Here is a 461373-nt window from a genome sequence, read left to right as displayed (position 1 = left end):
CTCCAGGCATTACATGTTCCTGTGGAAAATGACCTTGAAAATAATATTCTGAAGCCGTAACTGCTTTTAGTCCCACTGCCTTTTTGCCAGGCTCGAGTTCTAATATCTTATCCACTAATAAAAATGGATATCTATGTGGGATAATTTCTTGTATTTGATTGCTATCTAACATTATTTACCCTCCCATTTTTTGAAAAGAAGGCTGGCATTATGACCTCCAAAACCTAGAGAGTTAGAAAGAGCATATTTTACGTCAACTACTCTTTTTTCTCCTTTAACATAATCTAAATCACATTCTTCATCTGGAGTAACAAGTCCTACAGTAGGATGAACAATGCCTTCCTTAAGAGACATTATACTAGCTATAGCCTCTACAGCTCCTGCTGCTCCAAGCAAATGACCAGTCATTGACTTAGTAGAGTTAATAACCATATCCTTGCTATGCTCACCAAATACACGCTTTATAGCTGCTGTTTCTATTTTATCATTGTAAGGAGTGCTTGTTCCATGAGCATTTATGTAGATTACTTCTTCCGGCTTAACATCAGCATCTTCTAATGCATTGCTCATAGCTCTAGCTCCACCTTCTCCTGATGGTTCTGGTGATGTAATGTGATAAGCGTCACTAGAACAGCCGTAACCTACGATTTCTCCGTAGATGTCAGCTCCTCTTTGCTGAGCATGCTCTAAAGATTCAAGCACTAGTACTCCAGCTCCTTCACCCATTACAAATCCATCTCTGTCCTTATCAAAAGGAATAGATGCTCTTTTAGGGTCAGTAGATGTACTTAGAGCTGTCATAGATGCAAATCCTGCTATAGCAAGAGGTGTAATTGAAGCTTCAGCTCCACCTGCAAATACTATATCTTGATTTCCTGACTGAATCAACCTAAATCCTTCACCAATAGCATTAGTAGCTGAAGCACATGCTGTTACAACAGAAGTACAAATTCCTTTTAGACCTATTGTAATTGCAACGTTTCCAGCTGCCATGTTAGAAATAGCCATAGGAATAAAAAGAGGCGATACTCTATCTGGTCCACTATTTAACAATTTAGTTTGTTCCGCTTCAATAGTAGCTAGACCACCTATTCCACTTCCAATAACTGCTCCTGCTCTATTTTTATCTATTTTATCCATATCCAGTTTGCTATGTGTAAGTGCTTCTTTAGCTGCTACAATTGCAAACTGCGAAAATCTATCTAAGCGCTTTGCTTCTTTTCTTCCTATAAGCTCTGATGGATTAAAGTCTTTAACTTCACCAGCTGTTTTAGCTTTGAAATCAGATGGATCAAAGGCTTTGATTATATCAATTCCACATTTTCCTTCTAATAGAGCATTCCAATAATCATTTAGATTATTGCCAACTGGATTTATGGTCCCCATACCTGTAATTACAACTCTTTTTTGCATACGTGCCTCCCATATTATAGATTAATACATAACCATTCCGCCATCTACATTGATTACTTGTCCTGTAATATATCCTGTTTCATCATTTGCTAAAAATTTCACTAGATTTGCTACATCCTTAGATTCGCCTATTTTTCTCATAGGTATTGATGATTTAATGTTATCTTTTATTTCATCTGTAAGCTTATCTGTCATATCAGATTTTATAAATCCAGGAGCTATAGCATTTACTGTAACTGAGTAAGGAGCCATTTCCCTAGCTGCTGACTTTGTTAGTCCAATAACTCCAGCCTTTGATGCTGCATAGTTTGCTTGTCCTACATTTCCAATTAGACCTATTACAGAAGAAATATTTACTATTCTTCCAAATTTTTGCTTCATCATTAATCTGCTTGCATGTCTGATGCAGTTAAATGTTCCTTTTAAATTGATGTCAATAACCTTGCTAAAATCTTCTTCTGACATTCTAACCAGTAGCTTGTCATTTGTGATTCCTGCATTATTTACTAATAAATCAATTTTTCCAGTCTCAGAAGCTGCAAAATCTATTAGAGCTTTTGCTTCATCAAAATTGCTTATATCTGCTTTAAAAGTATATGCTTTAGTTGTTTTGTTTATTTCTTCTACCATCTGAGCTAGACTGTCGTTTTCTGTTCTATAGTTTATTACTATTTCAAATCCGTCCTTAGCTAGCTCGAAAGCTATTTGCTTACCCAATCCCTTGGTCGCTCCAGTTATCACTGCTGTTTTTGCCATAGCCAAGTTCCTCCAATCTATTTATAGTTTCCTCAAAGGAAATCATATTTTCAATATTAAAAGTATTTACATCCTTGTTTATTTTCTTAATAAACCCACTTAAGGTTTTGCCTGGTCCTATTTCTACAAAGGTATCAATTCCATTTTCTATCATCATTTTTATTGAGTCTTCCCAGTGTACTGAGCTCATTACTTGCCTTACGAGAATATCCTTGATTTGACTTTCATGGTTTATAACGCCTGCATCTACATTTGTAACTACAGGAATCTCCATAGGTCTGATATTTACATTTTCTAACTCTCCTGAAAGCTGAAAAGCTGCACTTTCAAGCATAGACGTGTGAAAAGGTGCACTTACCTTCAGTCTCATAGCTCTCTTTGCTCCATGAGCTTTAGCAATCTCACAGGCTTTATCAACTGCTTCAATTTCTCCGCCAATTACAGTTTGTCCAGGGCAGTTAAAATTACTAGGCTCCACGATTCCAAACGAAGCTGCCTCTTTGCATACCTCTATAGTCTGCTCTTTAGTAAGTCCCATTATCGCAGCCATAGTTCCTACTCCAGGCGGTACTGCCTCTTGCATATACTTTCCTCTTTTTTGAACTAGTTTTACTGCATCTTTAAAATCTAAGCTATTCGCACAGACATGAGCGCTATATTCACCTAAACTAAGTCCTGCTACCATATCTGGAAAATCTATTTTTTCTTTCACCGCTTCTAGTATAGCCGAGGTAACTGTTAGGATAGCTGGTTGAGTAATTTCCGTCATAGAAAGTTCCTCTTCTGATCCGCTAAAGCATATCTCGCTTAAACCAAAGCCCAGTGATTCATCCGCTAGTTTAAATATATTTCTTGAGGATTCAAAGTTATCGAAGAAATCCTTACCCATACCTGTATACTGAGCTCCTTGGCCAGCAAATACAAATGCTATCTTATTCATATTATCCTCCTATAAAAGTCCTAATTTCTTTCCGGTTTTACCGTACAGCTCTTTTGATTCATCCATAATCTCTAGAATAATTTCTTTTGCAGTTTGCTCTTTCTTAATAAGTCCAGCTACCTGCCCAGCCATAATAGAGCCTTGCTCCATATCTCCTTCTATAGCCGCTTTATATAAAGCTCCTGCTCCTAGCTCTTCTAAAACAGCAGGATCCACATTTTCTTTTTCTAATGTTTTAAACTTTCTTGTAAGTTTGTTTTTTAGCACTCTAACTGGATGTCCTGTACTTCTTCCAGTAACTTCCGTATCAGTATCCTTCGAATCCAAAATTCTCATTTTATAATTTTCATGAACATTGCATTCTTTTGCAACTAAGAATCTTGTTCCTATTTGAAGGGCTGAAGCTCCTAGCATAAATGCCGCTAGTGCACCTCTGCCATCAGCTATTCCTCCTGCTGCTATTACAGGTATGCTTACTGCATCAACCACCTGTGGCATAAGAGCCATTGTATTAATTTCACCAACGTGTCCTCCAGCTTCTCCACCTTCAGCTACAAGGGCATCTACCCCTATTCTTTCCATTCTTTTTGCAAGAGCAACTGATGGAACAACTGGGATTATAGTTATCCCTGCTTTTTTCCACATCTCTACATATTTACCAGGATTTCCTGCACCTGTAATTACAACTTTTACTTCTTCTTCACAAACTGCCTGAGCAATTTCTTCTACATATGGGCTAAGTAGCATTACATTTACTGCAAAAGGTTTATCTGTTGCTTCTTTTACTTTTCTAATTTGATCTACTACCCAATCCTTTGGAGCATTTCCAGCTGCAATAACGCCTAAACCTCCAGCTTCTGATACAGCAGAACATAAGCTCCAATCTGAAATCCAAGCCATTCCACCTTGAATTATCGGATACTGTATACCAAGCAATTCACAAATCTCAGTTTTTATCATATTCCCTCCTAGAAATATGGCCTAGATTCAATATAAATTTTCTAAAGACTCTCTAGGTATAGAGAGTCTTTTAGTAGGCCTATTTTTGTGAGTCGATGTATTTTACAATGTCATCAACAGTTTTGATTTTAGCTGTTTCTTCATCAGCTATTTCAATTGAAAATTCGTCTTCTAAAGCCATTACTATTTCTACTACATCTAGTGAATCTGCTCCAAGATCTTCTTGAAGTGAGTTAGCAAGCTGAATTTCGTCTACAGATACCTCTAATTGTTTTGATAAAATTTCCTTTACTTTTTCAAATGTCATTTTAAATTCCTCCATTTTTTTTAATTTATATAGCAAGTCCTAATATTTTAACCTTGCCAATTTATCAGTACGCTTCCCCAAGTGAGGCCGCCACCAAAACCAACTAATATTATTTTCTGTCCTTTTTTCAGCATTCCTTTTCTGTTCATCTCATCTAGAGCGAGAGGAATAGTTGCTGAGGAAGTATTTCCATATTCATCTAGGTTCATATAAAACTTCTCTATCGGTATATTCATTTTTTGCGCTACAGATTCTGTGATTCTGTAATTCGCTTGATGTGGTACTATATAATCTATATCTTCAAGACTCATATTTGCTTCTTCAAGTACTGCATTTATACATTTTGGCATAATTTGAACTGCAAACTTAAATATCTCTCTGCCGTTCATGCTTATAACGCTGTTTTTATTTTCTGACTTAGCTATCAGGTTGTTTACTTGAAGTGCAGGCAGTACTAGACTTCCTTTTACATCTCCACTACTTCCTGAAAAACTAGCTTTAATTCCATATTCTTCGTTTTTAGCTAATATAGCTGCCCCTGCTCCATCAGCAAATATAACGCAGGTGTTTCTGTCTTCCCAGTCTAGAGCTTTAGAAAGAACTTCTGAGCCTATTACTAAAGCATATTTCATATTGCTTCCTTGCAAGAATTTATCTGCTATTTGAAGCCCATATATAAAACCGCTACAAGCCGCTGATATATCAAAGCTAGTTGCGTTAACTGCACCTATAGCTGATTGAACTATGCAAGCTACTGATGGAGTAAAAGTGTCTGGTGTAATAGTTCCAAGTATTACAAGTCCTATATCCTCTGGATTAATTTTTGCCATCTCTATAGCTCTTTGAGCTGCTTTTATTGCTAGCTGAGAAGTATCTTCTCCTTTTGAAAGTCTTCTGGCTTTTATACCAGTCCTTTCAGTTATCCACTCATCACTTGTATCTACAAACTGGCTTATATAATTATTGTCAATTATATTTTCAGGAATATAGCTTCCTGTTCCTATAATGGAAGTATAGCTCATATACTCCCCCTTTCCTTCTAATCAGAACTGTTCATATAATTACTTTGAAAAAACTCTTTTAACTTTTCTAAAGAACCAAGAAGTGCTTTATCTTCTTCCAAATTCAAATCGATAAGCATTTTTGCTACCATTTCCATATGAAAATCTTCATGAATTTTGTAAACTTCTTGACCTTTATCCGTGAGTTTAATTAGCACTATTCTTCTGTCTTTCTCATCTTGCAGTCTTTGTACATAACCTTTTTTTACTAATCTATTTACTGATGTTGTAAGAGTTCCAAGCGTAATCTTCAAGATTTCAGCTGTTTCAGACATAGTCTTAACATCTTCATAGCCTATGGCTTCAAGTGTATGCATTTCATTCATAGATAAATCTATTATTCCTCTATCCTTTAGAGCTTGTTCTTCTATATCTAAGATATTCTTGAACAAATCTACCAGTATATCATTAATTAATTTCATTGGGTTTGACATGATTTCACCATCCTAATAAATTGTTATATACATATCTTACCCATAGAAACGCAATTTTGGAACTCTATATTGAAAATTCTCCGATATTTCTATATTTATTAAGTCTCTTTTCTAATAGAGTATCTCTTTGAATACCTTCAATTTTAGAAAGTCCCATTAACAATTTTGACCTAATAAGCTCTGCAGTTTTTGAAGGATTATCATGAGCACCTTTTCCAGGTTCTTTGATTATTTTATCTACAATTCCAAACTGCTTTAAGTCTTCTGCTGTCAGCTTCATCATTGAAGCCGCTTCACTGCTTCTAGAAGAATCCTTCCAAAGAATACTTGCAAACCCTTCTGGCGATAAGACTGAGTATATAGCATTTTCTAACATCCAAATTTCATCTGTAACTCCAAGGGCAAGAGCCCCTCCGCTTCCACCTTCACCTATAACTATAGATATAGTTGGAACCTTTAGCCCAGCCATTTCTATCAAGCAAGTTGCAATAGCTTCACCTTGGCCTCTTTCTTCTGCTCCTAGTCCACAGTAAGCTCCAGGAGTATCTATAAAGGTTACGATGCTTCTACCAAATTTTTCTGCTTGCTTCATGAGTCTAAGAGCTTTTCTGTACCCTTCAGGGCTTGGCATACCAAAATTCCTATAAATATTTTCTTTAGTATCTCTACCTTTTTGATGACCTATTACCGTTACACTTTTGCCATTTAGAGAAGCTATTCCCCCAACTATTGCTGGATCGTCCTTAAAGCATCTATCTCCATGGAGTTCTATAAAATCGTCAAATATATGCTTTATGTAATCTAAGGTAGTAGGCCTTTTTTTATGCCTAGCTAGATTAACTCTATCCATTGCTGATTTCATTAAGCCTCTTTCCTTTCTTTATGAAAGAAGATCAGTTTCGAAAGTACAGTTTTAAGATCTTTTCTTTCTACTATTTTATCTACAAAGCCTTTTTCTTTTAAGAATTCTGCACTTTGAAACCCTTCTGGAAGTCTTTGCCTGATAGTCTGTTCTATAACTCTAGGACCTGCAAATCCAATAAGCGCTTTAGGCTCTGCTAAAATAATATCTCCTAGCATTGCAAAGCTCGCTGTTACTCCTCCAGTTGTCGGATGAGTAAGTACAGTTATATATAGTAGTCCTTCTTCTTTATGTCTGCCAAGAGCTGCACTTGTTTTAGCCATTTGCATAAGTGAAAAAATACTCTCTTGCATTCTCGCTCCACCTGAGGCACAAAATATAACTAGTGGATATCTTAGCTCAATAGATTTTTCAACTGCTCTAGTTATTTTCTCTCCTACAGCACTTCCCATACTTCCCATCATATATCTTGAATCCATAACAGCTAAAACCACATCTTCAGTGTTAATCTTTGCTATGCCAGTTATCACAGCTTCCTTTAATCCAGTTTTTAGAGTTGATGTCTTGGTCTTTCTTTCATAATCAGGAAAATCTATTGGATTTAAGCTTTGAATATTCTCATCTAACTCTATGAAGATCTCATTATCCGTTATAAGCTCAATTCTGTCCCAAGCACTAAGCGGCATATGGTATCCACATGATGGACATACCTGCTTTGTCTCTTCTAAATCATTGGCATATATATTGGATTTACATGAACCGCATTTTATCCACATTCCTTCTGGAATATTCATAACTGCATCTTTTTTTAACTTTGCATATTGTGTTTTTTTAAAGAGTTGTTCAAAAATGTTAATCAACCCCCATGCTATTTTCTATAAAACCAGTATCATACAATCCTGATTTGTAAACATTGTTTTCCATTATCTGAAAATGATAATCTACATTTGTAATAACTCCATCAACAACAAACTCGCCTAAAGCTCTTTTCATTTTCATGATTGCTTCATCTCTTGTAGTTGCGTATACTATTAGCTTTGCTAGCATTGAATCGTAGTGTGGCGGTACGCTATAGCCTTGATATAAAAACGAATCCACTCTGACGCCATTTCCACCTGGTATATGAAGGCTGTTTATCTTTCCTGGCGAAGGTCTAAATCCATTAGAAGCATCTTCGGCATTTATCCTGCATTCTATCGCATGACCTAATATCTTTACATCAGCTTGAGCGTACTGCATTTTATGTCCTGCTGCAATTAATACCTGCTGCTTTACTATATCTATACCAGTTACCATCTCAGTAACAGGATGTTCTACTTGAATTCTAGTATTCATCTCCATAAAATAGTAATTCCCATCTTTGTCTAGAAGAAATTCTATAGTTCCTGCATTTTCATACCCTACAGCTTTTGCTGCAGCTACGGCATCATTTCCTATAGCTTCTCTAAGCTCGTCACTAATTACTATACAAGGTGCTTCTTCTACCATCTTTTGATTCTTTCTTTGGACTGAGCAATCTCTTTCACCTAGGTGAATTACATTCCCAAATTTATCTGCTAGAAGCTGAACTTCCACGTGCTTTGGATTTACAATTACCTTTTCTATATAAAGGCCATCATCTCCAAAAGCATTTTTCGCTTCAGTTGCTGCATTTTTAAATGCATTTTCAAAGTCTTTTTCTGAAGTAGCCATTCTCATACCCTTGCCACCACCACCAGCAGCAGCTTTTATCATAACAGGGTATCCAATATCATTTGCTATTTTATGACCCTCACTTATTTCCTTAACAATTCCATCTGAGCCTGGGATTACGGGAATTTTTTGAGCTTTCATCATTTCTTTAGCTCTAGATTTGTCTCCCATTTTATTTATGGTTTGCCAAGATGGTCCTATAAAAGTCAAATTGCATTCCTCACACATCTTTGCAAACTTTGCGTTCTCTGATAAAAATCCAAATCCTGGGTGAATAGCTTGAGCTCCAGTAGTCAGAGCAGCACTTAATATATTCATGCTGTTTAAGTAGCTATCCTTAGATTTAGCTGGACCAATACATACAGCTTCATCTGCAAGCTGAACATGAAGGCTGTCTTTATCTGCTTCAGAATATACTGCTACACTGGCGATTCCCATTTCTCTAAGGGTCCTGATTACTCTTACAGCAATCTCTCCTCTGTTAGCTATGAGCACTTTAGTAAACATAATTCTAAACTCCCTCTATGAGAAATAGCGGCTGCCCAAACTCAACTGCTGATTCATTTGCTACTAATATCTCAACTATTTTTCCATCTAGCTCAGCTTCTATCTCGTTCATCATCTTCATAGCTTCAATGATACATAGGACATCGCCTTTTTTGACTGTATCTCCTACTTTGACATAGGCTGGTGAATCTGGAGATGGACTACTGTAAAAAGTTCCTACGATTGGTGATTTTACTTCTTTGCCATTAAGAGATTTAGTTACTTTCTCTTCCGGCTTTGATTCTATATGTATCTGTACTTGGTCTTTTGTTTCTTCAACGGCTGGCGTTGATGTCATCTGAACAAATGCGCCTTGCTTTTTAAGCTTTATTTCCATTCCTGGAATCTTAAGCTCTATATCACTAAGTCCAGCGCTATTCATTAACATAGCCAATTCTTTTATCTCGTTTATTTGCATAATTCCTCCAAAATATATAGTTTGATTATGAAATAGTTTGATTATCAAATCATTTTATATTCAAACTATATAACATTAGATATCCTTTGTCAAATATTTTTTTGAAACATAAAAACTGCAAGAAAAAAAGCACCAAGGTTGTGAGCTAACATCAACCCTAATGCTTTTAAGTATGTATGAGTAAAAACTCATGCGCTAGGAAAATCCTAACGAATAAAAAGATTATATCAAATCTAATCAAAGAGTACAATATTATTTTTACAAATAAATTAAATTTTTATGGAAAATTCACTCAATTTAATTTTTTTATTGGTATAAACTATGTAATATTGAGACCATAAGATTTTTATTTCATATCATCATGCTCTTTTGTTCCCTTTAAAAAATACATTTTATTTAGTTTTAATTACCTCTATGTCGTTTGTATAAAGATCTATAATCATAAAGGAATTTCTAAGCAAATCTCCTCTGTTTAAAAGTAATTTTATTACTTCACTCACTTGAATCGAAGCTACAAGTGCTGGGGTAAACGATGGATTTCCTAGCTCTTTTTCTATACCCTTTTTAATATCCTTAGGATATAGTATGTCTAGAGTAGTGTCATTTGGATAAATTGTTGCAACCTGACCGTACCAACCAGCAATTGCTCCATGAACTAGAGGAAGGTTTAGCTCTGTACAGACCTTAGCTATATATTTCCTCAAATCAATGGAATCAAGAGCATCCACTATTACATCGTGATTGGCAATTATTTTCATCGCATTTGAAGAGTCTACAAATTCGTAGACTGGAATAACCTTAGTTAGAGGATTGATTCCCTTTACTCTTTTTTCAGCTTCTAGAGCTTTCGAGCTTCCTAAGTTGTTCATTGAACTAAAAAGCTGTCTATTTAAATTTGTTTCATCAAAAACATCTCCATCCACTAAAGTTAGGCTCCCAACTCCAATCCTAGAAAGCATTTCTACAATATAGCCCCCAAGACCTCCTAGGCCTAATACGCAGACCTTTTTTTGAGACAAAAGTATAATTTCTTCATCTGACATTAGATTTTTATTTCGCGAATATCTTAGCATTTCTCCCTCCAAAAAACTGACTATTTTAATGATAAAGGCTCTATTTCATCCCCTAAGCAGATTTCTCCTTCCACTATAACTCTAGCAAATAAAGCTTGAGTATATAACGGACATCGTTTATTTTCCTTTCTAATAAGGCAGTCTTCAAAGCATTCTTTTCCTATCTGAGTTATTTCTAAAACAGCATCTGCTATTTTAAGCTGCTGAGAAACTTTCAAACTCATTATTTCCAGATTATCAAACCTTATATTTTCAGAGAATCGATTTACGCATAGGCCCATTTTATAATCCTGCAAACTAGATTTTGTACTTTGGCTTAGTAGACTTATCTGTCTTAACGTTCTGCCTGCATGGATATCGTCCACTATCCCGCAATCACTTGATAACTTTAGAGTTTTTACTGATTCACGTGGCAAGTCCTTGGATTTCTTTATCATAAGCTTTGTAATTAGGCCTGATTCAGTTTTTATCTTTTGGCAGATGAATAGTTTTGGAGCTCTTTCATTTTGATTCTCTGGATTTATAAAAATAACTTTATATGCTTTCGAGTTTAAATTTTTCATAAATTCTCTTACAGCATTAAATTCCTGAAAGTCATCATGTCCTACATAGGAAGCTATAGCTAAAACTCCTTCTAGTTTTAAGAGAGCTAAAGCCTTATTAAGTGCTTTTATAGTAACATCTGCTTTTGTGTAGGTCTCATGGTTTCCACCAGGAAGATATCCTAGATTAAAAATAGCAGCTGAAATAGTATCCTTTACATATATATTTAGATTTTCATGAGAATCTAAAATAAAATCAATCTGTAGATATTTGCTTTGCAATCTTTCTTTACAAGCCTCTACCGCATCCGAGTCTATATCAAAAGCGTAAACTCTGCCTTGCTCACCTACTATTTGAGCTAAAAATTCTGCATCATTGCCATTTCCAAGAGTCGCATCGACTACTTTATCTCCAGATTTTATATATTCTTTAAGTATATATTTTGAGAGCTCTGTTATTTGTGTTATTATCATTTTTTATCCCTTCATTATTTAATTCATGACTTTCATTTTTAATGTGTCTATAATTTGCTCAAAGTCACTTTCTTCCTTACCAAAATACTCTAATATGCCTCTCCAGTCAAAACCTTGAATCTCTCTATTATGAAATATTGAATTTATATAGTTTGATAATGCGATAAGATAAACTAAGTCTTTATTTGTTACATTTGGATTATATGGATCGTTGTGATACAAAGCACATTCAATTAAATCAGAAGGCATCCCCCATAAATTAAGTATGGCCGCCCCTAACTTTTCATGTGAAATTTCTTTAGCTTTGAGAAGGTTAGAATATTCAAAATGCATTAGCTGACCTATATCAAACAAAAGAGCTATAAGCTTGTACTCCTGAGAAATTGCTTTATCAAATAGATGTTTGTAAAGTCTAATAATTATTTCCTTATTATTCATCATATAAGACCAAAAGATTTGTAAATCTGAACTCTCAACCATGTTTAAAACTAAATTTTTATCATTTAAATAATCCTCTAGGATTTTATTGATTTGGTCTTTAGTGAGATTTTTTATAGCTTTTGATAATGTAGATGGCTTTAGCACAGCATTTAGAGAATTAGCAATATGAATAAATCTAAGTGCTAGGGCAGGGTCATTGCAAAGTATTGAATATAGCTTCTCATCATCCTCGTCAAATGGATAACCTGATTTTATCATTTTTAATGTATTTGGATGAATTGGTAGTATATCAATACTTCCCACGACTTCCATTATATCTTCATTAATAGCTATAGTTCTTGCACTTTTTAGCTTATTTAGAAGCGATATAAGCTTATCATTGTCCCATGGCTTGTACATATATGAATGGGCTATAGAATTTTTTATAATATTAAAAATAAAATTTCCATCGACATGACCGCTTAATACAATTCTAGAAGTAGTAGGAAAATTATCCTTAATGTAGGTTAGAAGCTTTATTCCATCCATATCTGGCATCTTTATATCGCAAATTATTATGTCATAGGGATTGTCATTAAATGCTTTAATTGCTTCAAATGCAGAGGCTAAATAATCCATTTCTAAATCAATCTCGAATGTCATTCGTCTAATTGCCCTTAAAATCTCTTTTTCATCATCCACTACTAATATTCTAACTTTGCTTTTCACATTAAGACCCCCTAACAATTGGAATCATATAGCCTATTTAGGCAGTTTTATAGTAAACTTACTTCCCTTATTAGGAGTACTTTCCACTATTAAGTCACCTTTATGCTTATTTTTTATAATTTCATAGGATATACTAAGACCTAGTCCAGTCCCTTGACCTACAGGCTTCGTAGTAAAAAATGGATTAAATATTTCTGATACTATTTCTTCTTTAATTCCTATGCCTGTGTCCTCTATACTGCAACATACGGAGTGTTCTTCCTCAAATGTAGTTATTATTATATCTCCTTGAGTATCAGGGCTTTTTTCTTTAATAGCATGCACTGCATTTACTATGAGATTTAATAATACTTGGTTTATTTCAACAGGAATTACTTTTATACTAGATATATTTCCTAATTTTTTTATTATATTAGCATAGTATTTTATTTCATTATTTGCAACAAGTAAGGTACTTTCTATGCCTTCGTTTAAATCGTAGTCTTCAATAGTATCCGACTCATCTGATCTAGAAAACAATCTTAGTCCAGTTATTATTTTGTGAATTCTATCAAGTCCATGTTTAGAATCATGAATCAAATCAGGCATATCTTCTTTTATTAGATTAAGTCTTCTAATAAGAGTACTGTTATTAGACCCTTCTCTTGAGTCAGTTTCCATATCTTTTATTATTGTCTTATCCTTACTAGAACATTTTAGAAATTCTTCAATCGCAGAGTCATATATTTCTATATATTTCTTCAATGTATCAAAATTGCTCATTACGTAACCTAAAGGATTGTTAATTTCATGGGCTATTCCTGCTGCTAGCTGACCTATTCCAGCCATTTTTTCTTGATGAATCATTTGATTTTGAATTTCCTTTAGTTGAACTAAGGCATCCTTAAGTTCTTTATTTCTATCTTCCAATTTTTTTTCATATATTCTTCTATTGCTTATATCTTTTACAGCAATCAATACAATTTCTTCGTTGTTTAGAAGCGTATTTGTCACTGTCATTTCTCCTAATATAAGTGAATTATCCTTAGCCTTTAAGTTCACTTCAAAGGTCATATTTTTTTTATGAGAGTTATCGTTTATTTCATTTATAATATCTTCGTAGATATCACCCTCTATAAGATTGTGCAAAGTTAAAGAGCTAAACTCCGATTGCGAATAGCCTAAGATATGACATGCATGTTCATTTACCATTAAGAAATAAGGACTAACTTTATTATCCTCAAGCCTGTGAATAAATATTGCTGAATTAATATTGTGAAATAACTCCCTGAATCTTTTCTCACTTTCAATTATCGCTTCTTTATCCTTAAAGCTTTCTATGCTGTTCCCAACTAGTCTAGCAACCAAGGTTAAAATTTTATTGATTTCGTTGTTCATCTCACAGCTTGGCGATATATTATCAGCACCAATAAAGCCTACAATTTCATTTTGACTTTTTATTGGAAAAACAAAAAGTGAAGTAATATTATAAAGATTTAGTAGATTGATATCATTTAAACTGCAATCATAATCTTTGCAGTCTCTTATAATCCATACCTTTTCGTGGGCATTTATTTCTTCTATCCACCAGGTATAGTCCTGAAAATTTAACTGTTTTCTTTTTCCCATGATAGAATCTACTTCTTTATTGCACCACTCATAGGTGTTGTCGATAATAGTATTTTCTTTTAGAAGCTCAAATACATATACTCTATCCGCTCCAGTAAGCATACCTACATCTCTTAAGGCTTCGTTTATAGCTTTGTCCTTGTCATAGTTCCCTAAAAACCTGCTGGAAATCTTGCTAATCATGCTATTAGTTTTATTTACACTTTTCATATACTCTTCAGCTAGATACTGATCAGTATAGTCTTCAAATCTAACCATCATCCTAGTTTCATCCATTTGAAGTTTATAAATTTCAATTTTTATATAAAATACAGTTCTTTGACCATTTATTGCTGTTATGTATGAATATCTCTGTCTCATTGAATTTGATAAAGCTCCTATGCCCTGTTCAAGCAAAAGATTGATTTGTTTCTCGCATATTTCGCAATCATAATCCTCTTTTGAGCATCCATTAATTCTTGAAATTAATGCCTCTCCAGCTGGATTTATATATTCAATATCTCCATTTTCGAGCATAAGTAGACATACATCTAAATTAAGTACTATGTCCTTGTACTTCACAAAATCATCACTTGAATTATTTTTGCTTATTATATTATCAAGAAAGCTCATGGAATGCTCCCCCTCTCATAACTATTAATAAAATACCCCTTTAACTATAAATTATACAATAATAGCAAAAAAGAAGCTCTCGAAAAATATATTATTCGTGAACTTCTTTAAGTATTTTTTATTCAGATATTTCAGTAGAGTTTATCATCTTGCAATTGCCTTCAAAGAAAGCATCTTCATCAATCACTAGCGTTTTTACTGTTATATCTCCTTTTACTTTTCCATTTGATGTTATTCTTACAAAGCTTTGGGCTTCTATATTTCCCGTAACCTTACCCGATACTATGAGACTGCTTGTAACAATATCAGCTTCAACTAAAGCATTTTCTCCTATAAATAGATGTCCTTCGACATTTACTTTCCCTTTTAGCTGTCCATCTAGCCTTATAGAGCCTTTCGCATTTAAATCTCCTACAAAGCTCGTATTCAAGCCTATCAAGGTATCAAATTTATCAAAATCAGTATCTATTTTGGTTTCCTTTTTATTAAACATAGATTCCCCCTACTTAACTAGAATTTTTTGTGGATCAATTGGTGTACCATTTTCTCTAATTTCAAAGTGAAGATGAGGCCCTGTGCTCCTGCCAGTGCTTCCCATTTTTCCAATTAAGTCACCCTTTTTCACTTGGTCGCCAGCTTTTACTAGTTGCTTGCTAAGATGAGCATACACTGTACTATAACCATTTCCGTGCGAAACAAGTATCATTTTTCCATATGTACCATTGATTTCAGAAAATAGCACTATTCCTGTTGCTGATGCATATATGTTTGTTCCTGTATTATTCGCTAAATCTATTCCACTATGAAACTCTACTTTCTTTGTTACTGGATGAATCCTGTCTCCAAAAGGTGAAGTAAGTCTTCCATCAGTAGGCATGCTATTTGGAATTTTTTCAAGCTTTGTTATTTTGCCTTGGATATTATCAAATAGCTCATCTATATTTTTTTCTTGAGAGCTAAGTAGCTCATCTACAAATCTAATATCAGCCTCATCCACTTCAGGCATATAAAAATCTCTGTCGGCTGATCTAGATACTACGCTCATGCTTTCTGCTTCAGCAGCCTTTGGATCTATAGCTTTTGTAATCTGATTTTCAAGTTCCTTAAGCTTTGCAATACGGCTTTCTATTTCTTGTGATTTTGATGCAAAATAATCAATCTTAACCTTTTGAGCTGTATTTTCTTTTTTTAAGGTAATCAATTGTCTGTTCAAATTTTGATAATCTTGATTGACATAAAAATACCTTGTTGAAAAAAAAGTAAGCATACTAGTTAACATTATCAAAGCTAAAACAACCGCTGCTATAATTTTATATGAGAATGCATATTGTCTTATTTTACTTGTACTATTGGGTATCATCATTAATGTCAATTTCTGAGTTTTCTTCTTTGTATGAAGATATGATTTTTTCATTAAAGATTTTTTCCCTCCTTTATAAATCTTTTGCCCTAGATTATATATAATAATATATTTTAAAAAAAAATACAAATTTTTGAAGTTAAAGCAAAAACATCTGCAGTAAGTTATGCACTACAGATGTTAGAAGTTTAGGTCAGTTATTTGTTTTTATATTTTAAAGCTACTATAGTTATATCATCTTGAAGTTCTTCATCTGGCATAATATATTCACCATAAACCGTGCACGTCAAGTCTTTTACAGAAGGATTCTTGCTATAACTATATATCATATTTGCCAAAGCTCTATTTAGATTGACGCTTGGAGTCTGTTTCCCTTGATAGAGTCCATCTGTATGAAGCAATATGCAATCCTCGTCTTCCAAAATAACAGTTTCCTGCGTATACGTTGTATCATCCATAAATCCTATAAAATGTCCGTTACAGTCCAGTCTTCTACCTTTATTTATATCTAAAGAAAGTAACGCTGGATGAGGATGCCCTGCATTTGAATAGGTAAGCTTGTTACCTTGTATTTTTCCTATAAATGCGGAGAAAAATACAAGCTCTGTATCTATTTTAAGCTCGTTATAAGCTTTATTTATCTTTTCTAGCACATCTTTAGGCTGACTTTCTTGCCTTATTATATTATTGAACATTTTTCTAACCATAAAGGACATCATTGCAGCCGCTGCTCCATGTCCTTTAATATCTGCTATTATGAACCATCTGGTTCCGCCTGTTTCAACTAACTCAAAGAAATCTCCACTTAAATGTTCACAGGCTTTGAAATATACATATAGGTCTAAGCCTGGATAAAGCTTATCCTCATACATCGACATTAATGCCTTTTGGAAAGCTCCTGCCATTTTCATCTCGTTATTAATATTTCTACTAACCATTTTAAGCTGTCTATTTTGTTCATGATATTTAAGAGTATTGTTTACTTTTAATGGTATTATTACTTCCATTTGCTCAGGAGTTAACGGCTTAGTAAAATAGTCTACTGCGCCCATTTCTAAGGTCTGCTTTATGCTATCCATATCAGTCACTGAGGAATTAACTATTATTGGAATATCTGAATAAAGGGGGTTATTTTTGAGCTCCTTAAGCACCTCATAACCATTTTTATTTGGCATCATTAAATCCAATATAACCAAATCTACCTCATTGGTTTTTACAATCTCTAGAGCTTCTATTCCATCTTCAGCTTGAAGATATCTTGCATTATCTATTTTTGTTTCCAGAACTTCCAGCATTAGCTTTCTATTAAATAGAGTGTCGTCAACGACAAGAATTGTATACATAAAATATGTACCTCCCATAAAAGCAAAATGAATTAATAATCTTATTAATTCATTTTACCACACCTATTAAAAAATAATAGAAAAAAATTATATAGAATTTCCTATTCGAATGGTTCTATTCTATCACAAAGCTTCTTTAAAAGTTCTTTTTCATGACTAATAACCACAAGACCTATATTCATGGCTTTTGAAATTTCAAGTAGAGATTCCCAAATTTTAGCTTGAGTGATTCCATCTAGCATAGTTGTCATTTCATCTGCAATTATGAATTTTGTTTCAGGAGATAATGCTCTTGCAACACAAAATCGTTGAAGCTCTCCTCCCGAAAGCTCTATAGGCCACCTATCCATCCAGTCACTTTCTATCCCTAGCATGTCCAAAATATCCTGACTTGGAGTATATCCTTCTTCTAAAATTCTTTTCATCTTCCATCTAGGATTTACTGATTTTTCAGGGTGCTGGAATATCATCTGAATAGGATTGTAGTTTTTTAAAGTAATTTCATTTGAATCAAGAAGCAAGCTTCCTTCAATTGGCTTATAATAACTGCAAAGAACTTTCCCAAAAGTAGTTTTGCCGCATCCGCTGTATCCTGATATCCCTACAATTTCACCTGATTCTATTTCAAAATCTTTATTTCTAAATATCCATTCGTCTTTTCTATATCCAAAGCCTAGATTCTCTGCTTTAAGTTGCATTGTTGCACCTCACCATACCATTTCTAATCTCTCTCATTTTAGGTCTTTCATCTTTACATACACTACAGGTATTTTCACATCTAGGAGAATATAAACATCCTGAAGGCAGTTTATTTGCCATCGGCTGACTTCCTTCTGTGACCTTAAAGCCATTTTGAGGCAGAGACTGCCATAGTGCTTTAGTATATGGATGCCTAAGATTTTCTCCTTCACCTTCAAAATCCGAAACAAGAGCTACTTCAAGAGTACTTCCTGCATAAAAAACAGCTATTTTATCTGCAATATCAAGCGCTGACTTTATGTCGTGAGTTATCATAATTACGCCTTTTCCTTGATTTGCAAGTTCCTTTATTTGATTTTTAGTTTCTTCAAGTGCCTCAGGGTGAAGGCCTGGTGTTGGTTCATCTGCAATAATCAAATTTGCTTCTGGTCTTATTGAGGTAGATATCAAAACCCTTCTAAGCATTCCTCCAGAAAGTTCAAAAGGATATTTAACTTCATCTTTAGATTTTAATCCATATCTTGAAAATAACTTTTTCTGATTTTTAGATGCATCTTTTTTGTCCATACCTATCTGGACTTGCTTACCAACTTTCATAAGAGGGTCTAGATAATTTACTGATTGAGGAATAAATGTTATCTCTCTTCCTCTAAGCTGTTTTTTTCTTTTATCGTTAAGCAATTCTCCATTATAAGCTATATTTCCGCTTACAATTGCGTTGCTTGGCAATATACCTAAAATAGCATGAGCAAGCAAACTTTTTCCTGAACCACTTGAACCAACTACAGCTACTATTTCACCTTTTTTCACTGTGAGATTTAAATCGTGGATTACATTTAGCTCAACTTGCTTTAAATTTTTTATATATTGATTAAATGAAACACTTAATCCACTTACATCAAGTAAAACAGAATCAGAATCTTCTATTTTAATTTCATCTATATTCTTATCCATATTATTATTTTCTTTGTTAATGTCTTTAGTTTTATTAAAAAAATTCATAAGCTCTCCCCTATTCATGAGCACTACTAGGATCATACAGCATTTTTAAATTTTCACCTATCACATCAAAAAGCTTTACAACTATAATCAATGCTAACCCAGGAAAAAATGCAAGCCACCACATACCTGTAGATAAATACATCATTGATTCAGATAGTATTATTCCAATTGCTGGCTTATGTGGAGATAACCCAAAGCCTAAAAAAGTTATAGCAGCTTCGTGTAAGATTGCATGAGGAAATAATAATAAGTAGCCTATTAGTAGCTGAGGAACTATATGAGGCAATATGTGCTTTGTAGCTACATACCAGCTTGTTTTTCCCATATGCCTAGAAATTTTGACATAATCAGAGGTCTTTATTTGCAGTATCTCAGCTCTTACTATTCTTGTAAGAGTCGGCCAGTGAGTTACTGCTACTCCAATAACTACGCCTTTTACTCCTCCACCAAGAGCAAATGATATTAAAATTAGAAAAACAATGTGAGGCATTCCTAAAAATAAATCTATAAACCAGCTAACTACTAAATCGCATTTATCGTTAATGCTTGCAATAAGCCCCAATATAGTCGCTAAAACTACACTTATTGTTGCAGCTAATGCTCCCACAGCAACACTTAGTCTAAGTCCCTTAATAGTCCTTGTGAACATATCTCTTCCTAACCAATCAGTACCGAAAATATTATCAAATGATGGCGCGAGATTTTTAGCATTTAGATTAGTGGCAATATTTGAATCTGGCAGTGCATAGCTAGCAATTAATACACTAAGTAATATCAATATTGACAATCCAATTACTCCAAAAGTATACTGCCTTCTATTAATAGTGAATTTTTGTTTTTGCTTTTTTTTGTTTGCTGTATTTATTGCATAATCACTCATGATGCACTAATCCCCCTCATTCTTGGATCTACAACCTTGTACAAAATATCTGCTATTAGGTTGCCACTAAATACAAATATTGCTGAAAACAGCACTATTCCTAAAAGCAGAGGTACATCCCCTCTTAGTCCTGCTTCTGTTATGGCTGAGCCTAATCCTGGATAGGAAAATATTTTTTCTGCCAGTATAGAGCCACCAAATAGCTCTCCAAAATAAGCAAACTGAAGTGTAATAGCAGGAAGAGCAATATTTCTTATACCATGATTTTTTACAATTTCCCAGTCGCTTTCTCCTCTGGCTTTTGCAAATAAAACATAGTCACTATTAAGTACCTCTATTAGCTTTGTTCTAGTATGCATTGCCATATTTGCCACTCCTAAAATACTAAGGGTGAGAGCCGGAAGTATAAAGTGCATGAACTTGTCAGCAAGTGTTACATCTGTTTTCAAAACTCCAGCAGGAACTGCAAGCCCTATAGGAAGAATTCCCAGCCATACTACAAAGACTATTAGAAGCAAAAGTCCAAGCCAAAATGTAGGGGTAGATGCAAGAATAAAGCAATACCATTTAATTACCTTATCTATCCATGAACCTTTTTTCACAGCCGAAACTATCCCTAAAATAAAACCAAGTATTCCAGAAATGGTCCAAGCTGTTCCCATAAGAAGTAGTGATGCTGCAAATCTTTCAGAAATAATTTCTATTACTGGTCTTCTATATATTTTTGAATCTCCTAAATCTCCTCTAGCTACGGCGCTAGCCCATGAGAGAAATTGCTCATGAGCTGGCTTATCTAGTCCCCAATATTGCTCAATCTTAGCTCTTTGCTCAGGGCCGACATTCATCATGTCAGCCCCAATATATGCCTTAACCGGATCAATAGGAGAATTCGAAATAAGTACAAATGATAATGCGCATAATGCGAATAATAGACTTGTAAATCTAATCACTTTTTTTATAATAAAGGTTAAGACAGAGTTATTATTCATAATATTGTCCTTTCAGCTAATCTATCCATTTCCACTGCTCTATATTGCTGGTTAACGGCCAGCCATGTCCATGTGGCTGTATTTGTTGCTTTCCAATATCAAGCTTATCATTAACTAAATACAAATGACTTCTATTAACTAGCCAAACCCAAGGAATGTCCCCTTTACCGCTAAGGCCAGTTTCACCATCCCATTGTGCTTTTTTCCAGTATTCATTTGCTTCTTCTTCACTTCTGGCTTGAAGAGCTTTTTCCATATACTCATCTACTTTTTGATTTTCGTAGTAGCCAGGATTGTACCACTCAACTCCCTTCATCTTGCTTGAGTAGACATTGTACATCTCAAGAGGGTCTTGACTTCCCCATCCCATGAGTATCGCATCTTTATGTAAAACTGCTTCTATTTCATCCCAAGTTTTAGCCTCTATTACTATATTTATTCCTATTGGTTTAACCATGTCCGCTACTACCATAGCAAGCGACTGTCTTAGCTGATCCCCTGATGGGTATACTAGGTTAAATTCAGCTTTAATGTTGTCTTTTTCCAAAATTCCATCGCCATCAGCATCTATCCATCCACCGTCAGCTAATATCTTCTTTGCTAAATCAACATCATTATCTGTCGTTACAGTTTCTTCATTCCACCATGGCATCTTGTCACAAATACTATACGCTTTAGTTCCATAGCCTTCTAATACACCATCTACTATCGCCTGTCTATCAAGGGCAACATTGATTGCTTGTCGAATAGCTAAATCAGAGGTAACATCATTTCCGATTGGATTTGAATCTGCATCAACTTCCCCACTTTTTACTGTAGGAAACATTATTCCTCTATTGTCTACACTTGAAACCTCAGTAAGCTTCATTCCCTCTATTTTTTGAGATGCATAGCTTGGAGGTATAGCTGTCATGTCAAGCTGACCTGCCTTTGCTGCAGCAAAAGCAGCATCTTCTTCTAAAAATAAAAATGTAATTTTATCGAAATTAGGTTTTTGTCCATAATAATTCTCATTTGGTTTAACTATTATCTGCTGTCCCTTATCCCACTGAACAAGAACTAGTGGCCCTGACCCTATAGGATTTTGATAATATTCACTAGTATAAGATTTTTTTGGAACAATACCAGTTGCAATTAAATTTGATATAAATGTCGAGCGTGGTGATTTAAGTTTAAATTCTAAAGAAAAATCACTTTTACTTGTAACTGAATCTACAAATGTTAAATCAACTGTTGATGATGATTCCATTAACTTTTCGAAAGTAAAAACAACATCTTCGGATGTAAGTGGCTGTCCATCAGAAAATTTAGCATCCTCTCTTATACTCACTGTCCAAGTTAAGCCATCTTCACTCACCTCGTAACCAGTTGCTAAATCATTTATTATATTCATATCTTGATCTCTTTTTAAAAGTGTGCTTTGGAAAAGAGGCGAGCCATATCTTCCCCATCCGTTTATAGGATCAAACCCACCATCTGGCTCTGAGCCTAGAGCTAGCACTAGCTCTTTTTTCGCTTCTTTTTCCTCAGATTGTGAATTTTCTGCTTGCTTACTACTACAACCTCCAAGTAACAAGCTAGATGCTAGCATAGTAATACATAATAGTGAAATTGCTATTTTCTTCACGATAACCCTCCTAAATTTATTATTAGTAAAAAGCATAAAAAAGCCATGAACACTAAAGTATTATAAAAATACAATAGCCTTCATGGCTTGATTTTAAAGTATTAATTAAAATCTTTGCAGCTTCATTCTGCGGTTAATTTAATTATACACCGAATAATTATTCATTTCAATAGGAAATACAATAATTAGATATAAAATTAACAACTTATATATTTACTACATGTTTTAAATCTATATGAGAATATATGCTCTCTTTCATTTTTACTAAAGCTTCAAGAGCCTCTTTTGGCAGAGCATCCCTTCCGCATAGTTCGATTTCTTTATTCTTAATAAAGTTTATCCTATCTTGAATTCTGTTATTTAGTGCCTCTAAGTATTTTTTATCCGAAAGATTAGGAATAAATCCAGCAAGTTCTTGTATCTGCATACCAAAGATTTCATTCCAAGAAACAAAATTCGCTTTATTATCTACTATATCCTCTAATATCCCCAAGGTTATTTCTTTAGGAATTTTCTTGCCCATAAAGCTACCCGTATTAATAATATAGCACTCAACAGCTCTCTTTTCAAATAGCTCTTTAAATTTAAGGTAATCATCTGATAAAGGATAGGTTCTAAAAGGATTGGCATATGGCTCAATAACTAAAGCATCTGGGTCTACTCCTTGTAGTAACCTTTCTGCACTGCTTCTTTTTGTTGCAAGAGTTGCTCCCATAGTAGCAGCTAATATATTATCAGTAAGCTTAAGTACTGGAGGTAATGTTTCGTCCTTCATAATCCAAAATATAGCATTTACTGGATTTTCAAACTTATCTAATCTATTAGTAGTCCAAAGCTTTGATTTTATTGCTCTTCCGTTACCGTTTCTTATATCTTCAGTTACTAAGGTTTTATTACCTTTATCATCTATCGTAACTCCACAATTTTGAGCTGTAATTAGATATTTATTATCGTCACAGCCAGCAGGATAATCCTGAGTTTTATCAAAATATGAAGGCTCAAGTGCAACAGAGGAGCCATCTTCAACTGAAATTACAAATGCATCGTCATGAAGCACCATAACCTCGTATTTTCCATCGTGCTTTGCATGAGTTAGTGTGGATTTGCCTGAACCAGATAATCCAAATACACCTGCAACAAAATTTCTTCCATCCTTTAAGGTATATCTTTTTTGCCCAGCATGACATGATGCAAAGCCATTTCTATTGGCGCATCCCCAAGCCAAGGTTAAAGTTCCTTTTTTATGCTCTCCAAAATATCTCATACCTAAAAGCGCTGCGCAATTGTGGTTTGGATCAAATATTGTAAGCCCAACAGGATAATTTTCATTTTTCCAGTCTGGATCTGAAAAAACATAGATGTCCCCTTCGTTACCTATAGCTTTCGATTCCTCATACATCCTTATATACTCTTCGTTAAACTCCTGAAAGTTTAACAGCCAGTTGTAAGCTATATTTTCATGGCCCTCAGGAATTAATAAATGAGCTTTTATCATAAAATCTTTATCTAGTCCAATACAGGCTTGAGCATGGTAAAGTTTTTTTGTTCTAGTTTGATATATTGCTTCTCTAACTACAGCACTATACTCATCTTCACTAATTCCAGGACTACCTAGAATTCTTCTTGCTTGAGCACATCTTGCACTTACATCCCCATCGTTAAAAAGCAATACCTTTGAATCTTTATCTAAGCCTATTTTTTCTGGCTCGTATACAGGCATATCTGTAACTACAGTTCCAGGCGAATTTTTTGCCAATTGATATGCTTGCTTCAAGTTTTCAATATTATGAACGTTATTTCCCCAAAAAGCTGATTCTATTGTAGTTCTCATTCTAGAAAATACCGTATTGCTTGAGGTAATTTCACTTGTATTCCATTGATTTCTCGTAGACATTTCGGCCTCCTAAAATAACCATATAAATTATTTTTTCTGAATTACGAGTATTATTGTAATACAATTAGTTTAAAAGTGCCATACTTTTTTTGATATATTTTTATTAGGATAACACAATGGAAAATAAAAAGCCTATCATTGCAAGATTTTCATCAGTTTATGAATTAAAAAATTTTTTATCCTGCGTTTTTTCGTTAAAAAAAACTCAAACTTCTAATTTATACATATAATGTATCCAATTAGAAATTTGAGTTTTTGGTGTACTACTTATTTATATAAACTTTTGGTATAATATGCTCTGCAATTTTAATTAGCCTTCTTCTTAGCTTATCCGTCAATTTGTTTTCAAATCTTAGCTTGTCAATTGCCTCAGTATCAAACAACAATCCAGCAATATGCTCTACGATTCCTTTATCTGCATAATCGATTTCAAGATTATTGCTGATAATAAAACCACTGTCTATATTCACAAGCCTGTCATACAATCGATTTCTAAAGCTTAAATCATATAGCTCTCCTATAAAATCATGGCAATATGGTATCTGAAAGTCCAAATATTCCTTAGAAACCTCATAACCATTTTCATTAAATTCTTTTGAAATATCAAGTGCTTGTTTATGAAGACGTTTGAGATTTGATTCGTAGTCATCTTTTAGCCAATGTCCATATAGTCTACAATTTAGAGGTCTAACTTCATAAATTTTACATCTCTTGGTTTTATCCAAAAAAGGACATTTATTTCTCTTTTGATATATGTCTAGATAATATACCATAATGGCTTTTTTTAAATCTGGAGTAAACAAACTATTTTCAAGTAAATAAACATAAATATTTGCCGCCTCAGTGAATGAAGCTCCTACGGATTCGCTGCAGCAATTGGCACAGCTTTTACAATTTCCTGGAAGTATTTGACTATATATAGCTTCTAGTTGCTTATTTATTTCTTTCTTATTTTCATAAAAACTACTTATCAATATCTCATTTCTCCTATTCTCTAATCGGTAACTAACCGCTAACTAATTATAGCAATTCAAGTTTACTGATAAATCTCTAGCTCTTTGCTGTATTAACAATAAGAACTTCCTCATCTAGAAATTTAGATTTTTCCAATGTATTAAAAATCTATCTACTTCAGCCGTGGTTGACTTATTAATTAAATTAAATGGAGTATCGACTGCTTCTACTCTTCCATTTATCAACACCATAGCTTTACTTGCAAGTCTAAATATATCCCTAAAATCATGGCTTACTACAACAGCTGTGGTATTTGTATCTTTAATTATTTTATTAATGTCATCAATCAATAGCTCTTTTGTTGGAACGTCTAAAGCTGAAAATGGCTCATCCAAAAAAATTACATCTGGTTCAATCGCAAATGCTCTAGCTAAGCTTACTCTTTGTGATTCTCCACCTGAAAGTAAGCGCGCTTTTTGATTTATTAAGTGTGAAATCCCAAAGCTAGTTAGCCATCTATCAACTTTATCACTTATCTCTTTTTTTGATTTTCCTCTTATCTTTAAACCTGAAGCTACATTTTCATATACAGTGGTATTTAAAAGTAGAGGATCCTGAAAAACAATAGCTATTTTTCTTCTTATATCTAATGATATATTAGATCCAATTACCTTATTTTGAAATAATATTTCTCCAGATGTAGGCTTCTCCAAAAAAGATAGGACTTTTAACAAGCTGCTCTTACCTGAACCATTTGGTCCTACAAGCCCTATTACCTCACCTTTTAAAAGAGAAAAATCGATGTTATCAAGTATTTTTTTATTTCCTTGCTGCCAGCATAAATTTTTAGCTTTTAACATCAATATCCTCCTATCTTTTTTGCTGAAGCACTGTAAGCCATAATGTAGTCAAATAAGAAACTAGAACTAAAATAGCGCTAAGAGCTATTGCTACATCAAAGTTCCCTTTTGATACTTCCATAACCGTTGCCGTAGTAAGAACTCTAGATAATCCTTTTACATTCCCCCCCACCATCATTGATGCTCCTACCTCTGAAACAACGGCTCCAAATCCAGCAATCACAGCAGCAAGCAGAGAAAATCTAGCTTCTTTTAGTAAAAACCATAAATACTGTAACTTAGTTGCTCCCAAAGCTTTGATTTGAAGTCTAAGCTTTGGATCTACTTGAGAAATAGCAGCACTAGTAAGTCCTACTACTATAGGTGAAGCAATCACCGCTTGAGCAATTATTATTGCAGTTGGAGTATAAATAAGATTAAGTGAGCCTAAAGGTCCCGAGCGCCATAGCAAAATAGAAATCCATAATCCAGCAACTACTGGTGGCATTCCCATTCCTGTGTTTACTATACTCATTAAAAAATCTCTGCCAGGGAATCTTTTTAATGCCAGCACCGTTCCAAAGGGTATCCCTATAATCAAGCTTATAAGCGTGGCTGTTCCAGATACTTGCAGAGTTAAAAGAGTGATCCTAAGTACCTCAGGATCACCCGTTAATATCATATTTATCGCTTTTTTAAGTCCCTCAATAATCAAATCCATTAAATCACAGCCTTATTTTCCTATTTCTTCCTCTGTTTTTCCTGCATCCTTAAAGAATAGTGGCTCACCATATTCATCCATGCCAAACTCTCCAATTATATCCTGAGTTTTTGAATCTATCATAAACTCCACAAAGGCTTTAGCTCCATCAGCATTCACTTTAGGGAATTTTTCTTCATTCACTTGCATTACATGATATATGTTTAACAATGATTTTTCACCTTGAACAGCTATCTCTAATTGTAGATTATCCTTTTGAGCTAAAAATGTAGCTCTATCAGTCAAAGTATAGCCTTCCTTCTGGGAAGCAATATTTAAAGTTTGTCCCATTCCTTGTCCTGTTTCTTGATACCATGAACCTTCATTTGGAATATTAATATCTTTCCATATTCCTTTTTCTTTTTTGTCGGTTCCTGAATCGTCTCCTCTTGATACAAATATAGATGAAGTTTCAGATATTGACTTAAAAGCATCTGCTACTGATTTTAGGTCTTTAACCTTAGCAGGGTCACTTGATGGTCCAACCAATATGAAATCATTATGCATTACAAGCTGATAATTAGTAACAGCTCCACTTTCTACTAGAGGCTTCTCTGATGCTGGAGCATGAGTAAGAAGCACGTCTGCTTCACCCTTTTCTCCCATAGCAAGCGCTTGACCCGTTCCTACAGCAATTGTTTTTACTCTATATCCAGTTTGCTCTTCAAACATAGGTATGAGTACATCTAGTAACCCAGAATCTTGAGTACTAGTTGTCGTTGCTAATATTATATCTGGATTTTCAGGTGTTGTCACCTCTTGATTGGCTTGCTCAGGTGCAGGCTCAGCTTCAGGCGTAGAAGTACATCCGCTAAGCATAAGTGCAAATACCATAAGTAAAGCCAAGCAGGTTTCTTTAAAAAATAGATTTCTTTTTTTCATAAATAAATTCCCCCTTAATATGTATAAATATTCGGATTTCTTATCTTAAGTTTAATTTGAGTTTTTATAATTGTCAATAAATAGTTAGGTTGAGTTAGTTTTAGTTAGTTTTATTTTTTTATATTTTAATATTAAAATATTTTTTTAAATATTTTTTACGTTTTAATCTAAATGTAATGTTATTTACTTGAAAATTTTGGTATAATAAGAATATAAATAGTAAATTGTTTTTACGTGCGATTGATCTATTAGATCTCTCCTCACGACAATGGCAAAGTAGTAGAAATGCTATGACGCAAAGCTATAGGGCCTTACCGTAACTGGTTGGCAGCCTAGCTACCGAAAAGGAGTTTTTATTATGAAAAAAAATTTAAAACAGTATTTATTAATTGCTTTATCGATTGCTAGTGTAACCTTTCCCAATCTAGCTCATGCAGATGCAAAGATAATAGACGAGAGCGATGTTGCTAAAGGAATAATCAAAGTCAATTACTCTACAAATTATCAATCTAAATATAAATTAGCAATTGAAAAAGATGGGCAAAAACAATATTTTGATTTAGCTGCTAATACAGCTCAAAGCTTCCCTTTAATTTACGACAACGGAAGCTACACTATAAAAATAATGCAAAACACATCAGGGAATAGCTATAAATCAGTATACACTCAAAAAATCGACGCTTATATAGCAGATGATACAGCTATGTACCTTGTTTCAACTGCTACTGTTAACTGGAGTGAGCAAATGATGGCAATAAAAAAAGCTGAAGAGCTCACAAAAAATCTTCAAACTGATAAAGAAAAATTTGATGCTATATACAATTATGTTATTAAAAATTATAGCTATGATTATAATAAAGCAGCTACAGTTAAACCAGGATATATGCCTGATATAGAAAAAATTTATGAATCAAAGTCAGGTATTTGCTATGACTACAGTGTTTTATTTGCTTCTATGCTAAGAAGCCAAGGGATTCCCGCCAAGGTAGTAAAAGGTAGCTCTACCTTAGTAAATGAATACCATGCATGGAACGAAGTGTTTATTGACGGAAACTGGATTATAGTTGATACTACAGTAGATGCAGCCTACAGCGCTTCAAAAGCTCCTATAGCTACTATAAAATCCTCAAATCAGTATACTAAAACCTCTGAAATATAAGTAAAAAAAGGACTGTCTGGAAATATCAGACAATCCTTTTTTTAGTTTACATCTTTATCTCTAAGTGGTGGTATCACAATTTCTACTACAGCTCCACCTTCATCTGCATTATAAGCCTTGAGTCCCCAGCCATTTGACTCTGCAATGCTTTTTACTATAGATAGTCCAAGTCCAGTGTTGCCTCCTTTACCTTTGTAAAATCTGTCAAATATATACAGCTCCTCATTATTTTCAAAGCCTCGTCCATCATCTTGAATTTTTATTATTATATGACCAGTTTCGATTTCAAAGGATTCAATAGATATTTGAGATTTTGCATATCTTAAGGCATTTGAAAGTATATTTGAAAAAACTCTGTCTAATCTATCATCACTAGTTCTAACCACAATATAGTGAGCAATATTATTCTTAAAGGTTATATTTTTCTCTTTGGCTAGAAGTGTAAGCCTTATTATTATCTCTTCTACAGCTTCCCAGAGATTTATTCTAATGGACTTTTCCTCACTCATAAGATTTTCCATTTTACTAAGGTAAACAATTGAGTTAACTGTATCTCTAAGCTTCTTACTTTCATCTATTATTATATCCAGACCTTCATCAACCATGCTCTCATCCATTACCTTGTCCTTGATAGCCTCTGCATATCCTTGAATAGACATAAGTGGAGTCTTTAGCTCATGAGAGGTATTTTGGAAAAATTCTTTTTGCTTCTTATCATATTCTTTTAGCTTGTATGCCATTTTAAGAAAATCCTGATTGATTTCTGCTAGCTCATCTTTTGTTTTTATTTCTTCCCAGATGATTTCATCATCAGTAAAAGAGAAGGAGGCTATATTTTTCTTTAGTTTATTTATTGGGCTTATTATTCCTCTTTCAAAAAATATAGAGATTATACTAGCAATAAAAAGTGCTATTAAAAAACCTAAGAATACAGATCTATTGATAAGAGCATTTATTACACTTAAATCTTCTTTCTTAGCAAGCATAACAAGATAGCCTAAAGTCTCTTGGTCTAAAGAGGAAATCAGAGGTCTTTGCTCTACATAATATTTGGTCTTGTCTATCTCTAAAGGATTTATAGGTTCCTGCTCTGTATTATAGGATTGAAAGATGAGGTTTTTGTCTACATCCATTATTATAAAATGAGTCGTTGCAAGTCTATTATGAGCATAACCCATGCCTTTTGGGAGAATAATTTCTGAAATGCTAAGAGCATTTTCTCCAAAAAAATTCTTACTTATTTGGATTTTCACATTAGGGCTTCCATCAACAACAGTCATTTCAATTTTTTGATCTATCACCATGTTTATTTGCTTGGCTACTACGTCAGCGTCTTTTTTGAGATCCAGCCTTGTCTGCCTATTGAGGATATCGTTGAAGGACATTTTTGAAATGCCCATAAATACAAATGCAGTTGCTAATATAATGATAAAATAGCTCTGCATTATTTTTTTTCCTATTTTACTCATTGTCATCTATCCTATATCCATAGCCCCAGACTGTTTTTATTACCACTCTTGATTTTGCAGTCTTAAGCTTTTTTCTAAGCCTTTTTATAGTATCATCGACGTTTCTATCATAACCATCGTAATCATATCCCCAAATAGACTCGATAATTTGTTCTCTAGAAAGAGGTAGATTGATATTTTTCATCAAAAATTCCAGTACCTCGTACTCCTTTATAGTAAGAGGTATGTCTTGCCCCATACATTTGACTATTCTTCTTTGAACATATATCTCCAAATCCTTTGTTTTCAAAATTTCGTCATTATGCTCTGAGGATTTAGTCGTTCTTTTTAATATGGTTTTTATTCTTACGACTAGCTCTCTAGGAGAAAAAGGCTTTGCAAGATAATCATCTGCACCTAGCTCTAGTCCGAGTATCCTATCTAGTTCATCGCTTCTTGCTGATACAAAAATTATAGGCACTTCACTAATTTTTCTAATTTCCTTGCACAAATCCAAACCATCTAAGCCTTGCATCATTATATCTAAAACCAGTAAGTCTGGCATAAATTCTCTTATAGCTGATAGCACGCCATCTGCACTTTCAAAGGTAGTTGTGTTATATCCTTCCTTTTTTAGATACATCTCGATTAAGTCTCTGATACGCTTCTCATCATCTACTATGAAAATATGCTTCATAATTACCCTACTTTCTTATAGTTTTTTCTGTAAACAAAAAGCTGCCACTCTATGTGGGCAGCTTAGGAGGGTGAAGTATATAGTATTGGCAGGTTAAGCCAAGGGTTTGTAAAATGTTCCGATGCAGCTAGCTGCATCGGATTTACATGAAAAAAGGGGTGGGTTGTAAGGTTGTGTTTCATTCCTTATTGTTATAATACTTTAGATATATGGTATAAATTCGTGCAAAATGTGGAAAAAGTTAGGGATTTACTTTTTATTTTTTGCAGTTATTCTTGCTCTTTGAGTTTTATCCAAAACTTTCTTTCTGATACGCATTGATTTTGGTGTAATCTCAACAAGCTCATCTTCATCTATAAACTCAAGAATTTCTTCAAGAGACATTCTTTTAGGTGGAGAAAGTCTAAGCGATTCATCTGAGCCAGATGCTCTCATGTTTGTGGCTTGCTTTCTCTTACATACGTTTACATCTATATCCCCTGATCTTGAATTGCTTCCTATAACCATCCCTTGATATACTTTTTGTCCTGGATCGATAAAAAGAATACCCCTGTCTTGTGCATTAAACAACCCGTAAGCAACTGCTACTCCATCTTCAAAAGCTACTAATGAACCTTGACTTCTAGCTATTATATCACCCTTATAAGGCTGATATCCATCAAATATAGTGTTAAGTATACCGTTTCCTTTTGTATCAGTTAAAAACTCAGATCTATAGCCTATAAGTCCTCTAGTTGGAATAGAGAAATCAAGTCTCACATATCCACCTTTTGACTGTTGCATATTGATCATTTCGCCTTTACGAGTTCCCATCTTTTCCATAACCGGTCCCATAAAATCTTCAGGAACATCTATTACGGCTCTCTCCATAGGCTCTAGAAGCTTTCCATTTTCATCTCTTTTAAATAAAACCTCTGGTTTAGAAACTTGAAGCTCATAGCCTTCTCTTCTCATAGTCTCCATCAGAATAGAAAGGTGAAGCTCTCCTCTTCCAGATACCTTGAATGTATCCGCTGTATCCATTTCCTCAACTCTCAGAGATATATTAGTATTAAGCTCTTTCATAAGTCTGTCTCTTAATTGTCTAGAAGTTATAAACTTACCTTCTTGACCAGCAAATGGACTGTCATTTACAGAGAAGTTCATTGCTATAGTAGGCTCAGAAATTTTTACAAACTCTATAGTTTCTTGTACCTCTAAATCAGTAAGAGTGTCTCCTATATGAATTTGCTCTATTCCGCTAAGAGCTATTATGCTTCCCATTTTAGCTTCAGTAACTTCAACTCTTGCAAGACCATTATATTCATAAAGCTTACCTATTCTAACCTTATGCTTTTTCTCAGGCTCAAGATGATTTAGAAGCATAACATCTTGGTTTACTTTTACAGTCCCTCTTTCTACTTTTCCTACTCCTATTCTTCCTACATATTCATTGTAGTCAATAGTAGTAATAAGAAGCTGAACAGGTCCATCAAGCTCTCCTTGTGGAGCTGGAATATGCTCTAATATAGCTTCGTACATATCTTCCATAGTATCTTTCTTTTCATTTATGTCAGTTGACGCCCAGCCACCAATTGCAGAAGCAAATATAAACGGAGACTCTAAATATCTTTCGCTCTCATCTAGCTCTAATAGAAGCTCTAGAACCTCATCAACTACTTCTACCGGTCTAGCCTCTGGTCTATCGACTTTATTTACGCATACAAGTACAGGCAAGCTAAGTTCTAGAGCTTTTTTAAGAACAAACTTAGTTTGAGGCATAGGGCCTTCAAAAGCATCTACAACAAGAATAACTCCATTTACCATTTTAAGTACACGTTCAACTTCTCCGCCAAAATCAGCATGGCCTGGAGTATCAACTATATTTATTTTCGTACCTTTATAGTCGATAGCTGTATTCTTTGACAAGATAGTAATTCCACGCTCTCTCTCTAAATCATTAGAGTCCATTACTCTTTCTTGTACATGCTGATTTTCTCTAAATATTCCACTTTGTTTTAGTAGAGCATCTACTAATGTCGTTTTTCCGTGGTCAACGTGAGCAATTATTGCTACATTTCTAATATCGTTTCTAGTATTCAAATTTACACTTCCTTCATTAAATTGAAAAAACTGGTCATTCCAGTTAAAACTACGTCGCACTTTTTACAAGCCTATATTATACCATAGGATTATCTTGCTATAAAGAAATATTTAGTTATCATTTTCCTTTTTTATTTCATCAATTACTTTTCTTATAATGTCATAAGAAAATCCTTTATATCCTAAACTCTGTGCAGTTTTGGAAAGTCTCTCATCAAATGGCTTGCTCTCAGATAGAGATTTGAATTTTTTAAATCCATGATAGCTTGCATTTTCAAGCTCCTTATCATCGTCTATATAAGTCTGTGCCTCTTCTATATCATTTTTCGAAATACCTTTTTCCATAAGCTTAGATACCATTTGCCTCTTTGACCATTTTTTTGTACTTGCTTTATTCTTTGCTATATCAGTTGCCAATTTCTGATCGTCAACAAATTTATAGTTTTCTAAAAATTCAAGTGCATTTTCTATTGCTTCTTCACAAAACCCTTCTCTTTTCAATGTGCTTTTTATCTGCATCTTAGATTTAGAAGACCTGCTAAGTATATCTAAGCCTCTTGATTTCGCTCTTTTAATTTGGTCATTTTTCACCATTTCGTCATAGGTGTCTTTCGAAAAAACTGTTCCTTGATTCACTCTAAATGTTGCCATAGTTTCATCTGTAAATTTTTGAACTATTTCCTCATTAAAAATGACGTGATAAAGATTATATCTGATTTTTTTAATTTTACTTACTTCAAATTCTTCACTCATATTATTTCACCTCTTTGAGTCTTTTTAATAATTAGACTTTTTGAATTAGTTCTGATAAGATTAACTAAGCGAGACTTAAAACCCATATAAAAAGGAGATTACACATGGAAAACAAAGAAAAAGTATTGGCAAAAGTTGCCACACATCAAATTACAGAATCTGATTTAGAGCATATGCTTAAAAATCTCAACCCTCAAATAGCTGCTAATTTCCAAGGCGAGCAAGGAAAGCAGGCTCTACTTCAAGAATTAGTAAACCAAAAGCTATTCTATCTTGAAGCTTTAGAAAGTTCTATTGAAAACGATGCTAAATTCCAAAGCGAGTTCGAAAAATTAAAAGAGAACTTCGTTACACAATACAGCATCCAAAACCTAATTAATTCAGTTTCTGTTACTCATGAAGAACTAGAAGCTTATTATAACGAAAATAAAGAAGGCTTTATATCTCCACAAAAGGTACAAGCTAGCCATATTCTAGTAAGCGACGTTAGCTTAGCAGAAGAAGTAAAAGGTAAGTTAGCTCAAGGTGAGTCATTTGAAGCTCTTGCAAAAGAATACTCAAGCTGTCCATCTAAAGAAAGAGGCGGAGATTTAGGTATGTTTGGCGAAGGTCAAATGGTCCCAGAATTTGAAGAGGCTGCTTTCAAAATGGCTGTAGGAGAAATATCTGAGCCTGTAGAAACTCAATTTGGTTTTCATATAATAAAAGTAACTGACAAGCAAGAATCAGGACTACTTTCTTTTGAAGAAGTTCGTTCTAACCTGCTTCGTAATATGATGGCTGAAAAACAAGGTGCAATCTACCAAAACCATATAGCTGATTTAAAATCAAAATATAACGTAGAAGTTCTATAGATAAAATTAAAACCCAAGGATAAATCCTTGGGTTTTTGCTTTAGAATATCGAATTATATTCTAGTAACATTTGCTGCTTGAGGTCCCTTGTCTCCATCAACGATTTCGAACTGTACTTCTTGACCTTCTTCTAAGCTTCTGTATCCCTCAGATTGGATTGCAGAAAAATGTACGAAAACATCTTTTTCCCCTTCAACTGATATGAATCCAAAACCTTTTTCAGCATTAAACCATTTAACTATTCCGTTTTTCACCCTTAATTCCTCCTGCTCTATATAATAACTTAATTATAATTTTATCATGACTAGAAATTTCAGTCAATATTTCGAATATACCGAATTGTTGTTATTGATAAATAATTTAGAATGCCCAGTCACCATCTTTAAATATTTGAACCTTAGTTCCGTCATGTTTAGTAGCAACTATATTCATATCCTTGCTACCTATCATAAAGTCAACATGAGTAAGCGAGGTATTGGCACCTTTTTGCTCTAGCTCTTCGTCTGTCATCTTATCTCCACCTTTTATGCTGGTAGGATAAGCTGCTCCCAATGCAAAATGGCATGAAGCATTTTCATCAAAAAGCGTGTTGTAAAATACTATCCCAGTGTTGTTTATAGGTGAATCATAAGGAACTAGTGCAACCTCTCCAAGATAATGAGAGCCTTCATCGGTATCAATTAGCTTTTTAAGAGTCTCTAATCCTGTGTCCGCTTCAACTTCAATTATTCTTCCGTCTTTAAAAGTAAGCTTAAAATTATTTATCAAGTTCCCTGAATAATTAAGCGGGAAAGTACTAGTTAGATATCCGTTTACTCCAGTTTTAAGTGGCATAGTATACACTTCCTCAGTTGGCATATTGGCAACAAAATACACGTTTGACTCGTTGTACTCTCCTCCACCTGCCCACACATGATTCTCTGGCAGTTCAACTACCAAATCTGTCTTTGCAGATTTATAGTGAAGTGATTTAAATTGATTATTGTTTAGGAAATCTACTTTTTCAGTTAAATTTTTAATGTGATTATCCCATGAAACAACTGGATCTTCATCATAAACTCTGTTAGCAATAAAAATTTTATCCCATAGTTTTTCTATGGCATTTTCAGTTGTATCATCAGGGAAAATCTTTTTTGCCCATGATGGACTAGGCACTGCCGCCACGCACCATGAAACTTTTGAATTAAGTGTATATTTTCTAAATTTTTCCGTCGATTTTAAGTTTGTTTTATTTGCTTCTGCTATTCTTTCTGGATCTACATCCTTAAATAAATCAGGGTCAGTTCCCGTAATGCTTAAAAAAGCAGCATTTTCTGAAGCCATTTGCTCGAATCCATCTGCCTTCCACTGCATAGCCTCTTTAAATGCTTCAAATGGTGCATTTAAATACTTTACAAGTGCTAGCTCTTCATCTCTATATTCAACATGTACATTTTTAGCTCCTTCATCATAGGCTTGTTTAGCTACTATTCTGACAAATTCAGCTGCCTCAATAGGCGCATTTACAACAAGTAGCTGGTCTTTTTGAATATTGAGTCCATTTCTAACAAGAAGTTTTGCATATTTTTCTAGGTTTTTTTGCATAAAATTCCCTCCCTTAGCTTCTTGTAAATATTTTATCATAAATCATTAATACGTATAGTATTTTTTTTATGATATTAATTAAAAAAATCTGCTAAAAGCTTTTATGCTCTAGCAGATTTTTCTATATTTCAGGTTAATGTTATTTTTTTAGTTACAACCGCTACAGCTGCTGCAACCACTTGATTCTCCTACATTAAGAGCTTGCACATACACTCCACCCATATCTCCTTGCTCTACATATAGAACTTCAAACCCATCGTACTGAGATACTAGAGTTTTATCTACGACGAAATTAAGACCTTCAAATTCTACCTTTAAATCTGAGTCTTTTGCTTCATCTTGAGCAAGATTGAACATAGGTCCAGAACAGCCCATTCCAGATAAAAATATACGAAGTGTATCTGTATTGATGTTTTTTTCTGATAAAATTGATTTTAGCTCATCTGAAGCTTTTTTATCTACTGTTATGCTCATATATATTCTCCTATTCTTAATAGAAATTAATTATCAGTTTCCCCTACTATATTACACCTTTTAAAATATTCAGTCAACAAAACAGCTATAGAGTTATCTTATTCATACAATAAAATAATTCTATAGCATCAGTATAATGTTTATTTACTTTAATTGGATGTTTATTTACTTTAGTTTAATATTCATTTACTTTAGTATAATCATTTGCACTCTTTATCATTTTTTGACTGATTTTTCCACCCCACATTGCAGCATCAAAGGTAGAGTCAACTACAACCCATTTTCCTCCAATTAAGACCTCGTTCCACGCATGATATCCATCTACTCCTTTAGCATAGCCTTTTACTAGCTTTGTAGGAAGACCTTGACTTCTTTGCATTCCTGCTAATAAAGAAGAATAATCATAGCAGATACCCTTTTTATCTCTATAGGTCTGCTCTATGTTTGGATTATAGTCAGTTGTAAGATAAGGTATTTTATCATAATCATAAGTTACATTTTTTATGATATATGAATAAAGTGTAGAAAGCTTTTTATCGTGTTCCTTTTGTTCTCCACTTAATTCCTTACCTTTTTTTATTGAGTTTAGATTGTTATCCCATTTTATATTTTGTATGGAATTCAAAAAAACAACATTAGGATTTTTTAACTTTACATCAATTGTCTTTGTATCTAAATAGCTGTATTTTGTTCCAGATGTATTTTCTAGAACGCTTACTTTATACTTTCCATCGCCCATCTGAAGAGGAAATTTCTCTACAGCTCCATCTGGCTTTAAATTATAGGTGTATTTAGTTGAATCTTTTTGAATCATAACCTTTATTTTCTTACCAGAATTACTGCTATAGCTTACGCCTACTACTCCGTTTCCAGAATTAGCATCATCAATCTTAACCTCCGCATAAGCTTCATTAAAAGCGCCAGTAATAAACATCACTAAAATTATGAACAATATCTTTTTAATCATCTAAATCACCTTCTCTAATTATCACTTAAAATATTTCGTTATCCCCTCAGGATTTACAGCATAGGCTAAAGCTGTTTCCTTAGTTATTTTTCCTTCATTATATAGATTTGCTATGCTCATGTCCATACTCATCATACCAAAAGCTCTTCCAGTTTGTATTGCTGCATCTATTTGAGGTATTTTAGCCTCTCTTATTAGATTTCTAATATTAGGGTTTGCTATCATCACCTCAAATGCAGGTATCCTACTATCGTCTATCGATGGAAGAAGCTGTTGAGTCACAACAGCCGTAAGAACCGTTGAAAGCTGAACTCTTATTTGCTGCTGCTGCGATGGTTCAAACACATCGATTATTCTGTCTATGGTTTTTGCTGCACTAGTTGTATGTAGCGTAGATAATACAAGATGTCCTGTTTCAGCTGCTGTAAGAGCTATTGATACAGTTTCATAATCTCTCATTTCTCCTATTAAAATTACATCTGGTGCTTGTCTTAATGCAGATTTTAATGCCATGGAATAGCTTTTGGTATCTATTCCTATTTCTCTTTGATCCACTATGCTCTTGTCATGCTTATGAAGATACTCAATAGGATCTTCTAGCGTAAGAATATGGCATGATCTTTTTTTATTGATTAAGCTTATTATTGCCGATAGTGTTGTAGATTTTCCAGAGCCAGTAGGCCCAGTAACTAAAATCAAGCCTTTTTTCTTACTGTGAAAATCAAGAATTTCTGTTGGAATATTAAGCTGTCCAAGGTCTAGTGATTCAAACCTCAGTACCCTTATAGCCGCTGCCATAGAGCCTCTTTGGATGTATGCAGCTACTCTAAACCTTCCAATTCCAGCTAAAGATGTAGAAAAATCTTTTTCCCCAGCTTTTACAAAATCAAGAAAGTCTTCCTCTGTTTTAAATAGTTCGCTTATCATCTTTTTTGCCGTTTCTGGATTTAATTTTTCATCATCAACCTTTATTAATTGTCCATTTATCTTAAGTGTAGGTGGTACTCCAACACTTATAAATATATCTGAGGCCATTTTGTCAACTGCTTCTTTTAGTAGAGATTGTAGCTCAATCATTTTCTATGTTTACCTCCAGATCTTTAAATTCTATTGCGTCCTCATACTCAACCTCTCTTGGTATCAGCTTCCAGGTATTTATCTCAATTAAATCCTCTTCTATAGCTATATCATTGTCTAGTGCTAGATTCTCAAGAGTAAGCAAAGCTAGAAATCTATCTCCTGATGAGTTTACAAAATTCCCTTTTACAATAATTTTATCTGCATCATAGGTCAACGTCACCTCTGAGCTATCTAATTCCTGAAGAGCTCTATTTAAGCTAGTCCAATAATCTTGACTTGTGGTATTTGATGCTACAATGCTTTGATGCACTATATTTTTTATATCGTAAAGCATAATTTCAGCCTTTGATTCAAGCTCGTAATAATCCTGAGTCCACTGAGCAGTTTTTCTAGCCATTTTAAGTCCAGAATATGATGACATCATAGCTAAAACTCCAAATACTACCATAGTTACTACTAATAGTATAACAAGTATCGATGAACTGCCAGTTCTAGTTTTAAATTTAATCACTTGTATCGCCTCCTATATCTAGTAGTAGTCCTTTAGAGGCATTTAATGCATAAATTTCTTTATTTTGGCTAGATTTCAAGAAATATGGCTTTTCCCTTTGTATATCAACTGATATGTTGTATAAACCCATATTACTAAGCTCTGATGAATCTACTAAATCCAAAGTGATATTCATAATATAGGAAGAGTCCACAAAATCACTATCTACTGGTTGGAAATCATCACCTAGTTTTACTGTATATATTAATTCATCGGAAAGCTTCCTTGCATTTTTTAGTATTATATCATCACTATCTGGACCAATTTTTTCTCCTGCTGATAGGGATTCCATAACTGATTTGCTTACAATGACTGCATTGTCTAAATCATAGGTGACTTCGTTTAAGTTTTTTGCTGTTATAAATATCTGAAGGAGGTATACACTTAGAAAAGAGACTATTCCTATAGATATTATTATTTCAATCAAAGTAAATCCATTTCTCTTATTCAAAATAGCCTCCCCCCTATCCTTCATTTGATTTCAAGTTTATTTTTAAATATCTCTTTGAAAATGTATCGGAAGCTTTATTTCCTGAAATTGTAATTTCCATAATATCATCATTAATGCTCGGTACAAACTCTTCGATAGAGGCTATATCAAAGCTCATATCGTCAGTAAATTCCTGATTTTGTTTTATATAAGCTTCTTTAAGCATTTTATCGCTTAAATATATCCAGGTTTCATAATTTTCATTATCTACCCTTTGAACTATTACAATAGATGCTTCTCCATTTATAGGATTATTCTTAATATAGATAGAGGACTGCTCATCAGATTGTTTTATTTTATTATCTATATATGAAGCAGCAATTCTTAGATTTGATAAATTCTCTTTTTCATCTATGACATTTTTATAGGTATCACTAGAGGATACTACTAGGGTGAACACCGCTAACCCCATAAGCAGGATTAATATCATAACGAGAATCACTTCTACCTTGCTTACTCCTTTATTATTTTTTTTCATAAGTTCCACTATTCCTTCCATTTTTTAAATACCAATATAGTTGGCATAATGTTTGATGCTTCTACTTCATAATGGTAGATATATGCATCCTCATTGGTAATTATAGAATAGTTTTCTTTAAGGTAGTCTATACTTGGAGGATAATGTCCTTCTAGCGCATAGCATTGAACTGCGGCATTTTCTATAGATTTTCTAACGCTCTCTATATTATCGCTATCTGAAGTAGCTAAAAATGAGCTTAATCCTTGGAAGTTAAAAAACATATATGCTAGAATTATTGTTAAAAAAAGTATAGGTATGATTTTTGATTTAACTGCATTAATCATAACTCCCCCTCCTTTTATCCGATAGCGGCTATGATATTAATTAGAGGAAGCATAACTGTAAACAACATTACTCCAATAATAAGAGATAATATGGTCACCAGCGCAGGTTCTATCATCGTGGTTATCTTCGACAATGACTTTTCAACTTCTTTATCATAAATTACAGATATTTTGCTTAAACTACTTTCAAGCTCTCCAGTCATGTGACCTATTTTGAGCATTTTCATAAATAGTACAGGGAAAATCCCTAGATTATCTAGCTCCTTTACTGGGTCTGAGCCATTTATAATGTTTAGTCTCGCAGCTTCTAGCAGTGATTCTACATAAGCATTTCCCACTGATTTTTTTGACATATCTAAAGCTTCATCAAATGAAGAGCCTGCTTTTAACATCATAGTCATCGCATTTGCTAGTCTTGCAGATATAATTTTTTTATAGGTGGCATTAATCCATGGCAATTTAAATAAAATCTTATCCCCTGATTCAATATTTTTTTGTGATTTAAAATAATATAGAAGTAAGGCTATTGCAATGATTAAAACCCCAATAATTGCTAAAGCATAGGTCTTCAAAATATTAGCTAAATCAATCATTATTTTGGTGCTTACTGGAATGTCTCCCCCTAAAGATAGAAGTATCTCATGAAACATAGGAAGTACCTTTAGCACTAGAAAAAGTATTACTCCTGCCATCAATACAAGCAGTATAAGAGGATAAGTCACTGCACTTTTTATCTTGTTATTGAGTCTATCTGTCTGCTCATAATAATCGGACAGTCTCTCAAGCTCATCTTGCAGATTTCCAGTTTGCTCTGCTATCTTAACCATGCTTGCCAAATAGACTGGAAAGAATTTGTATTTTTCTATAACACTATGAAGACTATAGCCTTGGGCTAACTGCTGTTGCATATCCTGAGCTACTTCTTTTAGCCTAGGATCCATCATATCCTTTGCAAAAATTTCCATTCCATCTAAAATCGGAATACCAGACTTAAATATTAGAGATAGTTGATAACAGAATAAAGATAAATCACTAGCACTTAACATTTTTTCCTTTTGCATAACCCACCCACCTTATCTAATAGAGAAAAACCAGCTTCTCCTTATATAAAAATACCTAGCTTATTTCACAATAATAAGAACTAAAATCATTGTCATAATATTTGTAAACATACTTATTTTATTTTTACCACGTACCAAGCTTTTCAATCAAATCAACTTCAAGTCCAAACCTCAGATTAAAAATTTCAGGACTTATATATACTCTTTTGGTGCATTCGCTTTTATTTGATATACTGCTTTCGTTGATAATGATAGAAACCTCAGATAAATCCAGAAGCTTATTATCTTTTCTTTTTATCCAAATATTCTCCTTAGTATTTACATATAGCTTTAAATCTCTATCGTCTTCTATATAAAAATACTCTTTGGAATAATCTTCAATTGGAGGCTTATTATTTTCAAGTAAAAGCTCATTAATCTTTTCTTTAAATTTAGTTATTTGCATATGGCTCTCTTGAGAAAAAGTGTACTTTTTGAACTTCTTTCTCTCAATAAATGATTTGCACAGCCTAGATAGGATTTCATCCTTGTTCTCCTGCCATAGGGATACGTGATATAGCAAGGTCGTATCATCCAGCTTTAAGTAATCCTCAACTAAGAGCTTTTCATTTCTGAATAGTTTTTCTATGATACTAGCTATTTCTATATCATTGTCAGAAGTATAAAGCTGCTTAGCTCTTTCAAATATTTTTTGCAATATCCCTTCCATTTGACGCTTTACTGAATGCTGATACACTTCTTTGTGCATGTAGTATCTCGCTAATATATATTCTTCTAAGGTTGCTATAAATTTTTGATGTATAAAAATTATAAGTTCGCCCTTAGAATTTTTTTCAACTCCAAAAGCTCTTATAAGTCTTTTAAAATCGTAGTTTCCAGTGGTTACACTTGTAAAGTAAGCGTCTCTTAATAAATAATCCATCCTGTCTGCATCTACTTGAGAGCTAACAAGAGTGGAGATAATAAAAAATATCCCATTTTCATCTTGATGCTTATATGCTTTGGATATAATTTCTGTAAGCCTTATCAAAAAATCTTCTCCAAACTCCTTCAGTATAACACTATTTATTTCAGTTTCAGTGTTTTTTAATATGCTAACTGCCCAGTCCTCATGAGATTTCATCATAAAGATTTTTTCAAAGGTGTGAGAAAATGGCCCATGTCCTATATCGTGAAGCAAGGCAGCGCATAAAGCCAAATCCTTATCCTCATTTTTTACTTCGTAGCCCATTTCTAAGAGCAGTGCGCTAAAATGTTCAATCAGCTTTCCCATTACATAATAGGTTCCTAGGCTGTGAGCCATTCTTGTATGCGTAGCTGTTGGAAATACCATATATTCGCAGCTGAGCTGTTTTATTCTGTTAAGTCTTTGAAATTCCTTAGTGTCAATTATCTTCATAAATCTTTGGTCAAAAACAATATCTGAATGAATGACATCCCTGATAATTTTTGTAGCTTTCATAGACCTAGTCCTTTCTATATTAGAAAAATTAAATATAAATCTTAAAAAAATTGGTGTAAAAAAGGAAAAAATAGGTATATAGCTTAAAAGAATTAATAATGTTATTTACAAACTACTAAGAATAGATTTCACAATAATATTACCATTTTTTTCATGTATTATAATCATTAAACTGTAAATTTAATTGATTTTATATTGGCGTCGAAAGGATGATTCCCATGGATACCAACAAAAATAATAATATTTCAAAGGAAGCTAAAGCTTATCTGCCACCAGCTGAGGATGTAATTTTAAAATTTATGAACAAAAGAGCTTACAAAGGCACTTTTATTGATTTTGGTTGCAATGACGGTTACTTTACTTTTACCTCAGAAAAGTTCTTCACCAATGTGATAGGAGTTGATTTAAGTATCGACACTATCAACGAACTACTTAGAGCAAGGCCAGAATCCTCTGATGCAAAATTTATTAGATCTCATAACTACACAACTGCACTGCCTGATGGCTCTGCTGATGTTATTTTCATGTTTCATATACTAAAAAAAATACCAAACGTAAAACAATTTGTTAAAGAAATAAAAAGATTATTAAAAGAAGACGGTGAATTATGGATACTTGAAATAGAAAAAACAGAAGCTGACCTAGGCTTAAAAGCTTCTGATGACTATTTTATACCAAAAGAAGAGCTCATAACCAGATTAAAGGATGATGAACTCCACTTCATAGAATATATAGATATAAATGAAAGCTATTACGGAGTAAAATTTACAAAAAACGAGGATTTATTTATGCGTTTTTATCGTGAAGCTTAAGTCCTTTACCCGCTTCTTTATCTAGGATTACAGTTATATCGTTATGAAATTGCAAAATAGAGGCAGGAACCTTTGGACTTACTTTTCCATAAATCATTCTCTCTACAATTTCTGACTTGCTAGTTCCACTTGCTAGCAGTAAAATTTTCTTGCTCTTCATAATTGTTCCTATGCCTACACTGATAGCCTTTGTAGGCATAGATTCTCTATCATCAAAATATTTTGCATTTGAGTTTAAAGTAGCTTTGCTTAAATCTACAAGATGAGTTTCCTTTTCGAAGTAGTCACTAGGCTCGTTAAATCCAATATGACCATTTATACCTATTCCAAGTAACTGAAGGTCTATTCCTCCTACAGCTTCTATAGCTTTTTCATAACGTAAAGCCTCCTCGAAAGGATTCTCAGCTTCCCCATTTGGAATATGAGTATTGCTTATTTTTATGTCAACATGCTTAAATAAATTCTCCTCCATAAATACATGATAGCTACTTTTATGGCTGTTTTTTAAAGGATAGTATTCATCTAGGTTAAAGGTTAAAACCTCTGAAAAGGATATTTCTTTTTCCTTGTAGAGCTTTATTAGCTCCTCATAAAGACCTACTGGGGTAGACCCAGTAGCTAGACCTATTTTTATTTTAGGGTTTAGAATTATTTGGGAAGAAATTATCTTTGCTGCAAGCTTACTCATTTTTTCATAATTTTCCACTTGAATTACTCTCATGCTATTCCCTCCTCATCACAATAAATCTCCTAGAGTTTACTAGCAGTTGAAGCTCTTTTAATTGTCAGTATTCTTGTGTTTGATATATACCCTAAATATACTTTCATAAGCCTCATCCATGATGTCAAGCTGTGACTGCTTTATAATCTTTCCTGAGTAAAAAGCTTCATTAACTATCTCTCCAAGATTATGCTCGCTAAAACTGAATTTATTATTCAAGATATTTATAATTTCTTTTGGAGTACCCTTAATCTCGGCTTCATCCATTAATTTTGCAATACGAATTATTTCAAAATATCTCTTTTTAAACCCCTCCATACCCTTTTCCTTCTTAATCCTAAAACGTCTATATTCTTCAAAAAGCCTTTTTCGAAAAATCATACTTACTAATAAAGCTCCTCCTATTAAAAGCACAATTAGCTTTGAGCTTATTTTTACTGGCTCATTTGAAGCTATCACCTCTGAATCATCATACTCAAACCCAGCATCTTCTTGGTTCTTCCTGGACTCAGTTTCATCATCCTGACCTAAAGGAGCAGATTCATTATCATATTCATCTGTATTTTCGGATTCATTAAGCCTATTTCTTTGATCTATTTCTTCTTGAGTAAGACTACCTGTAGGTTCAAATGGCAGCCATCCAGTTCCAGGAATATAAGCCTCTACCCAGGCATGAGCTCTATCTTCTCTGACTATATAAAGTCCAGCTTCATCCAATTCCTCATCCATTCGAAAGCCCTCTACGTATCTAGTAGCAATTCCTATACTCCTGGCCATAACTGCCATAGCTGACGAAAAATAAGTACAGTATCCTTTTTTCTCCTCAAAAAGAAAATAATCCACAAAATCACTATCTGTTGGAAGCTCAGATGTGGTTAATGTGTAAGGATAGTTGTTTTTTAAATAATCCTCTAGTGCTAATAGCTTTTTATATACACCCTCGTGCTCACTTGTTATCTTCTCTGCTAAAGCTACTGTCCTGTCTGTTACTGAGCTAGGTAGGCTTTGATATGGCTTAAGCATATCTAGTTCTTCATCTGAATACTCTCTTTCACCTAAATAATCAACAGAAAAATAACCAACTTCATAGGGCTTTGTTTGATTTTTTTGACCATTATTTCTCATTATTTCCAAATCCATAGTATATATCAGTTCAGTATCCTCTATATTAGCGACTTCATAAGTAAAATATGGATTAAAAATTGTTCTAGTTTTTAAATTTTCAGGATAAATTTCTATTTTTTCAGGAATATAGCCTAAGGATTCAGGCTCTAGTTTGAGTTTATTATCCTGCATTTTATAATATAAGGGCTCTTTTAATTCCCATGAATATCCTGTGTATACATGCTTTACACTTCCTCTTAAGTACAAAGGCTCCTTGGCTTTGACTTTGAGTGCAATCCCATCCGAGAGCTCAACGCTTCCACCTAATTTCTTTGTATTGGGCTGATAAGGCAAATCTGAGAATCTAAAAGAGCTTCCACCTATAGCATCCTCAACAGTTTCTCTCATAGACTCTAAAATCGGAAATCTCGATGTCATTTCCTGTGCAAAATCATCTAAATAAACTACAGGCAGTTTTAATGGAATGATGAGCGCAAGAATACTTAGAGCAATCCCTATAATAGGTCCATAAAAATTAAGCCTCACTTCATTTACTTTATCATCAGGCTCAAAGCTAGCTTTATCTACAAAAAAAGCAAGGCTTCCCATTGTATAAATAATGGAATATAAATAGGCCCCTGGCACATAAAAATGCCAAGATAAAATAAAAAATGCATACATTAAAACAGTCACAAAGCCTAGTCTTTTTTTAATTAGAAGCATGACAAAAATGCAAACTATAGCTATCAGTATGAATTCAGAAAAGCTTTCATATCTTTCGATAGTTATATAAGTTCCTCTAGCAAACATGTCTGAAATCCAAATAAAATATCCATTTATCTCTTTTTCTGTAATTAAGCTAATAAAAAGAAATAAAACTGAATAAAATCCTATTTCTAGCTGAGCTAGTGTAAGCTTTGGAAGAATCGAGTACATAATAGATCTAAGTCTATTAGATTTATATATAAGAACACAAATAAAATTAAAACATGCTACAAGAAACATGCTTGTCGATAGTCCTTGCTGTATTCCTACAGCTGAAAGAACCATGCTGTAAATAGCCAAACTCATAAAATACAGTGCAAAGACTTTATATGTTTGGGAGGTTTTAATTTTCATAGTCATCAACCTTTTTATATTTTGGCCTTATAGTAACTGGCATGATATTGTCTTTTCTAAGATTTCTTTTAAGCTCCTCTTGGGCATCTGAAGTTTCAAAAACAATAGGCATGATATCAAATCCTCTTTTTTTAAGGGTAGTGATAATTCTGCATTTATTTAAATCTAAGGATGGTGTTAAAAGCACTATGCTGCTGTTAAAAGATAGACTTATAGCTTCATCTAGTAGAAATTTTTCTAGTGGAAGGCTTCCTTCAGGCTCGAAGCCAGCCAATCGTTTTAGTAATGGCATAAAGCTACCCATGTCTCTAGCATTGAAATACGGGTGCTTGTTTGTTGAGTCTATATATAAAACCTCTATCTTATTCATAAGGGCATAATGGCTAATTGATGCTACTGTATCTACTAAGGTATCTTCAATTATCGAATACTCGTCATTGTCATATGAATGAGTATAAGCATCTGCAAGAAGTATTAGCTTGGGTTTTGAAGAGGAATCATATTCATTTACATAAGGCTCTCCCATTTTTGCAGTAAGTCTCTGATTTATTTTTTTCAAAGGGTCTCCCTGTGTATATTTTCTAATTCGCTTTATACTCGTATAGTCTTCACTAATAAGAGAGGCTATGGTTTGCTCTCCGAAATAGTCTGAAGGTGGAATATCAAATTCTTTTAGCTCTATTAGATTCGGATATACAGTCAAAATATCCTTTTGCTCAAAGAACTTCTCAACATAAAAAAGTCCTAGTGCATCCTTGGCTATTACCTTTACTTTCCCTATCTTGTAAAAGCCTCTGCGCTTTGGATGCAAATCTCTTTTTATTTCATAATAGTCGTTGGCTGGTATATATATTTTTTCGCAAAACTCTGACTGTCTTAGCTTTTCATCACTTGTATTTGAAAAAGTTATATTGTTCGCTGGAATAAAGCTACCTAAATTAGCTAGCTTATATCTTATCCTCACTCTTTGTCCTGCAAAAATCTCTGTGCTTTCTATTTCAAATCTATATGCGAGCTTATTAACGTAATAAATAAGTGTAAGTAAAGAAAATAAAAGCGCTAATACCCACACCTTAAATACAAAGTTTGGAATATCTCCCCCTACTACTATAGTAAGTGCGATAATCACTCCTCCTATGAAATAGAATTTATATGATGCTATATTAACCATCCTATACCTCCAAAGGCACTGCTGTAGAATCCATAATCTCCTTTAAGATTAGCTTTTCGCTTTTACCTTGATACTTTGCCTGAGGAGATATAAATATTCGATGCGAAACTATATCAATAAATAGCTCCTTTACATCTTCCGGAATCACATAGGCTCTTCCTCTTAGATAAGCAAGAGCTTTACTGGCATTATATAAAGCAATTGTTGCTCTTGGACTAGCTCCTAAGTCAACTAGCTCATGCCTTCTCGTTGCTCTAGTTAGCCTTACAATATATCGTTTAATAGATTCTGAAACAAAAATAGCTTCAGCTTTTTTTCTAGATTCCATTATAGACTGTACATCTACAATAACTGGCAAGGTTTTTGCACTGATATTTAGCTCAAGTAGCTTCAGTTCCTCTTGTTCATCAGGATATCCCATGGATAGCTTCATAAAAAATCTATCTAGCTGTGACTCTGGCAGTGGAAATGTCCCTTCATGCTCTATTGGATTTTGAGTTGCTATAACCATAAATGGATCCTCTAGCTTATAGGTTTTGTTATCCACTGTTATCTGTTGCTCTTGCATTACCTCAAGTAAGCTAGATTGAGTTTTTGGGGAGGTTCTATTTATTTCATCTGCAAGAACCAGCTGTGAATGAAGTGGCCCTTTTTGAAAATGAAACTGAGCATCCTTAGGATTAAAAACTGAAATCCCTAACAAATCTGCCGGAAGTAAATCTGGCGTAAACTGAATTCTGCTAAAGCTAAGGTCCATAGACTGAGCAAGTGCTCTCACAAGGGTAGTTTTTCCAACTCCTGGAACATCCTCAAGTAGTACATGTCCCTTGCATAAAAGCGCTATTATTATTTTTTCAATGATTTCATTTTTACCTATCACTACCTGTTCGACATTTTTTATAAGCTGAGCTATCATGACATATCTCCCATCTATTTAAAATCACATAATTTTCATATTTTTCTAACTTTATATTTTAATTATATTATATAGCATTTTGTATACTAAGTTTATTTTTTTATGTTTTTCTTTAAATAATTCGGGTATATTTGATATTGTATCGACTTAACATCGAAGGGAGGGTTTACAAAAATGAAAAATGTGACAATTTATACTAGTTCATCTTGTTCTTACTGTCATGCAGCTAAAGATTATTTCAATGAAAATAATATACCTTACACTGAAAAAAATGTAAGTGAAGATCCAGAAGCTAGAAAAACTTTAATCCAAAAGAAAATCATGGGTGTTCCAGCGATTTTTATAGAAGATGAAGTAGTTGTAGGTTTTGACAAAGAAAGAATAAATGAATTATTAGAAATCTAACAAAAAAGTGACTGTAGCTAAATCTGCAGTCACTTTTTTATATTTAGAATTTAGAACCTCTAATATTTTATAGCTTTCAGTTCCTCTTCTTATGATTATTAATTCCTCTCATATTTTAAATTTTAAGACAGATTTTCATCAACTTGATTGTAAATATTTAGAGTTAATAATTTAACAATTTTATTGACTTTTTAGCGCTCTGCTGATACTCTGTATTTAGAATAATTCATTAAAAATTTATCAATAAATTATTCTTCGCTTTTTCTAAGAGGTGAGCCTTTTATTAAGAGTGCTTTTGAAATGAAAATCCTGATAGAAAAGAGAATTCTAATCTTCAAGGATCGGGCAAATAGGCTTATTCAACCTATGGATCCTTCCATAGGTTTTTTTGTTTGCAGATTCAATAACTAGTGAAGGAGGTATATTATGTCTCAAAAAATAGCTGTGATAGGAGCAGTTTTAGAATCACCTGATATCAGTCAAGAAAGATTCAACCATGTCCTATCTGAGTTTAAAGGCATAGTAAAAGGCAGAATGGGCATTCCCTTTCCTGAAGACAATATATCAGTTATTTCTATAACTGTTGTAGGTAGTCTAGACGAGATAAACAGTCTTACTGGAAAACTTGGCAATATTCCTTCTGTTGTAGTCAAAACATCCATATCAAAGAAGGAAATAACCGCTTGATGCGTGATTTAATCAATGAGCTCTATCAGGAGCAAACCCTTTCAAAAGCCAATCTTATAAACCTACTTCTTCATATAAATGATGAAGAAAGGGAGTATCTTTATGAAAAAGCCTATAGCGTGCGCTACGAGCATTACAAAAACAGCGTGTATGTGAGAGGCTTAATAGAATTTTCCAACTACTGCAAAAACGATTGTACCTATTGCGGAATCTCTATACATAATAAGGAATTAACCCGTTATCATATGACCCCAGAGGAAGTAATAAAAACTGCAGAAATCGGATATAGCTTAGGCTTTAGAACATTTGTAATGCAAGGTGGAGAAGATACTTCATTTACAGATGATAAATTTGCAGCTATTATTTCCAGCATTAAAACTCAGTTTCCTGAGGCGGCTGTAACCCTCTCTATCGGTGAGCGTTCAAAAGAGAGCTATCAAAAGCTGTACGATGCAGGAGCAGATCGTTTCCTAATCAGACATGAAACTATTAATAAAAATCTATATGAAAAGCTCCATCCAAAAATGTCTTATGAAAATAGAATTAAATCGCTTTTTGATTTAAAAGACATAGGATTTCAGGTAGGTACAGGATTCATGGTAGGTGTCCCTGGTCAAGAAATCGAGGATATAGCAGATGACCTCTTATTTATAAAGGAGCTTAATCCTCACATGATAGGTATAGGGCCATTTATCCCTCACAAGAACACGCCTCTTAGAGATGAATCTGCTGGAAGCGCTGAACTTACCTATACATTAATTGCCATACTTAGGCTTATGCTTCCTACTTCGCTTATACCATCTACAACTTCACTTGCAACTTTGAAGTCAGAAAATAGATACAAGGGATTTAGAGTTGGTGCAAATGTAGTAATGCCAAATCTTACCCCTTATGATTATAAAAAGAGCTACCAGCTCTACGATGGAAAGAAAATAACTGATACCGAAAGCTACGAGGCACTTGAGCAATTAAAAAAGGAATGCTTAGATGCAGGATTTTATATTGATATGGCGCGCGGTGATTATAAAAATTGGAGGAGAAAATAATGATAAATGAACAGCTGATATACGAAACTCTAGAAAAAAATAAAAATGTACCTAAAGAAGCTTTGCTAAACATTATAGATAAAGGTGCTAAGCTTCAAGGCCTTACTTATGATGAGATAGCGGCTATACTTCAAAATGACGACGAAGAAGTAACAAAGGCTCTTTTTAAAGCTGCTGGAGAAATCAAAAATAAAATTTATGGCAATAGAGTTGTAATGTTTGCTCCTTTATATATTTCTAATTACTGCGTAAATTCATGTAAATACTGCGGATATCAAGCCTGTAATCAGTTTGACAGAAAGAAACTGTCACAAGAAGAAATTATACAGGAAGTAAAGATATTAGAGCAAATGGGTCATAAAAGAATAGCACTCGAGGCAGGAGAAGACCCTAATAACTGTCCTTTAGATTACGTACTCGAGGCTATTGACACAATCTACTCTGTAAAAACAAATGATGGAAATATCAGACGTATAAATGTAAATGTCGCAGCTACAACAGTTGAAAATTACAAAAAACTTAAAGATAGAGATATCGGAACTTATATCTTATTCCAAGAAACTTATCACCGTCCTACCTATGAGGTAATGCACACAGATTGCTTAAAAGGCAACTACGAATACCATCTTACTGCTTTTGACAGAGCTATGGAAGCTGGAATAGATGATGTAGGCGCAGGAGTTTTATTTGGGCTATATGATTATAAATTCGAAGTACTTGGCCTTATGATGCACAATGCACATCTAGAGCAAAAATATGGAGTTGGTTTTCATACTATATCTGTTCCTAGACTTAAAAAAGCAGAAGGTATGGATTTAGATATGTTCCCTCATATCCTTGATGACGAAACCTTTAAGCGCCTTATAGCTGTAATTAGACTTGCTGTGCCATTTACAGGAATGATACTGAGCACAAGAGAATCTGTAGAGCTTAGAAGAGAAGCTATCCACTACGGTATTTCTCAAGTAAGCGCTGGATCATCAACTGGTGTAGGTGGATACAAGGAAAGAGAAGACGGAAGATCTGTAGAGCAGTTTGATGTTTCTGACCACCGTTCTCCACTAGAGGTTGTAAAATCACTTTTAGCTCAAGGCTTCGTACCTAGCTACTGTACAGCATGCTATAGATCAGGTCGTACTGGGGATAGATTTATGCAGCTTGCAAAATCAGGAAACATCCACAATGTATGCAGCCCAAATGCTCTTATGACTCTTATGGAATACGTAGAGGATTTTGGAGATAGCGAGCTTAAATCTTCTGCTAAAGAGCTAATCTACAAAGAAGCAGAAAAGCTAGAAAATGAAAAAGTAAAAGCTCTATTAATAAAAAATCTTGGATTAATAGAAACTGGCGAAAGAGATTTATTCCTATAGGAGGCTAAAAATGAATACTACACCTTCTGGAAACAGAACCCATATAGGGATATTTGGAAAAAGAAATGCAGGAAAATCTTCGTTATTAAATGCAATAACTGAGCAAAAGGTATCATTAGTTTCAGATATTGGTGGTACCACTACTGACCCTGTAAAAAAAGCTATGGAGCTTCTTCCTTATGGTCCAGTATTATTTATAGATACTGCTGGTCTAGATGATGTAGGAGTGCTAGGAGAGCTTAGAAAAAATAGAGCTAAGGAAATGTTCACTCAGATAGACTTTGCTCTCATTGTCCACGATATAAATGATATAGATAAAGAGTTTGAGTCAGAGCTTTTGCGAGAATTTAAAAGATTTTCTGTTTCATATATGATAGTTATTAACAAGCTAGATTCAGCTGATGAAGAAACTAAACAGCAAATACAAGAAACTTATCCAGAAGCTTTCTTCTTATCTACTTCTAAAAGAGAAGACGTACTTGATTTTAAAAAAGCTCTGATCGATAAGCTTTCAAAAAAAATGGAAGAGGAAACCATAATTGGGGACCTACTGCCTTATGGTAGTCACGTTGTCTTGGTTGTTCCTATAGATTCAGAAGCTCCAAAAGGAAGAATAATCTTGCCTCAGGTTCAGCTGATAAGAGATGCACTAGACCATGGTATAATCTGCCATGTAGTCAGAGATACCGAGCTATCTGATACCCTAGAAAGACTAGATAAGGTTGATTTAGTAGTTACAGATTCACAGGCCTTTCAAGAGGTATCTAAAATAGTACCTGAAGAAATACCTTTAACTAGCTTTTCTATATTATTTGCAAGACAAAAAGGCGATTTAAAAACCTTCTATGATGGGATAAAGGTAATAGAAAGCCTTCCTCCTGATGCTAGGATATTGATGGCTGAAATATGCACACACAATACCTCTCATGAAGATATAGGAAGATATAAAATTCCTGCTCTGTTAAAAAGAAATCTTGGGGAATCACTTAGATTTGAATTTTTCCAAGGTAATGAATATCCACAGGATGTATCCAATTACGATTTGGTAGTTCATTGTGGTGGCTGTATGATGACCAAAAAACAGATGAATAACAGACTAAACCTTTTAAATCAAGTAGCTGTTCCTGTAACAAATTACGGAGTACTGCTTGCTTGGGGAGCTAGGATTCTGGAACGGTCTATGAAGCCATTTAAAGAAGAACTATAAAAACATATAAGTTGTAATCATTATATTTTTTTTAGAAAATCTTAACCTTGTTTTAGATAAAATACATCTAAAATAAGGTTTTTTGTTTTGTATAATAATTATCAATAATTTATATATATTTTCTATTAACTAGACGATACATATTAATAAATGTCTCTTTTTATTTTAAATTCTAAGGAGGATATCATAATGAATCCATTGAATAATACGAATTCTACTGTTCCAAAATATAATTATCTATATGACAATTACAATATTTTTGCAAATAAAAAAACAGATACTATCCTAAGGCCACAAACTGATGAATACTCAAGAGGTATGCCATATAACTGCAACTATGCATTATATCAAGGGAAAAAAATAATTTATGCTCAGCTAGATACTTTAAACAATACTATAGAAAGCCGCAGTAAACTATATGAACAAATTAGACAAGCGTATAACGAACCAGAAAGAACAGATGCTCAAATTGAGGCTGATTTAGATATATTTTTGCAAAAGTCACAAAAAACTGGGTTTGACCTCTATATGTCTATTGCAGATACTTTTAACGATAAAATAATGAAGATTATGGAAGAGTATTCCAAAGGAAAAACAACCGACATAGATGCTATTAACGACTTAAAGAAAACTTTTAAAGATTTACGTTTTTACCAAACTTTGCTTGAAGATGAATTAATTACTTACCCTGCTGGGCAAAGCAAACTTCTAAAAGATTTCTATTCATCTATGCAAATAAGTAATGTTAGATTTTCTTACAATGCAAACTATACTGAAGGATCTGAAATCAACAAAAATTATGGTAATCCTGAGGATTTTCGTTTCACTTACTACAATTCTAAATATTATCATCAAAGTGAACATATGCATAAACTCCTCAAATCTACAGTACATGATTTAGTGAAAGAATGGAATTGTGAGTCTATAACTGAATCTGATTTTGATGAAATAGAAAGTAGCACAGGTGGTTGTTATCACGATTATCAGAAACATTGGAGTAGTAATACTACTATGAATATGAGAACTGGAAAGTTAATTGACACTTCAATTGCTCCACCTAAAGACTTTATTTTTTTCTTCAAAATGAAAAAATATTCTAATGAAACTCAAAAAAATTTACCACTTCACGAAGCTACTAAAGGAATTTTAATCTTTGAAGGCAAAGATTTTCGAATTGAACGTGATGTAGATTTCAACTTCACACGTTCACTGGGACCTCTAAAAACTTATTATCGAGGACACGAGCTTATAGATATTAACAATTCTAGGTTGGCTTCAAAATATAATTTATTTTTATCAAATCTACTTATTTTTGCAGATTTTAGAGCCCCTTACTTTATGACAAATAACGATATCCCATCTGAATAAGAACCAAACCAGTGATTATTATATAGTCAATCAGTCTTGAAAACTTTACTTGTATACAAAATAAAAAGTCCTCTATGTCTTTTAATAAGCTCATAGAGGATTTTTTCATTGTGTATTTTAGTTATTAATTTTCATCTTTTCCGCAGCATTTTTTGTATTTTTTTCCGCTGCCACAAGTACAAGGATCATTTCTTCCTATTCTATCGCCTTTTACTATAGTCTTGCTCTTTTTGTATTCTTTTTCTATTTCTTCTCTTTTTTCCTTAGTAAGAAGCTCTTCCCACTGTGGTAATGTGTATAGCCAGTCAGCCTTTGCATCATGCATATTGAAATACAATTTTTCCATATCCACATCTAGAGTTATTTCACTATCTTCTTCTAGATTTTCAACGTCATACTCAGATACTAAGCTAGTGTTTATTCCATCCATAAAACCAACAAAGGTTTTAGTATCGATTTCGAATCTTTCTGCTAAATCCTTTAACTTACCTGAAACCTTTTCATCTTTATTAGAAAGCAGATACTCATATATTTTTTGTTCTTTTGGTAGATATTCCTGCCAAAAGCTTTCGTATTCAGCCTCAGACTTTGGTTCGTAAGCCTCTTTTTTCCATGCTTCATAAAGAGCCATTTTGATATTCATCCTTTCATATACCATATATTCTAAGAAATAATCAGCAATTCTAAATTGCTCATTTTTATATTATATAGCATAAAAAGCCATAATAAAACCCTTAATTAGCTAACAGGTGAAGCCTTTTTAAGTGGTGCATATAAAATTCCTACTATAAATAGAGATATTGCCATTTCTGGTAATAAATAGCCTGCATTGTATACTATAGAATACCAAACTGGATTCATAGTTTCAGGAGCATATGCTCCAAACACCACTACCCCTGATATAACATGGCACACAAATCTTAAAAATACACCAAATCCACTTCCAACTAAGCTACCTGCTCTAGTGTTGTTAAAAAGACCAGCAAAGCCTAAAACTGAAAATGCTATAAAATAATCAAATAATAAAGATACTATATGATAGCTATATTTTGGACCTAGTATAAACTGAAGAGCTCCATAAGCAAGCCCTGTTAATAAACCATTTTTAAATCCCCATCTAAGCGAAAATATTATTATGGGTACCATACTTCCTGCAGTAACTGAACCTCCATAAGGGGCTTCAAATATCTTTACATAGCTTAAGATTTGGGCAAGAGCAATCATTATTCCTGCCTCTACCATCATTCTGGTCGACATTTTTTCCATTTTTTCCTCCCATTAATTTTAATTTTTTATACTTTAATTAAGCAAAGATTTTTAATTAACATAAAAACCTTTTTATACTTACACTAAAAAATTTATTTTTTCTATCATAGTAATTATACAATATTTATATCAGTTTTAATCATTTATAGCTTAAATATTTTTCTACATCCTGGGTAGTATTGAGATTCGTAAATATTTCTTCGCTAAATCCAAGCTTCTTCCACTCAGATTCTGAAATTACTTTTGTTCTTGAGCACTCAAATATAGCCCTAATCGAGCGTCTATTTTGATTTATAAGTTCATCAATTCTTGGAATCAAGCTTTTGGAGTAAAATCCAGGAAAAGGCTCAAAATATCCTTTTTTTTCTGATAAGATAATTTCATTATCATCCATATATTTCATCATAAAGCTTATATATTTTGTGTCTATAACTGGCATATCACAAGGTATTACAAAAAGTTTATCGCTTTGAGCCATTTCAAGAGCCGAAATCATTCCTCCTAGTGGTCCAACACCCTTTACTTTATCAACGGCTATTTTATCATGATTGAATACTGATTTTTTTTCTAAGCTATCTACTGATATTATTATGTCATCAAATAAACTATCTAGCTTTTTTATGGTGCTCTCAATTAATTTTTTGTTCTGCAATACCATGGTGCTCTTGTCAAATCCCATGCGACTAGATCTTCCCCCAGCAAGTACAACTGCACTACCAAAATCTCTCATAGAAACTCTCCCTTTGTAAATCTATTTAAAGGCTTTAACTGATAAAGCTTTAAATATAGTAAAAAGTTCATCCCCAATATTTATGTTCATCTCTTTATATGATGTTTTTGTTATTACAGCTTTTATAGGTGCTCCTATATCAAGTGTAATTCTCATGTTCATATCGTCCTCTTTTATATCTATAACTTTTCCTTTGTGAATATTTCTTGCACTGCAAATGACATCTTGCTTGCTTAATATTATATCATCTGGATCCACTGATATTTTTACATCTCCAGATAAAGTTGTGTTTACTCTAATTAAAACCTGCCCAATATCAACAAAAATTTCATCATCCTTATGAATAACTGTCCCCGAAAAAATATTTTGGGAACCTTTTAGCTGAGATAAATATGCTTTTAGCTGAGAATCTGATATCCTTATATGCCGTCCTACTTGATGAGCAGTGAGTTCTCCTCTTTTTATCATCTCATAAATAGTGTATTTAGATATTTTTAATATCTGCCCTGCTTCTTCTGGAGAATATAAATTGTCTATATTCATATAGTCACCACTTTTCATTTATAATTACTAGTTTATTTACTTCTATACTACCATTATACTTAACTAATGCTTAATTTTCATCGTTTGTTTTTAAAATCAAAATAAATTCTCCTTATAAATGTTTATAAATAAAAGCACTAGAATACTCTTATTCGATGAGAGCTATTCTAGTGCTTTACTTTAGTTATTTCTACTTATCTTTTCTTGAATAATATTTTGTATGAAGTAGTTCATGTGATTTATGGCCAAGAGGATTTTTTAGAAAATCTTTGTATAGCTTTTTAATTGCTGGATTTTCATGAGATTTTCTAAGCTTGCTTTCACTATCGTGCTGATAGGTTCCACTTATTCTATTTTCATATGCCATAGGTTTATGCTTAGGAAGCAGTACTTTTGGCTGTCCTCCACCACTTATACATCCCTCTGGACATGTCATAACTTCTACAAAGTGATAATCAGCTTTTCCATTTTTCATAGCTTCTATTATAGGCTCTACGTTTTTTAGGCCTGCAACTACAGCTACTTTTAGTTCTAAATCTCCTACCTTGATTATAGATTCGCTGAAGTTTTTATTTCCTCTTACAGCTACAACATCTACGTTATCAATTGGTTGATTTGTGATTAGCTCATAGCCTGTTCTAATTGCCGCTTCCATAACGCCACCAGTAACACCAAAGATATTTCCTGCTCCAGTATAATTACCAAGAGGCTGATCAAAATTTTCTTCTTGAAGATTTACGAAATCAATATCCATTTCTTTTATCAAATAAGCAAGCTCTCTAGTTGTAAGTACAACATCTACATCTCTTTCTCCACTGCTATTCATTTCTGTTCTTTCACTTTCAAAGCTTTTACATGTGCATGGCATTATTGATACACTAGCTATATCCTTTGCTGATTTGTTATCTAGCTTTGCACCGTAAGTTTTAAATATAGCTCCAGCCATTTGCTGAGGAGATTTACAAGTTGATAGATGGTCTAAATACTCTGGATGTGATTGCTCCATGTATTTTACCCATGCTGGACAGCATGAAGTAAACATAGGTAGCTTTTCATTTTTTGTAACTCTTTCAATTAGCTCTGTTCCTTCTTCCATGATAGTTAAATCAGCTGAGAAGTTTGTATCATACACCCTATCAAATCCTAATTTTCTAAGTGCTGCAGCCATTTTTCCAGGAGTTAGGCTTCCTAAATCCATTCCAAAATCTTCTGCAATTGCAACTCTTACAGCTGGTGCACACTGAACTACTGAAAACTGATTCTTATCATTTAATATATCTACTACTTTATGTATGTTGTTATCATAATAAGCTGCAAACAAAGGCTCTTTTATACCTTTTAGCATCTTTCTATCTGATAGCTTTTTCTCAATTGGTTCTATTTCCTCGTCAAAAACAGAGGCAAATGAGCTACACATCTGTACACATTGACCACATAAAACACATTTATTTTCATCTATTGACTGAGGCTTTCCAGCATCACCGCTTATTGCATCCACTGGACAAACATCCGAGCACATCTTACATCCTGTACATAGTTCTTGATCTATTAAAACAGCCATGATTTTCCCCCCTGTTATAAGTTTTTCATAGTTTCTAAAATGCTTAATGCCGCTTTTAGATTCTTAGTCTTTTTATCAAGTGCAGGCTCCACGAGACTAAGAGCATCCTTTGGACAGGCCTCTATACATGCATATCCATCCATTTTGCTACACAAATCACATTTATAAGCTATTTTCTTAGGCTCTTCAAGACCATATTGCTGTACTTCTTGAGCTTCTTTGTACTCTGGAAGTAGCTCTAATGCTCCAAAAGGACAAGCTAAGATACAAGTTTTGCAGCCTATACATAGCTTTTCATCGACTACAATAGCATTATCAACTTTCTTGATAGCATTGACTGGGCAGCTATTTGCACATGGAGCATCTTCGCAATGTCTACACTGCACAGGCATAGCAAAGTCCTCGTCCTTTACTAAGAATAATCTTGGTATCACTGGAGTTTTTACTGTACCTACAGTGTACCTTGTTTCATTCTTTGAATTGTGAACTGTAAAACAAGCCAATTCACATGTTCTGCAGCCTACACATTTCGTAGGATCAGCAATTACAAAACTGCTAATTTCATTTCTCATATCCTTCTCCCCTTTATTTTTATTATCTATTTAAGAAAATCGCTGTGTCCTTTAGAACTTTATATCTTCGGTTTTTAGTATCAATCTTTGCTTCACTAAAAACCATTTCAATTGCATCTTCGTTGATAATCTTACTATAAGCCCCTTGATTATATATATTAAGCCTTGAGTTACGTACAAAGCCTACTAAAGTTATTTGGTGTGCTTTGCAAAGCTCAAATGCCATACTTGTAGGTGCTGACTTTGTAAAAATCGTCTTAATTCCTGCGTTTATGCATTTCAGAGCCATATCTTGAGAAAGCCTTCCACTTGTTATAATAGCTATGTCTTTTGGATTGATTTTCATTATTGAAATATGACCTATTAATTTATCGAGGGCATTATGCCTTCCTACGTCCTCAAAAGCTTTAATATAACTATTTGTATCTAAAAATCCAATACAATGTGCTCCCCCAGTTTTTGAAAAAAGCTTTGAGTAAGATAAATTTTTTTGCATAGACTCAAAAATTAAATTGGGATTGAAAAATCTTACATTATCATCCTCTAAATCATCAATTTTTTTTCTAACATTCTCGCTTAGCTCTACTATAGCTTCACTCTTGTCTTCGCTTATGCTGAGGTTTTTTATATCATCGAAATTGGATATAATATCAAAGCTCACTAAATATCCAACAACTAGTTCCTTTATATATGTGGGGCTGCAATAAAATGCATTCGTAGCTACAAGCTTATCATTTTGATAGATTTTTAATTCTATTTTCTGCTCTATTATCAGATAATCCTCGCATATGCTAAAGCTTCCACTATTTAGCTTGATAATTCCACTTACTTTTATGCAATCCTCGCTTGAACTTAAGTCCATAGGATTATTAGTTTTTCTATTTAAAAATAAATCTGCCATTGTGAATATCCCCTTTATTTACATCCTCGATATTCTCTGGAATTATAAGCACTGCATCTGATTTTGATACAGTCATAAGGTGGTTTGAGCATTGAGAGCTAGTATTGTAAGCTATATATTCGTCACCGACCTTTTCAACATTTACGAAGATATATTTAGTTCTTCCTTTTCTTAGCTTAAACCCATCCCCTATTTTCATTGGTATAGTTTCTACATGCTCCATAGTCATATTTCCCATGGATTGTCTTAGGCTTGGTTTTACAAATTGTTCAAAAGCCGTGATTACAGACATTGGATTTCCTGGAAGACTGAAAAACAATTTATTTTTGTACTTAGCAAAGGTTATTGGCTTTCCAGGCTTAATAGCAACCTTTGTAAATTTTATTTCAGCGCCAATTTCTTCTAACACCTCTAGCACGAAATCAAAGTCTCCAACAGAAGCTCCTCCTGTGCTAACTACAAAATCACAAGTCTCAAAGGCTTTCAAAACAGTAGCTTTCAGCACCTCTTTATCATCTGGAATTATGTCAAACGCTACTGGAACTGCTTTTATTTGGTTTATCATTGCCTCAAGTGTATAAGTATTGCAGTTTCGTATCTTTCCTTTTGATATTTCTTGATCTATATCCACTAATTCATCGCCTGTAACTAGGCATGCTACTGTGGGAGGTTTATATATTGAAACTCTAGGATATCCTAAAGATGCCAATAGCCCAATATCTGCTGGAGTAATTTGCTTCCCTGTTTCTAAAACTAAATCTCCCGAAACAAGTTCTTCTCCTTTAAAAATAATATTACTTCCTTTTTTTACTGGTGATTCAATTATTATCGTGTCTTTCTCAGCCTTTACTTTCTCAATTTCTATAACCGTATCTGCACTAGCTGGAACTGGCGCTCCTGTCATAATTTTTACAGCTTCACCTGAATTTAACTCTTTTTCATAATAGTCACCAGCTTTTACTAGAGCTACTACTTTAAGAGTTTTAGCATCATTAGCTTTATCCATATTATAGGCATATCCATCCATTGCTGATTTGTTAAATGGAGGCAATGTGTCCTTTGAAAAGATGTCTTGTGCTAAAATATAACCGCTGGCTTCTAAAATGCCTACCTCTTGTGTGGGCTGTAGCTTAGTTTCCTCTAAAATTATTTCAAGCGCATTTTGAATGCTTATCATAATTGTCACCTCGCACTTTTTTATATACAATCATAATTAAAATTAATATTTATTATATATTTATACATTATTTTTATTATACAACGTAGGTTTTGATATAGCAATTAATTCGAATCATAATAATTTGTTTTTTCTGAAAACTAAGGTTTATGTTCCCATAACTTTAATTGCCCCTACTATTGTACCGAGTATAATAATACAAAGACTTGCTAGCTTGATTAGCTCTATCACTATGTTTTGCCATGCGCTTCCCATCTCATTTTGTGAATTATTTGCTGATAAATTTAAGTTGTGAAGCTCTTTTATACTTGTCTTAATTTCTTCAATATCTGCCTGAATCATTTTTACATAGGTTCTAGTTTCAGCCTGTGAGGTTTCTAAATCTCTAAGCCTTTTATCTTGCTCTAATATTTCCTGCATAATAATAACCTCCGTTTCCTTTTTTAACTTTAAATTGAACTTGATTAATTAAATTTCTTCTAACTATATATATGGAAATTTTGTAGTATAAAGATAGTAAGTAAAAAAATCCCTTGGGTTTATAAAAAAGAATGGTTATAATCATAATTAGACAAAATTAATAAGAAAAGGAGTGCTTTATTTGAAAAAAGGTGATTTTATATGGGGAATTATACTTTTATCTGTTGCTTTATTTATACTGATGCCTGCTACTCACATAATATTTGTTGATTTTACTGCAGGTCATCCTTATATCAGTGGATTTATTAAGTTTGGAATACTTGCTACAATGGGAGAAATGTTAGCTATCAGGATATCAGTAGGTGACTGGAAAAAACCAGCTGGTTTAATCTACAGAGCGATAATTTGGGGTTTTCTAGGTATAGTAATAACTCTTATGTTCCAAATATTTGCAGCTGGAGTTACTGGTGCTTTGGAAAAAGGCTATCTACCTGGTAAAGGGTCTAGCTTTGCATTTGCTTTCTTTGTAAGCTCAATTATGAACCTTACCTTTGCTCCTACATTTATGGCTTTTCACAGATTTACAGATACCTATATAGATATGGTATATGAAGGAATAAAAAATATAAAAGCTGTAGATGTTGTTGGAAGAATAGATTTTAAAGGCTTTGTTTCTTTTGTACTTATAAAAACAGTTCCTTTATTTTGGATACCAGCTCACACTATAACATTTATGCTTCCTCCTGAGTACAGAGTATTGACAGCAGCATTTTTATCACTAGCTCTTGGAATACTACTTGCGATGGGCAAAAGAGGCGGAAAAAAGTAATAAATCCGCTTTATTTAGATACGTTTATATAACAAAGGAGTTATTTCTTATGACTGAAAACCAAAAACCTAAAAGGCGAACTCGCTACAAAGGTACTCATCCTAAAACATTTAAAGAAAAATATAAAGAGCATGACCCAGAAAAATATTCTGATGAAATTGAAAAAGCAATTCAAAGAGGAAATACTCCTGCAGGTATGCATATCTCAATTGCGGTAAATGAAATCTTAGAATTCTTTCAAATCAAACCTGGTCAAATTGGTTTTGATGCAACTCTTGGTTATGGTGGTCACACACTTGAAATGCTTAAATGCCTCGAGCATCAAGGCTGTATTTTTGCCACGGATGTAGACCCAATCGAATCTCAAAAAACAAAAGCACGTCTTGAATCGCTTGGATATGGTGAAGATATGCTTAAAATTAGAAATATGAACTTTTCTGAAATAGATAAGATTTCTAAGGAAGCTGGAAAATTCGATTTTATTCTTGCTGATTTAGGTGTATCCTCTATGCAGATTGATAATCCTGATAGAGGTTTTACTTACAAAAGAGAAGGCCCTCTAGATTTACGTCTAAATCCAGAAAAAGGAATTTCGGCGGCAGAGCGCCTAAAAGAAATGAATCAATATGAAATAGAGGGTATGCTTTTAGAAAACTCTGATGAGCCTCATGCAGAGATAATTTCAAAAGCAATTATTAAAAGATTTGAAGAAGGCGAAAAAATAGAAACAACTAGCCAGCTTAGAGACTTAATAGAAGATACTCTTAGCTTTATACCTTCTAAGGATCGTGAGCAAGAAATCAAAAAAACTTGCCAGCGTGTTTTTCAGGCTTTACGAATTGATGTAAATCAAGAATTTGAAGTTCTTTATGATTTCCTTGAAAAGCTGCCAGCTGTATTAGCTCCAAATGGAAAAGTTCTAATTATGTCCTTCCACTCTGGAGAAGATCGTTTAGTGAAAAAATCATTCAAAAATTATTATCGTGAAGGTATTTATTCAGAAATATCAACTGATGTAATTAGACCTTCGGCTGAAGAATGTAATAGAAATCCAAGAGCACGTTCAACAAAGATACGCTTTGCTATTCGTGCTTAATATAATAAAATGGCGGCCACACTAAATCTGAAGTGTGACCGCCATTTTATTGTGAATTCAAATTTTAATTGTTATAATACAAGCTCTCAGATGCAAACTCTGCATCACTAGTTACGTCGATTCCTAGCTGTCTGTATGTTTGCTCATCTACTGCAGACAAAATAGTTGTGCTATGAGCTTGGCAGTTTTTAAGCATTAGCAGTTTTTCCATAGCAATCTGAGCAGTATGGTTTGTAGCTGCGCAAATGCTTAATGCTATAAGAATCTCTTCGCTATTTAAGTAGCTAGTTGAATTTCCGCTCATTTTACATTTAAGCTCTCTTATAGGCTCTAATATAACTGGAGATATCAAATGAATTTCATCAGATATATTTCCATAGTATTTTATTGCGTTTAGAAGGGCTGCAGCTGCTGCATCCATTACTTCAGAAGCCTTTCCTGTAAGTATAGTTCCATCATTAAGCTCTATAGCCATAGCAGAACCTACGCAGTTTTCGCCTTCCTCTTCTTTTAATTTAGTTGAACGCTCTCTAGCAGGAAGTACAACTTTTCTGTCTTCTGGCTTTAGGCTCAGTTCTTCCATGATAAGCTTAATACGCTCTAAGCTATCAGTGTCTGCATATCCTTTTTTATATTCACAAGCAACCTTGAAATATCTTCTAATGATTTCTTGCTTTGAGGCTTCCTGAACAACTTCATCATCCACAATTCCGTAACCCACTCTATTAACGCCCATATCCGTAGGTGATTTGAAAACTGATTCTTTTTTAGTTATTCTCTCAATAATTCTCTTTAATACAGGAAAAGTCTCTATGTCTCTGTTATAATTAACAGCTATTTGATTATATGCATCCACATGGAAAGAGTCTATCATGTTTATATCTTTTAAATCTACTGTAGCAGCTTCATAAGCTATGTTTAAAGGATGCTTTAAAGGCACATTCCACACAGGAAAAGTCTCGAATTTTGAATAGCCCGCTATTTTTCCATTTTTATTTTCATGGTAAAGCTGGCTAAGACAAGTTGCAAGTTTTCCACTTCCTGGTCCTGGTGCTGTTACTACTACTATTGGCTTTGTAGTTTCTATGTATGGATTTTTTCCATAGCCTTCGTCACTTACTATTGTATCTACATCTGTAGGATAGCCTTTTGTTGCTCTGTGTGTATATACCTTTATGTTTCTTCTTTCTAGCTTGTTCATAAAGATATTGGCAGAAGGCTGATCTTCATATCTAGTAATAACTACGCTATTTACATCTAGTCCATAGCTTCTAAGATCGTCGATTAATCTTAGTACATCTAAGTCGTAAGTAATACCAAAATCGCCTCTAATCTTGTTTCGCTCAATATCCCCTGCGTAAACACAAATTATTACTTCTAACTTGTCTTTAAGTTTTTGAAGCAGCTTAATTTTAGCATTTTCATCAAAGCCTGGAAGTACTCTTTTTGCATGCATGTCAAAAAGTAACTTTCCACCAAACTCTAAATAGAGCTTGTCATAGTCATTTACTCTCTCGAGTATAAATTTAGACTGTTCTTCAAGATACTTCTTCGGATCAAAGCCAATTTTCATATTCACTCTTCCTTTCCCCATATAAAATTAATAAAGAAATATTATGCCATATCCGATATAAAAAGTAAACCGGTTAGTTTTCATATTCTTATGTTTTTTTGTATGTATCTTGTATCCATTTAGTAATATATCCAAGGTAATTATTTTAATTTCACATTCTTTTGAGATAATTTTTCTTATATATAATTAATAATTATAATTAGTCCCAAAGTGCTATAATTAGAAAAAAAGGACTTAAAATTTTACCTCATCATAAAGAGCCATACAAATTGTTCATAAGTCAAGTTAACATTATTATATAAACAATAAAAATCAACAGAAGCTATCTGCTATCATTCGGAAAGGAAGGGCTATGAGCAAAACTAAATTGCCACTTAAGATATATATACTGATTGTAATTTTTTTATGTCATCTTTTATCAGTAACCTATGAAAGTGATTTATATGGAAATATATTTTCCCCTATAGTTGCTTTTTATTCCTCTTATGTAATCTATTCCAGTGTTAAAAAAAGAGCTCAGAAGGAAACTGATTTAACCTGGTATTTTCTATTTGCCTTCACTTTCCTTTGGGGAATAATAGATACCCTTTGGCTTATTTATGACTCATTTTTAAGTATTGATGTCTATGATACTCTCATTCCTTCACTATATACTTTCCCGAGCATTATTCTTGCTGGACTAGTGCTGTATGTTTTTGGAAGAGTTCATAAAAAATGGAATAAATTTCAGTTACTAACAGATATTACTGGAATAGGGATAATATTGATGATATTAATCTGGTCCTTTATATTTTCAAAGACTAGTATGAGATATGAATCAAATTTTGATTTTATTAACACAATAGCTTATATGCTCACTGATTTTATAGCTCTTGCATCCTATATAGTTTTTTATTCATCCGCAAGAAAAAAGAAAACTCCTATAAGCTTTAATATTGTTTTCTTAGGTATATTCATCTACACCTTTACTGATTTTTACTATGCTTATTTAGACTTAACAGAAACCTATATTGCCAATACACTAATTGACTCTTCATATACCTTAACATGTATGTTATTAGCTTTAGGTTCATATTTTAGAAGTATTCGTCCAATAAAAGATACCTCCACTCAGACTTATGATGGTTTGCCATATAACTATGGAAACTCAAAAAAATTCCAAATTCTTGTTATTTTACCTATATTAGTGCTCCTATATCCTTTTGTTGGTTGGCATAATTTTCTTATGATTTTAATCATTATAGGCGTACATCAGCTTACTAGCAGATATATACAAGTATCTATAAAAACTGACTACCTTCTAAAAAAAGAACAGCATATTAACGAATATCTAGAGCAAGCAATTCAGGAAAAAATTTCTGATTTAAAGCTTGCAAATAAAGCTCTAGAAGAAATATCCAACAAAGATGGGCTTACTGGACTATATAACCGAAGATATTTTTTAAATAATTTAGATGAGCTTATAAATGACGCTTCTTGCTCCAAATTTGCACTTCTCTATATGGATATGGATAGATTTAAGGCTATCAATGATACTCATGGACATGAAGTTGGTGATCAAGTCCTTTATAGCCTGAGTAAAAGATTTACTAACCACTGCAAAGAGAACTGTACCGTTTACAGGGTTGGTGGAGATGAATTTGCAGTTATAGTCAAGAACTACGAGGATACTTCATATTTGTACGATATTATTGATTCTCTGCTAAAAATATCAGAATTTCCTATAAAAATTCCTCCTTATGTATTTAACGTTAGCCTAAGCATAGGAATTTCAAAATATCCTAAGGATGCTAAAGATAGAGGAACTCTGCTAAAATACGCTGATATTGCTATGTATGAGGCAAAAATATCTCACAATAATCAAAAATACTTTTTCTTTGACAGTGATTTAAGTGAAAAGGTTCAAAAGAAACATAGCTTAGAGGTTATGCTAAAAAATTCAAATTTCGATAAAGAATTCAAGTTATACTATCAGCCACAATATAGAACTTCAGATAATAAATTAGTCGGAATGGAAGCTCTTCTAAGATGGATTCATCCTGAAGAAGGTTTTATTTCACCAGCTGACTTTATACCTATAGCTGAAGAAACTGGAATTATATTCAGTCTCGGCGAATGGGTAATTAATCAAGCAATGTGTCAAGCAAAAGCTTGGAATCAAAAATATAATATGGATTTACAGGTTGGTATTAATATTTCTCCACTTCAAATTGAAAACTCAGATTTTGTTAATAGGATAAGACAAAAAATCCACGACGAAGATATTAAACCAGAATGGATAGATATAGAAATAACCGAGGGTGTAGCTATGAGCTCTCAAGTTTCTATGGAAGAGATATTCTCTGGCTTAGCAAACATAGGAATAAGTATATCAATAGACGATTTTGGTACTGGATACTCATCTCTGAGCTATATTAAGAGATTTGATATCGATAGACTTAAAATAGCAAAAGAGCTAATTGACAATATTGCTGAAGATAAAAATACTCTGCTCATAGTAAAAGCTATAATCATGATGGCTAGAGGAATGGGATTAAAAACAATAGCAGAAGGGGTAGAAGACTCAAATCAACTAGAAATATTAAAAGTGCTAGAATGCGATGAAATTCAAGGCTATATATTTGGAAGACCTGTTCCACCAGAAATATTTGAGCTAGAGCATATAGATAAAACTATTCACTCTTCAAATTAATACAATCGAATATTGCTAATTAATTCCAAAAATCTTATTGTATTGAAAAAAGGTCCAGCTAAAATTTTTAGCTGAACCTTTTATTATTTATACCGTTCTTAAAGCATTTGCTTTTCTTTTATTTTTACTTATTTCATTTATATCTTTTTGCTCTACTAAGATAAAAGCTTCAGCTGGGCATATCTCTACACATGCTGGTCCGCCTTCTCTTCCTACACATAAGTCGCATTTTATGGCTACCATAGGTTCCAAATTTGTTGTGTCGCTTAGCTTTGACTCTTTTTTCATGGTTGCTTCATCATGAACCATATTCATTGCTCCAATAGGGCAAGCTAAAATACAAGTCTTACAGCCTATACACTGCTCAGTCTTTATTATTATTTTATCGTCTTGATGTATTATCCCAGATACTGGGCATACATTGGCACATGGCGCATCCTCACATTGTCTACACTGAATAGGAGTCGTAACTATATCTGCTCTAATCAGATTTACTCTAGGTGAAAATGGTATCTCGTCCTTATTTGCTGTAACTACGGATTTATCGATATGAGCTACTGCGCATGCTATCTCACAAGCCTTACATCCTATACATTTTTTAGGATTTGCTATAACAAAAGTATTCATCTATACTCCCTCCCCTTTACTATCCTACACTGCATTTTGAGTTTCTTTTTTAAAGATTTTTCTTTTTTGACATCCAAAATCAGAAAAATCTAGTTTTTTTACATTAACTGAGCACACCTTGTACTCAGGAGTTTGTGTGATAGGATCTGCGGCACTATTTGTCAAAATATTACCTGGATTTTCAGTAAAGTGGAAAGTAATAAAAGTCAAGCCTTCTGGTACTCTGGTTGTAACTTGAGCTTTAGTTATAAGTGAACCTCTGCGAGTTGTTACAGATACCTCATCTCCATCTTCTATGTTTAAGTTCGCAGCATCTACAGGATTTATTTCTATAGATTCCTCTGGATGAGTTCCATTAAGTCCCCAGCAGCGCCTTGTCATAGTTCCAGTATGATAATGAGCCACTACCCTTCCAGTAGTAAGCATAAGTGGATACTCTTTATCAGGCATTTCAGCTGGGTCTCTATGTTCTATTGCAGAAAACTTTCCTAATCCTCTAGAAAATTTCCCTATGTGTAATATCGGTGTTCCTTTATGGTCTTCAGTAGGACATGGCCAAGAAATGACTTCATTTTCTATTCTGCCATACGTAATTCCTGCATAGCTAGGAGTTACAGTTCTTATTTCATTGAATATTTCTTCAGGAGATTTATAATCGCTAGGATATTCCATAGAAGAAATCAGCTTGCTGAGTATCAACCAGTCAGGCATAGAGTTTCCTATAGGCTCAACTGCCTTTCTTATTCTTTGAACTCTTCTGTCTGTTCCACTAAAGGTTCCATCTTTTTCTGCAAAGCTTGCTCCTGGTAGTACTACATCTGCAAGCTCAGCTGTCTCAGTCAAAAATATATCCTGGACGATAAGGCAGTCAAGATGCTCTAAGCAATGCTTTACATGAGTAACATCTGGATCACTTCTAACTGGGTTTTCTCCAAATACATATAAAACCTTCACATTATCTTTCATTATTTCATTAAGAACTGACGGAATAGTAAGCCCAACTTTATCGCTAAGTGGCTTATTCCACGCTTTTTCAAATTTTTCTTTTATTGCTGGGTCCGTAACTGCTTGATATCCTGGATAAACGTTAGGAAGAGCTCCCATATCACAAGCCCCTTGAACGTTGTTTTGTCCTCTAAGTGGGTTTACTCCAGCTTTTGGCTTTCCAAGATTTCCAGTAACCATAGCTAGATTTGCAACAGAAAGCACATTGTCTACTCCTGTAGTATGCTGTGTGATTCCCATAGTGTAGTAGGAAGCAGTATTGTTTGATTTTGCAATTATTCTAGCTGCTTCTCTTATTTTTTCAGCTGGAACCTTTGTGATTTTTTCACTGTATTCTGGCGTATATTTAAGAACCGTTTCTTTCATCTGCTCAAAGTTTTCAGTCCTAGTATTTATAAATTCATTGTCTGCTAGATTCTCATTCAAGATTACATTTATCATAGCATTAAGAAGTGCTACGTCAGTACCAGGCTTTTGTCTTAACCATACATCAGCATGCATAGCCAAATCAGTTTTTCTAGGGTCTGCTACTACAAGCTTGGTTCCCCTATCCTTTGCTTGAAGTAATTTTAGTCCAATAATAGGATGACATTCAGTCGTGTTTGTCCCTATTGCAAAAATCGCATCTTTTTCATCCATCAAATCAATTTCGTCTATAGAGTTTGTCATTGCTCCACTGCCAAAAGCTGTGCCCAGACCGGACACTGTAGGTGCATGTCAGAGTCTAGCGCAGTGGTCAATATTATTAGTCCCAATAGCTGCTCTCATTAATTTCTGCATTAAATAGTTTTCTTCATTAGTGCATCTCGCCGAGCTAAATGAAGCTATACTGTCTGGTCCATGGTCTTTTATGGTTGATTTTAGCTTTGAAGTTATAAATTCAAAAGCTTCTTCCCAAGATACTTCCTCTAGCTTTTCGTTCCTTCTTATCATTGGATTTTTTAGTCTGTCTTTGTGATGTACAAAGTCAAAACCAAAATGTCCTTTTGAACAAAGCTTTCCCCCATTTACTGCATTTTTTTCATTCGGAGTTACACTAACTATCTCTCCATCTTTAACGTTAAGATAAAAAGTACAACCCGAGCCACAGTATGGACAGGTAGTCAAAACACTCTGCATCTTACATCCCCCATTCCCTTTACTAATCCTTAATGAGAATATTTATTAAGAAAAACTGTATAAAAATAATATAGCATAAATTTAACAAAGTATAAACATTTTAATTGTAAACCTTAATGAGGAATCAAAAATAGACAAATCGTCGCTTTTGTGATAATATAAAAATAATCAGAATAATCAAACTTATCCGAGCTAACTATTCTAAAGTATTGAAATATATGCCATGAAGGTTGGCCAATGGGTAGAGTAGGAAACTACGCTGCCTCCCGCTATTTGGAAAGGATGGGGTTAACACTGAATTTCACTGTTATCCTGTATAATCTGCTACGATTATACCTAAACCAAATTTAGAAGGAGGTTTTTTCATGCAAAAATTTATTAGAATTGACATGGCTACTCTAAAACACGAAATTACAGATGTGCCAGAAAAATATGCTGGACTAGGTGGTAGAGCACTTACTTCTAGCTTTGTAAATGACGAAGTTATCCCAACATGTCATGCACTTGGAAAAAACAACAAAATAATCTTCGCTCCAGGTCTACTTAGCGGAACATCTGCACCAAACTCTGGTCGTATGTCTGTAGGAGCTAAAAGTCCACTAACTGGAACTATTAAAGAATCAAATACTGGAGGTTCTTCTTCTCAAATGCTAGCTAAAATGGGAATTAAAGCATTTGTAATCGAAGGCAAACCAAGCGACGATAAGTTTTATGTAATTAAATTAGATATGAACGGCGTTACTATCGAGCCTGCTCCAGCTGAAATTTTAGGCGGTTGCGGAAACTATGATGCTATTCGTATACTAGGCGAAAAATATGGTTCTCACGTTGGAATTGCAATTATAGGACCTGCTGGTGAGCACAGACTTCCATCTGCAAATATTTCTTTCAAAGACCCTGAAGGTAATATTAGAAGTGCTGGTAGAGGTGGACTAGGAGCAGTACTTGGTTCTAAAAATGTAAAGGCTATAATCATAGATGAAACTGGAGCAAGCAAAGTACCAGTAGCTGACCCAGAAGCTTTCGCTGCTGCTTCTAAGGTTTTTGCAAAGGCTCTATTAGACCATCCAGTTGCAGGCCAAGGTCTTGCACTTTATGGTACAGATGTATTAGTTAATATTATTAATGAAGCAGGCGGACTTCCAGCAAACAACTTCACTGGTGGAAGAATAGACCACAATGACAATTTCTCTGGAGAAACTCTAAATGCAACTATCACTGAGCGTGGTGGAGATGGAAAAGTTTCACACGGATGTCATAAAGGATGCGTTATTCGTTGTTCTCAGTGGTATCCTGATAAACAAGGTAAATACATCACAAGTGGTTTTGAATATGAAACTATTTGGGGACTAGGCGCTGATGCTGGTATCAAAGATTTCGATACTATCGCATATATAGACCGCGCTATGGATGATGTAGGAGTTGACAGTATAGAAGTTGCTGTTGCTGTTGCTACTGCAATGGAAGGCGGATTAATTCCTTGGGGCGATGGAGAAAAAGTTCTTGAAATAGTTAAAGATATGGCTAATCCTACTCCACTTGCTAGAATCATAGCAGGAGGAACATCTATAGTTGGAAAAGTTTGCGGACTATATCGTGTTCCAGTAGTAAAAGACCAAGCAATCCCAGCGTATGATCCACGTGCTATCAAGGGTATCGGCTTAACATATGCTACTACTACTATGGGCGCAGACCACACTGCAGGATACTGTATCTCAGGAAACATCCTAAAAGTCGGAGCAGACATAGATCCTCTTAAAAAAGAAGGTCAAATAGAGTATGCACGTGCTATGCAAATCGGTACAGCTGCAATTGACAGTACTGGAATGTGTCTATTTGTATACTTTGGTATAGCAGACAGCCCAGCTGGCTATCAAGCTCTAATAGATATGATAAATGCTCAATACGGCCTTAGCTTAACTTCTGATGACGTAGATGAGCTAGGAAAGAATGTTCTTCGCGTTGAAAGAGACTTTAATAAACGTGCTGGCTTTACAAATTCACATGATAGATTGCCAGAATTTATGGAATATGAACCTATAGCACCACATAATGTAGTTTGGGATTTCAGCCCTGAAGAAATCGATGAAGTTATGAAGTTCTAATTGTAAAAAATGCTGAAAAGTCGGACATAGGTTCGGCTTTTCATATTTAACAGATGTTAATACAGGAGGCAAAATGATGGAAAACTCAAATAAAACAATAGAACTAAGAGGTTTTTTACAACTTGATGCCTTTTTAAAAAAGAAATTTGGAACCATGCCTGTATTTCTCGAAATCGATGGCCCTATAAGCGGTTTGGAACTCTCTAAACAGCTAGAAATCAAGCGAGACGATATCGAAGTAATTTTTGTAAACGGTTTTGTTCAGCAGGTAGATTATATAATCAATCCTGGAGACCGCGTAGCTTTTCTGCCACCTGGATGTCCTGGCCCTTATAGGATTGCTTTAGGCTTTTATGGAAAAAATCAAGGCAATGAAGCAAATTTTAAACTCAAGAAAGACACCTAGATATGATTTAGGAGGAAATTATGCAAATCACTGTTAAGCTCTTTGCAAACCTAAGAGAAAATAGAGAAAAAATAATGGATATGGACGTAAGTTCAGATACTACTGTCAAAGAAATAATTGAAAGCCTCGGAATTCCTCTGCAAGATGTAGCAATAATAATGATAAATGGAAGAGGAACTAATTTTGATGCTGTGCTTAAGTCTGATGATGTGCTTGCTCTTTTCCCACCTGTTGGCGGGGGTTAAACTATCATATAAAAAGCCACTAAATTTAGTGGCTTTTTGTGATTTCAAGTTCTCCATTACCGCTTTCTTTGAACTTAATATGAATATCCTTATTTTCAGAAGTGTGGACTTTGATGCTGTTTTTGTCTGAAGCTAAAAGCTCTTTTACCAAATCCCTAGATATATCCTCTTTAAGCTCAGGCAGGGAATTCTTCCAAAGAGTAAAATTGCAGCTTTGTTTCCAGTTAGTACAAAAATACGCTTTTGAATTTTCTTTTATTTTACCATCCTTGCAAAGTGGACAGCTTCCTAATGGAGTTTTATCTATCTCAGATGCTTTATTTTTAACATTAGTATTTTTTGTAAGAGTCAAAACTCTACTAGTATTTTTCTGGATATAGCTCTCTAATTTTTTCATGTACTCATCATTTTTTATGTCACCAGAAGCTATCATAGATAGCCCTTTTTCCCAGCTAGCTGTGAGCTCTGGTCTAAGTAGTGAAGGGATTGAGCCAGCAACTACGTCGTAGATTGATTCTCCTAAAGTTGTTGGGGTTAGAATTTGGGTTTTCTTATTGAGCGAAATATAATCTATTTTTTCCAGCTTACTCAATATCTCTGCTCTAGTAGCACTAGTTCCTATTCCACTTCCTTTGATTTGCTCTCTTAGCTCATCATCTTCGATTAGCTTTCCTGCATTTTCCATAGCAAGAATAATTGAACCTGAGTTATATCTCTTTGGCGGAGTCGTTTCCGATTCCTTGATGTCCAGCTCTTTAACTAAAACAGTTTGACCTTTTTTTAGCTTTTTCAAAATCTCAGCCTTATCCTGCTTTGAATCGTCTTCTTTCTTTTCATCGTTTAAAATCACTTGAAAACCTTCAGAGGTACATACTTTTGAAGTAGAAAAAAATCTTTCATCTTCAAGCTTTGTTGTAATCGAAAGTTGATTGTATATTGCAGGAGGAAAAAATATAGCCAAAAATCTCCTTACTATAAGTATGTATACTTCTTTTTCAATTCCTGGAAGCTTATTGTAGGTTGATAAACCTTGACCCGTCGGAATTATAGCGTAGTGGTCAGTTATAGCTTTATCATTTACATATTTGGTTTTTTCAAGGCCCTTATGTTTGTTACTATTAATAACCTCTAAAGCATACTCTGGCAGCGTCTTATCCTTTTCATCTAGTGATGCTACTTTATCTAGCTGAGTTAGACCTTTTAAATTTGAAAGGATTTCCTTGCAAACCGCAGTTGATAGAACTCTTGCATCTGTTCTAGGATAAGTAATGAGCTTTTTTTCATAAAGATTCTGGGCAATCTTTAGTGTCTGGTCAGGACTTTGCTTTAGCTTTTTAGAAAGCTCATTTTGTAGCTCTGCAAGATTGTATAAAAGAGGAGGATTTTTAGTTTCCTTCTTTTTCTTAACATCTTCAATTACAGGCTTTTCTTTAGAGGTTTTTAGTTCATTTACAAAGGTTTCAGCCAAAGCTTTGTCCGTAAATCCAACTTCCTTATAGATTTGATTTGAAAGGTGATATTTAGAGCCTTCTACAGCTTTCCACTCAGCATCGTAATCTATAGAGCCTTCAAATTCAAATAGAGCTTGAATCTTATAATATGGAAGCTTAACAAAATCTCTTATTTCTCTTTCTCTATTTACAATCATCCCTAAAACGCAGGTCATAACACGACCAACTGCTATGACTATGTGATCCTTTTCTAGCTTTTTAGCAAGAGTTCTTCCATAGCATAAGGTAAGAAGTCTAGAGAAATTTATTCCCATAAGATAATCTTCTTTTGCACGAAGAAATGCTGAATCAGCTAGGTTGTCATAGGCTTCTAGAGGCTTTGCATTTTTTACACCTTTTTTGATTTCATCTTCAGTTTGGGAATCAATCCAGACTCTCTTTTTCTCTTTTGATTTTGCATCCACCATCATGTCTACCAGTCTATATATATACTCTCCCTCTCTTCCAGAGTCAGTACATACATATATAGTAGTCACATCATCTCTATTCATCTGCTCTTTTATAATATCAAACTGTTTTTGAACATTTGCAATGATTTCATACTTATATTCTTCAGGTAAAAAAGGTAAGTCATGAAGTCTCCAAGCCTTGTACTTTATATCGTATTTTTCAGGATAGCTCATGGTCACAAGATGTCCTATACACCAAGTAACAATTGCATCAGAAGATTCGATATAGCCATCTCTTTTATTCCCTTTTATGCCTAGAGTCTTTGCAAATTCAAGTGCAACACTAGGTTTTTCCGCTATAAATAACGATTTGCTAATCGTAATCCTCCCCTTTCATCTTAAATCTTTATTACGTATATTTTATCTGCTTCCTTGGAAGATAAGCTTTTTGTAAGCTTAAGACTATCTGACTTTATAGCATTGATATAAGTGATTATCTCACTAGTTATCTCTTCTCCAGGTAATACAAGTGGCACTCCTGGAGGATAGGGTACAAGCGATTCTGCAGATACTCTTCCAATAGAATCATCCAGCTCAACAAGCTCTCTCTCTAGCTCTTCTGCTTCATGCCAATTGAGTATAGTCTTAGGCTTTGGCATCAGCTTATAGCTATTTATGTTAATTAAGTTACTATCTTTTCTAGCTTCATTTATATGAGCATTTAGTTGTGCCTCATAATTTGAATCTGCAAAAATATCCTTTAATGCCTTTACTAAGTTTTCATACATGATGCTAGTATCTGCTATAGTTCCAATTAAAACTATATTATTAAAATCTGCCATTTCCACTTGAATATTATACTTACTCCTTAAAAGCTCAGCCAAGTAATTACCCCTAAGAGGAGTATTTATAACAAGCCTAGTAAAATCATAGCTTTCATTTTCTAGATGGGTTTCATCTAAAACTCTTATCCCTCTGATGTCAGAAAGAGCTTCTTTTACCTTATCTATATTTGCCTTTAGCTCCCTCGTGAGCATTTCACCTTTAGTTTCCATTATATATCTAGCCATATCTATTGACGCTAAAAAAAGATAAGATGGACTGCTTGATTGAAACATCTGAAGCTTTGACTCTATCTTTTCTATTTGAGCATCAGATAGGCTATGTGATAAATTAAGTACCGCTGTCTGGGTAAGGGCTGGCAGAGTTTTATGAAAGCTGGTTACTGCAATATCAGCACCTAAACTAATGGCAGTCTCAGGAAGTAGTGAGCTAAAATTAAAGTGAGCTCCATGTGCCTCATCTACGAGCAGTAGCATATTATTTTCCTTGCATAGATTTGATATTTCCTTTATATATGCACAGGTTCCATAATAAGTAGGTGAAGTAATTACTACAGCTTTTGCATCTTTATTTTCCTTAATAACCTCAGCTAAATCATTGGCATCAACAGTAGAGGCAATATCAAAATCATTTATCACCTTAGGATAAACATATATGCTACTCAGGTTTCCTAAATAAATAGCTGTAAAAACTGATTTATGACAGTTTCTTTGAACTATAATCTTATCATTTTTATTAAGTAGCCCTAGTATCATACTGTAAATACCACAGGTACTGCCATTTACAAGCATGTAGCTTTTTTTGCTTCCCATAGCTTCTGCTAAAAGAACCTGAGCATCTTTTATCATCTCTTCAGCTTCATATAAATTGTCAGTCCCAGGAACCTCTGTCAAATCATAGCTATAAACATTGGCTTTTAAAAACTCCAGTTCTTCAAATATCCTTTGGTTTTGCTTATGTCCAGGCATATGAAAAGCTGTATTATTTTGGTTTTTATAAAATTCGAGTCCCTTAATTATAGGGACTCTGTCAAAATTTATCATACTAATGGCTCCAATTCATCTTGATTCATCATCACGCTAGCTTCGACCATAAGAGCACACTCTAGTCTTTTTCTTTGCATCTGACAACCAAGGTCGTAAGGCTTTAATATATCGTTGTTGAAATTAAATGCATTTGCATGGCATCCTCCTGAGCAGTAAAACTTTGCCCAGCATTTTGAACATTCATCTTTGGCATAGATATGCGCCTCTTTAAAGGTTTCTTGCATTTCTTTAGGAAGCTCAACCTTATCTGCCATTACATTTCCCATCTTAAATTCTTCTTGCCCTACAAATTGATGACATGGGTAGATGTCTCCCTCAGGTGTAATAGCAAGATATTCATTACCTGCTCCACAGCCCGTCATTCTCTTTATAACACAAGGTCCCTGAGATAAATCAACCATAAAGTGGAAGAATCTAAAAGGCTCATTATTAACTCTCATTTTTGAATATTCTACAGCTAGCTTTTCATATTCATCTAAGATTTTAGGCAGATCCTCTTCTCTAAGTGCGTAAGGATTAGATTCATCTCCTACTACTGGTTCTACTGATGTCAAATCAAAGCCTAAGTCCTTAAAGTGAAGAACATCTTTGCTAAAATCCATATTATCTCTAGTAAAAGTGCCTCTTACATAATAGTACTTGTCTTTTCGTTTTTCAATCAGCTTCTGAAACTTCGGAACGATAATATCATAGCTGCCTTTATCGTTTAAAGTCGGTCTCATATCATCATTGATAGACTTTCTTCCATCCAAGCTCAGTACCACATTGTGCATATGCTCGTTTACATAGTCTATAATCTCATCATCTAATAGAACTCCGTTTGTAGTGATTGTGAATCTAAAATTCTTTCCTTTTTCTTTTGCTAGCTCATTGCCATACTCAACTAGCTGCTTTACTACTTCAAAATTCATAAGTGGCTCTCCACCAAAGAAATCCACCTCTAGATTTTTTCTGCTTCCAGAATTATCAACTAAGTACTCTAAAGCTTTTTTTCCTACTTCAAAACTCATAATGGATTTAGCTCCACCAAAGTCTCCCTGAGATGCAAAGCAGTATTTGCATTTCAAGTTACAGTCATGAGCTATATGAAGACACATAGCTTTAACCACAGGTTCTCTATTTTTAAACGCATCTATATCAAGATAGTTATCAGGCGAATATAAAAGCCCATCTTCAACTAAACTTTTTATTTCATCAAAGGTTTCTTTTATCTCATCTAGAGTATACTTTGGAAGCTTTTTCGCAATTTTTTCTGCATCATTAAGTTCATAATAATCCAGCACGTCAAAAGTAATTTCATCTACAACGTGAACTGCTCCTCCATTTACATCTACTACTATATTTAAGTCGTTCATCGAAAACTTATGTATCAATTTAATTCCTCCTAGAATTTCACATGAGAAAAGGGAATAAAGCCCGATTGCTTTGATTCCCTCTCACAAAACTTACACTTACTATCTGCCTTCTCTTTCGCACTCTTGGTTAGCTACCGTACATGAAGTTTTACATGCAGATTGGCATGAAGTTTGGCACTCGCCACATCCGCCTTTAGCTGCGCTCTTCTTAAGTGTATCTTTTGAAAGCGTCTTTATATGCTTTTTCATGGCTCTACCTCCATAGATTGTTATGTATTAGCCTAAATATTATATCATATAATAGTAGATTTCGCTCAATTTTTTCATCAGTTTAACTTTTCATGCTCAAGTTCGAAATTTTCATACTATATCCCTATCAAATAAGTTGAGGTATAATATATTAAAACAGTACTTACGGGAGGGTAAAATATGCAATTTATAGTAACTGGATATGATGGAAATGATGATAAAGCCCTAGAACGCAGAATGAATGCTAGAGAAGCCCATCTTAACATGGTAGATGAAATGATAGAAAAGGGTCATGACCTATATGCTGCTGCACTTCTAGATGAAAGCGGAAATATGAAAGGCTCAATGATGGTTGTAGAATTTGCTTCAAGAGAGCAGTTAGATGCTTGGCTAAAAGTAGAGCCTTACATAATAAATAACGTGTGGCAAAGAGTAGAAATAGTCGAATGCAAGGTTGCGGCTGCATTTGTTAAATAGATTTTCAGCTTTTCTTTTTTATTCTAAAATCTAGTGAAGGCTTATTATAAGCCTTCACTAGTGAACTTCTTTATTTTTTCGATAGCAATGATATCTTCTCTAGGTTCCTTGAAAGGTAAATAAAGATGTCGCAGAGAGCTGGTATCCCATTGGCGGTAAGTTTTTTATCTATGCTTTATTTATTATAATACTAGTTTTCGTATCACTTATCTTTCTCTATTTATAAAGTTACAATGAATATAGAAAAAATTTACAGTTAAGGCTATAGAGTATAAAATTTAATAGTCTATCTATATTAAATTTTCATATTCTCTTTTTCCATGAACTATAGCAGATATAATAACTATCTTATATTCATCATTACTTTAAAAACACAAGATGTCTTTATAAAATTAATACTCTATACCCTTGCTTTCTCTAAATAAATTATCTCTGTACGCTTCTTGAATTAGGAAAATTCTGTAAACGATTTACAGTTTCTTCTATTTTATGCAAATATCTAAGAGCAATATCAATGCTTCCTAATTCATCTTAAATATAATATGTCTCTTAGCTATGCTTACAAACACAAGAGATAATAACATTGTTACACATCCACTAGAAAAATGTACAATACCAGTAATAGTATAACTATAAACATTTAACCTAATTTATCAAGCTCACCCAACCATTTATCCATTTTTTGTGAGCAAATCTCTAAGATTTTTTCTTTATTCTTCTCATCACTTCCATCAAAACAATTTGACCATTTTGATTGTAAGCTGTCGTGTTTATTAACTTCTTCTTTAACCTCATATACTTTTTTAATTCCTTCTTCAGTAATAAATTCTTTGAATTCATTCATCCTATAAGGCTTATGAGAGTGCAGTCCAACATATCCAACATAAGGAAAAAGTACAATTTCTTCAAAATCATTTCCTGTAACAATTATCCCATTTTGTAATGGTTTTTCATATGGTCTTGCATTTATTTTATTATTATATGGATAAAATAAAATAATTCCCATTACATTTTCACGTTTAACAACTTTCATTGCATCATCAATGCCATAGTTTGGATTGTAAAGTTCTTTGTTGGCATATCTCCATTCTTTTCTACCTATATACTTCTCTGAACTTGATTTATAGATTTGAATAAGCGATTTAACAAAGTCTTCATCAGAACATTCGTTTTCTTCAAGAAGTTTAGTAAATTCATTTTTTAAATAATTATTATTAATATGAGTCTTTTCTCCATTCACAAATTTATAATCTTGAATATTTAAAAAGTATTTCTCAGTGTTATTTGAATAAAAATTCATCTTCGAAGCAAAATCAGTTAAAAAGTCATGAATTTTATTCTGATACTTTGAGTGAAGACTAAAGTTAAATTCGTAATCAGAAAAATCTAAAAAGTTATAATAAATCTCTAAGTTCTGTTCTTCAAACAATTCTTTTAGTCTATTAAAATTAATTGTGATTTGTAGAGATTTAATCTTGTTTCTATTTAAAAAGCAATTTACAAATTCATCATATTCATCAATACTTATTTTCTCTACGTGGTCTAAAAGCTCAATTAGTTCCCAATAAAAATTTAGAAAAATTTCTTTATGATCACTTTTCAAATTTTTATAAAAATTTGAATTCATGAAAGAGTAAAAAATAAAGCCTTTAGGGGTACTATTTGAGTCATTTATTTTTTTGTTAACAACAAGTCCTCTATTATTCATTTTAACACTATAATATAGGTCTAAAATCTCAAAAAAATCATTACCGAAATGTATTCCTTTACTTCTACTTCTTGCAATAAAATCAACAAGATTTAGACTTCTTACAAGAATCATTTGATCTTTATGGATATAATCAGAATTCTCTTCAATAAAAATTCCTGAGTAAATATCTGTAATTAATAATGTTGTAATATTGCAATCTAAAAACAAACGTTTATTTTGATTTATAAGTTCAATTACTTCATTCATAGGATACTTGTCTAATTCATCTATAATAATAGAAATATTAAAGGTATCTGACATGCTTTTTAACAATCTCATTAGCTGTTTTTCTTTTATTTCCTCTGTAACTATTCCTTTTACTTCCTCGGATGTTGAAAATTTATCATTTAAACTATCCGATGATTCTAATCCAATTTTAGCAGTTAAAAAATGTAACTTTGCCTCCATATCTATAGAGCTATCTGCAGAAATATTTGATGTGGTTTCATTAATGTAATAAGTAATATTAGTTATCTCTAAATCAAACTGTTTCAATTGATCCATGGCAAGCTTGAAAAACTCATTTAATTCTAACATGTTTTCATTTAAAACATCTAGTTTATTTATTTTTTTTTCTATATTTAATATCCGTTTTTCTAGTTCTTTTAACTCTAAACATTTTTTAGGCTTTATTCCGATTTTATTTATAATTCTTTCTTTTATTGTTTCTTTCTTACAGTGATAATCTTTATAATCTTTAATATGATTTTCAAGTTTATCAATTTCATTAAGCAAATGATTGAATATATCATTTTCAAAATTAATATGTTCTGGCAAGTCTCTTAGGGACTCTTTTGTTCTTATATATAGTTTTTTTATATTGGATATCTTTGAACTCATAAATATATAATTACGTAAATAATTATTTTGAGATTCTTCTACTTGTATTTCCTCATCTTGGTTAAAAACATTTAAAGAAATTAATTGTGATTTTGGTAAAATAATATTTTCTATATCATTTTTTATCCGATCCATCTCCGTCTTTATTCCTATAGGTAATTGAATTAAGATTTCTCTTAGTAAATCTTTATTACTATTATAAAAAGGTATGTTTATAATTACACATAGTTTTTTGCTCCTAATATTTTCAATAGTATAATTTTTTAAACTTGATTTTCCAACTCCGTGGTTTCCATAAAGGACAAATATTCCTTTTTCTCGACTAAATATATTCTCTAGTTTGGAGATAACTTTACGCTCAAAAGGTAGTATTGTAAAATAATCCCTATGACTCTTGTTATAGGGAGCTACATATTTTTTTATCATTCAAAGGCACCTCTTTCTTTTATAAGATATATATTGAATATATTGTATTTTCAAGTGTTATTTGTTCTTTACCATTAAATTTAGATTTAAAGATATTTCAGTTTATTTCAATCATTTTATAATACTCTCGAGTTTTATGCTCTTTATTATAATAAAACATAATACCTCTCAAAATAAATAGTTTGGCTTGCTTCATCTTCTTTTGGATTTACATCACCAAGATGTGTTTTGATAGAAAAATGATACTAATACGCATTAATGTTAATTTTGCGAAAAGTTGTCCCTCCTAAAGCAAAGGTGGATCTATGTCAATATATTAGACACAAAAAGTTGAACTTTTTATGCAATTTTTCTAGCTAAATCTTCACATTTTTGTGGGGTTAAATATCCAATACTACTATGTATCCTTTTTATGTTATACCAAGATTCTATATACTCAAATATAGCAAATCTTGGGACATCATAATCAAAATATTTAACAAGATGAACTTCTTCCTTTTTTAATGAGGTGTATTTGTCAATTGAATAATCCTCTATTTTCTAATTGAAAAATCCTCTAGAGGATAAAAAAATTATTGCTCTGATAACCAAAGTTTTGTTTCTTTTAGCCTATAAGAATTTCCATTCATATTTACTATAAAAGATTTATGAGTTAATCTATCAATCATAGCAGCTGTCATTACTGAATCCTTAAATATTTCTTCCCACCTTTCAAAAGATAAATTAGTAGTAATGATTGTTGATTTTCTCCCAGCTCTTAAAGAAAGATAAGTAAATAGGAGCTCAGAAGCTTCTTTGTCAAAAGAAATATAGCCTAGTTCATCTGCTATTACCAAATCTTACTTTTGGAATCTGTGCTCAAAAGTACGAAGAGTCTTATTTGATCTAGATTCTTTTAACTCATTAACAAGAAGAGGAATAGTAGTAAATAAAACCGAGTATCCTGCTACGCAGGCTTTAATCCCTAAACCTATTGCAATATGAGACTTTCCCGTACCTGGGTTACCTGCAAGAATAATATTTTGACCTTTTTCAACAAAATCAAGAGAAGAAAATGCTGTAACTTTATTTTTTGCATCACTAGGCAAATCATCGATTATTAAATCCTCTATATATTTTTTATATGGGAATTTAGCATTTCTGATTTTATTCTTTATTGCATTTTCCTTTCTTAGATCATACTCTTTTTCTAAAATATCAAATAAAAAACTTTCATAACTTTTACTTTCTGTATTTGCCTGAGATATATCATCTTTAAAAAATTTAGAAGTATATGGTAGCTTTAGTTCCTTTGCAAGACAAAATATTTTTTCATCAAATTCTTTACTCATATAATTTTAGCCTCCTCTTGAAAGGCTACAGATGAGTTATTTAAAATATCTGCATAAGAACTTAGAATTTGTCTAGAATACTGCTCAATCTTAGTAGACCTTTCTTTAATAGTAATCTTTTCATCTATATTTCTATTGCAAAGCATTTTAACCTTCTCAGTATTAATCGAAATTGGATTCAAATTCTCTAACTCATAAATAACATTTTGAATTTTATTCAATCCATGTTCACTAATTAATTCAAGAAGCTCTATGAAATTCTTAGGATTTTCTGTATAATACTTATTGTAGATTGTTTGGAGCGTGGGATTCATTTGTTGCATTGCAGTGCTAGAATGAAGAGACCCAGGCTTCTTTTTTATGGTATTTATATAATGGTCAATCTTAATGCACCAATCATGTACAAGATAACTTCTACTGTGCTCTGCAACCAAATTATTCCTGTAATAGATGCATATTTTCTCAGGATAAATTTTAGTAAAAACAAACTTACCAACTAAACAATCAGGTACAGAATATTTATTTTCATCAACACTTATAGTAGAGTACTTGCTTACTCTAAGTTCAATAGTTCTAGCTATATCATAACTTGGCATGATTGGAAGTAGAAAAGATAATTCCTCTAGTAAAATGTCCTTCGGACTTTTATTAAACTCTTTAGAAACTCTATCGTTTAACTTAGCTAACTCGCTAGCTAAATATTCATTTGCTTCCTTAATAGAATCAAAAGTATCTTTCTTACTAAAAGCCTTTCTTCTTATATACTCAATACTCCTTTCTACATGGCCCTTTTCATTACCTTTACAAACATTGCAAAACCTATATTTAAAACCATAATGCAAAGAAAGTTTAAGTAAATCATCCGTAGGATATTTCTCATTTTTATTAACGAACTTTTTTACAGCCACCTTCATATTGTCATAAACTACAACCTTGTAAACACCACCAACTTTATTAAAAAACTTGACATGAGCATCTAAAAAGCTCTCCATCTTTTGATTATGATACAAATATGCAAAACGATAATTTGACTTAGCTGAAGAAAAAGCTGCCATTTGAACACTCCTTGCTTTACCAGCTATTATTAAATTTACATTTCCCCAGTCAAACTCACATATTTCTCCTAATTGATATTCTTGCCTTATGAAAGCTTCTTTAGAAGAATCCAAAGTAGTTTTTATATAGTTTGAAACAGTAGGATAACTAATATCATAACCTTCTTCAATCAAACATTCATAAATATCAATCTTTTTCTTTTGTTGCTTGCTCCTTCCAGTTTCTCTCTTAATATTATTTTCCTCTAGGTAAAAATTAATCTTTTGAATTATTTCATCAGATAATTTTCTTTTAACTCTATTACTAATATCATATTTGGGAGTAGCTGTTAAATCCTCTATCAAGGCCATATCATCTTCATCAGATGATAAAAGCTTACGCTTTTTCAATTCATAATCATTTATATATTTGCGAATTGTCTTTCTGTCAAATCCTGTATCTCTATGAATTTGCCATTGAGATTTACCTTCCCTAAAATGAGATAAAATTATTTCCTGCTTATCCATTAAGCTTATCATCCCCAAGCCTCCCTATGATTTGTCATAGGGATATTTTAAATTTCCTCTAGGGGATATTTCAATTATATTTTGGGGTACTTTTAGGTTAACATATACAGTTACCCATTTTTCATTAATAGTAGTAGCTTTAAAGTCTCTTTTTAAAACGTTTTCTTGTTCTTTTATTTTGCTCTTTGATGTTGTAGGTCTATATTTTTTTATTATTATTGACTTTATCCCTAATTTTTTCATCAATCATTGTGTTCTCTTTATACTAATATTTATCCCCAATGTTTTTAGAGATTCATGTATTTTAACAGCTCCATAACGATTTTTGCTGGCTTTGTAGATATTTATGATTTCTTTCTCTATCTTTACATTCTCTAGTTCTCTATTACTGGGTTTTTTATTTAGAAATTTATAATAGGAGCTTCTAGATACTTTTAAAACCTTGCACATAAGCTTAATATCATGATATTTCTTATTGTTAGTAATGAATTCAAATACAGTACTTACTTCCTTGCGAATATGCCCATAGCTTTTTTTAATATTTCATTTTCCTCTTCAAGTCTTGCTATTTTCTTTAATACTGCTTGATAATCTACATCTGTTATTGTTTTTCCTTTATCCGCAACTATTGGCTTGTTTTTCTTTATCCATCCAGCTATTGTTGACTTTGATAGGGCATATTCACTACTTAACTCTGCTAAGCTATTACCAGAATTATATAGCTCTACTATTGTATTTTTGAATTCTTCTGTATATTGTTTTTGACCTCTTGCCATTATAAACACATCCTTCTTTAATTAATTTTAATGTGTTCGGCTTTATGTGTCTACAATATTATACTAACACCAATTTATACTTTTAGAGAATGTGGATAGATTATTGAAATCACCTACATCTCAAAGAGGACGTGATTTTGGAGTTATTCTTAGATGCCTTAATGATTTAGGATATGCTGTAGAATCGCGAGTTATAAATGCTGCTGAATATGGTAACTCACTAAAGAAGAAGAATTTTTATATTTGCATATAGAAAAGATCAGACTATATATGAAAACTTAACTGCACATGTGAAAACTACTGAAGATGATAAATATTATAGCTGGATTAATAAATATGGATTTTTTGCCTCTGCCTTTCCAGTTGAAGATGTTCATAACAAGAAAAAAATAGCTTCAGGCTATATTGGAAAAGAAGAATTTAAAGATTTGGCCGATTTTTCAAATGAATTTGCTTCCTCATTTTTTAATTCAGGAGTTATGTTTAATGGAATTTTCTATAGTGAAGAAATGACTCCAACAACTGTTAATCCAAAAACTTTAGGAGATATACAGCTAAAAGATGACGTGGATTCAAAATATTTTTTAAATTGTTCTTTAGAAAAATGGACCTATCTGAAAGATTCTAAAAAAGTACCTAGAGTTAAACCAAATGGCGAAGAATATTATTATTCTGAAGGAAGTATGGCTTTTTCAGACAGATTAGATTTACCCGCAAGAACAATGCTTACAAGTGAAACCAGCGTGAATAGAAGTACCCATGTTATAGAAGATTTTAAAACTAAAAAGCTTAGATTACTTACGCCTGTTGAAGCTGAAGGGCTGAATGGTTTTCCAGATAATTGGACTGATACCGGAATGCCTGAAAAATTTAGATATTTCACAATGGGAAATGCTTTGGTAGTCCCTGTAATAACTTCAATAGGAAATAAACTACTTGAAATATTATAAAAAAAGGCATAAGCTAATTGGCTTGTGCCTTTTTTTAGTATTTAATAATCGTAAGGTTCTATTTTTTCCTCAAACCATTTAAAACTCATTTGTAACAATGCCAAATCTTTTTCAGATATACTTTTAGAATGTGCATCTACTCTATTTTTATTAATAAAATCAAAAAATATAGAAAACTCATTCTTGTCATTGAATATTTTTTCGAATTCCACCCAATTTTTTTCTATAATTTTCTTTAAATCCAAAAGATATAGTTCGTTTTTTACGATATTTTTCAATTCTTTCAAGTTCATTTTTTCTCTTCTTTTTTCTTCTATAACTTTCATAATTTTTTTCTTTGCATCATCTTCATCAGAACTTAACATGAATTTCATAATAATTATTTTTCTTAAACTCTCTTCTAACTTATTTCTTCTCGTAGTTATTTCTTGCCAAATTGCCTCTTTGGTGTCTGGTATTTCTCTATATTTTTTATTTTCCTTAACATATAAATCAATCGCTTCAATTGTTATATGATATTCTTTGTTAATTTTTTTAAGCACACCGTACCCCGTTAAATGCTCTACTGCATTATTATACCTTCTACATATTTTTTCAAATTCCATATGTCCCTTTAATATAAGAATTTCCAACAATTCATATTCATGAGCATAATATTTATTTAATCCTTGAATTATTGATTCAATATAGCAAACAATTTTCTCATCGTATTGGCTTTTATTTTTATTATACTCATACTTTGTAACAGTATACGGTCTTGAATAACCATCTACCTCTTTATGAATAAGGCTACATATATGCCTTATCAAAAATGGATGCCCTCCATAATGATTTGTCAATAAAGTAAATACCTCTTCATCAAATTTTAACCCCATATAATTCCCGATATTTTGCACCATTTCTTTTACATCTTGAACTGAAAATAATTCTAAATAGGTTGGGTTAACCATTAAAAAAATAGGATTGTCAAAATTGTTTACAATAGAGGTTTCAATACATAATGGGTTAACACCCGCTAAAACAAATGAAAAAAGAGAAGAATTGTTTTGATATACAGCCCTAATAGTTTGCCAAAAATAAATATAATCATTTTCTTCAGCCCAATGGTTTGTTGAAGATGTTCTAAATGTTATATGTTCTATTTCATCAAAAATTAAGAGAATTCTTCTATTGTTAAGATGACTTTTTACCCTTAATAAATCTGATTCAAAACATTTTGAAGCATCCTTTTCTGTATAATGCTCAATTTCATAGAACTTACTATCACTTATATTATATTTAGTAATCAAAGCTTCTATAATATAATTTAGTAGTTCATTCCACCTCGACTTATGAATTTTTGTATCTTGACAGTCCAAGAAAATACTGTTTCCACCTCTTAATTTGATTAATCTTTCTAGCGCATATAAAACTGATGTTTTTCCTATTTTTCTTAACCCAAATAAACCACTTTGTTCACCAGTCATGTACTTATCATAAAAATTTTGAACTATTTGTTTTCTGCCATAAAAATATGTATCTGCTTTCAACGGGGACTCCAATGCAAATAAATCCCTACTGTAAAAATAGTCTCTAAACCTATTTTCAATAATCGCTATATCCAATTCATTATTTTTAAATTCATCATATTTAAAAGGCACTATAATTTTAGAATCTTTATTTTCATTATTTAACTGCCTTATTTTAATATCTATTTTCTGGTCTTTACTAACCAATAGTATGCAAACTTTGTCAAGTCTATTGTCATATTCCTGAAGTGTTTTATCAACAAAATCCATTGTACGACTTTCGAATTCAGTATATGGAGAAAACAATAATAGAACTTCATTATACATATTGAAGCTTTCTCTAAACTTGTCTTCTGGTTTTAAAAATGCAAAAGTATAATCTGTTGTTTTGAATTTCCCTTGCTTTGAGAATGTAACACCGAAAAAACCACCCCAAAATTTTTGAATGAATTTTTCTTCTTCATTTCCTTTAAGAATTAAATCCCGTTTTACTCCTTTTTCTATTTTATATTTAAATTCTTTATTATTCATATTATATATACCTTTCAAGTTTAATAAAAATGTATGCCTTTGTATTAAATTATATCAAACTGTAATAGGAAGGTATATATATATATTTCTTTTACTACTGTTTATATTTTAGTGTTGAGTATTCTATATTAGACTGATTTGTTGTGATATTATACATATTATTTTTCATACTTTAAGTGTTATAAAATGTCTTTTTGTTTATTATCTTTAAACACCAAACAAACACCAAAATAGCCTATATCCCTGCTGAAATGCCCTATTTAAGCCTATCTCGTGGTATCAGCGTTTATGTTCTCAAAGAATGCTGGGATGTTCTTTTCTTTCAATTCTCTGATGAATCTAAGGCAATTGAGCGTATTTGTTGCAGATCTGCTAATAGACTTTGTAATAATCATATCTATTTTTCCAGCGTTGCAATCTTCAATCATATGGTTGAAATCTTCACTCTTTTTGGTGTTAGTATCTGAGATGCAATCATCTGTGTAAATACTAGCAAATCCCCACTCTGGGTTCTTTTGAATAAAGATTGTTTAATGCTCAACCTGTGTTTCGTAACTGGTTGCCTGTTCATACTTTTTTTCATTTCACCACATACCTCGTCAATCTTCCTCTACCCACTTTTTTATCAAATCTTTGGCTTGAATCTCATTGATCAGATTTACCGCATGTGTCGTTCCCACCCCAAGTGCTTCTTCAACATCATTACGAGTGATTTCTTTTTGCTTTTCAAACAACTTCAGTATGGCAAATACTTCTCTTCCTCTACGCTTATTTCCTTTGCATGTGTATTGGGTAGAATAACCCGGAATGCACCTTCAACATTTTCAAACTTAGGTTGAACATGCAACCCTTAATAACAACTCATGATTTTACTGATGCCTGTACCATAATCCATTCCAGTTGTCTCAATTCCATTTTTCTATTCAAACTTGCAAAAGTCAAATCTTGAACAAGTAATCTATTGTTTTCAAAAGATTACCCCATTATCCTGAACACCAATATATATTTTCCCGCCATTTGTATTTGCAAATGCCACTACTTCCTTTTTCACTTCTTGAGTGTAGGCTTCATTTAATTCAACGCTTTCACTTTCATATAAACTCATAATACCACTCTTTCTATCAGTTTCTTTCACTTCTGCCACATTCTTGCCACTGGCAGTGTTAGAAAACAAGCGGGGTTAATATAATATTTATGGATATTGTATGAGAAATTATTTTTTGCTTAATTTTTATTTGATTTGTAAGAATATACAAAAAAGAGCTTGAAATTTCAGTAATATACTGATTTTCAAACTCTTTTATCCTACCTATTTTATTGTAAAATACATCATTTTCCTAAATACTGTTACAATATATTGCTCTGTATATTCAGCATGTTTATAAATCAAGCTCAGATATTTTCTTCATAGTATTTAAGTTAGTAGCTACTACTTTGTTGTTTGATAGAGTGTAAATAGTATCTCCTATATAAATTATTCTTTGGATATTGTCTTCGTAAGAATACATATATGGGTTGTAATCTTCAATATGAGTGATACTTCCTTTTAAATCTATTCCTTTATTAGCAGAAACATTATAGATATAAGCTCCTTGGAATACCTGTTCTCCGTACTGAGGGAATCCCCACTGATCTTGTTTTTGATCTGGCTTAACCTTTGCTACAGATATAGGGAATCCCATTAAGCCTCTTGATTTATCATACATTAGGGCTTTGTGGTTGTGAAGAAGCTCAGATTCTGTACCTCTGTCTCCTATTTTTTCTATATCTTTTTCTACTGGATTATTTACATCTGTTACATCAAATAAAGATATTTTCATTCCTAGCTGGTAAGGATTGCCTTTGATTTCAACTGTGTCTTTTCCAAATCCTATAATGTGATTTTCATCGTATGGATGAAGGTAATCGCTGTAGCCAGGTATTTTAAGATAACCTAACATTTTAGGATTTTTAGGGTCTTTTAAATCCATAACAAAGAATGGATCTACATTTCTAAAAGTAACCATATAGGCTCTATCTCCCATAAATCTTGCAGAGTATATTCTCTCACCTGGAGCTATATTATCTATACTTCCAGCTTTGTTCATATTCTTATCAAACACTGCTATAGAAGAGCCTTTATTTTCCATACTAAAATCACTAGTATATGCTATTCTGAAGTAATCGTTATGCTCGTCCATTGAAAATTGGTTTAGCACATAACCTTGAATTTTATTTTGAGCGCTGTAAGTTATTAAAGTGTTGTTAATAGCAAATTTCTTGATTGTAGTTTGAGTCTCTCTTGGAACTGGAGGCCATATCATTGGTCTACTAACATCTGGAGCTATTTTAGGCTCTACCATAGGCATGATATAATATGGGCTTTCTTGGTATGTCAGATACAAGCTATTTTTTGACATATAGATATTATCTGCATTTCCCATAAAAGAAGCTATCTTGCTCGGCTCATTTTTCTTTATATCTGCACTGGAAATCACAATAATTGATTGTGAAGGATAGCCAGGATAAATCATTATTTTTGATGGCTGTACTTCTTTATACTCACTTGATACAGCTGAATCCTTTACCTTTGGAACAAGGTTTCCTTCACCATAATCATACACATAATGACTGCTTATGATATGAAGATTATCTCCATTTTTTCTTGAAGATACATAGTAGCCTTCTTGCTCTAAAACTCTTTTTACTACTGGCTTTGATTTATCTGTTACATCGTAAATAACTGCTTTTGTAAAGCTTCCTTTTGCATTATAGGCATTTCCAACTACCATCAGCAAGTTTTCATCTATATAGATATCAGATGGATAAAGTGCTGACTCAAGATATCCTATAGTAGCCATTTTTTTCATATTGTTTTTATCAGCTTTGATAATTACAACTTGGTTGTCCTTAAGGTAATAGATATATTCTCCATCAGTTTTAACTATATCAGCTTCATCTACTCCTTCAACTTGGACATTAGTAGAAGAATAGGAATCACCTTCACCTGCTCCATTTCCCATATCCATAGACATGACTGATTCTTCTTTTGCTGCTGGCATCATGTCATACATTACCATGTTTTGTCTTTGACTCATTTCTGAAAGTCTCTTAAGATTGCTCGCATCACCTACTACAGTTTCTCCTTCATAAGCTGAGGCTTTATACTGCTTATATTTAGAATCTAGGCTTACCTTTATATCCTTCATGTCGTAAAGAGGAATCACTATAGCTTCTTTGTCACTTTTCAAGTTGATTAATACTGGAATTTCATTGCCTTTTTCATCTAAAAATCTTATGTCTTTATAAACTGTATCCTTATTGAGTTTATCGTTAAATTGCATCAAAAGTGGTTTATCGAGATTTATACTGTCTTGTGCGAAATTCGGTACAGGATTAACCGAAGTCAGCATAAATGTCATAGCTGCTGCTAAAGCAAGACTCACTAGCTTTTTCACTTTTCTTCCCCCTTTTTCACCATTTCTATTAGGAACATTTTATTTAAGAAATAAATATAGTATCTTTTTATCTCTTATTTATATTTATATCACTATTTTGCAAAAATATCTCTAGTTGTTACCGCACTGTAAACATTATAGCAAAACTGTAATCAAACTGATATTAAAGAGTAAGAATCCTATCCCTAGAACCATACAAATTGCAAATATGCATAAAAAATCTTGCTCTATTTATAATAAAAATGCACTTGTAATCAAGCAGCTCTTATATTGGCGCTAAAAGACAATATAAAAACAGTTGATACAAGTGCATTTAATTAAGAAACTATCTATGCTTTCCTAAGAAAAACAACGTTATAGCTCCTGGTCCTGTATGAGAACCTATAATAGGTCCAATAGGGTGAATTATTACCTCTTTAACTTTATAGGCTTCTTTTATAAGAGATTCTAGATATCTAGCATCCTCTATGCAATCACCATGCCCAATAAAAATCGTCTGTTCCTCCAAATTTTCGGAAAGCTCAGCTAAGTAGTTAAATAAAACCTTAAGAGCTTTTTTTCTTCCTCTTACTTTATCAAGGGGAATCAGTTTTCCTTCATCATTTACATGAAGAATCGGTTTAATGTCTAGAGCAGTTCCAATAAAAGCTGTCATGGCAGTCATTCTTCCGCCTCTTTTTAGATGGTTTAAGTCATCCACTGTAAAGTAGTGACAAACTTTTAAATGGTTCTCAGCCACCCATTTTGACAAATCTTCGATATTCATTCCCTCTGATTTTTTTTGAGCTGCCACTTTAACCAAAAGAGTTTCCCCTAGCGTTGCTGCTTTAGAATCAATTGTGATAATTTTAAAATCTGGATATTTTTCATTCAATTCTTTTGCAGCTAGTACCGAAGACTGGTAAGTACTGCTAAGAGCAGATGAAAACGAAATATATAATAAATCCTTATCCGATTTTATTATTTCTTCAAAAAAATCTAAGTATACAGCCACATTAATTTGGGTTGTAAGCGACGTTTGTCCATCTCTTTGCTTGTCATAGAATGTTTTTATGTCTAATTCTCTATAATCAGGATAATGATTATAATTTTTTTCTCCTAGAGAAAATGACATCGGAACAACTTTAACATTAAGCTCATTGGCCATTTCATTAGGAATATCTGATGTTGCATCAGTAACTATTATATAATCTCTCATGTTTGCACCCAACTTCAATAATCTATTTTTTATATACTATCTTTCCATCAATGATAGTATACTCGACATTGGCTTGTAAATCAAATGGATGCTTATCCCAAATTACTAAATCTGCATCTTTGCCTACTTCTATGCTTCCAACCCTGTCATTTATACCTAGAATCTCAGCAGGATTAATTGTTATTGCTTTTAATGCTTCCATCTCATCAAGGCCAGCCTTGTATGCTAGAGCACTGCACATAGGAAGATGCTCTAGAGGAATCACTGGACTATCCGTCATGATTGCAATCTTCACTCCAGCTTCAACTAATATTTTTGGTGTATCAAAGTTTTTATTTTGAAGCTCAAATTTAGATTTATTTCCAAAAGTAGGCCCTACAATAGCTGGATAGCCTTCTTTAGCAAGGTCATCTGCAATTAAATGTCCTTCTGTACAATGCTCTAAGGTTAATTTTACGTTGAATTCTTTAGCTATCCTAATCGATGTAAATATGTCGTCTGCTCTATGAGCATGTGCCTTTAGAGGTATTTCACCTTTAATTACAGGTATCATAGCCTCAAGCTTCATATCATATCCAGGCATCTTTGATGAGTCTTCTTTTGCTGCTTCTTTCTTCTGATTATATTCAGCCGCCATGGCTAAAGTTTCTCTTAGCTTTGCAGCAGTTCCCATTCTAGTAGTAGGCATAGCCTTTTTCTCAGCATATACTCTCTTTGGATTTTCTCCAAAAGCGCACTTCATAGCAAGATTTTCAATCATAACCATATCGTCTACTCTTTTTCCATGAAGCTTAAGTACAGTAAAGGTTCCTCCTATTACATTTGCACTTCCTGGACCTGTAGCAGCTGTTGTCACTCCACCTTTGATAGCATTTTCAAAAGCTTCATCCATAGGATTAATCGCATCTATTGCTCTAAGCTGTGGAGTAATTGGGTCGGTCATTTCATTGCCGTCATCACCTTCAAAGCCTATGCCTTCCTCCCACATTCCTATATGGCAGTGAGCATCTATAAAGCCTGGGAATACCATTTTGCCTGAAGCATCTATAATCTCGCATGATTCACAAGAAGAAATATCTGTTTTGATTTCTTTAATTTTTCCATTTTCAACTAAGATATCTCCCTTTTCAATTACATCTAAATTCATTGTATATATCTTTGCATTTTTAATTAATAGCAACTCTGTCTCCCCCTTAAAGCTATCTATAGTCTAATGATGCGGATTAATTTCTCTTGTGTATTCCTTCAGCCAGATTTTTTCCTCTTCTGTAAGGAAAGGAGAAATCTTCTCGTAAACCATCTTGTGATAGTTGTTTAGATATTCTCTTTCTTCTCTATTCATAAGCTTAACATCTATTGCATCTAAATCTATAGGAACAAATGTAATCGCTTCCATATACATAAACTGACCTTGAATATTTTGAGTTCCTTTTCTTATCACTAGCTCATTTTCAATTCTAATACCATGAGACCCATCTATATAGATACCAGGCTCATTTGTAATAACCATACCTTCTTCTAAAACATTAGAGTCATCTATATGTGGTGCTACATACCATCTAAAGCCACAAGGCCCCTCATGAATGCTTAACAGATATCCTATTCCATGACCAGTTCCACACTTATAATCTAAGTCCATATCCCAAATAGGCTGTCTAGCTAAAATATCTAGGTTATAGCCTCTGCATCCGTATAAAAACTTTGCTCTAGATAAATTAATCATCCCTCTTACTACAGCTGTAAAATGAGTCTTAATCTCAGAGGATACTTCTCCAAGAGCCATAGTTCTAGTGATATCTGTAGAGCCTTCGTAGTAGTTTCCACCTGTATCAATTAAGAATAAATGGCCATCCACTAATCTTACATTGCTTACCTCTGTTGCTGAGTAATGCATCATGGCCGCATGGTCTTTGAATGCACATATTGGTGCAAAGCTCTGCCATAGATACCCATCCTGCTGTTTTCTAAATTCTTCTAGCTTATCTGAAGCGCTAAGCTCTGTTATTTCTTCATTCTTGTAATTGTTTTTTATCCAGTACATTAATTTTGTAAGCGCAACGCCGTCTTTGATTTGAGCATTTCTCATATTATTAAGCTCAGTTTTATTTTTCATGGCTTTAAATAAAACAGTTGGATTGGTTGCTTCTGCTTTAGTTGAAACTGGAGAAAGATTTTTATATAAAGCGTAGTTCATTCCATTTGGATCTAATAATATGGTATCTGAATCCTTAAATTCCTTTACTGCCTCATAAATCTCATTGTATGGTCTTAATTCTATTTTATCATGAGCTAATATAGATTTAATTTCGTCGCTTAACTTGCTTTCATCAATAAATAATTTTGAATCCTCTAGACCAATTATTGCGTAGCTCAGAATAAAAGGTGAATACTTTACGTCATTTCCTCTTATGTTAAATAACCACGCTATATCATCTAGGCTAGTAAGTATATGGTAATTTGAAGAAGTCGCATTCATGTATTCTCTTACTCTTTTAAGCTTTGAAGTAGTACTCTCCCCTGAATACTTTTCTTCTAAATAAAATACTTTTTCTTTAGAAAGCTCTGGTCTATTTTCCCAAATTAAATCCACTAAATCTTCATCATACTTGATACTAACTTTTTTTCCAGCTAGCTTTTGCTCAAAATTGCTGCCTTCCTTCATAGCAATAAGTCTTCCATCAAAGCCCAAAACACCTGATTCAGGCATCTTATCTATTAGGAATTTTTCTATACTTGGCACTCCAGGATTTCCTATTCTATATAGCTCAATCCCAGTATCTTTTAATTGATTTTCTGCTTGAAGAAAATATCTTCCATCAGTCCAAAGTCCAGCCTCATCCATCATGACAATAGCTGTTCCAGCAGAACCAGTAAACCCTGTCATATATTCACGAGCTTTGAAATATTCTCCAACATACTCACTTTGATGATTGTCAGCTGAAGGAATAATATATGCATCTATTCCTCTTTCTTTCATTAATTCTCTTAGTTTTTGAATTCTCATTTTGATTTCTTGACACATGTTATCTAGCCTCCTCTTTAAATATTACTATATCATTTTTTTGTAAGATTCAAATAAATTTATATAATTTTTTTTATTTATTTCAAAGAATATTTACATAAACTTTGCTCTTATGAGCTAAGCGAAATAAGAATATTCGTCCAAAGTATCATCCCAACAAGAGCAAAGGGATAAGCAGCCCCGTAGCCTAGAGTCACATCTTCAGATTCAAATGCTTCTACTGCGCAGGCTAATCCTGGTGTACTTGTCATTCCTCCACAAATACCCCCAACTAAGTAAACAGGTTCTATTTTCAAAATGTAATAGCCCATAATATGCCCTGCTATTAGACTGATGCTAGCTATAGCCAAGCCTATAATCAATAAAACCACCCCTGAATCCATGACTGCGTTAATAGCTGTATATCCATAATCCAGACCAACAATAGCCAAAAATCCATTTAAAGAGATATCCCTAATCACATCTAGAGCTGTATTTTCAAATTGAAGAGATTTGAAATAGCTTCCTAAAAAAAGTGCACTAATTAGCACTCCTCCAGTTATACCTAAAGAAAAAACCATAAAGCTTGAAATCTTAATTTTAAAATTTCCAATTACAAGTCCAGTTACTACTACAAATAAAAACTTCCAAATGTGAAAAGGATATTTTATAGTAGAATCTATTGGCTTTGATTTACTTTTTAAAGCACTGGAATTTCGTTTTCCAATCCAAGATGAATAAAACATCACAACTAGTATTCCAGGTACATAGGCAATTGAATATCCTAGCCCTATAGATGCATCTGCAAGCTTGCTTTGGCTTATCTCAAGAGCTGTTGCAAGACCTGGTGAACTAGTCAGCCCACCTTCATAGGCTCCTATAATCGAAAATGCTAAATCAGGGTATAGCTTTATAAATAAAAAAGTACAGCTTGCACCTACAGCCGTAATAAAAAATGAAAGTATAATAAACTTTATGCCATGAGTTGAAATTATAGTTCTAATGTTTTTTGAAGCTTTAAGGCCAACCGAGGCTATAAATCCAATCAATACAACATTGAATAGCTCATTTGGAATATTAATTTCACTTAGATTATTTTTATTTATAAAAAAGCTAATAAAAAGTCCTATAAATAAAGACATTGAGCTTCCTAGCTTAAATTTTCTAAAGCTGATATTCCCAAGAAACGAGCCCATCATCATGCAGAAAACAATCAAAAATATAGGTGAAAAAAATAAATTCATCTAATCAGCCCTTTTCATTTCATATTGGTCTACTAATATATAGTTTAATTCATATTGGAAAACTTTTGAACATATTAATAATTAATAGTATAATTTTATTAGTTTTAAAACTATACCAAAAAGATATAGTTTTTTTATTTTTTTGTAACATATGTTACATACCCTAGTGAAATAATCGGGTATGATTAGAACATAAGATTTAGGGCATCAATCATAAAAAATAATTGTACCTAATTTCAGATATAATATTAATAAATCTGAAAATGAATGTAATTTAAAGGAGGAACTACGATGCCACAAGTAGCATATGGAAATTTACAAAAAATAAAAAATGGAAAAAGACTTTATAGTATTACTCCCCGTATCCCTGGCGGTTTTGTAAGTGCAAAAAACTTAGAAAAATTTGCTGAAGTTGCAAGAAAATACAAATGCTCTATCAAGCTAACCTCTGGTCAAAGAATAATGCTAATAGGATTAAAGGAAGATGATGTTGCAAAAGCATATGAGGATTTAGGACTTGAGCCAGCAGTAAAAAGTCAATATTCAGTTAAAAATGTAGAAATTTGTCCAGGAGAAATTTGCAAAAGAAGTCGTCAAAATTCTTTAGCCTTAGGTCTAAGATTAGAAAGAAGATTTTATGGAGCACCTGCTCCAAACAGAACAAAAATTGGAGTAGTTGGATGTCTTAATGCTTGTACTAGTGTTCATGCAAAAGACATCGGAGTTCTTGCTAATGAAGAAGGGTTCATTGTTATAGCTGGAGGAAGCGCAGGTTATCACCCTAGACTTTCTGATAGAATCGCAGAGAATCTAACTGCTGATGAAGCATATATGATGGTTGAAGCTGTATATGATTACTACTGCGAGATTGCACCTATGGGCGAAAAGCTAGGTAATACAATAGACAGAATAGGATTAGACAAATTTATCGAAGATGTAAAACAAATATATGAGAAAAAGAAAATTGGAGGACAAAATGAGTAGATTTTTAGGACCGATACATCACTGGTTACATTCAAAAATTTTATTACAGGAAAGAATAGAGACATCAGTTGAAGCAAGATTATTAGAATCAGGTATTGACCTTGGTAGTATTAAGCACTGGGACGAGGAATATGGTCCTGCTAATCCAGACGAGCAGTTAGAGGGAGCTATCGACACTCAAAACATCCATGGATGGCTTCAAAAAAGAATTCAAATGGCTGAAACTAGATTTGCAGGAAAAATGACTGAGTTAAAAGCTCTTCATGGCGACAAAGTGGTTGAAATTGCTAGCTCAGTATACGAAAACTATGCAAATACTATAGCAATTCAGCTTAATGAAAATGAAATGTGGGATGGTAATCTTGATTCTGCTCACAAGCTACTTCACAATCAAATTTTAGAAGGAATGCCTTGTGATCAAGCTGGAGCAATTACTTTAAATGAACAAGATATGCTTCAGTGGAAAAGTGATAGATGCCTTCACAAAGCATACTGGGAGCAAGTAAATGGAGATGCTAAAGACCACCACCAAATGAGAGATGCTTTTAATAGAGCTTTCTTCGAAACTCTTGGCAATTTGAAATATGGCAGAGTAGTAGAATCTGGTGTAACTTACTATCAAATCAACCGTTAAGTAAACAAGTAATTACAAATAACTTTGATAACATATTAAACTTAAACATATATTAATAATGGAGGAATGTAAAATGATAACAAAAGAAATGGTAATAGCAGATATTATAAAAGACAATCCAAAAGCAGTGGAAATTTTAATGGCAAATGGTATGGGATGCTTAGGATGCCCATCAGCACAAAACGAGCCTCTATCAATGGCAGCTGATATCCACGGACTAAATTTAGAAAAGCTTTTAGCTGAACTTAATGCATAAGAAAAATCTCACCCATTATAGCAATAAATATTGATAAATCCCCCATAGAATTGTTGTATAAAAAACCCTAGAGTATCCATGTTACTTATATATGCATGGTCTACTCTAGGGTTTTTATTATTATTTAAAATAGAATTTAATACTATTACAATCCTTGGCTGAATTCATTAGGATATAGATATAGGTATCTAAATTTTAATTAAACCATTTCTTCCGAAGTAAATATCTTGAACCCATCCTTGCCATTATCTTTGATTTCGTACATAGCTAAGTCAGATTTTTTAATTAGCTCATTATAAGATAGAGCGTCCTTTGGAAATCTGCTTACTCCTATACTTGAAGTAAGGCTGTAGGACTGCCCATCAATTGTAAATGGAGCTGCTATAATTTTGGATAGATTATCTACTTTTTCTTTTATTTGGTTATCTGAGTCTATGTCCATAAATATAAAAGCAAATTCATCTCCACCTATTCTAGCTGCAAAATCATCATTATCTGCTAATTCGCTTATCCTATCTGCCATTGCTTTGAGCAATTTGTCTCCTACATCATGACCAGCAGTGTCATTGATTTCTTTAAATCCATCTAAATCGATAAAGCACATAATAAAATGTCTATCCATTTCTTTAATCAAAGCTTCAACTCTCTCCTTAAAGCAAAGTCTGTTTGGCAAGTCAGTCAAATTATCGTGATAAGCAAGATATTTAGCTTTATCTTCTGATTCTCTAATTCTTGTAATGTCATTAGCAAAAATAATTATCTCTTGAATATGCTCGTCAGAAATATCTGCTATAAGCTGAACTTTATTTTCATATACTTTTTTATTAAAGCTATGCTCAAAGATATACTCCCTATTTTTGCATGCCTGAGATATCCCTTCTACTACCAGCTTGTAATAATCCTTTGGAAGAACCTCTTCAAGAAGCTTGTCATGTGCAGAGGAAGCATCTATCCCAAGCTCTGATAAAGCTTTTCCTTCACAGTGCTTTACAATTATATTGTCTCTATTTTTTACAAGTCTTAAAATTATACTCGGAAGTATCTGTACAGTGTGTCTATATTCATTGGCAATTTTCAGTCGTTTTCTCTCTAGCTTAAGAAGCTCACTATAGCTTTTAGTATAGGAAAAAACCATGAAAAATCCTGTTATGCATATAAGCAGAAGTCCTCCTAAGATAATCCAAATCATTCTTCTTTTTAGATATTCCTTGTCTGAATCGTCTATTAAAAAAATTATTGCTTGGTCATTTCTTAGCTTTTTATAAATCTTAGTATATTCCTTGCCTTCAATAGTGACTGATTTTTTAATACTCGAATTTAGCCCCATTGAATTTATCTTATTTAGATAATAGGTATCATGAGCAGTAAAAGCTGAATAAGCTCCATATTCTACAGTAAAATCCTGCAAATGAGCTCTTTTTTCTTCAGTAAATCTATCATTCCAAGCCTCGACATTTATAACAGCTATTTCGTGGATAAACTCACTTTCATCTAAAATATTTTTTAGTAAAGCATTCGGATCATTTTTTTTCACTTGGCCAAAAGCATTCATATCATCTACGTATAAATTAAGCAGATATGGCTGATTTTCGAGCTTATAATAAGTAAAGATATAGTACCCATCTTGACCATAAGCAAGAGACCTCGGCCCTGCCCAGAACCTACCCTTAGATATCCCTTTTCCTACAGTGACCTCTTTGTCGTCCAAAAGCTGAGAAAATGCATCATACCAAAAACCCCAATCTTTAGTAGAAAGCCCTATCTCATGCTCTGCTGTAGATGTTTCAATTATAATATCGTCTTCTAATTTTCTAAAAAGAGCTACCTCTGATAACTTGTATCTAGACTTTATCTCTTCTAAAAAATTAACGTCTATTGTAGATAGCTCCACACCACTCAGATCTTCTTCAACCTGATAAGTGACATTTTCTAAAATTTCAACTAAATAATTTTGAATTAAATCCTCTGCGCTTACTGAATTTTCTATAGAGTTCATTATAAATCCTGACAGCTGCTGTATATCATCATCCTGCTGATTCGTAATCATATAGTCAAAGGTTCTAATCGTAAGAACGATAATTAGTATTATAAATATGGTCATTATAACTAAAATATTATCTCTAAACTGGTCCTTAAATCTTTTCATAGACAACTCCCTCTAGAAGTTTTCCTTATCTTCCCTAATTTTTACTATACTAGATATAATAAGACTTTCTATATTTTGATTTTCTGTCAGTCTAACAGTAATATAAAAAATTCCATTTCCAATTTTTTCGTCCTTATTTTTAGCTTTTCCAAGTATATATACACTATCCTCATCATCTGGCATATATCCAGATATTTCTATATCAGTATATCCCTGAGCAGTAATAGTTTCCTTGAACTCTGTTAATTTATCTGCATCAGAAGTAGATAAAACCTCTATATCTGGCTTCTGTGAATTCATAAGGGTTCTTACTGAATCTATAATCTGAGCATCAATCTTACTACTTTCATAATTAACTTTAAGTCCAACTATTATTAAAATCGCAATGACTATAATAACTAGAGATTTGTATACTTTTTTCATATACTTCACATCCCTCAACTAAATTTAATTAATTATAGCTATTAACTATAAATTTATCCACTAAAATATGTGAAAAAATATAAATTTTATTAGGATAAAAGCAATATTTAATATTATAATATATCGTAGATTCCAAAAATATAAAATCAAACTAAGGATGATACTATGAATAATCAAACAAAAAACAACGAAATCACAATTATCGGACTAAGCATTGCTATAATTATAGGAGGTGGTATGGCTATTTATATGATTGCTGCTGTAGTTCCTCTACCTGGAATAAAATATATCTTCGTAGCACCTTTTGTATCTACTATATTTTATGTCGTCCAGCACAAGCTCAAAGGGAAATATATTCTACCTAAAATAGGAACGGTTTTTGGATTAGTTATGAGCATTATAAACATGTATATGGGCTTGGCAATCTTAATTACAACCTTCTTAGCCTATATCAGTTCATTCTATCTAAAATCTGAAAGCAAAAGAATATTTTGGAGCAGTGCATTTTTCTCTGGCTATACTGGTCTGATTGCAATTCTTGTTTCAAAATATTTAATAGGAGGGATATTTTTAGAAATACCAAATTCTATGATAGCTCTAAACTCTATTTTAGGACTAATATTTGGTATACTTGGCAACAACCTTGCTAAAACTGTTGTCAATAGAGTGAACAAAGACTCAGGATACTAAAATTAACTAACTACATTACAAAAGAACTTTTTCAATTAAAAAATCTATAATACTCATTTATTTCAAGAACCTTTTATATCAAAAAACTTCTAGATTATTAAAATGTCCTTAACTTAGGTTTCATTTTATATTATCTAGAAGTTTTTTATTTTAAATATTAACTAATTTTCAACTGTATCTACTATTATATATGGCTGAAGCTGATAAGGCTTTGGTGCTACCTTTCTATCTTGCCACATATAAAACCATCTCTCTAATGGATAGAAATAATATCCATCTTGCCAGTGGTCAGATGTATCATAAGGATCTGCAAAAACTAAAACATCATCGCCTATGCTAGGAGTTCCATTGTTGTCATATCCTACTATTGCTTGCCAATGTCCATCCCAATCTCCCCATTCAACCATGATAGGACGTCCTTCTTTTAAATGTCCTGTCAGCCATTTTACAAAATATGAATCCTTTGCATCTTCAACCCAAGCCTCAGTCGTATCGCTGTTTTCAGACGCATAAAGACTAGAGCTTGAAAATGTAGGTTTTATGTTTCCAAAATCAGCTGTACTTAAACCATCATTTTCAGATGTCAAATCTTCAGCCTTAGGATTAGCTATGTAGCTTGTTTCTAAAACCTTTAAATCCTTTTGAGTAATGAAAAAGTCATATAACTGCTTTACATTAGTTCCATACTCAAAAAAGTTATTTGCTGAGCCAGGCTTAGCTCCCTCTACGTCCTTATCAACAGAAGAACCCATCATCTCTGCTAATTGCATTTCAGTAAAACCTTTTATTCCTAGATTCTCTAATACCATAAGAGCTGTCACGTTTCCACAAGACCATTCTGTAGTTTGTTGCATTGTTTTAAATTTTGGTATTATAGTAATCTGGTCATCAGATACCATGTTATAAAAATCAGGAGCTTTATAAAACTTAGAATTCAAATTATCTCCTGCATTATTATAAGCATCAGCCCCTGCATATTCGTTGTAATCCAATCCTTTAATCATTTCTGGCTTGCTTTGAATTGCATCCTTTATAGTATTGTCATCTGCAAATGAAGGTACAATACTTCCCCCAACTACTAGAGCAGTCAGCGCAAAAGCAAAAATCTGTTTTTTCATTAAAACCTCTCCTCCCTAATTTAAAATTTAGTAACTTTTTTAATTATATCAAACCCAAATCAAATTACAATAAAATAATTAGTCTTGCAAAATTATACTGTATTCTATTTTATTATTCTAAGATTTTCTTCCACTCTGATAAAAGCTTATCGAAGGAATATCCAGCATTTGCTGGGCTAGTTGAAGGAAGCTTAGTTATTTCTAGCTGTGTTTTAGGATAAAGATATTTATTATAAAGCTCAAAAGCCTTCCCACCATTGGCATATACCTTTATAATGTTTGCCCTGCTAAGTATCTGTGATATATCTACTGGAACTACATTTGAAATTGAGCTATCACTTGAACCAACAATATCACAGGATTCAATAACATCCCATAAAGCAATTTTGTGTTTTTTTAGCATGGCAATTTTATCCTGAGTATCCTTTGGAGTAGATTCATTTAGCAACTGTGCCATCAGCTTCCAAAATCTATTTTGAGGATTTGCGTAAAAAAAGCTTTCTTGTCTTGATTTAACTGATGGAAAACTTCCTAAAATCAAAATTTCTGAGTTTTCATCAAATACAGGAGAAAATTCGTGGCTTGCTCTCATTTATTTCTCCTTTCTCTATAAAAAAATGCTGAAGCAACTTTACTTCAACATTTTTTATAATTAATATGAATATATATTTTTCAAATATTTACTGAGTTACTATTAAATTTTCGTATTCTTCTCCTGCTGCTGTCCAAGCTTTATATCCACCTTCAAGTATGAATACTCTTGAATTGTCAACGCCTATCTCATTTAACAAACGGTGTCCTGCTTCAGCGTATTTTTTACCTGAATAGCAAAGTAATACAAGTTTTTTGTCTGCTCCATCTTCTGACCCTGTCGCATCTGTAAGTGCAGTTTTAATATTACTAATCGATGTTTCATCATCATTGTTAGCAATAGTAGAATCTAAATCCGAGCTTACAGCTCCATTGATATGGCCTGCTTCATAATCTGCTACTTTCCTAAGATCAAGCAAAACATAATCTTCAGTTGAAGACATTCCATCTTTAACTTGCTCAGGAGTAATATATTGTTTTTCAGTTTCTTCTACTGGGGCTGTTTCTGTCTGAGCTGCTTCTTCTGTAGCAGGAGCTGGCTCTGTAGTCTCTGGTGTTGTTTGACTAGCACATCCTCCTAAAATAGATAAAGAAATAACTGATGCAAACATTAAAGCTACTATTCTTTTTTTCATTACTTATCTCTCCTTTTATTGTAATCGCAACAATTTGATTGTCTCATATCAAGATAAGCAAAGTCAAATAGATATAATTAATACTATTAATGAATAAATCTAATAGGTTTTATTTACCTTTTAACCTTTATATAGCATTCTATCGTAGCAATGAACAAATCCCATTTTTTCATATAGTTTTTTTGCTCTTTTGTTTGGTATGTCAACATGAAGAGACATTTTCCCACCAGTTTTATCTACAGCTGCATTTATGAGAGAGGTAGCAACACCTCTGCCAGCATTACCGCTTTTTACTCCAATATAAGCAAGGTGATAAGTCGGGATAAAATCTTCAAATCCCATGTGCACTATTATACATATTCCCTCAATCTTATTATTTCTTTTTGCAGTAAATATATAGCCTAATTTTACAGCTTTTTTGACTGCATCAATGGTTTCTTCGTAGCTATCATGATAGGGCTGAAGAAGTTCTCTAGTGGATTTTACAATCTCATCCATATCAATATCTGGTAGCTTTGATATTTCTTTTATTTCTATATCACTTCTTCCATCATTCAATAGGATTACATGTGTGCCTTCTTTATGCTCACTATCTAAAAAGGCTGCTAATGAATATGCTTCATTTTTTGATATCGTAACGTTTTCTAATTTTTTGATTAGCTTAACAGCTTCAGTAAGTTTTTCTTCTTCTATACTGTGGATTATAGTTTCAGTATTTGCCATTATACTTTGCATGCCTTCTAATATTTCTTTAAATTTAGGTTGATTTTGAGGCATATCTGACATTTTATCAACTACAATCTTGCTCACCCCACAGTGAAGCTCTGGCATTGTATCAATATCTTCGTCTATCCAGCTTCTCATTATCTGATGATATAGACTCATGACAGTGTATCCACCTTTTGCCTGAGACCATACTGATGTAGGACTTTTTAATTTTTGAGATATTTCCTCCATTATACTTTGGATAGCAAGGCTTCTAATAAATGGTTTTTTCTCCCACTCGCTAAGTAAGAACATTCCATTTTCCTTAGCATAATTTTCAATCTGAGTTACCTCATCTTCATTTTTTTTGATTTTTATATCAATCCAGTTTATATTTTGGAATTGCTTTTTCTTACTGATATTTAAATCTGATTTTATAACCTGGCCATAACACTCTAGTTCTAAGTAGTCAGCAAAATATATTATAGATTTGTAGTATCTCTCTGAGCCGTGTATTAACAATTTTTCATAACCCTTTGTTTTAGCATACTTGCAAAGCGCCTCTGCTATTCTGTCATTCTTATGTCCTGTTGGATTGGCTCCTTCTAGTTTAAGATAAATACTTTCTATCCCCAAATACTTCTCTAAATTCTTAGCTCTAAATAACGGTGTCTGTCCGCTTAAATGCATCAAATCATCCTTTCTTTTTCTAATTTTTTTATTCTAACTCATATGCTCCCGTATAAAGCTGATAGTATTTACCTGCTTGCTTAATCAGTTCTTCATGAGAGCCTCTTTCTATTATTCTACCATCCTCCATAACCATAATCACTTTTGAATTTTGGATAGTTGAAAGCCTATGAGCAATAACAAACACTGTCCTTCCATGCATCAAAGAATCCATTCCTTGCTGGACTATTGACTCTGTACGTGTATCTATAGAAGAGGTTGCTTCATCTAGTATCATAACTGGAGGGTTTGCAACTGCTGCTCTTGCAATAGATATAAGCTGCCTTTGTCCTTGGGATAAATCATTTCCATCTCCTGAAAGCACAGTATCGTATCCATTTGGAAGCATTCTTATGAAACTGTCCGCATTTGCAAGCTTTGCTGCCTTGATACATTCCTCATCAGTAGCATCTAACCTTCCATATCTTATGTTTTCCATAACGCTTCCCGTAAATAAATTTACATCTTGAAGCACTATCCCAAGCGATTTTCTTAAGTCAGCTTTTTTGATTTTGTTAATATTAATTCCATCATAGCGTATCTTTCCATCAGCAATATCATAAAATCTATTAATAAGATTTGTAATAGTTGTCTTTCCTGCTCCTGTAGCTCCTACGAGTGCAAGTTTTTGACCTTGCTTTGCATACATAGTTATATCATGAAGTACCATCTTATCTTGTGTATACCCAAAATCTACATCGTAAAAATGAACTTCTCCCTTTAATTCTGTGTAGGTGATGTTTCCATCGCTATGAGGATGTTTCCATGCCCATCTCTGAGTTCTATCAGATGTTTCTATTAGCTCAGCTTCGTCCTCTTTTATATTTATAAGTGTAACATAGCCATCGTCTACTTCACTTTCTTCATCCATCAAATCAAATACTCTTTTTGCTCCAGCCAATGCCATTACCACTGAATTCATCTGCTGTGAGATCTGAGCTATAGGATTAATAAAGCTTCTAGAAAGCTGCAAAAACGATGCAATCATACCAAGAGTCAGTGGCTTTAATCCTGTAAGGCTTAAATTACTAAACCCTAGCACAGCCATTGTGCCTCCTACAAGTGCAATCAATACATATAAAATATACCCAAGATTATTCATAATAGGCATCAAAATATTCGCATACTTGTGAGCAGAGGTTGAATTCTCACATAACTCTTCATTTTTTATATCAAAATCTTGCTTAATCTTATCTTCGTGACAAAATACCTTAACTACTTTTTGTCCTTTAATCATTTCCTCAATATACCCGTTGATGCTTCCTATCGACTGCTGCTGCTTCATAAAATACTTGCCACTGCTTTTTGCTATTTTCTTCACTAGCTTCAGTATTATAAATACGAAAGCAAGTACAAACAATGAAAGCCCTATGCTTAAATACATCATTGCTCCGAAAACTGCTGCTATAGTTATCAAGGATGAAAAAGCATGAGGAATACTTTGAGTTAGCATCTGCCTTAGAGTATCTATGTCATTAGTATAATGGCTCATTATATCTCCATGAGCATGAGTATCAAAGTACGAAATTGGAAGACTCTGCATGTGAGAAAACAGCTCGTCTCGTATTTTCTTCAATACTCCTTGAGCTATTTTTACCATCGTCCTGTTGTATATCAAGTTAGCAAGCACACCAACTCCATAAATACTAGCCATAATCATCAGAATTCTAAGCAAACCAGAAAAATTTGGCACAGCTTCTACTAGCAGGGGATAGATATAATCATCTATCAGTACTTGAATGAAAAGTGAGGAAACAGCACCAATTAGTGAGCTAAGAATGATGCAGATAAATACTACAGAAAGTGAAAATTTATAATGTTTCATATATGATAGTAATCTTTTTATCGTATTACGCTTCACTACCTAGCACCCCCTTTGACTGTGACTCATACACTTCTCTATAAATACTACTGCTTTTAATAAGCTCCTCGTGAGTTCCATAGTCAACTATTTTTCCATCATCCATCACTAGTATTTTATCTGCTTCAGAAATAGAAGATATTCTTTGTCCTATGATGATTTTAGTTGTATTTGGCATACTGCTTAATAGCTCTTTTCTGATATGCGAATCAGTCTTTGTATCTACTGCACTTGTTGAGTCGTCTAGAATAAGCACTTTAGGATTTGAAAGCAAGGCTCTTGCTATGCAAATTCTTTGCTTTTGTCCACCAGATACATTGGTTCCACCTTGCTCTATATAGGTTTCATATTTATCTGGAAAGCTCTCAATAAAGCCATCCGCTTGAGCTATAGAGCATGCCAGTTTAATTTCTTCATCTGTAGCATCTGGATTTCCCCATTTTAAGTTTTCTTTTATAGTTCCAGAAAAAAGTACATTTTTTTGAAGTACCATAGATACAGATTTTCTAAGAGACTTAATATCATAATTTCTAACATCTATACCTGATACCTTAACAGCTCCACTGCTTACATCGTAGAGTCTAGGGATAAGCTGAAGCAAAGTAGTCTTAGATGAGCCAGTACCTCCTATGATTCCTATAGTTTCTCCTGATTTTATTTTGATATTAATATTCTCAAGACAAAGCTTGTCTGCACTATCTGAATACTTGAAGTTGACATTTTCAAACTCTATATCTCCATTTTCTACCTCATAAATAGGAGAGCTTGGATTTTTTATATCTGTTTGCTCATCTAGAACCTCAACTATCCTTCTTGCTGATGCCTTCGATATTGTTATCATAACTAGCACCATTGAAAGCATCATTAAGCTCATGAGTATCTGCATAGTATAAGTTATAAGGCTCATAAGCTGTCCTGTACTAAGCCCAAGCGTTGGATTGTTTCCACTAGCTACTACAGCTCTAGCACCAAACCACGATAGCAAGAGCATACATGAGTACACAGAAAACTGCATCAATGGCATATTAAATGCCAATAATTTTTCCGCTTTTATAAAGTCTTTGCTTATTTCTTCTGAGGTCTTTGAAAATTTATCTATCTCATGCTCTTCTCTTATAAAGGACTTCACTACTCTTATCCCTGAAAGATTTTCCTGAACTATCCTGTTTAGATTATCATATGATTTAAATACTCTTTCAAAAATAGGAAAGGCATTTTTAATTATCAAATATAAGCCAATTCCTAAAACTGGAATCATGGTCAAGAAAATCAAAGACAATTTTGAGCTTATTCCAAAAGCCGCTGTAAGTGCAAATATAAGCATAAGCGGACTTCTAGCAGCATTTCTAATTATCATCTGATATGACATCTGAACATTTGTAACGTCGGTAGTAAGCCTAGTAATAAGACTTGAATTAGAAAACTTATCTACATTTGAAAATGAAAAGTCCTGAATATTATAAAACATGCCTTTTCTTAAATTTTTTGCAAAGCCTGCTGAAGCTGTAGCTGCTGTTTTTCCGGCTAATGCTCCAAAGAATAGTGATATAAATGCACCTATAAGAAGTGTCACACCTAGCTTAATAATAAGCGGAATATTTCCACCATCGATACCTTTGTCTATCAAATCTGCCATCAAAAAAGGTATAAGAACCTCCATTATTACTTCTAGCATTACGAAAATAGGAGTTAAAATACTGTCTTTTTTATAGCCCTTAATATATCTAGCTAATTTCTTTATCATACTTAAGTCTTCCTTTCATATAATCCATTATGAATTAATGTTGTCTATCATTCTGTCTATGTAATTCTGCATAGTTTGCATTTCTTCATCCGTAAATCCTTTTGCAAGCTTTTCATTTAGCTTTAAAATATCTGATTTAATTGCTTCATTCATGTTTAAAGCCTTTTCTGTTAGGATGAGCTTTTTCAGTCTTGCATCTGATTCTACCTCTTCCCTTACAATCAGACCTTTTTGAACCATTAATTTTATTACCTTTGAAGCAGTGGATCTAGTAACTGAAAACTTTTTTTCTAAATCCTTTTGATATATATCCTTATCGCTATTTTGTGCTAAATAAGCAATAATCCAGCTATTCGTACCTGTTATGCTCTGTGCATAGGCAAAATGCTCAGAGCTTTCAATTTCTCTTTTTATAAGATTATTTAATATACGAATTCTATGGCCAATAAATTTTTCATGCACTTCGCATCCCTCACTTTAAATTAATTGCTCTAAAATTATTACTTTCTAAATTAGAATTCTCCAACTTACTAAATTATTACTATCCAGCTTACTTCGAATAACATTGTTGCCCATCAAACTGTTGTATGACGAACTGTTTTACATCAAACAATTATATAACTGATTTTAGTTTGTGTCAAATTCACAATAAAAAAGTACTACTCACATGAATAAAAATTGTAAGTAGTACCTTTATATTTTTTTATTATATAATTTATTTCTGAAGCAATTCTAAAATAGACTCAGGCACATAGGTTCTTGCATCTTTTATCTCTGGAGATACTTCAAATTTTTGAAGGCTTTTATTATAGCCATACATTTGCTGACCTATAGTAACTGTAAATGAAGAATTTTCTTTTCTTAGTGTTGCAGTTTTCGTAGAGTTATCCCATGAAGTTTCATATCCAAAATGGTCTGCCACCTGCTTAAGAGGAATCATATTAACTCCATTAGCCATATATCCAGAATCTATGATTTTTTCTAAGGCTTCATCCTTTACTGGCATTTCATCTGCATCCTTTTCAAGCATTATAACTTGTTTTGGATTTGTTTGAGCTGGGATGCTCTTAGTAGAAACATCATAAACAACTACTAAATCTTTGTTTTTTAATTTCTCGATATCAACGCTCTTTCCATGCTTATCGATAAGCACTGAAGAATCTGATATGTTCAGCTTGAGATTATTGTCAATACTTGTTAGGCTTTCATCAAAATAAGAATGCTTAACAAAATTCTTAGTATCCTCTGAGCTTATCATTATAAATTCTGGATTTATAACTGGAGGATATATTAGTATCATAGGCATATCTTTTCTATAAAAGCCTCTAATTTTCTGTCCTTTTTCTATTTTGTCTAGAGCTTGAATTGTAGCTGTATCTTGATTTACTACAAGAATATCTCCTTTTAAGTTAAATTGTCCTATAACCTCATCTGACTTACCATCTGTCATTATAACAGAGGTATATCCATTATTTGATTCAATTTCCTTTACATAGCCTTCAAAGCTCATATAGCTTATTTTTTCTTCTTTTAAGCTATCATCTTGTATTACTCCAGCTTTAGCATTTACTTGCTCAGCTGAATCGCTAGTCAAAACAGAACCTGCCATAGCAATATTAGACGTCATTCCCAATACTAAAGAACCTACTGTAAACACTTTTATCATTTTTTTCATAATAACCATCCTTTTTCTATAGGAATATAAGCATAATGTAGCTATATTCCCATAATAGTTTTTTGATATATTTTAAATTGCTTACATATAGGTTCTCATATCTGGCTCAGTAAGTCCATTTCAAACTATTTACAGTTTGTTTACATAATTTCATCAATTTTTCCAGACTTCATGCAAAGCACCTTGTCAGCATGCTTCTTGCACTGCTCATCATGGCTTACCATCACTATAGAAGTTCCTTGATTGCTAAGCTTTTTTAGCTTAACTAGAACTTTTTCAGACCATTTTTCATCTAAATCATTAGTAGGCTCATCGAGAAATATAACCTCAGGCTTTTTAACTATAGCCATAAGAACCATTACTCTTCTTTTTTGACCTCCACTAAGGGTATTTGGCAGCTTATCTTTATGCTTTAAAAGACCAAACTCTTCTAATAACCCATCAATTTCAAGCTCAGAATTATTAAGTCCTTTCATAAGCATTAGATTTTCATTTACTGTTAGCGCTTCTACTAATTGAGGTTCTTGAAAAACAAAACCCATTTTGTTTCTTCTGTATGAATTTAGTTCATCTTCATTTGACCAGTTAAGTGGCTTTCCACCAAACATTAGCTCTCCCTTGTCTGGTTTTAGCATTAGTCCCATTATATACAGTAGAGTAGATTTTCCTGCTCCAGACTCCCCTGTTATTAATATAAACTCTCCTTTATTTATATCTACGCTCACATCATCAGCTGCATAAATATCTTCTGTATCTTTGTACATTTTTACAAGGTTTTTAACTTCCATAATCTTATCCATTATCTTACACCTCCAGAAGTAAAGACATCCTTAGGTTCATTTTTATTGATTTTTACAACAGGAATAATTGAAACAAGTACCCCTATTACAATCGAAATCATAATACCAAGCAGTCCTGGCAAGAGTCTATCTGATAATGTAAACGCCCCTTGTGGCATTAAAACTATTTTGTTTACCATATCATACATATATCCGCTTAGTGATATACCCATTAGGCTTCCAACTACTCCTCCGAGTACTATAATAGTCAAAACCTCAATCGTATACATAAATGTAAGCTCAGATTTTTTATATCCCATAGCTCTTAAGTATCCCATTTCCTTTTCCCTCTGAGAAGCCATTACATTAAATATCCCAAATAGAGCAATAAGTGTTATTAAGAATGTCGAGCCTGCAAATATCATCAGTATTTCAGATACATTTTTTATAGTTTCCTTCACTTCCATTTTTTGCTGACTCAAGGATATAACCTGAGCATCTATTTTAGATTTTTTTATATCCATTACTACTTTTTCTACATCTGCTCCATCCTTGACCTTTATCATAACAGCTGAAATAAGCTCTTCAGGTTTTTGCTTTAGGAAGTAGTCCCCTGCATCAGCATCAAAAAATACATCTGCCAACCATATACTATCATTTATATTCATTATTATTGTGTCATCTAGAGCTGTCTCTGTTGGCATTAAGGTTCCAGCCAGTTCAAAAACCTGATCCATAATTTCAATACTTCCCTCTTCATCAGGCATGACATTTACCCCTAGAATAACCTCTTTCTCGCCCAAAGAGGTTATGTGGTTTTTCTCTAGCCATGGCTTCACTAAAAAGTCTGAATCATAATCTATTCCTAGCACTCTGTAGCTCACTGGAAAAGTACAGCATCCATACTGAGTGAGTGTTCTTAGAAAAAATTGAGCTGAGTACTGTGAAATATTTTCCTTTGGAATTTCATCCAGTACGCTTTTATCCATAAACCCCATCACTGGAGAACCCGAATACATAAGCTCTTTTGCATCCTTGTCTGCATTGTTTGGAAGTATTATTATGTCTGCTCCCATCCTGTCAGAAACAATATCGACAGCTTTATTTGAAGAAAAATATAAAGTAAATATAATGACAAAAATACAAATTGTAACTGCTGATAACAAGCTTATAAGTACTGCTTTATTTCTTCTTCGCAGTACATTGTAAAATCCTAATTTATATATGTTCATAATGCACCTCATATTTAGTTTTTATGTATTATCCTTATTAATTTTATCTATGTATTCTATAAATTATTATTATAAGTTTCGCAAAGCTATATCTCCTATTTGTATGATATAATCGTTTAGAATTTATCAAAGGAGAGATGAAATGAAAAAATATGTAAACCTTTTAAACGCAATTTTAGGGGCTATACTGCTAATAGCTGTAAAGTACATAAGCCCTGTCTGTACTGGGAAAGTCTTGCTTCAAAGTGGCAAGGAAATGCCTATGAGATGTCATTACACCAGTACTGCTGTAATACTTATCGCTATCATCCTAATAGCTTTATCTATTGAGCTCTACATAAGAAAAGCTCACCTTCCAATTACATTTATAGTACTTGGACTTATACTATTTATCATTCCACTTGATACACCATTTAGTATAGGTGTATGTATGAAGCCTATGGAGTGTCACTCTACAGCTCTATGGATTAAAATCATCAGCGGAATTCTTATTTTAAGTGGAATATCTACTTTCTTCTTAAAGGATGAAAATTCTAAAATCGTCTAGGTAAATTAATCTTAAAAAATTATTACGATTCACAAGAAAACACCTCAAATCTTTTCTCTTAGATTTATGAGGTGTTTTTAATTTAGTCATTTTCTGGCATGACACTAGATTTCTTAGAAAGAGCTTTTCCTAATAATATCGAGCCTGCTGTAAGTAAAATTACTAATATGATAGAAATTATAAATTCAGGTGACTTTATATCTAGTATTTTATCCCCTACATTTAGAAAAATAACAGTTCCTGGCAAGATGCCAATGAAGGTCGCTATCGTATACTGAGTAAAGCCTATTTCAGCAAGTCCAGATGCATAGTTTATGACGTTGTATGGCATAGCAGGAATAAGTCTGCAAATGAAAACTATCAAAAAGCTATCTCTGCTACTCGATTCCATAAATTTATCCCACCAAGCCTTTGGCATCTTTTCTTTAAGGTAGCTTCTTATCATATCCTTAGATAGTATTTTTGCTATGTAGTACATGACGCTGCTGTTTATTATAGCTCCTATAATAGTATATAAAGTTCCATCCCAAAGTCCAAACGAAAGTCCTCCTGCTAAAGCAAGCACTGGCACTGGAAAAAAGAATATAGGAAGCACTATCCATACACCTATATAAGCAAAAGGAGCAAGAGAGCCAAACCCATCAACCCAATTTCTTATTGATGCTGCAGTAATATCGCAAAGAAAAGAATTATAAATACAAATGAAAAATGCTAAAGTCGCTATTATAATTATAGTTTTCTTTAATTTAGTCACACTTGCTCCTCCTTCATCAAAATTACAGCCTGATGCAAAAACATCAGGCTGATTCTAACTAGCTAGCTTTATCAATAGATTTTTTTGCATTTTGTTTATCATTGTATATCTTTTTAGCTATACCTATCATTATCGATAGTGCAAACAGTGTAAGTAAACCTACAAATAGCTTTTGAGCTCCACCTGTAAGAGTTCCTCCTACATAAGAGTATACTATAGTAGCAGGAAGCTGTCCAAGTCCAGTTGCAATAAAGAACGCCCAGAATCTCATATTCGTAAGTCCTGCTGCATAGCTTACAAAGTCAAAAGAAACAAATGGAAGCAGTCTACAAATTAAGATTGCAAACTTACCGTACTTTTCAAAGAATACATCAACACTCTCCATAGCACCCTTGCTAGTAAGCTTTTCAACTGCATCTCTACCTAGCACTCTTGCAATAAAGAAGCATAGTGCCGCTCCTGCCATAGCAGAAGACCAAGATAAAATTGCTCCTTGCCACCATCCAAATATCGCAGCATTTGATAATGTAATTAAAAATGCTGGAATAGGAGCCGCAATTGATTGAAGCACCATAAGTGTAAATGAAACAACTACTGCTAATTTTCCAAATGATCTAAGGTACTCAATTACTATTTGAGTGTCTAGTCTAGAAATAGTTGCAAATGCTTCATTAAGTCCTGTATGAAGTGAGTCTATAGTAAAATAGCAAATCATAAAAATCCCGATCCCTGCTAGCGCAATAATTCTACCTAGCTTTCTTTTCTTCTTAATTTGCTCAAGCTCTGATGCATCTATTTCCTCACGAAGGTCCTTAAGCTTTAGCTCGCTTTCTTTTAAAGCTTTTCTTTCCTCTTTTGTATATTCCTTTTGATATTTCTTTAAAGTCATTATGATATAGATATTCACTAAATTTACCACAATTACAAAAGCTAAAAAATACGGTCTAACCTGTGAAACCGGAGTAGTAATAACCAAGGTTTCTTTTGTGATATATAAAAACTGCTGTAATCTTCCAGTTACAAGAGCTAAAAATACTGCTAGCCCTTCTATAATGAAAAACGAATATTTCCAATCAAGTCTTTGCTTTGATAAAGCAACCATAGCTCCAAAAGCAGTGAAAATATACATCACCAGCCCAAGACCTACCATCATCTCATACGCTACACTAAAGAACAGTAGCATATTAATAAGAAAGCCTAGTGCTATACCTGTAGCAGTATAGTAGAACAGCAATCTTAGTTTTTTCATCTAATTACCTCCTAAAGGTTCCCTTTAAATGGAGCCTTCAACTTTTTTCTATAATTATTCAGCTATAGAATATACTGTAGCTATATATGTTCCATCTTCTGGTAATATATCTCCATTACCCATGAATGTAACTTCACTTGTTTTTTCAACTGAGCCATAAGTATAAGCAGAGTTTGAAATTATTCCTACTGGACAGCTATCAAGGCAAGATAAGCAACCAGTGTTTTTATTTTTTGCCATTTCAAGGTTTCCACCAAATTTAAATGCAATTTGTTTTCCATTGCTGTCTTTGATTACTTCATTTACATCGTATTCTTTTTCTGCGCCGTTCCATGTAACTTTCATATCTAGAGCAGTACCCTCAACATGAGTAGTTGCACCATTATCTACAGTCATATTATTTCCTGGCTCAGCTCCTATTTCAACTAACGCATCATAAAACGCAACTGGATCAGCATATGCAGTAAATACTGATTTTGCACCATTAGTACCATCTTTAAATACTGAAGCATGACGAGTTACTTCTGTGAAATATTTTCCATTTACTTGAGTAAGTACAGTTACAGTTTTTGCTTCTTTGTCTACAAGGATAGGATTTTCTAATGATACTCCTCCTACTTGATCTGGTGCTGCAGGTTCCTCTTGAGCAGCTGGTTCTTCTTGAGCTGCTGGCTCTTCAGTAGTTTCAGCTGGTGCATTACTGCAGCCTGCAAATCCAAGCATACTGATTCCTAACATAATAGCTAAAAGTGCATTCTTTTTAAATTTCATAAATAAAACCCTCCTGTTAATTATTAAATTATATGTATAATCTAGTTAAGTCTACCATTTAAGTATTAGTATTACAAACAATTTGAGAGATTTTATCTATTGATATTTTTTATAAAAACTATTTAATTTCTTAATAGTTCATATGCTTCTTTTAGCCTTTGCCCTGCTGTAAATAAAATTGCTAAAAAATATACTATTGTTATGATGATGATATGATTAGAAAAAAGCATCATAAGAGATGACATTATAAAGCCTTCAGTTCTTTCAGCCAAGCCAGCTTGATAATAAAATGCTTTATTTTTAGTATTCTTACTAAGTGCTCCTACAGTCAAAAATACAGTCATAGATATAATAATCGAGCCTGTCAGCATTATGAGAACTAGTCTAGCCTGTGGATATAGTACAGCTAGAGAAATAATAACTGATAGCTCTACTATTCTATCAAAGGTTATATCCATAAGTGCACCCCAAGAAGAGCTTGTGCCTGTTTTTCTAGCTATAGCTCCATCTACTGCATCAAGCAGTCCAGATATCCAAAGTACAGCTGTAGCAATGAGGGGCTGACCAAGAAGCATCCAGCCTCCACTAGATATTCCTAGTACAAAAGCTAAAACTGTTACTTTATTTGCAGAAATATTTCTATTTATAAAAGCATTTGCAACGCTCTCTATTATTGGCTCAACATATTTTCTTCCATGAGTGTCTAGCATAATTTACTCCTTCGCTTCATATATAAACAGCTTTTCTTCTAAGAACCTAATACCAATTTCTTGATTTTCAACAAAACTACAGCTGCTATCTGCAACTGCCTTAAGCTTTATATTTCCTAATTCTAGCTCAAGATATTTTTTCTCTCCAGCAAATTTCTCCCTAATTAGCCTTGCCTTAAGGCTCGATGATTCGTCGATTACAATAGCTTCTGGTCTAATAATGATGCTTACTTTTTCATTTTCAAATCTCGATTTAACTTTTACTCCAAACAAATCAATCATATTTGATTTAGAACAGCCTTCAATCAGATTATAGCTACTCACAAGCTTTGCAACTTCAAGAGTTTTAGGTTCGTTATAAACTTCCATGCTACTGCCTATCTGCTCTATTTTTCCATTTATCATAACAGCTATTTTATCTGAATACATCATAGCTTCTTCTTTTTCATGAGTCACCATTATTGTAGTGATATTTAGCTTCCTTTGGATAGTCATCACTAAATCTCTGACACTTTCTTTTAGATTTGCATCTAAATTCGAAAAAGGTTCATCTAAAAGTAGTACACTTGGCTCTATAGCAAGCGCTCTAGCAAGAGCTATCCTTTGCTTTTGTCCTCCAGAAAGCTCATGAGGATATCTTTTGTTATAGCCTTCTAAAGAAACTAGGCTCAGCATTTCATCTACCCTTGACTTTATTTCAGCTTTTGGCTTTCCCATCATCTTAAGCCCAAAGCCTACATTTTTTTCAATGTTTAGATGAGGGAATAAAACATAATCCTGAAACACAATAACTGCCTTTCTTTTTTCAATTGGCAAATCATTTATTCTCTTTTCTCCAATATAAATATCTCCACTATCTGGGGAAAGTATTCCAGCTATGAGCTTAAGAGTAGTAGTTTTGCCACATCCAGACTCTCCAAGCAGGGAAAGAATCTCTCCTTGCTCTACCTCTAGGTTTATATTTTCAATTACCTTAGTATGTCCAAAGCTCTTATAAATATTATTTAAAACTATTTTAGACATATTTGTACTCCTTTAATTTACCTCTATACATACTTGATGTAAGCTTTTCTACTATAACAAGCCCTATTAAGCTTGCAAACAGAAATACAGTTCCATAAACAGAGCCCATGGTTCTATCTCCACTTTCTATATATGGAAACATGAGCATAGTAAATGTAGTTATTTTTCCTGCCCCTATTAATACATTTATAAAATATTGACCAAATGAAACTATAAACGACATGCTAAGCGCAGTTATGATTCCTGGAAATATCATAGGCAGTGTGATATAAATAAAGGTCTGAGTACTACTTGCACCTAGCACTCTAGCCTGATAATTCATTTTATCTCCAATAATTTCAAATACGTTTTTAAGTATCCAGTAAGAATATGGAATGCACGGAAGAATGTTGATAAGTACTAAGCCTGAAAAGCTACCTCCTAGGTTCATCTTCAAGAAATGTATATGTATTCCCATAGCCACTACTACAGTAGGTACAATAGCCGGCAAAAATATTAGCATTTCAATTTGTTTTTTGAATTTAAAGTTATAATGCGCCATTGCTTTGGCCGCTGGAATAGTAATTCCTATAGTTATAACCGAAGCGATAAAGGAAATACACATACTGATACATATTATTTCAAAGGTTTTAGCTCTTGCTCCAAATATATAGCTCCAGCCTCTAAGTCCATAATCCGTTGGAACAAGGCTAGGCCACTGCCATCTGTTAGCAAAGCTCCAGATTATGATTAATAAAAGAGGCAATATTATCGATAAAACCATGCTATAGGCTATTAGTTTGTACTTTAATCTACTGTTTTTCATATCTTGTAACCCTTTCGAAGCACTTAAAGTAAATATAGGCAAGAAATAGACCCATACTTGCAATGAAAAAATTGATAGCCATAGCGTAAGGTCTGTTGCTAAGGATAGGATTTATGTACTCAATATAGGCTTTCACTGGTAAAGCTTTCGGATAGGTTGCTCCAAGCAGCATAGGTATTTCATATGCGCCAAATGAAAAGGCGAATACTAGGATAAATGAAGATAATATCGATGGAATAAGTAAGGGAATAACTACATATCTCATGGCTTGAAAGCTACTTGCACCCAAATTTCTGGCGGCATCAGAAAGCTTTGTGCTCAGTTTTGAAAGTACGTTATAGGTTATAAAGGCTATAAAAGGCAATTCCTTCCATACATACGCCAAAATAATTCCAAATCCATTTTTTAAATAAAGTATCTGTGGAAAGCTTTCAAAGGAATCAATTACTCCTAAAGAAAATAAAATTCTTGCTAGAATTCCTGTCTGAGAAAAAATATTGTAAATAAGAAGTACAGAAAGAAGATGCGGCACTATTATTGGAATCCTAAAGGATTTAGAAAGAAGGTCTCCTTCATTCCCTAGCTTGTATACTGCTACAGCCAAAATAACTCCACCTAAGGTAGATATAAATGCAGATATAAAAGATGTTCGCATGGAAAAAACAAGGGATTCAATTAACCCCTTGTCTGTTAGTAATCTCATATAGTTATCTAATGTAAAGTCGTTTGACCCAATTGCGCTAAAGTATCCAATACTCTGAGTAAAAGTAGTCATAACTCCTATACCTAAAATGCCAATCAGAATTATAAGCACTGGCAAAAGCATCAAATACGGCTTTAATAGTATTTTCACATTAATTACTCTCCGCTGCTATAGTCTCCATCCAAATCTGTTCTATGATTGGAACTAGTTTTGCTGGTAGCTCTGGCATTCTTTTACTCATAAGTTCATCTTGAGGAAGAGTTGCTTTTCCAAGAGGAATAGAGTCAAATACTTTCTTCTCATCGTCAGATAGCTTACTGTTATCTAGTACAGGAAGATCTCCCCATCCACTTGGATCGTATTTTTTAGCCTGAGCTTCAACTGATATTATTTCATTAATAACTGCTTTTGCACCCTCTACATTTGGTGAATTAAAAGGTATAGCCACAAAATGAGTATTTCCTATACTTCCTTTATCAAATATAAAGGTTTTAGTAGCATCTGGAAATTCACCTGTTGAAATTCTAGATGATGCTGAGTTTGGATTATAATCCATAGTCATAAACACTTCTCCATCTGCATACATATTATCTAGTATAGACAGTGAAGCCGGATATGTCTTTCCTTCATTCCATAGATATGGCTTTAATTCCTTAAGATAATCCATAGCTGGCATGATAGCTGATTTCACAGTATCATAATCTGCATCCATAGTCAGAAACTGCTCATATCCGACTATATCATATATGATATTTCTTACAAAAGCGCTTCCTGTAAAATCCGGTGGTGCAGGATAAGTAAATTTTCCAGGATTATTTTTAGCCATTTCTAAAAGCGCTTTATGATCTTCTGGCACCTGAGATAAAAGTGAGCTGTCATAAACCATAACAAATTGAGCTTTTCCAAATGGTACCTCGTAGCCTTCTGTCGCAACTCCAAAATCAAACATTACATCTGGAGAGTTCGGGTCTAGGTACTTACTGAAATTTTCAAGCTCACTTGCAAATGGCCCAAATAAAAGTCCATTTTCTTTAGCTGAAGCAAAGTTTTCACCGTTAATCCATATAATATCAATGCTTCCCTTGTCAGTTCCTGCTTGCTTTTCATTTAGCAGTAGATTCAATATCTCATCGATATTCATGCCTACTCTTTCAAGCTTGATATTGTATTTTTTCGCAACTGCATCTGTTAGATACCCATCTATCCATGCATTCGTAACCTCACTACCTCCCCAGCCATAAAAAGTTACTGTGGTTTGCTCAGTGGTTGTATTCGCCTCTCCTGCTTCATCATTAGCATCTGTGCTCCCTGACTGACTAGAGCAAGCTGATAGCATAAGCATAGATAAAATAAGTAAAATTGCCAAAAGTTTTTTCTTCATAAGTAATTCCTCCTATATGTCATTTTTTATTAAAGCCTAGCTGTTTTTGCTATAAATCTATTTTTCCATTTGTCCAAGGTGCTTTGATTTCCTTGATTTACTTCTAAAAAGTCATCTAGGAAAATTAAATCTAAAATATGTAATGACTTACTGCCTCCTCGTCTCATAGACTCTACACATTCTTGGCAATAGGTAAGTATATAATCAGCATCCTTCTCTGTAGCCCTTCGCCTCATGTGGGCTTTAGCTATATCATTTTGAGTGATAGCTACCATCCCTCCAGCTCCGCAGCATAAAGTCCTGCCCTTACTGTACTTCATTTCATCTATCTCTATCCCTAAATCTGCGATTATATTTCTGACAGCCATGTGAATTGAATCTACATCTCTAGTAGGGCAAGGATCATGAAGTACAAAGCTATATTCAGATTTATTAGTATTTAAGCCTTCTTCTTTTTTCATTTTATATTTATTCTTTGCCTCTGCTGGAACACCTGATTTATCAATGTATTCCCAAAGAGATATCACTTCTATATCAGGACTATTTGATAGAATTGTCATATAGCAGTTTTGACAACCTGTTATTACTCTTTTTACTTTTTTTCTTTTAAATTCCTCATCAATTCCTAGATAGATTTTTTGAAACTCACTGTCTTTACCCATCATTTTTGTAGGCTTTGCACAGCATACATTGTAGTAACCTGCACCCTTTGTAGTTTTTCTTATGTACGAATATACCTTTTCAACTAAATCAGGGCTATATGCCTGAAGTGCGCAACCAGGGAAAAAAACTGTATCTGATTCTAAATGCTGAATCTTTTTTGAAAAAAGCCCTGTAAAGCTAAGCTTTTGATGCATAGCCACATTGCTAGTATTCAAATCCTTTGGAAGCTTTCCGTCTGTTTGATTTACTGTATCTTTTCTTAGCTCCATAAACAGATGCTTTAAATCCACATCTACCGGGCATACTTTAGTGCAGTAGCCACACTGCATACATGAATATGGCAATTTATAATCAAATGACTTTTCATCTAGTAGCTTCTTAAGAAGTGTTTTTGGAGAGTCACAAAATCTATCGAGCATAGGACATCCCTTCATGCAAGCATTGCACCCTATACACTTTTGCTCTTTTTCCACAATTTCAATCGTTTTATCACTTATAATCATAGCCTTCTCCTTAAGTCGCATTTCATAACTATAAATCTAAAAAATAACATCTGTCATTCATATAACATGCAAAAAATATTATAACACAACAAAAAAAATAACACCTGAATTAGTGTTATTTTCTAGTTATTGAGATTTTTTATAATAAGTATTATATTTTGTTATAATCCAAAACTATATTTATTATTACTTTTAATTTTTTAATAAATGTCTATAAGCTAGAAAAAAAATCTTTTAGCATTGGATATAGGCTTTTATATTTTTTGTATTTCTCAGAGTAAATTTTACTTGATACTTCATCTGGGGTAAATTCTTTAGTTGTCTTAATTATATCCTGACAAGCATTTGAAACTGAGCTGTACTTGCCATCTCCTACTGATGCTAGAATTGCAGCTCCAAGAGCTGGTCCTTCATTTATATCCAATTTTTTGATTTTAGTATGAAGTACATCTGCTAACATTTGGCACCAAAAATCATTTTTAGCTCCGCCACCGTTGATTATTATTTCCTTAGGGTTTATGCCTACCTCATGCATTAACTCATAGCAATCCCTAAGTGAATAGCATACCCCTTCAAGAAGAGCTCTTGTCATATCTTTTCTCTCATGTCTTACTGTCATTCCTAGGAAGGTAGCCTTTGCATCTGGATCATTATGAGGTGTTCTTTCCCCAGATAAATAAGGAAGATAATATACATTTTCGTTTATATCGCTTTTTTCTACTTCAGTTAAAACTTCATCATAGGATGAGGCTTTTAAAAAATCCTCTACATACCATTTGAGAGAAGCTGCTGCAGACAAAGTAACTCCCATTACATGATACTTTCCTCTAGCATCGCAAAATACATGAAGCTTGCCTTCATCTTCCATTACAAACTCATCCGAAGTAGCAAATACAGCTCCTGAGGTGCCTAGTGATATAGAGCAATGATGATTCTCTACTATTCCTCCACCTACTGCAGCTACGGCCTGATCCCCTCCACCTATTACAATTTTTACGTCAGCTGGAAGACCAAGCTCAGTTGCTATATCTTTTTTTATAGTTCCTATTGCAGAAAAAGAATCATATAATTTCGGCAATTTATTTTCGTCAATATCCAAAATCTTCATCATATCATCAGACCACTTTTTATTTTTTACATCCAAATAAAGAGTTCCTGACGCGTCTGAGTAATCTGTAGCAAATTCACCTGACAGCTTATATGCTATATAGTCCTTAGGGAGACATATTTTAGCTATTTTCTTAAAGTTTTCTGGTTCGTTTTGTTTTACCCAAAGCACCTTTGGAGCAGTAAATCCATTTAGAGCTATATTTGCTGTCCAGCTTAAAAGCTTGTCTTTTCCTATATCGTTATTTAAAAATCTGCACTCTGACTCAGTCCTTTGGTCATTCCACAATATAGCTGGTCTAATTACCTTATCTTCACTATCTAGGATTACTAATCCATGCATCTGTCCACTAAAACCAATTGATTTAACCTTATCTTTATCAATATATTCTAAAATGTCTTTTAGTGCTAGTTTACTTTGCTCCCACCAGTCATTGGGATTTTGCTCTGACCACAATGGAAAAGGATATGAAATAGGGTATTCTCTCGAAACTGTTTTTACTATCTTTCCTGCTTCATCTATTGCTAGAACCTTTACAGATGAAGTTCCTATGTCAATACCAATATAATACATTAATAACCCCTTCTTTCCCTTCTACTGCATCACTATTACTGCTTTGACAACCTCTCCTGGATTTTCTGCTACATAATCAAATGCTTCCTTTGTTTTTTCAAAGTCAAACTTATGACTTACAATATCAGCTATTTTTATAGAGCCACTTGCAATAGCATTAATGCCTGTAGGATATAAATTTCTGTATCTAAATACGCTTTTAATAGTTCCTTCTTTTGATTGTAGTTTCATAAAATTAAATTCAATTGAATCCTTTGGAGTCATCCCAACAGATACAATAGTTCCAGCTGGTTTTAAAACATCTACTGTCTGTTTTAATGTAATTTCAGAGCCAGCAGTTTCAATCACAACTTCAGCTCCAAGATTATTTGTAAGCTCCATTACCTTAGCTACTACATCTTCATTCTTTGCATTAATTACATGAGTAGCTCCTAATTCTTTGGCTTTATCCAATCTATTTTGCAAAATATCTACAACTATAATCTGAGATGCTCCCATAGCTTTTGAAGCTAGTAGCGAGCAAAGACCTATACAGCCTGTTCCAAACACTACAACAGTATCTCCTAATTTTACATTTCCTTGATTAGCCGCATGAAGCCCTACGTTTAAAGGCTCTACTAAAGCTCCTTCAATTGAGCTGACATGCTCAGGAAGCTTGAAACATTTAGAAGCTGGGTGCTTTACATAATTTGCAAATACTCCATGATATGGAGGTGTGGCGAAGAATTCCACATCTGGGCATAGATTATACTTGCCAGTAACGCAAAATTCACATTTTCCGCAAGTTACTCCTGGCTCCATAGCAACTCTATCTCCAACTTTTAAATCCTTTACTTTTGCTCCAACTTCAACTACTTTTCCTGCTGCTTCGTGCCCAAGTATGAAGTCCCCATCTACAATAAAGCCTCCTATTTTACCATGCTGATAATAGTGCATATCTGAACCACATATTCCAACTGCTTCAACCTTTATCAATACATCCTCTTCCCCTATTTCAGGAACAGGAATTTCTTTCCAAATCATGTCATTTGTTCCGTGCATAAATATCGCTTTATTTTCCATATACATTCCTCTTTTCTGACAGTTATAAAGGAATGGATAACAGGAAACCCTGTTATCCATTTAATACTAGTTAATTGCGCCTGCTTTTTTATGCATTTCAATATATTGATCAACGTTATCTGGTGTTATAAGTGGACAATCTATATCCATATCTATTTGTGTCTCTTCTCCAGTAAGTAATTTATTGCTTGTATCCATTAATGCAATTGCTAAATCATAAGCACTTTGAAGACTTGTAGAAGTCATTTTGCCATCTTTAATAAGTAGGCATGCTTCAGCTGTTCCATCTACTCCGTAAGCTTGAATTTCAGCAAATTCAGGTTTATCTTTAACTGCTTCTAATGCGCCTGCTGCCATATTATCATTCATAGATATTATAGCATCAATTTTCTTACTAGCTTGCATCCATGTTTCCATGTATGTCATAGCTTCATCTTTATTCCAGTTAGCAATCTCTTCTCCAACTATAGTAACGTCAGGTCTTTTTTCAAAAAACTCTTTTTGCCATGATTTATATCTCTCATCAGCGTGGAAGTTTCCTGGAGGCCCCTTAAGTATAACTACATTAGCATTTTGAGGTATTTTTTCTACTGCTAGCTCTGCATTTACTTGAGCTTGCTTGTATGGGTCTGCGTCAACTGAAGAAGCTCCTTCAATTCCAGAAATTCTTGCATTAGTTGTTATAACTTTGATTCCTGCAGCTATAGCTTTTTCTGCATATGGTCTTTGTGCTTCTCCATTGTTTGGCTGAATGATAATAAGGTCATACTTGTTTGCGATAGCGTTTTCGATAAGTGAGTTCTCAGTATCGTCTGATGCTTGTCCGTCGAAGATATCAACAGTCATGTTGTCATATTTCTCAGATTCTTCTTTTACTGCATTAGCTAGCCACGCTGCAAATGAGTCAGCTTGAGCTCTAGCTACATAAGCAACTTTGTACTTTCCATCTGCTGGAGCCTCAGAGCCCTCTGGTGCTTCAGTAGTTGGCGCTGGTGAACTACAACCTGTTACAGATGCTGCAAGAAGTGCTACAGCAAAAAACATTGATAACCATTTTTTCATAACAAAACCCTCCTTAAATTAAAATAATATATTTTAAAATGAATGCTCATTCTAAAATCAGCTGACTTTTTCCTTTGTTTCTTCCACCATAATTAATTTCTTGCTTTTGCCTTTTGATTTTGACCAAATATCATAGATAACTGCAAGAGCTATTATTGCACCTCTTACTATCTGCTGAAGATATGAGTCTAGACCAACCATAACCATTATATTATCAAGGAAACCTACTATAAAAGCTCCTGCTAAAGTTCCAAATGCTGTTCCAACTCCACCAGAGAAACTAGTTCCACCTATGACAGCAGCAGTTAAGGCTTTAAATTCGTAACCTACAGCTCCATTAGGAAGTCCACCATTTACCCTAGACATAAATATAACTCCTGCAAGACCTACTAAAATTCCATTAAATATAAATGCTTTCATTTTCACTCTATCAACGTTGATGCCTGAAGCATTTGCTGCTTCTTCATTTCCACCTATTGCATAAATAGAACGTCCGAAAACTGTATGATTTAAAATGTACCAAGTGATGATAAGAGTTAATACTAGAAATATTATAGGAATAGGAATTCCCATTAGATTACCTTGTCCAAATATCGTATAGTCCTTAATCTGATAGATATTTTGCCCTTTGGTATATAAAAGTGCTGCACCTCTTGCCATTGTCATCATAGCCAGTGTTGCTATAAATGGAGGTGTCTTAAATTTTGTTACCATAAGTCCATTTAACATGTTGCAGGCAACACTTACTAAAACTGCCACCAAGAAACCTATAATCAACGAGCCTGTCGATAAGTAGGCTGATATTGATAAAACCCCTGCTAAAGCTAGAACTGATGCTGATGAAAGATCTAGCATTCCTGAAATGATTAAAATAGTTTGTCCAAATGCTAGAATTGTTCCTACTGCTATCTGAACAGAAACATTGGTGAGATTTGATTTTGTCATGAAGTTTTCATTTGCCATCCAGCTGACTACAAATAATACTAACAATACAAGATATATTCCATATTTACTCAGCATATCTGGATTAATTTTTCCTTTTGCCTTATTACTCACCTTAACACCTCCTTATTAATTTTGTGTCGCAAGATACATTATTTTTTCTTGTGTGATATCTCCAGCTGAAAGCTCGCCTTTAATCTGTCCTTTTGACATAACATAAACTCTATCACACATACCAATGAGCTCAGGAAGCTCTGATGAAATCAATATTAGCGCTCTTCCCTCTGATGCCAATTTGGTTATAAGTTCGTAAATTTCATATTTTGCTCCTACATCTATTCCTCTAGTAGGTTCATCTAGTATCAAAATATCTGGATTAGTTACCATCCACTTTGCCAAAATAACCTTTTGCTGATTTCCTCCACTTAGAACATCAATTGTCGTATCCATAGTCGGAGTCTTTACATTCATTTTTTTGAAATACTCTCCTATAACAGCGTTTTCCTCAGATTTATGAAGTCTACCTTTGTAAATAAACCTCTTTAGATTAGATAAAGAGGCATTTTCTTTTACACTTCTAACTGGCACTATACCAAATCTTCTTCTATCCTCAGAAAGCATTGCAATCTTATGCTTTACACTGTCTTGTGGAGAATGAATTCTCACAGGCACATTGTTGATTAATATCTCTCCGCTGTCGTATTTATCAAGTCCAAACAAAGCCCTCATTACTTCTGTTCTTCCTGCTCCCATAAGACCTGCAAAGCCTATAATTTCTCCACGCTTAACTGCAAAATTTACATCCTTAAAGCTCCCTTTACTTGAAAGATTTTTTACCTCTAAGGCTGTTTCTCCAATTTCTAGGTCTTGTTTCGGATACGAATCGCTTATTTCTCTTCCTACCATCTGAGAGATTACTAAATTCAGATCATAATCTTCAACTGGTCTTGAATCTATAACCTTACCATCTCTAAATACAGTAATTTCATCTGCAATCTCAAATATCTCTTCCATTTTGTGAGATATATAGATGATGCAAGCTCCTCTTTCCTTTAACTCTTTAATTTTTTCAAAAAGAGTTCTAACCTCTTTGTTTGTTATAGCTGATGTAGGCTCATCCATGATGATTATATCCGAATCATAAGATATAGCCTTTAAAATCTCTAGCATCTGTACATCTGATACTGATAAATCCTTGAGCTTTGTTTTAGAATTGTAAGCTAAGCCCTCACGTTTTAGCAAATCATCAGTTTTCTTTTTGATGGATTTCCAATCGACTTTTTTTATTGAGTCTACAGGCCAGCTTCCTACAAAAAAGCTCTCCTCAATTGTCATTTCTGGTATATAGTTTAATTCCTGAAAAATCATACTTATCCCATGTTTTCTTGCATCGATAGGATTTTTTACATTAACTGGTTTTCCATCGATAACTATCTCTCCAGAGTCAGGTTTATATATTCCGTTTATGATTTTCATAAGCGTTGACTTTCCTGCTCCGTTTTCTCCACAAAGAACATGTACAGTTCCTTTTTTTACGGAGAAGCTTACATTATCCAAAGCCTTGACTCCAGGAAAGGTTTTGGTTATGCCTTTTACTTCTAGCTTTACTGCTTGGCTCATCTTCCTCGCCCTTTCTTTTATTCCTTTGAAGTTGCTATTTTTCCAAGAGTTGAACTCCTCTTTATAACAGTCGTTTTTAGATAATACTCTTTTTGGTCAATTTCCTCGCCATTTATGAGTCTTATCATTAAATCAGTAGTTATTTTTCCAAGCTGCTTTATAGGCTGATCTATAGTGGTAAGTGATGGAAGTAATAGCTCACCTAGGAAGCTGTTGTCGAATCCTATTATTTGAGTTTGCTCTGGTATCCTTACTCCTAAGTCATGCAGATGCTTCATAACCACTGCTGCAGAGATATCGTTGAATACAAATATGCCATCATAATCAGTTATATTTTTTATATTCTCAATGGCTGGCTCCAAGCTCTTAATATGAAAATCTGTCTCTAGCTTGACTACATCTACAAGTGCATCCTTTTTCTTCTTGGATGCTTCTATAAAGCCTCTTAATCTTTCAGTAGTTGCGATAAAAACCTCTGGACCTTGTATATGAAGAATCTTTCGGCACCCACCATCATACAGATGTTTAAATGCAGCCATACCACCCTTATAGTTATCAGATGCTACTGTAATATGCTCAGGTGATATTTGATTTTCAAAAGCTATAACTGGTATATCGATATTTCTGTAGGACTCAGGTGTCATTGTACGCATAGCTACAATTCCAGCTACCCTGTAGCTCCTTAGAGTTTCAATATGAAACTGCTCCTTTTCTTTGTCGTCATCTGTATTGCAAAGAATTATGGTATAGTTTTGCTTCCTAAAAAGCTTTTCCATTTCAGAAACCATTTGATTGAAGAAAGGGTTTGTAATATTTGGAATCATAAGTCCTATGATTTTAGTATTCTTTTTGAATATAGCTCTAGCCAGTGCGTTAGGTGTATAATCTAATTCTTCAACAGCTTTTCTTATTTTCTCTCTCGACTCTTCGCTTACATAACCAGAATCATTGAAGTATCTAGACACTGTAGCAATACCTATTCCTGCTCTTTTTGCTATTTCTCTTATGTTTGCCATCATATCCCCTAGTTTCTTTTTTGATATGTATGAAACATGTTTCATACATCTTTAAAAATATAATAGCATCTTAAGAAAACGTTGTCAAACGTTTAGATGCTATTATACAAATTAATTTATTTTTATGATTAAATCTTCTAATTCCAATGGTTTATCAAGTAAATATCCTTGTCCATAATCGCAGTCTAGCTTTTTTAATATATCAAGCTGCTCATTTTCTTCGATTCCTTCAGCTACAGTAGTAAGCCCCAAATTATGTGATAAATCAATAATTTGCTCTACTATCACCCTGCTTTTATCTGTATCAACTATTTTGTCTATATATGATTTGTCAATTTTTAAAGAATCAAAAGGAATGGTACTAAGATAATTAAGTGATGAATATCTAGTTCCAAAATCATCAAGTGCAATCCCAAAGCCTAGATGCTTTAGCTTACCTATTACCTCTTTACTCCAATCTATATCGAAAATCAAGGAATGCTCAGTAAGCTCAAACTCTATTTTGTTTGGATTTATATTGTATTCTTTTGTTATATTGCTTAAATAATCTATTAAATCTGGTGAAGCTATACTTTTAGCTGAAAGGTTGATAGACAGCAGTATGTCGTATTTATCTAATTCATTTTTCATAATTTCAAAGGCTTTCTTAATTACCCATCTGTCTATTTGAAGAATCTGACCACTTTCCTCTGCTATATTAATCATTTCCCCTATATTTATATTCAAGCTTTTGCATCTGATTAAAGCCTCTATCGAAATTATTCTTCCTGTCTTAATGCTGTAAATAGGTTGAAATACTAGCCTAAAGCTTTCATTTATAAGTGCCTGAGTTATTGTGTTTTCTAAATCCAGCTTTTTTTCTATATCCTTTTGAAAGTCTGAATGATAGGCTACTGCTAAGGATTTTCCACTCGATTTTGCTTTATATAGAGCCATATCCATGTTCTTTTTCAAGCCCTCTAAATTTTCAGCATCCTCAGGGAACTTAGTTATTCCTATACTTACAGATGGATAGTACTCAACATTTTTATACTTCCATATATTCTTTGTAAGCAATGCTATTTCATCTATTCTCTTGGTTATATTGATATCATTTGTATCCTCTTCAATGATTACAAACTCATCTCCACACCATCTGTATACATTTGTTCTATCGAAAATAGTAAGCAATCTCGAAGCATAATCCTTTAAAAACATATCTCCACATTTATGTCCATGTATTTCATTAAGATGCTTGAAATTATCCATATCTAGATAATATAAAGTAAAGCTTGTTTTTTTATTAATTTTAGAATTTATATCATTTTCAAAAGCAATTAAGTTTTTAAATCCAGTTAATTTATCATTATAAGCAAGCTCATATATCCTTCTCTCATTTTGCTTTTGCATAGTAAGGTCTATCCCAAATGAAACTACTATGGTCAAATCATTTTGGGGATTGTAAATCATTGCATTATTCCAAAGCATATCAAATATACGCCCATCCTTTGCCACCGCTTTATTTTCGTAATTTTGAACCTTTCTATCTGATTCAAGCTTTGAGGCAAGCTCATAATACTTATACTTTTGCTCTTCAGGAAGCAAAATTTCGTACCATTTCTTACCTATGATATCTTGTCTATCATATCCCATAAGCTCAGTAAAATGATTGTTTATATCTAGAACTTCACCGTCAAGCCCCCAGGTAACAATTGATGTGTTGCTGTTTTGGAATATATCATCAATGAACTGTTTTTGCTCATTTATACTTTTCATAGCTATATTTAAAGACTCTATTTTTTGCTGCAAGTCTTCATCCATTGCTATTAATTCCTCTGAAAAGCTGACTAACTCTTCGTTTTTTTCAGAAACATCATTTGTAAGCTTCATTATTTTTGAGTAATCATATTTGATTAAATAAAACAATATAACAGCTGTGACAACAACATAAAACACCCCTTTGTAGGACTGCATTAATTTATAGGTTTCATGACTATCAGCAAAAAGATCTACAAATCTATCTGAAAATAATATCCATAAAAATCCTAAAATTGTATATATAACAATTGTTTTCCAAGGTGATTTTTCTTTAATAGTATCAGCTTCTGAGATTGCTAAGTTTGATATATCGTAATCTTTTTTGTCCATAATACTCCCCCAAGCTTCAAATTTATTTACTTGTACAACACTCTATCAATACAATACCACATTTATCAAGATATAATCAGTTCAATAGTTACAAAACATTTTTAATTAGTTATCATTATAAATTTATGCATAAAAAATAAGCAGCCACAAATTGATATTAATCCCTAATTCCATGTCTGAATTAAAGAATTCACATCAAAGTAGTAATTGCTTATTCTTATAATTAATATATTAATTGTTCAGATTATGACTCGAACCAAGCTTTAGTGTTATTAGCTATTTTTACTAATATGAGCATTACTGGAACCTCAACCAAAACTCCTACAATAGTTGCAAGCGCTACTGGACTAGTAGTTCCAAAAAGTGCGATAGCTACTGCTACTGCAAGCTCGAAAAAGTTGGAAGCTCCTATCATTCCAGCTGGAGCTGCAACATTATGAGGCAGTTTAAGAAGCTTTGCTGCTATATATGCTACGAAGAAAATGAAAAAAGTCTGGATTGTAAGTGGTATGGCAATTAATAAAATGTGGAGTGGATTTTCTAGTATAACATGACCTTGGAAAGAGAATATTATAACTAAAGTTAAAAGCAAGCCTCCAATTGTGATATTGCTAAACTTAGGTATAAAATTCTTTTCAAAATACTCTAATCCTTTATTTTTAGTAATTACATTTCTAGTAATTACCCCTGCTGTAAGAGGTACTACAACGAAGAGTACAACCGATAGAATCAATGTATCCCATGGTATACTTATCCCTCCTATTCCAAGCAAAAATGCAACTATAGGTGTAAATGCTGCCAGTATAATAAGGTCATTTGTTGCTACTTGAACCACTGTGTAGGCTGGGTTGCCTTTTGTAAGATGGCTCCATACAAAAACCATCGCAGTACAAGGTGCCGCTCCAAGTAATACAGCCCCTGCCAAATAATCTCTTGCTAGGTCTGGAGAAATAAACCCTGAAAATACTTTATAAAAGAAAAATGATGCAATCGCAAACATAGTAAATGGCTTTATAAGCCAATTAGTAATCCATGTAATATAGAGCCCTTTTGGATTTTTCCCTACATTCTTAACACTGTGAAAATCTACTTTCATCATCATCGGATAGATCATAAGCCATATTAAAATAGCAATAGGAATTGAAACATTTGCATATTCAAATTTACCTAAAAACGCTGGTATAGCAGGTATAAACTTCCCAATCAAAACACCTATAACCATACAAAGTGCTACCCAAATGGTAAGATATCTCTCAAAAAAGCTGATACCCTCTAACTTCTGTTTACTCATTTTCCTCACTCCTTCTTATTAAATAATAATATTTTGTATGTAATATCAATATCTTAAATATTAATCCTCACATATGCAAAAACTACTGTAATTTTCACTTTTAGTAAGAATCTCACTAAGAGTATTCTTTGCAAGCTCACTTCCGCTATCAGATAGAGAATAGTAAGTCCACTTCTTATCTTTTCTTGACTCTACTACTTTACTCTCAATTAAAATTTTCATGTGGTGTGACAATGTCGACTGAACAATAGTTAGTTCATCTTGAAGTGTACATGCACATTTTTCTCCATCTTTTAAAAGCTCTATAATTCTCAGTCTATTCTCATCACAAAACGCTTTAAATAGTCTAGCATTGCTTTCATAATCCAATTTATTTCTCTCCTTCATATCGATATCTATCGATATATATAATAACATAGGCTTGATATTAAATCAACAATAAACCATATCTATTATCCTAATGTTAACAAATAATAATTCTATCTAAAAAATCTCAAATTATAAGCGTATTATGGTTACTAATTTCTAAGACAAGTTTTTATTCTGAAATTTATTTTTATTGACATATATTTATCCAAACTGTATCATCTATATATTGCAATATATAAATATATCATTTTAGTATATTATTACTAGAAGAAAGAAAGGAGACTTGAATGAATATAATCTTATATTCTTTAGCTATCATACTGCTAGCTGCTTCATACTTAAAGGACAAATCAAAAACAAAAAAGGCACTAAAAAAAGCTTGGAAGTCATTTGAAAACATACTTCCAGAATTACTTGTCATAATGCTTCTGATAGGAGTACTTCTAGCAGTAGTAGATCATGAATTAATTTCTAGCTTGCTAGGTGAAAGTTCAGGGTGGTTTGGAGTTATATTAGCTTCCATTATTGGAGCAATTACACTTATTCCTGGATTCGTTGCTTTTCCTACTGCTGCACTTCTTTTAAAGGGTGGAGCTGGATACATGCAAATAGCCGCTTTTGTATCTACACTTATGATGGTTGGAATTGTAACATTACCAGTTGAAGTTAAGTATTTTGGCAAGAAAATTTCTTACACTAGAAATGTGCTCGCTTTTATGTTTTCTTTTATTGTTGCAATTGTTGTAGGAATGGTGGTGACTAACTTATGATACCTATATTAAAAAGATACAGAGCTTTTTTAATCGTACTTCTTGCTGTACTTATATTGACTTTTATTAATAAATCATTAGGTAAAGAAATCATCGGTATAACTAGCTTTTCATTAAAGGAAATGCTTCAAGTAATACCACCTATTTTCTTATTACTAGGACTTCTCGATGTGTGGGTTCCAAAGGAAACTATGACAAAATTCATGGGAGAGGGCTCTGGCCTCAAAGGAATTCTTTTGGCAATGTTTATAGGTTCAGCTGCTGCTGGCCCACTTTATGGTGCTTTTCCAGTAGCTGCAGTATTTATGAAAAAAGGTGTGTCACTAAAAAACATACTCATATTCATAGGAGCTTGGTCTACAACAAAAATTCCGCTTATTTTATTTGAAATAACATCTCTAGGTCCTAAGTTTGCACTGACTAGATTCCTTATTAATATCCCTGGAATCATAATCATAGCTACCATACTATCTAAAATAGTCCCTCAAGATGAAATCAATGAAATTTATAAAAAAGCACAAGAATCTATATAATGTAATAGCAAATTGTATGATATTTCTTTAGTAATTGTATGATATTTCTTTGGTAATAACATTATTATCTTTTACTTTTTTAAAATCCATAATATATACAGAAAATTATTATTGACAAAGTAATACTTTAGATTTAACATGTACATATTCCCATATGAGAATATGTACATGTTTTTTATTGTGATTAAAACAGAATCCCTAGAGTTCACTATTAATCTTTATTGTTTTAATATGCATAGTTCTTATTGTAAAGGAGATTTTCATGAACCAACTTATTAATTTATTTAAACTTTTATCTGATGAATCAAGACTAAGAATCATAATGATGTTATATCATCAAGAGCTCTGTGTATGTCAATTAACTGGAATACTTGAACTATCTCAGCCTACTATTTCAAAAAATCTTTCTAAACTAAGAGATTTAAATTTAGTAAAAGATACTAGAAAAGAAAAGTTTGTTTTTTACTCTTTAAACTTAGATAATAAAGTATTTATAAAATTACTAGACGATATAGCAGAAAACATTGAACTATATCCTCAACTAGTACTTGATAAATCAAGACTTTCAGATAAAGATATCTATCTCAATCAATGCTGTAACCCAGTTTTATAATCTTATTTAGAAGGGAGATAATTTAATGATTATTTTTCAATGGCTTAACAATCAGCTGTTAAAAATGGTCTGGCTTTATGATTTGGTAGAGCTTTTTGTAAACAAAGCATTCAAGCTTGATATCAATACGAAGCTAGGCGGAAGTATACATTTTTTTATTTATGATGTAATAAAAATATTTATTCTTCTATCTGTACTTATATTTACAATTTCATATATTCAAAGCTTTTTCCCTCCAGAAAGAACTAGGAAAATATTAGGAAGATTTGATGGAATCACTGCTAATATACTAGGAGCACTCCTTGGAACAGTTACTCCATTTTGCTCTTGTTCTTCTATCCCGCTGTTCATTGGCTTTACAAGTGCAGGGCTCCCTATAGGAGTTACATTTTCATTTTTGATATCTTCACCTTTGGTAGATTTAGCTTCTGTTCTTCTACTCGCTAGTATATTCAACTGGAGAATCGCTATCGCTTATGTTGTTGTTGGACTTATTCTTGCAGTTATTGGCGGAAGCTTAATAAGCAAGTTTAAACTAGAGAAATATGTAGAACCCTTTGTTTATGGCAACAAGCTAAGAGAAATTGAGCTAGAAGAAATGACTACTAAAGATAGACTTGATTTTTCTAAAGAGCAGGTTGTAGATATAATAAAAAAGGTTTGGTTATACATCATTATAGGTGTAGGAATAGGCGCCGCTATTCACAACTGGATTCCTGAAAATGTCATTTCCGCTTTACTAGGTCAGGATAAATGGTATTCAGTTTTACTAGCTACAGCAGTAGGCGTACCTATGTATGCAGATATATTTGGAACTCTTCCTATAGCTGAGGCATTAGTTTCAAAAGGTGTAGGAATCGGAACAGCTCTTTCGTTTATGATGGCTGTTACTGCACTATCTCTTCCATCTATGATACTTCTTAAAAAAGTAGTTAAAACTAAGCTTTTAGTTATTTTTGCAGGAATAGTAACTACTGGAATACTGATAATAGGCTACACGTTTAATGCGTTAGGATATCTACTACTTTAGTAGTATCAACTCTAATATTCAAAATATGGCTCTTTTATTAAAGAGTACTGTTTAAATTTGAAAATATAATTATTATTATGAGGAGGTATTTTTTATGGTAATTAAAATACTTGGATCTGGATGTGCAAATTGTAAGAAGCTAGAGCAAAGTGCTCAGCAGGCAGTAAAAGAGCTTGGGCTAGAGGCTACTATTGAAAAGGTAGAAGATTTTCAAGAAATCATGGCTTATGGTGTTATGAAAACTCCTGCGCTAGTAGTTGATGAAGTAGTAAAATCATCAGGAAGAGTTTTATCTGCTGAAGATGTGAAAAAATATCTATAAAAAAATGGATGCTAGAGGTTGATTCCTCTACATCCATTTTTTATTAAAATCAATTTATAAATAGATAGTTTATTTTTACTATATCTTAAATCTAGATACTATGTTCGTTAAGTCGTGTGCCATATCATTGATAGAATTGATGTTTGACGACACTTCTTGGAAGGATGCTGTTTGCTCTTCAACAGCAGAGGCTACATCTTGTGTGTTTGATGAATTTTGAACTGCTACATCCTTTATCTCTGATGCCGACATTGTAATACTATTAAATTCACTTTTCACTTCTGATGAAATATCCATTATGGAATTTGACTCTTCTACAGTTCTTTTAGCTCTATTTAATATATCCTTTAATTTTGCTTTTAAAGTTTCCATAGATTTTTCCTGCACCTTGGTTCTATCTACTAGCTGGTCCATTGATGTTTTAACATTAACTGTCCTATCTCCTATATTATCCACGATTGTACTTATCTTTTGCGCTGAGCTAGATGTCTCTTCTGCTAGCTTTCTTATCTCATCTGCAACAACTGCAAAGCCTCTTCCTGCTTCTCCTGCCCTAGCCGCTTCTATAGATGCATTAAGTGCAAGCAGATTTGTTTGGGATGAAACGCTATGAATTAAGTCAACCATAGCTTTTATTTCTTCCGATGATTTATTTAATTCCTCTACGGTTACAGAAGCATCTTTTATAGAACTTATAAAATCAGCAAGCTCTCTTGACTGAATTTCTACTTGCTTATCTCCAAACATAACATATTTTTGAGACTCTTCTGATGATTTTAAAGTTTCCTGAGCTCTACTTGATACATTTTCTATATTACTTTGAATCTTAACTACTAACTCATTTAAATCTTCTAGCTTAGTATTTTGAAGCATAGAGCCTTCAGCTACATCCATTGATGACATTGCTATCATCTCTGTTGATTTTGTAAGCTCCTCTGTAGTATTGCTTATAGTTTCCATGTTGTTTGATAAAACTCCAGATATATTAGAGATATCTTTGACTATATTGTGGATGTTTTCGATAAAAGTATTGAAATAAATAGTCATTTCTCCTACTTCGTCTTTTGATTTTACCTCTATCCTCTTTGTCAAATCTCCATTGCCTTCTGATAAAGCTCTTAAGTCCTTGCTTAGCTGTTTTATGGGACTAACTATTCCTCTATTTAATATAACAAGTGCAAGCACACCAATTATTAATGCTATAACAACTAAAGCAAAATTCATCATTTGAGCTTTTACAACTTTTTCACGAGAATATCTTGAGTAGTCGTTAACTATTTCATTTATTTGTGAAACATAGCTATCTACATTTGAATTAATAAATTCCATGTCTGCTTCACTTGAGGATTTAATAATATTTTCTATAGCTGGCTTGAACTCCTTGCTCCATCTAGAATTAATTTGCTCTAATCCTGCTGTTGTAGCTTCATTTGTTGGCTTTTTAAGCATCAATTCCTTATTTCCACTGCTAACATCACTTAAAGTTTTTTCAAAATTAGCCATAGTTTCTTCTAAATCCGACTTTGCTTTAGAGCTATCTCTGTACACTGTTTGATTTGCTAGCTCAGTCATTTTATAGTTCATCGCTCTTAAGCTTCCCGCTTGATTTACGAAGCTTGAGTCACTTTCCATGGTCTTAAATGTAGTAATGTTTATGCCAACAATTATAACTGATACTAAAATCAATATTCCAAAATTTAATATTAACTTGTTTTTTATTTTCATGATTGCCTCCTACAATAGTTATGCTGTATATAAACTGTTATGCTTTTTATATGCACAAGAAATTTTATACCCTTTGAGTATAGTTTCAAAACAAATTAATCAAAGAAAATATTATTTTTTTACTATAAAACTTATATTTATATAGTTCTTTATAGCTATATTTTTCCATTACTCTTGTAATTGCTTTTATTATCGATTTTTTATCGCTTTTTTTATCCATAAAAAAACTCCTGTTAATCCTAAGAATAATTGACAGAAGTTTTTTGTGATTAAGTAAGATTTTCTATACTCATCAGCAGTCTTTTACTGCCTTAATAGTTTAGTTTCTACTTTATATTTTATTAAATTCAAAGCAAGGCTCTATATAGCCTATTACTTCATTTTTATTGTTGTAATTAGGTACTTTAGAAAAGCTTTTTAGATTTTCAAGCTCACTCGGCTCCAAAACCTGCATATCCTCTAGGCATTTCGTTACTGCTGGATTTATCGCTCTAGAATAATTTCCATCTTCAATCTTAACTGCAAGTCCAATATTTTTTCCTTTTATACCTATGCAGTAAATCCCTTCTGCTCCTAGCTTTCCAATTAATTTACCATTGGTATGCCTTATAAGCTCAGTACAAAAACCATCTGTTCCAGACACCATCTCTGGAGAATTATTCATTGCATCAAAAATTCTTTCACAAGCAGCTTTGTAATCAGAGTCTAGGTTTTCTGGATTAGCTAGCTTTGCAAATCCAAGTGCCATATTATAAATAGGCATAGCATGTACTGGAACTGTACACCCATCTACTCCTATACTGATTTTTTCCGGTTCAATTTCGCACATATATGAAAGGCTATTTAATATATCTTTTTGAAGCTCATGTTCAAACTTTGTGTAGTTCTCTAAGCTATATCCTTTTACCAAGCAAGAAGCTAGCATTCCGCAGTGCTTACCTGAGCAATCGTTGTTTGCCTGAGTAAGTACATGATTTTCCTTTAATTGTCTTTCATAATGCTTTGGGCTAATGGAATAAATACTGCCACAATCTAGATTATTAAGATTAAGCCCAAGCTTTTCAAGCATAGAATCAATTACCTTTAAATGAAAATCTTCACAATAATGCGATGCACACATAATGGAAATTTCGCTGTCATCAAATTTATATTTATCTACTGCTCCGCTTAAAAATACATTTATAGTTTGAAGTGGCTTTGCTGATGATCTAAGATATGTAACCTTATATGGGTCACCTATTTGATATAAAATTTTTCCTGTGTTGTCTACAGCAACTGCATCTCCTCTATGCATTGATTCTACTACTGGCCCTCTTGTAACATTAATCAAAACTTCAGACATAGCTTATCCCTCCATCTCAGCAAGTGATGAAGGTAGCTTCTCTTTTTGGTTATCAGCTCTTACAAATAGCCACTCTATAGTTTCTCCTTCATCTTCACTAAAGCCTATAGCTCCACTTGGAGCAACTATATAAAAACTATCCTCATCAGCCATGCTATCTTCATCGTACACCTGTGCTATACCTAGAAAATTATCTTTATAGTAGATTTCATCTGCATACATAAATCTCCAGCTGTCACATAAATTAATGGCATCTTTTACTGCTTCAAAAAGCGTAGGATACTTTTTCATAACAGACCTCCCCATTTATTATTCACTCTCAAAAGTATTACTAGGAGTAGTTATTACTATTATATCAGAAGTATAAAAAATATTTTAGAATAGTCTAAAAATTTAATAGTTTTTTGCAAGTTCTATGCCATTTATATGTCTATAAGCTCCATTTGCAAGAGAAAGCATTTCATCCTCACCAGGATAAATATAAATATCAGCTATAAATCCTATTTTTTTTGTTATCATATTAGTGAATCTGTCCCAATAAGCTAATCCACCAGTTAATAAGATTGCATCTACCTCTCCATTTAAAACACTTGCCGTAGCCCCTATTTCTTTAGCTACCTGATACGCCATAGCACTCACAACCTCTAAAGTATATTCATCGCCAAGTAGTATTTTATGCTCTAATACTTTCCCATCTGATTCATCAATATATGCTGATACTCCACCTTTTCCATTTACTCTGTGGAGCATCTCTTCTTTTGTGTATTTTCCGCTATAGCATAGCTTGATTAAATCGCCTACAGGAAGACTCCCTGAACGTTCTAATCCAAAAGGTCCATCTCCAGCTAGTGCATTATTTACATCTATAATTTTACCTCTCTGATGAGCACCTACAGATATCCCTCCGCCTATATGTGCTACTATAAGATTTAGTTTTGTATAATTTTTACTATGCTCATCACAATATCTTCTGGCTATTGCCCTTTGATTAAGTGCATGAAAAACAGCCATCCTTTCAATTTCTGGAAGTCCTGAATACGTAGCTTCTGTGCAGAGCTCATCGCATACTGGGGGATCCACCGTCAAAGCTACTGCTCGATATTGGACTGCAAGTTCAAATGCAAGCTTCATACTAAGATTGCATGGATGGTCTCCGTATTTTCCCGATAAACCATCTTCAATCATTTGCTCAGATATATAAAAGACTCCTCCAGATACAGGTCTTATTGTTCCACCTCTACTTACAATGACAGTAAAGTTCTCTAAATTCTCATTTTTACTTTTCAAATACTCAAGTACAACTGCTTTTCTATAATCATACTGAAGAGTATAATGAGTAAATTTTTTAAATACTGATTTGTCGTGAGCTATATTTTTAGTCCATATATTAATCTCATCTTCATATACTGCTAGCTTTGTAGAGGTAGACCCCATATTCATAACTAGAATTCTATTTGCCATAATATACCTCCTAGCTACTTAACTTTCTTAAAAGTTCCATCCTTTTGTCTGCTAAATCTTGAATAGCTATTATGTCATCATCAGATAAATGACTAAATTTTTTGAGCTTTACCATCCACTCAGAAACAGGAATAGGATTTTTATTATCTAAAAGCTTCCAGTTTCCTCTATCTACTTCAAAAAGTGGAAAGAAATTTGATTTAACTGCTTTTTTAGCTATATCAATACTTAGATTTGTATCGTGTCCCCACCCAGTAGGACAAGGTGAAAAAATATGAATATATGCAAAGCCTCTTTTACTTGCCTCTATTCCTTTAGTAACTTTTTCAACTAAATCCTTCATATTAGAAGGTGAAGCAGTAGCCACATACTCCGCATTATGCATAGCCAAAATTAGTGGCATATACTTTTGATTTTGAGACTTACCCCCTCCTGCTGAGCCTACTGGTGTAGTAGAGGTTTTTGATCCCTTTGATGAAGTCGAGCTTCTTTGAAATCCCGTATTCATATATCCTTCATTGTCATAGCATATATATAAGAACTTCTCAGCTCTTTCAGCCGCTCCAGATAAAGATTGAAAACCGCAATCCGCAGTTGCTCCATCACCTGCAAAAGCAATTATATTTACATCCTGTCTATTTTTGCGCTGATACATATTGCTTACTCCACTTAAAAATGATGCTGTATTGTCAAGAAGTGGTATATGAACAGGAACCTTGAGACCATTGTCAAAATTCCAGCCTACTACTCCAGCTCCAGCCATACATCCAGGTGGTATAGTCATAATAGTATTTCTTCCAGCTACTTGAAGCACTCTTCTTAGGCACATCTCTGCTGCACATCCTTGGCAAGCCGACATGCCAGGTGTTACTAGATCTTCTGATTCTCTTAGCAAATCTATATAATTCATAGAGATTCTCCTTCCTTAATCATCACTCAAACCAATAGGTGGCTAACTGTCCATTATAATTTTTACTTTCCTCATCCAACTTCTTAATACAGTCCAGTAACATATCTACAGAAATATCCGCTCCTCCTAGTCCTCCAATTGCTGGCATACTAGTAATAGCTCGGCCTAAATCAGACACTGCCGATTTAATTTCATTGTATAAAACTCCTGTGTTCCAGCCAAAACTTACACTTTTGTCAATTACAGCATATGCTTTTTTACTATTTAACACTTCTTTGATTTTTTGACTAGGAAATGGTCTTAAAAATCTTACTTTTAATAACCCTATCTTATAGCCCATATCTCTTGCTTTATCTACTGCCACTCTTGCTGTACCAGTAGTAGCTCCCATAGTAACTATAACAAGCTCGGCATCATCTATCTTGTAGGTGTCTATAGCTCCTCCATATTTTCTTCCAAATACTTTATCAAACTCTATATCCACTTCGTCTATGACTTCTAATGCATTTTGCATAGCTTCTAAATGGCTCTTTCTATATCTCCACAAAATTTCAGAAGAAGTTAGAGGATCTACTGCCATTGGCTTATCAGGGTCAAGAGTTACATGGTTACAGCTATAGCTTTCTAGAAATTCATCTGCTAATTCTTGTCTAGGAATCTCGAATCGTTCTGTTAAGTGAGATAAATAGAAGCCGTCATAACAGACATTTACTGGAAGCAATACATCTTTATGTTCGGCAAGCTTATATCCTTGTATTACCATATCTAAAATCTCTTGATTGTTTTCGGCAAACATCTGTATCCACCCAGCATCTCTTACAGTAACTGCATCCTGCTGTCCACTCCATACAGTTTCTGGAGATGTCATTTCTCTAGTTGCTATTGCCATAACCATGGGAAGTCTTAAAGTAGACATTCTAAAATAAGGCTCAAACATAAGCGCCAGACCTTGAGCTGAAGTAGCTGTAAACGTTCTTCCTCCAGCAACAGTAGCTCCTTGAACTACACTCATGGCAGAATGTTCAGATTCCACATGTACCATATTTGAATCAAGCTCGCCTTTTGCTATCATGTCAGCTAGAGCCTCTACTACAGAAGACTGAGGAGTAATAGGATATGCTGCAATCAAATCAGGTTTTGAAAGTGCTGCTCCTATTGCAGCTGATTTATTACCACTTATAGCTACAATCTTATTCTTATCCATATTAATCCCCTTCCTTTACCATATCTATTGCTTTTGATGGACATTCATAAGCACAGATTCCACAACCCTTGCAAAATTTATAATCTATAGCATATATTTTTTGCTTATTTCCAGTGATGCTTCCTACTGGGCAAAAGCTCATACATATTCCGCACTCTACACAATTATCCTTATTCATAATCGGTCTAAAAGTTCTCCAGCTTCCAGTATCAAGCGTATATATACCTTCATCTCCTATTGGAGTTATAAAATTCCTAGACATAAGAACCCTCCTTCAATCATCTACCTATTTAGATAGCTTTACCCTTTCAAAAGCAAGCTGAGCTGACATAACATTGTCTTCGTTAAATGCAAGCTTAATTTTGTCTTTTAGAATATACCAATTCACTAGTTCTGTAGCCTTTGCAAAAGCTCCTAGCATAGCTGTATTTGGGATATCCTTTTCTATAGTCTCAAGTGCTATACCAGTGGCATCAACTGTATATACTTTCATTTTTATATCTGGTAAATTAAGATCTTCAATATTTTTAGTAGTATTTATGATTACAATTGCATTTTCTTCTAATCCAGCAAAAGTCTGAGGCATTTTTAATAAGGTATCATCAAAAATCATCAGTACCTCTGGATTATAAACTTGGCACTTTACTCTAATTTCAGAATCATCAATGCGCAAAAATCCAAACACTGGAGAACCTTTTCTCTCTACTCCAAAAAAAGGAATGAACTGACCATAGAGTCCAGATTCAACTACTGTCTGAACTATTATTTGAGCTGATTTTACTACACCTTGACCTCCACGCCCATGAAATCGAATCTCCTTCATAAAATTGCCTCCCTTCAATATAGTTTCTCTATAAGAAACTACGTTTCTAATTATTGATTACATTATAAATCATCTGAATTTATAAGTCAAACACATGTCTTTCATAATAACACTTTAACCTTATAATGAACTATTACTGTTGCCTTTATATATTATTTTTCTATCCAAAAATAAAAAACCTTTGCAAAGCCATATATCATCAGCATTGCAAAGATTTTTATTCGATTAATTATAAAATTTCATATTGCTATTTTAAAATATGTCCTAGCTCTCTTGAAATATTATCAGTCTGTGCTTTCAAAGTACTAAGAAGAGTTTTCTTGTTCTCTGTCATTCTATCAGTTGGTCCCGAAATACTAATAGCTGCAACAGTTTTCCCAGTATAATTTTTTATACCCATTGCAAAACAAGTAAGCCCTATCTCATACTCCTGCATATCAGATGCATATCCATCCTTCTTAACCATTTTCAAATGCTCTAAAAATTTCTCTGAATCTGTGATAGTATTTTCAGTAAACGCTATGAATTGACTTTTTCTTACTCTGTCAATCAACTCATCACTAAGATTATCTGAAATCAGCACTTTTCCTACAGCCGTTGCATAGTAAGGCATTTTTTTACCTATTTGTGAAGCCATCTGTATGGAAGCATTACTCGATTCTTTAATCATAAAAAACACATTTAAATCTTCATCTATTACTCCTAAATGAGTAGTTTCATTATGCCTGTCTCTTATTTCCTTAATATGCGGCATTACAACCTCAACTATGCTTTGATTGTTTAAAATATTAAATCCATATTCTAAAAACTTCATCCCTAAGCTATATTTGGCATCATAGTCTTTTCTTACAAAACCTTTAGCCTCAAGAGTATATAGCATTTTAAATATACTAGATTTACTGATTCCCATCTCTTTACTGATATCCATAACCCCAATATTATTTCTTTTGCTAAGTAAATCCAATATATCTAAAGCATTGCTAAGCGAACTCATTATATACTTTTCATCACTCATCTACATCCTCCACATCAAAAAAACTGACTTTATTTCTTCCTGTTTCTTTTGACTCGTACATAGCATCATCCGCTCTTTTTACTGCATCAGAGGGCTGTCTATCCGACTTAGAAAAATAAGTTACTCCTATGGACATTTCTATCTTTACTATATCATCAACATCACTAGTTTTTACTGGAATCTCAATAGCATTAATAGTATCTAGAATTTTTTGAGCGATTTTTATAGTATTTTCTTTTTTCAGTCCATAAAATATTCCTATAAACTCATCTCCACCCCATCTTATAATAATATCTGAGCTTCTTACTACTTCATTGATACTTTGCACAGTTCTTCTAAGAACCATATCTCCTACATCGTGACCATAATTATCATTAATCAGCTTAAATCTATCTAAATCAAACATCATAATTGCTGGATTTTTATTACCTCTCATATAAGACCTATGAGCATTAGAAAGTTCTTCTACTCCTCTTCTTCGGCTAAATGCATTTGTAAGAGCATCTATATCTGCTTCTCTTTTTAGATTCTTATTGATTTTATTTGAATAAATTCCCTCTATATGAATTACTAGTGATATTCCAGCTGCTACTATTATCAAAATCAATCCCATAAGTTGCATTACGATTTTCCTTGATTCTGCTTTACTCTCACTGTCTGTATTTTCTACGTACCTGTCAATTTCATCTATATGAACACCTGTTGCGATTATCCAGTCAAAATCTTTGTACAATTTTGCATAGGTAATCTTTTCTGCTACCTCATCGCTATTTAATTTCTTAAAAAAATAAGTAAAAAAAAGTTCTCCGTCCTTATTTATTCCCTCTAATTCCTCTAAATAAGGCATGTTTCCTTTTATATCTGTAGCTGATGTACTTAAAAAACTACCTTCAGTCTCAGGAAGATTCGGATGAACTCTTCTTATAGCGTAATTATCTCCGCCTTCATAATTTATTATTTCATTAACCCAAATATAAGCATCGTTATCAAATTTCTGCCTTCTTATTTTTTCTGCTGTAATGAGCTTAATCTTATCATCTACAAAACTTGTTTTTATTCCAAAAATACCAGACACATTTCCATGATTAACTTCTTTATATGAAAGAAATTCTGGTTTTAATTTTCTTGACACTGAATCTATTTCATTTATATTTTCAAACTCATTTAAAGGATCATAGATTATTTCTTTAGATTGATTATCCCAAAATAAAACTGTCCAGTAATTATTCCCCTTGCCAAGAGTATTTATATCCATATCAAATCTATTCTTTAAAAACATTATAAACTCTTGATCATCCTCAGATGCTAAATCTAGTGAAATTCCTCTTTGCTCTACAATATCTTTATACTTTCTATATTCTGACTCTCTTTCAATATCTATTTCAGTAAACAAATTATCTATTGTATCTTTTAAAAATGTTTTTTTTATATCTTCTATAGTATCTCTAGTCTCTTCTTGATAAATCTTACCTAAGGCACTATGAGAAACAATATAAAAATATGAAATAAAAAAACAAATAACAATTATAAGTCCTATAGAGAAAATCCTAAGTTTACTAACTCTCATCTAATCCTCTCCATCTCCTAAAAGATTTAAAATCCGCTCTAACTTACTAAAATCAATAAATCTGCTTTCCCTAAGTACTTCACTATTTTCATTAAAAATTAATATAGTTGGAATATTAAACACTAGATGCTGTCCAGCTATCTCTAAATTTTGATTTACATCAATCCTTCCTATAGGTAGCTTAGCAGTTTCATTAAGCTCAAGAAGCTTTGGAAATACGCTATGACATACATTGCAATCTTCTGAGCTAAAATACAAAATATATACGTTGTTCTGTTTTATACTTTCTAATTCTTCCAACGAATTTATAAATACATAGCCATTATTTGAATTCATTATTATTCACTCCTATTTATCCAAATGTTTACAGTTCAATAAAAATGGATACTTATAATATGTATTATATACCACAATAGTCCTATAAAAATCTATAAATTATTATTATAGCGAAAAAGGAGACTGCGAAAATGAAAAAACATCTAAAAAACAATGTTCATTGGGTAGGAAAAGTAGACTGGGAGCTAAGAAAATTCCATGGAGATGATTATTCTACTCACAAAGGCTCAACCTATAACTCATATCTTATTCAAGAAGAAAAAACTGTACTTGTTGATACTGTTTGGATGCCCTTTGCAAATGAATTTGTCGAAAATCTCAAAAGTGAAATCGACCTTAACTCCATAGACTACATAGTGATAAACCATGGAGAAGTAGACCATAGTGGCGCTCTTCCAGAGCTTATGAAGCACATTCCAAATACCCCTATTTATTGCAGTGCAAATGCAGTTAAATCTCTAAAGGGTCAATACCATCAAGACTGGAATTTAAACGTAGTGAAAACTGGTGATACTCTAGATGTAGGAAATAATAAACAGATTATCTTTGTTGAGATGCCAATGCTTCACTGGCCAGACAGCATGGCTTCATTCTTAACTGGAGATAATATTTTATTTAGCAATGACGCTTTTGGTCAGCATTATGCTACAGAAATGCTTTATAACGATTTAGTCGATCAGTGCGAGCTATTTAGCGAGGCTTTAAAATATTATGCAAATATCCTAACTCCATTTAGCGCTATTTTGAAAAAGAAGCTCGAAGAGGTTATAGCTCTTAATCTTCCTATCGAAATAATAGCTACTAGCCACGGTGTTATCTGGAGAGATAATCCAATGCAAATAGTTGAAAAATATGCTAAATGGTGCGATAACTATCAAGAAAATCAAATCACAATAATCTACGATACTATGTGGAACGGAACTAAAACATTAGCAGAAAAAATAGCTGAAGGAATATCTTTAGAAGATAAAGACGTTACTGTGAAAATATTCAACCTCGCAAAATGTGATAATAATGACTTGATATCTGAAGTATTCAAGTCAAAAACCGTGCTGATAGGCTCTCCTACAGTTGGAAATAGCGTGCTTCATCCAGTGGCTGGATTTATTCATTTCATGAAAGAGCTGAAATTCAAAAATAAAAAAGCAAGTGGCTTTGGTTGCTATGGCTGGAGTGGAGAAGGAACTAAGGTTATAAACGATATGCTTAAAAATGCTGGTTTTGAAATCATTGGCGAAGGCTTCAAGCACCAGTGGAATCCTGATGAAGAAGCTAAGCAAAAAGCTGTTGATTTTGGTAAAGAAATAGCTAAAGCATAAATGAAATATTTTAAAAAATATAAACCACATTCTCAATGAACTAAATTTCAAAAAAGGAAAAGCTCTAGACCTTCGTAGTCAGCGCTTTTCCTTTTTTTATATGCTATAAACTGTATTTCCAGCCTTTGTCGTTATGATATATCATCATATGTGACATTCCGCCATCTATAGTAATATTTTCTCCAGTTATAAAGCCTGCTTTATCGCTGAGCAAAAACATTATCATGTTTGCTATATCCATGGAATTTCCTACTCTCCCTGCTGGATGCTGCACGTTATCAAGAACTGAATGCTCAGCATCCTGAGTTTCTATCCAGCCTGGACTTATAGAATTTACTCTTACTTTTCCAGAAAGACTTACAGCAAGTGCATGAGTAAGAGCTGATATAGCCCCTTTTGCGGCAGAATAGGATTCAGTGTTAGCTTGGCTCATCCTAGCTCTAGTAGATGAAATATTTATAATGCTTCCACCTTGATTAAAGCTATCCTTGAATAGCTTTGTAAGCATAAATGCAGAGCTTACTCCTACTTTTAGTGCATAGTTAAAATCTTCATAAGAGTAATCGTCTAGCCCTCCCATTGGGGGCGCTGCATTGTTGATTAAAAAATCTATTTTTCCATATTCAGCTTTTACTTTATCTGCAAAAGAAATCAAGGTTTTTTCATCAGCTATATCACCAACAAAATAGTCATTATCCTTAATATCTATAATACAAACCTTGGCATTATTTCTTCTTAGCTCATCGCAGATAATTTTTCCTATACCACTGGCTCCTCCTGTTACTACTGCAACCTTGTCTGTAAACATAAGCATCCTCCTTATTAATCCATATTTTAGTTATGCTCTATTTTTATAGTACTTCCACAGATGCCTGATTTTGCTGGCGTAACTATAAGCTTAACTGGAACTCTTTGCTTTACAGATTCCACATGAGAAATAAGTCCCACTTTAAGCTTGTCATTGTGAATTTTTTCAAGTGAGCTCATCAGCACCTCAAGTAAATTATCATCTAGAGTCCCAAAGCCTTCATCTAGGAAAAATAATTCTAAAGGAGCTGTACCTTTTAACTGAATCTCTGCTGATAGAGAAAGTGCAAGTGCAAGAGATGCTAGGAAGGTCTCTCCACCTGAAAGAGTCGAGGTATCTCTTAGCACTCCTCCATTTTTATTGTCTCTAATTAAGAAAATTCCATCATCATCAGTTTCTAAGCTATAACCTCCGCCAGTGATATCAAGCAGTCTTTTCGAGGCTTCTCTTGAAACATATTTGAGTCTTTCTGTAGCTACGAACTCAACAAACCTATTTCCTTTAAATAGAGTTTCTAATTCCTTTAATATAGCTTGCTTTTTTTCAATCTTATTTTTCTTCTCCAAAATTTCTTTTATAGACTCAAGCTTAAGCTTTAGCTCATCTAATTTCTTGCTTTCCAAAATCAAGCTTTTGTTTAAATCTGAAAGTGCTATTTGCTTTTCTTTTGCTTCAATTTCAAGCATTTTAAATTCCTCTTCGTCTACACCTCTGCCAGCTAGCTTAGAGTCTAGAGTCTGAATAATAGAGCTTATATTAGACAGTTTATTTTCATATTCTTTGATTTCTTTTTCAATAGTATCAAGCTCTATTTGATCCTTGAAATTCAATTTAACAGCTTCAATATCCCCAAAACCTAGCTCAGCAAGTCTAATATGAAGAGTTTTATCCGTATCTTTAATTCTTAAATCAAGTCCAATAAGCTTTTGGTTTTCTTTAATGAATTCTTCGTTTAAAGAACTATATTCGTTTTCAGCTTCTGTTTTTAGCTTGCTTTGCTCTTTGTAGTTTGATTGAACCTCAGTTATTTTAGACTCTGTATCTTTTAAAAATCCTGCTACTGAATCTAGCTCTCCTACCTTAGAGATTAAAGATGATTTTTGTTCATTGTAGCTAGACTCCCAGCTGTCTTTTCTTGTAGATACAGTATATAGATCGTTACTCAATAGATTTATTTCTTTTTCTATATCTTTTAATAAGTTCTCTGTCATACTGCAAAGCTTATTTTTTTCAGTTAAGTCTTTTTCATAGGCTTCTCTTTTGCTTTCCATCTCAATTATTTTCTTATATTCAAGCTCAAAATTCTCAACCTTCAAATCCTCTTTTAACTTTGATAGATTATCTTGACTTGAATTTAAAGACTCGAAAAGCTCAGCCATATCTTTTTCTAAAATTTCTAATCTTCTACTACTAGCTTCAAGCTTGGATGTGATTGAAGCATTTTTATTTTCATAGCTAGAAATTTCTTTTAGGCAAGCTTTTTCATTTATCTCTAGCTCTTGTTTCTTCATTTCAAAATCTTTAATCCTAGTATCTAAAGCTTCATACTCTAATTTGATATCGCTAGAAGAAACTGCAAGTAAGCTTTTATCTATACCAGCTATTTCTGAGTAATCCTCTTCTATTTGTTTGGTTAATATAGCAAGCTCTGTATCTAGCTTATTAATTTTTTCATCATAATTTGTTACTAATTTTGTAGCTTCTTCTAACTTTGATTCATAAATTGCTAAATCCTCAGAATACGACTCTAGATTATGAGCTCCATCATGCAGATATGGATGCTCTACTGCCCCACAAACTGGACAGCTTTCCCCATGGCTTAAGCTTTTTCTTAGCTCTAGAGCTAGATTTTCTATTTTGGCTTTTTCTAGCTTTTTACTCTCTTCTTCCAAAATCAATTTTTGTTCAGCTCTTGCTTTATCTAGCTCCTGTACTTGATTTTTTAGCATATTAGCCTTATGATTTGCTTCCTCTATTCGTCTACTTTTTTCTTCATTTAATTTCCATGCCTGAGATACTAAATTAAAGCTTTCATTTAGTTTGATTAAATCATCCCTATTACCTAGAGGCATTTCTTTTAATTCATCCATTTCTTTCTGAATAAGTAGGTCTTTGGCTTTTAATTCTTTTAGCTTAGAATTTATAGCTTCTACTTCCTTATTATCCGCTTCACACTCTTTAGATATATTAGCTTTTTCTATTTCTAGTTTAAGCTTTCTCTCAGCTTCCTTAGCTATATCCTTGCTCAGCTGGTATCCTGTCTCCACTTTAGACCTAAACAAAGCACTTACTTTTAACTCAGCAATCACAGAAGTTATCTCTTCCATATCCTTTTTTAAACGCTCTAGCTCTTTGCTCTTATATTCTTTATCTGTATTTAGTTTGTTTAGCTTTTTATTAAGCTCTATTTCCTGAGCCTTGCACTCATCAATTTTTAGCTTTAGGATATCTAGCTCCTTTATTTTTTCTAAAGCCTCTATATATTTTCCTCTGCTCGCTAAAAGATTTGGAAGCTCAGTTTCATAGGCTTGCTTTGCCATATCATAGTTAGCTTCAATCTCAGTTTTTTTCTCAGCGCAGTCTTTCCTTTTTAATTCAATTTCAGACAATTTTTTATTGCAGCTTTCAAATTCTAATTTAGTTTTTTCAAAATCAGCTATCATATCCTTTAGCTGATTTGCATTTTTAAAAATCGCTAAAGATTTAGCTTTATTTTCCATTTCAGGCTTTTTAGTTAGAGCTTCTTCAAGCTGACTTACATAGGTTTTCTTTTCATTTTGTAGCTTAAATACTTCAGTTTGCTTATTGAGCTTTTCTAATATTAGCTCAGCTTCTTTACTTGCTAGCTCATATTCATCTTTTTTTGCTTTGACTAAAATCTCTTGGTTTTGTAAATCATCCGGCTCTACAGCTCCTATACCAGAAAGCTCTCCTTCTAGCCTAGTCAATTTACTTTTTTCTATATCCATACTATTACTTAGCTTTTTTCTCAGCTCATCCCCATATTCATATAGGTTAAAAAGCCTTTCTAGCATATTTCTTCTATCTGCCCCATCTAGCTTTAAAAACTCGCTAAATTTACCTTGAGGAAGAACCACAGTTCTTAAAAAATCATCTTTTTTTAGACCTATTATAGCCTCGCATTTTTTCGTTATTGCGGTTACACTTTCTTCTAAAATCTCAGGCTCATCATAGGTTACATCTACTAGCTTACACTTATCACTTCTAAGGCTTCCTGATTTTTTATCTCTTCTAAACTCTCTGCTGACTCTATATTTTCTATTTTCTGCCCCCGAAATTTGAAACTCAAATTCCACATAGGCTCTATCGCTATTTAGATTGATAAAATTTACTTTACCCCTTGGAATATCTCCATATAGAGCTAGGCAAATTCCATCTAGAATAGTTGACTTACCACTACCTGTAGGACCAAAAATACCAAAAAAACCATTTTGAGTAAGCTTCAAAAAATCTATATGCTGCTCTTCTTCAAAGCTATTTAGCCCTTTGATAGTTAAACTAATTGGCTTCATTGTCATAGTCCTCCCCGTAGTAAAGTTTATATATCGTCTCCTTGGTTTCCTCTGATGGCTCTACTTTATTTTGTTTTATATAAAATGCTTGAAATAGCTCCTCAAAAGACTGGGTTCTATGGTCATTTATCATTTCTTCTCTTTTTATATCTTCAGATGTAATAGGTCTGATGCTTAGAATATCTTTTTTGAGTAGCTTTAATCCCTTTATCTGATCTTCCCTGATATATTCATCAGTTTTTATTTCTAAATAAACCCAACTAGATTCACCCTTTTTCTCTTCACATTTTGCAAGAGCCTCTGAGTAATTCTCACATTTCCACACCTCTATAGGTTTGTATACAGGTAGAGCAATTCTCTCAATTACAGCATCTTGACCAGCTACTACATCAATTCGCTCCACACTTTTAGTAAAATTAATCTCAGTCTTGTTATAGTGGATAGGCGAACCAGAATATCTAGCCTTGCCACCAGTTCCAGGAACTATCTGAGGCTTATGAACATGCCCTAGAGCAATGTATTGAGCTTTCTTCGGGAAGATACTACTGTTGATAAGATAGCTACCTCCTAGCTGAATACTTCTTTCTGAGCCACTCTCCTCGCTTCCCATAACAAAAATATGTGACACAAGCAGATTTATAGTATCATCTCTATAATGCTTTTCAAGTTCAGTGAATAACTGTATCATCCTAGCTTCATAGCTCTCTAGCTTTTCTTCATCCTCATCTGTTCCTAAATAAAGAACTTCATTTAACCTTTTTTCACTAGGAAAAGCAATAGCAGCTATTACAGCTTTTTCCTCTCCTATCATTACTTCAACTATTCCAGGCTCTGACTTTATCACTTCATGTCTACCATAAGTGCCTATAGGTACTGTTGATTTTGGAGTTCCTAGCATGATAATTCCATGTGGCTGAGCTAGTGGCCATGCCGCTACTAATCTATCTGGGCTATCGTGATTGCCAGCTATAACGAGTATCAATCTTTCCCCATCTTTAGATAATCTCTTAAGAGTATTATAAAAAAGAATCTCTGCTTTTGCTGATGGAGTAAAACTATCATAAACATCTCCAGCTATAATAACTAAATCAGCTCTATTATCTTCTACAATTTTAATGAAATCCTCTAAAAATTCAGCTTGCTCTTCCAATCTGCTCATGCCCTCTAGATTTTTTCCTAGATGCCAATCTCCTGTGTGAATTATCCTCATGGTTTCCTCCTGCTATAGTTGTTTACTTAATTCTTCTAAGCCTTTTTGTGTTATATATGTCCCTGCTCTGCCTTTTCCCGAATTTACAAAGCCTTGATTTTTTAAATTAGTAAGTATTTTTTTAAGTTCAGCTTCTTTTACTGGTACATTTTCCTTTTCAGCCAAACGTATTAGCATATTTCTTCCTATAGACCCATGATTATTTATCGTCTCAAGAATAAATCTAGCTTTATCTACTTTACTATTTGACTGAGTACTATATATGCATTCTAGCTTAACTGACTGATTTTGCTTGTTTATTATATACTCTGGCAAGTCCTCATACTTAATTATATCATTACTGGAAATTGCTTTAGCATAATTTAAAATATTTATTAGCTCTCTTATATTTCCTCTATAATCATGATTTAGCAAAGTATCCTTTACACTATTATCTATTTTATATTCATTTCCTAAAAAATTTTCAGCTATTAATACAATGTCACTTTTTCTATCTCTAAGAGGTGGTAGATTAATCTGGCAAGTGTTGATTCTATAATACAAATCTGTTCTGAATTTATCCTCTAGTGAAAGCACTTCCAGATTTTTATTCGTAGCAACTATAAATCTTATATCTATATCCATAATACTAGACGATCCTAGAGCCATAATTTGTTTTTCTTGTAGTACTCTTAGTAGCTTTGTTTGAAGATGAATCGACATATCGCCTATCTCATCCAGAAAAACAGTCCCATGGTTAGCTTGAGCTAGCAAGCCTTTTTTTCCGCCTTTTAACGCTCCAGTAAAAGCTCCTTCTTCGTATCCAAACAATTCGCTTTCAAGTAAATTCTCTGGCATAGCTGCCGAATTTATAGCAATAAAGGGCTGATTTTTTCTGTTTGACTCATTGTGAATAGATTGTGCTAGCATTTCTTTTCCTGTACCACTTTCGCCGATTAATAATACAGTTAAATCCGTCTTTGCTATTTTTTTACAAACCTCAATAGTTTTCTCCATCGAGTCAGAATTTGCGATTATATCATCAAAAGTATACTTAGCAACATGTCCTAGATTTCTAAGCTTGCTTGATAAGCTTTGCTCTAGCTGTTTTATATAAGTTAATTCTTGAAAAATATAATAATATCCATAGGTAGAATTTAAATAGGTCAGTGGTTTTTTGTTTATATTAAACACCTTTTTATCATTTTCAAATAAAGTATTATCTAAAATATCATCAGTTTGAAGCTTACTAATCCATTTTTGTGGAAGTAATTGCTTCATATTTTTGTCATTGATTTCCTGAATATTAAATAACTCACAAAATTTTCTATTTGCATGTCTTACTTTTCCATTTTTATTTGTAATCAAAATACCATCATTTGCTAATTCAAATAAAGTAGATAGCTCTTGTTTTTTTACAAATATTTCTCTGACCTTTTCTTTCATTCCTGAATATAAGCTTACTATTAATTCCAAATATTTCTTTAGTTCTATTATTATTTCATCATGATTTAGTGATAATTTTGAAATAATGACAAAAAAAGTTGATATATCTATATATCTATTCCCTATATCAATAACTTCATCCAAATAGGATGGTACATATCTTTTCTCTCCTGGTGTAATTGCAAGCTGTATGTTTTTATATTTTCCTTCTTTTTCATAGGGGATTAAATTAATGTGTGTAATTCCTAACTCAATTAATAGTTCAACTGTCTCTTTTGTAGTTTCATCATCGTCATTAACTACCAAAACATCAATCCCAGCAGGAATATTTAGCAATTCATGGTAAGCTGATAGCATAATAGTTCTCTCAATAACTATTACATTATCCTTGCTCTTTATATGCTTTGATATATCTTTGAGCTTCTTATCAATCATTATAAGTATTAAATCATCCTCTATTACAAAATCATCCTTCAAGCTTTTAATATAATAATTATTTATCTGTACATGATTTTTCAATACCATTTCAAGATTTTCTTTTAGGAACTTTCCTAACTCGCTGACTCCATCCGTTACTATCCCAATGCTTTTCATGATTCCCTCCATAGATAAGCTTTGCTCATAATTTTATATTCTTTATAAATAGAATTATATAGGATAAATAGTATATTATGTTGTGGTAATCCTATTTAATCCTATTATTTTTTCTTTTATATTATTCTTTTACTGTAGTATTATAATCTTAAATCAATATTCACTTTTAAAGAATACCTATATTTCAACGCTTATAAATTATTTTTATATAATATAATTATTATTTTAACAATTTGGCATCAATAATGCTTAATAGAACAATAAATTCTGAACTTTATAAATAATCACAAAAGGAGATGATTGACATGAACAAAAAATTTGGTTTTTGGTCTATAGTGTTATTGACCATCAACGGCATTATTGGTACAGGTATTTTCTTATCACCCGCAGGAGTTGTAAAAGTTGCAGGAACTTATACTCCTCTAGTTTATATTTTAGCTGGATTATTCGCTATTATATTAGCAATTACATTTGCTTCAGCCGCTAAGTATATTTCTAAAAATGGCTCTGGTTATGCATATTCAAAAGCAGCCTTTGGAAATGAAGTCGGTTACTATGTGGGTATCACTAGATTCGCAGCTGGCTCAATTGCTTGGGGTGTAATGGCGACTGCTGTAGTACGTACTACACTTGGAATCTTTGGTGGACCAGATGCCCAAACGCAAGGCAATATAACTCTTGGATTTTTAATACTTATGGGAATACTTTTAGCAATTGTATTTTCTGGATCTTACATAACAAAAATAGCCAGCAATATTTCTACTATAGGAAAAATAACTGCTTTATTAGTTGCAGTATTTGCTGGACTTGCAATATTTTTAAAAACTGGACAAAACAATTTTATGTCTATTAATCAAGCAGTGGATACTGCAGGTGAGCTTATCGTAAAACCAATGGATGCTTCAATCTTTGTAGGTGCAATTTTAGCTGCTTTTTATGCCTATACAGGCTTTGAATCAGTTGCATCTGCTGCTTCTGAAATGGAAGAACCAGAAAAAAATCTTCCAAAAGCAATTCCTTTAGCTATAGGAATAGTTGCTCTAATCTATGTAAGTGTAGTGAGTATAGCTATGATAATAAATCCTGAAGGCATACTAAATTCAACTGAACCTGTAATTTTAGCTTCTGCTTTTTTAAACCCACTCATCAAAAACATAATTATCTACGGAGCAGTTATATCTATGTTTGGTATCAATATAGCTGCAGCTTTCAGTACTCCAAGAATTTTTGAAGCTATGGCTGATGAGGGACAGCTACCTATATTTCTTTCTAAAAAAACTAAGCAAGGAGTTCCCCTATTCGCTTTCCTAGTTACAGCATCAATGGCCATCGCAGTTCCTATGGCTTTCCAGTACAATATGCGTGGAATCATGATAATAAGCTCAGTATCTAGATTTATTCAATTTTTAGTAGTTCCTATGGCTGTAATTATGTTCTACTATGATAAAAATAAAGAACCAAAGATAGAAACTGCGCAAAAAATGTTCTTTACAGATGTTGTAATTCCTATTCTAGCTTTTGTAACGTCAGCATTCTTACTTTACAAATTCTCATGGGCAGACCAGTTTTCAATGGTAAACGACAATGGAGAAACTGTAGTAAACACCTATGCTATCTGCGCTATGATTATAGGATATGTAATCCTACCTATTGGAGTATACATTCCTTACAAAATGGGGTTATACAAAGAAAAAAAAGTAGTTTCTAGCAGTAATAGAAGCGTTTCATAAGTGACTAAATTAATTTAAGCGAGGAGAAAAATTATGAGCAAACCTATTGTTGGTATATTTACAAATATAGAAATGGATAAAAATTATTTATTCCCAGGCTATCCACGCATAACTATAAACCAAGACTACTCTAGGTCAATAGAAGAAGCTGGTGGAGTTCCAATATTAATCCCTACTAGTCAATATTTTGAGAATTTAGAAAGACAAATCTCTATGTGTGATGGCTTACTATTTAGTGGGGGTCAAGACCTAAACCCAATTCTATATAATGAACAGCCCTGTGATAAGCTAGGAGACTTATCTCCTATGAGAGACAGCTTTGAATTTATGGCTTATGAAATAGCAAATAAACTTCAAAAATCTATATTTGGTATATGTCGTGGAAGTCAGCTTACAAATGTTTTTCATGGAGGAAGTCTATACCAAGATAACAGCTTTCAAGGTACAGACCTAAAGCATATGAACTATGCTAACCCTGATATGCCAGTTCACGATATCATAATAAACGAAGATTCATTCTTATTTAAAGCAACAGGAAAATCTAAAATTTCAATCAATAGCTTCCATCATCAAGCTATCAAAAACTTGGCACCAGGATTTAAAATATCAGCAAGTGCCCCAGATGGAATAATTGAAGCAATCGAAAAAGAAGATGATAGTCAGTTTATCGCCGCTGTTCAGTGGCATCCAGAAATGATGAGCAGAACTAACGAAGATTCTCAAAAAATATTCAAATATTTTATAGACAAACTTAAAAAATAAGTTCAAAATATTTCTACAAAAAAAAGCTATAATCTCTTCTGTTCTATATGAGATTATAGCTTTTTTTATTCTAAAGCTTCACTTCAGAAAGCTCTTGCAAATATTTTTCATCTGTATACTCAGTTTTTAGTTTTCCAAGTAGCTCCCTTGCAGTATCTAGCTCTTTTTTAGCCTTTAGATAATATACCTGATTTAATTTTATATGTTTGCCTAGTAATGAGTGGTTCTGATATAAATCAAACTCTTTTTTATTATCCTCTACTATCTTTATAGCTTCCTTTGTCTCAGCTAATTTAAAATGATAGTATGCAAGATTGCTAAAATACACAACTCTGTTTATTCCTCTTAATCCTTTTTCTGGAATATTCTTTAGTGCTTCCTTTGATTTTCTATAGCTTTTCTTCACTGCATGCCCAGCAGAAATATTGATATAAATAAGTGACTTGTTATATAGATTCTTAGTGGTTTCAAGTAGCTTTGTATTTTCCTCTATATACTTGTCAGGATTATTTTCTGTTATTAGTATAGCTTGCAAAGAGTTGAGCTTCTTTTGAAATGCTTTTTGGGAGAGCCAGTTTATAAATAGTATTAAAAATATTGCCAAGATGATTATTTGTATGATGTAGTTCAAGGCGGTTCCTCCTGTCTGTTAATATGATTTTTGATTTTATGCTAGAGAACTTATTCAGTACTTATAGTTGTCATTGCATTTTACTCTTCTAATGATTTCAAGTATATGTTTTCGTGGTCAAATAAAATTTCTAATGGCCTATTGTATAGCTTGTTTATCTCTTCTATCTTTTCTACAAAAGGAACTACATAGCTGCTTTGATTCTCAATTAGTTTTTCAATACCTTTATCTGCTTTCTTCGAACTATAATTTTTTATTTTGTCTCCAGTTTCAATCAATACTTCATCTATTTGCAAGTTGTTTATTACTGGAACTTTTGCTATAGTCTCACCTAAAACTTTATTAATGTTTCCAAATCCCTTCAATAAATTTGCATTTACTGAAGAATCAGCATAATTCTGTATTTTGTCATAACACAAAGTATAAATTTCACGATATTTAAACGAGTAATCATATATCTTATTAGTAATTTGATCAAGATAAGCTTCATCAAAGTTTTCTAATAAAATTACTTCTAAAAAGCGTGCAAATGAATAAATATATAAAGCAACTTGATAGTCTTTCAAATCTGATATTAGCTTTGTAAGTTGCTTATTAACTTCTTTGTCTCCATGCACAACCAACTTTTTTTAATTCTTATCATTATCTGCTCTTTGTAGAAATCAATTTTTCTTTCTGCTGATTGTCTTATATCTAAAACTTTAGTATAATTACTATCTTTAAATTTTACACTATTCCAATTATGCTTGTAATTATTGAAAACATCAGATAAAAAATTAAGGTCTCCCTTAAGTTCTGATCTTTGCTGTCTTACTAAAAAATCAAGTATCTCTTTCTGTATTTCCAAAATATTCTCAAGCTTTTTATCTATACTCATGATGGAAAATGCAATCATAAGCACTGCTGGATTGCAAATTAGTGGATTAATAACCGCTTGTCCTCCTCCAACAGATCCATTCTCTTTAAGAACTGCTCCTAAATATCCAGAACCATCTTTAAATTTAGCTAAATGGCCTTTATTTGGAATTTCTACATAGCATAATATTTTTCCTGTGGGAGCATCATTCATAACATTTTGAAATGCCAAAGCCAATTGCTCAAAAGAAGTTCCGATTGCTGCTAAACTTACTAAGGATATTTTTTGGTATCTCTCAATACTTATGTCTTCTTCCACAATACTAGGATAAAGTTCCATATTAGAAAATGAGTTTAGTAATTCGTTTTTCTTTTCATTATCATCCATATTGATTTCCCCCTTAGAATCACAATCCTTATCCATTTTAGCAAATATAACTTCAAACTCAATTGCTTAATCCTTTAGTTATTCAGCTCTCGCTAATTAAATAAGTTTATAAGAACAATCTATTTATATCCTTTAAAATTACTTCTAACGTTAATCTCTAATTCTTGAATAGATTTAATAAAATCAACATTATTAAACAATAGTTCATCAGATATATCATAAAAATCCATTTCTACTTTTATGTCATCAATGATTTTATTTATATTAATAAAATTTAATTTTGCTGATACAAAAAAACTAATAAATTCTCTAAATATTAGTTTTTCATTTTCATTAGATTCTTTATAACTATTAATTAGCGGATAATGCAAATTAAAAATAACCCTTCTAAAATCCTCATCATTTTCAGGGCAAATACTTAATAGATATTTTTCTAACTCATCTCTACTTGAGTTTATTATTTTTATTAATTTACTTCTATCATATTTTTCGTTATTATTTTTTTCAAACCTTTCTTTTATATGCTTAGGTAAGTCCTCATGCTTTAAATATTCTTTAAACTCTTCTACGAATTTATTTACTTCATTTTTGTACTGATTTAATATATTTGAGCTTATTAGAGTTCCAAATCTGCCCACTTGATATAAATCATCTTTATATTTTTTATCTATCTTTCCTAATTCTTTTTCAAATATATTTGTGAACTGTACTTCATCAATATCTGTTTTATTAAAAATATGCCAACTACTTTCTAATCTCTCATTGATTTTCGGAAGTAAAGTATTAAATGGTTTTAAGTTAATGCTCCTAGTTGTTATTTTTATTCCGTGTATTTTTCTTTTTAAAATTTTATAGTTATTTCTATAAAAATTTACTTCACTTAGTTTTGCTGGATCAATAGCAGGATTATGTGTTAAATTATTTACACTTTCTTCAATATTTTTCAATGCAATAGACTTTTCATCATGACTTATTTTCACTTTTGGAAAAACTATAATCTTACTATCATTTTTTTCTATTATTTTATCTTCATTTCCTTGTCTTTCTTCTTTATTACTGATTAAATCAAATAAATCATAACTTTCTTTATCACCATTATTAACAATAATATTTTGACTATCGTTTTCTAGTTGCTTAACTATATCAATTGTTATATCATCATTAAAGAAAAAACCATTCGGGAAATTCATTTCTTTAGATTCATTATATTTAAAAGTTAATTCTGGCATATATACAATCGACTTATCATCCACAACTAGAATGCCTAATCTTAATTTATTTACCAATTTTAAATCTATTATTTCAGCATTTTTTAATAATACTTCTAATGATTCTGTCTCCCCAAATCCTAATCTAATTGCATCCTCACCTTTTTCTAAATATACAGTCGGAACAAAATTCCTTTTTTTACTTAAATCTACTAGACTTTCCAATTCCACTTTTAAAAATGCTGGCTTTGCAAATATTATTTTCTTTTCTGCTAATTTCATAAAGTCCAATATTTTGTCATCAGTTACTTTAATAAATTCTAGAGAACCATGGGTCATATAATCTCCTCCTAAATCATAACTACTGATAACAGTTAAATTTTTTTATTTATACAAAGCAGCGATACAATCGTTTCCCTTTAAATATCTGGAGTATATTTTTTTAGATTTTCCAAAAATAAAACTTCTAGCTCTTCTTTATCAAGTGTAGGTGCTAATACCACAGGATAGCTTTTGTTTAGTTCAAAAATAACTCTTCTTCCTACACGCTCATCTTTTCCCAAATCTGGTCTATCTTTTATTTTAGCTTTTAAAATTTCAGATAAATCATTATCGTAGATTATATCTAAAACATTCAATAAAAACTTATCGTTTCTAAATATCTCATACTTTATAATATAGTTGTAGACATCTAGGTTATTTGCTATTAAGTTATAATAAAATTCTCTTTTATCTGGATCGTCTACATTGTCATTCACATATTGAGCTGCTAGCACACATTTATATATATAATTTTCCCAATCAAACTTTTTTACAACCACATTTTTAAAATTAGATTCACTTTCTTTTACTGCAGGATATTTTTCTAAAATATAATCTCTTTTTTTCAGTAATAAAAGTGAATGCCAAAACTGTCCATCTAGAGAATATTCTCTATCCATATCTAAATAATGATTTGAAATTATATTAATAGCCTCCACAAAAAGTGGGGCTCTTAAATTTTCTGAAACATTAATATAAATTGGAAAATCTGGTGCTGAATTTATATTTGCAATTTTATCATCATAATGTTCTTCTAAACTTCCAATAGTATTATTTAAAAAATCATTATAAACTTGTTCCCCTTTTATATAACTGCTTTTCAAAAATCTAATTTCCATTTTCATTTAGCCCCTTTATAACATTTGAAAATTTTTCTAAAATTCTATCAGAAGATTTATATATGACTTCATCAATATTTTTAATATCTACCCCATCTATCCCCTTTGACTTTAGTAGATTATATAGCTTTGCATATAGAGGTTCTTCTGGCATTTCCATATCAGTAAAATCAAGTGATTCTCCATCCTCTGATTTTTCTGTTATCATATTCATTAGAGCTTTTTGCATTCCCATGTATATGTATGGATAATTCAATATTGAGCTGTTCGGAGATGTAACAAACTGGTAATCTTCATGTTTGTATTCAATTATTATTGTTTCGCTTCCCACTTCAATTTTTATATCTGAATTAAGGTCGCTTGATATTCTTTTTTCAAAAATATCAAAAGGTTTTCTCATGCTTCCATCGAAAATAACAACATTTGATAAACCTAACAAACAATGCTTATCAATTGATATTTTTGTCTTTATTCCAGTATAAAAGTCAGTTAAGTCATTATTGTCCTGAAAATCAATTTGTTCTTCAGCTCTTATGATTAACTGTATGCTAGTCCTATTATCTAAAGATATTCTATTTTTAGGTATACTTACTTTGGAGTTATTTTCAACCCTAAAAAATTTATTATCTTTAGCTCTTATAACTAAAAATAAAGCTGCTTTTTTTGTATCAATTAAATTTTTGATATAATCCGAGCCTATTTCATATGTGATTTCAAAAATAAACTCATTAGTATTATCTTTTAAATCTACTTCTAAATTAAATATATTTTCTGTATAATCGTCTAATTCATTTTTTAATACTGGATATGGAAATATTGCATTTTTTGAAAAAATCATATCTATACCTCCAAATAATACAAGAACTTTAATGTCTTGTTATAGCTAGAGTTTAAATCCATCTCTAAACCAATATTTTTATTTTTTAATGTGATATTTTTGATATATTCTCCTTCTGAGCTCAGAAGATTTCCAGACTGAACATCTAGTATAGCCTTATAATCCGTGTTTATGTTAAGTTCATTATCACGTTCTTTGCCTTGTCCATCTATTACCTTAATCATAAGATTGCATAGTAAAGGTCTATTTTTTACATCTTCACCTGAAAGATTTATATTTAAAAATTCTTTATCCTTATGAATAAAACGTCTAACCATATGAGGATGAACTTTTATAAACTGCTTAGTAACGTTATCCTTATCAGTTTTCTTTACTTTTTTTGCTGGCTTCTTTTCTTTTTCATTTTTATTTTTTTCTGTCTTATCTTTCTCTTTTTTATCTTCTTTTTTCTTCTTGGTGTCATACTTTACAATAGGTTTTTCTTCAACACTTTGCGATAATTTTACTATTTTAGTATTTGCTTTAAGCTCAGTCTTAAACTTGTTTTCTACATCGTAAATTATATCCTTTGTGTCGATTTTTCCATCTACTGGGTTATTTTTTCTAATAAAATCATCTAATATTTTTCTGATTTCGGTACTTAAATTATTTAAAAACTTTTTAGAATTTTTCTGTTCCTTGGAGTCTTTTATATGATCTACACTAAGCTCACTATGTGATTCATTTTCCAAGGATTTTAAAAAAGAGTCCCCATCAGAATCTTTAGGAATAAGTACAGCATTAAAAGGTTTCGTAGCACAATTTAATATCTTTCTATCTTCTATCTTCATTCCAATAGTTCTAATAACTGCTACTCTTCCTTTTAGAATCGAAGTATCATATTGAAAATATAAATTAAACTCATATTTATCTTTATTTCCGTCAAATATGCTAATTTCAAACTTTTCCTTATTTAGATATGTATCTAAATACAAAGGAGTAAATACATCCTTCATTTTTTCTAAATCTTGCTCATAATAATCTGCATTATAAATTATAGTTTTAATATTCTCTTTATCAATCAAAACTTCATTGTACTTAACCTTTAATTTATTTTGATAAATCGACAAGAAAAAGTTATCACAAATTGCTCTCACAATTTCCTTATCATCATTAAAATTTTCTCTCAAATATGGAATAACTATTTTTAATCCTCTAGTATCTTTACTAAACACTTTATCGAATTTATTTTCATATGGGAAATAATGATTATTGTCTGCTTCATCAGTGAAATATCCTGTTGCTCTATACACTGAGCTTTCATATGAATGCTCTACTAATTGAGCAGTTCCACCTAAATGTTTATTTCCATATTCATCACAATTAGCAAAATACATTACGTATAAATCAGAAGCTGCATTTGAAGCAATCTTACCTATTCCATGAGAGCCTCCTCTTGATTTTTCAACCTCAGAGTTATTGTCTGTGATATGAATCCCTTTACTATACGCATATGCACTATAGGTATTAGCAGAACCTGAACAATAGCCTTCAGTAGCACCTCTTAATCCCTTTGTATTTCTATCTTCAAATGATATATAATTTACTACTTCTTGGTCTAATTTATTGTGCATGTGCTTTATGGTGTCATTCGCATAAATATTGTGAGAATATAAAACCTTTATCCGTTCCTTAATCTCATCAATTCCAGGGATAAGCCTAGTTTCTATTTCCCCTTTTTCAATTATTACCTCAACTGGCAAATCGCTATCTGGCAATTTACCGTCAAGTGAATTTTGGATATTTTCTCTTATAAGTCCATTAATCCCGTACCCATAAAATCTCTCTAGCACTGGATTAAAGCTTACTTCCTCTATTCTGTTTTGAGTTGCAAACTTCCAGTATCCCATAATTACCCTCCGAAAAAAAATTATATTTTATTTATCCCTTCAAGTCATTGACATTCACTTAAACTATTTATTTTCTTCTAAATATTTAATTATAAGCTCATCTTCAAATCCATAAAGAGTCAAAGCATGTTTTATTCTCTCAAATTTTCCTATATTATCAATATTCCCTTCCATAAAATAAATTTCATTTAGAGCAATTGGACGTCTTATACCTTTTTCCCCTGGCTTCTTTGTTAAACTAATTCTTTCAGCTAAATCCGTTGTAAAAAATGTTTCAGGTTGCAAATCAAAAAGCTGTCTTATAACTTCAAAATATAGTTTTGAAACTTGAGTTATATTTAGTTTTTGATTGAAAAATATAGCATATTCTAATTTTTTATGTTTTGGTTCTTCAGCGTCAAAAATATTAATTTCTCCATTTGTATCTTCAACATAATTTTTGATTTCTGGAAATTTCCAAATCTCCAAAAATCTTTTAGAAAGTCTTTCAAATCTCTTTTCGATTTCAGTTTTTCCCCACTTATCATAATTAGCCAAGTCTTTGTTCAGCCAAAGTCTACTTTCTTTATATCCTGCATCTTTCATATCTCTTTTTTCTTTAAATATTTTATTACCTAATTTTCCATTATTGCCTGAAAGAGTTAAGTTAGAAATTGTATTAGTTAGATTTTCTTTGATATATACAAATTCATCATTTGCTAATTCTTGCTTCCACTTCACATCTGGATTTTGAGGAAATATATGTTCTATAGTTATATCAGTATTATTTTCTATTTGTACACGTTCTTTGTTATTATGATTTTCTAAACGTTCAAGTAGATATACTCTGTTTTTAGATTTAATTCCATAAACATCTTTTACTTTTAAAGCTTCTACTACTTCTAAATCTTTAGGAAATCTTTGAATGCCTGACTTTGATACTAATGTCAACTGAACAGACTCTAAATAATTAGATTGATTAACTTTATCATACAAACCCATAAAAATTTTATTTAAAGCATTTGTTGGTAATCCAACTATAAATCTCCTCCATGTGTATGATTGAATAAATTCTAAAATATCTATAAAAGTGGCTTTATCAATTATTTTAGTGACATAATCATCATATACTTTTAATAAAAATGGGAAAGCAACATTAATCTCTAATCTATTAATGTACTCTAATTGAATTCTTATATCTTTGTCTTGTTCATTTTGTGGATTTAGAAGCTTGTTGTAATGATATACCCAATTTCTAATTTTTATTAAAACAGCCTCTAAGTCTTCCATAGTATTTGTAGGATATTTGAGTTTAAACTCGTTATATACCTTATTTTTATTTGGAATTTTTTTATTTTCAAGTGTCAGATAATCTCTTATATATTCTGATACCTTGCTTACATTTGTACTTTCGTCTTTTGCATACTTTTCTATTATTTCCCAATACTTATTATATATTTTTGCTTGGTCAGCTCTACTAAGTCCCATTAAAATATAGTTTCTAATTAAATCAGCTTGAGATAATTCAAGTCCAGTGGAGTTAAGACTTTCAAATATTCTTTGAGGGTCATCTTTTTCTCTATCAAGAGATATCTCAACAAACATCAATTTTGAAAGACCTTCCAAAACATATTCATAGTTTTCTTCTAGAATTCTACCTTTAAAGTAATTATAATTATCTATAATCTTTGAAAACTCTTTAAAATCTTCATTCTCAATATCTCTCATCAAAAACTGGATAGCCTTATCGTTATTTTCTGTTGGTTTTAATTTCAATTTTTCGTCTTCTGATGCATACTTATTAATTAAATAGGTTTCATTCATTTCATTTGCTAACTCTTCGTCATTTAGCATCTTAGCTAAATTAAAAATAGTAAGATAAATCAAAGTTAATGTTGTGAGCCTTTGTTGGCCATCAATTATAGTAAGCTCTTTGACTTTAGAAGAAGTATAAACATCATCATGTATATATACTATGCTTCCAATAAAATGAGTATTCATATCTTTATTTGAACCAACTTCTAAAATATCATCTAACAGCTGCTTACACTCAGAAGTTGACCAATCATAATTTCTTTGATAAACAGGAATTACAAACTGAGTTTTATTTGCAGATAAAAAATCTTCAACTTTAGTTTCAGTAGCTTTCATAATTTTTTCATTCCTTTCGCTTTTTTACTTTAGGAACATATTTTTAAATTAAACATCAATCTAGAAATATCTCTTCAAACTGATTAGCTTTAATCTTAATAGCAGAATTTCTACCTCCACCAATAGAGATTCTATATGCTCGTTCATTTTTCTTTCTACTTATTGTGATAGACGACTTTTCTAAATTTAGCAGTTCCTCAACTTCACTCTTATTAAGAAGTGCTATTTCACTTTCAGCTAAGCCTTCCATCCCGCATACAAGAGCTAATGATAGGTTAAATCCATTATCTATATAATTTTTCATATCATCTAATTCAGTACATGCAAAACCAAACTGCCAGCTACTATAATTCTCAGTCAAATTCTTTATTTTGCTCGCTCTATACTTAATATATAATCTGCAAGACCCATCATTTGTTGTTAAATCATAAATTTGCCTATTCTCATCACTTTCTACTAAAGCAGGACTTACTTTATTATTAAACAACATAGACAGAACTGCTCCATAATAAAAATCCCCAACTTTTATCTTCGACATAGTATCCCCCGTTTCTTCAATTAATTTTTATTTAAAAAGCTTTCAAGTAGCTTAGTGCTCGTCTTCCCCTTCAGTCGCTCTTTCTAGAAGTATTAAAATTAATCTGATTAAAGCACATTTTTTTGCCTGTCTCATTACTGTTTCTAGGGCTTTTTTTGCATGTTCTGGTGGATCTTTCGTATTTTTTTAGGATGCGTTTGATGATATTTTTCTCATTCCTTCTTGGGCTCTTTTTCTTACGCTCCAGTCTATTGATATATTTTCTTGGATGGCTCTAGTAAGTTCTTTTGCTATTTTCTTTTATGTTTAATCTTCCATGAATTCTTTTACAATGTGATCTGCCGTAAGTGCATCGTGAAATGATATTTGTTTAAAGATTTTTTAGTTTTTCTGAGAACATTTCATATGTTTTTTTATTTTTAAATATTTAACGAAATGCATTATCTCGCAATTTCCTCGCTACTTACTTCATCTATCAATTTGTAAAAATAATCTTTTGAAGTAATCATTCATACAACTCCTTCTTGAAAAATTATATAAGTATTGGCAAATTATAATTATTTATACCCTTTGTATGTATTAAAAAATTTAATCAAGTAACCACTGTTCAAAGAGTTTATTCTTTTTTTACAAATTTACTTATATAGATTTATATTTAAGTATATTTGTAAAAATAAGTTCAATATTTCATATTATTCTCATATACACTAATAAAAACAAAAATGCTGCTGATAATAAAAAGTTAGATATTGCCCATATCAATCCTCTAAAAAATTGCTGTTTATATGTATACGCAGTTTTTTGAGCAAACATAGCAGAAATAAAAGCAACAATTAGGATTATGCCCCCATACCAAGGAATTCTTAAAATTGCAAATGCCGCCAATAAGTTAATAGCTAAAATAATTACCATAGGATAAAAGTATTCATCTTCTCTTACTTTTCTCGAGTAATCTTCATAGCTCATTTCAAAATTATAAACTTTGATGGTTAGATTTATTATATCCAAAAATGGCTTCATCAAGATTCCTGCTTCCATCTTATTTTTTATTAACAGATTTTGATATATTTTTTAATATGAGTAGGTTTAAGTTCATCTCTAACTACGGATAGTTATATAAATATTCTAAATAAAAAAGTCTTATCTATGATTATTATCTCATATATAAGACTTTGGTTGTAGATGTATATTCAATTTTTGAATTCAAATTATTTATTAGATTTAGACTGGATTAATCACATACTCACTACCATATAGCCTTTGTCTACATAGTCTTTCATTCCTGCATGTCCTTTCATATCATCTAGCATTAGAATTCCTGTGGCTAGGTTTTGACCATATACTTCCATTACTTTAGAACATGCTAAGCAAATTCCAGCTATAAGTCCCAGTTCTTTAGATTTTAAGTAAAGAGGATTTTTTTCTTCTTCAAATAATGGAACTAATTTTACTGATGCTCCTTCAAATATTATTTTAACTTCTTTTCCTGCTTCATGAAAATCTAGTGCATTTAGTAATATATGCTGAAAGCACATCTTTTCCCCAGTCATTCCATAAAAAAGTATTTTGTCCATATTTTAACCACCTCTCTAATTTTTTCATATTCTCTCTTGATATGATAATATATACCGCATAATTTTTGTTAATAATCTTTCAAACTAATCTAAGAAGCTCAGCTGCTCAAATTCTGTTTTGTCCTCGAACTCATTGAGATAGACAAATATATTATCTGGCTTATGCTCAATTTTATTTTCCTCGCAAAATTCATGGAATATTTTCATGAGTTTTGTGTTATTTTTGCTATTTATTATATAGCTATTCCCATATTCTTTAATATACTGCTCTTTGAGGTTTGGAAATTTCTTGTCTAGCTGAGCGTAGAAGTATTCTCTACTTCCATCACGCAGAGTCACTCCTATCCCAAAGCAAAGAATTCCATATACTTTCGCTTCTTTGCAATAATTCAGTATTCCTAATAGGTTTTCTTCTGTATCATTTATATAAGGTAGCAGTGGTGTAAGCCATACTACTGTAGGAATTCCTGCATCTCTTAATGTTAATAGGGCTTCGAATCGTTCTTTTGTAGTTGATACGTTTGGTTCTATTTCTTTGCATAGTTCTTCATCGTAGGTCGTGAGTGTCATTTGAACTACGCATTTAGTTTTTTCATTTATTTCTTTTAGTAAATCCAAATCTCTAAGTACTATATTTGACTTAGTTATAAGGGTAATTCCAAATCTATATCTGCTTACTACTTCCAAAGCCTTTCTTGTATGTTTTAGCTTGATTTCTTCAGGAATATAGGGATCTGTCATTGAGCCCATACCAATCATACATTTTTTTCGCTTTCTTTTTAAGGCATCTTCTAATAGTTCTATTGCGTTTTCTTTTATTTCTATATCTTCGAATTTATGGTTCATCTGGTAGCAGGTGCTTCTTGAATCACAGTATATGCAGCCATGTGTGCATCCTCTATATAGGTTCATTCCATTTTTTGGTGAAAGGATTCCTTTTACTTTTGTAAAATGCATATCAATCTCCTTGAAAAGGTAAATAAAAAAAGCCTTATCCATGATTATTATCTCATAAATAAGACTTTATCGCCTAATATATTAATTCAAAATTAATTCATAATTTTTTTGTAATACTAAACTATTTTAATATTTGTAAGGATTATTTCTTTTAGAAATAAGAATCCTCTTAAATCTACTTCTGCATGCTCTTTTGTAAATTCAAAACCCTTGTCTATATATACTTTGATTCCTTCTACATCATACTGATTAAAGTCCTCTCCAGCCTGGGGAGGTGTAGGCGATACTATAGCCTCTACCATTGGCCCTGCTCAGCCACGGGAACAGACTCTTTTTTCGAAGGTTATTGTGCTTATTGATTTTTGATTCATATATGCTTTAGCTTTTTCTGTTATATCAATTTTCATATTATATCCCTCCTTGAATGTTTCTATTTACTTGCTTTATATATACCCTTTTTGTGTACTTTAAATAATAGTTAAACTTCTTATGAGTATTTAAGTATATGTTATAAGTTTTGGGTATAGGTTTTAATATACATAAAGGCTTACGAAAAATTAATTGATTTTCGTTAATACTATTATTTCCAAAGGAGTTGAGCTTTATGAAGAATTTTAAGTTTTCATATTTACTAGTTTTATTTCTAGTTTTTAATCTTATTTTTGCTGGATGCTCATCAAACAAAAATGAATCTGCAACTGAAGAGGTTCAAAACTCAGCTCCTGATATGGCTACTGATTCAGGCAGTGTAGCTCCTCAGCCCGAGATGGAAGGTATCGATTATATCAGCGACCCTAAAAGTATAGAGCCCGACAAAATCATTACTACTGTATCTATTTATATGCAGACAAAAGATTTTATGCCTACTGTAGAAAAGCTAAATTCATTAATTGAAAAACACAAGGGCTATATAGAGACCTCTAATATATCCTATAACAACTATGTCTACAGCAGCGCCTTAAAACGCTCTGAATACACCATAAGAATTCCTAGAGAGAATCTATCGAATTTTAAAAAGGAACTAACTGAAATTGGAAACATTATTTCTGAAAACACTTCGAAAATGGATATAACCAAGCAGTATAGAGATACTCAGTCTAGACTTAAGGTACTAGAAACAAAGGAAGCTAGAATTCTTGCACTGCTGGAAAAAGCTGAGAAGATGGAAGATATTATAGCGCTTGAAAATCAGCTTAGCACTATAATTTATGATAAAGAAAATCTAACTGCAAGTATTATGAATATGGATGACAGCGTAAATTACAGCACAGTTAATTTTCAGCTAGAAGAAGTTGCAAAGTTTAGCTCTGGAGATAATATCAAAACTCCATTTGGCACTAGAGTTATGAATGCACTTAAAGAATCAGCTTATTACGCTGGAAGGTTTTTTGAAGATGCTATCATAGCACTTATATATTTCTTTCCATATGGAATCGTGATTTCCATCATAGGATATCTTGTACTAAAAGTTATTAAAAAAAGAAAAGGTAAGTCAATTAGAAAAGATATAAATAAAGACCAAACTCCACATTAGAATTTTAAAACAGGTTTGCTTAATTCAATCTTAAGCTAAACCTGTTTTTATTTTGGCATCTCTACATTTCTCAATGTTCAATAACCTTTAATATTTTATTGCTTTAGAGTTCATATATTCTTCTTATAGCTCCTAATTCATTTAGAAAAACCTCTACTAAGTTTGGATCAAAGTGTTTTCCTGCACCTTTTTTAATAGTCTCCACTGCATCATTGAATCCATGGGCGTCTTTATAAACTCTTTTTGATGTGAGCGCATCAAATACATCTGCTATTGCTACTATTCTAGCTGAAAGAGGTATTTCATCGCCTTTTAGCCCTTCTGGATATCCTGAGCCGTCCCATTTTTCATGATGATATCTAGCAATTTCTTCAGCAACTTTGAAAAAGTCTTTATCAAACATTTTCAAGCTTTCTCTTATTTCTCTAAAAATATCAGCTCCTACAGCTGCATGAGTTCTCATCTCCTGCCATTCCTCTGGAGTGAGCGCTCCTGGTTTTTTAAGTATTGCATCTGGAATAGATACTTTTCCTATATCATGAGAAGCTGCATTACGCTCGATTTCCAAAATATATTTCTCTGAAATATCATATCCTGGTATATTTTGAGCTTTTAATCCTTTTGCCAAGATAACTGAGTATTTAACCATCCTTTGTATGTGTTCACCTGTGGATGTATCTTTACCTTCTACTAGCTCTGCAAAGCTCGATGTCATTTTAGAAAATACTACTTTTGTAAAGTATGCTCTATTCATCAAGGTTTCAATTTCATTGATTATGCCTTTTCCTATTCTCAAGGTTTCACTGTTAAAGAATGCCTTTTTTCTAGAGCTAAAGAACACCATTCCAAAAACTGAGCCACTCACCATAAGTGGGATTATCATATTCGAGAGCATACCTTCTCTTCTGATGAGTTCTAGTGATGGACTATATGGTCTATCTTCATGTTCGGCTTCCAAATCATCTATTATCATAGGCTCACCAGAATCTATGATTTTCTTTAATCTTGTAGATTCAATAGATACTTCGAATCCTGGTCCTAGCTTAATTTCACCAGACTTAATCACTCCATGCTCGGCTATGATTTTTCCGCCTTCATAGTCTACAAAGGCAACCCCTATTCTATCAATTTCAAGTCTTTCGCTTAATTTATAAAATAAAGCATCTACTACATCGTCTACTATATAGTACTTTGTTAGTAAGGTGCTTATTTCATCTGAGAAGTTTTTTTCTGCAGTTATTGTTTCTACATAATCCACCATTTGAACTTCTTCATCAAAATATGGCTTTATTTTAGGAAGTGAGTCTTCTAAATTTTTACGGCTTGATATTACCTTTAGGCTTTTCATCATGTAAGAAAAATCGTATTGAATAAAACGAAGTATTACTACGCCTAATAAAAACAGTATGCCTATCAGGGTAATTATTACTGCATTTATAATTAAAGTAATATCTTTAACCATTAAATTCTCAATATTCTTTTGATATTCTATTAGATTTTTTATAGATTTATCTTGCTCTATAAAAAGCTTAGCTAGTTTTTCGACATCAGTATCAACTATATAAGCCACAGATACAGTAGAATTTATATCGCTTACCTTACTTGATAATTCATCTACAGTGCTTTTCATAGGTGCCAAATTATTGCTATGTCTTCCTAGTGTCTGCTTGTCTATTTTAGTAAGATTATCCCCTAGCTCCCCATAAAGCTTATTAAACTTTTTTATATTTACTTGTATTATGAGCTTATTTTTTGCATATGCATTTTTCAGAGCATCATTCATTTTTACAGATTCATCTTTTTCTACTTGAGTCTTTATATTTTCTATTACTGCTATAGGAAGCCTAGTTTCTGCCTGAAGAACGCTTATTTCATCTACTAAGGATCTATTTGATTCATAGTAGGTTTTTATTTGTGGCACTAAAATAAAATTAGACACAATAGCTACAATAGAAGCTATGCATACTAATCCTACACTTAATTTTATGATGTTTTCTATTTTTCTCATTGAGCACCCCCTATCAGATGATTTTATCAGATTAGCCGTTATTTATCTTTAAAAATTTATAAATTTTATTTACCCTTTTAGATAATAGCTTTGCTTCACTATATTAATTTTATATTTTTTGTAAATTTTAACTTTAGCTTTCGTGTTATTATGATTTTATCATAAATTTATGTAATTATTATATTTTATAGTTCGTTTTCTCTATCAAATATTTAATTTTTAGTTCATTCTCTTCAGGAATTCATTGGGTTATTTTTGTACTTGTTTCTAATAAACTAATTTTGAAAGGAAGTTCGATGTTATGGAGCAAAAAAATTCTGCATGGATTATCGTATCAATTATTTTAGGAATATCCTTATTTGCATCAGCTTTTGTGTTAACACAAGGAATAAAGAGCATCAGATCATCTGGAAATGAAATTTCACTTAAAGGCTCCGCAAAGGAAGAGATTAAATCAGATTATGCTGTTTGGTCTGGATCATTTAGTTCAAACAATGTAGAATTACAAACTGCGTATCAGGATTTGGAATCTACAGCCCAGCAAGTTAAGGATTTTCTTATTTCAAAAGGATTTTCTGAAAAAGACTTAATATTTTCAAGCGTAAGTACCATGCCAATAAATGCTATCTTGCAAAATGGTATGTATTCAAACTCAATAGAAAGCTACAGATTATCCCAAACTGTGGAAATCCGCTCTGATGATGTGGATAAAATTGCAGAAATATCTAGAATTTCTACTGAACTGATAAATCAAGGAATAACCTTTGAATCCTATCCACCACAGTATTTCTATACCAAGCTAGCCGATAAAAAAATTCACATGATAGAGATGGCTACTCTAGATGCAAAAGCTAGAGCAGACGCTATGCTAAAATCATCAGGAAAATCAGCAGGGCAGCTTAAGAGTGCCTCTGTTGGAGTATTTCAGATAACTCCACCGTATTCAAATGAAATCTCTGATTATGGCATTAATGATACTTCATCTATAGACAAAGAGATTACTGCTGTAATTACTTGTACCTTTGAAATCAAGTAAAAAACAACAAATAATTATAAATCGTATTTTTTTATATTATCATAAAATTGATAAAAGGAGTTATCTAGAAATTTACTTTCTGATAACTCCTTTTTAAATTAGAATTCATAATGAGACCACATGCTGATTATTTTAATTGTTTTTATATCCTCTAAAATTTGGTACACAAGTCTATGCTGTATATTAATTCTTCTCGAGTATGCTCCCTCAAGGTCACCAACTAATTTTTCATATGGTGGTGGAGATTGATAAGGATTAAGTCTTAATATATCAATTAATGATTTAGTTTTTTTGTCAAGATTGGTTGATTTTAACTTTGGAATATCCTTTAGTGCCATTTTGTCATAAACAATTTTATACATTACCAATCGACCTCGTCTTCTGCTACACATTCATCTACAGAGGTATTTATACTGCTCATGATTTTTTCTCTCATATTTGGAATTGAACAAAGATACAAAGTCTCCATCAAACCATTATAGTCTTCTTCACTTATTATAACTGCATTTCCATCTTTTGTACTTATATTTACTGGTTCATTATATTTTATGGTCTGTTCTAGGATATTGAATAAATTTTTTCTAAAATTAGTGACATTCGTATTAATCACATCAACACCTCCTTTTCTTATGTACATAATAGCGTACATTTAAAAACAGGTCAATTATTAACTTAAAAATGTCCATATTGTTCCTATATCGGAACAATGTAAACCTTCTTGTACTATTCGCAATAAAAAACAGGCTAGCATAAACTCAGTTTAAGCTAAACCTGTTTTTTTATTTCAATATTGATTTATTCATATTCTAAAAAAGCTGTTCCTTTTGAAGCTAGGTCTTGAAGCTCTAGGCTTACTATTTTTCTGAAATCCAAACTTCTTTTTTCATCTGTAAAGCTTGCTCTTATTTTAGCTAAAGCTTTGCCCTCAGCTTTAAATTTTATTATATCTTCATCAGTCAAATCCTCATAAGTTCTTTTTAGAATAATAAGACCTGACACAATGTAGAATAATTTTATTCCTCTATCTATTTCTTCTCCTACTACTACAGCTTTTTTCATAGCTCTATAATTAGACTTTAGATTATTATTATATATATATTCTAAGCCACTTATTATATCCCTAAATTCTTTTGCTGTTTCAAAACGATGATTTTTACTTGCCTCTATCATTTTTTGCCTAGCTACAGAGATAAAATTTGAATTAGCTTTTTCATTTCCTAAAATTTCAATTAAAGATACTCTATTTTCTAGAAATTCCGTATCATTCATTTTTATAGGAAATACACTGTAACCAAATATATAGCTATCACTAGCCTTTGTTATAGGATAAATGTTTTCAAGCTGTTTTAATAGTTGATTTACAAATGAGCGACCTCTATATGGTCCATAGCTGTCAAAGGGTTGTTTTTCAGAGTATATTAGCAATGGCTTTTTTCTACTGTCAGTTCCTACATTTAAGTAGAAATAGTTCTGGTGATTTTTAAACTGAACGTTATATATCGGCTTTAGCTTTTTAATCAAAGCACATTCAAGTATCTGAGCTTCCATATGAGTATCCGTAATTATCCAGTCTACATCCTTTAGATTATGCACCATTCTAATTATTTTCTCTGACTTTTCACCTTTAGTAAAATAGCTTTTTACTCTAGCTTTTAGGTTTTTACTTTTTCCAATATACACTACCCCATCATTTTTGTCCTTCATCAAGTATACGCCTGGACTTTGGGGTAGATTTTTCAGCTTATTACTCAGCAAGTTCCAGCGCTATTTTCATCATGTTGGTAAATGCATTTTGTCTTTCCTCAGATGTTGTAGCTTCATGAGTTGCTAGGTTATCAGACACTGTAAGAAGGCAAGCTGCATTTTTTCCAAGAACCTTTGCATTATGGAAAAGTGCAAAAGCCTCCATCTCTACAGCCACGCATCCATGCTTTGAATAGATTTCTTTATATTCATCAGAAGTTTCTCTATAGAAAACATCAGATGAATGTATTCTTTCTACGTGCATAGGAATTCCAAGTTCATCAGCATAGGTTATTAGCTTATCGTTAAGTTCCTTGCTTCCTTCTATTACATCCTTTGTGTATCCGCCTTGAACCTTTGCATAGCTTGACTCACTCCATGCATCTTTTGCTAGGATAACATCATATAGATTTACATCTGCTGTATATCCTCCGCAAGAGCCTATTCTGATTATATTTTCAACCTCATAAAATTTATATAGCTCATACGAATAGATTCCTATGCTAGGCATACCCATTCCACTTGCCATTACTGATATTTTTCTTCCTTTGTAAGTTCCAGTATATCCTAGAACATTTCTTACTCCATTGAACTGAACTACATCTTCTAAAAATGTATCTGCAATAAATTTCGCTCTTAAAGGGTCTCCTGGCATAAGAACGGTTTTCGCTATTTCCTCTTTGCTTTTAGCTTCAATATGTGGTGTTGGTATCATTTTTTGTTTCCTCCTAATAAATTTCTAATTGCAAAATATATTATACCAAAAACAAATAAATTTATCTAAATTAATCTAACTATCTATAGAATTGCTAAATAGCATACTGATATATTTATTCGTCAATTTTTGGAATTCATCATCTTCAGTGATTTCAGAACTTTGGTCTTTGCTGTCATTTTCAAATTTAAGTTTTTGCATATGCATATGGATTTGCTCCATTTTATAATCCAGCTGAGAAATCTGATCTGCTGCATCCTTTAAATCATTTTTTAAGTTCTCTGGTATCTCTTTATCGTATTTGTAGTATATTTTATGCTCTAAACTAGCCCAAAATTCCATAGCTATAGTTCGAATTTGTACTTCTACAAAGGCTTCCTCAACTCTATCTGACATAAAAACAGGTATTTTTAGTATCATATGAAGACTTTGGTAGCCATTTGGCTTTGGATTTTTTATATAGTCCTTGTATTCCACTACCTCTATATCTCTTTGGTTTACTAGCATTTTTGATACACTGTAAATATCTGATGTAAATGAGCAGATGATTCTAATTCCAGCTATATCTAGCACATTTTTTCGAATTGAATCTATAGTGAATTCATATCCTCTTCTATGCACCTTGTTTATGATGCTTTGAGGAGTTTTCAGCCTAGATTTTACATGCTCTATTGGGTTGTATGAATGAACATATTGAAATTCCTGCTGGAGTATACTGATTTTAGTATTTATTTCCTCCATTCCAAATTTATAGTACATCATATATTTAGTTAGAGTTTTTTGGAGATTTTCTATTTCTTCTAGCTGTTTATAGTTATTGCATTCAACCATAAATGCCTCCCAAACTTCTTTTTTTATGCAACCGTTTTCCTTTAACTATTATACCCAAAATCACTTAATATAATTTTAATTATTCAACAAATTTCTCTTTTATTTCTTCAAAGCCTGCAAAAAGTACAGGAATAACTATTAATGTCAAGAATGTAGCTGACAAGATACCTCCTATTATTGTAACTGCTAATGGAGAAAATCTTTCTGAACCCAAAGCTAACTGCATAGCTAAAGGAAGCATTCCAACAACATCTGATAATGCTGTCATCATAATAGGTCTATATCTCACTGTGATTGCGGAAATTAAGGCTTCATTAGTTGATAATCCTGTTTTTTTAGCTAGTATAGTTTGATCTATAACTAAAATAGCATTATTTACAACTGTTCCTGCAAGAAGTATAAATCCTAACAATACAGGCATTGATACATATTTATTTGTCAATCCTAAAGCTGGAGCAATCCCTATAATGACTAAAGGTATTGATGCCATTATAGTAATTGGATGTATGAATGATTTAAACTGAGGAACCAGTATCAAGTAAACAAAGATAATAGCTAATATTAGAAGAAAAAGCATATCTTTCATCGACTCTCCCATATCTGAGCTTTCTCCGCTGAGCTTAATAGAATAGTCAGTAGGAACTGGGTACTTATCAATAAGTTTTTGAATATCAGATGTAACATGACTATAAGCTCTGCTGTCTATATATCCATAAATATCAATTGTATTTTCTAAATTTTCTTTTGTTATCATATTAGATCTTTTTCCACTTTCAAATTCAGCTATCTCTCTTAGTGGAACTATTGCCCCTATAGGTGATGTAATATTAATATCTTTTAAAGCATCCATGTCATTTCTATATTGCTCTTTAAAAATTAATTTTACATCGATATTGTTTGCATCTACTGTGTTTATGGTTGTACTATTAATACCTTCTAGAGCTATATAAATCTGTTTGGATACTTCAGCTGTACTTAATCCTAGCCTTCTAAGTTCCTCTTCATTTGTTTTTATGAGTATTTGATCATTATCCATGTTTACACTTTTATATATATTAGTTGTTCCTTGAATTTTCTTTACTTCTTCTTCAAAATTACTAGCTAATTTATAGATGACTTCTTCATCATCTCCAGATATTCTTATATCCAATGGTGCAGTAGAACTACTTGTTGCAGTACCCCCTTTTTCTTTTACTACGAATCTTTCAATGTCTGGAATTTTTTTCAACTCAAAACGTAGCCTTTCTTGGAACGACCATATAGTTTCTTTTCTATCTGTTCTTGGGAGCAAATTAATTGTAAATAGAGCTTGATTGGTTCCCATAATGCCAAAGTCTCCAATCATGGCACTATTTTTTTCATATCCAACTTGAACATCGTAACTTTCAATATTTTTTTCTAATTCTAAAAAAGATTCTATATCATCTACGACTGTCAGTGTTTCTTCTACTTTTGTTCCTGGCTCAAGCTCTATTGATAAAAAAGTGGTTCCTCCGTCAAACTTAGGCAACATTTCTATACCATTACTTGCAATAAAGCTTCCACTTAATCCCATTAGAACAACAATAATTAAAAGCATTTTCAATTTATTGCTTAAAGATTTTTTCAAAAGAATAATGTATATTTCCAAAATTTTATCCATCATTTTGTTAAATGGTTCTGAAATATAGCCTATTGCTTTTTCAATTTTTTTAAAGGAAAATTTATGGAACATAACAGTAAATAGGGGTATAACAATAAGTGCAATTACGATTGATGAAGTAATAGCAAATATTACCGTCATTGCTAATGGTCTAAACATCTCTCCTACAAATCCTTTAATAAACAAAAGTGGAATTAGCACTATTAATGTAGTTGTAGCACCTGCAATACTCGGCATGGCAATTTCATTTGTTCCATCAATAGCTGCTTGAATAATATTTTTACTTTTATTGTAGTGTGTCATTATATTTTCTACAACTACTATGGCTCCATCTACAACAAATCCTATACTAAGGATTAAAGCTGATAGCGTTACCATATCGAGTTTCATGCCAGATAATTTCATTAGACCTAGGGTAGACATAAATACTAGTGGCATGGATGCACTAATAACTAGAGATTGATTAATGTTTTTTATAAACAAAACAATTATCAACATAGTGAAAAGAAGAGCTGTCAAAACACTAATTGTCATATTATTAATCATTTGATTAGTAAAAATAGAATCATCTTGAGCGATTTCGAAATTTATAAAGGGATATTTCTTTTCTAAATCAGTAATATTTTCTTTTAAGTTATCTATGACATCTATAGTATTTGCATCACTTTTTTTAGTTATCATCAATGCGATTCCATCTGAACCATTATATACATATGCGCTTTCTTTATCTCCTGTATTAAAGTACACTTCTCCTAAATCGCTTAAGTATACTTTATTACCGTCTATTGTCTTAATGCCTAAATTCTTTATATCTTCCAAGTTTTTAAATTCATCTTCTATTCTAACCAAAACTTCTTTGCCATCATCTGTAATCTTGCCCCCTGGAGCCTTTATGTTATTCATTAATAGAGAGCTATTAATTTGATTTATTGTAATTCCGTGGGCATTCATACGACTACGGTCTAATTGAATTTCAACTTGAGTTTCATTTCCTCCAAAATAACTAACTGAAGCTACTCCATCTATTAACTGAAGATCAAAAGCAATTTTTTCTTCAGCAATTTGTCTTATTTCTCTTAAGTCTACTGAATCACTACTTAGACTTATTGTTGCAACTGGTTTATCAGAAGTGCTAAATTTCAATACTTTTGCTTCAGGTAAGTTTGCTGGAAGTTCACTTTTAATACGACTCAGAGAATTTTGAACATCAATCGCAGCTTGGTCTACATTTATACCATAATTAAAATCTAGTTTTATTATTGCTACATTGTCCTGGCCAATAGATTTAATATTTTTTATTCCATCTAAACTTCCAAAAACATTTTCAATGGGTTCTATTACATCATTTATAACGTCTTGCGCTGAAGCTCCTGGATATTGAGCAAGAACAGTAACCGATGGAGAGTTTGTATCAGGAGACATTTGAGATTTTAAAGTCATTTTCGAATATGTTCCAAATAATAAAATGGCAATGGTCAAAGATAAAATAAAGTATTTATATTTGATAGAAATTTGTCCTATTTTCATTCTTTATCCTCTCCCTGGTATATATATACTTTGGCTCCATCATATAAATTTTTAAGATTTTTTATTGCAATTTTTTCTCCCGTTTCAATTCCATTTAGTATAGCAACCTTATCTTTGACTTCAATGCCTATTTCTACTTGTTTCTTTGTAACAAGTCCGTCTTTGACTGTATAGACATAAGTTGCATCTGTTTGTTTTACTAAACTTTCTTTGCTTATTAGAGGGCTATTTTCGCTTTCTTCTATTACAAATTCCACATCTACTGTACTTCCTATAATAAGTTCATCGAGTATTTCTTCTTGATTAATATTAATTTCCACATCTGTCATTTTAGTTTTACTATTCATATATGAAGAAATCTTTGTTATTTGAGCATCTAGATTCAAGCCCCTGCCAATAATCCCTAGCTTTACTTTCCCATTTTCTTTAATATTAGATAAATCTTTTTCAGAAACTGAAACTAATACTTTCATTTCATTTCTATCATCTATTGTAACAAATGGCTTTGTTCCAATAGCTAAATCACCCTTTTCATAATTTATAACTCGAATATTCCCTGACAAAGGTGCTCTAATTTCAGTATCTTTAATTGTCATGTCTATTTCATCTATCATAGTTTTTAATTCTTCTATTTGACTATTTAGCATATTTTTTTGATTTTCTAATGATTCATAATTATTATCTATTGTAGATTTTAATTCATTTTTTTGTATATCCATAGAAAGCGACTTCTGCTCTAATTCATCATAAGTATTTTTGGGAATTGCGCCTGCATCAAGCAAAGCTTTCATTTTCATTTTTTGATCATTTAGATAAGTTATCTCTGATTCAAGTTTTTCAAGGCTATATATTGCTGAACTAGATGTATAGTAATCAGAAACTTCTTGGCTAAGATAGCTTGAATTTATTTGTAAGGTTTTAAGTTTGCTTTCTAAAGTTTTTTTGTTTGCTATAAGCTTACTATCGTCTAATTTTGCCATTAAAGTTCCTTGTTCTACCCTGTCTCCTTCATTTACATATATATCTTTTATTTCTGCAGTAATTTTTGAAGATATGTTTACTGTACTTTTAGATTCCATCAAGCCAGTATAGTGTATAGATTTTGTAAGATTCCCAAACTCTACATTTTCTACTTGAATAGGAACTCCTAAATCTAAGGAATTGCTAGTCTCTTTTTTTAGACTTTGATTATTTTTTATCATTATAATTATTAAGATTGATATAAGAATTACTATAAAAAATATAATCTTTTTCTTCATTAGCCTTACTACCTCCCTCAGGTTTATAATAAATATAAAAAAGCAAAAATGTTACTGAGTATTTTTTAAATATTTAGTCTTTTTTTATACATATCAGCAAAATTGTCACTGTGATTTAATTATACAGAATATGTAAACAAAAAAGAGTTACTTAAGTAACTCTTTTTCTAATATTAATAGTCAGTGTTTGTAAATGGTCTTTGATTCAAATGAAATAATCTATCTACTTTTTCTGTGAGGTTTTTATCACTTATGCTTACTATTCCAAGCCTTACCATAGAAGCAAAATCAGCGCTTCCCATAAATAATGCAGATAAGTCTGATAGCTTAATTTTTATTTCTAAATCAGAATTAATATTCTCACTTTCAAAGCTCCAAGAGCTATATAAATTCGATTCATCTGAACTAAATAATATAGCAAAGCTATTATTTTCACCTTTGAATTCATCATAAACTGTAAAGCCTATTTTTATATTTTCTACTGGAAATTTTCTATAGCTGGTTTTCTCTACAAAGCTTTTTATATCAGGTATTTTGTACATATTTCCCATAGCTGATATATTTGTTTGGATGAAGCCGTAGTTAATATAATTGCTTGAGGTATCCTCTGGCGAGTCTAGTAAATGATAAAAATCAGCTTCTCCAGTTCTTATAACGATATTTTGAGCCAAATCTGCTTGCATGCGAAGTCCAGCTAATAACTTCTTAAGAACCTCGCCATCACTATATACTAGCTCTGATACTACTATCGAATTTAATGTATAGTTTACTTCACTATCTCTTTTAAAGCTAAATGCAGCATAGCCTTCTAATTCCTGATTTTCAAAATAACCTATTCTTCTAGTTTCATCGTCTTCATTTATTTCTCTAATTTCCTCTTCAAATTTACATACTGCACCATGATAGCTACTTACAAAGTTCGAATAACAAGAAATCACTTTATCAATTTCATCTTTTTTTATCAGCCTTAGATTAGATATATCTTTGCAAGATGAAAGCTGCAAAGTAGGTATTCTATATTCGTCTAGCTTTGTTCCATAGCCATATCCCATTTTTCTATAGTATTCTATCCTAAAGGGGAGAAGCATAGAGCAAAGTCCACCAGAGCTTATAGTATAGTCTTCAAAGAATTTCACCATATCTCTAGCTACGCCTTTTTTCTTATGAAGTGGATGAACTGCTAAAGACATAAGCCCAGTAGCCTTGTTCATTTTACCAAATAGATTAATATCAAAATCTATTAATTTCATAATCGATATAAGCTCATCATCTTCAAATAGTCCAAAAAAATTCACATGCTCATATTCTAGTAGTGACTGCATATTGCGATTATAATATTTTTCGTAACACTCCTTTGAAATATCCTTGCCTGCTGGATATGCATTGAGATAGATATCCACATAGGTATCCATATCATCTGGCATTAATCTTCTTATAGTTCTTTTACTATCTTTGCTCATAAAGACTCCTCCTCTTGCTATAGTATTTCTTTAACTCTGCCTACAATTCCACTTTCTAGCATTACCTTAATACCATGAGGATGATTAGCTGAATTGGTGAGGATTCTTTTAACAACCCCTTCAGTTAATTTTCCTGTTCTTTGGTCTTGCTTTTGTACTACCATAACTTTTGATCCAATTTGTATATTAGTTCTTTGTGTTCCATTCATATTTAAAATTCCTCATCTCACAAAATTAGCATTATGATATCATTTTTGTTGTTTGGTAAAAATATTATAATGCTGTGTATATCTATTTTACTATAGTTTACCTTTCTCATCACTAAATACTTATTGACAGTTATTAATCTTATGATTATAATTATAGATAAATGCAGTCTGTAATATCTTTCTTGGAGGAAAATCATGAAATATACAAAAGCAACAAATTATGCTTTGCATATAATGACCTATTTTGTTTCGCAGGATGGGAAGGAAAACTTTAGTCTTTCTCCACTAGCAAGCCATATGAACATTTCTCCTACCTATCTTTCTAAAATATTAACCCAGCTTGTTAAAGCAAATCTTATTCAATCTTCACCCGGAGTCAATGGCGGGTATAGTCTAAGAAAACCTAAATCTGAGATTAGTTTTTATGACGTAATTCAAGCTATTGAAGGTAGTAACGCATTATTTACCTGCGAATTAAATGAAGACAACTTATGCAAAATTGAGCTTGCTATGCAAGAAGCAGAAGAAAAAATGGTGACATATCTTAAGGAAAAGCTTATTTTAGATGTTGCTAATGTTTAAAATACTAAAGCAGTGAATCATACTGCTTAATTTTTTAAGACAATTGTAGATATTTACACTCTGTATTATATATCATTAGGAGGTTTATATGAATAATATAAAAAAATCGCACGATGGAGATCAAAAGTTTTTAAATAAAATTGCATTTTTAGAGAGTAAGCAAAGAGAAAGACTCCTTCCTCCTGAAATGCTGATAGATGAAATGCCTATACATGAGAATCATACTCTACTGGATATTGGTGCTGGTTCTGGTTTTTTTACTATTCCTATGGCAAAAAAGACTAAAGAAACAGTTTATGCTCTTGATTTTGACAGCCGTATGCTAAATGTCATATCGGAAAAAGCTATCAAAGAAGATTTGCAAAATATCAAGCTCATTGAGTCTACTATTGAAGCGTTATCTCTAGAAGACGAAAGCATTGATTTTATCATGGCATCACTTATACTACACGAAGTAGAGTCATTATCAAAAGTACTTTCAAAGCTTTATGAGGTAACTAAAATAGGAGGTCATCTACTATGCCTCGAGTACGAAAAGGACGAGAAAATAATAGAAGGACCTCCAATGGATATACGAATATCATCAACTGACCTTGAACAGTCACTGCTGAATTCTGGATTTAAATCTACAAAAATCACTAGAATCAATGATTCAATATATACTATCTTAGCCAAGAAATAATTCTCTATTAAGCTTTCTTCCTCACTGGAATCCAAATTTGACTTTTATATTTTGGATTTCCAGTGTCGGGATTTTCATTCCATAAAATTTCTGGTCCTATCACGGTCTCGTAGCCTGAAGACGGAAACCATTCTGAATATATTCTTCCCCAAACATCCTGCAAAGTCTCTGGAAACGGTCCAATTGCTTCAAATACTGCCCAAGTTCCTGAATTTACATTTAATACATCAAAGGAAGCAGTGTCATCGCTATTACTAGCTACTCCAATATAATGATCGAGCTCACCTTTTCCTTCCATCCTTTCTTCGGAAAAATTTGTGGATGCACTTATTATTCCTAGTGGTTCGACATTTGAAATTGATTTAAGCTGCTTTATAATTTCTGGTGTTAAAAGGCTCGTCATATCTGCAATTTCAGGATTTATACCTTTAAACACCATTGACACTCTTTTTTTAAATCCCACTATTTTAAATGATTGTTTCTCTACGATTTTGTAATTCATTTCATTTCCTCCTTTAATTGATAGCTGGAAGGTCATCTTCGGATACGCTTTTATTTGAGCATCTTCTTTTCTAGCTTCTGAAGGCAATATTCCGTGTAGATTTTGAAAAGCTCTACTAAATGAATCCGCCGAAATGTATCCATATTTTACGGCTATATCGATAATTCTTAAATTCTTGTTCTTTAATTCACTCGCTGCTAAAGTTAGCCTTCTTCTTCGAATATACTCTGATAAACTTATCCCTGCTAAAAATGAGAACATTCTCTTAAAATGATATTCTGAGCAAAATGCTATTTTAGAAATTTGACTATAATCAAGCTCATCAGTTAAATTTTCTTCAATATACTCTAGAGCTTTATTCATGCTCGTCAAGGTATCCATAAAACAACCTCCTTTCTATATCAATATTATCAAAAGCAAGAAAATCAAATCCGACAATATATGCACATTTATGTCGCATACTAATCCTAGAGCTAAATTATTATTTCAAAGTTTCTTTTATAACTCTTAGCATGTTTTTTTGTGTCAATTTTTCTAGCTGTGTTTCACTCCAGCCATTATTTTTTAATGCATCAAATAATTTTGGCATTTCGTGAGAACCACTTATTTCTAAGTTGCCTTGTATTCCATCAAAATCTGAGCCTAGCGCAATTACATCTTCTCCACCTATATTTTTAATATAGTTTAAATGATTTATCATAAGCTCTATTTTACTATGTGTATTTGTAATATCTTTAGCTAAAAACTCTGGCGCAAAGTTTAGACCTATAGCTCCACCTTTTTCTGCTATTATTTTAATCATTTCATCTGTAAGGTTTCTATTATGTGGTGATAGTGCTCTTGAATTTGAATGAGATGCTACAAAAGGCTTTTTCGCTATGCTTGCTACATCATAAAACCCTCCATCTGAAAGGTGTGAAACATCTACAAGCATACCTATTTCATTCATGTATTCTACAGCTTTAAATCCATAGTTTTTCAGTCCTTTTTGCATTATAGTTTTGTCATCAGAGTTAGGATATCCTATGCTATTTTCAAAATTCCAAGTAAGGGTAATAAGGCGTATTCCTAAATCATGGTAGCGCTTAATTTTTTCTATGCTAGTTGCTGAGCGTCCATCTTCTATGGTGAGTAAAGCTGAGATTTTATCATTTGAGCTATTATTCATCAAATCATTATAGTTATATGCCATTTCCATATAGTTTGTATTTTTGACTGCTTCTTTTAGCATATTAACAGACCTAAGAATATACTCATCATCAGGAATGTACTTTTTACCTTCTTCTTTAAACATTTCTTCATTCATAAGAAAAATTGCATAAAACTGTGCCATAGCATCAGATTGTCTTAATCTGTCAAAATCCACACTTGCTTTTGGATTGTTAATAAGTAATTCAGAGCTGCCATCATCTGGAACAGTAAGTATTGTATCGCAGTGCATATCAATATATTTCATTTTTATCATCCCTTCTTTTATTGTGAATACAACAATTAATATTTATTTCCAATATGCCGAGGTCTTATTATAAATTTTAATAAATTCATTATACACAACTTTGCTTACAATAAAATGAATTTAATTTTTCAATTAAAGTGATTAATTTGATAATGTAATGTTTTTATGCTATTTATATAATATTACATAACAAAGTTATTAAGCAGGATATTTTCATATAATATTTTTTATATGTTTTAAAATATTATTGTTATGTTTATGATTATTGGTTACAATAATATAAATATTGAATTATTCGAAAATTTATAAAAAGGAGAATACTATGCTAGATCAAAGACTGGTACACGATGTACTCACAGCAGCACTGTCTTTTGGTGGTGATTTTGCTGAGATTTTTGTAGAAGACAGATTAGATAATACTATCGGAATGATAGAAGGCAAAATAGAACGCTCCCTCACTGGAAGAACTGGTGGTGTGGGTATAAGAATTTTTAATGGATTTAACAGCGTATATACCTATTCTCATAAAAAAGACAGAGATACCCTTATTAAATTAGCACAAAACGCTTCAAAGTCTTTAAAAGGTCTACCACAAAATTTAAATATTGATTTTGTTATGGAAAATCCTAGCGTTGTTCATCCTGTTATGATATCCCCTCAGGATGTAGAAAAATCAGTAAAAATCGAGCTTATGAGAAAGGCTCATGAATCAGCATCTTCATACTCAAATTTAATTCATCAAGTGAGAGTTAATTATCTTGATTATACTCAAAATGTTCTAATCGCAAATTCAAATGGCAAATTTGTGCAAGATAGCAGAACTAGAACTAGATTTATCGTGAATTCAGTTGCCAAGCGTGATGAAAAAATGGAGCATGGAATGATTGGAAAAGGCTCTGGAAAAGGTTTCGAGCTTTATGATGAAATATCTGTAGAAGATATCGCCAATGAAGCATCTAGAGTTGCTATAACTATGCTAGATGCAAAATCAGCTCCTAGTGGAAAGTTTCCTGTCGTTCTTGATAATAAATTTGGTGGAGTAATATTTCACGAAGCTTGCGGGCATGGACTAGAGGCAACTTCTGTTGCAAAGGGAAATTCAGTGTATGCTGGAAAGCTTGGAGAGCAGATAGCTTCTACTGTAGTGTCTGCAGTTGACGATGGCACTGTCCAAAATGAATGGGGCTCACTTAGCTTTGATGATGAAGGCAATAAAACTACTAGAAATCTATTAATAGAAAATGGAATCTTAAAAAATTATATGGTAGATGAGCTAAATGCTAGGCGTATGAATATGCCAGCTACTGGCTCATGTCGTAGAGAATCATATAAATTTGCTCCTACCTCTAGAATGACGAACACTTACATTCTAAATGGAAATAGTAAGTTTGAAGATATGATTTCTTCAATTGATTACGGCATATATGCAAAATATCTAGGTGGTGGCTCTGTAAATACTGCGACTGGAGAATTTAATTTTGCAGTCCAAGAAGCTTACCTAGTGAAAAACGGAAAAATAGAGGAACCTATCAAAGGCGCAACACTCATAGGAACTGGTCTAGATGTTCTTAAAAAGATTGAAATGGTAAGTGATAATTTTGATTCAGGAGAAGGTATGTGTGGCTCTGTCAGTGGCTCTATTCCAGCTGGACTAGGTCAGCCTGCACTTAAGGTTTCTGAAATTACAGTTGGGGGAAAGGAGTAGGCTATATGCTAAATACATGGACAGATAAATTGTTTGAAGCAGGTAAAAATAAAGGCTTTGAAAATCAAGAAATATATTATGAAACAGCAGAAAGCTTAAACCTTTCTGTATACCAAGGTGAAGTTGATAAATTCAAACTTTCTGAGCAAGGTGGTCTATCCTATAGAGGAATAATCAATGGTAAAATGGGATATTCCTTTACTGAAGCTTTCGATGATGATGCAATTGCTATGCTTGTAAATGCAGCTTATGAAAATGCTTTTGCAATCGAGTCTACTGACCCTGTATGCTTACACGATGGAAGTGGAGACTATAAATTTATGGAATTTCCCTCTGTAGATAAGGATGTATCTATAGATGAAAAAATTCAATTTATGATTGATTTAGAAAAAACAATCTTAGAGACAGATTCTAGAATTGTAAGATTGTCAAATAACAGCTATGTTGAAACCACCTACACAAAGTGGATAAAAAATACTAAAGGTCTAGATGTAAGGGAAACAAAATCACATATATATGCTTATGGGATTGTAGTTGCTAAGGAGAAGGAAGATACGAGAACTGGTATAGGTTTTGATATGGCTGATTCTTTTAAAGAGCTTTCTTTAGATAAAATAGCAAAAACTGCAACTGATGAAGCCCTTAGTATGCTTGGAGCTGAACCTATAGCATCTATTAAGTGTCCTGTGGTATTTGAAAATAAAGCTTTTGCTAGCTTTTTATCTCAGTTTACTAATCATTTTAGTGCTGAGCAGGTTCAAAAAAAGTTATCGGCATTAATAGGAAAGCTAGATGCTTCTATTGCCTCTAGCCATGTAACTATAACTGACAACCCTCATAAGAAGTCCGGACTTCGCTCTACTGCTTTTGATGATGAAGGTGTGGCAACCTTTGTAAAGCCAATAGTTGAAAAAGGTATATTAAAAACCTATCTGCACAATCTCAAAACTGCTGAAATAGACAAGGTTAAATCAACTGGAAATGCATCAAAATCATCCTACAAAAGCTCAGTTGAAATCGCTCCTAGCAATCTTTGCTTTGAGCCTGGGGATATAGAGTTAAACGATTTGATGTCTTCTATAGATACTGGTGTATTTATTACGGAGCTTCAGGGCTTACATGCAGGTATAAATGCTATTTCTGGAGATTTTTCGCTTCAGTGTCATGGTTACTGCATTGATAAGGGAGTGCTTTCAAGTCCAGTAAGCCAAATTACTGTATCTGGTAATTTCTTTGAATTACTAAATGATATAGATGCAGTAGCAAATGACTTTTTCCTGTCTCCTCTTACTGAAGATACGGGCTCTGCAAGTGTAAGAATAAAAGAATTAAATATATCGGGAAAATAAGTATAAGATTTGTCTGTAAAAAAACTTAGCAAGCAAGAGCCTGCTAAGTTTTTTCTTTTAATTATTTTTATTAAAATTTCCACCTATTTTTCTATCTACTTGTCTTTCAAAAGAACGTAGATGGTTTTCAGATGCTGATTTTAATCTTTCAAATACAGTTCTTACATCATCAGGTAAATCTTGTTTTAAAAATAGTTCATACATTGCTATATTTTTTATTTCTGCTTCTACTCCTACTTCATATGCTTCATTTAGTGAACTTGGAACTTCTAATAGGCTTTCCCAATCTTTATTCGGAATTACTACATTATATTTATCAAATAGGGGTTCAAGTAAGCTTATATGTGTTCCTTCTGATTTAATTATGTTAGAAAATGGTCTAGTTACATTAAATTCTTTCATTATTAAATCATATTCTGTTTGAGCTAAATACTCATCTTCTATAGCATATTCAAGCATTTCATTCAATGTGAACTCTTTATCTTGAAGAGCTCCTATTGCACCTGTATCAGAACTTGATGCATATACTGAATCCATAGAAACATTTGATATAACTAGTCCAAATACTAAAAATCCACCTAACATCATTTTCATAATTTTTTCCATAATGCACATCTCCTTTTTAATTAAACAATCTTAAATACTAATTAATTATTTGCTTATAGTAATTATAGGATTTGATTATGAAAGAATTATGAATATATTATTAGTTTTTAAATTTATTATACTTAAATACATAACTTCCAAGTTTAACTTCTAATCTACTAGCAATCATTGGACATTTTGCTTTAAGAAGAAAAAATACATTTCCTCTTTCTTCTGAAAGAGCTTCATAATTACCCTGTCCCTTACTAATAATAATATCCGCAGCTTTAAAAAGTGTTTTGAATTCTTCACTACAATCTTCAAGTATAGCTCCTGAGGCATTACAACCCGTAGAAACTATAGTAGAAACTTCATCTAAATTTGAATCATATGCCTCTTTTTCGGTAACATCATTTATTATAGGTTCACTCCTTACGGCATATGTAATATTTATCTGAGGTAAATATTCAATCATTATTTTATCAAACACTGTTTCCCCAGTATTATCACCAATGACAAGAATATTTTTTGCACTTTTTAATTTTTCTGTAAATATATCTATATCACTAATTTCAAAACTTTTGTCTAATTCTTCTTTTATAGCTTTTTTTATATCTGTTTCCTTATATATTGCTGAGTCTAAATTATTTCCAGCTGCCGCTACTTTTAATGCCCAGTATAATTTATCATCTTTACTATCTAAAAACTGGTATAAACTAGGCCTTAAATTTTTAGCAAATTCCAAATCTCTTTTCTTTACTTGAATATAAGGATCCTTTATCCCTGTTTTTTCTTTTATAGTTAAATGAATTTGTCTTGCTAAGTCAGGCGAATTTCTATAGTTTTTATAGTTTAATAAAATCTTCAATCCTTCTAATACAATTTCTTCTTGTTTATTAGAATCATCAGTAGCCATTTTTGAAGCTTCTAATGCTTGTTTTAGTAGACAAGGTATACAATCTATCATAATTTCCATATTTATATTATATGATTAATAAATTAATCATAATCTCCCTTCTCTTTTTTATAGAGACGTGTCTTGTTTTTTTCTATGACAATTTTGACGTCTAAATCCATGACAAGCACCTTCTCCATTATGATGTACTTCTTCACAAAGTTTGTACTCTCCACCTTGGATTAATAATATCTTTCCGTTAACTATTGAATCAGCTATTTTTTTTCTTGCTTCAATATATATTCCCTGAACTGTAGTACGAGCTACATTCATTTGTTTTGCACAGTCTTCTTGTTTATATCCTTCTAAATCTATTAATCTTATAGTTTCATACTCATCTACAGTCATAATTATTGCTTCATCAGGATTTTTTGGCACATTTAAGGGCCCAAATTTATTTACATTAGGCATTTTACAAACTCTTCTGCCCTTCATAGGTCTTGGCATTTTTCATATCCCCTTTTTTTAAGTAAGTACCCCCTATATTACAATTCCTAATGAAAATTTAGAAACTATAATAAGTTGATTAAAGAAATAACCAGAGTAAACTCTGGTTATTTCTTTAATCCTACATATTTTTCTATTATTTGTCTAGGTCTTCAAGACGTTTTTGAATTTCATTTTTTTGATTTTCTAGTATCCTTTTTTGTTCTTCTTTAGAAATCTGAACATCAGAAAACCTTCCAAAAAATCCACGTCCGCCTTTAATTCCATGTCTACAACCTAAACCCATTCTAAAACCATTTCCATACTGAGTATCTTGACCATTGGCACAAGCTCCCATTCCTCTTCCAGTCATAGCTCCAGCACCCATAGGTCCGCTTCCATCTCTTCTTGGCATTATATTCATCTCCTTCATTAATTAATGACATATGTCATTTATAATTTTAATTATACTCTTTTTATGACATATGTCAATAATAAAAATTCTAATTGAATATAATTTTATAGATTTATCAAGTCTATATATTCATTTTTTATTTTAGTGTGATGTAATTTATCATCTGATAGTTTTAATTGCTTTTCTATTAAATATTTTGCGTAATTATCTATTATTTCTCTATTATATTTTGAAGCCTTAGTTTTTATTATTCTTAATGACTTAAGTGCCACTACTATAACCGACACATCTGCTTGACCATAAAAGATAATTTGACTAAATGCATCATCTAGCAATACTTCAAAATCATATGCCTCATATATAATATGCCCCAACTCATCATCTTTTTTTAGTAAAATATATCCTTTTTCAATATGTGATAAATCCCTTAATAAAATTCCTATAATATTCAAACAATGTATAGCAGTATTAGGATCATTTATTCCTGGAGAAAGAGCTTTTACAGCAATTTCAACAATCTTTTGAATTGTGAAACTAAAATCTTGAGTTTGAGTTTTTTTGTTGCCTATTAATATTAATTTATTAATTTCTTCTATATCTATTTCATCTAAAATATTTTTTTCTTCATAATATATTGTCAAAATTTTAGTTTCTAAAGAAATAAATTGACCCACAACTTTTTTGAAACAAATAATGCAGTTATGATTTTGGGCAATTTTTTGTAGCTTTTGATAATTTATTTCTTGGATATAACCATCAGAATGAGCATAAACATCAAAAAAATATTTGTATTTTACCATTTCTATCATTTCTTCTTTTGATAAAATGCTTGCTTTATCTTCAAAATCATTATATTCCTTAATTTTTTTCCTAGCTTCATCTTGAAGCCTTTGTATTAAATGGCTGGCTTGAACATAGGTCGCAACATTATGTATAAAAATCAAAAAATACACAAGACCTACAATAACATAAATAACTCCTATGCTTGCTGATATAACTAAATTTTCATTTTGACTTGTCTTTGTAAATAATAAAGAACTAATAGCAAAAATAAAACCGCTTAAAAAAACTCCAAAAGATTTCATTGTTACTTTGTTATTTAAAAAATTTTCTACTACACGTGGTGTAAACTGAGATGAATACATTGTAAGGACTACCATTGTAGTCGAAAAAGTAAATGTAGCAATAGTAATAAAAGCGCTGGCTACTATTCCTAAAACAGTTTGAGCTAATTCTGATTTAGTATAAAATACAGTACTCAAATATAAGGACATCTCATCACTATAAGTTGTTTCTAAAATTTTTATTCCTACTGAAAGAATAAACGCTCCTATACTGTATATAGTTGGGTATAGCCAAATACTGGTTTTTATTTTATTAATTATCTTTTTCATTTTCACCCTCGAAATTTAGACATTTATAATTTTTCTTAAGTTAAGCTCAATAATAAGATTATAAAAAGTAGCTTTTAAAAACCCTTTGTTTGCCCTTTCCATGGTTTTGGCTCATTGTTAACAAACTCATCTACGCTGGGTCCACCTAGTTTTCTTAAGCGCCATATTCCATATATATAGCTAATAGATAATATTATAAGTGTAACAGGAGCGCCAAGTAATGTGTTAATTATAAATAAAGCTTCAATATTCTGATTGAATAATAAAGTTGCTTGTAATGCCCCTCGTAAGCAAATACAACTCCTAAAATTCCAAAACCTAAATATTTTAAACTGCCTTTTAATCGAACTCTTATAAAGCCAAGTATAATTGCTGAAAAAATTGAAGCTGTGACAGCATATGGCAATTCTACAATTCTATTTGCCACTACATAGACAAATGGAGGCAATATAGCATCGATTGTATTTGCTTTAAATAGTCTTTTTATTTCATCAAGCAAATCATTTAGCATTTTCCACCTACCTATCATTCCTTAGTATTTTTTAGTATGGATTCCTTTTTATGTCCTAAGAAAAATTTTAGCCAATCGTCTTTTGAAGAATAAAATGCGTAAATTATATAAAGTGCACCTGTAAAGAAACCTAAAATCATCATGGCTATAATCCAAATAATTTTTAATGGTAAATTTTTTTCTCTAAAAAATATCCACATAGAAAACAGAGTAAAGCCCACATATAAATCAATCATTGACATAATTCCCCATGGATTTCTTAAAAGCTTTCCGCCATCTTCAAAAAAATCTCCATTCATAAAGGCATATATAAGTCCAAGTGTCATAAAAATTAAGCCTAGCCAAGCAATAAACTTCCCTAATTTCATTTTAACCCTCCTTGATTAAATCATTTAACATATGCTAATGCTTCATTTATACCCTCAATATTTCATTTCAAATTAAAAACCCCTACATGATTTCAAATCATAAAGAGGTTTAACTAACAGAAATTATTATTTCTTAACTTAAAGATTAATATTGTATGCCAGTTTTTAAAAATGTACCATCTTTTAAATCTTGAAAAGCTTTGTTTAATTCTTCTTTTGTGTTCATTACTATTGGACCACCCCAAGCAATCGGTTCATCTAGTCTAGTTGAGCTTACAAACAAAACCTGGGCTTTTGTATCAGTTGATTTTATTTCAACTGAATTCCCTTGGCTTAGCTTTACAGCTGTTTTTTCTTTTACTAATTCTCCAGAAATATAAGCATCTCCAAGTAAAGTAAACATCATTATTGAATGATTACTATCGGTATCTAGCACTATACTTGAATTTGGATTTAGATGGATATCATAATAATCTAGTGGCAAATATTTACTCTTATATCCTGTCGCTCCATTATAATCTCCCGCCAAGAGCCTAAGTTTTCCATTATCTATAGCTATTTCCTGAATCTCAGAATTTTTAATGCTTTTATATGCTGGAGGAACCATTTTGTCTTTTGCAGGAAGATTGAGCCATAGCTGAACTCCTAGCATTCTCTCTGATGCTGGCAATTTTTCCTCATGCATTATTCCAGAGCCAGCAGTCATCCACTGAACTTCTCCATCCTTTATTGTATCTTCATTTCCAAGGCTGTCCTTATGTGTCATTTGACCTTTATATACATAACTTATAGTCTCTATTCCTCTGTGCGGATGTAGTGGAAATCCTGCTATGTAATCTTCTGGATTTATGCTGTCAAATGAATCTAGCATTAATATAGGATCATATTCATCCGTAGTCTGGTTTCCAAGCACTCTTACTAAACTTACTCCTGCTCCATCTTTAGTTCTAAATCCCGTTACTTGATTTTTTATTTTTCTTTCCATAATAGCCACCTCCATTTTAAAAAAAATATACTATCTTAAGTTTTTAGCTATTTCTATTATTTTTGCTTCTTCATCATTTTGAGGAACAGGTGTAGGAATGCCATGAGGTTTTTTCTTGCCATTTTCATCTACACACACAAAGGTAATATACCCGTCTACAGATATTTCTGTTCCATCTATTTCAGTCACTTTTCCATATACAGTCATACTAGTATTTCCAGTTAGTACCACCTGAGTTGTAAGCTGAATGATTTGTCCTTTTCTAGCTGGTTTTCCAAATTTCATTCCATGAAGCTTTACACAGACTATTTCCTCTGGATTTCCATGGTGATTTGCCGCTGCGATAAAACACCCTTCTACAAACCATTCACTCATTCTTCCTGCAAATAATGTTCCATGATGATTCAAGTCCTCTGATTTAACTAATCTTGTAGTATAGTAATTTTTCATAGGTCACCTCAATCTTATTGTTTTTAGACAAATTATATTTATATTAGCTATTTTTTTACTGCTCTTGTAGCATAAAATGTAGGTATATTAAAATCATGAAGTCTTCCTTGTCCATTTATATCTTCAAATATATCAGTTAGAATAAACCCTGCTTGCAGCTGTCCACCTATCTGTTCTTCTATAGTATGTGAAAATTGGATACCCCAATCATTTTTTAATGATTTTTCATATAGCTCTTTGTCCTTAAGTGGATTAAATGGCAATTTATTCATTAATTTTTCTTCTTCATCATCAAAAATGAAATTAATGCCATTATCTAATCCTGCTAAAAGAATTCCTCCTTTTTTTAGAATTCTATAGCATTCCTTCCAAACATGAACCACATCTTCAATGTAGCAATTTGAAACTGGATGAAATATAAGGTCAAAGGCTTCATCTTCAAATGGCAATGGCTTAGTCATGTCAGCTTTAACTAGATTAATTTCGTATCTCTCTCTTTTCGCAACCTCTTTTTCACTTTGTAGCTGCTTTTCAGAATAATCTAGAACTGTACACTCTGCCCCTAGTGCAGAGAATATTGGCATCTGCTGTCCTCCTCCAGAAGCAAGTCCAAGCACCTTAGCTCCTTTCATCTCACAAAACCATTCCTTTGGTACTGGCTTTGTAGGAGTTAAAACAACTGACCAGTCGTTATTTTTTGCTTTTTCAAAAGTTTCATGGTCTATGGGCTGCCCCCATTCCCATCCTTCATTTGCCCACTTATCAATAAATTCTGAATTAAGCTTAGTGTAATTATTATCCACAGTTATTCTCCTATCTTCTTTTTGGATTATACTTAATAACTCAATTTATTTTTTCTATTTAATACTACCCATTTATCATGAGCTTAATATAATTTTTTGAAGCTTTCACTGCTCCAAAACCTATTCTTAGCACATTCATAAGACCAAATTTTTTGAGCATTTTTGTATTGCCATTTACAAATAAATTCACATACAGATAGGTTATCATAAGCTCATAATAGTATCTCCTGACACTTATTTTAGATGGCTTTATAATAAGCTGTCCAAAGCTCCATTTTTCATAATCTACAGCGCTAAATAACAGTCTATCCTTATACTCTTCATATAAAGATAGTCCTGGAAACGGCGTAAGTGGATTGATGGTTGTTATTTGAGGTCTTATTTTCTTAATATAGGCTCTAAAGTTTTTAAAATCAGCTTTATCCCAATCTGGGTGAGCCATAAATGAAGCCCATACATCTATATTCAGTTCTTTTAGTATTTTTGAGGCTTTAAAGTTTTCGTCAGCAGTAATTTTTTTATTATAGTTCATAAGCTCTTCATCCTTGAAGGTTTCATAACCTATGAGAATTGCACTCAGTCCCAGTCTTACAAATTCCTTTAGTAAATCCTGGGTTTCTATTACTCCTTTTACTGAGCCGTAGATTATGTAATTCTTTTTTAGATCAACCTCCTTAATAATATCTAGAAAGCTAGAGAGCTTTTCTCTGCTTGATAAAAAATCGTTGTCTATGAACATTATTGTAGATTCTGTGATGGCATTTAGGTCAGCCATAGTTATCGCCATATCAATCTGAATTTCTTTATAACCCTCTATCCTCCATCTGAGACAAAAATTGCATCTGCTTTCACAGCCTAAGCCATACTCCATTATAGCTGCAGGTCTATATCCAAAATAGGAATAGTATGCTCTGTATTTCAAGGTACTGGCTCTGTTTGGGAGCATGTATTCATTGTTTCCCTTTGGGAAGCTATCTTTGAATGAATTTTCTTTTTGGTACACACCTTCTATACTTTTATCGTTATTTAAAAACTTAATTAGATTGTCTTTTGTAGTATAGTTAAATACATAATCTATGCTAGGCTCAAAAAAACTCTCTGGACTAAGCAGAGCCTGAGTTCCTCCTACAAAAATTTTTATATTACTATTACATGCCTTTATTTTATTACTTAGCTCAATAACCTTTAGTACGTCTATGCAAAGACTCGTAATTCCTACTCTATCTGGCTCAAAATCTCGAATTTTTTCTTCTATAGAAAGCTTTTCAATCATCATATCAAAAATCTCTACAGTGTGGTTTTGCTCAAATACACTATAAATCATTTCTAAACCAAGTGGCTCAGAAAACATAAAGTTACTTAAGGTTATTGCTTGTTTTATTCTAGGTGGTCTTACAAGTAAAATTTTCATAGGGCACTCCTAAAATATATTTGGGGTTATCCTTCTTTTTATCTGCTCTCTGTAGTATAGATTTACAATGGTGTTAAACAGATATTTAAATGGCGTTTTAAGCATTTCTCTTCTTAATATATTTCTTTTTATTATAGATTTAAATGTAAAGAGGTTTTCATAAAGCTCCCAGTATACTGCTGTAAGCTCATCTGGTGTCATATTTTGGGGCTTATAGACTGCACTAGTTCCGTCATAGGAATAGATGTCTTTATTTACTAGCCTTCCTGCTTTTTCTATCTGCTCAAAAAATCTTGTTCCAGGAAAAGGTGTGAGTATATAAAATCTAGGTACTGAAATTTTGTTTTTCTCTATAAAGTCTTTAGTTTTTCTTATAGACTCAAGAGTATCTCCTTCAGCTCCCACTACCATTTCAGTTGATACATCTATGCCATGCTTTCTTATGTTTTGGATGAGGTAATCATAGTCACTAGGTTTTGCCCAGCTTTTGTCCATTTTATCTAGGCTCTCTTTAGTTATGCTCTCAAGTCCAAAGCTAAGAGTTTGGCAGCCACTTTTATAAAGCTTTTGAAGTAAATCATTATCGTGACCTATGGTAATCTCGCACTGACTCATCCAGGTTACATTTAGCTCTATAAAGGTATCGAGCAGTTTATGAAGATAATCTCTATCAGAAAATATATTGTCATCAAGCAGAAGAATTTTTTTGAAGCCTAAATCTTTAATTTGCTTTATATCTCTTACCACCTCTTCTAGTGGCCTTTTTATATATCTCCCCTTGTAAAGGCAAGACACTGAGCAAAAGCTACAAGAATTCGGACATCCTCTTCCTGCTTGAACTGGAAGAAAGTCTCCTATTTTTTTACCCTTTAGAAGGTCAAACCTTGGCATTGGAGTAGAAAAATATCCATTTGGAAGTGGTTTTTCATAGATTTCTTTTAACCTGCCACTGCAAAAATCAGAAAGTACCTCTTCCCATATCATCTCTGCATCTCCTACTACCACACTATCCGAGTACTTAGCGGCTTCTTGTGGCATTATGCTAGCCATATATCCCCCAAGTATCACTTTCTTTCCTTTTTTTCTAAATTCCTTGGCTATATCTATAGATCTAATCACCCCATGTCCCATAGTGCTGATTCCTATTAAGTCAGCATCTGTATCAAAAGGGATGTCTTCTATGACTTCATATATCAGCTCCACTTCCCAGTCCTTAGGTGTAAGAGCTGCAAGCAGTGGCAGTGACAATCCAACAAAATAGAGTCTTGATTTTTTGACCACTGTTTTGTCTTTTTGATATGGGCTAGGTTGTATCAGTAATAGTTTTTTCATATTAACCTCTTATTATCTTTGATAAATACTGTAGACTTACTCTTTGACTGCCTTTTAGCATTTTTAGATTTTCTTTAAGACCATATTTTTTGAGCAGCCTGATTGAGTTTACTGGTCTCATAATGACTTTATAGTAGCTTAGAAGTATTTGACCGTAAAATTCTCTCACACTCAAATGCTGAGGTTTTAATATCACGTGAGCCATGTCAAACATTTCATAGCTTTCTCTTTTTACGAGTAGCTTTTCTTCATAATCCTTGAATATCTCAGTTCCTGGGATAGGAGTAAGAGGCTGTAAATTTACGAATGTGATTTTCATATCTATCAGCCAATTTGTAAGATTTCTAAAATCTTGCTTATTAAAATCCATAGGAAGAATCAAGGTTGCATAAAGCTCTATATCCAGCTCTCTTAGAATCTCAATGCAGGTTTCGTTTATTTGGACAGTAGTTTTTTTGTTATAGTTATCTAAATCAGATTTTCTAATGGATTCTATTCCTACTATAACTGCTCTTAGTCCTACTTTTTTGAGCTCACTTATCAGCTCCTTGTTATTTGCTATAAAGTCAGCTCTTCCATACACTAGGTAGTTTTTCTCGATGTTGTTTTCTTTTAGCAGGGCTATAAATTTCTTCAGCCTATCTTCATTGTAAAGAAAATCATCATCTACTATATATATTTCTTTTTCAGGTATTTGTGATATTTCAGCTACCACATCTTCTATATCCCTAGCATAATATTTTCCAGAAGTTATTTCTTTGCAAAAACAAAAACTGCAATTATATGGGCATCCATATGAGGTCTTAATAAGAGCGCAGGGATTATGAAACATATAGTAATAATCCTTTTTGTAGTTTTCTACTGACTTTCTATCAGGATGCTTGTAGGAGTAATTATAGGGCTGATTTTCTATAGCTTTGATTCTTTTCTCTATTATAGCTTTATCTTGATTTTTTACTGCCCCCTCAAGCACAGCATTAAATGAGTCTATGCCATTTTTTCTAAATATAAAATCTATGCTTTCATCGAGAAAATCATCACCTACTACCTCTGCATGAACTCCTCCTACAGCTGTTTTTGTATTTGGATTATACAGCTTTACTTTCCTCGCCATCTGCTTTATGGTTCTCACATGGGTTATATATCCTGTAAAGCCTACAAAATCTGGCTTCTCCTCTAGTAATATTTGTTCAAAGGGTTTTTTCTCTAAAATAAAATCGTATATTTTAACAGTTACTTCATCAGCTAAAGTCTCTTGTACGTTGGATACTAGGTACTCCAGCTCCAACGGCTCGCAAATCATAACATGCTGAAGCCCTATTGTTTCTTTATCTGGTTTTGGCCTAATGAGTAGAGCTTTCATTTTTCCACCTTTCTAAGAGAATACACCGCAATTGTTGGCATATATGGTCTTAGCTTTATTGCTTCTCTTTTATCTATGTCAAAATAATCTTTGATTAGCATTTTGAATTCCTTATCGCTAGGATAAGATGCTGGCCCAGTAGTTAGCTTTACAAACAAAAGTATGAGCCTATCAAGAAAGGTATTTCCACTTGCAAATGCAAAAATAGCTCTTCCTTCCTCTTTTAAAAGCTCATTGATTTGCTTTAGTATATCTCGTTTTGAATTATAGTATGGGAGAGAATGTGTACAAGTGATTATATTAAATCTAGCTTCTATTTTATCTAGACTACTCACATCAAGCTTATAATGAGTCACCTTAGGATTTTTTAGCTTAGATACCTCTATCATTTTCTCAGAAAAATCTAAGCCATGCCTTTCGATATTATTAATATCTTGTAGCTCATACAGTAGCTCCCCTACTCCACAGCCTATATCCAAAAGTGAAGCCTCTTCTTTTATATCCAGCTCTTCTATAAGCTTTTTAACTTTATTTCTCGTTGGTCCTAAAGAATATTTTTGTACCCATAGCTTATGATAATGCTTTGCCCAAAAATCCCAAATTTTACTTTTCATAATTTCCTCTTATCATTTTTCTAATTCTCTTAGATTTTATTAATCTTAGATGACATAGGTAAAACAAAGTATAAAATAGCCACTTTGGTAGCTTCGATTTGAGCACCAAATGAAGAAAATCAAATTTTCTTGGGTCAGTTTCTATAAGCTCATGCTTTCTTAATTCGTAATCTAAAGTTCCTTTTAACGGAGTCATTATAGAAATAGTGTAAAGGTCTAAATCTAGCTTTTTAATATATTTGTAAAGCCTTAAAAAATCTTTTATTTCATATGAAGGATCAACTATAAAAAGTGCTGTAAGCTCTATAGCTTCATTTTTTAAGATGTTTACAGCTTTTTCATAAATATTTGCAGTCTGTCCTTTATTATATTCGCTCAGCATGCTTTCATCTTCTGATTCAAAGCCAACTATAACCTCATCTATACCCCAGGATTTAAGTTCGCTCATCAAGTCTTCGTTTTCAACTATAAAATCAGCTCTAAGATAAATAATTAAGCTTTTGTTCAAATACTCATTTTTAGCATTAACAATAAAATCAAGAGCATCCTCTCTAGCTATAAAAAAGCTATCATCTATAACCCAGATATAGCTTGAGTCTATTTCCTTGATTTCACTTATAAGTCTTTTGTAATCAGGTTTAAGGTAGATTCCATTGTTTAGAAGTCTGCAATAACAAAAACTACAGCTATATGGGCATCCATGACTTGACTTTACTAGTGCTACCTGAGTCTTATCAATATATCTTGTCTGTGATTTTATGTCATTAAATACTAGTCTATCTGGAGAAATGTTTTCACTTTTTATCAATACTTCATCTTTCCCTAGTTGCCAAGAATCAGTCAGCTTATCGTAAATATCTACACCTTTTTGAAAATAATTGCTCTTAAATTCTTTATTATTTATATCTTTATTATTTATATCTTTATTATTTATATCTTTATTATTTATATCTTTATTATCATCTTTTTCATAATCTATTTCTAAATCTACAGCATTATCATCTTTTTCATAATCTATTTCTAAATCTACAGCATTATCATCTTTTTCATAATCTAGTTCTAAATCTACAGCTGTTTTTATAAAGGTTCTAAAGGTTTCTAAGCTTTGAGAAAAATATACGTAGTCAATCCCCTTCGTTCTAAATGCTTCACGATTGAGCTGAGCATGGACTCCAGAGACCATAATTTTTACAGTGGGGTATTTATTCTTGTAGGCTTTAGCTTTACTTACTATTAAATTTTCAGCTACGTTGTAGCCAGTTAAAATTACTAAATTCGGTATAACTCCTTTAGGCTTATCTAGCTTGAATTTATCATCTATGATATAGGAGGTTATTTTCTCCTCAATTAATATAGTCTTAATATACATGAGCTCAAGCGGTTCAGTCACTATAGGCTCAAAGAATGAAAATATCGTTTTTTCTCTTACTTTTTCTAAAAAAATTATCATTGCTTCACCTTAAATACCCTGTGATTTTTTGAGTATCCCTTGTATGAAAAATATGGAGTAAGAATTTTTAATATCCCTCTAATAGCTGGATTATTATGGTGAAGATATAGGTATTTAGGTATCTCTATGCAGCCTATTTTGGATTTTGATTCTTCTGAGGTCTGCCCGAAATTAATACTATAAACGCCTCTACTAATACCTTGATTTACTATAAATAAAAGCATGTTGTAATAGATATCATAGGTTTTTACATCTTCTTCCTTAAATCCGCAAAAAATAAATAATAGCTGATTATTTCTTTCTAGTAGCTGCACAAACGCAAGAATCTTATTTTCAGGGTTTTTAAACTCATACATTTCACTGCCAAATTCCCTAAAAAATTCAATGGGAAGAAGCTCTAGCTTGTTATCAGAGCGTTTATATACATCCTCGTAAAGCTTATAGTGATTTAAAGTGAAAGCTTCTGGCTCTAGTCTAGTTATTCTTAGGTCTTTTCCTTTTTCAATCGCTAGGTTTAGCCTTCTTCTATAGCTACTTCTTAGAGAACTCATATAATCCTTAAAGGTATTGAACTTATTATAGAACATAAAATTCGAAAGAGTTCTTCCTCTATTAGTAAAGTGTGTGTCACTGTTTAAAACAAGACTTAACCCACTTATGCTCTTTAATATCTTATCGAGATTAGCTTCATCTCCAAAAACGGAGCTCATTTCCATAGAAATAGGCATTGCCAATATTCTAACTGGGAGCTCTAGCTTTAAGCCTTTCTTGAAATTGAAAATATTTAGTTTATGCAAATATGTAACTGCCAGTGTTTTATCACAGCTATAGTATTGTTGTCCACAACTATTCACTTTTTCCAAAAGCAATAATAATTCCTTAATATCTTCTTCTATTTCGCTTGATTGTACATCAGATATACTGGTGTAGATTTTCATGCTAAAGCTCCTTAATATAGGCAACGTAATTTTTACAAACTCCATCTGCCCATTTATAGCCAAAATTTCCCGACATTATATTTTCTTTAAGTACCCAGCCTGACTCAAAGGACTTATATCTACCTTTCGTAAGGGTAAAGCAATAGTCAAACAAAGCCAATATGGCTCCTTTTTTTTGCTCCTCTTCTATTATGCCCATCTCAACAATTTTGAACTTATCAATTTTATGATTGAAGAGCTTATTATTTATTACAGTTTTTAATCCTACTGTCTCTTTGCTACTCATCAGCTGATGAAAGTCAGGATACCAAAGCATAAACCCAACCTCTATATTATCTTTTAATACAAACAAAAGATTTTCTGGTCTTAATAGCATTTTGAATTCCTTAAAAAGCTCTAAATCCTCTTCTTCTACTCTTTTATAATAAAATGGATGATTCCTAAATGCATCGTTGTTAATTCTAGTATAGATTTTAGCTTCTCTTTCCATATTTTTAAAATCAGCATGCCTAACTGAGTATCTGCTTTTTAGCTTTTGCTTTAATTTATCGCTAATCAAAGTAAAATCAGCTTCCATATTTTTATAAAAAGTCACCATATCAATACTTGTAAACCCATAACTTTCAAAGTAATCGTGAATAAAGGCTTCATTATGTGCCATACCAAAGCTTTGGGGTTTTGAATAAGAGTCCTTTAAATAGCCTAAACCATAGTTGACATGTATATTTAAAGATGCGCAAATAAACTTAGTCTGCCACTTTTTTGATATTTCTTCAGTTTTTTTGTATACAAGATTGAATCCTTCTATACAATACTCTTTGGATTCAAAAAAACTCATTTGCAAATACTCTTGCATTCTAGATGCTTTTGCTAGTAAACAGCACATGACTATCTCATCATTATTTTTTACTATAAGGGGCAGGATTTCAATTGATTTACTCATCACAGATTGCTCAAATAAAATCCCTTTTAGCAGTCCTGAAAGAGAGTCTCTTCTAAGCTCATGATTATGGTACTGAGATATATAAAAATTTAGAAAATCCTTTTTTTCTTTTTTAGAATTTGCAATTATTAGCTCCATAATTTTCCTTTCTAATGCTGGTGTCTATGATGAACCTCTGGCGTATGTGAATGACTATGGGTTATTTCTTCATGTATATGCTCATGACTGTGTTCACCTATAAATTCTGGAACATGGGTATGTGTGTGATGATTGTCATCATGCCTGTGCTTGTGTTCATGAGTTTCGAGGGCATGAATATGGGCATGCTCGTGGTCTTCTGTAACTGCAAAATAAGTTCCAATTAGCATAATAAATAGTGCAGTCAGAAAAGATGGAGTGATAGCTTCTTTTAACACTATCCAAGATATTAGCACTCCAATAAAAGGAGCGGCTGCGTAGTATGCACTTGTTCTTGCCGCGCCAAGCTCTCTTTGAGCTCTAATATACATAAGCAGACTAAGACCATAAGCAACAAAGCCTAATATCAAAGCAATCAAAGCGTATGAAATATCTATTTTTATATCCTTTGATAACCAAGCAATTAATAAAGCTCCAAAGCCTGAACCTAATCCCTTTATTACTACAATTTGTCCAGGGTCTTTAATTGAAAGCATTCTAGTGCAATTATTTTCAAGTCCCCAGCTCACACATGCAAGCAAAACAAAAACTGAGCCTACAGAAAAAGTAAAGCTACTTATATCTTCAAAGGTCAGTACTATACTCGATAATGTAATAAAGAAAATAGCTGTCCACATTCTTTTACCTACAGCTTCCTTAAAGATAAATAATGCTATCATTGCAGTTGCAACTATTTCAAAATTATTTAATAAAGAAGCGTTTGATGATGTGGTTTTTGTAAGTCCTATCATCAGAAATATAGGAGCCGCAATATCTAGGATTATCATACCTATAATATATGGGAGCTCTTTTTTTGTTAAGCTCGCTTCATAGCTTTGAGCTTTAGACATTTTTTTGATAATTTGAAGTGCAAGCATCCCAATTCCAGCTCCTAAATATAGCATGGACGCCATAATTGTTGGGCTTAGCTTTTCAAGCAATAGCTTTGACATTGGAGCGCTAACTCCATATAAAGATGCGGCCGCTATAGCCATCATAACGTATTTTGTATTTGTAGTTTGCTTCATTATCCTTAACCCACCCTTATTTATATTTCTAAGATTGTTTTTTGTAGATTTATTATATCCTTTAAAACCATTTTCTAGCTTTGAAATATGTTATCATCCCAGAGGCTAGAGTTATGCAAAATATAGCAAAGTAAATAAAGGATTTTGGTTCATTTAAGCCTGGCATATGCTTAAAATTCATACCAAATACTCCTGCCAAAAATGACAAAGGAATAAAGATAGCTGAAAAAATAGTAAGCGTCATCATAGCTCTGTTCATTCTCATGCTTACGTTTGACATCGAAACCTCATGAAGGCTATTACTCATTTCTCTATAGCCCATAATTGAATCTGATATTTGGCTAAGATGGTCTTTTATATCTGAATAATAAGGTGACATATCCTGAGTATAAAAAGCACTATCCTCAATTACAAATCTTCTCAAGGTATCTTGAAGTGGAGCAATTGAATTGCTGAAAAATAAAAGCTCTTTTCTAAGCTTATATAGTTCTTCTTTATTTGGGCTTCTTTCTTCTATAATTTGCATCTCAATTTCATTAAATCTAAGAGAAATATAATTTATAACAAGCATATATTCATCAACTATTGCATCGAGTATAGAATAAAATAGATAACTTGAATCCTCAAATCTGAGCTGACCTTTTTGACTGTCTAATCTACTTCTAATATGGTCAAATACATCTCCTGGCGTTTCTTGAAAAGTGATTACTAAATTATTTTTTACAATGACTGAAACCTGTTCATGAATAATTTCATCTTCATTTAGATATATCATTTTAAATATGGAAAACAAATAATCATTTTGGTTTATTATTTTACTCCACTGTGAAACATGGACAATATCTTCTAAATCCATGTGATGGATATTTAGAGACCTACCAATCAGCTCTATTATCTTCTTATTGTGAAGCCCTATAATATTGATCCAAATAATTTCCTCTTCGAAATCACTACCAGAAATTATTTTACTTATATTTTTAATATCTGACTCGGCATCGATTTGAAATTTATCTTTATTATATCTAATAACCTCTATTTTTATATCTACATCTGAATAATCTCCCGAATAATCAATAGTTCCAGGAGGTGTTCCGATAGATTGCTTTTTCGTTCTTAATAAATCAAATTGGTCATGTATATTCATGCTTTTAAACCTCCTGATCTTTGTAATAAATCTTATGCATAAATAGATTGCATTACTATTCAAATTTTATAATTTTTATTCTCAAATCTCAAAAAATCATTTACTTATATTATACTCCAAAAAATGTATATTCATGATAATTTAATGTCACTCATTCCTAATAAAACAAAGCTTTTTAAATTTATAAATCTAACGAATAGTCTTTACAGCTCATTTTATTACAATAAAAAAGCTCTTTTCAATTTTTGTTATAATTGAAATAGAGCTTTTAATCTAAGCTGCTTTTTTATTAATATACTCTTTAGGTATATACCTAAGCATAGAGCTAACTAAGATACAGCTTCCTATTTTATCAACTAGGTTTCCAGCAACTCTTGGAATAAATGCTGCCGTAAATATTTTTTGCCCAGTAGCAAGTAGCCATGCAAATAATATATCTGTTCCTCCACCAGTTAAGCCTCCATACATAAACACAGCAATTGGAGTTCCGATTAAAGGTGCTACTATTGATAAAATTAAGCCAGTAATAACTGCAGTCTTAATATCAAACTTAGTTTTTTTGGCAATCATACCAACTATAATACCAATTGCAATATTAACAAGTGCAAATGGTATATCCCTAGGATTTGTAAGTATTCCTTGGATTACATTAGTAAGTCCCCCTGTAAGAGCCCCTGCAAAAGGTCCTAGCACTACAGCTACTAAAATGGTTCCTATTGTATCTAAAAAAAGTAGTGGAATTTGAAATGTACTTACAATAGTTCCTAAAGCTAAATTCAAAATAATACCTAATGATGCAAATATCATATCTCTTGTTGAAGAAAAGCTAGAATTTCTCATATTCTCCTCCTAAATAGTAATTTTGATATCGTATTAATTATCATATTTAGAAAAAGAAATGTACAATTGAATATATCTATATATATTATCGAGTTATTCTATTTACTATTATTAACAATAAACTCCCTTATTTCAAATAAAGATTCTTTAAAATTTTCTTCATTTATACCAATAAAAGGTATGTTTATATTATTTTCGATTAGCATTTTTTCTAAAACTTCCATAAATACTCCTTTTTCCTTAACCATCCTAACATCAGCAAGTATAGAGCTTAGTTCAGGTTTCATAGACATTTCACCTTTCCACTCACTAGATTTACAAGTTAGATTCACTCCACAGCTAGGGCTCCCATCTACTCCTATACATCCAACTATGTGATACCCAGCATCTAAATAGCTTTCTAATTGATTAACTGTTGATTCCAAGAAAATTTCACAGCTTTTTTTAAAAAAACTATAATTAAATTGGTCTTTTACATGTCCCCAGCGTTTTATCCCATATATAGCCATTTCAGGACATGGTAGCTGAATTATTCCCACTTTATTTTCATAAAGGTAATCAGTTAATTCCTTTACTAAGCTTTCATAAGGCTCAAAGCCTTCAACTTTTGCATTTACATTTAAAATACAGTGTGATAAAAGTATAATTTTTTTTCCTCTTTGCATTTTATCCTCCAATACCTCTGAATTTCTTCGTACAATTATAATTTACCAAATATAATAATTATACTCTAATTTTGAAATTCTAAAATCATTTTAATCATCAATATTATACGTTTTATTATATATAGGTCTTTTTTCATATAATATAATATTTTTACTACTTTGTAGTATGATATAATACATAGTACACTAGGTATAAACTATTAATATTTATACATGACTGTGATAACTTAAGATTATTTTCTGGGAATAATCGGGGGATAGTATGAATTTAAATATATATGATTTTTTAATGGGCGTAATTATATCTATAGTACTGTTGTTTTTTGTTTTGTTTTATCACATTAAGCTATATAAAAACCATAGCTTTCTTAAAATATGGGTAGCAGGTACTGGGATGGTAATTTTAGGTTTTGTCCTAAGTTTATTTGCAAGTGTTCCTTCCTTTAGACCCTATGCCATTATGTCTAGTAATTTATTGCTGATTCTAGGTCAGGGTGTTTATTATATTTCTTTAAAAAGTTTTTTTGAAGGAAATCTTAAATTTAGTAATTACAGATCTGCTCTTTTTTCTTTTTTATTAATTTATGTATCTGTATTTTCAGACAACACTACACTTAGAATGTTTAGTACTTCTATTGTTTTACTGATGTTTTCAGCATTCGTGTTAAGACTTTTATATTCTCATAGAACCGCAGAAATACATCGAAGTATTTCAGTTTTGATAATTACATACTGGATAAATACTTCATTTTGGATTTTTAGAGTATTGTTTACTATCATGGTTCTTCCTTCTAAACCTGAACTATCTGAGTTCATTGTCCTGTTGACTGACTTATCTGCCTTACTGCCATCAGTATTAGGAAGCTTTGGTATTATCCTTCTAACAAATCAAAAGCTTTCTTCTATGCTCGAAAAAGAAAAAATAAAATTTTCTAATATAATAGATATCAGTCCAGATTTAGTTGTGGTAACTAAACTTTATGATGGTAAAATTTTTCATGCTAACAAGAAGTTCATAGATAAGCTTGGCTACAGATTTGAAGATATACAAAATAAATCTACCTTGGACCTAAATATCTGGAATGACAATTCAGCAAGGAATTTGTTCTTAAATGCCCTTGTGGAATGTGAAACTCTAGAAAACTATGAAGCCTATTTATATACCAAAGAAACAGAGCCCTTTTTAGGAAGTATTTCATCTAGTAAAATAGTAATCGACGATGAGCAATATGTAATATCAATAATTAGGGATGTAAGTGATTTAAGAGAAACTGAAAGGAAATTAATCGAAAGCGAGCAAAAATACAAAGTTATCGCTCTTTCCTCTGCTAGCTGGGAGGCTTGGTTTAATGAAAATGGGAAGTTAATATGGACTAACGAAATGATAAAGCATATAATCGGATATTCGCCTAATGAAGCCACTAAGCTTGAAGACATCTTTAAAGACATCGTTATTTCAGACAATTTAGCTAGCCTTGCTAAAGAATATAAGTATGCCTTGAGTAGTAGAATTTCTGGTAAAAATGAATTTTTAATTAATCATAAAATATTTGGAGAAAGATGGATTTTGATTTCTTGGAAAAAAATTTATGATTCAAATAATGATTTTAATGGATATAGGACAAGTACTATCGATATAACTGATCAGAAAAAAGCTGAGCTAAAAGCATCTGAGCTTGCAAGTAAACTAAAGATAGAAAAAGAAATAGCAGAAAAAAATTCTTTGATTGATTCTATGACTGGACTAGCAAATAGAAGATACCTAGAGCAACGCATAATGTATGAATATGCTAGAATGAAAAGAAATTGGTCTAATTTATCTATCATTATGATAGATGTAGATTTCTTCAAGCTTTACAATGACACTTACGGTCATGTTCAAGGGGATATTTGTTTGAAAACCATAGCAGCTACTTTAAGGTCTACCGTTAAACGACAAACTGATTTAGTAGCAAGATATGGAGGAGAGGAATTTGTAGTCCTTCTCCCTGAAACAGATAAATACTCAGCTAGTATATTGGCTGATAATATCAAAACCAATATTGAAAATCTAGAAATAGAGCATATGACATCTACTATTTCTGATTATGTGACTGTGAGTATTGGTATAGCAACTTTTACAAAAGATTGCAATGTAAGCTGTGAAGACCTCATTCAAAAAGCAGATGTTGCTTTATATCAGGCAAAGAAAATAGGGAGAAATTCCATATCTCATGCCTAGCTATAATAAATCAAAAAGGACTATCGAATAAAAGAAAGGCAAATTCAATATATTGTGGCTCTTGACCAAAAGTCAAACAATATATTTTAATTTTCTTTTATTTTCGATAGTCCTTTAATATTGCCTTACTAATTATTGTAATCCCAGATTACTAATAGAGCTTCCTAGAATCTAGGTTTATTCAAAATAAGGTTTATTTTTCAAAAAGCTTTGGAAGTGATTCCTCATATGGAGGGTATGCAATTCCTTTTTCTGTTATTATAGCTGTGATGTATTTTGCATCTGTTACATCAAAAGCTGGATTATAGGTTTTTATACCTTCTGGAGCCATTGGCTTTTCATACCAGGTCTTGTATATCTCTTCTCCAGGTCTTAGCTCTATATGAATATCTTTTCCTGTTTTTGTATTTAAATCTATAGTAGAAAGTGGAGCATGAACGTATACAGGAATTCCATATTCTTTTGCAAGTATTGCCACTCCTGATGTTCCTATTTTATTTGCAGTGTCTCCATTATATGCTACTCTATCACAGCCTACAACCACTGCATCTATCCATCCATTTTTCATAACTATAGATGCCATGTTGTCACAAATCAGTGTAACATCTATTCCTGCTTCATTTAGCTCCCAAGCAGTAAGTCTTGCTCCTTGAAGAAGAGGTCTTGTTTCATCAGCAAATACTTTGAAATTATATCCTTTTTCAGCCCCTAGATAAAGTGGTGCAAGAGCTGTACCATATTTTGCTGTAGCTATAGTTCCAGCGTTGCAATGAGTAAGAATTCCCATCTCAGGCTTTAAAAGTGAAAGTGAATATTCTCCTATTGCTTTACACACCTTTTCATCTTCATCTCTAATAAAATGAGCTTCTGCTTTTAGTGCTTTGATAATTTCTGGCACAGCCTTATCTTTGTTTTGCTTTAAGCAAGCTTCCATACGGTCTAGTGCCCAAAATAAATTTACAGCAGTTGGTCTTGATGATGCAATTCTTTCTTTAACTTTCATAAACTCAGCATAAAAGTCTTCATAATTTTCGCAGGTGCTTTTGCTGATTCCAAGATAAGCTCCATACGCTCCAGCTATTCCAATAGCAGGCGCTCCTCTTACTTGTAGCTTATATATTGCATCCCACACATCCTCTACTGTCTCTAGTTCAAGGTACGAAGTGGAATTAGGAAGCACTGTTTGATCTAAAATCACAAGTACATTTTTATCTTCATCCAGTCTTACAGACTGAAAGTTAAGCACATTATTAGACATATTTTCCTCCTATTAAAGCTTCACTGTAGTTTTCTTTATTACTTCCAAGAAGTCCTTACCTGTTTTTAGTTCTTCTCTGTTCATTATAAAGCTTTTGCTAGCAAGCATGCATAGTCTTTCTGCTTTAGTTCTCTTTTCTTCATCTTGAATTGAAGTTATATCTTTTACATGAGCTATTCCTACGATTCTTCTTATTCCTTCTAATCCTGTAACTGCCGCAGTATCACGCAGTACAGTATCTAGATAGTATTCCTTAAAGCCTTTATATTTTGCTGTATATTCTGATGCTTTTTCATCCCATGCTTTAGAGAATTTTTCTTTGAACAGGTCTATTACTTCTACTATTGTATCCTCTAGCCATTTAATTTGCTCAGCTTTTTCATAAGCCTGAGCATTCGCAAGAGCAAACATAAGGTTAGCTATTACGTTTCCAACGTCATATCCCATAGGTCCGTAAAAAGCAAATTCTGGATCGATTACTTTCGTAGAATCCTCTTTAATAAATATCGAGCCTGTATGAAGATCTCCGTGAACAAGAGCCTGAGCATTGTTCATAAAATCAAACTTCAGCTTTGCAGTCTCTAGCTTTAAAGCTTCATCTGAATATATATTTTCTTTAACCCAATCAACATTTGGAGCAAAGATATCATTTCTATTGTTTATATCACTAAATGGCTCTGTGTATACTAGATCTTCTGATATCTCGCAAAGCTCTGGATTGATAAAGTTTTTAACCAGCTCTTTTTTTGCTTTATGCTCCATACACACGTCAGAAGTAAGAAGTAGTGTATTTACCATAAATGTAGTAATATCATCTGCAAATTTTTTAAATTGCTTATGATTAATCATTTCAGTTCTCATAATCACATGGTCAGATAAATCCTCCATAGATGTGCAATTCATAATAGGGTCATAGCTGTAAACCTCTGGCACTAATCCTGGAGCTAAAGTGCTCTGATATTTTAGAATTTCATATTCTATTCTATTCCTATCGGCTGATAGCTTAAACTCGTCTGAAATTCTTGCAACTGGACCAGATTGCTTTATAATTAGAGATTTCGATGTAGAAAGTGAATCGATTTTGAATATATAGTTTAGATTTCCATCTCCAATTTCCTTACAAACTAGTTCTTCGTCTTTTCCAAAGAAATCTAATTTTGTTTTAGCGTATAGTGCTGCATCAGCCTCGCTCATAGTAAAATACTTATCAAAATTCATCGTATTTCCTCCATTCTACGCTTCGTTTTTATAATATGTTAATCCAAGTGCTAGTACTAGAACTGCTCCTTTAATTATATCCATTGAGTAATATGGAACTGAAAGCATAACTAGACCATTTGAAAGCGAAACCATAAGTAGTGCTCCAAAGAAAGTTCCTATAGCATTTGGCTTTCCAGCTCCTGCTACAGAAAAACCAATATACGCCGCAGCTACTGACTCCATAAGGTATCCAGCTCCACCTGACGGATTTGACTGTCCTATACGAGCCGCAAGTAAAATTCCTCCTATTCCAGCTAATATAGCTGACATAACATAGGCAACAATAATATATTTATTTACTTTTACTCCAGATAGTCTTGCCGCTTCCTTGTTTCCACCTACTACATACATATATCTTCCATGCTTAGTATATTTCAGGAATATATGTACTACAACCATTATTAATACCATTATAATTATTATTGTTGGAACTTTTCCAAGTTCTCTAAACATTGGAGCTATAAGTCCAGTAGAAGTAGTTCCATCTGCCATTATCATATTTTGAGATATGATTTTACCTTGAGAAAAAGTTGAAGATACTCCATTGAATATAAACATCGCAGCTAAGGTTGCAAGCATATCTGGAATTCTTCCTTTGATTATAAGAATTGAGTTCAAATAACCTATTACTGCTGCTATTACTACAGAAGCTGCTATAGCTACAAATATATTCTGGTCATACCAAACAAACATGGCTGTAGATACTGCCATTGTCATAGATGCAACTGAGCCTACCGATAAATCAAATCCTCCAACTACAAGGGAAATCATAACACCTGTAGCTATTACAGTTGTTATAGACATAGCTCTTAGTATGTTTACTAGATTGGCTGCCTGCATGAATCTTCCATCAGTAGCAATTGTAAAAAATGCAAAAATCACTACAATCGTTAGAAGTGTTCCATAATTGTATAGAAAATCAAAAAAACTAAATTTTTTATTTTGCTTTGAACTTGTCTTAGTGTTCATTATTATTCCCTCCTGCTGAATAAAATAGGATTTCATCCTCAGAAGCATCCTTTGTAACCAGCTCTTTTGCTATTTTTCCATCGTACATTACGTATATTCTATCAGAAATACCAAGTATTTCTTGAGTTTCGCATGTTGCATATATTACTGATTTGCCTTTAGTTACTAATCTTCCTATTAATTCGAATATATCTGATTTTGCTCCTACATCTACTCCTTTTGTAGGCTCATCAAATATATATAAGTCAGCATCTGCTATTAGCCATTTTCCTACTGCTACCTTTTGCTGATTCCCTCCAGAAAGATAAGCTACCTTTTGTTTTTCATGAGGAGTTTTTATTCCTAAATCCTTTATGGTTTTAAGCGATACATCGTGCTCTTTTTTAAACTGTACAAAATTGTTTTTAGAAAAATTCTCCAAACTAGGTAGAGTTAAATTAGTTACGACCGACTCCTCAACTAATACTCCTTCTTTTCTTCTTTCCTCTGGTACTAGTGCTATTCCTTCACTAACAGCATGATAAGGAGTTTTCAGATTTAATTTTTTTCCATTTAAAGTTATTTCTCCTGCAGTTATTTGCTCAGCTCCAAATAATGCTTTGCAAAGCTCTGTTTTTCCTGCTCCAACAAGACCAGCTATTCCTACTATTTCACCTTTTCTAATATCAAGATTAACGCCCTTTAGTGTTTTATTGTCCTGAAGGTTTTTAACGCTAAAGCACACTTCTCCGATTTCGGCCTCATACTTAGGGTAGCTCTCATCTAAGCTTCTTCCAAGCATATATTCAACCACTTGCTTTTCATTTGTGTCCTTAATTTTCATCTGAGTAATAAACTGACCATCTCTCATTATCGTTATATCATCGCAGATTGTAAAGATTTCAGGTAATCGGTGAGATATGAATATAATTCCTACTCCTTTTTCCTTTAGCTCAGCTACTACTTTAAAAAGCTCGTCTGTTTCAGATTTTGACAATGGTGCAGTTGGCTCATCAAGTATAAGAAGTGAGCAGTTTTGTGCTATGGCTCTTGCAATTAGAATCATTTGCTTTTGAGCAAGAGAAAGCTCTTCAACTTTTTTGCTTACTGGGATATTTAAGTTAAGATGCTCTAAAACTTCTTTAGCTTTTCTATTTATTTCTTTCCAGTTTACAAAATGCTTATGGTCCATTTCATTTACCATCTGATCTAGCAGTATGTTTTCAGCTACAGTAAGGTAAGGAATAAGTGCCACGTCTACCTCTTGATAAACTATCTGTATCCCATAATCTTTTGATTCTTTTGTCGTTCTAATATTAGCTTGCTTGTCATTAATAATTATATTGCCGCTCCAGTGAGAATAGGCACCTGATAGAATTTTCATAAGTGTAGATTTTCCAGCACCATTGGCACCTATAAGGGCATGAACAGTTCCTCCATGTGTAGCAAACTTTGCTCCCTTTAATGCCTTTACTCCTGGAAACTCAATAGAAATATCCTGCATTTCTACTTTAAAGGTTTCCAATTTAAATCACCTCAAATTATATTTTTGAAACTTTATATTAATATCTTATTTTATATATAAGACCAATTAAATTCAATTTAATATCAAGGTTCTAAAAGTGTAAGAAATCGTTTTATCCAAATAGTAAATAGAGGAGAAGAAAGAATAACTCCTTCTTCTCCGCAGTCAAATTTAATTGCTTCCTTTGATTTGTTTCATCCAATCTTCGTTAAATGTCTCTGATTTACCCCAAGTATCGTATACGTCTGCTAGAGTTTCAACTGTAACTTGTCCGCCTGCTTTCATTAAATCTTCTTGTGCTATAGTAGTTGCTGGTATTTCATATGTTGCTGGTGTTTCTTCTCCTGCAATTTTCTTAGCTAGTAATCTAACGTTAAGTGTTCCTACAAGCTTAGCATCAGCAGCTGCAGTAAGTACCCATGGAGAGTTTTCTGCTTGCATCATCTGAAGGTCAGCATTTGAAACGTCGATACCAAAGATTTTGATTTCAGTTCTGTTATTTTCGTTAAGTGCAGTAAACGCCCCTGTAGCAAATGCATCCCAGCTAGCCCAGATAGCATCTACTTCGCCTTTAGGGAATCTTGTTAATAATGAGCCTATAGCATTTGCATTAAGCCCTGCAACGTTTGTAAAGTCTCCTACTTCACCTACAACTGCTACTTCTTCAATTTTACCTTCTTTTAAATATTCTTGATAGATTTGCTCTCTTCTCTCCATTGGTGGGAATCCAGCTACCCACATTTTGATAATTTTTGGAGTTTTTCCAGGGTTAGCTGCAATAAGTGCATCTAAAGATAGCTTTGCTAGTGAAAAATCATCTTGAGCTGTAGTTGTTATTCCTTCAACCTCAGCATTTGTATCAAATGCTACTACAGGTATACCTTTTTCTGTTGCTTGCTCGATTAAAGCCTGAGCATTGTCTTGTCCATGAGATACAACTATTCCATCATAGTCACCTAGTAAAACTTGGTTGAATATGTCTTCAAACTTTGCGTTGTTTCCATCTGTTGTAAATGTATCAACACCAAATCCTAATGACTTACCTTCTTCAACTGCTCCAGCTAAAAACTGAGCTGTATGCTCGTCAGCACCTAGATTTCTAATTACAGCGATTTTTATGTCGCCTTTTTCAGCTAATGGGGTACCTTCGTACATTGCTACAGCTGAATCACCACTTGCTTCATCTGTGCTAGCGCCGCCTGAGCAGCCTGCTAGAGATGCTACTGCCATTACCAATACTAGTAAAAACGATAATTTTCTTTTCACTTTTTATTCCTCCTTGTAATTATCTATGGATAAATTTAAGTATCCATCAAAGTAATAGTAGCTTATGCTACATCTCCTACTTAGAAAACTCCTTATAGCGCACACCTTTTGGATCAATACGCTTTATTAAGCTTAGCTCTTCTCTTGTAGGCTCCATAATGGTTGGAACAGTTTCTTCAAATATTGTAAATCCAGTATTAGCTTTCACTTCTTCTATCGTAGTATTTGGGCTGATACTATCTAGATACAATCTAGAATTCTCATAACCAAATATACAAAGTGGAGTAACTATTTTATGAATATTTCCTCTTGTAGTTACAAAATCAACATTCTCTACAAAGGTTCTTTTGTCATGCTTAGTTCTCCAAATTATAGCTTTTTTTGCTGTTGGGATAAGCACAGCGCTACCAGCTCCACCTGGCAATCTAACCTTAGGCTTTGAGTAGCTTCCGATTACAGATGCATTGACATTTCCACTTGCATCAAACTGGACTCCGCTTAAAAAAGCTACATCTAAGCCACCTCTCATAGAAAGGTCAAATATTTTTTCTAGTGGAAATATTGCTTCAGAATTATCCCAAAGCTCTTCTCCTGCTGATGAATACTCAGATGTCTTAAATGATGAGGAATTCACTCCGCCAGGGATATTTAAAAGTACAGCATCTGGAGCATATAAAGCTTTGGCTAGCTTCATAGCCACCATAGGAAGCGAAGATGAAACTCCATGAAAGATAGTTTCATCGTTTTTCAGCATCCTAGCTATTGCACATATCATTATATCTGCTGGATGATGAGGCTTATTTGCAGTATATGAGGTACTATACACTATAAAACGCCCCCTTTACAGAATCTTTAACTTCATAATATGCTAAATATTTTTCTATATGCTCTTTAGAACAATTACTTGTAAAGTCCTTTAGAATCTTTTCGTCTATGTCATATAGTCCAGGACAGCTACATGGTGATGCTCCTTTTGGAATAACAACTATAGAATCTACGAGAAAACCAGGTATAGCTATATTTTGCATTTGCTTAGAAAATTTGCTTTTATTAACAAGCTTCTCTGTTGTCAAAATTACTTTTTTTGCTGAAAGAGATATTAATTCGTCATCGAATTTAGGACCATAAATAACAGCATTTCCTTCTTTGTCGCATTCATGAACATGAATAACTGCAACATCTGGATTTATACTTTTTACTACAGTCACGCTTTCACCACTAAAAGGATCTGTTATTTTTCTAAAATAATCGTTTTCTGCAATTAAATCACTATGAACTAATCCTTTTACTGGCATGAAGTTAAGCCCTGCTTTAGCAGCTCTAAGAGCACACATGACAGTATAGCAAGCATGTTCATTGGCTTTTATTCTTCCAGTTTCCACAGCTTTTCTATAATGATTAGCAAGTCCAAACTCAGTTTCATAGCTTATAAAGCCTGCATCAACTATACTCACACAATCAGAGCCACAAAGTAAATCCACATCATGGGCTCCTGCTGTTTTTACTATTCTTAAGTCTCTTTTTTTGCTTCTAACTATCTCTCTAACAAAAGCCATCGGAGCTCTGTGAAGCACGTTGCCTCCTATTGCTATCGTCATCTTATCTTCAATTAAATTTACTGCCTCTTTCAAGGTTTTAATTTTATTTGCTGTCATTTTTCACCTACTTTACAGCATTTGCCGCTATATTTACAGCATCCCATACACCGGAAAATGGTGGTGCATAGCATAAATCAGCCATTCCTATATCTTCTGCTGTCATTTTTGCTTGGATAGCTATAGCAAACATATCCACTCTAAGAACAGCTCCTTGCTTTCCTGCAATCTGAGCTCCAAGTATCCTATGAGTTCGCTTTTCATATATCAGCTTAATATATAACGCTTCCCTATTTGGATAGTATGGAGGATGGTTATAGTCTTTTACAAAAACCGTATCATAATCAAGCTTCATTGCCTTTGCTTCGCTTTCTCCTATACCTGTTCTTGCCATTTCCATATCCATTATTTTGATAGCTGCTGAGCCTAAAGCTCCAATAAATTTCTGATGCTGACCAGATAAATTATTTCCTACAATTTTACCGCATTTGTTTGCTGTAGTTCCCAGTGGAATATAGGAATTTTCTTCTTTTACCATATGGTAAACCTCAGCACAGTCACCAGCAGAGTAGATGTCACTTACGCTTGTTCTCATCTCTCTATCGATAATTACTGCACCGTTTTTAGCTAAATCAATACCTGAGCCTTTTAGAAAGTCTGTAGATGGCATTACTCCTATTGATAAAATCACCATATCTGCATCGTAGTCACCTTTAGATGTTTTTATTCCAGTTACAGTTTCTGTACCTTTTATAATTTCAAGCTCTTCATCTAACAAGAGCTCTACTGAATGATTTTTTAGAGTTTTTTCTGCAATTTCAGAAATTTCTTTATCAAAAGAGGTTAGGATTCTCTCGCTTTTTTCAAGCACTTTTACATTCTTTCCAAGCTCTACCATAGCTTCAGCAAGTTCTATTCCAATATAACCTCCGCCTACTATGACTACGTTTTTCATTTCGCTTTTTGAAGCTGCTTCCCTTAGCTTTATTCCATCTTCTAAGGTTTTGAGTACAAATACTCCAGATAAATCCTTTCCCTTAAAATTCGGAACTATAGGATGAGCTCCTGTAGAAATCATGAGCTTGTCGTATTTATCTATAAACATGCTTTTTGAGATTAAATCTCTTACCATTATAGTTTTGTTTTGAGGGTCTACTTTTATTACTTCATGATTTGTAAATGTACTAATTCCAGCTTTTTCAAAATCTTCCTGAGTTCTTATTATCATTTTTTTGTAGTCGTCATTGACTCCTGAAACATAATAGGGAAGACCACAGGCTCCATAAGATAAAAAGCTTCCTTTTTCATAAACTACAACCTGAGCTTGGGGATCTAATCTTTTTAGCTTTGATGCAGCAGACATTCCTGCAGCTACACCACCTATAACTATAAGTTTCATTTAGATTCCTCCATTTTCAGCTTCATAACTTGATTATGCATCTCCTTTAAGGCACTCGCAGGCAAAGCTTTATCTGTAAACACACTATATACTCCTTTGTATATAGGTTCCATTAGCTTTCCAGCATTTAGCATCTTTGGCAAAGGCTTTGCATATTTAGTTACCAAATCATAATGAATTTCATACCAAGGGTAATTATCTTTATCTGCTTCATATGTTGATTTTCTAACAGGAGAGCCTGCATAGCTTCCAACATACCTATCAACTTCTTTACTAGTAAGATATTCAAGTAGTTTTATTGCTTTGTCTTTTCTAGATGAAGCTTTTGATACTCCAAAGCTCCAGGTTACGTTCCAGCTAGTATTTAGGGCTAAGAATCCAACATCTTCTTTATCTATACAGTTTTCATCCATAACCATACCCAGTTGTCCTCCCCAGGTGATTGTCATAGGGACTTCTTTATTTTGAAATGCTTTTCTTACTTCATCATTTGCAAAATTTTCTGTACCTGACACTGCGTAGGATTTAAGTTCTAAATATTTATTTAGTGCGTTAAGACAACCTATATCATCTAGCTGTGGCATATTAGTATTTTCATCAAACGGTTCAATTCCTTCGTTTCTTATAAAAGGAAGAATATCTAAAAATATCTCAGATTCATGAGCTTTCATAGCCACTGAAGGCTTTGAAGTTTCCTTATAGTATTTCCTTGCTATATCTAGATATTCATCTGTAGTTATGGATTTTTTATTTATTTTTCCATATACAGGCTCTATCATAGACTTTCTGTATAGCATTATGTGCCCATCGCAAAACGAAGGATAAAGATATTTTTTCCCATCTATCTTCATTTCATCTCTTACTACCTCAGTTATATCCATTTCATCGTAAGCTTTATCTGAGGGCTCTGTTAGCTGAGCTAAATAGTCCTTTGAAACAAAATCCTTAAGCCATAGATGGCCAGCCACCATAACCATGTCATAATCCAGCTCGCCAGCAAATGCTTTCATGAGCTTTTCATAATAATTTTCAAAAGGAATAATGTCAAATTCTACATCAATTCCATGAGTGGCCTTAAACTTATTTAGAATCGAATATTCTGGTTTCACGTATACATTTACTGCTGGATCGGCAACAGCCAATACCTTCACTAAATTTTCCATCATTAGAATCACCCTTTGTCCGGCTCTGAATCTACAATTCCAACCACTACGGCATCTATAGGTGCATCGTTGTCAAGAGCTTTAAGCGCTGGGCTTCCTTGACTTAAAAGAACTAATTCTCCAAGTCCCGCTCCTAGTCTATCTGCCGCAATTAGTGTATCTTTTTTATTTCCGTAATAAGGCTCTACAATCAGTAGTTTATATCCGACAAGCCTTTCATGCTTTCTGGTAGAAATTATATTTCCTTTTACTTTACCAAGTAACATGAATCTTGCCCTCCTCTCATTTCACCAGCTCTAGTAAATCGCCGTTTTGGATTAAAAATGCATTGGCATCGTCTGTGTCTATATGAAAATCCAGCTTATAGCGTGGATTTACACGTATAGTAACGTTTGATAACACTCCGCCTTTTTTACCATTGACAACTACTGATACCTTTTGTCCATTTTTTACATCATAATTTTCTGCATCCTCTGGAGTCATGTGTATATGCCTATCCGCTATGATTACACCTTCTCTTAGCTCAATACTACCCTTTGGCCCTTTGATAGTCACGCCAGAGGTGTTGGCTAAGTCACCTGAGTTTCTAACCTCTAAATTAAGTCCTAGCGTTCTAGCTTCTGATTTTGTGAGTTCTATTTGAGTTTTATTTCTTAGAGGTCCTAGAACTCTTATATTTTCTATTTTTCCTTTATCAGTTATCAAGGTAACCTTTTCCTTTGCTGCATATTGACCTGGTTGAGAGATTTCCTTTTCAACTGTAAGCTCGTAGCCTTTTCCAAATAAAGCTTCTAAATCTTCCTTGCATAGATGAAGATGTCTTGCAGATACTGAAACTGGTACTTTATTATACTCATTTATTAGTAAGCCACTGGTCTTTAGCTCTTGCATAACCAGCTTTGCAATTTCCTTCTTCAAATCATGTTTATCCATGATATATCACTATCCTATTATAGGTAATACCTTTTTTACATCCTCAGATGGTCTAGGTATTACATGGACAGCTACTACTTCTCCTAATCTTTGAGCACTCTCAGCTCCAGCTTCTACCGCTGCTTTTACTGCTCCTACATCTCCTTGCACTACTATCGTAACTAGGCCAGAGCCTATTTTCTCAGTTCCAATCACCTTTACATCTGCTGCTTTTAGCATTGTATCTGCCGCTTCAACTGCTGCAGTTAATCCTCTAGTTTCTATCATTCCTAAAGCTTCCATTTATTTATCTCCTCTCAGATACAGTAAATTAATTATTTACCTTCAAAGTTTCTTCATTTATAATTTTTTCACTCGATATTACATATTTTAGTATTTCAGGATGAGGTTTAGAAATCACAATTGCATTTTTGAGGTGATTTATATGCTTACCTTCTCCTAGTTTTTTTACTAACTCTATAGCGTTTGACACTTCAGAAACAGATCCTCCTACAAATAGGGTTATCAGTTTGCCTCCTAGAGTAGTCTCTTTTCTTAGAAATTCTACGTTTGAGGATTTTAGCATTTCATCTAGCATTTCAATTGCTACAGTAAAGTATAACGTTTCTATAACGCCTACTGCTTCATATGTTTTCACGCAAACACCTACTTAATTGCAGGTAGTAATTGCTCAAGTCCCATTGATGGTCTAGGAATTACATGAACTGCCACAACCTCACCTAATCTTTGAGCACTTTCAGCTCCAGCTTCAACAGCTGCCTTTACTGCTCCTACTTCTCCTTGTACTACTACAGATACAAGTCCTGAACCTATTTTTTCTGTTCCCACTACTTCTACATTTGCAGATTTTATCATAGCATCCGTAGCCTCTATAAGTGCAACCAATCCTCTTGTTTCAATTATTCCTAATGCTTTCATGCCAAACCTCCTATTTCATTTTAAATTTTCCAAGCTTTAATATCGAATCAATTTCACTTGCTTTTCTTGATATCATATGAGTTAGAATATCTTTTTCATCGATGTACTTAAGAGCTGTTGCTTTAGCTATTTCTAAAGCATCCTTTACACTTGATACATCGCCTTCAAACTTGACCTGAAATACATTTGGTATTTTAGCCTTGTCTCCTTCTGAAGGATTATTGCAGTCTATCCCAAGTATCTTAATATCCGAGCCTTTACACGCTTTGTCCATAGCATCAAGTGCTACGCTCAATCCAAGCACTTCAAGGCACCCAATTGCTTTACTACTCATCACACTCACCTACACTATTCTAAATCCACCCTCTGCCAAAACGCATCTTCTTACTCTTGTAAACGTTTTTGCAGATGTGATTCCTTCTCCTGTTGGTCCAGCGATAGTAAAGGTTGCATTACCTTCTCCTTTATATCCAACGCCTGCTAAAGTAGGAGCATTTTTTACAAATATGGTTGTATTTATAGCTCTTGCAAACTTAGTCATGTTATCCACATTTCTAGAGAAAATCGATGCTGTGTGTTTGTTTGTACCTTCTGCTTTTACAGCTAGCTTTATAGCTTCATCCACATCACTACATCTTACAAGTGGAAGTATTGGCATCATTTGTTCTAGGGTAACATAAGGGTGGTCACTGTCAACTTCACATATAAGCAACTTCACATCTTGCTTAGTTATACCTATTTCACTTAAGATTTTTGATGCATCTTTGCCTACCCAATTTTTATGAACATGGTATTTCTTTTTCGGAGACAAAGTACAGCTTTTTGCACCTAGGTCCTCGTCCTCTACTAAAGTTAATTTCATTACTTTTTCAAGCTCTTCTTGATTTAACATATATGCTCCACTTGAAAGCATATTATAAATCAAATCATCTGCTACCTCATTTACAACAAATACTTCTTTTTCAGCTATACAAAGTATATTGTTATCAAATGAAGCACCTTCAATTATCCCTTTGGCTGCTAAGTTCATATCCGCTGTTTCATCAACTACAACTGGCGGATTGCCCGCTCCAGCTCCAATGGTTTTTTTGCCTGATTTTAATAGAGATTTAACTAGTCCTGGTCCACCTGTTCCCACCATCATACTGATTCTAGGATGAGAAGAAAGCTGGTTTACTGTCTCTATTGTAGGCTCTTTCACCATAGTTACTAGGTTTTGTGGTCCTCCTGCTTTTAATACAGCTTTATTGATTAGCTCAACTGTATATGCACTGCTTTTCTTAGATGATGGATGTACATTAAATACAACGCTGTTTCCGCCTGAAATCATTGAAATTGCATTATTTATAAGGGTTTCGACAGGATTTGTCACTGGTGTGACAGCACCTATAACTCCAAATGGAGCCATTTCTTCTATAGTTAATCCATAATCTCCTGAAATTGCGCTTGTTTTGATATCTTCAGTGCCAGGTGTTTTTGAAGCAGCAAGGTTAATTTTTGCTATTTTATCTTCATATTTTCCTAGCTTTGTTTCCTCATATACAAGTCTTGCAATATTCTCTATATCTCCTAAAACTTCTTTTCTAATTGATTGAATCATTTTTTCTCTATCTTCTAGCTTATAGCTAGTCAATATTATGTGAGCCTCAAGTGCTGATTCAACTGCTAAATCTATACTTTCAAATATTCCATTTGCATTTTGTGAAAAATCTATATTTGTTTTATTTGGGAGCATGTTGATTTCTTTTGGTTTTACTTGTTCTATTACTGGCTCTAGTTTGCTTAATACTTGCTCAATTATTTTTTCAACATCTCTTTCAGTGATAAAATCCTGCACTATATCACCTGCTTTCACTTAGCTTTAAAAGGATTTTTTCAGTTACCTTAGATACTATGCTTTCTAATATTTCTTCTTTGTTTTCTGATTTATATTCTAGCGTAGTTTCTTTTTGTTTTCCTAAAACAACAGAATTTTGGGATTCTACTTTTGAAGCTGAAGAACAACTAGGTACTCCACCTGTTTTTATTCCCATTTTTTCTCTAATGTCTATTAATGTGCCTACCTGTTCACAATTGAGCTCGTTTGTCTCGCCAATAATTCTCGATGTATACATTAAAATAGTCGCATAGTGCTCTAGAGTTTCTAATCTATGGTATGCTTCTTCTAAGGTTTTCCCCCAAGTAAGCGCTCCATGATTTGCCAGCAGCACTGCATTATGAGTATTGCAAAATGGAGCTACAGAATCTGGTACTTCATTAGTTCCTGGAGTAGCATATGGAGCTATCGGAACTCTTCCTAACAAAACCACAGCTTCAGATAAAAGTGGTTTATTCAGTTCAATCCCTGCAATTGAAAACGATGTTGCAACTGGAGGGTGAGCATGGGTAACTGCAGTAATCTCTTCATTTTCTTGATATACTCTCAAATGCATCTTCATTTCCGACGATGGCATTAATCTTCCAGCTATTCGTTCCCCTTTTAGGTTTACCTTGACTAACATGTCAGGTGTCATAAATCCTTTTGAAACTCCAGTAGGAGTACAAATAACAGCATTCTTACCTACTCTTACAGATATATTGCCATCGTTTGATGCCACAAAATTTCTGTCATACATTCTTTTTCCTATCTGACAAATCATTTTTTTGGCTTCAAATTCTGGCATATAGGTTTGTCCTTTTAGATAATACATTTCACACCTCCTTTATCACGGTAATGTATATTCTAAATTAAGTATATTATCCATTATTTATTTGGTTTTGTAAAGTTTTTATTTTGTTTTATGTTTGATATTTTTTGTTTTGTTGTTTTTATCTAAAAGCTCTATTTTTCAAATAAAAAGCTATTCTTTTTTACATTTTTATATTAATATTATATTAACAACATAATGAATTTCTAAAAAACAAATAAAAAATCCACATAAACACAGATATTTTAATTTCGTATTCAAAAAAATTTAGGAGGAAGCTCTATGCTCGCCATTACAAGAAAAAATAAAATTAAAGAAATTATAATTCAAAAGAAAAGTGTAACTGTTTCTGAGCTTTCGAAAACGTTTAACGTGACTGAAGAAACCATCAGAAGAGATTTACAGCTATTAGAAGAGGAAGGCTTTTTAAAGAGAATCTATGGTGGAGCATATATAGACGAGTCTGTCCAAAGTGATGCATCTGTGAGTCTAAGAGAAAAAATACTAGTTAAGGATAAGGAAAAAATTGCAAAAGAGTGTATTCCTCTTATAAAAGATGGAGATTCAATATTTCTCGACTCTTCAACTACTTCCTTATATATTGCAATGAAAATCGCAAAAAAAAGAATCAGCGTAATTACCAACTCATTAAAAATAGCTATGCTTTTATCTAGCTCTGAAAATATAAAATTATTTTTAATTGGAGGAGTTTTTGATAATTACTCTATGTCATTTTTAGGGGGAAGTGTTCTTCAAGATATGAAGCGTTACTTCTTTGATAAAGCCTTTGTTTCTTGTAGCTCTGTCCATATGAAATTTGGCATCACAGATTCAAACGAACAACAAGCAGAAATCAGAAGAATAGCAATTGAGCATTCTAATCGTACTTTTTTGGTTGTAGACCATACAAAATTCAATAGAACCTCTTTTTCTCTTATCGCTCCTCTATCAAGTATAGATGCTATGGTAGTCAATAGACCTTTATCAGATGAATGGACTAACCTACTCCAAGAACTTAATATAGAGCTTATTCAGCCTACTTCATAAATTTAATTTTGTTTTTCTGAATTTTGTTGTATTATATATGAGTAATGATTTTTATATAAAATTATTTATTCATATAACTATGTATAGGAGTGACTCAAATGAACAAAACTAGACTTAAAGACAATTTTATTGAAATGGTAAAAATCTACTCTCCATCAAAAAAAGAAGGTAACTATGCTAAGTACTTAGTAACCCTATTAACTGAAATGGGAGCAGAGATTTACTTAGATAACGGAAATGTGAAGTACGATGGAGATAGTCCTACTATCTTTGCAAAGTTTGCTGGAACTGTGCCAGGCGATGGAATTACTTTTTCTGCTCACATGGATGTAATAGAGCCAAACGAAAACCTTAAAGTAATCGAAGAAGGTTTAATCATAAAAACAGATGGAACAACTACTCTTGGCGCAGATGATAAAGGAGGAGTTGCTGCAGTAATTGAAGCTATAAGAACTATCAAAGAAGAAAATATTGCTCATAGAGATATATTTGCTATATTTACTCCTGCAGAGGAAATAGGCATGTTAGGCGCTAAAAATATAGACTGGGATAAAGTTCCAAGCCATATGCAACCTGCTAAAAACATGATAGTTCTAGATAACTCAGGAACAGCTGGAACTGTAGCTCACTCTGCCCCTAGCAGATATTTTGTAAAAGCTACATTCAGTGGTAAAAAAGCTCATGCTGGTATTGAACCAGAAAAAGGTATCAATGCTATCTTGATGGCTGCCCAGGCTCTTTCGAATATGAATATAGGAAGAATTGACGAGCTTACAACATCTAACTTTTCATCAATCAAATCTGACTTCCCTACTAATGTAGTTCCTGATGCTTGTGAATTTACTGGAGAAATTAGAAGTCATTCTGAAGAAAAAATAATGGAAATAATAAAAGAGTATGAAAAAGCTATTAAAAGCGCTACTGAAAAATTTGGTGGAAGCTATAAGCTTGAATATGTGTGTGAATTCCCTGTTTTAAAACCTCTGGATGATTTAAAATTTGCAAAGGAATTTGCAAAGGTATATGAGGAAATGGGAATCGAATCTAAGCTGATTGTGATAGGTGGAGGTTCAGACAGCAATATATTTGCTCAGAAGGGCTTTAACTCAATTATTCTAGCAGTTGGAATGAATAATGTCCATACAGTAGAGGAATACATGGCTTTAGAGGATTTGTACAAAACTACTGAGGCTCTTGTAAAATATATAGAAAAAAACATTTAATTTAATCGATTAGGAGGTAGATAAAACAATTATCTACCTCCTAATCGATTATGAGAGTTTTCTATAAAAAAGGTTTGTCAGAAGTTATATGCTTTACTATATCTGGGTCAAACTGAGTTCCGGAATTATTTTTTATCTCCTCTAATGCTTCTTGAATGCTTAAGGTTTCCTTATAGCTTCTAAAAGAAGTCATCGCATCAAAGGCATCTGCAATTTGAATTATCCTAGCAATAAAAGGAATTTCATCTTGCTTTAATCCTCTAGGATAACCTGTTCCATCCCATCTTTCATGATGAGAAAGCGCACATTCAGCAAGAGGTGCGTACTCATCTACAGATTTTAAAATATGGTAACCAATTTCTGGATGTCTTCGTATCTCTATCATTTCACTCTCTGAAAAAATTCCAAACTTCGTAAGCACTTCATTATTGATTGCTATTTTTCCTATATCATGCATCAATCCTGCTAGCTCTATTTCTTTAAGCGTTTGCTGGTTAAGGTTTAAAAGCTCTCCTATTTTAACAGCTATTTTGCTTACATTTTCGGAATGTCTTTTTTCTTTGCTGTCTGCTTGATTAAGAGTTTGAAGTATCAGACTTATAGTTTTATTCCTCATGCTTTGGCTTTCTGTAAGCTTTTTTCTATACATATGCTCTTCAGCTTTGGAAAAAATTTCACTAACTGGCTGAGTTGCATTTGTTTTGGTGTCAAAGCCTATTGACACAGATATTATTATATTGTCCATTTTTGTGTTCTCAATCGAAGCATATATTCTTTCTATTATATTAGAAGCCTCTTGCTCAGATGTTTTTGGAAGAAGTATAACAAACTCATCTCCACCTATTCTAGCTATTATGTCATCAAAACGGCATTCAGTTTTTAAATTTTCAGCTACTTTAACAAGCAGTTCGTCTCCTTTTTTATGCCCAAAAGCATCATTTGTAAGCTTAAGTCCATTTACATCTAATAGTGCAATAGTAAGTGGAAGATTTCTTTCAGTATCTAGTCTTAGTAACTCTTCCTCAAAAAAATGTCTGTTATATAGTCCTGTGAGCTGATCATGAAAGCTCAAATACCTTATTTTTTCTGAAAAATTAACTTCTTCCGTAACATCACTAAATACCGTAGCAAACTGATTTGATTTAGGACTATAAACATTAACACTGAAGTACTTCATTAAATTTCTAGCATAATGCTGAAACTTATCGGGTTCACCAGTTAGTGCAACCTTGCCATATAGATTTATCCAGTACTGCTCAGTCTTCGGGAGTACTTGCTTTACAGTCTTGCCTTTTAACTCATCTATTTTCAGACCTGTTATTATTTCAAAGGCTTTATTTGCTTCCAAAAATCTATAGTCAATAGGTTTTCCAGCTTCGTCACATATAATTTCATGAAGTGCAAAGCCTTCATTCATATTGTCAAAAAGACTCTGAAATCTTCGCTTTATTTCTATTTCTTTTTTTGAATTTTTCCTTATAGCTATGCTTATATATGCTAGAGCAAACAGTAATACTGCAAGCATAGAAAAAGCTCCTATTCTCGCTCTATTAGCTTGATTTTCTGCCAAAACCCTTGGAGAAATATCATGCACGATGGACAGCAATGCCTCATCACCATTTTGATAAAAAATAGGAGAAGAGTATACTTCCACATATTTTATCTCGCCGTTTTTTAGCTTATGCCTAAATTCGAAATAGGTTCTTTCTTGGCTTTTCGCAAGCTGCATTTCAGCTTTAAGCTCTTTTTCATCTAATATATTTATTTGGCTTATATTCATTGACTTTAGCTCTGACAATGAATATCCATAAAATTTTTGAGCTGCGTTATTAGCATCTAATATTTTACCTGAATCTGAATCTAAAATAAGCATAACTGAGCCATGACTATGAAAAAGCTCATCTCTTTTATAAATATCTGATTCTGAATATGAAGATATAGGAGCGATAATACTAAATATAATTATTAATATACTAATAAAGTTTTTCAATATTTTCGCCTCCCTCAGACTTTAGTCTTTATTCTTGATTATCAAGATTTATAATCAGTAATTCTTAAGTTATTAACAGCATTCCTAAAATATTTTAAACCTATTAAAGCATGTTCTATAAAAAATATACCTCATTTTTTACAACTTGTATAGTCAAAAAGTCCCTATTTTCATTAAAAATACCCTACCTTTTTACTTAGCAAACAATTTTTTATAATTATAAATTGAACTGTTTATATAGACAGCTTTTGTACATCCAAGTATTGATATTGTTTAATTTACAATAAAATAGACTCGATTTATGAGCTAAAAAGCAGTCTTATAAATCAAGCCTATTTTTTTCACAATATAATCATACCTTTGGTCTTATAACATTCAAGTCCCTTTTTATCTCTTCTTTTTCTAGATACATTTTTTCATCAGCTTTAGTTATTAAATCATCAATAGCTCTTTTTTGATTATTGTCATACTCAATTATTCCATGACTAGCACTGATTATATATGGTCTTTTTTCCTTTTCATTTATTTCATTAAAGTTAGCAACTATCCTGCTCCAAATTTTTTCTGATTCATCAGCATCTACATCTTTGAACAAAATCAAAAATTCATCTCCACCTAATCTAACTGCCAGATCTTCATCTCTTATTTGCTTTTTCATAACCTCAGCAACTGTTATAATTAGCTCATCTCCATAGGAGTGTCCCAAATAATCGTTTATCTGTTTTAAGCCATTGATATCTATAAAACAGATGCTAAAAATATTACTTCGCCTTTCATCTCTATCTATCAGAGCTTTAATCTTATTATAACCATATCTTCTATTATACAACTGAGTAAGAGAGTCAAATTCAGAATAGTACTTTACCTTAAAATATGTTCTTCTATTGACATATATAAGATACGCTAGAAGAAAAGCAACCAAGCTTATAAGCAAAATTTTAGGTAGATTGTCTTTAAGAATAATAGCCCCTAAACTAATAGGGCTCGTTGCAAAAAATTTATATGCAAGGTCATTTTGATTTATATGTGATACAACAAACCACTTTACATCTTCAGATATAACTTTACTTTCTTCCATAATATTTAAGTTGTCTATACTGTTTTTATCTATATATATTGGTTTAAAAGTAAACACTCCATTATTTGTTACTATTTGACCTTCTCCGAGCTTAATCTGCTCCCATTCCTTAGGATATAAGATGCTATATGTGATATCGTGTTTATCCTCAAACATAAAACCCCATTCGTCCTCTTTATTTTTTGATGATAAAAAATACCCATCTTTATTTATAAGATAAATATCAGCATTTTCACTACAAGCAATAGTATTAAAGCGCTCTATCATTGGTTTTGCAAGATAGTTTAAAATTATTAATCCATCAAAATTCCCATTTTGACTATAAACTGGTGTGGAAAATCTTATAACAGGCTTAAATGGCTTTTCTATAGAGTTATTTTTCATATTTAAATCCATTGGAGATATATATATTTGGTCATATTTTATATTTTCAGTTTTAATAAAATAGTATCTATCTTTTTTATTTTCAAGAGTATCATCATCGACTCTATAAGCTTTTGCTCCATCATATTTTATCTTTATGATTTCATTGCCATTCTTATCAATATATCTAATTTGATCATATATTTTTTTATGCTTAGCTAGCTCAATCCATTCAGCAGCTATTTCATCTGAATCTAAATTTTCAGATAGCTTCAAACTATATACATGATTTAAATAGCCTAAATCTCCAATTATTCTATATAAAGCATCTTCTAGTATTTGAGTTTTTGTTGTAACTATCCTTGTTTCTGAAGCCATTATATCCTCTGACTTTGATTTGCTGATTTCTTTCTCCATAATAAAAATAACAGAAAACGATAGGATGAAAATAATTAAAAATGAAATCAAAAAATATGTTATGGGTTTATTAACTTTATTAATCATATTCATCCCTTCTCTCATAAATTCACTATTTTTCTATATATACCACAAAAAAAAAGAATCAATTTTTTTATATGTTTTTTTATAATCAAATTTTTTCACCGCATTTTTGATAAATTTTATTTACCTATACATATTGAAATTTAGTATTTTTAGATGGTTTATAGGTTTATTCTAAGGGAATATATTAACTACAAAGGAGGAATACGTTATGTATATTGTAAAATCATACCTGAGTGCTTTTGCTATATTTCTGATAATAGATTTAATTTGGCTTGGATTTATTGCCAAAGACTTATACGCTAAATATCTAGGCTTTATTATGGCTAAAAATATCAATTGGGCTGCTGCTATTATTTTTTACATGATATTTGTAGGTGGAATTTTATTTTTTGTTGTAAACCCAGCTATAGAAAAAAACAGTCTTTCTTATGCTCTACTTGCTGGAGCCGCTTTTGGATTTATAACCTATGCGACCTACGACCTTACCAACCTAGCTACCTTGGAAAACTGGCCTCTATTTATAACTATTGTAGATTTGATTTGGGGCAGTTTTTTATCAGCCTCTACAAGCGTAGTTAGCTTTCTAGTGATTAAAACCTTTATATTAAAGTGATGACATATATCTTAGGAGGGGCACATGAAAAAGACTATCTTAGATGGAAATGATTTTTTTAAACTGTTTAGCTATGGAGCAAGCGAAGTAATAAGTAATCGAGATAAGCTTAATAAAATTAATGTATTTCCAGTAGCGGATGGTGATACAGGAAATAATTTAGTATTTACTTTAAACAGCGTCTTGGATTATGCACAAGTAAAGGATTCAGTGTATGAAACATTGAAATCTATGGCTGAGGCATCTTTATCCGGAGCTAGAGGGAACTCTGGGGTAATCTTTGCACAATACATTGCAGGTCTAGCATCCGAAACCAAAGGTAAAGCTTCAATAATGCTACATGATTTTGCAAATGCCAGCAAAAATTCAGCTTACGGTTTATACAATGCTCTATCGAATCCAGTTGAAGGCACTATGCTAACAGTTATCAAGGATTGGTCAAACTATATAGTAGATAATCATAAAAATTATGATTCCTTTGATGATTTATTTGAAGAGTCTGTTGGATACGCCTCTAAGTCCCTTGATAACACCAAAGAGCAACTCGAAATTTTAAAGAAAAATGATGTTGTTGATTCTGGTGCAAAAGGCTTTGTTTTGTTTTTAGAAGGAGCATTGAGATATCTTCGGGGAGAAGTACTTCCTGAGATTAAAAGATTTAGTTTAAGTGATTTATCTGCATCTCACGATAGTCTCATACACGAAGAATCTTCGTATAGATACTGTACAGAATGCATAATAAAGGGCAATCTTCCAAGCACTGATATCGTTAAGGAAACACTCATAGCATATGGCGATAGTTTGATTGTCGCTGGCAATGAAGACTTTAAACATGTGCATATCCACACTGATAGAGTTAGTGATTTTTTTAAGGCTATCTCAAAATTAGGTAATATATCTAGGCCAAAGGTAGATGATATTTTTATTCAGGAGAAACTTAACGATAAGAAAGGAACTACAGCTATTGTTACAGACTCTATTGGGGATATTCCTAAAAACTTAATTGATAAATATATGATTCACCAAATTCCACTTAATATTACCGTTGGAGAAGACAGTTATCTAGATAAAGTAAGCATTTCTTCTGAAGATTTTTATGAATATATGAAGTCATCACCTATATATCCAAACAGCTCTCTGCCAAATGAAATCCAGATTAAAGAAAAGCTAGAATTTTTAAGTCAGAACTATGAAAATATCATAATAATTAATGTATCAAGCAAGTTAAGTGGCACTCATAGTGCTATTATAAAAGCTTCAAAAGAGCTGAGTGAATCTGGATATCCTATAAAAGTAATAGACAGTAAAGTAAATTCTGCTGCTCAAGGACTACTCGTTCTTCATGCCGCTAAAATGGCTCATTCCGGCTCTAGTATGGAGGAAATCACTGATTATTTAAATGATAAAATACCAAAAAGTGAAATATATGTAGCCCTTAATACTTTTAGAAATGCACTAAATAGTGGAAGGCTTCCTAAAATAGTAGGTAAAATCGGCATATTTTTTAGACTTAGACCTATAATTTCAATCGATAGAGATGGAAACGGCAGTGCTTTTTCCGTTGCATTTTCTAAAGCCACTTTAATAAACAAAATACTAAAGCTAGTTAACCATAAAAATCAGCAAAGTAAAATCTCGTCTTACTGCATAGTACACTCAGGTGATTTAGATACTGCTAACAGCTTTGCAAATGAAGTTACTAATATTTTAGGTTATGAACCAGAATATATTTGTGAGATTTCATCAGTAACTGCTCTTCATGCAGGTGAAAAAGCAGTAGCAATTGGTTTTATTCGCTAATTTGTTTTATGTTACTATGAAAGCAGGTGCAGTTATGAGCTCTATAATTCTAGAGACAATGCTGGTAATATTTATTTATTTTCTTTGTTTTTTCATCGTTGGAACTTTAATTAAAAACAATTCTATAGTTGATATAGGATGGGGACTTGGATTTGTAATAGTGGCATGGTTCACTACGCTTAGAACAGCTAATTTTTATCTCCCAAATATAATCGTAACTGTCCTTATAACAATTTGGGGGCTTAGGCTGTTTTATCACATAATAAAAAGAAATCTCGGCAAGAAAGAGGATTTTAGATATGCAAACTGGCGTAAAGAGTGGGGTAAGTTAGTAATCCCAAGAGCTTTCTTACAGGTATATATGCTTCAAGGAGTGTTCATGTTTATAGTTGCTCTTCCTATTATTCTATTAAATAACGAGCCATTTTCAAAACTAACTCTAATAGGAGTCGTAGGAATTATAATTTGGATTATAGGTTTTTACTTTGAAAGCGTAGGCGATTATCAGCTTAAGATTTTTAAAGCCAATCCAGAAAATAAAGGTAAAATTATGGATCAGGGACTTTGGAGCTATACCCGTCATCCTAATTATTTCGGAGAAGCGACTATGTGGTGGGGACTTGGAATAATTTCATTTTTCTCAGGTTCTAGCATTTTAGTTTTCCTCAGCCCTATTACTATAACCTACCTTCTACTATTTGTCTCAGGCGTTCCAATGCTAGAAAAAAGCTTTGCAAATCGACCTGGATATAAAGAGTATGCAGAAAAAACACCTGTGTTTTTCCCTTGGTTTCCAAAAAAAGATTGAGCCTAAAAAGCTCAATCTTTTTTAATGTCATTTTCTATATATAAGGTTGCATCTTCTTTTTTCATTGGCTTGCTAAAATAATATCCTTGCAGATAATCCACATTTTGAATCTTGAGATTTTCGCTTTCATCTAGAGTTTCGACTCCTTCAACTACTACTTTTAAGTCTAGCCCATGACATAAGGAGATAAGTCCTTTTATTACCTGAGAGTTATCTAAGCTTAAAAATCTGTCTTTCAAGCTTTTATCGAGTTTTATTTTATCTACAGGAATATAAGTAAGATAGCTCAGTGATGAATAGCCGGTTCCAAAATCATCAAGTGCTATTTTTATTCCAAGCTCCTTAATATTTTCAAGTACCTTGATATTGTGCTCTCTATTTTCTAAAAGTACACTTTCAGTAATTTCTACCTCAAAATCAGCTGGATCGACATTATTTTTAATTAATTCATCTCTTAAGAAACTAATAAGTTCGTAATCTTGAATCTGCATAGGCGAAACATTTACTGAAATTTTTCTGTTTTCTAAACCCATATTCTCCCAAATTTTAATTTGAGCCATAGCTTCTTCCATCACCCAGCGGCCAATTTTCAAAATAAGACCAGTTTCTTCAGCTACAGGAATGAATATGTTTGGTGGGATATTTGAATCCTTAATTCTTATCAAGGCTTCAAAATATTTAAATCTACCTGTCATAGCATCAACTATAGGCTGGTACATGAGATAAAATAAATTGTTTTCAACTGCTTCCCTTAGCTCTTTTTCAATACTTATCTTCCAATCAAAGCTCTCAATCATGCTTTGTTCAAAATAGCAGTATCTGTTTTTGCCCTGCTTTTTGGCATTGTACATAGCTAAATCTGCTTTCATTATAATTTCATCTACACTATTAGCATCCTCAGGATATCTTACAACTCCTAAGCTCGCTGTTATAGTATTTTTTATATTGTCTATATAATGAGTCTTTCCAAAAGTTTCAAATAGATACGATATAAAAGTCTTCATTTGGCTTTCTGAAAAAGCTCCAGGAATATGGAGTACAAATTCATCTCCACCTATCCTATATGGTGTATATTCTTCAAAAAATGTAATACTTGACACTAATCTACTAACATATTTTAATACCTTATCACCATAGTAATGGCCTAAGGTGTCATTTATATTTTTGAAATCATCAATATCTATAAGGATAATAGTTCCATTTTTCCCTGATTTAATACCTTCTTCCAAATTCATAGATAGCTTTCTTCTATTATATAAATCAGTAAGAAAATCTCTTTCTGCTAAGAATCTAATATATTCCTCTTGATTTTTTATCTCATCATACTGAGCTTTGAGGCGTTCCTCGCTATCCTTTAGCTGACTCACTGTAAGTTCGAGATTCATATTGGCATCTAAGGCATCCTTGTAGGATTTTTGTAGCTCTTCCTTATTTACTTTAAGCTTATCTGTAACCTTCATGAGCCTATATACTGTTATCGCCGCAAGCAAGGATAGCATAGCTCCTATTAGCATAATCAAATTAAATAATGTAGATTTTCGATTGAAGCCATGCTTTGGCACTGCCTCCAAAACTAGATTAGCATTGTACATGTTAATATTCGCGCTGACCATATTATAATCAAATACATAGTCCTTACCATGAGCATTTGACCAAATTATAGATTCCTTAGATTTAATATTATCCGTTGTTTTTAATTTTATGAAATAGTCATCTTGAAGAGTTCTAAGGCCACTATATTCTATGGTTTTATTGTAATCAAACACTAATGCAACCTGACCATAATACTCTCCATGACTAAGTACTGGTACTCTCACAATAATTCCTACTCCACCTTCTACTAAATCCACAGGAGAGGTTATTATAGTTTTATTGTTTTCCTTTGCATAAAGAATTAAATCCTTCTGTTCTTGTTGCTTTGCTAAATTCAATCCTATAATATTTTCACTTTCCTCATATGGATACACATGGGTGATGGTTGTATCAGTAATAAACGTAATATTTCTCACTATGTCATTTGAAGATTCATACACAGCCTTTGCAAAGTTTTCATATTCTTCTTGATTGAAGGTCTTATCTAGCTCCACATAAGTCTTTAATCCATTTATAGCTACTATTTTTGATGAGATATTTGACTCAAGATTAGTTCTAGTGACGTTTAGTTTATCTTTTAAGGTTTGGATATCAGATTCTACAGTACGCTTATACTCAATATATGCCGTAAAAGCAAACAGTGAGAACATGAGTATAAATACTATTATAGACACCACTATTCTTTTATATTTTGACATGATAAACCACCCCCACTACAACTTCAGGCACTACAAATTTTCTTTGTTCCATGAAGCACCTCCTAATTATTTTAGATTAATACCCCTACTCAAATGCAATTACACCTTAAATGCAAATTAAAAAGAAGCCAAGCATGGCCTCTTTAAAAAAATAAATGACTTTTGTTATAACTTATTTTTCAAACGTTCCTTTTACCAAAATAGCTTTATCCTTTATCATAATTTGACCTTTTGCAATAACTGTTTCTATTTCAAGTGATGATTTATCTACTATTACCAAGTCTGCATCTTTTCCTTCAGCTATTTTTCCTTTATCTGATAATCCATAAATTTTTGCTGGATTTTCGGTAATTACAGCAATTGCTTTAGCTATATCCACCTTGTCTTTGATTATAGAATCTCTAACAGATTCATATAAAGAAGTAACTTTGCCCACATCTATTCTACTCATATTACCATCTTCATCAAATCCAGGAAGCGATCCTTGTCCATCTGAAGTAAAAGTAACCACACTAGTATCTACTCCTTTATCAATTAATAGCTTAAGAGTATGATATGCTGGTACTTCACCTTCTTCAATAAAAAGCGGTACAGTGCTTGTAGTATAATCCACATATCCACCTTTTGATGCATATTCAATAGACTTCTCAAAAAGATAAGGATTTCTGTTCATATGGGTAGGTATAAAATGCTTTTTAGGGATTTCAGTTTTTTCAACTATCTCTTCAATCAAATCTAGCATTCGCTTGGAATCTCCCATATGAACATTTATTGTTCCAGCTTTTCCGCTTAGCATTCCCCCTACTCTAGCCTGAGCAGCAATCTTTGCAAGCTCATCAAAAGTAGGCTGAGAAGATCTGTGGTCAGAGATTGCAAGTTCTCCCACTCCTATAATTTTATCAATTAAAATCAAATCATCCGTTATCGATTCAGTCAGAGTTTTCACTGGAATTTGATATGAACCTGTGTTTACAAAGGTAGTAATCCCTTCTTCTTCTAGTGCATTGGCTTTTGCAAGTAAGCTAGCCATACTTCTAGTTGTCCCATCAGTACCAAGTGTACCAATCACAGTTGTTATTCCTCCTGTTGTGATATCGCTTAGCATTATTTCTGGAGTTCTGGTTTTAAAGCCTCCCTCTCCTCCTCCGCCTAGTATATGAACGTGAGAGTCTATGAATCCTGGAAATAAAAGCTTATCACTGCCGTCTATAACCTCAATTTCAATATTTGATTCGATTTTTATTTCATCAGAAATTCTGCATATTTTATTTGCAGCAATTAAAACATCTTTTACTCCCATGTCCTCAGGTGAATATACATGAATATTTTTTATGAGTTTTAACATAATTTTACCGCCTTCTTCAAATATTATTTAAAGTATTTTAACAAAGGGGCAATACCGGCTTATTAATATCCTATTACAACTGCTATAATTATAAATATTGTAGCTAATGCAAATAATACACCTTGGAATTTAATTTGCCATTTTGCCCATTTTCCCCAGTCTAGTTTTGCAACTCCAAGTACTCCCATAAGACATCCTGATGTTGGAACAATTAAGTTAGTAAGTCCATCTCCTAGCTGAAAAGCAAGGACAGAAACCTGTCTAGAAACTCCAACTAAATCTCCAAGTGGAGCCATAAGAGGCATGGTAAGAGCAGCTTGCCCTGATCCTGAAACTACAAAGAAGTTAAATACAGATTGGAAAACATACATAACCCATCCTGCTGCAACTGTTGGTAATCCAACTAGCATTTGACTTGTATTGTACAAAATTGTATTTAAAACAGTACCATCAGTTGAGCTAGTCCCTCCAAGTACTAAAATTATACCTTGAGCCATACCTACAACTAGAGCCGCACCCACTAAATCCTTAGCTCCATCTCTAAATGAAGATGCTATATCGTTTATACCCATCTCATTTAATTTGAAAACTACTCCAATAATTCCAGCAACAAGCCCCATTACAAAGAATTGAGTGGCAATTTCTGGTATGTAGTAACCGTTTTCCATTACTCCCCAAACTACCCATATCGTTCCAGCTAATATAGTAAGCAGCACAAGAATATGACCTAGATTAAACTTAACATCAATATCTTTTTCTTTAAAATCATTTCTATAAAATGCATCAGATTCATAAGCCACTGAAGCAGTTGGATTCTTCTTTATATTGCTTGCATATTTCCATGTGAACCCAATTCCAACTAAAGTAAATACTGCCCACATTACTATTCTAAATCCTGCTCCAGAAAGTACTGGAATCCCTGCAACACCCTGAGCTATAGCTACAGAAAATGGGTTCATCCATGAGGTTGCAAATCCAATTTGAGTTGCTACATAGGTTATCATGATACCTACAATAGCGTCATATCCCATGGCAATAAGTAGTGGTACTAATATCATAGCAAATGGTATAGCTTCTTCACCCATACCAAATACAGCTCCTCCTAGAGAAAACAAAAAGAAAATAATTGGAATAAGTAATGATTCTCTTCCTTTTGTTCTTTTTATCATGGATAAAATACCAGCTTCAACTGCCCCAGTTTTTAATATTATTCCAAATGCCCCTCCAATAACAAGGATAAAAGCAACTATCCCTACTGTAGAGCCCCATTTGTCACCTTTCACTAAACCTTCAAACATGTAATTCTAAAAACCCACTTCTCCATATGGTTCAAAGAATTTAACACCATTAGTAACCTTTTGACCTGAATCATCCAAAACATACTGAAAAGTCTCTGAATCTACAACAGTTCTCGTTTTCTCTTCACCATCCACCATATAGGTAACATCCTTTGTTTCAAAATATCCCTGTGGCACAACATATGTAAGAACAGCAGCTAAAAGCACTACAAAGAAAATAATTACATAGGTATCAGGTACCTTATAGCTTCTTTCTAACATACTCTTGGATTTTGATTCTTTGAGCTCATTCTTTTTAATTGACATTATATTTCCCTCCTTTTTATAAGTTCGCTTAAACAAAGAGCAATATATATGCCAATTTATCAGAATTATCAAAATTCATTAACGCTAAAATATAATTACACATAAAAAAACTACTGATTTAACTCATCTGCATATATTATTACTTAATGCTTTAATAAATTCTGCATATTAAAAAATCAGTAGTATTTGGTTTTGTAATTTAATTTTATTATTCTTTAGTTTTTTTGGATGTTTTTCTAATATTTTTTGGATTTATTTTAGTTTTTTGGATGTTTATTTGAATTTATAGACTATCGGTTATAGCTATCTTTCCTGTTTGAGTAATATATAGCCCATAGCTGCCTTTAGCTTTTCCTAATAGCTGTTTACTCTCAAGATTTTTTATAATTTTTCTAATTTGATAATCTGAAATTTTATGTCCACTATCTGACATTTTAATAATTATTTTTTCCCTGCTCGCAAGCTCTCCTTTAGAAATCAAGTTATGGATGGCAATAAGTGCAGATTTTTCGTTGATACTTAATTCAATATTTATCTTATCCTTTATACTTTCAATACTAATGCCAAAAAATCTATCATCTGGCAAACTAGATATATCTAATATTTTTTCATCGCATACTGCCGACATGTACATCAGAGTATTTATAAGCTCTCTTATATTCCCAGGCCAATCGTAATTTATTAATACATCCAATACCCTGCCATCAATACTCCTTGATTTCAGGTCTTTAGATTCAAATAAGCTTTCAATAATAATAGGAATATCTTCTTTTCTGTGCCGAAGTGCAGGAAGTCCTACATACCCCATCTTAAGTCTATAATACAAGTCTTCTCTGAATTGTTTTTCCTGTATCATCTGGCGTAAATCCTTATTAGTGGCTGCTATTATTCTTATATCTACAGGAATAATTCTATCCGCTCCGACTCTTCTTATCTCTTTTTCTTGAAGCACTCTAAGAAGCTTAGATTGCATTTTTATAGAGATATCTCCAATTTCATCCAAAAAAATTGTTCCTTTATCTGCTTGCTCAAACAGTCCTATCTTTCCACCTTTCTTTGCTCCTGTAAATGACCCTTCTTCATATCCAAAAAGCTCAGATTCAAGTAGCTCATCAGAAATAGCAGAAAAATTAACTGCAATAAATGGAGCTTTATTTCTCTTTGAAGCATTGTGAATCGCTGAGGCAAATAGCTCTTTTCCTGTTCCACTTTCTCCATCAATAAGTATAGTTAAATCCGTTTTAGCTAGCTTCTCTGCTCTTATTTTTGCTTCAACAATTTCTTCACTTTTCCCTTTTATATCATCAAAAGAATACTTAGCATAATAGCCTTTCCCAACGATATTTTGTCTTAAAAATTTTTCTGTTTTTTCATTTTTTTCACTAAGCATCATAATTTTTTTTGATAAATCTATGATTTTATTAGAATATTTATCAGCAAAAATCTTTATTCTATCATCGAGGATATCCAATTTTTTTAGTATATTAACTATAGTTACAAAATCTAAAACCCTAACACCTATATCATAAACTTCATCTATTCCTTTCGGTGATTTGTCTATTTCTCCTGGAGTTATGGCAATCTTAATATCCTCTGGTATTTTGATGATACCTGGATGATAAGGAATTAAGTCAAGATAGTCTATCCCTAAATCTACAAGCTCTTGTATCCCTTGTTCCGCACTTTCCTTTGTGTCATTTACAAATACTATTTTCTGATTTTTCGGGAGAATCATAACTCTATCTAGATATTCGTAGGATATCATTCTTTTTCCAATTATATAGCTAGTTAGTTTATATTCTTTCTCTATCTGACTGAATTCTTTGTAAGACTCGCTGCTTGAAAATACAAATAAATCGCTATTTAGTTCTGGCTTTATACCTTCATCTATCGTGTATCTTATAATTTCAGCTTCAGCTCCTATATACTCAATCAGCTGGCTATATAAAGCATCCTGAGTATATCTACTCCCCGCAATCAACATTATTTTCTTTTTCTGCTTTATAACCATCCCCTCCTCCTGACAATTAATTGATTCAATATAGCGAAAAAAGATGATACAATCATATCTATATAATAGAACATAATTTGAGAAAGTAAGAGGAAATTTCATGAAAAAATCATTAAATATTTCATATAGTGCTGTCCAAGGCTCATATTGGATGTATTTTGGCGCTATAATGAGCTTTGCATCTGTTTTTCTACTCAGTAAAGATTATACCAATTCAGAAATAGGTGTTATACTTGCACTTTCCAGTATAGGAGCTGTAATTCTCCAGCCTATTCTAGCTGATATGGTGGATAAAATGGAGCAAAAGCCACTCATTTTGCTTACTAATATTGTAGCAATTGGGCTTATATTTGGAACAGCTTCCTTATACCTATTTAAAATGAAATCCTTAACCTTAACTATAGTATTTATAACATTAGCTGCTTTTATGTCATCTCTTCAGCCTATAGTAACGTCCATTGCCTTTCATTATAGTACTGCTAGAAATCCAATAAATTTTGGAATGTCTCGTAGCTTTGGTTCTGTCTCTTACGCTGCAATGACTAGCATATTAGGTGCTATGGTATATAAATATGGCAAAAATGCCATTCCTACGGCTGGAATAATAATTCTTTTTTTGCTTATTGCATCTCTTTTAATTACTGCATCTATATCCAAAAAAGCAGTAATTGAAGCTGATATAGATAACATAGATTTAAACAAAATGCAAAAATCTCAGCAAAAGATAAGCCTTTCAGAATTTATACGCCGTAATAAAAACTTTGTAATCTTTTCATTTGCAGTAATGCTGATTTTTTTCCAAAATTCAGTGCTTAATAGCTACTTGATTCAAATTCTTGAAAATGTAGGTGGAAACAGTAATCAAATGGGCCAATTATTTTCTTTCATGGCTGTGCTAGAGCTACCTGGACTTTTTTTCTTTACTCAAATCAGAAAAAAGCTCAGCTGTCAGTTTATGCTCAAGCTATCCTCTGTAGCCTTTGCATTTAAAATATTTCTAACATATTTAGCTGGCTCAGTTAGCTTCATCTATATAGCATTTTTATTTCAGCTCATCTCTTTTCCTTTATTTTTATCCTCAAGTGTTCATCTTGTCGATGAAGTTATGGATAAGAATGAGGCTGTTAAAGGTCAGTCTCTCATCACTAGCATGATGACTTTAAGCACTGTATTTGCAAGCTTTATCGGAGGATTTGTACTTGATTTAAGCGGTGCTTCTTCTCTCTTGCTTATCAGTAGCGTTTTAGCAGTGATTGGAACTATAGTTGTATTTGTTATTATTGATAAAATCAAAGATTCGAAAAGCTAATTCAAAATAAGACTATCTCTCATTAAAGCAATAAAGATGGCTACTAATTAATTATTAGTAGCCATCTTTATTGCTTTTTCGAACGAAATAGGCTTGCTGTAATAATAGCCTTGAGCTATATCACACTCATGCTCTGATAAACAATTCTTTTGATTTTGGCTTTCGACTCCCTCTGCTATTACAGTAAGTCCTAGCTTATGGGCCATAGAAATTATATCCTCTGCTATTGAAACTTCCAAATTATCCTCAGTTATCCTATTTATAAAGCTTCTATCAATTTTGAGCTTATCTATATTCGTCTCTTCAAGCATTGAAAAAGAGGAATATCCTGTGCCGAAATCATCAAGTGATATTTTTATTCCAAATCTACGAAGTCTATCCAGTTGATTGTTAACAAGCTCAAAATTATCAATAAGCAACGACTCTGTAATTTCTAATTCTATTTGGCTTTTGTCACAATCACATTCCTCTATTATGCCTAGAATAGTTTTTACAAAATCACTTCTAAGGATTTGAGCTGCTGATATATTAATTGCTACCCACTGATTAAATATATTGTGCTGATTTAAAGTTTTAATAAACTCGCAAGATTTCTTCAAAACAAAATTACCTAATTCAACTATAAGAAGTTTTTCTTCGGCAATAGGAATAAATTCCATAGGCGAAACATGGCCTAAATCTTCAGACTTCATCCTAGCTAAAGCTTCGAAACCAAGTATTTTACCTGAAATGATATCTACTTGAGGTTGAAATTCTACATATATAATTTCCTGCAAGGGATCTGCTAATGCCTTTCTTAATTCACGCTCTATTTTATTTTGTCTAATTAAAGCCTCTTCCATGTCTTTATTAAAAAACACATAGTTTACAAAGGTATCCCTTTTTACATTTTTTAAGGCAATAGCTCCATTTTTCATAATTCTATCAAGCTCTAAATCCTCTTCATCCAGCTTAACTATTCCTAACTCTACTGTAAGTGAATAATCGCTATTGCTTAAGTCAAGGGATGTGCTAAAAACATTGTTTATTTGGGCAATTAAGCTCAATATTTCATTTTCATCTGTATAATTTTCTACAAACAATAAAAATCTATCAGATTCCATTCTAAATAATGTAGTTTTTACAGTATTTATATTTTTGAGATTTAAAGCTATTTTCTTAATTACTTCATCTCCAAAAGCATATCCATAGGAAATATTTACTGCGCTGAAGTTTTTTATATTGATGAAAATAAGTGCCTGATTTTGAATATCGCTTTTAGCTAGCAACGGCTTTATATATTCTTCAAAGTAATGCTTGTTGGGAAGATTGCTAAGCTTGTCATAAAATCCTATGTCAAAATACCTTTTGCTTTTACTATAAAAGCTACTGACAATGTATCCTAATATACATAGTACTATCAAATAAATTACTAAGCCATTCATAATAATAAGCCTAGAGCTTTGTCTTATAGACTCAGTATCATAATATATTGCCAAGGTTCCAATCTTAACTCCATCAAAATTAATAGGCTGATAAAATTGATAATACTCATCGTTTTTATTTTGAGCAATAAATCCCGATTCTTCGTTCTTTTCAATGATTTCCCTGATTCTAGGATTAGTTATTTTTACTCCAGTCAGATTATAATCAGTGCTATTTACAATACGTAACTCATTATCTATAAATAATACTTTCTCAAGAGAATTAATCTCCTTAAGTGTTGTTATAAGATTTTGAATCTCAAAATCATTTAAAAACTCATGAATTTTTTCAGCCCTTATACCTATTTGAACAAAAGAGCCATTGTCTAGCTTATAATATCCATATTTGAAATACACTCCAGACTCCGTGTCAGGTCTAATCTCTTCTATTAGACTATTGCTGTTACCTGTCATAAAATTATAAACTGGATGTCCCTCAAAAGCCTTCCACCCAATATACTCATTGACATTTGTCTTTACAATTACTCCTTGAGGATTGTAAATATGGATATCGTCAACTCTATATTCATCAGCTAAAGCATCAAGTTGACTGCTTTCTAAGGTATTTAGCTTAGTAGCTATACTTTCGCTAGCTATATAAAGTTTTTCTTCAAGCAGCTCAGATATTATTTCCTTTGCATTTGCCGCATTTGACAAATTATTTGAATACCTTTAGCTATTTTTGTGGTTTCTTGGTGAAGTAGGTTGTATTGGCTCTTTATTCTATCTTGTAGCACAATAAAAGTTATCATGGAGTAACACATCGAAAGAATTATAAACAATGCTATATATTTCTTAGAGTCTACTGCTTTTAGTTTTTCCATAGTTAACTCCCTTCACCTAAGATCTACAAACTCCTAAGCTTAAAGTTTAGTCCAGTTACCCTTATTATTAAATTTAGATATATAAAGCGCTTCATCAGCTTTATTTAATAAATCCTCGTAATCTGTAGGCCAGCTATCAATCCAAGCAAGTCCAGCAGATATTCCTATACTATAATCCTTTCCATCTGGAAGCTTTATAGTATTGCCTTTAATATATGAAAAGAACTCATTCATACAGTCTTCTATTTCTTGCTTGCTCGTAAACCCATAAAGGAGTAAAACAAACTCATCTCCAGAGCGTCTTCCAAGCAGCATCTTGTTTCTCTGAGTTATGTTATTAAGTCTTTGAACAGCTTCTTTTATATAGAAATCTCCCCATTTATGACCATAGGTATCATTCATATTTTTCAGATTATCTAAATCAAACATAACAAGTGCAGAGCTTTTTAATGGATTTTTGAATAGTAATTGCTCCATATAGCTTTGAAAAGCTCTTCTATTTAGAAGTCTAGTAAGTGGATCAATATCTCTATCCATTCTTATTTGGAGCTTCTCCTTCATCTCTTCAGTAATATCTTGAATAACTCCAATTGTAGTATCTGAAGAATCGGTCATCTTTAGCTTAACCCATCTTGGATATTCTAGATTTATTTTATAAACACCTTCCTCATTTTCCTCAGGATTATTTAGAAGTTCGTTTAATTTATTCATAAAATTAGTTTTATTTTTATCATCAAGGTCTAAAATAGTGTAAAGTTTTTCTGTTACAAAAATGTCATCACTGTTATTTTTTATCTCAAAAGCAGCGATTGGCAAATCAAATAGCGAAATTACTCTAGTTAGTCTAGATACAGACTCCAGTCTTTCATTATTGGCTTCTTGCATAGCCTGTGCGAGTTCATCCACCTCAAGTAAGCCAGTAGGCTCTACTATCATAATTTCATTTTTATTACTTTCTCTTACTTTTTTAGAAAGATCCACAATTGGTTTTGAAAATCTATAACTAAAATACACACCTCCAAATATTCCTACTATCAAGGCTATAATGAATGCTCCCCATAATATACTTTGGGTTCTATATACATATGAGAACAGCTCGTCCCCTCTCATAAATCCAACTAGATACCATGACTCTCCTTCAAAAGGTGTATTTGGCTGATACAGCTTTAGTTCTTCTACACTGGCATAAATATCATAACTGCCAGTGTGGTTTAAAAGCTTATAGATCCCAAAGTCTTCATTTTCAATAAGCAGATTTAGCGGTTCATTTTCTACTAAATATCTTTTTTGGAGTGCGCTTACTATTACTGATGGTATTGGCTTAGAATCATTTGTTGGTTTATGCGTTAAAATATAGCCAAGTGAATCCTTTAGCTTCAAATCAGTAGCTGGAAGCATTTTAATCATATGATTGAGTGTAACTTCTATGCCTACTATGCCTTTTAGATTGTTCTCAGAGTCAAATATAGGCATGGAGTAAGTCATTATTTGCAAATCAGTATCCGATAATTTAAATGGCTTGCTCCAGTAGCCTAAAAGTTTAGGGTCATTTGATAAATTAGCGAGATTAAGAGGTTTTTTTATAAAATCATGATTATCACTTGTTAATCGTAAATCATAGCTCCACATCTGATCTAAAGGTACCTTGAGTTTTTTTGCTATCTCAGAAGGTCCAACTACTACATATAAATCTTTAAAAGAAAGATTATCAGACAAAGGATCATAATCTCTAAAATAAAGTCCCGGAACATTATTATCATTTATATCGTCAGTAAGCAATATAAAAGCTCCCGTTGCCTTTGTAGTTCTCAGCATTTCTATTAACTCCGAAGACAAACTATCTAGTAGTAGCGTATCTGTCTCATAGGTCTTAGAAAGTTTTTTTGATATTTGAGACAAGAATGGGTCTACATTTGTCCATCTATTTTTCATCTCAAGCTCTAAATATGCTTTTCTACCTTGTACTTTATCGCTAAAGGATTCATAAGCATTTAATTTAGCTTGTCTTAAAACTCCTCCATTGACTAAAACAGCTATTAAAAACAAAGACTGTATTACAATTATAATAATCGCAAAAATAGTCAATCTATATACAATTGAATTTCTTTGTCTCAATATCCGTCTCATGATAACGTCCTTATCCTTTTAGAATTTTGTTGGCATTATTTACTAAATCCTCGTACCATTTTTCAAAGCTAGGCATACTGGTTAGCTCTTCTATAGCCTGAGCTCTTTCATCCATCTTCATATTGCTTGAATCTAAAGCCTCTAAGTCTGTTGTAACCTTGTCAAACAAGCTGGTTTCTAAAAATCTTCTCATCTCATAGCTCTTATCAAAGGGCTTATTGCTGTATAGCTCATAGGTTTCCAGCATTTTGCTAGTTGTTTTTATAGTCGACTTTATAGATTCACTATTAATATTGTTTTCCTCAAGAGCAGCTAATAATATTTCTTCGCTTAAGGCTTCGTTTTTAACTGGAAAATATCCAGTAGTTATTGCAAATTTGACGTTTTGTTTTGTATCTGTAAACCATTTCAAAAACTCTGCTGATGCATATTCATGTGCATAGTCGCTCTTTGTCATACATATTCCTGCTCCCTGCTGAATAGCTACTGGATTTCCACTTTCGAAATGTGGGTAAGCTATAGTGAGAGGTTCTATTTGTACTATATTATCTTGACTAAAGGTAACTTCTGTTGGGAAATATGATGCACCAGCAGTTGAGCCTACATAAGCAATTACACTTCCTGTCTTTGCATCGTCAGAGCTGAATCTGCCAGTTTTTGCAAAATGCTTGTTTATATATGGTACATAATAGTTTTGCCATACCTTATAAGCTGAATCTTTTGATAGGTTAAACTCAGCAGAGCCGTCTTCATTATATTTATATATTTCATTTTCAAGCTGCATAGCTGCTTGTATCATATAGTTCGCATTTGAATCAATTCCAAAAAAGCTCTTTCCAGTTTTTTCATAGTATAAAGCAGCTACTTCAGTGAGTCCTTCCCAGGTTTGAAGCTTTTTATCGTCTATGGAATTTTCACTAGCAAACTCCTCCCAGGAGGTTTTATTTATAAATAGGTTTTCTGTTGATTTTGCAATAGGCATTATATACAAGCCTTCATCAAACAAAAAATTGCCTTCTTCTAAAAATTCTTTTCTATATTCATTTAACTCCTCTTGAGTAAAATACTGTTCTAAGTTCACAAGACCTTTTATTTTGTGAACCGTAAGCGCTGTATCTGGATAAGCCGCAAAAAGATCTGGCATAGGAGAAGAACCTATTGCCTGATTAACAGAATTTTGTACTGATGTAGCTAACTGGTCTACATCTCCTTGACTTTGAGCATCTACAACAATCCCTTTTTCCATACCTACAGTTTCATTAAATTCAGATACTATCTCATCAAATTTTTCTTTTATATTTCCATTATAATAATGCCATAATACTACAGTAACTGGTTTTTGAGGATCTAAGGGATTTTCTTTCTCTGTAGGTTTACTAGAGCAGGAAGTGAAAGAAAAAAGAATAGTCAAAATACAAAAAATACTAAGGACACTTTTATAAATTTTCATAAATCATCTCCTACAAAATTATATATGTAATAATTTTTAACTTTTCTTCTCAATATAACTACAACCGCTCCTTGACAATAGAAGCGGTTGCAACAATATAATTAATATCTGTCTTTTATTTCTCTTTCCATCCTGCGCTGAGCATCTTTTTTGGCAAGAGATTCTCTCTTATCGTAATTCTTCTTACCTTTTGCAAGAGCAAGCTGTACTTTAACTTTCCCACGCTTAAGATACATGGAAAGAGGTATGAGGGAGTAGCCTTTTTGAGTAGTTTCTCCTATAAGCTTTCTAATCTCCTGTTTATGAAGTAAAAGCTTTCTTACTCTAAGAGGGTCTACATTAAAAATATTTCCTTGTTCATATGGGCTGATATGCACTTGCTTTAGAAAAACCTCTCCGTTATCAACACTTGCATAGCCCTCTCCTAGGTTTACTTTTCCAGCTCTTATTGATTTTACTTCTGTTCCCTTTAGTTCGATTCCGACTTCATACGTTTCTATGATTTCGTAATTGAATCTTGCTTTTCGATTGGTTGCTACGGTTTTCGAACCTTCCATTTATATCACCTTTATCTGCTTTCTTTTAGCCTCTTAGCCATTTCTTTAGCTATCTCTGCACATTTTTCAAGGTCATCAATTGCAGGTGAGCATTTAACTTCAACTACATTTTCTATAAAATCATACTGGCAAGTTTCGCCAAACTCTTTTAATGTTTTAACTGCTCCCCCACTCCAGCTATACGAGCCGAAAACTCCTAAAATGTGGTTTTGAATATTGTTCATTTTGATTACATTTACAAGGTTGCTCATTATTGGGAAAAGTCCGTTGTTGTAGGTACAGCTTCCAAGGATTAAGCCCTTGTACTTCCAGATTTCATTTATAATATGTGAGTTATGAGTTTTGGATACGTCATACATCTTCACATCTTTGATACCTTCTTCAGCAAGTACTCTTGCTATAGCCTCTGCCATGATAGAAGTGTTTCCGTACATAGTACCGTATACTATTACAACACCTTCATCTGTGTCAAATTTACTCCATTTATCATATAGAGAAACTATCTTTTCAGGCTTGCTTCTCCATACTGGTCCATGCACAGGGCATATCATAGATATATCAAGTCCAGCTAGTTTTTTTATAGCTACTTGAACTTGCTTACTATGCTTTCCAACTATATTAGAATAATATCTTCTAGTTTCTGATTCATAAAAATCCCAGTTTATTTCATCATCAAAAATAGGACCATCTAAAGCACCAAAACCCCCAAAAGCATCTTGGGAAAATAATATTTTATGCTTTGATTCATAGCTCACCATAGACTCTGGCCAGTGAACCATAGGAGTCATATAAAATGTAAGCTTTTTATCTCCTAAATCTAAAGTATCGCCTTCTTTAACTTCAATGAAATTTCCGGTTACCCCATAAAACGCTTCTAAGAAATCTTGAGTTTTTTTGTTTCCTACAAGCTTTACATCTGGATACATATCTATTACAGATTTTATAGAGCCTGAGTGGTCTGGCTCCATATGATGAATTACAAGGTAATCAAGTGGCTTATCTTTTAGGATGTTTTGAATTTTTACTAAGAAGCTATCTACTTTAGTAATTTTCACTGTATCTAAAAGTACATTTTTTTCTCCAGTTAAAAGATATGAGTTATAGCTTATTCCGTTATCTAGCGGCCACATATTTTCAAACAAATGGGTTTCTCTGTCATTTACTCCAATATAATGTACATCTTCATGAATCTTTACTGACAAGGTATTCATAAGGTTATAGCACTCCCCTTCAGACTATAATTTTTATTATTTTTTAACGATTCAATTTTTGAATTCTTTTTATAAGTTTATATACATAAACCATATTATCATATTTTACATGATTTTTTAACGAAAAAATTAAATTAAGCTAGGACAAAGTTCACTTCTCTAAGAGGTATATTGACACTATCTACCTTGATATTTATTTTATCTCCGATTTTGAAGGTTTTTTTCGTATGCTCTCCAAATAACAAATAATTTTCTTGATCGAAGATATAATAATCATCTGAAAGATTGTTAAGTCTTATTAGACCTTCTACTGTGTTGTAAAGCTCTACAAACATACCAAATGAAGTAATTGAAGAAATAACTCCTTCATATTCTTCTCCTACATGGTTCTTCATATACTCAGCTTTTCTAAGGTCTTCAACTTGCCTTTGGGCTTCATCTGCTTCTCTTTCTCTTATAGAAGACTGCTCTGATGCCTTCTCAACTATAGCTTTTAATCTATTAAGTCGTTTTTCATTTAGAGACTCATCAATAGTTTCTTTTATTATCCTGTGAATCTGAAGGTCAGGATATCTTCTAATAGGAGAAGTAAAATGAGTGTAATACTTAGCTGCAAGTCCAAAGTGACCAGTACAAATCGGTGAATATCTGGCTTGCTTAAGAGATCTAAGCATAAGAGTTGATATTACTAACTCTTCCTTAGTATTTTCTATATCTCCAAGCAATTTTTGCAGTTCTTTTGGGTGGATTTCCTCGACATCACCTTTTAAAGTATATCCAAAAGCTCCTATGAACTTAACAAAATCTCTTATTTTTTCAGGATCTGGATTCTCATGAACCCTGTAAACAAACGGAATCTGTGCCCAGAAAAACTGTTCTGCCACTGTTTCATTTGCTATAAGCATAAATTCCTCAATTATTCTATTTGCTATTCTTCTATCATACTTAATTATATCTGTAACATTTCCTGCTTCATCCATAAGAATCTTGCTCTCTGGAAAATCAAAATCCATGGCTCCTCTTTGACTTCTTCTTGCAGTTAATATCTTTGCTAACTCCTCAGAAAGCTTTAGCTTATCTAAAATATAGCTGTATTTTTGTTTTAGCTCTTCGTTGTCATTTTCTAAAATATCAGATACATCTTCATAAACTAATCTAGCTTTTGAGTTAATAACTGTTTTTTTGATTTCATGACTTACAACCTTGCCTTTTTCATCTATTTCCATAATGCATGATAAGGTAAGCCTGTCTACATCTGGATGAAGCGAGCATACTCCATTTGAAAGTTTTGGTGGGAGCATAGGAATAACTGTATCTACTAGATAGACAGAGGTTCCTCTTTTTAGAGCTTCATCATCTAGTGGAGCTCCTTCAGTTACATAATGAGTAACATCTGCTATATGGACACCTAGCTTGTAATTTCCGTTATTTAACTTTTCAATTGAAATTGCATCGTCTAAATCCTTGGCATCAGAGCCATCTATGGTATATATAAGTTCATTTCTAAGATCTAGTCTTGAGTGAATTTCTCTTGGATCTATGTCTTCTGGTATTTCATGCGCTTGCTTTAGAACTTTCTTAGGAAACTCCTCTGGCAAACCATTTTGCTTGATAATTGAAAGCAGGTCTACACCTTTTTCTCCTTGTTTTCCTAGAATTTCTTTTACTTTGCCTTCTGGATTTCGCCCTTTTTGAGGATATTTAGTTATTTTACAAACTACTATGTCTCCGGTTTTAGCTCCCATTGAATCTTTTTTTGCTATAAAAACATCTGCTGTAAGCCTTTTATTATCTGATATTACAAATCCAAAATTTTTAGAAGCTTCGAATTTTCCTACAATTTCTGTATAGCCTCTTTCTATTATTTTAATTATCTCGCCCTCAGTACGACTCTGAGTAGTTTCGCTTTTCACCACTCTTGCTATTACTCTATCTTGATGCATAGCACCATTTAATGCACTTGCTGGAATAAATATATCTCTTTCTCCTTCTACTCCTGTATCTAAAAATGCAAATCCCTTTGGATGCACGCTTAATTTCCCTACAAATAAATTCATTTTCTGTGGAAGTCCATACTTTTCTTTTTTCGTTTTGTATATTAGGCCTTCCTCTTCCATTTCATATAGTATGCTGTTTAAAATATCTTTATCTGCTTTACTAGCGCAAAATATTTGACATAATTCAGTTTTACTAAGAGGGCTGTATGCCTCTTCTCTCATGAGCTGTAATATGCTCTCTTTTATACTTAGTTTCATTATTTTCCCTCCTAATTTTTGCTTGCTTTTGTGTTATACCCCTTTATCTGGCTTTAATTCATTGACACCGCTTATTATTAAGGATAAAATTATATAGTTATGGATATATATTTTATCAAATGGAATAAGGAAGGTATTTATGTCGGAACAAACAACGAGTTTTATAAATGAAGTAAATAGAAGAAGAACCTTTGCCATCATCTCACATCCCGATGCTGGTAAGACCACACTTACAGAAAAATTTTTGCTCTACGGAGGGGCAATACGCTTAGCTGGCTCTGTAAAATCAAGACGTTCTCAAAAGCATGCAGTTTCAGACTGGATGGAAATAGAAAAGCAAAGAGGTATTTCTGTTACTTCGAGTGTACTTCAATTTGATTATAGCGGATATTGCATTAATATACTAGACACACCTGGTCACCAAGACTTCAGTGAGGATACCTATAGAACACTTATGGCTGCTGATAGCGCTGTTATGGTTATCGACTGCGCAAAGGGTGTAGAGGACCAGACAAAAAAATTATTCCATGTATGTAAGATGCGCGGAATTCCAATATTTACATTTATAAACAAAATGGATCGTATGGGTAAAGACCCTTTTGAGCTTATGGAGGAAGTCGAAAGTGTACTTGGCATTCGCTCTTATCCTGTAAACTGGCCTATTGGAGCTGGAAGAGATTTCAAAGGTGTTTATAATAGACAAAAAAAGCAAATTGAGTTATTTAAAGATAGCAACCACGGTCAAAGCCAAGGAAATGTAATCAGCGGTGATATTAATGATCCAAAGTTCAACGAGCTACTTGGTGAAACTCTTCATTCACAGCTACTAAGCGATATTGAGCTTCTAGATATGGCTGGAGATGAATTTGATATGGAAAAAATCCTATCTGGGGAACTAACGCCTACCTTCTTTGGTAGTGCCCTTACAAATTTTGGTGTTGAGCCATTTTTGGAGTCATTCTTAGAAATGACTACTCCTCCTACTCCAAGACAAAGTAGCAACGGTCTTATTGACCCAAAAACAGATAATTTTACAGGCTTTATATTTAAGATTCAAGCTAATATGGACCCTACACATAGAGATAGAATTGCATTTTTGAGAATATGCTCAGGCAAGTTTGAAAAAGGTATGTCAGTAAATCACGTTCAGGTGAATAAAAAAGTGAGACTTGCTCAGCCTCAGCAGTTTATGGCTCAAGATAGAGTAATCGTAGACGAAGCTTACCCTGGAGATATAATAGGTATTCATGACCCTGGAATATTTAGAATCGGAGACACTTTGTGCGCTGATAATTCAAAGACTAAATACGAAGGAATCCCACTTTTTGCTCCTGAGCATTTTGCAAAAATATTTGCTAAAAACTCTCTTAAGCGAAAGCAATTCCAAAAAGGAATTACTCAGCTAGCTGAAGAAGGAAGTATCCAGGTTTTCAGAAGACCTAATATAGGTATAGAAGAGCTAATCGTCGGAGTTGTAGGCTCACTTCAGTTCGAGGTATTAGAGTACAGATTAAAAAATGAATATGGAGTAGATGTAATAATGGAAAGAACTCCATATAGATATATCAGATGGGTTGAAATGGAAGCCTTCAATCCTTCAAAATTCTCTGTTACTATGGATACCATGATAGTTGAAGACGAAGATTCACATCCTGTTTTATTATTCCAAAACGAATGGTCTATCAATATGGTAAAAGAACGTAATGAGACTGCTGTTTTAAAAGAAATTTCATTTAGAAAGTAAGAACTGAGATTAAACTACTTAAACGATAACTGATTTTTTGAGTTATTAATATTTAGTTTAATCTTTTTTCGTAATATAATCGTAACGATAAAATCTGCATAATGTAATATTTATACTATATCATTACCTTAAGAGGTGATGTAGATGAAGCCTAGAGCTTTTTATGCTGTTATTCTTTCAGCAATATGTATTTTGACTACAAATATATCCTATGCGGCTACAGATTATTCTATAAGCCGTAAAGTAGAAATAGTTTTAGATTCCAAAAGAGACAATGCTCTTAGTTATCTAAAATCTAGGATAAGCACTGTTAACCTGACATTAAATGGCAAAAGAGTCAGAAATTCTGATATTTATTTTAGAAACAATGAGCTTATGCTTCCAATACGAAATGTAGCCGAGGCATTTAATCTTGATTTAAGCTGGGATTCAAAGACAAGAACAGCTTCCCTCGATGATAAGGCTATCGTTGCTAAAGCTACTACCAACGACTACTATTACAGCTATGGTGCTATGGCTGATATCAGACTTGATATCACACCAGAGGTTAGAAATGGAAGAATGTATGTGCCACTTGATTTTTTATCAGAAGTCTTAAAGGCAAATGTAGGTATGGATGGCAGTAAAATTACAGTAACTTTAAATGTAGCTCCAGCAAATGTTGCTATTAAGATGCATGAAATCGCTAAAAGTCAAATATCTTCTCTTCAAGATGGAGGTATAAACAATATCAAAATCAATATCATGTACATAGGAGACAAGACTGGATATGTAGTTTACGAAGGGACTATGGTAAAAAATTCAGCTTCCTATAAAGTACTGACATCTAAAGCTTTTGATATCAAAAATGGAAATGTAATTCCTATAACAAGAGCCGTTTCTAGCAAAAATATGGATGCATTTAAAACTAAAGTTGAAGCTTATTCCAACTCAGTAAAATTAGATGAAACTACAAACTACTATATAAGACCTATAGATAATAAACTCTTTTTTGTGATATTGATGCAGGATTCAAAAGGAAATTACTATGAAGTTCAAATTCCTTTTGAAAAAGTCAGTGACCTGTTAAGCTTAAGATAAATATATAAACCGTCATTTAAACTGGATGAGTGCTTCCTTACTTAGGTAGGCAGTTATTTTAACTGCCTACTTTAAAGAACTAATCCATTTTATTGACGGTTTTCTTTTATTATTAAACAGCCCTTAACCAAACTTTCATTAACATAATTATTTTAAGATGCATTTTTATCTGCCGTATAATTTCCTAATAATTTAAAGTAGGTGCTACTATTTTTAATTTTTTCTATGCTTTTAACTATGTCTATATCATTTAAGCTTCCTTCAAAATCTATATAAAACATGTATTCCCAAGGTCTGTTCTTTATTGGCCTAGATTCTATTTTCAGCATATTAACATTGTTAAGGTGAAAGCCTTCAAGAACTTTATAGAGCTCTCCTGCCCTATGCTTTATTGAGAACATAACGCTAATTTTGCTTGTATCAATATATTCTAAAGCTTTTCTAGAGATTATGACAAACCTAGTGTAATTATTCTCGTTGTCATTGATATCTTTTTCTATGATATCTAGATTGTAAAGCCTTGCAGCCTTTTCGCTAGCTATAGCTGCCTTTGTAAAATCCTTTGAAAGAGCTACAGTTTTTGCACTATAAGCTGTATTGTGGTAGGGAATGAGCTTCCATTCCTGATGCTTTTTTAAAAAAGAGCTAGATTGCTCAAATCCTTGAGTATGTGAATAAATTTCTTTTATATCCTTAATAGAAGCTCCTTTTAATCCTATTAGATTTTGCTTTATTCTAAGGCATTTTTCTCCTACTATATAAAAACCATATTCTCCAATTAAATCGTATACTGAGCTTATGCTTCCTGTAGAAGAATTTTCTATAGGAAGTACTCCATAATCTGTTTCCCCATTTAACAGGCCTTTAAATACATCCTCAAAGCTCATATACTCCATAAACTCTGCATCTTTATCAAAATATTCTATAGCCGCTTGATGTCCAAATGAACCCTCTACGCCTTGGAATCCAATTTTAATGCTTTTCTTGCCCATACCTAAAATTCTTTTTTGCTGAACTCTTCTGCTTATTTCCATAAGTTTTTTTATAAATTCTTCAAGCTCATCTCTATAATCTTTATTGTATAGCTCATTTAGTGCTGACTCTATTACTTCTTCTTCCCTTGATGTATTTAATATACCTAGATTATTTTCTAGCTTGTACTGAGCTATTTTTTCAGCTGTCTCCATTCGCTTTTCAAATAGTCTCACAATATTTTTATCGATATCATCTATTATGAATCTAAGCTGATCAACTCTGCTCACATATATCTCCTCCAAGCATTTTAAAATCCTGCCAAAAGTTAGGATATGACTTATCTACAGATGAGGCTCCATCGATTATAACGCTTCCTTCGCACCTTATCGACGCTACTGCCATTGCCATAGCTATCCTATGGTCATTCCAGCTATCTACATTGGCTCCTCTAAGTTTCGACACTCCTTTAATTATAAGAGTGTCTCCCTCTTCTTTTATGTCAGCTCCTAGCTTATTTAGCTCCGTTTTTGTTGCTGTAAGTCTATCTGATTCTTTTATTCTAAGCCTTGCTCCATTTTTCACTATAGTAGTACCTTTACTCACAGAGGCTAGTACAGAAAGCACCGGTATTATATCTGGAATCTGCGAGGCATCTATTACAGTTCGTTTAGTCTGGCTCTTTTGAGCTATAAATGAATTATCTTCACAAGATATTTTCCCAGCCATAGATTTTATAATATCTATAACTTCTTTATCTGCCTGTAGAGAAGACTCATTTAAATCACGACTAGTAATCTTTTCACCTAAACACCCTGCAACTAACCAAAATGCAGCTTGAGAAAAATCGCCTTCCACTCTATAATCACATGCTTTATAAACCTGTCTTCCTTTTATATAAAAAGCTTTGTAATCGTCATTTTCTATCACAATTCCATACTTGCTAAGTACTGATATCGTCAAATCTATATAGCCCTTTGACTCGAGCTCCCCTGTTATACTTATCTTTGAATCAGAAGCTAAAAGAGGAAGAACAAACATCAATCCTGTTATAAACTGTGAGCTTACATCCCCCCTAATATCAAAAGTACCAGGAGTTAAGCTTCCATTTATTTTAAGTGGCAGCTTATTATCTTTTGTTTCGTAATGTATTCCTTGCTCATCAAATATTTTGTAGTATACATCTAGTGGTCTTTCAACTAATTTTCCTTTTCCTATAAAGCTGATTTCACTATTACTCATCATCGCTATTGGAATCATAAATCTCAGAGTGGAGCCTGATTCATTGCAGTCTATGGAAGCTTTAGGCGCTTTAAATACTTCTATTCCCTTAATTATAAGCTTTACTCTTTCATTTTCAGCTTTCACCTCAGATATTTCTGCTCCTAGCTGTTTCATAGCCTCACATGTAGCCTTTATGTCCTTTGACATTACTATGTTGCTTATTTCACTTACTCCACTTGATAAGGACGCCGCTATTACAGCTCTATGACTAATGCTTTTGGATGGTGGTATTGAAATTTCTCCACTTAATTCTTTAGGCTCTATTTTTACTTTTTTCAACCTATCTTCCTCCTTTTGCTTCCTGCTTGCTCCATAAGATGCTCTAGTTCTTTTATGTCTGATGATATTATTGCTTTTCTGAGCTGCTCCATTTTTTTCTCCATGATTTTTATTTGCTCGTCTAAATTTTCTTTATTACTTATAAGAAGCTGAGCCCATAGTCTGCTGTTTATTTGTGCTACTCTTGTGGCATCCTTAAAGCTAGGTCCTAGAAGGGCTCCCATTTCTCTTACATCACACATGTCCATAAGCGCTAGTGCGGTGATATGAGGCATATGGCTCGCTAGTGCCATCGCTTCATCATGCTTGCCTGGATTAATCTCAGATATAGATTTGCATCCGAGTATCTTGGCAAGACTTTTTATTTTGCTTATAGCTTCTAGGCTACTTGTGTCAGTAGGTGTTATGATGTAGTTTGCATCCATAAACAAGTGTGGGTTTGCGTGGTCAAAGCCTCTAAAATGACTTCCTGCCATTGGATGTCCCCCTACAAACTCCAAATCAGCTCTAAGACATGAATTAATTTCATTAATTAAATCTAACTTTATTCCTGAAACATCAGTTATCACAGCTTTATACTTAAAATCTTTCATGTGTTTTTTTATAAACTCAGCTGTTTCTTTAGGGTATAGACACACAATAACAATTTCAGCTAAAGGTAAAATATTTTCAGGTTCAGTATCCCCTAGCTTTATAAAATCCTTATTTATAGCATCTTCAATAGCTTTATTTTGCGTATCTATACCCATGATATTTTTAAATCCATTTATTTTAAGAGCACCTGCAATCGAGCCCCCAATCAGTCCAAGTCCAACTATCGCAACCCCTTGATTTTTATTTATAAAAAAATCTGGTTCATCCATTTTATTCACCTACTAAAATGAAACTGCTTTATTTTCAATAACTGCTAGCTGATTGATAGTATGCATTAAGTTTGTGAACTGCAGTGGGGTTATTGACTGCTGTCCATCACATTTTGCATTTGCTGGGTCATTATGAACTTCTATCATAAGCCCATCAGCTCCAACAGCTATAGCCGCTTTTGATAATGGCTCAACCATCCATGCAAGTCCAGCTGCATGGCTAGGATCTACAATTACAGGAAGGTGGCTCAGCTTTTTTATAGCTGGGATAGCACTTAAATCCAAAGTGTTTCTTGTGTAATTTTCGAAAGTTCTTATTCCTCTTTCACATAGAATTACATTTTCATTCCCTTCTGCCATGATGTATTCTGCTGACATTATGAATTCCTCTATGCTTGAAGACATTCCTCTTTTTAAAAGAACTGGAACTTTGCTTTTCCCAACCTCTTTGAGTAGCTCGAAGTTTTGCATATTTCTAGCTCCTACCTGCATTACATCTACATGCTCTTCAAATATATCTAAATGAGACGCTGACATAATTTCAGTCACTATCGGAAGACCAGTTTCTTTTCTTGCTTCAACCAATAATTTTAATCCATCTTCTCTAAGTCCTTGGAAACTGTACGGAGATGTTCTTGGCTTAAATGCTCCTCCTCTTAAAAACCCTGCTCCAGATGTTTTCACATCCTTTGCTATGGATATAATCTGCTCTCTACTTTCTACTGAGCATGGACCAGCAATTATTCCTATGTGTCCACAGCCTATTTTTCTTCCTGCCACTTCTACTACGCTTCCTTCTGGTTTAATAAGTCTATTGGCTTTTTTAAATGGTTCTTGGATATTTACAACTTTCTCAACATTTTTGTTTGCACTTATTAGTTCTTTATCTATTTTGCTTGTATCTCCTACAAGTCCTATTATATGGCGACTTTCACCTACTACTTCATGTACACTGCATCCAAGGCTTTGCATTTTTAATTTTATCTTTTCAATCTCTTCTCTAGATATACCAGGCTTTAATACTATTACCATTTAAATCACTCCTATTATTTTTATTTTTAAGTTAGTTATAAGTTCTTAAGTTAGTTATCAAATTAAATTTCTCTTATATTATTTACATATTTTTAATCGAATTTTTATTAATTGTTAATCTATTAAATCTATTTAAACTCTTATATTTTCTTTGGCCAAATAGAAAGTATAAGAAATAATAATTTAAAATTTAATACTGATATTAAAAAAGGGCCTCATTGAAGTTTCAATGAGACCCTAAGTTTATCAGGTATTTTTATTCACTATTCCCGTATTTCCTTAAGCTTAATCCTGGGGAACCTGAGGATAATATAAAGAATATCTCATTGGATTTTTATATGATTTTTGAAATGCAAAATAACTTGCGCTATAAAAATAAAAGCCCAAGCTAAAAAAGCTAAAATAAAATTTATTATTTGCATTTATCATATTTCCAATGAGGTTTTCCATTTTTTTATCCCTTCTGGATGGATATACATTCATCCTAATATTTATACTGTATTATGTATTGTGATTTATTCTACCACGATTTTAGAGGATGTCAACAAATAAAATTAATTTATATAAAAAAAAGAACTATATTCGCTATGAATATAGTTCTTAAATTTATTTATTATTTTCCAAATAGTCCAAGAAGCATTCCACCGTACTGAACAAATACTGGTGCAAACACTAGAGAAACTATAGTCATAAGTTTGATTAGGATATTGATAGAAGGTCCAGATGTATCTTTGAATGGATCTCCAACTGTATCTCCAACAACTGCTGCCTTATGAGCTTCTGAACCTTTTCCGCCATGAGCTCCAGATTCAATGTATTTTTTAGCATTATCCCAAGCTCCGCCGGCATTTGCCATCATGATAGCAAGTAAAACTCCAGTTACAAGAGCTCCTCCAAGAAGACCTCCTAGAGCCTCAGTTCCAAGTAAAAGTCCAATAGCAATAGGTGATAATACAGCCATAACTCCAGGAACAATCATTTGCTTAAGAGCTGCTGCTGTAGAGATATCTACGCATCTTGCATAATCAGGCTTACCAGTTCCCTCCATGATACCAGGGATAGTTTTAAACTGTCTTCTAACTTCTTCAATCATATCGAATGCAGCTTTACCAACTGCTTCCATTGTCATAGCTGAGAATAGGAATGGTAGCATTCCACCTATAAACATTCCCGCAATAACCTCTGGGTTAGTTAAGCTGATTGATGATAATCCAGTAGCTGCTGTGTAAGATGCAAATAGAGCAAGTGCAGTAAGAGCTGCTGATCCAATTGCAAAACCTTTACCAATAGCAGCAGTTGTGTTACCAACTGAGTCAAGTTTGTCAGTGATTGCTCTAACTTCTTTTGGAAGCTCGCACATCTCTGCAATACCACCTGCGTTATCCGCAATAGGTCCATAAGCATCTACCGCTACTGTCATACCAGTAGTTGCAAGCATACCTACAGCTGCAAGAGCTATTCCGTATAGTCCTCCAGCCATGTAAGCACCTAAAATACCAATAGATATAATGATAAGTGGCCACATTGTTGATTCCATACCAACAGCAAGACCTGAAATTATAGTAGTTGCTGGTCCAGTTTCAGACTGATCAGCAATTTTCTTAACATGTTTAAAATCTGCAGAAGTATAAATTTCTGTAATTTGTCCGATAATAGTTCCCACTACTAGACCAATGATGATAGCCCAAAAACCTGAAAGGTTTCCTAAGAACATATTAGAAAGGAAGAACGATGCTAAAACTGTAATTCCTCCAGCTACATAAGTACCCATTTTAAGAGCTTTATGTGGATCTGAATTGTCATCTCCTTTTACGAAGAAAGTTCCGATGATAGATCCGACTATACCAACTGCAGAAACTGCAAGAGGGAAAATAGCTCCTAAAACTCCATATGATTCTCCAGAGTTTGATACAGCAAGTATACCAAGTGTCATAGCTGCGATTAATGATCCAACATATGACTCAAAAAGGTCAGCTCCCATACCAGCTACGTCTCCAACATTATCTCCAACGTTATCAGCGATAACTGCAGGGTTTCTTGGATCGTCTTCTGGAATTCCAGCTTCAACTTTACCAACTAAGTCCGCTCCAACGTCTGCTGCCTTAGTATAGATACCTCCACCAACACGTCCAAAAAGTGCAAGTGAAGATGCTCCTAGTCCAAATCCAGTAAGTATATTAGTTGCTGCAGCAGAGTCATATCCCATGCTTGTTAGTATCATATAAAGTACACTTACTCCAAAGATACCAAGACCAACAACAGACATACCCATAACAGCTCCGCCTGAAAAAGCAATTGAAAGTGCTTTATTCATTCCACCTTCTCTAGCTGCATTTGCTGTTCTTACGTTAGCTTTTGTTGCAACTTGCATTCCAAAAAATCCTGCAAGTGTAGAAAAAGCAGCTCCAACTAAGAAACAAACTGCTGTAAGTATATTGATACCAATTGCTAAAACTACGAATAATACCGCGATAAAAATTGCTAATACCTTGTACTCTCTAGTTAAGAAAGCCATCGCACCTTCATGGATGTAAGTAGAGATTTCTTTCATTCTTTCAGTTCCAACATCAACTTTGTTGATTTTAGAAGAAAGAACGAATGCAAATACAAGGGCTAGTACTCCAATAATTGGAGCCCATATTAAGTTTTGCATTTCGATAATACCTCCTAATAATATTGTTTTTACTGTAGTGCTACTAATACGATTGCTAATACTATGAACAATACTGCACACGCTGCTGTTATTTTTCTAAAAATAACATCCATACCTCTTGCCTTGTTTCCCATAAGCTGCTCTGCTCCTCCAGTTATAGCCCCAGAGAAACCTGCGCTTCTTCCTGATTGGAGAAGTACACTAGCAATTAGACCTAAGCTTACAATAATCTCCACAACCATTAGAAATGTTTTCATATTAAGCACCTCCTTATGCATATAAATGCTAATCATACCTACATATTTTAACATAGTGATAAGTATAAAGCAATAAATAAGATTATATGTAATGCAAAATTAATTATATTTGTCAATGGCAAATTTTGGATATTGTTTTTAAGTATTTAGACAAAACAACGAGAGCTGTATAAGCCCTCGCTATTTTTATTTTAATGCAGTTTTTAACATGTTTTAAATGCTTCATACTTACTTATAATTATTTGCTTATTATTTAAAAAACATAATCAGATTTAAAGTTTAGTCCTAAAATCTAACTATCTTTTTTTAATGTTATAAAATGCATTCATGCCTGCATACTGAGAAACTTCGCCTATCATTTCTTCTATTCTAATTAATTGGTTGTATTTAGCTACTCTATCAGTTCTAGATGGAGCACCAGTTTTGATTTGTCCAGCATTTACCGCTACAACTAAATCAGCTATAGTTGTGTCTTCTGTTTCTCCAGAACGGTGAGAAATGATAGCAGTGTAACCTGCTCTTTTAGCCATTTCTATAGCATCTAGAGTCTCTGTTATAGTACCTATTTGGTTTAGCTTAATTAGAATTGAATTTGCTATACCTTTTTGAATTCCCTCTTCTAGCTTAGCTGTATTTGTTACAAATAAGTCATCCCCAACGATTTGAATCTTATCTCCAAGTCTTTCAGTCATAAGCTTGAAGCCGTCCCAATCATTTTCATCTAGTCCATCTTCGATAGAAATAATAGGATATTTAGATACTAAATCTTCATAGAAAGCAACCATTTCTTCTGATGTAAGCTCTTTGCCTTCTCCAGCAAGAACGTATTTTTTCTTATCAGCACTATAGAATGATGAAGCAGCAGCATCCATAGCTATTTTAACTTCATCTCCTGGCTTATATCCAGCTTTTTCTATAGCTTCTACTATAGCCATTAAAGCTTCTTCATTTGAACCAAGGTTTGGTGCAAATCCACCTTCATCACCTACTGCAGTATTTAACCCTTTACCTTTTAATACAGATTTTAGTGAATGGAAAATCTCTGCTCCCATTCTAAGCGCTTCAGCCCATGAGTCTGCTCCTACAGGCATAACCATAAACTCTTGAATATCTACGTTATTATCCGCATGCTCTCCGCCGTTTATGATGTTCATCATAGGAGTAGGAAGAACCTTTGCATTTACTCCTCCTAAATATTGGAATAAAGGCATTCCTAGTTCTTCAGCTGCTGCTTTAACAACTGCCATAGAAACTCCAAGAATAGCGTTAGCTCCTAATTTACCTTTATTATCAGTTCCATCTAGTTCGATTAGCATTTGGTCAATTCCAACTTGGTCAAATACATTCATGCCTATTAGCTCTGGAGCTATGATTTCATTTACGTTATCAACTGCATTAAGTACTCCTTTGCCTAAATAACGAGACTTGTCTCCATCTCTTAATTCTACAGCTTCATAGATACCTGTTGATGCTCCAGATGGAACTGCAGCTCTACCCATTTCTCCTGACTCTAATACTACCTCTACTTCTACAGTTGGATTTCCTCTTGAATCTAGAATTTCTCTTGCAAATACATCAGATATAAACATTTTGTTTCCTCCTTGGTTTATTATAATTATTTTATTAGTAGACTTATACCCGTCATTTGTTCTGGCTTTTCAAGTCCCATTACTTCTAAAATTGTAGGTGCAAAATCGCACAGTCTTCCGCCATCTCTTAATTTTATATTTTTATTTACATCATCAACCATAACAAAAGGAACTTTATTTGTAGTGTGCGCTGTAAATGGTCCACCAAGATCATCAAACATCTGCTCTGCATTACCATGGTCTGCTGTTATAAAAGCAACTCCACCTAGACTTTTTATCTTATCTAGTACTTTTCCTAGACATATATCTACAGTTTCTACTGCTTTAACTGCTGCTTCAAATACTCCAGTATGTCCTACCATGTCAGGATTTGCAAAGTTTAGAACAATTAAATCCTTAGGATTAGTTTCTAAATCGTTAATTAGCCTATCTGTTACTTCATACGCTGACATTTCAGGTTTTAAGTCATAGGTTGCAACTTTTGGAGAAGGTACTAATATACGCTCTTCATTGGTATAGGCCTCTTCTCTTCCTCCATTGAAGAAAAATGTAACGTGGGCATATTTTTCTGTTTCTGCTATACGAAGCTGAGTTTTTCCTTTAGATGCTATATATTCTCCTAGAGTATTGTCTAAAGTTTGAGGAGTATAAGCTACTATTACATTAGGCATAGTTTTGTCATACTGAGTCATGGTGACATATGTCGTTTCGAAATATTCTCTTTCAAACCCATCAAAGTCTCTATCCACAATAGCTCTAGTAAGCTCTCTCGCTCTATCTGGTCTAAAATTAAAGAATATAACTGAGTCATGAGCAGAAAGCGTAGTCAGTCCTTCTCCAATTACTGTAGGAAGCACAAACTCATCTGTCACATTCTCATGGTATGAAGCCTCAATGCATGAAAGTGCTGAATCTGCTTTTGGAGCATCTGCCTTTACTATAGCATCATAGGCTAGCTTTACTCTGTCCCATCTTTTGTCTCTGTCCATGGCATAGTATCTGCCACTTACAGTTAGAATTTTTCCAATGCCATGAGTTTTCATAAAGTTTTCTAGCTGCACGATATAGTCTTTTCCACTTTGCGGTGGCGTATCTCTTCCGTCCATAAAAGCATGCACATAGACATCCTTTACACCTTGTTGCTTTGCCATAAGAAGCAAGCCCTCAATATGTGAATTGTGAGAATGCACTCCTCCATCTGATAAAAGGCCCATAAGATGAAGTGCTCTTCCTTCTTTTTTAGCATTTTCCATAGCCTCTAGCAAGGCTGGATTTGTAAAAAGTGAGCCTTCTCTAATTTCTTTCGTTATTCTTGTTAATTCTTGATATACAATTCTTCCTGCACCTATGTTTAGGTGCCCAACTTCAGAATTTCCCATCTGTCCATCTGGCAATCCTACATCTTCTCCACTTGCACCTATAAGTGTATGTGAATAATTTTGAAATATAGAATCAAATACTGGAGTATTGGCATGCTTTACAGCATTGCCTCTATCTGTAGGCAGATATCCAAAGCCATCTAGAATTATAAGCGCTACGGGTTTTCTCATATAGATTTCTCCTCTTAAAAATTGACTAAAGCAGTAAAATCAGAGGCTTCTAATGAGGCTCCTCCCACAAGTGCTCCGTCAATATCACTTTCATTCATAATCTCTTCAACATTCGAAGGCTTAACACTGCCTCCATACTGAATACGAACTTCCTCAGATACTTCCTCAGAGTACATGTCTTTTACAACCTCTCTGATATAAGCAATTACTTCGTTTGCATCTTGGCTAGATGCAGTTTTTCCTGTACCTATAGCCCAAATAGGCTCATAGGCTATGACAAGAGATGAGACCTGCTCATTAGTAAGTCCTTCTAGGCCTTTCATCGTTTGGTCTTTTACTATTTCTTTAGTTTTTTCTGCTTCTCTTTCCTCTAAAGACTCTCCTACGCACATGATTGGAGTTATATCATAAGCTAAAGCCTTTTTTACTTTTTTATTGACAGTTTCATCTGTCTCATTAAAATACTGTCTTCTCTCTGAATGTCCTATTATTACATAATCTACCATTAGTTCTTTTAGCATAGCTGCTGATATTTCACCAGTAAAAGCTCCTTTTTCCTCATAATGCATGTTTTGAGCTCCTACTTTGATGTTCGTATCCTTTACTGCTTGTTTTATATCCTTTAGCTGTGTAAATGGAGCGCAAATAACTGTCTCTACATCCGTTCCAGCAACCTCAGCTTTAATTTTTTCTACAAACTCAAGCGCCTCGGCTATTGTTTTATGCATTTTCCAATTTCCAGCTATTATAGGTTTTCTCATTTTTGCCTCCTATTTGCTTTCAAGTACATCTATACCAGGAAGAATTTTACCCTCTAAAAACTCTAGAGATGCTCCTCCGCCTGTTGAGATATGAGTCATTTTATCAGCGAATCCAAGCTGTTCAACTGCTGCAGCCGAGTCTCCTCCACCTATAATTGATACAGCATCTGTATTTGCAATTATTTCTGCTAAGGATTTTGTTCCTACAGCAAATTTAGGCATTTCAAATACGCCCATAGGTCCATTCCAAATTACTGTTTTAGCTTGTTTTATTTCATCTTCAAAAAGCTTGATAGTTTTAGGTCCAATATCTAGTCCCATGAAGCCTTCTGGAATTTCTTCTGTATCAGTGGCAAACGATTCACTAGTTTCATTAAATTCCTTTGCAACCATGTGGTCAATAGGAAGAAGCAATTTTATGCCTTTTTGCTTTGCTTTTTCTAATAAATCCTTTGCAAGCTCTACTTTGTCATCTTCTACTCTTGAGCTTCCAACTGGAACGTTTAGAGCTTTCTTGAAGGTATATGCCATAGCTCCGCCTATAATAAGCGTATCTACTTTGTCCATCATATTTTCTATTACAGAAATTTTATCTGAAACCTTTGCTCCTCCAAGTATTGCTACAAAAGGTCTTTCTGGAGCTTCAAGCGCTTTTCCCATGATTGAAATTTCTTTTTCTATTAAAAATCCCATAGCTGAAGGAAGATAGTTTGCTATTCCAGCTGTTGACGAGTGAGCTCTATGAGCAGTACCAAATGCATCGTTTACAAATACATCAGCAAGTGATGCTAGTTCTTTTGCAAAGTCTAAATCATTTTTTGTCTCGCCTTTTACAAATCTAACATTTTCAAGAAGTACAATATCGCCTTCGTTCATAGATGCAGTAAGTGCTTTTGCATTTTCGCCAACTACAGCTTCATCTTGTGCCAATTTTACTTCCTTGCCAGTAAGCTCGCTTAATCTTTTTGCTACTGGAGCTAGTGAAAACTCAGGCTCATATTTTTTATCAGGTCTGCCTAGGTGAGACATAAGTATAACCTTTGCTTTATTTTCAGTAAGATAGTTTATAGTTTCTAGTGCTCCTTTAATTCTTCTATCATCAGTAATTTCACCGTTTTTCATAGGTACATTAAAATCACATCTAACTATTACCTTTTTACCTTTTACATCTATATCATTTACAGCCTTTTTATTTAGCATTGACACTGATTTTCTCTCCCTTCAAAAAAGCCCAGCCCCTTTCGGGAACCTGGGCTTATGTTAGAATTTTATATTATAGTCCTTTTTTTACCATATATGCAGCTAAATCTACTACTCTTACTGAGTATCCCCACTCATTGTCATACCAAGATACGATTTTTGCCATGTTTCCATCAATAACCATAGTAGATAGAGCATCTACAATCGAAGATCTCTCATCTTTTCTAAAGTCAATAGATACTAGTGGCTCCTCAGTGTATCCAAGAATGCCTTTCATTGTAGTTTCAGATGCTTCTTTAAGAGCAGCATTGATTTCATCTTTAGTAGCTGGTTTTGCAAGCTCAACTACTAGGTCAACTACAGATACAGTAGGAGTAGGAACTCTTAGAGAGAATCCGTTTAATTTTCCTTCAAGTTGAGGTAATACTAATGAAACAGCTTTAGCAGCTCCTGTTGTAGTAGGAATGATTGATAAAGCTCCAGCTCTTGCTCTTCTTAAATCTTTGTGTTTTTGATCTAGAAGACCTTGGTCGTTAGTGTAAGAGTGAACTGTAGTCATAAGACCTTTTACAATTCCAAACTTCTCATCTATAACCTTTGCAAATGGCGCAAGGCAGTTTGTAGTACAAGAAGCGTTAGATACTATGTGATGATTTGCTGGGTCATATTTCTCTTCGTTAACTCCCATAACCACTGTTATATCTTCGTCTTTACCAGGTGCAGTAATTAAAACCTTCTTTGCTCCAGCTTCAATATGCTTAGCTGCTCCTTCTCTCTTTGTAAAAGCACCCGTTGATTCAATAACTATATCGATTCCCATTTCTTTCCATGGTAATTGAAGTGGATCTCTATTATCAACTACTACTATTTCATGTCCATCTATTATTAATTTTCCATCTTTTAATTCTACATCGCCAGTATATGTTCCAAAGCAAGAGTCATATTTAAACAAATGAGCTGCTCCAGTAGAATCTCCAGGGTTGTTAATAGCAACTATATCATAACCGAATTTTTCTTTTCCGCCATTTTCAAAATATGCACGAAGTACACTTTTTCCAATTCTACCAAAACCGTTAATCGCAACTTTTACCATTTGTAAAAACCTCCTAAAATTTTAATATTAAAATTAATTATCATCAAATCCGCCTGTTATTTCCATAAGGTAATTAGCGGCACTTTCGTCAGTTATAAGAACTAGGTTTCTATTGATTCTAGCTATTGATAAGATTGCTTCAGCTTTTTTCTTGCCTCCAGCTATACCAATGATATCATTTAAAGCTTTGTACTTATCTAGTTTTATTCCCACTGTACTGGTTTCATAAACTATTTCACCATCAATATTAAAATAATGGCCAAAAGCTTCAGATACAGCTCCTCTTTCTTTGATTACCATGCATTCCTTGTCGCTGCTTTTTCTTCTTTTAGCCATATCAGATGCGTTGCCTATTCCAAACACAAGCAAATCTATCTCATCTATAGCTTCAAGTGTGCTTTTAACTTGTGGAATGCTTGTTATGCTTTCCATTATGTCTTTATCGATGTTATCTGGAACATGAAGAAGTACATAATGTCCATTGAGTTTTTTTGATACCATAGCCGCTATGTTATTGGCTTGAATCTCTACTTCTTCTCCTAGTCCCCCTCTAGCTGGAACTATAGTGAGCGGCATCTCAGTTTTCATTTGAGGAAGGTTTTCTGCAAAGCTATGCATAGTCGTTCCTCCAGTTATTCCTATAACCTTGTGCTCTCTCATGATAGAAAAGAAATATCTTCCTGCAGCTTTAGCCATGTCAATACTACAAGCTGGACATTCGTCAATCGATGAAGGAATAATAACAATCTTTTTTATTCCAAGTCTTTTGGTGAGTATATCTTCTAATTTCGTTATACCCTTAATTTCTGAAATAAAGCTACTTAAATTTTCTAGCACATCTATGCCTTCATCTGTCATAAACATACCAGAAGCATCTATATTAATTAGATTTTGTTCCTTTAAAAATTCAACCTCGGTTCGAACTACTCTCTCTGACAAGTTAAGCTTGCCTGCTAGCATTCTTCTTCCAATAGGACTACTCAAAGAAATTTCTTTTAATATAGAATATCTTTTTTCCATGTTTTCCAGAACTTCAGGTACAACTTTTCTTTGAAGATCAATCAGCTTTTTCATGCTCACCTCACCTTCCAAGGGACGTTTTAAGTCCACTGATTTATTTTCGTTCCCTGTCTTTTCAAAATTATGCGGGACTCCTAAAGACCATCGACTTTATTTATGTCCCGCTTCATAATTATTGTATATTATATTCCGTAGTTTTTCAAGAGGAAAAATTAAATTTCTTTTCTAATTGAAGAGCCCGGGATATTTAGTTCTTCGCGATACTTTGCAACAGTTCGCCTAGATATATTTATACCCTTTAAATTCAAAATATCACATATTTTTTGATCGCTAAGTGGTTTTTTCTTATTTTCTTTATCTATAATATCCTTAAGCTCATTTTTTATATTTATATTAGATACCATATCTCCATCGCAATCTTTTACTCCACTGCTGAAAAAATACTTAAACTCAAAAAGTCCTTTTGGTGTAAGCATGTATTTTCCATTTACAGTACGTGATATTGTTGATTCGTGAAAACCCGTTTTCTCAGCTATATCCCTAAGTATCATAGGTTTGATATGATTTTTGCCATATAAGAAGAATTCTTCTTGTTCTTCTACTATCCCTTTAGCAACTTTTAGTACAGTATTTTTTCTCTGCTCTATATTCTTAATTAACATCAATGAGCTCTGAAGTTTCTCTTTAATATAGTCTTTAGTTTCTTTTTCAATAGAATCCTTGAGCATTTTTTCATAAAAGCTACTTATTTTTAGACTCGGCAAGCTATCATTATTTAATCTAACTTCGAAACCATGGTTTTTTCTTTCTACTACTACATCTGGAAGCACATATTGGTTTTCATCAGACGCGAACTGTCTAGCAGGTCTTGGATCCAAAGTTTTTATATAATCTATATACGCTTTTAGTTTTTCCGAAGGAATAGAGTACTTCTTGCAAAGTTCCTTATACTTATGAGCCCCTATCATTTCTATATCTTCCATGATAATGTTTTCCAGTACCTTATCTGAGATTCCCTTGTCCTTAATCTGAAGAAGCAAACACTCAGATATATTTCTAGCAGCAATTCCGCTAGGTTCTAGGCTTTGAACCACCTCTAATGCCTCCGCAAAAACCTCTTCAGCTACGCCTACATTTCTGCAAGCATTTCTAATATCCTCTTTAAAGTATCCGTCTTTATTTAAAGTTCTTATGATATAACAACCAGCGGCAAATACTTTTGAGTCCAAGCTCATTAATCTAAGCTGCTGGCTCAGATAATCGTACATATTTACATTATCTTTTAAATAATTCTCTGCATTGCTATCCTCATCATCTGGTATTTCAAAGAAATTTGAATATACTTTATATGAAGAGTCTCTTAGATTTTTTAAATATTTCTCCCAATCTATCTCGTCTTTTTTTCTACTTCAAGTGTAGGATTTTCGTTTGTTTCCCTTACTATGAGCTCCTCTATTTCAAATCTATTCATTTGAAGTATCTCTAGTGATTGCTTTAGCTCTTTAGTAAGTATCATTTTTTGGCTTTGGTTAATTTCTAATCCAAAACTCATCTTCATGGAGCATTCTCCTCATAAATAAATATGCTATTAGTTTTATGTTATATTACCACTGTATTTAAGTCTATTCTATCAAATAATCCAAGTAAAATCAAAAAATATACCAAATTATCTAAAATTGGTATATTTTTTGCTTATGGAGTATTTTATATTAATTATCTAAGGATTTTCTTAAATCTATAAGCTCAGCTTCATTAAAATGATACACAGTGTTACAGAAATGGCATGAAATTTCAGCGAGCTTATCTTCTTTTATTATTTCATCTAAATCCTTTTTCCCTATACTGATTAGTGCTTTTTCTATTCTTTCTCTGCTACAATCACACTTATAGCTCACCGGAATTTTTTCATAAACCATAGGTTCTAAATCCTTTAGCACTAGGTTTATCAAATCCTCAGGTGTTTTTCCCTCATCTATAAGATGTGATACTGATGTAATTTGGCTTAGATTTTTCTCCAAAATATCTATATCTTTTTCCTCTGCTTCAGGCATAAGCTGAACTATAAAGCCTCCTGCCGCCTTAATACTATAATCTACATCTACTAGCACTCCAAGGGCTATAGCTGAAGGCTGCTGCTCAGAGTATGCATAATACGCAGTCAAATCCTCAGCTATTTCTCCATTGACAAGAGGGTACTGACCAGTATAAGGCTCTTTCATCCCCATATCCTTAATTATAGTAACAAGTCCGTTTATTCCAACCGCTGAGCCTACATCTAGCTTGCCATCAGCTCTATTTGGAATATCAACAAGTGGATTGCTCACATAACCCTTTACTGTGCCTTTTGAGTCTGATACGCAAACTATTGTACCAAGTGGTCCTTTTCCATTTATACTAAGGGTCAGCTTGTCATTATCGCCCTTCATCATTATTCCCATAATGCTAGAAGCTGTAAGAGCTCTTCCTAAAGCCGCTGAAGCAACTGGGCTTGTATTGTGAAGTCTTCTGGCTTCCTCTACCATACTTGTAGTATCAGCTGCAAATATTCTTATTCCATGATTTTTCGATGTTCCTCTTAATATATAACTCATCTATTTGTCGCCGATTTACCTCAATAAACATCAAGATAAATCAACAGCCTCCTTTCAAAATCCTAAAATTATTTATTACAAGATATAAATACTCTCTGGCACTCATTATTATATCCCGGAGATATATCAAAGTCACTGTATACATTTATATTCTTAAATCCAATATCCTCTAAAAATCTAGTTAGCTTAAGGGGATCGTGGGCTTTTTGAATATGTGTTTCCTCGAATCTCCTATAGGTGTCTTTATCTTCATTTTTTATAAAGAAGTTCACATCCATTGTCAGCTCTTTATGTTCATCATCAAAGTAGTTCTCCCATAGGTATACTAAATCCTCCATGGATTCTCCGTAAGTATTGTTGCCTAGAGTAGTCTTAAGCTTATATGGACTGCTGATATCAAAAATAAAGCATCCAGTCTCTTTGAGGTGAGAATAGATAAAATTAAATATATCTTTTACTTCATCATCCTCTAGGATGTAGTTAAAGGTGTCATTGACAGCTAGAATACAATCAATTTCATATATTTCAAAATCAAGCTCTCTTATATCCTGCTCCATTAATATAACCTTATCTTCATAATCTTTAAGCTTTTCATGGGCTAGCTCAAGCATTTGCTCTGAAATATCTATACCCACAACTTCATATCCCATATCTAAAAGATGTTTAGTAATATTTCCACTTCCACATCCAAGTTCAAGTATATTATTAACAGAAGTATTATGGATGCCAATTATATCAACCAAATATTTAGTCCAACTATTATAATCCACATCTTGCATTAATCTATCGTAAATCATAGGCAAATGAGTATATTGATCCATAAAGTTTCAACCTGCTTCCTTTATTTTTTCATATCATATTATGATAGTATTTTCTATCCGTTACAGAAAACTTATAAAAAGTTATAAATTACTATACAAAACAATAATTTATAATACTTTAATGTTTCATTCCTTATTCATTGTGTTCTTTTTCGCATTATTTCTAATACTACTCAAGTGGTCTAACACTTCCAAGGCTTAAAATCCCCACTAACGTATGGGTACACATCAACAGATGCTTTTAAAGTGCTGTTACTATTGATTGACCATATTTCATTAAATTTATTGCAGCGTTTTTATCTCTGTCATGCACTACTCCACATTCACTACATGCCCATTCTCTATCTGATAGTTGAAGTTTCTTATTCTTTGCACCACATTCTGAACAAGTTTTACTACTAGCATAAAATCTATCTGCTTCAATAAATTCTATATTATTCCATAAACATTTGTATTGCATTTGTCTATAAAATTCATAGAAACATTGTTCTTGAATTGCTTTAGATAGATGTTTATTTTTAAGCATACCACTAACATTTAAATCTTCTAAAACTACAAACATTGGTTTTCTGTTTATTATCTCAGAAGTTGTTTGATGTAAATAATTATGTCTTATGCCATTTAATCTTTTATGAGTTTTATTAATTTTTCTTTCAAGTTTAATTATATTTTTAGTTTTCTTAGGTCTTTCACCTTTTTTGTATACCTTATCTAGTTTAAGATTATCATATTTCCTGCTTACTTGTCTTTGTTGTCTTTTTAATCTTTTCTTTAATTGTTTTACTTTTTTAGTTTTATTAATGGTTTTATAAGTATTATCATCTGAACAAATAGCCAAATCTTTAATGCCTAAGTCCACTCCCAAGCCTTGATTGACAGGAGTTTCTAAACTATCTTCACATTCTACACCAACAGATACGAACCAATTTAAACCATCAAAACTTACTCTAGGATTGATATATTTAATATTCTTATCATGTGGTATCCTCTCATGTTCAGCTAATCTGACCCAGTTTATTTGTTGTTTGTTTTTCTTTTTACTATCTGTGAAACCTTCAAATTTAACATGAGTTCCTGTAAATTGAATTTTAATGTTATCTTGATAAAATTTAGGTTCGTCATGTTTTCTACTTTTAAATTTTGGGTATTTAGCTTGATCTTTGAAAAATCTTTTAAATGCCATACAACAATCCTTGATAGCTTGTTTAGTTACATTATTGCTTACACTATTTAACCATTGATATTCTTCCAATTTCTTTAATTGTGTAAATTCTTTTCTTAAATCGTTATCAGAAATGAACTTACCACCATTCTTATAATTTTCTTGTTGTCTAGCTAATGCCCAATTGTAGGCAAATCTTTTAGCACCTGCATATTGAAACAATGTAGTTCTTTGCTTGTTATTAGGTACTAACATTACTTTTATTCCTTTTATCATTTTCATTCACCTCGCTTTCACCATTGATTAATTCTCTTATTAATTTTTTAGCTTTATTTGCTCTTTTGCCTTGTAACTTACAACTAAAAACTGTTATTATTTGTACTAAATCTTCCACAAGTTCTTGTTGTTCTGATTTTTCAGTATTGTCAATTATTTCTATCTCACAATTATATAAACTTGCAAGGTACTCAACTAATTCATAGCCAAATCTTAATAATCTATCTTCATACAATACAACTACTTTATCAACTTTGTTTTGTGTTATTAATTTTAAAAGCTCTTTTAATCCTTTCTTTTTGTAATTAATTCCACTTCCTATATCTGATATTATTTCAAATGGTCTCCCTTGTGCAGTTAAATAAGTTTTCATATTTTGAATTTGTCTTTCTAAATCAACCCTTTGCTTATTGCTTGAAACTCTGCAATATCCAATAACTTTTCTATCCAAGTTAAGTTTAATATTCATAACTTGATTTAATTGTTCATGTGAATAATATCTGTAACCATTTGAAGAAGTATGATGTGGATGTAATTTTCCACTATTATCCCAATTTCTTAATGTTTGTGCTGATACTCCTAGTATTTTTGAAAACTCATTTATAGAATAATATTGACTCATATATATCTCCTTTAATTTGTGATTGTAATATTACACTAATATAAAAAGTTATAAAATCCAACACATGTTTATAACTTTTTATAATTTTTTTAACAGTTGATTACCTTCATGTCAATTTATACCTAGAAAAATAAATTTTTAATTTGCCAAATTTCTATATGATATAAATTCGTTTACACTATATTAATTAAGAGATTAGAGATGAATATTGGGTAAATATATTATCAAGCAATCAAAATTATTGAGGTGAGATTGATATGAAACCAGTAAAGCTATTAAAAGCAGTTTCTAAAAAATATGCTAAAGAGTCAGCAGATTCTGCATTTGAACTTTCTCATAGAAAGCACGTAACAGCTTATTCTAAAAAATTGGCTAAAAGTCGTCATTTAGATTCCAATCTAGCGCTGTTAATCGCCTATGGTCATGATCTTGGCAGAACCAAGGAAGGCTTTATAGGTAAAGGTCATGCTCTAGCTGGCTCTAATTTTTGCTCTAGTCTACTTAAAAGTGAAACAACTCTAAGCAATAAGAAAATTAAAAAAGTAGCTAAAGCAATATCTCTTCATTCAAAAAAGAAAATAATCGACGACAGCTACTGCGAGCTTATTAAAGATGCTGATTCTCTTGCTCACTATAAAGAAGGTTTAATTTCTCAAGATGATTGGGCAGAGCTTTATAGAGTTTATGCCTCAAAAATAAACTCTATAGATATAAAAGTTTCTCCTATTGATAATTGGCATGAAGTTTGGAAAAATAAACTTGAATCCTTATTAGAGGATATTGATTCCCAAGATATCTATTCGCCTTCATGGGTTCACAAAAAAAGAATAGCAATAAGGCAGCTTAAAATCATAAATAACTATTTTATAAAATTAGATAAAAGAAATAAAGAGTTTTTAAAATCCCTGAATGGCTTACTAAACACATATTTTCGTAGTCTTGAGAATCCAAGAAAATACTTTGTTCTAACCGAGTTTGTTAAGAGCTTAAATTTAGATTTAGAAGAGCTACAATTACTGCTAGAAGGTGACCTTGCTGAGTCCACTCAGGAAATAGAAATAATACTAAAGGATAATGATGTATATAACAAGCTAGCTCATCTAATTGAAATCTCAACAGAAAAGCTATATTTACCTTCTGATAAAATCATAAAGAAATATAAGCTAGATGCTATATGGACTAAGGAATATAAAAATTTCATAGATATTATTGCAAATTCAGAAAATGAATCTAACTATGATTTTCACGATGCTCGGATAATTGGAAAAAAATTTAAGTATCTATATGATTTGAATTTGATAGATTTTTCTTCAAAGCATCTTTACAAATTTATTGCTGATTTTCACAAAGCTAGCGGAGACCTTCATGACATAGATGATTTATATAATTATCTTAATAATTATTTAGATAGTGAGCTGAATATAGACGAGCTTTTCCTATCTATGAATCATGAAGAAGAGGCTTTATATGAGAAATGCTCTAGAGTAATATTTTTTTATAAGCTTCTTAAGAGAAATTAGTATTATGTCTTATTAGTATAAATCATTAACTATATAGGTATATTTTCTGAATATTGCCAACTATTTTTATTGTGCATCTTTTATCAAAGTCCTTGATTTTATTTTTTAGCATGCTATAATAATTTTTGTCCAAAAGATAGAATACTATTTTCCCACTCCCCCTTAGTATTTATCTTATAAAATAAACCTATCCGATTTTCGGATAGGTTTTTTGCATTACATATTGCTTGGTGCAGGCGATTTTACAACTATCAGCTCTAAAGTATCTTCATTAAGATTTTTTACGTTCATTTTTATTCCTTTAGGAATTTTTAATAAATTTCCAGCATCATATTCATGAACTCCTTGGTCATCTAAATCTATCGATAATTTCCCTCTTATTACTGACATATATACATTTGAATTTGAATAATGTTCAGGAAGACCTTCTTCCTTATTAAATACCATGTGAATATAATGTACGTTTTCATCCATAATTAATTTTTCTACAGCCTTTTCATTTCCAGTTGAGAATTTAAATACTTGTTCTACCATAAATTTTTCCTCCTAATTTATTATATTATCCAATAGACACTTTATTTTTCTTTCAAAATTTACTCACTAGGAATATCCTCAGTGCTTAAATATCTATTAAATATATACCCCATAATAAAGATTGCAATAACAGTGAAAACCCACCTTATAGTCATGAATTTTACTCCTAAAAATTTAGCTTCATTTGCAAGCATTGGTAGTTTTACTACTGCCCAAGAGCTAAGAACAATAACTACATTTCCTAAACTAGCACCTTTATCTAGTAGCATTTTAGAAATCGGAAAAGCTGCATATATCGGGCCTGCTGAAATACTTCCTAAAAACAGAGCTAACATATTTCCTTTCAATCCTGAGTCAGAGCCAAATCCTTTTATTATAGCTTCCTTTGGTATAAGTGCATCCAATACTACAGTAAGAAGATATACCACTGGCATAATCATAATCATTTCTACTAAATAATATGTGCTGTTACTAATAGCTTTTGTTGCTTTTTCTGGATTTAAAATAAATAACACTATATAGATGAAGGCTACAAACATTAGAGTCTTGTTTTTTCTCATAAATTTATTTATCTTCATAATATTACCCCCATCACTAAAGCTATAGCTATCGCAAATACAAAGCTAAGAGCATTCCTCAGCAATGCAAATTTAAAGCCAAACTTTTTCTTCTCAAGTGGGAAAGTAACTACTCCTACCATTGTTAAGGTCGTCAAAAATGCTACAGCTGGCACTATGCTAGCCCCTGCATCTACTAATGACCCCACCAGTGGAAAAGCTACAAATGCAGGAATAAGAGTAACGCTTCCTGCTAGTGCAGATATAATTGTTACAATTGGAGATTTTGATGACCCAAGAAAAGCTTTTATTGTCTCAGGTGGAATAAATGTCAGTACCAATCCAATTAAAAAGATAATGCCTAATATCTCTCCTATCATATTTTTCATCATACTTTTAGACTTTTTCATTGCTATAATAGTTTTTTTCTTGTCTTTAGTAATAGATATTACAAATAATATAATTGATATTGCCCAAAAACTAAGTGTAAATATATCCATACTCTCCCCCATTCTTACTTTTAAATCTAATTTACTCAAAGCTATTTTCATTCTTGCTTTATGAAAAGTATATCAGTATAATTATATAAAAAGAGTTACCAAGGTAACACATGGAGAAAATAATGAAAACAATTATAAAAAAATTAGAGGGGCTTTCACTTATAGATACTGTTTCTGATAAGGATCTAGAATATTACTTAAAATCCGGGCAGCTAAAGCTAGTCAAATATAAAAAAAATAGCATAATTCACTTTGATTCTGAACAGTGCTTAAAGGTTGAAATACTAGTATCTGGCAGAGTAGTTGTAAATAGAATAGACGAGGATGGGAATTTACTGAATGTGACTGAGTTTATAAGAGATGATTTAATAGGAGGAAATTTGATTTTTTCTAAAAATCCTTATTATCCTATGACTGTAGAAACTCATACAGATTCTGAGCTTCTAGAAATAGATAAAAAGCTTTTGTTTATGCTTTTATCTGAAAATGTAAACTTTCTAAGAATATTCTTAGAGCTTATATCAGACAATGCAATGATGCTTGGTGATAAAATCAAACATTATGTAAGTAAGACTATAAGACAAAGCTTATTAAGCTATTTTGACTACGAATCTAAAAAGCAAAATACCAATATCATAAAACTTAATATAACTAAAAAAGCTCTCGCTGAGAAAATAGGAGTTAGCCGTACCTCTATTTCACGAGAGCTTGCAAAAATGAAAGCTGAAGCTTTAATTGACTACTCTAAAAATCAAATTAAACTTCTTTATCTAGATTCTAAATAGCATTTTTTGACTTTAGTATTTTTAGAAAGATATCAATTCCATCTAAAAGCACGTCTGGTTCAAAATCGAATTCATGAGTGTGAAGTCCATGAATATGACCAAGCTCCTCATTCTGGCTTCCTAGCATGAAAAACAGACCTTGGACTTCCTTTTGGTAATATGAAAAATCTTCAGATATCATCAAATAATCCAAGTCTATATATTTAAGTGATTCGTCAGAAGTAATAAGGCTTTTGAACTGCTCATAAAGAGCTTCATCGTTATTTACTGCAGGATAGTCGTCATTTGTATTTACAGTTATAGTACAATTATGAGCTAATTCTAAGCCTTTTGCTATACTTATAACTCTAGCTTTGATAAAGTCATATACTTCATCTGAAAAAACTCTAAGAGTAGCTTCTAGATTTACTTTATCACATATGATATTTCGTCTGCTTCCGCCATGAATACTTCCAAATGTCAATACGGCTGGATTTATAGGGCTGACTTCTCTTGAAATAATTCCCTGTACCATATTTAAAAACTGACTTGCTATTAAAATAGCATCCTTGCCTTTATGAGGCGCTGCACCATGAGCGGCTTTTCCTAAAATTTCAACATCTATTTCACATATTCTTGCTAAAAAAGGACCTTTTTTACAGCCTATTTCTCCTTTTTTAAGCTCGGGATATATATGAAGTCCGTAAATTTCATCTATATTGTAATCTGTCATTAGGTTATTTTCTATCATAGGTTGAGCTCCGCCTGGTGCTTCCTCCGCAGGCTGAAATATAAATACTATATTATCTTTTGGAATTATTTTATTTGTTTTTATGTAATTTAGTAGTCCAAGAAGGATTGTCATATGTCCATCATGACCACAAAGGTGCTTGATTTGATTATTGCTGTTTAGAGCATCCATGTCCGCTCTAAAAGCAATAGTTTTACTTGGATCTAATCCTTTAATCATCCCTGAAACTGAAGTTTCAATATGGCTTTTATATGGATATCCCATCTTGTCTAGCTCATTTTTTATGTAAGCAGAAGTTTTATATTCCTGCATTCCTAGCTCTGGCATAGCATTTAAATTTGCTCTAGTGGAGTTTAGATAACTGATGAACTCATCATTAAAATTCCAAATATAATCTCTATTCATAAATACCTCCCTTTATATTTTTGATTTTGGAAAAGCACTGCTATGATTTTAACATCACGGCAGTGCTTTTAACTTACTCTTTATCTTCGTTTGTAACAGCAAACACATAAGGTATGTTTCTGTAATAATCTCCGTAGTTTAGTCCATAACCAACTACAAATTTATCTTCAATAGTAAAGCCTACATAATCTGGCTCCATAAATATTTGTCTTCTGCTTGGTTTATCCAAAAGAACACATGATGCTAGGCTCTTTGGATTCTTGGTCTTTAGATGCTCTAATACAAAATTCATAGTAATTCCAGAGTCTACTATATCATCTACTACCATAACATCGTATTCTTCTAAATCATCAGTAATATCCGCTTTCATTTGAACTTTTCCACTTGAAGTATCTGAATGTCCATAGCTCGATGTAGTCATAAATCCAATTTTAACAGGAATTGAAATCTTTCTTACTAAATCAGCTGTAAAAACAAAACTCCCTTTTAGTAAAGAAATAACATATAGGTTTTTGCCTTCATACTCCTTGCTAATTTGTTTTCCCATTTCAGTAATTCTTTGATTGATTTCTTCCTCAGAACACAAAACTTCCCATACTTTTTTATCAATATCCATTTCAAACCTCCATTAAAATTGTAATCCCGTAACAAAATTTAATCATATTTTGTTCTATCCGTTTTTTTCTGACTTATTCTTATTTCTCTAAGTACCTTTAAGATTTGGTTTAAGGTATATTGGATGCTTATGAGTATTATAAATAAAACTGCAATCAAAGTTATCAAAACGTTGTTATTCATTATACATTCCACCTTAAATATTTTAAAAAAAGACTAGGTTTCCCTAGTCTTTATGAAATTTTAGTTCCTAAATAAATATACATCTTCTTGTTTACATTTTCAACTGTTCCCTCTAAACCGAAACCTTTGAGCATACTAGACAATTCATTAGGATTATAATATTTGCAATATTCTCCTCTTATGATAGATTTGATTGATTCTACTTTATAGGACATGCAATTACAATCATTTTCTTTTATGAGAAGCTGACCACTATTTTTTAGCACCCTTACAATTTCTTTTAACACTCTTTTTTCATCTTTAAAGCTGTTAAAGCTCTCCAAAAAAATTACTTTATCGAAATATTCGTCTTGAAATGGCATATTATCGATGTTGCCACTTATAAACTCACAGCTCTCATTTAATAAATAATTGGTAGTATCTAAAGCCTGATCTTCACATTGAAGTATCTTTACCTCTGCTCCCATCTTTCTGATGTATTTGCCAATATTTTTGATATTTCCAAGTAGCAATACCCTTTCACCAAGTGATGGATTCACAACAGTAATGATATCCTCTAAAGAATCATCTTTTTCATGAGCTAGATTTTTTTTAAGACTTCGTATACACTCAATCTCCATTTTTGACATTTCTACAGTTTCACCCTCTAATTATCATAATGTAATAATGTACATATCAATTATATCATACTATTTAATACTTTTCATCTCGGAAAGCCCAAAGCGAGAATATTACTATTATAATCAAGGCAGTATAAAATATCAATCACAAAAAGCTATTATTTAGAATAAATATATTGATATATTTTTCTGTTAATGGCACAATAATCTTTGTAATATAATATATGTCAAATTACGAGGTGGTATAGTGTTTGAAAAGTCATCCGAAGAACTTGCTTTAAATAAGTTATATATTCTATATATATTAAATAAAATGCAGCTTCCTCTTACTAATGGTCAAATAACAAATATATTTATTGAAAATGATTTGCTCGATTATTTTTCTCTTCAGGAGTACTTATATCAGCTTAAGGAAGCTGAGCTTGTCAACTTGACAAACAAAAACAATCTAGACTACTATTCAATTTCTGAAAAAGGAAAAATCGCGCTTAATTATTTTACTAATAGAATAGATAGTGATAAAAAAGAAAGCCTAGATATATTTGTACACAAAAACAAAGAAAATATAATAAGAGATAGAGAGGTTAAGGCAGAATTTAAAAAACTAGCTGACGGACAGTTTGATGTAAAACTAGAAATTATAGATAACAACCGTCCCTATATCAGCATATCTTTAAATGTACCTACTAACAAAACTGCCAATATAATAGCTGAAAACTGGAAAAATAACGCATCAAATTTATATAGTTCAATAATAGAAACCTTAATCAAAAAACCATAAACTACTCAGGAGGACCCCATGCTAAAATATAAAACACAAGGAACTTGCTCAAGAGAAATAATCTTCGATATAGAAGACAATACTATTAAATCTGCAGAATTCGTAGGTGGATGTCCAGGTAATCTAATTGGAATTTCATCTTTAGTTAAAGATATGGATATTCACGAGGCTATCACTAGACTTGAAGGAATCACCTGCGGAAATAAAACAACCTCATGTCCTGACCAGCTTTCCAATGCTCTTAAAGAATATCTTAATGCTAGCTTCGAAATAGCTTAATCTATTTTCATAAAAATACCTCCAAAGATAAAGTATTAATATAAATTAATTAGACCATATCCTTTGGAGGCATCATATAATTATAGGCTCAGTTTTTTAATATCAGTTCTAAAGAGAATCATTCATTTTATTAATTAGGGTTCTTACTTCCCCTATCATATAAAGAGATCCGGCATATACTACAGCTTCTTTTTCTCCATTTATCATACTTGCTTTTTCTACAGCATCTTTAATATTTTTAGAAACCTCAACTTGTTTTTCAAACGCTTTTACTTTTTGGGCTAAATCCTCTGCTGTCATAGCTCTGTCACTGTTCGGCCTAGCTGTTATTACTTTATCAACTACCGGAAGAAGTATTCCAAGTACTTTATTTATATCCTTATCTCTAAGCATCCCAAATACAAGAGTAACTTTGTAATCAGATAAATACTTTCTTATAGCCTGAGCTAAAACCTCTGCTCCATCTTCATTGTGAGCACCATCAATTATAGTAATTGGTTCTTTTACAAGCAGCTCTAATCTACCAGCCCATTTTGTTTCATTTAGTCCTTGTCTTAAATGCTCATTTGTAAACTCAGCTAATTTATTATCTCTAAGGACCTTAAGTGCAGTTACTGCCGTAAGAGCATTTTTACTTTGGTGATCTCCTATTAAAGAAATAGCAAGCTTTTCAAAGCTTTCTCCTGAAATATTCATAGTCATTTTTTGACCGTAAAGAGACTTTTCACTAATGCTCACATTTGATGACTCCACTTGATAAACTGGAGCATTTTTCAATTTTGCTTGCTCATATATCACAGCTGATGCTTCTTCTTTTTGTGGATATAATACTAGCGGAACTGAATTTTTAATAATTCCTGCTTTTTCAAAAGCTATTCCTGCAAGACTATCTCCAAGCTGGTCTACATGGTCTATGCTAAGCGAAGTAATTATTGTAAGTATAGGATTATCAATGACATTTGTAGCGTCATATCTTCCTCCGAGTCCTACTTCTAGAACTAAGTAATCTACATTTTCAAGTGCAAAATATAAAAATCCAACTGCTGTAGTTACTTCAAACTCTGTCGGATGAGGTCTCCCATCTGCTACCATTATTTCAATTTTTTCCTTGACTATCTCAACCAAATCTGCCAATCTTTGATCTTCTACATTTATTCCGTTAATTCTCATTCTTTCATTAAAAACTTCAAGGAAAGGCGAGGTATAAAGCCCCACCTTATACCCTGCCTTTGTGAGTACAGAGGAGATAAATGAGCACGTAGAGCCCTTGCCATTTGTTCCTGCAACATGAATTACTTTAACTTTATTTTGTGGATTATCTAGTAAATTGAGTAAATAAGATATATTTTCAGTACCTTTTTTTATTCCTAAAGAATAAGTTGAAGATATATAAGATAGTGCCTGTTCATAATTCATTGTTTGCAAGCTCCTTTGCCTAAAGTTTTGCTTTTACATTTTCTAATCTTTGGTTTACCGCATCTAGCATCTGCTCGAATTTATCCTGCTTAGCTTTTTCTTCATCTACAAGAGCTTGAGGTGCTTTTGCAAGGAATCCTTGATTATTAAGCTTTCCTACAACTCTTTTTATTTCACTTTCTAGTTTGTCTTTTTCTTTTGTAAGCCTTTCAAGCTCTTTTTCAAAATCGACTAGCTCATCCATAGGGATAAATAGTTTTGCACCATCTAAAACTACACTTACAGCATCTTCTGGAACTAGGTCTTCATTATCCATATAGCTTACTTCTGAGGCTGAAGCTAGAGCAGTAAAGTAGTTTTCTCCTTCTTTTATCACAGCTTTTATAGCTGAACTTGAAACAACTAAAAGCTTAGCTTTTCTAGAAGGTGGAACATTCATCTCAGCTCTTAAATTTCTAAGATTTCTAATTGCATTTATGATGATATCCATTTTTTCTTCTTCTGATTTAAATTCATCTGCTTCTTGATATACTGGCCAGCTTGATACTATGATTTTTTCTTCTTTTTCCATGTAAGACCAAATTTCTTCAGTAATAAATGGCATAAACGGATGAAGAAGCTTTAAAATTTTTTCAAGTACATAGGTTAGAGTATATACAGCAGAATCCTTTGAGATACTATCTTCTGAATATAATCTTTGCTTCACTAGCTCTATATACCAATCGCAGAACTCTGACCATGCAAAATCGTATACCTTTGATACAGCTATTCCAAGCTCAAACTTATCCATATTTTCGGTCATTTCTTTAGATAAGCTGTTAACTCTTGAAATTATCCACTTATCAGAAAGCTCAAGAGCCTCATTTACATCTTCTCTTTTAAATTCTTTCTTTTGTGAGTTTTCAAGATTCATAAAGATAAATCTAGATGCATTCCAGATTTTATTTGCAAAGTTTCTAGATGCTTCCACTCTTTCCATATAGAATCTCATGTCATTTCCAGGAGAGTTTCCTGTAGCTAATGTAAATCTCAGTGCATCAGCTCCATAAGTATCTATTATTTCAAGAGGATCGATTCCATTACCAAGTGATTTGCTCATTTTTCTACCTTCACTATCTCTTACTAGTCCATGGATGAATACATGGCTAAATGGAACCTCATCAAGTACATATAAGGCTGAAAAAACCATACGAATAACCCAGAAGAATATAATGTCATATCCAGTAACTAGAACAGAGGTAGGATAAAACTTGAGCATTTCCGCTGTCTGCTGTGGCCAGCCTAAGGTAGAAAACGGCCAAAGAGCTGATGAAAACCAAGTGTCTAGTACATCCTCATCCTGCTTAATATTATTACTTTTACATTTAGGACAGATGTGTGGCTTGCTATCAGCTACCATTATCTCATCACAATCCTGACAGTAATACGCTGGAATTCTATGTCCCCACCAAAGCTGTCTAGATATACACCAGTCTCTTATGTTATTAAGCCAGTTAAGATACGTTTTATCAAATCTATCAGGTACTAATTTCAAATCCCCGGTTTCTAGAGCAAGAGTAGCTGGAGCAGCAAGGTCCTTCATCTTTACAAACCACTGTCTAGATACAAGAGGCTCTACTACATTATGACATCTATAGCAATGACCTACATTGTGATTATGTTCTTTTACTTTTACTAAAAGCCCCATTTCATCTAAGTCTTTTACTATTGCTTTTCTGCATTCAAATCTTGTCATGCCAGCATACTTACCAGCTTTTTCATTCATAGTTCCGTCTTCATTCATAACTATGAGCTTTTCTAAACCATGTCTTTCTCCTACTTCAAAGTCATTTGGGTCATGAGCAGGAGTAATCTTAACTGCTCCAGTACCAAACTCCATATCTACGTAGTCGTCCTCTATAACAGGTATCTCTCTGTTTAAAATAGGAAGTATAAGAGTTTTTCCTACCAAATGCTTAAATCTATCATCGTTAGGATTAACAGCTACAGCTGTATCTCCAAGGATAGTCTCTGGTCTAGTAGTAGCTATTTCTATAACTTCATCACTATCTTTTACTTTGTAATTTACATGATAAAAATTACCAGCAACCTCATCATGCTCTACTTCTGCATCAGAAAGTGAAGTCTTGCAATCCACACACCAGTTAATTATTCTATTTCCTCTATAGATATATCCATCGTTGTATAATCTTACAAAGAATTCAGTAACTGCTTTATTACAGCCTTCATCCATAGTAAAGCGTTCTCTTTCCCAGTCGCAAGAATCTCCAAGCTTTTTCATTTGCTCAACAATCTTGCCACCAAACTCTTCCTTCCATACCCAAGCACGCTTTAAGAATTCATCTCTTCCTAATTCTTCCTTAGATAATCCTTCTTGTTCCTTAATTCTTTCAACTACCTTAACTTCTGTTGCTATACTGGCATGGTCAGTTCCTGGTTGCCAAAGAGTATTAAAGCCCTGCATTCTTTTCCATCTGATAAGTATGTCCTGAAGCGTATGGTCAAGTGCATGCCCCATATGAAGCTGGCCTGTGATATTTGGTGGTGGAAGAACTATAGAATATGATGGCTGTCCAGCCTTCATTCTTGCTTTGAAGTAGCCTCCTTCTTCCCACTGCTTATAAATTCTCGATTCAAATTCTTTCGGATCATAATTTTTTGGAAGATTTGTCATGATTTTCCCTCCTAATATTTTTGCATATAAAAAGCCCCTCATCCATAATTTAAGGACGAAGGGACTCATTCGCGGTACCACCTTAATTCTGCTAAAAGCAGCTCTCAAACCCTTTAACGCAGGGATACGTCTTTCCTACTAAGCTCAGAAAGAAGGCTCCAAAGCTACATCAGATATCTTTCACTGCAAAACCTCTCAGCCTATGAGTTTTGCTCTCTTGAGTTTCCAAAATCAGACCTCTTTTTCACAGCCACTTTATCTTTATATTAGAGATTATTATGGTATTAGTTTTATATACATCATTATACAATAAGATACATATAAACTTTTAACCATAAATGAAACTTATTAGAAAATATATTACCATAGTTTATGAAAAATTTAAACAAAATTTGTCCTAAATTTGTCCAAATAGAAAAAAGAGAGTAAACCCTTTGCAGAAATTATTATACGAAAACAATACTTTATTTGATTTTATTATATGGGTTACTTCTCAAAAGTTCATATAAAGTTATTTCTTCTTTTATTTTCCAATCACAGATAAAACCATTTGAAGAAATTTTCTTTGAGAATTTTTCAGTCAAAACAACGCAAGGTAAAGGTAATGTTTCTCCATATATTCTTACTTCTGCAAATACTATTTCATTCTTCTGATGAAATAGTATTGAATGAGCATCTTCTGGCACTTTATAGTAATCTAGGATATTACTTTCATTATATAAGTGCTTGACAAATTGATTTTCTCCTCCTTTAATAATCCAGTTTCTCAGTTTATCAAACTCTGGAAGTAATGCAATTTCATGCCCATATAAATATGCAAATGTGTTAAAAGCTGTTTTTCCTAAAAACCTTAAATATCTTTCATCTATTCTTAAGTATCCACCAGCTTTCACATTTTTTTCCGTATTTATTGTCTTTGATTCTTTAATATCTTCTAGAGATATCTTTGAAATATAGTCTTCAATATTTTGATTAATTTCACTTATATTAGAAAACATATACCATCTATCTTTTAAAAATCCCAGAACAAAATTTTTTTTAGATACTTTTTTTTCTTTTACTTCTTCTAATAATTCCATTTTAAAATATTTAAGTTGCTCAAAAAATATCAATTGTTGTTCATGGGTATCACCAATATCACTATTACAATGAAAACTTATTTCATTTTTTTCATTTAATCGTATTTGCGGTATAAGTTTAGGCTCTCCTAACTCTAAATATCCTAAATTTACTAATTCATTTTCGGATTCCATAATCAAAATTGGAGATTTTGTTCTCTTTTTATCAGATGAAGAGCCTCTTTTCCCAGGTCCATAGAAATATCTGTTTAATGAAATTGGAGAGTTTCTTAAAACTTCTAACTCCATTGCTGAAAAAATTCTATTTGCTTGATCGGACACCATTCCTAAAGGAAGTGTCCTTGACCCTCCAATACCAGCACTTATTACATGCTCTTTTGTTTTGTAAGTAAGTTCCAAATCATCTTTATAATAAATACATTTATTCACATGTACCACTCACTTTCCTAGTCAGTAGTCTAGAAAGTTGTAGAATATAAATTTATATCATTCCAAACTGTATGAAAGTATTTCTTATATCGTCCAGTTTTCCTTCTAGACACGGATGCTTTCTAACTTCTATATTTATTCTATTTTTTGATACCTTATGTAAAAGTTCTAGATAAATAAGGATAGTAAATATCTTCTACTTAACATTATGAATAAATTTAATAAAAATTCTCTAAGACGAATATTCTTTTAAAGGCTTATTTAGAATTTTGTTATATATCAAGTTGTTTTGCCAATATAATCTGTTAGTCTTTATGATTGTTAACTTCTACGTTATCAATCTTTTCTTTTTTTCTATATCTATATTTTTAAAGCTCATTCTACACAAAAAAATTGCAAGAGATAAAATAGATATTATTAGTATCCCTCTTATATTAGTATTTACTGGCAAAATATTTATAAATGTAGAAAAAACAATAATACTAGCTACTCCATCACTTCTTGATTTATCAATTTTACTTAATTTAAAAAAATAGTATATTGTCATTATTGATAATATACATATTATCACAACAGAAATCATATTTTTTTCTCCTTAGTTCATCTTAATAACAACCTTAAGAGGTATTTTCATATACCGTTAGATTTCTGATGAAATTATTATTTATTAGATTATAAGCATTAATATATTTGCTTACTCTTTTAAGTTGTTTTCTTCTACGATACCAAGCTTTTCTTTCTTTTCTATATCTTTAAAACCCTTCCTTAATAAGACAGCTGAAAGAGAAAACATAAATAAAAGTATCATATCTTTTAATTCTGTTTCAATAGGTAGTAGATTATTAACTGCAGGAGTTAGAATAATAAGGGTAGAAAGAACTTCACTTTTCGTTTTATCAATTTTTCTTAGCTTAAAAAAATAATACATTGAAACTATATATAAAACAAACATTAATAATAATGTCATCCTAACATATCTCCTTTTACTCAGTATCTATAGAACTAACTATAACAGGTATTTTCATAAATTCTTTATCATCTAATTCTATACTTATATAGTATACGCCACTTTTTTCAAACTCGACCGTAAAAGTAGTGATGGATGTAAAAAAATAATTTTGAGCTTCTAGCTGTTTCTCTCTTGATGAAATAGCTTCTCCTGATGTATCAATAAGCGTAATTTTTTCTTTATATACTCCCTCTTGAAGAATCCAAGAAACAACAAAGTCAAACTCTGCTATTTCTTTATTATAAAATTGACTACTTACATTAATTAAGTTAAGATTACCATTTGATAGCTCTTAGATTTCTTTGCATATTATAGCTGATTGTAATATTGTCATATATTATCTATCACAATACAAAAGCCCTAAATATTGTAATTTCAATACTCAAGACTTTTGTTTATTATCCTCACTATTATATCGTATGATTTTTAGATTTTTTTACCCGTTCCAGTACCAGTTCCAATTAAAACTTATGTTGATATTATTCTTATTAGTTTATAAGCATTAATATATTTGGTTACTCTTTTAAGTTGTTTTCTTCTAAGATGCCACGTTTTCTTTCTTTTCTATATCTTTAAATCCCTTCCTTAATAATACAGCTGAAAGAGAAAACATAAATAAAAGTATAACATCTTTTAATTCTGTTTCTATAGGTAATAGATTGTTATAGAATGTTAGTATAAATATAGTCAAGAGGAAATTGTTAAATTCCATCTATAATAATTTTAGTCCCAGCCAAATGTCTGAGCCATATCTAGTAGCTTTTCCTTTTGCTCTTCATAGCCCTCAATAAAAATTGTCTTGCAGTAATTAATTTTATATTCTCCTGCTATCATTTTTGCGGCAAAGGAAAGACAAGTAGCACAGCCACAGCTTTTGCAATTTGTTTTTGGAAGATACTTATAAACTTCTATAGTAGATGGGTTTGCTCTTCTCTCGTACAAAGGTGTAATATTTGACTTGCTATCATAAGTAGAGTTCACTAGCTCCATAACCATATCCATTATTTCATATGCATCAAACTCGTTTACAGCTTTTGATACAGATAATTTTGTAGGATGCAGAGTAATTAATCTAAATTCTTTTTTAAAGGTCAGGCTATTTGAGCTAACATTGTAAATAGCCGATTTCATCTTGGCATTTAAATATGGAAAGATTTCTGAAATATCCTTATCAAAAATTGCATGAAACTTAACTCTATTAAAATCAGCCGTACATGGCTCAATAAAATCAAGCATAATACTTTCTAATAGTTTCCCCATGATATTCTCCTATCTCCCTAAATACTAAGCTTCATTTGAAATTTCTACAAGAGCCTCATAAAGCTTATCAATATCCTCTTTAGTATTAAAATAACCTATCCCAATTCTTGCCGTTCCTGTTTTTATAGTCCCTATTAATTCATGAGCTAGAGGAGCACAGTGCAGTCCTGCCCTTATCATAATATCGTAATTTTTATCGAGTTTATATGCTATATCTTCACAGCGCATTCCTTCAATATTAAAAGATATAACCATAGCCGAATCCTTTGATTCATCTGGTCCATAAAGCTTTACTTTCTCGATTTTTTTTAGTAGCTCATAAGCATAGGCTCTTAGCTCTTTTTCTTTATTATGTATGGTCTTGATTCCCTCATTGTCTATATATTCAAGAGCCGATTTTAGTCCTGCTATTCCACTTATATTCAATGTTCCTACTTCAAGCTTATTTGGATAGTAATCCACTTGATAAGGATATGCAGAGTCTCCCCCAGTTCCACCTTGCTTTATAGGATTAAAATCTACGCTTTCTCTGATTGCAAGTCCACCAGTTCCCATTGGCCCCATAAGTGACTTGTGCCCAGTAAATGCAATTATATCTATATTATCTCTTTGCATATCTATATCAAAAGCTCCTGCTGTCTGAGCCGTATCCACTAAAAATAGTACATTGTGTCTTTTCGCTATCTCACCTATTTGCGCTATAGGCTGGATACTTCCCAGAACATTTGAAGCATGTGTAAAGATTATAAGCTTTGTATTTTTATTAATCAAAGCTTCTACATCTTCAGCTTTTGTAGTTCCGTCTTTGTCACAGGAAGCATTCGAAATAGTTATGCCTTTATCTCTTTCCATGGTCTTGAGACATCTCCAAACAACGTTATGCTCCAAGGAGCTTGTTATGACATGGTCATTTTCTTCAAGTATTCCATAAAGAGCCATATTTATGGCTTCAGTTACATTTAAAGTAAAAATGACCTTCTTAGGGTCATTTTGATTGAATAGTTTAGAGATAAGCTTTCTAGTATCGTAAACTATCTTATCAGCGACCATTGCTTTTTTATATCCGCCTCTGCCTGATGAAACTCCTATATCCACCATGAAATCAAATACTGCTTTAGCAACTTGACTCGGCTTTGGATATGATGTGGCTCCATTATCAAGATAGATTCCCATACTATTCTCCCCTAACTGCATATTATTTAGTTTTATTATATCACAGTTGGATATTTTTGTATTAATATACTTCATTTTAGAATAAAAATCAAAATTATATATTTATTTTGTACTCTCTATATATTTCTAAAGATTGTTTTAATTAAAACAACATTACTAATTAAGTTCTAGTCGCTCTCCTCTAGTAATATATACTATTTTTTCACATACATTAGTAAGATGATCAGCTATTCTCTCTAGATATCTGCCTATAAAAAGAAGCTTAGTACCTTGGCTTATATTTTCTCTGTTTTCGTGAATCTTTAGTAAAATCTCATTATATATATCCTTATAAATTTCATCTATCATCTCATCATCTCTGCTCACTTCTATTGCAAGATCTGCATCTAGCTCCTTAAAGCTAATTTTTGTAGCATCTATCATATTTAGTATGATATCTCTCATTTTAGGTATGTCTTTTAGTTCTTTCATAAGAGGCTCTTTACCTATAAGGATTACCTCTCTAGCAATATTTACGCAGTAATCACCCATACGCTCTAAATCAGTGACCATTTTAATAAGAGAAAACAAAGTTCTTAAGTCCTTTGCCTTTGGTTGCTGTAAAGCAATCAGCTCAATACATTTTTCTTCAATTTGGTTCATTTTCTCATCTATTCTGTCGTCAAATTTGAATATTTCTCTTGCTCCATGAACATCTTGCTCTTCTAAAGTCCTTATAACCTCTGTTAGTATATCTCTTACCATATCCATCATCCCTAAAACCTGAGAAGAAAGATATTTTAAATCATTGTCAAACCCTTCTCTTATCATCATATCCTCCTAACCGAATCTTCCAGTTACATAATCTTCTGTTCTTTTATCTCTTGGCGAAGTAAATATTATATTTGTATCGTCGTACTCTATCATTTCTCCCATCAAGAAAAATGCAGTCTTATCTGATATTCTCGCCGCTTGCTGCATCGAGTGAGTAACTATTACTATAGAATATTGATTTTTCAACGTTTCAATCAAGTCCTCTATTTTAGATGTTGCTATAGGGTCAAGAGCTGACGTAGGTTCATCCATCAAAATTACATCGGGCTGAACAGCTAGGCATCTAGCTATGCATAGTCTTTGCTGTTGTCCTCCTGATAATCCATAGGCGTTGTCATCTAATCTATCCTTTACTTCATCCCATAGTGCCGCTGCCTTTAAACTAGTTTCAAGAATTTCAGATAGTATTTTCTTATCTTTTATTCCATGAATTTTAGGTCCATAAAGCACATTTTCGTATATGCTCTTTGGAAAAGGATTTGGTTTTTGAAATACCATTCCTACTCTAGTTCTAAGTTCTTCTAGCCTCACACTTTTATCAAATATATCAGTTCCGTGGTAGTTTATTTCTCCTGTAGTTCTTACAACTGGTATATTTTCTATCATTCTGTTTAGTGTTTTTATAAAGGTTGATTTTCCACAACCTGAAGGTCCTATGATTGCTGTAACTCTATTTTTTAGAATCTGCATGTTGATATTTCTAAGAGCTTGGTCTTTTCCGTACCATAAATTTAAATCCTTTACGTCATAAACGACTTCATTGCTTAACTTTACATTTTCTGTCAAGCTTCATTCCTCCTAATTAAAATTTTCTTTGAAATTTATTTCTAATTAAAATAGCTGTAAAATTCATTATAAATAACACTAGGAGCAAAACTACTATAGTTGCAGCTGCTAGGTTAGCATATTCTTTTGTAAGCACTGTATCTAAAGTCCAGTAATAAATCTGGATTGGCATAGCGGTAAAATCATCCATAATGCTAGTCGGAAGCTTCATAATAAGTGTAGGAACACCTAGCACGACAAGAGGCGCGGTTTCTCCTATAGCTCTTGATACAGATAAAATAACGCCTGTAAGTATTCCTGGAACAGCTACAGGAAGCACTACCTTCCAAGTTGTAGTCCATTTTGAAGCTCCCATTGCATATGAAGCTTCTCTTAGATATCCTGGCACAGCTCTTAAAGCCTCTTGACTAGCCACAACTACAACTGGAAGCACTAATAATGACATAGTAAGCCCTCCAGCTAAAATACTTGAACCCAAAGAAAATATTCTCCCGAAAACAGCAAGTCCAAGTAAACCAAATATTACAGATGGCACGCTGGCAAGGTTTGATATATTGACCTTTATAAAGGATTGGATTTTGCCTTTATTTGCATATTCCTCAAGATAAATAGCTGTAGATACTCCAAGTATGCACACAACTGGTATTACGATGCTCATCAGATATAAGGTTCCAAGTATAGCTCCTTTTATTCCAGCTTTTTCAGGAAAAATCGAAAGATTGCTAGTTAAAAAATCCATATCCAGCCAGCCTATGCTTTGAATGGATATTCTATATATTAGAATTCCAAGCACAACTAGTGAAACTAGAGTTGAAAGAGAAAAAATAAATTTAGAACCCTTATCAAGGGCTATTCTGTGTTTCATTTTTTTCATGTTTATTTCAAATCCCTTATTATCAGGATTAGTTTTCAGAGTTAAATTATTTTTAAGAGGAGCAGTATTTTTAATTTGTACATCTAAGTTCATATTAATATTCCTCCCTGTATTTTTTAGAAATATACTGTGCTAGCAGATTCATGATTAATGTAAATAAGAATAACAATAATCCAACAGCATACAAGCTGTAGTAACCAACTGTTCCGCTTCCTGCATCTCCACTTGTAAACTCAACTATATAAGCTGTCATGGTCTGCATAGATCTAGTGATATCAAAGGTAAATGCCTTACTGCTTCCACTTGCTATAGCCACTATCATAGTTTCTCCTATTGCTCTTGATATTCCTAAAACAAATGATGCCATTATTCCTGATATAGCAGCAGGTATTACTACCTTAAAAGCAACCTCTAATCTAGTAGAACCAAGTCCAAGTGCTCCTTCTTTCATAGACTCAGGAACCGCGTTCATAGCATCTTCTGATAGAGATGCGACAAGAGGTATAATCATTATTCCCATTACAATTCCAGGACTTATAATATTTTTAGCTTCTAGGGAAGGTATTATTTTCATAAGCAAAGGTGTTACAAAAGAATAAGCAAAGAATCCATAAACTATAGTTGGAATTCCAGCTAAAACCTCCATCATAGGCTTTAATATTTTTCTTTTGCTTTCACTTGCAAACTGACTTAAATAAATTGCTGATGATAAACCAAAGGGTATAGCAACTAGCATAGCAATAAGCGTGGTAAATATAGTTCCATTTATAAGAGGAAGGATTCCAAATGATGGATTTGCTCCTAGAGGTGACAGGTTTGTACTAAACACCTCGGCAAGTGGCACACTACTGAAAAATTTTGCTGCATCTATAACTAGAGTAAGTATTATTCCTACAGTAGTTAATATTGAAATAGATGCTGTTACAAATAAAAACTTAGGCATTATTTTATCTGAAGTATTTTTATTCTTACTGATATTTAATTGAATCATTTCTCTTACATTGGGCATACTACCCATAACAACCATGCTCCTTTCGTAAACCATCTAGCTATTTATCATTAGTATTTAAAACCAGACTAAGATGAGAGAAAAGTATCCCTCATCTTTATCCAGTAATTTATATAAAATTTTATTGACTTAATTTTTCTAGCTGAGCTTGATACTCTGCGTATACTGAATCAGGAAGAGGTGCAAATCCATTGTCCCCTGCTAGTTTAGCTGCTCCATCCTTTGATACTACAAACTTTGCATAATCAAGAACTTGAGGTCTTTCTTTTGCATAATCTGCGTTTAGGTATGTGAACACTGGTCTAGTAAAGCCAGCATATGGAAGATCTTCACCTATAGTTTCAAGAGTTGGCTCAACTGGTCCGTTTCCAAAATCAACATGAACAGCTTGAAGCTTGTCTTGGTTGCTAGCATAATATCCATATCCAAAGAACGCTATAGCATTTTTATCGTTTGAAACTAAGTCTACTAGTGTTGAATACTCTTGTTGCAGGTTTGCAGTTTTAACCATATCTTGCTCATCTAAAATCTTTTCAAAGAAAAATTCAAAGGTTCCGTGATTTTCATTAGGTCCATAGAATTTAATTTCTTCTGCTGGCCAATCTGCTCTTATATCTGACCACTTTACAACATCATCAGCATTGTAGCTTCCAGAAAGATACATCTTAACAATCTCATCCTTAGTCATTTCTTTAGCCCAAGTATTTTCTTTGTTTATTACCATTGTAAGTCCATCAAGAGCTAACTTAAACTCTAGAACATTTTCTCCTAATTTCATTCCTTTTTCTTCTAGTTGAGCTTTTTCTTCATCCTTGATTGCTCTAGATGCATCAGCAAAATCTAGTTCCCCCGGAATGAATTTCTTAAAGCCTGCACTTGAACCTGCTCTACCAACTTGTACACTTACTCCTGGCTGAACACTTGTCATGTAATTTTCTGCTATGTTTGCCATAAGAGGATACACTGTTCCTGAGCCATCAACTATTACCTGTCCTGATAGTTCTGAAGCTTCGCTTGCTACTTCTTCTTGTGTTCCTTCTGACTCAGAACTTGTACCTGCACATCCAACCGTCCCCACCATCAAAGCCACTGCTAGTAATGCTGCCATCCATTTTTTCATGTTTAAGTAACCTCCTAATATTTTATCTTTTTATTTAGTATGTTTTTTACATACTTTGTTAACTTGTCTTTACAACTGAATTATAGCACCTCAAATTTTGTCTTTCGTTTAGATAAGGTAAACTTTTGGTAAAGATTATGTTAAATCCTAATCTGATTATTATAGTTCAAAAACCTCAACAGCTTGATTTAGCTCATTCGAAAGTGAATTTAATATATTAGAGGTCTCAACTATCTTTGTTATTGCCTGAGCATGATTTTTAACAGAGCCAGAAATTTTCTGGGTAGAAGCTGAGTTTTCCTGACTGATACATGAAAGAAGCTCTATATTAGTTTCAACAGCCTTCTTTGCTTCCTTTATAAGCTCAGTACTGGATTTCAGCATATTGGCTTGACTATTTACCTTTGAAATTGAATCTATAATTTGATGATATGTGGACTTAGTATCTATAACTCTTGTTTTCTGCTTTTCAAATATTTCAACAAGAGTATCAATAGTTTTCGCAGCTTGAGAATTCTTATCCTTAACTTCATTTACAATAGCATTTATAGTATTTACAGAATCCTTAGACTGCTCAGATAGCATTCTTATTTCCTCTGCTACTACTGCAAAGCCTCTTCCAGCTTCTCCAGCTCTAGCCGCTTCAATTGATGCATTTATTGCTAGTAGGTTCGTTTTACTTGCTATATCAATAATCATTTGACTTGCCTTTCCAATTTTTACTGAGCTTTCTGTTGCTTCATTTATTTTGTGATAAACATTTTTATTTGCTTCTTTAGAAGCTTCATTTATTTGCTCTAGTTCGTCAATTACTTTAAGTCCACTATTCGTAACATTAGCCACTTGATTAGTTTCTAAATACATTTGCTTTATATGACTTTCCTGAGTTTCTAATATTTCACTTAATACTTCAGTTTCAGTTAAGCATTCTATAGAGTTTTCAGCTTGCTTTTCAGAGCCCACTGCTATGTTTTCTATAGCTTTATCCACTTCGTTTGCCATAAGCTCACAAGTTAGGGAGTTTTGATCTAAGGTACTGGAGATTTCTGCTATTGACTTTGAAGAAGTATTCACCTGATTTATTATTTGCTTAAAATTATTGACTATCTTTCCCATAGCTGTATGTAATTCTCCCACCTCATCTTTTCGAAGTTTCTCTTGCTTTAATTCATCATGCTCGAGTTTAAATTCTGCTATTTCATCACTCCATTTAGTTATCTGCTTAATCGGCTGACTTATAGTTTTGGATAAAAAAGTTGCTATAATAAAGCAGATTAATATTATGATTAAAGCTACTAAAATCAAATTGTTTCTTAGTTCATACAGCTTATAAAATCCTTCATTTTCCTCAATTTCAGTTATAATTCCGCTATAGGAATCCCCTATATTTACTGTCGATACAGTTCCAATAACCTTCTTCCCTTGAAAATTTTTATAGGCTTTTGTTTCAGAATAATCATATTCTCCCCTATTTAAAGTTTTTATCAAGCTATCTACTGCTTTAGATTTCACTTCATAATTTAGAGCTTTAATTTCCTCTGATTTATTCTTAAGTGTATCCGTTAAAAGCATTCCCTTGTCATCTACAATATATATCTGCGCTGTTTCTCCTATCTTTTCTATCTCAGATTGAACAATTCTATTTATTTCTTCTTGATTAAGCACTATATTAAGTACTCCTATAGGGCTAGCTTCATCTTGATATCCAAATATAGGTGTAGATAAAACCATAATGTTGTCATCTATAAAGCTGTTTCTAAACACACTTGACCAGTTTTGATTTCCATCAAGAGCTTTTTGAACATAGCTTCCTTCTACAGCAAGAGGAGAAATGTCTAGCTTGTCATAATTAATTGAAAATACTACTTCCTTGTATTTGTTAGTTATGAAAACATCCGTATAGTTATACTCATCTATTGCGATTTTTAAAATATTTTCAAAATCCTTATTTATCGCATCAATTTTAGTTTTATCTGCCTCAAATGAATTAATTACTTGTAGCCCTTCTCTAATAGGCTTAGACTGAGCAACCAGTTTTGCATCCGACTGCCTATTATCAAAATAGTCATTTATTCGATTTTTTGTCATAGAAGTGTACAGCTCATTTTCCTTGTATATCTCTTCTTTCATTGTGCTACTCGTATTTACAAGCACTATACTGCTCAAAAGCATAAGAGGAATTAAACTTGTTACTAAGACAAGAACTAAAAGTTTGTTTTGAATGCTAAGATTGTCTATTATTCTCATGTCTAGATTCATTTTAAACTTATCTTTCAAAAAATCTCTCATCTGCCTATTTAAAGTGAACCTTGTATTATGCATTTTAAAATTTCTAAATTTACCTTTTAACTTCTTAAAGTCGTTCAATTTAATATCCATTTCTTCCTCCTAATGCTGTATCAGATATTTTAAATTACAGACTAATTTTACTAAGTAGTAAGTTTGGATATGTTAAATACACTTTAGGTTCTTGTTAAATTTTATATAGTTAAATTCCTTATCTAATATGTTAAATGTAAAAGTAAATCAAATTTATGTTTTTTTAATAATTTTGACTAAAAAGCTTTTTATTATTGAATGCCGATGTTATAATAAACATTATTTTAATATTAGATTAAATAATTCAGGAGGGTTCGAATTATATGAAAGAAAACAAAAATATAGTTAGTATAGGAATTAGATTAATGATACCTATTTTGCTTATCATCACATTGAGCATAGGAAGCATATCGATTTATTCTTTTCTACAACAAAAAAATATAATCAATGAACAAATGGAAGTAGTCGCTTCTACTGAAATTCAAGAGATTTCTCTGAGTATAGAGAGCGGAAACAAAAATATAGCCACTCTTAGTGAAGCTCTTAATAAAAATTTTATTATTCAAGCAAAATTAGTAGCGGAGACTATAGCTAAAAATCCTAATGCATTAGAGACTCAAGCTATGATTGACTTAGCTAAACGTGTAGGTGTTGAAGAAATCCATGTTACAGACGAAAATGGTGTTTTAAGATGGGGAAATATACCTGATTTTTTTGGATTTGATTTTTCGACAAGTGAGCAAACTAAACCGTTTTATGACGGAGTAGGCAATCCAGATTTTGAGCTTGCTCAAGAAGCTTCTCAAAGAGGAACTGATGGAAAATATTTTCAATATATAGGAGTATCTAGAATTGATTCGCCAGGGGTAGTTCAAATAGGAGTCCTGCCAAGCGAGTTAGAAAATTTAATTAAGAATAGTGATATTAATACTATTATCGCTGAATCATCAATAGGCTTTGGTGGCAACGCATTTTTAGTTGATAAGGAAGGCGCCATATCATCTCACAACGATTCAAGCTTAGTGGGAACGAATCTAAATGAAACTGATTGGGGAAAAGTAATATTAGAAAATAAAACTGGAAACGCTAATTATTTGAGAGATTCAGATAAAAAATATGCCAATTTTATTCAGCTCGAAGATTCTATATTGGTGGTAGAGCTTTCTAGAAGTGAATTTGAAGCTCCTCTTGATAAGCTAAAGCTAACTATTTCAATAGCTTCAATAGTAGCAATTTTATTATCAGGTTTTGTTATATTTTTATTTTCAAGAAGGTTAGTAATTAATCCACTAGTTGAGATTATGAAGCTTATGGAAAAAGCTGAATCAGGGGATTTAACCGTACGTTCTTCTATAACTCAAAATACTGAACTAGGAAAATTATCGCTTAGCTTTAACGAAATGATGAATAAATTTGGTTTATTGGTCGGTGAGCTTAAAAATGTATCTCAAGAGGTATCCTTATCATCCATAAAATTAATAGAATCATCTGATCAATCAGCAGTAATTGGTGAACAGCTTTCAGATGCAATAAACGAGGTTGCCCAAGGAGCTAATGACCAAGCAAAAGACGCAGAAAATGGATTGCAAAGAATTATTGAACTATCAAGCCAGCTTGACTTAGTTTCTCAAAAAACAGCAGTAATGCAAAGCCGCTCAAGTCAAGTTACCGCTTTAAATAATGAAGGTATTTTGGCAGTTGACGAACTTTCTAAATCAACATCCAGTAATGAAGAAAATACTCAAGAGATTTATAAAGTTGTATCTGAATTAAGTGAGAAATCCCAAAGTATTAGAAATATAATTCAGTTAATACGAGGTATTTCAGAGCAAACTAACCTGCTTTCTTTAAACGCAGCAATAGAAGCTGCAAGAGCTGGAGAAGCTGGAAGAGGCTTTGCCGTTGTCGCTGAGGAAATAAGAAAACTTGCTGATGAATCTAGCAATTCAACTAAAAAAATAGAAGATATAATCAATGACATATCTAATGACGTAAATAGAACTGTTAATACTGTGGAAAAAATTAAATCTACAGTAGAAATTCAAAGCAATAGCACAAACAAAACAAAGGACACCTTTGAAAAGATTTCTGAAGCAATATCTGAAATTGCAAGTAGCATTTACGATGTAAATGAATCCTTAGAAATATCTATAGCTAATAAAAATTCTGTAGTTCAAGTCATGGAAAATATATCAGCAATAACAGAAGAAACAGCTGCATCAACTGAGGAAGTTCTTGCTTCGACTCAGCAATACAGCACTACTAACCACGAACTTGCCAATTTATCACTTTCACTTAATGAAATAGTAAATTCTATGAATAAAAAAATCGAGCAATTTGATATCTAATTAAATTTCAACTGATAAAATCCTAGGCTTTAATCATTATATATGTGTTTAATATAATGATTAACCTAGGATTTTTTATAAACTTCCTAAAAATATTTATTTTTTCTATATGCTTTCAGCTTTTTTAATTTTATCTGTCAGCTTGTCTAAAACTTCAAATAAATTTTCTGAAAGATGCTCAGCCTCTTTAATTAATGGAGCTAATTTTTCTGTGTCATTTAATCCAATGGCATTAATTGCGTTTGAACCAGTTTGATGGAATTTTTTATGTAGCTCATCTATCATTTTCCATTCTTCTAGTAGGTCTGGGTTATGTATTTCAAATGATTGATAAAAATGGCCAAATGCACATTTTTTTGAATTAATCTGAAGAGGTAGTACTTCCTTCTTTTCAGCCATCTCTTTTAATTTACTAAGCCAAGCTTTATGAGATAATCTTGCATTTTGTAATTCTGAAAGTAGGTCCTCATTAGTAACTGGATGTGCACTGTTGTTTAAGGAATGTATTTGTTCGTGAATTATTTCAGTTATTTCAGAATCAATCTTAGAAATTGTTTCTGCCATTTTAGCACTGTACTCTGAATCATTTTTTATTTTTATAGTTAATAAATTCAGCTCTTCAGCATCTTTGCTTGAAGCCTCCATTGCCTCATTAATATTATATACAGCATTTTTTATTCCATAAAAATCCGTATTTATAGACTTAATATCTAAAACTACTCTTTCAAGTAAATTTACATTTTCATCAATAGTATCGTGAATTTCATCAATCATGCTGTTCATAGTGTGAGTTGAGTCAAGAGTATTTCCCATGCTTTGCTTACTTTCATTTGCTGAAATTTGAATTTCCTCCATCAAGCTACGCATATCTGTTAAACTATTTTTTGTCATTTCTGCAAGTTTTCTAATTTCTTCAGCAACAACTGAAAATCCTCTACCATGTTCTCCAGCTCTAGCCGCTTCTATTGAAGCATTTAAAGCAAGTAAATTTGTCTGAGCCGCAATTGTTTCAACAGTACCAACAATGTTCTTTACATTTTCTGTCAATCCAATCAAATGATCAATTTTATATCCCATCCCTTCTGCTGATTTAACCATATCCTCTTTAATGTTATTTAAATTTTCTAGACTTCCTAATCCATTTTTATTCTTTTCCAACACATAGGTCGCAGATTCAGAAAGTTTTTCCATTGTATCTGAAGCATTAAAAACAGAATCACTAACTGAATTCATACTCGCTGTTGTTTCTTCAACTAAAGCCAAATTAGATTCACTTAATACTGATAAATCTTCTGATAGTACTTTAAGCTTTCCTGACAAATGTTTAGTTTCTACATCAAAATTGCTGATTCCAATTACAACCTTCATGAGCTTTTTTACGGACTTAGAAAGTATATTCTCAGATTCTAATAATTTATTTAGATATACAACCAAAGATTTATGAATACTATGTTTTACTTCTGGAAATGCTTGATGTTGTCCCTTAAATCTTCCATCTAAAATATGAATTACTTCATGCATCTCACCACACACAGGTTGTTCTTTTCGTTTAAAAAAGCTATTTTTGCCGTGCTCAATATTTTCTGAATTGTGTAATTTCATAATTCCTCCAATACGTTTAATTTTTTTACTATCTTATAATAAATATAACGTTTCTAATGATAATATGCAATTTGATTTTCTGTATATAAATAAAAGAGTAATAAATAGGTAAATTTAAATCCTAAGTATTACTCTTGTTATTAACTAGTTTATTACATTTTAATCATTTTTCCTGCATTTCGGACATATTCCAAAAAGCTCAAACACATGCGAGTGTATATCATATCCTTCTATTTGACTATTTATATGAGAAAACGGACAAAAATCCAGCTCTTTTTTACTTCCGCATTTTTCACATACTACGTAGTGAGTATGTTCATGCGATTCAATAAGCTTAAACCATCTTTTGTCGTTCTTGTATACTATATCTAAAACCCCTGCATCATATAGTGATTCTAAATTTCTATATACTGTAGATAAATCTGCATTTTTATCTAGTTTTTCATGGACAGTTGCAGCATCAAGATATCCCTTGGTCTCTAGAAAAATATCTACAACTTCAGATTTAATTCTAGTTAGCCTTTGTCCATTATTTCTTAATTTTTCTATGATTTCTTCTTTGTTAATCAAATCCTCATCTCCTACCCTTAAGCAATATACTAGCTATAAGTATTATTACACTTATTAATACTATAGTTCCCCCTGAAGCCAAATCAAAATAGAAAGAAAGTGTTATTCCACCAATTACTGAAATAACTGCTATTATTATTGATGAAATTATAGTTTGCTTGAAACTAAGTGTATATTGCATTGCCGCAGCTACAGGAATCACCATCATCGAAGATATAAGCAAAACTCCTACAATCCTCATAGATACAACAACACAAAGTGCTATTAAAATTATAAATATCTTACCTAGCTTATCAGTTTTTATTCCCATAGCTTTAGCGCTTTCTTCATCAAATGCCATGTGAAACAACTTATAATAATTTACTCCCCAAAAAGCAAATATTATAATTGATAAGGCAATCATAATATATATATCCTGATTGCTTATTCCTGTTATGCTTCCAAACAAATATGATAAAAAATTACCTCTTATATTTTTAGAAAATCCCATAAGAACTGATGCCAATGCAATCCCTGATGACATTATAATAGCAAGTGATATTTCTTCATACGAGGCGTAATTTTCTCTGAGGAAGAAAATAAAATATGCAGCAATTACTGTTATAACCACTGCTCCATAAATAGGCTCAATCCCAAATAATGCAGCTAAAACTATTCCAGAAAGTGCAACATGGGATAAACTGTCTCCTATAAGAGACATTCTCCTTACCACAATAAAGGTTCCCATAAAAGGAGCGATAATCGAGACTAATAAACCGCCTATCAGTGCCCTTTGCATAAATGCGTATTCTAGCATAAACCCTCCTAATGTGTTACCAATCTCATTTTTTTGCCGTATATTTTTTTAAGCGATGTCTCTATATCCATGATGTCATTGCTTTCGTGGATGTGAAAAGTATCCTCACCTATGCAAGCAACTCTATTTGCATAAGATGTAATAGCTGATATATCATGGCTAATCATACATATAGTCACGCCTTTTTGATTTAGCATATGCATAGCTTCATAAAAAAATCCTTCTGAGCCATAATCTATACCAACTGTAGGCTCATCTAGAAATATTATCTCGGGCTTTGAGGATATAGCTTTAGCTATAAATGCTTTCTGCTGCTGTCCTCCAGATAAATTTCCTATTCTTCTATCTGCTATATGACCTATACCCACCAAGTCTATTGCATCGCTAGTCATTTTTTTAGACGATTTCGAATCATATCCTACTGACCTTAAGCTTGAGTAAATAAGTTCCTGCACAGTTGCAGGGAAGCTCACATTAAAAGCATTTGATTTTTGTGAAATATATGATATTTTATTTTTTTGAGCAGTATCCTTTATATTCTCACCAAAAATCTTTATTGTTCCTTCTTTACTGCTGATTAAACCTAAGCACAGCTTTAAAAGCGTAGTCTTCCCAGAACCGTTAGGTCCTAATATACCAAAATAATCTCCTTTATATACATCGAAAGAAAGATCTGATAGAACTTTCTGATCTTTATAACTAAAGCTAAGATTTTTGACTTCTAAAATCTTTTCTTTCATAATAGTCTCCTATTTTTTAATTTTTCTTGCAATTAAATTGCAACTAGTAATTATATTATACATTAAGATTATAAAAAATTAAAACATAAAAAAGAGCAGATACAGAATTAATTGCCCTGTATTGCTCTTTTTATAGATTTATACCAAGATTAAGTATTTATATATTCGATTGTTTCATAAACCAATCTCTATTATTACATTGCAGCTTCTTCTAATTCAGAGTTGTCATTGTAAAATATCTCTTGGTCGAATTCATTTTCTTTTTTCGCAATTATAAGAGTACATACTGCATCACCAGTAATATTAACAACTGTTCTAGTCATATCTAGCAATCTATCTATTCCCATTATCAGAGCTATTCCTTCAACTGGCAATCCTACTGAGGTTAAAACCATAGAAAGCGTTACAAGACCAACTCCAGGAACTCCTGCCGTACCTATAGACGCTAATGTAGCAGTAAGAATAATTGTTAAAAACGATGCTAGAGTAAGCTCAATTCCATAAACCTGTGATACAAATACTACTGCAACCCCTTGCATTATAGCAGTTCCATCCATATTTATAGTTGCACCCAGTGGTATAGTAAAGGATGCTACAGATTTTGAAACTCCCATACGTTTTTCCATTGTTTCAATATTAAGAGGTATAGATGCATTCGATGAAGCTGTTGAAAACGCTAGATTCATTACAGGTGCAAAGTTTTTGAAGAAACGGATTGGATTTAGCTTTGCAAATATTGAAAGCATTGCCATATAGGTTCCACTTGCCTGAATAAATAAAGCTAAAATAACAGCCACCATATACTTAAGTAAAGGAACAAATGCATCCCATCCAGTAGTTGCAAATGTAGAAGCTATTAAGCAAAATACTCCTATAGGTGCAAACAGCATTATAATCATAGTCATTTTCATCATGATTTCATTAAGTGCATTAATAAAATCTGAGAAAGCCTTAGCTTTTTCACCAAGGACAGCCACTGTAATTCCTGTTAATATAGCAAAGAATATAATCTGAAGCATATTTCCTGATGCCAATCCATTGACAGGATTTGTAGGTATAATACCTAAAAGAACGTCAACAAGATTGGATTTTTCTCCTATAGTCGGTTCAGATGTAACTATTTGAGATAAATCTAATCCGTAACCCGGATTGATAAGTTCTCCAATAAGTAATGCTACAGTAATAGCAAGTGCAGTAGTAACCATATAGAATCCTACAGTTTTAATACCTATTCTACCAAGTTTTTTTACATCTCCAATAGCAGCTGCTCCTCCTACTAAGGAAGCGAAAACAAGTGGTACCACTAACATTTGAATAGATTGTACAAAACCTCTTCCAAAAAGTCTTAAAACTCCACCAATAATTACATTATCTCTAAAATTACCAGCTGGAACAAAATAATGAAGTACTATTCCAAATATAGCTCCCAGAATAAGGCCAAGGAATATTTTCCCCGTCAGTCCCATTTTCTTCATTAAAACACCTCTTTCCCTTTTTTAAAATTTCTTTTATATGTTATCATAATGTTTTAAAAATTGCAAAAAAAAGATTAATCTACATATAAAAAATCATTTTTTATATAAAAAAAGAGACATATAGCCTCTTTTTTGAATTTAGCATTCATCAATATTTCATTTTTGCTTTAAAAATTAGGATTTTTATCTAGCCAAATAATTTAAAATTGCAATTTTTCTTTCAAAATTAATTTGCAACAACCTGTTTAGTCTGAGTTATATTCTTTAAGTTCATTTCAATCAATTCTATAGCTTGAGTTGGAGTTAATTCATTTAATAAAGCTCTATGCACTGAATTTTGAATTGTTTTTGATATCTCTGCGTAATAAGGTGACACAGGTCTTAAATATGCTTTTTCAAAAGATGGGTACATATATTTCAAAAATGGCATACTTTCATTTATTTCTGAATCATTGTATAGCTTTTTAATAGAAGGTAGATGGCTCATTTTCAAAGCCCCAACTTTTTGAGCTTCTTCTGAGGTTCTGTATTTTGCAAACTCTATAGCTGCTTCCTTTTTATTGGAAAATGATGACACCATTACCTGCCATCCTCCAAGCGTAGTATAGTTATTTCCTTTCATATCACCAAGAGGAAGCTCAGATATCCCAACTTTACCTACTACCTGAGAATTCTGGGCATCTTGAGAAAGCTCCCATCCACTAGACCAATCTCTCATAAAAATAATATCTCCATTAAAAAAGCTCTCTCTTACGTCTCCACTACTATATACAGTTATTTCATTAGAAGTAATCTTGTGCTTATGTATCATATCCACCATAAAGGATAATGCATCAATGGATTCCTTAGTGTTAATATTTACTTGCTGAGAGTGAGTATCTGAAAATACGCTTCCTCCGAAGCTCCAAATATATTCCAGTGCATTTGCAGTAAGTCCTTCAAATTCATCCCAAGAAGCTCCAAACCCTTTTATATTATCTTCTCTTTCCATGATATAAATAGAAGTCTCTACAAGTTCATCCCAGGTCATCGGTACATTTTTATTATACTTTTCAAGTAAATCCTTTCTATAGTAAAGCATTCCTGCATCTATTCTATATGGCAATCCCCACAGCTGTCCCATATACAGATTAGCGTTTACTGCTTCAGGAAGAAATTTTTCTAGCTCCTCTTTGCTTACATGCTCATCCAATGGCTCAGCCCAGCCTGAGGCTGCAAAAATCGGTGGCCAAACTATATCAGAATCAAAAACATCTACTTGCATTTCTCCTGATTGGAAAGCTTTTTTTATAGTAATAAGCTTATCGTCTGTATTAGGTGGAAGCTCAACTAGATTGACTTTTATATCTGGATGTAGCTTTTCAAAATTACTTATAATTTCTGACACCACACCATTGATATCCGGTTGCGAATAATAATTGATAACCACTTGCTCTTTTATAGATTGATTATTTTGAGTATATATATATGACACAAATCCAATGACGATTATTACAGAAAGCAATATAGCAATTTTTATTCTGTTTTTACTCATTTTGCCACTCCTTAGACCCTCTATGATTATTTATATTAAGTAAAACTCCCAGATTCTAGTTAGCCCCAAATGTTTAGAATCTTTAGATTAATTCTACCATAATTGTGCATATATACAAATGATTTTAATTAAAAAACTCCTTTAGGCATTTACCTTAAGGAGCTTTAGTAATATATTTTTTAAACCCAGATCTTTCAACTAAAAATTTTGATACTATTCCAACAAATATCCCTGTTCCAACAGATACATATGCAAGTACAGGCAGATACATAAGAATTTTTATATTTCTAATTATAGCTGCAGCAGCAAGAAGCTGCCCTATATTGTAAAACAACGCACCCGATACGCTTACCCCTACTATGCTTATGTCAAAACGAGAAAGCTTTTTAGTGGCTGACATAGCGAGTAAGCTGAGCATCCCTCCAGAAATACTATATATAAAAGAAGATACTCCTCCTGAAAAAAGAGATGAAATCAATATTCTCATAGATAACACTACAAAAGCATCTCTCACCCCAGAAATATATAGCACACTTAAGGTTATGATATTTGCAAGACCTAATTTTGCTCCAGGAGCAATAAATGATAAAGGTGGTAAAAACGACTCTATGATATATAGCACTAGGCTTTGAGAAATCATCAGCGATAAATAAACTAGCTTTTTAGTTCTGTTCATTAGTTTTCATCCAATTCTAGCCTTTTTTCCAAGATAGCTTTTTCCTCTTCATAGCCAGTTTTGCCAAGAAGAGCAAACATATTTTTCTTGTAAGCTTCTACTCCAGGCTGGTCAAAGGGATTAACTCCTAAGATATATCCACTAATCGCACACGCTTTCTCGAAAAAGTAAATCAGCTCTCCCAAATGATATGCATTTAATTCTGGTAAATGGATTACTAGATTAGGTACTTCTCCATCAGTATGAGCAAGAGTAGTTCCTAAAAAAGCTTTATCATTAACGTAATCAACTGTTTTGCCAGCCAAATAATTTAGTCCATCTAAATCTTCAGCCTGTGCTTTTATAACAATATCTTTTTTAGGCAAGTCGATTTTAATTATAGTTTCAAAAATATTTCTTTTTCCATCTTGGATATACTGTCCCATAGAATGCAAATCCGTAGAAAAGTTCACAGAAGCTGGGAAAATTCCTTTTTTATCCTTGCCTTCACTTTCTCCAAATAGCTGCTTGAACCATTCTGAAATATATTGAAGCTGAGGCTCGTAATTTACTAATAACTCTAAATCCTTGCCTTTTCTTAATAGCACATTTCTATACATAGCATATACAAGCGGAGAGTTAGCTTCTAAATCATCTCTTAAATAAAGTTCTCTAGCATCCTGAGCACCTTTCATAAGCATAGTTATGTCTATACCAGAAACACAGATTGGCAATAATCCTACTGCAGTAAGCACTGAGAATCTTCCACCAACATCATCTGGAATAACAAAGGTTTCATAACCCTCCTGAGAAGCTAAAGTCCTAAGAGCTCCTTTAGATTTATCTGTTGTTGCATAAATTCTTTTTTTAGCTTCATTCTCTCCGTATTTAGAAACAAGTGCATCCTTCAAAATTCTAAATGCAATTGCTGGTTCTGTTGTTGTTCCAGATTTCGAAATTACATTTACAGAAAAATCAACATCCTCTAGTACCTCTAGCAAGTCTGCCATGTAGGTAGATGAAATTGAGTTGCCTGCATACAAAATCTTCGGATATTTTCTTTTTGAGTTTGAAAGGTCATTTTTAAAATTGTGACTAAGAGCATCTATTACAGCTCTAGCTCCTAAATATGACCCTCCTATTCCCACAACAACTAATAAGTCTGAATCCGCTTGAATTTTTTTTGCACATTTTAGTATTCTATCAAATTCTTCTTTATCGTAATTTAAAGGAAGATCTACCCATCCCATAAATTCGTTTCCTGCACCAGCTTTATTATTGACCATATCATTTGCTAGCTTAGCTAACGGCTTAAGATATTCTAATTCATGTTTTGCCACAAACTGCTGACATTTAGCGACGTCTAATTTTAAGTTATTCATCATTACACATCCTTCCTAAGCATCTTGATATGGAATTTCTATCAAGCTTTATGCAGAAATACTTCCTTTTGCATCTATAACCGCTTTGGCTATATTAGAAGCATGATCTGATATTCTCTCAAGATTGCTTAATAAGTCTAAGAATATTATACCGGCCTCAGGATTGCACATACTATTATTAAGTCTATATATATGAGCACTTCTGCATGAACGCTCAATTATATCAACTTGTTCTTCCATTTTCACTACCTTAAGTGCAAGCTCTGAGCTTCCTTCTCTCATTGATTGAAGAGACATTTCATAAGTTTTCATTACTTTTTCATACATAGTATTTATATCTTTAATAGACTCTTCTGAGAAAGTCAAATCCTTTTCAATAAAATACATAGATAGCTCAGCTATATTATCGGCATGGTCTCCAACTCTTTCAATATCATTAATCGTGTTGAAAAGCTCATCTACTATAGCTCTATCTTCACCAGAAATTGCGGCGTTAGAAAGCTGAATCAGGTATTCTAGAATATCTCTTTCTAACTGATTAATTTCTTTTTCTGTATCAAAAGTTCTAAATGCTGCATCTCTATCTTTATCAATAAGAGCTATCATAGAATTTTCTAAAGAATATTTAGCTTTATTACCCATATGAAGACATTCTTTTATAGTATTTTTTAATGCTATAGATGGAGTGTTAAGCATACGTAAGTCAATGAAGCTAGTTGTTTTAAGTTCAAGTTCCTCAGGTTTTTCTGGAATAACTCTCTCTGCTATTTTAACAATTAAACCAGCAAATGGGAACTGAATAATCACGTTAGTTATGTTAAATAATGTATGAGCATTTGCAATTTGTCTAGCTATGTTAGTAGGATCAACTGAAGTAACAATCATCATAATCGGTCTATTTAATACAAATGCAAATATCAATGTTCCTATAATGTTAAAGGTAAGATGCATTACGGCAGCCCTTTGAGCGTTTTTGCTAGCACCTATACTAGATAATAATGCCGTAGTACATGTTCCGATATTGTCTCCATATAGAATCGGAAGAGCTGATTCTAGAGGCAACATTCCTTGAGATGCTAGAGCTAAAAGTATACCGATAGATGCACTCGAACTCTGAACTAATAAAGTCAATGTAAATCCCATTAATATTCCTAATATAGGGTTATGCCCAAAATTGACTAGCATATCTTTAAATGCTTGTACTTCACGAAGCGGAGACATAGCATCTTTCATATAAGTCATCCCTACAAAAAGTATACCAAATCCGATTAAAATTTCAGCATAGCTTTTTAATTTTTCGCTCTTAGTAACCATATGTATAATTACACCAAAACCAACAGCTACTGGCGCAATTGCTTCTAAGTCAAATGACACTAGCTGAGCCGTTACAGTAGTACCTACGTTGGCACCCATGATTACACCTATGGCTTGACTAAGCTGCATAATACCAGCATTTACAAAGCCTACAACCATAACTGTAGTCGCACTTGAGCTTTGAATTACTCCTGTTACGAATATCCCTACTAAAACTGCTATAAATCTATTGCTCGTAAGAAGCTCTATTATCTTTTTTAGTCTCTCTCCAGCTGCTTTTTGTAAGCCATTTCCCATTAAGTTCATTCCATATAAGAATAAACCTAACCCTGCTATTAATCCTAATACTATACCAATATACATGATCTCCTCCTAATGTTTGGGAACACCCTTAATTATTTACGAATCAAAGTATACCAAAGAGTAGAGTATTTAATGTTAATTCTATGTTAAAAATGTTAAGATTATTGATTTTTTGTTAAGTTTTATATTGTGATAAAATCTACACTTGAGGCTGGTACTTTGCTATAAGTGCCTGAGCTGATTTTATACCATCTACAGCTGACGATACTATTCCTCCAGCATAGCCTGCTCCTTCTCCTGAAGGATAGAGTCCTTTTATAGATTCAGATTCAAATGTGAGTTCATCTCTTACTACTCTGACTGGAGATGAGGATCTAGTTTCTACTCCAGTCAATATCGCATCTGGATAAGCAAAGCCCTTTAGCTTTTTGTCCATATCTAATATTGCATCTTTAAGTGTATTTGTAAGCTCTTTATCATAAACTTTCGATAAATCTGTCATTGTAAATCCTGGATTATACGAAGGTCTGACTCTTCCTATAGCTTTTGTTTTTTCACTCTTTAGGAAATCTTCTACTCTTTGAACTGGTGCTTTATATTTTCCTCCACCAAGCTCGAAAGCCATTTTTTCAAATTTCTTTTGAAACTCAATACCAGATAGAGCTCCAGCTTTGAAGTCTTTTGGAGATACGCTTACTAGTAGCGCACTATTTGCATTTTCCAAGTTTCTAGCGTGATAGCTCATTCCATTCACAACAAGTTCATCTTTGTCTGATGACGATCCAATAACAAGTCCTCCTGGACACATACAGAAAGTATATGCTGAGCGCTCATACTTATCCGACTTATAAGTGAGCTGATAATCCGCAGCACCTAAACGAGGATGATTATAAAACTCTTTATACTGAGCTCTATTTACCATCTGCTGAGGATGTTCTACTCTAAACCCTACTGCAAATGGCTTTGCAATGATTTTTACACCAAAATCATCTAACATTTTGTAGGTTTCTCTAGCACTGTGCCCTATTGCTAAAATTAGTGCAGATACCTCTATATATTCGGAGTTTATCCAAGCTCCACTTATATGACCATCTTTTTCTTCTATTTTTTCAAGCATAGATTCAAATCTTACTTCTGCTCCCATTTCTATGATGCGCTTTCTCATATTTATAACTACATTCCTAAGCACATCGGTTCCTATATGTGGCTTATGAGCATAAAGTATTTCTTCAGGCGCACCACAGCTATGAAATATTTCCAAGACATCTGAAACTCTATTGTCTTTTATCCTAGTTGTGAGCTTTCCATCAGAAAACGTTCCAGCTCCACCTTCTCCAAACTGAACATTAGATTTTGGATCTAATATCCCATCTCTCCAGAATCTTTCTACATCATCTGAACGTTCTTCTATACATTTACCTCTTTCAATAAGTATGGGTTTATAACCATTTTCAGCAAGAGTATAAGCTGCAAACAACCCTGCTGGACCACTTCCTACAACTAAAACTCTTCCATTTTTTTTCAAATGCCCTTTTTTTAAAGGAGTAGGTTCAGGTTTTTTATATTCTTTTACATTTGGATCTTTAATTGATTTTAAAATCTTGTCTGGATTATCTACTTCAACTAGCACTTGATAAACAAAATCTATTTTTCCTTTTTTTCTTGCATCTATAGATTCTCTTACTATTTTATATTGCATTCTCTGGTCTTTAAGCTTTAATTTTTTTCTGATTTTAAATGTCAAATCTTGCATATTATCTTCTATGCCAATTTTTAAATTGGAAATAAGTATCATTTTTTTCTCCTATATAGTTATTGAGATAAACATATCCATGCTTTCTATCTCGAAACATTCTTGATTTACTATTTTAGTTATTTCATTAAAATCTATATTTTGCTTTTCTACATGTAAATCATAAACCAAAACTCTATAGCTAGGTTTAATTTTATCTTTAAATTGTTCTAATGGATTTACTTTAATTACATCTAACGAAAAAAGCTGAGTTTCTAAAGTAACCTCATCGCTATACCTAAATATATCAAACGATATCACATTGTCATACGGGCTTGGTTTTTCAATACTTATATAATTCATTATCTCTCCTTTTAAAACATTCCTCACTCATAAGATTATATATCTTATATAAAGCACTCTTTGTATTTATACTTAGATTATTGTCAATACTATAATCTTCTACTTCATTTTCATCATAAGAATCATTAGCTTCATATATTTTTTTCTGATTATCAATTATTTGATTTCTATAATCCTCATCGTATTTTAGCTGAGAAAGATATGCTAAAAAGCTACTGTCTTCAGCTGTATATATTCCTAAATTATTGTTTAAAAGAAACTCAGTGTTTCTTTCTTCTTGCCCAGGTAAGTACTCTCTTATCACAATAGGAAGCCTACATGCCATAGCCTCTGTTATACTAATGCCACCAGGCTTTGTTATAATAACATCACTCATTTTCATTATTTCATCTATGTTTTTAACAAACCCGAGCACCATGATTTGGTTATTATAGTCTTTTTCTTTCTTTAAATATAGTATTTCTTCATAAAGCTCTTGATTGTTTCCACAAACGACTAAAATGTTTGACAGCTCATTATGTCTAGAAGAACTATGAAGGTTAATAGAGCTATTATTTTCATGCTCAATAAGAAGCTTTACATAGTCCTTTATATTTCCTATTCCGTATCCTCCACCCATAATCAAGTATGTGAATTTATCTCCTAGGGCATAGTCATCTGTTAAAAAATCATGGTTTTCTTTAAGAAACACATGGTTTTTTCTTAATTCTATTTTGTCATATGTGTTATTAAATGAATCTTTAATCGGAATACCAAAAAATTTAGCTTTCACATTGTCATGTTCATCTTTTTCAAGTAATTCAGGTTTTACTTCATTAAGAAAGTATTTAAGTCTATCTGATGCAAAAATAAAAAAATCACTTGCATCATTAAGCCACGATGGATGAACTACGTAATCAGTTACTACAGTTAGTATACATGCATTTAATCCTTCTTCTGATTTTACATACTCGTATATTTCTGTAAGCTCAAGTAATTCACCAATAAATGGGTGGGTACAAATTATAAAGTTAGGCTTTTGCTTTTTTAATATAGACATAAGCTTTTTTTTGATTATTACTTTATTAAAAATATCTGTAACTGTGATTTCCTCTTCTTGAATCTTCTGCTTTAATTTTTTAGAGCTTCTTTTAAATTTTCTAGGATTCTCTAAAGCTTTTTCTGCTTCCTTTTTATATAAGAACGAGTAGACATTTGGTATATACTTAATCGCTTTTAGGTAATACTCAGTAAAAACCTTATTAATCAAAGGATTTACATCTCCTAAAATATCGAAAATATCCACTTTAATTTTTTTTGAATCTATTTTTTGATTCTCCAGATAATCTTTTAGGGCATTTGAAACACTTATATGTCCATATCCAGCTGTTACTGTCAAAATAAGCACATTTATTTCTTTCAATTCAAACCCTCCTAAAGTTGCTTTATAAGACTTCTTTTATATACTCTGGACTTTTAATATAGTCCAGCTTTGGGAGTATCAAACTATTTTCAACTTTAAAATTAATTGATAGATTATATCCATTTTTCATTATATCTATTATAGGGCTTTTGGTATTTACATAATTTAGCAGCTTCGCACTGTTTCCAATTGCATTTACCTCATATGGCGGAGCTATTGCTACAGCGTTGATGTTAATATGATTACCAGCTAGAGTTATTTCAGACATAGAATTTATTCTCTGCCCGTTTATACTTATAGCTTCACAGCCTTCGCTTTTTAGCTCATTGACTAAAATAATAAATAGCTTTCTTTCTTCCATAAGATATGCTAAATTTCTATCATCATGGGTATCGATTATTATTCTAATCCCAGGACCTTCTACACTTGTATATGCCATAAGATTTTTTAAGTAATCCGCTTTGTTTTTGTATTCCATTAAAGCTTGATTTTCATCGGATGTTTTATCTTCCAATTTTTCAATTTCCCTCTCATAGGCTTTCTTTTGCTTCATAAGAGTATAGCTTTCAATTCTCTCTTTGTTTATTTTAGTTATAGTGTCTCTCATTATAAACGAACCATCAGAGCTGATTTGATAAGGACTTTTTATCTGAATTCCTATGAGGATACCTAGTATCATAGTCATAATCAAAAAACATCTAACAGATTTCAAAGCCATAACTCATTACTCCCATCTAGAATCTTCTATATATTCTTCTAGTTCCTTTACTCTATTTTCAAGCAAAGCCATTCTAACTTCTAGAGTTTCACTTTCTTCATTTTTTTCTCTAACCTTTTTTATAAAGAAATACCCTAGAACAAATGGAACAATAATCATACCTAATAAAACTAGAATATTTGTCCCTTGGATAAGATAAATCATAAATAAGCTAGCTCCTTTTTTCAGAAAAGACCCTACCCCAGGTAGAGTCTTTTCATATAATATCTATTCTACAGTTATATTATATCCATCTTGCTCAAAAATATTTACAATATGGTTCCAAATTTCATCTTTTCCTGTTTTTTTAAGGGAAGATATAGGAAGTATCTTCTCTCCATGATAGTCCAGTTTTTTTCTCATCATAGAAAAAGTTTTTTGAAAAGCCCCTCTTGATATCTTATCTGATTTTGTTGCAATAATTGTTACTGGGATATTGTAATGCACTGCATATTTGTACATCAAAATATCATCTTCCTTTGGCTCATGTCTAATATCAAGTAGCAGGAATATATGTCTCAAATCCTGACTGTTTTCAAAATACTCCTGCATTACAGTTCCCCAGTGTTGACGTTCTGTTTTAGCAGTTTTTGCGTAGCCATAGCCTGGCAAATCAACAAAGTAGAATTCTTCATTGATTTTGTAAAAATTAATAGTTCTTGTTTTTCCAGGATTTTGACTTACCCTTGCTAAACTTCTTCTATTTAGAAGAGTATTAATTGCAGAAGACTTACCTACATTGGATCTTCCTACAAAAGCAACCTCTGGCAATTCATCATGAGGATACTGAGTTTTAGACATTGCACTTATTACTAGTTCAATTGATTTTAATTTCATTATTTTTCATCCTTTTTTACTTGCTGTTTTTTTTCGCTTTTATCCATGATAAGCGCATGTTCTAGAACCTCATCCATATTTGAAACTAGAACGAATTCTAGTTGCTTTCTTATATTTTGAGGTATATCATCTATATCTCTTTTGTTGTCCAGAGGAAGCAGTACTTTTTTTATTCCAGCTCTATGAGCTGCAAGTACTTTCTCTTTTATTCCTCCAACAGGCAGTACTTTTCCTCTTAAAGTTACCTCTCCAGTCATAGCAAGCTCACCACTTACCGGAATCTTGCTTAGTGCTGATAAAAGAGCTGTAGCCATGGTAACTCCAGCAGATGGGCCGTCTTTTGGGATGGCTCCCTCTGGAATATGAACATGTATATCTTTTTCCTTGTAAAACTCCGGCTCTATGCCATATCTATCTGCTATTGATCTAACATAGCTCATACCAGCTTTAGCAGATTCCTTCATTACATTTCCTAGCTGACCTGTTAATTCCAGCTTTCCTGAACCTTGCATTGTAGTTACCTCTATAGTAAGAGTATCTCCTCCTACAGGTGTCCAAGCTAATCCCGTCACGCTTCCTATTTCAGGTTTTTCTGATACAGTTTGGTATCTAAATATAGGCTTTCCAAGATATTTTTCCATATTTTGCTTGGTAATCGTCACTGATTCAAGTTTTGGATTTTCTACCTTGCTCTTTGCCGCTTTTCTGCAAAGCTGCCCAATTTTTCTCTCTAAATTTCTTACTCCAGACTCTCTTGTATATTTTGAAATTACTAGCTTTAGATTCTCATCAGATATCTTTAAAAAGTCCTCAGAGAGTCCATGCTCTTTTAGCTGTTTAGGAAGCAAATAAATCCTTGCAATCTTAAGCTTTTCTTCCTCTGTATAGCCTGAAATTTCTATTACTTCCATCCTATCTAAAAGCGGTCTAGGTACTGTAGATAAAGAGTTTGCAGTAGTTATAAAAAGCACTTTTGAAAGATCAAAAGGTATCTCCATATAGTGATCAGTAAAATCTTTGTTTTGCTCTGGGTCTAGAACCTCTAGCATCGCAGATGCAGGATCTCCTCTAAAATCAGATGCCATTTTATCTATTTCATCAAATAAAAATACTGGATTTTTAACCTTTACTTCTTTTATAGCATTTATAATACGACCTGGTATTGCTCCCACATAAGTTCTTCTATGTCCTCTTATTTCTGCTTCATCTCTAACTCCACCAAGAGAAACCCTAACAAACTTTCTGTTAAGAGATCTAGCAACTGATTTTGCTATAGATGTCTTTCCTACTCCAGGAGGCCCTACTAAGCATAGGATAGGTCCTTTCATAGATTTTGACAGCTGTCTTACTGCTAGATATTCTATTATTCTTTCTTTTACTTTTTCAAGGCCAAAGTGGTCTTCGTCAAGTATGCTTTCAGCAAGCTTGATATCAAGCTTATCCTTGCTTTCCTTATCCCATGGAAGAGCAAAGAAATTATCAAGATATGACCTTATTACTCCACCTTCTGCTGATGATGGCGACATTCTTGATAGTCTTGCTATTTCCTTTTCTATCTTTTCTTTTATTTCCTTTGATACCTTTAGCTTTTTCAATTTTTCTTTGTATTCATCTAGCTCATCAGAAACCTCTTCGTCTTCACCTAATTCTCTTTGAATAGCTTTAAGCTGTTCACGAAGGTAGTATTCCTTTTGAATTTTATTAACTTGCTTTTTCACTCTTATATTTATAGTTTTCTCAATTTCTAATACTTCAATTTCCTCAAGCAATATTCTATAGATTTCTTCCAGTCTAAGCTTTGGATCAAAAATTTCTAAAATATTTTGCTTTTGAGCTGGCTTTAATATGATATTTGCAGCTACAGTATCAGCAAATCTGCTAGGCTCATCTATGTCAGCCAAGGTTATTAATACCTCTCCAGATACTTTGTTTCCTATATTTACATACTCTTCAAAAGTATCTAGCACCAATCTCATAGTTGCATCTATATCTTTTTCTTCTCTAAGCTCCTCAGAATAAATAGCTTCTTGGATTTTTGCTCTAAAATATGGTTCAATCTGATAGAGCTCTTTTATTTTCGCTCTTGATATACCCTCTACCAATACTCTTATGGTGTTTCCAGGAAGTTTTAGCATTTGCTTGATTTTACAAATAGTTCCTATGTTATAAAAATCATCCTCAGTCGGGATATCTATTTCTGGATCCTTTTGAGTTGTTAAAAATACTAGCTGTTCATTTACCATAGCCTCTTCAAGAGCTATTATAGATTTTTCTCTTCCCACATCAAAGTGCAGTACCATGTATGGGAATATAGATATTCCTCTTAAGGGAATAATTGGCATGTCTACTGTTTTCATTTTATAATTTTTTGCCATAACTATGCTCCTTTCAATATATAACTATCAATATATAGCGTATATATAATTAATTTCTTTATTTTCATAGACTTATTTTTCATACTAATGATATCATAAAAGTAGGATATCTTGCATTATTAATCAACAAAGGAGTTTTTATTGTGTTTAAATTTTTTCTGACATTTTTCAAGGTTGGTCTCTTTACCTTTGGTGGCGGTTATGCCATGGTTCCCATTATGGAAACTGAGCTAGTTAAAAAAGGGCAACTACTTTCTTCAGAAGAATTCGTAGATTATATTTCTGTAGCTCAAAGCTTTCCCGGTCCTATTGCTGTCAATTTGTCTGTACTTATGGGCTATAGAATCCATGGCCTTATAGGGGCTATTCTTTCATTACTTGGAACTGTTCTGCCTTCGTTTATAATAATTTTATTTATTTCTTTGTTTTACTCTAAAACTAGAAATTCCAAAATATTAGACGGATTTTTTTCAGGTATTATACCAGTGGTTCCTGCACTACTTGGATTTTCATTTATAAACATTTTTCAAAAAAGCAACAAAAAAGCTTCATCAATTGCTCTTATTGCTATGACTTTTTTAGCTGTAGCTTTTTTTGATGTAAATCCACTATTTATAATCTTAGGGGGGGTGCTTTTAGGTATATGCAAATATTACTGTCACTCTTCTTAGCTTTCTTACAGATTGGTTCTGTTAGTTTCGGGGGAGGCTATGCTATGCTCCCATATATAGAAACCATGATTATTGAAAATCACGGATGGCTTACTAATTCAGAATTTCTAGATATCCTTGCAATATCTCAGGTTACCCCTGGTCCAATTGCCATAAATGCTGCTACCTTCATAGGCTTTAGATATTTAGGGTTTTGGGGAGCAGTTTCAGCTACTGTTGGCATAGTATGCGGACCATTTATATTCATGAGCATAGTAACTAGATTCATTGAAAAATATAAATCAAGTGATATCTCAGAGTATATATTTACTTTTTTAAGACCTATAACTTCTGCGCTGATTTTATCTGCGGCCTATTCGACTTTACTAAAAAGCGTAATCGATTTAAAATCGTTTATTATATTTTCAGCATCTTTGATGCTCCTGCTTTTCACTAAGCTTCATCCTATTGTGATACTTATGTTTTTTGGTTTTGTAGGTTTATTTATATAATTAATTAAGGGATGCTGTTGCATCCCTTAATTAATTATTTTAAGTTTTGAACTTCTAAACTTTCTAAGCTGTCTCTTCTGGGGTATCATCTTTTTTATTAGACTTAAGAATTACATAAGGCTGTTTATTATCTGTGATGCTCTCCTTAGTAATAACTACCTTTTCTATATCATCTCTAGACGGAACCTCATACATTATATCCATCATAACTTTTTCTAAAATACTTCTAAGTCCTCTCGCTCCAGTTTTCTTAGCAATTGCCTTTTTAGCAACTTCTACAAGAGCTTCATCTTCAATGTCTAGTATTACTTTATCCATTTCAAAAAGCTTTTTAAACTGCTTTACAAGAGCATTTTTGGGCTCTTTTAAAATAGAGATAAGAGCTTTTTCATCTAATGGGTCAAGCGATACCACAACTGGAACCCTTCCTATAAACTCAGGAATAAGTCCAAATCTAAGAAGGTCTTCTGTTTGAACCTGCTTGTAAATTTCACCTACAGCAATATCGTTTTTAGAAACGATTTTTGCTCCAAAGCCTAGAGCTTTTTCACCCATACGTCTTTGAATTATCTTGTCTATGCCGTCAAAAGCTCCTCCAACAATAAATAAGATATTAGTAGTGTCTATTTGCAGGAATTCCTGATGAGGATGCTTTCTTCCTCCTTGAGGTGGAACATTTGCTTTAGTTCCCTCAATTATTTTTAGTAGGGCTTGCTGAACCCCTTCACCTGAAACATCCCTAGTTATAGATGGATTCTCAGATTTTCTTGTTATTTTATCTATTTCATCTATATATATTATCCCTTTTTCTGCTTTTGAAATATCGTAATCTGAAGCCTGAATCAGCTTTAGAAGGATATTTTCTACATCCTCGCCTACGTAGCCCGCTTCTGTAAGTGCTGTAGCATCAGCCATCGCAAAGGGAACGTTAAGCATCTTTGCAAGAGTCTGAGCAAGAAGGGTCTTTCCTGAACCAGTAGGTCCAAGCATGAGAATATTACTCTTTTGAAGCTCTATATCCTTTGCCTTGCCATCTACAGCGTATATACGCTTATAGTGATTGTAAACAGCAACAGCTAAAGTCTTCTTCGCATCATCTTGGCCTATTACATACTCATCCAAGTAATCCTTGATTTCCTTCGGTTTTGGTAATCCTGTGATTTCTGTATCGATTATTTCCTCGAATTCTTCTTTAATTATTTCTTGGCAAAGCTCAACGCACTCGTCACAGATGTACACATTAGGACCAGCAATCAGTCTTTTAACCTGCTCTTGGCTCTTACCACAGAAGGAGCATCTAAGCTGCTTCTTTTCATCAAATCTCGACATTAACTACACCTCTTTTAAAATTTTTGACTAAGGTCTCTTCTCTAATACCTCGTCAATAAGTCCATATTCTTTAGCCTCAGTCGAAGACATAAAGAAATCTCTTTCTGTATCTCTTTCGATTTTCTCTAAAGGTTGTCCACTTCTATCAGCCATAATTTCGTTTAATTTATTTCTCATTCTGATAATTCTCTCTGCATGAATTTTTATATCTGTTGCTTGTCCTTGAGTCCCACCTAGTGGCTGGTGAATCATAATTTCACTGTTTGGAAGAGCAAATCTCTTGCCTTTAGCTCCTGCAGTTAGTAAGAAAGCTCCCATAGAAGCTGCCATACCTACGCAAATCGTAGCTACATCTGGCTTGATGTACTGCATAGTGTCATAAATTGCCATCCCAGCTGTTATACTTCCTCCTGGTGAATTGATATAAAGGAAGATATCCTTATCTGGATCTTCTGATTCTAAATGAAGCAACTGAGCAACGATTAACGATGCTGTATGATCATTAACCTGATCTCCTAAAAATATTATCCTATCTTTTAATAATCTAGAATATATATCGTAACTTCTTTCTCCTCTTCCTGTTTGTTCGATTACTATTGGTACGTATGCCACTTTAAATCCTCCTTTTATTGTATATGTTATAGTCATAAACTACAAGATTGTTTTTACATTTCCTAGGAACTATTATACCCTAATAAGGACAAATAAAACTAAAAACTAAAACTAAAGTCTACTTAAAAAAATTACAGTAGCCAAAATGGCTACTGTAGGTTTGCATTTCCTTTTATGAATTCAACTGTTTTTCTAGCAACAACAGTATCTTTGATATAATCCATATCAGATGGTCTTAATGTAGATTTTAATTTATCTACTTCCATTTTGTAGCTTTCAGCCATTTTAGCCAGTTCTTGTTCTAAATCTTCTTCAGTTGACTCAATGTTTTCTGATTTAGATATAGCCTCTATTACTAAGCTGTTTAGTACTCTTGATTTTGCATCAGGACGCATTTGCTCCTTTAATCCTTCAATGCTCATGTTAGTGAACTTTAGGTAGTTCTCTAAATCAAGGCCTTGGTATTTTAATTGATATTCAAAATCGTAAACCATATTCTCAACTTGAGAGTCAATCATAGCTTCTGGAATTTCAACAGTCGCATTCTCAGCAGCCATCTTAACTAATTTATTTTCTATTTCTCTATCAGCATATTCATCTTTAGTTTTTTGAAGCTTTGCTTTTGCATCAGCTTTTAAATCTTCTAAAGTATCGAATTCGCTTACATCTTTAGCAAACTCATCATCTAACTCTGGAAGCTCTTTTTCTTTTATTTCATTTACTTTTACAGTAAATATAGCATCTTTGCCAGCAAGATTTTCAGCATGATATTCCTCTGGGAATTTAACACTTAAATCTTTTTCTTCGTTTAGCTTCATTCCTATTAATTGCTCTTCAAAGCCAGGAATAAATGTATCTGAACCTACTATTATTGAGTAGTTTTCAGCTTGTCCGCCTTCAAACTCAACTCCATCAACTTTTCCATTGAAGTCGATTAATAGCATATCTTTTTCCTTAACTTCTCTATCTTCAACAGTAACAAATCTAGCATTTTGCTCTCTCATTGCTTCGATTTCTTTTTCAACTTCTTCATCAGAAACTTCTGAATCAGGTTTTTCTACAGTTAAGTTTTTATACTCTCCAAGAGAGATTTCAGGTTTAACAGCTACGTCAGCTATGATAACTAGGTTCTTTCCTTTACCGATTTCTTCTACATCGATTTCAGGTCTAGCTACTGTATCTAAATCATGCTCTTTTACAGCTACTTCAAATGCATCTGGGAAAAGTGTATTTACAGCATCCTCAAAGAATACTCCCTCTCCATAGAATTTCTCAACTATGCTCATTGGAGCTTTACCTTTTCTAAATCCTTGAACGTTGAATTTAGTTTTGTTTTTATTGTAAGCATCTTTACATGCCTTATCAAAGCTCTGTGCATCTATAGTGAGCTTCAGCGTAACAACGCTATTTTCTTTTTTTAAAATTTCACTGCTCATTCTATTCCTCCTAATTTATTGATAGCTTTCTCTCTTAATTTCAACTTAAATATTATATCATATATTTTATAAGATTTCATTTAATATCTTTTTCATTTCTTCAAGAGATTTCGCTCTATGGCTTATTTTATTTTTTTCTTCTTTTGTAAGCTGAGCAAAAGTTTTATCTAAGGCATCAGGAGTAAACAAAGGGTCATAGCCGAATCCCATATCTCCTTTGCCCTCAAATCCTATAAGTCCTTTGCAGATTCCCTTTGCTATGTACTGCCTAGAATCCGGATATACAACTGCAATTGCAGATACGAACTTAGCTGTTCTACTGTCTAAATCATACCCTTTTAAAAGCCCTAACAGCTTTTCATTGTTTTTCTCATCAGTTGCTCCTTCACCAGAAAATCTAGCTGAGTAAACCCCTGGCCTTCCGCCCAGTACATCCACCATAAGACCAGAATCGTCAGCTATTGCAGCTTTCCCAGTGAGTTTCATTACTTCCTTTGCTTTTATAATTGCATTTTCCTCGAAGGTAGAGCCAGTTTCTTCTATTTCTAAACCTTCTAGCCCAACATCCTTTAAAGACAAAAGCTCAATGCCAAAATCAGCAAGTATGCTACCTATTTCTTCAATCTTATGGCTGTTAGATGAAGCAATTACCATTTCTTGCTTTGGTCTTGGAGAAATCAGTGAGGATATAGGCTCTCCAATCGCTCTTCTTTGAATTTTCATAAGCTGTTCGTTGCCTTGCTGTGCTAAATCTAGAAGCTGCATAAGCTGATTCTTTGAAAAAGGATGCTGTTCTCCTGTTCCTTGAACTTCAATGAATTCGCCCTTATCGGTCATAACTACATTCATATCTACTTCAGCGCTTGAATCTTCTTCATAACATAAATCAAGCACTGGCTTGCCTTTTACTATCCCTACACTGACTGCACTTACAAAAGCATTTATAGGGAAGCTTTTTATTGCTTCTTTTTCATAAAGCTTTGCCATAGCATCGCAAAGTGCTACAAAAGCTCCAGTAATGGAAGCTGTTCTAGTTCCTCCATCGGCTTGAAGCACATCACAATCAATCCAAATAGTTCTTTCTCCTAATACCTTCATATCTACAACAGATCTAAGAGCTCTTCCTATTAATCTCTGAATTTCATGAGTTCTACCATCTATTTTACCTCTAGCTGAATCTCTGATTTTTCTTTGGTGAGTCGACCTAGGAAGCATGGAATATTCTGCACTTATCCAGCCTGTACCTGTATTTTTAAGAAACGGAGGTACTTTTTCTTCTATCGATGCATTACAAAGCACTACTGTGTCTCCAAATTCAATAAGTACAGAGCCTTCAGCATATTTTGTAAAGTTCTTAGTTATTTTTATTTCTCTTAGCATATTGCTTTCTTTTGACATTTATTTCTCCTTTGTGGCTAATAGCCTTTGAAATATCTATTTACTGCTTTGACTATACCTTCAACCATAGCATTTTGGTAAGCATCGTCTTTTAAATTTGCAAGCTCTGATGAGTTTGTCATATATCCTAGCTCCAAAAGAGCTGCAGGCATTTTAGTTCTATTAAGTACTACTAGGTTTGCTCTTGGAATTATCTTTCTATCATTTGCTCCAGATGTCTTTAGCATTTCACTATGGAAAATCTGTGCCAAGGCTTTGTTGTCATCTGATGGATAGTAAAGCGTTTCTATTCCATTTGCGGCACTGCTTCCAGCTGCATTATGGTGTATGCTTATAAATAAATCTGCATCGCTGTTGTTTGCTGCGGCTGCCCTATCTACTAATTCTATGAAAACATCAGTGTCTCTAGTTGTAATTATCTCATATCCTTCTTGCTTTAGTCTAGCAGAAAGCTTCTGGGAAATAATAAGGTTGAGTTCTTTTTCTGTAGAGCCTCCCGAAACTGCCCCAGGATCCTTTGCCCCATGACCCGCATCTACAACTATAAGCGGCGTAGTTCTATTTTGCTTTGTAAACTTTATACCTATTTTAGAATTTATTCCATTCTCAGTAAGAGCGTAATTTACTCTTTCCTTAAGCTTAAACTTAATCTTAGTGTCTTGCCCTTGGTTGATTACTTCTATAGAGGATATATTTCTATCATCTACATTTCTAATCTCTGACTGAAGATTTGAAACACTAGATGGAATAGTAAGCTCAACTATATTTGAAAACATGTCAAAATTAACTGTTGGAGCATTGTAAGACGAAAGAAGTCTAAGCTCAAATTTCGAATTAATTCTATCTGCGCTATATGTCATGTTGGAATTCTTTGGTTTTTGAGATTTATAAGTCACATCAACTGAAGCAGGATTCTGCTTGATTTGAACTTCTTCTCTTTTAGTATCGTCTTTTAATTTTAAGGTTATTCTAAGCTTATTTTCTGAAGCATGATAATATGAGTTCATCTCTTTAATAAAAGCACTGTTTGAATAAAATTTATTGGCGTCTAAACTAGAATTTATAGCTGCCCCTTGAATATCAATAACTAGTCTTTCTGGATCAGATAAGAAAAAGCTAGAGCTACTAAGCCCACTAGTTCCAGTGATACTAAATATTTCATTGTCCATATTTTGCTGGACTAAGTTATAGGAAACCTGCTTTGCTAACGAATTGCTAGTGTTTACTTGATTATTACTGCCTTGTGGTGTATTTATAATATTATCCACATCTACTATAGGCAATTGATTCGAATTGCTATTTGAATCAACTGAATTATTATTGGAATTATTTTGAACAACAGTAACTCCAGACAAATCTAAGCTTCCAAGTATATCATCCGTATTTACTACAGTGTCAGCTGGAAATAATGCATCATTAACATGCTCTCCTGATTTTGAAATCAAGTTAGTGCTGTTATTTGCCGCATTATAATTTACGGTAAGCGAAAATTCATCAGCTATAAATTTAAGTGGAACCATAGTTCTACTATTTACTATTATAGGCGAAACCTTATCAGGAAGTGTCTTAGATTTGCCATTTACTTTAGCAGTAGAGCTGTTTATTTTTAAAACTATAGTTTTATCTGATTTTTTTATAGTCACCTCTTCTGTTTTTGAATTCCAAGAAATTTGAGCTCCTAACTTTTCTGTAACCAGTTTTACAGGAACTAAAGTTCTAGAATCTATAACAAGAGGTGGAACTTCTCCACTAGATACAGTAAGAGGAGCCGAATCTACACTTACGTTTGCAAGAGCAATTTTTTGAGTCTTTCCTCCCACTATGAACTTTCCGTATTCAATTTTGGGAGCTCCAAAAGAAACAGACGGTATCAAAAGCCCTAGGGCTAATGTTAAAGCTATGTATTGTTTGAAACCTTTTTTCATCTTAATATCCTCCTACTTCAAACCAAAGCAGCCAAAAGCTAAAATATGCTAAATATTTTTTAATATATTTAGCATATCACGTTATAGTTTAAAAATTCAACTCTACTGAGGTATTGTAATTTATTCTTAATACTTTTTATACCACCTTGTAAAGTTCATCTGACTTTGGAGGCAAAACATTTGAATAAATTCCATCTTCAAAAATCACTACAGCTTCATCCTTTGAAAGCTCTCCTATTTTTGAAAGCCTTATATTTGATAAAGCAAATGCTTGCTCTAAAGCCTTTGAAGAATGAGCCTTAGCAACAATAAGCATACTTCCGCTGGAAATAAGTCTAAGAGGATTTATATTATAAAAGTGGCAGATTTTCTTTGAAGTTTCAGATAATGGCATCGAGCTATAATCAAGCTTTGCTCCAAATCCTATCATCTCACAGGTTTCCCATACAGCGCCTAAGACTCCACCCTCTGTTATATCATGCATTATGCATTCATAGTCTCTAGCTAGCTTCGAATCCTCAACAACACTTATATTTCTGGAGTAATCTTCAAGCGTTTTATTATCCTCTTCACTTAGAAGCTGTGATAGCTCTGAGGATTTTTCTAAAGCTATTATATGAGTACCCTCCATTGCTATGTCTTTTGTAACATATATATAATCTCCAGATTGAAATACTGGTACATTTTCAAAATGAGCTTTTGACAACAGTCCAAGCGCTGTGACAGAAATTATCATTTTATTTACTGCTGAGGTCACTTCTGTATGTCCACCTATAATTTGAACGTCTTTAGCTCTTGCACTTTCATATATATCCTTCATAACTAGTTTTATATCCTCATCAGTTGTTCCTAGTGGGCATAGGATAGTTACAGTAATGGCAAACGGAGAAGCTCCTGAAGCCGCTATATCATTTAAATTTATATCTACAGCTAGTCTTCCTATATCCTCTTTAGCCGCTGTAATAGGATCTGAGGATATAGATATCATACTTCCCTTTGAATCAATTACAGCACAATCCTGCCCTATATACGGATGAGTGAGTACTTCTTTTCTAAAATTTTTAGTATATTCAAAAACCAACTCTTTAAGTTGCTCTATAGAGAGCTTTCCTTCATCTAAAATATTCATTCAATTACTCCTACTATAAGTGATTAAAAAGCTTTAATTTAATATAGTAATCTGAAAAATTACTTGAAACTAAATAAATTTAACTGTGCTAATTATTTTACGCCACATTAATTATACACCATTTATCTTTCGTTGTGTTCTTAATTAAGAAGTCTAGTATTTACAGCAACAAAATAAAGAAGCGACCTAGGCCGCTTCTTTATTTATAAAAAATTTTTAATTATTTTTCGATTGTAGCGTTGTGATAGAACACAAATCCTAGAGGTGAGAAGTGAACACCTTTAACATAAGATTTTAGTAGTGTTGGTTTTGTGTAGTAGTAGATAGGCATAGTGATGTTTGCATCCATCATTAGCTTTTCTGCTTGTAGCATAAGAGCGTCTCTATCTGCTCCTTCAGCTTTTTTAGAATCAGCGATTAACTTGTCATACTCATCGTTGAACCAGTCAGCATCGTTGTTTCCTGAGTTTGATAACCACATATCTAGGAATGTCATAGGGTCAACATAGTCACCAATCCAACCATGTCTAGCTATAATGAAGTCTCCTTGAGTTCTTGTTTCTTGGAATACTTTCCACTCTTCGTTTCTAAGTTCTACATTGATTCCTAGGTTTTGTTTCCACATTTCTTGGATAGCTTCAGCTATTGCTTTATGAGCTTCAAGAGTGTTGTACATAACTTCGATAGTTGGGAAGCCTTGTCCATCTGGATATCCAGCTTCAGCAAGAAGTTTCTTAGCCTCTTCTACGTTAGCAGTTGCAGGGATACCAAAGTCTCCGCCTTTTTCTCTAAAGTCACTACCATCGCTTAGAGTCATACCTGATGGTACGAATCCAGATGCAGGTTTTTGTCCACCTTTTGTTACTACGTCAACGATAGCTTGTCTATCTATTGCAAGAGTTAAAGCTTTACGAACCTTAGGATCGTTAACTGGCTCTTTAGTAGTATTAAATACATAGAAGTAAGTTCCTAGGTAAGGCTGAATTTCGAAATCTTCATGAGATTCTTGAAGAGTAGGAATTTGATCTGTAGGAATATGCTCTAGGTAATCAATCTCACCAGACTCATATGCAGACATTCCAGTTGATTCTTCAACTATCATGTAGAAATCTATACCATCTAATTGAATGCTATCAGCATCATAATAATTTTCATTTTTAACAACTTTTAATACGTCATTATGGCTCCACTCAACAGCTTTGAAAGGTCCATTACTGATGTAAGTTTCCATGTTTAGAGCCCATCCTTCTGGATCAGCTTCAACTATGTCTTTTCTAACTGGGAAATATGTTGGGAATGCTGTAAGCTCTAAGAAGTATGGAGTAGGTGACTCTAAAACAACTTCTAAAGTCTTGTCATCAATAGCTTTAACTCCAACCTCATCTATTGTAGCTTCGCCACTGTTAAACGCTTCTCCACCTTTTAAGTAATACATTTGGTATGCATACTCAGCAGCTGTAGTTGGGTCAAGTGCTCTTTTCCAAGCAAACTCGAAATCTTGAGCTTTTACTGGCTCGCCATCAGACCATTTTGCATCTCTTAGCTTAAATGTGTAAGTAAGTCCATCTTCTGAAACTTCCCAGCTCTCCGCCATACCAGGGATTGCTTTTTCATTTTCGTCAGTTTTGCAAAGACCTTCGAAAACGTTAACTAGGAATATTGCTCCGTCAACCGCAGTGTTTAGTGCTGGGTCGATAGTTTGAGGATCTGCTCCTAAGTTATGTCTAACAATCTTTGGTTCAGTAGACTCACCTGCAGCCTCATCACCTTCAGCAGCTTGATTTCCGCCACAACCTGCAAGAACAGAGAATCCCATTAATGCAGTTAGTGTTAACGCGATTAATTTTTTCTTCATTTTTTTCCCTCCTTAGTTTTTAGTGCTAACCTTTGTTTAGCTCTATATAATCTACGGATGTAAAAAAATTACATCTATAGAAAATATCATATAAAAAAACCTTTTATTCTATAATATCTGATTTTCTAGAATTTTCAAACTTTTTTTAGAAATATGAAGAATTTTTTTTATAAAGTTTATTTTTTATGAAGATGACAAGCACACATTCTGCCTGGCGCTATTTCTACAAACTCTGGTTCTTGCTCTTTACATATATCCATAGCGTATTGGCATCTAGTTCTGAATCTACATCCTGAAGGAGGATTCATAGGGCTAGGTACATCACCAGTAAGGATGATTCTCTTACTATTTTTAGAAATATTTGGATCTGGTACTGGTACTGCTGAAAGCAGTGCCTGAGTATATGGATGCTGTGGCGAGTTGTATAAATCATCTGCAGGTCCAAGCTCAACCATTTTACCAAGATACATAACACCTATTCTGTCAGAAATATGCTTAACCATAGAAAGGTCATGGGCAATGAATAAATAAGTTATATTTCTTTCTCTTTGTAAGTCTTCAAGCATATTTACGACCTGCGCCTGAATAGATACGTCAAGAGCTGAGATAGGCTCGTCGCAGATTATGAAATCCGGCTCAACAGCAAGGGCTCTAGCTATACCAATTCTTTGTCTTTGTCCTCCTGAAAACTCATGAGGATAACGAGTGGCATGGTCAGGGTTAAGTCCAACATCGTGAAGCAGCTGGTGAATTTTTTCCAATCTTTCTTTACCTGAAGCTAGTTCATGAATATCTAGTGGCTCTCCTATGATATCTCCAACTGTCATTCTAGCGTTTAATGAAGCGTATGGATCTTGGAATATCATCTGAATTTTTTTTCTATATGGCTTTAATTCTTTTTGTGATAATCTTCCTATTTCAGTTCCTTTATAAATAATTTCACCTGAAGTAGGTTCATACAGTCTGATTATTGTTCTTCCAGTTGTAGATTTTCCGCAACCAGACTCTCCAACAAGTCCTAATGTTTCTCCTCTTTTTATAGCAAAAGATATATCATCAACTGCTTGTACATTTTGAGTAGTTCTCTTAAAGAAGCCTTTGTGTACAGGGAAATATTTTTTAAGGTTTTTGACTTCAATCAAAACTTCTGCATCTTTATTTATCATTAAGCTTGTCCCTCCTTATTCATATTTCCATTGATTTCAGGCACGCTAGGTGCATCTGGATGAAGTAGATGACACATAGATCTGTGCGTAGGGCTCATCTGAGTATACTCTGGACTTTGCTCCATACATATTCTCATAGCAAAGTCACATCTTGGTGCAAATGGACAGCCTTTTGGTGGTTTAAGTAAATCTGGAGGCGTTCCATCGATTGGAATTAATCTTTGCTTATCAGATTTCTCTGTTATCTTAGGAATTGATTTAAGTAATCCCAATGTGTATGGATGCTTAGGGTTATAGAAGATTTCTTCGCTGCTTCCCTCTTCCATAATAAGACCACCGTACATTACTATTATTCTGCTACACACATCTACAACTACTCCAAGGTCGTGAGTTATAAGGATGATAGATGTATTTAATCTATCCTTAAGGTCTTTCATAAGCTCAAGTATTTGGGCTTGAATAGTAACGTCTAGCGCTGTTGTAGGCTCATCAGCTATTAGAAGTTGAGGCTCACAAGAAAGTGCCATAGCTATCATAGCTCTTTGTCTCATACCACCTGAAAACTCGTGAGGATATTGCTTTATACGTTTTTCAGGACTTGGAATTCCAACTAGTCTAAGCATTTCTACAGCTTTTTTTCTAGCTTCTTCTTTAGAAACCTTTTGGTGCTTTATTATAGCCTCCATTATTTGGTCTCCGATAGTGTAAACTGGATTAAGAGAAGTCATCGGGTCTTGGAATATCATTGAAATTTCATTTCCTCTTATACTTTGCATCTCTTTGTCAGTTTTTGTAGCTAAATCTTCTCCATTGAAAAGTATTTGGCCATCTATTATTTTACCTGGATTAAGCAGTAATTTCATTACAGAAAGAGAAGTAACAGATTTACCTGAACCTGATTCTCCAACTATACCTATAGCCTCTCCCTTTTTTAGGTGAAAGTCCACCCCTCTTATAGCTTTAACTTCTCCAACATGGGTAAAGAAGGATGTTTTTAAATTTTTAACATCTAACAAATTTTCTGATGACATATACATTCTCCTCCTTTACTTACGCATTTTTGGATCTAGAGCATCTCTAAGTCCATCGCCTAAAAAGTTAAAAGCAAGCATTGTTAACGATAAAGCAAGTGCTGGGAAGAATAGGTGATGCGGATATAGCATAAAGCTACCTAAAGCATCGTTAGCAAGTACCCCCCATGAAGCTTTAGGAGCAGATACTCCAAGTCCTATAAACGATAGGAAGGCTTCAGTAAATATTGCACTTGGAATTGACATTGTCATTGTAACTATGATTGGTCCCATTGCATTTGGAACTAGATGCTTAAATAGTATTCTTGAGTCACTAGCTCCAAGTGTTCTAGCTGCCATAACATATTCCTGTTCTTTTAAAGAAAGAATCTGTCCTCTAACTATTCTAGCCATACTAATCCAGTATGTAGTACCTATTGCTATAAGAATACTTTTCATACCTGCTCCTAGCCAAACCATAAGCAGGATAACATATAATGTTAATGGAATAGTGTAAAGAATATCAACTATTCTCATCATTAGGTTGTCAGTTCTTCCACCTACATAACCTGAAATACCACCATATACAACTCCAACTACTAGATTGATAATAGAAGCTGCTATACCAACTGTAAGAGAAATTCTCGCTCCGTAGATTACACGAATAAACAAATCTCTACCGTGCTTATCTGTACCAAATATATGCTCTGCAGTAGGGCTTTGATTAGCATTCATAAGATTCTGGTCAGAATAACTGTATGGCCAGAACATAGGCACAAATATTGCAACCAAAATTAAAAATACTAGAAAAATCAATGAACCCATTGCAACCTTATTTCCTTTTAATCTTCTCCATACGTCTTGCCAGTAAGTCATAGATGGTCTTACTATCTTGTCAGCATCTCTTTCTGCTTTAGAAAGCGGCTGCCATAAATCTTGAGCATTTTTCAATTGTGTATTATCCATAATCCGCCTCCTAATCTTCGTCTATTTTTATTCTAGGATCGATAACTCCATAGACTAAATCTACTACAAATACCATTACTACTAGAATTGCTGCATAGAATATTGTAACACCCATGATTACTGTATAGTCACGGTTACTGATACTCTCAACGAACATTCTTCCCATTCCAGGGATAGCAAAAATCTTTTCTATAACAAACGATCCAGTTAATATACCTGCCGCCATAGGTCCTATATATGTAACTATTGGTATAAGTGCATTTTTAAGTGCATGTTTGAAAACTACTACGCCTTCGCTAAGGCCTTTTGCTCTAGCTGTTCTAATATAGTCCTGCTGGATAACCTCAAGCATAGATGAACGCGTTAATCTTGCTATAAACGCTACTGAATATGCTGCAAGTGCAAATACAGGCATTACCATATGTTTCGGTGACGCCCAGCGCGAAGTCGGCAAGAGCTTAAGCTTCACTCCAAACACATAAATCATCAGCGCTGCTAGTACGAAACTCGGTATGGTTACCCCTAGTATCGCGAAGAGCATTACAAAACTGTCTAGCCAGGTTCCCTGTTTTAGTGCCGATATAACTCCTATCGGTACACCTATAAGTAAAATTACTGCAATTGCAATTCCACCAAGCTGAGCTGAAACCGGGAAATAATCTCCTATCATTCCACTAACATCTCTACCTTTGTACTTAAATGATGGGCCAAGATCTCCTTGAGCAACACCTTTTAAATAATCAAAATACTGTGTACTAATAGGATCATTTAGATTATACTTTTCCGCCAAAGCTCTTTCTATCTCTGGTGGAAGCTTCTTTTCAGATGTAAATGGTCCTCCTGGAACAAGGTGCATCATTATAAATGTGAACGTAGTAATTACAAACAATGTTATTACCATTGATCCAATTCTTTTCAGAACATATCTTCCCATTTTATCACTCCTTTTCTAAACATTTGTAAAATTGAATGAAACTTTTCTTCAAGAATCATTGTTAAAAATTATTATATGCATAAGATTTATTTATTTCAATAATATTACAATAAATCAAATTTTAACTTTATTTAACATTTTAAAATTGTGTTTGAAAAATGAACGTTCTAAGGTGACATTCATTATCGTTTATTACCAATGGAAACAATAAACCCAAAAAAAGCTTAATTTTTAATATTTTCACAATTTATCAACAATTGTTGTTTGCTTGTCAAAAATTAAAAAACATAAAAATAAAACTATATGTCTTCAATTCGCGGACATATAGTTTTATTAAAAAAAGCCTCAAATGTTAAGTTTTGTTAACATTTGAGGCTCGCTATTTGATTCTGTGAAGTTTTATTAAAGATTGTAAAGCTCATTCCATATTATATTATCTATTTCTAATTTTAATTGACTTATCTTCAAAGAGTCGCATATCTTGGAATTAGTGATTTTTTGCGCTCTATGAGCTATTTCTAGTTTTTTATCCTCACTTATATCTATCACAGGCATTTCACTTAGAGGTCTTTGATATAGCTCTAAATATTTCCCCTTCTTTTTTCCCACATGTCTTAAATAAAAATCAGTGAAGGAGCTGTTTAAATAACCTAAGATGAAAAATGGATTTTCCTTAATATCTGTAATATAATAAACATCCGCACTAGCGTAAAGCTCATCATCAGAATACGCAAAGCTCGGATAAAGAGCTCTTTGAGGAGATACTATCTTTTCACCTGTAAATATCTCCTTACGCCTTGGCCACTGCAAATGATAGTATGGAAGCTTTCCTAGCATAGATTCTCTTCTTTTATTTAGTATAACTTCAAATTTAGAAAGGTGCTTTATAGCCTTTTCCTCATCAGCATCACTCATTTTGCTCGTAGAATAAAGCAAATAGTACTTCGGCTTTTTTATTGAATAAGCTGTGATGTCTGAATTTTTGTAGAAACTAACTAAGCAAGAGCATACATTTATATACTCGCTGGCTTCTTTTTCATTTAAAACAAATATCCCATCACCTATCTTTATATTCATATCAGCTTCGTTATCAATTTGTTCTTTCAAAACACTTAGGTTTTTATTTGTTACCCTGTCCGCTCCGCTTACTATACCTTGATTAATAGATGCAAGCTCTCCTAAAATCGATTTTGTATGCTTCTTTATTTTTTCAAAAATACCCTGTGTCTTTTTAGATATGAAATTAAAATAAGGGGAATAGTTCATACAAAACTCACTAGAAACACAGCTTTTAATAAAATCTGAATGATTCTCTTTTGATATAGATATTTCAGGTTCAGGGCTCATATTTATGCCATATAAAATATTTTCTAAGATTTCACCTAAGTCATTTTTGGTTTCATTTATAAGATAGTAAGAAAACTCTGCTGTTTTTTTCTTCTGAAGAAAAAAAATCAAGCTGTGGTGACCTACTGCATCTTTAAATGCTCTAAGTTCCCCAAAATCTATTACATCTACAAAGCTAGCTCTAGCTCTAATAGCTTCTCTTAATTTTGAAGCTGAATCTGCCCTAGTCCAATAAGCTGGTGTTATCATAGCTAAAATTCCATCTTCATTTAATATTTCTAAAGATTTCTCAATGAAAAAGTAAAAATAATCCATGCCTTTTTCATAATATTTTTTCCCAAACTCAGTATCTCTTACTTTAGAAAACACAGCTCTATTTCCCTTTTCTCCTATATAAGGAGGGTTTCCTATTATAAGGTCAAAGCCTTGTTCATTAAAATCAGTCAAATAATCTTTGCACTTAAGATTTAGGTTATCTGCATAGCTTATTCCAACCTTTTTTAAATTTTCTTTAGCAAGCTCAATAGCTGATGCTTCAATATCTATACCAATAAAGTTAGTTTTTAGGAACTCACTTAACTTATAACTTTTTATATACTCTTGCTCCAAAGCTTGGAAAAGCGCTATATCAAAACTTGCACCTCCTATACAAGGATCCAGTATCTTTGCAGCTTCAATAGATTTATTTTTAGATTCAAATGAATCACTTAAAAGCTTTAGGCTTCTTTTTACCATAAAATTTGAGATTTTATCATCAGTAAAAACCATTCCTAGACTTTCACGCTCAGCAGTACTTAGCTTAGGTGGATAAATAATTCTAACTCACCTACCTTTCTTGTGATTCTAAAAGTTTGGCAAGGACCTCTTCCTTAGTTTCGAGCTTTAGAAGCTTTTTAAATACCTCTTCATTTATTACTGCAACGCCTAAAGCTATAGCTTTATCTAGCTTTGAGCCTGCTTCTTCCCCTGCTATAACAGCAGTTGTATTTTTGCTAACCGATGAGGATGTCTTTCCCAGTCTTTCTTCTATTAAGACTGCTGCTTCATCTCTTTTTAGCGTTTCTAAAGTTCCTGTCAGCACAAATTTCATACCTTCAAATATAGGCTTTTGCTGACTATTTTTTTTATCAACGCTCATGGAAACTCCAGCTAGTTTTAGTCTTTCAATTAAATTTAAGTTTTCCTCAACTTTAAAAAACTCAAAGATGCTTTGAGCCATCTTTTCTCCTATTTCATCAATTTGAAGTAGTTCTTCTATCGAAGCCTGTTTAATCTGCTCTATATCAGAATATACAGATGCGAGAGTTTTTGCTGCCTTAGTTCCAATATATCTTATCCCTAGCCCTATCAGCAGTCTATCAAGCCCTGCAGTTTTGGATTCCTCAATAGAATTCATTAGATTTGAAACAGATTTTGAGCCCATTCTTGGCAAAGCCAAAATTTCATCTGGATTAAGATAGTAGATATCAGCCATATCATTTATTAGGCCAGCTTCATATAGCTGAATTACAATAGCCTCTCCTAGCTTATCTATGTCCATAGCTGATTTCGATACAAAATGTATTATTCCTCTTTTTATCTGAGCTGGGCAAGTAATATTAGGGCATTTTAAAGCGGCCTCACCTTCAACTCTAACCGTAGGAGTATGACATTCAGGGCAGGTTTCAGGCATTTTAAACTCATACTCTACACCTGTTCTTTTACTTATATCAACTTCATATACCTCTGGGATAATATCTCCAGCCTTTTGAATATATGCCCAGTCCTTTATCTTTATATCTTTGGCTTTTATAAAGTCCTCGTTATGAAGAGTAGCTCTGCTAACTGTAGAGCCAGCAATCCTCACAGGAGTCAAAATTGCAGTTGGCGTAATAGTACCTGTTCTTCCAACTTGAACGATTATATCTTCTATCTGAGTGAGCTGTCTTTCCGCTGGAAATTTATAAGCGATAGCCCACCTAGGAGCTTTAGCTGTCTCTCCAAGCATTGCTCTTTGAGCTAGATCATTTACTTTTATAACTATCCCGTCTATCTCAAAATCAAGCTCATGCCTTTTGTCATGCCAAACTGATATTTCGTCCCAGACAGCTTCCATCGAGGAATAGACATTTCTCATAGGACTTACTTTTAGTCCAAGAGCTTTTAAATATTCTAAAGCTTCACTATGAGTATATATATCCTTATCTATTATTTCTTGTAAATTAAATATAAATATATCAAGTGGTCTTTTAGCTGTGATGTTTGAATCGAGCTGCCTAAGCGAACCTGCGGCTGCATTTCTAGGATTTGCAAATAAAGCTAGCCCATTTTCTTCTTGTTGTAAATTGAGCTCTTTAAATTTTTCCTTTGGAATATAGACTTCTCCTCTTACTACTAAAGATACTTCTTCCTTTAGCTTCATAGGTATTGATTTAATTGTCTTTAGATTTTTTGTTACATCCTCTCCGACTACTCCATCGCCTCTTGTTGCTCCTACTTTGAACTTTCCTTTTTCATATGTAAGTGCAACTGACAGTCCATCTATTTTAAATTCCAAAACATACTCAGGCTTTGGTATCATTTGCCTTACTCTTGAATCAAAATCTAGTAAATCCTGCTTTGAAAACGCATTTGAAAGCGACATCATCTGAACGCTGTGGCGTACCTGGTCAAATTTCGATAGAGCCTCTCCACCTATTCTTTGAGTGGGTGAATCTTCAGTAATATATTCTGGATATTTTTCTTCTAAAGCAATTAATTCCTTCATAAGCATATCAAAATCTGCATCAGAGATTTCCGGACTATCCTGAACATAATAAAGTATGCTGTGATGCTCAATGCGCTCTCTTAGCTCATTAATTTTATTATAAATGTCTTTTTCATTTATAGATTCGGCCATGAATATCACCTCTGCTATTTTATTTTTCTTCCTTTTCCAAAGCTTCCTTTAGCTTCTTTGCAGCTTCCTCTGGATATATACTGTTAATATAAATTCCTGTACCAAGTTCAAAGCCTGCATTTCCAGAAAGTCTAGGGTTTATTTCGAAATGATAGTGATAGTATATTTCTCCAGATTTCATAGTTTTTGGAAGTGCATGCAAAAACATATTGAAAGGAAAATCTCCAAGCTCTATATACATGGCTTTAAAGCAAAAGTAAAGAGCTTTTGCCAATTCATCTATATTATCTTCCGTTTCAAAATAAGGAAGGTGTTTTTTTGGAAGTATCCAAGTTTCGTACTTATACTTAGGGGCAAATGGACAAATAACTGCAAAGTGCTCATTTTCATATACTAACCTTTCCTTTTTGCTGAGCTCAAGCTCTAGTATATGGCAATAAGGGCAAGAGTGAGTTTTGTCAAAAAATGTTTTGGAGCCTTCTACCTCATATTTTACAAAATCTGGAACAGAATTTAGCCCAATAAGTTGACTATGAGGATGAAACAAGGACGCCCCAGCTAATTTTTGATGATTTTTGAAAAAGCTCACATATTCTATATCCTTATTGCTAATTATAGCCTTATATCTTAAAACCATCGCCTCAATAAATATTGTAAAATCCTCTAGGTTCATGGTAAAGTAATTCGTATTATGAAAAGGCGACTCAACTATAACCTCATGAGTGCCTATACCACTGTATTTTTCATATATTGAGTGTGGCTTTGAGCTTTGCATATTTTCATCATCCATGCTTTTTATGGCTGGAAATTTGTTTGGAAATACCCTTATCTTCCAATCTTCACTATCTGGAACCTTTAATATTTCCTCTGGTGTAGCTGATTCATTGCCCTTGCAAAAAGGACATTTTTGCACATAGTCAAGTTCTGACATAGGATTAACTTCTTTAGCTAAATTCCATAAGTCAGTTGGCCTTAAATCTCTTTCTACAGCAAAAATTACATGTCTTCCTGTTATAGGATCAATTCTTATCTCCGACAACTAATCACCCCAATTATTTTTAATAATTAATTTAGTAACCCCTCTTTATATCTACTACATTTTTTAACTGTTTATTTTTAATATAAGCTTTTAAATTTTCATAAATCAAATTAAATCTTCTATTATCTCTTTGCTCTGATATCCATGAATTATGAGGTGAAATAAATACGTTCTCCATCTCCCAAAGCTCACTGTCAGCGCTTAGAGGCTCCTCTTCAAAAACATCCAAGGCAGCTCCAGCTAGAGTTTTAGATTTTAGCGCCTCAGTAAGAGCTACTTCATCTATGACATTTCCTCTTGAAACATTGATTAACATAGCAGTATTCTTCATCCATGAAAGCTTCTCTTTATCTAGAAAATGATTAGTCATTTCAGTAAAAGGAAGTACCATTACAAGATAATCTGCTTGCTCAATAGCTGTTTTAACTTCGCCTAGAGGATACACCTTGTCAAAATAAAGCGTGTCAGTTCCTTTTGTATTTACTCCTACTACATTCATTTCAAATCCTTGAAGCCTTTTTGCTGCTTCACTCGATATAGTTCCTGTCCCTAGAAAGGTAACTGTCTTTCCATATAGCTCTATGAGTTTAGAATCTAGCTTCCATTTCTTTTCTTTTTTATTATCCCAAAACTTTACAGCTTTTCTTGAAAGCATAAGAAGGTTCATAACTATCCATTCGCCCATAGGTATGGAATATCCACCTCTGTTGTTTGACAAGATGATAGATTTATTTATGATATCCTCTTTTGGTATGAAATCAAAACCTATGCTAGATAGCTGAATCAGCTTAAGATTTGGAAATTTCGTTATGTCTAATCTATCAAAAGGATTATAGCAACACATAACCTCGGCATCATAAGGCACCTGCTCAGGAGTAAATCTGCCTTCATCAATAATCTCAACTTCATAACCTAAAGCTCTGATACTATCCATTTTTTCTTTTCCATAATCATAAGTAAATAATACCTTCATAATATCTCTCACCCTTTCTTTGATAAAATAAAGTTTTTATTTATTATTTAAGCTAAAGCTGTATCATCTACTAGATTTTTAGCCCATTTGTTTGAAAGAACCCTCGGAAGTCCTACTATAGTTTTAAAAAACTCTTCAAAACTAACCATAAGCACTATAAAATGAATCGGAAGCTTAAACCAAAGAGCCCCTAAAAAAGCCATCGGCACGCCTATAAACCACACTCCACCCATTTCTAAAAACAAGGCATATTTTGTATCTCCACCACTTCGTAAAATACCTATAATCAAAGCTGTATTAAAAGTAACAAATGGAGAGAAAAAGCATTTTACTAGCAAAATATTTCTAACGCTTTGTTCTAAATTAGGTGTAACACCAAACCATGTATTTACTAAAGGAATACTCGTATATAAAAGTAATCCCACTCCTGCTCCTATAGAAAAAGTAATCACACAAAATCTCTTAGCATACTGAATTGCTATTTCATCTCTTCCTGCTCCCAGTTCACTTCCAAGCATAACTGCGCAAGCATTTCCTACACCCATTGAGCCTACCATAAATATATTCGAAACTGTATTTGCAACTTGAACTGCTGCAATAGCTGTAGTTCCTACCCTAGAATAAGCAACAGAATACATTATAGTTCCAAGCGACCACATCATTTCATTTATAATAACAGGAGTTGCCGTAACGTAGTATTTTTTCAGAAAATCCTTATCAAATGCCATCAGTTCTTTAATATTAGCAGCAAGAGGATGGGTTTTATCTCTATATATTATTAGTATCATTAAAAATAACTCTGTAAATCTTGCAATTGTTGTAGCTAACGCAGCTCCGCTAACTCCCATCTCAGGAAATCCGAATTTACCAAATATAAGCAAATAGTTAAGTCCAGTATTAATTAATAAAGATATTGAACTTACTATCATAGGCATATTTGCTTTTTGGACACTTCTGCAAGAAAATCCATATGCAAAGCTTATTGCCGTAACTACATAACTAATACCTATTATTCTTAGATATGATACCCCAAGCTCCATAACTTCACCCTTGGCATCAAATACCATCATGATATATTTAGGAAGCACTATAGCTACAAATGAAAATATAAGCCCAATAATAGCCACTGCTATGATGGCAAATCCTAGTGTGGATTTTATTTTAGTTATATCTTTTTTACCCCAATATTGAGAAATAAAAATACCAGCGCCTGAGCAAATACCAAAGGAAATTAGCATAAAGAAAAAGAACAGCTGATTTGCCATTCCTACAGCGGCAAGAGCATTTTCACTTACTCTGCCTATCATCAATATATCTATCATGTTAAGAGAAGAACTGATAAGATTTTGAATGGATATCGGTATAGCTATGGCCAGCATGGTTTTAAAAAATGTTTTGTCAAATTTTGTTTTAGTCGATGTCATATTTCGTTATTTCTAAACAGATAAACTAGTTTAGTCCTTTCTTTTTTTATCTTCTACAGATTATGTTACAATATAACAAAAAATATTGCACTAATTTTATATCATATATGAAGTTAAATAATCCCTAATGAAAAAAACTAAGCAGCCACTGGCTGCCTAGTTAATATCAATAAGAAAGAATTCACTTTTTTCCAAAGCATTTATTAAAAGGCTTTCAGAATCTTTAGTTCTAGCTGAATCCTTGCTGTTTAATATATGTCTGTTTATGTCTAGTTTCCCATCCAATAGAAAAATAAAGGTTTTTCTACCTTCAGAAGGATTATATTCCAGTGGTTTTCCATTATCTAGTACACTGAGATAAAAGTTCACATCTTGTCTTATATGGCAAAGTCCATCATCCTTGCCAAAAATCTTATATAAGCAATTTGTGGCTTTATCTTTATCAATCCTCAGTTTATCATATCCAGCTTTGTTTTCATAACTATTTGGAGAGAACCAAAATTGTAAAAACTTTAATGGATATTCTTTTGATGCATTTTTCTCGCTATGCTCTATACCATCACCTGCATGAAGTATTTGAAACTCTCCAGTGCTAATATGTGTCGTTTCATTTGATACATTGTCGAAGTGGGCTAGCTCTCCATCTAAAACATAAGTTATGACTTCCATATAATGAGTCGGATGCATATTGAAGCCTTTCCCAGGGCTTAATACCTCTTCATTGAAAACCAAAAGATTGCCAAAATCATTGTTTTCCTCATCATAATAATCTTGAAAGGAGAAGGTTAGATATCCCTTAAGCCAGTCCCTATCTACATAATGTCTTTGATCAGATGTTACAATATTCAGCACAAGCAACACTCCTATATCCATATCAAGATTTGAGTTCTATATACATATTATGATATCAGATTAAATGATATAAGTGAATAATTAATCGATAATAGGAGAAATAATTCCCTACATAAAATCTCCTATTATCGGAGCAATGATTTGTGCAACTGAGCTATCTACGATACTAAACTCCTTGAATCTAACCGGAGCGCACATATAAAGTACACCTTTTTTCTTACCTTTATGAATTATCGGCGTAGATAATACACTATCCCATTCTGGCATACCAGTAAGCTCATCCAGTTTGGAAACCTGCTCCCAATCCGTCAAATAAAGGCTTTTTTCTTCATCATAACAGGTTTTGACAATATTGAGATTTATTTGGTTATCAAAACCATGTTTGATTACAAATGTTCCTTGCGAGGTTCCTTTAATTAATGATTCTATTTCAGAATCCTCATATTTAATTATAAATAGCTTTTCTGCCTCAAAATACTTGATAACATCTAGAATGTATTTATCAAACACTTCTGTATCGCCATCGCTTGTTTTCATTAGATTAATTGAGTTAACAAACAGGTTTGAGCGCTGATGATTTTCTCCAAATATAGATGCAATTATATTTTCCTTTTTCCTGTCAAAAATCTCAGAGTTATTCAAAGTATTATCCCAAATACAAACTTTATTACGCCCTGAATCCTTTGCTTTATATAGAGCAATATCAGCTTTATTTATAAGTTCTTCTTCCCATACTCCATGCTCTGGATATGTGGATATACCCATACTTACAGTTATAGGCTTTCCTTCAAAATCCTTTAACTCATTATATATTTTTTCTCTGATTCTGTCCGCTATGCTATAAGCTTCTACAGTACTTGTGTGTTTTAAAACGAGTACAAACTCTTCTCCTCCGTATCTCGCAAATAAATCAGAGCTTCTAATGGAGCCTTGAACTATTTTCGAAAACCTTTTTAATGTGACATCTCCAAAACTGTGGCCAAAGGTATCATTTACAGATTTGAAAAAATCAATATCCATAATCACTAAAGAAAACATGGATTTTTGTCCTTGAGCACTTTCAAGTTCATTTTTAATAAAAATATCAAAATATTGTCTATTATAAGCTTGAGTTAGCTTATCAATTGAATATTTGAGCGAAAGATTATAATTGTCTATAAAAGCAGAAAGTAAATTAATAAACTTTCCTATTTCCACATAAGACTCTTCAGTAAAGCTATTTAACACCATTTTTGATTCTAAATAAACATATCCAATTATATTATTTCTTGTAAGCCTTCTGTCATTTAACTGTAGATTGTCCGTGTATATAGGTATACACATAAAGCCTTTAGAATGGGATGGAAGAAGGCTTTTGAAAATAGAATCGCTATTTTGTACAAATTCCGATACTATAAGCTTGTCTTGGACTACATCCACTTGATTAAAAATCATTTCTAGCTCTTGAGTATCTCTTATGTCATTTACGCTTGAGATACAGTTTATTTCTTTATCCTGTCTTAGATAAATACCTCCAGTTTGTGCCCAAGTAATAGTCATAAGTTGCTTTAATAAAAATTCTATATTCCCGATATTCGAGTATTTAAGATTCTCTATTATAGAATCTGTACTCAGCTCATCTCTATCCCAGTTCAGATGTTCTTTAGCTTGTTCTATAAATGTCTTATCTTTTAGCAATCCTTTTAAAATTGCATTTTCATCAATCATAGGCTTTATAGATTCTACATTTGGATTATATGCATCAATTTTTTCAAACTCAGATAAATTTAAATCTTCGATTGACAAAATCCTAGATATAATGCTTGAGAGCATGCTCCCCAATAAATTTTCTAAGTTCATTTCTTTATTAAAGCTATAAATTTTATCCTTTAACTTAATATAGTTTTCAACCAGATAACTTACTCCTATGAAATAATGCTTATTCTTGATATAATCCTCACTTAAAATAAGATTAACTTGAAATAACAGTCTCATGTCAAAGCTTGGATTTAAATTAACTGCAAGCATTTCCATATAATCAGTTCTTTCCCCAGTTGAAACAATATAATATTTCATATAATCTCTTATATTTCTTGCTCTAATGCTTTCTTTTATATCTACATTTTCTAGAACCCATCCATAAATTTCGTTTATAAGCTCTGACTTAGAAAAGTATTTTGCTATAAGACCTATATCTAAAAATCTTTTTATAGAATATGGGTATCTTGAGAGCTCTTTCGTAACTTCAAATATCTCTCTAAGAGTTCTTTCTGCATCTTCGCTCGATTCTAGTTTATCTAGATTTGCAAATAAAGCTAGAGCTTTTGAAGTAATTGCTTGGAAACCCATTAGTTTTATTTTTGAATCTGAAATTACCTTAACATGTTTTCTTACTATATATTTATTCCCAGCATACATGTTTAGAGATGCCTTAATTTCATGATAAAATAAAATGGCTCTATCGTACTTTATATTTTCATCAAACAAATATTCAGCTTTCTTTATATAAACACCCGCATTTGAAAAATCAAACATCTCAATCATAATATGGGCCATATAAATATAAGCATAGAAAACTAAATCTTTTTTCTTTAGCGAAATCGATGCATCAATGGATTTATTAAAATAATCAATTGCATCTTCATAATTTAAGTTTCTAAGAACTGCTTCCCCTAAATTAAAATTTGAAATAGCAACCTGAGGCATAAGCTTATTTGCTTCAGCAAAATCCTTCATCAGCTTGAAATAATGCATAGCATTTTGATTATCAAGTAAATATTCGGAGTAGATAAAACCAAAACTATTATAGGTCTGAGCTATTCCCATCTTATCGCCAGCATGAATGAATAAATCCAGTATTTTTTCATGAAGAGCTATCAATTCTTCAGTTGAGTAGCCCTCTTCGTGATAAATGATGCCTTTATAATAAAGTACCCATGCATAATGCTTCTTATATCTTCCATTGCAAAGCTTTTCTGATAACTCTATCCATTTTTTTGCTGCTTCATACTCACCTATTCTCACTAAATACGAAAGCGTAGAGATGTAATAATCAAGCTGAGCTTTAGTATTTGAAAAGCTTTTTAGTGCTCTATCTATCTCGTCTAGCGTAGCTTTTGCCAAGGCAAAATCATTCAACTGCATATAAACATCAGCTATTTTATTTAAGGTTATTAATATCACTTTATAATTATTAATTGATTTTGCAATAATCAATGAATCCTTAAAATAACCATTGCCTTTAGCAAGCATACCTTCTTTCAGACATCTATTTCCTGCCTTTTGATAAGTTATTATCTGCCTTGTATGGTCTTTGGATAAAACAGCTTGTTCTATAGCTTCTTTATCCATTTCTAATGCCTCAACAATAGAGCCAGCTTTATAATATTCTTCAGCCTTTTTTATAGCATATACGCTAGCCTCTTTATAGCTTTTAGATTTCTTAAGATGATAAATCAGCTCATCAAGACGCCTTCCCTTTAATGATTTTTTCATGTTCAAAGTATTTTGAGCCATCTGATTATGCTTTATAAGCTTTACATCTGAAGGAATGCTGTCATATACTTTTTTCTTAAACACTCTATCCTCAAACTCATAATAATATCCATCATCATTAAACTGAGTAATTAGAATTTTTGCTTTCACCAAGTCCATTAAACTATCTACTATATCAATAAACTTTATATCTGAAGAATACATTGTAGCTAGGTCTTCAGCAGTTGATGGATTTTTGAAAAGAGAAAGATTGATTATAGCCTCTTGCTGTACATAATTAAGTACTTCTAAGTATTTTTGCGGACTTTCTAAAGATTCCTCCGAAATTTTAAGGTCATCGTATTTATCTGACTTAAAAATCCACTTCCCTGTATTATCAAGCTCAAGTATCTTCTGATCAATAAGCTCAAATAATATGTTTTTTACATGCTTGATATTTCCTATAGTGTCTTTATATATTCTAGTTGCTATGTCTATAGGATTGTAATCTATACATAAAATTGATTTTATTAGTTGAGTGGTTTCATCTATAGTAAGATTATTTAGCCTATAGCTTTCAGTTTTTTCAAGAGGAATATTATCTTCCGATGTATATATTATCAGTAGCTTTTCCTTTAATTTTTTATCATACATCAAATATTTTATAATTTCGATTGAATCAACATCTATTTCCTTTAAATCATCTATTATTATCGCTGTAATCTGGGCATCAATAGCAGTTTTAATAAAGGTATTAATTTGTGAATAGCTAGTGTAATCATCCCTCTTACAGCTTCCACTTTTCAAAAATGCCTTTACCTTTTCATATTTATTAATAATATCATAGCCTCTTTCAGCTAATATTTTGCTGACAACTGGAAGCATACTTTTGTATTTAAGTATAGGCCTGTCTTCATCAAAGCTAGCAAAAATATTTACACCTCTTAGTGAAAGCTGTTTTCTAATATGTCTTAAGGTTTTTGTTTTTCCTGTATTTCTATCTCCCTTTATCTCATAAAGAAGTACTCCATAGTCTCCAGCTTCGAGGTTATTTACCCCTTTAAAAATAGAGTTCTTAATTGAGTCTCTAATTACAAGTCCAGGTTTTCTATCTATATAATAATTTTTATCATCAAAAAGAAACTCATAGCCCTTGTCGCAGAAGAAATTTATATCCTCTATTATTTGAGTGATAGACGTGTAACGTTCTAAATATCTATATGCAGTCATCTTGTCGATAACAGGCTTAATTTTATTTCCAAATTTTGCTTCAAATGAAGGATTTTTTAATAGACTCTTTAGAACCATTCCCAAAGCATAAATAACAGATAAGATAGTAGTATTTTCTCCAGAATAAAGCTCTGGAGCCCTATACTTTAAATCTGCTCTTTGTTCGTGAGATGAAAGAATTACATTTTCAATTCGAGTTAATAAAAAATCTTTTATTTTAATATTGTTATTATCATCGAGATAAATATGCTCTGTTGAAGCAAAATCATAATAAAAACCTCTTCTTATCATAAGCTCAAATACTCTCAGTATATCTATAAATTTATCTAATAAAATATCTGAATCTGTTTGAGCATATGAATAATCTAAAAATGATGTCTTATAGTCGAACTTCTCAACAACAAAATAGTAATTTGTCCTCTCTACAGGTTTCCTATCGATAGAGAACACCATATCTACGTGCACGCCTTTTACAATATAGGGATGCTTGATACTAGAATAGACTAGAAAATCAGATATGAATTTTTGCATAGCAAGTTTAGACATCATTTGTGGCTTTACAATGAAAATTCTAAACGATGCCTCATTTGGGTAGAGTATATTCTTTACAACATGGCATGAAAATACTCTATTGCTATATTCTGTCTCTAATATTCTGTATCTATTGTTGATAATCTCCATACATTTCCTCATCCCAACTTACTATTCGACTTAGGACTATTATACTAGCCACAAGTATATCATACCATAAAATAAAAAAACATAAATAATTTTTATAAAAATGATATGATATACTTTTATCTAAGTAAATCAAAGTTTTGTGTAAGGTACAAAAACCTCAATTGCTTTTTTTCTAACTTCTACTTCAATAGGAAGCATAGGTCCTTTTTCTCCATCTATACTCATATTTACTTTTTCAGTCGAGCTAATTTTAAAATAATCTGACTTTAGAAGAAGCACACTATCACTTTTTAGATAGTCTTCTCCTCTCATCATCATAAGGAACATGTTTGCTATTTCTATAGGATTTCCTTCTCTAAGCACTAGCATCTCCATAAGTCCATCGGAAATATCAATCTGACTTTCAGAAAATACTCTTTTAAAGCTTCCTACATGGGTCCCATTTAGTATCATAACTAAATAAGCATTCTCTTTGTAGATATCAGTGCCAGTATCTATTTCTAGTGGATAAGATTTTAAGTTTGCAAGCTCACTTAAGGCTTTCAAATAATATGCAAAGGGCCCTAGCTTTTGTTTTAGCTCTGGCTCTGTTTTAAAAGAAGCCTCAACAAACATCCCTCCTGCTAAGCTCGACAAGAAGCTGTGTTTTGAATTTACTATACCTACATCAACACTATAGCTATGTCCTTGGCAGATTATATCAATTGCTTTTTCCATATCCTCAGGGATATCTATATTATGAGTAAAATTATTGCAGGTTCCAGTTCCAAGAGTTCCGTATGGGAGCTTTATACCTTCTTTAATCATCCAGTTAGCTACGTTTCCTATAGTTCCATCGCCACCTGCACCTATAATCATATCTATATCTTTTCTATGCATAGCTTCTATTATTTTACTGTTATCTTCAGCTATTCTATACATATCTAAGAAAATGTCGTTTTCTTGAAATTTTTCAATTATTCTGTCTAGTTCTCTTGGAACAAGTCTATTTCCTGACATTGGATTATAAATGAATAAAGCTCTTTTCATAACAGACCTCCTGATGATTTATTAATATCTTCTCATCTCATTTATTACCCCTAAAACCTTATCTATATCCGATTTATTAATATAATAATGACAAACAAATCTCATAAGCCCACCTTCAGCAGGATTGATTTTGATTCCATTTTTGAAGAAATTTTCCTCAGTAAGCTGGGCTTCCAGTCTTTCATCTGTAATTTTAAAAAATACCATGTTTATATCAAGAGCGTCCTTAATTACTTCAATTCCTTGAATTTTATCTAGCTCCTCTGCTAAATATTTAGCATTATCGTGATCTTCAATAAGTCTTAATCTCATTTCCTTTAAAGCTATTAGACCGGCCGCTCCTAGCATTCCAACTTGTCTCATTCCACCACCTAGTAGCTTTCTTTTCTTTCTAGCTTTAGCAATAAATTCTTTGCTTCCTGCTAGAATTGAGCCTACTGGTGCACAAAGACCTTTTGAAAGACAAAACATAACAGAATCAGTATATCTAAGAATGTCCTTTGCATCTACTTTTAAAGCTGTAGCGGCATTGAATACTCTAGCTCCGTCTAAATGCACAGGAATATCATGAGCTTTTGCAATAGCATAAATTTCTTGCATATGCTCAAGCGGAAGCACGGTTCCATCTGAATAAGCGTTTTCCATACATATAAGTCCAGTCTCTGGATAGTGGATATCATCTTCTCTTATAGCTTCTTTTACCATTTGAGGATTCATTTGTCCATTAATAGCTGGCATGCTTCTAAGCTGTACTCCAGCTATGACTGAAGCAGCTCCCACCTCATGCATAACTACATGACAATCGTGCGGAAGGATGACTTCATCTCCTCTATTGCACCAAGTAAATATAGCCAATTGATTTGCAAAAGTACCACTAGGCACAAATAGTGCAGCCTCTTTGCCTACTAAATTAGCTGCGTACTCTTCTAGCTCCTTCATAGTCGGATCGTCTTCATAAACATCATCCCCAACTATTGCGTCCATCATAGCCTCTCTCATTCTTTGTGTAGGCTCAGTAACAGTATCACTTCTTAAATCGATATATTTCATTATAAAATCCTCCTTTAGCTTTTTTATATTATAGAGATTATACATTTTCTCATTATCAATAGAGCAATATATTCGTTGTATTAAAGCATCTGTATTATTGTAGCAATTTGCCTAATGACTACATAACTGTTAGTCCATAACTACTAGAAAAATAAGTGTTCCTCTTATAATAGTACTACAATTATATCTATTTTAGTATAATTATTAGGCTATGGGGAGAAATTTTAAAAAATATTTTTGACTAATTATTGACAACCACATTTATATATCGTAATATTAGAATATAACGAAATACAGGAGGAGCAAATGAACAATTTTGATATGGATTTTAAACAACTGGAAGAAACCTCGGAGCTGTTAAAAGCACTAGCCCATCCGGTAAGGCTATGCATAGTAAGAGGACTTATTGGCAATGGTCCTTGTAATGTAAGTAATATGCACAGCTGCCTTAACCTGCCTCAATCAACTGTATCTCAACATGTATCTAAGCTAAAATCAGCTGGAATCATAAAAGGAGAAAGAAAAGGCACAGAGATTATTTATGAGATTTCAGACTCAAGAATAAAAAAGCTTGTAGAATGTATTTTTTAGTTTAAACTGCTAAATATTGGAAATAATTCCAATGTAAATAATAATAAATCTATACCAAATTAATCGTCTTATTCGAATATGTAAATAATTAAATTAAATGGAGGTTATTATGAAAAAAATATTGATAGTTGGTGGGGTTGCTGGAGGAGCTACTACAGCAGCAAGGCTTAGAAGACTTGATGAAGAATCACAGATAGTAATGTTTGAAAGAGGCGAGTATATATCTTTTGCCAACTGTGGTCTTCCATACTATATAGGAGAAATTATCCCTCAAAGAGATGCTCTTCTAGTACAGACTGTAGATGGAATGTCTGAAAGATTCAATATGGATATTAGAAACTTAAGTGAAGTAACTGCTATAAACAGAGAGAAAAAAACTGTAACAGTAAAAAATCTTAAGCTTGGAACTACTTACGAAGAAAGATACGACGTACTTGTATTATCTCCTGGAGCAAATCCTATCAAGCCTCCTATCAAGGGTCTTGATGAAGCTGATAATGTATTTACTCTAAGAAATATTCCAGATACAGATGCAATCAAAGCTCATGTTGATAATAAAAAACCAAAATCAGCTGTAGTAATCGGTGGAGGCTTTATCGGCGTAGAGATGGCTGAAAATTTAGTGCATAGAGGAATCAAAGTTACATTAGTAGAAATGGCAGACCAAATCATGGCTCCATTTGATAGTGAAATGGTAAGCATTCTTCATAAGCATGTAACTGATATGGGTGTTGAGCTTATTTTATCCGATGGAGTATCTTACTTCGACCAAAAAGGAACAAAAATCGGTCTAAACAGCGGAAAAGTCCTAGACACAGAGCTTACTATACTATCGATAGGTGTACGCCCTGAAAATGAGCTAGCAAAATCCTCGGGCTTAGAGCTAGGTGAAAGAGGTCATATAAAAGTAGACCAAAATATGATGACCTCAGATCCTAATATCTACGCTATCGGTGATGCGATAGAAACTATTGATTATATATACAATGAACCTGCTATGGTGCCACTTGCATGGCCAGCAAACAAACAAGGAAGAATAGTTGCTGATAGAATCTGCGGCATTGATTCAAAGTATCCTGGAACTCTTGGAACTTCTATTGCAAAAGTATTTGATTTAACTGCAGCCTCAACTGGGCATAATGAAAAAGCCCTAGCTAGGCTTGGCAAAACCAACTACAAGACTATTCATATTCACCCAGGCTCACATGCTGGATACTATCCAGGAGCTTTTCCTATATCACTTAAGCTGATATTCGAAGTACCTAGTGGTAAAATTCTAGGAGCTCAAGGCATAGGCTACGATGGCGTTGATAAGAGAATAGATGTAATCGCTACTGCTATAAAAGGTAATTTGACCGTAAGAGATATAACCAACCTAGAGCTTGCCTACGCACCTCCATATTCTTCTGCTAAGGACCCTGTAAACATGGCTGGTTATGTAGCTAGCAATATTTTAGATGGTCTAGTAGATGTAGTATATTATAATGAAATCGATAAGCTAATCGCTGATGGTGGCTTGTTAATAGATGTAAGAGAGCCTATGGAAAGAGAAATGGGCTTTATAGAAGGCTCAATAAACATTCCTCTTCATGAAATAAGAGAAAGACTAGATGAAATTCCAAAAGACAAAGAACTCTATGTATCTTGTCAAGTAGGTCTTAGAGGATATCTTGCTGCTAGAATCTTAAAACAGCACGGATATAATGTTAAGAACCTAGATGGCGGATACAAGACTTATTCTGATGTATATGGCGCTCCAGAAGCTGCTGGCTGTGCATATGTGGATGATGCTGGCGAGATGCATATAGCAGATCATAATATAGATTCTTTTACTGGAAGTACTAGCCCAGATTTAACTGTAGATGCTAGAGGTCTTCAGTGTCCTGGTCCTATAGCTCAGGTCTATGCAGCTGTTAGTACTATGGAAAATGGACAGATGTTAGAAGTTCTAGCAACTGATCCTGGCTTTAGCAAGGATATTTCTGCATGGTGTAAAAAAACAGGTAACACATTAATTTCATCAGAATTTGACAAGACTCATTTCAGAACCCTTCTTAGAAAAGGAACTGATACACCCAGAGTAGCCCCAGCTTTGGGGGCGACTAATGCTCCAGTAGTAAAGGAAAAAAATGGCGCAACAATGGTAGTATTTAGTGGAGACCTCGATAAAGCTATGGCTTCATTTATCATAGCAACAGGAGCTGCCTCAATGGGCAAAGAAGTAACTATGTTCTTTACCTTCTGGGGATTAAACGTCCTTAGAAAGCCTGGAGTTAAAGTAGAAAAGGATGCTCTAGAGAACATGTTTTCTAAAATGATGCCAGAAGGCGCTAAAAAGCTTAAGCTTTCAAACATGAACATGGGCGGCATGGGTTCAAAAATGATAAACTATGTAATGAAAAAGAAAAATGTAGACGATGTAGAAACATTAATCGCTAATGCACAAAAAATGGGTGTAAAGCTAGTAGCTTGCGCTATGAGTATGGATATCATGGGAATCAAGCAAGAAGAGCTAATTGATGGAGTTGAAATAGCTGGTGTTGCATCATATTTAGCTGAAACTGAGGATTCTGGGCTCAACCTATTTATCTAATTCAAATAAAGAGTAAATATAATAAGACTTTCAAATAAAGAATAACTACAATAGCACTAAAATATAATTTAAATATCAAAATACTGACCCCTAAATGTTAGAATTCTAGCTCTCGCATTTAGGGGTCAGTTCATATCGGCATAAAAATATATTTTTTTGAAATTTTATTCTTTTCAAACTAAAATGAGATACCAGTCCCGACTCCAAGTATCTCATTTTTTAAGAAATTAAGGTGTAATTCCTAGTTAAAATATTCAGTTGTAAAAAAATAGATGCTTTTTCGATGCTATTACCTCCTAAAAGTTGCATTAACTTTTATAACCTATTTGTTACTCAACTTTCTGGGGTTTAATCGTTTCGTATAGGACTTAGCCTATAGACTGATTAAACAAACATTCTTTGGTTGTTGCTTAAGTTCTTACTTTGATTGTCATTCGCTGCACTTTCGGTGGGAATGACTGGTATAATACTCTATTAGGATTATCTATCCTAATTCTTTACACCTGAACTTCTTATTTCATATATACCTAAATATAATTATATTAAACATTTTATTCTAAAAAAATCAGAAAATTCCAATTATGTAATTTCCTAATCAATTGAATCATTACTGTTAGTTGGAAATACCTGATTTAAAAATATCAAATAATTTCTAGAGAATATAAAATACCAAGAAATTAGGGTTTCTTGGTATTTTGATTAAAATTATATGAATATACTATTATTTAATCTCTAAATTATATCTATAACTTTTTACTACTGAGTTATAGGCTCTGGATATTCTACTCCAAAAGTATCCACTGTAACTGACTCTATAAGTATATCTTCTAGTGGCTTGTCAGAAAAATTAGTTTTAACTTTTTCTAGAGCTTCTACTATATCCATTCCTTCTACTACTCTTCCAAATCCAGCATATGATCCATCTAGATGAGGACTTACTGAAGTCATAAGGAAAAACTGTGACCCAGCAGAATCTGGATGCGCCGATCTCGCCATAGAAATAACTCCTGGCTCATGAGAAAGATTGTTTACATGACCATTTTTGCTAAATTCGCCCTTGATGCCGTAGCCTGGCCCTCCAGTACCATTTCCTTTTGGGTCTCCTCCTTGTATCATAAAGCCTTGAATCACTCTGTGAAATATAAGTCCATCATAAAAACCTTTTTTTACTAGAGAAATAAAGTTGTTTACAGTATTTGGTGCTATATGTGGATAAAGCTCGATTTTTACCTCTCCTCTATCTTCTATTTTCATTGTTACTATTGGATTTTGACTCATATTGCCCTCCTGTTTTTCATATAAATTTACTCTATTATATCATAATAATCCTCTCCAAAAAATAATATACCTAAAACTTCTAAAATTTAATAAATAACTCTTGTCAAAAGCTCAAATCAGGATTAATATATAATTAACATATGAATATTTGCTCATATGAACAAATATAAAAGAGGTGAAGCTAGTGGCAAAAGATGCTCCCAAATGTAGCTGTGACACTATCCACGAGGATACAGTCAATGATATAAAAAGCAAAATGCCAAAGGATGAAAATCTCTATGATTTAGCAGAATTTTTCAAAGTCTTTGGCGATACTACTAGAATTAAAATTATTTATGTTCTATTTCAATCAGAACTTTGCGTATGCGATATAGCCGCTCTACTAGGTATGACTCAATCAGCGATTTCGCATCAGCTAAGAGTCCTAAAGCAAGCTAGACTAGTAAAATATCGTAAAGACGGCAAGGTAGTATATTACTCCCTAGATGACGAACATGTACAGACAATATTTAACATGGGTTATGCCCATATACTTGAGAGGTGATAATGATGGAACTAACGCTATATATCAATGGAATGATGTGTGCTAATTGCTCACAGAAACTCGAAGAAAAAGCATCAAAGCTTGCTGAAATTGAAGAAATACACGTAAACTACGCAAGTGCAAAGATAAACGTAAAATTTAAAAAAGACTCAGATAAAAATACAGTATTTGAAAAACTAAATAAGCTTTGCACACAGATAGAGCCAAAAGCCTATCTTACTGACAAAGAACCAATGAGCCTTGGGCTTGCATCTAGTGTGCCTGTTAATAAAAAAGAAAATGATAGCTGTGACTGCGACGGACATAATCACTCCCACGATGAAGACCACTCTCACGGTCATTCGCATTCTCATGGTCATGCTGATATTAATGTTTCTCATTCTCTTGCAGATCACAAAAAGGAAACGCTTATAATAGGTATAACCATTGCTATTTATGCTTTTGGAATTATGTATAAAGGCAGTGACATGATTAAGCTAGCAATATTTATAATAGCTTATATCATCATAGGAAAAGATGTCCTCTTATCAGCATTTAAAAATATCCTTAGAGGAGAGGTTTTTGATGAGAACTTCTTAATGTCAATTGCAACACTAGGAGCTTTTGCTATAGGTGAATATCCAGAGGCCGTAGCAGTAATGCTGTTTTACAACGTAGGAGAGTTATTCCAGGATATGGCTGTAAATCGTTCCAGAAAATCCATAAAAGCTCTTATGAACATAAAGCCTGACTATGCAAATCTAAAAGTTGATAATAATTTTGAAATAGTAAAGCCTGAGGCTGTAAATATAGGAGATATAATACTTGTAAAGCCTGGAGAAAAAGTGCCTCTAGACGGAACTCTTCTAAGTGAGTCCACTCAGATGGATACTTCTAACTTAACAGGAGAATCCGTTCCTAGAATCGTAAATAAGGGCGATACTGTATTATCTGGCTTTATAAACAAAACTCACGCAATAGAAATGAAGGTAGAAAAAACCTTTGGAGAATCTACAGTAAATAAGATTCTAGAGCTAGTAGAAAATGCTTCAGCTAAAAAAGCTCCAACCGAGAAATTTATTACTAAATTTTCCAGATACTATACTCCTGCTGTTGTTTTCTTTGCACTAGCACTAGCTATTATCCCTCCATTTTTTACAGGATTTAATTTTAGCGAGTGGCTATACCGTGCCTTGATATTTCTAGTTGTATCTTGCCCTTGTGCATTAGTAGTGTCAATCCCTCTAGGTTTTTTCGGAGGTATAGGAGCTGCTTCTAAGCATGGAATATTAATTAAAGGGGGAAACTATCTAGAAGCTTTAAAAAATGCAGAAATAGCAGTATTTGATAAAACTGGAACACTTACAGAGGGAATATTTAAAGTACAGGAAATCACTCCGATGCACGGAATGAATGATAATGAGCTACTAGAGCTCGCTGCCTATGCAGAGAGTCATTCATCTCATCCTATAGGTGTATCTATACTCAAAGCCTATAATACGCCTATAGATTACGACAGAATCCAAAGCTATGAAAATCTTCCTGGTTACGGTGTAAGAGCTGTAATAGATGGGAAAAAAGTGCTTGCTGGAAATGAAAAATTGATGCAAGAAGAAAAAATTGATTATATAAATGATAAATTTGGAACCATAGTTCATCTCTCAGTTGATGGAATCTACGCTGGTAGTATATCTATCTATGACAAAATAAAAGAAGACTCAAAGCTAGCTATGCAAAAATTAAAATCCGTAGGTATACATTCTATAGCTATGCTAACTGGAGATAATGAAAAAACAGCTCTAGATATTGCAGAAAAAATAGGAATCGATAATGTAAAATACGACCTTCTTCCAGATCAAAAAGTAGCTGCTTTTGAAGAGCTGATGAAAATGGCTAGTCCAAAAGGCAAGGTTATTTTCACAGGAGATGGAATCAACGATGCTCCAGTGCTTGCAAGAGCAGATATTGGAATTGCTATGGGAAGCCTAGGAAGTGACGCAGCCATAGAATCAGCTGATGTAGTAATCATGACAGACGAGCCTTCAAAAATCGCAGAAGCTATAAAAATAGCCAAGTTCACAAACAAAGTAGTATGGCAAAACATCTACTTCTCACTAGGCATCAAAGGACTAGTCCTAATTCTTGGAGCCTTTGGAATGGCTAATATGTGGGAGGCTGTATTTGCTGATGTAGGAGTTGCGGTTATTGCAGTTCTTAATGCAACTAGAATAAGTAAAATCTAATATTTAAGTTATTAAAAAACTAAAGAGTGCTAAAATATGTTGATTTCAAATTATCAATATATAGTGGCACTCTTTTTTTATTCTCCAGTAACGTATATTTTCCCAGAAAAAGACTTTCATCTGAGTATTACATTAGGCAATAAAATTTTTATTCAGTTGGTGTTATATTGTCTGTTTTATTAGTTTCTATAATGTTTTTAACCTCATTTATTTCCTTTGGTTCAGCTTTCTCATGGTTCATCACCATCTTGCCACCTACTATCCCAGAAATTAATGCTTTCATATCTATTCCTAGTCCTTCTGTTAATCCTTCTGATATCTGAGTAGTTGAATTAATGATATCTTTTACCATTTTTGCTGAGTTGCCTTCACCATACATAGTTATCTTATCAATGTTAGTTAATGGTTCAGCTACATTTTTAGCTATATCAGGAAGTACGTTAAAGTACATTTCTAGTATTGCAGCTTCTTTCATTTTTTCCATTGCTATTGCTTTTTTCTCTATACCTTCGGCTTCTGCTAGAGCTTTAGCTCTGATACCTTCTGCCTCTGCTAGCATAAAGGCTCTAACCCCCATAGCTTCTTCCTCTTTAGCTATTCTTTCAGCTTCTGCTTTTGCTTTTAATGCCTCTGCCTTTGCTATTTCTTCAAACTTATCTGCTTCTGCTTTTTTCTGTCTCTCAAATAGCTCTGCCTCTGCCTGTTGCTGTCTGGCGAATTTATCAGCCTCTGCTTTTTTCTTGATTTCAGCTTCTAGGGTTCTCTCTTTGATTTGGACATCTCTTTCTTTTATTACTATTTCCTTTTCTTGTCTTGCTAAGTTAGCATTTGCAGTAGTTATTTCTATAGTTTTACGTTGTTCCTCTTTTTGAATTTCATAAGCTGCATCAGCTTCTGCCTTTTTTGTATCCTCAGCTTTTTTAAGATCAGCTTTTCTCATAGCTAGCTCGTTATTTCTGACTGCTATTTCTCTTTCAGCATCTATACGAGCATCATTAGATTCCTTATCTGCTCTGGATTGAGCAATTTGGATATCTCTTTCAGCATCAGCCTTAGAAATTGCCGCTACTTTCTTGATTTTCATAGTGTTATCTATACCAAGGTCTTCAATGATACCACTTTTGTCTGAGAAGTTTTGTACATTAAACGACACTATTTCTATTCCCATTTTTTGCATATCAGGTACTGCATTTTGCTGTACCTTAAGAGCAAATTCCTGTCTATTAGAAATCATGTTCTCAAGAGTCATAGTTCCAACTATTTCTCTGACATTACCCTCCAATACCTCTCCTACTATAGCTTGGATATATGCTTCATCTTTATTTAAAAAGTTTTGAGCAGCTATTGGAAGCAAATCTTCATCAGAGCTTATTTTTACAGTTACTACTGCATCTACATTTACGTTTATAAATTCCTGGGTAGGTACAGATTCTTTAGTTTTTACATCGATTTTTATAACTTTTAATGTAAGTCTATCTTTTCTTTCAAAAAAAGGAATCATAACTGATGCTCTTCCTCTTATTATTCTAGGTGTACGCTTTACACCAGAAATAATAACCGCTTCATCAGGTGATGCCTTTACATATCCCACTACAATAATAATTATTAAAAGTAATATTCCTACTCCTGGTACTGCAAATTTTAAAATGTCTTCTATTCCCATATTCCCCTCCAAATTAGATTAATTAAGTGATAGATAGAAATCACTTAATTAAAAGATTAACATATATTGTATATTTATACTATTTCAAAAAAGTTAAATTCAATTACAGTTTTGTAAATCTTATGTAAGTATTTTGTAACTATGAAAAGAATATACTTTGCTAGAATATAGTTGTAAGAAAAAATGTATCATCATACTCCTAAGATATGATAGATTTTGACCCTCAAACAGAAAACTCCGGTTGCCCTACCGGAGTTTTCACTTTTTTGAATCATTATTCTATTTTAATCCAATTTCCTCAGCTACTTCTCTCATTCCTAGTATCGTATGCTCTATAGCATAGTCTAGTTCCCAGCCTAACATGTCTAGCCCTTGCTGGATTACTTCTCTGGATACTCCAGCTGCGAAGCTAGGAGATTTAAACTTTTTACGTACTGATTTAACCTCCATATCCATAACGCTCTTAGAAGGTCTCATAATTGCTGCTGCGTGGATAAGTCCACATAGCTCATCTATGCAAAATAACACTTTTTCCATCTGATGCTCTGGCTTTATATCAGCAACCAGTCCATAGCCATGACTCACTATTGATTTAATAATAGATTCATCTACATCTCTTTCTCTAAGTATTTCTTGAACTTTGATACAGTGCTCATCTGGATATTTTTCATAGTCTAAATCATGAAGAAGTCCCACAAGTGCCCATCTATCTATGTCCTCTTCTCCTAATAAATTGGCAAAATATCTCATTACTCCTTCTACTTCAAGTGCATGCTTTATAAGATATTCTGTTTGATTGTATTCATTAAGTAGCTCCCATGCTTGTGTTCTAGTAGGTATTACTGACATCTTTACATCCCCTTTGCTAAATTAATATTGTATACATTAACAGCCTTTTATCTATAATACTACTAAAAAAATACGCCTTCAAGAGAAGGCGCATTAGTTAATTTTATATTTTACTTTTATTTCTCGTCATCATCATCTTTTCTTCTTAATATAACAACTCCTGCTCCAAGTAATACTGCTCCAGCACTATAGAAGAATATTGGTGCCATTCCTCCTGTTCTAGGTAGCTTAGGAATTGCTAGTGGAACTGGTTCTTCCTCAATAGCTTCCTCAACTTCTGGAACTGCTAGTGGAACTATTTCCTCAGGAATAATTTCCTCAGGTACTGGTTCTACTACTGCTAGAGGTACTGGTTCTTCTGGAACATCCTCTGGCTCATCTTCATCATCATCGTCATCATCTGGTCCTGGCCCCGGCCCTGGTCCCGGCCCAGGTTCAGGTACTACTGCTCTAAATGTCCACAATACATCTACACTAGTTCCTTGATATTCATTTCCCACCTCTTCTCCAGGTAAAGATACTCCAAGCTCAATATTTTGTGTATCCCCAGGAGCAAAGGTTCCTAGACTAATCTCTGATGTTGCAAAACCTTTCATTAATTCAGTTTTTTCATTTAGAGTTCCGCCTCTAAACTTAACTTCTAACATCAGCATATCGTATAAATCTGCTCCTTCTGGGATAGGAGAAGTTCTCTTTGCACTTAAGAATACTTCATATGGCTCAGTATAACTATTAGTTACTGTTATCAAGCCTTTCAAAGCATCTTCATCTACTGTTTTTAAATCATCTGGCATATCTCCAGGCCCCATAGTGCTTAGTTCAAAGAACTTACCACCTAGAGGTATTACAACTAAGCCTTCACTATCACTATCTACTATAACGTTTTGTGCAAATGCTATTGAAGGCGATTGCAAAATCAGTCCAGATACTATAAGAGCTAGTGAAAGAGCTATACTAGAAATTCCTATTGCAATTCTTTTATACATGTTACCCTCCTTTCTAGGGTTTTATCTTTACCTATACCCTATGGTAAGGAAAGGATTTCAACCTCAGGCGGCAAACTTGACAAGCCCCAAACATCCATATATGCTCCATTTGTAGCTTGAACTGCCTGTGAATAAGCCTTCAACATAAATGTGTGACCATCATATCTTTCATCCTTACTTATCAATTTAACTGATAGGTCGAGTGGGGAAGTGGTAGCTCCAGCATTAAGCACATGTTTATAATAGTAATAGCCTTCGCTCAATACCCAATCGCTAGAATTGTTTATTACCTGCACATTGTTTATATCTAGCGCAGTATCTGCTTCATCTTTTTGCCATACCCCCGCTACTCTTACTCTTACATATGCACGCTTATTACCTGTATTTTTAATCAGTATCTCTTTTGGTGTGGTCTCTCCGGCCTGCCAATTTGTAGGCGGATTAAAGTTTTCACTTAAATCTATTACTACCGTACCCGCTGTAATATCCGGGCTGACCGCTGCAGAATCGCTGAAATATGCTGTAGTAATCCCTATAATCAGCGAGGCGGCGAAGATGCCTGTTAATAGTGGTATCATCCATTTTCGTTTCATCTTCACACCCCTCTCTATTAATTCTAATTTTAAATCTATTTAGCTTAGCACCTATTGTCTTGCTTTATACTATTAAGCTCATTAGATAAAGTTATGGTGTAGGTACAGGTTGAACTACTGATTCAAATGGAATTGCATTTGGATCTACGTTTGCAGCTTGAACTGCTTGAACTTCAAAATTCATATTAAGTGCTACTCCTTGATATTGATTTCCAGTACTTGCTCCATTAATTACTAACTCAAATGGTACATTTTTAACATTAGCTAAAGCAAATCCGCCAAGGTCTTCTGCGCTACCATTTAGGATTCCATTTAATCTAAAAATATGTTTTCCAGTTTGAGTATCTACTCCATCATAAATCCAGTTTCCTCCAGTTGGAGCATTAACTGAAAGATTACTATTATCTAAGTCTCCTGCCCAATCAAAATCAACTAGTACTCTTACATATGCAGCTTTAGTTCCTGTATAATCTATTTGAAGTACTCTATCATATCCGCCTTGTGGCATTCCTCTTTCAATTGGTGCATTATGATAGTATCCTTCATCTTCAAGTTCTCCAAATTTAATGATGTCTCCAGGGTTGATGATTTCTATGTCTGTAGGATCATTAATTCCTACATCTACAGTACCTGCAGTAAATGTTGCAGCTACAGTTTCACTATCTGTAAACCAGGCCATAGTTGCACCTGCAATTAAAGCTACCAAAACTAATACAGAAGCTATACTCATTAACATTTTTCTTTGTAACATGATATTTCCCTCCTTAAAGTGGAATTAATTAATTAAATACATCCGAACGATTAAATAACATAAGGTAAATAATTTAAATCACTAATATTTAAAACTTAATTTCATGATTTTGAGCTTTCTTCTGCTTATCCAGCTCACTTGCATAACCTATCAGTTTAAATATTTCTATGAGAAGTAGTGCTAACGCGGGTATTATCACTACTAAAAGCATACCTTGTTTAGTCTTTATAAAATCAGTCATATATCCAAGATATGGAATATCATACTGCACTCTTGCTATGATATTTTCTGGCTTAACTGGTTCTAAGTCGATTACATCATTTGCATCTCCCTTAGTTATAAAGCTAAGCTCTCCATTTTCTTTAGATATTTGCTCTATTCTATGTGTTACAAGTGTAGTAGAATCATCCTTTGATTTAAAGGTTACTACATCACCTATCGCAAGGTTTTCAGGGGATACTCTTTTACTAATTACCAGACTCCCTGTATGAATATCTGGCTCCATACTACCGCTTTGAACTACATAGAGTCTGTATCCCATAATATCTGGTATACGACCTGCATTTTGAAGCATAGTATATACGAAAACTAAAGATACTACTGTTACTATTATAAATATAGAGTTAAATAATATACTTGTTATCTTCTTTAGCATCCCCATCACCTACCTTTTATGCTTTTGCTATTTCAATTTTCTTAGAATCAAAATTCATATCAGCTACTATTACTCCACCTACATGGAAATAGTTCTTTTGTTCATCATCACCATAGAACCAGCCAGTTGTTTTTGGCTTATTAGTTACTGTGATGGTATCTTCAGGATTATCGTAAGATATAGTTACTGGAGCTGATATAGATACTTTTTCGTAATTATATGGCAAGTAGTTTTCAGTAGCAGTATACATGCCTTGTTTTAATCCCCAGAACTTGTGAGTTCCACCATAAGTGAAATGGTTAAAGTTCATAGTTGTTTGGTTCAATAAATTACCTGATATATTAATTTCAAATTCTTTAGCAAGTCCTGCGCCATTTATAGCTTTTATTATATTTAATCTTAGTACTGGTGGTACTGGAACCTTTGGCATAGGGAAATCCATAGTTGAATTTTCATTATCAGGATTTTTATAGCTAAGAGTAGCTGAACTATTTGTATATACTGGATTAAGCCCAGAATCAGGCTCATTTTGATATCCAAATGGTCCTACTGTATCTAAAGAGCTCCAGTTAGATGACCATGCAGTTGTAGGCCACATATCATCAATTACTTTTATTTGATAACTCATAGTTACAGTTTCTTCTCTTATATCTCCTATATCCCACTCTATCTTCTTAGTTGTAGGATTATATAAAGCTGTACCTTTGCTAGCTGTAATACTACTTGTTATAACCTCGAAGTGGTCATTGACTGGTATAGACATAAAATCTACTACTCCAGCATTTGTTGCTGCATATTCTAATTTTTGAGATATTGTCTCATATACTGGGCCTAAATCTACTGCACTAGAAGCTTCATAATACTTCTCAAGATCATCGTATACAGCTTTTTGTAAAGTATCCCTTGCAATAGATTTAACTGAACTATTTGATATCGCTCCAAATAATCCTATAGTAAATAGGTTGCCATTAATATAGCTATACAGACTTTGTCCTTCAGTATAGGCAGCTATAGTATGGGTGTTGTGAACAACTGGATTACTACTAGACCAGTTACCAATACTTACATTTGCAACTCCGTCAGTAAGAAATACTACTGATTTAACAGAGTCCCTTGTACTAGAAATAGCACTAATTTTGTTATATGCTAACCTAAATCCTGCTTGAATATTTGTCATATTATGAGTAGTAAGTCCATTAATACTACTTGCTAAATTAGCCTTATTATTTGTAAGATTTATTACAGTACTAGCATCAGATGCATAACCATAATATCCTCCTGAAAACTCTATAACTCCTACCCTACTATCTGGATTCTCATCTATTATACTATTTGCAAAATTTATAGCCGCTAGTTTTGCATAATATAATGGTGCCTTACTATCTCCAGGTATTCTAGTTCCCATACTTCCTGAAGTATCTATAACTAGTATTACATCTACAGGTTTTTCTGGTGGTGTTCCAGTTATTTCAAAATCGACTTGATACATTCTCTCTTCTAAATCTAAAGTTGTAGCAGTTTTATCAATAGATAAGTGGTCGTTTTCATATGGGTTTACTGTCATCATTTGAAAACTTCTCATCATTGGTTGGCTATCGAATTCTGATAAATCCAAATAAATTTCACCAGGATCTTCGATAAACTCTTCGCTCATTACTTCTAACACTTCTTCTAATACTCCATTAACTACAACTGTAGCCGTTTTGTTAATTTCACCGACTGGTCCTGTACCATATACTCTTACAGTATTTGTAATCACAGGAGGCTCCTCAGGAGCTGTAATTATTTCTTCTCCTGCTACCATTATAGGTTCAGGTTTTTTTACTTCAAAACTGCCAGTGAATACTTTAGTTTCTCCAGTTAATAAATCAAAAGTTTCTATAAGATTTATCATAGGGTCTTCCACTGTAATACCTGTCAAATCTCCTCCTGAATTATTAGTAACTTCAATAGTGTAATTAATCGTTTCTCCAGGATTTACTTGATCCTTATCAGCTGTTTTTGTAACAATAATTTCCTCACCAGGTATTGCTATTATCGGTGGTATTATTACCCCTCCTCCTCCAATAACTGGAACTGTTGGATCAACTACAGGATCTACCGGTGGTGCGTTAGGATCTACCGGCGGTGCATTTGGATCTACCGGTTCTTCTATTGATGGTGCATTCGGATCTACTTGCTCATCTACTGGCGGAAGTTCTCCGTCTACAGGTTCTCCTTCACTTGGTGGAATTTCTCCATCTACTGGTCCTTGAGGTGTTTCTTCATCTTCGATTACTTCTTCACCGTCAGGGTTTTCGACATTACCATCTGGATTTTCTACATCACCATCTGGATTTTCTATATCATCTTCAGCTTGTGGTTCTCCTAGTGGCGCTGATTCGTCTTCACCTTCTACTTGTTCGTCTGGATTTTGCTCACCCTCTCCTTCTTGAGATTCAATGCTTTGCTCCTCGTCCGATACTTCTGCTTGCGGGGCATCTTCGCTTTGTATATCTGCTTCATCTTCTATTGCTTCAGATGAAACATCCTGCGTATCTACTTCTAATTGAGATGCATAAATAAGAGCTGGATGGATATTTACAAAAGTAAGAGCAAAAATTAAAATAATGATTTGCCACAATTTTATTTTCTTCACGGTTTCACCTCCTCGTAACTTCTTAAAGCTCTTATATTACTTTTACCAGACTAAAATTACGTAGGATTTTTATTTCAATTTGATTACAATTTGTTTTCAGTTACATTTCAGTTACATCAAAACTCTTTTATTTATGTAATTAAGAAGCAAACCTATTAGAACGATTAAAAATGTCTCATAATTTTTGATATCCTTTGTTTTATTTGCAATAAAAAACTGCCCTAAAAGGCAGTCTCATTGTAATTTTCATCAGTTGCTTGTATTGATTTGCAGCTAAGAGTAAATAATATTCTATGCTTTTTCTTCACTTGGTTTAATAAAAAGTTCATTCTTTGATTTATTCTTTTTATCATTTCTTCGCTACTATTAAACATCATAAAAGCAAATTGATTTTTATTAAGTTTTGTTATTACATCATATTTTCTCATGTATTTGTCTACTACTGGGCCTATATCCTCTACTATCTTTACAGATTCCTCTTCGCTTATTTCTCTTAAATCATAGGCAGATACCGTAACTATCCCAACCATCGTTTTACCTATATCTCTTTCTTTTTTTCGAAGTTCTAGTCTATAAAGGTTAATAAAGAAATCTTTATCGCAGAAAAACACTCCATCAGACTGTTCTGCTAGCCGTATAGTTCTTTCTAAAGTAAAAAGATCAGTGCCATACTCTGAGTTTTCTCTTTTTTGGACTTTCTGATAGATTTCCTTCATTTTTTCTGAAGGCTTCATATTCATCTCAGTATAAAATCTAGAAGTCACATAGTTATAGTGGTTCAGTGCTTGATTAGCTTTATTTGATTTAAATAAGGCCTCGAGCAAATACTCATGAATTACTTCGTCAAAAAAATTTATAGAAAGCGCAGATTCGCATTCACTTATTACTTCATCATACCTATCTTTTTTTACTAGGTAACCTATATATTGAGAAAACAGCATCAGATACTGTCTTTTATAATGTATCCTAAGAGGAAATATCCAGTCATAAAATTCAGTACCTTCAATATAATCTCCTCTATATAGCTTGAGAGCCGTCCTCAACTCCGATAATCTCTCAAAATCAGCCTCTAATTCCAGTGGCTTTAGTGAAAATCTACAAACGTAATCTTCAAATAGCTCTACATCTAAAATATAATCTTTTTCTAAATTAAATACATAATTTCCTGCTACAAAATCTAATCTCATTACTTCAGATTCAAGCTTTGAATTTATATCTTTTATTATTTTTCTTAGTCTGTGAACTTGGCTTCTTAGTGCATTGTTATAGTCTGTATAGTCGTATAGTTTAAAATTTGCTTCAATTATTCTGTTTACTGGGATTTTTTTACCTCTGTTAGATATAAAATATTTCAATAGCGAAAGTGCTTTTTGACTTTTTCCAAACTGAGTCAAAAGGGATTCTCCATCTATTAAGATATCAAAGCTACCGAAGGTGAGGATTTCTAATCTACCATTATTTTGGTCCATATACTATCTCTCCCTTATTCAGATTACTTATACCCTATTTACCCATTTTTTATCTACAGTATCATTTTATAATTCTATACATGAAATCCATATAATTCATTTACTCCACTCTTGTATTTAGTATCATTTCATCAAGCTTGTTAATATTATCTACGACATCTTCTCTCATTTGGCTTATACTTCTTTGCCTAAAAACCTCTGCCATTTTAAATCTTATTCTTGGAAGCTCCTTTTCCAATGTATCTGTCCAGTTAATTTTAGTTTTCCCCTGATATAAATCCATATCTACTATTCTAGTTCCATCGCTGGTATACTCAAAACCAAGCAGAACTTTCTTTATATCTTTTGGTGGATTAAATGTAAAAAATCTAATTCTATACACCCCCACTGGCATAAACATCCTAGGGTAATCCTTAGACCAAGCCTCTCCTAAAACTAATCCTAGCTCAAGTTCTTCTAAAATCTCAATTAATCTATCATATTGAAGGCTATAGGCTTGATATCTATCGTAGATTCTTATCTCTAATTCATACCAATCCTTTTTTCCTATCCCTTCATTAATATATCTAAGCGCATGCATTCTCATATCCGCCATAAAGGTTTCATAGGGAAGCTTAATATACAAAGCTTTTTTATAAAGGCTTCTAATAAATACATCTGATTTTAAACTTCTATCAGTAAAACTTAATATTACACCCTTATCATTTCCTTGCTCTAAAAGATCTACAAAAGTGCCTTCTCTACAATCATAATCGTGCTCAATCTCACTTATAATCTTTTCCACATCACCAAAATATCTCATAACAATAATTGAAGGAGCACTTCTTACCTTTGTATTTTGGGGAGGATTTTCCTGAGATATAAATCTAGATAGTAAATCTTCGCTGCTGATATTAGCAATTATAACCTTTTCAAGATTTTCACTACTTACTTTATCAGCCATTTCTTTAGTTAAAATTACTATTGTGTCATCTTCACCTGATGAATCAAAAGCCTCTTCGAGAGAAAGCTCTTGCCCTTTGCTAATTTCAAGTATATTATCTCTTAACATAGAGATGTCATCTGAAGCCCAAACTATAAAATTTACTCCATTTCTAAAAAAAGAAAACATAGACTATGCCTCCCTTGTCCTTTAAATATAACCCTAAAATCCAATTCTACCTTTTTTTAGTCTTGCATCATCAGTGCCTATAGGATACTGGAGTTTATATATAGTTCCTGACTTTAGCATGATTATATTAATAGTTTTTATACCGTTTAAATAAATAGAATTTTCAGAAATTTCATCTTTTACTGAGAGGTCATGCCCATAAAGTCCATATGAATTTGGCGTGTCTTTCAGAGCTTCAAGGTAATGAGCATATTGAATTGTTTTACCGCCTAATTTAATGCTATTAGGCTCTATTCCTAAAGTTATTCTATTATCAATTTTCTTATACTCAGAAATAGCCTCTATATCATCATGATTGCCAAGGGAAATATATATTCCCTTGACAAATGGTTTTTGCATTATTTTCATTAGGTTCTTTAGATATAATTTATATCTAGGTAAAGATTTAGGATAAAGCTCTAGTTTTATATTGTCCACTAAATCTCCTGTATGCACTATATACTCAGGTTTTAATGTCATAATCAAACTATCTAGAGCTGAAAATATGCTATATGGTGTATCTGATATATGAAGCAATATTTCTTCATTTCTATTGATTAGTGATTTAGAAACTCTTACTCTGCCAGAAAGTCTATATATCACATCCCATATATGTTCATAATTCATGTCTACACCGTAAAGAACTTATAGAATATCTTTGTTAGGTAATATTGATCATCTGAACCGCACAATTCTCTTATAGAGTGCATAGAAAGCATTGGGTTTCCTATATCTATAGATTTAATTGAAAGATGTGAAGAAGATATAGGTCCTATAGTTGAGCCTCCTACTTGGTCAGACGGATTTACAAAGGTCTGGTATGGCGCTGATGCTTCCTCACAAAGATTTTTAAATACAGCAGAAGAATAACCATCTGTTGTATATCTTTTGTTTGCACTGAGCTTTATAACTGGTCCAGCATTAAGCTTTGGTCTATTGGTAGGATCGTGCTTTTCTGGAGAATTCGGGTGAACCGCATGAGCCATATCTGCTGATATCATAAATGATTTATCTATGTTTATCATATGCTCTTCCTTATTTAGTCCAAGAGCTAAATCAATTCTCTCTAAAGCATCAGCAAGTATAGTCGAATCTGCTCCTAATCTGCTCATACTTCCTACTTCTTCATTATCAAAGCTCACTACCATCTTAATTCCTGTTCCTTTTTCAGCTTCTATTAGAGCTTTTAATGAAGCGTGAAGCATAGAAAGGTTATCTATTCTAGGGGCTGATATGAATTCATCATTAAATCCAACAAAAGAGCTTGGCTGAGGGTCATAAACATATAGCTCATAATCAAGGATTCCTTGCTTTTCAATAGACAAGTACTCAGCGATTTTATGAATCAAATGATCCTCACCTATAAAGTCTCCACTAAGAGAAACTAGAGGAAGCATATCTTTTTGTTTATTAAGCTCAATTCCTTTATTCACATCTCTATTTAAGTGGATAGCTAGATTTGGGATAATTGCCACAGGCTTTTCAAAATCTATAAGTACCTCTGTAGGCTCCATAGATTTTCCAGAGCGAAGAAGCACTCTTCCTCCTAAAGATAGAGGTCTATCCATCCATGTATTTAAAATAGGTCCACCGTAAATCTCAGTGTTTAGCTTTACATAACCGTTGTCCTTGATTACTGCTTTTGGCTTAATCATCATAGCTGGCGAGTCAGTGTGGCTTCCTATTATCTGATAGCCATCAGTTTTTGTATGAACTCTAAAAGCAATTAGTGCAGTTCCATACTCTATATAGTAGCCTTTGCCTTCTTTGACTTCGAATTTTTTGTTTAGGTTTAATCTTTTAAAGCCTGCTTCCTTTAATTTTTCTACAGATATTTTAACGGCATGATAAGGCGTTTTTGATGCATCCAAAAATTTCATCATATCGAGTGCTACTGCTTTTTTTTCCATAATAGTTCTCCCCTTTTGCATTTACTAAATTTTATAGCTTGCTTAGACTGATAAACGTAGTGTCAATTTGCTTTATGCCCTGTCCTTCAAATGCTATGGTATAGACAGTACCTGTTTTTGCAACTACCATCCCTATGCCAAATTTAGGATGCTTAATTTTTGAACCTACAGTAATATCATCCTGTCCATCAAATTTAGGTTTATCATCTTGTCCTATCTTATATTTATCCTTATACCTGTCATATAAACTCTGAGGTTTCGTCTTTTCTATTTTAGCATTCTCTTCAAAAAGACTTTCATCGATTTCAGATATGAATCTAGAGGCAATAGCATGATTTCGTCTTCCATATAGAGTTCTCTCATTTGCATAGGTAATATATAAAATTTGTTTCGCCCTAGTCATACCTACATAGCAAAGTCTTCTCTCTTCTTCCAATTGATTTTCATCTAGCATAGCTCTAGATATAGGGAAAATTCCTTCCTCTACGCCAGCTAAAAATACTACAGGAAATTCCAAGCCTTTTGCACTGTGAAGGGTCATCAAGGTTACAAAATCATCCTCTTCATCTATACTGTCTAAATCAGACACTAAAGATACTGAAGATAAAAATTCCTCCAAAGTTTTCTCCTCTGAATTTTGCATGAACTCCATTACAACAGACTTGAATTCTTCTATATTTTCAATCCTTCCATTTGCTTCATCTGTCTCTTCTGCCTTTAGCTCATCCACATATTTTGTGTTGTCTATGACTTTTTGAACAAACTCAGTAAGCGGCAAAATCTCTTTCATATCCATAAATGAATTAATCATCATTACAAACTTATTTAAGGTAGTTTTTACCTTAGTGGATAAATCAAAGCCAGACAAATCATGAAGTAATCCAAACAAGCTCTCCCCAGTGACTAATGCTCTTTCTTCTAGTTTTTCTAAAGTTTTAGCACCTATCCCTCGTTTTGGCACGTTGATTATTCTTTTTAAGGCCAAATCATCGAGAGGGTTTTGAACCAATCTAAGATATGCCATTATGTCTTTTATTTCTTTTCTATCGTAGAACTTCAGAGAGCCAAATATCTTGTATGAAATTGACTGCTTAATAAGAGCCTCTTCAAGCGCTCTTGACTGAGCATTGGTTCTATATAAAAGAGCAAAATCTCTTAGATTTCTATCTTCTTCCTCTTGTCTTTTTTTAATTTCTCTAGCTATAAAATTAGCTTCATCTTTTTCATCATAGGCTTTATGAAGCTTTATTTTTTCGCCTTCCTTCAGCTGAGTCCAAAGCTTTTTATTTTTTCTTCCTAGATTTCTTTTTATTACGCTATTTGCTCCATCTAAAATCACTTCAGTAGAACGATAATTTTGCTCTAGCTTAACTACAAAAGCATCCTTATAATCCTTTTCAAAATCTAGAATGTTTGCTATGTCTGCCCCTCTCCATCCGTAAATAGATTGGTCATCGTCTCCTACTACGCATAGATTTTTGTGCATCTCACTTAAAAGGTTTATAAGCACATACTGAGCATGATTGGTATCCTGATACTCATCGACCATGACATATTGAAATTTTCTTTGGTAAAAATCTCTCACAAACTCATCAGTTTTTAAAAGCTCTACTGTTTTAAAAATAAGATCATCAAAATCTAGTGCATTATTTGATTTTAGTTTTCTTTGATATAAGTCATAAACTTTAGAAATCTTTGATAATCTAAAATCATTAAAATATCTAGCCTCGAATGCCTTTGGGTTAAGTAGCTTATCTTTAGCCCCAGAAATTGCAGAGAGGACACTGCTTGGTTTAAAGCTGTCCTCTCTTAGGCCGCATTCCTTTATACACTCTTTAATTAAGCTTAGCTGGTCCTGAGTATCATAGATTACAAAAGATCTATTATAGCCTATTCGTTCTATATCTCTTCTTAATATCCTAACGCAAAGAGAGTGAAAAGTGCTAATCCACATATCCTTAGCCCTATCGCCAATTAATGCGCTCACCCTCTCCTTCATCTCTTTTGCGGCTTTATTTGTAAATGTGATAGCCAGTATAGAATAAGGTGATATCTTTAAATCCTCTATCATATGAGCTATCCTATATGTTATTACTCTAGTCTTACCTGAGCCCGCACCAGCTAAAATTAGCAAAGGTCCTTCGACTCTTGTAACCGCTGATAGCTGGTCTTTATTTAAGCCCGTCAAATCCATAATTGCCTCCAGTTATATATTATATACCACTCTAATTTCATAGTTTTCTGGAATAATAAACTCTCCACTTTCTTCAGCAGTCTGAAGTGATAATCCCTTGTCTATACAAGCTTTTTCAAAGTAGAATTTAATTATTCCCGTATCCAAATCTGTATCTGTGCTTGAGTCTTTCTCAACAGCAAGAACAACATGATTTTTTAGAATTAAGAACTTCCATGGCTGTTTATTTCCCCATGATGGAGCAAATCTAGTTAAATAAAATACTTGATCTAATCCTCTTGCTTCTAAGTCTTCCCATGCCGGAGTATTGCCCCACTCATCCATATATGTTATTTCTATTGCTCCTTGTCTAAATGCTTTTTCTTGAATATCTTTTTTGAAGATACCTGCATAACGGTAGCCTATAGCTAAAAATCCGCAAAGTGAACGTGCTATATCTATACCTAAATCAGCTTTAATCTCATCTGTATTAGGAATAGTTATCCAGCAACTTCCAAGACCTTCTTTATGAGCTTTGAATCTCATCATCTCCATAATATAAGCTGCATCTTCTTTAGATTTTCTTCCATCATCGCTTAGAACAGCAATATAGTGAGGTGCACCTATGAATTTACCGAAATATCCAGCTTTACCTTCTAACTTTTGCTTTGTTTGTTCTCCATCTTCAAATAATACTATGTCTAGTCCGTGATTTTCTAGTGCAGTATCTCCAGCAGATATTATTTCTTTTAAAAGCTCGCTCTTTACTACAGTTTCTTTATAGTCTCTTGTCGATTTGATTTCTTCCATGATGTTTGAATAATTCATAACTATCCCTCCCTAAATATTAATCGCTATACCTATTATATATCAAATATGCAGTACTATACATATTTTCTGTATTGATAAAAATATAATTTTTGATTTACTTGATTTTATTCATCCAATCGCTTAAATCTGTCCAGATATCATGTGCATCCTCATATCCAGTCTTGTAAAAATCAGCAAGCTTCGACTTATTTCTCTCCATCCTGTCTATTTCCACTTTTCTTCTAGGTCTAATAACAAATACCTCGCCTTGCTCCTCTAAGCTTTCAATATAGTCCAAGGTTTCATTATAAACCCTATATCTGCTTGAAATAGTTTCTTGAAGCTTTGGATAATTTTTATACACTTTTTTTGAAATAAAAGCAGTATTTGATGGTTTTTTTCTATATTCCCTGCCTCTGGTAAGTACAATAATATTTTTTTTATTGCCATCAGCAATAGCCTTCTTTATAGGTATAGAATCTGCTATGCCACCATCTAGCACGGGTTCTCCCCGAACATCTACTATTGGGGTTACAAAAGGAAGACTGCTTGATGCTCTGCAAGTATCTAAAACAAACTGCTTGCTTTTATCCTTCTTTGCATCAAAGTAGAGAGCTTCTCCAGTCTTACAGCTAGTTCCTACCAAAATACATTTTTGCTCATTTTCAAAAAAAGTATCATAATCAAAAAGCTCATATTTATTTGGAATTTCATCAAATAAAAAATCCATATCCATAATAGAACGCTTAAACACAAGATTTCTCTTACTTATATATCTGGGATTTTCTATATGGTTTAGAATTGCATTTTTCCCTCTACCTCTTTGCCTAGATACGTAAGATACGCCTTGGCAAGCTCCAGCAGATACTCCTATCACATATGGAAGATAAAAGTTCTTATCCATAAAAAAGTCCAATACTCCAGCGGTATATATTCCTCTCATACCTCCGCCTTCCAATACTAAACCTATATCTTTCATCTAAAACACCTCTAGTCTAAAATATATAATACAGTTAAAATTGTGTAAAATCTATTGCAGTTTGATATTAAATCTATAAAATAATAGATAAGGGATGGCGTGACAGTCGCCCTAGAGGTGAGCCTTGAAAGGATAGGTAGCCTCTATATAGCAAATTCTTCTTTTCAAATATACCCTTCTGTAAAGCCATGAGAAAGCTAAATTCTCATGGTTTTTACTTTTACTCAAAATTAGAGTATATCTCTTTAGCATATAGCATAAGCTGATTTTTGTTATTTTTAGAGGCATCCTCACTGACTAGCTCTAGTAGCTCATTTAATATGTCTCCAATTTGCTTTCCCTTTGCTCCGATTTTCATCAAGTCATACCCATCTATGTCTAAATCTTTGACTGAAAATGGAATATTTTCATCTAAAACTTGTCTGATTTTCAATCTAAATGCATCTTCATTCACTTCTATAATAGTACAGCTTGAATCTGCAAAATGCAAATCAGCAAGCTCAAATATATTATTTTCACCAAAAATCCTAAGGAGCTTTTGTATACCTTTTTTTCCTATTACATTTGCTTGTATCATATGATATCTTACAAGCTGAGATGTGAGCTCTATAATCTCATTTGAGTATCTTAATCTTTTAAGTACTGATTTTGCTATCTCTTCACTGACTGAATCATGACCATAAAAATGACCTATTCCATTTTCATCTAGTGTAATTGTATCTACTTTTCCTGCATCGTGAAATAAAGCTGCAAGCCTAAGCTGAAGCCTTGGCTCGACTTTATCCATCACGCATAAAGTATGCTCTAGAAGTTCTAGGTGGTGAAAGGGATTATGCTGGTTAAAGCCTGATAGCCTTGATATTTCTGGTAGTATATAATCTAATAGCTTTGAATCAAGTAGCAATCTGATTCCTCTAGAAGGCTTACTGCTCATGAGTATTTTGTTTAGCTCTGCTTGAATTCTCTCTTTGCTTATATATTCAATCCTTGAGGCATTATGCTTTATAGCCTCAAAGGTTTTTTTCTCAATATCAAAATTTAGTACACATGCAAATCTCACAGCTCTTAACATTCTAAGAGCATCTTCACTGAATCTTTCATCTGGGCTTCCTACACATCTTATAAGCTTATTATTTAAATCCTCTTCTCCAGAGAATAAATCCACAAGCTTCTTAGATTGATTGTAAGCCATAGCATTTATAGTAAAATCTCTTCTTTTTAAATCTTCATCTACGTTTTTTTCAAAGCTTACACTATCTGGTCTTCTACTATCTAAATACACAGATTCACTTCGAAATGTAGTAATTTCGACAGGTTTATCATTATATATGAGAGTGACAGTTCCAAAATCTATGCCTGTATCAATAGTTTTATAGCTATTGAATATTCGTTTTATCTCGGTAGGACTAGCTGATGAAGCTATATCTATATCTTTTGGCTGCATACCTAAAAGGGAGTCTCTAAGACTCCCTCCTACTATATAGGCTTCATAGCCTGATTCCTCTATTATATTTATGATTTCTAAAGCTTCTTTAATAAGCTCATTATCTATCATATTACTTCATTCCTCTAATTTCTGATAATAATATACACCATATATGCAATATACATTGCTGTAAGTGCAAAGCCTTCTTTCTTATCAACTTCTTTTTTACTATATGCAAATACATGAGATATTACAGTAACTATTGCCAAAATAATAAAATCAAAAATCAATTTACTAGATACTGCAATAGGGTGTATTGTAGCTGAAATACCAAGTACAAAGAATATATTAAATAGTCCAGAACCTATTATATTTCCTATAGCTATATCACTCTCACCTTTTCTAGCAGCTGTAACTGAGGTTACTAGTTCAGGAAGCGATGTTCCTACTGCAACTATAGTAAGCCCTACAAGTGTTTGACTCATACCTAACTGAAGAGCTATATTTGTAGCTGATTTAACTACTATATCTCCTCCGAAAACTATCCCAATGAGTCCTAATAAAGAAAATATTATACTTTTTGAAAGTGGTAATTTAACTATTTCTTCTACCTCATCATCAGCTTCCTTTGATAGAACAGCCATTTCTATTAGATAAAACATAAATACTCCAAATCCAAGCAGAAGTATTAGTCCATCACCTCTTGTAAGTAAATTCGCATCATTTCCTGCAAATAAATTGTCAAGAGAAAGGATGATTAGTAGTGCAACTGAATACATTGATAGAGGATACTCTTTAATTATAGTTGTTTTTTGAACCTTAATAGGTCTTATCATCGCTGATATACCTACTGCGACAAGTAAATTAAATATATTTGAGCCTATAACATTTCCTATCGCAATATCATTGGACCCTTTTAATGCCGCATTAATACTTACGGCTGCTTCTGGAGCACTTGTTCCAAATGCAACAATTGTAAGACCTATTAGCAAGGTAGGCATTTTTGCAATCTTTGCTATAGATGAAGCTCCATCCACGAAAAAATCTGCCCCTTTAATAAGTATAATAAATCCAATTACTAGCAATAAATAGCTCAAATTCGTCACCTCTGATAATTATTAGATGGATTTCTTTTTATATAAACCTATCCAATCTGGCATTATACCCTTATTTTTAATAATGTCAATAGCAACATCTGGAACTACTGCAAGATCCTCTGCATCAAAATAAAACTGGATGTTTTGATCAAACAAAATATTTGCAGCAGGTGGAAATTCTTCATCTTTTTCCCAGATTATAAAAGTCATATAGGTTTCGTTCATAAATGGAAATTTGTAAGCCTTATCCCCTTGCAAAACTTTAACTGCTCCTATACTCTGCATATCGCTTTCGAATTTTTCTAAATCACTTCCATAACTCTTAGCTAATCTTTCAATTGTTCTCTTACTAAAATTTGGATAGTAAACCAGTCCACCTGGTATGTCTTTGTAGGTTACATCTTTTCCTGTAGGTTTTATACCCTGTCCATTGACTAAAAACCTTAAAAATAAAGTTCTTACAGTATAAAATTCTACTTCTTTATTATTTTCATCAAAGATTTTGCCTGAAGGATGCTCAACTGCATAAGGTCTCCCCATAAAATCCATATGAATAGTTGAGTCTATTAATTTACTAAATGTATTTATTGCCATAATCTCTGGGTTTGCCTTTGAAAATTTTTCTCTTATATATTCAAATGGAACCCTTCCCTGTCTGTCATCTGTTAGTGACAAAACCATCCCCCCTTTGTATTTATATATATAACCCTAGCATTGCTGCTCCTATTGCTCCAGCATCATTTCCAAGTTTAGCTTTTACAATTTTTCCCCTAGGAGCATTTTTAAATGTCAATCTCTCATCTACTTCTTTCTCGAGTTCATCTATAAATAAATCATAGGCTTTTGATACTCCTCCACCTATAACAAAAACCTCTGGATCGTACACATTCATAAGGTTTATGATTCCTATAGAAAGATAAGTAACAAAGCGTTTAACTATGATTTTTGCCATTAAATCCTTTTCTTTATAGGCATCAAATATAAGCTTTGCTGTGATATTTTCAGGTTTAGAATCTGTCATCTCAATTATTTTGCTACATGGGCTGTCTACAAATAGTCTCTGAGCATATTTTATAATGGCAGTAGCCGAGCAATAAGTCTCTAGGCAACCATTGTTTCCACAATTGCAATTATAAAAATTTTCTCCTACTATGAGATGACCTATTTCTGAAGCTATTCCATTAGTTCCACTGTATAGCTTATCATTTATGATAACACCCCCGCCTACTCCAGTTCCGAGTGTTATCATTACAGCATTTTTTGCTCCCTTTATAGCTCCAAAATGATGCTCTGCAAGAGCGGCTACTGAAGCATCATTGGCAATAAATACCTTTGTGTTCGGAAAATGTCTATCCATTTCTGTAGATATATCTATATCTACCCACGATATGTTAGGAGCTTTATATATCTTTGATTTTCCATCAGTAAGCCCAGGAATCCCTATACCAATAGAATTGACCATAGATATAGATACATTATTCTCATCTAATAAGCCTTTTATCTGATTAGCAATCATATTTATAGTATGAACATAGCCTTTTTCTGACTCTGTAGGGATATTTTGTGCAAATACTGCTTTGTCGTTTTCATCCACCAAGGCAGTTTTTACCTCAGTCCCTCCTATATCTACACCTATATAAAATCTACTCACCTTATCCCTCCTCAGATAGTCTTTTCATCAAGTTTTCATTAAATGTCTGGGCCGCATTGTATCCCATTCTTTTTAACCGATTATTTCTAGCCGCTATTTCTAAAATCACAGCCAAATTTCTCCCAGGCTTTACTGGAATAGTTATCTTTTCAACAGCTACACCTAAAATCTCTATAAATTCATCATCTAAGCCTATTCTGTCATAGTATTTTCCTTCAACCCACGGTTCTAAATGCGCAACTAAATCAATTATTTTTGTAGGTTTAACTGCACCTATTCCATAAAGGCTTTTTATATCGAGTATTCCAAGTCCTCTAATCTCCATAAAATATCTTATAGTCTCTGGAGATTTTCCTACCAGCATGTCATCTTCTATTTTTTTTATCTCAACAGCGTCATCAGCAACTAGCCTATGACTTCTTTTTATAAGCTCTAGTGCAGTTTCACTTTTGCCTACTCCGCTTTCACCTGTAATTAGTATTCCCATTCCATCTACATCTACTAAAACTCCATGCATCATGGTTTCAGGAGCTAAGAGCTCGTTTAAATAATCAAGTAGCTTATAGATGAATTTTGTAGTGCCCATAGGTGTTGTAAGTATTATTCTATTATATTTCCTTGCGGCATTAATCATAATATCATCTGGAATCTGTGCTCTTGCTACTATCACTACAGGTAAATCATATGACATGTATTTATCCATACGCTCTTTTTTTGTTTCTTCGTCTAGTGAAAGATAGTATGAATATTCGACCTTTCCCATGACCTGTATTCTGTCGTTTGGGAAATGATCATAGTACCCATTTAGCTGCATGCCAGGTCTATTTATATCTGTAGTAGAAATATGATAATCAACTCCATCAGGTATATAGGCAACTCCAACTTTTAAATCCTCAATGATTTTCCTTATTGAAACTTTTTTAGTATCTGATTTATCAATCACTTTTTTGCCCCTTTCTAAAATGTTCAAATACTGCTTGGGCAGATTTTTTATTCATGCCTTCTACTGAAGCTAGCTCTTCCATCGTGGCATTTTTTAGACGCTCTATTGTTTTAAACTCTGAAATAAGAGCCATCTTTCTAGTCTTTCCTATGCCTGATATTTCATCAAGCTCCGATTTTTCCATCCCTTTATCTCGTAAAGATCTGTGATAGCTAATAGCGAACCTGTGAACTTCTTCCTGCACACTAGCTATAAATCTATATATCAGGCTGTGCTTTGAAAGTTCTACCGCTTGATTTTCTGTAGTAAGTCCTAGAGTTTTATGTCTTGAATCCTTATACATACCTAGCACTGGTATGCTTAGACCTTCTTCAGCTATTACCTTTTTAGCCACTGAAACCTGACCCTTCCCTCCATCCATAAGGATTAAATCAGGCAAGTCAGGGTGCTTTAATCTTCTTCTTATTATTTCTTCCATAGATGCATAGTCGTTTGGTCCATCCACAGACTTAATTTTATATCTTCTGTATAGCTTTTTTGCTTTTTCTCCATTTACAAAAACTACTTGAGCTCCTACTGAATCAACACCTTGTATATTAGATATATCAAAAGCTTCGACTCTTATTGGCATCTCATCTAGCTGAAGAAACTCCTGAAGCTCTTTCATTACTCCAACTGTTCTTTCTAGCTTCGCCATTTTAAGATTGCTTTTTTGCTTTATAGTTTCAAAGGCATTCTTTCTTACTAAATCCAACAGATGCTTTTTATCTCCTTTTTGAGGTACTGTTATTTGAACCTTCTGACCCTTTTTGCTTGAAAGCCAGTCAGACATTATTTGCATATCTTCAAAATCAGTGTCTACAACAAGCTCTTTAGGAACGTAATTCACACTCATATAAAATTGTTTTATAAATGAGCTTATTATTTCCTCTGCTTGAGAATTTCTGCTCTTGTCAAAAATAAAATTTTCTCTTCCAACTACCTTGCCACCTCTTACGAAGAACACTTGAACACATGACAAATCCTCTTCCTTGGCTACAGCTATATAATCTTGGTCTATGGTAGAAGCTGAAACAATTTTTTGTCTTTCAAGCATACCTTTCATACTGGATATTTTATCTCTAAGAGTTGCCGCTTCTTCGAAATCTAGATTTTTTGCAGCTTGTCTCATTTTTTCTTCTAGTATGCTTATCATATCCTCGCTTTTTCCAGATAGAAAATCGATGATTTCATATATCATCTTCATATATTCAGCTTCATCTACTTTTCCAGTACATGGTCCCACACATTTTTTGATATAAAGGTTAAGACATGGTCTTTCCTTTTTCTCTATAGACCTTTTAATATCTCTAGTGCAGGTTCTTATAGGATATATTTCCTTTATAACATCCAAAGTCTCGTTTACTATAAAAGCATTTGTATACGGGCCAAAATATTTTGCCTTATCCTTTTCTACCTTTCGAACTTTTAGTACTCTAGGGAAATATTCGTTTAGAGTAACCTTTATGTACGGATAGGTTTTATCATCTCTAAGCAAAATGTTATATTGAGGCTTATATTCTTTTATTAGATTGTTTTCTAATATCAGAGCTTCCATTTCCGAGTCTGTAACGATGTATTCAAACTCATCTATATGACTCACCATAGCCCTTACTTTTGCATCCATGTTTTTCTTACTCTGGAAATACTGCCTGACTCTATTTTTAAGTGAGATAGCTTTTCCCACATAGATTACTTTCTTATCTTTATCTTTCATAAGATAAACTCCCGGCTGATGAGGGAGGTTCTTAATTAAATCTTTTAATTTATCGCTTAGCAAACTATCACATTCCTATTCCTATTTTCATAATCATTCCATAAATGAAAGGGATTAATACAGCTGGCAATATATTTGCAACCTTTATTTTAGTTGCTCCTACCATATTTAGTCCTATCCCCAAAATAAGCAGGCTTCCTACAGCAGTCATCTCAGCAACTATTGCATCTGTTAAAAGCACTTTTATAGAGCTTGCTAATAGTGTAACTGCTCCTTGATATATAAATACGCTAACAGCTGAAAGAATAACACCTATACCCATAGTAGAGGTAAAAATAATAGAGGTTATTCCGTCTAGTACAGATTTAGTAAACAAGGTTTCATGATTGCCTTCTAATCCACTTTGCAGTGATCCAACTATAGCCATCGAGCCTACGCAAAAAAGCAAGCTTGCATTTACAAAGCCTTCTGCTATTTTAGATTCTCCATTTTTACTTAGCTTTTTTTCTACGAAATCTCCAAGCTCTGCAAATCGTTTATCTATGTCTATAAGCTCCCCGATTATCGCTCCTATTACTAGAGAAAAAATCACAAGTAATAGATTTTGGGTACTCATGGTTCCTGACATACCTATGTATATGATGCAAAGTCCGAGTCCCTTACTTATTGTTTCTCCCATCGATACAGGGATTCCACCTTTTAAAAAAAGCCCTATCAAGCTTCCAGCAACAATTGAAAGTGCATTTACTATAGTCCCTAGCATAAATTTTCCCCCGTATCTACTGTTTAGTATTTGTATATACATAATATACAACAAAAATCCGAAGAAATAAACGAATCATGATATAATAGACAAAAGATTTTTATAATAAATCACTATGAAAAAGGAGATAGATTTTGTGAATACATTGTCGTTTGTTTTACTTGCCTCTAGCCTTATGAGTATAGTTGGTTTTATACTTATGTATATGGATAAAAGAAGGGCAAAAAAAAATCATTGGAGAATTAAAGAAAGCACCTTATTTATAACTTCAGCTTTACTTGGAAGTCCAGGAGTTCTTCTTGGAATGTATGCGTTTCGCCATAAAACAAAGCATTCTAGCTTCGTATATGGAGTACCTGCAATTTTATTTATTCAGATATTTGCTTTATATTATTTTAATATAATTTAAAAATAGCTCTGCTCTTTGTTTTCACAATATAGAGCAGGCTATTTTTTATGGAGGGGTCTTACTTACTTCTGTTTCTAGTTTTTACATCAAATATAACTGCTACTGCTAGAATAATACCTCTTATAATATACTGGTAGGATATTCCTACTCCAACTAAGTTCATACCATTTGTAAGAGAAGCCATTACGAAAGCTCCTATAATAGAGCCAGTAACCTTTCCTACTCCTCCGTTTGCAGATACTCCACCTACATAAGCAGCAGCTATAGCATCTAGCTCAAATAATGTACCTGCTGTTGTCGTAGCTGACTGAAGTCTAGAAGTATATAATATACCTGATAAAGCTGATAGCATTCCCATTGATGCAAACACTATCATGGTTATTCTTTCTACATTAATACCACTTAATCTAGCAGCTTCTGAGTTTCCTCCCACTGCATAAACATGTCGTCCTATAATAGTTTTAGTAGTTATAAAATGATAAATCAAAACTACTATTATTGTTATTACAACTGTCCATGACAAACCATTATATCCAGCTAAAATCCAAGTTATATAGCCAATCACTGCACTTATTGCAACTAGCTTTACAGTAAACATAGTGCTAGATATTACTTCGAAATTATACTTTATCTTATCATTTCTTGTTTTTATCTCTGACCAAACATAAGCTGCAATCCCCACTATTCCTATAATAAGAGTGAGCACATGGAGATTTCCCATATTTACGAAATCTGGAATAAATCCATTTCCAATAGCATTAAACGCTTTGTTTGAAATTACTATAGTTCCTGTACCTTCAGTAACCATAAGCAGTGCGCCTCTAAATACAAGCATTGCTGCAAGAGATGCCACAAAAGCTGGAATTCCCATCTTCGCAACTAAAAATCCAGTAAAGGTTCCTGTTATCGTTCCAAGTACTAGAACTAAAAGTATAGTTACTGGAACAGATACATTAAATCTCATCATAAGTATTGCCGCAATAGCACCTAGAAATCCTGCCAAAAATCCAACGGACAAATCTATATGCTTTATAACCATAACTAAAGTCATACCTACTGCAAGTACTGCTATATATCCAGTTTGATTTATAAGATTACTTATATTTCTCGAGGACATGAACAGTCCTCCTGTAGCTGCACTGAAGGTAACCATTATGATTATCAAGGCAATATACATACCATATTCTCGAATGTTTTGTTTTATTAAGCCCTTAGCTTCATTTATTAAACTCATTGCCTTCCTCCTAATTCGTAGCCATCTGCATAATTATTTCTTGATTTGCTTCCTCGCTAGATAAAACTCCTGTCATTTTACCCTCTGCCATGACATAAACTCTATCACACATTCCCAGTATCTCTGGAAGCTCTGAAGAAATCATAATAATGCTCAGACCCTTTGATATCAAATCATTTATTATGGTATATATCTCATACTTTGCTCCTACATCTATTCCTCTAGTAGGCTCATCCAGAATCAGAAGCTTCGGTGAAACAAACAGCCACTTTGCAAAGGATACCTTTTGCTGATTCCCTCCACTTAGATTCCCTACCTTTTGCTCTATGCTAGGTGCCTTAATATTCATAGAATCTTTATACCAAGATGCTATTTTTACTTCTTCATTTTTGTTTATAAGACCATTTGGAGAGAATTTTTTTAAATTTGCTAACGTTATGTTTTGCTTGATATCATCTATTAATATAAGTCCATCGCCTTTTCTATCCTCTGAAACATAAGCAATTCCAGCTTTAATTGCATCGTATGGATTTCTAAGCTGAACTGCCTTTCCTAAAAATTCAATCTCTCCTGATAATTTATAATTACTGATATTACCAAACACACTATGGGCGAACTCAGTTCTTCCTGCTCCCATAAGCCCAGCTATCCCAACTACTTCGCCTTCTCTTACGTCAAAATCTATGTTTTTAAGAATGTCTCTTCCTTGTTTATAGTCAAAAGCATTCCAATTTTTCACTTCAAATATTACATCACCGATATTATGTTCTTCTCTTTTAGGATAAATATTATCAATATCTCTTCCTACCATATTTTTAATTATAAATGGTTCACTTATAGGTTCATCTTCATTGCTCTTTGAGCATATGGTTTTTCCATCTCTTAAAACTGTAACTGTATCAGCAATAGCAATAACCTCTTTTAATTTATGAGAAATCATAATAGAAGTTACTCCGTGAGACTTTAATTCCTTAAGTAGTGTTAGTAGATTTTCGCTATCATCTTCATTTAGCGCTGCTGTTGGTTCATCTAGTATAAGCAATTTAACTTCCTTGCTAAGCGCCTTTGCAATTTCTATAAGCTGTCTCTTTCCCACTCCATGTTCTTTGACCTTTGATGAAGGATCGACATTTAATTTAACCTTATTTAAAAGTTCTTTAGATTTTAAAATTGTTTCATTCCAATCAATCAATCTACCCTTTTTTATTTCATGGCCTAAAAATATATTTTCATATACTGTAAGCTCTGGAACAAGTGCAAGCTCCTGATAAATTATAGCAATACCAGCTTTTTCGCTGTCGCTTATCCCTGAATATTTTTGAACCTGACCATTAAAAACTATATCCCCTTCATAATCACCGTGAGGATATACTCCGCTTAGTACTTTCATAAGCGTAGATTTCCCTGCTCCATTTTCTCCTACCAAGCAGTGAATCTCACCTTTTTTTACTTTAAAACTAACCTCATCCAAAGCTTTTACTCCTGGAAAGGTTTTGGATATGTTATTCATCTCCAATATATATTCACTCATGGACAATTCCTCCAAAAACAAACTCTAATTAAAGCTATGAGTTTTAAGAGACTTGCAAAGGGTTTAGCCCTTGCAAGTCTCTATTAATTTAATTACTCAAGTCCAGTAAATTCTTCTGCTTTATAATATCCAGAATCAACTAGCTCAGCTTTTACATTTTCTTTATCTACAACTATAACTTCTGTTTGCTTAGCTTTTACATCTATATTTCCATTGTTATATGATCCAGTTGTATCAGGTGTTCCTCCTGATAATAATGCAACTGCCATATCAATTGAATCCTTAACTAAAGTACGAACATCTTTAAATACTGTCATAGATTGTTTTCCATCTATGATGTATTGAACTGAAGCTATCTCAGCATCTTGACCTGTTACAAGGTAGCTAGTTACAGCTGCGTCTGATCCAAATGCATCCGCTATAGCTCTTGCAGTTCCATCGTTTGGAGCTAGTATAAATACATCTCCCTTATCTGCATCTGCTGCTGAAGTAAGGTGAGCTTCTGCTTTGTTCTTAGCTTCGTTGAAATCCCAGTTAGTAGTGATTTGGCCTATAATTTTACCCATTTCATCTCTTGTAAGTGTTGCTTTGTCTTGAAGAGCTATAGCTTCTGAAGAGTTCTTGATTACAAAAGTTCCATCAGCGATTTTAGGCTGAAGTACATTCCAAGCTCCTTCAAAGAATAGGAAAGCGTTATTATCTGATGCAGCTCCTGCATACAGGTAAAGTGGATGTCCAGTTCCAGTTGCATTGTCTACTAAGTATTGAGCTTGAGCTTCACCAACAGCTATAGAATCAAATGTTACATAATAATCTACAGCTTCAGTATCAGTGATTAAACGGTCATAAGATATTACATTTATTCCCTCTGCTTTAGCTGCTTCAACTGCTGCCGCTGCTGCTCCGCCATCGTGAGGACAGATAATTAGAGTCTTAATACCTTTTGCTATAAGAGCATCTACATTTTCTTTTTCCTTAGCTGATGAACCTTGGCTAAATAGAATCTCTACAGAATACTCTGTATCTTTTAATGCTTCTCTAAAACGAGTTTCATCCTGAACCCATCTTGGCTCGTCTTTGGTTGGTAGAACTATTCCTACGTCAACTTGTGCACTTTGTCCAGAGCACGCAGTTAGTCCCATTAAAACTACGACAAACATAAGTAGTGCTAATACTTTTTTCATTACCCTTCCTCCTTAAATAAATCGTTTTCCTGATAAACATAATATTTTTATCCCTTAAATTATCTCAAAATTCTAAAATTAAGTAACTATACTAATTTAACAACATACATAAGGATTTGGGGAGATTAAAGAAAAAAATATAAATTTTAGAAACTATCTGTAATATTTTGTGTCTAAATTTTACTGTTTGCGATATACATCTGATTTTAAGTGAAATCCATCTTTTATTATTGTTTGGTCTATATTAGATTTATCAACTGCTACTGGCTCCAAAAATAAGCACTTGATATCATATGTTCCATCATTCATTGTAGCTTTAGTTTCAATTTTTTCCCCATTTGCAAGCTTTATAGCCATCTCTATAGCTATAGTAACCAAATCATCTATTGGTTTGTATACTGTCATAAGCTGAGTGCCTTCTACTATTCTTTGACAAGCAGTTAAATCTGCATCTTGCCCCACTAGTATAACCTCGCCTGAGAGTCTATATTCAGAAAGTGCTTCAAATGCAGCTTCAGCAAGACTGTCATTTCCAGATATAATTGCATCTGGCTTTATATCACTTTTCAAAGTCTCTTCTGTATATCTAAAAGCCTCTTCCTTAAGCCAGTTTGTTGCCCAATATTCTTCAATTAAATTGATTTCGCCACTTTTAATATAAGGCTTTAATATTGAGTCATAGCCTTGTTTTATCATATTTGTATTGTTATCAGACTTTGCTCCATTAATTATTAGTAAATCCTGTACTTGTTCGTCTACTACTGTCTGCGCCATAAGCTGGCCTACTTTGAAGTTGTCAAAGGATATGTAAAGGTCTACATTTGCATTTTGGACTAGCCTGTCATAGGAAATAACCGGAACGCCTTTAGCCTTGGCAAGAGATACAGCCTCTGCTGCTGCTTTGTAATCTGTTGGAACTATCATTAAAACATCTATTTCTTGTTTTAATAGATATTTCACCTGCTCTATTTGGTCGTTGTCATTGTTATTTGCATTTAGGACTATCAAATCCACTCCGTACTCAGCTGCCTTTGCTCTTAGAAGGCCACTGTCCTTTATCCATCTATCTTCCTTTAGTGTCCCAAGTGTCAGACCTATTTTCGTTAGCTTGTTTTCTGCTTTTAAGATACTGTCGTTTTTTTCATTTGCTTTAAGATATATATTCGCTTCATAGGCTATCATAATCACAAGAGCTGACAATGTAATAATCAGCGCTCCTATAATTATTTTTTTTGTATCTAGTTTAGGTTTATTCATCATTTATCACTCCCGGCTCTGTATTCAGTCGGTGTCAATCCAGTTATTTTTTTAAAAATCTTACAGTAGTAATTCGGGTCATTATATCCTATCTCAAGGCTTATATCTTTTACACTTTTTTGAGTTCTGCTTAACATTTCAAGCGATTTTTCTATTCTTAAATCAGTAAGATAATCTGTAAAGCTTTTTCCAATTTTCTGCTTAAAAATCTTGCTGAAATAGTGGTAGCTGATATTCACTTGCTTGGCTACAAAATCCATGCTGATATTCTCATTGTAATGCTTATCAATGTATTTTAGGGCATCTGGAATCACGCCTTCTTCTATAGACAGTAGCTGAGCTTTTGCTTCACTATCCCACTGCAATATGAAATTAGAAAACTGATTCGCCATTTCTAATATAGAGTCTGAGTTTAATAACCGCTCTATTTTTTCTCCTGTTTTTTGAGTCATATCTATAGGAAGGTGCTTTTCACATATCACTAGGGCTTCTAATAATCTTTGCTTATATATATGCGCTGGAAGGTGAGATATTTTATCATGGAATTTTTTTAAGCTGTGCTTTGCTCCCACAAAATCTAGTCTTCCAATATTCTCAGCTAGCCTTACAAGCTGATAGGCATAGTCCTTTACCTCAGACTCATTCACGCTATTATCAGCTTCATAAACGTTAACCTTATAATCACCAAAAGCTGCTAGCTCACTTTCTTTTAGGGACTCATATATATTTTCATAATCCTTTAAGCTGCCTATGCCTATCTTAAACTCATAAGGAAACTGTCTCGATAATTTCTGATGCAAGGATTTTATTTCATCGATTAAGAAATCTGATATTCGCCTATCATCAGTATTTGGCACCCATGCGTACTGCTTGCTTGCAACGCTCTGGCTCACAATACAAGGAGCTATTTTTTTTAATAATATCCTAGCCGTTTCAAAAAAAGCTTGAATTTGACTAGATGTTTTGTAATCATCTGGCCCATCCTCAGTTATTTTCAGTGTGATTGCACATCCTTTTTCAAGATTTATTTCGAATAAATTTTCATAAAAATCCTTTGAAAAAAAATCTTCAAATGCATACATATGCTGAGTTATAAACTGATTTTCAAGCAATGGCGAAACAAGGGTTAGCTTCTCTTTTAGCTCATACTCCCACTTATTTTGAATTTGCTTGCTTTTAACTATCTTGCTTGCTTTCTCTATTGCCATAAGAAGCTGGTCTTTTTTTATTGGCTTTAGCAGATATTCTACCGCTCCAAGACCGATAGATTCTTTTGCATAATCAAAAAGATCATATGCTGTAAGCACTATAAACAATATATTTGGATTGCTGGCTTTAATCTGTCTGATTGCTTCTAGTCCATCTATTCCAGGCATTTGAATGTCCATTATAGCTATATCTGGACTAAGCTCATTAACCTTAATTATAGCTTCTTTTCCACTAGATGCAGTTGCTACTATATTTACATCCTCAATATTGTTTTTTATTATCTTCTTAACAGCTTCAATCGCTAGATATTCATCATCTGCAATCAGTATTCTTAGCATAAAACACCTCTATAGTCTATTATTGAGTGGTAAACTTAAGATTACCTTGGTTCCCTTGTCTGGTGTACTCACTATATCAATTATCTTTTGTTTTTCTTCTACTTGAAATGAAAGCTTGAGTCTTTTTATAACATTACTTACTCCTATGCCTGAAAGATGCTTATTTGAGTTTTCTGCAGCTGTTTCCCCGGCATTATCTTCATTTATTAAATTATCTACCTGCTCCTTTGTCATCCCCATACCATCATCCTCAATGGAGATTAAAAGAACTTCATTTTCTACTTTTGTTTCAAGCCTTATAGTTCCATTTCTTTCAAGATTTTGGAGTCCGTGAATATATGCATTTTCTATTATTGGCTGAAGTGTAATCCTAGGGATTTTTATTCCTAGAGATTTCTTGTCTATGTTATATTCATAAGCTATTCTCTCCCCAAACCTCATCTTGAGTATACTCATATAGTTGCTCACAAATTCAAGTTCATCACTAAGGGGTACTAGCTCGTCCAAGCTTTTTAGATTGTATCTAAATATATCCGCTATATTTTGTATGAAAAGTGAAGTCGTTTCTGCATCCTCAATTACAGCTAGCTGCGAAGCCGCATTTAATGTATTGAAAAGAAAATGTGGATTAATCTGAGATTGTAGAAATTTCAGTTCAGATTCCTTTAAAAGGGCTTTCATTTTAAAGTTCTGTACCTCTTGGTCTCTTAATCTATTTTCAACCTCTGCTTGATTTTTTATATCTACTATATGTCCCTTTACGCTATCCATCATTTTTATAAAGGCTTCAGAAAGTATATCAATTTCATCTCCTGTATGGGTCTTTTTCATTTCTATATAAAAATTCCCTTTGGCTATTTCCTCAGCATTATGAGACAAATCTGTAAGAGGCTGGGTGAGCTTATACGATGACCTTATTGCTACAATAAGGGTTACTACTATCATAGAAATAATAAGACCTAAATTGAGTATAAACAAGAATCTCATAGTCTGATTTAAAACGTCATATCGCTTTGAGCCTTCCTCTAGGCGGTTGTTCAGCATTTCTACTATATATGAATCTATATAGGCTCTGATTTCATTACTTCTTGCAAAATGCTCAGTATACTGGCTGCTTACTCTTCCACGCTTTGAAATTACAGCCTTATCAGTTTCAGCTAGCAAGTCCTCTAGCATAAAGCCTATATCTTTTAATAGCATTTCATCTCGGTTATAGCTTAATTTTCTAGGAATTTTAGCTGCCAGATTATTTAGACTATTGTAATGGGAATAATAGTCTAGCAAATCTTCAGAAGAAGCACTGATTAGATATTTCTCAAGCTCCATATTTAACTCAGTTACATCGTTTTTCAAATTATTAAGATATACGTAATCTACTATTATATCCTGAGTATTGCTCTTTAAAAATACTGCCGTAAAATATGAAATCATACTTACGCTTCCAAGCAAAAATATAGGAACTAAAAAGTAAATTATGAGCTTTTTTCTTATTCCAATGAATTTAGCAAAATAGTTTTTCATCTTATCACCTACCTTGCTTTTGGATGTTTATCTGAGTATTTATGTAGGTAGGAGTGTAGTAACCTTTATTAATATTTACCATACTCTCTACACTCATATATCCCATGCTGTATCCATCGCTTTCAATAGTGCTGTGAATGATGCCTTTATCTATATAATCTTTTATTTTATCTGAGCTTCCTGTTCCTACAAGTTTAATTTTTCCTACTCTATTTCTATCTACTATAAGCCTCGCACTACCTAGAGTATCTGAAGTGCTAAGCGTAAGAATAGCATTAATTTCAGGATGATTGCTTATTATATCTTGAGTTATTTCCTCTGAGCTAATTACTCCCATGGCAGAGGTATATACCTTTACTATTTCCATATTTGGCTGTTCCTTTAAAAAATCGAAGAATCCGCTCATTTTAAGGTCATATTCCAAGGTATCGCTTCCTATATCTTCATTGGATATTACTGCTATTTTAGCAACTCCGCCAGTAGCTTCATGCATTAGCTTGGCAGCTTCTTTTCCAAAGGTATAGCTGTTTGCTCCTATATATACCTGTCTTTTGCTAGAAGAGGCATCGCTATCTACTGTTACAACTGGAATGTTTTGTTCAAAAGCTTGGTCGATACGTTTTGAGTAATCAGCCAATCTAGGGACATAGGTAATTATTCCATCTACGTTTGAAATAGTTGCTATGTCAAGATACTTATAAGCCTCTTGAGCATTAGAAAATCTCGGAGATACATATTCTACATAGACATTGTAGTCAAGTGCAGCTTTTTTTACTCCCTCCTCTACTTTTTGCCAAAAAGGGTCAGTCGAGCTTTGAGCGATGAAATAAAAATGATAGTCTGGAGCTTCTTCAACGAGCTTTGAATTAATAGCTTTTAACTGCCCTAGCACTACAGATGCCAAGCATATGGCTATAACAAGTAAGCTTATGGAGTATTTTTTTATCAGCCTAACTAAGCCTCTTAGCATAGGTAGCTATCCCCTTTCACGATTTATACTCTAGATATTGTCCTTTACAGAAATTCTTCTTTTTTCTGCATCGCTCATATGTCCCAGCTCTATTAGACGTATCACTTGATAAGCCTCCAAAGCAGTCACCGGAGGTATGGTTTTATTAACTATAGCTTCGTAAATTCCTTTGTAATAAAGTCTATAGTCTCCAGTTAATGTAGGTATGACTTTTTGATTATCTTCTTCATGTAAAATTCCATAGGATTCTTCATCTACAGCTGGAATAGGATAGCTCTCACCACATCTTAGAGCATTTTCCTGGGGATCCAGCCCGTAGGTTGCGTAGCTTCCCTTAGTCCCCAAGGCCATAAATCTTGGCAAAACGACATTTACAAGTGAGCCCGCTTTTAATGTAACTTTAAGGTTTTTTTCTTCGTAGTAAAGTATCATTTCAAACTGGTCTACCTCACTTGATTGTCTTTGCCTTGCTATATCGCAGTATAATTCATCTGGCATTCCAAATAAATCAAGTGCTTGGTCTATAAGGTGCGAACCTAAATCAAACAATACTCCAGAGCCTGGGAGACTGCATTCTCTCCAGCCATCTTTTTTCACCTCTGGTCTAAATCTATCAAAATGAGATTCAAGCTCTACCAGTCGTCCTAAATTGCCACTAGCTATTAGACTTTTTAGAGTCAGATAGTCCCCATCATATCTTCTATTTTGGTATGCAGAAAGCACTAGCTTTAGCTTCTCTGCTTTTTCAATCAGAGCCTTTGCACTTAAAGAGTCTGGTGTAAATGGCTTTTCTATTACAACATGCTTCCCAGCATCTAGTGCTTTGTTTGCAAGCTCAAAGTGCAGCTGATTAGGTGTACTTATAATCACTAAATCTATAGTATCATTTTTTGTAATTTCATCTATATTATCGACAATTTCTGCCCTAGGAAAATCCAGCTTAGCTTGAAATTTTTTCTCAGGATTTGTCGTAACTATCATCTTTATATCAAATTCTTTTAAACCTCTTAATACTCCACCTTGAAAAAATCTTCCTGATAGGCCATAGCCTACTAACCCTACATTAATTACAGTCTTATTTTCTTTATTCTCGATTTTCATATACTCACCTCGATTGTTTTAGGTTAAAAAACAGCTTGAGCCATGCCTATGCATTTAAACTCAAGCTGTAAGTACATAATATATGATTATTAAAGAGCCGCTATAACTTCTATTTCTACTACTGCATCCTTAGGAAGTCTAGCTACCTCCACAGCTGATCTAGCTGGAGGATTTTGTGGAAAATATGTTGCATATACTTCATTCATAGCTACGAAATTATTCATATCGCTTAGGAAAACAGTTGTTTTTATAACGTTATCCATAGTAGCTCCTTCAACTTCAAGTATAGCCTTTACGTTTTCTAATGATTGTTTTGTCGCTGCCGCAATCTCAGTAACCATTTCTCCAGTTGCTGGATTAAGAGGAATCTGTCCTGAAGTAAAAATCATATTTCCTATTCTCATAGCCTGAGAGTATGGTCCTATTGCTCCCGGTGCTTTTTCTGTTGCAATTACTTTTTTACTCATTTATATATCACTCCTTATATTAATTTATTCTTATTCTACCACGAAATTTCTGCATAAGAAAGTACACTGTAAATATAGCAATATATCTACAGTGTACTTATAAAATTCGATATTTATTTAATTAGTTCATTACTGTTTCGATTTCTTTTGAATTTACATGGTGTTGTTGTTTGCAAGCTTTGATTACGTGCTTAGCAAGGATAGAAGTTGTAACTGAACCAACTCCACCTGGAACTGGAGTAATCATAGCTGCTTTATCAACTATATTATCAAAATCAGTATCTCCACACATATTTCCATCTTTATCTACGTTGATACCTACATCTATAACTACAGCGCCTTCTCTTACCCAGTTTTCTTTAACTAGTCTAGGAACTCCAACGCCTACTACAACTACATCAGCCTCTTTAGTCATCTTAGAAGAATCCTTAGTAAAGATATGGCAAGTAGTTACAGTTGCAAATTCATTAAGTAAAAGTATAGATACTGGCTTACCAACAACCATAGATGCTCCAACTACTGTAACATCTTTACCTTTTACATCTACATCGTAGAACTTAAGAATTTCCATAACTGCTGTTGGTGTACATGGAGGAAAACCTGTTTCGTCTCCTTCAGTCATCTTTCCAACATTTACAGGGCTAAAGCAATCTACGTCTTTTTCTGGTGAGATTATGTACTTGATTACGCTTTCATCAAGCTGCTGTGGCAATGGTCTAAATATTAGCATACCATTAACTGATGCATCATTATTTAATTCTTGGATCTTTGCTATGAAATCATCTTGAGTGATATCTGCTGCAAGCTCTACAACTTGAGTCTCAATTCCAACTTTTTTACATTTTGTTAGAGCTCCTTTTTCATAAGCTAAATCGTCTCCTCTAGCTCCAACTCTTACGATAGCTAGCTTTGGTGTTATCCCCCTAACACTTAATAGCTCAACTTCCTGAATAAGTTCCTCAGTAATACTATCTGCTACTGGTTTACCTTTAATTATCTCTCCCATTTAACACGCCTCCCTATAATAAAAAAATTTATCATCTAGTGCTGCTATTCTCATTATATACTATTTTATTCACAAAATAAATAATTATTCGAAATATATTATTTTTATACATAAATATTCATAGTTATAATAATAAACTAGAAATTTTTATTTCGCATTTTCTATCTATAACTTAAGCAAAGATAATTATTGCTAAAATTTAATGGCAATAATTAAATTCAGCTTTCCCATAAAACTTATAGTATTTGGCTTTTCAAACCCTAAATATAAGATATAATTATAGCTATATCATTAAAAATACAGCTGTGCAAAGGAGTAGATTAGATGACAAAACAACTTAAGGCAGATATTGCTTTGTTACTTGTTACGGTTGGATGGGGAGCTTCCTTTATATTGACCAAAAACTCACTGTCTGAGCTTCAATCCTATAATTTTCTTGCTTTAAGATTCATTTTTGCTTTTTTTATATCCGCAGTGATTTATTACAAAAAAATTATTTCAATTGATAAATTTACCTTAAAGCATGGAATCCTTCTGGGCTTATTGTTATTTGCAACCTATGCTTTTCAGACAGTAGGAATTAATTACACCACAGCTTCCAAATCCGCTTTTATCACTGGATTTAGCGTAATACTTGTTCCTATTTTTTCTGCAATAATCGCAAGAAAGCTTCCAAATCTTCTAACTGTAATAAGCGTCGCCTTAGCTTTTTCGGGTCTTGCCTTAATCACCCTAAATCAAGATGTAGGTGGGCTAAATATTGGAGATATCTACACAGGAGTCTGCGCTGTCTTCTTTGCAATTTATATAATTCTCGTGGGCAAGTTTACTGTAAAAGCAGAATCCATAGCCTTTGCAATAGTTCAAATAGGAGTCGTAGGTTTCCTAAGCCTTATAGTCTCTCTAGCAATAGAAACTCCTACAGTACCTGTAAGTCTTCCAGTGTGGATTAACCTAGCTATATTAAGCCTTGTATGTACTTCTGGAGCTTATATAGTTCAAAACGTAGCTCAAAAATACACCTCAGCTACTCACACTGCACTTATTTACACCTGTGAGCCAGTATTTGCAGCTATATTTGCATACCTTGCAGTGGGCGAAGTTCTAGGAGTAAAAGGAAGCATGGGCGCTGTGCTTATAGTTGTAGGAATGCTTCTTATCGAGCTTGATATTCCAAAGCTCCTTTATAAAAAAACACATCCTTAATGTTCCGCATGACTTTCATTGTAAAAAAATTTATAAAATGCTATAATTAAAACAATATCGATATTCGATATTGTTTTTCGTTTAAATAATATTGAGGTGATAAACTTGGCAGATCAAATCTTAAGAAAATTTTTTCTAGGCTTTATTCAGATTCACATATTGCATCATGCAAAGAAAGAGCCTATCTATGGTACTTGGATGATAGAAGAGCTAGAAGAGCATGGCTATGATATGAGTCCTGGCACACTTTATCCTATACTTCACAGTATGGAAAATAAAGGACTGCTTACTAAAGAGGATAGAAATGTAGATGGCAAAATAAGAAAATATTATTCCATAACTCCTCTTGGCGAAGATATACTAGAGCAAGCAAAAGCAAAAGCTTATGAACTCTTTAAAGAGATTAAATAAGGGGGTATTATGTTTAAAATAGAAAATCTCAAATACAAAAATATATTAGATGTAAAAAATTTAGAAATTCGTTCAAATATAGTCACTACTATAGTAGGAAAAAGTGGAAGTGGTAAAACTACTCTTCTTAAGCTTTTAAACAAACTCATTAGTCCTGAAAGTGGAAAAGTTTACTACCTAGGAAATGATTTAGAACAAGTAGATTCAATAGCTCATAGGCGAAAGGTAGTAATGTTATCTCAAACTCCTGTTGTTTTTGCTGGTTCAGTTAAAGATAATCTTCTTATTGGCCTTGATTTCTCAGAAAAGCCTCACCCATCTGATTATAAGCTAATCGAGGTTCTTCATAAAGTTCACCTTAACCTTTCACTATCTGCCGATGCAGACAAGCTATCAGGTGGAGAAAAGCAAAGATTATCCCTAGGAAGAATATTGCTTATGAACCCTGAAGTTTATTTGCTCGATGAGCCTTCCTCTGCACTCGACAAAGAAACTGAAGGTATAGTCATATCGACTTTGTATACACATGTAAAGGAAACTAATAAAACCTTGATAATGGTAAGTCATTCTACTGAGGTAGCAGATGATTATTCTGACTGCATAATAAAAATGGAAAATGGCTCAGTAATTGATATTAAGGAGGTGTAGAAATTGGATTCTTCGATATTGGAGCTGAGCTTTATTCAGCTTGGACTTGCATATATTTTTGTACTAATTACACTTGTAATTATAAGAAAAAGAAAGCTAAATCGGGAAAAAGAACTTCTGATTTCTACTATCAGAATGACTATTCAGCTTATACTGACTGGCTATGTGCTTGTATATATCTTTGATAATGTAAGTATGCTTTATACGATTTGCATAATTATTTTGATGGAGTGCTTTGCAATCTATACTATATTTAAGCAAAGCAAGCATCCTCTTAGCTCAAAGCTAAAAAAAATAATAGCTTTTTCTATGAGCATCGGCACCTTATCTAGCTTATTTTATTTCTTGATTATAGTTGTCAGAATATCACCATGGTATGACCCTAGATACTTTATCCCAATAGCTGGGATGCTTATAGGAAACTCTATGACAGGGATTTCTCTAGGAATATCTACATTAATAAAAGGCATGACTACTCAAAAGGACAAAGTAGAAACTGCACTTATGCTAGGTGCAACTCCAAAACAAGCCTCAAAAGAATTTATAGATTCAGCTTTTGATTCAGCTATATTGCCAACCATCAACTCCATGCTTGGAATGGGGATAATTTTTCTTCCTGGTATGATGACAGGTCAAATACTATCAGGTACCTCTCCAGTGGTTGCCATAAGATATCAAATAGCTATTATGCTAGGAATTTTGGGAAGTGTGTCTTTTACGACTATACTGAGTCTTAGCCTAGGCTATAAAACATTTTTCAACTCAAATAAACAGCTCGATTATTAAACTCAATCTTTTACATTTTTCACATGAAATATTGTCATTTAGATGTTAACCTTATTTATGTATATGTGTTATAATTTGCATGATAATAATTTGCATATGAAATTTGGAGGTTTCTTTAATGAAAAACGTAATTTTTGAATGGATTAAAACTATTGTGATAGCTTTTGCTGCAGCATTTCTTATAAATGTATTTATCACTCCACTTCAAGTTCACAGTGTATCAATGAATCCAACTCTAGTTGAAAATGACTATCTTATTTTAAACGACCATGCCAAAATAGAGCGTGGAGATATTGTATCCTTCACTTCAGATATTCCTTTTGAAGAATATGAACTGCAAAGCTTCAACTTCATCCAAAAGTTTCAAGCTGGAGATACAAAAAACCTAATCAAAAGAGTCATTGCTCTTCCTGGTGATCAGCTTCAAATCTACGATGGTAAAGTATATCTCAATGGAGAGTTACAAGAAGAACCTTACATCTTAGGCGATTTTACTTTTGGTGATATCTATATAGAAGAAATTCCAGAAGGTGAAATTTTTGTAATGGGAGATAATAGAGATAATAGCTTGGATAGCAGAAGCTTTGGAACAGTATCTATAGATAAAGTCCAAGGAAGAGCTATGGTACGTCTTTTCCCTTTTAATAAAATAGGAATATTAGAATAACTTTAAAAAGCCTTGAAATCATTTAGTTTAAAATGATTCAAGGCTTTAATTTTATTATTCGTTAGCCCACTCGTCCATACGCTTCATAACTTCATCATAGGTTTTTTGAGAAATTTCAGGAAGATATCCTCCAAGCGCTTCCTTAGCTTGCTTAAATCCATCTTCTATAGCTGCTTTTAGCTTGCCAATCTGAGCTTTATCTCCGCCAGAAATTGCTTTTGCAAAATCAACTATTCTAGTCGCTACTGCATCTACGCTATATTCTCCACCTTCATCTATCGATGCCTGAGCTTCTAGCCTAGTCTGCTCGTCTACTTTTACTTCTTTTCCGTCTTCAAATACATCTTTGAAAGTAAGCCCTTGTCTTTTTAAAAGCTCCTTAACCATGTTCCTTAGATTAGCATGTCTTTGCTCAGCTTCAGCTTTTAATTTATCAACAGCAGTTTTATCGTAGGTTATATACTTTTCTTCAACTTTTTCTGATTTCTCATACTTTACCGCTGGATTATTTTCTACCTTTGGAGAGCTGACATCCTTGTCCTTCTCAGCTAGCTTTTCTTTCACAGGCTTACCTTGAGGTAGTATCTGTCCCTGCGAATTAACTGATTTAATATCCATATTATTTCCTCCTTGATAATCAACAAAAATACAAGTCATATTTCCATTTTTGCTCTATATTATATATCGGCAGAAAATAAAAACTTAATAGATATCATTTCCTTCTTTTTTCCAATTCCTCATCTATATCTTTATAATCTACACCCTTTTCCACCATAAGTACTGTAAGGTGATACAACAAATCTGATATTTCATATATAAGTTCTGATTTATCATCATTTTTTGCTGCAATAATCACTTCTGCACTTTCTTCACCAATTTTTTTGAGGATTTTATCCAGTCCCTTGTCAAATAAATACGAGGTATAAGAGCCCTCTACCCTATTGGCTTTTCTGTTTAAAACAACTTCATAAAGCTCACTTAAATTCTTCATTTTTCCACCACCTTTAAAAGTCTATATCGTTCATATATCATTAAATACATACCGATTAAAATTTTATTAAAATAGCTTTTTAATTTTAAATTTCTATATTCTATATAATCCCTTAAACAATCTGGTTGAAAAAACAGCTAGTTTCACCAGTATGACAAGTAGGCCCTTCTGGTAGAGCTTTTATAAGCACTGTATCTGAATCACAGTCTAAATACAGCTCTTTAACCTTCAAAATATTTCCTGAGGTTTCCCCTTTTTTCCAGAGTTTATCTCTGCTTCTGCTATAAAAATATACACAGTTAGTCTCAAGTGTTTTACTATACGCTTCCTCATTTGTGTATCCTAGCATCAGCACTTGATTTGTATTATAATCTTGAACTATTACTGGGACCAATCCTTTGCTAAAATCAACCATAGCTTTATCCCACCCTAACTGATATTTCATTTTGTGATAGATATTTTTTTACACTTCCTATACTATCTTGATTGTAGTGAAATATAGAAGCGGCTAATGCTCCAGTAGCTCCTGTTTTTTCAAATACCTCTAGGATATCTTCTTTTGAACCACACCCACCAGATGCTATCACTGGAATATTCACAGCCTTTGTTACTTTATCTAAAAATTCAGTATCATATCCATTCTTTGTCCCATCACTGTCCATACTAGTTAAAAGAATTTCACCAGCCCCTAAATCTGCCGCCTTTTTTATCCACTCCAGAGCATCAATTCCTGTCTGAGTAGTTCCTCCATTTATTACTACTTCTTCTCTGCCATTTATTTTTTTAGTATCTACTGCTACTACTATGCACTGACTTCCAAATAGCTTGGCTCCATCTGTTATCAGCTTAGGATTTTTTACTGCACTGCTGTTAATCGATACCTTATCCGCACCTTTTAAAATCACATTTCTCATATCCTCAACTGTTGAGATTCCTCCTCCCACAGTAAAAGGAATAAATATTGACTTTGCAACTTTTTCAACCATTTCAAGCATAGTTTTTCTAGCTTCTAAGGTTGCTGATATATCTAAAAATACTAGCTCATCTGCTCCATCCATGTAGTATTTTTGAGCAAGCTCAACTGGATCTGCTATAGATTTTAAGCCTTCAAAATTAATACCCTTAACTACCTTTGAATCCTTTACATCAAGACATGGGATAATGCGTTTATATGCCATAACTTCCTCCTAATTCAAATGCTTTTTCCAAATCTATTCTGCCACTGTAGATGGACTTGCCTAGTATTGCTCCTGCAAGCTTATTATCTTTTATACTTTCTAAATCCTTGTAGTCAGCTACTCCACCAGAAACTATTATCTCTCCACTGTAGATTTTACTTAGCTCTAGAGCTAGATTAATATTTGGACCTAAAAGTGTTCCATCCTTTGTGATATCTGTTAATACTATTCTTCTTACATTTAGATTTTCCAGCTTACTCGTGATATCATATACCAGTGCCTCTGAACCATCTAGCCAGCCTCTAGTCATCAGCACTTCACCTTTCACATCAAGAGCTGCAACTATTTTATCTTTATATATCTCTACTGCTTTTGCAAATAGCTCAAAATCTTCTGCTATCATCGAGCCAATAACTACAGAGTCTATTCCAAGCTCTAGAGCAGTTTCTATATCTTCAATAGTTCTTATTCCCCCTCCTAGCTGAATTTTTTGTCTTTGTGATGTTTTCGATTTGCATATCTCCTTTATTATCCCCATATTTGCAAACTTATCCCCAAGAGCACCATCTAAATTCACTATATGGGCTTCTTCTGCTCCTAGATTAAGAAAGTTATTCACAATAGCAACTGGATTTTCCCCAACTACTGTTTCTTTTGCAAAATCCCCTTGATAGAGTCTTACTGCTCTTCCCGATTTAATGTCTACAGATGGTATAATTTTCATAGCACATCTCCTTAAAATTTCTTAGTATCTTAAGTCCTGAGTTTCCACTTTTTTCTGGGTGAAACTGAAGTCCATATATATTGTCCTTTGCTACTATAACTGGCATATCTTCTGTATAGCTACAGATGCCTACGACCTCGTCTTTTTGTTCATATGCTCTATATGAGTGAGCAAAATATCCGTCAAACTTATCGTCTAAACCTCTAGTGAGCCTAGTGCTTTTTCTTAGCTCAATCTGATTCCAGCCCATATGAGGTGTTACCACTGCCTTATCTAGCAAATCCACTTTCCCTGAAAAAAATCCTAGCCCAGTGCTTAGCCCTTCCTCAGTTCCAAAGTCATAAAATATTTGCATCCCTAAGCAAATCCCCAGTACCTTCTTTGTCTTTGCAAACTCTGATATGACCTCTTTAGTAAAGCCTTTAGCTTTTAGATTTTCTATTGCAGTCTTAAATGAGCCAACTCCAGGGATAATCAGTCCAGAAATTTCACTTAACTGAGCTGGACACGTTATTACCATTGATTTTGCTTCTATATTTTCAAGGGCACTTTCCACACTTTTTAAATTTCCTGCATTGTAATCTAAAATTCCTATCATTTACTCCTCCACCTTTCCTTTGGTTGAAAATATTTCTCCATCCACCACTGTTATTGCTTGTTTTATCGCTAATCCTAAGCTTTTAAAAATAGCCTCCGTTATGTGATGGTCATTCTTCCCTTTTAATACATCTATGTGAATAGTAGATTCGCTGTTATTTGCGATAGCTCTTAAAAACTCAAGCGTCATATCCGTATCATAAGCTCCGATTTTTTCTCTTTTAAATTCATAGTCAAAATCTAAGTAAGCTCTACCACCCATATCTATAACTGTTCTAACTAGAGCTTCATCCATAGGAATAATTGCATTTGCATATCTATTTATAGAGGTATCCTTTATCATCATTTTTAAAGTCTTTCCTAAAGCTATTGCAGTATCTTCGATTGTATGATGAGTATCTACAAATAAGTCTCCTTCGACTTTTATATAACCATTCAAGTTCGCATATCGTCCAAAAGTTATGAGCATATGGTCGAAAAATCCAATTCCAGTATCTGATTCTAAGCTTTTATACTCATCAGCCCTGGTATCTAAAAGAATTTCGATTTTTGTCTCTGATGTGAGTCTTTTATACTGCCCTCTCATTTTGATATCCCCTTCTTTCTTCTTTAGCAAGTGATATAGCTCTTTTTAGCTCAGATACCAGCTTTACATTGTCCTCTATATTACCTACAGTTATTCTTATCCCGTCTTCAAATGAGCGAATTAGGATTCCTTTTTCTAGTAAATATTCATAGATATCTGCTGAATACTTTGTTTTCATATAGATAAAATTAGCTGAGCTTTCATAAATCTGGATTTCATCATTTAGTTCAGCTATAAGCTTATAATATAAGTCATCTCTTGAGCATTTCACTTCTTTAATATATTTTGCAATAAGCTTAGGATAACTCAGTATCTCCGTAGCTATATTTTGGGTCAAGCTGTTCACATTGTATGGAGAGCGTACCTGCTCTATTTTATCTATATTATTTGACTCAGAGCCTAAGAACCCTACTCTTATCCCTGCCAGCCCTAAGGCTTTCGAGCAAGTTTTGGTTATTACAAGATTGTCGTATTTTGATATTAGGTCAGACACGCTTTGATTGTAAAAATCCATGTAGGCTTCGTCTACTATCACAGTTCCCCAGAATGTTTTAATGAGTTGCTCTACATCTGATTTCAAAAAGCCTTTGCCAGTTGGATTGTTGGGATTTGAAAAAACTATCACTGATGCCATATTAATTCTTGCCGCATTTATTAGGTCTTCAAGCTTCATGGTCTTAACCTTAATCAAGCTAGCATTATATTTTTTAGAATATACCTCATACATTGAAAAATCTGGATCAAAGCAAACTACAGTTTTAGATTGAGCAAATACTGAAAATGCTAAATCTATAAGCTCATCAGAGCCATTTCCTGCAATTAGGTTTTCGTAAGGAATTTTGGAATACTTGCTATATGCTTTTCTTAGCTTAATAGCCTTTGCATCAGGATATCTATTTATACTTACTTTAGAAAATACAGATTTTTGTATGATTGAAGCTATTATCTCTGCCTCATAACCCTTTGCTCTCTCATTAGCATCTAGCTTTAATATATTACTCATCATCTTAAAACCTCCTCAAAATCGAATTTGCATGTCCATCTAAATTTTCTGCCTTTGCAAAACAGGCTATATCCTTATAAATTTTTTCAAGCCCTTCTTTGCTTGCTTCTATATAGTTACTTCTTTTCATAAAGCTTTGAATCCCTAGAGGCGAAAAAGCTTTAGCGCTTCCATTGGTTGGAAGTATGTGGTTTGGCCCAGCCATGTAATCCCCTAGTGGCTCTGGCGAGTATTCTCCTGAAAAAATACATCCAGCATTTGTAAGGCTGTCAGTAATTTTTTTATCTTCAAACAAAACCTCAAGATGCTCTGGAGCTATTTGATTAGCTATATCTATGAGTTCCTGCTTAGTATCACATACTAGAATCGCTCCATAGTTTTTAATTGATTCAGATGCAATTTTAGATTTTGGGAGCTTTGATAGCTGAATGCCCACTTCATTTGATACAGCCTCTGCTTCTTTATCGCTTAGAGTTAGTAGTATAGATGATGCCAGCTCATCATGCTCTGCCTGTGAAATCAAATCTGCCGCTATATAGCTTGGATTTTGATTTCCATCTGATACTATTAGAATTTCACTAGGTCCAGCTATCATATCTACATTTACAGTTCCATAAACCAATTTTTTTGCAACTGATACATAGATATTTCCTGGTCCTGTAATGATATCTACCTTTGGAATAGACTCTGTGCCATATGCAAGAGCAGCAATTGCCTGTGCTCCTCCGACCTTGAATATTCTATCTACCTTGCAAAGCTTGGCCGCATAAAGCACTTCAGGGCTTATCACTCCATTTTCATCGCAAGGCACTGTCATAATGATATTTTTAACCCCAGCAGCTCTTGCTGGTATGGCATTCATAAGTACGGATGATGGATAGGCTGCCTTGCCCCCTGGGACATAGATTCCTGCTGTTTCTATAGGTATATATCTAGTTTTAGATATGATTCCTTCCTTTTCGTAAATAAAATCCTCAGGCTTTTGAGCTGACTGAAATTCCCATATATTCTCATATGCCTTATCTATAGCTTTTTTAACAGCTTTATCAATTTTCAGTTCGGTCTGACTTAGCTCTATACTGCTTACCTCTAGGCTTTTTAACTCTACCTTGTCAAACTGCTTTGCATAGCTTATCAATGCATTATCACCGTTTTGTTTTACCTTATTTATTATTTCTCTAACTGCATCTAGCACCTTATCTTCCATATCTGCTTGCCTAGAGCTTATTTTATTTAGGAAAGCTCTTGCTCTTTCAGAATTTAGCTTAAATATATTCACAGCGCTCTCCTCCTCTTTTTAATTCATTTATTAAGCTATCTATCATTGCAAATTTTCTGCTTGATATTTCATTAGATACTACTAGCTTTGCATTAATATCAAATAGCTCCTCATAAACTACAAGTCCATTTTCTTTTAAGGTTGTGCCTGTTTGAACTATATCTACTATGACATCAGCTATTCCAGTTGCCACAGCAAGCTCCACAGAGCCTTGCAGATAAATGATTTCAGCATCAATCCCTTTATTTTTAAAAATATCCTTTGCAATATTGGGGTATTTGGTTGCAACAGTTTTATACTTAACTTTTCCTTTGTTTTCAGTAGGTCCAGCTATTACCATCTTGCACCTTCCTAGCTCTAAATCCATTACCTCTTTTAAGTTGCTTTTGCACTCTAGGAGTACGTCCTTGCCCACCACCCCTATATCAGCCATTCCCATATCTAAATACTGAGGCACATCTTGAGACTTAGGAAGAAGTATCTCCCAGTTTCTTAATCGATCTGTCAGCCTTAGGCTTCTTTTGTTTTGACTCATAGTGCCTTGGTTTTGGTATATTAAATCTAAAAAATCTTCCTGAAGCCTTCCTTTTGCAAGTGCTATTCTTAGCATAATATCTCTCCTTTTTATTGAAATAAAAAAAGCCACCTTGGACTATAAATCCAAAATGGCTCTTGTGCGTACTAAAAATAAAATATATCTTATTTTTGCCATTATTAGAAGTTAGCCCTTTCAAAACACGAACAGGGCTGGACCAATAACGGCTCATACCCTTCTAATAATGATGATGTAGTTGTACAGTTGTAAGTATTAGAAGGTTCATTAGTATCTCTCCTTAGATATATTTTTAATCGTTTTTTTATTTGATAGCTATTATATTTTATACCGAATAAAAATGCAAGCTATTTTTTTAAAATTTGAAATATTATCTTAAATAAGTATTATAAATAGATAAATTTCAATTTATGAATCGCATTTCAAAAGTATAAATTAATTTTATTGAAATTAAAAAGCAAATTCTTTTGTATTGAATATTATTGTTTATCGATTATAGCATAAAAATTCTTTAGTATTGCGGCTACTTGAGCTCTTGTTGCATGACCTCTTGAATTTAGCATATTATTTCCTACACCAGAAATGATTTGATTATTTACTGCCCATGTCATATATTCAAGTGCCCATGGAGATATATTTTCATAATCGCTAAACTCTCTAACCTTCATTCCACCTTGAGTCAAATCATAATTTTTATATTTGCTATATTGATATAAAATAGTTGCCATCTGTTCACGAGTTATTATATCATTTGGGCCAAAATTTCCATTGCCATATCCCACTACAATGTTGTTTTCTGTCGCCCAGTTTACTGCATCTGCAAAATACTGTCCTTGATTTACATCTGTATAATTTTGAGAACCATTTGGCATAGGCTTGTTCTCCATTTGCCAGAATATCGTAACTATCATTCCTCTAGTAGTACTAATATATGGCCCAAATCTATTTTTTTCTACTCCATTCATGATTCCTTTTCCAGTTACAAAATCCACTGCAGGCTTAAACCAATCATCATCATTTACATCTATAAAGATAGGTTTTGACGGTTCTGCTTCTGCCACAACTGTAGGCGGTATTGGTACTTCTTGTTCTACATCATTTTTTTCTTTTTCCTTGTCATCGTCGCTAGATGGTTTACTAGGTTTTGATGGCTTATCTGGTGTTGGGTCTGTTGGTGTTGGGTCTGTTGGTGTTGGGTCTGTTGGTGTTGGATCTGTTGGCACTACTGCCTTTTTGAATATATATCTTCCTATAGCTGCTCCTGTAAGTTTTACAGGCTCACTATTTTCATCTGTCACTCCTAAAACACCTGTGTCATGGACGCTCCAATATTTTCTTTTTGTTCCATAAAAATCAAAATCTCCAGTTACTGAATTTATCTTTGTATCTGTTGGCATCCCTGGAAGTCTAACTACATCACTTTCTCCCTTTTCACCAGATAAGTCTACTATCGCAAATGGAGCTCTTGAGCCATCTGTTATAAGTATGCTAGTATCATCTACATTTAACTTTCCATCAAGAATATATACTCCATATTCACAATTTGTTTCTAATGTTGAGCCATTTTCTACAGATACTCCTCCAGATAAAGCCATTATTCCTCTAGTCTCGGAGTGAATCTCTACATTTGCTCCATTTTGAACTTTCACAGTATCGCATACTATACCTGAATCATATCCACTATTAATAATCAATTCTGTTCCTCTTCCATCAATTATAACCGTTCCATCTACTCCTCCGCCTGATGCTCCCACAGAAATATTACCCAATATATTTATTCTTGCTCCATTTTCTATTGTTACAATATCACCATTAGTTCCTCCACTTATAGTTCCACCTATAGTGAGTACTCCATTTCCTTTAAAAACAAGATCTAACGAATAACTAGTAGATTTGCTTATCCCACCATTCACATTACTATCTTCTTGAGTATTGATTATTGTCTTAGTGTTAGGAACATTAATTAAACCATCAATTATTATATTTTTTAATTCAAGTGTCCATACTTTATTGCCACTCTCTTCTGTCTTTGTCCATGTATAACCTTTATTGTCCGATTCAGTAATTTCAATATCGTCAAGAGTTAAATTGCCATTCATTACTGTCACTGATTTTCCTTCATTTGAAAATGTGTCCCATATAGAAGGCAAGCCATTATCATATTCCTTTACTACACGAACTACTCCAGTTCCTTTTAAGTTAAGGGCTTTGATTTGCTCTACAGTTGTCCCTATCGGAAGGAATATATGAGAGTTATTTACAATAGAAGCTCCTTCTTCTATAATAATGTCTCCTAAAGCACCTTCATCAATCTGCATAAAGCCTATAATCCCCTCGTTTATGCTAAGCTTAAGTTCTGACCCTGCTTTTAAAACTACCTTTTGGTCACCTCTTACCATTAATCCATCAGCATAGTCTACTTCGTTTTTTCCGTAGAAGGTAGATGTCATTATCATATTACTACCTGTTCTATATTCTGAATTTAGTTTTACGTCACTACCTATATTCATTTGAACATTTTCCTCAGTTGTTTCTATTCGAAGTGCATTTAGCGTTCCATTTCCTTTGAGGTTAAAGTTTTTAGATGCTCTAATAATATCTACTTCATTTTCACCCTCTATTATCACATCAACTAGTTCATCTGGAAATATCAGAAGATTATTATCTGCTTCTAAATTAATTCCATGTAATTTAATAGATGCATTTTCTGCTCCTGATGCTGGTCTAAACATAATATAACCACCAGATTTTCTGTAATAAGTAGGTTCTGTAGGCATATTAGTTTTAAAATCAATATTCCCTGTAATTGTCCCCTTATCTTCATAAAGTGTATCGCCAAATAATTGCACCGCTTTACTGCCTAACATAAGGATTCCATTATTTGTTATATTAAGTGCTTTAAGCTGTTCTACACTTACGCCGTCGTTGACTTTAATTATCCCATTGTTTATTAAGCTTGCTCCTTCTGCTGCTGAAAGAGGTCCATTTTTATGATATTCTGCTCCAAAATCTAGTATCGCATTTTCTGGTACTGTAACTGTGCCATAAACTGTATGTGGCCATTCAGTTGTGCTAAGCACTCCTCTTACAATAGCATTTAAACTTGTAGTTGGCTCAACTTCAGTACTTACTGCATCTATAATTGGATGTTCTCCATTCGTATTTACTTCTGCATTTCCTTTTACATATAAATATTTGCAAATACATGCGGCATTATTTGTTCCTGGGCTAACTGATATATTGACTTTTGCATTATCTTTTATCGTAATCTTCCCAGAATAACCTGTGTGCATTCCAAATCCTGTGCATCTTAAATCTAATACTGCATCCTCTTGAATAATAAATTCCCCACTAATATGAGTTTGGTTTATTCCACATAGAGACTCTATATATAGACTCCCGTTTCCGCCAATAGTAATGATGGGTTGAATAGTGCCTATTCGTATTCCATCTCGAGGTGCTTTTAAGCGATTTGCTCCTTCTAAATTCATTATTACTTTTCCAACTATATCAATTGCATCTATGTCGCCTGTCCCTGCTATGTCAATGTTAGCATCATGAAGTGTAACTAGATATGGTACCCCTGCTTGTGTAGGCCAAGTTATAAGTATATATCCATTTCCCGCCTTATATATTACCTGTTTTCCATCTGCTACATATTCAGATTCTGCGATATTTATGCCTGTTGCTGTGGCATCGCCTTTATATGTAACCTCTTTTCCGTCTATAGTGACTATATCTCCTTCGTTTAAGCTAGCTAGATTTTCTGCTACCAATCCATCTAAATCAATAGTGATAGCTCCTCCTGTCGTAGTGGGTTGATTGGAACCTGATAGCATTATGTCATCAGCTCCTGATGATGAGTCTTCCCCCTCAGCAAATACTACTGGCACACTCATTTGCAATACCATAGTAAAAGCAAGTAATGCCGAAAGCATTTTTTTCTTTTGCTTTAAATTCATTTTATACCTCCTTTAATTATTATAAATAATATGATGTATTAATTTTTAGGCAAAATTAAACCTATTTCCAACACCTTACATATTCTATATTTTTAATTTATTTTTTTCTATGGATTTTTACCGAGTGGTCGTTTTTTTGACTGAGTGGTAAAAAAATAAGTCCTATTCACAAATGCAAACACTTGTAAATAGGACTCTTTGTTTAATTTATTCTTTCTATTTGGTGCTTTCTTCCATAAGCTCTATAAATCTTCTAAGCATAGAGCTTACTTCTGCTCTTGTAGCTATTCCTTTTGGGTCAAATTTATTGTCTGGTTTTCCTGATAGTATGCCTGACATTTGGATGGCTTTTACAGCCTCTTTTGCCCAGGTGCTCATCTCATCTGTGTCAGCAAATTGATTTTCTTGATTTAGTGATGCTAGGTCTATATTCATTGCTTTAATATAGTTTAGTAGCATAACTGCCATTTGCTCTCTAGAAATTGGCATATCTGGTGCAAATTCTTCTGAGGATATTCCATTTACTATTCCAGAAGTATTTGCCCACTGGATATATGGTAGGTAGTAAGCATCTGATTTTACATCTTTAAAATCAGTTGAATCAAATCCAGTTAAATCTGCTTTTGCTAGTTTTCCTAGAACTGTTACAAACATTCCTCTAGTCATTGGCATATTTGGAGAGAATTTGCCATCTCCTGTACCACCAAATAGGCCTCTCTTTGTTACAAATTCTATATCTGATTTCGCCCAGTGATTTTCAGTATCTGCAAATACTGGAGCCTTAGTGCTGTTTTGCTCACTAGTTTGTAGTGGTAGTTCTGCTTGTGCTTGTGGGGTTTGATTTACTGGAGCCTTATTTGGCTCTTTATCGTCCTTGTCATCTTTACTTGATGAACCTCCAGAAGAACCATTTCCACTGTTATTGCCTGAATCTCCAGATGTATTTCCATTCGATGGATTAGTTGGGTTTGTCGGATTTGTTGGTTCATCTGGAGTGTTTTCTTTTACTATTTTTAATCCTGTACAAGCATTTTCAATCATTATTTCTGACATAAACGATACATCTAGCCTTTCATCAGTAGTAAAAGAAGTCACCGTTATTCCAGGCATTGAACCTGGTGTTGGTCCAGCCCCCGGATTTATTGAGTCAGGAGGAATTGGTCCTGCCCCTGGGTTTACTGCATCAGGAGGTATATCTCCTGGTTCTGGCATTGAAAAAGTTTCAGACCTAAGTACTCCACCTACTGGAGATGTAGTTACATTCATGCCACCTGACTCAAAGCTAAAAGTACTTCCATTTCCAAAACTCATGAAATTAAATGCTGACATTAATACCTTAATATCTACAGTTCCACCTGTTATAGAAAAAGTCCTATTAGAGCCCATCATATCTACTAATACAATTCCTGAAGATAATTCATCATTTGAATTATATATTTGAACATCTCCACCTGTCATAGTAAAGTTACCCTCTCTAAGTTTAATTCCAATTAATGAATCTTGGACTTTAACTTTTCCATTTGTAAGAGTTAAATCTCCTCCAATAACATCGATAGCATTTGCTACTCCATTTGCATATATCTCTCCTGTAGAAATATTCATATTTCCAAATACTTCTATGCTTCCACCATCTGTATTTGCTCCTATAATCTTGCCACCACTCATCACAAAATCGCCTAAGCAAATAAGAGGTGATTTAACAAATTCGCTGCCTATATTTCCGCCTTTAATTTCCATCCCTATCGCTAGTATACCTTTTTTATGTGGGGAATACATATTTAGGGTACCACTTTCAACTATCAACTTACCAGTAGTTGTAATTACATCCTCCCTATAACCTCCCAATTCACTTTTTTCTCCTACTAAAATTCCATTTCCTTTAATAGTAAGAGAGCCTGATGGGTCAATTTTTTCGTTTGGATTGTCAAAAATAGGGTCTCCTTGATATATAGCTTTTTTAAATCCTTTAATTTTATTATATCCTTTCAGCTCTAGAGTTACATTTTCTCCTTGTGGAAGAGAAATTGCACTATTATTCACCGTACTACTTGATTCATGCAAAATAATGTTTTGTAATGTAAGAGTTTTTGTAGCGTGATTCCAAAAATAACCATCTACTTCTAAATTCCCTTTATCTTCTGTGACACTACTAAAATCAAGAGGTGTAAATGTTTCATTTATAAGCTTGCCATCGTTTGTAAATGTAGCAGAAATACCACCTCCACTCGTCTGAGATACTATTAATACTCCGCTACCTTTTAGGTTAAGATAATCATATGCCCATGTATATAAATTTGCATCATTTACATCTACTTGCATACTTATCGAACCGTTATTTATTACCTCGCCATTATTAACAAATGTTTTAGTTTCTAGATTAGCTCCTTGTTCTATTGTTAATACAGCTCCTTGCGACACTGTAAACTCTGTAGCATCATTTCCATCAACATATGAAGTTCTTCCATATGCTGTTTCATATAAACTATGTCCATAGCCCATTTCATAAATGCGTTTAATTACAATAGCATTTAACTCTCCATTAAACCCTGTTTTGTCAAAGCTATCTTCATAAATTATCGGCGATTCGCCCTTTACAGTTAGATTCCCGCTTCCTGTAAGTTTAAGGTTGTCTATTGCTATAACTTCTCCATATATATTTTCTAGATTATTTTCTCCTATCACATTAATAGTAATAGGTATATTCTTCCTCTCAAATACCCTAATACAACCTCTACTACCTTCTTCCATATTAAAACTTGCATTATCTAGAGTAAGCACTCCACCTATAAGCTCTCCAAATGGTGCTATCTCAGGTTCCCAAGTGATGCTTCCATTTCCAGCTTTATATACTCCCTCATTTTCAGGAGAAAGCTCTAATCCAGCTGCTTCATCAAAAAGCAAATCTCCTATTATAAAAGGCTCGCCATCTACTAATACTTTTCCCCTGTCTTCTGTAGAAATATTCAAATTTGCTATATCATCTCTATAAGCTGGATCCTCAAATACTAGTTCTCCTCTTACTATGATGCTTCCACTATTTTCTATTAGAGAAGTATTCCCTTCTCCTCTCTCAGTTACTATAACTGCGACTTCTTCATTAATAATAAAAGTAGCATTTTCCCCTATAATCATTTTGTTTTCTAAGAATAAATCTAGCCATGAACCTGAGGCATCTGGCTTTCTTAATTCAAACTTTGCATTTGGCTCTAATTTAAAATTGCAATCATTAGGAAGACTACCCGCTAATACAGTTCTTCCTTTAAATATTAAGTCTGATTCTACATCAGGCAAATCAAGTGGATTCCCACCGTATAAAAAAGTAGCATTATTTAGCTCTATAGTTGGGTTTGCTACTCCCTGTCCCTGTGGTGTAAACAAAACATAACCACTACCTGCCTTATACTGCATTTTTTTGTCTGGTAGCCCACTGTTTCTTAAATTAAGCCCTCTCTGAGTTATATCTCCCCCGTATGTAGCTCCGTCTACTAGAGTCACCCCTGGTGGAAGCTGTAATTCCCCTGCTATTTTTACTTTAACTTTTGGGTACTCTACTCCAGTTGCAATCTCATGTGGCCATGGTGGAGTTCCGATAAAATAATACTCTTCTCCTGGAACCTCAGATGAAAAATCATAACAATCCCATCTCTCGATATTAACAGTAACACTTAATGCCGAGCCTGTTGTAGTTGCAGTCTCTAGTAGAGTACCTCCTACAGCAGTAGGCAAAGTAGCTATTATAGCTTCCTTCGTCGTTCCTACTGGTACAGTCTGATTTCTTATAGCTTCTGCTAGTTCCTCAAAAGCTACATATTTAGGAATTTCTCCTGCATATGTTACTGGCATACTCACTTGGAAAATCATAGTGAGTACAAGTAAAATAGCAAAAAATTTCTTTTTTGATTTTAATAACATTAAACCAATCCTCCTTTTTTAAATATAAAGACATTCACAGTTCATTTTATATTTTTATTATTATTTTTCTATAGATTTTTACCGAGTGGTCGTTTTTTTGACTGAGTGGTAAAACAATAAGTCCTATTCACAAATGCAAACACTTGTAAATAGGACTCTTAGTTTAATTTAAACATTGAATTTCAATCTATTGCTTCATTTATTTTTCTGTATTTATTAGTCTTTTTCTATTTCATTTATTCTTTCTATTTGGTGCTTTCTTCCATAAACTCAATAAATCTTCTAAGCATAGAGCTTACTTCTGCTCTTGTAGCTATTCCTTTTGGATCAAATTTATTGTCTGGTTTTCCTGATAGTATGCCTGACATTTGGATGGCGTTTACTGCCTCTTTTGCCCAAGCACTCATTTCATCTGTATCAGCAAATTGATTTTCTTCATTTAGCTTCGCTAGGTCTATATTCATTGCTTTAATATAGTTTAGTAGCATAACTGCCATTTGCTCTCTAGAAATAGGCATATCTGGTGCAAACTCTTCTGAGGATATTCCATTTACTATTCCAGAAGTATTTGCCCACTGGATATATGGTAGGTAGTAAGCATCTGATTTTACATCTTTAAATGAGCTAGATGTAAATCCAGTTAAATCTGCTTTTGCTAGTTTTCCTAGAACTGTTACAAACATTCCTCTAGTCATTGGCATGTTCGGAGAGAATTTGCCATCTCCAGTTCCACCAAATAGACCTCTCTTTGTTACAAATTCTATATCTGATTTTGCCCAGTGATTTTCAGTATCTGCAAATACTGGAGCCTTAGTGCTGTTTTGCTCAGTAGTTTGTAGTGGTAGTTCTCCTTGTGCTGGTGGTGTTTGATTTACTGGAGCCTTATTTGGCTCTTTATCATCCTTGTTATCTTTACTTGATGAGCCTCCAGAAGAACTATTTCCACTGTTATTGCCACTATCTCCATTACTACTATTTATTACTGTCATCTTGCCATTTGTATAGCTTATCTCATAGCTATCAGAATTTGACACCTCTGCTTCTGATATTGATATTACATACTCGCCTACGGCATTAGTATCTTTAGCACTTGTAGTAATTACTGGCTCTTTAGTTAAGCTATCAGTTCCTAATAAACCATTAACTGTGTAGCTTAAGTTTGGCATAATACTTCCTTTTACAATATTTAGCTTATCATCAGCTTTTATATTAAGAGCTTTTTTAGCTACATCAACAGCTAGTGTATTCATAGCTGGATTATAGTTATCATCGCCTGCTTTAATTGCTGTGATATTTGCAGTACCAGCCTTATGAATAGTAGCTGTATCTCCAGATATACTAATTATGCTCTCATCTGAGCTTACATAACTCACAGCTCCAGTTCCATTTCCACCTGAGGTTGTTAGAGTAAAAGCATTATCACCATAGGTTTTACTTCCTGGATTAGAAAGCTTAAAATTCTCTTGTTCATTTTTAGTTGTATCAAACTCAGATACACTGCTACTAGCTGGTAGATAGTTTTCATCTCCAAGATATATAGCTTTTACTTTATATATCTTATCCGAAAGTCCTGTCCAAGTATATGAAGCTTCTCCGTTTAATAAAGGTACATTCTCAGCTCCTACTATATCTTTTTCAGTAGCTTCTGTGCAATCAACGAGTTTTATAGTGCCTTGAGGATAATTTCCAAAGCCTGATTTTGATAGATTTATCTTAATTTCTGTTGTTCTGTTTCCAGAAGTTCCTGTACTTTTAGTTGATAGGTTTACAGATGGCTGCGCCTTATTTACTGTAAAACTTATATCTGCTTCTCTATCTACTTGTGGAATTTCCTCATAGTTTTTAACTGTAGTCGCATTTGGGGTAAAAATAACCTTCGCAGTATAAGTTCCACCATTTACAACATTAGGTACTAAATTCTGCTCAGGCTGGCTCCAGCTAAATCTTCCTAAAGTGATGCTTCCACCGTCTAAAATACTGTCTAATACCTTTTGACCATAAGTTATCCCACTTGCTGTAGGGAATGATATTGTAGGTGCAGATGCCTTATCAATAGTTATAACTGTCTGAGCAGTTGCGCTTAAATAGTTTTCATCTTCTGCTTTTGTAGCAGTAACTGTTACGGTTCCTGCTCCAATAATAGTTGCTGTGTTTCCACTTATGGAAAGTACATCATTTGAGGATGCGCTGTAGCTTACTGCTCCTGTTCCTGTTCCACCAGCTGTACCTAGTGTAAAATTACCGTCTAAAAACTTTTTACCTGTTACTTCATTGATATGAAGTGAAGCTTGAGGTGCTTTGACAACATTAAAGCTAATATTACTGCTTATTTCATCAGTATAGTTACTATTAGATGGCGCAGTATATTCAACTAGCAAATTATGGTCACCAGTTGGTACATTCGTCCACTCCAAAATGGCAGAACCATTGCTAAGTATAGCTGTTGCTATAGTTGTGCTTCCTTCTTTTAAAGTAATAGTCCCTGCCAAGTTCTCAAAATATATACCTGAAACTTTTGCTTTAATTTGAATAGTATCTCCAAACACTCTATCACTTGTATTTTCTTCTACTATGTCTACTATCGGAGTTGCTTTTTCTACTGTAAATGTTACAGTTTCAGTATTTAATATATATCCATCGCAGGAAACTACGCAGTAAAAACTATGTGTTCCTGCTGGAAGACCAGATGGAATTTCTAATGTATTGGAATTAGTTCCTACTTCCATGTCAGCAGGTTCACTACCACTTTTCACACGATACCACTTGTATGAAATATCTCCTGTGCCAGTAGCAGTCTTTTGAGCTGTTACGCTAATATTTGGTCCTTGAGTGTAGCCGTATGTTGCATTTGTAGCATTTTGAGGTTGCTGACTTATAGCGACTGGCTTAAGCTTTACTATTACATTAGATATATCTGTTCCACTTGGATTGTTAATCCATGTTCCGCTTTGATTAAAAGCATAGTCTTCCTCAAGTAAAGTACCTAGGCTACCGCTAAACATTTGTATTCTATCATAGGTTCCGCCAGCTAGAAAAACACTTTGTGTAATATTTTCATATGTAGCAAAGTAAACTGGATTGCCACTGAAAGAGCCGTTATTTATCAAAACTCCAATTCTATGAAACTCAAACAATCTTTGCCCTGTTGCAGTACCTATAAAACTACCGTCTTTAATAGTTATTTTGTGCGTATTATCGATTGCACTAGCATATGATACTTTTCCTACTGTATTTTCATAAATTCCACTCTCAATTGTTAATGACGATCTACTTACTAATACCAAGCATTCTGCAGTGCTTGTTGTAAATTTCCCGCCACCATGACTGTCTTTTAGTGTTATATGATTTGCAAGTGATACATCCAAAGCTCTATCAGTTGCAGTACTAGTCCATATATGACCGTTTAAATCAATTGTAAATGTGCCTGAGCTGACCTTCACACTGCTTACAGTATTAGCATCAGCAAGTAGCTTAACTGTACTGCCAGGCTTGCTTTTAGCAAATGTAATTGCAGCTTCAAGTGCTGGGTATTTAGATGTATTTGAGTTTGAATCTGTTACTTCATAATCTCCCGTATTGCTATAAATATACAGCTCTGCATTATTACTTTTTACTAAGACACCCTCACAAGTCACAGCGCAGTAGTAATAATATGTTCCTTCTGTAAGTCCTGTAGGAACTGTATAACTTGAATTTGTTGCTCCGGCAATAGCTACATCGTCCTTATACCACTGATATGAAATTGTTTGTCCAGAATCAGTAGGTACTGTCTGGGCTATAACTGTCAATGTCGGTGCTTGGTCAACTGTGTAGCCTGGAGCAATAATAGTATCCTCAGGCTGGGCAGTGATTATTACAGGTGCAGGTGTTACTTTAACATTATAAATTTCAAAATTACTTAATGTATTTACATCGGTCACTAGCGAGTTGTCACTGATATTTCTGTAAACATAGCCATTCTCTAGGGCATCTCCCACATTATTATATGACCACATAATTCCTTTATAGCTTCCACCTTCTATTTTCAAAGAACAATATCCTGAGCTGTAAATGGAATAAGTTTCTATCGTTGTAATACCTCCAGTGCCTACACTATCTTTTATTTTAAGAGATACTGCGCCCTGTAACCCAATAGCACAAATTCCATCATTTGCAGTATTATTCAACCACTTTCCATTTAAATCAAGAGTAAAAGTGCCGTTGTTGATTAAAATTAAATTTTCTGTCTCTACATCCTTTAGTAATGTTACAGTGCAGTTTTCCACAGTTTGAGCTACTGTGATGGCTTCTTCTATGGTTGCATAGGTCGTAATATTACCACCTTGCTCTGTAATACTAGCTTCATCTAAGTCTCCACCTAACAGTATGGGCACAGCTCCTACTAGTACTGTGATAGTCGGTAGTGAAACCCCACTTTCTAGTACCAGCTCATCTCCTATGCTATCTGTAGCTGGTAGCTTTGCTTTATATGTATAGCTAGCACCGCTTTGAGATGAATCAAAGGTAGCTGAAGCGCTATTTGTCTCATATAGCTCCCAGGTTACATTTTCTATGGTGATTTCTATAGCTGAGCCTGTAGTTGTTTCTTGATACGAGGCTTTAAGTGAGCTTGGCATTTTTGCTACTACCTCTTCTTCAGTGCTATCTACCTCTACAGTGATGTTTTTTACATCATCTGCTAGCTCTTCAAAAGCTATGATTTTCTTTTGATTTTCTTCTCCCTCTGCAAATACTGCTGGTATACTAATTTGAAATATCATAGTAAGTGCAAGTAGCATTGAGAGAACTTTTTTCTTATTGTTTGTTTTTAGTTGACTTGATTTCAATATTTTTTACCTCCTTTGTTTAGTTCAATTCTTAATTTTTTTGCATGGTATCTAAGCATAAACTCGTTTTAATAACCATAGGCACACACCGTTTATTCTATATTTTTATTTTATTTTTTTCTATAGATTTTTACCGAGTGGTCGTTTTTTTGACTGAGTGGTAAATATTTTTTGAAGATGGTAAATTTTTGATATATAATTATATTAACAATAACTAGGAGGCCCGTTTTGAAAATAGCAGTTGTAGATGATTTAGCACAAGAGAGAAACGAGATTATCAGTCTTGTTACTGACTATTTTTCTGTTCGCTTTCAACAGTTTGATATTACTCCTGAGTTTTGTGAATATGAAAGTGGCGAAGCGTTTTTAGATGGCTTTATGCCAGCAGAATTTGACCTAGTCCTCTTGGATATTTATATGGCAGAGCTCACTGGGATTGAAACTGCAGAAAAATTGTTACTACTTGATAAAAATATAAAGATTATTTTTTTTACTACTAGCACTGAGCATATCCTAGATGGATATGGAGTTCATGCTCTGAGTTATATACTAAAACCTGTAACTAAGCATATGAAAGCTTTTTACAAGGCTTTGGATTATTTTGTAGAGCTACTTAATCTTGATAAATGTGGGATAACTATAAAGACAAGCTCTGGAGACATGTTTGTTTTGAATAAAAATATCGTATATATTGAAAGCTCTGTTAGAAACTTATTTTTCCATTTTGCTTCTGAAGTTGTTCAGGCTTCAGGAAAATATTCTGATTATTCTAAAGTTTTACGTGAAGACCATCGTTTTTTAGAATGTTATAGAAATCTCACTGTAAATATGGATTATATAGTCAAACCTATAGAAAACGACTTTCTACTTAAAACAGGAGAAAAAATTCCTATCAGTAGAAGAAGAAAAGCTGAGGTTATTGAGCAATATACTACTTATTTTATAAATAGAAGGGGTTTTTGATGCCATTATTTATAACTATACTTGCTATCACTATTGCCCAGCTTCCTGGGCTAGCCATGAGATATCTTCCTTTTTCAAAATCTCTAGAACTTGGAAGGAAAAAAAAGCTTTTTCTATATTACACTGCTGCATTTATTTTTCAGCATTTGGCTGTGTATATTTTAGTCAAGGGTGATTACAATAACGTCACGCTTCTTACATATAAGCGTCTCTTATTTTTGTTATCTACAATTTATGTTTTTATAAATATTTCATTTATCAAAGGAAATTTATACAAGCATATTTTTATTTATGGAATGCAAGGTGGCTATTCTTTATTTCTTCATTCCATTGTAGCTTTGTTTGTAGGTAGAATAAGCACTGCTACACCTTTGTATATTCAGCTTTCTATTCAAACCATAGGCTATAGCATTTTATTTACGCTTTTTTTCATCCCACTTTGGAAGAAAGTTTCTAATTCTATTATTTTTAATAGCCAACTAACAAATGATTATTATTGGAATGTAATATGGATGATTCCTGCCCTTGCAATTTATAGTGATGCAATGGTTACTATGAATAACCAGTGGATTAATAGCCTTCCTCAGATTATCTCCAGAATCATGACTGCTTTGTCTTTGATTATATCTTGGAAATGGATTACTCTAGATTTTGAATCTCTGGAAAACATGCTTTACTTGAAGAATCAAAATAAAATCATGAATCTTCAAACAGAGGGTATCTTAGCTCAAGCTGAAATTCTTAGAGAATCAGAAAATCACATTAAAATCTGCAAGCACGATATGAGACATAACCTTGGAATAATTAGGTCATTAATCCAAGATAAAAAAACTGAAGATGTACTTAATTATATCGAAGAGCTCGACACAACTATGAAAGCTAACAAGCCTCTCGTATATTGTAAAAACACTATAGTAAATTCTGCCTTATTGGTTTATATGTCAAAGGCTAAAGAGAAAAATATAGATGTGAAATTAGAGCTTAATATACCAGATAAGCTTCCGTGGAATAGCAACGATATAGCTATTCTGATAGCCAATGCCTTTGAAAATGCAATAATCGCTAGCTCTAAGCAAAGCCTTGATGAGCAAGAAATTTATATAAGTGCTAGATTTTATGATGAAAAGCTAGCTATCATCTTCAAAAATAGATTTAACGGTGAAATTTTAATTGGAAGTAGCGGCTTTCCAACAAGCACTGAGCCTGGTCATGGAATAGGCATGCAGTCTATATTGTCAATCGTAAATAAGTATAAGGCTTCTGCAAGCTGCACAAGCAATAACGGTTGGTTTAACATGACATTCTTATTCACATAAACCACCTATTCGCAAACTAACAATAAATATTTATCGACATTAAAAATCCTAGATTACTTTTAAGCTTTTACATTTCAGTAGTTGCTTATTAATCTAGGATTTCTTAATTTCATTGTTATATATAGTACACCGCTAGATAAGGGAAAAATATCAGCATATAAAGTATAGTATTTACAGTAAAAAACTCAAAATATGTTCCCCAAAGTCTTTGTTTCATGTCATTTCTAGTATGTCTGTAAAAAATAAATGCAAGTGATACCAGTAAGCTGATTACTATCATAGCTATTACTATCACTGGATTTTTTAGATAAAATGGCAGAGCTATGTTTGACGGAGCATTTTGAATGAGATAGCTCGACATAGTCATAAGCTGAGCAATCAAATGCATTACAGCAGCTGCGATTATTATCTTTCCTGGGTTTCTCTCTGTCCAGCTCACAAAAAACAACATTGCAGAGAAAAATAATAAAGAAATAAATATAAATATATATCCAAAATAGCTAAGAGAAAAAGCATATCCAAATACTGAAGCTGCAACTGTTTCTCCCAGTATACCATTTACTTCATCAACACTTGGCTTACTAGTTTTTTCCATTATGCTTGGGCTTGATGAAGCAAGATATACTTCTTTTTTGTTTGCCATTACATTTTCATACTTTAAATAATCATGCCCATTAATGCTTATCATTTCCGGATTGTAAGCTGTTATTTTGCCTTTAGTAAGCAGCTTTTTAGGCTCTGAGGCATTTAAATCAGCAATTGCGGCTTGAGTATATACACTATTTCCCTTTACATCATCAATTAATAGAATCATCTCGCTCGTACCATTGTAAAAAACTGGTGCTGAATCCTGATGAAGTGATGATACAGAAACTGGCTTTGCTTCAGCCTTATCTATATCCACAGTATAATATGCCACATTTTGGCTTTTGTGATCCTTTATTCCATAAATTAAAGTACTTTGGTTTTGATTTGATTCCAATACCAAGCTTCTCAATTTTCTATTTATATCTGTACCAAGCTCAGCAATATCCCTATAATCACTAAACCTAGCGTTTAAGTATTTAGTATATCTAAGATGAGTAGTCATATCTGATATAGTTGCATAAACAATTTTTACACCTTCATCACTCACCTTAATGTCTGCATTTATGACTTTATCTTGAGTTTTCAGGATATAAGTTTTTCCATCCTTTTCAACTACTCCTAACCCATCATTTTTCACATAAATTAGATAACCATCCTTTTGAACCATAAAATTGGCTTCATCTATTCTAATATCTTTGCCAATTCTTTTTAGATTTTTGGACTCTACTATAGTTTTTCTTATATTGCCATCTGCAAGTGTGTATAGTATAAAATTATCTCCATCTACTTTTATAGCAAAATCCTTAACTCCAGTAAATTCAGTTTTTAGCTGATTTACTTTATTTAGATTTTCATCATAGAACTCAAAAAACAAATTGCCCTTTTCTAAGTATCCAACTGCAAAGGCATCATCTCCTAAATCTAAAAGCTTGGATTTATTTGAAATATTTTGCTCAATTGTATCTGCTTTTAATATCTTTTGAAGGATACCTCTACTCATATCTGGATTAGGCGGTCTTAGAGTATTAGAATATATCCAAGTGCCTAATGCTATAAGCAAAATCAAAAAATTAAGAATTACCAATCCCCAGGCTAATTTCTTTTTCACGGACAAGCCCCCCAAAACAATTATGAATACAAGAATTCGTATACCTTTTCATAGACATTGTTGCTACCTATTACTACTATGGTATCTCCCTCTTCAAATACATAATCAGGTCCAGGTGATATCACAGTCTCGCCTTTACGTCTGTATGCAACCATAGTTGTTCCTGTAGTTTGCCAAAGCCTAACTTCATTTATTTTTTTACCTATTTTTTTTGAATCAGCAGTAACTTTAATTTCTATAAACGTATATGGCGTATCACTTTTGAATCTTTCAATATAGTCAAAAATAGTGTCAAAGCTCTCTTGTATCTGCTCATCGATTTTCTTTTTTTGTTGCATCAAATCTCTAATCTCATCTTTAATAGAAGAAATATATCTACTGCTTTTATTTTTCTCGATAAATTTCTCTGCCGCAGATTTAGATATGACATCAATTCCACTACCTCTGCTACTGTTTACTACATCCATATCTTCCAGCAGGACTATCGCTCTTCTAATTGTCTCTGGAGAAACATTGTACATACTAGCTAGTGTTGACCTTCCACTAATCTTTTGTTTTTCTCGAAATTCTCCATTTAATATCTTGTTTGCGATATCCAATGCAATAGAGACATATGCTGCCTTCTTTTGCCCTTTCATAACTTACAACCCCTCCACAAATTCATTATTCTGTTTTTACTTTATCATATTTGAAAAAGTAATCTAGAGTTGCCCTATAGATTGCTCTTTCAAAATAATAAGGACTTTCTAAAGACATCTGTTCAAATTCCTTTTCTAGGAGCTTTGTAATAAGCGGAAGCATCTGCACAGCATAAAGCTCCATACATTCACGAGGCTTGACTCCAGGCCATGCATCGCAGCTCACAACAGTTCTTCGATTAGATGTATTTACTGTATCAGGTATATCATAATACTCTTTGTCATCTTTGTATATAACATATTTATCAAGGGTACCCGTAGGAATTCCCTCTATGGCTTTTACTTGGATTCCTTCTTCATCAACTAAATATGGATCAGCAGTCAAATCAAGTATTATAGCCTCTTTCTTTAAGTTTCCTAGTAATTCATTGTCAACAATATATTCATAAGGATTGTCTCTAGTTGAAGCGTCTACTAATATATCGGTTCTTTTTAATATTTTAATCATCTCTTCTCTATCTGAAGTGATGTTTCTAGGTAGCATATTAATAAGTACTCCCTTTGCCTTAGCTTCTTTTATTTTCTTTGCTATTTCTGGAAGAGCAAATTTACTAGCAGCTTTTCCAGCTTGTAAGCCTACCATACCCATACCAATTATAGATACCTCTAATGGGCCTCTAGTATTGCTATAAAAGTCTGATTTTATCTTCTCTAGCTCAGAAAATGCTATCTCCATCCCATGAAGAGAAGTTCCTTTAGCGTTAAATACTAGCCTTTGCATAAAATCTCCTCGTATAGAATCTAGAGATACTGCTTTAATATTCTTTCTTTTAAGAACCTTGATTCTCTTTGCTCTAGTTGGATAGTGGAGCATACTGACTAGTATTTTTCCATCTGGTATAAGTTCAAGCTCATCAAACTCTGGGCTTCTAAGTACTATAATAATATCTTGCTTGTAGCTTTCTTCTTTTGACACAAATTCTATATTTTTATTTACAGATAAATAATCTTCTTTTGTATACCCCATCTTAGAGCCATAACCTTCTTCTATATAAATTTTAGCACCATTAATCTCTAATTTTTCAAAAAAATCTGGTAAAAACGCTCTTATTTCTCCTTCTTCTTTGTGCATTCTTGGAAATCCTAGTGTTTTCATAGTCCTTCTCCTTTATCTTTTAATTTTGACAAGTTTATACTTTATGTATATAATAAAGTTGGCAATCTAACAACTTAATTATATACATAAGTTGTAACTTTAACAAGAGAGGAGATATAAAATCATGTCAAATTCTGTAAATAAACCCATTTATAACAACGATATCAGTTCCCTATTTCAAAATGAAGGCTTTGAATTAGTTGTCAGCATGGACTGCGAAGGTACAAATTACGATAAAAATTTAGAAAATAATGTATTGAATCTCGAGCGTTTTTTAAAGCTTGCAACAAATAATAACATAACGTGTATTCTCTTTATAACTCCGTATTTTGCAGATATGCTTTCTAAGCTAAATCTAATTGATAAAATCAAAGAAAATTACAAAGTAATTTTTGGACTTCATATACATCCAGACAATCTTCCAGAAGATATAGCTTCAAAATGCTCATTTATTAGACCTGATGAGGAATACCTAGCTAGCTACAGCTATGAGCAGCAAAAACAAATTATAAATTTATGCATGGAATATTTAGATAATAAAGGAATTGAACCTATTCAGATATATAGAGGTGGCTGTTTCTCAATGAATGAAGATACTAGTAAAATACTAGAAGAGCTTACAGATATTAAGTACGAATCTCATAATCCATACAGAGAGCAGTATACTCCCCTTAATGGGCTACTTAATCCTATGCCTGTTTATGCTCTTAGCAGGGATGAAGAGCTTAGATTAGAATTTTTTACAACAGAAAAGCTTCAGCATATGGTATCTGAAGCCTATGATAAAGGTACAAAAACTATAGCCATAACCCATAGCTATATGCTAGATTCTAATGATTTTCACTATGAGCGTGACGCTATTATCGACGATATCCACGCTAGATTAGAAAAAATATTAGAAACAATCCAAGAAAAGAGTACAGTTCCCAAAATAGCAAATTAATTGTCATAAAAGTAAAAAAGCTGAACATTCTAAAGTTTACTCTAGGAAGTTCAGCTTTTTTTATATAAAAGTTTCAATCAAAAAACTGCTAGCAGTTTTTCTTAAATATATGGAAATTCTTTTAAGTTTTATATTTCTGCTAAAAAATATTGTTGCTAAGTGTATATACTGCAATTTGAGTTCTATCATTTAAGGATAGCTTTCTAAGTATGCTTGATACGTGATTTTTAACTGTCTTATCACTAATTTCTAAATGCTTTGCTATGGCTTTATTTGACATTCCTTTTGATATAAGTGACATAACTTGTAGCTCTCTTTTCGTAAGCTTTTGAGATTTGGTATTCTCTTCTATCTGCTTTCTAACATAATCCATATCCTCTATGATAAGGTCAGATACCTTTGGGAAAGTCACCATCTCACCATCGTATACTCTTAGGATTGCGTCAATTATGCCTTCGCAGCCTACATCCTTGGAAAGGTAGCCATCGGCTCCAAGATTAAGGCATTTGAGTACTATTTCTTTATCCTTACAGCTAGTAAGCATGATTACCTTTATATGGGGATATAGGTTTTTAATCTTTTGAAGTACCTCAATTCCATTAATTTTAGGCATCCCTATATCAAGAAGAACTAAGTCTACTTTATTTATTTCTAAATATTCCAAGGCGTCAAACCCGTCCTCCGCCTTGTGAACCAGCTCTATTTGGCTATTATCTTCCAATATCTTTTGTACAATATCTCGAATTAGTGCATCGTTATCTACTACAATCGTTTTTATCATTATTATACCTCTCAGTCTGGACTAAATTGGACCCACAACTTCATTCTAAAGACCTAGTAATATTATAACTTAATTACCGTTTTTTGTAAATTAAAAGACATCCTATTTCAGTAGTTTTCCCTACTAAAGTACGATGTCTTGTTTGTGCATAAAATAGGATACCTGTAAATTATTGACCTCGTTTAAAAGATTCTAAAACAGGATTGGCTATAGGTATTTCATTGGTTTTTATAGTAATTTCTAGTAGTTCATTTGTATTTACTTTTTCAAGTTCAGTTTTTAAAGCTTCAGGTATCTGAAGTACAAAAGCCTTGTTCATTATTTCAAATTCAGCAAAATTGTTGTCAGCAAATCCTATATACTTCGCTTTAGCTGTTGCTTTATCAGCATCTTTGGCATTGTATACCTCTATTCCTTTGCTTGACTCCTTAATTTGAAGGCTAACCACTGTATTTACTTCTTTATCTGTTAGAAATACTCTAGCTTCATCTTTTAGAATTATATTTTTAGAATCTGAATTTGAATCTAAAATTATCATATCTGCCTTATCAGCATCCATAGAGTAAAATATTGCATTTACTTGTTTTAAATCTTTATTTATTGTAGGCTCGTCTTCAGGGTTAGCTTGATTATCTGGATTTTCTTGCCCTTCATTAGACTCTACTGGGATTTTGTCAGGCTCAGATGGTTTAATTTGGTTGTTACATCCAGTTACCATAATCCCTAAAACTAATAATACTGCAAGTAACTTAGTTAATTTTTTCATTTATAACACTCCTTAAGACAAAGAATTCATTAATGAATCTTGTTTTATTCATAAATTACTATAATTTCATAGCCATCAATGTTTCTACTTATAGTTTAGCAGATTTTACCTCTAGTTGAAATAACAGTATCATTACAGATATTTTTTTAGGAAAAATCCTGTATATGAATCTTTGCACTTAATTATTTCTTCAGGTGTCCCCTCTATTAGGACAGAGCCACCTTTATCTCCACCCTCAGGGCCTAAATCGATAATATGATCGCAGGTCTTGATAACATCTAGGTTGTGCTCTATTACTACGACTGTGTTTCCACCATCTACTAGTTTTTGAAGAACTTCTATCAGCTTCTTTACATCGTCTACATGAAGACCTGTAGTTGGCTCATCTAGGATGTATAGTGTTTTTCCTGTGGCTCTTTTGCTCAGCTCAGTTGCAAGCTTAATCCTCTGAGCTTCTCCTCCAGATAGCTGAGTCGAAGGTTGTCCCAAGGTTATATATGCTAGCCCTACTTCGCTAAGAGTTTCTAGTTTTCTCTTTATCTTAGGAATATTTTCAAAAAACTCAAGCGCTTCTTCTACATTCATAGAAAGCACATCTGAAATACTCTTGCCCTTGTATTTTACTTGAAGAGTTTCTCTGTTATAGCGTTCACCCTTACATACCTCACAAGGAACATATACATCAGGAAGAAAGTGCATTTCTATTTTGATAATTCCATCGCCTTTACATGCCTCACAGCGTCCACCTTTTACATTGAAGCTGAATCTGCCTTTGCTATAGCCTCTTGCTTTTGCCTCAGGAGTAAGTGCATAGACATCTCTTATCATATCGAAAACCCCAGTGTAGGTAGCTGGATTCGACCTAGGTGTTCTTCCTATAGGAGACTGATCTATATCTACTACTTTATCTATTTGCTCCAGCCCTAGTATCTCGTCATGCTTTCCTGGTCTTTCCTTTAATCTTTGAGTTTTGGCGGCTGCTCCTTTATAAAGGATTTCATTTATAAGTGAGCTTTTTCCAGAGCCAGATACTCCTGTCACACAGGTAAACACCCCTAGTGGTATATCCACATCTATATTTTTAAGGTTATTTTCTGATGCATTTTTAATTGTTAGCTTAGCTCCATTTGGAGTTCTTCTTTCCTTAGGAACCTCGATTCGTTTTTTACCACTTAGGTATTGTCCAGTTATCGAATTTGGATTCTTTTTTATATCCTCTAGTGTTCCCTGCGCTATTATTTCTCCTCCATGGATTCCTGCTTTGGGTCCAATATCCACTATATGGTCTGCCGCTCTCATAGTGTCATCATCATGCTCTACTACAATCAAAGTGTTTCCTATATCAGTAAGGTGTCTAAGACTTGCTAGTAGCTTGTCGTTATCTCTTTGGTGAAGTCCTATCGATGGCTCATCTAATACATAAAGCACACCTACCAAGGCTGAACCTATTTGAGTTGCTAGCCTAATTCTTTGAGATTCTCCACCTGAAAGCGTTCCTGCTTTTCTAGACAAGGTAAGATAATCAAGTCCAACATTCTTTAAGAAATTAGTTCTTACTTTTATTTCTTTTAGAATTTCTTTAGATATGAATTCTTGTTTTGGTGTAAGCTCAAGAGAATCTACATAATCTAAAATCTCATTTACAGAGAAGTCTGTAACCTCAGATATATTTCTATTTCCTAAAGTAACTGACAGTATCTCTGGTCTTAATCTAGCTCCATGACAGCTAGGGCATGGACTTTCAAACATATAGCTTTCGATTTTTTCTCTTATATACTCTGATGGAGTCTCTTTATACCTGCGCTCTAGATTCGGGATTACTCCCTCAAATGGCGCTTTATAGGTTCTGTTTCCTCCATACTTGCTTTCATACTTAAACTCAATCATATCTGGAGTACCATATAGTAGCTTTTGCTTAAACTCTTTATCCAAATCTCTAAAAGGCACGTCTAGCGATGCTTTATAAGTTGTTGCTAGGGATTCTATCATTTTGAAGTAATAGGTATCTTCATTTGCTCCTGAACCTGAAGAAAACCAAGCATCTACAGCTCCTTGTCTTAGAGACAAATCTTGATTTGGCACTACTAGATACTCATCAACTTTTTTCATGCTCCCTAGTCCATTACAAGTTTCACAGGCTCCATAAGGTGCATTGAAAGAAAACATTCTCGGTGTGAGCTCCTCAATACCTACTCCATGCTCTGGGCAGGCAAATTTAGTAGATAATAGCATTTCCTTATCATCTATAACATCTATAATAACTAGCCCATCTGAAAGCTTTACTGCTGTTTCAATAGAATCTGAAAGTCTGCTTTCTATTCCTGATTTTACAGCTATACGGTCAACTACTACATCTATAGTGTGTTTTTTATTCTTATCTAGCTCAATATCATCTGTTATTTCCATATTTTCGCCATCTACTCTTATTCTTACATATCCATCTTTTCTTATAGCTTCAAGTAATTTCTCATGGCGTCCTTTTTTTCCTCTTACTACAGGTGACATTATCTGAATTTTAGTCCTGTCGTGAAGTTCCATTACCTTGTCCACTATCTCTTGAACTGTAAGCTGGCTTATAGGCTCATGACACACAGGGCAATGAGGAACTCCTATCCTCGCAAATAGGAGTCTCAGATAGTCATAAATTTCAGTTACTGTTCCAACTGTAGAGCGAGGATTTCTAGATGTGGTTTTTTGGTCTATTGATATGGAAGGAGAAAGCCCTTCTATATACTCAACATTTGGTTTTTCCATCTGTCCCAAAAACTGTCTGGCATAAGAGGAAAGACTCTCTACATAACGTCTTTGTCCCTCGGCATATATGGTATCAAATGCCAATGAGGATTTTCCTGAGCCTGATAATCCTGTAAATACAATAAATTTATTTCTAGGTAAAGTCACATCTACATTTTTTAGATTATGCTCCTTAGCCCCTTTAATTATTATCTCGCTTCTTTCCATTTCTTCCTCCGTTTTATCTCATAAAAATTACTAGGATTATAACTTTGATTCAAGCTCTCTTATCCTGTCTCTAAGGCTTGCTGCTTTTTCAAATTCAAGCGCTTCTGCAGCCTCGACCATCTCAGTGCTTAGCTTAATAATCTCGTCCTTAACTCTCTCTCTGTCTATAGTTTCTCTTACTGAATAATTTCCTTCTCCTTCAGCTGCACTAGTAGCTGCTATTACTCCTCTTATTTCTTTGAATATAGTAGTAGGAGTTATATTATTTTCTTTATTGTAATTAATTTGGATTTCTCTTCTTCTATAGGTCTCTGTTATAGCTCTTTGCATTGAGCCTGTCATGTTGTCAGCGTACATGATAACTTTTCCATTTGAGTTTCTTGCCGCTCTTCCTACAGTTTGTATTAGGGAAGTCTCAGATCTCAAGAAGCCTTCCTTGTCAGCATCCAAAATAGCAACTAGTGAAACCTCTGGTAAATCTAGGCCTTCTCTTAGAAGATTTATCCCTACAAGTACATCAAATTCTCCAAGCCTCAAATCTCTTATTATCTCTATACGCTCTAAAGTCTCAATATCAGAGTGAAGATATCTTACCTTTACAGAAGCTTCTTTAAGATATTGAGTTAGATTTTCTGACATTTTTTTTGTAAGAGTAGTTATTAATACACGCTCTTTCTTTTTAACTCTTTCATTTATTTCAAATAACAAGTCGTCTATCTGTCCTTTTATTGGTCTTATTTCTATTTCAGGGTCAACTAATCCTGTAGGTCTGATTACTTGCTCTCCAAATGCTACAGAATGTTCCATTTCGTATTTCGAAGGTGTCGCAGATACATAGAGAATCTGGTTTGCGACTTGCTCAAACTCCTCAAACCTAAGAGGTCTGTTGTCAAACGCTGAAGGCAGTCTAAATCCATAATCGATAAGTGTACCTTTTCTTGACCTATCTCCTGCATACATAGCATGAAGCTGGGGAAGCATTACGTGAGATTCGTCTATTATAATCAAAAAATCATCTGGAAAGAAATCCATAAGTGTAAATGGTCTTTCCCCTTCATCTCTTCCACTAAGATGTCTTGAGTAGTTCTCTATGCCCTTGCAAGTGCCTATTTCTTTTAACATTTCTAAATCGTACTTAGTTCTTTGCTCTATTCTTTGAGCTTCTAGGAACATATCCCTTTCCTTAAAGTACTCAATTCTTTCTTCTAGCTCTACTTCTATTTTTTCGATTGCTTTAGCTAGCTTTTCCTTGCTTGTAACATAATGTGATGCTGGGAAAATAGCTACGTGATTTCTCACTCCTACTATCTCTCCAGTAATATAATCTATCTCTGAAATTCTTTCTATTTCATCGCCAAAAAACTCTATTCGTATACCTCTCTCATCAGTGTTTATAGGAAGAATTTCTATTATATCGCCTCTTACTCTGAAGGTACCACGCACAAAGTTGATATCATTGCGTTCATATTGAATCTCAACGAGCTCTTTAATAACATCATCTCTATCTTTATTTTGCCCTGGGCGAAGGGAAACCATCATCTCTTCATAGTCAGAAGGATCACCCAAACCGTAAATACAAGAAACTGAGGCTACTATTATTACATCTCTTCTCTCTAGAACAGCTGCTGTAGCACTATGTCTTAGCTTATCTATCTCATCATTTATACTAGAATCCTTTTCTATATAGGTATCTGAATGAGCTACATAGGCTTCTGGCTGATAATAATCATAATAAGAAACAAAATACTCTACAGCATTTTCTGGAAAAAACTCTTTGAATTCACCATAAAGCTGAGCGGCGAGTGTCTTATTATGCGCTATAACCAAGGTCGGTTTTTGAGTTCTTTCTATTATATTTGCCATAGTAAAGGTCTTACCAGAACCAGTAACCCCAAGTAAGGTCTGATGCTTTGCTCCTGATTCTATCGAGCGAACCATGGTGTCTATAGCCTGAGGCTGATCTCCCATAGGTTTATAATCTGATACTATTTTAAATTCCATTTCATCACCTCTACAAAAACGAACATAAGTTCCTATATCATTTTATATCAAAAACTTTATATAGTAAATACTGGAAGCAAAAAAAGGACATATCCTAAAAATACCTCGATATGTCCTAACATAAACACTATTTATTTTCTAAGCTTGTCACCAGTTTCATAATAAAGCTTCATCTCAGCTTCTGGCACCATACTCCCACCTGTCGCCCAAACAATGTGAACAGAATCTTTCATTTTATCAGCTAAATTATTTTTTTCTATATAACCCTTTGCCTCTTCACTATGCATATGAACTATGCCTTTTACTCCAGCAAGTGCAGAAGGCTCAAGATATATTTCTTCTAAATCTGCTAAATCAGAAAGCATTATAAATAGATTTTCATCAGTAACGCTGTAAACTCCACTTAGTAGATTTTCTAATATTTTTCCTACAAATCCAGATGGTCTTCCTACTGCAAGCCCGTCAGCAGCAGTTTTATTGTCAATGTCAAAATCCTGTACGCTTACCTTGTCATGCAGTGAAGTCATCATCCCTATGAGCATGCATGGAGAATGAGTAGGCTCAGCAAAGAAGCAATGAACATTATCTCCAAATATCAGCTTAAGTCCATATGCTACCCCTCCAGGACCCCCTCCAACTCCGCAAGGCAGATAAACAAATAATGGATGCTCACTATCTACAGCTATATTCATATCCTTTAGCTGTTTGCTGAGTCTAAGAGCTGCAACTGCATATCCTAGAAATAAATTTACAGAGTTTTCATCGTCAACGAAATACATTTTGTCATCTAGCTCTGACTGCTTTCTTCCTTCTTCTACAGCCTTGCTATAATCAGATTCGTACTCAATTACTGTAACTCCTTTACTTCTAAGTAAATCCTTTTTCCATTTTTTCGCATCAGAAGACATGTGAACATAAACCTTAAACCCAAGCCTAGCACTTATGATTCCTATACTAAGACCTAGATTTCCAGTAGAGCCTACAGCTATGGAGTGCTGAGAAAACAAAGCTCTAAACTCTTCTGAATCAAAAGCAGAATAATCCATGCCTTCCTTTAAAAGCCCATGGCTAATAGCCAAATCCTCTGCATGCTTTAGTACCTCATATATTCCACCCCTGGCTTTGATTGAGCCAGATATAGGAAGAGCATGGTCTCCTTTTATAAACAGTCTTCCCTCTAAATCCATATTAACTTTCTTTGCTAAATCATTTTTCATCATCTCAATTTCAAATAGCTCAGATTCAATGATTCCATCGCTTTCTCTAGTTACAGGAAATGCAACCTTTATATACGAAGCAAATCTTCCCAAGCGATTCATAGCATCCAAAATATCATCCATGCTAGGTTCAAAGCTTGTTTTACTTTTTATCGATTCATACTTGTCATTAATCCAAAGCACTTCCTTTAAATCATACACTTCTCTTAGCTTAGGAAATTCATTAAACCATGTTTCCAAACTTTTCCCTTGAACGATTTTCTCTAGCATATCCTTACCTCCGATTTATAATAGTTTTCAACGATTTATATAAGATATTTTAAATTCATCATTATCCTTGTCTATCTAGGCTCACAATATGAGCATATTTATTTGATTTTCCTTCTATTAGGTCAGCAATTATTTTTGAGCCAGCCATACTATATACAGTTCCATTTCCTCCAAAGCCAAGACAGTAATAAACATCCTTGTCATCTGTGTCCTGCCCTATAAATGGAATTCCGTCGTCAGATTCCCCAAATACAGCATTCCATGAATACTCGATTTTGGTTTCAATATGTGGAAAAAGATTTGTCAGCTTTTCTAGTAGCTTTAATGTATTTTTTTGCAATTTTTCTTCACTATTTGTTACACTATCCTTTTCCTCGTCTTCGCCGCCTAGTATGATTCTATTATCTTCTGTCATTCTAGCGTAAAAATAAGGTCTAGCGGTTTCCCAAATTAAGCATCTATCCTTCCAGCTGTCACCAGAGATTGGCTCTGTTGCTAGTGCATAGGTTCTATTTATCTCTCCATCTTTTATTTCACTGTAATCATTAGCTTTATATCCCGTAGCATATACTAGCTTCTTTGCTTTTATACTACCATCCTTTGTTTTAATAATAAAACAATCATCTGATTTGTCAATGTCTAAAACTTTAGAATTTTCAAATATATCAAGTCCTAGCCTTACTGCCTCCTCTGATATTTCAAGTATAAACTTATACGGGTTTACTTCTGCATCTTCTTTAGTAAGCATAGCCTCAGTTCCTTTTATTCCATAGTCAGTTTCTAGAGCTTTGCTGTCAATATACTCAACTGGAAAATCATTTTCCAAAAGAGCTTTATACTCTTTTTTAAGCTTCGTTATATCCTCAATTTTACTTGCCAAATACAAACTATTTCTAGTTACAAAATCTCCTCTTTCAGGAAGCTTTTCAGAAAGAGCTTTTAAATCTTTCATGGCTTCATGACACATCCTATAAAACAATACAGCATTTTCTTTTCCAAGCTCATCTATAAACTCATAAAGCATCTTATCGCTAGAATATTGTAATAGTCCAGTATTGGCACTACTGCTACCTTTAGCTATTTCTTCCGCTTCTACTAAAACTACCTCATGCCCTCTTTTTGCTAATTCATAACCACATAAGATGCCTGACATCCCTGCACCTATTATAGCTATATCTGTATCTATGTCTGCATTTAAGCTATCATATTTTATAGATTTTTTTGTTTTAGGCCAGTACATATTTCCTTCATATAATTTCATAATGGCTTAGCAAAATCTAGCTTTGGCTAAATCATGCCCCTCCTTTTCATATTTTTTAAACATTATTCTCAAATATATAATATCCGTTTTATGTTATTTCTAATCCTATTAAAACTATTAATATAATTGTTTGAAAAAAAAATAACGGGTATTTATAAATATGGATACAATTTTTACCATTATATATTAGTAGGAGGTTTTTAAATGGATATTTTTAAGGAAATAAAAAAAGAGCATGAGGAATTTAGAAAGCTCAGCGACGAAATCAATGAGACAACAGATAGAGCAATTAAAACAAGACAGTCAAAATTCGAAAAACTATACATTGATTTAACTGCTCATCACGAAGCTGAGGAAGCAGTATTAGTCCCTAAATTGAAGGAAAATAAAGATACTAAAGATATGGGGCTTGAGATACTAGAAGAACATCATGTTATTGAGGATTTACTCGAAAAATTAAAAAATCTTCCTGTTGATGACGAAACTTGGATAATTAAATTTGGAGTAATGAAAGAAATTATGGAACATCATCTTGATGAAGAAGAAAATGAAATATCCGAAGAAGCCCACAAGCAATTTGATCAAAAAACTCTAGATTCTCTCGGTGAACAATTTGAAATAGAAGAGCAAAAACAAAAAGAAAAGCTTTTAAGTCAAAAATAATTTAACATTGTCTAGTAGTAACTAAAAGCAGATGCTCATCTGCTTTTAGTTTTTTATTTAAGGCTATCTTATTTTGATACTAAATATCATAAATGTTTAATATCAGTTTTAGTGGTTATATATATACTAGGTTGTTTTTTTTTTATGTTTAATATTTTCAATGTGTTAATTTTGAACTAACCTATAGCGTTAATATGTTTTTCCCAATGAATAGTCTAAGGAGGCTTATTATGGTTAACAAGAAACTTATAGGAGTATTTAAAACAGAAACGGATGCAATCAAAGTTATTGAAAGTCTTAGAGCAAATGGATATAGTGACAAAGAAATATCTGTCATGGCTAAACATCATGATGAAATAAGAAATGTTGAGAATGTAACTGATACTAAAATAAAAACTGAGGACACTGCTAGAAATACTACAACTGGCGTAGTGACTGGTGGTATTATAGGTGGGGCAGGTGCTTTACTTGCTGAAATCGGAGTACTTGCTATTCCTGGCGTAGGACCGTTTTTAGCTGCTGGGCCTATAGCTGCAACTCTTGGAGGTATAATAGCAGGTGGAGCAGTAGGCGGACTTGCTGGTGCTTTAGTTGATTTAGGAGTAGATGAAGCTGAACTTGATGAATTTAAAGGATATCTAGACCAAGGATATATTATCGTTGCAGTTGATGAACGAGATGATTATAAAAGAGATCTGGTATATACACATTATCGTGACAACAACAGCGTTATTATGGATAAATATGATTACGATAATAGAGTATTATAATTCTATATTTTAATCAAATTTATAAAGTAATTTAGATTAAAATTATTTATAACTCGCATAAAGCCAATGGAGCTATCTTTTTTGATAGCTCCATTTTTTAATCAATTAGCTAGTTTATAGCGATAAGTGCTCTAATATATTCCATAGGCTTTATTAACTTTTTGCACAAACAATATTCCATTTCCAGGTTCATCAAGTTTCATTTTTCTATTTATATTGTCACACACAGCTTGTGTGATATCGTCTTTTGTAAGAATCAAAACAATTTCTTTCTCAGGCTCTATTTCTATCGCAAAAATTTTGCTAGTTTCATGAATCCCAGATCCTCTTGCATTGACTATAGTTGCACCTCTAGCTCCAGCCTCGCTAGCTGCATCTACAACATCCTCACCTTTTCCTTTATCCACTATAACAAAAATAGAATCGTAATTAAGCATAACTTCTCCTCCAGTTTGGCAGTAATTTAATGTATCCTTCTTGTAGCTTGTGTACCCCATGACCTTTGACAGCTCAATGGAAAAAGCTATTCCATGATTTTGATTTATCAAATTAAATTCGCTATTAGCTCTTTCTAAAAACTTGCATCCTAGCTCTCTATTTGCAATAATTAAAACTATCTCTTTAGTAGACTCCGCTAGCTCAAAAAAACTCAAAAAAGAGTTTCTGATTGTTCCTTTTCCAAGGAGCACAGTTCCGCCTGATATATTGCAATCTTTTGCTAGAGCTATAGCTTTACTACCCATACCATGCTTTAAAATCAGTACATTCATATCATATATTATCATGAGGATTTCTCTTCTCCTTCTATCGTTTTTCTATTTTTAACCTTAAAAACAAGCCCTAAAATCTGAAGAGTTATTATAGGCATCATAGCAACCATGGCTATCATGCCAAAGCCATCTGCTAATAAGTCTGCATTAGGATAGCTGTTTGCGGCTCCTTGAGTAAATGCCAAAATAAAAGTTGCTGTCATCGGACCTGTTGCTACTCCTCCTGCATCAAAGGCAATACCTACAAAGAGCTTTGGAGCAAAAAAAGTCAGTGTCACTGCAATAATGTAGCCAGGAAGCAAATAATGCCATAGCCTTATATCACTAGTTACAATCCTCAGCATAGATAAAGCAACTGCCAGTCCAACTCCAGCAGATAGAGCTACTAAAACTGATCTTCTTTTTACATAACCAGCTGTTACCTCTTCTATCTGATGAGTAAGTACATATACAGCAGGCTCTGCAAGAATAGTAACTATTCCTAAAACAAAGCCTATGGATATTAGGAAAATATATTTTTCCTGCTCCACTAAGTGACTTCCTATAAGACTTCCTACTTCCATAAAACCAGCATTTACTCCAATAAAAAATATTATTAATCCTAAAAATGCATAAATAAAACCAAAAATCATTCTTCTATTTTCTCTTTTGGATATGGATTTTGATATAAGCAAAGTCACTATATAAATTATCAATAAAGGTAAAAATGCTATGGAGCTATCATGAAAGGCTGGAAATACTTCTCTCATAAATACTCTAGCAATTGAAAGATTTTCAAATTGACTGCTTGGCAATATTCCTGCAAATTCACTTGTTTTGCTAAAAATATCTAAAATCATAACTGATGCAATAGCTCCAACTGATGCAATAGCGACTAATCCAAAACTGTCCTTTTCAGATGATTTACTGTTCTTTTTCCTAGCAGATATACCAAAGGACAATGCTAGAATAAAAGGCACAGCCAGAACTCCTGTAGTAGAACCAGATGCATCAAAGGCAATAGCCAAAAATTCCTCTGAAACAAAGAATCCTAATATCAAAACAATCAAATATGAAACATTTAATATAATATATAATGGCAAATCAAACAATATCCTTAAAAATCCTAAAACCATCATACAAGCTATTCCTGCTGATACTACTATCAAAATTGAATTGCTCGAAATATTACCTATAGTCACAGTGTCGATTTGATTTGCTAAAATAAGTAATCCTGGCTCAGCATAAGATATAAAAAATCCAAGTACTAATCCAGCCGCTACTACAATCCAGAGTTTATTTCTCTTAGTGATTTCATCCCCAAGCACAGCTCCAAATGGTGTAACTCCTAAATCTACTCCAAGTAAAAATAAAGTCAAACCTATAACTATAAACATAGCCCCTATAACAAATCTAAACATCAAATTATATCCCAGTGGCACTATAGTAAAGTTAAGCAAGATTACTATTATAGTAACTGGAAGCACTGAGAAAAAAACTTCTTTTAATTTTTCACTGAATATATTCAAATCTCTATCACATCCTTTTTTGCTCTCTTTCTATAACATACCCAAGATTAAATCAAATATCTCCTAAAACTTATAATTGCAATTTGCTAATCTTGGAACCTAGTATATGTAAAATTTTTCATAATTAAGTCTTATTTTCAATAAGACGTTTGCACTATCAATATATTTCCCATATAATAGTAAATATAATTTAATGTGGAGGTATATTAATGAGATTCGTTCCTATAGAATATATAAAGGAAAATTCCATCCTCGGAGATACTATCTACTCTGTAGATGGAGTTTTATTAGCAAATGAAGGTATAAAATTAACTGCAAGGTTACTAAATAAAATTAAAGAAAACCAAATATTCACCCTCTATATTACGGATGAACATTCTAATTCAAAAATAAATAGATTAATTCATCCTAACCTTAGAAATAAAGCCATGCTTATAGTCAAAGAGATATTTTTGGCGGCTGGATATAGAGATGCAAACGGACAACTAAAATCAAAATCTATTTATGAATACATGAGTAGCTTGAACTCTATTGTTGATGAAATATTATTAGAACTGGCTTCTAAAAAAGATATTCCTCTAGAATATATAGACATCAAGAGCGTAGAAAACTACCTCTACATGTCTTCACTTAACTGCGGTATTCTAGGTGCACTTATAGCTATGGATATGAACTACAATTACGAAATGACAAAAAATATATTTTTAGCTGGGATATTCCATGATATAGGAATGGCTCTTATTCCACCAGATATTTTCCAAAAGAAAACTGAGTTTGCAACAGAAGAAAAAATGATGATAATCAATCATCCTAAAATAGGAATTGAATTTTTAAAGGATAAACATTTTCTAAATGCCTATGTAAAGCAAGCTACACTTCAGCATCATGAAAAGCTAGATGGAACAGGCTATCCTCTTAGAATATCTGGTGAAGAAATAAATACAGTTTCACAAATCGTTGGTATAACTGATGTATATGATGCTATGACCTCAGATAAGCCTTACCGCAGAGCAACTACCCCTCACGAAGCCATAGAATATCTCATGGCTGGTTCAGGGAGATTATTTGACAGTAACGTAGTTTCAGTATTTACTAAAAAAATCAATCCTTATCCACCAGGCTCCTTAGTTAAACTAAGCACAGGCGATATAGCAGTAGTCGACGAGGTAATAAAAGGACTGCCGCTTAGACCAAAGCTTAGATTAATCAAAGGAACCGAGGGAAATTATAGCTACGAACCACTAGATTTGACTATAAATCACAAGATTTTCATTGATAGTCTTGTATATAACATTGACTAGAAGCTAACGATTATTTCGCTTCATCTATTTTCTTTAAAGTATCTTCACGGACAAGCTGTCTTAGCTCTTTTAAGTACTCAGAAAACTCAACCTTGTCCTGCGCATAAGTCAGGTTTAAGTCATATTCCTTAGGAATCCATGTGGATATGTCAGAGATGTTATGCTGAATTACTGCCTCTAAGCCATCTATAGCTTTATAAATTTTGGCTTCAGCAGTTTTTCTCTCTGACATTTCCTCATAAAGCTCTCTCATTTCTATTGCGTATTTTTCTGGCAAAGAATCTACCCATCCGTATAGCAAATCTTCTTCCTTCTGCTCATGGGCTTCATTCTTTTCAAAAGTAGGAATATCTCCAGTAAAGCACTCTCCTAAATCATGGATGACGCACATCCTCATAACCTTATCCATATCTACATCAGGAAACTCATCTCTCATAAAAAAAGCCATCAAAGTCATCATCCAGCTATGCTCAGCAACACTCTCATGTCTTCCTTTTGCAGTATAGCAATGACGAGTCGTATCCTTTAATCTTTCAGCCACCAATAGTATATCTAATAATTTTCTCGCTTCCAAAATGACTTCCTCCTATGTCTTATATTCTTATGTATAAACTTTCATACTTAATTTTATCATAAAAAAAATCCTATCATGAAATTAATCTCATAGATAGGATTTGATTATTTTATATTTAAATACTAATTACTCAACCGTTACTGATTTTGCAAGGTTTCTTGGCTTATCTACATCGTTGCCTTTTATAAGTGATGTATAGTAAGCAATCAGCTGAGTTGGAACTGCTGTAAGCACTGGTGCTAGTATATCATCTACTTCTGGCACATAGATTACTCTATCAGCTTGAGCTTCGATTTCTTTTCTATTTTCATTAGCTATTGCTATTACGTAAGCTCCACGAGCTTTTACTTCTTGGATATTTGAAAGCATTTTTTCATATAGTCTTTCTTGGCTAGCTATAGCGATTACTGGAGTGCCTTCTTCTATAAGAGCTATTGTTCCATGCTTTAATTCTCCTGCTGCAAATGCTTCTGTATGGATGTATGAAATCTCTTTTAGCTTAAGAGCTCCTTCCATAGCAGTTTGATAATCAAGTCCTCTTCCCAGATAGAAAGCGCTGTGCTTGTCTTTGATTTCTTTTGCAACTTGCTTGATATCTTCGTAGTTTTCAAGGATTTTTTCAACCTTTGCTGGAAGCTCTTTCATTTTTTCTATCATATCAAAGTAAAATTCTTCTGTAATTGTGCCTTTTGTAAGAGCTAAATCAAGAGCTATCATGTAAAGTGCTGTCATCTGAGTAGTGTACGCTTTAGTAGATGCAACAGCAATCTCAGGTCCTGCCCAAGTGTAGAATACATCATCTGATTCTCTCGCAACTGATGAGCCTACAACGTTTGTAACAGAAAGTATTCTAGCACCTTTTCTCTTAGCTTCTCTTATAGCAGCTAGAGTATCTAGAGTTTCTCCAGACTGGCTGATTACGATTAGTAGAGTGTTTTGATCAATAAATGGCTCTCTATATCTAAATTCTGATGCTATATCTGGCTCAACTGGAATCTGCGCAAATTTTTCTATAGCGTATCTACCTACAAGTCCTGCATTGTATGCAGTTCCACAAGCTACTATATATACCTTGCTTATTTTTTCTAAATCCTCTTTTGTAAGTTTGATATCATCTAGCTTTATTTTTCCGTTTTCATCAAGTCTTCTAAGAAGTGTATCTTTTATTGCTGTAGGCTGTTCGTGAATTTCTTTAAGCATAAAGTGGTCATATCCACCCTTTGAAGCTGATTCAACGTCCCAATCTACAGTAAATTTATCTCTTTTAACTTCCTTTTTATCAGGAGAATAGATAGTAACTTTTTCTGGTGTTAAGTGTACTGTTTCTCCATTTTCTAGGATGCATACATCTCTTGTATATTTTAATAGAGCTGGTATATCTGAAGCAATGAAGTTTTCATCTTGTCCTAGTCCTACTATTAGTGGGCTTTCATTACGAACAGCTACCATTTCATTTGGACTTTTTGAGCAAACTACGCCTATTGCATAGGCTCCTCTTATTATAGAAGTAAGCTTATTTACAGCCTCTAGAAGATTTCCTTCATATAGGCTATCTAAAAGATGAACTATTACCTCAGTATCTGTTTGTGATTTGAACTTATAGCCTTTAGCTATTAAGTCTTCTTTTAAGCTCACATAGTTTTCAATTATTCCGTTATGAACCACTGCTATAGTGTTGTCTGCATTTAGATGAGGATGAGAGTTTTCATCCGATGGCGCTCCATGAGTCGCCCATCTAGTATGCCCTATTCCTAAGCTTCCCTTGATAGGGTTTGCTTCTAGGAAATCACTTAGCACAGCTAGTCTACCTTTAAATTTTTCTGATTTTATAACTCCATCTTCCACTATTGCAATTCCTGCTGAGTCATAACCTCTGTATTCTAGCTTTTCTAAGCCTTGCAGGATTACATCCTGCGCATTTTTCTTACCTACATATCCAACAATTCCACACATTAAAAAAACCTCCTTTTATTTTCCCTAGTTTTCTAGGCGTAGCTAATAAAGGAAGGAATCAATCACTAAAAGCCCGATTGTCTCTGAGATTACTCTCAGGTTTTGTAAGCTTTCTTAGGCTGTGACAGCCTCTAGAGCATCCGCCGAATTTTCGATAAACTCTAGTCCTCGTCAGCCTTAAACAGTTAAGGCTCTGGCGCTACGTACATTTTCCATGATTCTTCCATTTTTAGCGTGCATATAATTATATCACATCTTTCATAAAGCAAAAACATATTTTATTTTACAAAAAGTTTACATCAAAATATCCCTAGTCTACTTACAAATCATAAAATGCTAATGAACTTTAAAAGTCTTGCTTTTATAGACTATAAAAGCCTCAAACACTTTTTGATAAGCATTTGAGGCTTTATAAATTTGCTGTTAGCCTAATTTGATTTCAATAAAATCTGCAAGCTCTCTTGCCATTACTTCAATTTGATTTTGGTCTTTGCCTTCTAGCATAACTCTAACTAAAGGCTCTGTTCCAGAAGGTCTTATTAAGACTCTTCCTTGTCCATCCATTTTTTCTTCTAGCAGTTTTATTTTATCTGCTACCTCTTGGTTTTCCATATAAGTATGCTTGTTTCCATTACTTACCTTTGCATTTATAAGCACTTGAGGATAAATCTCCATTATTTTTGAAAGCTCTGATGCTTTTTTACCGCTGTTCTTTACTATTTCTGCAAATAACAACGAGCTAAGTGTCCCATCACCAGTTGTTATATGATCTAAAAATATCATATGACCCGACTGCTCTCCACCTAGAGAATATCCCTCTTTCACCATCTCTTCAAGTACATATCTATCGCCTACTCCTGTAACTGCTAGCTTTATTCCTAAAGCTTTTGCCGCCACATGAAGTCCCATGTTGCTCATTACTGTAACTACTAAGGTGTCTTTTTTAAGCTGATTTTTAGCTTTCATATCGTTTGCACAAATCAGCATTATTTTGTCTCCGTCTATGATTTGTCCCATTTCATCTATTGCGATTAATCTATCTGCATCTCCGTCATAGGCTAGTCCTAAATCGGCTTTATGTTCTACTACCATGGCCTCAAGGTTCTTTGTATGAGTTGAACCGCAATTTGCATTTATGTTTGTTCCTGTAGGCTGGCATCCTATACATACTACCTCAGCCCCTAGCTGAGCAAATACTTCTGGTGCGATTTTATATGCAGCTCCATTTGCAGTATCTATTACTACCTTCATTCCCTTAAAATCTGTGCTTACACAAGATTTCAGAAATTCGATATACGCTTCCTCTGGATTAGTTACTTTCATTCTTTTTCCTATGTTTTCATGAGTAGGATACTCATTTAGTAGGCTCATGTCATCTAAGTATTTTTCAATTTCAAGCTCGATTTCATCAGCTAGCTTAAATCCTTTTGAGTTAAAAAATTTAATTCCATTGTACTCCATAGGGTTGTGAGATGCTGAAATCACAGCTCCTATATCAGCTTTGTAGTGTTTTGTAAGATATGCAACTGCTGGCGTAGGTAGAACTTTTGCATCTATTACATCTGCTCCCATACTCATAAATCCTGCGCTCAGTGCCATAGATAAGATGTCCTTTGATATACGAGTGTCACTTCCTATTACTACCTTTACTCTATCTGAGCCATGCTCACTGTGTTTTTGAAGCACAAAGGCTCCTGCTCTTCCTAAATTATATGCTAGTTCTGCTGTAAGTTCTTTGTTGGCTATTCCTCTTACTCCATCTGTTCCAAAATACTTTCTCATTACTTCCTCCAATTAAAAGCTTTTTTAGTTAACTTAAATTTTACTTATTTTGATATATTATACAATAATTCTCCATGATTTGTCCTAATTAGTTGAAAATCTATCCTTATAAATGGTAAACTGGATTTAATATGTATTTGCCTTAAAAACTTACAATAATTGGGAGTGGTTGATATAAGACGGATATTCATAAGACTATTTACTCTTATTTTTATTTTTATAAATATACTTTTCTCTTATTCTAGCTATGCCTTAAGCTCTAGCATACCCTTTACAAGCGAAGAACTAAATTTTTTAAAAGCTCATGAAAATGAGACTTTTCTTTTAGGCTTAGATCCATATTCTGGTATGGATTATTTCGAATTTAGAGGACAAAAGGCTGGTTTTTTACTAGACGTTATTAAGCTAATAGAAAGAGAAACAAAGATAAATATTGAAATCGCTTCAGAAAAATCCTGGGGTGAAGCTGTAAGTGGTCTTTCTACTAGAGATATCGATATATTGTTTGGTGCAAATCCCACCTTGCTCAGAAGGCAGTATATGGAGTTTACTCGCCCTATGATTCAGTACCCTTATGCAGTTTTTGCGAAAAAAGGCAGTGCAGTTCAAACTATAGGAGATTTAGACAATAAAAAGGTTGCTTTTATAGATGGAGATATCAACCTTCAGCCTTTTCTAGATATTTATAATAATATTCATCCTAAAATCAGAATATTTCCTGACCAGAAAGCAGCTCTAGAAGCACTCTCTGCAGGGGCCGTAGATGGATTTGTAGTTTCAGGTGGAGTAATTATACATGATTTTATATATAATTACAGTGATTTGAATTATATAGCTGAAGTAAATACCTTGACTTCAGACATGACTTTTTCAACTCTCAAAGAAAACGCTATCTTAGCAGGTATATTAGATAAAATAATTGAAAAATATTTAGATACAGAAATTAATGAAGCTATAGAAAATTCTGAGGTGTTATTTAATAGAAAAATATTAAGGCTAACAGAATCCGAGTTAAATTGGCTAGATAAAAACGAAACCGTTACTGTGGGAGTTGCTGATGATTATCTGCCTTTTGATTATTACTCAAACGGAGAATATCAAGGAGTTGCTGGAAGTGTTTTTAACGAGCTTTCCCATTTAATTAGGTTAAATGTAAATGTAGTTCATGGTAGCTTCTCAGATATTTATAGCAAAGCTCTAAATAGAGAAATCGATGTTGTGAACATGGCTAAAACTCCTGATAGGATAAACCATTTTTATTTCCCACAGCCTTTTAGCTATGAACGAGATGAAATCTATGGAAAAAGAGAAAGCATGCATGTACAAGACGTATATGGTCTAGAGGGCAAGAAAGTTGCTGTTATAGATGGATTCTGGCATGAGGAATATCTTTTAAAGAACTTAAGAGAAGTCGAAATAATAAAAACTAAAAGTGTGGAAGAATCTATTTCCAAAGTCGATAAGGGTGAAGCAGATTATTTAATAGAAAATCCTACTGTAGCTGACTTTTATATTCAGGGGCTAGGGTATACGAGCATCATAAAAAAAGGAAGTACATCCTCTGATTCATTTTTGTATTTTGGTATAAGCAAAAATAAACCTGAGCTTTACTCTATAATAGACAAAACAATCTCGCTTATATCCTATGAAGAATTGAAGCATCGCGGACTTTCAAATGTGCCTGTCCCAGAGCCTATAAAGTACAAGAGGCTTACTCTTGTGATAGCCATGCTTACTGCGACCATGTTTATAATTGCTCTATTTACATTTAGAATATTAAAATCTTTAGCTAATGAAAAAGCAAAAACCTTGCTTTTATCGGAGCGTACTAAGCTTTTATATACCGATTCCTTGACAGGTCTAAAAAACAGAACCTGCTTTAAGGATATGGAAACTGAGTTCAACTGTATGGGTTTTCCTCAGCTTATAATAATGGCTGATATGAATAATCTTAAAAAAACAAATGATTTATATGGGCACCACATGGGAGATTTGCTAATTAAAAAATGCAGTAAGATTTTGGAGCAGGTGTTTGATAATGCTCTGATATTTAGAATGGGTGGAGATGAATTTTTAATTTTATATGCTGGTAATATAGACACTCAAATAGAAGATAAAATTGATTTGGTAAACGAGATTGCTTCTAATACTTCTATTTCAGATGGTACCTCTACAATAAAAGGGCTTAGCATAGCAATGGGAGCATCTAGCAGACAATCTATAGATGATGATTTTAACGAAAAAATGATAGAAGCTGATAACAATATGTACATTCATAAAAAATTCATAAAAAGTATTGCTAAATCATAGAAATCTAAAGTTGCATTAAAAACACTAGTTGTTTTGCTAATCCAAGATTGCTCATATACGCTAAAATCCATGATTTATTTACAAATAAAGTCCAGTTTTTATAAGACACCATGTTCTTATACAAACTGGACTTTTCTTTTAATAAAATGACCTATTTTTTCTTATTTTATTCTCTAGCTCTAAATAAAGCGCTCTTTAAATCTATATCCTCTTACTTCATTTGTTTCAAACACTGAAATAAACGCTTTTGGATCATGGTCATTTACTATTTTTTTGAGCTTAGACACTTCTCTTGGATTGATTATTGTGTATATTATTTGTTTTTCCAGGTGAGAGTATCCACCTTCTCCATTGAGATAGGTGATAGCTCTGTTCATATTAGCCATAAGAGCATCTCCTATTTCCTTAGGATGCTCAGATATTATCATAACTGATTTTTTCGTTTCAAAGGTAGTTTGAACCTTGTCTAAGAAGTTATATGAAATAAAAAGAACTATTATAGTGTAAAGGAAGCTTTTTATTCCAAATATCGTACCACCCCAGCCAATTATCACGAGATTTGCTCCCATAAGTGCATTTCCAAGAGATATATCCCATTTTTTTCTTATTAGTGCTGCAATTATATCCATTCCACCTTGAGAGCCTCTACCTCTAAATGTAATTCCCATGCCTATTCCGTTTAATACTCCTCCAACTATAGCCGAAAGCATAATGTCGTCTACACCAATATATTTATATACTTCCCCCGTTACTCCTAATAAAGTTGAAAACATGGTCATATTTATCATACTGTATATTACAAACTCTCTCTTTAGCTTAAATGCTGCCAAAACAAACAAAGGAATGTTTATTGCAAACACTATAAGACCGATATTAAAGCTTGTAAGATGATTCATAATTATAGCTATACCTGTAGCTCCACCGCTGAGTAGTCCAAGCGGTCTTAAGTATCCATTTATCCCTACTGCACAAATCAAGCTTCCAAGAGCTAGGGTTAATATTCTAATAAAGGGCTTCATCTTTTTATTAGTTGTTTCTGGCATATTGACAGGGTTTCATATCTTACCTCCGACTTAAACTAGGTCATTAAAAAAAACTATGAATACCTTTATAATAAAGGTTATTCATAGTTTTTTAAAGCATTATTTTGAATTAAACAAAGTTATTATTTTACAGATTCTCTTACAGCTTGCATACCTTTTTCAATCGCTTCTTTGTTAAGAGGTACAAACTTCTCTTTTGAAGGACCGAAAACTTTTTTGAAAGCCTCAAGAACGCTGTCGATAGATACGGTTTTGTTGATTTCAATTAAAGCACCTAGCATAACCATGTTAGCTACTCTTGGATTTCCAAGCTCAAGTGCTATTTCGTTTGCATCTATATAGTATACATCTACATCAGTTCTTTCAACTTTTTTCTCTATTAGAGAACGGTTGATGAATATGCTTCCTCCTGGTGCTACGTCTTTCTCAAACTTAGTAAGAGATGGAAGATTCATAATTATAGCTGAAGTAGCATCATTTGTAATAACTGGTGAACCGATAGGAGTTTCAGATACTATAACTGAACAGTTAGCAGTTCCTCCACGCATTTCTGGACCATATGATGGAAGCCAAGATACTTCTTTGCTTTCTAGCATACCAGCATAAGTGATAAGCTGTCCCATAGACATTACCCCTTGACCACCAAAGCCTGCACAAATTATTTTTTGAGTTTGCATACTATTTCGCCTCCCCATCTACATTTTTAAAGTTTCCTAGAGGATAGTATGGAATCATGTTATCTTCTAGCCATTTTAATGCTTCAACTGGATGTAGTCCCCAGTTTGTAGGACAAGTAGAAAGTACCTCTACCATAGTAAATCCTTCTCCATTAATTTGAGCTTGGAAAGCTTTTTTGATAGCTGCTTTAGCTTTACGAACATTTGCAGCAGTATTTACTGTAACTCTTTCTACATATACAGCTCCATCAAGAGTTGAAAGCATTTCTGATACTCTAATAGGGAAGCCTACAAGAGCTGCATCTCTTCCGTAAGGTGATGTTGTAGCTTTTTGACCAACTAGTGTAGTTGGAGCCATTTGTCCACCAGTCATACCGTAGATTGCGTTGTTTACAAATATTGTAGTTATTTTTTCTCCTCTAGCTGCAGCATGAACTATCTCAGCCATACCTATAGAAGCAAGGTCTCCGTCTCCTTGATAAGTAAATACTACTTTATCAGGATGAACTCTTTTGATACCTGTAGCACATGCTGGTGCTCTACCATGAGCTGCCTCTTGCATATCACAGTTAAAATATTTATAAGCAAGTACTGAACATCCAACTGGTGCAACACCTATAGAATCGCCAAGTACTCCTAGCTCTTCTAATACTTCTCCAACTAATCTATGGATAATACCGTGTGTACAGCCTGGACAGTAATGCGTTTGTACATCAGTAAGTCCCTGAGTCTTTTTGAAAACAACTGCCATTATCTTACACCTCCCATAATCTCTCTTGCTTTATCAACTATCATAACAGGCTCTGGAATCATTCCTCCAACTCTTCCTACAAAGTGAACTGGAAGTTTGAACTCAACAGCTGTTTTTACATCTTCTATCATTTGTCCCATTGACATCTCAACAGTTAGAAGAGCTTTACAATTTAAGTTTTCGAATGCTTTATTAGGGAATGGCCATAATGTCATAGGGCGAATTACACCAGCTTTGATTCCTTCTTTTCTAAGGTCTTCAGCTGCATTTTTCGCAATACGAGCAGTTGTTCCATAAGCTACAAGGATAATATCTGCATCTTCAATTTTGTAGTTTTCCCATCTAGCTTCTTTTTCTATAATTTCTTCATATTTCTTCTCAAGACGAATGTTGTGATCTTCTAGCTCTTGAGCTTCAAGATAAAGTGAGTTGATTACGTTAGGCTTTCTTAAGCCTTTAGTTCCAACAGATGCCCAAGTTTTTTCCTGAAGCTCTCTTTTTGCTGGAGGATTAAACTCAACTGGCTCCATCATCTGTCCTATCATACCGTCTCCTACTACCATTACTGGCATTCTGTAGTAGTCAGCTACTTCAAATGCTTCCATAGTCATATCTACAGCTTCTTGAATAGTTGCTGGAGCATATACTATATGTCTGTAGTCACCATTTCCGCCTCCACGAGTCGACATGAAATAGTCAGCCTGTGATGGTTGGATTCCTCCTAGTCCAGGGCCTCCTCTCATCATGTTTACGATTACTGCTGGAAGCTCTGCACCTGCTATGTATGATATACCTTCTTGTTTTAAGGCGATTCCTGGAGATGAAGAAGAAGTCATAACTCTAGCTCCTGCTCCTGCTGCTCCATAAACCATATTTATAGCTGCAACTTCTGACTCCGCTTGTAAAAAAACTCCTCCAACTTTTGGCATCTCTCTAGCCATATACTCTGGAATCTCATTTTGTGGTGTAATAGGATATCCGAAGAAGTATTTACATCCAGCCTCGATAGCTGCCTTTGCTACTGCTTCATTACCCTTCATAAGTACTTTAGCCATTTATAGTATCCTCCTTTTTATTGTTCTCTCTCTACAGTAATTACATAATCTGGACACATAGTTGCACAGTTAGCACATCCTATACATTTATCCATCTCTAGTACAGTTGCTGGATGGTACCCTTTTATGTTGATTTGTGTTTTGTCCATAACTACTATTTTTACCGGGCATGCTGTAGTACAAAGCTCGCAACCTTTACAGCGATCTTGATCAAAATACACCTTACCTTTAGCCATTTATATATCCTCCTTTAAGCGTTGTTCTGCTAGGCAGAAATTATATTAATACTATATTGCTTTACATCCACTGATCTCTCATAATCAAATCCAGTGCTAAGATTTCGCCTGAAACCTCATCTGGTATTTGACTAGCTATATGTGACATAGCAGAAACGTAGCGGATAGGAATGCCAAGTTCTTTGGATGCTTCTTTTAAAAGCTTGTCCCCTTTAAGTACATCTTCAAGAGTTGTTTCTCTGATAAGATGAGTGTTGTTTATAAAACCTGTCACTTTGAGCCTACTTGTTGCCTCTATAGTTTCCTTGTGCCTTTTGATTCCTTCTAAATCCATGGTCTGCTCTCTATTTGCATTTACAACCATGAACATGTCATAGTCACCATCTTCAATGTAATTTTTGAATCTGCCAAGCACTCTTGCTCCTACAGAGTCTCCTCCTACATCTATTACGTATTCATAGGTTTTGTCCTCTAAAGGCGTTATTATATCAGCAGCCACAGCAGGTAAGTCAAGAGCATTTCCTGCTATAGAGCTAGCAATTACTTTTATGCCTTGCTCTTCAAGCATAACCTGCTTTTCTCTAGATCTAAAATAAACATTTACTATATCAAGGTCAGCTATAGCAACTTTACTAGCAGTAGCTTGCTTTAGCTTCATAGCATAATTCACTGAAAACTCAGTTTTGCCACTGCCATAGTGTCCTATGATAATTCTAATCCTTTTATCGTTAATAAACATATTTAAGCCTCATATCTTTGTGGTTTCTCTTCCTCACGAAGAACACGAAGTGCTCCTTGAGCTAGAGCTGACATTTCATCCTCACCAGCATATATTTTTACATCAGCTATAAATGATACTCTTTCCTTAATCCATGTAGTTATCATTTCAGAATATGCAATTCCTCCAGTAAGGATAATTGCATCTACCTTACCTTTAAGTACAGTAGCGCATGAACCTATTTCCTTTGCAACTTGGTAAGCCATAGCTTCGTAGATTAGTTTAGCCTTTTCGTCGCCTTCAGCTATCATCTTTTCAACATCTCTAGCATCATTTGTTCCTAAATAAGCTACTATTCCGCCTTCGCCTTTTAATAGCTTCTTGATTTGTGCATGTGTATATTTCCCACTAAAGCATAGCTTAGCTAAATCTCCAACTGGAAGTCCTCCAGCTCTTTCTGGTGAAAATGGTCCTTCTCCGTCTAGAGCATTATTTACATCTATAACTCTTCCTTTTTCATGAGCTCCTACAGATACTCCTCCGCCCATATGAGCTACGATTACATTTATGTCTTCATATGATTTTCCAATTTCACTAGCAAATCTTCTAGCTGTAGCTTTTTGATTTAGTGCATGGAATATTGAGAATCTAGGAATTTCTGGCATACCTGAAATTCTAGCTACATCATTCATTTCATCAACTACTACTGGGTCAACTATAAATGAAGGAGCAAGTGCTGCATCAGCAATTTCTTTAGCGATGATTCCGCCTAAATTCGAAGCATGCTCTCCAAGGTATGGCTCTTTAAGTCCAGCAATTAGTTCATCAGATACTTCATAGGTTCCGCCTTTAATTGGCTTTAAAAGGCCTCCTCTTCCTACTACTGCATCTAGTTCTTCAATAGCAATTCCAGCTTCACTAACTGCGTCTACTATAACGTTCTTTCTAAATTCAAATTGATCAAAGATTTTCTCGTATTTATTGATTTCTTCTGTAGAATGTCTTAGAGTTTTTTCCATTATTTGTGTTTCATTTTCATATACAGCAATCTTTGTTGATGTAGATCCTGGATTAATAGCTAATATTTTATAAGTGCTCATAGTTCCCTCCAAAGTTTTATTTTATATTTCTAAAATTAGTTTTGCTTGCTAGCTGCAAGTACAGCAAGTGCAATAGAATTTAGCTTAGTAATATCGCTGTCAGCTCTTGAAGTTAATACAATAGGTGCTTTTGCTCCAACAATTAGTCCTGCGTTTTCACCTTTTGCAAAGAATACTAGTGATTTATATAAAATATTTCCTGATTCAATATTTGGAACTAAAAGAATATCAGCTTTTCCTCCAATTGGATGAGTCATTCCTTTATGCTTTGCCGCTTCTTCAGATACTGCATTATCAAGTGCAAATGGTCCTCCAACTAAGCAACCTTTTATTTCTCCGTTTTTTTGCATTTCTTCTAACTTAAATGCATCTATTGTACATGGCATCTTTTCATCTGTTTTTTCCTTAGCGCAAAGCACTGCAACCTTTGGCTCTTCAATATCTAAGGCATGAGCTAATGAAACAGCGTTTTCAAGAATTTGCTTCTTTGTCATTAAATCTGGGCTCAGTGTCATAGCCGCATCTGTAACAAAGAATAATCTTTCATATCCATCTATTTTAAATACAGCAACGTGGCTAAGTGGAAGTCCAGTTCTAAGTCCAATTTCCTTATTAAGCACAGCCTTTAAAATAATAGATGTATCAACTAGACCTTTCATAACTATATCTGCTACTCCATTTGAAACTAGCTCTACTGCTTTTAGACAGGCATTAGTAAGGTCAGGCTCATTTACTACTTCATAATCTGATAAAGCTATATTTAAAGTCTCAGCTATTTCAGCTATTTTAACTTCATCACCTACTAATATAGCTTTTGCTATACCTTCTTTTCTTGCAGCTTCAACTGCTAAAAGTACTTCTTTATCTTGAGCACAGGCTACTGAAATAGTCTTTGGACCTCTTTCTTTAGCAAATGCTATAATTTCATTAAAATTTTTCATCTAAAATTTCACCTCATTTTCATAAATCTTTGCCTTTTCTTCACTATTTAAAACCCTTACAGTTCCTTCAGCTAGTGCTAGCATTTCATCTTCGCCAGGAATAACCATATATGGAGCTATAAAAGAAACCATTTCTTTAACTTGATTTGTTAGATTCTCAGAGTAAGAAACTCCACCAGTCATAACTATTGCATCAACTTCTCCTTTTAGAACTGTAGCCATCTGACCAATTTCCTTTGCTATCTGATAAGCCATAGCTGAAAAAATTAGCTTTGCCTTTTCATCTCCTGCATCTATCAGCTTTTGTACTTCTCGTGCATCATTAGTGCCAAGATAAGCAACAAGGCCTCCCTTACCACTTATTTTCTTCTTCATTTCAGCTAATGTATACTTTCCTGAGAAGCACAGCTTTACTAAATCACCACATGGAAGTCCCCCAGTTCTTTCTGGTGAAAATGGTCCCATCTCATTGGCATTGTTATAGTCTATTGCTTTACCTTTTCTAAGTGGGCAAATTGAAATTCCTCCACCTATATGAGCTACAATTAAATTTACCTCGTCTAAACCTTTTCCTAGCTCTTTAGCAGCTCTTCTTCCTACTGCTTTAACATTTAGTGCATGTCCTAAAGAAATCCTCTCAATTTGAGGTATTCCTGAAATTCTAGCTATATCTTCAAATTCATCAACAGCTACAGGGTCAACTATATAGCTTTTCACTCCAGCTTTTTCAGCTATTTTGTCTGCAATTAATCCTCCTAAATTCGATGCATGTTCTCCTCTGTGAGCAGCAATCAAATCCTCTTTCATCTTTGAAGTTACTTCGTATGTACCTCCAGGCATAGATCTTAGAAGACCTCCTCTGCCTACAACCGCTTCTAAATCCGAAAGTTGGTATCCTTCTTCTTTCATCCAGTCTTCAATTAAAGCTTGGCGCATTTCTAGCTGATCAGATACTCTTTCAAACTTAGCTATTTCTTCAGCTGAATGTGTCAGATTATTCTGGATAACGTTTTCTGTCCTTTTAAACAGGGCCACCTTAGTAGATGTGGAACCAGGATTAATTACTAAAATTAGCTTCATATTTCCCCTCCAAGTTCTATTAAATTATATGCTGTACATTTTTTTGTGATTGTATTTTTGATACAGCTTTCAATTATATATCTCTATGATATCCATAAATCAAAAAAAATTCAAGAGAAGGGCAGTATCCAATGGATACTACCCTTCTAAATTCAAGTACAACGGTGTTGTTTCAATGCTTTCGACCTCTTCATCAACCTCTACGTGAATAGGTACTCTTGCAGGATTATTTTCATATTCTTGCATTTTTATATAAACCCTAATGTCGTTTTCCGATATTGTATCCATAATTTTGTCAGTAGTTGTAATCTTCACAGCAATAAAATCGCTTATATCTGGATTATCAGAAATATCTGGCAGTTGGCCATTTCCAGAAATTTGGATTCTTTCTTTAGATATATTAAATTCTTTACTAATTACTTTTTCCATAGATGACTTTAAAGTAATCTCTGGAGTCTGTGTCTCTACACCTGTAGGCATAACGAGTTTAACTTTTAAATTAGGATTTTCTACTAGCTGTAAAAGCTCAACCTTCTCAGTTTTTATTTCTTTTATTGAATCAATTACATTAGCTTTTCCTTTTATAACAACTTCAGGTGGGTCTATCGTATATCCACTTAGCTTAAGTTCGTCATTTTCACTGCTTGGTATATCAAGTACAATTGGAACCGTCTTTGCTTTTACAACAATAGCATGTACAAATACAGTATCTTGATTTATACTTACACCTTTAACTTCTTGATTGTCTCTATCCACAGGAATAACTTGAAGCTTCTTGCTAAAATCCTTATCATAATTAGAAACATCGAGAGTAGTCATTAATGTAGTTATAGAGTCTACCAATGATTTAGGGCCTTCTATATACATACTAGCAGGATTTGATTTAATTTCCTTAATTTCGTAGCCCTCAGGCAAAGTTCCAGTTTGTACTACTGATACCGATTTTCGAATGACCATTTTCTTTTCTAAATTAATTTGTTTATCAGAAGGATATAAAGTATACTCAACATTGGAATCAACATCCTTTAAATCTACTACAAGTATATTTTGACCTTCTTTAGGGTTGTTTATTAAGCCCTCGGTTTTAATTCCTTTAGTAATTTGAGCATTTAAAATAGATCTTCTACCTCTTAAGCTAACTCTTACATTCAAATCTGTTCCATACTCTGGTGTCAGCTCTAGTAGCTCAAGTTCTTGCATATTTGTAATATTAATAGGGACTGAATCAATATCTCTTATTATAATAGGGTCAACTTCTGCCATTACATATATCCACATAAAAAAAGCAAAGATTACTGCAAATATTTTCATCTTTAAATTTTGGTTTAATAATGTCTTCATTTGAATATGCCGCCTTTCTTAAAAAAGCCTTTAGACTCTTCTTCTTTTCTAAGTCCTTTTAAAAGGAAGGTTCTAAGTGACTCCTCAGAAAGATCTCTATATAACTTACCATTTTGTGCTAGTGATATAAATCCAGTTTCTTCTGAGACTATAAGCGCTATACAATCTGATCTTTCACTAATTCCAAGTCCAGCTCTGTGCCTTGTTCCAAGTTCTTTGTTCAAAAATTTATTTTCTGTAAGAGGTAAAAAACAACCGGCTGCCATAATTTTTCCACCTCTAATAACTGCTGCACCATCATGAAGTGGAGTGTTTGGTATAAAAATATTTATAAGAAGCTGTCTAGTAACTTTAGCATCCATCATTGTTCCCGTTTGAATTATATCGTTTATGCCAGTTTCTCTTTCGAAAACAAGAAGAGCTCCTATTTTTTGCCTTGCAAGTGATGTCATTGACTGTACTACCTCTTCAACAACAACATCTACTTTTTCAGTATCCTCAATAGCTGGTTTAATTATAAATTTAGTTCTTCCTAGATATTCAAGCACTCTTCTAAGCTCTGGTTGAAATACTATTAAAAGTGCTATCATTCCCACTGTCATTGTATTTTTAAGTATCCAGTTAACAACATGAAGCTGCATAATCTCACTTGCTTTTGTCGCAAGCAATAAAATTACTATACCTCTAACTAGCTGCTCTGCTCTAGTTTCCTTTATAAGCTGGTATAGTTTATAAAAAACATATGCAACTATTGCAATGTCTATAACATCAAAAATTCCTATATTAAATACTATATCTTTTAATTCCCACAAGTTAATAGCCTCCTTAAGGCAAAATTCGACTTCAATATATAGTATACATCATTTATATCAGTTGAGAGAAGAGAAGTAACCAATCTGTAAAGATTTTTTCAAAAATTAAAAAAAGACCTATAAATTTTAGGTCTTTTTGTTAGAACTATAATGGTGCGCCTGAAGGGACTTGAACCCCTGACACATGACTTCGAAGGCCACTGCTCTATCCAACTGAGCTACAGACGCAGTGCAGTGCTAAGCTGAAGTCTTAAATTAAGTTTTAATTGGAGCGGGTGAAGGGAATCGAACCCTCGCAATCTGCTTGGAAGGCAGGGGCTCTACCACTGAGCTACACCCGCATGCTAAATGCTTTAAATTTGTATTGGAGCGGAAGACGGGACTCGAACCCGCGACCCTCGCCTTGGCAAGGCGATGCTCTACCACTGAGCCACTTCCGCGACTTTGGTGATTTGACAACAAAGTTATTATACAACTTTATCTTGCATTTGTAAATATATTTTTTGGTGGAGGGAGCTGGATTCGAACCAGCGAAGGCGTTGCCAACAGATTTACAGTCTGCCCCCTTTAGCCACTCGGGAATCCCTCCGTATAAAAATGGCGATCCGGAAGGGGCTCGAACCCTCGACCTCCAGCGTGACAGGCTGGCATTCTAACCAACTGAACTACCGGACCGCATATTAAGTTTGGTGGGCCCAACAGGGCTCGAACCTGTGACCCCCTGCTTGTAAGGCAGGTGCTCTCCCAGCTGAGCTATGAGCCCACAAATGGTGACCCCTAGGGGAATCGAACCCCTGTTACCGCCGTGAAAGGGCGGTGTCTTGACCGCTTGACCAAGGGGCCATTTTTTTACAATAAAAAATGCCTTGCACACTAAAAACTGCATATCATAATCCTAAGTTAGGTCAAGTCCTCGACCTATTAGTACTCTTAAGCTCAATACATTACTGCACTTACACCTAGAGCCTATCAACCAGGTAGTCTTCCTGGGGTCTTACCCTTGCGGAGGGAAATCTTATCTTGAGGTTGGCTTCGTGCTTAGATGCCTTCAGCACTTATCCATTCCGCACGTAGCTATCCAGCTGTGCCACTGGCGTGACAACTGGTGCACCAGAGGTGCGTCCATCCCGGTCCTCTCGTACTAAGGACAGATCCTCTCAAATTTCCTACGCCTGCGACGGATAGGGACCGAACTGTCTCACGACGTTCTGAACCCAGCTCGCGTACCACTTTAATGGGCGAACAGCCCAACCCTTGGGACCTACTACAGCCCCAGGATGTGATGAGCCGACATCGAGGTGCCAAACCTCCCCGTCGATGTGGACTCTTGGGGGAGATCAGCCTGTTATCCCCAGGGTAGCTTTTATCCGTTGAGCGATGGCCCTTCCACGCGGTACCACCGGATCACTAAGTCCGACTTTCGTCCTTGCTCGACCTGTATGTCTCGCAATCAAGCTCCCTTTTGCCTTTACACTCTACGCACGATTTCCGACCGTGCTGAGGGAACCTTTGAGCGCCTCCGTTACATTTTGGGAGGCGACCGCCCCAGTCAAACTGCCCGCCAAGCAGTGTCCCAGATGAGGATTCACTCATCGTGGTTAGAATCCAGATAGTACAAGGGTGGTATCCCAAGGATGGCTCCAGCAAAACTGGCGTCCTACTTTCAAAGCCTCCCACCTATCCTGTACATATACTACCTAAATCCAATGCTAAGCTACAGTAAAGCTCCATGGGGTCTTTCCGTCCTGTCGCAGGTATCCGGCATCTTCACCGGAATTACAATTTCACCGAGTCTGTTGTTGAGACAGCGCCCAAATCGTTACGCCTTTCGTGCGGGTCGGAACTTACCCGACAAGGAATTTCGCTACCTTAGGACCGTTATAGTTACGGCCGCCGTTTACTGGGGCTTAAGTTCAGTGCTTCGATTGCTCTAACACATCCCCTTAACCTTCCAGCACCGGGCAGGCGTCAGCCCCTATACTTCACCTTGCGGTTTAGCAGAGACCTATGTTTTTGGTAAACAGTCGCTTGGGCCTATTCTCTGCGGCCTCTTCATGCGTTAACACTAATGAGGCACCCCTTCTCCCTAAGTTACGGGGTAATTTTGCCGAGTTCCTTAACAACAGTTCTCTCGCTGGCCTTGGGATTCTCTCCCCACCCACCTGTGTCGGTTTGCGGTACGGGCACCTTTTATCTCGCTAGAAGCTTTTCCTGACAGCGTGAAATCAACGACTTCGCTACTAAATTTCGCTCCCCATCACATCCCAGAATTGTAACCGCGGATTTGCCTGCGGCTACTTCCTCAATGCTTGGACACACAAATCCAACTGTGTGATCGCCTATCCTTCTGTGTCACTCCATCACTCAAACGATAATTGGTGGTACAGGAATCTACACCTGTTGTCCATCACCTACGCCTTTCGGCCTTGGCTTAGGTCCCGACTAACCCTGAGAGGACGAACCTTGCTCAGGAAACCTTGGGTTTTCGGCCTGGATGATTCTCACATCCATCTCGCTACTCATGCCAACATTCTCACTCGTATACAGTCCACTGCTCCTTACGGTACAGCTTCAGCCCGTATACGACGCTCTCCTACCACTCATACATAAGTATGAATCCGTAGCTTCGGTAGTGTGTTTGAGCCCCGGTAATTTTCGGCGCGGGACCACTCGACCAGTGAGCTATTACGCACTCTTTAAATGAATGGCTGCTTCTAAGCCAACATCCTGGTTGTCTGGGCAATCCCACATCCTTTTCCACTTAACACACATTTTGGGACCTTAGCTGACGGTCTGGGCTGTTGCCCTCTTGACCATGGATCTTATCACTCATAGTCTGACTGCCAGATATAATATACAGGCATTCGGAGTTTGATAGTCTTCGGTAACCCAAAGGGCCCCTAGGACAGTCAGTGCTCTACCTCCTGCAATCTAAACTCTGACGCTAGCCCTAAAGCTATTTCGGAGAGAACCAGCTATCTCCAGGCTCGATTGGAATTTCACCTCTACCCACAGTTCATCCCCGCACTTTTCAACGTGCGTGGGTTCGGACCTCCATTTCCGGTT

411 protein-coding genes, 7 tRNA genes, 1 rRNA gene, 3 pseudogenes, 2 riboswitches and 1 other annotated feature (2 of these 425 only partly in view) are annotated in these 461373 nt (G+C 33.3%); of the genes and pseudogenes, 69 read left to right on the top strand and 353 right to left on the bottom strand.

The features are described from left to right. From fabZ to CLOST_RS04585, 29 genes are all read right to left on the bottom strand, one after another. Window positions 1-172, bottom strand: the 5' end (the start) of a protein-coding gene (gene fabZ / locus CLOST_RS04725) for a 3-hydroxyacyl-ACP dehydratase FabZ (RefSeq protein ID WP_013361118.1). Its footprint begins 251 nt before the window's first position; the window shows 172 of its 423 coding nt (coding positions 1-172); it begins with the start codon at window positions 170-172; its stop codon lies beyond the left edge, outside the window. Further along, window positions 172-1413, bottom strand: coding sequence for a beta-ketoacyl-ACP synthase II (gene fabF / locus CLOST_RS04720; RefSeq protein ID WP_013361117.1), 1242 nt, complete (start codon window positions 1411-1413; stop codon window positions 172-174). The genes fabZ and fabF overlap by 1 nt, the downstream gene beginning before the upstream one ends. A gap of 21 nt (window positions 1414-1434) precedes the next feature. After that, window positions 1435-2169 carry a 3-oxoacyl-[acyl-carrier-protein] reductase gene (gene fabG / locus CLOST_RS04715; RefSeq protein ID WP_013361116.1) on the bottom strand — a complete coding sequence of 245 codons (735 nt, stop codon included), beginning with the start codon at window positions 2167-2169 and terminating at the stop codon, window positions 1435-1437. Further along, a complete protein-coding gene (gene fabD, locus CLOST_RS04710) occupies window positions 2123-3109 on the bottom strand; it encodes an ACP S-malonyltransferase (RefSeq protein ID WP_013361115.1) in 987 nt (328 codons plus the stop codon). Before fabD ends, fabG begins: the two co-directional genes overlap by 47 nt. A gap of 9 nt (window positions 3110-3118) precedes the next feature. Then, window positions 3119-4069, bottom strand: a complete 951-nt coding sequence (gene fabK, locus CLOST_RS04705; protein WP_013361114.1) for an enoyl-[acyl-carrier-protein] reductase FabK — start codon at window positions 4067-4069, stop codon at window positions 3119-3121. Window positions 4070-4148: 79 nt separating this feature from the next. Next, window positions 4149-4376, bottom strand: coding sequence for an acyl carrier protein (acpP, locus tag CLOST_RS04700; protein ID WP_013361113.1), 228 nt, complete (start codon window positions 4374-4376; stop codon window positions 4149-4151). A 47-nt stretch (window positions 4377-4423) separates the two neighbouring features. After that, a complete protein-coding gene (locus CLOST_RS04695) occupies window positions 4424-5398 on the bottom strand; it encodes a beta-ketoacyl-ACP synthase III (RefSeq protein WP_013361112.1) in 975 nt (324 codons plus the stop codon). Between the two features lie 17 nt (window positions 5399-5415). Further along, entirely contained in the window at window positions 5416-5871 is a 456-nt protein-coding gene (locus CLOST_RS04690) for a MarR family winged helix-turn-helix transcriptional regulator (RefSeq protein ID WP_013361111.1), read from the bottom strand. Window positions 5872-5935: 64 nt separating this feature from the next. Beyond that, window positions 5936-6733, bottom strand: coding sequence for an acetyl-CoA carboxylase carboxyltransferase subunit alpha (locus CLOST_RS04685; RefSeq protein WP_013361110.1), 798 nt, complete (start codon window positions 6731-6733; stop codon window positions 5936-5938). After that, window positions 6733-7584: an acetyl-CoA carboxylase, carboxyltransferase subunit beta gene (accD, locus tag CLOST_RS04680; protein WP_041487361.1), complete on the bottom strand. Its 852-nt coding sequence runs from the start codon at window positions 7582-7584 to the stop codon at window positions 6733-6735. The genes CLOST_RS04685 and accD overlap by 1 nt, the downstream gene beginning before the upstream one ends. Before the next feature lies 1 nt (window position 7585). Beyond that, window positions 7586-8932, bottom strand: a complete 1347-nt coding sequence (locus CLOST_RS04675; protein ID WP_013361108.1) for an acetyl-CoA carboxylase biotin carboxylase subunit — start codon at window positions 8930-8932, stop codon at window positions 7586-7588. 4 nt (window positions 8933-8936) lie between these two features. Continuing rightward, window positions 8937-9389 (bottom strand): acetyl-CoA carboxylase biotin carboxyl carrier protein, encoded by a 453-nt coding sequence (accB, locus tag CLOST_RS04670; RefSeq protein WP_049779753.1) that lies wholly within the window; start codon window positions 9387-9389, stop codon window positions 8937-8939. A gap of 392 nt (window positions 9390-9781) precedes the next feature. After that, window positions 9782-10462, bottom strand: coding sequence for a HesA/MoeB/ThiF family protein (locus CLOST_RS04665; protein ID WP_041487105.1), 681 nt, complete (start codon window positions 10460-10462; stop codon window positions 9782-9784). A gap of 20 nt (window positions 10463-10482) precedes the next feature. Further along, complete coding sequence (gene mnmM / locus CLOST_RS13525) at window positions 10483-11478, bottom strand: tRNA 5-(aminomethyl)-2-thiouridylate-methyltransferase MnmM (RefSeq protein WP_013361105.1); 996 nt, start codon at window positions 11476-11478, stop codon at window positions 10483-10485. A gap of 18 nt (window positions 11479-11496) precedes the next feature. Continuing rightward, window positions 11497-12627, bottom strand: coding sequence for a response regulator (locus CLOST_RS04655; RefSeq protein WP_013361104.1), 1131 nt, complete (start codon window positions 12625-12627; stop codon window positions 11497-11499). A gap of 33 nt (window positions 12628-12660) precedes the next feature. Beyond that, a complete protein-coding gene (locus tag CLOST_RS13520; RefSeq protein ID WP_013361103.1) occupies window positions 12661-14847 on the bottom strand; it encodes a GAF domain-containing sensor histidine kinase in 2187 nt (728 codons plus the stop codon). Between the two features lie 118 nt (window positions 14848-14965). Further along, window positions 14966-15340 (bottom strand): bactofilin family protein, encoded by a 375-nt coding sequence (locus tag CLOST_RS04645; protein WP_013361102.1) that lies wholly within the window; start codon window positions 15338-15340, stop codon window positions 14966-14968. 9 nt (window positions 15341-15349) lie between these two features. Beyond that, the gene (locus tag CLOST_RS14200) at window positions 15350-16261 is read right to left on the bottom strand and encodes a M23 family metallopeptidase (RefSeq protein WP_013361101.1); all 912 of its coding nucleotides are present in this window, start codon (window positions 16259-16261) and stop codon (window positions 15350-15352) included. Between the two features lie 143 nt (window positions 16262-16404). Then, complete coding sequence (locus CLOST_RS04635) at window positions 16405-17550, bottom strand: fused response regulator/phosphatase (RefSeq protein ID WP_013361100.1); 1146 nt, start codon at window positions 17548-17550, stop codon at window positions 16405-16407. A 101-nt stretch (window positions 17551-17651) separates the two neighbouring features. Continuing rightward, entirely contained in the window at window positions 17652-18248 is a 597-nt protein-coding gene (locus tag CLOST_RS04630) for an ABC transporter ATP-binding protein (protein WP_013361099.1), read from the bottom strand. Beyond that, window positions 18238-19251, bottom strand: coding sequence for an ABC transporter ATP-binding protein (locus tag CLOST_RS04625; RefSeq protein ID WP_081455075.1), 1014 nt, complete (start codon window positions 19249-19251; stop codon window positions 18238-18240). The genes CLOST_RS04630 and CLOST_RS04625 overlap by 11 nt, the downstream gene beginning before the upstream one ends. A gap of 10 nt (window positions 19252-19261) precedes the next feature. Further along, on the bottom strand, window positions 19262-20131 hold the full coding sequence (locus CLOST_RS04620) for an ABC transporter permease (RefSeq protein WP_013361097.1): 870 nt from the start codon (window positions 20129-20131) through the stop codon (window positions 19262-19264). Continuing rightward, entirely contained in the window at window positions 20128-21120 is a 993-nt protein-coding gene (locus tag CLOST_RS04615) for an ABC transporter permease (protein ID WP_013361096.1), read from the bottom strand. The genes CLOST_RS04620 and CLOST_RS04615 overlap by 4 nt, the downstream gene beginning before the upstream one ends. A 16-nt stretch (window positions 21121-21136) precedes the next feature. Continuing rightward, window positions 21137-22747: an ABC transporter substrate-binding protein gene (locus CLOST_RS04610; protein ID WP_013361095.1), complete on the bottom strand. Its 1611-nt coding sequence runs from the start codon at window positions 22745-22747 to the stop codon at window positions 21137-21139. A gap of 205 nt (window positions 22748-22952) precedes the next feature. After that, on the bottom strand, window positions 22953-24641 hold the full coding sequence (locus CLOST_RS04605) for a phosphoenolpyruvate carboxykinase (ATP) (protein WP_013361094.1): 1689 nt from the start codon (window positions 24639-24641) through the stop codon (window positions 22953-22955). 263 nt (window positions 24642-24904) lie between these two features. Then, window positions 24905-25615, bottom strand: a complete 711-nt coding sequence (locus CLOST_RS04600) for a YkgJ family cysteine cluster protein (RefSeq protein ID WP_013361093.1) — start codon at window positions 25613-25615, stop codon at window positions 24905-24907. A gap of 114 nt (window positions 25616-25729) precedes the next feature. Continuing rightward, window positions 25730-26455, bottom strand: coding sequence for an ABC transporter ATP-binding protein (locus tag CLOST_RS04595; protein WP_013361092.1), 726 nt, complete (start codon window positions 26453-26455; stop codon window positions 25730-25732). 10 nt (window positions 26456-26465) lie between these two features. Continuing rightward, window positions 26466-27155 (bottom strand): ABC transporter permease, encoded by a 690-nt coding sequence (locus tag CLOST_RS04590; RefSeq protein WP_013361091.1) that lies wholly within the window; start codon window positions 27153-27155, stop codon window positions 26466-26468. Between the two features lie 12 nt (window positions 27156-27167). Next, complete coding sequence (locus tag CLOST_RS04585) at window positions 27168-28076, bottom strand: ABC transporter substrate-binding protein (protein WP_013361090.1); 909 nt, start codon at window positions 28074-28076, stop codon at window positions 27168-27170. A 260-nt stretch (window positions 28077-28336) separates the two neighbouring features. Then, window positions 28337-28420: riboswitch (cyclic di-GMP riboswitch) on the top strand. 14 nt (window positions 28421-28434) lie between these two features. Here CLOST_RS04585 and CLOST_RS04580 point away from each other — a divergent pair. Further along, window positions 28435-29235 (top strand): transglutaminase family protein, encoded by an 801-nt coding sequence (locus CLOST_RS04580; protein ID WP_013361089.1) that lies wholly within the window; start codon window positions 28435-28437, stop codon window positions 29233-29235. Between the two features lie 41 nt (window positions 29236-29276). Here CLOST_RS04580 and CLOST_RS13510 read toward each other — a convergent pair whose 3' ends face one another. From CLOST_RS13510 to CLOST_RS04560, 4 genes are all read right to left on the bottom strand, one after another. Beyond that, entirely contained in the window at window positions 29277-30704 is a 1428-nt protein-coding gene (locus CLOST_RS13510) for a sensor histidine kinase (RefSeq protein WP_013361088.1), read from the bottom strand. Then, on the bottom strand, window positions 30697-31380 hold the full coding sequence (locus CLOST_RS04570) for a response regulator transcription factor (protein WP_013361087.1): 684 nt from the start codon (window positions 31378-31380) through the stop codon (window positions 30697-30699). The genes CLOST_RS13510 and CLOST_RS04570 overlap by 8 nt, the downstream gene beginning before the upstream one ends. Before the next feature lie 249 nt (window positions 31381-31629). Next, window positions 31630-33462 (bottom strand): translational GTPase TypA, encoded by a 1833-nt coding sequence (typA, locus tag CLOST_RS04565; protein ID WP_013361086.1) that lies wholly within the window; start codon window positions 33460-33462, stop codon window positions 31630-31632. 111 nt (window positions 33463-33573) lie between these two features. Further along, a complete protein-coding gene (locus CLOST_RS04560; RefSeq protein WP_013361085.1) occupies window positions 33574-34215 on the bottom strand; it encodes a regulatory protein RecX in 642 nt (213 codons plus the stop codon). A 104-nt stretch (window positions 34216-34319) separates the two neighbouring features. Between CLOST_RS04560 and CLOST_RS04555 the strand changes: the two genes are divergently transcribed. Continuing rightward, complete coding sequence (locus CLOST_RS04555; RefSeq protein ID WP_013361084.1) at window positions 34320-35069, top strand: peptidylprolyl isomerase; 750 nt, start codon at window positions 34320-34322, stop codon at window positions 35067-35069. A gap of 53 nt (window positions 35070-35122) precedes the next feature. Here CLOST_RS04555 and CLOST_RS04550 read toward each other — a convergent pair whose 3' ends face one another. From CLOST_RS04550 to CLOST_RS04500, 11 genes are all read right to left on the bottom strand, one after another. Continuing rightward, the gene (locus CLOST_RS04550; RefSeq protein WP_013361083.1) at window positions 35123-35323 is read right to left on the bottom strand and encodes a cold-shock protein; all 201 of its coding nucleotides are present in this window, start codon (window positions 35321-35323) and stop codon (window positions 35123-35125) included. 106 nt (window positions 35324-35429) lie between these two features. Continuing rightward, window positions 35430-36653, bottom strand: coding sequence for an aminopeptidase (locus CLOST_RS04545; RefSeq protein WP_013361082.1), 1224 nt, complete (start codon window positions 36651-36653; stop codon window positions 35430-35432). 147 nt (window positions 36654-36800) lie between these two features. Next, complete coding sequence (locus CLOST_RS04540; RefSeq protein WP_013361081.1) at window positions 36801-37127, bottom strand: iron-sulfur cluster biosynthesis family protein; 327 nt, start codon at window positions 37125-37127, stop codon at window positions 36801-36803. Window positions 37128-37302: 175 nt separating this feature from the next. Further along, window positions 37303-38094 carry a transglutaminase-like domain-containing protein gene (locus CLOST_RS04535; RefSeq protein WP_013361080.1) on the bottom strand — a complete coding sequence of 264 codons (792 nt, stop codon included), beginning with the start codon at window positions 38092-38094 and terminating at the stop codon, window positions 37303-37305. 21 nt (window positions 38095-38115) lie between these two features. Further along, window positions 38116-39171 (bottom strand): type IV pilus twitching motility protein PilT, encoded by a 1056-nt coding sequence (locus CLOST_RS04530; RefSeq protein WP_013361079.1) that lies wholly within the window; start codon window positions 39169-39171, stop codon window positions 38116-38118. Then, a complete protein-coding gene (locus tag CLOST_RS13505; protein WP_013361078.1) occupies window positions 39164-39685 on the bottom strand; it encodes a hypothetical protein in 522 nt (173 codons plus the stop codon). The genes CLOST_RS04530 and CLOST_RS13505 overlap by 8 nt, the downstream gene beginning before the upstream one ends. Next, on the bottom strand, window positions 39678-40175 hold the full coding sequence (locus CLOST_RS04520; protein ID WP_013361077.1) for a prepilin-type N-terminal cleavage/methylation domain-containing protein: 498 nt from the start codon (window positions 40173-40175) through the stop codon (window positions 39678-39680). The genes CLOST_RS13505 and CLOST_RS04520 overlap by 8 nt, the downstream gene beginning before the upstream one ends. 13 nt (window positions 40176-40188) lie before the next feature. After that, the gene (locus tag CLOST_RS04515; RefSeq protein WP_162091638.1) at window positions 40189-40692 is read right to left on the bottom strand and encodes a DUF4860 domain-containing protein; all 504 of its coding nucleotides are present in this window, start codon (window positions 40690-40692) and stop codon (window positions 40189-40191) included. Window positions 40693-40700: 8 nt separating this feature from the next. Further along, window positions 40701-41018 (bottom strand): hypothetical protein, encoded by a 318-nt coding sequence (locus CLOST_RS04510; protein ID WP_013361075.1) that lies wholly within the window; start codon window positions 41016-41018, stop codon window positions 40701-40703. A gap of 14 nt (window positions 41019-41032) precedes the next feature. Then, window positions 41033-42079 carry a type II secretion system F family protein gene (locus CLOST_RS04505; protein WP_013361074.1) on the bottom strand — a complete coding sequence of 349 codons (1047 nt, stop codon included), beginning with the start codon at window positions 42077-42079 and terminating at the stop codon, window positions 41033-41035. Window positions 42080-42203: 124 nt separating this feature from the next. Beyond that, window positions 42204-43541, bottom strand: coding sequence for an HD domain-containing protein (locus tag CLOST_RS04500; RefSeq protein WP_013361073.1), 1338 nt, complete (start codon window positions 43539-43541; stop codon window positions 42204-42206). A gap of 218 nt (window positions 43542-43759) precedes the next feature. Between CLOST_RS04500 and CLOST_RS04495 the strand changes: the two genes are divergently transcribed. Next, a complete protein-coding gene (locus CLOST_RS04495) occupies window positions 43760-44353 on the top strand; it encodes a class I SAM-dependent methyltransferase (RefSeq protein WP_013361072.1) in 594 nt (197 codons plus the stop codon). Here the strand turns inward: CLOST_RS04495 and nagB are convergent. Genes nagB through CLOST_RS04475 form a run of 4 tightly spaced genes read right to left on the bottom strand, consistent with a single transcriptional unit; the run spans window position 44328 to window position 49384 of the window. Next, the gene (nagB, locus tag CLOST_RS04490) at window positions 44328-45074 is read right to left on the bottom strand and encodes a glucosamine-6-phosphate deaminase (protein ID WP_013361071.1); all 747 of its coding nucleotides are present in this window, start codon (window positions 45072-45074) and stop codon (window positions 44328-44330) included. The two genes, CLOST_RS04495 and nagB, sit on opposite strands and share 26 nt — an antisense overlap. Before the next feature lie 57 nt (window positions 45075-45131). After that, complete coding sequence (locus CLOST_RS04485; protein WP_157858284.1) at window positions 45132-47249, bottom strand: transglutaminase TgpA family protein; 2118 nt, start codon at window positions 47247-47249, stop codon at window positions 45132-45134. 37 nt (window positions 47250-47286) lie between these two features. Next, a complete protein-coding gene (locus tag CLOST_RS04480) occupies window positions 47287-48468 on the bottom strand; it encodes a DUF58 domain-containing protein (protein WP_013361069.1) in 1182 nt (393 codons plus the stop codon). Between the two features lies 1 nt (window position 48469). Next, entirely contained in the window at window positions 48470-49384 is a 915-nt protein-coding gene (locus CLOST_RS04475; RefSeq protein WP_013361068.1) for an AAA family ATPase, read from the bottom strand. A 174-nt stretch (window positions 49385-49558) separates the two neighbouring features. On the opposite strand from CLOST_RS04475, the gene CLOST_RS04470 reads away from it, so the two are divergent. The 6 genes from CLOST_RS04470 to CLOST_RS04445 all read left to right on the top strand — a co-directional run bounded on the left by CLOST_RS04470 (window position 49559) and on the right by CLOST_RS04445 (window position 55470). Continuing rightward, on the top strand, window positions 49559-49789 hold the full coding sequence (locus CLOST_RS04470) for a glutaredoxin family protein (protein ID WP_013361067.1): 231 nt from the start codon (window positions 49559-49561) through the stop codon (window positions 49787-49789). A 426-nt stretch (window positions 49790-50215) separates the two neighbouring features. Beyond that, window positions 50216-50476, top strand: coding sequence for a TM1266 family iron-only hydrogenase system putative regulator (locus CLOST_RS04465; RefSeq protein ID WP_013361066.1), 261 nt, complete (start codon window positions 50216-50218; stop codon window positions 50474-50476). Next, window positions 50476-51522: a [FeFe] hydrogenase H-cluster radical SAM maturase HydE gene (gene hydE / locus CLOST_RS04460; RefSeq protein WP_013361065.1), complete on the top strand. Its 1047-nt coding sequence runs from the start codon at window positions 50476-50478 to the stop codon at window positions 51520-51522. Before CLOST_RS04465 ends, hydE begins: the two co-directional genes overlap by 1 nt. Then, entirely contained in the window at window positions 51522-52895 is a 1374-nt protein-coding gene (hydG, locus tag CLOST_RS04455; RefSeq protein WP_013361064.1) for a [FeFe] hydrogenase H-cluster radical SAM maturase HydG, read from the top strand. Before hydE ends, hydG begins: the two co-directional genes overlap by 1 nt. 10 nt (window positions 52896-52905) lie before the next feature. Continuing rightward, a complete protein-coding gene (gene hydF, locus CLOST_RS04450; protein ID WP_013361063.1) occupies window positions 52906-54102 on the top strand; it encodes a [FeFe] hydrogenase H-cluster maturation GTPase HydF in 1197 nt (398 codons plus the stop codon). 189 nt (window positions 54103-54291) lie between these two features. After that, window positions 54292-55470, top strand: coding sequence for a hypothetical protein (locus tag CLOST_RS04445; protein ID WP_013361062.1), 1179 nt, complete (start codon window positions 54292-54294; stop codon window positions 55468-55470). A 124-nt stretch (window positions 55471-55594) separates the two neighbouring features. On the opposite strand, the gene CLOST_RS04440 is transcribed toward CLOST_RS04445, so the two are convergent. The 9 genes from CLOST_RS04440 to CLOST_RS04400 form a co-directional block, all read right to left on the bottom strand. After that, a complete protein-coding gene (locus tag CLOST_RS04440) occupies window positions 55595-56101 on the bottom strand; it encodes an SEC-C metal-binding domain-containing protein (protein WP_013361061.1) in 507 nt (168 codons plus the stop codon). A 107-nt stretch (window positions 56102-56208) separates the two neighbouring features. Beyond that, entirely contained in the window at window positions 56209-56736 is a 528-nt protein-coding gene (thiT, locus tag CLOST_RS04435; protein ID WP_013361060.1) for an energy-coupled thiamine transporter ThiT, read from the bottom strand. A gap of 139 nt (window positions 56737-56875) precedes the next feature. After that, the gene (mobA, locus tag CLOST_RS04430) at window positions 56876-57466 is read right to left on the bottom strand and encodes a molybdenum cofactor guanylyltransferase (RefSeq protein ID WP_013361059.1); all 591 of its coding nucleotides are present in this window, start codon (window positions 57464-57466) and stop codon (window positions 56876-56878) included. A gap of 21 nt (window positions 57467-57487) precedes the next feature. Continuing rightward, complete coding sequence (locus tag CLOST_RS04425; RefSeq protein WP_231853143.1) at window positions 57488-58027, bottom strand: excisionase family DNA-binding protein; 540 nt, start codon at window positions 58025-58027, stop codon at window positions 57488-57490. A gap of 172 nt (window positions 58028-58199) precedes the next feature. Continuing rightward, window positions 58200-59570 (bottom strand): [FeFe] hydrogenase, group A, encoded by a 1371-nt coding sequence (locus CLOST_RS04420; RefSeq protein ID WP_013361057.1) that lies wholly within the window; start codon window positions 59568-59570, stop codon window positions 58200-58202. A 14-nt stretch (window positions 59571-59584) separates the two neighbouring features. After that, window positions 59585-60142 (bottom strand): 4Fe-4S dicluster domain-containing protein, encoded by a 558-nt coding sequence (locus CLOST_RS04415; protein ID WP_013361056.1) that lies wholly within the window; start codon window positions 60140-60142, stop codon window positions 59585-59587. Window positions 60143-60164: 22 nt separating this feature from the next. Next, complete coding sequence (fdhD, locus tag CLOST_RS13500; RefSeq protein ID WP_013361055.1) at window positions 60165-61043, bottom strand: formate dehydrogenase accessory sulfurtransferase FdhD; 879 nt, start codon at window positions 61041-61043, stop codon at window positions 60165-60167. Then, entirely contained in the window at window positions 61021-62220 is a 1200-nt protein-coding gene (locus CLOST_RS04405; RefSeq protein WP_013361054.1) for a molybdopterin molybdotransferase MoeA, read from the bottom strand. The genes fdhD and CLOST_RS04405 overlap by 23 nt, the downstream gene beginning before the upstream one ends. Window positions 62221-62367: 147 nt before the next feature. After that, window positions 62368-62640 (bottom strand): hypothetical protein, encoded by a 273-nt coding sequence (locus CLOST_RS04400; protein WP_013361053.1) that lies wholly within the window; start codon window positions 62638-62640, stop codon window positions 62368-62370. Window positions 62641-62821: 181 nt separating this feature from the next. Between CLOST_RS04400 and CLOST_RS04395 the strand changes: the two genes are divergently transcribed. Then, window positions 62822-63469 (top strand): Mpv17/PMP22 family protein, encoded by a 648-nt coding sequence (locus tag CLOST_RS04395; RefSeq protein ID WP_013361052.1) that lies wholly within the window; start codon window positions 62822-62824, stop codon window positions 63467-63469. 49 nt (window positions 63470-63518) lie between these two features. Then, on the top strand, window positions 63519-64565 hold the full coding sequence (gene rsmH / locus CLOST_RS04390) for a 16S rRNA (cytosine(1402)-N(4))-methyltransferase RsmH (RefSeq protein WP_013361051.1): 1047 nt from the start codon (window positions 63519-63521) through the stop codon (window positions 64563-64565). 64 nt (window positions 64566-64629) lie between these two features. Here rsmH and CLOST_RS04385 read toward each other — a convergent pair whose 3' ends face one another. Continuing rightward, window positions 64630-66138: a DUF1846 domain-containing protein gene (locus tag CLOST_RS04385; protein ID WP_013361050.1), complete on the bottom strand. Its 1509-nt coding sequence runs from the start codon at window positions 66136-66138 to the stop codon at window positions 64630-64632. A gap of 352 nt (window positions 66139-66490) precedes the next feature. Between CLOST_RS04385 and CLOST_RS04380 the strand changes: the two genes are divergently transcribed. Next, entirely contained in the window at window positions 66491-68830 is a 2340-nt protein-coding gene (locus CLOST_RS04380; RefSeq protein ID WP_013361049.1) for a putative bifunctional diguanylate cyclase/phosphodiesterase, read from the top strand. Window positions 68831-68917: 87 nt separating this feature from the next. Here CLOST_RS04380 and CLOST_RS04375 read toward each other — a convergent pair whose 3' ends face one another. Next, window positions 68918-69457, bottom strand: coding sequence for a 4Fe-4S dicluster domain-containing protein (locus tag CLOST_RS04375; protein ID WP_013361048.1), 540 nt, complete (start codon window positions 69455-69457; stop codon window positions 68918-68920). A 24-nt stretch (window positions 69458-69481) separates the two neighbouring features. Then, window positions 69482-71581: a formate dehydrogenase H subunit alpha, selenocysteine-containing gene (locus CLOST_RS04370; RefSeq protein WP_013361047.1), complete on the bottom strand. Its 2100-nt coding sequence runs from the start codon at window positions 71579-71581 to the stop codon at window positions 69482-69484. A 173-nt stretch (window positions 71582-71754) separates the two neighbouring features. Next, window positions 71755-71877: riboswitch (molybdenum cofactor riboswitch) on the top strand. Between the two features lie 69 nt (window positions 71878-71946). Here CLOST_RS04370 and CLOST_RS04360 point away from each other — a divergent pair. From CLOST_RS04360 to CLOST_RS04350, 3 genes are all read left to right on the top strand, one after another. Then, window positions 71947-73686, top strand: coding sequence for an aldehyde ferredoxin oxidoreductase C-terminal domain-containing protein (locus CLOST_RS04360; protein ID WP_013361046.1), 1740 nt, complete (start codon window positions 71947-71949; stop codon window positions 73684-73686). Between the two features lie 73 nt (window positions 73687-73759). Next, on the top strand, window positions 73760-74092 hold the full coding sequence (locus CLOST_RS04355) for a MoaD/ThiS family protein (protein ID WP_231853142.1): 333 nt from the start codon (window positions 73760-73762) through the stop codon (window positions 74090-74092). 20 nt (window positions 74093-74112) lie between these two features. Further along, window positions 74113-74337 carry a MoaD/ThiS family protein gene (locus CLOST_RS04350; RefSeq protein ID WP_013361044.1) on the top strand — a complete coding sequence of 75 codons (225 nt, stop codon included), beginning with the start codon at window positions 74113-74115 and terminating at the stop codon, window positions 74335-74337. Window positions 74338-74362: 25 nt separating this feature from the next. Here CLOST_RS04350 and CLOST_RS04345 read toward each other — a convergent pair whose 3' ends face one another. The 4 genes from CLOST_RS04345 to scfA all read right to left on the bottom strand — a co-directional run bounded on the left by CLOST_RS04345 (window position 74363) and on the right by scfA (window position 79730). Beyond that, window positions 74363-76597 (bottom strand): DNA topoisomerase, encoded by a 2235-nt coding sequence (locus tag CLOST_RS04345; protein WP_330360766.1) that lies wholly within the window; start codon window positions 76595-76597, stop codon window positions 74363-74365. 38 nt (window positions 76598-76635) lie between these two features. Further along, window positions 76636-78123, bottom strand: a complete 1488-nt coding sequence (locus CLOST_RS04340; RefSeq protein WP_013361042.1) for an aminotransferase class I/II-fold pyridoxal phosphate-dependent enzyme — start codon at window positions 78121-78123, stop codon at window positions 76636-76638. Continuing rightward, window positions 78120-79505 (bottom strand): thioether cross-link-forming SCIFF peptide maturase, encoded by a 1386-nt coding sequence (gene scfB, locus CLOST_RS04335; protein WP_157858320.1) that lies wholly within the window; start codon window positions 79503-79505, stop codon window positions 78120-78122. The genes CLOST_RS04340 and scfB overlap by 4 nt, the downstream gene beginning before the upstream one ends. Before the next feature lie 75 nt (window positions 79506-79580). Beyond that, on the bottom strand, window positions 79581-79730 hold the full coding sequence (scfA, locus tag CLOST_RS13760) for a six-cysteine ranthipeptide SCIFF (RefSeq protein ID WP_013361040.1): 150 nt from the start codon (window positions 79728-79730) through the stop codon (window positions 79581-79583). A 180-nt stretch (window positions 79731-79910) separates the two neighbouring features. Between scfA and CLOST_RS04330 the strand changes: the two genes are divergently transcribed. Further along, the gene (locus CLOST_RS04330) at window positions 79911-80207 is read left to right on the top strand and encodes a YciI family protein (RefSeq protein WP_013361039.1); all 297 of its coding nucleotides are present in this window, start codon (window positions 79911-79913) and stop codon (window positions 80205-80207) included. 640 nt (window positions 80208-80847) lie between these two features. Here the strand turns inward: CLOST_RS04330 and CLOST_RS04325 are convergent. From CLOST_RS04325 to CLOST_RS04305, 6 genes and pseudogenes are all read right to left on the bottom strand, one after another. After that, window positions 80848-83223, bottom strand: coding sequence for a P-loop NTPase family protein (locus tag CLOST_RS04325; RefSeq protein WP_013361038.1), 2376 nt, complete (start codon window positions 83221-83223; stop codon window positions 80848-80850). Between the two features lie 339 nt (window positions 83224-83562). Continuing rightward, window positions 83563-83727: pseudogene (locus CLOST_RS13750) on the bottom strand (IS3 family transposase); the annotation flags it as partial. A 68-nt stretch (window positions 83728-83795) separates the two neighbouring features. Then, window positions 83796-84554 (bottom strand): annotated as a pseudogene (gene istB, locus CLOST_RS04320) (IS21-like element helper ATPase IstB). After that, a complete protein-coding gene (gene istA, locus CLOST_RS04315; RefSeq protein ID WP_013361035.1) occupies window positions 84551-86128 on the bottom strand; it encodes an IS21 family transposase in 1578 nt (525 codons plus the stop codon). Before istA ends, istB begins: the two are co-directional and overlap by 4 nt. Window positions 86129-86140: 12 nt before the next feature. Beyond that, window positions 86141-86362, bottom strand: coding sequence for a hypothetical protein (locus CLOST_RS13495; protein ID WP_049779752.1), 222 nt, complete (start codon window positions 86360-86362; stop codon window positions 86141-86143). Between the two features lie 257 nt (window positions 86363-86619). Next, entirely contained in the window at window positions 86620-86892 is a 273-nt protein-coding gene (locus tag CLOST_RS04305; RefSeq protein ID WP_013361032.1) for an IS3 family transposase, read from the bottom strand. A 91-nt stretch (window positions 86893-86983) separates the two neighbouring features. On the opposite strand from CLOST_RS04305, the pseudogene CLOST_RS04300 reads away from it, so the two are divergent. Continuing rightward, a pseudogene (locus CLOST_RS04300) lies at window positions 86984-87842 on the top strand (DNA cytosine methyltransferase). Between the two features lie 41 nt (window positions 87843-87883). On the opposite strand, the gene CLOST_RS04295 reads toward CLOST_RS04300, so the two are convergent. From CLOST_RS04295 to CLOST_RS04270, 9 genes are all read right to left on the bottom strand, one after another. Further along, entirely contained in the window at window positions 87884-89881 is a 1998-nt protein-coding gene (locus tag CLOST_RS04295; RefSeq protein WP_013361029.1) for an ATP-binding protein, read from the bottom strand. A 266-nt stretch (window positions 89882-90147) separates the two neighbouring features. Next, window positions 90148-90402 (bottom strand): recombinase family protein, encoded by a 255-nt coding sequence (locus CLOST_RS13740; RefSeq protein WP_479688442.1) that lies wholly within the window; start codon window positions 90400-90402, stop codon window positions 90148-90150. 78 nt (window positions 90403-90480) lie between these two features. Then, complete coding sequence (locus tag CLOST_RS14150) at window positions 90481-90615, bottom strand: hypothetical protein (RefSeq protein WP_013361027.1); 135 nt, start codon at window positions 90613-90615, stop codon at window positions 90481-90483. A 233-nt stretch (window positions 90616-90848) separates the two neighbouring features. Further along, entirely contained in the window at window positions 90849-91025 is a 177-nt protein-coding gene (locus CLOST_RS13735) for an AlbA family DNA-binding domain-containing protein (protein ID WP_013361026.1), read from the bottom strand. 235 nt (window positions 91026-91260) lie between these two features. Next, a complete protein-coding gene (locus CLOST_RS04290; RefSeq protein WP_013361025.1) occupies window positions 91261-93318 on the bottom strand; it encodes a beta-propeller domain-containing protein in 2058 nt (685 codons plus the stop codon). Between the two features lie 325 nt (window positions 93319-93643). Further along, on the bottom strand, window positions 93644-94516 hold the full coding sequence (locus CLOST_RS04285) for a DegV family protein (protein ID WP_013361024.1): 873 nt from the start codon (window positions 94514-94516) through the stop codon (window positions 93644-93646). Between the two features lie 22 nt (window positions 94517-94538). Further along, complete coding sequence (locus CLOST_RS04280) at window positions 94539-95696, bottom strand: amidohydrolase (protein ID WP_013361023.1); 1158 nt, start codon at window positions 95694-95696, stop codon at window positions 94539-94541. A 30-nt stretch (window positions 95697-95726) separates the two neighbouring features. Next, window positions 95727-97538, bottom strand: coding sequence for an aminopeptidase P family protein (locus CLOST_RS04275; protein ID WP_013361022.1), 1812 nt, complete (start codon window positions 97536-97538; stop codon window positions 95727-95729). 110 nt (window positions 97539-97648) lie between these two features. Next, complete coding sequence (locus CLOST_RS04270; RefSeq protein WP_013361021.1) at window positions 97649-98761, bottom strand: aspartate-alanine antiporter-like transporter; 1113 nt, start codon at window positions 98759-98761, stop codon at window positions 97649-97651. Window positions 98762-99052: 291 nt separating this feature from the next. On the opposite strand from CLOST_RS04270, the gene CLOST_RS04265 reads away from it, so the two are divergent. From CLOST_RS04265 to CLOST_RS04255, 3 genes are all read left to right on the top strand, one after another. Beyond that, window positions 99053-99745 carry a nitrite/sulfite reductase domain-containing protein gene (locus CLOST_RS04265; RefSeq protein WP_013361020.1) on the top strand — a complete coding sequence of 231 codons (693 nt, stop codon included), beginning with the start codon at window positions 99053-99055 and terminating at the stop codon, window positions 99743-99745. Then, window positions 99738-100379 carry a hypothetical protein gene (locus CLOST_RS04260; protein ID WP_013361019.1) on the top strand — a complete coding sequence of 214 codons (642 nt, stop codon included), beginning with the start codon at window positions 99738-99740 and terminating at the stop codon, window positions 100377-100379. Before CLOST_RS04265 ends, CLOST_RS04260 begins: the two co-directional genes overlap by 8 nt. A gap of 73 nt (window positions 100380-100452) precedes the next feature. Next, window positions 100453-100635, top strand: coding sequence for a DUF1858 domain-containing protein (locus CLOST_RS04255; RefSeq protein WP_013361018.1), 183 nt, complete (start codon window positions 100453-100455; stop codon window positions 100633-100635). Window positions 100636-100834: 199 nt separating this feature from the next. Here the strand turns inward: CLOST_RS04255 and CLOST_RS13490 are convergent, their stop codons facing one another. Both CLOST_RS13490 and CLOST_RS04245 read right to left on the bottom strand, forming a co-directional pair. After that, a complete protein-coding gene (locus tag CLOST_RS13490; protein ID WP_013361017.1) occupies window positions 100835-102781 on the bottom strand; it encodes a GGDEF domain-containing protein in 1947 nt (648 codons plus the stop codon). Window positions 102782-102793: 12 nt separating this feature from the next. Beyond that, window positions 102794-103204 (bottom strand): hypothetical protein, encoded by a 411-nt coding sequence (locus tag CLOST_RS04245; RefSeq protein WP_013361016.1) that lies wholly within the window; start codon window positions 103202-103204, stop codon window positions 102794-102796. 165 nt (window positions 103205-103369) lie between these two features. Between CLOST_RS04245 and CLOST_RS04240 the strand changes: the two genes are divergently transcribed. Beyond that, the gene (locus CLOST_RS04240) at window positions 103370-103894 is read left to right on the top strand and encodes a hypothetical protein (protein ID WP_013361015.1); all 525 of its coding nucleotides are present in this window, start codon (window positions 103370-103372) and stop codon (window positions 103892-103894) included. 161 nt (window positions 103895-104055) lie between these two features. On the opposite strand, the gene CLOST_RS04235 is transcribed toward CLOST_RS04240, so the two are convergent. From CLOST_RS04235 to CLOST_RS04190, 10 genes are all read right to left on the bottom strand, one after another. Further along, window positions 104056-105012, bottom strand: a complete 957-nt coding sequence (locus CLOST_RS04235; RefSeq protein ID WP_013361014.1) for a papain-like cysteine protease family protein — start codon at window positions 105010-105012, stop codon at window positions 104056-104058. 112 nt (window positions 105013-105124) lie between these two features. Beyond that, complete coding sequence (locus tag CLOST_RS04230) at window positions 105125-105604, bottom strand: DNA-deoxyinosine glycosylase (protein WP_013361013.1); 480 nt, start codon at window positions 105602-105604, stop codon at window positions 105125-105127. Between the two features lie 88 nt (window positions 105605-105692). Further along, window positions 105693-106238: a rhodanese-like domain-containing protein gene (locus tag CLOST_RS04225; RefSeq protein ID WP_013361012.1), complete on the bottom strand. Its 546-nt coding sequence runs from the start codon at window positions 106236-106238 to the stop codon at window positions 105693-105695. A gap of 120 nt (window positions 106239-106358) precedes the next feature. Continuing rightward, window positions 106359-107633 (bottom strand): pyridoxal-phosphate dependent enzyme, encoded by a 1275-nt coding sequence (locus CLOST_RS13485; RefSeq protein ID WP_013361011.1) that lies wholly within the window; start codon window positions 107631-107633, stop codon window positions 106359-106361. A gap of 28 nt (window positions 107634-107661) precedes the next feature. Next, entirely contained in the window at window positions 107662-109497 is a 1836-nt protein-coding gene (locus CLOST_RS04215; protein ID WP_081455144.1) for an ABC transporter ATP-binding protein, read from the bottom strand. A gap of 25 nt (window positions 109498-109522) precedes the next feature. Then, on the bottom strand, window positions 109523-111277 hold the full coding sequence (locus CLOST_RS04210) for an ABC transporter ATP-binding protein (protein ID WP_013361009.1): 1755 nt from the start codon (window positions 111275-111277) through the stop codon (window positions 109523-109525). Between the two features lie 27 nt (window positions 111278-111304). Further along, entirely contained in the window at window positions 111305-111739 is a 435-nt protein-coding gene (locus CLOST_RS04205) for a MarR family winged helix-turn-helix transcriptional regulator (RefSeq protein WP_013361008.1), read from the bottom strand. A gap of 253 nt (window positions 111740-111992) precedes the next feature. Then, window positions 111993-112952, bottom strand: coding sequence for a copper amine oxidase N-terminal domain-containing protein (locus CLOST_RS04200; RefSeq protein ID WP_013361007.1), 960 nt, complete (start codon window positions 112950-112952; stop codon window positions 111993-111995). 140 nt (window positions 112953-113092) lie between these two features. Beyond that, entirely contained in the window at window positions 113093-113752 is a 660-nt protein-coding gene (locus CLOST_RS04195) for an ABC transporter ATP-binding protein (protein WP_013361006.1), read from the bottom strand. Next, window positions 113752-114963: an ABC transporter permease gene (locus CLOST_RS04190; RefSeq protein WP_013361005.1), complete on the bottom strand. Its 1212-nt coding sequence runs from the start codon at window positions 114961-114963 to the stop codon at window positions 113752-113754. Before CLOST_RS04190 ends, CLOST_RS04195 begins: the two co-directional genes overlap by 1 nt. 142 nt (window positions 114964-115105) lie before the next feature. Between CLOST_RS04190 and CLOST_RS04185 the strand changes: the two genes are divergently transcribed. Then, a complete protein-coding gene (locus CLOST_RS04185) occupies window positions 115106-115510 on the top strand; it encodes a DUF4418 family protein (RefSeq protein ID WP_013361004.1) in 405 nt (134 codons plus the stop codon). Between the two features lie 82 nt (window positions 115511-115592). On the opposite strand, the gene CLOST_RS04180 is transcribed toward CLOST_RS04185, so the two are convergent. The 18 genes from CLOST_RS04180 to CLOST_RS04095 all read right to left on the bottom strand — a co-directional run bounded on the left by CLOST_RS04180 (window position 115593) and on the right by CLOST_RS04095 (window position 135242). Then, entirely contained in the window at window positions 115593-116264 is a 672-nt protein-coding gene (locus CLOST_RS04180; protein ID WP_013361003.1) for a TVP38/TMEM64 family protein, read from the bottom strand. A 58-nt stretch (window positions 116265-116322) separates the two neighbouring features. After that, window positions 116323-117513: a VTT domain-containing protein gene (locus CLOST_RS14230; RefSeq protein ID WP_013361002.1), complete on the bottom strand. Its 1191-nt coding sequence runs from the start codon at window positions 117511-117513 to the stop codon at window positions 116323-116325. A gap of 54 nt (window positions 117514-117567) precedes the next feature. Continuing rightward, window positions 117568-118284, bottom strand: a complete 717-nt coding sequence (locus tag CLOST_RS04170) for a YdjY domain-containing protein (RefSeq protein WP_013361001.1) — start codon at window positions 118282-118284, stop codon at window positions 117568-117570. Window positions 118285-118406: 122 nt separating this feature from the next. Further along, window positions 118407-118994, bottom strand: a complete 588-nt coding sequence (locus CLOST_RS04165; RefSeq protein ID WP_013361000.1) for a CDP-alcohol phosphatidyltransferase family protein — start codon at window positions 118992-118994, stop codon at window positions 118407-118409. A gap of 3 nt (window positions 118995-118997) precedes the next feature. Next, on the bottom strand, window positions 118998-120017 hold the full coding sequence (locus CLOST_RS04160) for an ABC transporter ATP-binding protein (protein WP_013360999.1): 1020 nt from the start codon (window positions 120015-120017) through the stop codon (window positions 118998-119000). Then, complete coding sequence (locus CLOST_RS04155; RefSeq protein WP_013360998.1) at window positions 120010-120822, bottom strand: ABC transporter permease; 813 nt, start codon at window positions 120820-120822, stop codon at window positions 120010-120012. Before CLOST_RS04155 ends, CLOST_RS04160 begins: the two co-directional genes overlap by 8 nt. Further along, the gene (locus tag CLOST_RS04150) at window positions 120809-121675 is read right to left on the bottom strand and encodes an ABC transporter permease (protein WP_013360997.1); all 867 of its coding nucleotides are present in this window, start codon (window positions 121673-121675) and stop codon (window positions 120809-120811) included. The genes CLOST_RS04155 and CLOST_RS04150 overlap by 14 nt, the downstream gene beginning before the upstream one ends. A 1-nt stretch (window position 121676) precedes the next feature. Then, window positions 121677-122906: an ABC transporter substrate-binding protein gene (locus tag CLOST_RS04145; RefSeq protein ID WP_013360996.1), complete on the bottom strand. Its 1230-nt coding sequence runs from the start codon at window positions 122904-122906 to the stop codon at window positions 121677-121679. A gap of 29 nt (window positions 122907-122935) precedes the next feature. Further along, window positions 122936-124072, bottom strand: a complete 1137-nt coding sequence (locus tag CLOST_RS04140) for a (Fe-S)-binding protein (protein ID WP_013360995.1) — start codon at window positions 124070-124072, stop codon at window positions 122936-122938. 211 nt (window positions 124073-124283) lie between these two features. After that, the gene (xylB, locus tag CLOST_RS04135) at window positions 124284-125753 is read right to left on the bottom strand and encodes a xylulokinase (RefSeq protein ID WP_013360994.1); all 1470 of its coding nucleotides are present in this window, start codon (window positions 125751-125753) and stop codon (window positions 124284-124286) included. A 21-nt stretch (window positions 125754-125774) separates the two neighbouring features. Beyond that, entirely contained in the window at window positions 125775-126815 is a 1041-nt protein-coding gene (locus CLOST_RS04130; RefSeq protein ID WP_013360993.1) for an NAD(P)-dependent alcohol dehydrogenase, read from the bottom strand. Between the two features lie 66 nt (window positions 126816-126881). After that, a complete protein-coding gene (locus CLOST_RS04125; RefSeq protein WP_013360992.1) occupies window positions 126882-127877 on the bottom strand; it encodes a sugar ABC transporter substrate-binding protein in 996 nt (331 codons plus the stop codon). Between the two features lie 57 nt (window positions 127878-127934). After that, on the bottom strand, window positions 127935-128933 hold the full coding sequence (locus CLOST_RS04120) for an ABC transporter permease (RefSeq protein WP_013360991.1): 999 nt from the start codon (window positions 128931-128933) through the stop codon (window positions 127935-127937). A gap of 15 nt (window positions 128934-128948) precedes the next feature. Continuing rightward, window positions 128949-130439, bottom strand: a complete 1491-nt coding sequence (locus tag CLOST_RS04115) for a sugar ABC transporter ATP-binding protein (protein WP_013360990.1) — start codon at window positions 130437-130439, stop codon at window positions 128949-128951. A 17-nt stretch (window positions 130440-130456) separates the two neighbouring features. Continuing rightward, window positions 130457-131500 carry a LacI family DNA-binding transcriptional regulator gene (locus CLOST_RS04110; RefSeq protein ID WP_231853141.1) on the bottom strand — a complete coding sequence of 348 codons (1044 nt, stop codon included), beginning with the start codon at window positions 131498-131500 and terminating at the stop codon, window positions 130457-130459. A gap of 66 nt (window positions 131501-131566) precedes the next feature. Beyond that, window positions 131567-133582: a sensor domain-containing protein gene (locus CLOST_RS04105; protein ID WP_013360988.1), complete on the bottom strand. Its 2016-nt coding sequence runs from the start codon at window positions 133580-133582 to the stop codon at window positions 131567-131569. A 244-nt stretch (window positions 133583-133826) separates the two neighbouring features. Beyond that, window positions 133827-134873 carry an ACR3 family arsenite efflux transporter gene (arsB, locus tag CLOST_RS04100; protein ID WP_013360987.1) on the bottom strand — a complete coding sequence of 349 codons (1047 nt, stop codon included), beginning with the start codon at window positions 134871-134873 and terminating at the stop codon, window positions 133827-133829. 60 nt (window positions 134874-134933) lie between these two features. Continuing rightward, window positions 134934-135242, bottom strand: coding sequence for an ArsR/SmtB family transcription factor (locus CLOST_RS04095; protein WP_013360986.1), 309 nt, complete (start codon window positions 135240-135242; stop codon window positions 134934-134936). A gap of 287 nt (window positions 135243-135529) precedes the next feature. Here CLOST_RS04095 and CLOST_RS04090 point away from each other — a divergent pair, with 287 nt between their 5' ends. The 5 genes from CLOST_RS04090 to CLOST_RS04070 all read left to right on the top strand — a co-directional run bounded on the left by CLOST_RS04090 (window position 135530) and on the right by CLOST_RS04070 (window position 138510). Next, entirely contained in the window at window positions 135530-136012 is a 483-nt protein-coding gene (locus CLOST_RS04090; protein WP_013360985.1) for a permease, read from the top strand. Continuing rightward, window positions 136009-136545 carry a permease gene (locus tag CLOST_RS04085; RefSeq protein ID WP_013360984.1) on the top strand — a complete coding sequence of 179 codons (537 nt, stop codon included), beginning with the start codon at window positions 136009-136011 and terminating at the stop codon, window positions 136543-136545. Before CLOST_RS04090 ends, CLOST_RS04085 begins: the two co-directional genes overlap by 4 nt. Before the next feature lie 262 nt (window positions 136546-136807). Continuing rightward, entirely contained in the window at window positions 136808-137158 is a 351-nt protein-coding gene (locus tag CLOST_RS04080; RefSeq protein ID WP_013360983.1) for an ArsR/SmtB family transcription factor, read from the top strand. A 25-nt stretch (window positions 137159-137183) separates the two neighbouring features. Continuing rightward, complete coding sequence (locus CLOST_RS04075) at window positions 137184-138188, top strand: permease (RefSeq protein WP_013360982.1); 1005 nt, start codon at window positions 137184-137186, stop codon at window positions 138186-138188. 94 nt (window positions 138189-138282) lie between these two features. Beyond that, window positions 138283-138510, top strand: coding sequence for a thioredoxin family protein (locus CLOST_RS04070; protein WP_013360981.1), 228 nt, complete (start codon window positions 138283-138285; stop codon window positions 138508-138510). Window positions 138511-138588: 78 nt separating this feature from the next. Here CLOST_RS04070 and CLOST_RS04065 read toward each other — a convergent pair whose 3' ends face one another. From CLOST_RS04065 to CLOST_RS04015, 12 genes are all read right to left on the bottom strand, one after another. Further along, window positions 138589-140235 carry a methyl-accepting chemotaxis protein gene (locus CLOST_RS04065; RefSeq protein WP_013360980.1) on the bottom strand — a complete coding sequence of 549 codons (1647 nt, stop codon included), beginning with the start codon at window positions 140233-140235 and terminating at the stop codon, window positions 138589-138591. Between the two features lie 85 nt (window positions 140236-140320). After that, a complete protein-coding gene (locus tag CLOST_RS14140; protein WP_013360979.1) occupies window positions 140321-140455 on the bottom strand; it encodes a hypothetical protein in 135 nt (44 codons plus the stop codon). 111 nt (window positions 140456-140566) lie between these two features. Then, window positions 140567-141577 carry an asparaginase gene (locus CLOST_RS04060; RefSeq protein ID WP_013360978.1) on the bottom strand — a complete coding sequence of 337 codons (1011 nt, stop codon included), beginning with the start codon at window positions 141575-141577 and terminating at the stop codon, window positions 140567-140569. A gap of 3 nt (window positions 141578-141580) precedes the next feature. Continuing rightward, complete coding sequence (locus CLOST_RS04055) at window positions 141581-141868, bottom strand: hypothetical protein (RefSeq protein ID WP_013360977.1); 288 nt, start codon at window positions 141866-141868, stop codon at window positions 141581-141583. 102 nt (window positions 141869-141970) lie between these two features. Next, a complete protein-coding gene (gene buk, locus CLOST_RS04050) occupies window positions 141971-143038 on the bottom strand; it encodes a butyrate kinase (protein WP_013360976.1) in 1068 nt (355 codons plus the stop codon). Window positions 143039-143048: 10 nt separating this feature from the next. Next, the gene (locus CLOST_RS04045; RefSeq protein WP_013360975.1) at window positions 143049-143948 is read right to left on the bottom strand and encodes a thiamine pyrophosphate-dependent enzyme; all 900 of its coding nucleotides are present in this window, start codon (window positions 143946-143948) and stop codon (window positions 143049-143051) included. 22 nt (window positions 143949-143970) lie between these two features. Then, entirely contained in the window at window positions 143971-145152 is a 1182-nt protein-coding gene (locus tag CLOST_RS04040; RefSeq protein WP_013360974.1) for a transketolase C-terminal domain-containing protein, read from the bottom strand. 1 nt (window position 145153) lies between these two features. Then, window positions 145154-145414, bottom strand: a complete 261-nt coding sequence (locus CLOST_RS04035) for a 4Fe-4S dicluster domain-containing protein (protein ID WP_013360973.1) — start codon at window positions 145412-145414, stop codon at window positions 145154-145156. A 24-nt stretch (window positions 145415-145438) separates the two neighbouring features. Then, complete coding sequence (locus CLOST_RS04030; protein ID WP_013360972.1) at window positions 145439-145975, bottom strand: 2-oxoacid:acceptor oxidoreductase family protein; 537 nt, start codon at window positions 145973-145975, stop codon at window positions 145439-145441. A gap of 247 nt (window positions 145976-146222) precedes the next feature. Further along, on the bottom strand, window positions 146223-146990 hold the full coding sequence (locus tag CLOST_RS04025; protein WP_013360971.1) for an IclR family transcriptional regulator: 768 nt from the start codon (window positions 146988-146990) through the stop codon (window positions 146223-146225). Further along, complete coding sequence (locus CLOST_RS04020) at window positions 146983-148557, bottom strand: sensor domain-containing diguanylate cyclase (RefSeq protein ID WP_013360970.1); 1575 nt, start codon at window positions 148555-148557, stop codon at window positions 146983-146985. The genes CLOST_RS04025 and CLOST_RS04020 overlap by 8 nt, the downstream gene beginning before the upstream one ends. Continuing rightward, the gene (locus tag CLOST_RS04015) at window positions 148558-148893 is read right to left on the bottom strand and encodes a thioredoxin family protein (RefSeq protein ID WP_013360969.1); all 336 of its coding nucleotides are present in this window, start codon (window positions 148891-148893) and stop codon (window positions 148558-148560) included. Window positions 148894-149024: 131 nt separating this feature from the next. Between CLOST_RS04015 and CLOST_RS04010 the strand changes: the two genes are divergently transcribed. Next, entirely contained in the window at window positions 149025-150212 is a 1188-nt protein-coding gene (locus CLOST_RS04010) for an anaerobic nitric oxide reductase flavorubredoxin (RefSeq protein ID WP_013360968.1), read from the top strand. A gap of 103 nt (window positions 150213-150315) precedes the next feature. Here CLOST_RS04010 and CLOST_RS04005 read toward each other — a convergent pair whose 3' ends face one another. Genes CLOST_RS04005 through CLOST_RS03990 form a run of 4 tightly spaced genes read right to left on the bottom strand, consistent with a single transcriptional unit; the run spans window position 150316 to window position 157782 of the window. Beyond that, the gene (locus tag CLOST_RS04005; RefSeq protein ID WP_013360967.1) at window positions 150316-151020 is read right to left on the bottom strand and encodes an SDR family oxidoreductase; all 705 of its coding nucleotides are present in this window, start codon (window positions 151018-151020) and stop codon (window positions 150316-150318) included. Between the two features lie 26 nt (window positions 151021-151046). Beyond that, on the bottom strand, window positions 151047-154553 hold the full coding sequence (locus CLOST_RS04000; protein WP_013360966.1) for an AAA family ATPase: 3507 nt from the start codon (window positions 154551-154553) through the stop codon (window positions 151047-151049). After that, window positions 154540-155763, bottom strand: a complete 1224-nt coding sequence (locus CLOST_RS03995; protein WP_013360965.1) for an exonuclease SbcCD subunit D — start codon at window positions 155761-155763, stop codon at window positions 154540-154542. Before CLOST_RS03995 ends, CLOST_RS04000 begins: the two co-directional genes overlap by 14 nt. Window positions 155764-155775: 12 nt before the next feature. Further along, entirely contained in the window at window positions 155776-157782 is a 2007-nt protein-coding gene (locus CLOST_RS03990) for a sigma-54 interaction domain-containing protein (protein WP_013360964.1), read from the bottom strand. A 305-nt stretch (window positions 157783-158087) separates the two neighbouring features. On the opposite strand from CLOST_RS03990, the gene CLOST_RS03985 reads away from it, so the two are divergent. Together CLOST_RS03985 and CLOST_RS03980 are read left to right on the top strand one after the other, a co-directional pair. Then, window positions 158088-159512, top strand: coding sequence for an APC family permease (locus CLOST_RS03985; RefSeq protein WP_013360963.1), 1425 nt, complete (start codon window positions 158088-158090; stop codon window positions 159510-159512). A gap of 33 nt (window positions 159513-159545) precedes the next feature. After that, window positions 159546-160274, top strand: coding sequence for a gamma-glutamyl-gamma-aminobutyrate hydrolase family protein (locus CLOST_RS03980; protein WP_013360962.1), 729 nt, complete (start codon window positions 159546-159548; stop codon window positions 160272-160274). A gap of 70 nt (window positions 160275-160344) precedes the next feature. Here CLOST_RS03980 and CLOST_RS03975 read toward each other — a convergent pair whose 3' ends face one another. The 13 genes from CLOST_RS03975 to CLOST_RS14190 all read right to left on the bottom strand — a co-directional run bounded on the left by CLOST_RS03975 (window position 160345) and on the right by CLOST_RS14190 (window position 172849). After that, window positions 160345-160905, bottom strand: a complete 561-nt coding sequence (locus CLOST_RS03975; RefSeq protein ID WP_013360961.1) for a hypothetical protein — start codon at window positions 160903-160905, stop codon at window positions 160345-160347. An 80-nt stretch (window positions 160906-160985) separates the two neighbouring features. Next, window positions 160986-161522, bottom strand: coding sequence for a hypothetical protein (locus tag CLOST_RS03970; protein ID WP_041487098.1), 537 nt, complete (start codon window positions 161520-161522; stop codon window positions 160986-160988). Further along, entirely contained in the window at window positions 161480-162148 is a 669-nt protein-coding gene (locus tag CLOST_RS03965) for a hypothetical protein (RefSeq protein WP_013360959.1), read from the bottom strand. Before CLOST_RS03965 ends, CLOST_RS03970 begins: the two co-directional genes overlap by 43 nt. Window positions 162149-162267: 119 nt before the next feature. Further along, the gene (locus tag CLOST_RS03960) at window positions 162268-163695 is read right to left on the bottom strand and encodes a hypothetical protein (RefSeq protein ID WP_013360958.1); all 1428 of its coding nucleotides are present in this window, start codon (window positions 163693-163695) and stop codon (window positions 162268-162270) included. A gap of 80 nt (window positions 163696-163775) precedes the next feature. Then, window positions 163776-164516, bottom strand: coding sequence for a DUF6339 family protein (locus tag CLOST_RS03955; protein ID WP_041487340.1), 741 nt, complete (start codon window positions 164514-164516; stop codon window positions 163776-163778). Continuing rightward, the gene (locus CLOST_RS03950) at window positions 164506-165354 is read right to left on the bottom strand and encodes a hypothetical protein (RefSeq protein WP_013360956.1); all 849 of its coding nucleotides are present in this window, start codon (window positions 165352-165354) and stop codon (window positions 164506-164508) included. Before CLOST_RS03950 ends, CLOST_RS03955 begins: the two co-directional genes overlap by 11 nt. Before the next feature lie 2 nt (window positions 165355-165356). Next, window positions 165357-167243 carry a hypothetical protein gene (locus CLOST_RS03945; RefSeq protein WP_013360955.1) on the bottom strand — a complete coding sequence of 629 codons (1887 nt, stop codon included), beginning with the start codon at window positions 167241-167243 and terminating at the stop codon, window positions 165357-165359. Window positions 167244-167306: 63 nt separating this feature from the next. After that, a complete protein-coding gene (locus CLOST_RS03940; RefSeq protein WP_013360954.1) occupies window positions 167307-169373 on the bottom strand; it encodes a DUF262 domain-containing protein in 2067 nt (688 codons plus the stop codon). Between the two features lie 55 nt (window positions 169374-169428). Next, window positions 169429-169911, bottom strand: coding sequence for a hypothetical protein (locus CLOST_RS03935; RefSeq protein ID WP_013360953.1), 483 nt, complete (start codon window positions 169909-169911; stop codon window positions 169429-169431). Window positions 169912-170598: 687 nt separating this feature from the next. Then, a complete protein-coding gene (locus CLOST_RS03930) occupies window positions 170599-170931 on the bottom strand; it encodes a hypothetical protein (RefSeq protein WP_013360952.1) in 333 nt (110 codons plus the stop codon). A 215-nt stretch (window positions 170932-171146) separates the two neighbouring features. Next, window positions 171147-171485, bottom strand: coding sequence for a hypothetical protein (locus CLOST_RS03925; protein ID WP_013360951.1), 339 nt, complete (start codon window positions 171483-171485; stop codon window positions 171147-171149). Window positions 171486-171569: 84 nt separating this feature from the next. Next, window positions 171570-172442: an SPL family radical SAM protein gene (locus CLOST_RS03920; RefSeq protein ID WP_041487339.1), complete on the bottom strand. Its 873-nt coding sequence runs from the start codon at window positions 172440-172442 to the stop codon at window positions 171570-171572. Window positions 172443-172558: 116 nt separating this feature from the next. Further along, the gene (locus CLOST_RS14190; RefSeq protein ID WP_310731977.1) at window positions 172559-172849 is read right to left on the bottom strand and encodes a CC/Se motif family (seleno)protein; all 291 of its coding nucleotides are present in this window, start codon (window positions 172847-172849) and stop codon (window positions 172559-172561) included. A 197-nt stretch (window positions 172850-173046) separates the two neighbouring features. Here CLOST_RS14190 and CLOST_RS03910 point away from each other — a divergent pair, with 197 nt between their 5' ends. Further along, a complete protein-coding gene (locus CLOST_RS03910) occupies window positions 173047-173976 on the top strand; it encodes a DUF4349 domain-containing protein (RefSeq protein WP_013360948.1) in 930 nt (309 codons plus the stop codon). Between the two features lie 103 nt (window positions 173977-174079). Here CLOST_RS03910 and CLOST_RS13480 read toward each other — a convergent pair whose 3' ends face one another. Then, the gene (locus CLOST_RS13480) at window positions 174080-175984 is read right to left on the bottom strand and encodes an HD-GYP domain-containing protein (protein WP_013360947.1); all 1905 of its coding nucleotides are present in this window, start codon (window positions 175982-175984) and stop codon (window positions 174080-174082) included. Between the two features lie 301 nt (window positions 175985-176285). On the opposite strand from CLOST_RS13480, the gene CLOST_RS03900 reads away from it, so the two are divergent. Next, window positions 176286-177020, top strand: a complete 735-nt coding sequence (locus CLOST_RS03900; RefSeq protein ID WP_013360946.1) for an SIMPL domain-containing protein — start codon at window positions 176286-176288, stop codon at window positions 177018-177020. Between the two features lie 98 nt (window positions 177021-177118). Here the strand turns inward: CLOST_RS03900 and CLOST_RS03895 are convergent, their stop codons facing one another. The 9 genes from CLOST_RS03895 to CLOST_RS03855 all read right to left on the bottom strand — a co-directional run bounded on the left by CLOST_RS03895 (window position 177119) and on the right by CLOST_RS03855 (window position 186406). Then, window positions 177119-177382 carry a Txe/YoeB family addiction module toxin gene (locus tag CLOST_RS03895; RefSeq protein WP_013360945.1) on the bottom strand — a complete coding sequence of 88 codons (264 nt, stop codon included), beginning with the start codon at window positions 177380-177382 and terminating at the stop codon, window positions 177119-177121. Continuing rightward, window positions 177382-177630 (bottom strand): type II toxin-antitoxin system Phd/YefM family antitoxin, encoded by a 249-nt coding sequence (locus CLOST_RS03890; protein ID WP_013360944.1) that lies wholly within the window; start codon window positions 177628-177630, stop codon window positions 177382-177384. Before CLOST_RS03890 ends, CLOST_RS03895 begins: the two co-directional genes overlap by 1 nt. 185 nt (window positions 177631-177815) lie before the next feature. Beyond that, complete coding sequence (locus CLOST_RS03885) at window positions 177816-178727, bottom strand: GIY-YIG nuclease family protein (protein WP_330360762.1); 912 nt, start codon at window positions 178725-178727, stop codon at window positions 177816-177818. A 37-nt stretch (window positions 178728-178764) separates the two neighbouring features. Next, a complete protein-coding gene (deoD, locus tag CLOST_RS03880) occupies window positions 178765-179478 on the bottom strand; it encodes a purine-nucleoside phosphorylase (protein ID WP_013360942.1) in 714 nt (237 codons plus the stop codon). A gap of 75 nt (window positions 179479-179553) precedes the next feature. Next, window positions 179554-180309 carry a GTP pyrophosphokinase gene (locus tag CLOST_RS03875; RefSeq protein ID WP_013360941.1) on the bottom strand — a complete coding sequence of 252 codons (756 nt, stop codon included), beginning with the start codon at window positions 180307-180309 and terminating at the stop codon, window positions 179554-179556. 79 nt (window positions 180310-180388) lie between these two features. After that, complete coding sequence (locus tag CLOST_RS03870; protein WP_013360940.1) at window positions 180389-183478, bottom strand: efflux RND transporter permease subunit; 3090 nt, start codon at window positions 183476-183478, stop codon at window positions 180389-180391. Next, complete coding sequence (locus tag CLOST_RS03865) at window positions 183475-184737, bottom strand: efflux RND transporter periplasmic adaptor subunit (protein ID WP_013360939.1); 1263 nt, start codon at window positions 184735-184737, stop codon at window positions 183475-183477. The genes CLOST_RS03870 and CLOST_RS03865 overlap by 4 nt, the downstream gene beginning before the upstream one ends. A 173-nt stretch (window positions 184738-184910) precedes the next feature. Beyond that, a complete protein-coding gene (locus CLOST_RS03860; RefSeq protein ID WP_013360938.1) occupies window positions 184911-186197 on the bottom strand; it encodes a GNAT family N-acetyltransferase in 1287 nt (428 codons plus the stop codon). Window positions 186198-186214: 17 nt separating this feature from the next. After that, complete coding sequence (locus tag CLOST_RS03855; protein WP_013360937.1) at window positions 186215-186406, bottom strand: YwbE family protein; 192 nt, start codon at window positions 186404-186406, stop codon at window positions 186215-186217. 195 nt (window positions 186407-186601) lie between these two features. On the opposite strand from CLOST_RS03855, the gene CLOST_RS03850 reads away from it, so the two are divergent. Both CLOST_RS03850 and CLOST_RS03845 read left to right on the top strand, forming a co-directional pair. Then, window positions 186602-186988: an RrF2 family transcriptional regulator gene (locus CLOST_RS03850; protein ID WP_013360936.1), complete on the top strand. Its 387-nt coding sequence runs from the start codon at window positions 186602-186604 to the stop codon at window positions 186986-186988. A gap of 88 nt (window positions 186989-187076) precedes the next feature. After that, window positions 187077-187670: a class I SAM-dependent methyltransferase gene (locus CLOST_RS03845; protein ID WP_013360935.1), complete on the top strand. Its 594-nt coding sequence runs from the start codon at window positions 187077-187079 to the stop codon at window positions 187668-187670. Between the two features lie 7 nt (window positions 187671-187677). Here CLOST_RS03845 and CLOST_RS03840 read toward each other — a convergent pair whose 3' ends face one another. Further along, entirely contained in the window at window positions 187678-188553 is an 876-nt protein-coding gene (locus CLOST_RS03840) for an AraC family transcriptional regulator (RefSeq protein ID WP_013360934.1), read from the bottom strand. A 100-nt stretch (window positions 188554-188653) separates the two neighbouring features. After that, a complete protein-coding gene (locus tag CLOST_RS03835) occupies window positions 188654-189628 on the bottom strand; it encodes a dipeptidase (protein ID WP_013360933.1) in 975 nt (324 codons plus the stop codon). Between the two features lie 322 nt (window positions 189629-189950). Here CLOST_RS03835 and CLOST_RS03830 point away from each other — a divergent pair, with 322 nt between their 5' ends. Continuing rightward, a complete protein-coding gene (locus tag CLOST_RS03830; protein ID WP_013360932.1) occupies window positions 189951-191333 on the top strand; it encodes a TldD/PmbA family protein in 1383 nt (460 codons plus the stop codon). A 5-nt stretch (window positions 191334-191338) separates the two neighbouring features. Beyond that, window positions 191339-192682 carry a TldD/PmbA family protein gene (locus CLOST_RS03825; RefSeq protein WP_013360931.1) on the top strand — a complete coding sequence of 448 codons (1344 nt, stop codon included), beginning with the start codon at window positions 191339-191341 and terminating at the stop codon, window positions 192680-192682. A 57-nt stretch (window positions 192683-192739) separates the two neighbouring features. Here CLOST_RS03825 and CLOST_RS03820 read toward each other — a convergent pair whose 3' ends face one another. The 21 genes from CLOST_RS03820 to CLOST_RS03720 all read right to left on the bottom strand — a co-directional run bounded on the left by CLOST_RS03820 (window position 192740) and on the right by CLOST_RS03720 (window position 211479). Then, window positions 192740-193288, bottom strand: coding sequence for a ferritin-like domain-containing protein (locus tag CLOST_RS03820; RefSeq protein ID WP_013360930.1), 549 nt, complete (start codon window positions 193286-193288; stop codon window positions 192740-192742). A 100-nt stretch (window positions 193289-193388) separates the two neighbouring features. Then, window positions 193389-194243: a damage-control phosphatase ARMT1 family protein gene (locus tag CLOST_RS03815; protein WP_013360929.1), complete on the bottom strand. Its 855-nt coding sequence runs from the start codon at window positions 194241-194243 to the stop codon at window positions 193389-193391. A gap of 48 nt (window positions 194244-194291) precedes the next feature. Continuing rightward, the gene (locus CLOST_RS03810) at window positions 194292-194669 is read right to left on the bottom strand and encodes a DUF134 domain-containing protein (RefSeq protein WP_013360928.1); all 378 of its coding nucleotides are present in this window, start codon (window positions 194667-194669) and stop codon (window positions 194292-194294) included. 136 nt (window positions 194670-194805) lie between these two features. Continuing rightward, window positions 194806-195063: a DUF5320 domain-containing protein gene (locus tag CLOST_RS03805; protein WP_013360927.1), complete on the bottom strand. Its 258-nt coding sequence runs from the start codon at window positions 195061-195063 to the stop codon at window positions 194806-194808. Window positions 195064-195167: 104 nt separating this feature from the next. After that, window positions 195168-196457, bottom strand: a complete 1290-nt coding sequence (locus CLOST_RS03800; protein WP_013360926.1) for a DUF2254 domain-containing protein — start codon at window positions 196455-196457, stop codon at window positions 195168-195170. Between the two features lie 229 nt (window positions 196458-196686). Continuing rightward, entirely contained in the window at window positions 196687-196968 is a 282-nt protein-coding gene (locus CLOST_RS03795) for a hypothetical protein (RefSeq protein WP_041487097.1), read from the bottom strand. Window positions 196969-196982: 14 nt separating this feature from the next. Then, on the bottom strand, window positions 196983-197336 hold the full coding sequence (locus CLOST_RS13475) for a DUF1475 family protein (protein ID WP_013360924.1): 354 nt from the start codon (window positions 197334-197336) through the stop codon (window positions 196983-196985). A gap of 145 nt (window positions 197337-197481) precedes the next feature. Next, the gene (locus CLOST_RS03785; RefSeq protein ID WP_013360923.1) at window positions 197482-198321 is read right to left on the bottom strand and encodes a pirin family protein; all 840 of its coding nucleotides are present in this window, start codon (window positions 198319-198321) and stop codon (window positions 197482-197484) included. A 30-nt stretch (window positions 198322-198351) separates the two neighbouring features. After that, window positions 198352-198771 carry an acyl-CoA thioesterase gene (locus CLOST_RS03780; RefSeq protein ID WP_013360922.1) on the bottom strand — a complete coding sequence of 140 codons (420 nt, stop codon included), beginning with the start codon at window positions 198769-198771 and terminating at the stop codon, window positions 198352-198354. A gap of 47 nt (window positions 198772-198818) precedes the next feature. Next, a complete protein-coding gene (locus tag CLOST_RS03775) occupies window positions 198819-199574 on the bottom strand; it encodes a class I SAM-dependent methyltransferase (RefSeq protein ID WP_013360921.1) in 756 nt (251 codons plus the stop codon). Window positions 199575-199638: 64 nt separating this feature from the next. Further along, window positions 199639-200985 (bottom strand): B12-binding domain-containing radical SAM protein, encoded by a 1347-nt coding sequence (locus tag CLOST_RS03770; RefSeq protein WP_013360920.1) that lies wholly within the window; start codon window positions 200983-200985, stop codon window positions 199639-199641. Window positions 200986-200994: 9 nt separating this feature from the next. Next, on the bottom strand, window positions 200995-202317 hold the full coding sequence (locus CLOST_RS03765) for a B12-binding domain-containing radical SAM protein (protein ID WP_013360919.1): 1323 nt from the start codon (window positions 202315-202317) through the stop codon (window positions 200995-200997). Between the two features lies 1 nt (window position 202318). Further along, window positions 202319-203680 carry a B12-binding domain-containing radical SAM protein gene (locus tag CLOST_RS03760; RefSeq protein ID WP_013360918.1) on the bottom strand — a complete coding sequence of 454 codons (1362 nt, stop codon included), beginning with the start codon at window positions 203678-203680 and terminating at the stop codon, window positions 202319-202321. Then, complete coding sequence (locus CLOST_RS03755) at window positions 203677-204294, bottom strand: class I SAM-dependent DNA methyltransferase (protein WP_013360917.1); 618 nt, start codon at window positions 204292-204294, stop codon at window positions 203677-203679. The genes CLOST_RS03760 and CLOST_RS03755 overlap by 4 nt, the downstream gene beginning before the upstream one ends. Continuing rightward, complete coding sequence (locus CLOST_RS03750) at window positions 204284-205744, bottom strand: B12-binding domain-containing radical SAM protein (RefSeq protein WP_013360916.1); 1461 nt, start codon at window positions 205742-205744, stop codon at window positions 204284-204286. The genes CLOST_RS03755 and CLOST_RS03750 overlap by 11 nt, the downstream gene beginning before the upstream one ends. Next, window positions 205741-206682 (bottom strand): hypothetical protein, encoded by a 942-nt coding sequence (locus tag CLOST_RS03745; protein WP_013360915.1) that lies wholly within the window; start codon window positions 206680-206682, stop codon window positions 205741-205743. The genes CLOST_RS03750 and CLOST_RS03745 overlap by 4 nt, the downstream gene beginning before the upstream one ends. A gap of 1 nt (window position 206683) precedes the next feature. Then, window positions 206684-207763, bottom strand: coding sequence for a hypothetical protein (locus tag CLOST_RS03740; RefSeq protein WP_013360914.1), 1080 nt, complete (start codon window positions 207761-207763; stop codon window positions 206684-206686). An 11-nt stretch (window positions 207764-207774) separates the two neighbouring features. Beyond that, entirely contained in the window at window positions 207775-208830 is a 1056-nt protein-coding gene (locus tag CLOST_RS03735; RefSeq protein WP_013360913.1) for a DMT family transporter, read from the bottom strand. A gap of 61 nt (window positions 208831-208891) precedes the next feature. Beyond that, a complete protein-coding gene (corA, locus tag CLOST_RS03730; protein ID WP_013360912.1) occupies window positions 208892-209974 on the bottom strand; it encodes a magnesium/cobalt transporter CorA in 1083 nt (360 codons plus the stop codon). Window positions 209975-210247: 273 nt separating this feature from the next. After that, on the bottom strand, window positions 210248-210814 hold the full coding sequence (locus CLOST_RS03725) for a CD3073 family putative ECF transporter S component (protein ID WP_013360911.1): 567 nt from the start codon (window positions 210812-210814) through the stop codon (window positions 210248-210250). Between the two features lie 98 nt (window positions 210815-210912). After that, window positions 210913-211479, bottom strand: a complete 567-nt coding sequence (locus CLOST_RS03720) for a CD3072 family TudS-related putative desulfidase (protein ID WP_013360910.1) — start codon at window positions 211477-211479, stop codon at window positions 210913-210915. 262 nt (window positions 211480-211741) lie between these two features. Between CLOST_RS03720 and CLOST_RS13470 the strand changes: the two genes are divergently transcribed. Then, entirely contained in the window at window positions 211742-213700 is a 1959-nt protein-coding gene (locus tag CLOST_RS13470; protein WP_013360909.1) for a diguanylate cyclase, read from the top strand. 193 nt (window positions 213701-213893) lie between these two features. Here CLOST_RS13470 and mtnA read toward each other — a convergent pair whose 3' ends face one another. The 17 genes from mtnA to CLOST_RS03630 form a co-directional block, all read right to left on the bottom strand. Continuing rightward, complete coding sequence (gene mtnA, locus CLOST_RS03710) at window positions 213894-214958, bottom strand: S-methyl-5-thioribose-1-phosphate isomerase (protein ID WP_013360908.1); 1065 nt, start codon at window positions 214956-214958, stop codon at window positions 213894-213896. 12 nt (window positions 214959-214970) lie between these two features. Then, entirely contained in the window at window positions 214971-216176 is a 1206-nt protein-coding gene (gene mtnK / locus CLOST_RS03705) for an S-methyl-5-thioribose kinase (protein WP_013360907.1), read from the bottom strand. Window positions 216177-216191: 15 nt separating this feature from the next. Next, on the bottom strand, window positions 216192-217187 hold the full coding sequence (locus tag CLOST_RS03700) for an ABC transporter permease (protein WP_013360906.1): 996 nt from the start codon (window positions 217185-217187) through the stop codon (window positions 216192-216194). After that, window positions 217177-218691 carry a sugar ABC transporter ATP-binding protein gene (locus CLOST_RS03695; RefSeq protein ID WP_013360905.1) on the bottom strand — a complete coding sequence of 505 codons (1515 nt, stop codon included), beginning with the start codon at window positions 218689-218691 and terminating at the stop codon, window positions 217177-217179. Before CLOST_RS03695 ends, CLOST_RS03700 begins: the two co-directional genes overlap by 11 nt. A gap of 171 nt (window positions 218692-218862) precedes the next feature. Beyond that, on the bottom strand, window positions 218863-219957 hold the full coding sequence (locus tag CLOST_RS03690) for a sugar ABC transporter substrate-binding protein (protein ID WP_013360904.1): 1095 nt from the start codon (window positions 219955-219957) through the stop codon (window positions 218863-218865). A gap of 76 nt (window positions 219958-220033) precedes the next feature. Then, a complete protein-coding gene (locus tag CLOST_RS03685; RefSeq protein WP_013360903.1) occupies window positions 220034-220783 on the bottom strand; it encodes a CoA-transferase subunit beta in 750 nt (249 codons plus the stop codon). After that, entirely contained in the window at window positions 220776-221612 is an 837-nt protein-coding gene (locus CLOST_RS03680; RefSeq protein WP_013360902.1) for a CoA transferase subunit A, read from the bottom strand. Before CLOST_RS03680 ends, CLOST_RS03685 begins: the two co-directional genes overlap by 8 nt. Before the next feature lie 7 nt (window positions 221613-221619). Then, window positions 221620-222951, bottom strand: coding sequence for a CoA-disulfide reductase (locus CLOST_RS03675; RefSeq protein WP_013360901.1), 1332 nt, complete (start codon window positions 222949-222951; stop codon window positions 221620-221622). Continuing rightward, the gene (locus tag CLOST_RS03670) at window positions 222948-224117 is read right to left on the bottom strand and encodes an extracellular solute-binding protein (RefSeq protein WP_013360900.1); all 1170 of its coding nucleotides are present in this window, start codon (window positions 224115-224117) and stop codon (window positions 222948-222950) included. The genes CLOST_RS03675 and CLOST_RS03670 overlap by 4 nt, the downstream gene beginning before the upstream one ends. 5 nt (window positions 224118-224122) lie before the next feature. Beyond that, window positions 224123-224380 (bottom strand): EutN/CcmL family microcompartment protein, encoded by a 258-nt coding sequence (locus CLOST_RS03665; RefSeq protein ID WP_013360899.1) that lies wholly within the window; start codon window positions 224378-224380, stop codon window positions 224123-224125. Between the two features lie 16 nt (window positions 224381-224396). Then, window positions 224397-225047, bottom strand: coding sequence for a phosphate propanoyltransferase (locus CLOST_RS03660; RefSeq protein ID WP_013360898.1), 651 nt, complete (start codon window positions 225045-225047; stop codon window positions 224397-224399). 9 nt (window positions 225048-225056) lie between these two features. After that, entirely contained in the window at window positions 225057-225329 is a 273-nt protein-coding gene (locus tag CLOST_RS03655) for a BMC domain-containing protein (RefSeq protein ID WP_013360897.1), read from the bottom strand. A gap of 28 nt (window positions 225330-225357) precedes the next feature. Further along, on the bottom strand, window positions 225358-225684 hold the full coding sequence (locus tag CLOST_RS03650; protein WP_013360896.1) for a BMC domain-containing protein: 327 nt from the start codon (window positions 225682-225684) through the stop codon (window positions 225358-225360). A gap of 8 nt (window positions 225685-225692) precedes the next feature. Then, on the bottom strand, window positions 225693-225965 hold the full coding sequence (locus CLOST_RS03645; protein ID WP_013360895.1) for a BMC domain-containing protein: 273 nt from the start codon (window positions 225963-225965) through the stop codon (window positions 225693-225695). 10 nt (window positions 225966-225975) lie between these two features. Further along, window positions 225976-226299 (bottom strand): BMC domain-containing protein, encoded by a 324-nt coding sequence (locus CLOST_RS03640; protein WP_013360894.1) that lies wholly within the window; start codon window positions 226297-226299, stop codon window positions 225976-225978. A 9-nt stretch (window positions 226300-226308) separates the two neighbouring features. Next, a complete protein-coding gene (locus tag CLOST_RS03635; protein ID WP_013360893.1) occupies window positions 226309-227820 on the bottom strand; it encodes an aldehyde dehydrogenase family protein in 1512 nt (503 codons plus the stop codon). Beyond that, window positions 227807-228655 carry a class II aldolase/adducin family protein gene (locus tag CLOST_RS03630; RefSeq protein WP_013360892.1) on the bottom strand — a complete coding sequence of 283 codons (849 nt, stop codon included), beginning with the start codon at window positions 228653-228655 and terminating at the stop codon, window positions 227807-227809. The genes CLOST_RS03635 and CLOST_RS03630 overlap by 14 nt, the downstream gene beginning before the upstream one ends. A gap of 279 nt (window positions 228656-228934) precedes the next feature. Here CLOST_RS03630 and CLOST_RS03625 point away from each other — a divergent pair, with 279 nt between their 5' ends. Both CLOST_RS03625 and CLOST_RS03620 read left to right on the top strand, forming a co-directional pair. Beyond that, on the top strand, window positions 228935-229699 hold the full coding sequence (locus CLOST_RS03625; protein WP_013360891.1) for a DeoR/GlpR family DNA-binding transcription regulator: 765 nt from the start codon (window positions 228935-228937) through the stop codon (window positions 229697-229699). Between the two features lie 98 nt (window positions 229700-229797). After that, window positions 229798-230922, top strand: a complete 1125-nt coding sequence (locus tag CLOST_RS03620; RefSeq protein ID WP_013360890.1) for a M20/M25/M40 family metallo-hydrolase — start codon at window positions 229798-229800, stop codon at window positions 230920-230922. 61 nt (window positions 230923-230983) lie between these two features. On the opposite strand, the gene CLOST_RS13730 is transcribed toward CLOST_RS03620, so the two are convergent. Next, the gene (locus CLOST_RS13730; protein ID WP_013360889.1) at window positions 230984-232912 is read right to left on the bottom strand and encodes a sensor domain-containing diguanylate cyclase/phosphohydrolase; all 1929 of its coding nucleotides are present in this window, start codon (window positions 232910-232912) and stop codon (window positions 230984-230986) included. Between the two features lie 352 nt (window positions 232913-233264). Then, window positions 233265-234857 carry a sensor domain-containing diguanylate cyclase gene (locus CLOST_RS03610; RefSeq protein ID WP_013360888.1) on the bottom strand — a complete coding sequence of 531 codons (1593 nt, stop codon included), beginning with the start codon at window positions 234855-234857 and terminating at the stop codon, window positions 233265-233267. Window positions 234858-235065: 208 nt separating this feature from the next. Here CLOST_RS03610 and CLOST_RS03605 point away from each other — a divergent pair, with 208 nt between their 5' ends. The 3 genes from CLOST_RS03605 to CLOST_RS03595 are packed head-to-tail and all read left to right on the top strand — an operon-like array spanning window position 235066 to window position 238078. After that, a complete protein-coding gene (locus tag CLOST_RS03605) occupies window positions 235066-235470 on the top strand; it encodes a DUF2177 family protein (protein WP_013360887.1) in 405 nt (134 codons plus the stop codon). A gap of 24 nt (window positions 235471-235494) precedes the next feature. After that, window positions 235495-237270 carry a DAK2 domain-containing protein gene (locus CLOST_RS03600; protein ID WP_013360886.1) on the top strand — a complete coding sequence of 592 codons (1776 nt, stop codon included), beginning with the start codon at window positions 235495-235497 and terminating at the stop codon, window positions 237268-237270. Between the two features lie 34 nt (window positions 237271-237304). Then, window positions 237305-238078, top strand: coding sequence for a DUF1295 domain-containing protein (locus tag CLOST_RS03595; protein ID WP_041487096.1), 774 nt, complete (start codon window positions 237305-237307; stop codon window positions 238076-238078). A gap of 11 nt (window positions 238079-238089) precedes the next feature. Here CLOST_RS03595 and CLOST_RS13460 read toward each other — a convergent pair whose 3' ends face one another. The 5 genes from CLOST_RS13460 to CLOST_RS03570 form a co-directional block, all read right to left on the bottom strand. Then, a complete protein-coding gene (locus tag CLOST_RS13460; protein ID WP_013360884.1) occupies window positions 238090-240369 on the bottom strand; it encodes a bifunctional diguanylate cyclase/phosphodiesterase in 2280 nt (759 codons plus the stop codon). A gap of 172 nt (window positions 240370-240541) precedes the next feature. Further along, the gene (iadA, locus tag CLOST_RS03585; protein ID WP_013360883.1) at window positions 240542-241714 is read right to left on the bottom strand and encodes a beta-aspartyl-peptidase; all 1173 of its coding nucleotides are present in this window, start codon (window positions 241712-241714) and stop codon (window positions 240542-240544) included. Window positions 241715-241776: 62 nt separating this feature from the next. After that, the gene (gene yfcC, locus CLOST_RS03580) at window positions 241777-243012 is read right to left on the bottom strand and encodes a putative basic amino acid antiporter YfcC (protein WP_013360882.1); all 1236 of its coding nucleotides are present in this window, start codon (window positions 243010-243012) and stop codon (window positions 241777-241779) included. A 6-nt stretch (window positions 243013-243018) separates the two neighbouring features. After that, a complete protein-coding gene (locus tag CLOST_RS14225; RefSeq protein ID WP_013360881.1) occupies window positions 243019-243318 on the bottom strand; it encodes a C4-dicarboxylate anaerobic carrier (fragment) in 300 nt (99 codons plus the stop codon). Window positions 243319-243601: 283 nt separating this feature from the next. Continuing rightward, a complete protein-coding gene (locus CLOST_RS03570) occupies window positions 243602-245329 on the bottom strand; it encodes a sigma-54 interaction domain-containing protein (protein WP_013360880.1) in 1728 nt (575 codons plus the stop codon). Window positions 245330-245429: 100 nt separating this feature from the next. On the opposite strand from CLOST_RS03570, the gene CLOST_RS03565 reads away from it, so the two are divergent. Then, window positions 245430-246638, top strand: a complete 1209-nt coding sequence (locus tag CLOST_RS03565; protein WP_041487095.1) for an MFS transporter — start codon at window positions 245430-245432, stop codon at window positions 246636-246638. A 47-nt stretch (window positions 246639-246685) separates the two neighbouring features. Here the strand turns inward: CLOST_RS03565 and CLOST_RS03560 are convergent, their stop codons facing one another. From CLOST_RS03560 to rnr, 6 genes are all read right to left on the bottom strand, one after another. After that, the gene (locus CLOST_RS03560) at window positions 246686-248758 is read right to left on the bottom strand and encodes a putative bifunctional diguanylate cyclase/phosphodiesterase (RefSeq protein ID WP_013360879.1); all 2073 of its coding nucleotides are present in this window, start codon (window positions 248756-248758) and stop codon (window positions 246686-246688) included. A gap of 206 nt (window positions 248759-248964) precedes the next feature. Further along, window positions 248965-251052 carry a sensor domain-containing diguanylate cyclase gene (locus tag CLOST_RS03550; protein WP_081455058.1) on the bottom strand — a complete coding sequence of 696 codons (2088 nt, stop codon included), beginning with the start codon at window positions 251050-251052 and terminating at the stop codon, window positions 248965-248967. A 10-nt stretch (window positions 251053-251062) separates the two neighbouring features. After that, a complete protein-coding gene (locus tag CLOST_RS03545) occupies window positions 251063-252502 on the bottom strand; it encodes an extracellular solute-binding protein (RefSeq protein WP_013360877.1) in 1440 nt (479 codons plus the stop codon). Window positions 252503-252603: 101 nt separating this feature from the next. After that, a complete protein-coding gene (gene smpB / locus CLOST_RS03540; RefSeq protein ID WP_013360876.1) occupies window positions 252604-253059 on the bottom strand; it encodes an SsrA-binding protein SmpB in 456 nt (151 codons plus the stop codon). Between the two features lie 11 nt (window positions 253060-253070). After that, the gene (locus CLOST_RS03535) at window positions 253071-254270 is read right to left on the bottom strand and encodes an FprA family A-type flavoprotein (protein WP_013360875.1); all 1200 of its coding nucleotides are present in this window, start codon (window positions 254268-254270) and stop codon (window positions 253071-253073) included. Between the two features lie 134 nt (window positions 254271-254404). Further along, window positions 254405-256525 carry a ribonuclease R gene (gene rnr / locus CLOST_RS03530; RefSeq protein WP_013360874.1) on the bottom strand — a complete coding sequence of 707 codons (2121 nt, stop codon included), beginning with the start codon at window positions 256523-256525 and terminating at the stop codon, window positions 254405-254407. Between the two features lie 139 nt (window positions 256526-256664). On the opposite strand from rnr, the gene CLOST_RS03525 reads away from it, so the two are divergent. Together CLOST_RS03525 and CLOST_RS03520 are read left to right on the top strand one after the other, a co-directional pair. Beyond that, window positions 256665-258269, top strand: coding sequence for a peptide chain release factor 3 (locus CLOST_RS03525; protein ID WP_013360873.1), 1605 nt, complete (start codon window positions 256665-256667; stop codon window positions 258267-258269). A gap of 144 nt (window positions 258270-258413) precedes the next feature. Then, complete coding sequence (locus CLOST_RS03520; protein WP_013360872.1) at window positions 258414-259349, top strand: stalk domain-containing protein; 936 nt, start codon at window positions 258414-258416, stop codon at window positions 259347-259349. A 152-nt stretch (window positions 259350-259501) separates the two neighbouring features. Here CLOST_RS03520 and pheA read toward each other — a convergent pair whose 3' ends face one another. The 18 genes from pheA to CLOST_RS03435 form a co-directional block, all read right to left on the bottom strand. Beyond that, entirely contained in the window at window positions 259502-260611 is a 1110-nt protein-coding gene (pheA, locus tag CLOST_RS03515) for a prephenate dehydratase (RefSeq protein ID WP_013360871.1), read from the bottom strand. Beyond that, a complete protein-coding gene (aroA, locus tag CLOST_RS03510) occupies window positions 260598-261884 on the bottom strand; it encodes a 3-phosphoshikimate 1-carboxyvinyltransferase (RefSeq protein ID WP_013360870.1) in 1287 nt (428 codons plus the stop codon). The genes pheA and aroA overlap by 14 nt, the downstream gene beginning before the upstream one ends. Then, the gene (locus CLOST_RS03505) at window positions 261881-262747 is read right to left on the bottom strand and encodes a prephenate dehydrogenase (protein ID WP_013360869.1); all 867 of its coding nucleotides are present in this window, start codon (window positions 262745-262747) and stop codon (window positions 261881-261883) included. The genes aroA and CLOST_RS03505 overlap by 4 nt, the downstream gene beginning before the upstream one ends. A 12-nt stretch (window positions 262748-262759) precedes the next feature. After that, window positions 262760-263779, bottom strand: a complete 1020-nt coding sequence (gene aroF / locus CLOST_RS03500; RefSeq protein WP_013360868.1) for a 3-deoxy-7-phosphoheptulonate synthase — start codon at window positions 263777-263779, stop codon at window positions 262760-262762. Between the two features lie 613 nt (window positions 263780-264392). Continuing rightward, window positions 264393-266432 (bottom strand): sodium-translocating pyrophosphatase, encoded by a 2040-nt coding sequence (locus CLOST_RS03495; protein ID WP_013360867.1) that lies wholly within the window; start codon window positions 266430-266432, stop codon window positions 264393-264395. A 29-nt stretch (window positions 266433-266461) separates the two neighbouring features. Further along, window positions 266462-266689, bottom strand: coding sequence for a preprotein translocase subunit SecG (gene secG, locus CLOST_RS03490; protein ID WP_013360866.1), 228 nt, complete (start codon window positions 266687-266689; stop codon window positions 266462-266464). Window positions 266690-266985: 296 nt separating this feature from the next. Next, complete coding sequence (eno, locus tag CLOST_RS03485; protein ID WP_013360865.1) at window positions 266986-268278, bottom strand: phosphopyruvate hydratase; 1293 nt, start codon at window positions 268276-268278, stop codon at window positions 266986-266988. A 26-nt stretch (window positions 268279-268304) separates the two neighbouring features. After that, window positions 268305-269828, bottom strand: coding sequence for a 2,3-bisphosphoglycerate-independent phosphoglycerate mutase (gpmI, locus tag CLOST_RS03480; RefSeq protein ID WP_013360864.1), 1524 nt, complete (start codon window positions 269826-269828; stop codon window positions 268305-268307). A 14-nt stretch (window positions 269829-269842) separates the two neighbouring features. Beyond that, window positions 269843-270589, bottom strand: coding sequence for a triose-phosphate isomerase (tpiA, locus tag CLOST_RS03475; protein ID WP_013360863.1), 747 nt, complete (start codon window positions 270587-270589; stop codon window positions 269843-269845). A gap of 9 nt (window positions 270590-270598) precedes the next feature. Further along, the gene (locus CLOST_RS03470) at window positions 270599-271789 is read right to left on the bottom strand and encodes a phosphoglycerate kinase (protein WP_041487326.1); all 1191 of its coding nucleotides are present in this window, start codon (window positions 271787-271789) and stop codon (window positions 270599-270601) included. A 73-nt stretch (window positions 271790-271862) separates the two neighbouring features. Further along, the gene (gene gap / locus CLOST_RS03465) at window positions 271863-272882 is read right to left on the bottom strand and encodes a type I glyceraldehyde-3-phosphate dehydrogenase (RefSeq protein WP_013360861.1); all 1020 of its coding nucleotides are present in this window, start codon (window positions 272880-272882) and stop codon (window positions 271863-271865) included. A 33-nt stretch (window positions 272883-272915) separates the two neighbouring features. Beyond that, window positions 272916-273956 carry a sugar-binding transcriptional regulator gene (locus CLOST_RS03460; protein WP_013360860.1) on the bottom strand — a complete coding sequence of 347 codons (1041 nt, stop codon included), beginning with the start codon at window positions 273954-273956 and terminating at the stop codon, window positions 272916-272918. Window positions 273957-274114: 158 nt separating this feature from the next. Continuing rightward, window positions 274115-275224, bottom strand: coding sequence for an RNA polymerase factor sigma-54 (rpoN, locus tag CLOST_RS03455; protein ID WP_259369994.1), 1110 nt, complete (start codon window positions 275222-275224; stop codon window positions 274115-274117). A gap of 65 nt (window positions 275225-275289) precedes the next feature. Continuing rightward, on the bottom strand, window positions 275290-275460 hold the full coding sequence (locus CLOST_RS13725; protein ID WP_013360858.1) for an RNA polymerase sigma-54 factor (fragment): 171 nt from the start codon (window positions 275458-275460) through the stop codon (window positions 275290-275292). A gap of 151 nt (window positions 275461-275611) precedes the next feature. Then, window positions 275612-276493 (bottom strand): Hsp33 family molecular chaperone HslO, encoded by an 882-nt coding sequence (hslO, locus tag CLOST_RS03450; RefSeq protein WP_013360857.1) that lies wholly within the window; start codon window positions 276491-276493, stop codon window positions 275612-275614. Window positions 276494-276561: 68 nt separating this feature from the next. Then, on the bottom strand, window positions 276562-277314 hold the full coding sequence (locus tag CLOST_RS03445) for a class I SAM-dependent DNA methyltransferase (protein ID WP_013360856.1): 753 nt from the start codon (window positions 277312-277314) through the stop codon (window positions 276562-276564). Between the two features lie 241 nt (window positions 277315-277555). Then, window positions 277556-278752, bottom strand: coding sequence for an RNA-guided endonuclease InsQ/TnpB family protein (locus CLOST_RS03440; protein ID WP_041487093.1), 1197 nt, complete (start codon window positions 278750-278752; stop codon window positions 277556-277558). Continuing rightward, complete coding sequence (locus tag CLOST_RS03435) at window positions 278718-279374, bottom strand: IS607 family transposase (RefSeq protein ID WP_013360854.1); 657 nt, start codon at window positions 279372-279374, stop codon at window positions 278718-278720. The genes CLOST_RS03440 and CLOST_RS03435 overlap by 35 nt, the downstream gene beginning before the upstream one ends. Before the next feature lie 257 nt (window positions 279375-279631). On the opposite strand from CLOST_RS03435, the gene CLOST_RS03430 reads away from it, so the two are divergent. Beyond that, window positions 279632-280894 carry an HD domain-containing protein gene (locus CLOST_RS03430; protein ID WP_013360853.1) on the top strand — a complete coding sequence of 421 codons (1263 nt, stop codon included), beginning with the start codon at window positions 279632-279634 and terminating at the stop codon, window positions 280892-280894. Between the two features lie 216 nt (window positions 280895-281110). Here CLOST_RS03430 and CLOST_RS03425 read toward each other — a convergent pair whose 3' ends face one another. From CLOST_RS03425 to CLOST_RS03415, 3 genes are read right to left on the bottom strand one after another with little or no spacing between them, the layout of a single operon-like run. Further along, complete coding sequence (locus CLOST_RS03425) at window positions 281111-281428, bottom strand: cupin domain-containing protein (RefSeq protein WP_013360852.1); 318 nt, start codon at window positions 281426-281428, stop codon at window positions 281111-281113. Window positions 281429-281487: 59 nt separating this feature from the next. Further along, window positions 281488-282006, bottom strand: coding sequence for a permease (locus CLOST_RS03420; RefSeq protein WP_041487325.1), 519 nt, complete (start codon window positions 282004-282006; stop codon window positions 281488-281490). After that, entirely contained in the window at window positions 282003-282485 is a 483-nt protein-coding gene (locus CLOST_RS03415) for a permease (RefSeq protein ID WP_013360850.1), read from the bottom strand. Before CLOST_RS03415 ends, CLOST_RS03420 begins: the two co-directional genes overlap by 4 nt. A gap of 122 nt (window positions 282486-282607) precedes the next feature. On the opposite strand from CLOST_RS03415, the gene CLOST_RS03410 reads away from it, so the two are divergent. After that, the gene (locus CLOST_RS03410) at window positions 282608-283270 is read left to right on the top strand and encodes a Crp/Fnr family transcriptional regulator (protein WP_041487092.1); all 663 of its coding nucleotides are present in this window, start codon (window positions 282608-282610) and stop codon (window positions 283268-283270) included. Here CLOST_RS03410 and CLOST_RS03405 read toward each other — a convergent pair. The 4 genes from CLOST_RS03405 to CLOST_RS03395 all read right to left on the bottom strand — a co-directional run bounded on the left by CLOST_RS03405 (window position 283263) and on the right by CLOST_RS03395 (window position 285832). Beyond that, on the bottom strand, window positions 283263-284405 hold the full coding sequence (locus tag CLOST_RS03405; RefSeq protein ID WP_013360848.1) for a M20 metallopeptidase family protein: 1143 nt from the start codon (window positions 284403-284405) through the stop codon (window positions 283263-283265). The two genes, CLOST_RS03410 and CLOST_RS03405, sit on opposite strands and share 8 nt — an antisense overlap. Window positions 284406-284478: 73 nt before the next feature. After that, window positions 284479-285021: a hypoxanthine phosphoribosyltransferase gene (gene hpt / locus CLOST_RS03400; protein ID WP_013360847.1), complete on the bottom strand. Its 543-nt coding sequence runs from the start codon at window positions 285019-285021 to the stop codon at window positions 284479-284481. 38 nt (window positions 285022-285059) lie between these two features. Beyond that, window positions 285060-285203 carry a hypothetical protein gene (locus CLOST_RS13995; protein WP_013360846.1) on the bottom strand — a complete coding sequence of 48 codons (144 nt, stop codon included), beginning with the start codon at window positions 285201-285203 and terminating at the stop codon, window positions 285060-285062. Window positions 285204-285253: 50 nt separating this feature from the next. Continuing rightward, window positions 285254-285832: a class I SAM-dependent methyltransferase gene (locus tag CLOST_RS03395; protein ID WP_013360845.1), complete on the bottom strand. Its 579-nt coding sequence runs from the start codon at window positions 285830-285832 to the stop codon at window positions 285254-285256. A gap of 238 nt (window positions 285833-286070) precedes the next feature. Here CLOST_RS03395 and CLOST_RS03390 point away from each other — a divergent pair, with 238 nt between their 5' ends. Both CLOST_RS03390 and CLOST_RS03385 read left to right on the top strand, forming a co-directional pair. Beyond that, a complete protein-coding gene (locus CLOST_RS03390; protein WP_013360844.1) occupies window positions 286071-286604 on the top strand; it encodes a DUF4364 family protein in 534 nt (177 codons plus the stop codon). Window positions 286605-286622: 18 nt separating this feature from the next. Beyond that, window positions 286623-286883 (top strand): TIGR03905 family TSCPD domain-containing protein, encoded by a 261-nt coding sequence (locus CLOST_RS03385; protein ID WP_013360843.1) that lies wholly within the window; start codon window positions 286623-286625, stop codon window positions 286881-286883. 108 nt (window positions 286884-286991) lie between these two features. On the opposite strand, the gene CLOST_RS03380 is transcribed toward CLOST_RS03385, so the two are convergent. The 13 genes from CLOST_RS03380 to CLOST_RS03320 form a co-directional block, all read right to left on the bottom strand. Beyond that, a complete protein-coding gene (locus CLOST_RS03380) occupies window positions 286992-288299 on the bottom strand; it encodes a bifunctional folylpolyglutamate synthase/dihydrofolate synthase (protein WP_013360842.1) in 1308 nt (435 codons plus the stop codon). A 19-nt stretch (window positions 288300-288318) separates the two neighbouring features. After that, the gene (locus tag CLOST_RS03375; protein WP_013360841.1) at window positions 288319-290973 is read right to left on the bottom strand and encodes a valine--tRNA ligase; all 2655 of its coding nucleotides are present in this window, start codon (window positions 290971-290973) and stop codon (window positions 288319-288321) included. A 48-nt stretch (window positions 290974-291021) separates the two neighbouring features. After that, window positions 291022-291230, bottom strand: a binding site (T-box leader). Between the two features lie 207 nt (window positions 291231-291437). After that, window positions 291438-292481, bottom strand: coding sequence for a hypothetical protein (locus tag CLOST_RS03370; protein ID WP_013360840.1), 1044 nt, complete (start codon window positions 292479-292481; stop codon window positions 291438-291440). Between the two features lie 328 nt (window positions 292482-292809). Further along, window positions 292810-293064, bottom strand: coding sequence for a hypothetical protein (locus tag CLOST_RS03365; RefSeq protein WP_013360839.1), 255 nt, complete (start codon window positions 293062-293064; stop codon window positions 292810-292812). Window positions 293065-293175: 111 nt separating this feature from the next. Continuing rightward, window positions 293176-293448: a hypothetical protein gene (locus tag CLOST_RS03360; RefSeq protein ID WP_041487090.1), complete on the bottom strand. Its 273-nt coding sequence runs from the start codon at window positions 293446-293448 to the stop codon at window positions 293176-293178. A gap of 765 nt (window positions 293449-294213) precedes the next feature. Then, window positions 294214-294750, bottom strand: a complete 537-nt coding sequence (locus CLOST_RS14075; protein WP_013360836.1) for a (Fe-S)-binding protein — start codon at window positions 294748-294750, stop codon at window positions 294214-294216. A 24-nt stretch (window positions 294751-294774) separates the two neighbouring features. Beyond that, complete coding sequence (locus CLOST_RS03350; RefSeq protein ID WP_013360835.1) at window positions 294775-295923, bottom strand: aminotransferase class V-fold PLP-dependent enzyme; 1149 nt, start codon at window positions 295921-295923, stop codon at window positions 294775-294777. A 156-nt stretch (window positions 295924-296079) separates the two neighbouring features. Continuing rightward, complete coding sequence (phoU, locus tag CLOST_RS03345) at window positions 296080-296733, bottom strand: phosphate signaling complex protein PhoU (protein WP_041487089.1); 654 nt, start codon at window positions 296731-296733, stop codon at window positions 296080-296082. A gap of 9 nt (window positions 296734-296742) precedes the next feature. Then, window positions 296743-297522, bottom strand: a complete 780-nt coding sequence (gene pstB / locus CLOST_RS03340) for a phosphate ABC transporter ATP-binding protein PstB (RefSeq protein ID WP_013360833.1) — start codon at window positions 297520-297522, stop codon at window positions 296743-296745. A 16-nt stretch (window positions 297523-297538) separates the two neighbouring features. Then, complete coding sequence (gene pstA, locus CLOST_RS03335) at window positions 297539-298489, bottom strand: phosphate ABC transporter permease PstA (protein WP_013360832.1); 951 nt, start codon at window positions 298487-298489, stop codon at window positions 297539-297541. Between the two features lies 1 nt (window position 298490). Next, a complete protein-coding gene (pstC, locus tag CLOST_RS03330; protein WP_013360831.1) occupies window positions 298491-299414 on the bottom strand; it encodes a phosphate ABC transporter permease subunit PstC in 924 nt (307 codons plus the stop codon). Window positions 299415-299526: 112 nt separating this feature from the next. Next, complete coding sequence (locus CLOST_RS03325) at window positions 299527-300525, bottom strand: PstS family phosphate ABC transporter substrate-binding protein (RefSeq protein ID WP_013360830.1); 999 nt, start codon at window positions 300523-300525, stop codon at window positions 299527-299529. 159 nt (window positions 300526-300684) lie between these two features. Beyond that, window positions 300685-302904: a methyl-accepting chemotaxis protein gene (locus CLOST_RS03320; RefSeq protein WP_013360829.1), complete on the bottom strand. Its 2220-nt coding sequence runs from the start codon at window positions 302902-302904 to the stop codon at window positions 300685-300687. A gap of 263 nt (window positions 302905-303167) precedes the next feature. Here CLOST_RS03320 and CLOST_RS03315 point away from each other — a divergent pair, with 263 nt between their 5' ends. Continuing rightward, window positions 303168-305192: a methyl-accepting chemotaxis protein gene (locus CLOST_RS03315; RefSeq protein WP_013360828.1), complete on the top strand. Its 2025-nt coding sequence runs from the start codon at window positions 303168-303170 to the stop codon at window positions 305190-305192. A gap of 105 nt (window positions 305193-305297) precedes the next feature. Here the strand turns inward: CLOST_RS03315 and CLOST_RS03310 are convergent, their stop codons facing one another. The 16 genes from CLOST_RS03310 to lon all read right to left on the bottom strand — a co-directional run bounded on the left by CLOST_RS03310 (window position 305298) and on the right by lon (window position 323029). Further along, complete coding sequence (locus tag CLOST_RS03310) at window positions 305298-306794, bottom strand: methyl-accepting chemotaxis protein (RefSeq protein WP_013360827.1); 1497 nt, start codon at window positions 306792-306794, stop codon at window positions 305298-305300. 159 nt (window positions 306795-306953) lie between these two features. Beyond that, on the bottom strand, window positions 306954-307364 hold the full coding sequence (locus CLOST_RS03305; RefSeq protein WP_013360826.1) for a Fur family transcriptional regulator: 411 nt from the start codon (window positions 307362-307364) through the stop codon (window positions 306954-306956). Window positions 307365-307368: 4 nt separating this feature from the next. Then, window positions 307369-308160, bottom strand: a complete 792-nt coding sequence (locus CLOST_RS03300; RefSeq protein WP_013360825.1) for a metal ABC transporter permease — start codon at window positions 308158-308160, stop codon at window positions 307369-307371. Window positions 308161-308168: 8 nt separating this feature from the next. Next, complete coding sequence (locus CLOST_RS03295) at window positions 308169-308900, bottom strand: metal ABC transporter ATP-binding protein (RefSeq protein ID WP_013360824.1); 732 nt, start codon at window positions 308898-308900, stop codon at window positions 308169-308171. Between the two features lie 194 nt (window positions 308901-309094). Further along, window positions 309095-310375 (bottom strand): dicarboxylate/amino acid:cation symporter, encoded by a 1281-nt coding sequence (locus CLOST_RS03290; protein WP_013360823.1) that lies wholly within the window; start codon window positions 310373-310375, stop codon window positions 309095-309097. Window positions 310376-310601: 226 nt separating this feature from the next. Further along, complete coding sequence (locus tag CLOST_RS03285; protein ID WP_013360822.1) at window positions 310602-311909, bottom strand: ABC transporter substrate-binding protein; 1308 nt, start codon at window positions 311907-311909, stop codon at window positions 310602-310604. A 154-nt stretch (window positions 311910-312063) separates the two neighbouring features. Next, window positions 312064-312585 (bottom strand): Gx transporter family protein, encoded by a 522-nt coding sequence (locus CLOST_RS03280; RefSeq protein ID WP_013360821.1) that lies wholly within the window; start codon window positions 312583-312585, stop codon window positions 312064-312066. Then, window positions 312585-313946 (bottom strand): glucose-6-phosphate isomerase, encoded by a 1362-nt coding sequence (locus CLOST_RS03275; RefSeq protein WP_013360820.1) that lies wholly within the window; start codon window positions 313944-313946, stop codon window positions 312585-312587. Before CLOST_RS03275 ends, CLOST_RS03280 begins: the two co-directional genes overlap by 1 nt. A gap of 48 nt (window positions 313947-313994) precedes the next feature. Continuing rightward, window positions 313995-315623 (bottom strand): Na/Pi cotransporter family protein, encoded by a 1629-nt coding sequence (locus CLOST_RS03270; protein WP_013360819.1) that lies wholly within the window; start codon window positions 315621-315623, stop codon window positions 313995-313997. 139 nt (window positions 315624-315762) lie between these two features. Next, window positions 315763-317358, bottom strand: a complete 1596-nt coding sequence (locus CLOST_RS03265) for an NAD(P)/FAD-dependent oxidoreductase (protein ID WP_013360818.1) — start codon at window positions 317356-317358, stop codon at window positions 315763-315765. Between the two features lie 9 nt (window positions 317359-317367). Further along, window positions 317368-317658, bottom strand: a complete 291-nt coding sequence (locus CLOST_RS03260; protein WP_013360817.1) for a hypothetical protein — start codon at window positions 317656-317658, stop codon at window positions 317368-317370. After that, window positions 317639-319060: an MGDG synthase family glycosyltransferase gene (locus CLOST_RS03255; RefSeq protein ID WP_013360816.1), complete on the bottom strand. Its 1422-nt coding sequence runs from the start codon at window positions 319058-319060 to the stop codon at window positions 317639-317641. The genes CLOST_RS03260 and CLOST_RS03255 overlap by 20 nt, the downstream gene beginning before the upstream one ends. Before the next feature lie 22 nt (window positions 319061-319082). Then, entirely contained in the window at window positions 319083-319778 is a 696-nt protein-coding gene (locus CLOST_RS03250; RefSeq protein ID WP_013360815.1) for a DUF881 domain-containing protein, read from the bottom strand. Between the two features lie 6 nt (window positions 319779-319784). Continuing rightward, a complete protein-coding gene (locus CLOST_RS03245; protein ID WP_013360814.1) occupies window positions 319785-319982 on the bottom strand; it encodes a hypothetical protein in 198 nt (65 codons plus the stop codon). 63 nt (window positions 319983-320045) lie between these two features. Next, window positions 320046-320654, bottom strand: coding sequence for a ribosome biogenesis GTP-binding protein YihA/YsxC (yihA, locus tag CLOST_RS03240; protein WP_013360813.1), 609 nt, complete (start codon window positions 320652-320654; stop codon window positions 320046-320048). After that, window positions 320654-323029, bottom strand: a complete 2376-nt coding sequence (lon, locus tag CLOST_RS03235; RefSeq protein ID WP_013360812.1) for an endopeptidase La — start codon at window positions 323027-323029, stop codon at window positions 320654-320656. Before lon ends, yihA begins: the two co-directional genes overlap by 1 nt. Window positions 323030-323172: 143 nt before the next feature. On the opposite strand from lon, the gene CLOST_RS03230 reads away from it, so the two are divergent. Next, complete coding sequence (locus CLOST_RS03230; RefSeq protein WP_013360811.1) at window positions 323173-323700, top strand: chromate transporter; 528 nt, start codon at window positions 323173-323175, stop codon at window positions 323698-323700. Window positions 323701-323744: 44 nt separating this feature from the next. Next, a complete protein-coding gene (locus tag CLOST_RS03225; RefSeq protein WP_231853140.1) occupies window positions 323745-324191 on the top strand; it encodes a chromate transporter in 447 nt (148 codons plus the stop codon). 63 nt (window positions 324192-324254) lie between these two features. Here the strand turns inward: CLOST_RS03225 and clpX are convergent, their stop codons facing one another. The 20 genes from clpX to ltaE form a co-directional block, all read right to left on the bottom strand. Continuing rightward, window positions 324255-325520 (bottom strand): ATP-dependent Clp protease ATP-binding subunit ClpX, encoded by a 1266-nt coding sequence (gene clpX, locus CLOST_RS03220; protein WP_013360810.1) that lies wholly within the window; start codon window positions 325518-325520, stop codon window positions 324255-324257. 27 nt (window positions 325521-325547) lie between these two features. After that, window positions 325548-326132 (bottom strand): ATP-dependent Clp endopeptidase proteolytic subunit ClpP, encoded by a 585-nt coding sequence (clpP, locus tag CLOST_RS03215; RefSeq protein WP_013360809.1) that lies wholly within the window; start codon window positions 326130-326132, stop codon window positions 325548-325550. A gap of 149 nt (window positions 326133-326281) precedes the next feature. Further along, a complete protein-coding gene (gene tig / locus CLOST_RS03210; RefSeq protein ID WP_013360808.1) occupies window positions 326282-327568 on the bottom strand; it encodes a trigger factor in 1287 nt (428 codons plus the stop codon). A 66-nt stretch (window positions 327569-327634) separates the two neighbouring features. Beyond that, entirely contained in the window at window positions 327635-328966 is a 1332-nt protein-coding gene (gene rph / locus CLOST_RS03205) for a ribonuclease PH (RefSeq protein ID WP_013360807.1), read from the bottom strand. Between the two features lie 17 nt (window positions 328967-328983). Then, window positions 328984-330891: an N-acetylmuramoyl-L-alanine amidase gene (locus tag CLOST_RS13455; protein ID WP_013360806.1), complete on the bottom strand. Its 1908-nt coding sequence runs from the start codon at window positions 330889-330891 to the stop codon at window positions 328984-328986. Window positions 330892-331027: 136 nt separating this feature from the next. Then, the gene (locus CLOST_RS03195) at window positions 331028-332020 is read right to left on the bottom strand and encodes an AIR synthase family protein (protein WP_013360805.1); all 993 of its coding nucleotides are present in this window, start codon (window positions 332018-332020) and stop codon (window positions 331028-331030) included. A 220-nt stretch (window positions 332021-332240) separates the two neighbouring features. Beyond that, window positions 332241-333875: a peptide ABC transporter substrate-binding protein gene (locus tag CLOST_RS03190; protein WP_013360804.1), complete on the bottom strand. Its 1635-nt coding sequence runs from the start codon at window positions 333873-333875 to the stop codon at window positions 332241-332243. Between the two features lie 176 nt (window positions 333876-334051). Next, window positions 334052-335041, bottom strand: coding sequence for an ABC transporter ATP-binding protein (locus CLOST_RS03185; protein WP_013360803.1), 990 nt, complete (start codon window positions 335039-335041; stop codon window positions 334052-334054). Continuing rightward, window positions 335041-336078 carry an ABC transporter ATP-binding protein gene (locus CLOST_RS03180; RefSeq protein ID WP_013360802.1) on the bottom strand — a complete coding sequence of 346 codons (1038 nt, stop codon included), beginning with the start codon at window positions 336076-336078 and terminating at the stop codon, window positions 335041-335043. The genes CLOST_RS03185 and CLOST_RS03180 overlap by 1 nt, the downstream gene beginning before the upstream one ends. 9 nt (window positions 336079-336087) lie before the next feature. Next, on the bottom strand, window positions 336088-337017 hold the full coding sequence (locus tag CLOST_RS03175) for an ABC transporter permease (protein WP_013360801.1): 930 nt from the start codon (window positions 337015-337017) through the stop codon (window positions 336088-336090). 10 nt (window positions 337018-337027) lie between these two features. Beyond that, window positions 337028-337951 carry an ABC transporter permease gene (locus tag CLOST_RS03170; RefSeq protein ID WP_013360800.1) on the bottom strand — a complete coding sequence of 308 codons (924 nt, stop codon included), beginning with the start codon at window positions 337949-337951 and terminating at the stop codon, window positions 337028-337030. A gap of 402 nt (window positions 337952-338353) precedes the next feature. Next, the gene (locus CLOST_RS03165; RefSeq protein WP_259369993.1) at window positions 338354-340111 is read right to left on the bottom strand and encodes an Eco57I restriction-modification methylase domain-containing protein; all 1758 of its coding nucleotides are present in this window, start codon (window positions 340109-340111) and stop codon (window positions 338354-338356) included. 13 nt (window positions 340112-340124) lie between these two features. Beyond that, the gene (gene ligA, locus CLOST_RS03160) at window positions 340125-342176 is read right to left on the bottom strand and encodes an NAD-dependent DNA ligase LigA (protein ID WP_013360798.1); all 2052 of its coding nucleotides are present in this window, start codon (window positions 342174-342176) and stop codon (window positions 340125-340127) included. 19 nt (window positions 342177-342195) lie between these two features. Next, a complete protein-coding gene (locus CLOST_RS03155) occupies window positions 342196-343215 on the bottom strand; it encodes a galactose-1-phosphate uridylyltransferase (RefSeq protein WP_013360797.1) in 1020 nt (339 codons plus the stop codon). Window positions 343216-343246: 31 nt separating this feature from the next. Next, window positions 343247-344188, bottom strand: a complete 942-nt coding sequence (locus tag CLOST_RS03150; protein ID WP_013360796.1) for a phosphoglycerate dehydrogenase — start codon at window positions 344186-344188, stop codon at window positions 343247-343249. Window positions 344189-344235: 47 nt separating this feature from the next. After that, complete coding sequence (locus CLOST_RS03145; RefSeq protein ID WP_013360795.1) at window positions 344236-345612, bottom strand: MATE family efflux transporter; 1377 nt, start codon at window positions 345610-345612, stop codon at window positions 344236-344238. 156 nt (window positions 345613-345768) lie between these two features. Then, on the bottom strand, window positions 345769-346464 hold the full coding sequence (locus CLOST_RS03140; RefSeq protein ID WP_013360794.1) for a pirin family protein: 696 nt from the start codon (window positions 346462-346464) through the stop codon (window positions 345769-345771). Window positions 346465-346572: 108 nt separating this feature from the next. Then, window positions 346573-351828 (bottom strand): diguanylate cyclase, encoded by a 5256-nt coding sequence (locus CLOST_RS03135; RefSeq protein ID WP_013360793.1) that lies wholly within the window; start codon window positions 351826-351828, stop codon window positions 346573-346575. Between the two features lie 129 nt (window positions 351829-351957). Then, complete coding sequence (locus tag CLOST_RS03130; RefSeq protein WP_013360792.1) at window positions 351958-352857, bottom strand: YegS/Rv2252/BmrU family lipid kinase; 900 nt, start codon at window positions 352855-352857, stop codon at window positions 351958-351960. Between the two features lie 21 nt (window positions 352858-352878). Beyond that, on the bottom strand, window positions 352879-353907 hold the full coding sequence (gene ltaE / locus CLOST_RS03125) for a low-specificity L-threonine aldolase (RefSeq protein WP_013360791.1): 1029 nt from the start codon (window positions 353905-353907) through the stop codon (window positions 352879-352881). Window positions 353908-354213: 306 nt separating this feature from the next. Here ltaE and CLOST_RS03120 point away from each other — a divergent pair, with 306 nt between their 5' ends. Both CLOST_RS03120 and CLOST_RS03115 read left to right on the top strand, forming a co-directional pair. After that, the gene (locus CLOST_RS03120; RefSeq protein ID WP_013360790.1) at window positions 354214-354498 is read left to right on the top strand and encodes an ArsR/SmtB family transcription factor; all 285 of its coding nucleotides are present in this window, start codon (window positions 354214-354216) and stop codon (window positions 354496-354498) included. A 109-nt stretch (window positions 354499-354607) separates the two neighbouring features. After that, entirely contained in the window at window positions 354608-357091 is a 2484-nt protein-coding gene (locus tag CLOST_RS03115) for a CoA-disulfide reductase (protein ID WP_013360789.1), read from the top strand. A gap of 756 nt (window positions 357092-357847) precedes the next feature. On the opposite strand, the gene CLOST_RS03110 is transcribed toward CLOST_RS03115, so the two are convergent. Then, on the bottom strand, window positions 357848-358369 hold the full coding sequence (locus CLOST_RS03110; protein WP_013360788.1) for a peptidylprolyl isomerase: 522 nt from the start codon (window positions 358367-358369) through the stop codon (window positions 357848-357850). Window positions 358370-358553: 184 nt separating this feature from the next. On the opposite strand from CLOST_RS03110, the gene CLOST_RS03105 reads away from it, so the two are divergent. After that, a complete protein-coding gene (locus CLOST_RS03105) occupies window positions 358554-358913 on the top strand; it encodes an ArsR/SmtB family transcription factor (protein WP_013360787.1) in 360 nt (119 codons plus the stop codon). A 2-nt stretch (window positions 358914-358915) separates the two neighbouring features. Beyond that, window positions 358916-361135: a heavy metal translocating P-type ATPase gene (locus CLOST_RS03100; RefSeq protein WP_157858280.1), complete on the top strand. Its 2220-nt coding sequence runs from the start codon at window positions 358916-358918 to the stop codon at window positions 361133-361135. Between the two features lie 148 nt (window positions 361136-361283). On the opposite strand, the gene CLOST_RS03095 is transcribed toward CLOST_RS03100, so the two are convergent. The 21 genes from CLOST_RS03095 to CLOST_RS02995 all read right to left on the bottom strand — a co-directional run bounded on the left by CLOST_RS03095 (window position 361284) and on the right by CLOST_RS02995 (window position 385397). Next, window positions 361284-362798: a flotillin family protein gene (locus tag CLOST_RS03095; RefSeq protein ID WP_013360785.1), complete on the bottom strand. Its 1515-nt coding sequence runs from the start codon at window positions 362796-362798 to the stop codon at window positions 361284-361286. Between the two features lie 279 nt (window positions 362799-363077). Further along, window positions 363078-363647, bottom strand: a complete 570-nt coding sequence (locus tag CLOST_RS03090) for an HDIG domain-containing metalloprotein (RefSeq protein ID WP_013360784.1) — start codon at window positions 363645-363647, stop codon at window positions 363078-363080. 116 nt (window positions 363648-363763) lie between these two features. Next, on the bottom strand, window positions 363764-364633 hold the full coding sequence (locus tag CLOST_RS03085; protein WP_013360783.1) for an LPXTG cell wall anchor domain-containing protein: 870 nt from the start codon (window positions 364631-364633) through the stop codon (window positions 363764-363766). Window positions 364634-364671: 38 nt separating this feature from the next. Beyond that, entirely contained in the window at window positions 364672-365226 is a 555-nt protein-coding gene (locus tag CLOST_RS03080; RefSeq protein WP_013360782.1) for a TasA family protein, read from the bottom strand. 91 nt (window positions 365227-365317) lie between these two features. After that, window positions 365318-365977 carry a TasA family protein gene (locus CLOST_RS13450; protein ID WP_013360781.1) on the bottom strand — a complete coding sequence of 220 codons (660 nt, stop codon included), beginning with the start codon at window positions 365975-365977 and terminating at the stop codon, window positions 365318-365320. Window positions 365978-366065: 88 nt separating this feature from the next. Then, complete coding sequence (locus tag CLOST_RS03070) at window positions 366066-366632, bottom strand: signal peptidase I (RefSeq protein ID WP_041487087.1); 567 nt, start codon at window positions 366630-366632, stop codon at window positions 366066-366068. Window positions 366633-366648: 16 nt separating this feature from the next. Continuing rightward, window positions 366649-369270: a VWA domain-containing protein gene (locus CLOST_RS03065; RefSeq protein WP_013360779.1), complete on the bottom strand. Its 2622-nt coding sequence runs from the start codon at window positions 369268-369270 to the stop codon at window positions 366649-366651. 221 nt (window positions 369271-369491) lie between these two features. Continuing rightward, window positions 369492-370739, bottom strand: a complete 1248-nt coding sequence (locus CLOST_RS03060; RefSeq protein ID WP_013360778.1) for an AfsR/SARP family transcriptional regulator — start codon at window positions 370737-370739, stop codon at window positions 369492-369494. A gap of 100 nt (window positions 370740-370839) precedes the next feature. Next, window positions 370840-371850 (bottom strand): hypothetical protein, encoded by a 1011-nt coding sequence (locus CLOST_RS03055; protein ID WP_013360777.1) that lies wholly within the window; start codon window positions 371848-371850, stop codon window positions 370840-370842. A gap of 33 nt (window positions 371851-371883) precedes the next feature. Continuing rightward, entirely contained in the window at window positions 371884-372516 is a 633-nt protein-coding gene (locus tag CLOST_RS03050) for a metallophosphoesterase (protein WP_013360776.1), read from the bottom strand. A 2-nt stretch (window positions 372517-372518) separates the two neighbouring features. Then, entirely contained in the window at window positions 372519-373799 is a 1281-nt protein-coding gene (locus tag CLOST_RS03045; RefSeq protein ID WP_013360775.1) for a M18 family aminopeptidase, read from the bottom strand. A 31-nt stretch (window positions 373800-373830) separates the two neighbouring features. Then, window positions 373831-375993, bottom strand: a complete 2163-nt coding sequence (gene pcrA / locus CLOST_RS03040; protein WP_013360774.1) for a DNA helicase PcrA — start codon at window positions 375991-375993, stop codon at window positions 373831-373833. A 12-nt stretch (window positions 375994-376005) separates the two neighbouring features. Further along, on the bottom strand, window positions 376006-376800 hold the full coding sequence (locus CLOST_RS13445; RefSeq protein WP_013360773.1) for a nitroreductase family protein: 795 nt from the start codon (window positions 376798-376800) through the stop codon (window positions 376006-376008). A gap of 97 nt (window positions 376801-376897) precedes the next feature. Then, window positions 376898-377761, bottom strand: a complete 864-nt coding sequence (locus CLOST_RS03030) for a patatin-like phospholipase family protein (protein WP_013360772.1) — start codon at window positions 377759-377761, stop codon at window positions 376898-376900. A gap of 220 nt (window positions 377762-377981) precedes the next feature. Beyond that, the gene (locus tag CLOST_RS03025) at window positions 377982-379316 is read right to left on the bottom strand and encodes a CCA tRNA nucleotidyltransferase (protein ID WP_013360771.1); all 1335 of its coding nucleotides are present in this window, start codon (window positions 379314-379316) and stop codon (window positions 377982-377984) included. A gap of 14 nt (window positions 379317-379330) precedes the next feature. After that, complete coding sequence (locus CLOST_RS03020; protein ID WP_310731974.1) at window positions 379331-380293, bottom strand: calcium/sodium antiporter; 963 nt, start codon at window positions 380291-380293, stop codon at window positions 379331-379333. 12 nt (window positions 380294-380305) lie between these two features. Beyond that, window positions 380306-380965 (bottom strand): DUF3786 domain-containing protein, encoded by a 660-nt coding sequence (locus tag CLOST_RS03015; protein WP_041487085.1) that lies wholly within the window; start codon window positions 380963-380965, stop codon window positions 380306-380308. Between the two features lie 13 nt (window positions 380966-380978). Further along, complete coding sequence (locus CLOST_RS03010) at window positions 380979-381935, bottom strand: ROK family protein (RefSeq protein WP_013360768.1); 957 nt, start codon at window positions 381933-381935, stop codon at window positions 380979-380981. Window position 381936: 1 nt separating this feature from the next. Next, window positions 381937-382875, bottom strand: coding sequence for an HPr(Ser) kinase/phosphatase (gene hprK, locus CLOST_RS03005; RefSeq protein WP_041487310.1), 939 nt, complete (start codon window positions 382873-382875; stop codon window positions 381937-381939). After that, window positions 382871-384670, bottom strand: coding sequence for an excinuclease ABC subunit UvrC (gene uvrC, locus CLOST_RS03000; RefSeq protein WP_259369992.1), 1800 nt, complete (start codon window positions 384668-384670; stop codon window positions 382871-382873). Before uvrC ends, hprK begins: the two co-directional genes overlap by 5 nt. A gap of 31 nt (window positions 384671-384701) precedes the next feature. Beyond that, complete coding sequence (locus CLOST_RS02995; protein ID WP_013360765.1) at window positions 384702-385397, bottom strand: DUF554 domain-containing protein; 696 nt, start codon at window positions 385395-385397, stop codon at window positions 384702-384704. A 136-nt stretch (window positions 385398-385533) separates the two neighbouring features. Here CLOST_RS02995 and CLOST_RS02990 point away from each other — a divergent pair, with 136 nt between their 5' ends. Continuing rightward, window positions 385534-385806 (top strand): DUF1294 domain-containing protein, encoded by a 273-nt coding sequence (locus CLOST_RS02990; RefSeq protein ID WP_013360764.1) that lies wholly within the window; start codon window positions 385534-385536, stop codon window positions 385804-385806. A gap of 58 nt (window positions 385807-385864) precedes the next feature. On the opposite strand, the gene CLOST_RS02985 is transcribed toward CLOST_RS02990, so the two are convergent. The 10 genes from CLOST_RS02985 to CLOST_RS02940 form a co-directional block, all read right to left on the bottom strand. Continuing rightward, window positions 385865-387040: a sugar ABC transporter permease gene (locus CLOST_RS02985; RefSeq protein ID WP_013360763.1), complete on the bottom strand. Its 1176-nt coding sequence runs from the start codon at window positions 387038-387040 to the stop codon at window positions 385865-385867. Between the two features lie 10 nt (window positions 387041-387050). After that, window positions 387051-388571 carry a sugar ABC transporter ATP-binding protein gene (locus tag CLOST_RS02980; RefSeq protein WP_013360762.1) on the bottom strand — a complete coding sequence of 507 codons (1521 nt, stop codon included), beginning with the start codon at window positions 388569-388571 and terminating at the stop codon, window positions 387051-387053. Window positions 388572-388663: 92 nt separating this feature from the next. Further along, window positions 388664-389755 (bottom strand): sugar ABC transporter substrate-binding protein, encoded by a 1092-nt coding sequence (locus CLOST_RS02975; RefSeq protein ID WP_013360761.1) that lies wholly within the window; start codon window positions 389753-389755, stop codon window positions 388664-388666. A 180-nt stretch (window positions 389756-389935) separates the two neighbouring features. Continuing rightward, the gene (locus CLOST_RS02970) at window positions 389936-391012 is read right to left on the bottom strand and encodes a sugar ABC transporter substrate-binding protein (RefSeq protein WP_013360760.1); all 1077 of its coding nucleotides are present in this window, start codon (window positions 391010-391012) and stop codon (window positions 389936-389938) included. After that, on the bottom strand, window positions 391012-392559 hold the full coding sequence (locus tag CLOST_RS02965) for a response regulator transcription factor (RefSeq protein ID WP_013360759.1): 1548 nt from the start codon (window positions 392557-392559) through the stop codon (window positions 391012-391014). The genes CLOST_RS02970 and CLOST_RS02965 overlap by 1 nt, the downstream gene beginning before the upstream one ends. A 9-nt stretch (window positions 392560-392568) precedes the next feature. Further along, complete coding sequence (locus CLOST_RS02960; RefSeq protein WP_013360758.1) at window positions 392569-394080, bottom strand: sensor histidine kinase; 1512 nt, start codon at window positions 394078-394080, stop codon at window positions 392569-392571. 4 nt (window positions 394081-394084) lie between these two features. After that, the gene (locus CLOST_RS02955; protein ID WP_013360757.1) at window positions 394085-395050 is read right to left on the bottom strand and encodes a substrate-binding domain-containing protein; all 966 of its coding nucleotides are present in this window, start codon (window positions 395048-395050) and stop codon (window positions 394085-394087) included. Between the two features lie 30 nt (window positions 395051-395080). Next, window positions 395081-396151, bottom strand: coding sequence for a Gfo/Idh/MocA family oxidoreductase (locus CLOST_RS02950; protein ID WP_013360756.1), 1071 nt, complete (start codon window positions 396149-396151; stop codon window positions 395081-395083). 89 nt (window positions 396152-396240) lie between these two features. Next, window positions 396241-396618 carry a RidA family protein gene (locus tag CLOST_RS02945; RefSeq protein ID WP_013360755.1) on the bottom strand — a complete coding sequence of 126 codons (378 nt, stop codon included), beginning with the start codon at window positions 396616-396618 and terminating at the stop codon, window positions 396241-396243. Window positions 396619-396739: 121 nt separating this feature from the next. Beyond that, on the bottom strand, window positions 396740-397624 hold the full coding sequence (locus CLOST_RS02940; protein ID WP_013360754.1) for a bifunctional 5,10-methylenetetrahydrofolate dehydrogenase/5,10-methenyltetrahydrofolate cyclohydrolase: 885 nt from the start codon (window positions 397622-397624) through the stop codon (window positions 396740-396742). A gap of 324 nt (window positions 397625-397948) precedes the next feature. Here CLOST_RS02940 and CLOST_RS02935 point away from each other — a divergent pair, with 324 nt between their 5' ends. The 5 genes from CLOST_RS02935 to lepB all read left to right on the top strand — a co-directional run bounded on the left by CLOST_RS02935 (window position 397949) and on the right by lepB (window position 401342). Further along, window positions 397949-398830: a DMT family transporter gene (locus tag CLOST_RS02935; protein ID WP_013360753.1), complete on the top strand. Its 882-nt coding sequence runs from the start codon at window positions 397949-397951 to the stop codon at window positions 398828-398830. Window positions 398831-398926: 96 nt separating this feature from the next. Further along, entirely contained in the window at window positions 398927-399241 is a 315-nt protein-coding gene (locus CLOST_RS02930; protein WP_334290623.1) for a PadR family transcriptional regulator, read from the top strand. A 9-nt stretch (window positions 399242-399250) separates the two neighbouring features. Next, window positions 399251-399889, top strand: a complete 639-nt coding sequence (locus CLOST_RS02925) for an ABC transporter ATP-binding protein (protein WP_013360751.1) — start codon at window positions 399251-399253, stop codon at window positions 399887-399889. Window positions 399890-399892: 3 nt separating this feature from the next. Then, on the top strand, window positions 399893-400675 hold the full coding sequence (locus CLOST_RS02920; protein ID WP_013360750.1) for an ABC transporter permease: 783 nt from the start codon (window positions 399893-399895) through the stop codon (window positions 400673-400675). 118 nt (window positions 400676-400793) lie between these two features. Continuing rightward, window positions 400794-401342 (top strand): signal peptidase I, encoded by a 549-nt coding sequence (gene lepB, locus CLOST_RS02915; protein WP_013360749.1) that lies wholly within the window; start codon window positions 400794-400796, stop codon window positions 401340-401342. A 54-nt stretch (window positions 401343-401396) separates the two neighbouring features. On the opposite strand, the gene CLOST_RS02910 is transcribed toward lepB, so the two are convergent. The 13 genes from CLOST_RS02910 to CLOST_RS13440 form a co-directional block, all read right to left on the bottom strand. Next, the gene (locus tag CLOST_RS02910; RefSeq protein ID WP_013360748.1) at window positions 401397-401960 is read right to left on the bottom strand and encodes a hypothetical protein; all 564 of its coding nucleotides are present in this window, start codon (window positions 401958-401960) and stop codon (window positions 401397-401399) included. A gap of 94 nt (window positions 401961-402054) precedes the next feature. Beyond that, window positions 402055-402333, bottom strand: a complete 279-nt coding sequence (gene hisE, locus CLOST_RS02905; protein WP_013360747.1) for a phosphoribosyl-ATP diphosphatase — start codon at window positions 402331-402333, stop codon at window positions 402055-402057. 112 nt (window positions 402334-402445) lie between these two features. After that, window positions 402446-402778 (bottom strand): phosphoribosyl-AMP cyclohydrolase, encoded by a 333-nt coding sequence (gene hisI, locus CLOST_RS02900; RefSeq protein WP_013360746.1) that lies wholly within the window; start codon window positions 402776-402778, stop codon window positions 402446-402448. Continuing rightward, window positions 402753-403511: an imidazole glycerol phosphate synthase subunit HisF gene (gene hisF, locus CLOST_RS02895; RefSeq protein ID WP_013360745.1), complete on the bottom strand. Its 759-nt coding sequence runs from the start codon at window positions 403509-403511 to the stop codon at window positions 402753-402755. Before hisF ends, hisI begins: the two co-directional genes overlap by 26 nt. Further along, window positions 403501-404235, bottom strand: a complete 735-nt coding sequence (locus CLOST_RS02890; RefSeq protein ID WP_013360744.1) for a 1-(5-phosphoribosyl)-5-[(5-phosphoribosylamino)methylideneamino]imidazole-4-carboxamide isomerase — start codon at window positions 404233-404235, stop codon at window positions 403501-403503. The genes hisF and CLOST_RS02890 overlap by 11 nt, the downstream gene beginning before the upstream one ends. Next, window positions 404207-404833 carry an imidazole glycerol phosphate synthase subunit HisH gene (gene hisH, locus CLOST_RS02885; RefSeq protein ID WP_013360743.1) on the bottom strand — a complete coding sequence of 209 codons (627 nt, stop codon included), beginning with the start codon at window positions 404831-404833 and terminating at the stop codon, window positions 404207-404209. Before hisH ends, CLOST_RS02890 begins: the two co-directional genes overlap by 29 nt. Next, on the bottom strand, window positions 404834-405418 hold the full coding sequence (gene hisB, locus CLOST_RS02880; RefSeq protein ID WP_013360742.1) for an imidazoleglycerol-phosphate dehydratase HisB: 585 nt from the start codon (window positions 405416-405418) through the stop codon (window positions 404834-404836). Beyond that, window positions 405402-406424 carry a pyridoxal phosphate-dependent aminotransferase gene (locus tag CLOST_RS02875; protein ID WP_013360741.1) on the bottom strand — a complete coding sequence of 341 codons (1023 nt, stop codon included), beginning with the start codon at window positions 406422-406424 and terminating at the stop codon, window positions 405402-405404. Before CLOST_RS02875 ends, hisB begins: the two co-directional genes overlap by 17 nt. Window position 406425: 1 nt before the next feature. After that, the gene (gene hisD / locus CLOST_RS02870; protein WP_013360740.1) at window positions 406426-407700 is read right to left on the bottom strand and encodes a histidinol dehydrogenase; all 1275 of its coding nucleotides are present in this window, start codon (window positions 407698-407700) and stop codon (window positions 406426-406428) included. After that, window positions 407687-408310 carry an ATP phosphoribosyltransferase gene (gene hisG, locus CLOST_RS02865; RefSeq protein WP_013360739.1) on the bottom strand — a complete coding sequence of 208 codons (624 nt, stop codon included), beginning with the start codon at window positions 408308-408310 and terminating at the stop codon, window positions 407687-407689. The genes hisD and hisG overlap by 14 nt, the downstream gene beginning before the upstream one ends. 422 nt (window positions 408311-408732) lie before the next feature. Beyond that, on the bottom strand, window positions 408733-412215 hold the full coding sequence (locus tag CLOST_RS02860) for an S-layer homology domain-containing protein (protein WP_013360738.1): 3483 nt from the start codon (window positions 412213-412215) through the stop codon (window positions 408733-408735). Between the two features lie 216 nt (window positions 412216-412431). Beyond that, on the bottom strand, window positions 412432-416127 hold the full coding sequence (locus CLOST_RS02855; RefSeq protein ID WP_013360737.1) for an S-layer homology domain-containing protein: 3696 nt from the start codon (window positions 416125-416127) through the stop codon (window positions 412432-412434). Between the two features lie 245 nt (window positions 416128-416372). Then, window positions 416373-420953 carry an S-layer homology domain-containing protein gene (locus CLOST_RS13440; RefSeq protein WP_013360736.1) on the bottom strand — a complete coding sequence of 1527 codons (4581 nt, stop codon included), beginning with the start codon at window positions 420951-420953 and terminating at the stop codon, window positions 416373-416375. Between the two features lie 228 nt (window positions 420954-421181). Here CLOST_RS13440 and CLOST_RS02845 point away from each other — a divergent pair, with 228 nt between their 5' ends. Next, window positions 421182-421916 (top strand): LytR/AlgR family response regulator transcription factor, encoded by a 735-nt coding sequence (locus CLOST_RS02845; protein WP_013360735.1) that lies wholly within the window; start codon window positions 421182-421184, stop codon window positions 421914-421916. Then, entirely contained in the window at window positions 421916-423232 is a 1317-nt protein-coding gene (locus CLOST_RS02840; protein ID WP_013360734.1) for a sensor histidine kinase, read from the top strand. The genes CLOST_RS02845 and CLOST_RS02840 overlap by 1 nt, the downstream gene beginning before the upstream one ends. Window positions 423233-423347: 115 nt before the next feature. On the opposite strand, the gene CLOST_RS02835 is transcribed toward CLOST_RS02840, so the two are convergent. From CLOST_RS02835 to CLOST_RS02825, 3 genes are read right to left on the bottom strand one after another with little or no spacing between them, the layout of a single operon-like run. After that, a complete protein-coding gene (locus tag CLOST_RS02835) occupies window positions 423348-424928 on the bottom strand; it encodes a hypothetical protein (protein WP_013360733.1) in 1581 nt (526 codons plus the stop codon). Between the two features lie 20 nt (window positions 424929-424948). Further along, on the bottom strand, window positions 424949-425566 hold the full coding sequence (locus CLOST_RS02830) for a GntR family transcriptional regulator (protein WP_013360732.1): 618 nt from the start codon (window positions 425564-425566) through the stop codon (window positions 424949-424951). 25 nt (window positions 425567-425591) lie between these two features. Beyond that, window positions 425592-426722 carry an alanine dehydrogenase gene (locus CLOST_RS02825; RefSeq protein ID WP_013360731.1) on the bottom strand — a complete coding sequence of 377 codons (1131 nt, stop codon included), beginning with the start codon at window positions 426720-426722 and terminating at the stop codon, window positions 425592-425594. 124 nt (window positions 426723-426846) lie between these two features. Here CLOST_RS02825 and CLOST_RS02820 point away from each other — a divergent pair, with 124 nt between their 5' ends. After that, entirely contained in the window at window positions 426847-427665 is an 819-nt protein-coding gene (locus CLOST_RS02820; RefSeq protein WP_013360730.1) for a polysaccharide deacetylase family protein, read from the top strand. Window positions 427666-427804: 139 nt separating this feature from the next. Here the strand turns inward: CLOST_RS02820 and CLOST_RS02815 are convergent, their stop codons facing one another. From CLOST_RS02815 to CLOST_RS02790, 6 genes are all read right to left on the bottom strand, one after another. Beyond that, window positions 427805-428446 carry a response regulator gene (locus CLOST_RS02815; protein WP_013360729.1) on the bottom strand — a complete coding sequence of 214 codons (642 nt, stop codon included), beginning with the start codon at window positions 428444-428446 and terminating at the stop codon, window positions 427805-427807. Window positions 428447-428615: 169 nt separating this feature from the next. After that, the gene (locus tag CLOST_RS02810) at window positions 428616-429212 is read right to left on the bottom strand and encodes a hypothetical protein (protein ID WP_013360728.1); all 597 of its coding nucleotides are present in this window, start codon (window positions 429210-429212) and stop codon (window positions 428616-428618) included. Window positions 429213-429344: 132 nt separating this feature from the next. Further along, window positions 429345-432173, bottom strand: coding sequence for an excinuclease ABC subunit UvrA (gene uvrA / locus CLOST_RS02805; RefSeq protein ID WP_013360727.1), 2829 nt, complete (start codon window positions 432171-432173; stop codon window positions 429345-429347). Between the two features lie 36 nt (window positions 432174-432209). Next, entirely contained in the window at window positions 432210-434174 is a 1965-nt protein-coding gene (gene uvrB / locus CLOST_RS02800) for an excinuclease ABC subunit UvrB (RefSeq protein WP_013360726.1), read from the bottom strand. A gap of 131 nt (window positions 434175-434305) precedes the next feature. Continuing rightward, window positions 434306-435661 (bottom strand): D-serine ammonia-lyase, encoded by a 1356-nt coding sequence (locus CLOST_RS02795; RefSeq protein ID WP_013360725.1) that lies wholly within the window; start codon window positions 435659-435661, stop codon window positions 434306-434308. 61 nt (window positions 435662-435722) lie between these two features. Further along, a complete protein-coding gene (locus CLOST_RS02790) occupies window positions 435723-436922 on the bottom strand; it encodes an NAD(P)/FAD-dependent oxidoreductase (protein ID WP_013360724.1) in 1200 nt (399 codons plus the stop codon). A gap of 204 nt (window positions 436923-437126) precedes the next feature. Between CLOST_RS02790 and CLOST_RS02785 the strand changes: the two genes are divergently transcribed. Further along, window positions 437127-437585, top strand: coding sequence for a hemerythrin domain-containing protein (locus tag CLOST_RS02785; RefSeq protein ID WP_013360723.1), 459 nt, complete (start codon window positions 437127-437129; stop codon window positions 437583-437585). Window positions 437586-437815: 230 nt separating this feature from the next. Beyond that, window positions 437816-438355: a general stress protein gene (locus tag CLOST_RS02780; RefSeq protein WP_013360722.1), complete on the top strand. Its 540-nt coding sequence runs from the start codon at window positions 437816-437818 to the stop codon at window positions 438353-438355. A gap of 131 nt (window positions 438356-438486) precedes the next feature. Here the strand turns inward: CLOST_RS02780 and CLOST_RS02775 are convergent, their stop codons facing one another. Both CLOST_RS02775 and CLOST_RS02770 read right to left on the bottom strand, forming a co-directional pair. Further along, entirely contained in the window at window positions 438487-439140 is a 654-nt protein-coding gene (locus tag CLOST_RS02775) for a P-II family nitrogen regulator (protein WP_013360721.1), read from the bottom strand. Then, on the bottom strand, window positions 439137-440633 hold the full coding sequence (locus CLOST_RS02770) for a DUF1538 domain-containing protein (RefSeq protein ID WP_013360720.1): 1497 nt from the start codon (window positions 440631-440633) through the stop codon (window positions 439137-439139). Before CLOST_RS02770 ends, CLOST_RS02775 begins: the two co-directional genes overlap by 4 nt. A gap of 209 nt (window positions 440634-440842) precedes the next feature. On the opposite strand from CLOST_RS02770, the gene CLOST_RS02765 reads away from it, so the two are divergent. Next, window positions 440843-441934, top strand: a complete 1092-nt coding sequence (locus tag CLOST_RS02765; protein WP_013360719.1) for an HD-GYP domain-containing protein — start codon at window positions 440843-440845, stop codon at window positions 441932-441934. Between the two features lie 10 nt (window positions 441935-441944). Here the strand turns inward: CLOST_RS02765 and CLOST_RS02760 are convergent, their stop codons facing one another. The 3 genes from CLOST_RS02760 to glmM form a co-directional block, all read right to left on the bottom strand. Continuing rightward, window positions 441945-442508: an HD domain-containing protein gene (locus tag CLOST_RS02760; RefSeq protein WP_013360718.1), complete on the bottom strand. Its 564-nt coding sequence runs from the start codon at window positions 442506-442508 to the stop codon at window positions 441945-441947. Between the two features lie 126 nt (window positions 442509-442634). Next, window positions 442635-444461, bottom strand: coding sequence for a glutamine--fructose-6-phosphate transaminase (isomerizing) (glmS, locus tag CLOST_RS02755; protein WP_013360717.1), 1827 nt, complete (start codon window positions 444459-444461; stop codon window positions 442635-442637). A gap of 423 nt (window positions 444462-444884) precedes the next feature. Continuing rightward, window positions 444885-446243: a phosphoglucosamine mutase gene (gene glmM / locus CLOST_RS02750; RefSeq protein ID WP_013360716.1), complete on the bottom strand. Its 1359-nt coding sequence runs from the start codon at window positions 446241-446243 to the stop codon at window positions 444885-444887. 165 nt (window positions 446244-446408) lie between these two features. On the opposite strand from glmM, the gene CLOST_RS02745 reads away from it, so the two are divergent. Beyond that, a complete protein-coding gene (locus tag CLOST_RS02745) occupies window positions 446409-448553 on the top strand; it encodes a transporter substrate-binding domain-containing protein (protein WP_231853148.1) in 2145 nt (714 codons plus the stop codon). Between the two features lie 179 nt (window positions 448554-448732). Here CLOST_RS02745 and CLOST_RS02740 read toward each other — a convergent pair whose 3' ends face one another. The 19 genes from CLOST_RS02740 to CLOST_RS02650 form a co-directional block, all read right to left on the bottom strand. Then, window positions 448733-449596, bottom strand: coding sequence for a YitT family protein (locus CLOST_RS02740; protein WP_013360713.1), 864 nt, complete (start codon window positions 449594-449596; stop codon window positions 448733-448735). Window positions 449597-449718: 122 nt separating this feature from the next. Continuing rightward, a complete protein-coding gene (locus tag CLOST_RS02735) occupies window positions 449719-450273 on the bottom strand; it encodes a 2-oxoacid:acceptor oxidoreductase family protein (RefSeq protein WP_013360712.1) in 555 nt (184 codons plus the stop codon). A gap of 1 nt (window position 450274) precedes the next feature. Then, the gene (locus CLOST_RS02730; RefSeq protein ID WP_013360711.1) at window positions 450275-451024 is read right to left on the bottom strand and encodes a thiamine pyrophosphate-dependent enzyme; all 750 of its coding nucleotides are present in this window, start codon (window positions 451022-451024) and stop codon (window positions 450275-450277) included. Next, a complete protein-coding gene (locus CLOST_RS02725; protein WP_013360710.1) occupies window positions 451024-452079 on the bottom strand; it encodes a 3-methyl-2-oxobutanoate dehydrogenase subunit VorB in 1056 nt (351 codons plus the stop codon). The genes CLOST_RS02730 and CLOST_RS02725 overlap by 1 nt, the downstream gene beginning before the upstream one ends. Window positions 452080-452096: 17 nt before the next feature. Then, the gene (locus CLOST_RS02720) at window positions 452097-452315 is read right to left on the bottom strand and encodes a 4Fe-4S dicluster domain-containing protein (protein ID WP_013360709.1); all 219 of its coding nucleotides are present in this window, start codon (window positions 452313-452315) and stop codon (window positions 452097-452099) included. Between the two features lie 61 nt (window positions 452316-452376). Beyond that, the gene (locus CLOST_RS02715) at window positions 452377-453054 is read right to left on the bottom strand and encodes a hypothetical protein (RefSeq protein WP_013360708.1); all 678 of its coding nucleotides are present in this window, start codon (window positions 453052-453054) and stop codon (window positions 452377-452379) included. 2 nt (window positions 453055-453056) lie between these two features. After that, on the bottom strand, window positions 453057-454133 hold the full coding sequence (gene buk, locus CLOST_RS02710) for a butyrate kinase (RefSeq protein ID WP_041487082.1): 1077 nt from the start codon (window positions 454131-454133) through the stop codon (window positions 453057-453059). 35 nt (window positions 454134-454168) lie between these two features. After that, entirely contained in the window at window positions 454169-455074 is a 906-nt protein-coding gene (gene ptb / locus CLOST_RS02705; RefSeq protein ID WP_013360706.1) for a phosphate butyryltransferase, read from the bottom strand. Further along, the gene (buk, locus tag CLOST_RS02700) at window positions 455075-456154 is read right to left on the bottom strand and encodes a butyrate kinase (protein ID WP_013360705.1); all 1080 of its coding nucleotides are present in this window, start codon (window positions 456152-456154) and stop codon (window positions 455075-455077) included. Window positions 456155-456292: 138 nt separating this feature from the next. After that, entirely contained in the window at window positions 456293-457495 is a 1203-nt protein-coding gene (locus tag CLOST_RS02695; RefSeq protein ID WP_013360704.1) for a CdaR family protein, read from the bottom strand. Continuing rightward, entirely contained in the window at window positions 457492-458307 is an 816-nt protein-coding gene (cdaA, locus tag CLOST_RS02690) for a diadenylate cyclase CdaA (RefSeq protein ID WP_013360703.1), read from the bottom strand. The genes CLOST_RS02695 and cdaA overlap by 4 nt, the downstream gene beginning before the upstream one ends. A 151-nt stretch (window positions 458308-458458) precedes the next feature. Next, window positions 458459-458535 (bottom strand) — tRNA-Arg (locus CLOST_RS02685). Window positions 458536-458574: 39 nt separating this feature from the next. Beyond that, window positions 458575-458648, bottom strand: a tRNA-Gly gene (locus CLOST_RS02680). A gap of 24 nt (window positions 458649-458672) precedes the next feature. Next, window positions 458673-458747: transfer RNA gene (locus CLOST_RS02675), tRNA-Gly, on the bottom strand. Window positions 458748-458811: 64 nt separating this feature from the next. Then, window positions 458812-458896 (bottom strand) — tRNA-Tyr (locus tag CLOST_RS02670). Between the two features lie 9 nt (window positions 458897-458905). Beyond that, window positions 458906-458982: transfer RNA gene (locus CLOST_RS02665), tRNA-Asp, on the bottom strand. A 12-nt stretch (window positions 458983-458994) separates the two neighbouring features. After that, window positions 458995-459070: transfer RNA gene (locus tag CLOST_RS02660), tRNA-Val, on the bottom strand. A gap of 5 nt (window positions 459071-459075) precedes the next feature. Next, window positions 459076-459150: transfer RNA gene (locus CLOST_RS02655), tRNA-Glu, on the bottom strand. Between the two features lie 58 nt (window positions 459151-459208). Next, window positions 459209-461373 (bottom strand): 23S ribosomal RNA (locus CLOST_RS02650); it runs 753 nt beyond the window's last position.

The sequence above is a fragment of the Acetoanaerobium sticklandii genome (assembly GCF_000196455.1).
Lineage (GTDB): Bacteria > Bacillota > Clostridia > Peptostreptococcales > Filifactoraceae > Acetoanaerobium > Acetoanaerobium sticklandii.
This window is presented reverse-complemented; position numbering and strand designations above follow the sequence as displayed.

Coding starts and splice junctions, on each gene's coding strand:
- CLOST_RS03565 (WP_041487095.1), top strand. CDS start 245,430: ATGAAAAAATCATTAAATATTTCATATAGTGCTGTCCAAGGCTCATAT.
- CLOST_RS03980 (WP_013360962.1), top strand. CDS start 159,546: ATGAGCAAACCTATTGTTGGTATATTTACAAATATAGAAATGGATAAA.
- CLOST_RS02960 (WP_013360758.1), bottom strand. CDS start 394,080: ATGAAAAACTATTTTGCTAAATTCATTGGAATAAGAAAAAAGCTCATA.
- CLOST_RS03735 (WP_013360913.1), bottom strand. CDS start 208,830: ATGAAGCAAACTACAAATACAAAATACGTTATGATGGCTATAGCGGCC.
- CLOST_RS03925 (WP_013360951.1), bottom strand. CDS start 171,485: ATGGACAAAATACTTTTTTATGGAATGACTGGGGAAAAGATGTGCTTT.
- CLOST_RS03900 (WP_013360946.1), top strand. CDS start 176,286: ATGGAGCAAAAAAATTCTGCATGGATTATCGTATCAATTATTTTAGGA.
- xylB (WP_013360994.1), bottom strand. CDS start 125,753: ATGTATTATATTGGTATTGACATAGGAACTTCATCTGTAAAGGTTCTA.
- CLOST_RS03110 (WP_013360788.1), bottom strand. CDS start 358,369: ATGAGTCAAAATCCAATAGTAACAATGAAAATAGAAGATAGAGGAGAG.
- CLOST_RS04535 (WP_013361080.1), bottom strand. CDS start 38,094: ATGATTAAAAAGATATTGTTCATAATTTTAGTGATGTTTATTACTGGC.
- CLOST_RS04690 (WP_013361111.1), bottom strand. CDS start 5,871: ATGTCAAACCCAATGAAATTAATTAATGATATACTGGTAGATTTGTTC.
- CLOST_RS04000 (WP_013360966.1), bottom strand. CDS start 154,553: ATGAAGCCAATTAGTTTAACTATCAAAGGGCTAAATAGCTTTGAAGAA.
- CLOST_RS04545 (WP_013361082.1), bottom strand. CDS start 36,653: ATGCAAAAAAACCTAGAAAAATATGCAAAACTTCTTGTTAGAAATGGA.
- CLOST_RS03325 (WP_013360830.1), bottom strand. CDS start 300,525: ATGAAAAAATGGATGGCAGCATTACTAGCAGTGGCTTTGATGGTGGGG.
- hisI (WP_013360746.1), bottom strand. CDS start 402,778: ATGAAATATCAGTTAGGGTGGGATAAAGCTATGGTTGATTTTAGCAAA.
- CLOST_RS03115 (WP_013360789.1), top strand. CDS start 354,608: ATGAAAAAAATATTGATAGTTGGTGGGGTTGCTGGAGGAGCTACTACA.
- CLOST_RS04200 (WP_013361007.1), bottom strand. CDS start 112,952: ATGAAAAAAATGATAAAAGTGTTTACAGTAGGTTCTTTAGTATTGGGA.
- CLOST_RS04595 (WP_013361092.1), bottom strand. CDS start 26,455: ATGTTAAAAGCTAAAAATTTATGCTGGCAGCAAGGAAATAAAAAAATA.
- CLOST_RS02695 (WP_013360704.1), bottom strand. CDS start 457,495: ATGAAGACATTATTAAACCAAAATTTAAAGATGAAAATATTTGCAGTA.
- hslO (WP_013360857.1), bottom strand. CDS start 276,493: ATGAGTTATATATTAAGAGGAACATCGAAAAATCATGGAATAAGAATA.
- buk (WP_013360976.1), bottom strand. CDS start 143,038: ATGGCAAATAGAATTCTAGTTATGAATATGGGGTCTACCTCTACAAAG.
- CLOST_RS03750 (WP_013360916.1), bottom strand. CDS start 205,744: ATGATAATTTTTTTAGAAAAAGTAAGAGAAAAAACGATATTTTCATTC.
- uvrA (WP_013360727.1), bottom strand. CDS start 432,173: ATGGAAAGAAGCGAGATAATAATTAAAGGGGCTAAGGAGCATAATCTA.
- CLOST_RS14230 (WP_013361002.1), bottom strand. CDS start 117,513: ATGAAAAAACTAAGATTGCTGTTCTACTATACTGCTACAGGTATAGCA.
- CLOST_RS03380 (WP_013360842.1), bottom strand. CDS start 288,299: ATGAATTATGAACAGGCACTATCTTATATATCTTCAACTTATTCTTTA.
- CLOST_RS04105 (WP_013360988.1), bottom strand. CDS start 133,582: ATGGACAAAAAAGATTACGATATATCAAACTTAGCAATCTCAGAAGCT.
- CLOST_RS04285 (WP_013361024.1), bottom strand. CDS start 94,516: ATGAGAGATTATATAATAGTTACTGATGCAACATCAGATATTCCTAAT.
- hisE (WP_013360747.1), bottom strand. CDS start 402,333: ATGAAGAATTTAAGTGAGCTTTATGAAGTTGTTTTAAACAGAAAAGCC.
- arsB (WP_013360987.1), bottom strand. CDS start 134,873: ATGAGTAAACAGAAGTTAGAGGGTATCAGCTTTTTTGAGAGATATCTT.
- CLOST_RS03300 (WP_013360825.1), bottom strand. CDS start 308,160: ATGCTAGAATACGCATTTATGCAAAGGGCACTGATAGGCGGTTTATTA.
- CLOST_RS04695 (WP_013361112.1), bottom strand. CDS start 5,398: ATGAGCTATACTTCCATTATAGGAACAGGAAGCTATATTCCTGAAAAT.
- CLOST_RS03950 (WP_013360956.1), bottom strand. CDS start 165,354: ATGATTTTTTCAAAAAATGCAATATTTCCATATCCAGTATTAAAAAAT.
- CLOST_RS04570 (WP_013361087.1), bottom strand. CDS start 31,380: ATGAAGCATATTTTCATAGTAGATGATGAGAAGCGTATCAGAGACTTA.
- buk (WP_041487082.1), bottom strand. CDS start 454,133: ATGAGCACTTATAAAATATTAGCTATTAATCCAGGATCTACATCAACA.
- CLOST_RS03995 (WP_013360965.1), bottom strand. CDS start 155,763: ATGAGGATAATTCACACAGGAGATTGGCATCTAGGAAAAAATCTAGAG.
- CLOST_RS04260 (WP_013361019.1), top strand. CDS start 99,738: ATGAGTAGATTTTTAGGACCGATACATCACTGGTTACATTCAAAAATT.
- CLOST_RS03470 (WP_041487326.1), bottom strand. CDS start 271,789: ATGCTAAATAAAAAGGCTGTAAATGATATAGATGTAAAAGGTAAAAAG.
- CLOST_RS04015 (WP_013360969.1), bottom strand. CDS start 148,893: ATGAATTCAAATAATGGCTATGTATTTATAAATTCGTTGGAAGAATTA.
- CLOST_RS13455 (WP_013360806.1), bottom strand. CDS start 330,891: ATGAAAAAAGGTTTCAAACAATACATAGCTTTAACATTAGCCCTAGGG.
- deoD (WP_013360942.1), bottom strand. CDS start 179,478: ATGATACCAACACCACATATTGAAGCTAAAAGCAAAGAGGAAATAGCG.
- CLOST_RS03765 (WP_013360919.1), bottom strand. CDS start 202,317: ATGAAAAAACTATTACTGATACAACCTAGCCCATATCAAAAAGACAAA.
- fdhD (WP_013361055.1), bottom strand. CDS start 61,043: ATGGCAGATTTATTTTTAAATAGAAAAACTAATAATCCTATGGACTTA.
- CLOST_RS03195 (WP_013360805.1), bottom strand. CDS start 332,020: ATGAATATTTTAGATGAAGGAAAGCTCTCTATAGAGCAACTTAAAGAG.
- CLOST_RS04115 (WP_013360990.1), bottom strand. CDS start 130,439: ATGAGCCAAGCAGTAAAGCTAGAAGTAAAAGGCATAACCAAAACCTTT.
- CLOST_RS03505 (WP_013360869.1), bottom strand. CDS start 262,747: ATGGATGAACCAGATTTTTTTATAAATAAAAATCAAGGGGTTGCGATA.
- CLOST_RS03130 (WP_013360792.1), bottom strand. CDS start 352,857: ATGAAAAGAGCTTTATTCATTTATAATCCAATGTCAGGAAATAGACTT.
- CLOST_RS03535 (WP_013360875.1), bottom strand. CDS start 254,270: ATGAATACCTTGTCAGTAAAGATTCATGAAGATGTACATTATATTGGA.
- CLOST_RS03055 (WP_013360777.1), bottom strand. CDS start 371,850: ATGTTTTCTTTTTTTAGAAATGGAGTAAATTTTATAGTTTGGGCTTCA.
- CLOST_RS03840 (WP_013360934.1), bottom strand. CDS start 188,553: ATGGATACCTTGACGAGCATGAATAAAGCTCTAGAGTATATTGAAGAA.
- fabD (WP_013361115.1), bottom strand. CDS start 3,109: ATGAATAAGATAGCATTTGTATTTGCTGGCCAAGGAGCTCAGTATACA.
- CLOST_RS04080 (WP_013360983.1), top strand. CDS start 136,808: ATGAACCAACTTATTAATTTATTTAAACTTTTATCTGATGAATCAAGA.
- CLOST_RS02730 (WP_013360711.1), bottom strand. CDS start 451,024: ATGGCAGTTGTTTTCAAAAAGACTCAGGGACTTACTGATGTACAAACG.
- CLOST_RS04470 (WP_013361067.1), top strand. CDS start 49,559: ATGAAAAATGTGACAATTTATACTAGTTCATCTTGTTCTTACTGTCAT.
- CLOST_RS03225 (WP_231853140.1), top strand. CDS start 323,745: ATGCTCCCATATATAGAAACCATGATTATTGAAAATCACGGATGGCTT.
- CLOST_RS03550 (WP_081455058.1), bottom strand. CDS start 251,052: ATGAGACGGATATTGAGACAAAGAAATTCAATTGTATATAGATTGACT.
- CLOST_RS14140 (WP_013360979.1), bottom strand. CDS start 140,455: ATGGATAAAAAAAGCGATAAAAAATCGATAATAAAAGCAATTACAAGA.
- rnr (WP_013360874.1), bottom strand. CDS start 256,525: ATGAAACTAAGTATAAAAGAGAGCATATTACAGCTCATGAGAGAAGAG.
- CLOST_RS03935 (WP_013360953.1), bottom strand. CDS start 169,911: ATGTCGAAGATAAAAGTTGGGGATTTTTATTATGGAGCAGTTCTGTCT.
- CLOST_RS04400 (WP_013361053.1), bottom strand. CDS start 62,640: ATGCAGGAAATATTAGAGCAAGATAAAAGGCTTAGAGATTTAGAAACC.
- CLOST_RS03610 (WP_013360888.1), bottom strand. CDS start 234,857: ATGATTAATAAAGTTAATAAACCCATAACATATTTTTTGATTTCATTT.
- CLOST_RS03135 (WP_013360793.1), bottom strand. CDS start 351,828: ATGGAGATTATCAACAATAGATACAGAATATTAGAGACAGAATATAGC.
- tpiA (WP_013360863.1), bottom strand. CDS start 270,589: ATGAGAAAACCTATAATAGCTGGAAATTGGAAAATGCATAAAACAATA.
- CLOST_RS03965 (WP_013360959.1), bottom strand. CDS start 162,148: ATGGATGATAATGAAAAGAAAAACGAATTACTAAACTCATTTTCTAAT.
- CLOST_RS04420 (WP_013361057.1), bottom strand. CDS start 59,570: ATGGCTGTTTTAATAGATCAAGAACTATGTACAGGATGTAAGATGTGC.
- CLOST_RS04425 (WP_231853143.1), bottom strand. CDS start 58,027: ATGAAAAGTGGTGACTATATGAATATAGACAATTTATATTCTCCAGAA.
- CLOST_RS02780 (WP_013360722.1), top strand. CDS start 437,816: ATGGTTAACAAGAAACTTATAGGAGTATTTAAAACAGAAACGGATGCA.
- CLOST_RS13470 (WP_013360909.1), top strand. CDS start 211,742: ATGAATTTAAATATATATGATTTTTTAATGGGCGTAATTATATCTATA.
- CLOST_RS04540 (WP_013361081.1), bottom strand. CDS start 37,127: ATGAGCATAACAGTAGATAAAAAAGCTTCAGATGAGCTAAAATCAATT.
- fabG (WP_013361116.1), bottom strand. CDS start 2,169: ATGGCAAAAACAGCAGTGATAACTGGAGCGACCAAGGGATTGGGTAAG.
- ligA (WP_013360798.1), bottom strand. CDS start 342,176: ATGGCCGAATCTATAAATGAAAAAGACATTTATAATAAAATTAATGAG.
- CLOST_RS03100 (WP_157858280.1), top strand. CDS start 358,916: ATGATGGAACTAACGCTATATATCAATGGAATGATGTGTGCTAATTGC.
- CLOST_RS03630 (WP_013360892.1), bottom strand. CDS start 228,655: ATGTATTATCTAAAAGGACAAACCTATATGCCAGAATTTGAAGCCAAA.
- CLOST_RS04155 (WP_013360998.1), bottom strand. CDS start 120,822: ATGAAAAACAGTAGATTAAAGTACAAACTAATAGCCTATAGCATGGTT.
- CLOST_RS04605 (WP_013361094.1), bottom strand. CDS start 24,641: ATGTCTACGAGAAATCAATGGAATACAAGTGAAATTACCTCAAGCAAT.
- CLOST_RS03825 (WP_013360931.1), top strand. CDS start 191,339: ATGCTAAATACATGGACAGATAAATTGTTTGAAGCAGGTAAAAATAAA.
- CLOST_RS03895 (WP_013360945.1), bottom strand. CDS start 177,382: ATGTATAAAATTGTTTATGACAAAATGGCACTAAAGGATATTCCAAAG.
- CLOST_RS03280 (WP_013360821.1), bottom strand. CDS start 312,585: ATGAACAGAACTAAAAAGCTAGTTTATTTATCGCTGATGATTTCTCAA.
- CLOST_RS03265 (WP_013360818.1), bottom strand. CDS start 317,358: ATGATACTTATTTCCAATTTAAAAATTGGCATAGAAGATAATATGCAA.
- iadA (WP_013360883.1), bottom strand. CDS start 241,714: ATGTTAAAACTCATAAAAAATATTCATGTATATTCACCTGAGGACATG.
- CLOST_RS02725 (WP_013360710.1), bottom strand. CDS start 452,079: ATGGCTAAAGTACTTATGAAGGGTAATGAAGCAGTAGCAAAGGCAGCT.
- CLOST_RS03385 (WP_013360843.1), top strand. CDS start 286,623: ATGCTAAAATATAAAACACAAGGAACTTGCTCAAGAGAAATAATCTTC.
- CLOST_RS03640 (WP_013360894.1), bottom strand. CDS start 226,299: ATGAGTAGTAAAGCAATTGGGTGCCTTGAAGTGCTTGGATTGAGCGTA.
- CLOST_RS04225 (WP_013361012.1), bottom strand. CDS start 106,238: ATGAAAAAAAGAATAGTAGCTTTAATGTTTGCATCAGTTATTTCTTTA.
- mobA (WP_013361059.1), bottom strand. CDS start 57,466: ATGAGAGATTTTGGTAGTGCAGTTGTACTTGCTGGGGGAAGATCTAGT.
- CLOST_RS03080 (WP_013360782.1), bottom strand. CDS start 365,226: ATGAAACGAAAATGGATGATACCACTATTAACAGGCATCTTCGCCGCC.
- CLOST_RS03725 (WP_013360911.1), bottom strand. CDS start 210,814: ATGAGAAATTCTAGCTTTTCTTCAACAAGAGATATGATATTTGCATCA.
- CLOST_RS03365 (WP_013360839.1), bottom strand. CDS start 293,064: ATGATTTCTGTTGTGATAATATGTATATTATCAATAATGACAATATAC.
- CLOST_RS04360 (WP_013361046.1), top strand. CDS start 71,947: ATGCAAAAATTTATTAGAATTGACATGGCTACTCTAAAACACGAAATT.
- CLOST_RS03680 (WP_013360902.1), bottom strand. CDS start 221,612: ATGACAGCAAATAAAATTAAAACCTTGAAAGAGGCAGTAAATTTAATT.
- CLOST_RS03270 (WP_013360819.1), bottom strand. CDS start 315,623: ATGTATATTGGTATAGTATTAGGATTAATAGCAGGGTTAGGTTTATTC.
- CLOST_RS02925 (WP_013360751.1), top strand. CDS start 399,251: ATGTTTAAAATAGAAAATCTCAAATACAAAAATATATTAGATGTAAAA.
- rsmH (WP_013361051.1), top strand. CDS start 63,519: ATGACTGAAAACCAAAAACCTAAAAGGCGAACTCGCTACAAAGGTACT.
- CLOST_RS03260 (WP_013360817.1), bottom strand. CDS start 317,658: ATGAATTATATAAGTATTGAAAAACCAAGCCCGTATGACAATGTGATA.
- pstA (WP_013360832.1), bottom strand. CDS start 298,489: ATGAACTTAGATGTACAAATTAAAAATACTGCTCCTCTTAAAAATAAT.
- CLOST_RS04635 (WP_013361100.1), bottom strand. CDS start 17,550: ATGTATACAATTCTTGTCGTTGACGACACTCTATTTAATAGAAAGCTA.
- CLOST_RS03285 (WP_013360822.1), bottom strand. CDS start 311,909: ATGAGTAAAAACAGAATAAAAATTGCTATATTGCTTTCTGTAATAATC.
- mtnA (WP_013360908.1), bottom strand. CDS start 214,958: ATGTCTAATAATGTGCTTAACTTTCAGTCTGTAAGACTGGATGAAGAT.
- CLOST_RS04505 (WP_013361074.1), bottom strand. CDS start 42,079: ATGCAAAAGGAAAAAATGTTAAGTGCTAGTGATTTATCTTTATTCTGT.
- CLOST_RS03025 (WP_013360771.1), bottom strand. CDS start 379,316: ATGATAGATAATGAGCTTATTAAAGAAGCTTTAGAAATCATAAATATA.
- CLOST_RS14200 (WP_013361101.1), bottom strand. CDS start 16,261: ATGAAAAAATCATATCTTCATACAAAGAAGAAAACTCAGAAATTGACA.
- CLOST_RS03320 (WP_013360829.1), bottom strand. CDS start 302,904: ATGGATATTAAATTGAACGACTTTAAGAAGTTAAAAGGTAAATTTAGA.
- CLOST_RS03910 (WP_013360948.1), top strand. CDS start 173,047: ATGAAGAATTTTAAGTTTTCATATTTACTAGTTTTATTTCTAGTTTTT.
- scfA (WP_013361040.1), bottom strand. CDS start 79,730: ATGAAAAAGCATATAAAGACGCTTTCAAAAGATACACTTAAGAAGAGC.
- CLOST_RS13445 (WP_013360773.1), bottom strand. CDS start 376,800: ATGAATTATTCAAACATCATGGAAGAAATCAAATCGACAAGAGACTAT.
- CLOST_RS03945 (WP_013360955.1), bottom strand. CDS start 167,243: ATGGGATACTGGAAGTTTGCAACTCAAAACAGAATAGAGGAAGTAAGC.
- corA (WP_013360912.1), bottom strand. CDS start 209,974: ATGAATATACATGACCAATTTGATTTATTAAGAACGAAAAAGCAATCT.
- CLOST_RS02855 (WP_013360737.1), bottom strand. CDS start 416,127: ATGTTATTAAAATCAAAAAAGAAATTTTTTGCTATTTTACTTGTACTC.
- ltaE (WP_013360791.1), bottom strand. CDS start 353,907: ATGAAATATATCGATTTAAGAAGTGATACTGTTACTGAGCCTACACAA.
- CLOST_RS03045 (WP_013360775.1), bottom strand. CDS start 373,799: ATGGAAAAAAAAGCAGTAGCACTCGATATGATGAAATTTTTGGATGCA.
- CLOST_RS03315 (WP_013360828.1), top strand. CDS start 303,168: ATGAAAGAAAACAAAAATATAGTTAGTATAGGAATTAGATTAATGATA.
- CLOST_RS03460 (WP_013360860.1), bottom strand. CDS start 273,956: ATGAAAAAGCTGATTGATCTTCAAAGAAAAGTTGTACCTGAAGTTCTG.
- CLOST_RS03570 (WP_013360880.1), bottom strand. CDS start 245,329: ATGGTTATAAAGCAGAAAAAGAAAATAATGTTGATTGCGGGGAGTAGA.
- CLOST_RS04325 (WP_013361038.1), bottom strand. CDS start 83,223: ATGATAAAAAAATATGTAGCTCCCTATAACAAGAGTCATAGGGATTAT.
- CLOST_RS04215 (WP_081455144.1), bottom strand. CDS start 109,497: ATGAAACATTATAAATTTTCACTTTCTGTAGTATTTATCTGCATCATT.
- CLOST_RS03440 (WP_041487093.1), bottom strand. CDS start 278,752: ATGATAAAAGGAATAAAAGTAATGTTAGTACCTAATAACAAGCAAAGA.
- CLOST_RS03360 (WP_041487090.1), bottom strand. CDS start 293,448: ATGACATTATTATTAATGTTTGTTTTATATATAGTTTCAATGTATTAT.
- CLOST_RS04140 (WP_013360995.1), bottom strand. CDS start 124,072: ATGATTATAAGTGATAAAACGATTGAAATTGTGGAAAAAGAGCAAAAG.
- CLOST_RS03525 (WP_013360873.1), top strand. CDS start 256,665: ATGTCGGAACAAACAACGAGTTTTATAAATGAAGTAAATAGAAGAAGA.
- CLOST_RS03930 (WP_013360952.1), bottom strand. CDS start 170,931: ATGAAGCCATTTTTGGATATAATAAATCTAACCATCAAAGTTTATAAT.
- CLOST_RS03085 (WP_013360783.1), bottom strand. CDS start 364,633: ATGTATAAAAGAATTGCAATAGGAATTTCTAGTATAGCTCTTTCACTA.
- CLOST_RS04235 (WP_013361014.1), bottom strand. CDS start 105,012: ATGAAAAAACAGATTTTTGCTTTTGCGCTGACTGCTCTAGTAGTTGGG.
- smpB (WP_013360876.1), bottom strand. CDS start 253,059: ATGGAAGGTTCGAAAACCGTAGCAACCAATCGAAAAGCAAGATTCAAT.
- gpmI (WP_013360864.1), bottom strand. CDS start 269,828: ATGAGAAAACCCGTAGCGCTTATAATTCTAGATGGCTTTGGATATCTG.
- CLOST_RS04195 (WP_013361006.1), bottom strand. CDS start 113,752: ATGGATAAGATTATGGAAGTTAAAAACCTTGTAAAAATGTACAAAGAT.
- CLOST_RS04060 (WP_013360978.1), bottom strand. CDS start 141,577: ATGTCTGAAGTTTTGATTAATGTTACAAGAGGGCCAGTAGTAGAATCA.
- CLOST_RS04340 (WP_013361042.1), bottom strand. CDS start 78,123: ATGATAAATTTTGACAGAGTCCCTATAATTAAGGGACTCGAATTTTAT.
- CLOST_RS04145 (WP_013360996.1), bottom strand. CDS start 122,906: ATGAAGAAAAAACTTTTGGCAATTTTACTTATTTTATCTATGCTTATG.
- CLOST_RS02955 (WP_013360757.1), bottom strand. CDS start 395,050: ATGCTAAGAGGCTTAGTTAGGCTGATAAAAAAATACTCCATAAGCTTA.
- thiT (WP_013361060.1), bottom strand. CDS start 56,736: ATGGAAAAAATGTCGACCAGAATGATGGTAGAGGCAGGAATAATGATT.
- CLOST_RS04475 (WP_013361068.1), bottom strand. CDS start 49,384: ATGATAGCTCAGCTTATAAAAAATGTCGAACAGGTAGTGATAGGTAAA.
- CLOST_RS04160 (WP_013360999.1), bottom strand. CDS start 120,017: ATGTCTAAAATAGTTTTAAATAATATTTATAAGAGCTTTGGACATACT.
- CLOST_RS03015 (WP_041487085.1), bottom strand. CDS start 380,965: ATGGTTTTGTCACTAACAGATGACAGACAGGGAAGGGTTCCATTTGAA.
- CLOST_RS04265 (WP_013361020.1), top strand. CDS start 99,053: ATGCCACAAGTAGCATATGGAAATTTACAAAAAATAAAAAATGGAAAA.
- CLOST_RS02795 (WP_013360725.1), bottom strand. CDS start 435,661: ATGCTAGAGAAAATCGTTCAAGGGAAAAGTTTGGAAACATGGTTTAAT.
- CLOST_RS02975 (WP_013360761.1), bottom strand. CDS start 389,755: ATGAAAAAAGTATTAGCACTACTTATGTTTGTCGTAGTTTTAATGGGA.
- CLOST_RS03720 (WP_013360910.1), bottom strand. CDS start 211,479: ATGCAAAGAGGAAAAAAAATTATACTTTTATCACACTGTATTTTAAAT.
- CLOST_RS04070 (WP_013360981.1), top strand. CDS start 138,283: ATGGTAATTAAAATACTTGGATCTGGATGTGCAAATTGTAAGAAGCTA.
- CLOST_RS02735 (WP_013360712.1), bottom strand. CDS start 450,273: ATGCAAACTCAAAAAATAATTTGTGCAGGCTTTGGTGGTCAAGGGGTA.
- CLOST_RS03375 (WP_013360841.1), bottom strand. CDS start 290,973: ATGACAAATCTTCCAAAAAATTATGATCCGAAAGAATTTGAATCGAGA.
- CLOST_RS03050 (WP_013360776.1), bottom strand. CDS start 372,516: ATGAATTATGAACATATATGGGATGTGATATATAGACTTTCTGGCAGA.
- uvrB (WP_013360726.1), bottom strand. CDS start 434,174: ATGGAATTTAAAATAGTATCAGATTATAAACCTATGGGAGATCAGCCT.
- CLOST_RS03495 (WP_013360867.1), bottom strand. CDS start 266,432: ATGCAAAACTTAATATGGGCTCCAATTATTGGAGTACTAGCCCTTGTA.
- CLOST_RS03245 (WP_013360814.1), bottom strand. CDS start 319,982: ATGATTTATCTTATCCAAGGGACAAATATTCTAGTTTTATTAGGTATG.
- mnmM (WP_013361105.1), bottom strand. CDS start 11,478: ATGATAATAACACAAATAACAGAGCTCTCAAAATATATACTTAAAGAA.
- aroF (WP_013360868.1), bottom strand. CDS start 263,779: ATGGTAATAGTATTAAAGCCTGGTATATCTAGAGAAGAGATTGAAAAG.
- hydE (WP_013361065.1), top strand. CDS start 50,476: ATGCGTGATTTAATCAATGAGCTCTATCAGGAGCAAACCCTTTCAAAA.
- CLOST_RS03445 (WP_013360856.1), bottom strand. CDS start 277,314: ATGGATCAATATACTCATTTGCCTATGATTTACGATAGATTAATGCAA.
- CLOST_RS04440 (WP_013361061.1), bottom strand. CDS start 56,101: ATGGCTCTTTATGAAGCATGGAAAAAAGAGGCTTACGAACCAAAGTCT.
- CLOST_RS04330 (WP_013361039.1), top strand. CDS start 79,911: ATGCAATTTATAGTAACTGGATATGATGGAAATGATGATAAAGCCCTA.
- CLOST_RS13490 (WP_013361017.1), bottom strand. CDS start 102,781: ATGAAAAGATTTAAGGACCAGTTTAGAGATAATATTTTAGTTATAATG.
- CLOST_RS03425 (WP_013360852.1), bottom strand. CDS start 281,428: ATGGTAGAACAAGTATTTAAATTCTCAACTGGAAATGAAAAGGCTGTA.
- pcrA (WP_013360774.1), bottom strand. CDS start 375,993: ATGGATTTGACGGGCTTAAATAAAGACCAGCTATCAGCGGTTACAAGA.
- CLOST_RS03095 (WP_013360785.1), bottom strand. CDS start 362,798: ATGGGAATAGAAGACATTTTAAAATTTGCAGTACCAGGAGTAGGAATA.
- CLOST_RS04615 (WP_013361096.1), bottom strand. CDS start 21,120: ATGAATAATAACTCTGTCTTAACCTTTATTATAAAAAAAGTGATTAGA.
- CLOST_RS04210 (WP_013361009.1), bottom strand. CDS start 111,277: ATGATAAAGAAATTAGCTAGATATATTAAGGGCTATAAAAAAGACAGT.
- hisB (WP_013360742.1), bottom strand. CDS start 405,418: ATGAGAGGGCAGTATAAAAGACTCACATCAGAGACAAAAATCGAAATT.
- yihA (WP_013360813.1), bottom strand. CDS start 320,654: ATGAAATTAAAATCAATTGAACTAGTAATAAGTGCAATGTCTAAAACT.
- CLOST_RS03830 (WP_013360932.1), top strand. CDS start 189,951: ATGCTAGATCAAAGACTGGTACACGATGTACTCACAGCAGCACTGTCT.
- CLOST_RS03670 (WP_013360900.1), bottom strand. CDS start 224,117: ATGATGGAAAATTTAGTGAAGGTATTGGCTGTTGCCGATCCAGCAGTA.
- CLOST_RS04240 (WP_013361015.1), top strand. CDS start 103,370: ATGAATAATCAAACAAAAAACAACGAAATCACAATTATCGGACTAAGC.
- CLOST_RS04445 (WP_013361062.1), top strand. CDS start 54,292: ATGAATCCATTGAATAATACGAATTCTACTGTTCCAAAATATAATTAT.
- CLOST_RS03815 (WP_013360929.1), bottom strand. CDS start 194,243: ATGGAAATTATGATAGATTGTATACCTTGTCTACTAAAACAAGCATTA.
- CLOST_RS03605 (WP_013360887.1), top strand. CDS start 235,066: ATGTATATTGTAAAATCATACCTGAGTGCTTTTGCTATATTTCTGATA.
- CLOST_RS03185 (WP_013360803.1), bottom strand. CDS start 335,041: ATGATAAATAAAGATGCAGAAGTTTTGATTGAAGTCAAAAACCTTAAA.
- CLOST_RS03745 (WP_013360915.1), bottom strand. CDS start 206,682: ATGAAAATCTACACCAGTATATCTGATGTACAATCAAGCGAAATAGAA.
- CLOST_RS03620 (WP_013360890.1), top strand. CDS start 229,798: ATGAACAAAACTAGACTTAAAGACAATTTTATTGAAATGGTAAAAATC.
- CLOST_RS03180 (WP_013360802.1), bottom strand. CDS start 336,078: ATGTATATGTCATCAGAAAATTTGTTAGATGTTAAAAATTTAAAAACA.
- tig (WP_013360808.1), bottom strand. CDS start 327,568: ATGAGCAGTGAAATTTTAAAAAAAGAAAATAGCGTTGTTACGCTGAAG.
- CLOST_RS02740 (WP_013360713.1), bottom strand. CDS start 449,596: ATGCCAGAAACAACTAATAAAAAGATGAAGCCCTTTATTAGAATATTA.
- CLOST_RS04170 (WP_013361001.1), bottom strand. CDS start 118,284: ATGAAATTTAAAAAGAATGCACTTTTAGCTATTATGTTAGGAATCAGT.
- CLOST_RS04645 (WP_013361102.1), bottom strand. CDS start 15,340: ATGTTTAATAAAAAGGAAACCAAAATAGATACTGATTTTGATAAATTT.
- CLOST_RS04035 (WP_013360973.1), bottom strand. CDS start 145,414: ATGTCTAGGAATTTTATAACTCCAATAGGAGATGAAGGTATATATACG.
- CLOST_RS03820 (WP_013360930.1), bottom strand. CDS start 193,288: ATGGAAAAAATTATGAAAATGATGTTAGGTGGATTTTTAGTATTTGGA.
- CLOST_RS03405 (WP_013360848.1), bottom strand. CDS start 284,405: ATGAATAGAGATTATATTTGGAATTTTAATGATGAGTTCATCAGTTAT.
- CLOST_RS03845 (WP_013360935.1), top strand. CDS start 187,077: ATGAATAATATAAAAAAATCGCACGATGGAGATCAAAAGTTTTTAAAT.
- CLOST_RS04465 (WP_013361066.1), top strand. CDS start 50,216: ATGTCTCAAAAAATAGCTGTGATAGGAGCAGTTTTAGAATCACCTGAT.
- CLOST_RS03810 (WP_013360928.1), bottom strand. CDS start 194,669: ATGCCAAGACCTATGAAGGGCAGAAGAGTTTGTAAAATGCCTAATGTA.
- rph (WP_013360807.1), bottom strand. CDS start 328,966: ATGTCAAAAGAAAGCAATATGCTAAGAGAAATAAAAATAACTAAGAAC.
- CLOST_RS03865 (WP_013360939.1), bottom strand. CDS start 184,737: ATGAAGAAAAAGATTATATTTTTTATAGTAATTCTTATATCAATCTTA.
- CLOST_RS04130 (WP_013360993.1), bottom strand. CDS start 126,815: ATGGAAAATAAAGCGATATTTATGCACGGAACAAATGACATGATTTGG.
- CLOST_RS03170 (WP_013360800.1), bottom strand. CDS start 337,951: ATGGGAAGATATGTTCTGAAAAGAATTGGATCAATGGTAATAACATTG.
- CLOST_RS04375 (WP_013361048.1), bottom strand. CDS start 69,457: ATGAATACTTTTGTTATAGCAAATCCTAAAAAATGTATAGGATGTAAG.
- CLOST_RS02765 (WP_013360719.1), top strand. CDS start 440,843: ATGAGATTCGTTCCTATAGAATATATAAAGGAAAATTCCATCCTCGGA.
- CLOST_RS03800 (WP_013360926.1), bottom strand. CDS start 196,457: ATGAAAAAGATAATTAATAAAATAAAAACCAGTATTTGGCTATACCCA.
- glmM (WP_013360716.1), bottom strand. CDS start 446,243: ATGAGAAAGTATTTTGGAACAGATGGAGTAAGAGGAATAGCCAACAAA.
- CLOST_RS04275 (WP_013361022.1), bottom strand. CDS start 97,538: ATGTGTCAAGAAATCAAAATGAGAATTCAAAAACTAAGAGAATTAATG.
- CLOST_RS03250 (WP_013360815.1), bottom strand. CDS start 319,778: ATGGCTTTGAAATCTGTTAGATGTTTTTTGATTATGACTATGATACTA.
- CLOST_RS03675 (WP_013360901.1), bottom strand. CDS start 222,951: ATGAAACTTATAGTTATAGGTGGTGTAGCTGCAGGAATGTCTGCTGCA.
- CLOST_RS03310 (WP_013360827.1), bottom strand. CDS start 306,794: ATGAAATTACACAATTCAGAAAATATTGAGCACGGCAAAAATAGCTTT.
- CLOST_RS03070 (WP_041487087.1), bottom strand. CDS start 366,632: ATGCTAAAGAAGATAACAAGTATATTATTTAACTCTATATTTATAATA.
- CLOST_RS04030 (WP_013360972.1), bottom strand. CDS start 145,975: ATGAAGGAGATTCGATTTCATGGGCGTGGAGGTCAAGGTGTAGTAAAA.
- istA (WP_013361035.1), bottom strand. CDS start 86,128: ATGATAAGCTTAATGGATAAGCAGGAAATAATTTTATCTCATTTTAGG.
- CLOST_RS03805 (WP_013360927.1), bottom strand. CDS start 195,063: ATGCCAAGAAGAGATGGAAGCGGACCTATGGGTGCTGGAGCTATGACT.
- CLOST_RS03435 (WP_013360854.1), bottom strand. CDS start 279,374: ATGAGTCAATATTATTCTATAAATGAGTTTTCAAAAATACTAGGAGTA.
- CLOST_RS02935 (WP_013360753.1), top strand. CDS start 397,949: ATGACAAAACAACTTAAGGCAGATATTGCTTTGTTACTTGTTACGGTT.
- CLOST_RS04055 (WP_013360977.1), bottom strand. CDS start 141,868: ATGAAAAAGTATCCTACGCTTTTTGAAGCAGTAAAAGATGCCATTAAT.
- CLOST_RS03420 (WP_041487325.1), bottom strand. CDS start 282,006: ATGAAGATAAATAAATTTATGAGAAAAAACAAGACTCTAATGTTTGTA.
- CLOST_RS13460 (WP_013360884.1), bottom strand. CDS start 240,369: ATGTCAAAATATAAAAGAATAGTGGTGTCTATAATAGTATTTATACTC.
- CLOST_RS03770 (WP_013360920.1), bottom strand. CDS start 200,985: ATGAAAATTTTACTTGTAAGACCACCTAGAATAAAACAAGCAATAACC.
- CLOST_RS04255 (WP_013361018.1), top strand. CDS start 100,453: ATGATAACAAAAGAAATGGTAATAGCAGATATTATAAAAGACAATCCA.
- CLOST_RS03600 (WP_013360886.1), top strand. CDS start 235,495: ATGAAAAAGACTATCTTAGATGGAAATGATTTTTTTAAACTGTTTAGC.
- CLOST_RS04675 (WP_013361108.1), bottom strand. CDS start 8,932: ATGTTTACTAAAGTGCTCATAGCTAACAGAGGAGAGATTGCTGTAAGA.
- CLOST_RS03545 (WP_013360877.1), bottom strand. CDS start 252,502: ATGAAAATTTATAAAAGTGTCCTTAGTATTTTTTGTATTTTGACTATT.
- nagB (WP_013361071.1), bottom strand. CDS start 45,074: ATGAGAGTAATTCAAGTGGAAAATTATGAAAAAATGAGTAAGCTTGCA.
- acpP (WP_013361113.1), bottom strand. CDS start 4,376: ATGACATTTGAAAAAGTAAAGGAAATTTTATCAAAACAATTAGAGGTA.
- CLOST_RS04620 (WP_013361097.1), bottom strand. CDS start 20,131: ATGAGTGATTATGCAATAAATACAGCAAACAAAAAAAAGCAAAAACAA.
- CLOST_RS04025 (WP_013360971.1), bottom strand. CDS start 146,990: ATGAGTGATGAAAAGTATATAATGAGTTCGCTTAGCAATGCTTTAGAT.
- CLOST_RS04245 (WP_013361016.1), bottom strand. CDS start 103,204: ATGAAAAAAGTATACAAATCTCTAGTTATTATAGTCATTGCGATTTTA.
- CLOST_RS04125 (WP_013360992.1), bottom strand. CDS start 127,877: ATGAAAAAATGGTTATCAATGTTTTTTGCTGTAGCACTTCTTGCAGCA.
- CLOST_RS04485 (WP_157858284.1), bottom strand. CDS start 47,249: ATGAGTTTGGCTATTTACAGCATGGTTCTTTCAGCTGTAGGAATACAG.
- CLOST_RS03665 (WP_013360899.1), bottom strand. CDS start 224,380: ATGTTACTTGGTAAAGTAAAAGGAAATATAATTTCTACCAGAAAGCAT.
- CLOST_RS03175 (WP_013360801.1), bottom strand. CDS start 337,017: ATGGATAATACACAATTGAAAAATGCTCAAGATTTATGGCAGCCGCTT.
- CLOST_RS03030 (WP_013360772.1), bottom strand. CDS start 377,761: ATGAAAGATATAGGTTTAGTATTGGAAGGCGGAGGTATGAGAGGAATA.
- CLOST_RS03875 (WP_013360941.1), bottom strand. CDS start 180,309: ATGGTTGAATGCAATAACTATAAACAGCTAGAAGAAATAGAAAATCTC.
- CLOST_RS04110 (WP_231853141.1), bottom strand. CDS start 131,500: ATGAAACATGTTTCATACATATCAAAAAAGAAACTAGGGGATATGATG.
- CLOST_RS04685 (WP_013361110.1), bottom strand. CDS start 6,733: ATGAAATCAGCAATGGATAGAGTTAATCTAGCTAGGCATAAAAAAAGG.
- CLOST_RS03350 (WP_013360835.1), bottom strand. CDS start 295,923: ATGGGAATCTATCTTGATAATGGAGCCACATCATATCCAAAGCCGAGT.
- CLOST_RS04085 (WP_013360984.1), top strand. CDS start 136,009: ATGATACCTATATTAAAAAGATACAGAGCTTTTTTAATCGTACTTCTT.
- CLOST_RS13510 (WP_013361088.1), bottom strand. CDS start 30,704: ATGAGTAAAATAGGAAAAAAAATAATGCAGAGCTATTTTATCATTATA.
- CLOST_RS04020 (WP_013360970.1), bottom strand. CDS start 148,557: ATGAGAGTTAGTAAACTTAGGATTTTCTCTATAGGACTTATAATTGTT.
- CLOST_RS02810 (WP_013360728.1), bottom strand. CDS start 429,212: ATGAAAAAATTAACTAAGTTACTTGCAGTATTATTAGTTTTAGGGATT.
- hydF (WP_013361063.1), top strand. CDS start 52,906: ATGAATACTACACCTTCTGGAAACAGAACCCATATAGGGATATTTGGA.
- CLOST_RS04045 (WP_013360975.1), bottom strand. CDS start 143,948: ATGAATTATATAGATTTGCTAAGAGAATCAGAAGATCTAGTAACACCT.
- CLOST_RS04230 (WP_013361013.1), bottom strand. CDS start 105,604: ATGAGAGCAAGCCACGAATTTTCTCCTGTATTTGATGAAAACTCAGAA.
- CLOST_RS02910 (WP_013360748.1), bottom strand. CDS start 401,960: ATGGATATTAAATCAGTTAATTCGCAGGGACAGATACTACCTCAAGGT.
- CLOST_RS04305 (WP_013361032.1), bottom strand. CDS start 86,892: ATGGCAAGAGGTCAAAAACAATATACAGAAGAATTCAAAAATACAATA.
- yfcC (WP_013360882.1), bottom strand. CDS start 243,012: ATGTTTGAAGGTTTAGTGAAAGGTGACAAATGGGGCTCTACAGTAGGG.
- CLOST_RS02950 (WP_013360756.1), bottom strand. CDS start 396,151: ATGAAAATCGAGAATAAAGAAAATAAGACTGTAATTAATGTAGGGTTA.
- CLOST_RS14075 (WP_013360836.1), bottom strand. CDS start 294,750: ATGGGGAAACTATTAGAAAGTATTATGCTTGATTTTATTGAGCCATGT.
- CLOST_RS03145 (WP_013360795.1), bottom strand. CDS start 345,612: ATGACATCGACTAAAACAAAATTTGACAAAACATTTTTTAAAACCATG.
- CLOST_RS03835 (WP_013360933.1), bottom strand. CDS start 189,628: ATGAAATATATTGATATGCACTGCGATACAATACTTACTGTTCCAGAT.
- hisH (WP_013360743.1), bottom strand. CDS start 404,833: ATGATAGGAATTTTAGATTACAATGCAGGAAATTTAAAAAGTGTGGAA.
- CLOST_RS02720 (WP_013360709.1), bottom strand. CDS start 452,315: ATGGCTAAAGGTAAGGTGTATTTTGATCAAGATCGCTGTAAAGGTTGC.
- CLOST_RS04185 (WP_013361004.1), top strand. CDS start 115,106: ATGAAAAAATATGTAAACCTTTTAAACGCAATTTTAGGGGCTATACTG.
- CLOST_RS04515 (WP_162091638.1), bottom strand. CDS start 40,692: ATGAAAAAAAATAATAAAGGAGTAAGCAAGGTAGAAGTGATTCTCGTT.
- CLOST_RS13485 (WP_013361011.1), bottom strand. CDS start 107,633: ATGCATTTAAGCGGACAGACACCGTTATTTAGAGCTAAGAATTTAGAG.
- pstC (WP_013360831.1), bottom strand. CDS start 299,414: ATGGGTAGTATGCCCAATGTAAGAGAAATGATTCAATTAAATATCAGT.
- CLOST_RS04380 (WP_013361049.1), top strand. CDS start 66,491: ATGAGCAAAACTAAATTGCCACTTAAGATATATATACTGATTGTAATT.
- CLOST_RS03855 (WP_013360937.1), bottom strand. CDS start 186,406: ATGAATGGAACACAAAGAACTAATATACAAATTGGATCAAAAGTTATG.
- CLOST_RS02840 (WP_013360734.1), top strand. CDS start 421,916: ATGCCATTATTTATAACTATACTTGCTATCACTATTGCCCAGCTTCCT.
- CLOST_RS13480 (WP_013360947.1), bottom strand. CDS start 175,984: ATGAGAAAAATAGAAAACATCATAAAATTAAGTGTAGGATTAGTATGC.
- gap (WP_013360861.1), bottom strand. CDS start 272,882: ATGGTAAAAGTTGCGATTAACGGTTTTGGTAGAATTGGAAAAAGTGTA.
- CLOST_RS14225 (WP_013360881.1), bottom strand. CDS start 243,318: ATGTCAATTAAAAAGAATGAGCTCAAAGAATCAAAATCCAAGAGTATG.
- CLOST_RS03595 (WP_041487096.1), top strand. CDS start 237,305: ATGAGCTCTATAATTCTAGAGACAATGCTGGTAATATTTATTTATTTT.
- CLOST_RS02945 (WP_013360755.1), bottom strand. CDS start 396,618: ATGAGTAAAAAAGTAATTGCAACAGAAAAAGCACCGGGAGCAATAGGA.
- CLOST_RS03940 (WP_013360954.1), bottom strand. CDS start 169,373: ATGAAAGCTACTGAAACTAAAGTTGAAGATTTTTTATCTGCAAATAAA.
- lepB (WP_013360749.1), top strand. CDS start 400,794: ATGAAAAACGTAATTTTTGAATGGATTAAAACTATTGTGATAGCTTTT.
- lon (WP_013360812.1), bottom strand. CDS start 323,029: ATGGCAAAAAATTATAAAATGAAAACAGTAGACATGCCAATTATTCCC.
- CLOST_RS13520 (WP_013361103.1), bottom strand. CDS start 14,847: ATGAGCTTTCTTGATAATATAATAAGCAAAAATAATTCAAGTGATGAT.
- CLOST_RS04355 (WP_231853142.1), top strand. CDS start 73,760: ATGATGGAAAACTCAAATAAAACAATAGAACTAAGAGGTTTTTTACAA.
- CLOST_RS02715 (WP_013360708.1), bottom strand. CDS start 453,054: ATGTTTATTAACGATAAAAGGATTAGAATTATCATAGGACACTATGGC.
- accB (WP_049779753.1), bottom strand. CDS start 9,389: ATGCAAATAAACGAGATAAAAGAATTGGCTATGTTAATGAATAGCGCT.
- CLOST_RS04495 (WP_013361072.1), top strand. CDS start 43,760: ATGGATACCAACAAAAATAATAATATTTCAAAGGAAGCTAAAGCTTAT.
- CLOST_RS04590 (WP_013361091.1), bottom strand. CDS start 27,155: ATGGATTTGATTATTGAGGGACTTAAAAAAGCGATAAATATGATATTA.
- CLOST_RS04090 (WP_013360985.1), top strand. CDS start 135,530: ATGAATATAATCTTATATTCTTTAGCTATCATACTGCTAGCTGCTTCA.
- glmS (WP_013360717.1), bottom strand. CDS start 444,461: ATGTGTGGAATTGTTGGATATGTAGGTAAGAAAAATGCGCAGGATGTA.
- CLOST_RS04500 (WP_013361073.1), bottom strand. CDS start 43,541: ATGAAAGCTACAAAAATTATCAGGGATGTCATTCATTCAGATATTGTT.
- CLOST_RS03150 (WP_013360796.1), bottom strand. CDS start 344,188: ATGAAGGTATTATTTACTTATGATTATGGAAAAGAAAAAATGGATAGT.
- CLOST_RS03295 (WP_013360824.1), bottom strand. CDS start 308,900: ATGAAAGAAAAGATTTTAGAAGTCAAAAATCTTAGCTTTAGTTATAAA.
- clpX (WP_013360810.1), bottom strand. CDS start 325,520: ATGTCGAGATTTGATGAAAAGAAGCAGCTTAGATGCTCCTTCTGTGGT.
- phoU (WP_041487089.1), bottom strand. CDS start 296,733: ATGATAAGAGAAGGGTTTGACAATGATTTAAAATATCTTTCTTCTCAG.
- CLOST_RS03190 (WP_013360804.1), bottom strand. CDS start 333,875: ATGAAGAAAAAATTAATCGCGTTAACACTAACTGCATTAATGGGATTC.
- hydG (WP_013361064.1), top strand. CDS start 51,522: ATGATAAATGAACAGCTGATATACGAAACTCTAGAAAAAAATAAAAAT.
- CLOST_RS03860 (WP_013360938.1), bottom strand. CDS start 186,197: ATGAGCAAAGATAGTAAAAGAACTATAAGAAGATTAATGCCAGATGAT.
- CLOST_RS02860 (WP_013360738.1), bottom strand. CDS start 412,215: ATGAATTTAAAGCAAAAGAAAAAAATGCTTTCGGCATTACTTGCTTTT.
- CLOST_RS03415 (WP_013360850.1), bottom strand. CDS start 282,485: ATGGATATATTTACACTTAGTTTTTGGGCAATATCAATTATATTATTT.
- CLOST_RS04040 (WP_013360974.1), bottom strand. CDS start 145,152: ATGGATAAGAATAAGATTGTAGCTATAAGTGGTAATAAATCAGCTGCA.
- CLOST_RS02830 (WP_013360732.1), bottom strand. CDS start 425,566: ATGAAAGGGCAAAAGAAGGCAGCATATGTCTCTATTGCATTGGATATC.
- CLOST_RS04585 (WP_013361090.1), bottom strand. CDS start 28,076: ATGAAAAAAAGAAATCTATTTTTTAAAGAAACCTGCTTGGCTTTACTT.
- fabK (WP_013361114.1), bottom strand. CDS start 4,069: ATGATAAAAACTGAGATTTGTGAATTGCTTGGTATACAGTATCCGATA.
- CLOST_RS04560 (WP_013361085.1), bottom strand. CDS start 34,215: ATGAGTGAAGAATTTGAAGTAAGTAAAATTAAAAAAATCAGATATAAT.
- CLOST_RS04005 (WP_013360967.1), bottom strand. CDS start 151,020: ATGTTTACAGACAAGGTTGCAGTAGTAACAGGAGGAGCCAGTGGTATA.
- CLOST_RS04530 (WP_013361079.1), bottom strand. CDS start 39,171: ATGATTGAGCTACAATCTCTACTAAAAGAAGCAGTTGACAAAATGGCC.
- ptb (WP_013360706.1), bottom strand. CDS start 455,074: ATGAAAAATTTTAATGAAATTATAGCATTTGCTAAAGAAAGAGGTCCA.
- CLOST_RS03655 (WP_013360897.1), bottom strand. CDS start 225,329: ATGGAAGCTTTAGGAATGATAGAAACTAGAGGATTAACTGCAGCAGTT.
- CLOST_RS04510 (WP_013361075.1), bottom strand. CDS start 41,018: ATGATTAATGCAGTTAAATCAAAAATCATACCTATACTTTTTTTAACA.
- eno (WP_013360865.1), bottom strand. CDS start 268,278: ATGTTTATATCTGATGTATTTGCAAGAGAAATTCTAGATTCAAGAGGA.
- CLOST_RS03870 (WP_013360940.1), bottom strand. CDS start 183,478: ATGAAAATAGGACAAATTTCTATCAAATATAAATACTTTATTTTATCT.
- CLOST_RS03120 (WP_013360790.1), top strand. CDS start 354,214: ATGAACAATTTTGATATGGATTTTAAACAACTGGAAGAAACCTCGGAG.
- CLOST_RS02965 (WP_013360759.1), bottom strand. CDS start 392,559: ATGCTAAGAATACTGATTGCAGATGATGAATATCTAGCGATTGAAGCT.
- CLOST_RS02825 (WP_013360731.1), bottom strand. CDS start 426,722: ATGAAAACACTAGGATTTCCAAGAATGCACAAAGAAGAAGGAGAAATA.
- CLOST_RS03430 (WP_013360853.1), top strand. CDS start 279,632: ATGAAACCAGTAAAGCTATTAAAAGCAGTTTCTAAAAAATATGCTAAA.
- CLOST_RS02985 (WP_013360763.1), bottom strand. CDS start 387,040: ATGAGTTTAATAAATGAAGCTAAGGGCTTAATAAAACAAAACATTCGA.
- CLOST_RS04665 (WP_041487105.1), bottom strand. CDS start 10,462: ATGCTAAGATATTCGCGAAATAAAAATCTAATGTCAGATGAAGAAATT.
- CLOST_RS03625 (WP_013360891.1), top strand. CDS start 228,935: ATGCTCGCCATTACAAGAAAAAATAAAATTAAAGAAATTATAATTCAA.
- hpt (WP_013360847.1), bottom strand. CDS start 285,021: ATGGATATTGATAAAAAAGTATGGGAAGTTTTGTGTTCTGAGGAAGAA.
- hisF (WP_013360745.1), bottom strand. CDS start 403,511: ATGGCATATAAACGCATTATCCCATGTCTTGATGTAAAGGATTCAAAG.
- CLOST_RS03410 (WP_041487092.1), top strand. CDS start 282,608: ATGAAAACAATTATAAAAAAATTAGAGGGGCTTTCACTTATAGATACT.
- CLOST_RS03795 (WP_041487097.1), bottom strand. CDS start 196,968: ATGCTAAATGATTTGCTTGATGAAATAAAAAGACTATTTAAAGCAAAT.
- CLOST_RS03520 (WP_013360872.1), top strand. CDS start 258,414: ATGAAGCCTAGAGCTTTTTATGCTGTTATTCTTTCAGCAATATGTATT.
- CLOST_RS04295 (WP_013361029.1), bottom strand. CDS start 89,881: ATGAATAATAAAGAATTTAAATATAAAATAGAAAAAGGAGTAAAACGG.
- CLOST_RS03060 (WP_013360778.1), bottom strand. CDS start 370,739: ATGGACCAAAATAATGGTAGATTAGAAATCCTCACCTTCGGTAGCTTT.
- CLOST_RS04555 (WP_013361084.1), top strand. CDS start 34,320: ATGGAAAACAAAGAAAAAGTATTGGCAAAAGTTGCCACACATCAAATT.
- CLOST_RS03740 (WP_013360914.1), bottom strand. CDS start 207,763: ATGGAGCTAATAATTGCAAATTCTAAAAAAGAAAAAAAGGATTTTCTA.
- CLOST_RS03990 (WP_013360964.1), bottom strand. CDS start 157,782: ATGAAAAGCATTGGGATAGTAACGGATGGAGTCAGCGAGTTAGGAAAG.
- CLOST_RS13450 (WP_013360781.1), bottom strand. CDS start 365,977: ATGTTACAAAGAAAAATGTTAATGAGTATAGCTTCTGTATTAGTTTTG.
- CLOST_RS03785 (WP_013360923.1), bottom strand. CDS start 198,321: ATGGAAAGAAAAATAAAAAATCAAGTAACGGGATTTAGAACTAAAGAT.
- CLOST_RS03920 (WP_041487339.1), bottom strand. CDS start 172,442: ATGCATTTTACAAAAGTAAAAGGAATCCTTTCACCAAAAAATGGAATG.
- CLOST_RS03760 (WP_013360918.1), bottom strand. CDS start 203,680: ATGAAAGCTCTACTCATTAGGCCAAAACCAGATAAAGAAACAATAGGG.
- fabF (WP_013361117.1), bottom strand. CDS start 1,413: ATGCAAAAAAGAGTTGTAATTACAGGTATGGGGACCATAAATCCAGTT.
- CLOST_RS04065 (WP_013360980.1), bottom strand. CDS start 140,235: ATGAAAATAAAAAACAAGTTAATATTAAATTTTGGAATATTGATTTTA.
- CLOST_RS02815 (WP_013360729.1), bottom strand. CDS start 428,446: ATGATAAAAACGATTGTAGTAGATAACGATGCACTAATTCGAGATATT.
- CLOST_RS03645 (WP_013360895.1), bottom strand. CDS start 225,965: ATGAAAGCATTAGGAATAATTGAAACAAGAGGATTGGTTGCACTTATA.
- CLOST_RS04075 (WP_013360982.1), top strand. CDS start 137,184: ATGATTATTTTTCAATGGCTTAACAATCAGCTGTTAAAAATGGTCTGG.
- mtnK (WP_013360907.1), bottom strand. CDS start 216,176: ATGAATTTTGATAAGTATTTTACTATGAGCGAGGCTGATGCAGCACTA.
- buk (WP_013360705.1), bottom strand. CDS start 456,154: ATGAAGCTAATTTTAGTAATTAATCCTGGTTCCACATCTACTAAGGTG.
- CLOST_RS04350 (WP_013361044.1), top strand. CDS start 74,113: ATGCAAATCACTGTTAAGCTCTTTGCAAACCTAAGAGAAAATAGAGAA.
- CLOST_RS02875 (WP_013360741.1), bottom strand. CDS start 406,424: ATGATGAGTAATATATTAAAGCTAGATGCTAATGAGAGAGCAAAGGGT.
- CLOST_RS02940 (WP_013360754.1), bottom strand. CDS start 397,624: ATGGGAGAGATAATTAAAGGTAAACCAGTAGCAGATAGTATTACTGAG.
- CLOST_RS03985 (WP_013360963.1), top strand. CDS start 158,088: ATGAACAAAAAATTTGGTTTTTGGTCTATAGTGTTATTGACCATCAAC.
- CLOST_RS13725 (WP_013360858.1), bottom strand. CDS start 275,460: ATGAAGATGAGTTTTGGATTAGAAATTAACCAAAGCCAAAAAATGATA.
- CLOST_RS04270 (WP_013361021.1), bottom strand. CDS start 98,761: ATGAATTTATTTTTTTCACCTATATTTTTGATTGTTTTCTGCATGATG.
- CLOST_RS04165 (WP_013361000.1), bottom strand. CDS start 118,994: ATGCTAGACACTCATGGAAGAAAATATGTTGAGCCAATAATAGAGAGC.
- CLOST_RS03660 (WP_013360898.1), bottom strand. CDS start 225,047: ATGGATAAACATGATTTGAAGAAGGAAATTGCAAAGCTGGTTATGCAA.
- CLOST_RS03290 (WP_013360823.1), bottom strand. CDS start 310,375: ATGAAGAAAATGGGACTGACGGGGAAAATATTCCTTGGCCTTATTCTG.
- CLOST_RS04480 (WP_013361069.1), bottom strand. CDS start 48,468: ATGGTTAATATAGCATCATATAAATTCTATTTCATAGGAGGAGTGATT.
- CLOST_RS02790 (WP_013360724.1), bottom strand. CDS start 436,922: ATGAAATTATATGAAGGAAATATGTACTGGCCTAAAACAAAAAAATCT.
- CLOST_RS04385 (WP_013361050.1), bottom strand. CDS start 66,138: ATGAAAATTGGCTTTGATCCGAAGAAGTATCTTGAAGAACAGTCTAAA.
- CLOST_RS03850 (WP_013360936.1), top strand. CDS start 186,602: ATGAAATATACAAAAGCAACAAATTATGCTTTGCATATAATGACCTAT.
- CLOST_RS04630 (WP_013361099.1), bottom strand. CDS start 18,248: ATGCAACTTAAAGCAGAGAATCTAGGCTTTGGATATAGAAAAGACGAA.
- CLOST_RS03960 (WP_013360958.1), bottom strand. CDS start 163,695: ATGACCCATGGTTCTCTAGAATTTATTAAAGTAACTGATGACAAAATA.
- secG (WP_013360866.1), bottom strand. CDS start 266,689: ATGAAAACATTTCTAATGGTTGTGGAGATTATTGTAAGCTTAGGTCTA.
- CLOST_RS02775 (WP_013360721.1), bottom strand. CDS start 439,140: ATGATAATATATGATATGAATGTACTGATTTTAAAGCATGGTATGGGT.
- CLOST_RS04405 (WP_013361054.1), bottom strand. CDS start 62,220: ATGATAAGCATTCAAAATGCGCTTGAAATAATTTTAGAGGAAACTAAG.
- hisG (WP_013360739.1), bottom strand. CDS start 408,310: ATGCTAAGAATAGCACTTGCAAAAGGAAGGCTTCAGGAAGATTTTTTA.
- CLOST_RS03780 (WP_013360922.1), bottom strand. CDS start 198,771: ATGAAAAATTACTATACTACAAGATTAGTTAAATCAGAGGACTTGAAT.
- CLOST_RS13475 (WP_013360924.1), bottom strand. CDS start 197,336: ATGAAATTAGGGAAGTTTATTGCTTGGCTAGGCTTAATTTTTATGACA.
- CLOST_RS03395 (WP_013360845.1), bottom strand. CDS start 285,832: ATGTCAAAAATGGAGATTGAGTGTATACGAAGTCTTAAAAAAAATCTA.
- CLOST_RS04010 (WP_013360968.1), top strand. CDS start 149,025: ATGAAAAAACATCTAAAAAACAATGTTCATTGGGTAGGAAAAGTAGAC.
- CLOST_RS04625 (WP_081455075.1), bottom strand. CDS start 19,251: ATGAATTTTTTTAATAAAACTAAAGACATTAACAAAGAAAATAATAAT.
- CLOST_RS02970 (WP_013360760.1), bottom strand. CDS start 391,012: ATGAATAAACCTAAACTAGATACAAAAAAAATAATTATAGGAGCGCTG.
- CLOST_RS03755 (WP_013360917.1), bottom strand. CDS start 204,294: ATGAAAAGTAAAATTTGGGATTTTTGGGCAAAGCATTATCATAAGCTA.
- CLOST_RS02995 (WP_013360765.1), bottom strand. CDS start 385,397: ATGCTAGGGACTATAGTAAATGCACTTTCAATTGTTGCTGGAAGCTTG.
- CLOST_RS04580 (WP_013361089.1), top strand. CDS start 28,435: ATGAAAAAAAATTTAAAACAGTATTTATTAATTGCTTTATCGATTGCT.
- CLOST_RS03275 (WP_013360820.1), bottom strand. CDS start 313,946: ATGAATAACTTAAAATTAGACGTCGCTAAATGTCAGCAGTTTGTGGCA.
- CLOST_RS02980 (WP_013360762.1), bottom strand. CDS start 388,571: ATGAGTGAATATATATTGGAGATGAATAACATATCCAAAACCTTTCCA.
- CLOST_RS03090 (WP_013360784.1), bottom strand. CDS start 363,647: ATGTCAGTAATACCTACTAGAACACAAGCATGGGAGCTACTTAATGAA.
- CLOST_RS13995 (WP_013360846.1), bottom strand. CDS start 285,203: ATGAATAACAACGTTTTGATAACTTTGATTGCAGTTTTATTTATAATA.
- CLOST_RS03955 (WP_041487340.1), bottom strand. CDS start 164,516: ATGGAAATTAGATTTTTGAAAAGCAGTTATATAAAAGGGGAACAAGTT.
- CLOST_RS03700 (WP_013360906.1), bottom strand. CDS start 217,187: ATGAACACTAAGACAAGTTCAAAGCAAAATAAAAAATTTAGTTTTTTT.
- CLOST_RS04415 (WP_013361056.1), bottom strand. CDS start 60,142: ATGAGAAATGAAATTAGCAGTTTTGTAATTGCTGATCCTACGAAATGT.
- CLOST_RS02785 (WP_013360723.1), top strand. CDS start 437,127: ATGGATATTTTTAAGGAAATAAAAAAAGAGCATGAGGAATTTAGAAAG.
- CLOST_RS02890 (WP_013360744.1), bottom strand. CDS start 404,235: ATGAAAATTATACCATCTGTAGACATTAAATCGGGAAGAGCAGTAAGA.
- CLOST_RS02820 (WP_013360730.1), top strand. CDS start 426,847: ATGTCAAATTCTGTAAATAAACCCATTTATAACAACGATATCAGTTCC.
- CLOST_RS04190 (WP_013361005.1), bottom strand. CDS start 114,963: ATGAACATATATAAATTAGGATTTTACAATGTACTGCGAAGAAGAAAT.